Here is a 461,373-nt window from a genome sequence, read left to right as displayed (position 1 = left end):
CATCCCGATGCGTTGGACGGTCACGAGACCGTCAACTTGCGCTATCAGAGCAATGGGCAGCTGTATCGCTGGCCTTTTAAATTGGGAAAACGCGTCATCGACATCGTGCCGCCCGCAGGCATTGTCGTGGATGTCAGCGAGGCGGTCGTGGCGACGCTGGTGGCCGGCGGCGGCATCGGCATGAGCGCAAGCTTGATTGCCGCGCCCTATGTCGCCCGTGGCGAGCTGGTGCCGATTCTCGCCGACTATGCCGTCGAACAGCACGACATCACCGCCGTCTGGCCCGAGAGCCGCAAGGCGAATCCGGCCGTTCGCGCATTTCTGGCGCTATTGCAAGAAATCGCGGGGGATCGGTGATCCCGCGTCCGCCGACGTCCCTTCAGCGGTCCAACAAACGCTTCAGGCTGGCGCGATAGTCGCTGCGAGCCTGCGTTTCAGTGACGTGTCGTCCCTCGCGAATCACCCATTGCCCAGCCACCATGACATCGCGGACGGGATTGCCACCGTGCTCCGCGAATACCACACTCGATAGCCAGGACTCGGACGTGTGTCCGGCGATCGCATCGTGTTCCGGATCCAAGACCAACAAGTCGGCCAAATTCCCGACACGTAGTTGCCCGACCGGTCGACCTGTCGCCTGACCCCCGCCAGCGACTGCGGCGTCGAACAATCGATCTGCCACCGCGGGTTCGTGTTCGGCGGCAAGGACATTGCGCTGGCGGCGCGTCAAGCGCTGGCCGTATTCCAGCAACCGTAATTCAGATCGCCAGTCCACGGCAATATGGCTGTCCGAGCCGATCCCGAATACGCCGCCTGCTTGCAGAAAGTCCTGCGTCGGAAAAATGCCGTCGCCCAGATTGGCTTCGGTGGTCAGGCAGAGCCCGGCAACCGCATTGCTATGCGCCAACGCCAGCACTTCGGCGTCGTCGACATGCGTGGCGTGCACTAAACACCAGCGTGCATCGACCGGTGCGTGATCGAACAGCCAGGCAACCGGGCGCTGACCGTATGCGGCGACACACGCCTCCACTTCCGCCGTTTGTTCGGCGATATGAATATGCACCGGCGCATCGGGGCTGACGCGATGCAGTCCGTCGATGACGTTGGCAAGCGAGGTATCGGAGACGGCGCGCAAGGAATGCGGCGCGACGCCGTATTGTCGCAGCGCGGAGTGCGGGAACGTGCCACGCAGGCTGCCGAGCATGGCAAGCAATTCATCCGGGGACTGGATAAAGCGCCGTTGGCCCGGACTCGGCGGTGCGCTGCCGAAGCCGCCGTATTGATACAGCACGGGAAGGGCGGTGATGCCGATACCGGTATCCGCTGCCGCTTGCACCGTGCGTGCAACCATCTCCGCGGGATTCGCGTAGCGCTGTCCGTCCGGGGCATGATGGACGTAATGGAACTCGCAGACCGAGGTATAGCCGCTTTTCAGCATCTCGATATACAGCCACTGTGCGATGGCGCTCAGATCATCGGGCGCGATCCGTGTGGCGAAGCGGTACATCAGGTCGCGCCAGCTCCAGAAGCTGTCGGCCGACGTCGCACGGTATTCCGTCAAGCCGGCCATGGCGCGCTGAAAGGCGTGAGAGTGCAGATTGGCCACGCCCGGCAACACCGGACCGGCTGCTGTCGCGACACCGTCGGGACAGGCGCTGTCCGGCGTGATGTCGGTGAGGAGGCCGTGCGCATCCCAGGTCAGAAGCACATCGCTGCGCCAGCGGCCATCGATGCGGGCGAAGGGCGCGAACAATCGCGAGGTCGGCGGTAAAGCAGCGTGCATCGTCATGCGACTCCTCGGTCGGTTTGGGGGAGCGGCCGAGACGAGGTCGAGACGGTCGCGGTCGCGGTCGTTACGGTGATCCGCGCGCAAATCAACACCGCGTCGGCATCGATTGGTTCGAACGTCAGTGGCGTGGCCGTCTTGATATCACGCAGAATCAGCGTGTCTCCCGCGTCCAAGCGCGCCGCTCCCAGGCAATGGCTTCCGGTCGCGGCGAAGAATACCGCGCTACCGGGCGCGATGCGCAAGTCGGCCGCCAGACGTAACACGTCCACCTGCCCCGTGACGGCGCCGCGTCGCCACATCAGATTGAAATCGCGCGTCGGTCCAGTCGGCAAGGCCGACGTGATGCCGGTTTCGCCGGCAAACCGAAGGGTGTCCCAGCGATGCAAGAGATGGTGTTGCCCGTTCGCGTGCGCCGTTTCAGCGAGGACCATCGCGTCGCCCTCGATGACGGTCAGACTACGATCGACTTCCGGAAACGTGGAAAATGCGCCCGGTTTCGTGATATCGGCGATGCTGACACGCCATTCGAAGTCGTCGACCGCAGCGCCTGGCGGATGGGTGGCGATTTCCCGAGTGATGCCGCCGCCGTTGCGCCAGGCCTGGGGCATAAGGTCGGCATGGCGGATCACGATGCAACTTGCTGCTCCGACGTCGAATGACGGGTTGGCTGTCATGGATGGATATTTCTCGGACAGTGCGCTTCAATTGCGCGAGAGCACGGCTTGCAGGAAGGCTTGCGTCCGTGCCTGCGTCGGCGCCGAGAAAATCTGCTCGGGCGGGCCGGCCTCGACGATCACGCCGCCATCCATCACCACCACGACATCGGCGACCTCACGCGCGAAAGCCATTTCGTGCGTGACCACCACCATCGTGGTGCCTTCGCTGGCGAGCACTTTCATGACCTGAAGGACTTCTCCGACCAATTCCGGATCGAGCGCGGAAGTGGGTTCGTCGAACAGCATGACCCGCGGTTGCATTGCCAAGGCGCGGGCGATGGCGACACGTTGTTTCTGGCCGCCGGACAGGCTGGCAGGCATCGCGTGCGCTTTATGCGCGAGCCCCACTTTTTCCAGCAATACCATGGCCACGGCGTCGGCCTCGGCTGCCGTTCGTCCGCGCAGCATGCGGGGGCCCACGGTGATATTTCGCAACACCGACAGATGCGGGAACAGATTGAACGATTGGAATACCATTCCGACATCGGCACGCAATGCATTCAGCTTGCGCTCGCCGATCATATTTCCGCCATCGACGAGCCGCTGCCCGCAAATATCGATCGTGCCGCCCTCGGCTTGTTCCAGGCCATTGCAGCAACGCAGAAAGGTACTTTTGCCGGAGCCGCTCGGACCGATGACGACCACGACCTGGCTTTCCTGGATATCCAGATCGATGCCGGCCAGCACGGTATGCGCGCCATACGATTTACGCAGCCCACGGATTTCAACGATATTCATTGCACCATTCCTCCAGCGCGCAGGCGCCGCTCGGCGCGGTGCAGTAAATAGCTGGTTAGCTGGGTCATACACAGGTACATCACGGCGATCACCAGATAGACTTCGAGCGAGCGGTACGAGACGCTGATGATTTTCTCGCCTTCGTGCATCAGATCGTCGATAGTCAGCAAGGAGACGAGCGCCGAGTTTTTGATCAGGGCGATGAATTCATTGCCTAGCGGCGGGATCATGCGGACGACCGCCTGCGGCAGAATGATCGCGCGCATGGCCTGCCCCGACGACATGCCGATCGAGCGCGCCGCTTCCATCTGACCGCGCTCGACGGAATGGATCGCGCCGCGTACGACTTCCGAGACGTAGGCGGCGGAATACAAGCCCAGACCGAGCATGCCGCAGACGAAGGCGGGCAAGGTAATGCCGAACTGCGGCAAGCCGAAGAACAACAGAAACAACTGCACCAGCAGCGGCGTGCCGCGGAAGAACGTCAGATAGGCGGTACAGAAGCCGTAGATCAGTGGCCGTGTACGAGACAGACGCCCGATCCCGATCAGCAGACCCAATGCGCAGCTGAGCAACAAGGCCGCCGCAGTGACCTCGATCGTCACCAGTGCACCGTGCAAAAGATCGGTCCAACCCGCGAAGACGGGAGAGAAATCAAGTTTCATGGGAGCAGAGTGGCGGATGAACGGTGGGCTCGCGACGACGCGCGGGCATACGGCCGGTTGCAGATGTCTCGCATTACTTCGTTGCAGGCGTCGCGCTCGGGTTCGCCGGGAACCACTTCTGAACGATGGCCGCATACGTGCCGTCGGCCTTGATCTTCGCCAATGCCGTGTTCAAGGCGGTGCGCAATTCCGGCTCGTCCTTGCGCACGGCGATGCCATAGGCTTCGGTCGTCAAGGCATCATCCAATACGCGGAAGCCAGGGCGCGTACGCACGAACTGGAAGGCTGCCGGTTTTCCGGTGACGGCTGCATCGACGCGGCCGATCCCGACGAGGTCGAACATTTCCTGGTTTTTTTCCACTTCCACGGTACTGATCTTCGGATAGTTGTCGTGGAGGTAGCTGACCGACTTCGTGCCGACTTGAACCGAGACCTTTTTGCCGTTCAGTTCCGCGAGGGTTTTAACCGGCGAGTCCTGCTTGACGAGGGCCACCAGGCCGCCTGCGAAATAGCTGTCGGTCAGATCGACGACCTTTGCGCGTTCCGGCGTGATGTAGATGGCGGAAATCGCCACGTCGAAACGTTGGGCGATCAGACCGGGAATCAGGCCCTTAAAATCGATATCCGTCCACTGCACTTGCTTCCCCATGGCCTTGGCGAGCGCATTCATGATGTCGATATCGAAGCCCTTACGTACGCCGCTTTCCGTGTATTCCATCGGCGCGAAGGTCGCGTCGGTGGCCACGCGCAGCGTCGCGCTGCTTTGTGCGAAGACGGGCGCGGCGGCAAACGCGGTGAATGCGGTGGTTGCCAACGTCAAGCAGGCAAGGGAAAGGAATTTCTGCAGTTTCATGCGGGTGCTCCTGGGATCGATAAGGGGGGCGCGATTTATTCTACGTGGAGACGATTGGTGATCAATCGGGCGCTGCGAAGGGTCTGCGCAGTAAACGCGGACTCACGTCCGATGGCGCGGGTAGACGGCGCCATCAGCGTGATCGCTGCGCAGCAAAGCATTGCGCGACCCGCGCGACGGAAAAGGGGCGCGCTGACACCCCAGACACCGGGATCTACTTCGCTTTCGCTGATAGCAAAGCCATCCTTGCGGATAGCGTCGAGTTGCGCTTCCAGTCTGGCGCGGCCGACGGCATCGTCGGCGAACAGGCGATCCAAGGTCTCGGTGCGTGGACGATCCGCCATGAAGGCGAGCAGGCATTTCGCCGATGCCCCAGCGCTCAGCGGCACCGCACGCCCTTTTTCAAAAGAGCAGCGCAGCGAGTAGTCGCTGTCGACCATGTCGAGGCAGATGAGTTGATCGTTGACGGCGACCACGAGGCCGATACTCTCGTGAGATGCTCGCGCGAGTTGCGCCATTTCCTCGCGACTCGCTTCCACGAGGAGGGAGTTGACGTCGAAACCGAGCGCCAATTGCAGGCTGACGGGACCTGGGGCATAGAATCCGGCGTTTTCCGAGACAAAGCCCCATCGCTTCAACAGTGCAATCTGGCGATACAGCGTGCTCTGCGCGAGACCCGTGACCGCCAGTAAATCCTTGGCGGTCATCGCGTCGCCATGGCTCGCGAGCGCGGCAAGCACTTGCAAGACACGTTCGGCACCGGTGATGGAAGGGGAAGCAGTCACGATTCGATCGCTTATGGACAATGGCGCCAGCATGCCATGTCATTCCCCCATTTCAAAAATACGTTTCCCATATGATGGGAATCAGCTTGGTATTTTTGCGCTGAGCGCTTTTGTGTGCCCCGTCCCACACAGGCGGAGTGTCGCGGTGGGTTTATTCGCCCGCGCTTGCCAAGGCGGCGCCGTTGCCTGCGGACTGTCGTTCCGCGGCGGCGCGGACGGTATTGCTCTTGTAGATCAGTGCCAACGCGACGGCCAACAACACCACCGCGCCAATACGGCTGCTACCGAGCGGGATCACGTGATTGCCCAGCCAGCCGAAGTTATCGATCAGCAAGCTCATCAGCAACTGGCCGCTGATCACCGCGACGGTTGCCGCAGCGGTGCCGATCCGCGGCATCGCGAACACGATGACGATCATGTAGATCACACCGAAGAAGGAGCCGGTGACTTGCCAGCGCGGTACGGTCAGCAAATTCAGCGCGTGATGCGGTTCGGTATAAAAAGAGATGATGAACATCACCAGCGCCCCCAGCGTGAAAGTCAGCCAAGCGCTTTCCAGAACACCGACACGGCTGCCCAATCCGCCATTGATGGCAGACTGCGCACAAAGGACCGCGCCACTTAGAACGACTACCACCAGCATTAAGATGAACATGACGAAACCTTTAATGAATGAGCCACAACGCGACGAGGATTGCGGCCAACGCCGCAAGTCGATAGCGATCGACGGCGCGACGGGACGCACCTAGCCATCCTTGATGATCGATGATCAGACTTGCCGCAACCTGACCGAACAAGATCCCTACCATCGTGAGGCCCACGCCGATGTGCGGAGTGGCCAGCGTCAGGGCAAGCACGTAGATCGGACCGAGTAAGCCACCCGCGAGCATCCATCGCGGCTGAGAGAAAAGGGCGCCCAGTTTGGGACGGCTGAATATCAAGCCAAACGTGAGGAGCAGGGATCCCATACCAAAAATCCCCAGCGTCGCCCACCCTTCACCCACTTCCGCACCAAGGGGGCCGAGCAAACCCGCTTCGACGGAGAGTCCCATCCCCGCCATAACCACCAGCGGTATCAATAAGAGATTCATGTTTTCTTTCCTAAAAAAGCCATGCTAGACACGTGCTGCATTTGGAACAATTGGGATAGAATGGAAATCACTAATGCAATTACAGCAACTTCATGCAAATCAAGGCATTGCGTTTCTTCATCCACGTTGCCAAGACGAGCAGCTTCGTCGAAACCGCACGATTCTTCGGTGTGCCGGCATCGTCGGTGTCGCGGCATATCGCGGCATTGGAGGAAGATATTGGGCAGCGCTTGCTGTTCCGCCATACGCGGGCCGTCCGGCTGACCGATGCCGGTGAGCGGTACTATCTTCAGGTGCGAGAAGCGTTGGAGCTGCTGGACGCGGCGACGGAAATCGCCGCCGACAAGGATGTCGCGCCCAAGGGGCTAGTCAGAATCAACGCGCCGGTCGCGTTGGGACGCTTGCATATCGCGCCGTTGATCAACGAATTTCAGCAGCGCTATCCCGCCGTCACGGTGGAGCTGGTACTGACCGACGCCTTCGTCGATCCGGTGCAGGAGGGCGCCGATATCACGGTCCGCGTTGGCAAGCTCGCCGATTCGGGACTTGTTGCACGGAGTCTGGGCGCGCAACAGTATCTGGTCTGTGCCAGTCCCGCCTACCTGGCGCGCGCGGGCAAGCCGGATACGCCGGACGATTTATTCAAGCACAATTGCCTGGCATACAAAGGCCATTTAGGGATGCAGCGGTGGTATTTTCGGCGCTCCGATCAAGAGCGCTATGTCCCCTACGAGATCAGCGGCAACCTGCAGAGCAATAACGCCGAGCTGCTGGTTGCAGCCGCGTTGAAAGGGCAGGGCATCGTGCTGTTTCCCAGCTGGCTTTATGCGGCGGACGCTTTTCGCAAAAAGAAGCTGGTTTGCCTGTTGTCGGAGTGGCAGGCATCGGTCGTCGCGGATCCTGCCGATATCCATCTCGTGTTCCCGGAAAGCCGGTTACGATCGCGCAAGGTCAAACTGCTTTCCGACTTCATCATGGAGCGCGTCGGTTCGCCGCCGTACTGGGAAATCACATAGCGTGCGGCTGCCCGAGCCGACTCCGCGACGGTGCATTACACGGATACGTGTGTCGGGAATAGCGGCAGAATGTGCGTGCCCATCTCGTCGAGCACGTCTTCCGCGGGGCGCTGCGAGGGCTTCAGATTCAGCACGACATGATTGACGCCAACGTGTTCCTGGCGCTTCCACAGTTCGATCAGCGCATGCCGGCCGCCGCGCAGGATCTGCCCCGGTTCGATCGGCGCGTCAGGGTCTTTCAATAGATCGAACCACGTGCCATAGCCGTACGGTTTAAAGCCGCGCGAGGCGGTCAGCGCGCGCCATTGCGGCACCACATAGTCCAACTTGGTCGCGTCGCGTCCGTGCCAGATCCAGCCGTCCATATGTTCGGCGATCCATTCCTTCGTCTGGCCTGCACGACCGATGCTGATAAGCGGCAAAAACGGCGAGGACGGTTTCGGCACGAGGTCGATCGCGCCGACAAGCTCGCCGTAATGTTGTGTGGCGTGAACCGGGAAGTCGTCGGTCAAGACGGTGCGCGTCAAACGGATGGCCTCTCTATACCGCTCGGCGCGATTGTCGAAATCTTCACCAAAGGCAGGATATTCCACCGGCCTATCGCCGGATGCCATACCGGGAATAAAACGTCCGCCCGTCATATTGTCCAGCGTGGCGATTTGTTTCGCCGTTGCAATCGGTTCCCGAAGCGGCACGACAATGCCGGCCGTACCGATGGCCATGTTCCGGGTAATCGCCGCCAGCCAGCCGGCGTAGACAAACGGATCGAGCACCTGACCGACGTCGCCGAAGCTTGGGTCGTAAAACGGCACGTCCCGGAGCCAATACCCTGCAATACCGATATCGTCGGCGTGTTTGATCACCGCTTCGTGATTGCGCAGCGTGGGGCCAGGTGTGTCGGGATAGGGTTCCAGCGGCGCAATGAAGCCAATGGTCAGACGGTTTTCAGCAAAGATACGTCGAAAGCCTGCATGCTGCGTCGGGTCATTTGTCTGCATCGTAAACCTCGGTACATGCCACGTGTTCGGACGAAGGTCGCCGGCCATCGTACTCGGCGACGGCCAGGCGTTCGTGTCTATCATCTCTCTCCAGGATCATGCTAGAGAGTTGCCGAACAAAGGACAATGCGCGCGAGCCGGAAATCACTAATGCTTTTTTAGCATCTCGATATCTTTCATAGGGTTAAGTCGGTTCGGTGCCAAACGGCCGCGCCACCCGATGCGCCGTTATGATAGCGGCGACGTCATTTGCAACGGCAATCGGGCACTCGGCGAAGCGAACGTCAGAAGTCGATCGTCGAGGTCAACGTAAAGGTGCGATCGAGTCCGATACCCAACTGGCTGGAACCAGCCGACGCCCAATAATGACGGTTCAACGCGTTGTCCACGTTCAATTGGAACGATGCATGTTTGCGGAACAGGGTCGTTTGATAACGGATACCGGCACTGAACAGCGTATAGCCACCGATGAAGGCTTGGTTCGCATCGTTGATTGGTCGCGCGCTGATGAAATACGCTCCGCCGTTTAACGACAAGCCATTCACATACGGCACCTTGTAATTCGCAAAGGCGCTGGCGGTGAACTTCGGTGTATCCTCGGGCCGCTTCCCATTCGTGCTCGCATCGGCCGCGTCCTCCAAGCGTGCGTGTAGGTAGGTGCCGCTCAGTACCAGAGAAAGCCGCTTCGTGACGTCGCCTTGGAAGGCGAATTCGATGCCGCGATACTGGCCCATGCCGCTGAGCCCGTAGTAACCGGACGCATCGGTGCTGGCGGCCGGCTGGCGTAGATTGAACAATGCGACCGTCAGCAAGGCGTCGCCGGGCAGCCGTTGCTTGACACCCAACTCTTCCTGGCGGCTGACTGCCGCCGGCAACGATTGGTAGGCGTTTGTCGCGGTAGCGGGTGCGCTGCCTGGCGATTCCAGGCCTTCGACATAACTGGCATAAATGCTCGTCGAGGGCGTCGCCTTATAAAGCAGGCTGGCCGTTGGCGAGGTACGTGTCACCGATTGCTCCGGCGTGCCGTATTGCGTCTCGTGATATCGCGAATATCGAACGCCTGGCGTCAGCTCCCAGCGCGGCGACAGGGCGATGCGATCGTAAAGATAGACGCCTTGTGTCTGGATATGATCCGCGTAAAACGCTTTCGGCGTGCCGGATGCTTTCAAGGACGCGCTGACATCGATCGGATTGTAGAGATTCTGGTTCGCCGTATAGTAGTACGTCGTGAACGACGGCTGGTACTGCCAGTTCTCTTGTACGCCGACGGTCAAATCATGCGACACCGGTCCCGTCTTGAAAAGACCGTTGACCTCGGCACGAATATCTTGATTTTCGTAACGCTGCCCGTTTTGCACGCTCTCTTGTAGCTGTCCCGCACCAGTGTTGACGTTGTAATTGCGGAATATCCAAAGCCGGCGATTGCGTTGCGTAATGGATTGGCCTATCGCAAAATTGGCCGACCAATTGTCCGAAATCAGATAATCGGCACGCAATAGTTGCGCCGTGGCTGTCGAGGTCGTGTACTGATTGTTGGGCACCAGCAGTTTCGACGCGTTTGGCAGGCCCGGCAGGGAAATGACGCCATTGACGGCAGTCAGCGGCGTAATGCCTGCTTGCTCCACGACCTTTTGATTGATATTTTCGAGATCGTACTTCAGCGACAGCTTATTGTTGACCTTCCAGTCGGCAGCCACGCTGACGAACTTGCGATAGCCGCGGTCCCCGTCGATAGGCGTCTCGACGTGCTCGTCCATCGCGTTGACGCGCAGCCCGAACTGCTGATCCTTGCCGAAACGGCGTGCGATGTCGGCTTTGACGCCAACGGAGCCGTGACTGTCGACAACCGTTCCGATGGTAGTCACCGGCATGTCTCCCGCCCGCTTCATGACCATGTTCACGACGCCGGCGGGGACGGTGAAGCCATAGTAAAGCGCAGTTGCCCCTTTCAATACTTCGACGCGCTCCTTATCCTCCATCGGCATCCAGATGTTATTGTCGAACGGCAACACGCCATCGAGGAAATAACTGGCGCGGTTATCCGGCGCGATGCCGCGAATGGCCAATTGGTCGTACCCGATGCCGCTCAATTGCTGCCGATACACGCCGGGCGTGTTGCGTAGCGCATCGTATAGACCGGTTGCGGCTTGCGCTTGCAGGACGGCCGACGTGACGACGTTGATCGTCGCCGGCGTGTCGATGGCGTCAAGGCCTTTGTACTGTCCCGTTTGCACGGTTTTTGCGACAAACGTGTTTTGCTTCTCTGCTTGGGACGTGCCTTTCACCGAGACTGCGGAGAGGCCGCTGGTTTCCACGAGCGCCGACGTATCGGATGTCGTCGTTTTACCGCCTGTATTTGCTTCGGTGCGACTGTCCGCTGCGGATTGCGGGCGATCGACGACCGTCGCGCCGGCGCCGTTATCGCTGGTCTGTGCATGCGCGAGCGAAGATCCCAGCAAGCCCAACGTGATCAGGCAGTGCAGCGATAACGTCGTCCGACGCGGGGCGAAAGGCCGTTGGCCTCGCTGTAGGCGCTGTCGTCCGGACAGGGAGGCGGGAGACTGCGACGATACCCGGGCGGGGCGCGAAATAAAACCGGACGTGGCGTCGGAAACCACGGTGTCGATGCCAGACGAGGCAGGTCGCGTTACGGTACGCATGTATTGATTTTTGAGATAAATAGCGGTGGTCAGAGCGATCCATCGGCGAAGACGGAGCACAATCCTGTAATGCGAATCGTTCTCATTTATACAGTAACTATTCTCAAAAAGCAAATTCAACAATAAAATCAATACGTTAAATTTTTTTAATGAAACTTCGGTAAGGTTGGGCGCCGCGGTCAGGTGGCCCCGCTCAGGCGGCGGAACGCTTGATGGGTTGCCTGATCGCTCGGGAGAAGGCGTCATCGATTACGGCATCGGGCGAACGATGGATCAGGCTTGCGCGTTTCAACTCCTCGAAGGGCGTGTGCCGATCGAGCAAGGCCATGCGGTAACCGTACGCATCGGCATGGCCACTTAACAAGATTCGCCAGTCGTAGCGAAAATGCGGTGCCACGGCCCGCACATGTCGCAAGATATTCGTGGTGCAGTTGTTGAACAGCGTGTGGTAATACTCGGGTTGCACGTTTAATTCGTTCAAGCGCGCAAGGTAATCGATAAAGAGCTTCCGCGCCGTACCGCTCGTGACATCCCCCCGGTACAAACAGACGCGCTCCCGCCGAACATCGGTGCGGACGCCGATCAGGTCGGCTTCATCGGCCACCACATACATCAGGTCGTAGTTCGGCCAAAAGCCTTTCCACGTCGAATAATGCTGACCTTCACGGCGGCGCGTTTCGATGGAAATGGAAAGATAGGTGCCGTCGGCGAACCCAAAACTGACGAAGACGTGGGCGATGGATTCACCGGCCCAGCGCGACACCACCAAATCCACGCTTTCCAGCAGGTCCACGTCATAGACCGCATCGAACCAGCTCGCCGTATAGTCGTCGCGGCTCCGATAGCGGAAGCGCCGGACATTGTCGATCCGCACACGGTGCGCGTCGAGCCAATGCGCCGACGCGGTGCGCGCGTATTCGGGAACCCAGGGTCGCGTCGGTTCGCTACGGCGGCGAAACACAGCGTGCAGCGCGCGCTTCACACATCGCTCCAGTGAAACTGTGCGATGAATGCCACTTGGATCGCCAGGTTCAAGGAGACGAAGGCGGCGTGAAAGAGCCGGTTGCGCGTGCGCATTGCGATCAGGCAAGCCAGCGCGACAAAGGCAGTCTTGACCCAGTACAGATCGCCGAGTTTGGCGAGGTGCAATTCGCCTTTGATAAACGAGTCGCCGATATCGCTCACGCAGCCCAATAACAGCAAGCCGAAAAACCAGACGCGACGCGACAGGAAATAGTCTTCGAACCCGGTGTAATCGGTCAGTGAGTCCGGGAACAACATCGCGCACATCAGGTAAATGATGAAAGCGTAGAAGACCAGATACAGATAGATGCCGAAGGTCCAGGCGGGAATCTCTCTTAATGAAAACTCCCACCACCAGAATTGCAGGATATAGAGGATCGTCGATGCGACCCACGCCATATGCACCGGATAGATCGTCTTGCGCGACGGATGCTGGATGATCGACGACAGGCCCTTGAGCATATGCGTCAGACCCAGACTGACGATCATCCCCATGATGATACGGACGTGGGTAAACTTTTCCATTGCGCTTCTGTCCTAATGGACCCGTCGATGTTGGCGCCGCTGACGTAGTGCCAACGCGACCAGGCCCATCCAACGCAAGGGCGGCGGGTTCGTGACGATGCGCAGTGCCCGCGCGTAGTCGAGCGTCAGACCCGGCGTCCAGGCCATCGTCGTCGCGCGATGCCGGATCTGCCCGGCGATCCAGAGTTCCGGAACGATGAGCAGGCGCAACGCGTCGCGCCAGCTACCAGTGCGATAGGCGATGCCTTCCAGCGCCGCTTCCGCGGCGTCCGAGACCGTGCTCGAGCAGTTTCGACTGGTCAGGTTATAAATAGGGACGCGTTTATAGTCATCCGCGAAGGCCTGCAGTTTTTCGGGAAAATACTGCGTGAAGGAAATGCGTGTGGTCGACTCGCACCAGCTCGCTGCTTCCTCCGGATAGCTGGGGAGGTAGCGGCCTTTGACGTCGTTGGATGCGTCCGCCCGAAGCAGGCGTGCGAACTCGTCCGGGGAGCGATCGATCTCGACCGCCGGGTAGAGACTCAGGTACAGGCTGCCCGCTTCCAGCGCCGCGTGTCCGGTCGAAATGACGCCTTTCGCGTCGACCGCGGCAATGTAGCGATCGACCACCGGCCGTCGCACGCCGCCGCCCTTGGACGAGCCCACTGGTGTCCATACGTGAATCACCATCGGCGCGGCAGGTGCGGCTGTAGTGGCTGGCGCAGGGTTCACCGCGGCCGCGCTTGGCGGCGCGACGAATGGCGATCGACGCAGGCGCAGATAGAGCCAGAGCATCCGGCATCCGCTCAGTGCCATCCACGTGCCGATGCAATACGGCACCGTGCCGTGGTAATGCGTCGGATAGGGCTGGAAGAAGACGACGGCCAGAAACAGGCTCAATGCACCCAGCGCCATCGTCGATCGCCAGTGACGATAGCGCACCAACCATGCGGCGGCGATCAACAGGACACCTTCCAGCAGAAAGCCGACGCCGAATAGCATGGCCAACAGGAAATCAGTATAACGATGATGTGCAATGACGAGGGCGCCGATCGCGACACCGATCACCCCTTTGACCAAGCGGAAACGCGACTGCAAGGATAGGCCGCTACGGGCCAGCACGATCGCGGTGATACCCTCCGCGACGAGCAACATCCCGAAAATCTGCAAAGGAAACCACAGCACGCCGTCCAGTGCATCGACGGTCACGAACGCGCCGATCGCGAGCCACACGACACTGAGTGCCAGCATTTTCGACAGATGTCGTGCCGCGTACCGCGGGCCCAAGAGGCGCAAAAGCAGATAGATCATCGGGCGACTCCCTTCGTGTCGTGTGCGTGCATATGTGTCGCTGGTGGAGACTGGACTGCGGCAGTGTTCGGCGCGTCGATTGCGTTGGCCGTCGTAGCAGCGGTCACGGCGGTCGTCATGGCGACGTCCGAAACCTCGTCGTCGCCAAGCAAGGCAAACTGCTCGCTTGCCGCCATGCGACGTCGCAAGCAGAGCTGCAGCGCTTCGATCGCACGATGATGGCGCTCCTGCATGTCGCGTAGCAGCGGCTGTTCACGCTGCGCCGCGCCACCGCGGGCCTTAAGGCGTTCCAGTTCGATACGCGCTCGGCGTTCGTCCGCCAGGAGCGCCGTGACCAGACTGTCGCCCTGGCTGCGCTGATCGATCAGCCTGACGAAGGACGCGACGTTCTCCAGCGACAGGAACCGCGACTTCTCGCGGATCGCCAAAGCACGGTTCCAGATGGACACGGCAATCGCGGCCGTCCATACGAACACGTTTGCCGGGACGATCCAGCCAGGAAGTGGCAGCGTGTGCGTGGCTTCGCGTAGCCAGCTTTGATGCGCTGTGGTCGAAAGCTGTGCGAGATCACTCGCACCCAAATAGGCATCTTCGAGCAAATGATGCCGCGCGACTTCGAGGTCGACACCCTTTGCCGCCAGCAGAATGGCAACGACGAACAGGACGATGCCGGCGACGAAGATGTTCTGGCGATGTTCGCCTTCGTAGATCGAGCCGATGGCCTCGCGCAAGGAGTCCAGCATCAACACGGACGCCACGATCGGCAGTTCCGCGCTGCCGAGAAAATTCACGATGCCGTGGTTGCCACCGACTTGCGCATGCAGCATCACCAGTACCGCGGTGACGAAGACAGTCAAGACGACACCACCGACGGCGTCGGCGAGTACGGCTTTTTTCATCGTCTTTATTCGAACGTTCGTTTTACATCCCCATAATGGCAAGATCGGCTGATATCGAGATAGCCTGGCTATATCGCCGGCGTCTACCGACGCTGCCCGTTTGCAGTAAAACAGAGGGGAAACTGGTGAAATTAACGGCCGACATCGCGCAAACTTGAGGGTGTTTCACGTTATTGCGTTGCAACGTGCCGGACAATCGATCGCGTTGCCGCCTCTCTCTCCCAGCCGTCGCCTCTCCACGCGGCGAGCCACTCGATCTCCACTGCAGCCTGCAAGCGCGGCAAGACTCTAGTCCTTTGTTGCAGCGCTCAGCAAGTGGGGAAAATATATTTCGCATCTAAAATTGCCGAATGCTACATTTGCCTGGCAAATAAATCGAAATATATATTCCGGTCGATTCAAATCGTCGGTCTGTTGCAAGCCAAGTCGTCCGGTCGCTCAGTATTTCTAAAAAAGACAGAGAGGAGACAATGCGAACAGTCGAGGCTTATGTTTCAGACACGATGGACAGTGCGCGCATGACGCCGACCCATGTGAAAGTGGTGACGCTTGTTGCGGCGGGCTATTGTATCGACGTCATGGATTACGCCATCTACGGCTCCTTCATTCCAGACATGCTGCGCACGCATTTCGCGACCCGGGCGGAGCTCGGCATGGTGGGAGGCGCGCAATTGTTGGGGCTGGCACTCGGCACTTTTCTGCAGGGTCAATTCACCGACCGCTTTGGCCGCAAAGCGGTTTACCAATTCAATCTGCTACTGTTCGGGCTGGCCACGATTGCCAGTGCGCTCGCGCCGACGGTCATGTGGCTCGTGCTCGCACGCTTCGTTTCCGGGCTCGGACTGGGCGCCGAGCAACCGCTGGCCTTCACTTACGCGGGGGAATATGCGCCCAAAGATATTCGCGGTCGCATCCTCGCGATTGTCCATTTCATCGGCGGTGCGCTCGTCTGGCCGATCGCGTTCCTGATCACTTTGTATTTTCGCGAATCGATCGGGTGGCGGGGGATATGGGGTGGCATTGGCGTTGCCGCGCTGGTGCTTTTCGTGCTCCGCTTCGCTTTACCCGAATCACCGCGTTGGCTGGCCGCGAAAGGTCGCGGCGCGGAGGCATTGGCGATTATCAAGAAAATGGGATTGGGCGCCCCAACGGAAACCTTGTCGACCGCCGTCAGCGTAACGGCATCCGATCCGTTCGTGTTCGTCTGGAAGCACTATCGCGTCCGCCTGCTTGCCGCCATGGTGTGTTTCAGCGCGTTCTTCTGCGTCACGATCGGCCTGGGGACGTGGTTGCCGAACATTATGAGCAGTAAGGGCTTCACGATTACGAAATCGCTCTCCTATACGTTCGGCATGACCTTGGCAGCACCGTGTGCCAGTCTATTCATGATGTATGCACTGGACCATTTCGGCCGCAGGCGCACCGCGTTTATCACCTTCGTCTGTTCCGGCGTATTTGCCATCGCCTTCGCCAGCGCCCGTTCCGACGTGCAGCTGATCGCTGCCGGTTTCATGATGATTTTCTTCTATCAAGTCGGCGGAAACACGATGCAGATTTTTGCCTCCGAAGTCTTTCCCACTCAGGCGCGTGCATCGGGCTTCGGCATGGCGGCCGGCATCGGTCGGCTGGCCACCGCCGGCTTTGTCCCCGCATTGCCGATGATTCAGCACGCTTATGGTCTTACCGCGGTGTTCGCCTGCATTGCCGGCCTCATGGCCATTGCAGCATGCGGGCTCCCCTTGATCGGTCCGGAAACGCGGCGGCGCTCGCTCGACGATATCGCAAGCCCTCGCGCCGAGGTAGCGACGCCGAAAGACGTCGTGCACGCCTACACGGACCAGCACGGTTGATTCAGTCCAATTCGAAGGGAGACGCGCATGCGCCCGATATCACAGTCATCGAATATCACGTTTTTGGGACACACCGACCAGGGTAAGCGTCCGGATGGTGTTCAGATCATGGTCGACCGGGGGCATGCCTATATCGGTCACATGTTCAGCGACGGGATCTCCGTGATCGATGTGCGGGACCCGAGGGATCCAAAGCCTGTCAATTTCCTCGCGTGCCCGCGCAACACCAGGGCGCACCATCTGCAACTACACGATGGGCTGCTGCTTGCGGTCAACAGTGCGAACGTGTGGGCGCTGCAAAAGTACCAAAGCCAGGACGAGTACTTCACGAACGCGATCGATGACAGTTTTACGCGTCGGGAGAAGCCCTTCGTTGCAGGCTTGCGTATATACGACGTGAAAACGGACCCGGCGAATCCGCGGGAAATCGGCTTTTGTCCGGTGGGCGGAATCGGTCTTCATCGGGCGTGGTGGACTGGCGGACGGTACGCGTATGCCTCGGCGCAATTGGAGGGCTTCAGCGACTTCGTGCTGGCGATTTTCGATGTCGCTGATCCGACCCGACCGACGCTGGCCGGCCATTGGGCGCTTCCTGGAATGAACCGAGGTGCTGACGAGACGCCGTCCTGGCCCAAGGGGAAACGCTGGGCGTTGCATCATGCGATTCCGGCAAACGGCAAGTTATACGGCGCCTGGCGTGATGGCGGCCTGACGATCCACGATCTTGCCGACCCGGTTGCGCCCCAGCTGATCAGTCATACGCTGTTGTCGCCGCCGTTCGCCGGCGGTACGCATACGCCGCTGCCGTTGCCGGGACGTGGCTTGGCGATCGTCGCTGACGAAGCCATGAGCAACAACTGCGCGGCGGGGCTGGCCCATACCTGGATATTCGATGTGCGGGAGCCGAGCAATCCGATATCGATCGCGACGCTGCCGCAGCCTGAAGAACGTGATTTTTGCGCGATAGGCGGGAAGTTCGGGCCGCATAATCTCCATGAAAATCGTCCTGGTGCATTTCAGAGCGAGAATCTTATCTTTGCAACCTGGCACAATGCGGGCGTTCGCGTGTTCGACATCGCCAATGCCTTCCGGCCGCGCGAAGTCGGGCACCTTATTCCTGGCGCGCCGCCCACGCTCGTCGATATCCGGCCGGGTGCCGTGCAGGTGACGCAATCGGCGGATGTCTTCGTCGATCGCAACGGCCTGATGTACGTTACCGATACCAATGCCGGTCTGACCATTGCGCAGTTCGAGGATTCCTGATCTTGCTTTCACACAACATCAAGCCGCCGTCCAGCTCGTCGCGCACAAGTGAAGTCTACAAGGTGCTGCGACAGGACATCCTGTCGGGGCGGCTTTCGCCCGCCGCCAAGTTGCTGATCGATGAGGTCAGTCAGCGCTATGGGGTGACCAGTACGCCAATTCGCGAGGCGCTCACGCAGCTCGTGACGGAGGGTTTTGTCCAAAAAATCGACCAGAAAGGCTTTTTCGTCGCCCAAGTGTCGCGGCGTGAACTGATCGAATTGACGAACACGCGCTGCTGGGTAGAGTCGATCGCCCTGCGCGAAGCACTCGCGAATCGGACACCGCAATGGGAAGAACAACTGATTTTGGCCGGGCATCGTTTGTCGCGGACGAATCGGTCGGCCGATCCGGATGTTTTTCAAGAGGACGCGTCGTGGGAGGACACGCATAAACAATTTCACATGGCACTGATCGCTGCTTGTCCTTCGCGGTGGATGCTCGAATTTTGCGCGCTGATGACCGATCACGCCGCGCGCTACCGATATCTGTCGATGAGCCTGGCCTATCCTGCCCGCGATGTCACGAACGAGCACAAGGCCTTGACCGACGCGGCGATCGACGGGCCGCCGGTGCGCGCCATCGAAATGCTGATGGAGCACTACCGCACCACGGCGGACATCATCGTCGGATCGAATCTGGATTTACCCGATTGAAGCGTCGCAGGGCCGGACCGCGCGGCGCCTTTACCTGCGGAAAGTACCGCAACACACCTTAAAAAAGGAGTCCAGCATGGCAAACAGATATGCGGTTGTCACGGGGGCGGGCAGTGGGGTCGGCAGGGCGGTAGCGACGGCATTGTTGCGTGACGGCTATTCGGTCGCGCTTGCCGGAAGACGGCAGGACGCACTCGAAGAAACAGCGCAGCTTGCCGGTGGTAATGGTAATGCGCTGGTCGTCCCGACGGACGTGTCGAAGGAGGACGACGTTCTGGCACTTTTCGAGCGAATCAAAACCACGTTTGGCCGCCTTGACGTGCTTTTTAACAATGCGGGCACCGGCTCTCCTGCCACGAATTTCGGTGACGTCACTTTCGAGCAATGGCGCGCCGTCATCGACGTCAACATTCATGGCATGTTTCTTTGCGCGAATGCGGCCTTCCGGATCATGCGGGACCAAGCGCCGCAAGGCGGCCGCATCATCAACAATGGCTCATTGTCGGCCCATGTGCCGCGTCCGGGATCGGCGCCGTATACGACATCGAAACACGCGGTGACCGGACTGACGAAGTGTATCGGTCTGGACGGACGCAATTACGACATCGTCAGCTCGCAGGTCGATATCGGTAACGCCGCCACGCCGATGACGGCGCGAATGGCAAAGGGCGTACTGCAACCGAATGGTGAAATGGCGATCGAGCCCACCATGGATGCCGCGAACGTCGGCAAAACCGTATTGATGATTGCCAATATGAGCCTCGATGCAAACGTGCAATTCGTCACCGTGATGGCGTCGAAGATGCCGTCGTATCTTGGACGCGGTTGATTCCGATGCATTTGTAAGATGGTGTCGCACGCTCGCCAACATCCGTTGGCGAGCCGAGCGCACACGCGCCATTGTCGCCCGGCACAGGAACACATCATGCTGAAAAAATGGAAGCGGCTCGATCTGGGTGCGCCCGCGGCGCCTTGCGGATGCGGCCTGTCGCATCCGCACGCTCATCCTGAAATCCTGAGCCGCGCCGGTGTGCGGCGTCGCGATCTACTTGGCGCGGCGGCGGCGCTGGGGATTGGGCTTGCGATCGGTGGCGATGCGTGGGCGGAGCAGAAGCGGGCGCCGGGACGCATCATCGATGTACACCATCATTACACCTCTCCTGCCTTGCTCGCGATGATGTTGGGTCGCCGAACGCATCAGGGTTTCAATGAGGCATGGACGGTACAGAAATCACTCGATGCGATGGACGCGGCCGGCGTTGCCACTGCGGTGGTCTCGACCAGCGATCCCGGTATTTTTTTCGGCGACTACGATCAGGCGAAGGCGCTGGCCCGCGATTGCAATGAATTCCAGGCGCGCATGGTCTCGGACTACAAGGGGCGCTTCGGTATGTTTGTGACCTTGCCCTTGCCGGATATCGATAGCACGCTTGCTGAAATCGCATACGGGCTCGACACCTTGAAGGCGCAAGGCGTAGGCATGATGACAAGTTACGGCAATGCCTATCTTGGCGATCCGGCGTTCACGCCCGTCATGGAGGAGCTGAATCGACGCCGCGCCACGGTCTTCGTGCATCCTTTACAGCCGTCCTGTTGCACGAACGTCGTGCCCAACGTGCCGGATGTCGTGGTGGAATACGGTACCGAAACGTCGCGGACCATTGCCAGTCTGCTGATGAATCATACGACGCTGCGATATCCCAATATCCGTTTCATCTTCTCGCACGGCGGCGGCGACGTTCCGTATCTTACTTTCCGTTTTTCGCGGATGGTGTCCGGCGATAGTGCGTTGATGAAGGCCGAACCGGGGGGCGCCGTCGCGCTGATTCAAAAGCTCTACTTCGACACGGCACAGGCGTGGAATGCATATTCGCTCCCTTCGCTGACCGCACTGATGCCGCCCGAGAGGATTGTGTTCGGTTCGGACTTTCCCGCGGCGTCGCCACGCGATACGGCCAATGGATTACGTGCGTTTGGCCTGAGCGCCACCGTGCTTGCGAAAATCGAGTGGCAAAACGCTCAGGCGATCCTCCCGAACTTAGCGGGCTAGCGTATCCGCACCGCGTTGTAAGCCTTTGAAAATGGCCGTTGCAACTTGTTCGGGAAATCCAGCAGGCAGGTCCGCAGATACGGCGTCGATCACCGCCGCTGTTTGTTCGACGATGGGGTCGATCAAAGCATCGGCGTTCGTCGCGTAAAAGCACTGGCGTGCCATCTCGTCGAAATGCGAACGATCGATATCACGCATCCGGTAACGCCGATGGTTGCCGGGGACTGCCATCGCGAGCTTGGTCGTATGCCAGGAGACCTGGCTACCGTGCTTTCCCTCGACAGGCCATATCGACATGACGTCGTAGAGCGGGGTGAAGGCAAAGGCGCCGTGCGCGAGCAGACGAATGCTGAAGTTTTTGGCATGACCGTCCGGCGCGGCAAGCATCCAGAACAGAATCTGCGCGCTCAAGAGGGTATGCAGATCCTGTCGCGCGTTGCTCGACAGGCGCAACATTTGTGCGATCTTGACCAAGCCCGGGCCGCCATCATTCTCATATTTGAGATGGGGCGGCAGACCGAAGACTTGGCAAAAATCTTCCTGTGGCAGACGTAACAACGCCGTTCCCGACGCTGCGAAGCGCCGGTCGAAGCGTTCGACACCGAGCACCTTCCGCGTACCGAATTGGAGGATTTCCGCCTCGGCGGTCGGCAATCCGTAGGCACGCAGTATTCGCAGACAGAGCCACTCGTTCTCGACCGAGTGAAACATATTGATCTTTCGATTTCCAACCAGACCGAGCGGCAGTTTCAGGATGTGCGTCGTCGGCGTCGATCCGCGGGGAACCTGCCACTGATCTTGGTAACGCAAGAGACCGGTTTTTTCTTGCGCCCCGGCCAGCGAAATGCGGAATTCACCGTCTTCTTCCGGAAAATCGTCATCAGTGTCATTGCGTCCGCTGCTGACCGTCTCTATCAGCAAGCGTTCGATGGCATCAGCGTCGACACGGCGGCCGTCTATCCGATCGATGCCATGAGGCATGGCATCGGCGTCGAGAATTTGCAAGGCGCCGACGCAATCCCGTCCGATAGCCGCAAGCAAGTCGAACGCGTCGAGAGACGGCGTCTTGAACCGCATGCCGATACGTTGTCGGATTTGCTCGTTGTCCGGCAAAAGGTTTTCGAAAAAGTTGCGAACCGCATCGCTCTTCAGCGGACCGCCGTCGGTTCTAAAAGGCAGCGAGAGCGAGAGGGGGCGCCCGACAGTCGACGTCATCCATGCTGGATCGTATGCGAACTCCATCGTGCCACCGCCCGGCACGCGCCACTCACCAACGCGGATGCCGTTGGCCCAGACCGAGAGGGCGCGCGTGCGAGAGGGACGCCCCATCGTTACCACTCCGTCGCCGGCGGCTCGTTGCGCGCACCCATTTCGATCTGGAGGCCGTATAGCGCGGCCATCGCGAGCAGTTGTGCGACTGAGATTGCCGCCGCGCCGTTTTCCAGCTCGGAGACGCGGTTCTGGCTCAGACCCAAACGCACGCCGGCCTGCGCCTGGGTCAGTCCCGTCGCGCGGCGCGCACCGCTTAGGATCGCGCCGATCTGCTGCTCTGTCGTGATGCGTTGTCGCATGTTTTATCGCCTTTATCGATAAAAGCAGTATATCGCATATTCCGATAAAGAGGCGGTATCGTAAATAGCGATATTTTTGCTTTATCGGCATTGCCGATATTTGGCTTCCCCAATCTGAGCGGCTGGTTCACCTTGTTTCAGGGCTAACGTCCTCTCGTTGTCAAATGGCTTGCGAGAAAAGGCAGCAGTGCTGCCAACACTTCGTCAGGCGCATCTTCAGGCTGGAGATGTCCTCCAGCCGTAGCCACTCCACGCACGTCGCTCGACCAGCGCCGCCAGACTTCCATCGGCGTAGGCTGCCCTGGCACCCAGTCGGCTTCAGGCCATAGAACGAGAACCGGACATGGCATTTTATGGCCATTCTTCAGGTCCGCATTGTCGTGGTCGAGGTCTTCGTTCATCGCCGCGCGATAATCTTCACAGATGGCATGTCGCACGGCCGCGTCTCGAAATGCCAACTTATAGCGCTCCAGCGCGGCTGGCTCGATGAGATCGCGGCCGCCCGTCATTTTTGCCAAGGCGCGCTCAATGAACACATCGGGCGCCGCCGCTAGCATTCGTTCAGGCAAGTCGGCTTCCTGCGAGAAGAAAAACCAATGGAATGCCCGTAGGGCGGAGCGATAGTCGACCATGGCCAACGCGTCGGCCGTCGGTATCACCGTCAGTGACGCATAGGCCAAGGCGCTGGTTGGATGGTCGAGTGCCAGACGATAGCCTGCGCGTGCCCCTCGATCGTGGCCGACGATCGCAAAGCGGTCATGACCAAGGCGCGTCATCAGCGCGACAAGCGCATCGCCGACGCGTCGCTTCGTCCATCGCGGCGACACTTCGCGGGTGCGACTGCACCCATAGCCAGGCAGGTCCGGTATCACCAGCGTATAGCGTTTTGCCAGCTCAGACGCGAGCTTGCGCCAAGCAATGTGCGTCTGAGGATAGCCATGCAAAAGCAGCAAAGGCGGTCCGTCGCCCCCCGTCGCGCCCGCGAAATGCACGCCTCCAGCCTCGATGTCCAGGACGCGCAATGATGGGAAAAACGGCGCGTGTGCATTTGTTTGCGGCGAAGACATGGATTACCTCCGGTTTGTTGCGTGAGTGGAGGAGGCGAGCGAGGCTTGCTCGATGAGCTCCGCGGTTTCTTGCGGCATATCGATCATGACGTCATGTCCGCAATCGAATGTATGGGTCGTCCAACCTTCGGCGCAAGCGCTATCGAAGAACGGCTTGAATGGCCCGTTCCAACCGGCCGCGAACACGTATGTGCGATTCCTGACTGACTCATGGCGCCCGGTCAGCGCAAGCCGCTCCGACCAGCATGCCAAGGAACCGGCGGTCGTCCGTGCATCGACCCAGGCTTGATCTGCGAGGTTGACGCCGAAAACGGCCGCTGGAAGCGGCGGCACCCGGTATCCCCCGTTGGATTGCGCCATTTCGATATAACGCGCCGTGGCTTCCGGGGCGTCAAGGTCGAAAAGAGATTTGTCATTCGCCCCGATGAAGGCATCCAAGTAAACCAGCGACCTTATTTTTTCAGGAATAGCGTCGGCAACCGCCGTGATGATACTTCCGCCATAGGAATGGCCCACAAGCACGACATCGTCGAGGCCTTCGAATGCAATGACGTTGAGGACATCGCGTACGTGCGTGGACGCATTGATTGCCGCGGACGCGAGGTGAGAGCGCTCGCCTAGGCCGGTGAAGGTTGGGGTGAATACATCATATCCCTTGCGTCGTAGAATTTGGGCCACTCGGCTGTAGCACCAACCGCCGTGCCATGCACCGTGTACGAGGACTATCGTAGGAAAAGGGGGAGCAGACATCGATGTTTTTTAGTGGTCGTTAAAGAACATGAGTTTGCGAAACTTGACGGATGACGTCAAGTGTTTTTTAATGATCGCTATGAAACAGACAATTTCGGCGGATCCCTCCGCCTCGCTCCGCAAGACGGGTAGACCGCGCGGTTTCGATGAAGAGAAGGCCGTCGAGACGGCGATGCGTCTCTTCTGGCGCCATGGGTATGAAGGCGTGGGTATGAGCGATCTGACGCAAGCGATTGGCGTGGCTGCGCCAAGCCTGTATGGCGTTTTTGGTAGCAAGGCGAATCTATATCTGCGGGCGCTGGACCGCTATTCGGACACGTTCAATCTGGTGAATCGCTCGGCGGTCGAGCAGGCTGATTCCCTCGCTGAGGCGGTGCGTCGATTGCTTTTCGCCGCGATCGATATCGTCACATCCTCGGACGGCGAGCGGAGCTGCATGATTTCAAGCGGGATGCTGTGCGCGCATCCGGACCATCAGGAGCTCGCCAGCGAATTGGCGCGGCGGCGCGATGCTATCCGCGAAGACATCGCGCAGGCGCTCACGCCTTGGCTAAACGGTCCTCGACTTGCGTCTACTGCGCGCTATCTCGCGGCGGTGTTGCAGGGATTTTCGATACAGGCTCGGGATGGTGCCTCGCGCGAAGACTTGCTGCAAACGGTCGAACCTCTCGCGGCAACATTTGATTAGACGGGGCGGTAGGCCCCTATTTTTAATGGTAGCGGATCCAGCTGGGGCGAGTTTGGATTTTTACCGATAACGGTGTTTGCGTAGCGAGTTGGCGCAATGCGTGCTGATCGCGCACGCTACCGGCTCGCGCACACGACCTCGAAGAGGCTGCTGCGAGGCGCCGAGCTGGATCGGGTAAAACGTCGACTCCGAGAACACGTAAACACATTCTCTGGCGGCATTACAATTTGTTACACTTAGGGGTCTTGAGATTTACTTTTCGCTTCCTATATTTTGGTCAAGCAGCCGCTCATTGGGAGGACTGCGATAACTATCGCTCATTTTTACGAGGATATACGACCATGACAAACTACGACTTTGCACCACTGTTCCGCTCGGCGATTGGCTTCGATCGCTTTGCCCGCATCCTGGATGATGCAGCACGTACGGAGCAGAATGCTTACCCTCCGTACAACGTCGAATTGGTGGAAGAAAACAAGTATCGCATCACGATGGCTGTCGCTGGTTTTACACGGGACGAATTGAATCTTGAATTCGAACGGGATTCCCTAAAAGTCATCGGTCGCCGTGACCGTTCCGCGGAAAAGCAGACATTCCTGCACCGAGGCATCGCGGAGCGTGACTTCGAGCATCGGTTCAAGCTTGCAGACCACGTCAGTGTGACAGGAGCAACTTTGGATAATGGATTGCTGCAGATCGACTTGCTGCGCCAGATCCCAGAGGCATTGAAGCCACGTCGTATTGAGATCGGATCATCAGGCTCAGGTAAGAAAGATGCACAGTTGATCGAAGCCAACGCGGCAGCTTGATTCAATGAAAGCCGGCCATTGCTAATCCGCCTTTTATGGCGGATTAGCGATGCGGCTAGGCGCGTGAAAGCGCCCCGGCCCCTGACTGTTGAAATGGGCAATTGTTCACATTGTTTTTCTCGAAGGTAAGCGATCCGTAAAGGACGTCCGCGCCACTAGGCGGCGGATTCCGGCGTAGGTTTCCCAAAGGTCCAAGGCAGAACAGCCACGCCTTGCGCCCGATTACGAACGGCCGGATCGCGTTCTCGCACGGGTTGATGTCGATCCGCCAGATGCGGTTTTCGACGTAACGTTTGAGCTTGTGCCATTGTCCGACGATATAGTGCAACGCGGTGCCCGCGACGCAGGTGGGCGTCGTGGCGCTCAGGCGCTCATCGATCAGTGCGCTGATTGCGGCAAGAACTTAGGCGCTGTACCGCTGGCGCATACGCATCACGTCGATGCCGCGTCTCTTCCGTGCGTGCTCCTACCGCGTAGCGCTTGCCGATCAAATGAATCCGTTGCGTCGGAATGTGCTGCTTGCCGCGAGCGGCCTTTGGTAATGCCGCTTCGGCCGAGACCCGATAGCGACGCGCGGGCGCCTAGCATCCGAGATGTTCGAGCGTGTTTCCTTCGCAATGGCATCGTATGCAGCATGGCCCATTGGATCCCTACCTTCCGATACTCATGCAAGTCTAGCAACGGCCTCTAACCGGAAGTATCCAATCGCTTTGTTAAGCTGCTGTCCCTGATGTTCGAGAGACGTTGAAGCCGCGGCCGCCTCTTCGACCAAAGCCGCGTTTTGCTGTGTCACCTGATCCATTTGTGTGATGGCCTGATTAACTTGCTCAATACCGCGACTCTGCTCAGTCGACGCCGCTGCGATCTCCGACATAATATCTGTCACGCGCACGACGGCTTGCGTGACCTCGGACATCGTCTCGCCGGCCTCGTGGGCAAGCGACGAACCCGCCTGAATCTTTTGTACCGATGTGCTGATCAAGTCTTTGATTTCTTTTGCGGCACTGGAAGAGCGTTGCGCGAGATTACGCACCTCGCCGGCAACGACGGCGAATCCACGACCCTGATCTCCAGCGCGTGCCGCTTCCACTGCCGCGTTGAGCGCGAGAATATTCGTTTGGAAGGCGATCCCTTCGATAATTCCCGTAATCTCGGCAATCTTGTTCGAGCTGCCACTGATTTGGTCCATGGTCGCTACCATACGCCCAACCGCCGCGCTACCGCGCTGAGCCACCTCTGAGGCACTGGTTGCCAGAGAGGTCGCCTGTTGTGCGTTCTCGGAATTGTGTCGGACCGTGGATGTCAATTCCTCCATGCTTGAAGCGGTCTCTTGCAGCGAAGCAGCCTGCTGTTCGGTTCGCGACGACAGATCGGCATTTCCCGACGCGATTTCGCCGGAACCTGTGGCGATGCTATCGGCGGCGGTTCGGACATCGCCAATCAAACGGACTAGACTCGCCTGCATGATGCCCATCGACGACAGCACGCTGCCCTTTGGTGCCGCAGCGGCTGGCGCGATTGCACTAAGGTCTCCATTTGCGATTCGTTGCGTTACATCACTGAGATCCACGGGCTCCGCCCCAAGTGCTCGCGTGAGGCCACGCACAATCACACTTCCCGTAATCACTGCCGCAGCAATCGCGCTGAGACAAATTAAAATAAGAATGGTTCTCTGACGTGCATAGTTTTCGTTATCTTCACGAACCAGCGCGGCTTCTCGGCCAAGCGTGTAACTTGCATAGGCATCAGTGGCTTTGATAAGTTCGGATAACAACGGCTGGCATTCAACGTTGATTTTTACGACTGCTTCGTCGCGCTTGTTCGCTAAGGCCAGCGCAACGATGTTTTGTGCCACCACGCTATATTTCGCTTCGACCTGGTTGATGGCATCCACCAAGTTGCGGGCCTTTTCGGTAACGTTCGCGCCGGTAGCAATCAGGTCGTTTAACGTTTTCAAGTTTGCTTGAACGTCCTGTTGCGCCTCGGCTTCGGCTGCCCGCTGCGCTTCCAAATCCGCGGACGTCGTCACAAGGGCCATATTCCGTGCCGCAATCGCGCGTCGGTCGACGGCGGTCCGGACGTTTTGCACCGTGTCTGCACGTTTGCTGATTCCAGTTATATAGTCGCTGAAGCGATCATTCGCATTGCCTAACGACTTAAGAGAAATACCGGAAACAATGAGCACCAACACGCTGAGAAAGCCGAACCCTATGGAAAGCTTCCCTTTAACTGAGATCTTGTTGGATTTTATATTCAGTTGGGTCATTTCATCACCTCGATAGCCTGCAAATATTACCGCTCCCGTGGCGCTAGACACGGGTCCTCGTGAACGATCGCTTGTTGCAAGCGTTTTACGGCTCAATTTAGATTTACTGAAGCCATCAACTCATATTTTTCGAGACGAATTTTTGGCCATGACAATTGTTGCCATGGAGGTTCTGCAATGCTGTGTCGATTACAAGCAACGCGGCATTAAAATATACGGGCAGAATTCGTAAATTTTTTACCACCCGGTTTAAAGTGGGACGATCTCCGCTGGCGTCAGACTAGTTGTCGCACGGAGTAATTTTAGATGTTGAATTCCGGGGGCGGTAAGATAGCGAGTATATAACTGAGCAAACGCTTTATACATGGCGTCGTCAGGTCAAATCGCAAGGAATGGTCGTGCCGGGTGATGGGAAGAATCCTGAGGCGTGGTCCTCGGAAGACAAGTTTGCTGTGATTCTAGAAACGGCAGGGTTAAACGCATCCGAGCTCGGCGAGTACTGTCGTAGACGGGAGCTGGGACATAACTGGTTACCCTTATCAATAAAGGGACAATAATTTTATTGGTACATGGTGTTGGACGTGTTCAGCCGCAAGATCGTCGCGCACGAAGTGCACGAGGAGGAGTCGGCGCAGCACGCAGCACGCCTGATGCAGCGGGCCAGCTTGGCCGAAGCACGCATTGGTAAGCCACTGGTGCTGCACTCGGACAACGGCGGCACGTGAATGGATGCATCGATTTGTACAGTCGTACAACCATACGCATAAACATAGCGGCCTGAAGTTCGTTCCCCCAGCACAGCGCCACAACGGACAAGCAGAGGAGTTGATAACCAAGCGCCATGAAGTCTACGCGATAGCGCGCGAGCGGGCGCCTCGCAGATGGACAAGAGGCTTGCGCGACTGGAATTTGAAGACAGAAGTGTGGCTGAATCCAGAAAGGAACACCGTACCGCGATTAATGCAGTGCGCGTAAAACCGTGCGACAACTGTTGTAAATAAAATGTAATATTCATGCATTGGGGATGCAGGCAGTCCTAGGAGCGCGCTTTCGTTGAACCACCCCTAGATGATTTGTATCGACAGACTATCGATGTCATCCCGCTGCGATTCGCCAATCACTTTGCGCGTGGGATGAACACTGACCTCGATGCGATGAGGGACGTGTCCGGTGGCGTTTAGCACTGCCTCGATCCACTCGTCAGCGACGACATCGCCCACTGTCCAGGGCCGATCACGGCTCAACTCGCTGTGGACATTCAAAAAACGACCGCCACCTACCCGCCAAGCAATCAGTACGTCGGTTCCGGCGTCGGTCGATGTCGGTGTGAGTGCATCGCCATCGACGATGCGATAGACGAGAAAGCCGACAGCGTCCGCACTCAAAACGAAGATACTCCACTGCCCATCGTCGAGAATGCTTTCGCATGGCTCACGCACTATCTCCCCGCTGAAATAATGGATGCGCTGGAGCACCATCCGTTGTCCGCTGGCGTTCATCAGCCGGACCGTCAGCCCCACGGCGTGACTCGACGACGCAGCGATGAGATCGGCGCCCGCTTTGATGTCACGCCCATTGCGTCGTTCGGTTTCCCGTGCAAATAGCTCGCGTGATGCAAGCGTCGCACTATTGCGAAATAAGGCGTTGATTCGTAGCAACATGACACACCATAACGGTCGATATGATAAAAACAGGTGCGCAACAGCGTGATCCCGCTTACTGTTCCAATGGCGTACGCGTATGCAACGGCGCCGTGGCCACTGAGCGGTCCGTTATCACGATGTTGGCGCGCAGTTCGCCGGCATCGGCGGCTATCGTTGAGAAAACGGCGATGTCGTCGTCTGTCACTGCATCATAGACAGTCGAGACGGTGCCCTCTGCATGCCTATCCTCGTCGCGCCATGGCGAAATAATCGCCTTAATACGCATAGTGCCATTTTGATACATGCAGGCCGTGATCGAGAGCACGCGTCGCCGTTCCAACTGGTAAGAAACGGTGATCGCATGATCAAACGCCAGTTGTGAAAAAACGGCCAGTACGGTTCTTTCGGTAGGCACATCGTGCGCTCTTTCTGGTACGGAAAGCGACACACCGTTCAAACGCGGGCCCGTGAAGGCGGTGAGATAGACCAAAGGTGTCGACGATCCGTTGAAAATTCGCAGCTGCAGCGCATAGCGAGGCCGGCCGATCATATCCTTGCTGCGAAGCGTCGGCGTGTGTATGACTGATCCATCGAGGAGATGCCGGCTTTGCAAAGCGAGCAGGCGGTTTTGCCGCGCCTTCGTCGCCGCGGCATCCGGCACGGCGATGGTCGTTTCTGTCTCGGATACCAAGAGACAAGACGTCAGTCGGAAAGTTCGCGAGTAGGCGGCATGCGAGCGCGTCGCCACACTTGTCACCTCCAGGTCAATGGCCGTTTCGCTGTCCAGCGAGAGGCCGTCTATCTCCATCAACAACGCGCCTGTCATCATGGTGGGACCACGTTCAGAAGCCAGCTTGGGTACAAGCTGCCAGCGGGGTAGCGCGACGCTACCCCGCGACGTTTCCACAATCCACGCATCGGACGCCGGCTCGGCAACGCGGAGGGTGGCGCGACGCAACGCATCACGCCACGTGGATAGCGACGCCGCATCGGCTTGCGAGAAACCGATACAGAACATCGTGTCCACTGCTAACGCCGCAACCGTATCGTCCCGATCGAGGCCATTTGAGATGCGCCATGGCTGCCCTTGTCCACTGCTTATCATTAGCATCAGACGGCGCGGCATCTGATCGGCGACCACAACGCGCGAATTCAGATAGGCGCGCAATGGTGGCAACGGTAACACGCGCGTTGTAGTGCTGATTTCACACGGTATCATCTGCGCATAATAGCGCGGTAGTCCCTCTACGCCGATAAAGCCCAGCGTAAGCGGGGTGTGCCGCAACGACGATACGATGTCGCTGTCGGGCCGGCTTCGCCGCAGACCGATGGTCAACGAGATTTCGAGGGTTTCTTTCGACGCGACTGCAAGCGTTCTGACCGGTCTGACCACCAATGCATTGGCGCTCGGAACGGCTTCGACCAGCCACTGATCCGTGCAAGTGCTTCGGATGCTACTCAGTGTGGGAGCATCGATGAACTGTTCGAAAAAGAGGAGCAACCTCGACGCGTTGGTAGCAAAGCGCGTTAGCGGCTTCAAACCGATGTTTGTCAGGCGCAGTCGACACTGCTCCTCATCGATCTCGAGCAACGCCAGGAACGGACTGGTTGCGTTTCGGCGCGGCCATTCGGCGTGCGCCGCGAGATCGGCAATGGTGTCGAGTGAAAAGGAAAGCGCGCTCATATTGCTCTCTTTGTCCTATCGGTCTGGATCGGGTGACGTTGCCGGTTCGGCTGCATCGCGCTTCATCATCAACCAACCGTCGAGGAGATGGCGTACATCGTGCTCGAAATCGAGAGGTCTCTCGTTTGCGTCGCACAAAGGCAGATCCTTGCTGTTAGACGTACTCGATTCATCTGCATCGACGGGTAGACGCCATTGCCATTGATGACGGCCATACCGGGGGTGCACGACCGCCCACGTATTGTCCTGTGTCGTACGTGGTTTCAACGCGAGGGTCGGGCTGGCATGAATCGCAAATTCGAATCGTTTCAACGTTGATGCATAGTACTCCGCTGGCAACGTAATCGCCTTCGCCGGAAGAATGCCGCTGCGTGCATTGACCTCGGCGAATGGATCGATAAGCAACGCAAGCGACGTCGGCGGACCATCGCCCGCGCTCAGAATGAGGCTGTTTGGTACGTCTTCGAGCGTGTCGATCGACATTGCGTCATGATTTGCAGGGCCATGAAAGGTATCGAAGTCGAATCCACGTTCGCTACCCAGCCAGTAGCTTATCAATCCATCGTCAGCCTCCGTATGTCCACCGAGCTTGACTTCGAATCGGGTCTGACGGAGCGCGTGCGTCCTGGCGGGTTCCGCGCCGTCTATGCGCGCTTGGAGCGCGGTGTACCCTTGATCGAGTGCGGCACCGCCGCGCAGCGCAATCTGTATGGTTGCGTGCACCAAGGCCAACGGTCTACCGACAAGATGCGTCAAGCCGGATTGATCGCCCGTTGCCGGCTCGCATTGTGCGACGCCAGCGCGGACACGCGTCATGAATCGGAGGAGTGTTTCGTCGGTCTTCGTCACGCTGTCGAGCAGCTGTTGCAGTTCTGGGTGCGAGGCCAATGCGGTACGTGCATTCGGGAAATAAGTGCGATTCACGACGCTTAAGCCCGGTGCGTGGGAATTCGATGAGATGGCGACGATGGGTGCGCCACCGTTGCCATAGAACACCAGGGCATTTTCGAGCGGTTGATACAGTGCCCAACCCAGGATCGGCGTCGGCGACGTCACCTCGGTGGTATCGGTGGTATCGCTGGCATCGCTTGCCGATGCCTTGTCTGTGCCGCGTGATCGGAGTGCCCAGCGGAAATGCAATTGCGCGGCCTGGACGAGTCGCGCCGGCAGTTGCGCATGCATTTCTGGCATGTCGGGGCCGCGGCGCATGCGTGTTGCGACGGCCAGCCGGTCGCTGAAATCGTCAAAGCGCCGCGTACGGCCGAATGCATCGAGTACCTCTACGCAACGTAAGGTAAAGCCGCCGCCATCGATGGGGAGGAAAGGTGCAGTGGGACGTGGCGATAACCAGTGATCCCGCTCCAGTGCCTTTCTCACTTTGTCGATGAACGGCTCGCGGGCCTGACTGGCGTAAGGATCGGCGATGTTCAACTGAAGGTTATCGACGAAACCCGACATCGCGGTATATAGACCGGTGAGGCTCTGCGCGAGTTGCGGCAAGCTGCCGACCACCTGCTTGAAATCACGCAATGTCGTTAGTGTGCTTGCCAGCGATGCCCGCGCATCAGATCGTTCCGCGTCTGCGATGTCGTCAACGCCACTCGCTACGTCGGTCTGCGGTTGCAGGCGCGCATCGAGGGCGTCGAGCGCTTGTATCAATCCCACATTGCCATGATCCGACAGCAGCGACGTGCCCTCGTACCCGTAGACGGGCCATGACGTACTCTTCCCCGACGGCAGCAGCGTATTTCGATCAGCCCAGTGAAATCGATCCAGAACAGGGCCCTGGGGCGACGCATCACAAGGCGACGTGCTACACGCGGCGTGAACGTCGGCGGCGTAGCGCATCATGACCGGTCGCCAACGCGTGTAAAACGCGTCGGCGTTACGTCCTGCACGTACCGTTGCGCTTGGTATCGTATCGTCGAAGTCACTTTTTGACTGCTCGCCGATACGTCGTGGGGCGCGTAATGGCGTGAAGGCGTCACGTAGCGCAGAGAGCGGCGCGTGTGTGCGGTCCGACATATAGCGTTCAAACGCTGACGACGTCAGCACGGCCTCGCGGGCGAGTTGATCGATCAGGACGGCAATGGCATCAGGCACGAAACCTTGCGTTGACGCAATGGGAAACAGAGAGACGATATCGAGCGATGTGCTGGTGTCCAAGGCGAGCATCGTCGGGATGGCGGCCGTGACGAGACGTTGCGCGGGCGTGTCGAGGATCGGGGTTGACAAGCGTCGCGCCGCGCCGCCGAACAGCATGAGAACCGGCTCTTCGGCTTGCCAGTGACGCGGCGCGGCGACATCCACCACGTCATAAAACGGCGCATCTTCATGGCGTACGAGCATCGCCTCCAGCGCCGCCTCGGCTTGAACGCTCGCTTGCCCACGCTCTCGGTGCATGCGTTGCAATGTGGCGATATCGTCCGCTTGTTCCTCGATATACGCCCGCAACACATCGGGGTCGCGAAGCATGGTGCCGGGCAAACCATCCGGCGCGTACAGCAGGTTCATCCATGTCTGCCAGTCGGCAAAGAGTTGCTGTTTCTTGGCATGCAAGGTGAGCGTTATCGCATCCCAATCGGACTGCAACCTATTAAGCGATGCCAGCGCGCTCAACGACGCCGCACTGGGTGGTGGCACATCCGCGTTTTCGCTGTCCTTGCCGCGCGTCGGATGCGTCTTGCGTTTCAAGGTCCAGATACGGCCGGCATCGACCGGCTTGAACGTCGCTTCATGAAGTCGATCGACGAAGTCGACATCCGCGGGGGTCGCCTCGTCATGGGTGCCAAGTTCGCCGAACTGCAAAAGCAATAGCAGGGCTTCCAGATCCGGCTTCCCAAGCCGGGTGGCAATGCCAGCGGCGATCGCTTCTTCTTCTGTCTGGCCCAGCGCGAAGAATGTGGGGTCATCTTGATATTGCTGTCGCTCGCGTTCGCGATAGCGGACGTCCACAGACCACGACAATCCATCGATTGATCCGGCGCAGACCAGTCGGTCCGCCGCGTCCGGCACCGCGTCTGGCGTGTCATTGCACATCGCGGCGATGAGTTCGGCCTCGCCCATGCAGGTATCGGACGATACCTGATCGCCTTCGTACCAGCCGCTCACGTGATACGTCAGCAGCCATCCCTCCTCGGCAGATTCCCGGGGCAGGTCTCGCAGGTCGTCATAGGCGCCGAGGATTGTCGAGCAATGCGTGTACAGCGACGTAAAAACAGGGCTGCCATAGGCGATGGCTGTCAGTTCCGATAATGCCTTGCGCTTGCGTGGCGCGGTGCGGAACGCCACGTCGTCTTCGCTGGCCGGGAGATCGAGATCCGAGCGCCAGCCAAGATAGCATGGCGTAGCGACGCCTTGATCGTTGTAGAGCACGCTCGGATGCGGCAATCCGCCGTTGTCTGGCAACGGCGCTGTTGACAGGCGATCGCTTTCCACAAGCCATCGCCGGCTTCGGTACGCAGGTGTCGGCGAACGGGCCGCCGCGGAGGTCGCGAATCGTGTGATGAGCCAGCGATTGGGCAGGCGCGGAAATCGCACCGCACCGGCGTGGGCGTCCGATGCGACAGCGGTTTTCGGTTGCACCCCATGCCTTAATATCTGGGGCAGCGTCCAATGCAGGTGAATCCCGGCTTGCGCTTGCGTGCGGCCTGCGAACGTTTGCGCCTGATCGCCGAGCGTTTTCGAGATATAGGGGGCCCGTGCGTCGCCGTGTTCCGCACCGGTCGGCAGGTCGAAAAAATGATAGAACGGCGCAACGAGCTGACGGTCTTCGACGCTGTCACCGTGCCCGATGCGCATTGCATTAACGTCGATCGGTAGCAGTAGCGGTCCGAGGGGAGAGGTGCGTTCGATGGTCATTTTGCAAGGGGCGTGGCGTGTTGATCGTCGAAGTAAAAACGGACCGATCGGCTGGTTTGCGTATGATGCGTGGCGAAGATCGACGACGCGAGCGGCGCTGATGCGCCACCCGTGTAGCGTGCGGCTGTCTGGCGTCGAAAATAGGGCTCTGCGGGTACGAAAAACGCCGTCGTCTCCGCAGGTTCGACGAATTCGACCGATTCGAGCGATCCACGATATAGCGCGAACAGCATCGAGGGTCCGATGATATCGAGACGCATCGGTTGGCACGCCGGCCCCGATGCATCGTCGGTCTTGCCGGTGGGATCTTTTCCGTCGCCGAGAGGGCGGTCCCGGACCTTTCCTCGTACTTCGAGCCCTTGCCACGTTGCCACCAGTTGCGAGCGCAGCAGGAAACCGGTAAAAACGTTGGCGGATGTTGATGAAGCGCCGCCTACCTGCGCATGGTCCGTTTTCGCGAGGCCGGACGGTGTTGGAAAGTGACGTGCGAGCCACGCCGATTCGTAAAATGCGTCACGTGCCGCTGCATCCGTGTTCAGCCGTAGCGCACCGGCGACGAGCGCCAGCAACCAATTCGCGTCCACCTGAAAGAATCGCAAACTCTCGGGGGGCAACATATTAGGATCCGGGACGAGGTACTGTGTCGGGACATGCTTGAAGGTCGTCAAATCGTCCAGCCAGGTGAATACGCGCGCTTCATCCTCTGCGCCGGTGGGGTCCACCGCTTCGCCAGGATGGTCCGACCTGATGTGCCGAGGTTGTGTGATGTCGTTCAGTGCTTTTTGCAACAATGCCGCGTCCGTGTCCATGGGTAACGCATGCCACGCCGCACCGACACTGTTCGATTCGCGCGGCGCATCGTGGCCTGATTCCTTCGCGGCGCTTACATCGCTTATTTCCGCCATGGGTGCCAGGCGCTTGCGTTGTGCTTCACGGGAAACGGTCTGACGCCAACGCAGCAACGTCGCACTGAATGCCGCATCGTTCATGGCCGCCATGCGTCCGAGTTGCCAAGCTGCAGCCAGACTGACATCGAACATCCCGATCGCGGGGTCATAGCGCAGCAGACTGTCGCTGTTCAATGCAAAAGCGGTTTTCGGGTTCAACATGGGGTCGATGCGCTTTGACGATTGCAGCGGCCCCCGATACCACGACACGGTGTTCAGCGGACCGCGCATGACGTGGTTGAGTGCGCAGTACCCTTGCGCCAAGGCCCACTTTACCATTGCCTTCTCGGCCGTATCATGACCATCCGGTGTCCGGACCGGTAAAGCAAGCGGACCGATGTCCAGATGCATCAGCGTGCCGAGCGGCGTATCGGTGCGACCTGCAAGGTGGGTAAATTCCCAGTGAAACAAACTGATGAGATGGACGTCCGTGCCTGGAAGTGACCGATCCCTCAGATCGACGTCTTCCAGCGACACGAGATGCGCGACGTGACGTCCTGCGATACGCGGTACCTGGCTCGCGAGTACAACGCTAAAACGTGCCGCCGCGGTGTCTCCTTCCACGGATGGTTTTTCGGTGATGCCGACATGGCGAACATGGACAAACGTATCGAGATCGTGCCAATCGGGTAGCGCCGCGTCGAATACCGCGCGGGACACCGCAATCTCGGTAAGTTCACCACTTTCCCGGGCATCCGGAAAACGGGCCTTGATCGGGCTCGTCACGAGAGGCGGCGCGTCTTCCATGGGGAGGACCAATAACGCCAGCCAGGTTTTACGATCGTCCAGCACCGGTGGCGCCGACGTGTGCGCTGACTGAGCCGCGCACTCCGTCGATTGTGCGAAGCGCTGCCACGGCAGGGTGCAGTCCGTCAGAACGATATGTGGCAGCGTATCCGTGTAATCGCTTTGATGGCCGACGGGCGGATGTACCGCATGCACCAGCGTTGGATTCAGCGTGTAGCGTGGTCCATCAACCCGCAGCGTCTGCGCACGCATGAACGATTCGACAGGGTGGGGGCCAGACGGCGGCACGATGTCTTGCGTGACCGTGATCGTATGTTTGCCTGCTGGCAGAATCGGTCGTTGACGATCCGAGAACGCAATATGTTGTTCTGTCATTTGTGTTTGGCGGGAATGGGCGACGGACGTATCACAATGCGGATCCTGATCGAGACGGTAGACCATCATCCTGGGTACATGGGGCGTCCCATCCGTACAATAGCGGTGGTGCGGTCAGGAATTCTGGCAGACCCTGGGTGAAGCACGTAAAGGAGGCTGGCCGATTCAGGGCCTCGTGTGGCACGGCGGAGCGGCCGATATCCGTCAGCATCATGGTCGATTCGCCTTTCAGGCCCGAGAGGTGCTCGATCGCATCGAGCACCTTTTGCCGGGCGGCTATCACGTCGCTGGCAGCAATGGTCGACTGTATCTCCGCGATGACGTTATCGGCGCTTCGCGCGGTTGATACTTGTGTCTCGACCCACCATGCGTGCGTCTCGTGGACCGGTTTCTGGTCCTCGCATGTCAATGCGAGGGTGTCCGTTGTCGTTTTCCCCAAGTCGTGACGAGGTGTGATGACGACACCGGTCAAGACATTGCTCAGCATCGGTGCCCGACCGTTTTGCTTATCTCCCCATATGCCACTGGCAACCTGGCTGACGATTGGTCGCACGCACCAGCGTCCGCCGCCTTGCACGGACACGTTCAAAACACTGACGACACTTCCGGACGCCCAGTTAAGCGGTCTGACGCCAAACGCCTGCTTACTTAGATGGACGCTATCCTCTGGGCCGACGGCACGCGAAACCGGCACGACACACGCAATCTCGACCGCGAAGTCATTCGCCGAGACGATCCAATCCTTCGTGATGTCATCGGTGTCGACAAGCCCGGAGAGTGCGCTGACAGTAATAAGGCTGTCTGTGATAGTTGGGCCAACCGGAGCGTCGGCGACCCGCTTCGTCGGGAGCGGTTGATCCATTCGCGCGCGCTCTGCCGGGTTCGCTGCAGGCAGCAAGGTTCGCCGGAACGTATCCCAATCAATCGGGAGCGGTGACGGCGCGGTGCGTTCACCGAACGCAATATCGAAAGCGATGCCCGCGGCGCTGACCTGTACCACACCATTGAAGGGCGGGCCGGAAACATAGAGATTGGCGCCAACCGCGACGGACACGCGAAACGTGCCGAACCAGGTATCGAACAGGGCGTCGACGCCGACGCTGATGCGGACCACGGCCTCGAACCAGAACGGTTGAAATTGGATTAGAAAGTGCGCTTCGAAATCGATCCAGGCACGAATACGGCCGCTTTGCCATGCAACGCTCAGTCGTCCGCCCATCATGAGCGTGCTCGGTGTCAGCGCGAAGTATTGATTGCCCTTGATCGACAGTTGAGATGTGATCTGCCAGTTCAAGGCCAAGGGCGGAACGCGAGGGTAGTGATCCGGAACGGTGAAGCTGGGATGATAGCCGCCAACCGTCAGGACGAAATCGCCCGCATGCGGATTCGGTCCGAACCAAAAGCAGAACGCGAATCCACCGCTCAAGTGCACTTCCGGATCGAACAGATAGGAGCTCGGTGTCAACTGGCCCAGCAAGCAAAACTCACCGAGCGCGGGCCGAAGCTCCGCAAGCAACGCCAGTTCAATTTTTGCGAGTGAGAGAGTTTTCTCTGCTTTCTTCCCGGATTTCGATGGCGGTGGAAACACGAACGTCGAGCGCCCGAGAAGGTTCGCTTTCGATTCCGAGCCAAAAGATAGCGTTAGCAATGCAATGCTGTCGACCAGGTTGAACGAGGTAAATTTTAAGCCGAGCGCGATCCAGTGATTGCCTATCTTGGGAGGGGCGATGGTACGCAGTTGTGTGAGGGCGTCCGCGCCGGCCGAGCCCGCGATTGCCTCGATAAAAGGATGTTTTGCGACAGTGTCGATCGTGGGGGTCACGAGATCGCGGTGATATCCAACGCCGCCCGCGAGCCCGGTAATGTAAAACGCCGGTGGTCCGCCGAGCGGCCCTCGGAATACCATCAGCATGCCGATCGATGGTTGCGGCAGTGGCTCATAGAGCGCCAGCGCCGATAAAGAGAATTTACCGAGGGTCGCCACGATTTGACCGACGTAAGCGGTGTCGGCCTTTTGAATGGCGCCCGCAAGCGTGAGCGTATCGGTCGTGCATGCGATCCGCATACCGTCGAGCGCGAAAGTAGGCACCGGAGGCCATGACAGCGGTGAGTCGGCGCGCAAGCCGATCAGTGACATCTCGATGGGTCCCAGTTTCGCGGTGGCATCGATGTCGACACGCAGCCCTGCTTTGCTGGCAGACGCATTGATGCGGGCAATCGTGACCGGGCCGAATGCGCGTCCCACCACGGCGCCGCTGTCCGTGACGCGCGACGGGGCGCCCTTCGACACGCCGTGGGCGGTGTCGGCCGTCGTGCCTGCTGTGGTGTCTGCTGTGGTGTCTGCGGTCGTCCCGACCGCGGTGTCTGCAGTCGCCGTAGCGGAATGCGTCGTCTGCCGATTCGCCGCGTTGTCGGCGCCGTGCGTCGGCGACGTGCTTGTCGGCACGCTATCGCGTGTTGCGGACTTGCCTGCTGTGGCGCTCGTCTCGGCTTCTTCTGGCGGTTTCGTAATACGGCGCGGAAAGACGATTGATCGCCGCGCGTTCGGCAGTGCGATATCGGCGCTCAGGCTGTAGCCGGAACGCATGTCGATATCGCCGAACCCTGCCGCGAAATCGATACCGTTCACCATTGACGCCACCGCGGTGCTGTCCATCTTTGACGCAATACCGAGCGCGATATTGTCTATCCCGATGACGGGCTTGACAATACCGGATGTCTGCGACGGTGATGGCCGTGTCGATGCTTCCGCTCGATCGATCGCATTCGTCACGCCGCGCAAAGCCTCACCTACGTAAGGCAGTGCGTAGAAATCCAGCGGTGGCAACGTCATATACATGATCGAACGCCACGGTCCATCGCTCGGCTTTTGCGCGATGAAATACCAGTTTGCAACGGAATCAGCGTCGCCTTTTCCCCAATAGAGCTTCAAATGCATGGCAAAGCGCTGAGGGCCTTCCCCGAATCCGTAAAGCACATGCACTTCGCTGATCGCCGCCGTCCCCTCGAGTTTCACCGGCAGTCCGAGATCTTGAGAGAGCGCGCCGATCATGTCTGCCAGATTCAGATCTAAGCCTGTCGCAGATCCCTGAATAAGACCACGCCGATCTTTGTAACTGACACCAAGCGATGCAAACGTTTCGTTCGGTACGTCGCACCCCTGTTGCGAGGCATAGCGGAGATGGGCGTCGCCGTCGAAGAACAAGCCGCCGACCTTTTTATCGTAACCCAGCGCAAGACGATCGATGCCGATGCGCAGGCCACCTATCGCAATCTCGCCTTCCGACTCAGCGGACAGATTCAAGGTGTTTTCTTTGCCCAGAGAGAAGTCCAGACAGAAATTCTTCAGTACGACATCACGCAGTGCCTCTGGCGCGGCGATACCCAATAATTCCCTTGAGAGGTCTTTCACAGCAACGGAAGACACGACGCAGGCGAAGTGGCAACTCCCGTCCGTCAAAGCGGCGGATAGTTCAAAGGGAATCTTCGCAATGGTCAAGCGAGCGGAGAGGCTTCCCTCCCACTCGCTCGCCGCGTGGGACACGCTGAAATCGATGTGGGAAAGGGTGAGTGCCGTTTCCGCGATCGCGAAATTCAATTCGCCGCGCGCTACTGCATGAAACGTGAAGTCGCGACGGGGCAGATTGCCTTCGAGATCGAGTACAGTGATCGAAAACTTCTCCGGGTCGGGCGTGAGCCGCGCCAACAGTCCACCGAACGCACGTTGAAAATTCAGCGGCGTGTCGCTCGACAGCGTGGCGGCAAAATCCCCAGAAGGGTAGCGCGCGGTGAGATCAAAGGTGCCGTTGTCACGGAAGCGGAGTTTTGCGTCTAACCGTATTTCCGTATTATTTGCAGCGAAGCCGGTGACAATGTGCACGGTCGGCTGCATTGTAATCAGTGCGGGCGTATCAGCATGATCTTCTCCCACAAGGACCCACTTGTCCCAGGCAAGCGATAAGCGCAGTGTTTTGAGTCCGTCCTTCTTGAATGGCAACTGAAGGCCCAACGTTTTGACGGTCGGGATCACACCGGCAGGAATAACGTCGGACAAGCCGGGAATGCGCAGTCCGCTCAGCCAATCGCCATCGGGTCTCGTTACCAAATCGGCTTGGAGGCGCAAAGCCTGCCCGCTCGCATCGATGCCCAACCGATACGCATATGTCGGTGCGTTTGTCGTAGGCGCCGTAGCGGTACTCGCGGAGTAGTTTGCGTGCTGGTGCGAGGGCAGCGTAATTTGGCCTGATATAGCAAAACCCAGCGCAGGTGCCGCTTCGCGATCGTTCAATCGGCTTGTGGAAAGCGTCAGCGTTTCGACCGTGATCGCCAGGCTGTTATCGACAAAGGGCTGCCATCGCATTGCCGCCTCGACGTCGATCGATAACAACGCCAGCCCGTCGCGTTCGCCGACATGGCCGCTAATGAGGCGTGGCGTGGTCCAACCAGCGATAATCGCCTTCAAAGAAGGCATTTCCGACGGCGCATCCTGATCGGCACGATGGTCTTCCGCGGCAAATGTTTTCAGGTGTTCAATCGTATCGCAGAGCGGCAGCGCTGCCGATCCACGAAAGTTCACGCCGCGTCGTAACGTGGTAACAGCGAATCCACCGACATCCTTGCCGAGGAGATCTTCCAGCCCGGCGCGATCCCCATTGAGGGTTGACACGCAGCACGTGACCGCATCGAGCGTAAAGGCGCGCAGCCACCTGGGAGGGTAGATGCCGCGGATCGCGGTGGCTGGGTGCCATTTCTCAAATAATGCGCCACTGAGCGAGGCGACGCAATGTATTGCCGGGTCAGGGTGGTCGTCGAGTACGAAGACATGCATGGTGACGGAGAACGCCGCGCCGTTCGTGGTTTGCCGCCCTTTAATTTCGATATGCGCGGTTTTTTCGTGCCATGTGATCTCCTTGCACGAAAGCGTGCGCAATCGTGCAGGCAACAAATGTTCATTAAAAATATTTGTTTGCAATCCAAAACGCGGCAAATCGATATAAAGGCCCTCATCGGTTTTGGCATGATCGAGGCTGTCTTCTCTCCAGCGATCGTAAATACGCTTTAATCGGGAAACTGATATTGTCACGATGCGCCATCCAATTCCGTCTGCATCATCGTGGATGACGTATTATCTGCGGCAAACCAATACGCATCGACAAATTCGATGTAGCAATTAAAAAGTGCAATCTCGACATTTTTCATGTGATTACGATCTTTTTGTTCGTTCCAGGAAAGTACGCGATCTTGACGCTTTCCTTCGTCGATAATTTCTAAAAATTTATCGAAATCATTTATAATTTGATTAATGCGATAAATTGAGGGTTGATTAGCGACATCTCCAGCAAGAAAAGTATCGCATATATGATTTTTTGTGTTTTTTAAATTTTTAATTTTGTTTTCAAAATAACTATTCGCATCCTCGTCGACCAAGGCATCCAGTTTTCCACCGTAAAGTTTGAATGGAACAGCATCAAGCAAAGTAATTGAAAAATCAAATGGATTAAAAGTGAACGTAACATCACTGATAAGATAGAAACCGTCGTCCCATAATTTTTTAAATGCATCCATTAGCATTTTTATCGAAAAATCCGAATTTGAAGGGGTTTCGAACAGGTCAATATTCTCCAAAATCGCATCTGACAGCTTATTAAAGTAATTGTTTTTTTCTTCACCAGAAATACTTGACTGATGATTCGAAAAAACGAGATATTTAACAGCAGTGGATAATAGGCGAAATTCGTTCCGATCAAAATTTTCGATTTGTGCATCTAAGATCATATCAAACAGCTTACCAGAAGACCCCGAAGCGGTCGATTTTACCGCATAACGAATAAAAAGTGCCGCGGGAGGTGCCCATGTCACGATTGTTAAATAATTATCGAGCAGTGCATGAAGTTGATTGCGAATTTTTTTTTGAAGGTCGGGATTGCTCTTTATTTTATGGAAAAAAATCTCTGCAGGAGCCGAATCTTCAGATTCAATGTCAGAAATAGGGAGTGTGCGCTTGCCACCTAGAAGATCGACAATGCAAACAAATATCTTCGATAATATTAAGCCTTCAATCTTCTGATCATTGCTAAGTAGAAATTCAAAAGCTCCGGTAAAAATGTTTCTAAATATTATTGAATTTTCGGAAGCAGAATTACTTTTCGCATTGATATTAAATTCTGAAAAATGTGTGTGATTATTAATTTCAAAACGAAGCACGAATTGTATCAACATTTTGAACGATTTAATGATGACGGGTGATACATCGAGTTGGCGTTTGGCAAGCTCGGCGAGGCGGGGCATTTTTTTCTTGAGTTCCGCGACTCTGTTTTGTGCCTGTGTTGCGCTTAGAAATTCACCTGCATTACCCATTAAATACGCCGACGCATGTACATGAAGATGCTTGTGGATATCTTCAAAGCGCCTGATGGCTGTCTCTATGGCAAGCTGCTGCGTGTTGCAATGTTTGCTTGCCGCGACCAAATTGTACGATGCATCTTCTCCACCATCGCCATGCCCCAGCAAATGGCACCACTCCTGATCGGTATCGAGTTGTTCATATTCTTTAGCATACGTTTCTCGCTGCGCATAGTACGCATTGAATTGGTCGTTGACCCAATAATACCTATGAAATAAGAAGCGCTCGTCCCTATCTCTAGACTGTCTTTCGATTTCAAGTCGTGTTAAGTCGGATGCATTCTTAAATGTGATCGCATCAACTTCAGCGTTCGATATTTCCTGAGCCGTCTTTCTAAATGATGCTCGCATTATTTGTTGCGGCGAAAGTCGTGTCTTGATGGTGCCAACCGGAATGTATTTCCATTGAATGCCGTATTCAGAGGGGATCGAATCGTTTATGTCACCCTTATTGGTCTTTTTTACTCTCGGGAAGGGGTAGTGGGTAGTTGTTAAATATGCATTTTTAACAATTTCCGGAGATGTACTGGGATATGTTAATCGCGAACGAATATGCTTGGACGGGTCTTCGGGGCGGAGCTGCATGGTGGACCTATCGAGGACGAGCTGCTTGGCCATTTTATAGTAGTAACATTGCTCGTTATGTAGCCTTGGAATCAATGTTGTGAGGAAATATATATTTCCTTCGACTAAAATGCTGGAAGGAGCAGGCTCCTCGAGTTCACCCATCCAGTTTCCCAGATGACGAGATAAAAGTAATCCGGCGGCCAGCCCAATCCATATTGGCCCACTCCAGATATATTCCTCTTTCTCGACCCGCTCGGCACGTCCTTCGGCCACGTGTGCAGCATATTGTGGTGTAAATGATTTGAAATTCTCAATCAGATGTAAAGGCATGTTTGCTGATTGATTTGCAAAAAGATGGAATACCCGTATTTCGTCTACGCGCGCATCAGCGACGTCGTCATTTGCAGATGCCGTTAAATCTTCTGGAATTTTTCCCTGGAGCAGGCATGGTAGGTACGAAGCAAGCCGTAATCGACGAATAGCTTTCTGAGTTATTCTTCGATTAGAAATTTCCGTGGATTGCTCGACATCTACAATTGCCTGCAAGGCAGGGAAAATACTTTTCGGAGATGCGATGATTTTTTCTTTATTAGCACTTGCACTTCTTTCACTATCGAGGTGCACTCTAAGGGCACTCGCGACATTTGCATCGAGAAAACTTGAATTTGAAATAATCTCGATAAATTTATTATAAATTACTGAAAATATTTGGCCTTCGCTCGGGTTGTCGGTTTTTTCGGCTTGATAAGTGACAATATCTTTATCGTTTAATAACAATGCACTTCTTCGCGGCGTTTTCACTTCGGGAGCGAGTGAGACATCATATTTTTGCAATGATGAATCGAACGACAGCCCGTTTGCGAATGGAAAGAACGGTGTCAACTCGACTTTCATTCCAGTCTGATTGTTTTGGAGATAAAAAGCGAATTTTGAAAACTCAAACTCCTGAATTTCAGCCAATTTATCATGAGCCTGACTCATCCAGTTATAAAACTCAGAGAGACGCCATTCGCAGCGCGTTCGAGTTTCAAATTGCTTTGGATAATTTTTATTATTATCCTCATTTAGTGGTGAGCCATCATTGAAAATGATATCGTAGAAAAATTTCGACAACAAAAATACCGGCAACTTGAGTGAATCATCTGAGGCCGACTCTGCCTTATAAAATTCTTCAATTACCTGGTTGACAAAATAAGCTACTGCATTGGTAACGGATGTTTGTGATTCATAAATATTTTCGAAATTCAATCGCTTATATTTCTTATCGTTGACAACGATTTCTTGCTCATCATCCATTTCGAATTTTCTATATGTTTTAGCGATATTAAATTTCGCATAAAATTCGTCGCGTAGGTTTTTGAAGACAGATAAATCGGAAGAGATAAGGTGTCCGTCGAAATGCGTCTTATCAAAGAAACGCGCGAGGCTCGGTCGCGCATTAGAGCCGGTGCCGCGGGCACCGATACTCAACAAAAGGGCATAGCCAAATGCCGCTTTATAAAATAAAGGCGAGTTCTCGTCACGCCACATGAGACGTGGAAGAATGTGGTGATCGAACGTAGCACGCTCGTCGCCGCGCATCATTACGAATTCCATTTCATGCCTCGATTATTCGAAAGTGAGCCGATATGCTTGACAGATATTGTGTGGCGCGTATTTCCCGTTCAGGGGGAACGGTGAGATGTTTGGGAATATGACCAGGTAGGAGCGGGGGGGGCTCGCCTGCCCCACATTTAATTATATGTATCGACATAAATTCCTGGAAATTCATGCATATGTAATATATTTGGAGTTTAGAACTAAGATATTTTTAAATTAAAATATTATATTTGTCAAGTGTTTTCAAAGAAAACTATATGTAATAATTTTTTAGTAGACCCCATTGTTAACAAGGCGCTCGTTTATGCTTGGGAAGTGAAAACATTTCCTTTGTGATTCGATTGCGACGCAAAATAGATTTTTACGAACTTTACAATGAACTGGTACGGTTAGTTAAGCAGGGCAAGATTTTATTGCATAACGCGATGTTAAAGTCGATGTTGTAAAGCCCGGAAAAACGTGCGCGAGTCAGATAACAAAAGCAGAGACTTCAGTCGAAACTTTTCTCTTCCGTCGTTGGTAAGAGTGCCGATTGCCATGTGAATCGTTCCCGGTATAAACTGCCCACGAGAGTTGTAAAAGCAGCCCTGGCCGCACACAGGGGAGCATACATGTCATATCGAATGATTAGTCTCACGCTCGCTCTTACCGTTGCTATGTGTTCCGCCGTGATTGCAGAGCCCTTGCAAGGCATTGAAAGCAAATGCGACGGCACAGAGACTTTCGTTTTTATTCCTGCCGGTACCGACAAAGGTAGGTTTTTGGATCAATACGAGAAAGAACGCAAGGGTCCCTCAGATGCAGAATTGAAGCGATGCGGCCTCACACGCGACCAATGGCGAGCATCGGTACTCAAGGAACGTTGAGCATAGGAAAAGATGAGAGGGCCAATCGCGGGGAGCAGGTCAGAAGCCCGCAGCGTTATACGAAAGTCGGCCGCACGTCGATCCGGCTAAATCGGCACCACATAGATTACGCGATTGCTCGATTCGATCGACGCACGCAAGAACGCACTATTTGCAGAGCGCATCGTGCGCCGGCTGGCACGGTCCCAGCGCGCTTAGCGCCGATGCTCCTCCTCTCCATGTTCTTTCGCAGGTTTGTGTTGCTCTGCCTCGCGAGGCTGCGGCCGAGCGTGTTGCACTTCCGGATGCGGGTGCGTCGGCTGTTCGGCGTGGGGCTCCGCGCGTGGCTCGGCGGTTTTTTCCGGATACGGCTTCTCAACGGCTTTTTCATCATTCGGCGCTTCGCCGCGTGCTTGCGTGTGCGGTTCAACTTGTCTGTGCCGTTGCTCTGCGTGCGGTGCCGCAACCACATGCTGCACAGGTTGACCGCGCTCGACGGCTTCGCGCGGGTGCGGTACACCGTTTTCGGGCGCTTGGATTGGGTGTGGCTGTTCGGCGATTTGCGGCCGAGGCGCTACGGGGTTAGGGACGCTTCGGGTCGCGGGTCCGCGACCCGGAAGTTGAGGCGGCTCTGCTGAATGACCTGCGGGTACTTCGACGGAGTGGCCGGACGCGCCCTGCATGCTCACCGGGTGGACTTGTGTGCGATCGACGACGCGATAGCCGGTCGGAGCGGCCGCGGCGCCTGGGGTGCGAGCAGCAAACGCTGCGGGTGCGGTCGTACGCACTACTGGATCACCGGCCCCGGGAACCTTGCCGTCGCTTGCCGCGAATCGCTGCGCCAGCGTATCGTGGAACGCTGCCGGCACGACCGGCGAGCGCGTTGCCACCACCTGACGCTGTGCGAGCGCGGCCGGCGCGCCGACGTTCGCCGGGCGCATTGCACCCGCAAAGCTCTGCTGAACCGGTGCAATGGCCGGGGCGCCGGCACCAATTTGTGCATGTGCCAACATCTGAGCATTGAAAGGACGCGCGGCCTGTGCCACGGGTTGGCCGCGTAAGAAGGTATTGGTGGGCACCGCCGTGATGGCGCCAGGCGCGCTCTGGTTGATGTAAGTGTTATGGATGTTGGTGATGTTGTTGACGATCGTCGTGTTGTGAACGTTGGTAATGTTCACGTTGTTGATGCGATTGTAATATGCGGGGCTGTAGTGATAGGCCGGGTGCCACGCTTCGTGCGGTCCGAGCGCGAACCAGGCAATGCCTGCGCCGACGGTTGCGCCAATCGCCAGATCGACACCCCAGCGTGGTCCGCCGTTACCGCCGCCAACGAAAGCTACCAAAGCAGGTGCATAGACGGGCGGCTGCGCGACGATCGGTCCCGGCACCCAGGCCCACGCATGGCTGATATAGGCCCAACGACCATAATGGAAGGGCGCGAAGCCCCACGGCGCATCGTCCACCCAGGTCCATCCCCAGGGGGCAATCCACGCCCAGTGTCCTTGGTGATACGGTGCCCATCCGGCTGATACCGCCACTGTGGGTACCCACACTTCGCCGTAGCTTGGATCTCTATGCCACGTACCATTTGCGTCGAGATCTTCGTACCCTGGTATTTCACGCGACACATAGCGCGCGGATACAGAGGCGTCTTCAGCATGATCGCGACTGGCTACCCATTGGTCGAACGCATCGAGTCCTGGCACCGCGCCGCCTGCTTGTTGCTGCAGACCGGTACCGACAAACTGAATTTGCTGGCCAGCGCGCATCTGGAACGAGCCGCCATCGCCATACAGCGTGGCAGAGCCTGCGCGTAGCGTAACCGTGGTCGAACTGCCATCGGCCGCGACATCGATGCGGAACAGGCCTGGAGTGGTCGCGACGAATGCGACGTTCGGCGTGTCGATCTCGAAGCTCTGACCGGGCGCTTGCGCCCGTATATGGGCAGACAGCGTGCCTTGTGTCACTTTCAACTGCGTAATCGTGTCGTTTAGATTGACGATGTCGAGCGCGGTTTGATGATCCAGTCGCAATGCCGTCGAACCCGCATGCAATTCCGCTCGTGCGTTGGCATCGGCCCACAACTGATCGCCGGTAGTGAGTGGTCGATTCAACACTGCATATGACCAGTCGGTCAAGCCCGCCGGTTCTAGCGTCACCGTCCCCGTAAAGTAGTTCAGTCGAGCGACGCGGGAAGGTGGATCACCCAGCGATGCCGCAGGCGATGTCGGCGACGGGACCTGTTGTGCCTCGCTGGAAAGCGGAACCAAAGCAAGAAAAGTGGACGCCGCGATGGCGATTGCGCGGATGCGGTGAAAAGACGTCGTCATGACGATTTACTCCGAGAGTCTCGATATATTTTCGTTTTTGTAAGGCCTGAATAAGGCCTTTTCTTCGCTACATAGCGTACTAACGCGGAGAATAAGCTTGCGGATGACATTGGCGGTGCAACCTTTCATACGAAGTTGCTACAAAATGTGAGGATCGGCGTCTCTCTAAAAAAGACAGCTTTGCCCCGTGGAAAAGTTGATCGGCAAACCTGGCAATGTCCGATCCCCCCATGCAGTGCACTGCTGAAGTCGTTTGTAGAAAGCGTTCTTTCATCCCGTAATGAGTCGGACCGAAACAATTCGTTCCAATTCGATCGCACCGCCCCTGTTGATCATCGCTCGCCGCCCCCGTGTGATGCCGCATCGCAGGCAAGGGAAATAGATCTCACGCCATTGATCGCGACGCTTTGGTCATCACGATCTATCTCCGTCATCCGCGCTTTGACGTCGCTCAGGATTGCCACGCATCAAGCGCGATGGCGGTTCCGCCTGACAACGGTCTTTGGGGATCAACGGAACGGAAAGTGTACTTAAGGAATTTCAGGGCCGCCTTCGCGTGGATCGCGAAGAGGCCGTAGCTCACCGCGGGCAACGGTTTCGTGAACAGCGAACGAATAGCGGCCGAGCATGTTGATGTGATCGAAACCCAGCGGATCGAGCCGGGCGACATCCCCGTCGTGGACTTGGAAACCTTCGGAACGCAATTGCGCTAGCACGGCATCCATGTAGATCGTGTTCCACAACACGATGACGTTCAGGGTTAGCCCGAGCGCACCCAGTTGATCTTCCTGACCTTCGCGGTATTGCTGATGAAGCTCGCCGCGTTTGCCGTGAAACAGTGCGCGCGCAAGCTGATGCCGCCGCTCACCGAGGTTAAGCTGGATCAACGTGTCGCGGCGATGCGCTTCGTCGTCGATGTAACGCAGCGAGTGTATTGTTTTATCGATGCGCCCGAATTCCGCGAGCTCCTGCGCGAGCTGGGTCATCCGGTCGCCCGCCTGAAGCATGCGCATGATCCCACTAGCGGGAACACGGCCAAGTTTCAGCGAGCCTGCCAGACGCAGGAAGTCGTCCCAGTGATGCTCAATGCGGCGGAGTGACCCTGCTCGAAACAACGTACAGCAGACATGTTAGATAATCTGTTGAACGGAGGTCGAGATGGGCGAAAAGCACGTACTGAATCGTCGCTACACGGAGGAATTTCGAACAGAGACGGCCAGGTTGGCCAATTCTGTTGGATACCACGAGGCAGCGCGACGTCTTGGGGTGCCGGTTGCGACGGTTGGGAACTGGGCACGCAAGTAGCGGCGTGAAGAGGCGGTAGCGGTGCCCAGCACGACGCCGACAGCGAGCCGTGTCAAGCCTGGGGTCTCGGAGTTGGAAGCCGAGGTGAGTAGGCTTCGCGAAAAGTTGGCGAGCGCGAAACTCGATGTGGAGATACTCTCAGAAGCGACGGCATACTTCGCGAAGGGGTCACGGTGAAGTATGCCCAAAGGGAGGGCCCTTTGGAAACCCCGCCGCCGCACATGCAGCTCGCCGAGCCACACCCCGGGGCCAGTTACTCCTGCCCACAATGCCTCAAAGGCTGACCAAAGCCTTGACCAAAAAAGCGATCGCCTACTTGGTAATGCGAGTTTCAGGATAGTGGATCGACAAAAATTCCCGAAAACCGACGGTGCGTGGATATGCGAGGGAGAGGTCGCATCGTCTAAGTTTAAAAGTCCATGATCGACTAGCTGGTGCTGAACCACAGTGGCGCATAACATCGTCGGCCAGAAATTTTGCTGCCTGCCGTAGCTGACTCGATACCAAGATTAGTCCCGGAACGGTTTCTCGAAGGATGGTCATCGTCAAGAAGGACGCAATACGCGAGGGGCTTTATTTCAGGATAGGCGATATCGATGAATCGGGTCGTGGCATGCGGCAGCGTTGCGCTACGAGAGGTGACCCGATTGGGGGCCATTTGGTCGCGTCGGACAGGACGTGGCTCGCGACGGCTAGCCGCTAGGCTAGTGATCCCATCGGATACAAGCGCGAGCAGAACGCGGCGCTCGCGCCGAGCTTGCGCGACAATTCCGACGCGGCCTTCAACTGGATGCCGTTCAACTCGCCGGAAAGGTGGGCAACTTCCAGGCGCGATGCCGGACCGGACAGGGCCAGCGCGCCCATGAAGGCATTGCCTTCGCCGAAGACCGGCGTGGCAAACGCTGCCGTATGGCGATCACGTGCGCCCGAGGTGAACATCGGCAGCGTCGGCGAGGCCAGCGTGGCGTCGCGCTGCAATCCCCATTGCACCAGCACCTGACTGATCGCGGTGCCGTCGAGCGGCAACGACGTGCCCGGCAGGCGCGTCTCGCGTAATCCCTCGGATGGTTCGGCCCGAAACAGGCAAAGTCGCTGCTCCTTGTCGATGACGTACCACGACGCACTTTCCTTCGCCGCCGCAGCGAGCGCCTCGAGCATCGGCTGGATTACCGTCGACAGGTGGAACGACTGCTCGTAGAGCTTTCCGAGAAAGAGCAGACGCGATCCCAGCGCATACATCCCTGCATCGGAGCGCACGACATAATTCATGCGCTCCAACGAATTCATCAGGCGGTAGACCGTCGTCTTGTGAATGCCCGACGCCTGTGCGAGTTCGCTTAAGGACAGTGTCTCGGCGCCGGGCTTGAAGCAATCCAGTAGCCCGAGCGCTTTCTCCACCGCCGCTACGCCGTCGTTCCCCATCGATGTCTCCCCGAAGATCAATCCTCAAGATTGTACAGAGTAAAACAGTGATTTACCTAGTAAAAGGGTAAACGCTAATGGCTGTCGGGTTGTTGCAGACGGTACAGTAGTTTCAACAGGTACATCAAAAGTGTACCAGGTAAAACACTTATCGGGAGCGAAGGCAAAATGCAGGCATCAGCGAAGGCATCGACATCGATCGTGCGCGATTTCGAGCGGGTTTCCGCCGAGCGGGTCTCCGAGGCATCGCAGTTTCAAGCGGCGATCCTGGCCGACGTCGCGGGACGCCGTGGTACCTTGCACGGCCGCGTCAAGCCGCTCGCGCCGACCATGAAGATCGCCGGGCCGGCCTTGACGGTCGAAGTGCGTCCGGGCGACAACCTTGCCATCCACGCCGCGCTGGCCATTGCAAAGCCCGGTGACGTGATCGTGGTGGACGGCAAAGGCGATCTTTCCGCAGCGTTGATCGGTGAGATCATGTCCACACAAGCCGAAGCCACCGGCATCGCCGGCTTCGTGATCGATGGCGCGGTGCGCGATGCACATGAACTGGCCAACGGCCGCTTTCCGGTGTTCTCGGCCGGACTGAATCCTGCGGGTCCGACAAAGAGCGTGGCCGGGCGCGTCAACCTGCCGATCTCGGCAGGCGGCACAACCATCTACCCGGGCGACCTGGTGGTCGGCGACGTCGATGGCGTGGTCATCATCCCGCGTGCGGACGTCGACCCGATCCTGGCCGCCGCCCATAAGAAGGTCGATGCGGAAACGAAGCGCGTCGCCGCGATCAAGGCCGGTGACACGCGTGCCCCTTGGCTTGAGAAGTCGCTCCGCGCGGTGGGCATGCTCGAGGAAGGCGAGGCGCTGTGATGTCGACTGCGCAAACAAAACCCGTCGTGCTCGTGACGGCGGCCGACCTGGCGCCCCAGGCGCTGGCGTTGCTCGATGATTTCGAGATCGTCTTCGCCGGCAGGCAACCCACCGAGGACGAAATCGTCGCGCTGTGCGAGACGCACAAGCCGGCCGCCATCATCGTCCGTTACGGCAAGGTGAATGCCCGCATCATGGATGCAGCGGTCGGCCTGCAGGTCATTTCCAAGCACGGCAGCGGCATCGACGTGATCGATCAGGAGGCCGCAGCGCAGCGCGGTATCGCCGTGCGCGCCGCGGTGGGGGCAAATGCGGCGGCTGTTGCTGAACATGCCTGGGCGCAGATCCTGGCTTGCGCAAAGGCGGTGCCGAGTCTCGATCAGCGGATGCGTGCAGGACATTGGGACAAGTCGACGCACAAGTCGGTTGAACTCGACGGACGCACGCTGGGGTTGATCGGTCTGGGCGCAATCGGCAAGCGCGTGGCGGCGATCGGCCTGGCGTTCGGCATGCGCGTCCTGGCCTACGATCCCTTTGCAAAGTCGGCTCCGGACGAAGTGACCTTGGTCGACCTCGACACCTTGTATGCGTCGTCGGACGTCATCTCGCTGCACTGTCCGCTGACCGACTCCAATCGCCGCATGGTGAACCGGGCTGCTTTCGCGCGCTTCAAGCGCCGTGCAATCTTGGTCAACACCGCCCGCGGCGGCCTGATCGACGAAGCGGCGCTGATCGATGCACTGGCCGACGGCACGCTTCGATGCGCGGCACTCGACAGCTTCGACGTGGAGCCGATGATCGTCCCGCATCCTTTCCGGGATATCGCCAATCTGATCCTGTCGCCGCACATCGGTGGCGTCAGCGATGCGGCTTACGTGAACATGGGAACAAGGGCAGCGAGCAATGTCATTGCCGTGCTCGATGCACGCGCGCAGGCGACGCATTGATCCGACGCTCTGACGATTCTGCAAACCGAGGGATCCCATGTTCTTGTTGAAGCAACCCGTCGTGCGCACCGCGGAAGTGTATGCGCGGATGCCCGACGCCTTTCGCAAAGGTGACGTGCTCACCGAGTGGGCGCAGGCGAATCGCGGCGGCATGCCGGTCGATTCGTTCCTGGAAGGACCCGTCTGGGCACCGGACGGCACGCTGTACGTGACCGATATTCCCCACGGCCGGATATTCCATCTCGACCGCTTCCGCGAGTGGGCGATGATCGTCGAGTATGAAGGCGAACCGAACGGCATGAAGTTGCTGGACGATCGGCATCTGCTCATCACCGACTACCGCAATGGCCTGATGCTGCTCGATGTCGCGACCGGCCGGGTACGACCTTACCTAGCGCGCCGCAATACGGAGCGCTTCAAGGGCGTCAACGACCTGACGTTCGACCGTCACGGCAACCTGTACTTCACCGACCAGGGCCAGACGGGGTTGCACGATCCAACGGGGCGCGTGTATCGGCTGCGACCCGACGGGCAGCTCGATACCTTGCTGGACAACTGTCCGAGCCCGAACGGACTGGTGCTTTCGCCAGACGAAAAAGTGCTGTTCGTTGCGATGACGCGCGGCAATTGCGTGTGGCGGGTCCCGCTTCGGCCGGACGGCTCCGTCAGCAAGGTCAGTCAGTTCTTCACGTCGCATGGCCCGAGCGGTCCCGATGGCATGACGATCGACAACGCCGGCCGGCTGTTCGTCGCGAATCCCGGACTGGGGCGCGTGTGGGTATTGAATCACCATGCCGAGCCCGTCGAGATCTTGATGAGCCCGGAAGGGGCGTCGCTGACGAACCTGTGTTTCGGGGGCCCGGAGATGAAGACCCTGTTCATGACCGAGTCGGCCAGCGGCACGGTCCTGAGCGTCGAGATGGATATTCCGGGCCTGCTGCCGCACCAGGGGCCGCAGCGGATGTGATGTACGGCCCTGCAACGCGGTGCTGGGTCGACGAAAAATAAGATAAAAGTCGCGCTCGACGAAGTGCGACGGAGGAGGCAATCATGGGAACTTCGCAGACGGTGGCAACGCCGGCTGGTGGCCAGACGCGATTCGCGGCAGCCGTGCCGGACGACGACTATGCGGCAAGCGAGGCAGCGCTGGAAGGATCCTGCCGTTCATCTTCGCCTGCTATGTCGTCAGCTATCTGGACCGCGCCAACGTCGGCTTTGCCGCGCTGACGATGAACCGGGATCTGGGCTTGACGGCCGAGCAGTTCGGCCTGGGCGCGGGGCTGTTCTTCATCGGCTATTTCATTTTTGAGATACCGAGCAATCTCGCGCTGCATAAGTTCGGCGCGCGCCGCTGGATCTCGCGGATCATGATCAGCTGGGGCATCTGCTCGATGCTGACGGCTTTCGTCGTCGGACCGAAGAGCTTTGCGGCCGCGCGATTCCTGCTGGGCATTGCAGAAGCGGGCTTCACGCCGGGCATCTATCTCTATTTCACGTTGTGGTTTCCGGGTCCCTGGCGCGCGAAGATCACGGCAGCCTTTCTCGTCGGCATTCCCGTCGCGAACATGATCGGCTCGCCGATTTCCGGGGCTTTGCTGCAACTGGGCGGCATGGGCGGGCTGCACAGCTGGCAATGGCTCTTGCTGGTCGAGGGCTTGCCGGCCGTGCTGTTGGGTATTGCCTGCCTGTTTGTACTCAACGACGGACCGGAGAAAGCGGCGTGGCTCACCGATGCGCAGAAAGCCAGCGTGTCACAGCGACTCCGCGACGAGCAGCGCGACATCTCGACCCGACACGGCGCGACGTTGAAAAGCGCGCTGACGAACTGGCGTGTCTTCGTGCTGGCCTTAGTCAATTTCTGCGGCATCGTCGGTTCGCTGGGCGTAGGGCTGTGGATGCCGCAGATCATCAAGCAATTCGGCGTGGATCATGCAACGGTGGGTTGGCTGAATGCCTTGCCCTATCTCATCGGCGCGTTCGTCATGTTGCTGTGGGCGCGGCTGGCCCGTCGTGCGACGCACCGCGTTCCGTATATCGCGGGCGCATTGGCGATCGCCGCCGTGGCACTGACGGCAAGCGTCTATACGGAGAGCTCGGTGCTGAAACTCATCGCGCTGTGCATCACGGTCAGTGGCATCCTGGCGTTTCAAGCGACGTACTGGGCGATACCCTCGGCCTTTCTCACCGGTCGCGCTGCCGCCGGCGGCCTGGCCTTGATCGTGTCGATCGGCAATCTCGGCGGTTTCGTCGGTCCGTCGATGATCGGCGCCTTGAAGCAGCTTTCCGACGGCTATCGCCTGCCGCTGATGGCCGTCTCGGCCGTCATGCTGATCGGCGCGTTGACGATCGCCTGGTTGGGCGATCCGGGAAAAAGGAGCGCGTAATGCAGATCGTCCATGCGCCGCACCTGCCGGTCAAAGAGGACTGGCTCGCGTTGCGGCAGGAACCCATCCTCGATCCCGATCTCCCTATCGTCGATGCCCACCACCATTTGTGGGACAGACAGAGCGGCCGCTACCTGTTCCATGAATTTCGAGACGATACCGCGTCCGGGCATCGCATCGTGTCCACCGTCTATGTGCAATGCCGCTCCATGTTGCGCGCCGACGGTCCGCGCGAGATGCAGGCAGTAGGCGAAGTGGAGTTTGCAAACGGCATCGCGGCGATGGGGGCCAGCGGCGCCTACGGCGAGACGCGCTGGTGCGAGGGGATCGTCGGTGGTGCGGACCTCACGCTGGGCGATGCCGTCGACCCAGTGATCGAGCAGATGCTCGAGCGCTCCGGTGGCCGGCTACGCGGGATGCGCAATCCGCTGGCGTGGCATGCCGACGCAGCGGTGCAATCGACGATCGTGACACCGCCGCCGGACCTGATGCAGCAGACGGGCTTTCGCCGCGGCGTGCAGCGACTCGCGAAATACGGGCTGTCCCTGGACGTTTGGCTGTACCACACGCAACTGGATGCGCTGTACGAGCTGGCGAAGGCGACGCCCGATGTGACCGTCGTCATCGACCACTTCGGCGGCCCGATCGGCGTCGGCCCGTATGCAGGGGATGGCGCAGCGGTACTGTCGGCTTGGCAATCCAGCTTGCGTCGACTGGCGACGTTATCAAACACGCGGCTGAAGCTCGGCGGCGCTGGCATGCCGGTGTTCGGTCATCCGTTCGCTGCGGCGACGACACCGCCTTCTTCCGAGGCGTTGGCACGCGCGTGGCGGCCGTATTTCGAGACATGCCTGTCGCTCTTCGGTGCGTCGCGCTGCATGTTCCAGAGCAACTTCCCGGTGGACAAAGGCATGTTCAGCTACCACGTGCTGTGGAACGCGTTCAAGCGCCTTGCTGCGCAGGCCTCCGCATCGGAGCGGGCGGCGCTGTTCTCGAGCACCGCGATCGACACCTATCGCCTTGGCGCGACCTTCGGACAGGGAAACGGCAAATGAAATCGTCTACCGATATACGCGCACGGATCACGCCCGACAGTACTGCGGCCGACGAGGCGAAAGCCCGACGCTACAGCAGCATCACGCGCAACGAATGGCGCTCGCTGTCGCTTGCGGGGTTGGGATGGACGTTCGAAAGCTACGACTCCTTCCTGCTCTCGTTGTTGCTGCCCGTGCTCGCGATGCAGTTTGGCCTGTCCAAAGCGGAGGCGGGCCTGTTCACCAGCGTGACGGCGGCAGGACAGATCGGCGGCGGCATCGTCTTCGGCTATGTATCCGATCGCATCGGGCGTGTACGCACGGCCATGCTGTGCATCGCCATCTATTCGCTGTTTTCCGGACTGCTGTCGCTGGCCCCGAACGGGACCTGGTTCGCGATCACGCGCTTCTGCGGCGCCCTGGGCATGGGGGGCATGTGGACATCGGGCGCCGCCTTGGTGGCGGAGACCTGGAATGCAAGCCGGCGCGGCAAAGGTGGCGCACTGATGCAGATGGGCTTGCCGGTAGGCGCGATCCTGTCGATCGCGATTGCCGGCATCGTCGGCAATGCCTTCGGCGGCTTGACCGGAGACGGCTGGCGGATCCTGTTCCTGATCGGCGCGCTGCCGTTCTTCATCCTGTTCCTCGTGGCACGCAAGACGCCCGAACCCACCATCTGGCGCGAACGCAAGCGGGCCGCCGCCACAGCGGAGTCCATCGACTTTGCGCCCGCGGCGAAGGCCAACGTGCGCGGCATGGTGCTCGCGTTCAGCTTCATCTTCTTCCTGCAGTACCTGTACTGGGGGGTGTTCACGTGGACGCCGACGTTCCTGCAGGTCGTCAAGCACCTGGACTTCCTGCACAGCCTGAAGTTCGTGCTCGCGTTGCAGTTCGGCGCCATCGCGGGCTTCCTGCTGTTCTCCGCTTTCGTGGACCGCTGGGGCCGCCGTCCGATGTTCTTCGGCTATCTGGTGGTGGGCGCCATCGCGGTGGGCGTGTACATCACGGCAGATACGTCCGTTCCGTTGATGATCGCGATCTTCCTGACCGGCTTCGGCGTCAACGGCATCTTCGCCGGTTCCGGGCCGTTCCTCGCCGAGATCATCGGCGACACGAAATCGCGTGGCTTCCTGATGGGACTGGCCTACAACGGCGGTCGACTCGGCGGCTTCCTCGCGCCGATCGTTATCGGCGCGCTGGCATCGACGTCAGGTGGCTTTACGCTCGGCCTCGCCACCACCATCGTGGCCTTCGCAGCGGCGGGCGTCGTGGTGCTGATCGCCCCCGAGACGCGTGGCAGAAGCCTGAAGTAGCAGACGCGTGTAACCGACGCGCGTAACCGACGCGATGCGCGAAGGTAGGGCGCCGTCGCGCCGCGATGACCGACTCGGTCGACACCTATGTGGAACTCCATCATGCAAGAACCGCAAGGGCGCAGCGTGCCCGACATCGAAAAGCGAACGATACGGAAGGTCGTCTGGCGACTGGTGCCTTTCCTCATGGTCTGCTATCTGCTTGCCTTCATCGACCGCGGCAACGTGGGCATGGCGTCGCTGCAGATGAATCGCGACATCGGCATGTCCGCGAGCGCCTTCGGTTTCGGCAGCAGCCTTTTCTTCATCTCGTATTTCCTCTGCGAGGTGCCGAGCAACCTGGCGCTGCAGAAATACGGTGCGCGCGTGTGGATCGCGCGCATCATGATCACGTGGGGCCTGGTGTCGGCCGCCACGGCGTTGGTACATAACGCCGCGTCGTTCTATGTGCTGCGATTCCTGCTGGGGGCGGCGGAAGCCGGCTTCTTTCCGGGCGTTCTGCTGTATCTCTCCTATTGGGTGCCGGCGGCGCATCGCGCCCGCATCATCGCGATCTTCATGGTCGCGATCCCTGCTGCGAGTTTCATCGGTTCGCCGGTTTCGGCGGCGCTGCTGCAGATGAACGGCATCGAGGGATTGCGCGGTTGGCACTGGCTCTTCCTGCTGGAAGGCATTCCGACGGCGTTGCTGGGCGTGGCCTGCCTGTTCTTCCTCACCAACAAGCCGGACGAGGCGACCTGGCTTACGGCAGACGAGCGTAGCTGGCTCGCGACCGCGTTGTCCGGCGAGCAGAAAGGACCCCAAAAGGTGGCCTCCATGCCGCTGCACAAGCTCTTCTTCAACCGTTATGTCATCTGCCTGGCCTTGGTCGACACGTGCGCGTCGGCGGCAGGGAGCACGCTGTCCGTATGGCAACCGCAGCTGTTGAAATCGTACGGCCTGACGGTGATGCAGACGGGATTGCTGAATTCGCTCCCCTACGCCCTGTCGTCCGTCCTGATGGTGTATTGGGGGCGCCGCTCCGACCGCACGGGCGAGCGGCGCTGGCACACGGTCATTCCTATGCTGCTGATCGGTGTCGGACTCTTCGCCACGTCGCTGAGTTCGGCGCTGGCGCCGGCCGTGTGCATGTTGAGCGCGGTGCTGGTAGGGGCCTACGCCTTCAAGGGGCCATTCTGGGCGCTGACCGGGGGTCTGCTTTCCAGCCGTGCCACCGCGGCCGGGCTGGCGATGATCAATGCCCTGGCCAATCTGCTCGGCGGCGGCCTGATGGTGAACGTCTACGGCTGGGTCAAAGATGCGACGGGCAGCTATGCCTTGGCGCTGATGCCGCTGGCCGTCCTGACGCTGATCAGTGTCCTGACCCTGCTGTCGCTCACGCGCAATGGACCGCAGGGGCAGGTTGTACAACGAACGAAGGCGATCTGAAGCATGTTGGACAAGAACCGAAGAGACTTTTTACGAGATACGGGATTGGCCCTGGCCGCGCTCTCCCTGACAGAGCGCAACGCGTTCGCCCAGGCTGCGGAAGTCTGGTCGAGCGGTACCGAACGTCCGACCTTCCGGCTGCCGGACGGCGCCATCGATTGCCATATGCATATCTACGACGATCGCTTCCCGGCAGCACCCGGCACGACGCTGCAGCCGCCGAATGCCAGCATTGCGCAATATCGGCATATCCAGCAGCGACTCGGCATGCATCGGAACGTGGTGGTCACACCGTCGACCTACGGCACCGACAATCGCTGCCTCCTCGAAGCGCTGACGCATTTCGGCCAGCATGCGCGCGGTGTCGCGGTGGTCGACGACACGGTGACCACCGCCACGCTTTCCGAGATGGATAAGGCAGGCGTTCGCGCGATCCGCTTCAACCTGAGCTATCCGGGTGCGACGACGTTGGCCATGTTGGCACCGCTGGCAAAGCGCATTGCGCCGCTGGGGTGGCATATCGAATTGGTGGTGCAGGGCGCTCGACTGCCGGGCCTCGAGCCGCACCTTACCGCGCTCCCGTGCCCGTTGGTCCTGGATCACATCGCGCATGTACCGGAGCCGGGCGGACGCGAGAGCGACGCATTCCGGACCGTGCGCAGGCTGGTCGAAAAGGGCGATGTCTGGGTGACGCTGTCGGGTCCCTATGTCGACAGCAAGGTCGGTGCGCCTGGCTACAGCGATGTGGCACCGGTCGCGGAGGCGTTGATCGCGATGGCGCCGGAACGGATGCTGTGGGGCACCGACTGGCCGCATCCGACGGAAAAGCTGCACAAGCCGGACGACGCCGCGCTGCTGGATACGTTCGCCTCGTGGATCGGACGCTCGGATTGGCAGAAGCAGGTGTTCGTGACGAATCCGGCGAAGCTGTACGGTTTCGAGGGCTGATCCTGCGCCGCCATTCCCGTGTCGACTGCGGGATGTCAGAGCCCCGCGCCGGATGGCGGCTATCGAACCGTCATCGGTCTCGCGAGCCTGAAAAGGAGAACCTCTATGTGCCCGCGACTTCGAATCAAAGACGATTGGCAAACCGAGGAAGCGCTACGGGCGGCTGAGACGATCCCTCGCACAAATTCTTGCGGCGCGTTAGTGTTACCGCCAATTTCGCTTCGAACGCCGAACGGAGCTAAATAGCAATTTAACTTAACATAATATATATTATCCACCAAAAAATTTGTTAGCGTTCAATAGTAATGTCGTGCTTGCGATCAATTGAAATGTCGCACTGAGCTCGTTTTGGGCGCAAGCTAAGCGTCCACCGACCTTAGTTGCGAGCGCGCCATGGATAACTCTGGATCTATTACCATGAGCATGCGCGAACTTGGACGAATCAAGATCATCCAAGCCGTCATAGACGGCTTGTTGATGCCATGGCGAGCGGCTGAGCAACTCAAGCTCAGCGTGCGCCAGGTGGAACGTCTGTGTCGACGTTATCGCGATGAAGGTCCGGCGGGTTTAATCTCTCGCAAGCGTGCCCACGCGAGTAATCATCAATTGCCACCGGGCCTGGCGGAACGTGTTTTGGGTTTGGTTGCCAAACGCTATCTTGACTTCGGCCCGACCTTCGCTTGTGAGAAGCTACGCGAGGCGCACGGCTTTGATCTGTCGGTGGCTACCGTTCGTCGGTTAATGACTGCTGCCGGCTTCTGGGTTCCTCGCAAGCTCCGTCCACCGAAGATTCATCAGCCGCGCAATCGACGCGCGTGTGTGGGCGAGTTAATCCAAATTGATGGCAGCGATCATCGGTGGTTTGAGGAACGCGCGGCGTCGTGCGTATTACTCGTATTTATCGATGATGCGACAAGCCGATTGATGACTTTGCACTTCACGCAGACAGAGTCGACGTTTAGCTATTTCGAGGCGTTGCGCCAACACCTGGACAACCATGGCAAACCGATGGCGCTGTACAGTGATAAATTTTCGGTATTTCGCATCAATGGCAATCGCAATGAGGAAAAGAGCTTTGGCAAAGGCATAACGCAGTTTGGTCGTGCTTGCTTCGAGCTTAATATCGACACATGGTGCGCGAATAGTAGCCAGGCAAAAGGCCGAGTAGAACGCGCAAACTTGACCTTGCAGGATCGATTGGTCAAGGAACTCAGGTTGCGAGAAATCAGCACAAAGGAGGCAGCCAACGCGTATGCGCCCTCCTTCATCGCAGACTATAACCGACGATTCGGCAAGCCGCCCAAAAGTGATCACGACGCACATCGTTCGGTGCGAAACGATGAAATATTGTCATCGATTTTGACGGTGCGCGTATTGCGCAAAGTGACGCAAACACTGACTGTGCAGTACGATCGCGTGATGTATTTATTGGAAGACACGCCAGCGAATCGGACGCTGATTCATACCTACATTGATGTTTTTGAATTCCCGGATGGCGAGGTCGAAATACAGTCCCATGGACGCCCTCTTACGCACACGCGTTACGACCGTTTATCGAACGTCGATCAGGGAGCCATTGTGGAGAACAAACGGCTTGGACATGTGCTGCAAATCGCTCAGACCCTGCAAGCGCAGCGTGATAATCGACGCATCATTGCATCACCATCAAGGACGCATCGAGGTGAGCTAGTAAACCCAAAGCACACTTTGCCGGGCCTGAAGAAACAACGGGAGATCAACCGTGACGACTTCAATAAGGCGATCGAAAACGTTGCGCAGAGCAAGGAAAGTCAAACAAAAGTTGCTGAGCAAATCGTCTTAAAGTCGATGAAAAGAGCAACAACGAAACCGACGATAAAACACTGAAGTACGACATTTCAACTTATTTCTCGGTACGACATTTCAACTTAACTTTGACAAAATTGTAAAGGCTTTTTAGAAATGTCTGGTTTTCACCCTCCGAGGCGCATCCTAGAACGAGGTGCAGCTCTTGGAGTCGAGGATGAACGAGCCAGGATTGGTCACGATCAGCATGAACGAACTGCAACGCGTGAAGATCATCGAGGCGGTCGTCGAGCGGCGCCTGAGCGGCGTCAAGGCTGCGGAGCGTCTGAACCTCACAGAGCCGGCAAATTTCTCGGCTACGGCGGCGCTATGAGCAATTGGGGGCCGTTGGCCTGGCGTCGAGCAAACGCGGCAAGCCCAGTAATCGTCTGTCGCCGGAGAATCTGCGCACGCGGGTGCTGAGTATCGTGCGCGAGCGATATCCCGACTTCGGCCCCACGCTAGCGCGCGAGAAGCTCCAAGAATGTGACCGAATTACGCTGGCCAAGGAAACCATCCGACGTTGGATGCATGACGCCGGCTTATGGATTCCCCGCAAACAACGGCCGCCCAAGATTTATCAGCCGCGCAATCGACGGGCAAGATTAAACAACGCGAATTGACACAGGAAATGATCAACGAGCTGATTTTGAAAACGCCTAAGAACTGGGCGGCTTCGCCGCCAAAAACAAAGAAAGAGAAAAAGGAAAAAGCCCTAAAACCGGACATTTGAACTTGGCTTTGACAAGAAATTCCATAGCTTATCGTTTTTTTAAAAAAGATATTATGATCTTAGACAGCGGTTATTCCGCACTATCACTCTATCTCAAATAAAACCGCGAATGGCACCGTTTTCGAAATCACGCTGAAAAAAACAATGCGTTTTTAAAGAACGTGGTCGTCTGTCCTATCCTATTAAAATGACGCGTTAAAGACGAAGGTCGGGTCGGATCATCTACGTGCCTGTCGCACGCTAGTATCAACGGAACGAGCGAAATCCGCATGAAAATGCGATATTCACGCGGAAAACGGGTATCGAGCGATGCACCGCCTACGCAAATGTGTTCGAAGTCGCGTTCGGGCGCGGTTTCCGCTGCACCCGGCACGCGTGCACGCGTCGTACCGGGGAAGATCACGGAAAAAGAACTTCACGCATTCCGCAGCACATCACATCCCTTCATGTCAAACCGTTGCGCCCGCGACGATCACCGCGGGATCGCGCTGCGCAACGTCGTACATTGCGTCGACGAGCGCGGCACGATGCGTCAACACCGCGCGTTGATTGATCGACCCTTTGTCGGTGATCTCGCCGAGGTCGAGCGACGGCGCAACATCCATGAGCCGCAGACGCGCGATGGTCGTCGCACCGCCGGTAGCCCCGAGATTGAGCGCGTGCAGCAACGCGGTGAAGTGCGCGCGCACGACGGGTGCTTCCACTACTTCTTGCGGCGTCGCCGCGGCAGGCAGACCCGCTAGCCGCCGACAGTCGTCGATGCGCGGAAACACCACCAGCCCGACATCGTCGCGATTGATGCCGGCGACGACTACGTCCTGCACGTACGGCGCACCTTCGGAGATCACACGCGCTCGCATCGGACCGACGCTCACGAACGTGCCCGAACTCAGTTTGAAATCCTCCGCGATACGCCCGTCGAACAACAATCCGAGGTCTGGCCGCGTCGCGTCGACAAAGCGCAGTGCGTCGCCGCTGCAAAAGTAGCCTTCTTCGTCGAATGTGTTGCGCCATTCCGCAGCGTCGGCACGCCAGTATCCCGCCATGACGTGCGGCCCTCGATAACGTGCCTCAAGCTTGTCGCCAACCGGCGCGAGTTTGACGTCGCAGCCGGGCGCGGGCAAGCCCACATAGCCCGCGCACTTGACAGGCCCCGTGGTGAACAAGCATGCCGGCGACGTCTCGGTCATGCCGAGCCCCGCCATGATGCGTATGCGCTCGCCGCAATATGTTTCGGTGACGCGTTCGAGCCGGTCCCAGGCTGCTTGCGATAATCCCGCGCCTGCGAAGAAATACACCTTCACGCGTGAGAAAAACGTCTCTCGCAATTGCCCGTCGCGTTCGAGCGCCATCGCCAGCTCCTCCCACCCCTTCGGCACGTTGAAGTAGATAGTGGGCGCGATTTCACGCAGATTGCGCAGTGTTTCCTCGAATTTTCCGTTGATCGGTTTGCCGTCGTCGATATAGAGCGTGCCGCCGTTGTAGAGCGCAATCCCCACGTTATGACTGCCGCCGAATGTGTGGTTCCAGGGCAGCCAGTCGACCAGCACCGGCGGTTCCTTCGCGAACTCGGGGAAGGTCTCCAGCAGCATCTGCTGATTGCTGCACAGCATGCGATGCGTGGTCGGCACGGCCTTCGGCAGCTTCGTCGAACCCGAGGTGAAAAGGAATTTAGCGATGGCGTCCGGACTCACTTCGGCGTGCACCGCATCGACCGTGGTGGGCTGTGTGTTCAGCAGATCCTCGAATGCTGTCACGTCGCGTGCCGCCGGCTTTGCTCGTGGCAATGTCGCGGCCACCACTTCGACATCGGAGGACACGGTCGTGTCGATTGCCTTCGCGAACGTATCGTAGACGCTTGCAAACACGAGACCCGGTGTCAGCAAATCGATCGTATGGCGCAGCTTGCCGAAGTCGCCGGAAGCCAGCGCATAGGCGGGAGAAATCGCGGCATACGGCACGCCCGCCCACATCGCGCCGAGCGCGAGTTGCAGATGTTCGAGATCGTTGCCCGACAGGATCACGACCGGCCGTTCAGCGGACAGACCCCGTGCAAGCAGGCCCTGGCCGATTGCGCGTGCACTTTGCAGCGCGGTGGCGTAGGACAAGCCTATCCATCGACCATCGCTGCCTCGGCGTGCCGCCAACCATTGTTCAGGATGCGCCCGCGTACCGCTCACGAGCCGTTCGGTCAGACGGTGCGGATGCGCGCCGAGCGGCTCGGCCGCGCGCAGATACCACGTGTCGCCTTGCTGCTGCGCGTGCAAGGACGAGGCAGCAATCGTCGTCGCCCGGTAGTGCTTGGGCGCGTCGGCGGGGTTCTTTTGTATCGGCTCGGAATGCAAAGCCTGTCTCCTTTGTGGAAAGCGCGATCGCAACGCTCAGATCGGATAGTGCCGAGGGCCGCTTTGAATCGTGATCCAACGCAGATCCGTGAACTCTGCAATCGACGCTTTACTGCCGAATCGCCCATAACCGCTTTTCTTCACGCCGCCGAACGGCATCTGCGCTTCGTCGTGCACGGTCGGGCCGTTGATATGGCAGATACCCGATTCAATCCGCTTCGCCACGTTCAAGGCGCGTGACATATCGCGACTAAATACCGCTGCCGAGAGTCCGTACTCGCTGTCGTTGGCGATTCGAATCGCCTCCTCGTCGCCGTCCACACGCTGCACCGTGACCACCGGACCGAACGATTCTTCGGCATACAGCGTCATGTCGGCGGTGATCCCGTCGACGATCGCCGGCTGCATCACAGCGCCATCGACCTTGCAGCCAACCGGCAACGTCGCGCCTTTCGCGCGCGCATCGTCGATCAACGTCTTGATGCGTTGCGCAGCACCCGCGCTTTCAAGCATGCCGAGCACGGAGTCCGTCGCGGCCGGGTCACCCGCTTTTAACGTCCGCGCCTTGGCCGCAAGCTTCTCCACCAAAGCATCCGCGATCTTGCGGTCGACGATCACGCGCTCCGTCGACATGCAAATCTGCCCCTGATTGAAAAACGCACCGAAGGCAATGCCTGAAACCGCCGCATCCAGATCGGCGTCGTCTAGCACCACCACCGGCGCTTTACCGCCGAGTTCCAGCAATGCCGGCTTGAGATGCGTCGCCGCATGTTGCGCGACAATGCGCCCGACGCGCGTCGAGCCGGTGAAATTCACACGACGTACCGCCGGATGCGCGATCAGCCGCGCGACGATCGCCGGCGCATCTTCCGCCGCATGCGTGATGACATTGACCACGCCATCGCCGAGACCGGCCTCCTCCAGCACGCTGCCGATCAAGCGATGCACGCCCGGACAACCTTCCGACGCCTTGAGCACGACGGTGTTGCCGCACGCCAGCGGCATGGCAATTGCCCGGGTGCCGAGGATCACCGGTGCATTCCAAGGCGCCATGCCGAGCACCACGCCGCAAGGCTGGCGCACCGCCATTGCGAGGCTGCCGGGGATGTCGGAAGGCACCACGGCACCGTCGATCTGCGTCGTCATCGCCGCAGCCTCACGCAACATATTGGCGGCCAGCATGACGTTGAAGCCATACCAGTTCGGCATCGCACCCGTCTCGGCGACACCGGTTTCGATGAATTGCGTCGTGCGGGCATCCATCAGATCGGCTGCCGCCAGCAAACGCTTGCGGCGCTCGGTGGGTGCCAGCGCCGACCAGACCGGAAAGGCCCCCGACGCCGCTTCGACCGCCGCGTCGGCATCGGCCGGCGTGGCGGCTGCCGCACGCGACGCCGCCCGACCGGTCGCCGGATTGATGCGCTCGAAGGTCTTTCCGTCCGACGCACCGCGGCTTTCGCCGCCAATCAACAAGGTCACTTCTTGCATGTCTGCCGTCTCCTCGCAGTCTTTTTCGCCGCATCTTTCGCAGTGGTCCGCGTGATCAGAACGTCACGTCGTTGCGACCGATCAGCGCTTGTACGCTTGCAGACCCGGCTTGATCGCCTTTTCGTCGAGGAACTGCTTCAGGCCCTGCTCCCGGCCGCCTTCCGGATCGCGCAATTGCGCCTGATCGAGCTTCGCGTACAAATAGTCTTCGTTCTGATCCCACGTCAGTTCGCGACAACGCTTGAAGCCATGCTTCGCCGCGCGCAACACCACCGGGTTCTTGTCGAGCAGTTTGCCGGCCAACGCACGCGTCACCTCGCGCAGTTCGGCACGCGGCACGCTCTTATTGACGAGGCCCATCCGCGTCGCTTCCTGCCCCGTGAACGTCTCGCCCGTCATGATGTAATACAGCGCTTGACGATGCCCGACGGTATCGGCCATTGCCTTGCTCACCAGATTACCCGGCGGAATGCCCCAGTTGATTTCGGAGAGGCCGAACGTGGCTTCGTCGGCGGCGATCGCCAGGTCGCACGCCACCAACGGCGAGAAACCGCCACCGAAGCACCAACCGTTGACCATCGCGATGGTCGGCTTCGCGTACATCCGTAGCAGTTGCCATTGCCAGCGGCATGCGTCGCGGCGGATCTTTTCCTGCAAAATCTCGGGGCCGGCGTCGACTTCGCGAAAATATTCCTTCAAGTCCATCCCGGCAGTCCACGCATCGCCTTCGCCGGTGAGCACCAGGACCTGCGCTTCGGCATCGAGCTCGACCGCTTCGAGCACCTCGATCATTTCCGTGTTCAGCGTTGGGCTCATCGCGTTGCGCTTCTCGGGTCGATTGAACGATACCCATGCAATTCCTTCCGCGACATCGACCTTGACGGTTTTCCAACGGCCTTCATAACGCATCTGCTTTCTCCGTGAACGTCGGCTGCGATCGCAACCCGATAACCACATTCAATATCAGGCTTCCTGATATGTAAAGCGGAAATTCACGTTCCTGGTGCAAACCCTTAGGTGTCGGAATCGGGCTCAGCCGCGCTAAGATGCGGGATAGCCCGAACTTCCTGTCCACGATGAGCAAAAATCACACTATGCCTGCCGAGCCCACCGCCACGCGCACGCGTCGTACCAGCCTGCGCCTGACCTATGTGATCGGCAGTCTCGACCGCATCCTGCGGCGTCGCATGACCGAAGCGCTCGCGCCACTCGGTCTGACGCTCGCGCAATTCACCGCGCTCTCCGTGCTCGAAGCCAAAGGGGAAGCGTCGAACGCCCAGGTCGCCGAGCGGTCGTTCATCACGCCGCAATCGGCCAATGAAGTAATGAACGCGATGGCCGCGCGTAATTGGGTGAGCCGCAAACCGGACCCGACGCACGGGCGCATCGTGCTGCTTCAACTCACCGACGAAGGGCGCACCGTGCTGCGCGAATGCGAGCAGGCCGTCAAGACCATCGAAAAGCAGATGATGGCAGGCATCGAACTCGATGCTGCCGGGGCCGTCCAAACCCATCTCGAAACGTTCGTTCGTAATCTGCGCGGCTAGAACCGCTCGCACCCCCTCGCGTTCCGTCACCGAATTGCTAGGTGTTTTCACCGAACAATTTACGCTTGTATTATCAGCCTTCCTGATATTAAATCCAGTCCACGATGCTGCGTGTGGAGACCTATCGCAACGCCTAGAAACGCGAGCCCCGTAGCCTGGTCATCGAAACGATGCACAGCACGCTGCGGTGTTCGTCGGGCGACGGCCGCGCCGCTTTCATGGCCTCGACAATGATCTAACGCTCGCCTGCCGAGCTCGTCCGTCGTGCAGGACGGCGACGCGGCGTCTGGTGCCATTCGGCGAAACCGAAAAACCACGTCGTTTAATAAGGATAACTAATGTGAAGAAATCCGGAACATTGCATACGTCCGATGCCGCGGTGGTCACGGCAGCGTCGAACCGGGCAGGCACGTTCGTAACCCTCGGATTATGTTTTGCGATCGCCCTGCTGGAAGGACTCGACTTGCAGTCGGTCGGGGTCGCCGCACCGCGCATGGCGCACGAGTTTGGTCTGTCCGTCGGGCAAATGGGACTGGCGTTTAGCGCCGGGACGTTCGGCTTGCTACCCGGCGCGATGTTCGGCGGAAGACTCGCCGACCGTATCGGTCGCAAGCGCGTGCTCGTGATATCCGCTTGCCTGTTCGGCTTGCTGTCGATCATGACCACGCTGGCGAGCGACTTCCACACGCTCGTGATCGTACGCGTGTTGACCGGTATCGGATTAGGCGGCGCGTTGCCGAATCTGATCGCGTTGTCATCGGAAGCGGTCGCGCCACGCCTGCGTAACACCGCCGTGAGCGTGATGTATTGCGGCATTCCGTTCGGCGGCGTGATCGCGTCGGCGATCGGCGTGTTGAGTGCGGGAAACGTCGAGTGGCGTCACATTTTCTACGTCGGCGGCGTGGGGCCGCTTCTGCTCGTGCCGCTGCTGCTGGCCTTTCTCACGGATTCGAAGGCGTTCACCACCGCATCACGCGATGGTCAAGCCAAGCCCGCGCCGGTCGGCGAAATCCTGTTCGGCGGCACACGTGGTCTCTCGACCGTGCAGATTTGGGTCAGCTATTTCTGCACGCTGATCGTACTCTATTTTCTGCTGAATTGGCTGCCTTCGCTGATGGCTGCAAGCGGTCTGACGCGAGCGCACGTCGGCTACGTGCAGATCTTTTTCAATATCGGTGGCGGCATCGGGGCGCTGTGCATCGGCATGTTGATGGATCGCATGCGCTCGGGTCTCGTGGTGACGGGTATGTACGTCGGGATCATCGACTCGCTTGCGATGCTGTCGACGGCGCACGGCTTCGGTGCGCTAGCCGCCTCGGCGTTCTTCGCGGGGATGTTCGTGATCGGCGGCCAATCGGTGCTGTATGCGCTCTCTGCCGCGTTCTATCCGACCGCTATGCGTGGTACCGGCGTCGGTGCGGCGGTTGCGGTTGGCCGCATCGGCTCGGTGGTCGGTCCGCTCGCAGCGGGTCAATTGCTGGCGATGGGGCGTAGTTCTTCGACTGTGATCGGCGCAAGCATTCCCGTCACGGTGATCGCGGCAGCCGCCGCGTTGCTTCTGCTACGCCGTCCACGCGCCGAAAACTAGCCGTCGTCACGAGAAAGCCTGAGCCCAAGCGCAAAACAACAATACGCCCTTCTTCATTCAACGGTTCGGAGAAACCCTTTCATGCAACCATCCGCACGTCTATTAATCGGTGCTGCACTGTGCACTATCAGCGGTGCCGCAGCGGCCCAATCGAGCGTAACGCTCTACGGCATTATCGATACCGGGATCGAATACGTATCGCACGCGAACGCCGCGGGTAAGAGCGTGTTTCGCATGCCGTCGGTGACGGGTGAACTGCCTTCGCGCTGGGGACTGCGTGGCGAGGAAGACTTGGGCGGCGGCTATAGCGCGGTCTTCACGCTGGAAAGCGGCTTCAACGTGCGCGCCGGCGATCAAGGCCAAGGCGGACGGATGTTCGGACGTCAAGCGTTCGTCGGCATTAAGAGTCCGTACGGCACGGTTTCGTTCGGCCGCCAGTACACGATGACCTATCTCGCGCTGATGGGCGCGGACCTGATCGGCCCGGACATCTACGGTCTGGGCTCGCTTGACGCATACGTACCGAATGCCCGCGCCGACAACTCGGTGGTTTACCTCGGCAGCTATGCGGGCCTCACGTTCGGCGCGAGCTACTCGTTCGGGCGCGATGCGACCGGCACCGGCAACTCGCCTGGCCAGGGCACCTGTACCGGATCCGTCGCCGGGCAGACGACGCAATGCCGGGAATGGTCCGTGATGCTGAAGTACGACGCACCGCAATTCGGCGTCGCGGCATCGTATGAAGAACAGCGTGGCGGCAGCACCGCGGCGGCAAACTTCTTCGATGGCGTTACGCCGACACCCCTCACCAGCGCCGCCGACAAGGACATCCGCGCGCAAGTGAGCGCCTACGCCAAACTCGGCAAGACCAAACTTGGGATCGGATGGCTTAACCGTCGCGTCGAACCGGGCGCGGACACGGTTGCGAGCGTGCGCTCCAATCTGTTCTTCGTGGCCGCCGCGTACAACGTGACGCCGGCTTTCATCGTCGACGGCGCGATTTATCACATCGCGAATGCCCAGCACGACACGCGCGCGACGATGGGCACGCTGCGCACCACCTATCTGCTATCGAAGCGCACCGCTGTCTACGCGCAAGCGTCGTACCTCGCGAACAGCGCGAAGGCGGAGTACTCGGTGAGCGGCGGTGGTGGTGGCACGACGCCCGCCGCAGGCACGGGCCAGACCGGCGTCATGGTCGGCATTCGTCATTCCTTCTAGGATACAAAGCATGAAGTGCACCTCTATCGCACTGGCGTCCGCCGCAGCGCTCGCACTCGCCGGGTGCGGCGGCAGCATCGGCGACAACGCGTCCGCATTGACGCAATTGAGCGCGGCCACGCCCGCCACGCTGGTCGGCGATTGCGCTTCACTCGCTGCAAAGCTCACTTTCTCCAACACCGTCTTCAGCACGGTCACGGACGTCGCCGCGGGCACGCTCACCGTGGTCGGCAAACCGATCGCCGAACATTGTCTGATTCAAGGCAGCATGAATCAGCGCGTCAGTAGCGTCGACGGCAAGACCTATGCGATCGGCTTCGAAATGCGCCTGCCGATTGCGTGGAACGGACGCTTCTTTTACCAGGCCAACGGCGGACTCGACGGCAATGTGCTCACGGCCACCGGCGAAATCGGCGGCGGGGGCCCCACCAGCGACGCGTTGAACATGGGCTTCGCGGTCATCAGCTCGGATGCAGGGCACGGCGCGGCGCAAAATCCCCTGTTCGGTCTCGATCCGCAGGCACGGATCGACTATGGTTACAACGCAGTCGCCACGCTCACGCCGATGGCTAAACAGGTCATCAAGCTGGCGTACGGCAAAGCCCCCGATCGGAGCTATTTCGACGGTTGCTCCAATGGCGGACGTCATGCACTGGTCGCGGCGGCGCGCTCATCGGCGGAGTACGACGGCATCATCGCGGGCGATCCGGGCGTTCACCTGCCGAAGGCGGCCATCGGTGAAATGTGGAGCGCGCAGCAGTTTGCGAAAGTAGCGACTGCGACAACCTCGAACGGCCTGCCCGATATCACTACCGGTTTCACCTCGACGGAACGGCAAATGGTGGCGTCGAAAATACTGTCGAAGTGCGATGCGCTCGATGGTGTGACGGACGGCCTCATTCAGGATATCAAGGCATGCCAGGCCAACTTCAACCTTGCCACCGACGTCCCCACCTGCACAAACAACGTTCGTGACGGCACGTGCCTGACGAGCGCGCAGATGGACGCCATCGGCAATGTGTTCTCGGGCGCGCGCAACAGTGCTGGGACGGCGCTCTATGCAAGCTTCCCATACGATGCCGGACTCGGCGCTGGTTGGTCGGCGTGGAAGCAGGCCAACTCGATCACGCTCGACCCGGCCGCGGCCGCCTTCACGTTCACCACGCCGCCGCAAGCCGCTTCCGTGGTGAGCCAGTTGTCCGCGTACGCGCTGAACTTCGACATGGACACCGATGCGCCGAAGATCTTCGCCACAAGCGGCGTGTATACCGAGTCCGCCTGGTCGTTCATGACGCCGCCCGATGAAACCAATCTCAGCGCGTTGAAGCAGCGCGGGGCAAAGCTGATGGTTTATCACGGCACAAGCGATCCGGTGTTTTCGTCGAACGACACGACCGACTGGTATCAACGGCTCACCGCAGCGAACGGCGGCGACGCATCGAATTTCGCACGTCTTTATACGATCGCCGGCATGAACCATTGCAGCGGCGGTCCGAGCACCGACCAGTTCGACATGCTCACGCCGCTCGTTGCATGGGTCGAGCAAGGCACGGCACCGGAAAGCGTGCTCGCCACCGCGCGCGATGCGAGCAATGCCGTGCCGAACGCCGACGTGCCCACCGACTGGGGAGCAGGACGCACGCGGCCGCTTTGCCCGTACCCAAAAGTGGCGCGTTATCAGGGCGGCGATGTCAACGCCGCGAGTAGCTTCGTTTGTAGTTGAGTGTTGAAAGGGAGTGGGTGCGACCGCCGCCGCTGCTTAGCAGGCTATGTCTCCTGGTGTCTCGATGGCGGTCGTCGCCTAGCGTAACGCGATCAATCGCACCCAACTTTCGCGCTGGCGTCGTGAACAAGTGCACAAGCTCGGCCGCACGGACAGCGGCGGCGCCGCCTTCGTGTCGCCGGAAACGTACATGCCCAAGACGGATGCGTGGAAGGGCAACGGCAGAACGCTACGCGTCCGGCATGAGGACATGGACACCGATAGGTCCGCTGGTAATCTAACAGAAGGTGAACCTGATGCTACGCTTGCCGTCCGGACAAGCCCTATCGGTTGCGGCCGATGTCGACATTTACTAGCGTTAATCATCAACGGCCGACATCGGAACCATACCGGATTGGTCGATTCTCGCCGCGCCTTCGGGCGACATCTTCGCGACGATTTTCGTGAAGGTATCCTCCCATATGCCATCGCCTCTTTCGTTATATTCCGCTTTCTCTATGTCAGTTGCCGCAAAATAACTAGCCGTGATGTCTTGCATATCGATTGGCCAGAAAGATTCTCCGTCCGACATGATCGGAAGTCTGCTTTGGACCCAACGCATCCGAGGTGGCATCCCGCCGAAATCGACCGACACGTTGTCGGTGTTGCGTAGTGGTGATCGGCATAGGACTGCGCTCCAAATGAATGTATTGAAGCGCATTACGCCTGACGCGCATATCAAAATTAGGTCACCGGCGGACTGCCGGAAGCGTCGGGCGAAAGCACCTTGTGCCGACCAATTTGACCGAGGGTGTGGTGCGCATGTAGGTCCGCACTTGTTTTGGAGCGAGAGCCGTGATCGAGACACCAGAGGGCATACGCCTGCTGCACCAACTCATGCTTGAACTGCTTGTTAAACACGCCCTGCCGTGCCTGGTTTCATGGATCTCGCCTGCTTGCCTTTAATCGCTAGCCTCCATCGAACATCGGTTATTATCATTCGACATGTCGCAGAGTGAATTTTCTGGGAAAATCGGATGTTCTATCGGGCTAAAGTTTTTGCGCATTGAGACGTTAAACGGTTTAGAAAATTAGACCGATCTTTCAGCGCCCTCAAACAATGACACGCTCACGACTTTATGCCTTATGGCTGTTAGCTACTGCCTCCCTACTGTCAGCTTGCGCAAGCCCACCTAAGTTCAATGCTGATAAGCTGAAATCAGTCAATACGATTGCAGTTATTATTCCAGAGGTAGGCTACGGTGCGGGAAGCGCCGGGGCCGCTCAACTCTTTTAGCCGTATAGTGTTCAGTGGCGTAGTGATTTTCGATGCAAAGTCGCTGACCCCGATTTTCACGAAACCCTTATATTTTCAGAAAATCAGCGATCCCGATAGCTACTTCACCTACTCGGGGCTTCTAGAGGATCTACCGCATGCCGTGAACGCCCTCGATGAAGCAGCCATGAGTCTGGTTCCGAAGTTTGGGGAGGCGCTCAAGGCTGCGGACGATGTCGCAAAGGCCATACCGACGACGAGTCAAGCAAGCAAGTCGGAGTAGGCGATTAACGGTAAGCGCGAGTTTCTCCCCACGTGAGCATGCATAGGGAGACGCCCGCAGGATCGTGCGGGTAAGGCGTGGCATCAGGGGTGCGTTATGCCTTTACGGCGCGTTGCTGTTTGGCGTAATTGAACGGTAGCAAGTCGCTGATGTCTGCGCTTGTGGCCCGTTGCGGCAGTTCGTCGAGAACATGCAACAGATACCCATACGGTTCAACGTCGTTTGCACGGCACGTCAGCATCAGACTGTAGATCATCGCACTGGCCTCAGCGCCGGCTACCGTATCGCTGAACAACCAAGCGTTTCGCCCTGTGCAGAAGGGACGGATGTCGCGTTCGAGGACGTTATTATCGATGGGCGCTTGTCCGTCTTCAACATGGCGATTCAGATACTGCCACTGGTTTCTCGCATAGCCGATCGCCCCGCCCAGCAGCGACTTCGGTAAGGCCAGTGGTGCCTGCGTGTCCAGCCACGTTTTGAAGGCATCGAGCACCGGCACGCTGTGCTTCTGGCGCAGTTCATAGGTGTAGTCGTGACGTGTCTGGTCATCGGGCAGATCGCCCTTGGCAAGCGCCTCGACTTGATACAGCACTTTGATGTATTCCAGCGCCTGTGCGATGCGCTCGCTCGGCTTCTTCTGTCCCTTGGCCGCGTCCACGAAGGCGCGTCTTGCATGCGCCCAGCACCCTAGGGGTGTCGGGCCCTCGACGGTTCGCCACGCCGCATCGCTCATCAACAGCCCCGCATAGTCTCCCAGGAAGGTTTGCGGATGCACTTGCCCACGTCCCGGTTGGTAGTTATAGATCACCACCGGTTCGGCGCTGTCCTCGGCGCTGCGGTAGCACCACATATACGACTGGCTCTGTGCGCTCTTGTCGGCCTCCTTGAGCACCTGCACCGTCGTCTCGTCGCCATGGATCAGCCCCTGCGATTTGAGCGTGGTGCACAAGGCGTCGTCCATGCGAAACATCAGCGCGCGCTCAGTGCGGTGATCATCACCTCGACGAGCGTCGCGTCCGTACGGCCGAGACCTTCCAGACGCAGCGTCACGCCGCTGGGCAATTGTGCGCTGAGGCAAGCCGCCGGGGCAACGCCATTAACGTGGGAGGATGCGACCGGCGCGATGTCGGCGGTGCCCCTGACGACGGGGACGAACATTGGCGCGGCGGACTTGGCCTGTTGCGAGCGTCGCCGCGCTTGTTCTAAGCGGATCCACTTGTGGAGCTGATTGGCGTTGATCTCGGCGCGCAAGGCCAAACCCGAGATTGAGGCACCGGGTTGCTCGCAAGCAGCGACGAGACGGCGCTTGTCGGCCACGTCATACCAGCGCTTGCCGTTGGTGCTCAGACGCTTGACGCGCAGGGGCAGGAAGTCAAATTCAGGGTCTGTCATATTGCGTCCGCAAGTTGAAGTAGCGGACGCAATCGTGATCTTGATTAAGATCAGAAGCTAGGTGGGGAGAAATTCGCGCTTACAATCGAACCGGCCTCCACGAAACCCGGCGTGGTTCATCTTATCGAAAAAGGGTCACTCATATTTGACCAAAAAATTCACAAGGTAAATCCAAATCTCGGGCGGTCGCATTCTACCTGCACTCATCAACGACAAATACAATGTAGACATCTCGCTGAGCAAGGTAGGCTAAGTAGTTGCGCGCTACATCAACGCTTTGACCAAAGTCATTCCCGTCGTATGACCAGTTCTCATAAGTCGACTCGAGGCTTTGTTGTTCGGATAGGCAATACACGTCGCCGCCCAATATACGCCAACGGCGGCTTGCAAATAACTCAAGCGCAACCTTAGCATCTGGCAACGAAAGTGCCGCTTCATCCAAACCATTGCCGATAAGGCTTCGGCCACCTCGCGCATATAAATCCAAAATCTTTGCGATCGTCATTATCTATTTATTCGGTACGAATAGTCTGTGATTGATTGTGCCATCTGGTTCTCGAATATATTCAAAAGCGCCTGAACGCCCTTTATATTCCCCGGGTATAGTCAACTTCCAACGAGACACCCCGTCCCCGCCCGGGATTGCGTTAACAGCGACGTCACCGCGTTTTCAGTAGCATTGGGCTTCAGAATCCGGGGTTGATATGATGGCGTTCGCCGTCAGTTGCTGAGCGTAAGCCATTGGCGTCAGACCGCCCAGTGATTTCTTCGGCCGCTCTTCGTTATATTCCCTGCGCCATGTTTCGATCAGAACGCGTGCATGGGCAAGACTCGTGAACCAGTTTTTATTGAGGCATTCGTCGCGGAATCGGCCATTGAACGACTCGATATAAGCGTTCTGGTTTGGCTTGCCAGGCTCGATAAGAAACAACCTCACGCCACGCCGATGCGCCCACCTCAGCATCGCTTTACCGCAGAACGCTTTCCCGTTGTCTGTCCGAATCCCTTTTGGTAAGCCGCGCAGTAACGCCAGTCGATCAAGGATTCTCGTGAGAACGTGTCCTCCAATGGCCCGCTCTGGAACAATCGCCACGGCCTCATGCGTCGCATCGTCGACGACCGTCAAATTCTTGATGACACGGCCCTCGGCGGTACCATCGAACACGAAATCCATAGACCACATCTGATTCGCTGCTGACGGCCTGCCCAAGGGCTGACGCTCAGACACCGGCACCTTCTTGCGCTTGCGACAAGGTACTTGCAGGTTCTCCTGGGCATACCGCCGCTCCACGCGCTTGTGATTGACCACCAAGCCCGACTGGCCCAGCTTCAAATAAATCATTCCCGCGCCGTATCGGCGATGCCGCTGCGCCAGCGCCACAATCTGTTCACGCAAGGCGTGATTCTTATCCGCTGCCGCTGCATAGCGATAAGAACTCGCACTCATGCCGATCACCCGCAGCGCGTGCCTCTCGCTAAAGCCGCTGTGAGTCACATGGCGCACCAAATCTCGGCGTGACGGTGTGCTCGCCCCTTTTTTCGTAACGCCTCGCGTGTGACCTCGATTTCCAGCATCGACTCGGCCAGTAACTTCTTCAGGCGCGAGTTCTCCGCCTCAACCTCCTTGAGGCGCTTCGCGTCGGACACTTTCATACCGCCGAATTTACTGCGCCAAAGGTAATAACTCGCTTCGGAGAATCCGTGCTGTCGGCAGAGCTCTTTGACCGGCAAGCCGGCGTCCGCCTCGCGCAGAAACCCAATGATCTGTTCTTCGCTGAACCGCTTCTTCATGCCCAATCTCCTAACTACCTGATTGGACTCTAAATCCTCGTGCTACTCAACTCCGGGGTGACGTCGCGACGACCGCACCGGCCGATCAGCAGCACGACGCACATCGCGCTATTGCCGACGAGTGGCTTCAACGCGCGATCAAAGGAATTAAGGAAATGCACGGCAACGAGGACGCCCGCAAGGAAGTCGCGCAAAGGCTGTTTTAAGTCTCGCACGCCAAGCGCCCGGCCAGCGACGAATTGCGTATTTCGTACGGTCACGTCGCAACGCTCGCCAACGCAATAAAGCACAAACCCGTCACGTGGCCGGGTTCGTCTTAAGGCTGCTGTCCCGGCAATAACCGGCGCAAGCTTGTCCTCCTGCTGCCGCAACTCTGCTAGAGAGCAAATGCCATAGTCGGATTTTGCTGTGCAGCAGTCTTCAGAAAAGCATCCAGCGCAACCAACTCCGATAGCAGATCGGATTTTGAAGTGTTTGCCGTCAGCGATTGACCATCCTGCAACCGCCTGTACACGAACTCAACAGATTGCGTATCGCTCAAACGCAGTGCCTCGATCTGCATTTCCAACGCCGCCGACACCGACTTTACAATCGCCGCATCGACTTCATCCTCTTCAAACTGATCGAACATAGTTCCATGCCCAGCATTGAACTCTCGCCAGAAGTTTGTCGCGAACAACCATTCTGACAAGATGCCCGACAACTCAAACTCGACCGGCCGTCCCGAGTGCTGCTCCGTTGGAACCGCAAAAATTTTGGAGACTTGCATCCTCATACGCACTCGCCTATTTGACAGGGTCACTATTGTTGTAATGGGTCAAGCCTTGCCGAATACCGGATGGAATCCCAGTTTGCGTCGTCTTATTGCTACCGATCAAAGGAACATTGTTCGGTATGGGGTTCCCGCTCTGATCTAAGTACTGGCCGGTAGCACTCTGTACCCGATAATAGTTGCCAGCGTTGTCGTATACGACAGAGGTGCCGGTAGTGGGATTAGTGTAGACGGTCTTCCCCGAATTGGTATTCGAAACTACGGGATTCGGTCCAGCGATGTTTTCAATGGTTTCAGACAAAGAAACGCTAGACCAATTGCCGCGGTTTGCTGCCGCCCGTGCTGCGCCGCCCGAGTTAGACACCGGGGAACTAGGCCCACTGTTTGTAGCCTCAGAGATTATACCAACTGTCTTGGTTCCACCGAGTCCAGCCAAACCTGCTGTAACGCCACCGGCGGCGACGCCCAGAGTGGACAAGTAGTACGCAGTCTCAGTCGACCCGCCGAGTCCATACGTCACCCCTGCCAAGATCCCAGGCAGCGGCCCCGAAAGCGCATTGTCAAGCATCGCCGCTGCTTGGCTGGGTGCGGTGTACGTAGGTGGCGACGCTGCTGCGGCAACGGTCACACCGTTGACTGTAGAAACAGTGTTGCCCGCCATATAGGCTAAAGTCTTCTGGTAAGCACATGCAAACGAGGCCGGAGACTGACACGCGGCGGCCAGAGCCTTGTCATTCGCTTCGGATGTCTGCATCAACGTGGCTGTCGTCCCGCACGTACCCGCGCTGTTACTATCGCATCCTGCCTGCGCAGCATCCAGCTTCTGCGACTGCGACTGCTGCCCCGGAAAGATCTTTACGTGATTCAGCCAATTATTGAGCGTCTCGTTCTCTGCTGCCCTTGCCGCAGCCGTTCCGTTCTGCCCCAAGGCATCAGCAACCAAACCTCCGGCCAACGTCGTGATCGCCGTTTCTAGTGCTGCCGGAGTCGTTCCGTTGCCATCGATGATGGGGTTCAGTCCAGCGGAAACCGCACCACCAATTGCACTGCTGGCACAACCGGTGCCGCTAGCGGCTCCCGTCACACACCCTAGCGCTGCGTGCACAGCAACGAAGCGATCCGTGCAGGCAAAAGCGTGTACTTCGGCTCGCTCGCTGACATTGCCAATTCAATGGCCAAGGCTGAGCGCGAAGGCAATTTGCCACAGCGGGTGCGATTTCTAACTCGTCACAGCCTGCTGATCGTCGACGAAATTGGTTACCTGCCGATCGGCTCGAACGGTGGAAATTTATTCTTCCAGCTCGTCAATGCCTGTTATGAGCGCTGCGCGATGATCCTGACATCGAACCGTGGCTTCGGCGAATGGGGCGAGGGGTTCGGTGACAGCGTTGTCGCCGCCGCTTTGCTCGACCGACTGTTACACCATGCCATTGTCATACAGATCGAAGGATCCTCGTATCGACTCCGTGAGCATGCCGACTTGCTTCCCGAACATTTGCGCACTCGCCAGCCATCGCTAAATGCGTCAATGGGCGATGCACCGCGTCGGCGTCCAGGACGGCCACGAAAGGAGCCTGTTTGATCTCACGAGTCGGCTGATCACCGAAGAAACAGGGTGGGGAATTTTACTTCGACAGTTTTGAGGAAATTACGGCCGATGTTGACATGCGACAACTATCTAGACAAACACCGTGCGATCTATCTGGCGAAAATAGATGCTACTTATTTAGCAGCGTGCCGATTTTTTTTCGATCTGTCGATTTAAACGCTACTTCAAAACAATGAGGTTCGAGTCTTGCCCAGTGCAGAACTGCATCATGGAGGATCTCGAGGTAAGTTTTCAATTCAGATGCCTCCAAGCCCGGAAGATCGTCGTGCACAATGATGACTTGCCGCTGGTTAACCCAACTGAAATCTCTGAGGCAATCGAGCAGCGCATTCCAGTTGTATCCAAAATAGGAGGGGAATTTTAATTCCTGACACAGCAATTGGAAAAGTTCGTCTGTTGTCCGAATATCCCCGCTGACGCATGAAGTAAGAGCCTCATCTAGGTCGAGTGTATATACTTCAGTATAAAATGTGAACGATAATAATTTATTCATATAGTGAGATTTGACTTAATTTTTTACGGGAATGAACGACTGGTAGTGATCCGGAGTGTAATAGATCTCTCCACCTTGACCGGTTACAAGTCTTTGAGGGCCGGGTCCCTTTATCCCCGGGGTTGGCACAACATACTCTCTGTAATAATCAGCAGCTTGGGCCGGAAGGAGCTGAATTCCTCCGACAGGGCGATTCTGAAAGACAGTACCATCATTTGCCGAGATTGAAGCTCCGCCGCTCGCTATCCTGTCCAAAGTCGGCTGAAGATCTACTGTGCCAGTGTAAACTTCCCCACTTGCACGATTTGTGACTGACACACCGTTGATAAGCGTGGTGCTTGTGGCCGCACTTTTAGACGCAGCTGCACCGACTTTCACCGTGCCCGTGTTCCCCGCCGCGCCCAGCACTGCCGTTCCGGATGCGGTAACCGTTCCATCTTCATTCTGCGTGACCGGTGTCTCGCCCAGCCGCGCCTTTTCAGCATCAAGCAGCTTCTTTAGCTCGCTATGTTCTTTTTCGTCTTCCGTTTCATGGTCGAGTGTTGAATTATTCAACGCTTCGTTCTGCGCCGAAGTCGCGCCACCGATTGCACTGACGCCGCCCAGCAAGGCACTCGTGCCACCTAACAACGTCGCTAGACCTACGATTTCGGCACGCTGCGTGCTGGTCAGGCTTGCTGCACCCCCGGCGGCATTGACTAGCAGGGGCGTGATGATCGCGCTCGTCGCACCACCAAGCGCACCACCTTCACAGCCCGTGCCGCTAGCTGCCCCGGCCGCACAACCCAATGCAGCGTGCGCCAACACATACGCGGCAGTGCCCTGCTCGAAAGCCGCCCCTGGCTGTGACAACTCGCCGATTTCGTACGCGCCAATCGCTGCTGCACTCGACACGAGCGAGCCTTTTAACGCATTGAGATAGCTACCACCATCAACTGCGGTCTGCACACCAGCAGAAATGACGGCTCCGCCCGCCGCTGCGGCCAATTGGGTCGAGACACTCGCACTCGTACCAGACGCCGAGGGAGACATCGCATTCGACAAGTTTTGCAGCCCCGCCAAACTCGCCAACGACTGTGGACCGGCGCCGCCCACCACTGTGGTGCCTGTAGTAAATCCAAGACCATCCGTACCGCTGTATGTAATCCCATTCAGCAACCCAGCCGTGATGCCGCTAACAAGCGCTGCTTGACCTAGTTGGCTCGCATCAATTGATCCCGTCATGATCAACTGGCTTGTTGCACTGCTGGCAATGCCTGCAATCGCCGCGGATATAACGATATTGCCAAGTCCTGCGGATACCGCTGCGCTCGTCGCTGTAGCGGCAGTGGCTGCAGCAAATGTACTACCCGCCGTCGCCCCGGCCGCAGCACCTACGGCACTCGACGCTGCGCCATATGTCAAGACCGAAACAACAATCGCGGCGGCGATGGCCACCACACCAAACCAACTAGGTACTCCGCCTTGTTGGACAAACTGCGTATGCAGCGCGTCAGCCACCGTCTCCTGCGAGAAATTGCTGCCTAATTGTTGCTGCAACTGCGCAACTAAGGCAGCAGTTCCTGCAACATTCGCGCTGCCGTCCGGGTTCAATAAACTGAGCGATCCCCCAATCTGCGTCAGTTGTTCGACGTTGAGCGCGTAATTCGCCGCGCTCATATAGCCACCCGGCTGCACGACCGTACCGGTCGTGTCGACGTAGCCACCCTGGACCTTGGTCCAGTCGTTGCCGATATCGACTTGATTTGCGCGGTTCGTCAACGTGCCCGTATTAACCGTCAACGTGTCCGTTGCCGCAATGGTGCCGGTGTTCAAGACCGTGCCGCCAGCCTTGTTAAAATCAAGGGTGACGTCGCTTCCCGCAATCGTTCCGCCCGCTGCCAAGGCACTCGTATCCTGCGGCAGGTAGATCTGCGGCATCAACGCGGTAACCGTCGGACAGCTACTCGTGCCTGTGGCCGTACAAGACGGATCCGGTACCGTCTGCTCGACGTACCACAGCATCGGCTTATCCAACGCTGCAATTTGCGTCTGACTCAACGCATCGCCCAACTTCAGATTGTTCGTCTGCGCGTAAGTCAACGCGTTCTGATACAGAATGCCCTTTTCTTGTTCCGTGACGGAGAGGTTGTTTTTGCTGTCGTAGCTCAGGCCATCGATGAAACTCGCCCTACCCGTCTGTTGGAGCGCCACTTGCTGAAGCAGCAAGTCCTCTTCCTGCGGGTTGTAATAGAAGAGCGTCGTGCTAGGTTGCAACGTACTCGGCAAGTTGTTGATCAGGTCTTGCGGCGTAAAACCCGTACTTGTCCCGATAGCCGCGTCGACATATGACGCCGTACCGGCCACTGCGCTGGTCGTGTACGCGCCCGAGCGGGGAATCGACAGATTCAAGCTCGGCAGCGTTGTTGGATTCAGCGAGATGACTTGCGACGTGCCATTGACGCGCGGCGTGTAAGTGTTTGCCGATGTGATGCCGTTGATCAGGCTCTGGCCCGTCAAAGAAATCGATGTACCCAGGACGTTCCCGACGTTTTGAATTGTCCCGCCAGCGTTGATTGTTAGGTTTGGCGCTTGAATCGTCGCCGCAATGCTACCCACTGGCTGCGGTGGGTCGATCGAACCTTGGGTCTTCGTATAGGCGTCACCATACAGCGCCGTACATTCCGCAACGGAGCCGCAAGCCCACGTATCGTGCGACTTATCGCTACTAAAAATGCCTGTTTGCTGGATCCAGTGCGAATGCCAATAGGCATTCAGCGTCTGTGCCTCGTTGACAACCGGGCCGGAAACATTAATCGTCGCGCTGGTTCCCGCCGAAATCAAACTTCCCACGTTTGTCAGGCTGCCAGCGTTGATCTGCAAGTTGTTCCCGGCGCTGATCACCGATGAACTTCCAGATTGCTGATCGACATACGCCGTGCAATATCCGTCCTTGTATCCGCCTGCCGTCATACAACCGGCGTAGGCTTCGGTCGAACCATAATTGACGCTGATTTGGACTGGCGGCGGAAGCGTGTTCGTAATGGCACCGGACACGTTCAAGGTAATATCGTTGCCCGCGACGATATTACCCGACGTGTTGTTCAAGCTCTGCGCAGCCGTGCTTGAAGTCGCCGTGGTCCCGACGCCACCGACAACCAGATCATGCCCGGCAAGCAAACTGCCAAACGTATTGTTTATCTGGCCTGCTGCGATGACCAAATCATGGCCGGCATAGATCGTTGCATTTTGTGAGTAGTTGAACGACGCTGTGGTCGGGCCACTACCCTTCGCAGCGCCGGCTGTGCCACATCCTTCATTCGGCACGCCCGATGCACAGCCCGTCTGGGCGGCCTGGTTCTGTTGCGTCCCACCTTGGTTCGTCAGACTTTGTGCCGTGACCGAGACGTCATTACCGGCATAGAGCAGACCGGCATTAGTCAAATTGCCACCGGACACCGTCATATTATTGCCGGCGGCGATCATGCCCGTCGGCGTTGTCCAGGTCGTGGTGCCAGTACCGGTCGGTGCGGCGGCGCCCGTGTCGATTGAAAACGTGGCCGGAGCCTGATCAGATCCGTTGCCACAATCAGATTGACAATTGTAGGGCCCATTCCAATTGCCATTCTCGTTGCGGGCAGCGATTTGGCGGAGCGATGCCAATTGCTGTAGAAAACTGCTGTAATCGCTTTGATTGATCCACGTATAGGTGGTCGCTGTCAAAGAAGGCGCAATCGCGCCGTTATTCAGCGATTGCACATTCAGCGTTACATTTCCCTGCGCTGCAATTTGGCCGCCACGGTTATACAAGGTGTTCGCCGTCAAAGCAATCGAGTTGCCCGCAGAGATGACACCGGCAACGCCCAATTGCTGCGTGGTGGTGGTCTGATAGACGGTCGGCAATGCAATGCCTACAACTGCCCCATTCGCGCTGCTGTCAAGATACAAGAACGACCCTGTCGTCGGATTTCCGTTATCGTCCCATCCGGTGGAAACATATTCCCGTTGGAAATAAATGACACCAGACGCAAGGGTGGGCGATGACCCGGCGATGCTGCAACTTGTAGTGCAGGGCGAGTAACCGGTGTTATAAACTAAGTGCGTCGAACCCGTCGGTGACAGCAGATCGCCGACTGTGGAGGAAGTCGACCATGACGAAGAGCCAGAATCTCCTCCTCCGTCGTTGGTGGTTGTCTCCCACGTCGTTGGCACTGTCAACGACCCAATATTGCCGGACCACAAAACGCTCGGGTTCACCACTACCGTGGCACCACTTGTCGTTGTCGCCCCCGTCGGACCTGCTTGATCGTTCACGACGGTGTTTGCAGTGATCGTGACGTTATTGCCTGCGTAAATCGATCCGGCCGTGTTGGATAACGTGCCGCTCAAGGCGACGGTAAGGTTTCCGCTCGCCTGCGTTGTGCCATATTGATTGTCGTAGTCGCTTCCGGTGACCGCGATATCACCGACGGACTCGACCGTTCCGCGATTTGTACCGCTGCCATTCAATGTGAACAAACTGCTCGTGTGCAACACGCCTGTGTTGTACAAAGCCCCGTTCAGCGTGACGACTTGCCCACTCAGTTGCCCGGCGTTCACGAACGTGCCGCCGGTGTTCAACGTCAACGGTGCGGTGCCGGAAATCGTGCCGGTATTAACAATGCCACTCAAGCCGGTCAACGTGACACTCTGCGCAGCGTAATTCCACGTGCCGCTATTGCTGATCGTGTTTGCCGTGATTGCCAGCGCACCGCCAGCCTGCAAACTGCCGAGCGATGTATCCACCGTGCCGTTATTCGCGGCCAAACTCAGATTGCGTTGTGCCAGAATCTGGCCGCTCGTATTGCTATACGTCGTGTTCGTACCAGTCAGATTGATCGACAAATCGGCGGTTACCGTGCTCGCCGACGTGGCACCGGTATCACCCGAGAAAATCACCCCGTTATTGTTGTTCAACGTGCCGGCGTTGATCGTCACGCCGTTGACACCAAGCAGCGAGCCAGCGTTGGTCAAAGCCCCCGTCGCGGTGACCGTCGTCGTCAAGCCATTGATCAAGCCGGCGTTACTGAGGCTCCCCGCGGTCAAGCGCAACGCATCGGTAGAAGCCAACGAAGCCCCTAGCGCGTTTGTGATGGTCGATGCGGTAATCGTCATCGCGCCACCGCTCAACACCGCGCCTACGTTCGACAATGTGGTTCCCGCCGACAGGCTCGTCACGCCGACGACGTCTATATTGCCGCCGGTCAAGGACATGCTACGGTTGGCTTGCGCATTGAGGTCGGCACCCACGAGAGCGGTGCCGATTTTGACGTCGCCGCCCTCGAGTGTCGTACTACCGGTGGACAACAACGATGCGCCGCTGACATCCAGGGAATTTTGCGCGGTGACGTTTAACGCTTTCGACGTACCGATGCTACCGGTCAAGGTGACGTCACTGCCGCTCAAGGCCACATTACCGACCGCGGTACTCGTCCCGCTGAGCACGACCGCACTACCCGCCGTAACGGTTACATTACCGTTTGTAGACACACCGGCTAGCGATGCACTGCCTTGTGTCGCGTTGGCCGTGACGTCGCCGACTGCCGACGTAGCGCCGGCGACGGTCACGCTTCCTGCTGCATTGAGAGCGACCGTCGAGCCGGCTTCGATCGTGCCGTTGACGCTCAGGCTGCCGGGGACCGCCGCGCTATTTGTTGCCGCCCCGCTGTTTTGTCCGGCGACGGCAGACAACGCACCTACGGCAATGATCGCACCGCTGCCGAGGTTGCCTACGGCAGTCAGCGACACATCGCCCGCGCCCTGAATAGCCCCGAGCACGGCGTTGCCGCCACTGGTCACGGTCGTGCTTTCACCAAACGCGAGACTCCCCGTTTGCACATTCCGGCCGGCCGTAATGGTCCCGGCGCCCATGCCAAGGGTCGATCCGCTTAGCGTCACATCGCGTGCGCCGGAAAAATCCGCAGCGCCGCCACTGACGATATTGCCGCCGACGGCTAGGTCTTCGGCTGCGCTTGCCGAAATCGACGTGGCCGACGACAGTACGCCAGTGACGGACAAGTCTCCGGCACTCCCTGGCGCGGTCGCACCGAGCGCCTGCAAGGACAACGCCGCGGTGCTTTGTGCCGAGGACAAGGCCATATCGCCTTGCGAAATCAGCGTCACCCCACCATTGCTTGTTATTGCGCCAGCCGTGAGAGAACCACCGTGGGCGTGTGCCCGTAAATCACCGGTTGCGCTGATATCGGCTAGCTGAGCCTGACCGCCAGCATCGATCGTCGTTGTCGTACCGCTGTTGATCGTCCCCGCGATACGCATATCATTGGCCGCGTTAAGGGAAACGGCCTCCAGCGCACTAATATTACCGCTTGCAGACAGCTCCCCCCCCTGCGCCTGCAACGACGCATTTCCCACGGTCGCATCTACCGCGCCGACCGCCACATTCCCTACTGCCGTGACCGTGGCCGATGCGCCTTGGAGTTTTCCGCTCAAAGCCACATCGCGTCCTGCCGCCACCGTTGCCGCCTGCGCGAACGCCAGTGCAGCATCGCCCTTGATGTCGCGACCGGCGTTCAACGTTCCGGTGGCTTGGCCCGCTAAATGAGTGCCCGACGGGGTCGCTGCTCCGGTCCCTACCGAACCAACAGTGATGTCACGCCCGGCTTCTACATCGACTTGTTGCGTCGCATCGATCTGACCGGCAAGCGTCGCGTCGTTGCCGGCATTTACCGACAACGCGTCGTTTGTACTAACGGTTGCAGCACCCGACGTGACGACGTCTCCCGTGCGGGCGGTCAACTGCATCGCGCTAGTCGATTGGAGGCGACCGCTCACGTTGATCGTGCGCGTGGCGGCGATACCCAAGGTCGTGCCGCTGCTCAAGGAGCCCCCTACCGTTGTATCTCGCGCCGCAGCGATGGCCACGCCGGTCGCGGCTTTCGCCGTACCTGTGATGTCGACGTCTCCGGACAGCGTGCCAATCGTTCCGCCAGCTGAGGTCACAGAACCTGCACTCCCTCCTGCACCGTCCGTGCTGCCCTGCGCAACCACGGTCAGACTCGTTGCAGAAGTGACATCATGCAACGTGGCGTTTCCGGCAGCCGTCGCTTGAACGCCGTTTGCCTGTATCGATCCGGAGAGCGCGAGATCGCGCTGAGCGCTCAGTGTGACGTCGCCGTCAAACGATTGCGTCCCAGCACCGCTAATATCGCGTCCGGCTTGTAGCGTCCCGGCAGCCTGGCCGACGACCACGCCATTCAAACCGAGATCTCGTCCCGCTTGTAACGCAGTTTGGCCGAGTGCCGTGGTGCTCACGCCGGTTGTCAGATCCAAGCCCGTGGTGACGAAAAGCGATGCGCCGCTGTTGATGCCGCCGGTTGCGAGCAAACTGCCCGCCTGTGACGTGACCGTCATGCCGCCAACCGACTCCAAGGCGCCCGGAATGGTGATATCGCTCACCGCACGCATCGCCAGCGTGGTACCGCTGGCGATTTTGCCGCTCACGTTTATGTCTTGCGAGGCGCTCGCCGTGACGGCGCCACCCGCTACTGCCGTGCCGGCCACGCTCAGCGCGCCGATGCCGTTCGTCGTGTCGCCAGCCCGCAGGGCCAGTGTCGTCGCTGCTTCGACATTGTTGACGCTAACATTACCGGCTGCGCTGAGGTCGACGCTTTGGCCCTGTACCAGACCACCTTGGTTTATGTCGCCTTCGGCGCGCAGCGACGCTGCTTGCGTGAAAGACAGCGTCCCGCTCCCGGTCAAGTTACGGCCTGCCCTCACGTTACCGCTGCCTTGTCCTTGGACAGAACCAATGGCGCTAACGTCGCGCGTGGCTTGCAGCGAGGCGTTACCGGCACTTGTCAGCGATCCATCGACGTGGATGTCTTGACCGGCATTCAATGCGACCTGGCCGCTGCCGGCGAGTGTTCCGCCAGCAGCGATGGAAACGTCGCCGTGTTGAGAAGCCAACGCCGCGTCGCTGCCCGCCTGTATCGCACCATTGACGAGTAGATTGCCATCGGCAGTCGCGCTGAGCGCGTCACCGGTGCTCAACTTTCCGTTTAGGGTCAACGCATCGCCACTTTGCAGCGTCATTGCGGATCCCGACTGCACGTCTTGCAAACTCGTCGCGCCGCCAGACGTCACCGTGACGGTACCACCGCGGATCGAACCGGTGGAGGTGATCGCGCGGGTCGCAAGCAATATTGCATCCCCACCTACGGCCAGGCTCCCGCCGCCGCCGATCGCGCCGCCATTGCCTGCCGTTCCAGCCTGCAAGGTACCCTTGCCTTGAACGACAATCGTGCCGTCGAATACAAGGTCCTGACCCGCCATGACCGCGAGATCGCCGAGAGCCGACGTACTTTGCGTGCCGAGATCGATGGACTGTGCTGCGCTTATCGCCAAATTGCCACCGGCCGCGATCGTGCCGACGTCGACAATGCCTCCCGCAGCGTTCGTCAACGTCATATCGCCGTTCGACGATGCATTTCCCGCGATCGTGGTATTGCCGCCGCCCGTTACCGTCAAGGCACCGGCTGCTTGCACCGCACCGCTTGCCGCGACATTCACATCGCCACTCGCGTGCAGCGTGCTGTCCGCTGCCGAGAGCACATTGCCGTTGACCTGTATGCCCCCGCCGTCAGTCGTCGCATCGAGCCCAGCATTCGCTTGGACATTTTGTAATGTCACGGACCGCCCCGCATGCAAGTGCATTGCATCGGCTTGCAACGATCCGGTGACGCTAAGATCTCGTCCGGCGCTGACGGTCGCATCGCTGGCAAAACCCGTACTACCCGCCGCGATCACGTCTTGTCCGGCATGCAGCGTCGCTTTCCCCTGCCCGGCAAGCGTCCCACCGATGTTGAGGTCCGTCCCTGCTTCCAGGTCGACGTCGCCAACCGCAGTGGTCGTGCCAGTAACACCGATCGCGTGCCCGGCAGTAACGTTCAGCGCTGCTGCGCTGTTAACGTTTCCTGTCGATTGGACGTCGCCGTTCTTGGCAGTAAGCGTCAGCGCACCAACCGACTGAACCGTGGCGTCGCTAGCAATCGTCAGATCCTGTTGCGCAACCATCGACGTCCGATCGCCACCCGCGAACGTCCCCGAAACCACGACGTCATGTGCCGCGCTGACATCACTGCTGCCAACGACCGCCGCATTGCCCGAAAATGTGATGTCTCCAAGGCCCGTCCGCCCTTCTGCGATCGCGCCGAATGCCCCGCCCACTTGCAACGTGCCGAACTGCACGGCACCGCCCGCGTCAACCTGAAGCGCATTCGCCAACACGGTGCCAGGCAGGACGATATCGCCGACGGCATGCAGACTGCCGTTCTGCCCGAAGGCAATCGACCCGGTCACAGCAAGGCCGCTTCCGGCGGTGATTGCGCCATCTTGCTGCGCGATCATCATGCCTGCCACGGTGATCGCGTCCCCGGCGTTCAAAGTGGCATTGGTGCCGACAAGAAGCGAACCCGGAATCGTAATCGCACCAATGGCGTGTGCATCCACGGTCGTGCCGCTTGTCAGGGAGCCACTGACGATTAAGTCGGCACCACTGTGCGCGCTGGCCGCCGCCTGTGCAGTCGTTTGACCAGCAATGGTGGTATTTCCACCCGACAGCAACGCCAGATCGCCACCACTGCTTACCGTGCCGTTCAATGCAAGGGCGTCTTGCGTCGCGGTCAGGCTTGTATTGCCTCCGGACTGCACGGTGCCGCCTAGCGTCAGTTTTTGCTGTGCAATCGCCTGCAATGCGCCGCCGATCTGTGCGTCGCCAAGGCTGATGTTTCGACCGCTCGTCAGTGTGGCATCGCCATTTGTCTGCGTACTGGCCAGCGTGATATCGCTGCCAGCCGATACCGTCAACGCGCCGCCTGATTGCAAGGTGCCGGTTGACGCGACGCTAGCGCTTGCGGCGATTGCATAGCCCGCGACGCCGACATGGCTAGCGCTCATCACGACATCGCCGCTCGACGACAAGCTGGCCTGCTGTTGCGCAGCCGTTCCCGCAACCGTCAGATCACCATTGGCCGACAGTACGAGATCGCTCGTATTCGCAGCCAGCTTGGCGTCCGTGCGCACGCCCATGCCGGCAGCCGTACTGATCACCTGAATCGCACCGGCCGTCATCGCCCCAAACGCCGTCGCGTCGATCGACAAGCCGTGCACGGCACCGTTCGCCGACACCGCGTTCGCAGCGTCGATTGCGGCGTTCGTCGCGCTTGCGCTGTTGTCGCTGCCGTTCGCCGAGACCGCATAGCCGGACGCTGCGATTGTCGTCGACGCGGGCATGACAAACTGCCGGCCGGCAATCGCATCGATCCGATTACCGGCGTAGAGTGGTGCATTGACGCCTATCGTCTCGCCGATCAGGTCGATCGTACCGACAGTGCCATCGATCCCGGCACCGGGACCATTTGTCCCGGTGTTGCCCTCGATCTGGATATGTCCGCCGCTGATGCTATAGCCGACCTGTGTCGCGTTCGCAAAATCGCTGCGTGTTCCGTTCAAATCGCTGACGAACTGCGGTACGCCCGTGGCGAGCGTCACTCCTATCGTATTGGTAAAAGCAACGCCTCTCGTGCTAATCCCGTTCGGATTAGCGATGATCACTGTCGCAGGTGCCCCAAATACCTCAAGCGGCCCCGCGAGCACGCTCGCATAGCCTGCACCGTTCGATGTCACCTGGTTGATGATCACGCTAGCAGTGCGACCTGCCAAGTTGGGATTTGCGGCGACATCGCCGCCGGTCAATGAGGTGCCTGATCGAAGACTGTTATTCAGAATCAAGCCGGCCGCATCGATGTCGAAGCGTTGGTATTGATTCAAGGAGATGCCGGCGGCGTTCGGTGCGGTGATATTGACGACCGGAACGCTGCCGTTCGACCCAGTGCTTTGCGTTATCTGCGGTTGAAACGCCACCGGCGCGCTTGGATCGGTGATGGTCGCCGCACCGGCACTGCGCAGCCCCAGTTTGATATCGAAATTGCGAAGCGCAAAGCCTGCGGGCAATCGCACTGGCAGTGATATCCGCGCCAACAGTGCTTCCCAGTCCGCGACGCTGCGACGCGTGCTGCCGGCAGCCAAGATCCCAGCCGCGCTCTCGCTTTGCTGATAGGTGATCGATACCGGCGAGAAAAACAGCGTCACACACAGCACAGCGGCAAATACGCGCTGCCACCCGCGCGGTGTACGCGAGGCGTCATAATCTGCCGGCTGCGGATCGACGTACTCGGCGGCGCCGATATCGTTATTGTCGTCGATCTGTGTCGTGAGCTGCCGCATCATTGAGGGTCCGAGCCGAAAAATATTTTTATTGTTGAATCTGTGCGTGCTTCATCAGATCGACCACGATCTTGGACGTTGCCTTTTCAATTTCTGCGCGCGTCAATTGGGCACGTAACGGCGCCGCCGTCTCCGCAAAGGTCGGAATCTTGGTTGGGCGCTTTTGATCGACGCGCAAAATCCAATAGGCGTCTCCTACTTGGATCGGTGTGTTGCTCACTGCACCTTGCGGTAACTTCACCAACGCTTCCGCAAGGGGAGTCGGCCAGTTCAATGTCTGCCCAGGCTGAATCGGGGTTTTGAACGAGACCCAGTTCAGCTCGCCGCCTCGCGCCGCGTCCGCCCCCTGGCTGTACTGCGCGGCGAGTTTTGCGAAGTCACCACCCTGTTTTAGCTGCGCGAGCACCAACTTCGCGGTATCGGCGTCCTTGACCACGATCGCGCGTGGTTTCCATTCATCTGTGCCAAGGCGCGAGACGATTGCGTCGTATTGAGCTTGGAGCGCCGCGCCGGTGATGGGCTGTGGCTTCACTTCGTCACGGAGATAGCTGCCGATCATGGCATTCGTTTGCGCTTGCTCCCGCGCTTCTTCCACTGCGGCCACCACATCCGCGTGCGTGTCGTAATGCGCGCGTTTCGCCGCTTGTCGGAAAAGCTCTCTCGCGATCAATTGGTTTTTGACTTGCGCGCGCGCAGCAGGCGTATCCGTTTCGTGTAGCGCCGACAAGGTTTGATCGACCTCGGCGTTTGTGATCGACACATCGTTGACGCGCGCCACCGTGCCTGGCGGAAGCGCGCTACCGGAGGACACATGGTCGGCGTTGTTATCGTTTGTCGATGCGCGTGCTGCCGACGCCGAACCCGTGGCAAACGTGAGCGTCGTCAGGATCGTGGCGACGCCAAGCACCGTCGTTCTATACCTTAAGGAAACAAATTTCATGATGATTCCGTGATGCGTCGGTGTCAGTCCGACCAATTGAGAGTAGCCAGCAGAACGCTGGCTTTTTTACCTAATGCGGCCGGCTGCAAAAGCGCCTGACCTACCAACACTTCGCTCGTAATGGTCTGCGAATGAAAGCGCCACTGCGCACGCACGCCCATCCCCGCCCCCATCAGCGTGGGCCAACCACTTTGCGCGATCAGATGCGCTTTTCCTGCATCCAAGAATAGATAGGGCTGGACCGTTGCACCATGAAACTCCGGCACGTTTTGCCATGCAGCCTCGTTGCGCATCAACACGCCCGAGTCGCCGCTGATACCGCCCTCGGTGAAACCCCGGACCGACTGCATACCACCGAGAAAGATCTGCGCGTTGCCAAAAAGTGCAGTCGGACTGTACTGACCGGAGAGCTGCCCCCGATACGTCAAGGACGCATTAGCGATATGTCCCATGGGGACCTGCAACGTCGTGGCCAGATCGAATTTGGTGAATTGACTGTGTGCCTCTTCGCGGTCGATATCGCCGGAATCATGTGTGGCGGATAACCAAGGTAGACCTTCTGAAACGCCCGCATCCCAGGTAGCGGCGGCGCCTTCATTGCGTGCGGTAAAACGGTAGAGGCCGCTCAGCCCCACGCGCAGAATCGTCATGTTTTGCGGTGTTAAAGCGATGCCGTTGACACTGCGCTCCGTGCGCATTTTCGTCAGGGTCACGTCAAGGCTGATGCGCCCGCTCCGTGAGCGTGTCAACACGTCGTTCCAGCCAAGAATCTGACTGAAGGTGCGCCCTTCCAGCAATGCCACATCGCTGATCAATTGCTGATATTCGGACAGCGAGGTTGTATAGCTGAAAGTTTGATAGCCAAACGGCAAGGCGGCCGAGAACACCACCGCATTGCTGTCTTGCGTGCCGACGTAGTTGAACGACAGTGATTCTTGCCAGCCGATGACGTTGTCGGCCTCGACCCCTGCCCGATACCGTAGCGTGCCCGTTTGCGCACTGCCATAATTGTCGATGCCAAGGTCGAAGGAGAACGGACTGCCAATATGATTCTTGATCGCGACAATCGAATCCCCCGGCTGTTGTCCCGGCATGATCTGGATTTCTGCTTGGTTGCGTCGTAGGCGATTGATTTGATCGACGCCCTGCTCCAGATCCGGCAAGCGGAGCAACGCGCCTTCGTGCGTCGCAAAAGCCCATTCCGTCCCGGCATCCGTAAACAAGCCACCACCCGGTAGCGGATAATGCGCCGGCGCCGTGTGATGCGCGACGATCGGCTCCCCATTGAGGGTGAAGTGCGCCAATTTCCCGGCGACGATATTGAGCATCAGCGTACCCGAAGCAAGATTCTGCGAACCGAGATAAGCCCGCGTCGTAATGAATCCGTGGGCGATAAAAGCCTCTGTTATGCGCCGCAGTAGCAAGTCGATTCGTTGACGGCCAAGGTGTTTGTGTAAAAACGGCGCAACAATTCGATCGCGTTCCTTCGCGGGTAACACGGCATCGCCGCTAAAGACGATGCGATCGATCAGAAACAGCGGCGCGACATCCGGCAAGGTCTCGACGTCCGCGTCCACCGGCAAATTCGGCATCGCTACTTGCGGAACGGCGATCTGCGCCGGCTGCTGTTGCAATTCCTCGCGACGTTGCCGATCCCGCTGCTCTTGAAGGAGTCGCTGGGCCGGATCTTGCTCGACGCGCGGCGCCGTGAAGACAATCGGATTTCCGGGCGCCGGGGGCGGTGCGGACTGCGCGAAGCTGCCTGTCACATGAAGCACCAAGCCCACCACGACACACACAAGATGGGTGCGATCTCTCACAGGCCGAACCATGACACCAAACCAACGTGGTTGTGATTACCGATTGTCATCGGCTGACGATAGGGCAAACGAACGGTGTTAATACCGCCGGCCGCTACAACACCGCCCGGCGCGCTGTAACTGCCGCCCTCGATCTGGGCAACGCCCGTCAACGTCACTTGACCCGACCCGCCGGTGAAAACGCCGCCGGTGTCGGCCGCGTAGATCGACGACCACGCGTTGCCGAACCATGCCTTAAGATCATTCGTACGGTTAAAGGCGCTGTAGCCCGTCATCGCCTGCGCAATCGTGCGCGGTGCATCAAGGGACAGCCGGCCGTACGCTAAGACCATTCCTCCGGTATTTACGATCTGCTGCCCAGCCTTGAGGGCGATATCATTCGAAGCTTCGATCACGCCGCCATAGGCTTGAACAGTGCTGGATGAGCTTGAGTGACAAAAAATGAAGCAGCTTTGATGGAACGCCGCTTGTCCCGTCATGACCGCTTGCGTGTTCAGGGTCTGCGCTGCCGTTAGCGAGATGCCACCGGCATCCGCTAGGATTGAGCCCCCGTTGTTATTGATGTTATTCGCGCTGACGACAACATTGCCCGAGGCGGCAGTGATATAGGCCAACTGGGATGCGTCGGCAAGCTGGCCATAGTCGATGTCGACGCCGTTCTTTTTATTCTGCAAGAACCAAAAACCGCCGCTCGAAGCGTAATTGACCGGTGTCCCGTTATCGATGCCGGTACTGTGATCTGTCGTGTTATCCACGTCCCCGCCAGCGGCCAGCGACACGCCGGTGTTCGACAAGATTCGCGCGTTCTCATTGGTGATGTTGCCACCTGCCGTAAGTGCCACATCGCCGGCAACACCAAAGAGAATGCCAAGCGTGCTATTCGCTTGCGATCGATTGACGATATTGCCGGACGCGATCATCGTGACTGCACCCGCCGAATTGGAATCGGATGAATTGGCAATGCTCCCCTGTACCAGCGCGCCCGTATTGCTGATATCCCCGCTGCTCTGGATGACGACACCGCTGCTATTGGATGCGATAACGGTCTGACCATGGCTGCCATTCGATAACATGACGTCGGCACCCGTCACACCAATACCTGCTGCGGCGGTCATGGTTGCGCCTTGCATCTCGACGGTCCCCGTAGACGAGATCGTAAAGTCGCCGTACGTTGCATTCATCACACCCGCGCTCCGAACGCCAGGACCTTTGTCCGTGACGATCAACTCGATGCGGCCACTGCTCAGACTGCCCGCTGCGGTGATATCGATGGCAAATCCATTACTGGCATTGCGGGTAGCCGACGGGGTTGTCGTGTTCAACGACAACCAATCATTCGCGTTGTCCGTTGGGGACAGGCTGGTATCCAACGTAACGCTGCTGGTTCCGCCAATGATCCGGGCGCTGGCAGTGTTAGATGTAAAGGTGTTCGCGAGCGGCCCATTCACTTGAATCTGCTTGGCGATTAAATCGACGCCGATCAGCGCACTCGCGAGGCCCTGCGGGCCGACTACGATCGTCCCACTCTGCGTATCCAGCACGATATTGCGCTGAATGACGGAGCCATCGGTGCCGGTGACATCATTGAAACTGACTTGCCCAGTCGTCAACGCCACGCGCCCAGTATTGACGAATGACCCACCATTGACGGTTATCCCATTGGGATTCGCCAGCACGACATTCGCGCGTGGCCCCAATACCGTGACGTCACCCGCGATCAAGCTTGGATTCGTACTCGTGACCTGATTAACAATAGTTCGTGCGTTAATGCCATTGTTATTCAGTGCCACACCGGCGGTACCGACATTGAAACTGGTGTAGTTGTTACGAGAAACGCCATACGTCGCCGGGGCAATACTGACCGTCTGGCGCCCGTTACTTGCCGTGCTGACCGTCGTCGCGGTCGATCCATCAACGATGATCCCCGCAGCGTATGCACTATCGATAAAAACCGTTGCAATCAGCGAACACAGCGCGATCGATAATGGCGATACGAGAATCGAAAATGTTTTATCTAATGGATTTTTTCTAATATTAGAAGCGACAGGCAATAGCGGTGCACCGCCGAAATTAAGGCGGAAAATGACGTCCTTCAACACAGCCGATGCCTGCGGCTCGACGCCTCAGGCCCCCGTTTAAGTTGGTTTGCTGGCGTAATTACTTAAACCTTTCACGCCTTTCATGTCTTACTATTTTGAGAGAATTGTAGAATGAAAAGTAAGGGTCGGCAATAAAACGTTACAGACGTATGAATGCCTGTTGCATGAATGCAGCGAAGATAGACTACACGGTCTACATTCCTTAATTGAAAGAAATGTAAGAAGATACCGGCGTGTACTATTTTTCTGATTAATACAGATGGAAGTGGAAATCTCATGTAAGAAATATTCTTACATTATCCTTTGGGAAGTGTCATGCGTCAGCATTACATGACGTGTGGTTAGAAGAAGACCGATCACTCAGTCAAGTTTTTTCTGCAATCGCTACCGTTACGTCGTCATTGAATCGACGAAGCGGAATCCAGTTGTACTGCTCTCAACGACAAAGAAGCGAACCAACCCATCGATCAGCCTTATTTATAAGCCTATGACCTATTGATCGATTTTACTAAGCTGGGTCGCTTGCCTAGACTGCGTCATACCGCACACTAGGAAGGTTTATGTGGCCGAACTCCCGCCGTTACTACACCGGACCTTCATTGTCTCGTACCGCGACAATCGAAGATCTGCGCATGGCGATGCGTCGCCGTCTGCCGAGTTTCGTTGCTGAATATCTAGAGGGCGGCGCTGAGAACAAAGTCACGTTGGCACGCAACCGTGCCGTTTTCGATGAGGCGCGGTTTGCGCCTCGGATGTTGACCGACATCAGTCATATCGACACGTCGACGACCCTGTTCGGACAAAAGATCCCCTTTCCCGTCGTGGTCGCCCCGACTGGTTTGAACGGGCTGATCACGCACCAAGGAGACCTACAGCTTGCGGCGGCGGCGTCCCCTTCTCGCAAAGCATGGTGTCGATGGCCTTGATCGAATCGGTCGCTCCCACACTGCAATCACCGCACTGGATGCAGTTGTATCTGCTAAGGGACAGGCAATTCACGCTGCCACTGCTCGAACGCGCTACCGCGGCACGCTGCCAGGCCCTGATCGTGACGGTAGACGGCTCACTTTTCGGCAACCGTGAATGGGACAGACGAAATTACATCGAACCGACCATATTAGATTGGCGCAACCGCATGGATGTACTGACGCACCCGCGATGGTTGCTGGACATTTGGCGCAACGGTAGCGGTCCGCGATTCGTGAACGTCGAGCACTACACGGGCAATAAGATGGCGCACGCGGACACGGCAAGATGGCTGCATCGTGAAATGGATGCGTCGCTCAATTGGAACGATATTGCATGGCTGAGATCGATTTGGTCGGGTAAATTGATCCGGAAGGGCTTAATGACAGTCGACGATATCGCACGTGTCATCGATATCGGTGCCGATGCCGTCGTACTGTCCAATCATGGTGGCAGGCAGTTGGACCTCGTGGACTCACCCATGCGCGTCTTGCCGGCGGTGGCGGCATTCACAAAAGGACGAATGGTGGGTTCAATGGGTCGTCGCAACAGCCTCGCGTAGTTTATCGGCCGGAGACATGAAGCCCAAGGTCTTTCTCGGCCGTTCATTGAGGCGCGCTGCGATTTTGTTCAGTTGCGCCTGCGAGTATTGATCAAGCTGCGTACCATGGAGCAGATACTGTCGCAGAAGTCGGTTCGTATTTTCGTTGGTGCCGCGTTGCCAGGGATTTCGTGGGTCACAGAAGTAGACCTTCACATCCGTGGCGATCGTGAAGTCTTTGTGGTTTGCCAATTCCATGCCACGGTCCCAGGTGAGCGTCTTGCGTAGATGCTGCGGCAACCGCTTTACCTCGCGTTTTAAGGCCCGCCACAACGCTCACCGTGTCCTTGCCTTTAACCTTGACGAGGATGGTGAACCTTGAGCGCCGCTCGACCAGCGTGGCGACGTGAGTATTGTTCGCGCCGCTGACAAGATCGCCCTCCCAGTGCCCAGGCACGGCGCGGTCGGCCGCTTCGGGCGGGCGCTCATGAATCGAAACAGCCCCAGCTATCTTGTTGCGCGCGCCCTTGGTGCTGGAGAAGCGCGAATGACGCATCTTGCGTTGCGTGCGCAAATGATACTGCAACGCTTTCTTTAGAACGCCGCGCGCCTGCACAAACAGGCTGCGATAGATCGTTTCGTGTGACACGCGCATCGACTCGTCATCGGTATATCGGAGCTTAAGCCAGCCGCTTACTTGTTCCGGAGACCATTCGCGAGAGAGCTTCCGTTCAACAGCGTAGCGCAAGCGCGGGTTGCGCTCCAGCAGGCAATCTTTGGGACGCAAGCTAACCTTCAAGGCTCTCTCATCGGCGTCCAGAGCCCGATAGTGGCCCGTTCCACCGTTACGCGCAATCTCACGCGAAATGGTGGATGGCGCACGATGCAACTCACGCGCTATGGCCCGAATGGAAAGCCCGGCTGACACGCCGCGCGAAATCTCTTCACGTTCACTGAGAGTCAATGCCCGCGACGATCGCTTGCGCACAGCAGGGCTGTAACCTCCGCATAGCCGGATTACGCCGTAGATCGATCCGGCTGGTTTGCCCAGCGCTTTGCCGATGCCAAGAAACGATTCTCCGGCGCGCCACCTCCGCCAAACTTCCGCCTTGCCTTCTGTCGGCAACCCAGGCCTTCCCATCTGTGCCATTCGTCAACCCTCCCTCATTCGATATTAATAGGAAGGTGTTGCAATGACCCATTGAACCCACCGCGGCCTTTTTTAGGATATCGCGCTCCTCCTCGGTGCGCCGCAGTTGCGCGCGCAGTCGCAAAATCTCGCTCTTGGCGTCGATCAAATCGGCCGCCTGCTTCTCGGTATTATCTGGCACGACCGCTTTAACCCATTTGTAGAGACTATGAGTCGATACGCCAACCCTGGCGGCCACCTCAGCCACGGTATACCCACGCTCGACTACCTGCCTGACCGCCTCTTCCTTGAATTCCGGTGTAAATCGCTGACTGCTCATGCACTTCCTCCTATGCTCAAATCATAGGCCAGAAATGTCCGCCGTACCGGGGGAAGTCCAAGGAAGCGCTGCGGCGTATCGCTGAGCTATATGCGGTGGAAGAAGCGATACGCGGCAAACCTGGCGACGAACGTAGCGCCTATCGAAAACACTATGCCCGGCCGCTGCTTGACGGGCTGTAGGCTTGGTATACGAGCACGCTGACGACTCTGTCGAAGCAATCCGATACGAGCAAAGCGATCCTACATGCGCTAAATCGATGGCCAGCGTTGACGCGTTACGTCGATGATGGGTATCTCGAAATAGACAATAATGCGGCGGAGCGCGCGCTTCGTGGCGTCGCCGTGGGACGTCGAAACTACTTGTTCGCCGGTGCAGACACGGGCGGCGAAAGAGCGGCCGCAATTTACAGCCTGATTGGCACGGCCAAGCTCAACGGGGTGGGCCCCGAGGCCTACCTACGTCATGTTCTCAGTGTGATTGCAGAACATCCCGTGAATCGCGTCGACGAACTCCTGCCATGGAAGCTCGCGCTTTAATTTGTATCGTCTTCGTCGTACTCAAGAGTTAGGCGGGAGCAATCGAGCACGATCGAGTGCATCCGTACCTCGATCCACTCCTCAAACATCTTCTTGGTTCTCGAGCGCGGCCACATCGCCTCATCGACATACCAGTCGTGCAACGTCTGCTCAAACACGAAGCGCCAGTTCAGGCGTAGCCATTTCTGTCCTCGTTCATCCAAGTCGTCGCGCCGCACAGGGACAAGCAAAGAGGTCGGATCCTCTCGAGCGTCTTCCAGCGTGACCACTCCTGCTTGCGCCGGACCTACGTCGTTAATCCATTTAACGAGCGGTGCGCGCGGCAACACGACAACGACCACCCGATTTAACACTAAACGCGGGTCTTCCATCAAAAGGATCCTATCGATGCAAAACCATCATCCTAAGTCAAGACGGGATCACCGGACGCTTACGTGAATTCTTAACGCCTACACTTTCCAAACGTCGATTGGGGGGACGAAGCGATAGCTAGAAGTAGTCGCTTTTAAACAGCTACCGGTAAGGTATCTTCCTCCTTGGGGCGCTTTACTTTGAACCAAATTGCGTACAAAGCAGGGAGGAAAACGAGCGTCAGAACTGTGCCTACGGCGGTCCCCCCGATAAGGGTATAAGCCATAGACCCCCAAAAGACAGACGACGTGAGAGGAATGAATGCCAGTACCGCAGCTAAGGCCGTCAACATGACTGGTCTCGCACGTTGCACTGTTGCTTCCACTACCGCGTGGTATGGATTCATTTTCAAGTCATGCACGTTATTCCTAATTTGTTCGATAAGGATCAACGTGTTCCGCATGAGGATACCGGCCAGCCCTATCAGTCCAAGAATGGCGTTAAATCCGAACGGCTGGTGAAAAATCAGCAACGTAGCAACGGTGCCGATGATTCCAAGGGGGCCTGTTAAGAAAACCATTGCCATCGTTGGGAAGGACCGAGTCTGCAGTATCAGCACAAGCAGGATGAGCACGATCATGATCGGGAAGATCGGCGCCAACGCGGCATTCGCTTTACCTGCTTCCTCAATGTTCCCACCCATTTCAATCCTATAGCCCGGTGGCAAGGCTTTGATGATGGGCGCGAGTTGCTGCATGACTTCCATCGACACCTGCGGTGGCTGAAGCGCTTCGTTGATGTCACCCCGAACGGTCACAGTCGACAACCGGTCACGGCGATGAAGGATCGGATCCTCGGCACGTATGACAATATGCCCAATCTGACTGATTGGAATAACTCTGCCCTCTCGATTAACCAGACTCATATTTTGTATCTTGGACGGATCGAGCCGCGTTTTTCCGTCGCTTCTGGCCACCACTTCAACCGTGCGAACGTCTTCGCGCACTTGTGTGATCGGAACGCCAGTCAATAAGAACTGGATTTGCTGGGATGCATCCTCAGTCGTGAGCCCCATTTGGTTCAAACGATCTTGATCCAACACGAAATGCATCGTCGGCACTTTTTCGGCCCAGTCCATGTTGACCTGACGCATATCTTTATTCGCTTGCATGATGGCAAAGACCTTTTGCGCGATATCACTCACCTTGCCTTCGTCAGGGCCCATTACACGCATTTCAACCGGGAACCGCGTATATGGTCCGAACACAAGCTGTGTGACGCGAACTCGCGCCGCAGGCGCTAGACCGTCAGATACCGCCTGTCGCATACGGAGCTTCAGCGCCTCTCGAGATTTCTCATCAGGAGTCAGCACGATGATCTTCGCAAAAGACGGATCGGGCAGCTCAGGGTTGTAGGCGAGGAAGAATCGTGGTGCGCCCTGTCCGATATAACTTGTGACGACTTTCGCCTCTGGCTGCTTCTTCAGCCATTGCTCAATTTGGATCGTCGCTTTTTCCGTCGTCTCTACGCTAGAGCCCTCTGGCGTTTGTACTTCGACCAGCACCTCTGGCCGATCCGACGCCGGGAAAAACTGTTGCTTGACGACGCCCATTCCCATAATAGAGAGCACAAATAGTACGAGTACAGCGCCCGCTACCCAATACTTATAATCGACCCCTCGGCGTACCATTTTTCGAAGTCGTTCATATCTTGGGGTGTTGTAGATGGCGTGCAAACCACCTTCGATTGGCTTGATCTTCGGGAGGAGCTTTACGCCGAGATAGGGTGTAAAGGTTTGCGCGCCCAACCATGACGTAATGAGCGCAAAGGCCACGATCCAAAAAATGTTGCCGGCATACTCGCCCGCGGTCGACCTGGCAAAGCCAACCGGCGTGAACCCGATGACAATTGTCATGGTCCCCGCTAACATCGCTGGCGCTACGTGATTCCATGAATAGGTGGCAGCTGCGATTCGGTCGTAGCCTTCTTCCATCTTCACGACCATCATTTCGATCGTAATGATCGCGTCGTCGACAAGCAGGCCCAAGGCAATGATCAACGCGCCTAGGGTGATTCGGTCAAATATCCGGCCGGTGATCATCATGATGACGAATACCACCGCAAGCGTAAGTGGTACTGCAGCTGCGACCACAATGCCCACGCGCCACCCAAGACTGACGATGCTCACCAGCATCACCACTCCGAGCGCGACGAAGAACTTCAGCATGAACTCATCCACTGCGTCTGCAATGTTCACGGCTTGATCGGTGATTTTGCTGAATGTGTAGCCGACAGGTAATGCAGACGAGACCTTGTCTTGTTCTTGCTTAAGTGACTTGCCTAATGCCAACCCGTTCCAGCCGTCCTTCATCACCACGCCAAGTACAAGAGACGGCACACCGTTGTGTCGTATCAAGAACGTCGCCGGATCTTCGTATCCGCGCGTGACCTCAGCAACGTCCGACAGCTTTAGCGTGTGGCCCGCTGCGACGATGGGTGTGTCACGAATTTTCTGTAGATCATTCAGCTCGCCGTCCAGACGCGCATACACCTGCGGACCATCAGTATCGATTGATCCAGACGGCGTAATGGCATTCTCCTTTTGTAATGCGCTAAAGATGTCCGATGGATTCACGCCAAGGTTCGCCAGTCGCGCGTATGAGAAATTTACAAAAATGCGCTCTGGGCGCTCGCCGAGAATCGTTACCTTTTTCACGCCAGGTACGCCCAGCATGTCCTGACGTATGCTTTCGGCTTCACGCGTCAGGAGTCGAGGCGGCAATCCGGGAGCGTCGAGCCCATAAAGCGCAAAAGTCACGTCCGCATATTCATCATTGACGAACGGTCCGATCACGCCCTGCGGCAGTTTCGACGCTTCATCGGAAAGCTTCTTGCGCGCCTGATAGAATTGCTCTGGAACGTCTTTGGGTGGTGTCGAGTCTTTTAGCGTCAACTGCATTAAAGCAAGACCCGGCCGCGTAGTAGTCTCTACACGATCGTACCAATCAAGCTCTTGCATCCGCTTCTCAAGCGGGTCGGCAACAAGGTCTTGCATTTGCTGTGCCGTGGCGCCAGGCCAGATTGCCGTGACGGTCAACACCTTGACGGTAAAGGCGGGGTCTTCTGCGCGACCAAGACTCAAAAAGGTGATGGCGCCCGCGACCACCAGCGCGATGATGAGAAACAAAGTTACCGCGCGCTCGCGAACGGCGACGGCAGACAGGTTAAATCCGCTCATTTGCTTTCCCCGTCCGTGCTAGTGCTCCCATCGGTCCACTTTTCGCTGGCGATACGGATTTGCTCGTTATCGGTGAGTTGGTGAGTGCCGATCGCGGCCACCTTTTCTCCGGTGGTAAGGCCCGATGAAATGGTTGCCATTTCGGAACCTAGAGACTTCACAGATACCGGTCGGAACATAAGGCGTGAATCGGCGCCGATCTGCCAAACACCTGGCCCCTTGCCTCGGTCATAAAGGGCTCCGAGCGGAACGATCATGTCGCTACTGCTATCTGTTTGCGGAAGGCTCACCGTGACCGTGGACCCCAGTGGGGCGGCTGCACCGGCGCCGGTCAATACATAACGGGCTGCGTACGTTCGGGTTACGGCATCGCCGGAGCGAGACAGTTCCCGGAGCTGCGCGGGGAAAGCATCTTGGGATGATCCGTATAGGGATGCGGAAGCGGTCGACCCGAGGGCGGGATGCACATTTTCCGGCAAATTCACAAGCGCTTCATGCGGACCATCTTGAGCAACCGTGAGTACCGTCTGCCCCGCAGCAACAACCTGCCCCACATCTGCGGCACGACTGACGACGAAGCCGTCAGAGTCGGCTCGCAAGATGCCATATTTGTCGGCGTTGCGTGCGAGGTCTGATTGCGCGAGCGTTGCTGCTAGCTGGGCTTTTGCGATTCGCGCTGCCTCCACCGACAAATCGTAGTCCTGTGCCGATATCGCGCCTTGCTGGACCAGCCCGTGGAGACGAGCAAGATCCGCATCCGCTTTCACAGACCGCGCTTTGGCCGCCTCCACGACACCTTGCTGAGCCGCTACCGCCAAGGCCAAGTCAGCCGGGTCAAGACGCATTAATGCGTCACCGCGACGGACATGCTGACCGACGTCGACATAGCGCTGAATAATTTTTCCATTGACCCGAAAACCAAGGCCACTTTCGACGCGTGCAGAAACCACGCCGGTAAAGCTACGGTCAGCGGTGCCGGCGGGTTTGACGGTCCAAGATTCGACCAGCGGGGGATCAACACGAGGGTCAGCCGGGTGAGATTGACTACACGCAGCAATGGACCCGACAAGCAGCCCAGCGACGCTGAGCGCTAAGGCCTTGTGTGACAAGTGCGGAAACATGGCGGCACTCCGATAGAATGAGTTTTGCCGAATTCTGTTATCACGTTACGATTTTGTCAAGATGTAACATGATAACCAGTAACTCATTTATCGCACCATGCTTCGTAGAATCAAGCTGACCACGGTCGACATCGCCCTGTCCAACTCAGCACGAGAACGGAATTGCAAGGACATCGGATGGTAGAAAAGACGTAGCGCTTCGGCGACGCCATCCGAAACGTCGTCTAACGGCGTTTTGCGCTCGAATTCTCCGCTCGAACGTCCAGCGCTAATCAGCTCTCGGATCATATCGTGTAGTACTGCGGCGTGATGGTAGGTCGCCACCCAGTTCTCTTCGACCGCCGCCGCGACTAACTCGTGCATATGCGTGCCATCGAAGAAAATATCGAGGCTCTTCGATAATGTCAGCTCGACGAAGCGTCTAAGTCTCTGTGTTGCGGTTCCAGGCGCTTCCACTACTTGCCGCAATTCGTGATCAAGACGGCCCAGAACGGATGCGACGACTGCCTCACCGATAGCCTTCTTCGATTCAAAAAATCGGTAAGTGTAGGTACTGGAGACACCGATCGCTTTTCCCAGGTCTGCAACGGAAGTTTTGCGAAAGCCATACAGTCGAAAATGTTGCTCTGCGGCCGCTATGATCTGATGGCGTCGCTCATGATCGGCATTTCCTCGCTGGCCCAAGTCGGCAGACTCGTCGGGCAGATTTGGCGTTTTTGTCATAGTTACAATTGATTAATCTCGTAACCTATTGACAGCTAGTTACATGCGATCCAAACTGTAACTTCCTTTTTATGACGTTGCAACTTATCATGCTCGCTTCGTTCAAGAACGCCGTTATTGCTGCAGCTGCCTCTACTGCAACCGTGTTTATTGCGGGCTGTGCAGTGGGGCCGAACTACAAAACACCGACTGTCTCTTTACCTGATCACTTCGCCGGCGCACGAGACGTGACGAACCGGTCCGCGCTTCAGACGGCACCCGCACTGTCTAACTGGTGGGAAGGCTTCGATGATCCGGAACTTGACCACGTCATCCACGTTGCGCTCGCCCAAAATCTAGACCTCGCGCAAGCAATGGCCCGCGTTGATCAAATCCGTGCCGGGGTAGAGAGCGCTCGGTCGGCGTTGCTGCCTTCAGCGAATATCAGCGCGCAGGCCAGCCGGAACCATCTCTCTCTGGAAGATCCAGTGGTCGCCGCGGAAGCGCGGTCCCTACCGGGATACAATCGGAATGCCTATGACTATGCGGTGGGTGCCGAGGCGTCCTGGGAGATTGACCTTGCCGGCGGATTGCGTCGAAATGCAGAAGCAGCCAGAGCGGATTACGAAGCGAGTCAAGCGGCGGCCACCGCTGCGCGGCTGAAGGTGATCTCCACGACGGCCGACACGTATGTCCTCGTGAGGACCTTACAGGCGCGACTAAACCTCGCACAAGAGGAAATGTCGACGCAACGCGAACGGGTCAAACTCATTGGTCTGCTCGCCACACGCGGACTGGCTCCTCAAACGCAGCTTAAACAAGCGCAAGCCTCTTATGCGGCCGTATTCGCGACTGTACCCGCCCTTCAAACGGGATTAGTGAGCGCTCGAAACGCACTAGACGTTCTTATGGGACGCAACCCAGGGACACCTGATGCACAACTCGATGCGCTTGCACCGATACCCAACGCGCCCGCCATCAGCACTGCGACCGGGCCAGCAGAGCTATTACGTCGCCGCCCGGATATCATTGCAGCGGAGCGTCAACTTGCGGCTTCGAACGCAAGGATCGGTGTAGCGCTGTCTGATTATTACCCCAAGTTCTCTCTCTCTGCGCTTGCTGGATCGACAACAACGGTAGGCGGACATTTATTCGAGTCACCTGCTAACGAGGCGTTTGGTGTCTTTGGGCTACGTTGGAGACTATTCGACTTCGGGCGTGTTGACGCGGAGGTCCGTGCGGCACGAGGCAGAAACGCAGAAGCCTTGGCCGCGTACCGCCAAAGCGTGCTTCAGGCAAGCGCCGATGTAGAAAACGCGTTCTCAGCGCTCGCGAAGTATGACGAGCAGCAACAGGTGTTGAAGAATGGAGAAGCGTCTCTTGCCGAGGCGCGTGCTTCAATCGCGACGGGTTACCAGGCCGGTCACAATAGCCAACTGGACCTGTTGTCCGCTGATGCTCAGCTTCAGCAGATACAAGAAGCGCGAATCGTCGCGCAGTCGTCGACCGTGCGCTCAGCAATCGAGACGTTTAATGCGTTAGGAGGTGGGTGGAGCGATCAGGGAACCATTCGTACGAAAACCGCCGCGATCAGATGATTTCGTGCAGCAACCGACCATCACCAATGGATCGGCGGCGCTTGTCTGCCCGACAGGCAGATCAGTCGTTACGGATACCGGATTCCTCTTTCTTCAAAACGTCGTTCGTTCCGGCTTCGCGAAGGCTCATGCGGATACGACGGTAAGCACGGCACTTTCCGTGAACTCACGAAGCGTCAAGCTGCCGCACTGCACATCGTCGATTTGATTTTCGTAACAGTGAGATCCACGTTCTTCGATAACCTGCCGGCATAGGGAACGTAGGCGTCTACTCCTTCCTCGAAGATCATGCCGCTCTTGCTATCTGCCTTGTCGCCCGAATCGTAACGCTGCCAATTTCTGGCGCGATTCGAGCCTTCACCCCAGTATTCTTTGTAGTAGCTTGAGCCCAGCTTCACCAGCGCCGCAGGGCTCTCATCGAATCGCGCAAAATATCGACCCATCATCAAAAAATCCGCGCCCATCGCCAACGCGACAATCATATGATTGTCATAGACGATGCCGCTGTCCGAGCATATGGGGATATAGACGCCTGTCTTTGCATAATATTCGTCGCGCGCGGAGACGACACCCATCAAAGCCGATGCTTGACCTCGTCCAATACCTTCTTCCTCTCGCGTGATGCAAATTGCTCCACCGCCGATGCCCACCTTCACAAAATTGGCGCCAGCGTCCGCAAGATAATTGAAGCCACGTGCATCAACCACATTTCCCGCACCAATCTTGACTTCGTCGCCATACTTATTCCGCACGAAATCAATTACGTGCTTCTGCCAAACAGAAAAACCATCCGACGAATCGATGCAAAAGATATTCGCATCCGCCTGGACCAATGCGGGAATCCGCGTTTCAAAATCTCTTGTATTAACCCCAGCGCCTACCAATAATTTTTTCTTTTCGTCGAGCAATTCGCGAGGGTTGTTCACATGTTCGTCATAGTCTTTCCGGAAGACGAGCGAACATAGATAACCCTCTTTATTGAGAATCGGCAGGACATTGAGCTTGTTGCGCCGTATCAGCGTGTTTGCCTCGGTTAATGTCTACCGTCCACACCCGAGATGATTTTTTCTACGGGCTTCATGATATCGGCGACTAAAGACCCCTGTTCAAAGTCCTCTTGAATGTAATCGCGCGAGGTGACGATCACCATAAACTTCCCTCTCGGCGCTTGGTGCCACGCTTGAACTTTACCAACGGAGCGGCCAATGACACATTCGCTGGCGTGGTGTCCTCCGACGTGAGATTTGGAAGAAGCAGAAATTCGCCAAATGTGCGTGACGGTTCCAGCAAAACTTTGGCCATGAGTTACTCCATTATGTGATGCGCTAGGCCCGACGTTATGCCTAGATCGCACCCTCATTTTTGACGTTCAGTTTTCTTGGCCGACCAAGGTGGCGGCCCAGGAACAGCGGGCGGCACGGAAACGCGATTCAAACTTTTGGGGTAGTTACAGTTTATCATTTCTGTAACCAAATGTCCAGATTGACTGTGACCGCTATCGTTGCCCTTTAGGGTTACACCCTTATTGCGCATGACGTTGGCAAGCAGAATGCGATAGATTCAGATTACAGTTTCAATCTTATATAACTGGAAAAAACGGCAGGATTCAGGGATAATTAGGACATGGATGCCACTATCACACAGTCAGTTGAGTTGCCCACGTCCGGTCAACGCGGCAACGCCGACCACGAGCGACGTCTCCAGATCATTGCTGCGGCGGCTGATCACTTTCGCCTGTTTGGCTATCGCAAGACGTCGGTTGCCGACCTGGGGAAAGCGATTGGTGTCTCTAGCACCTATATTTATCGCTTTTTCAAGTCAAAACAAGCTATCGGCGAAGCGGTATGCGCCAACGTGCTTGGCGAGATGGATGCGGCGCTACGACAGGTTGTAGACGGACCCGGTACGCAATCACAAAGGCTGAGACGCTTCATGCAGCTCACGCTTGAGCGTAGCTTTGACATATTTTTCGACGGATCACGGCTGCAAGAGTTGGTTGTGGCGGCAATGGAGGAGTCTTGGTGCACGGCAAATGGCCATCAGGATGCCCTCGACGCGATGGTACGTGAGTTGGTTCAAGCGGGAAGAGAGTCTGGCGAATTCGAACGGAAGACGCCTTTGGATGAAGTGGCTGCCGGCGTTGCCGTAGCAGTACGGCTGTTTTCTCATCCTGGCTCTTTACAGTACCGTTCGCGCGAGGAAAACGAGGCGGCCTTGTCCGTGGTGATCAGCCTTATCTTGCGTAGTCTCGTACCGTAACGCCTCTGCTTTATCACCACTCCTGCCGTGTCTTTTATTTCGAGGCGTTGGCAAGCAAGCTAAGCAATCTTAACTTCCATCGAGAGTTGCTTTACTGTGCGGGCCTGATGCATGACACGGACGCAATATCCGACAAAGACCCTACCCCCAAACCTTTAAACGTTTGCGGCCTCATTCGTCGCTCTGACTGGCAAAAGTAGCAACATGAAAAATATGATGCTCATCATATTTTTCATGTATCATACACACATGAAATCGGAATCTGGTCGAAAAAAGGCGCTGTCTCATGAACGCATTGTGTCAACTGCTGCTCGTGCAGTACGGAGACATGGCTTTCGTGATGTCGGTGTTGCCGATGTGATGAAAGAAGCTGGCTTGACGCACGGCGGCTTCTACGCGCACTTCGCGTCCAGAGATGAGCTGCTGGCTCAGGCTGTCGCGCAGGCAAGCAAGGAAATCGCTGTGGTCATCACCACGCACGCGTCTGCGCTGCGTAAGCAAGGATTGAGTGCATTTCGGGCATTTATCGAAACCTATTTGTCAGATGGGCAGATTGCGGATAGAGAAAATGGATGTCCGGTTGCGGCGCTGTGTGGAGAGTTTCCCAACCAAGCGGCGAACGTCGTCGACGCCTCGCGGATTGCTGTCGGCAATCTTGTAATGTTAGTAGAGGACGCAATGGGCAATGATGCCGAAGTATCAGACATCTGGGCTGTGACAGCCGCACTGATCGGCGCAATGCAACTCGCGAGAGCATTAGGCGATAACGATGCGGGACGTGCGGTCTTGGCGTCCGCCCGGGCATCTCTGTTAAGCAGGTATAAGTAAGCGTATGTATCAGAGGTCGGTTTAACGTAGGTCCGTCTTTCTTATTTGCTCGATTAAAAATATGATGAACGTCATATTTTATTGTTTTATTACCTACTTTTAGGAAAGATCATCATGAAGATCAAAGATTCAGTTGTGTTTATTTCGGGTGCTAATCGTGGCTTGGGCCTGCAATTCGCGACGGAAGCTTGGGCACGGGGCGCCAAGAAAGTGTACGCCGGCGCGCGTGATCCTTCCAAAGTGAATCTGCCCGGCGTCATTCCCATCAAATTGGATATTACGAACCCCGATGACGTCCTGGCGGTTGCAAAGGAGTGTTCGGACATCACCCTCCTCATCAATAACGCCGGAATCGTTCGTATCGGCGGCGTTACGCAAGAAGGCGCAGCGGCAACCTTACGCGAGCAGTTAGAAACTAATCTCTTCGGGACTCAAGCAATGGGTGAAGCATTTGCGCCAGCGTTGGGCCGTAACGGGGGCGGCACGATTCTGAATATCTTGTCCCTCTTTAGCTGGACGAGCACGCCGATGATTGCGGGTTACGCGGTTTCCAAAGCCGCAGCGTGGGCGCTGACGAACGCGCAACGGAACGAGTTGCGTGCGCAGAGCACACAAGTCACCGGATTTCACGCTGGGTTCATTGACACAGACTTTACGCGCGGTCTGGATGTTCCAAAATCAAAGCCAGAGGACGTCGTGCGCATGGCCTTGGATGCGATCGAAGCGGGCGACGAAGAAGTCCTCGTCGACGACACGACGCGACAAGTTAGGGGTGGTTTATCCCATAGCGTCTATTTGAAGGATGCCATGGCGCAGTAAGGTTAATGGGTAAATGTAGTGGTCAACTCACGCCGGACACCGGGTTAAGTTTTTCCTTTGTGACGGCCGGCGCTATACCGTCATTGAATTGATGTGGCCGAATCCAGTTGTACCGCTGCATCAGGTAACAGCTGATGTCGCGATGCGCTTCCCCGGCGCTCATATATCCAGTGGTCGGAACCCACTCCGTTTTCAGGCTACGGAACAGGCGTTCCCGAAGCGAGGGGACGATTCGCACGATCAACGGCAACGCAAACGTCAACAGGGGCGAGAACGCTGGTTTCGCAACGCCCTTTCGGCCCATCGCACGCGTGAATGCCTCGGCCACGATCGGCCCTGTAGCGGGCGCATCACAACATATATCGACACTCTGGTTCAACGCCGACGACGGCAAGTCCAACGCGGCCTCAACCGCATATCGCGCCAGATCCGGCGCGTAAACCATGTCCATCGCGACGCCTGGGGCCACATCGGGGAAAATCCCGTTCTTGACCTTTTCGGCCAGGACGTCTCTTGATCTATCGAGGAAAGCTGCAGCGCGAAGGGCCAGGTAAGGCTGTTGCCTCTCCGCCAGATATTGCTCCGTCACGAACTTCTGATGGAAATGGGGCACGCCAACGGCCTTATCGCATTCAAGAATCGAGATCAAGATGAAACGCGGCAAACCCGCGCGCTTGCTCGCGTCAATCAAGTGGCGATAGCCCTCGGTATCCGTCCTGGCGTCGTTTCCCTTTGTCCGCCTGGAATGCGCGCTAAACCCTGCCGCGCAAGCAATCACGGCCGTCGCGCGAGGTTCGGCTTCCAGAGCGCGCTGTAAGGCGTCGGGCTGCATCAGATCCGCTACAACAAAGTCCCCTACCCCGAGCGCCTCCAGTTTGGCGCGGTTGCTGGTCGCACGAACCACCGCGCGGACGTGTACGCCGCGCGCCAACAGCGTACGAACAATCAAGGTTCCCAGCGTTCCGGTCGCGCCTACTACCGTTATCGTTGTCTGTTCCATCCGTTCTCTGTGCGTGTCGGCTGCTGGCGCCGTATCGCGGCAGCCAAATGATGAAATCCGAGAGTAGGACTGTAGGCTGGCCGACCCGTATAATCAATGCGCAAAACACCGCTTTACTTGCGCGAAAGTACGGATATGACAAACGACCTCTTCTCCGATGTCCTGCAATTGGTAGGCGCTCAGACGGTACTCGCTGGAGGATTCTCGGCGGGAGGCCCCTGGGCGTTGCGTTTCCCCGCCCCGGACAAGATCAAGTTCGCGGTCGTCGTTCGCGGCGCTTGCTGGCTCCGCATCGACGGGGATGATCACGCTATCCGCGCGGAGACCGGGGATGTCGCCCTTGTTAGCACAAAGCGCGCGTTCGTACTTGCAAGTGACCTGGCACTGTCGCCGCAGGATGCGAAACACGTGTTTTCCGAGGAAGGGGCGCAGTTTCCTGTGATCGGCAATGGCCAGGAGTGCGTCCACTGGGTGGGCACATCGCACTGAATGCCGGCAACGGCGACTTTCTCGCCTCGGCGCTACCGCCAGTGATCCATGTCCGCGCGTCGTCCCCGCACGCGTCGGATCTGAAGTGGTTGATCGAGAAACTGGTCCGCGAACAAACGCAGGACAAGCTCGGCGCGCGTACCGCGTCGACGCACATCGCCCAGCTGATGTTAGTGGAATTATTGCGCGCCCATCTCGCGGCGTCGGGTGTGTTTCCGCCAGGCTGGCTGCGGGCCCTCGGCAACGCACGTCTGGCGCCGTCGCTACGAATGATGCATGGGGAGCCTGGCCGAGATTGGACAATCGAAGAACTTGCCAGCGCATGTGCGATGTCCCGGACGACGTTTTCGCTGCATTTCAAAACATCGGTCGGCGTCACGCCGATTGCCTATCTGATTGAATGGCGGATGCGCTTGGCGGAACGATCACTACGAGAGAGCGGGCTGTCGATCGCCTCGGTAGGCCGCTCGCTCGGATACACGTCGGAGAGCGCGTTCAGTCATGCGTTCAAACGGATTTTGGGATACGCGCCAAGAAGTTACCGCGCCGCTCGCCGCGATTCAGCGCGTCGGTTGCGCGAAGGGTCTGAGGGTGCGCCGCCGCCAAGCTAGCGTCCGCGGCACGTCTTCACACATCCAACACGAGCCGCGTCTTCGCACGGGACACGCATGCCATCATGCAAGACTGGCGCTCCGCCACGGAAAGGATGCCATCGTGATGTTCGACATCGCCTTCCAGATAGGGCACTTTGCACGTCCCGCAGGTGCCGTTTTCGCAGACCGATTCGATCGGCACGCGATTCTCTCGAAGCGCCATGAGCAATGACTGGTCGCCCGACACGGTAAAGGACTTATTGCTGCGCCGCGCCTCGACGGTAAACACATTGCCGCCTGCTGGCGACGCCGGCGAGAACGACTCCCAGTGCACATACTCCGGCGAACGGTCGCGGCAGGCTTCTTGTACCCCGGCCATAAATCGCTCGGAGCCACAAAAATAGACATGCGTCCCCTCGGGTTCGCGTTCGACAATGTGCCGAAGGTCCGCGCGACCCAGCGTGGTGTCGATCAGCGTCGCGCGACCGCGCGCGGCCAATCCTTCGAGATGCGTGCGAAATGGCATCGCGGCCGCGCCGCGCGTCGTGTAGACGAGATGATATGGCCGCCCCGCTTGCTCCAAGGTTGCAGCCATCGACATCATCGGCGTGATCCCGATACCGCCAGCAAGCAATAGCACGCGCCCTGCGTCGGGCAAGGCGAAAAAATTCCGCGGTCGTACGATTTGCAGCACTGTCCCCACGTTCACCCGGCGATGCACTTGCAAGGAACCGCCCCTGCCCGACGCTTCGCGCTGCACCGCAATCAAATAGTGTTTGCGTTGATGCGCAGATCCACACAAGGAGTAATAGCGCGTGATTTTTCCCGGCATGACGATGCCGATATGCGCGCCGGCGGTGAACGCCGGCAGATCCGCGCCGTCGAGCGCCTCCAGACAATAGGCGTTAATCAAATCGGTTTCCCGACTGACCGCCGTGACCCGAACATAGAGCGGCGGCAGTTTTTCTAACAAAGTAGACATGGGGAAACGATCAAAGGCGGTTCGTATAACTCTCGTCCAGCAATGCCTGGATGTCGCGCACATTGCCTAGTCGCGCACCGGTGTGCGCCTGGAAAATCTCCGCCGCCGTGGGAAATGCCATCAAATCAGGCCAGCCCATCGGATTCCAAATGCTGGACCGCATCGCCGCCTTCGCACAATGCAGAAAACATTCTTCGACGATGATGCCGAGCCCCAGCAAGGGCCGATTCGGACTGACCGGGTCGGCCATCGCCAGCAACGCCGGATCTTTCGTCACGACGACACGCCCGTTTAGCCTTAGCACTTCCTCATAGCCCGGCACCAGAAAGAGCATGCCGATCTGGGGATTTTCCAGCAGGTTTTCGATCGTGTCGGCGCGACGATTTCCGGTTGCTTCCGGCAGCAACAAATGCTTCCGATCGATGATCTTCACGAACCCTGGCTCACCGCCTCGAGGCGAGACGTCGCAGGTGCCGTTCTTACCCGCCGTCGCCACTAGCACATACGGCGAGCATCGGATGAAGGTTTGAACGTGCGCATCGACGTAATCCAGCACTTTATCGACGCTGATCCCGGACGCGGGCGGCAGGATGGCGCGCAGTTCTTCGATCGAGTCGACAGTCATTCCAAACGGATGGTCAGCCATGGCGGCAAAGAGATTCCTAACAAAAAAGAAACCAGTAAAAACGCAATGTATCCAGTGTATACAGTGCGTCCTTGTCTGTCCAGTATTGCGGAGAAACTACTTTTCCAACGGCAAACGCGCGGTTTCCCTGGCCAAATACAAGGCAATGAGCGTCAGCGTCATGCCAACGCAGACGTACAGCGACATTGCGGCGATCGCGCCGGCCGCATAGGTAGGCAAGAATCCCATCGCACCGGTGGTGAGCCCCATCAGCACCAGCGTGATTACCAGCACCGCACGGCGTCCGAGCCGGTCGCCGAGATGACCGAGAACAAATCCACCAAACGGTCGCGAGACGTAACCGACCGCGTAGGTGGAAAACGCCAGAATCAGACCGGCAAGCGGATCGATCGATGGGAAAAAAAGTTTGCCGAAAACCAGCGCAGCCAGTGTGTTGTAGACGGTGAAGTCATACCATTCAAGCGACGTGCCGACCATGCTGGCAAGCGCCAGGCGACGGTTGGTCGGTTTTGCCGCGCTTGCCCGGATATCCGGCGATAAAGTGGTCGCTAGCTCGCTCATATACCAGGTCCTCATCGAGAGTCATCGCCTACCTGCAGCGCATCGACGCAGTGTGCGAACCCAGAAATAGCGCGTCCAACAAGAAAGAAAATAGAATCCCTTAAGCGTTTCTTGTGAATCGATCCGGCTTAGTGTTCACGACGCTCAGACAGGTAGTTCGAGACGTGCCGGCGTGTCGTGCTCAAATGCTGCGTGATGATTTGCCGCAGCGCCTCGGCGTTGCCCGCTTCGATGAGCGTAACCATCTCGTCGTGTTCGTCGTGAACATGCACCTCGTCGGGCGGCGTCTGTTCGCTTCCCAGCTCGGCCATGAACATGCGCGAATAGGGCATGGTCAAATCCAGCAGGGCGCGGATGAGGCGCAGCGAATGCTCCCGTTCCGCGCACGCATAGATCGACAGATGGAATCGATAATTTTCGGTGACCCAGCCGCGGCTATTCGTGTCCATGCCCCGTAACGTCTGCGCCATCTGACGCCACTTCTCGATCGACTTCCGGCTGGCATTCGCGACGATATACGGGCTCAAACCCGGTTCGATCGACATTCGCAGGTCATACAGCTCCTCCACCTCTTCGGCTCGGAGCTTCCGGACCGCATGTCCCCCGCCTTGGCGCGCAATCACGATACCGTCGGCCGCCAACGTCATCAGCGCTTCTCGAATCGGAATACGACTCACGCTGAATCGTTTTGCCAGCTCTTCCTGAACAAGCGATTGCCCAGGCACCAAAATGCCGGAACGGATGTCCTCCCGCAACAACTCCGTCAAATCTTCAGTCTGCATAAAGCGAAGCGGTCAGCTCGATCGGTGATGGAAGGCGCATTATACCGCTAGACTTGCCGCGGAAATTTGTATTGTATACAGTGAATTCACTGAATACACAGACCACTCCGTGAATATCCGTTTCCTCGAAACCTTCGTATGGCTTGCGCGTTTGCAGAGCTTCCGCCTGACGGCGGAAAAGCTGCACACGACGCAAGCGTCCGTGTCGAGCCGTATCGCCGCGCTCGAAAAGCACTTCGACGTCAGGTTGTTCGAACGGACCACGCGATCGGCGAGCATTACCGCTGAGGGACGGCGTTTGTTGGCTTACGCGGAGCGAATCGTGCGGCTGGACGAAGCAATGCGCCAGGATGCCGATGACGGGGCCGGGGCCGGCGCGTGCGGCGTCGTGCGAATCGGCGTGATCGAGACGATCGTGCACAGCTGGTTCCCGCTGCTCGTCGCCGCCATTCAGGAGAAGTACCCCAGTGTCGAGATCGAAGTGGCCAGCGACACCACGGTGAATCTGAGCGAGATGCTACGTCACGAATCGACGGAGTTGATACTGCAGACCGGCGAGCTACCCGGCAACGATTTCGTGAATCTGCCGCTGTGCGAGTTTCCCTTGTGCTGGGTTGCGAGCCCGCGCCTTGGCTTGGGCGGTCTATCGCTCATGCTGCAACAATTGGCGGCGTTTCGCATCGTTACGTTTCCCCGGCACTCGACGCCGCACATGGCCGTCGGTCTGCCGTCGCGGTCCTTGGTGGCAGTACATCGCAGGCAATGCAAGCCGGTCGCCATGGGCATCGCTTCGCTCGCGCGGGAAGCGGCAAAGCGTTATCTCGCCTCGCTGGCGGACACGTCGATGGCAAGCGACTCGCCCGCGCCACACGGTGCGGCGCTGACAGCGGTCGAATGACACGGCGACAGGGCGCGACGGGCACCGTCGGGGACGATGCCACGTTTAACGACTGACTCCCAGGACGCGCGGTAGACTGGTTGACGGTGGTCCCCTCGGCGCCGCCACTCGTCAATCGGGAGACACACATGGTTAGATTGCTGGAGGATAAGTGCGCCGTCATCACCGGCGCCGCGTCGGGCATTGGGTTGGCGAGCGCCGAAGCGATGATTGCGGCCGGCGCCAAAGTCGTGCTGGCCGATCGTGATGAACAAGCATTGCGCTCGGTATGCGCGACATTAGGCGATGCCGCCATCCCCCTCGTGGTCGATTTGCTCGATGCCGAGGCGTGCGCGTCACTCGTGCGGGACGCACTCGCGCTGGTCGAGCAAATCGATATTCTCCATGTGAATGCAGGAAGCTATCTGGGCGGGGATTTGATCGAGACCGACAGCGCCGCCATCGACCGCATGCTGAACCTGAATGTCAACGTCGTGATGAAAAACGTACACGACGTCTTGCCGCATATGATCGAACGCAAGTCCGGCGACATCATCGTGACGAGCTCCCTCGCGGCCCACTTTCCCACGCCGTGGGAGCCGGTTTATGCCGCGTCGAAGTGGGCGATCCACTGTTTCGTTCAAACCGTGCGCCGGCAGGTCTTCAAACACGGTATCCGCGTGGGTTCCGTATCCCCGGGCCCCGTCGCAAGCGCCCTCCTTGCCGATTGGCCGGAGGAGAAACTCAGAGAGGCCAAGGCGACGGGCAGCATCCTGGACACGGACGAAGTGGCCGAGGTGATTCTGTTCATGCTGAGCCGCAAACGCGGAACCACCATTCGCGATGTGGTGTTGATGCCGTCAAACTTCGATTTGTGACGCGCGGTCTGCGGCGTGACGCGGGGGGCAGCGTGAGCCGTTGCGCGAGCACGGTCGTCGCGCAGCGATGCGCTGGGTCACAAATCCCCGCCAGCCGTAGTAGGAATCTGAAAGGATGCGAAACGATCCGGTGTCGGAACGCGCAGCGCCACATGTCAGAATTGCGCGCTTACTTATGGGGAAATCGACGGTGCGAATCGCAATCGGACAGAGGTATCGAATAGCGCTGGGCGTGATTGCCGCGTTCGGCATTGCCTTCGCCTTACAAGCGCAAGCGCTGGCGGCCAAGGCCGCGCATGCAGCAACGCCTGACACCGTGGCGATAGCATCGACGCCGGTCGCCCCGGGGGGTAGCACCCAGATCGTGCCATCGACGCTGCAATGCGCCGATCTGCGCAATATCGATATCGTCAAGATCGGCGGTCCAGGCAGCGCGATTACGTCGGCCCGCGAGATGATGCTTCACGATACCGCCAGCTGCGTGGTCGAGGGCACGCTGGCACCGGCTATCGGTTTCCGCTTGGAGCTGCCCGTGTCCACCTGGACGCAGCGCTTCCTGCAAGTTGGATGCGAAGGCACCTGTGGCCAGATCAGCACCCGAATCGGCGCGGCCCGCGGTTGCGTCCCCGTTCGCGACAATGGCTTCGCCGTCGCCGCGACCGATATGGGACATAAAGGAATGGATACCGGGTTCGGCGTCGATCCCGAAAAGCGCAAGGACTTCGCTTATCGGGGCCAGCATCTTACGGCGCTCGTATCGAAAATGCTGATTCTGGCCTACTACGGCCAAGCGCAGCGCTATGCCTATTTCGACGGTTGCTCCGATGGCGGACGCGAGGCCTTGATCGAAGCCCAGCGCTATCCGGAGGACTTCGACGGGATCATTGCCGGCGCGCCCGCGATGATGTTTCAGGTGCAGAACGCGCTATATCATGCCTGGCAAGTGGCGGCGAACACCGACAGCGAGGGCAAAGCGATCATCACGGCCGCAGCGCTGCCGCTCCTGCATCGTGCCGTGCTGGCGCAATGCGATGCATTGGATGGTCAGAAGGACGGTATTCTGACGGATCCGCGCTTGTGCCATTTCGATCCTGCTGTGCTGCAGTGTCGCGAGGGCCAGTCCGGCGATGCCAACTGCCTGACGCCACGCCAAGTCGAGACTGTCCGCAAACTGTATGACGGACCACGCGATCCGAAAACGGGTGCAAGGCTGACTATCGCAGGGCCGCAACCCGGCTCGGAGCTGAATTGGGAAGGCGTGTTCGTCCCTGGAGATGCATCGCAGCCGGTCATGAGCCGAATGATCGCCGAAGGGACCTGGCAATATCTGGCCTTGCCCAAGCCTGCGGCATCGTCGGTCGCGCTCTCGTCGATATCGTTCGACGCAGCCACCTTGGCGCGACTCCGCGCGATGCATCCCTTGTACGATGCGACAAATCCGGATCTGCGTGCCTTCGCCGCGCGTGGCGGGAAGTTGATCCTGTGGCACGGCTGGGCCGATCCGCACATCTCGCCGCTGAACACGATCGCCTATCAGGAAGCGATGGAGGGCTTCATGGGGAAGGCCGCCGTCGATCGGTTCGAGCGGCTCTATCTGCTCCCCGGCGTATCGCACTGTGGCGGCGGCGAAGGCCCTAGCGATGCGGACTTTCTGACGCAGATGCTGAATTGGACAGAAAAAGCCGCCTCCCCCGATGCGGTCGTCGTGAGCGACGCCGATCCGGGGACAGCGCTGGCACCCCGTATTCACGGCCCCTTGCGCGGCGACCTCATGTCGAACGCGGGCGGTGACATCGGGTCAGGTGGCGGGCGCCCGGATAAGATGGGGCGCGCTGGTGGGATGGGCGGCGGTATGGGCCGTCGCGGTGGGATGGGGAGCGGCGCGGGAGAGAGCCGCGGCGACGGCGACTTTTCGAGCATGGACGCAGCGCTGCCGATGCCGCAGGCCAATAGTCCAAAGCGCACGCGTCTTGTCTATCCCTACCCTGCCGTCGCCGTGTTCGGCGACGCCGGCAGCGTGGACAGCGCGTCCGATTATGTCGAACATGCTCCGCTGTACGAAGGCAAAACGCCCGACTGGCTCGGTGCCGATTTCTTCACACCCTATAGCGCGCCTAAATAAATGGGAGCCAGCCTGCGAACGCGGGCGCATCGATAATGCCTCGCATCCCGCGATTTGCGGCGTGAAAGCGCGCCCGGCGCCTTAGCCTATTTCAGCGAAACGCGGCATGCGCACGCCGTCGACTTCGATCGTCTCGAAAAAAACCGCTTTCGGGCGGCACCACACGGTGCCATTCGCCGCACGATAAACGATCAGCGGCGTATGGTCCGCCTCCATCGTGGCCTCACACACGAGTTCGTAGATTCCACCCTTGTAATGCTTGTATCGAACGACCATGGTCCTTCCTGTTTGAAAATAAGGGCATAACAGCGCTCGCGAATTATAAGCCGGGCATCGACCACATTTCGCTTGCGGCGCAATCGATTCGCTTTCTCGGCGCACCGAACGATGGAACGGTCAGAACATCGGAAACCGTTCCATCCTGTCAGCACGCAAAACCCGATCACCACGGAGCGCGCAATGAGCGTCGAAATCAGGTCTTCGTCCTATGTTCACGATCTAGGCGGCAACAACTCTCTTTCTTCCGACTCGGGCCTCGACGAGCTGCCCGAAGGCGTCAAGGAATTACTCCGCCAGTTGATGGCGGATATCGGTTCCCAATTGAACGGCGGTGGTGCCAATTCAGCCAACGACGATCAGGCGAACGGCCCCTCGGGGGTTGGTGGAACGCGGATGAACGTCGGTCCCGACGCATTTCAGGCCTATCAGCAATATCACGCACGCGCTGCGGACGCTACCCCGGCTGCCACGTCCAGTGCAGCTGCCGCCGCGCCAGCTACGTCCGCGGTGCAGCAACCGCCTGATGCTACGAACACCGCGGATACGACGACGACACCGCAAACCAGCGATGCGACGCAGAACGCCACGCTGACCACGAATGCCGACGGCGTGCCGCAGGCCCAGGCGATCAGTGGCGTGAGCCCGGCATCGTCGGAAGTCATGGACACCGGCACCGGCGACGACAAGACTTTCAATTACACCGATGATACGGCTCGGGCAGAGTCGATCACCTACTCCGTTGACGGCGCGAAAAAGGGCACGATGACGCTACAGCCCGGAGAAACGGGCACGTTTATCGCCGGTTCAGAGGATGAAGGCGTGCGTATCTCGCCGTCGGACGCACAAGGCAATTCGAATACCAACGAAGTGCTGTACGAAGATGGCGGTGCCGCGAACGGTCAGGCCGCCGGCGCGGGCAACCCCGACGTCAGCAAGGTCGATGGCGACAAGGACGACAACGGCATCGCAACGAATATGACGATCACCTTGTCCGACGGACGTACCGCCGGCGACGGCGATGCGATCCGCGCATACCAAAATCCGACGGACGATGCGGCGGCCATGGGCCTTGCCGGCGATGCCAGCAAGACGGTCAACATCGTGCAATCGGACGTCTCGTCGGCAAGCACGTGATGTCGCGGCGTGCTCGGACCATCTCAAAATAGTCACGATCGCACACCCGACGCGCATTCGACGCTTATCCGACGATCATGCGCGACTATCGATACGGTGCTGTACTTATCGATAAACGGTATTTAGCCGAACGGTTTTCCACTGCTACGCTGGCGCACTTACCTTGTTCGCCCAGCCACCCGTGGAAACCGCCTCATGATTCGTCGTACCGCCCTTCTTCTGCTGTCGGTCAGCCTGCTTGCTGCGGCACCGCTTCGCGCTGCAGACGCTGCTGAAACCACGGCTGCCCCGGGCAGCACCGCGCCTGACACTCCGATCCGAGGCGGGACACTGACGTTTGCGACGGCGACCGACCCCACGGCGCTCGTCTCCTTCCTCGATACCAAAACCGACAACCGGGATATCAGCAGCAAGATTACCGAAGGGTTACTCCGCTACGATCCGCATTTCGTCCCTCAGCCACTGCTCGCTACCTCCTGGCAGATCAGTGCCGATGGCCTGCGCTATACCTTCCATCTGCGCCCCGACGTCACGTTCAGTGACGGCCATCCGTTCACCTCCGCCGACGTCAAGTTTTCCATTCTCGAACAGCAGCAACGCGGCCCGCGCGGTCGTATCACGTTTGCCAATTTGAAAACGGTCGAGACGCCGGATCCCTTGACCGCCGTCTTGGTGCTGTCTAAACCGGCGCCCTATCTGCTCAAGGCCTTGTCGTCGGCCGAGACGCCGATCGTGCCGCATTATCGATATCCGAACCCGGACGATCCGCTATCGAGCCCGAACACGAATGCGCCGATCGGGACCGGACCGTATGTCCTCGTCACCTGGGCGCGCGGCGATCACGTCGAACTGCGCCGGAACCCGCGCTACTGGCGCAGCGGCCATCCCTATCTTGATCGGATCATCATCAAGATCATCCCCGATTCGAGCGCGATCGCGACCACGCTCGAATCGGGGGGCGCCGATATCGTCGAAAACGTCGCCCTCCCCGATCTGGATCGCCTGGCAAAGAATCCGGCCTTTCGCGTCGACGATACGAGCGATGCATATCTCAATAACGCATCGTTTCTCGAATTCAATCTCGATAATCCGATCCTGGCCAAAGCAGAGGTACGGCACGCGATCGCGCAAGCTGTCGACCGGGATCTGCTGGCGAAGATCGTGCTATTCGGTCATGCGCAGCGGGTCGACTCGCCGGTGCCCAAGGTATTGCAATCGTATTACGACGACAGCACGTTCCACTATCCCCTGGATCTCGCCGCCGCCAATACGTTGCTTGATCGGGCCGGTTATCCCCGCAAGGCCAACGGCGAGCGCTTTGCCGTGCGCCTTACGTATATTCCCGGCATCAACTTTGCACATACCGCCGATTTTCTGCGATCGTCGTTGAAGCGTATCGGCATCACCGTGTCGATCGTCGATGGCGATTTGCCAACCTATTTGAAGCACGTCTATTCGACGCGCGATTTCGACCTGAATATCAATGGTCTGGGACGCCTATACGATCCCAGCGTCGGCGTGCAACGCATCTATTGGTCTGATGGCGTGCGCCATCCTTTGATCTGGGTCAACGCATCGCATTATCAAAATGCCGAGGTCGACCAACTCTTCCGCGATGCCGCCGTGGCGGTGGACGACAACACACGCGCAGCGGCCTTCCGACAGATTCAACAGATCGTCGGACGCGATCTGCCGGTATTGCCGCTGGCGACCGTGCCCACCCTCACCGTGCGTACGGTACGTGTCCATGACTGGGTCAATAGCGTCGATGTGCTATCCGGCGATGCATCGGACGCATGGATCGCGCCGAAGCAATAGCGCTATTAGCAGGCCCAGCCCTGACTCAAAGGAGTTTCTGCCGTGAACGATCGTCTTGATATTGCGCCCTCGACCGGTGCTTCCGAAGTGGCGTCGACAACAAAGCAGGCAGACGGGCGGCACGTCCGCGATCCGCGCCTGGTGTATGCGGGTGCAGCCGAGCAAGCACGGGCGCTGGCGCTTGGTGAGATCAGTGCGGCCGCCCTGCTGGAACAGGTGCTGGCACGTATCGCTCGCTTCGATCCCGTGCTCAACGCGGTGATTTTTCTTGACGCCGACGCGGCACGCGCCGCCGCACAGGCTGCCGATATCGCACTGGCACAAGGCGTTCGATTGCCATTGCTCGGCGTGCCGGTTACGGTCAAGGAGTCCTTCGACGTCGCAGGCTGGCCGACGACGGTCGGTAATCCGCTCTATCGTGATAATGTCGCGCAGCAGGACGCGCCAGCGATCGCGGCCCTTCGCGCCGCCGGCGCGATTCTGGTCGGGAAAACCAATGTACCGCTCGGGCTGGCTGACTTGCAAAGTGCCAACGACATCCATGGCATCACGCGCAATCCGTGGGACCCAGCACGTACGCCCGGCGGTTCATCCGGTGGCTCTGCCGCCGCACTGGCGGCCGGTTTCTCGGCACTTGAATTGGGCTCCGACATCGGGGGATCGATTCGTATACCGGCGCACTTCACCGGGGTTTTCGGGCATAAGCCGAGTCAAGGCCTGATTTCGCTACGCGGCACCGGCGTCCCACAAGGACGGCATGCGACGCGCGACCTGACCGTGGCAGGTCCCATGGCGCGTACCGCGGCCGATCTCGAATTGGCACTGGATTTGTTGGTGAACCAGGATCCGGTCGAGCGCAAGGCGTGGCGCGTGTCCTTGCCTGCGGCGCGCCACACGCGGCTATCCGATTTTCGCGTCTTGCTGTTGGACCACTGGCCGGGCACCGAGGCCAGTATCACCGAGCGCGACGTCGTGGCGCGCGTCGCCCGGAATCTGCAGGCGAGCAACGTGACCGTGCTGACGCCGGACAGCTTGACGGCAGGCACCGCCGACGCCGTCTTACCCGATTTGATCGCCGCGCATGCACTCTATCGCTCATTGCTGGGGGCTTCGCTGGTGAACCCGCCGCCGCTCGACGACAGCGCCGCAGCCCGGCTAGCCGCATTGCGCGACGACGACACCTCCGCCGATGCGGCCTGGTTGCGCTCGTTCTCGATCACGCATCGCGCCTGGCTGGCACAGCATGAAGCACGTTTGGCACTGCGCGCCCAATGGGAGGCGCTGTTCGCGCATATCGACGTCATCGTCACGCCGGTTGCGCCGTTGCCGGCATTCGCTCACAACAACACGCTGAACAAAGATGCACGGCAGTTTCCCGTGGCCTACCCGGACGGGGAAAAACACCTGTATTTCCGCGAGCTATTCCATTGGGCCGGCTTGCCTGTATTGCCGGGCTTGCCCGCAACGAGCTTTCCGGTCGGGCGCGACGCCTCGGGCTTACCGATCGGTGCGCAAGCGGTGGGGGCGTATCTCGAGGACCGCACGCCGCTCGCGTTCGCACGCCTTTACGAAGCGGCGTTCGGCGGCTTTATCGCGCCGCCCGGTTATTAAGGTCGCGCGGGAGCACGACGCTTTCGTTAAACGGATAGGTCCTTCGGAATCGCGTCTGCCGGAACGCCTGCGAGATTCTGCAGACTCGAGAAGAACGCCTGCTTGATCTGCCCGCTCGCATGCGCTTGCGCGATCCATGCATTGACGTGTTGCAGCCACTGCGCATCGGCTTCCTTGCGCACGCCGCCATTGGACGTGGCGTTTTCTTGCGGCGTCGGAATGACCATCTTGCCCGCCGCCGGGTTCTTTGCCACCACGCTCAACGCCAGCGGCAACACGATCACCTGTGCATTGGCCCGCCCGGTTTGAACGGCCAGCGTCGCCTCCGATGCACTTTCGAGACGCACGATATTAGCTTTCTTCAACAAGCGCGTCGCGAGCGCATCGTGCGACGAACCATTGTCCACGGCCACGGTGAATTCCGGCGAATCCAGACTCGCCCACGTGGCGAACTTCTCCGGCGTCTTCGTCAACACGGTGAAGGCGATATTCAGCACCGGGTTCGTGAAATCGATCACGGCGGCACGTTGCGGCGTTGGATTCAGCCCAAAAAACAGATCGATTTTATTAGATTGGAGGTCGAGCACGGAATTGCCCCACGTCGTCTCCGTGATGTCCAGTTTCGCGCCGACACTTTTCGCGACACCCTCATAGAACGAGTACATACAGCCCGACCAGTTTCCCGAGGCGATGTCTTTCGCATAATAAGGGATGCCGCTCCGGACGACCCCGATTCGAACCGTCTTGGTACGTTGCACTCTCGCCCACGTGGATGCATCCGATTGTGCATAGGCCCATGGGGAAGTGGCGGCGAATGCCGATGCACCTGCCATCGCGATGAAGTGACGTCGATTCATTTTTTGACCCATTTCACATCCAGAGGTAAGCAATCAGTCAGGCACGAGGCGCGCCGCGGCATCTACTCAACAGGCGGCTACGCATTGTTTGTTGACGACGTCCCAATCGATTTCGACGCCGATGCCCGGCGCGGTCGGCACCTGCACGAAACCCTTTTCGGCGACGACAGGGGTCACCAGAATATCGTTCTCGAACACGAAGCGGGGCATATAGAACTCGCAGCCCAAGCTGACATTGGCCGTCGCCGCAACAAAATGCGTCGCGGCGGCGAGCGCGACGCCACCTTCCCATAACGTGCCCGCATAGCACGGCAAAAAGGCGGCCTGCGCGATGGCATTGACTTCCGCCGCGCGTCGCAAGCCGCCTGCTTTCATTAATTTGATACTGATGATATCGGCGGCTTTGCGCTGGACGATCGTCAACGCCTCGGCGGGCGAGAACACGCTTTCGTCCGCCATGATCGGCGTATCGAGTGCAGCGGTCAGGTGCGCCATCGCATCCAAGGCATCACGCGGTACCGGCTGTTCGATGAAGGTGGGTTGGAAGACTTCCATCGCGCGGCACTGTGCCAATGCGTTATACGGCGAAAGTCCCTGGTTGTAGTCGACGCGGAGATCGACCGCCTCGGCGTCGCCCAGATGCTCACGCAGCAAGGTCATGCGACGCATATCCGCGGCGTGCGAGGAAAAGCCGGTCTTGACCTTGAAAATACGATGACCGTCGGCGATCATCGCTTTCGCCAGATCCAGGTCGGCCTGGATATCGGGATTCGCGATCGAAAACGAGAAGGGAATCTTGTCGCGAAAACTGCCCCCCAGCAATTGCACCAGGGGTAAGCCCGCCGCCTTGCCGCACAGATCGAATAGCGCCATTTCGACGCAGGCTTTGGCTTCTGGATTCGCCACGAGGGCGCGATCGCAGTCGGCCATGATTTGCGGAATATGGCGCGCATCGCGGCCCAATAGCACCGGGCGAAGGTAGGAGGCTATCGCGTGATAGAGGTTTTCATTGGTCCCTGAGAAAACCTCCCAGGCCTGGCCTTCGCCAACGCCTTCGAGGCCGTCCGCTGTCTTGACCGTCAGCAGCACCCGCTTGATGCTCGCCTGAACGCTACCAACGCCCTGCGAGCGTTTCATCTTGATCGGCGATTCCAACAACCTCACATCGACTGCATCGATCCTCACCGCAACCTCTCCCTGTAGCGTCCAACCGTGCAAACCGACGATCGTACAGGGCTATTGTAGACACGCCAAAAATCGACGATGCGCATGGCGGCGGCGGGATCGACGTACTCGGAGGCTCGAGTACGTGCGTGGCCGTCAGAAGCGGTGAATGATGCCCGCGCCGACAGCCAGTTGATTGCCGTTGGATGAGGGCGTCGTATTCATCCCGTCGCCCAACGATGCCGTTGCCGCGATGATATTGCCTGCGCCGCTCGATCCCAAGGTCTGGCCCTTGGCGTGTTGATACGCCTCGAGCAGATACACTCCGGTGCGTTTCGACAAAGCGTAATATTGAGACAAATTGAACTGATGATAGCGCGCGCTGTCGCCGATACCGTTCGCTTTGCTCGCCTGCGTATACGCATAGCCCGCGCCAAAGTCCAAGGCCACCGATGCATGCCAATGCAGGACCGCGCCAGCCGTATTGAAAATCGCCGTGTCGCGGAAGCTCGATGCCGTTCCGGGGATATATTGCGTATTGGTGTACGTCGCCGACACATCCCAGTCCGGCGTGAATTTATAGCTCATGCCGACGGCAAGCCGTTGCTGCGCACGCGCGGTCTGGTAACCGTTCGTCAGCGCCGACACGCCAATTTCGGCGCCGCCGTTCGATGTCGTCGAGTTTGCCCCCCACGCCCCGCCTGCCGTGTTTGCATTCTGGATACGTTCGAACGCCACGCCGGCGCCAATGGGGCCGTTCACATATTGCAGGCCTGTCGCCCAGGTCGAGCCGGCGTTGGTACTGCCGGCCACGCCTCCGAAGGAATAGGATCCACTGGCTTGCAGCCCGTACCAGCGCGCCGATGTGTACTCCAGCGTGTTATTGGCGCGATAAATCGTATCCAAGCCGTCGACGTCGCCGGGATGCGCACCGTAGTAGCCGGTCACCCAGGTGGTCGGACTGAATGCCGACATCGTTTGGTAGTAGGAGGCGTACTGACGCCCCGCCGTCAAGGTTCCGTACGTATTGTGCGTTACGCCGACCCAAGCCTGGCGGCCGAACATCGCATTGGTATATTGCGTGGCGCCGGTAGCGGAATTGAACCCCGACTCCAAGGTGAAGACTGCCTTCATCCCACCACCAAGGTCTTCACTGCCTTTCAAGCCGAAACGACTACCGGCCCATACGCCCTGGTTCATCTTGGTCAGGGCGGCGCCGCCTGACGTGGCGCCCACGGTCGCCGCGTTATTTTGATATCCGATACCGTTATCGACGATGCCGTACAACGTCACGCTGGTTTGGGCCCAGGCCGCCGTCGACATGACGGCACTGGCGAATACGACCGCTTGACGCATCGCAGTGCGTCGCAGCGCGGCACGCGGCCCGATGACGAACATCGAACGTTGGACGGGTCCCAGTCGCGGGGTAAGGGATAAGCGTTGCTTTCTCATGATACGGTCTCCGATGATGCTGTTTTTTTGCGTTTTATCTGTCTGTGCAGCGTGTCTGTTTTTGGTGCGACGTCCTCCTTGCCCCATCGTTCAGCGTTCGACCAGCGTCGTCGTGATCAAGCGACGCGACGCACGGTTTGCAACGATCGCCAGCGCGGCGAGTACCGCCGGGGCGGCCAACAAGGAAAAGACCGTCGATAATCCGAATCCGGACGACAGCAGCACGCCACCGATCGCCGATCCCAAAATACCGCCGAGCCGCCCCATGCCCAGCATCCAACTGACCCCGGTGGCCCGCACGCGGGTCGGATAGCAGCTTGGCGCCAAGGCATTCAGCCCCGTTTGCGCCCCACTCATGCAGAAACCCGCCAGCGTCACCAAGGTCGGCAGCAGCGCCGATTGCATCGTTCCGGTACCGAGCGCAAGGATAAAGACCCCGCCCAGCATGTAGGCCGTTCCGATGACGATATTGCGATCCATCCGGTCCATGGCGAATCCGACCACGACCGCGCCGACGGTGCCGCCCAACTGGAACATCCCGGTGATCGCCGCGGCCCGTTCGATCGGCATGCCGGCATCGCGGATCAAGGTGGGCAGCCATCCGGTCAGCAGATAGATGATCAGCAGCCCCATGAAGTAAGTCACCCACAAGCTGACCGTATTCGCCGCATAGCCATCGGCAAACAACATACGCACCGGTGCCTTCGACACCATGACCGGCTCCGGAGAGACGAAACGGACATCATCGGCAAAACGCGTTCCGCAGACGCGACCGAGCGTACGCGCAATCCGCTGCGTGGAGACCCGCATGATCAACATCATGCGTGCAGACTCGGGAAGCAGCCAGACCAGGAAAGGCAAGCTGACCAGCGGCAATAAACCGCCGACGAGAAACACCGAACGCCAACCGAAATGCGGGATCAACCAGGCCGCGAGAAAGCCGCCGGCACCCGACCCGAAGTTGAACCCGGTGAACATGATCGTGACCAACAGCGAGCGGCTGCGCGATGGCACATACTCCGACAGCAAGGTCGTTGCATTCGGCATCGCCGCGCCCAGCCCCAGCCCGGTCAGAAAGCGCAGCGCAACCAGCTCCAGCGGCGTATGCGCCACAACGCACAGCACACTGAACACGCCGAAACAGGCCACCGAACCCAGCAGCACCTTCTTTCGGCCGATCTTGTCCGCCACCGGACCTGCCACGAGCGCGCCGATCGCCAGTCCCACCATCGCCGCGCTCATGACCGGTCCGAAATCGGCACGCGCGACATGCCACTGCTGCATGATTGCCGGCGCGACAAAGCCCATGATCGCCGTGTCGATGCCATCCAACGTGACGATAATGAAACACAACACCAGCACCAGCCACTGATAGGCCGATACCTTGCGCTCATCGATAAATGCTTTGATGTCTACCGCTTCTGCCGGTTTCATACCTGTCTCCTTGAAGGGATTGGTTCTCGTGCAACGACACTGGCCCGCCAGGGCGGCATCACAGCCGGGAATCTGTTTTGAGGGCGACGCCCAGTTTATTGCTTAGGCATACACACTAATAGGGAACGATAGACGGCATGCCATGCGGCCTGCCGTCCATCGCACGAACGCTACACGGCGCCCGGCACCTTGCGTGTCTTCAGGAAATCCTCGAAGGTTTCGCCGCGCATGCTGGCGTACATTTCGAGATTGGTTACGCGCACGACGCGGGCGAATTTTTCCAGGACGAAAAAACAGACACCGTACTGAATGAGCCCGATCCAATCGACCGTGTCCACCAAATCACGCTCGACAGCCGTCAAACCGGCGGCATCGTAGGCGGCCGTGCGGTCCGAGACCCACAGGGCACGGGCATCGGGCTCGCGCATCCGCCAGAAGAAACGGTTCAAGCGCATCGCCTTGATGCTTTGCCGGATATCGAACGGATAGGTGCCGGTCAGTGCCTCTACGCCCTCCAGTTGCGGATTCATGCGCCCTCTCCTTCGTACAGCGTGACCGCCATTGCGGTGCTGGTCGCCAGGTAGTAGCTGCGATGCAGCTCCCGCACCGTGCTGCCGAGCGCACCGCGCATCGCCAGCCACATAATGGTTTCGACACTTTCCGCGCCGCCCAGTCGCACGTAGTCCACATGCTTCATCTCGGCGAGTTTTTCGGGATCGTCGACGATCAAATCGAGAAAGGTCGCATCCCATGTCTCGTTATTGAAGCCGCTGCGCTCGCCATGCACCTGATGGGAGAGACCGCCGGTGCCGACGACGACCACTTTCAAGTCCTCCGGGTACGACGCAATCGCCCGCCGCAACGCCTGCCCGAGCCGGTAACAACGCCGGGCAGCGGGGAGCGGGTACTGCAACACGTTGACCTCGAAGGGAACCAGCGCGACGGGCCAGGCTTCGGCATGCGGCAGCATCAGCGATAGCGGCGAATTGCAGCCATGGTCGAGCGCCTTGTCCTGAAAAATCGTCAGGTCGAACTCATCGTTCAGCAATTGTTCGGCAATGTGCGCGGCGAAGTCGGCATGCCCCCGGATATCGGGAAGCGGCCGCTTTCCAGCACCTTCGTCGGCAAAGGTGTGGCTTTCGGACACCCCCAAGGCGAACGTCGGATAGCAGTCGAAGAAGAAACTGTTCGCGTGATCGTTGTAAAACATCAGCATCACGTCGGGTTTCTGTTCCGCGAGCCATTGCGCAACCGGCGCATAGCCGGCAAACATCGGCGCCCATGCCGGATCGTTTTGCTTGCCCTTGTCGTAGGCCAGCCCAATTGTCGGTACGTGCGAGGTACCGATGCCACCGATGATCTTTGCCATTCCTTTCCCTTCCTTTCTCGCCGGCGCATGATGAAGCGGCGTCCGCGTCCACTTCAGCTTCGTTGCTACACCGAGTGGTTTTTCCCTTCCGTGGCCTTTCGGCTTACGGCACTGTATGGGATACAAAGATGGCGTGAGTCGGACGTCTCGGCAAGCATGGGTAAACCATAGGCTTGCCATGAAAGACTATGAATAATGCGATGAATGCCCGTTCCAAACGGTTTTCTTCCAGTCCGCAACGCATGCGGCGCGTTGCGCATATTGGGTTTTTGGTATCCCAAATAGGTGAAACGACGCTTTCGATTGCCGCCGCGAATAGACGGAATCGATAAACAAAAGCGATAGCAGAGGTGTGGTTTTAGCAATACTCGACTGGCGGCCTGCGCCCCGGACACTTCGTCGCCGGCTGACAGGATTCGCTATACTGACGGCACCGACCGGTCCTGCGACGATGAACGAAACCACCCAGCAAGCGCTTGTACAGTCCCTTCGGGAACAAATTCTTTCCGGCGCTTTAACGCCCGGCCAGCGTCTGGTAGAGGCGCAGCTGTCGGAAGCCTTAGGGGTATCGCGCACGCCGCTGCGCTATGCCTTGAGTGTGCTGGCGTCGGAGGGGCTGCTCGAAAAGACCGGCGCGCGGGGCTTCGGCGTGCGCCAATTCAGCGTCCGGGACGTCCTCGATGGGATCGATGTACGCGGGACGCTAGAAGGGCTTGCCGCACGAACCCTCGCTGAACGCGGCTTGTCCGGCACCTTGCTTGCGCAATTGGAGGATTGCCTGGCAGAAGGCGACGCGCTATTCCACGCCAAGCAGATGCAACGCGGCGACGATCTCCGATACGCGGCGCTCAACGGCCGTTTTCACGCGCTGATCACCCACGCGGCGGGAAATCTGGCCGTCAACGCGGCGCTGAGCCTGAACAACAAGATCCCCTTCGTCTCACCCGGAACCGTCGCATTCGATGCCGCGGCGCGGGAACGGCAATTTGCCATGCTGTCGTATGCCCACCGACAGCATCACGCGATTGTCGATGCGTTGAAAAATGGCGAAGGATCGCGTGTCGAGGCGCTGATGAAAGAGCATACGCAGATTTCCAAACAAAGCCTGAACCTCACCCTCCCCCATCTTCCGCTGCTGCAACGATCACAGACCGAAACGGCACCTTGAGCGAAGTAGAACGCTATTCCGATTGTTCAAAGAACGCTGGGTGCCAGATCCCGCGCGGTCCGGCCGCATCGATCAGCGCGGTTCGGATGAAATGCAAGCGCGACAGCGTGCGTCGTAGAGAACGTACCGACGTGCCGTCGCTGTCCGCATTCGTTGCCTGACTTAGCGCCATCCCATGCCGTTCGATCGACGCCGCCACCGAGGCGAGCGCTTTGTCATAGTGCGCCCGGTCGGATCGCTCGAAGAAACGGGCAATCTCCGAAACCATCGCATCCAGTGAAAGAGATTCGGGGCGTGGCATCGTCGCTGGATCAGGTGGCGGCATCCGCTCCACGCGCAGATCCAGCAAGGCATGGCCCACCTCGAGCACGACAAACGCCCAAGCCAATGCCGCCTTGCGCTGTGCCGGAGACTGCTCCGGCAATACCATCAACTGCGACATCAAATCCCGCGTACCGCTTTCGAAATGCGCGCGCAAGATTCTGCTGTCGCGGTATCGTCTCTGCGTGCAGACGATCAGGACGCGGCGGCGCAACTGACGCAGCAGCCTCGATCTAAGCCAGTTTCCCGAGGTGGGCCAGACGAAGGTATAGGCCAGCGTCACCACGATAAAGGCGATCATCAGCGATACGCAATCGTTGACCAGCGGCATCGCCGCCGCTCTCGCATAGTTGTCGGGCCCGGCCAGAAACGAGACGAAGATGCAAAATCCGAGGCCGATTCCGAGCGTCTTTATCTGCGTCGTGAGATAGACGCCCGCGATCAGAAAAGGCGCCAACGCCAGGTAGAGCAAGGCAAGGCTGCTGATTGCGGGATACACGACGAACGAGAGAAAGATCGCGACCAGGCAGGCGAAGAGCGCGCCAAGCGTCATCTGGCGTGCGGTCATCAACGCGTTCGGCGTCGTCGAGGCCAATGCGCAGACCGGGCCAGCCGTCAGCACCGCCATCATCCCGTCCGGCCATGCCGTCGCGATCCAGACCGCGGCAAGCAACAGGACAACCAGCATGGCCCGTCCACCGGCCACGCCAGCAGCGAACGCATTGGTATGCGGCCGGAACACCAGCGTGTGGCGACCGGAACCCTGCGCTTTGTCGTCGTGCAGCGAGGCATAGGTGTCGGCATAAGCGCGCAAATCGACAACCAGACTGGACAGCAATTCGCCTCCGGTATCGAATTCCAACAGTACGTCCGCCGGCGCCGGTTCGATCATCCGCCTTGCCGCATCAAGTTGGCTCGGCAAGTCGACGCCGAACTGCCCCAGGCGCGCCGCGAGTGCGTTCGCCTGATACGCGTTGCCGACAGCGGCACCGTCAGGCGATAAGACGACGCTCAAGGCTTGCATCAGCGCGTGCAAAGGATCGGCGACGCGCGCGCGTGATGCGGCATCGAGTCGTATCAAAAGCTGACTCAGGGCATGAAGACGGGTGGTTACCTCCATGAACTCGGCATTGATATGCGCGAGCCGCGTCCCTCGCATACGCGCGGACGCCCCCTCGAACCAGGCCGCGTTACGGGCGCCTTCGAAGCGAACCACATCGGCGGCCCATTGCACGCTAAGGGCTTCGAGACGGCTAGGATCGACGCGTCCTTGACCCAGGTCGGCGACCCAGGAGACGAGCGCCCGGAAACGGTTGTCCAGCACTTTCCGCGCGGCCAGCTCGCTGTGCTCGGGGAAGACCGTCGCACTGACGATGGCCGAGACGACCACGCCGAGGAGGATTTCCAAGACACGCGTCGTGGACGCGATGAATGCGGTATTGGGATCCTGTGCCGCAGCGAATCCGATGAGGGCTGGCGTATAGCCAGCGAGCAAAAACCCGTAGGAACGCAAATGGCGATACCGCAGCGCGCCGGCCGTGCAGACGCCCATCCAACTGACGATACCGAGGACGAACAGTTCCGGATATTGCGAGAACAGGCTGATCAAGACGAGCATGACGACAAGCCCGACCAGGGTCCCGACGATCCGGTAAAAGCTTTTTGCCAGGACCATGCCGCTTTGCGGCTGCATGACGATGAACACGGTCGTCATCGCCGTCTTCGGCTGAGGCAGATCCAGCACCATCGCCACGGCAATCGCGATGAAAGCGGCAAGGACGGTCTTTAAGACGTAGCGCCACATCGGGCTGATCGTCAGCGACCGGATGGCGGTCGACGGCAGTCTTCGCGGGTTTATCGGCACAGGAAAATTCCCCGATTGTCGCACCGTTATCGAGAAAGATTGCCTACCCGCGCCGCAGAAAACTATTGTGAAACCGGATAACATTCCGGCGTTGAAAGCGGAAACGGCGTGAAATCAATGCAAAAGCGCCGTGCCCGCGCGCGGCGCCACCCCTGCGGCGCCGCTATGCCCGACAGGACGGGGGCGCCGACGCGCCCCACCGTCCGGACATTCTGGCGCGTTTATCGCAACTGAAACACGGCCACGGCCGCATTCAACCGCTGCGACTGTTCGTCGAGTGCTTGGGCCGCGGCCGTCGCCTGCTCCACCAGCGCGGCGTTCTGCTGGGTGATGGAATCCATCTGGCTGACGGCGCTGTCCACCTGCTCGATACCGGCGCGTTGCTCCTCCGCGGCGGCGGAAAGCTCGTTCATGATGTCCTGAACCTGCTTCACCGATGAGAGAACCTCGTGCATGGTCTCGCCGGCTTCCGCCACCAGGGACGAACCGACAGCGACCTTTTCGACCGACACCGAAATCAATTCCTTGATCTCCTTTGCCGCAACCGAGGACCGCTGCGCCAGATTGCGTACTTCCGTTGCGACCACGGCAAATCCGCGGCCTTGTTCTCCGGCACGCGCGGCTTCCACCGCGGCGTTCAGCGCCAGAATATTTGTCTGGAAAGCGATTCCTTCGATGATGCCGGTGATGTCGGCGATCTTGCGCGAACTCTCGTCGATTCCGCCCATTGTTCCCACCACCCGCTCCACCACCGTATTGCCCTGGGAAGCGACCTGAGACGCTTTCTCGGCAACGACCGTGCCCTGCCGTGCGCTCTCGGCGTTCTGCTTCACCGTGGCCGTTAGTTGGCTCATGCTCGCGGCGGTTTCCTCCAGCGAGGCGGCTTGCTCTTCCGTACGCGCGGCCAGATCGACGGTACCGGCGGCGATCTCCCGCGTTGCCGTCGCGATCGACTCGCTGCTGCTGCGTACCGTTCGCACCGTGCCGGCCAGGCTGGTTTGCATCGACGCCACCCCCTGGATCAAGGTACCCATCTCATCAGCGCTTCGCGCGTGAATCGCTTCGCTGAGATTGCCGCGGGAGATGGCATCGAAATGCCCCAAGGCCTGATACAACGGCGTCATGATCGCGTGGCGCAGCGAAAACCAACTGAAAGCCGCCGCGGCGATGCCCAGCACGATCATCACGATCGACAGCACCGTCATCTGCTGGAATTGCGATTCCGTCGTCTCGAAATTACGCTTCGCATTGGCGAACAAGGCCGTCTTGATGGCCTGATTGCTATCGCTCATCGCATTATATAAAGCGCTGAGCTGCGTCATCGTGATCTTGTCGGCGGTGGCCCGATCGCCTGCCTGGATCGCATTGATAAACGCCGACACCCCGGCAAACATCGCCTGACGTTTCTGGCTCGCCGTCTCGATCAAGGCGGATTCGCTGGCTTCATGGGTTTGATCGACGAATTTCTGCCACCAGTTGTCGGAATCTTTAAAAAATCCGCTCGCCCGGGTCAACTGTTGGGGCGTCGACGGATCTTCCGGGTGCAGCGCAACGCGATCCAGTACGAGCCGGGTGCGGGCCAGATAGATCTCGGCATTTCCGAGATTGGTCGCCGCGGTCAGCTTGTTTTCATACGTGTCGCGATTCGATTTGATGGCGCGCGTCGTCGACAACAACCCGATCGCGCCGATGATCAGCATCAATAACGCCAGAAACGCCATCGTCACGGCGATACGGGTTTGCAGGCTCAAGCCCTTCTTTTGGGGAGTCACGCTTACCTCTTCACGGGGGTGTAAATCGAGATGTAATCGGCTACAAGCCGATCGATAAAAACGCCCGCTCGCCGAGGCGAAACGGGCGATGCTCGCGCACGATCCGTGCTCGACAGGGTTTACTGCTCAGCCTGATGCTTGCGAATCTTGGCCACTTCCGACGCTGTTACTGCCTCCGCGTGATTGCCCCACGCGCCGCGTACGAAGGTCGCCAACGCCGCTACTTCGTTATCGTCGTAGCGCCATTTGAACGGCGGCATGGCCAGATCCGACGGCGCGGCCGCTGTACTCGGCAGGCGCGAACCTGCCAGGATGACCGCGATAAGCGAGTCCGGATTGTCGTGCAGCACCATCGGATTGTTTGCAAGCGAGGGGAAGACACGGGTCTGGCCCTGGCCGTTCAATCGGTGGCACGCCGCACAGCTGTCCATATAGATGCGCGCACCGGTCTCGTTGGCCTGCCCCGACATGAACATCTGCAGCGTCGCGTCGCTGGCCGTGAAGCGCGTGCCCCCGTTTTGCGGCGCCGGGCTCAAGCTCTTCACATACACGGCGATGGCCTTCAGATCATCGGCGGACAGATACTGCGTGCTGTTCTGGACCACTTCGACCATCGGGCCGCTGACGGCCGTATGCGGACTACGGCCGCTTTGCAGCAGCGCCACGATATCGGCCTCGGACCAGTTGCCCAGACCGGTGTCGGGATTGCCACGCAGATTGATCGGCGAGGACGAATCCAGTTGCGATCCCGACAGGAAGCGGTCGGACTTGCCGCTGACGTCGACTTCCTGCATCGCCCAGCCGCGCGGCGTGTGGCAGGTACTGCAATGCGCAAGGCCCTGTACCAGATAGGCGCCGCGATTCCATTCCGCGCTCTGACCCTGCACGGTATTAAACCGGGTGGTGTCGAGAAAGAACTTGTCCCACACGGCAAGCGGCCAACGCATGCTCAACGGCCAGGGAATATCGCTGGCGCGATTGGACTGCGTCGACGCGGGCACCTGCGTCATGAAATAGGCGTACAGATCCTTCAGATCCGCGTCGCTGACCTTGGCATAGGCGGTGTACGGCATTGCCGGATACAAATGCCCCTGCTTGCCCACACCTTCGCGCATCGCCTTGGTGAAATCATCGAACGAATAACCGCCGATGCCATGCGTCTTGTCGGGCGTGATATTCGTCGAATAGATCTTGCCCATCGGCGTGGGAAAAGCCAGACCTCCGGCGAACGGCGTGCCGCCCTTCGCGGTGTGACAGGCGATACAGTCACCCACGCGAGCCAGATAGGCACCGTGCTTCGCATCGCCGTCGCCTGAAGCGGTATCGGCTGCGGCTGCCTTCGTGGTGTCGGCGGCATACGCCGACGTCAACGGCGTCATACCATGAAAGGCCGCCGCGCCTGACCAGACGCCGCCCGCCACCACGACCGCGGCGCAGGCCGCGGCAAGGATCGTTGTCGTTTTTTTCATCGATCCGCCCCGTTCAGACCTGCACCATCGGACCAGGGGCCTTCAGGTATTGTTTTTTGATATTTTCCGCCGCCCAGTACGCCATGCCGCCGACGAGCCCGGTCGGGTTGTAGCCGATGCCATGCGCAAAGTTATTGGCGCCCAGCACGAACAAATTCGAGACGTCCCAGCTCTGCAGATACTTGTTGACCACGCTCGTCTTCGGATCCGCGCCCACCGACGTGCCGCCATTCACATGGGTACTTTGGTAATCGCGCGTGTCCCAGTGCACGCCGGGCTTCATGATGCGACCCGACATGCTCTCGGGCTTCATCGCCTTGGCGATATCCAGCATCTTGCCGACCACGTATTCGCTCGCGCGCAAGTCGTTGTCCTGCCAGTCCATCGTAATGCGCAGCAAAGGCTGGCCGTACGCGTCCTTATACGTGGGATCGAGATCGACGTAATTGCCGCGATACGCCAGGCTGCTGCACTGCGCTTCGATACGGCCCGAATGCTTGAAGTTATCGACCGCGGCTTGCTTCCAGGCGGTCCCCCACTTCGGCGTACCCTTCGGCAGCGGGATGCCACGGGCTGGACCGTTACCGGTCTGACGGCCCCAGATGATGCCGCCGCCGATGAATCCGAGGTCCTTGTGATCGAAGTTATCGGCGTTGAATTCCTCGATCGCCTGGCCCCCGCCACCGGTGCCGATGAACTGGTTGATATAGGTGTCCTTGTTCCAGAACAAGTTGACGCTGCTAAGCACCTGATAACAGAAGTTCCGTCCGACGGTTCCTTCACCGCTGACCGGATCGTAGGGCGTACCGATCTTCGATGCCAGCATCAACTGCACGTTATGCAATTGGAAGGCCGCCAGCACGACCATATCCGCCGGCTGCTCCACTTCATTGCCTTGTGCGTCGATGTACGTCACGCCGGTGGCACGCTTGCCGCTGCTATCCGTATTGACGCGGATCACGTGCGAGTTGGTGCGCAGCTCGAAGTTCGGCTTGCGTTTCAAGGCAGGAATGATGCAGGTCTGCGGCGAGGCCTTCGAATAATTGAGACAGCCGTAGTCGCTACAAAAACCGCAGAAGTTGCACGGCCCCAATTGGTTGCCGTATTCGTTGGTGTAGGGACCCGATGCATTGCCCGCCGGTAGTGGAAACGGCTTGTAACCCAGCTCTTTTGCAGCGGTCGCAAACAGGCGGCCCGTAGGATGGTCGGCGAGTGCCGGCAAGGGAAAGCCGGCCGAGCGATAGCCTTCGAACGGATTGCCGCCGGCCACCGCTTGGCCTTTGATATTGCCCGGCGTACCCGAAGTGCCGCAGACATTCTCGAAGCGCGTGAACGACGGTTCCAGTTCCTCGTAGGTGATGCCCCAATCCTGGAGCTGCATGCCTTCCGGAATAAACTTCGCACCGTAGCGCTCGGTGATATGGCTCTTCAGACGCAGCTCGTCGGGCATGACCCGCGATTGCACGCCCGACCAATGCGAGCCGGCGCCGCCGACGCCTTCACCCGGCTTGAAGGAACCGATCTGACGATAGGGCACGGCCGTTTCGTCCTTCGTGTGTCGGATCGTCACGGTGGTCTGCTGCAGGTTCTGCAGCAAGGCGTTGCGCTTCGAATACTTGATTTCGTCGACGATTTGCGGATAAGCGAAGTCCGGGACCGTCTCCCGCGAGTCGCCGCGTTCCAGCGCCAAGACGTTCAGTCCTTCGTTCGCCAATTCGATCGCCATGATCGAGCCGGTCCAGCCAAAACCGACAATCACGACATCCACGGAATTTTTCTTGATCGTTGCCATTGCTATTCTTCAGCCTCGTTTGCCATACATGCTGACCGGCGCATACGGATAGGGAGCCGACTGTCCGACCCACTCGGTGTAATCGGCGCGCACGCCCGGATACCCGATCATCTTCCATGCGCCCATGTTCTTGTTGCCGCCGTACATGGGATCGCAGAAATAGCCTTCCATCGTCGTTGCCAGCAAAAAGCTGTTGAAGAACGTCGCGAGATTGAAGCTCTCGTGTTTGGCCTTGCCGCCCTCGATCTGCTTGAACAGATCGGTTTGCGTATTGACGTCCAGATCGACGAACGCTTTGTTGTCGTAATGCGCGCGCGTGTATTCGTTGATGGCCTTGATGCCGAGCCGGAACTGTTCCTTCGGGGTCAGCTTCATCTGGTAACCGAATTCGGGCGCGGATTTGATAAATGGCCCCTGTAGATACATGCGTGCGCCTTCGGCCCACGGCGTGTGCATCTGACGATCGATGTATTCTGGGACGCCCAGTTCGACCGCGCCCGGTCCGACGTGATCTTTCGGAATCAGTCGATCGACCGCCGCGTGGATGAATGCCCACTCGTCCGGCGTAAAAAATTTCGGTTGGTAATTTTCACTCGCAGGCGTATCCGGGATCGCCGGCGCGCTGCGAGACAGATCGTCCCGTAGCGGGGTTTCCTGCGCATTCAGCAAGCCGGCGGAGAGGCCACCAGCGGCCAGCGGTGCCACCGTCAGCGACCCCTTCAAGAATCGGCGACGGCTCGTATCGTTGGGAGAGGACATATCGATCTATCGCGTTGTAGCGGCATGCGTATGCGCCCCTCCCGCCACCCATCGCTGCGTCAGCCGCGCCTGTCGAACCAAGCAACGATTCGTTCACGCACGCGCAGCAGCGCCAGTCTGTCGCTCACAGAAGGACGCCGGGCGAAATCAGTGGGGGGACGCGCGCGCAGGCCGCGTTATTTGTTTCAATTTGTTAAGCGATGTAATCGTATGCTGAAAGGCCAAATGTACGGAAATGAACTGTTTAGTTAATTTTCCGGCCGAATCAGGGATTGACATGTCAAAAAAGATTGACTAGCCAGCCTAATTAACTGGCGCAATGTCATGTGGGATGGGTCCGTCAAGCAAACGGATTAAAGAACCGGTGCGTCAAAAACGCACGCCAGGCCACCCAGACTGGGAAGCAACGTTGTTTTTTGGGAAAATATGTGATGCGCCACCACCACATTTCAGTCCCCTACCCCAGCGCCGTCGATGCAGTCGCAGAGGGAGGCATAAAAATGTTCGGGGGCCGGAACGCGGTCGCGGATGGCGCGCGCGGCGATCTGAAGCAAGCGGCGCAGCAGAACCATCGAACGGCGCCTTGCCGCCTTAAATCCGGAACGCGTCGCGGTCCTTGCCGGCGATCCACCGCGGCGGCTTACCCCGCCCTGACCACGTCGCGCCGGTGTCCGGATCTCGAAACTGCGGCGCGACCGGCGAGCGCACCGTCGCTTTCGCCTCCGATGCCGACTTCACGGCGAAACCCACTTCGGTCGGAATAATTTCGAATTTCGCGATCAATTCGCGCGCTTCCGCCAATGCCGTACGTCGCGTTTCGTCGCGAAGCTTCGCGATCTCGCTATCGAGCGCTTCGCGCTCCTTCATCAGCTTCTTCAATGAATCAGTCAAGGCCAGGCCCCTAAAGTATGCCAACTCGCGATCCTGCCCGACGGTATGATCGCTGTCCAGCCATAAATATCACGATGCTTGACCGAGCGCTTGAACCGCCGCCATCGATGGACGGCCCAGCGGATATCACGCCGACAATGACCTAATCGATCGGAGATCGGTGGTCTTCCGTTCGACCAAGCACATCTCGATAATAAGTCTGTTTGACCTTATAACGCGACGCGTGCATGACGAACAGCATGGCCCACACCGGTACGGCATTCGCCGCACAGTGCAGATAGGCTTGCGGCCCGACGACGACCCGCCATCCAAGCGCGGCCAAGACGAAGAAGGCCATTGTCAAAGAGAGCGATCGCCGAAAGACCCAGCCGTAATACGACAGACCCATCGGCTTTTATTCCGCCTCCTCCGGCGTGGCAATGATCTCGCGAATGGCCTGCTCGAACGCGTCCACCGGTTGACCACCGGTGACAAGGAATCGCCGATCGAAAATCAGCGACGGTACCGAGGTAATGCCGAGCTGCGACGTTTGCTGCTCCGCCGCACGCACCTCGTCGCCATAGGCACCGCTCTCCAACACCTGCCGCGCTTGCAATGTATCGAGGCCCGCCGACACCGCCGCGGCGATCAGCACGTCCGGATCGTTCGTCGGCTTGCCATCGCCGTGATACGCCTGTAGCAAAGCGCGTTTCAGCGGCAATTGCCGGTCTTCGAGCCCCGCCCAATACAGCAAGCGATGCGCGTCGAACGTGTTGTAGACATATTCACGCGTGCCGAAAGCGAAACCAACCTCGGCGCCGCGCGACCGGATCATCGCCTGCGTCTCGGCAATCTGCTCCGGCGTACGCCCATATTTTCGTCCCAGATAAGAAACGATCTTTTCCCCGCTCGCCGGCATATCGGGATTCAACTCGAACGGATGGAAAACGATCTCCGCGTCGACCTCGGGGCCGATCCGCTCCAACGCCAGCAGCAATGACGACAGTCCGATCGCGCACCACGGGCAGGCAATATCGGAGACGAAATCGATCGTAAGGGATCGGCTCATGGCAACGGCTCCTCGAAATGAATAGGCAATGCGGAAAAATCGCATTGTAACGTGCTTCCAAGCGCCCCGACTCGAGGAGGACTAGCACCCTGCGATTTGCTCATTTAATAAGACGAATTGCTTCGTTCAAAAATCCTCGATTCAATGATTAACTGCCCGGCTGAACGGCGTACCGCGATGCGATACGCCTACTTTCCATCCGATATTGCGCCCCCCTTATGTCGACTCGTCCCGTTGGACAGGCATCCTCGCACGACGCCGCGCGCGTCGGCTTTGCCGCTTTTATTGGTACGACCATCGAGTGGTACGATTTTTATATCTATAGCACCGCATCGGCGCTCATTTTCAGCCATACCTTCTTTCCCCCTTCGGCGAATGCGCTGACGGCGGTGCTCGGCTCTTTCGCGGCCTATGGCGTGGGATTTTTTGCCAGACCGTTGGGCGCAGTCATCGCCGGCCACTTCGGCGATCGCCTGGGGCGCAAACGCGTCTTGGTTTTCTCGTTGATGCTGATGGGCGTCGCGACGCTGCTGACCGGCCTGCTGCCAACTTACGCGACCGCCGGCCTGCTGTCGACGGCCCTGCTCGTCGCGCTTCGCTTGCTACAAGGCGTGGCGACCGGTGCCGAATGGGGCGGCGCCTCTCTCTTGTCGGTGGAACACGCCGGCGCGCGGCGGCGCGGCCTGTTGGGCTCTTTCACGCAAGTCGGGTCCGCCGCCGGGATGTTGCTCGCCTCGGCGACGTTCTTGACTGTCCGTTCGGTATTGTCCAGTGCCGACTTCGACGTCTGGGGCTGGCGACTGCCTTTTCTCTTCAGTGTGGTCCTGGTCGCAGTCGGAATATTCGTCCGCTTGCGCATCGCCGAACCGGCGCCCTTTATCGCCGCGCAAGCCGAGAATCGTATTTGGTCCTATCCTGTCGCCGAGGTGTTCCGTCACCATCGACGCGGCCTGTTCGTCACCATCGGCCTGCGGCTGGTCCAACCCGCGATGTATGCCATCGTCACAACGTACGCCATCAGCTATCTCAATATGAAGCGCGGCGGTGCTTCGTATGCCTTGAGCGCCGTCATCATCGGCTCGGCTTTCGCCGTGGTCGCGACCCCGTTATGGGCCTGGCTCTCCGACCGCGTTGGCCGACGCGGACCCGCGATATGGGCCGTGGTCGGGATCGGCATCCTGGTCTGGCCGTTCTTCTGGTTCCTGGATCACGGTAACTTGCGTTTTCTACCGATGGTGTTCGCCATCGAACTCGCGGTATTCGACGCAGCGATCTATGCGCCCGGCGCAGCGTGGTTCGCCGAACAGTTTCCCGTCGAAGTCCGATATAGCGGTATCTCATTGGGCTATCAGATTGGCACGCTGTTGTCCGGCGGACTGACGCCGTTTATCGCGGCGGCGCTCCTCGCGGTCAATCATGGCGCGCCATGGCTGGTATGCGCCTATGTGTCTTTCCTTGCGCTGCTGAGTCTGGCCGCCGTGCTTGCGGCGTCCGATCCGAGTGGACGTCGCGGTGACCGCGACGCCGCGCTCTTGCACGTCGATGAAGAAAACCAGCCGGCGCCCATCCTTTCCTCGTTCGTCAAAAAGGAGCATCACGCATGAGTGCCGATCGCCAACACGATCTCGAAAACACGATCCTCCGAGGCCTTGAGAAGCGATACCCCGGCCCACAGGCTTTCCGCGCATTGTCCGCACCGGTGTGGCGCACCGGCGCGCTCTCGGAAAAGGAAAAGCATCTCGTCGCGGTGGCAATCGCGCAGATAACACAGTGCGCATTCTGTATCGAGCATCACACCGAGATCGGGCGCAAGCTCGGTGCAACGCTCGACGAGAATCTGGCTGTGAGCTATATCAGTGCCGCGCTGGAAGCAATCAGTCAGGCACAAATCACGATTGCGCATCAAGAAATCGCCGTACGCGACGAGCCCGCGATTGTCGGAACGGCCATCGCGGAAGCCAGATCACGCTTCGTGCAAGAGGCTTTTTCCACCGAGGTGCTGTCACCTGGCTTCCGATGGTTGGTCGCTGCCGCAGCGGCCTATACGCAGGCGAATGAATCGCATCGCGTGGCTTTCCACGAAGCAGCACTTGCAACGGACATCGTGCAAGCAGCGCTGGAGGAAGCGTATGCAATCGCTGTGGTCCTTCGCAGCGGCGCGGTGTACGCCCACACCTTGCACATCGCGGCGGCTTACGCGGAGTAAGGCGCGGTTCGCATGCTGTAATTTTCCAGGCCTATCCGGGGGAACGGCAATCCTATCGCATCAGCGCCGTCGCCGACGGCGTTATTAGAATAGACGTTTTTAATCGTTGTCTTTTATCTGTCTCGGAAACTACGATGACGCACGATGACAGGCATCGTGGCGCGCGTGACCCCGCGGTGACGGCGCGATCTATCAATAAGCAAAGAGACGAGAGTAGATGATGCGGAACGTGAAACGGATTTTTGGCGCAGTGGCTTCGGTGGCACTCACCGCGACGATGTTATGGAGCGGCGCGACACATGCCGCCGATCAGACCTTGCGGGTCGGCATCATGTCCGGAGAAGATGAAGATGTCTGGCGCGTCGTCGCACAAAATGCCGCCAAACACGGACTGACGATCAAGATCACGACTTTCAACGATTACACACAGCCGAACGAGGCATTGGCGCGTCATGACCTCGACGCCAACGCGTTCCAGCACAAACCTTATCTGGATGCGCAAATTCAGTCGCAAGGCTATAAGATCGTTCCGGTAGGCTATACCTATGTGCAACCGATCGGCTTGTATTCCCGTAAGTGGCACAGCGTATCGGCGCTGCCTGACGGTGCGACGATCGGGGTCCCCAATGACCCAAGCAACGAAGGGCGTGCCCTACTGCTCCTGCAACAGCAAAAAGTCATCACCTTGCGAAGCAATGTGGGCCTGCTCCCGACCGCCATCGACATCGCGCAGAATCCAAAGCACATTCATATCAAAGAGCTGGACGCCGGCATCGTCGGTCGGTCGATCAACGACCTCGACGCGGCTGTGATCAATACGGATTGGGCGATCAAGGCCGGCGTGAAGATTCCGCAAGAGCGTATCGCGCAAGAAAAGGTGGAAGGCAATCCCTATCGCAATTTCATTGCCGTCAACACGCCCGATGAAAAAGCACCCTGGGTCCATGCCTTGGTCGAAAGCTATCAGCAGCCTAACGTGCACGCTGAAATTCTGAGCGTCTATCACGGCGCGACTATTCCCGCCTGGGATGGCGCCTCTGCAATCGCCAAGCAATAAGCGTTGCCTGTCACAGCAGCGCGACGAGCAGCACGGTCGGCGTGGCAACGCCGTGCCGACCACCTCTTTAACATTACCGAGGGGTTGGCGCGGCATCACGCTTGGCGTTCACCGATCTCGCGCATCCGCAAATCACGTCTCGCCGAACAGTTCCTCGGTGATCTCCAGCCAGGCCGTCGCCGCGCGTGACAGATAGTCCCCCGACCAGACATGCGCGACTTCCCAAAAAACCGTCGGCTCGGTTAGCAGCACCGCTTGGGTCGGCAAGTCCGACAATCGCTTCACGAATGGCTCCGGCAGTAAAGCCAAGCCGATTCCCGCCGATGCCATTGCGACGACCCAATCCCATTGCCTGCTGCGTGCAACGATTTGCGGCGCTATCGGGCTGAACCGATGCTCCAGCGTGCTGCCTGCCGCTCCGGCTTGCGCAAACGCCTGTCGCATGCGTCTTGTCAGCGCGAATTCATCGCCGAGGGACACCATCGGCAGATCGTGCAACACACGCATCGGCACGGTCTTGTCGTGCTTCGGAAATGTCCCCTCGGCCGCCATCACCCAGACCGGATAGCGCGCAACGTCGCGACTACGCAGATTGAGTGCCGGGTCGGTGGGCAATATGGTCAGCCCGATATCGAGATGCCCTGCCGCCACTTCGCGCTCTATTTCCTGCCCCGTCCCCTCCGACAACACCAAATCGATGTGCGCGTGGCGTTCACGAAAACGCTTCAACACTTCAGTAAAGAGCACATTCACCATCGGTGGAATACCAATCCGAAGCCGCCCGCGATGCAACAGCTTGGTATCCTCGACGTCCCGTTTGAGCTGGTTCAGTGTGGCAAGCATCTGCTCGCCTCGCTGGAATACGACTGCACCGGTATCCGTTAATTTCAGATTGCGCCCATCTCGTATCAACAGCGGCTCTCCCACCTCCTCTTCAAGCAGACGGACCATCTTGCTAACGGTGGACTGCGTGACATGAAGACTCTCGGCCGCCTGAGTGAAACTCTTTAGCTTCACCGTCTCTATGAAGTAGCGAACCGACCGAATATCCACCGTCTGTCTCCGAGCGCAAAGTATGAATTTTTCGACTGCACTTGTCGATTTTAAGTCATACCAGTCGACTTAAGGGTGTTTTATATTGCTTGGCAAAAGTAGAGCAATACCAAAGCCCCCAATGGTGACGGAGACACGATATGCAAGCCACCCTCCCCCTTCCTTCATCCACCGCGCGTAACGACGCAACTCAGAACGACGGACTGGAACGCATACAACGCGCCGACCTATTGCGGCGAATCTGCAGCGCCGAACAGGCCGCGCAATTCGTCTCGCATGGCAAGACCGTCGGCATGAGCGGATTCACGAAAGCGGGCGACGTCAAAGCGTTGCCGAAAACGCTTGCAGAAAGAGCCGCCAAGGCCACGCGCGACGAGGCATTTTCGATCACCGTCATTACGGGCGCCTCATTGGGCCATAACAGTGACGGCGTCATGGCGGGCGCCGGATTACTTGCGAGACGGTTGCCTTTCCAGGTCGATACCCTCCTGCGTCGGAAGATCAACGAAGGCGAGGTCATGTATCTCGACCAGCATTTGTCGGAAACGGCCGAGCAACTTCGATCGGGACATTTGCCTCCGATCGATGTCGCCATCATCGAAGCGGTCGCCATTCTCGACGATGGCAGCATTGTGCCGACAATGTCCGTCGGAAATTCGGCGAGCTTCGTTTCCCAAGCAAAGCGCGTGATTGTGGAATTGAATACCAGTGTGCCGCTGGCGCTCGTCGGCATGCACGATATTTATCTCCCCGAGCCCGTCGGACAACGCCAGCCCATCCCCCTGACTCACGCCGCACAACGCATTGGGCAGACAAGCATTAAGGTCGATCCGGCAAAGATCGTCGGCATCGTCATCACCGATCAAGCGGACAGTCCCTCGTCGGTACAGGCACCCGATCTGGAAACATCCGCCATTGCCCATCATATCGTCGGCTTTCTTAGCAGCGAGGTGGAAAAGGGGCGCATGAGCGATTCGCTGCTACCCTTGCAGGTGGGGATAGGCTCGATCGCCAATGCGGTCATGCACGGTCTGATCGACTCGCCGTTCAACGAACTGACGATGTATTCCGAGGTATTGCAAGACAGCGCCATTGCACTGCTCGACTCAGGCACGGTGTCTTTCGCATCAACCTCGTCGGTCACGCTTTCCGAAGCGGTGTATCAACGATTCGTGTCTGGGATCGAACAATATCGAGACAAGATCGTGCTGCGCCCGCAAGAAATCAGCAATCATCCTGAAATCATTCGGCGCCTCGGCATTATCTGCCTCAATACCGCTTTGGAATTCGATATTTACGGGAACGTCAATTCCACGCACGTCTGCGGAACGCATATGATGAACGGCATTGGCGGATCCGGCGATTTTGCGAGAAACGGCCAATTGTCGATCTTTGTCACCAAGTCGATTGCCAAGGGCGGCCAGATTTCCAGCGTTGTACCGATGGTGTCGCACGTGGATCACAGCGAACATGATGTGGATGTGGTCGTCACCGAGTGCGGCTTGGCAGATCTCCGCGGCCTGGCACCGAGAGAACGCGCAGCACTGATTATCGAGAAGTGTGCCCATCCGGATTATCGAGATGCGCTGCGCGATTACGTATCACGCGCGCAAAAGCAGCGAGGCGGCCAGACGCCTCACCTGCTTGAAGAAGCGTTCTCCTGGCACACCCGCTTTCATACCACCGGCAACATGCTGTAACGTTGCGGATCGTCACGAGCTTGCACCCGACGCGGGCGTGTCGCCACGACCTGCGACGCGTAGTCGATACTCGGTGAAGAATCCTGTCGCGCGGAAGCGAAGGATCGCGATCAACGCCGATCCCACCACGATCAATCGTATCCCCGCCAGTTTGGACGCGTCCAGCCACGCACCCGTTGCGCTCAGGAAACGGCTGCCCTCAAGGACGAATACGACGGTGAATGCACTTAGCAGCAGCCCGGGTGCACTACCACGACCTCCCATCATCACCACGAGGAAAGCGTAGGCGGTGATGATCGTCGTAAACTGCGTCGGATCGATATACGTGTAGTAAAAGGCGTGCAAACTGCCTGCCAAGCCGATCATCCCGCCGCCAATTGCAAACGCCTTCACTCGGAACGCCATCACATTGCGGCCCAGCGCCGATGCCACGAGCGGGTCTTCGCGAATGCATCGGAGCGTGCGCCCGAAGGCCGAGCGCGCAATGGCTTGAAACACCAATAGCACGACGACAAGACAAGCAAGGCATAAGATGAGGAACACCGCATCGCCGTTCAGCGGTCCCAGTCCTTGCATGAACGGTCTCGCGATACCGGGCAGTCCTTGCGGCCCACGGGTCAGGCCGCTCTCATTGCGGATGACGATCCGCAGGCATTCCGCAAAGCCCAACGTGACGATGGCCAGGTAATCCTCGGACAATCGGATCGAAATAAGGCTGACCAACGCGCAAACGACGGCCGACGCCAGCATTGCGGCAATCATCGCCCACCACGGAGACAGGCCTGCTACGGTCAACAAACCGCATACGTAGGCGCCCAGCATGTAGAAGCCGAACAAACCGAAATTGATCAGTCCGCCGAGCCCCCACTGAAGATTCAAAGCGAGCCCTGCAATCGCGACAAGGATGACCAGAATCAACGTAGATGTGAGATAGACGATCATCTTTGTACCGAACGCATGCCGAACAGGCCAGAAGGTCGCAGCAACAACAGCAGCGTCATGATGACGTATGCCACGACGGTTTGGTAATACGGTTGAATGAATAGCGTCGACAGTTGTTCGCAGATACCAAGGCCGATCGCACCAACGAGCGCCGCAAAGGGCCGGGCAATCCCGCCCAGAATCGCCGCGGAAAATATCGGCAGCACATAGACGGCACCCATCTCCGGCGTCAGGGTCGAATCGATACCGATCAGCGTACTGCCGATGGTTGCGAGAATCGCCGACATCACCCAGACCAACGCCGTCGTCGTACTTATTGAGATACCGCGCGCGGCGGCAAGGTCTGGATCATCGGCTAGGGCGCGCATGGCACGACCTAAACGGCTGACGCGAAGCAATAAGAACGTGACCGTCGCGGCCAGCACGACGCTGAGCAAGATGATGCCCTGCTCCTGATTGACGCGAATACCCCATAACCGGACAGGGCGTGCGATCTCGAGATCATAACTTCGCGGATCGTTTCCCGCGGCCACCCGGACAATGTTCTCGAGAATAAACGCGACGCCCATGGACGCGACCAATTGCGTCAGTGCGGATTGGCGGCGCAGCGGCGCATGAACTAGCGCGTTGACGATCAAACTCGCAACAATGCAGACAATCGCGCCAGCGAGGACGGATAGACCGAGCGGCCAGGACAGCGCGACATTGAAGTAATACACGCCATACGCACTGAAAGTCAGCAGCGCCCCGATCGCAAAGTTGGCGAAGCGCATCACGCTATAGACCAAAGACAGCGCTAAAGCGGGTAACGCAATCAAAAGACCGGCGATAAAACCGTTGAAAAGCAATTGCGCCATCAGGACACACCGAAGTAAAGGCTTTGGAGATTTCTATCTTCACGCAGCGTCTCGGCGCTTTGGTGCAGTCGCACCACCCCGTTGACCAAGAGCAGGCCGTGCGTCGTGCAGGCGAGCCCGAGGCGCACGTTCTGCTCGATCATCAGAAGGGTCACACCTTCCGCCACCACGCGTTTGATGATGTCGAACAGCACGACGGCGTTTTTAGGAGACAGCCCCGCCGACGGCTCGTCCAATACCAGATAGCGAGGCGCCGGCATCATCGCGGCGGCCATCGCAACCATTTGCCGTTGCCCCCCGCTCAATTCGCCTGCGCGCGTTTGTAACTTCTCTGCAATTTCCGGGAACAACGCGAGCACGTGGTCCAAGCGCCCGCGAAACGATACCGACGAAGATCGACCGAACTCGAATGCAATTTTGAGATTTTCAAACACGGACAGGTTACGAAAAACATTCGCCTCCTGGGGCGCATAGCCGATCCCATGTCGAACCCGTTCGTGAACCGTGAAACCCGTCATGTCGATGCCATCGAACCACACGCGTCCCTGTCGCGGACGGATCAACCCCACGACGACCTTTAATAGCGTCGATTTTCCCGAGCCGTTCGGCCCTACCACCGCAAGGCTGGAACGCGGTGCGATCTCACACGACACGCCGTGAAGAATGTCCTTCCCCGAATAACCGGCAATAACGCCCTCCAGGCGCAACCCGTCGCTCATAGCGAAACGCCCAGATACGCTGCTGCCACATCGGCGTGCGATCTGACCTCTTCGAACGTCCCCTGCGTCAAAACGCGTCCTTCCGCCAGAACATAGACGGTGTCGCACAAGGCCGAAATCATGTCCATATTGTGCTCGACCACACACACGGTAACGCCATGGTCCCGATTGATGGACTGGATATACCGTACGACCTCGTTGACGCGCGTGGGATTGACGCCGGCTGCCGGCTCGTCCAGCAACAGCAGTCGAGGTTCGCCCATCATCGCCCTTACCAATTCCAGCAGCTTCTTCTGGCCTCCGGACAGGCTCGATGCCGACGCGTCGGTATGTTTATCGAGACCGACACTGCGCAGCAGGTGCATGGCCTTTTCGATTAATTGCCGCTCGTGCGCGTACATCGCGCGTCGCCGAAAAAGCGCGTCGATGACACCGTCGCGCTGCCGTCGCGCCCCCAACATCACGTTTTCCAATACGGTCAGGCCGCTCAGCTCGCGTGCGATCTGGAATGTTCGGGTCAGCCCCATTCTCGCGCGTCGATAGCCGGGCACGCCGCGTATCGACGTGCCGCACAAACGCACATCGCCTCGATCTGGCGCGATCGACCCGCCGAGTGCGTTGAGCAGCGTCGATTTCCCCGCGCCGTTCGGCCCGATCAATCCGGTAATGCTGCCTTGTTCGATCGTCAGGTTCACATTGTTCAACGCGCGAAATCCACCAAACGCGACAGCCAGATCGACCACTTCTAGCATAGCCATTTGCGACCTTGTGTCCGAGCCCGAAAACGGTTCTTCACTGGAATACTTCCTTCAAGGCATTTTCACCGTCATGTGCCTCGAAGTGCCCGTAGCTGACATGCGTCGGATCGCCGTCGGCGCGGAAGTGAAAATCCGCATAGGCACCGGAATAGCGGAAGGGCTTATGCGCACGGATCAGCTTCAGCGCTTCCACCGGATCGAACACATCCGGCCCCGGCCCATTGACGATGCTTGGGAAGTGCTTGGTAAAGTCACTGGCCTGGGTACTCTTCGCTGCTTCGATTGCCAAGGCAGTGACGACGACCTGATCGAATACGCTCGGCCCAAAAATCTCCGTGGACGTGGCCGGCACCCCCGTGAGTTTTCGGTACAGCGCAAAAGTCTGCGACTTGGGATCGGGTACCGGCAATACGCTGGCGATTCCCTCCGAGACGTTCTTGCCGAGTCCCTTTGGATCGACCGCGTGCGTGAGCGTAATCATTTTGCTCGTGAAGCCGTTCCGATAAACATCACGCGCGATGACGCTGAAGTCCGTCACATAGCCCGGGACGAACACGACGTCCGGATTCTTGCTGAACACCCGTTCCACTTCCGCAGAGTAAGAAGGCTGACTCGGATTGTAGGGAACGACGTCGACAATTTTCGCACCGCTCTTTTGCACTTCCGCCTTGAAGCTATCGACAAAAGAAAGCGTGAATGGATTTTGCATCACGAGGATCGCGACGGTCTTCGGCTTATAGCCGTTCGCCACCTTGCCGAAGGCCGTTCCCCAATCGGTACCGAGTGCCATGAAGCGCCATGCGAGACCCTTCGTGTCGCCTTGTGTAAACGCATCGGCGTTCCCATTCGCGATCACGGCAACGCCGCGCTCGATGGCGATCGGCCGCACTGCCAACGCTACGCCACTGGCCCAGATACCGGTGATGGCAACCGCGTGATCGACATCGATCAACTTGCGCGCGCCGGCAACGCCCGCAGTCGGATTGGTTTCGTCATCTTCGACATCGATCTGTATCTTTTTGCCCAGCACGCCGCCGGCTTGATTGATATAGTCCGCTACTTTCTGAGCGGCGCGCACTTCTTCTGGACCGGACGGACCACCAGCGCCTGTCAGCGGCGCGAGCACGCCAATATGTATCCGCTGGTCGTCGGCTTTCGCGGTCCAAGACACGGTCGACACCGCCAAGGCAAGGAGCGCGCCCGCAAATAAAGGGATCTTCTTCATATTCATTCCATATGGATGCGCTTCATGTCGCGCATCGCGTGATAGGTGCAGGTCGATAACACAGCGGTGAAGGCAGGCCAATCGACAAAACGTGCCATATGCCATTGATCAGAACGCGTGAAATCAATACACGTCCCGGTTGCGTGCGGCGGCCCCGGGATGCGCGCCGGCTAAGCGTGGCCCTCGACCGAAGAGCTTGTCTCGATAGGTCCCGGGCGTGTACGCATCTTGATAAACGCCACGTCGACGCAACTCCGGCACAAGCAAGGTCACCACATCCTCGAACGTTCCGGGCATCGTGGCATAGGTCAGATTGAAGCCATCCAAGCCGGTCTCCTCGACCCACGACAGCATCTCGTCTGCCACCTCTTGCGCCGTACCAACAACGACCGGCCCTCGGCCGCCCAAGGCAACGTATTCGATGACCTCTCCGACCGTCCATTTCCGCGACGGATCGGCACTGGTAAAAGACGCGAGTGCCGATTGCCCTGCGTCGGTACCGACATACTCCAGGATCTGGTTTCGATCGTAAGTACTGAGGTCGATCCCGGTCCATCCCGATAACAAGGCCGCAGCGCCGTCCAGATTCACATGCTTCCGGTACGTCGCGTATTTGGCCTGCGCCTCGGCATGCGTATTGCCGAGAATCACCGTGAACATCGTGAAGGTGAGCATGTCGTCGGCATTACGTCCCGCGGCTTGCGCTGCTGCCCGAATATCCGCGATGTTCCGGCGAATGATGCCTTTTGTCGGCGCGGCAAGAAACACGCACTCCGCGTGCGTCGCGGCAAATACCTTTCCGCGCCCAGAACTCCCTGCTTGAAACAGGACCGGCGTACGCTGCGGAGAAGGTTCACACATGTGAAACCCAGGCACGTTGAAATAGCGACCGCGATGCCCAATGGGATGCACTTTGCGAGGGTCGGTATACGTGCCGTTCGACGTATCGCGTATGACGGCGTCGTCTTCCCAACTGGCTTCCCAGAGCTTGTAGCAGACGGCCATGTATTCATCGGCCAGATCGTAGCGTTCGTCGTGGGACAACTGTCGATCCAATCCCACATTCTTGGCGGCACTTTCGAGATAGGACGTGACGATATTCCACGCTACCCGTCCCTGCGTCAGGTGATCGAGCGTCGAAAGGCGGCGGGCGAAGGTATAGGGATGCTCATACGTCAACGAGCAGGTCACGCCAAAACCGAGATGTTGGGTGACGGCCGACATCAACGGGATCACAGCCAACGGATCGTTCATCGGCACCTGCGCGGCATGACGAAGCGCCGCATCGGGAGAGCGCTTGAACACGTCGGAGACGCCGAGCACATCCCCCAAAAATATCCCGTCGAAGCCGCCCCGCTCGAGCGTCTGCGCGAGCGTTACCCAATATTGAGGCTGCAGGTAATCGACGGCGCGATTTCCCGGCAGCGTCCATAGGCCGGGCGCGAGATGCGTCACGCAATTCATCAGAAAAGCGTTAAGGCGAATTTTTTTCATTGGGGGGCGACAGCTACGCGGCTTTTCAAGGAACATAAGGCGGTGGAGAAATCGCACGCCAGAATATCTCAAATATTCCAACTCTCTTAGCGGCATTCACGATATGCAAATCAGATTTTTGCGAATGAGATTGCCGCAAGTACGGGGAGCGCTGCGACCCGGCATGTGGCCCTATGCATTGCGAAATTAGCCAGCGCACGGCTATTTTTTAATTCGCAGTCCTATCTTTTAATTTTATGAGATTACGTTCACTTGAACGCCCGGCGACGATTCCGCCCTAGTCGGGGTGCAGCGGCCAAGTCCGCCCCGCCTTACTAGCGCGTCACGAAAACTCGCCATGCCACCACGGTGACGCAGTACCGTTCCAAGCCAGCATTTATCCAAAAATCGGCACACCAGTCTAACGCTTTGACTCAATTGTATTGTCGAGTGAATCGAAGTGTCGATTGGATCAATGCGTCAATTGATCATGCATTATTCCGAATTCGTTATTGCCTCAAAATAACGCGAAAGAGACAGCACCAATATCGCTGGCAAAATGTGTATGCCGCCCCGTCTATTGAAAGATCACGAAAGAAATTCTGGTAACGCGACCGTCCGTCAAACGAAAAATCGGCAATGAAATGTCGATTCGGAACAGTTTTTTCATTTTGCGATATCGATGAAACCGATCGGAGCTGTCTATCCGAGACACTGCGCACAGATCGGCTCCCGGGCTCCGCTAGCGCTCTGCCAAGCGATATGCTGGCGTGTCGCTACTCTCCGCGGCGACACCGCGAGACGTCGCCGAAAACATCTTGTCAATTGTGCCGCACGTAATAGTCATTAATCGAACGTTCTAATAAAACGTGATTTATGCAGTGCTAGGCTATAAGCTAGCAACCCGTTAAACATCGCATGCCCTTCCCGCACCTTGATATTTTAGTCGACATATCAGGGCGTCTGTCTTATGCGGGGTTTATTCTTTCAATTAGTAAGAGTTCATCATTATGTCCAATCCGCGCGAAATCGTCGATCTCACGTATGAAGTCCGCAAACTGGCCAATGCGAAAATCTCCGATATCAACGAAATCAATCGAGAAACGACGTTCCTTGCCTTGAACGCGTTGATCGAAGCGGCCCGCGCGGGCGATGCCGGAAGGGGCTTCGCGGTCGTGGCCAATCAAGTCAAGCACGTCTCCTCGCGAATCGGGCAAGTGACCACGGCGCTGAACAAAGAACTGGCGGGTTCGTTGGCGCAATTGACGTCGCTGGGCGATAGCATGATCGGCAAACTCGACAACCACGCGGGGCAACGTTGCGCTGATCTGGCTTTAAATATGATCGATATCGTCGATCGCAATCTTTACGAGCGATCGTGCGACGTACGTTGGTGGGCAACCGACGCTTCGGTCGTTAGCTGCGCAGCGGCACCGGACGATGCCTCGCAGCAGTTTGCATCGCGGCGCCTGTCCGTGATCCTGGATAGCTACACTGTCTATCTGGACCTATGGGTCACCGACCTATCGGGCCGTGTCTTGGCAAACGGCCGCTGGCGTGATTACAAGGTCATCGGCCAGAACGTGGCCGACATGGATGTATTCAAGCGTGCCATCGGTACGGCAACCGGCGCCGACTATGTCGCGGGCGACATTCAGACGATGCCGCTATTGCGCAATGCGCCTGTCGGCACTTACGCCACGGCGATTCGCGAGAATGGCGACAATACGGGAAAGCCGATCGGCGCGTTGCTGATCTTCTTCGACTGGGCGCCCCAGGCAAAGGCGGTTGTCAATAGCGTGCGCCTGAGCGACGAGGAATGGAAGCGCACCCGCTGCATGATCGTCGATTCGAAATCGCACGTGATTGCAAGTTCGGACGAGCATTCCAAATTGGGCGATCGTTTCATCCTGCAACACGAGGGTAAATCGGCTGGTTTTTACCGCGCATCCGGAGGCGATACGGTGTCCTTCGCCCTCACCCCCGGTTACGAAAGCTACACCGGACTAGGTTGGTACGGCGTGATCGAGCAGAAACCCGCACCCTAGTCGAATCGCGGCTAGCCTGACGGTAAGCGCCCGACAGCGGCCCAGCACGCGCAACCTTAAAGCGGAATAAGTAACGCATCCTTTGTAGGAAGTCTGTAACACAGGCAAACGACGCTCCGGCATTGCACGTGCGTCGTCCCCTTTAACCTCCGCACGCCATTGTCCCCTGTACCACATATCATGTGGTACAGACCAAACGGCACACCGCACAAGGCATCCCCGCCTTCCCTGACGCGCATCGGCGCCGCGCGACATCGCGATCGGCAACGACGCGGCACGGCATTCAGCGCCTGGCAGATAAGCAAACGCGAATAGATTAGTTGGGATTCGGAGTCGCGTTTCGCACAATCGACCTGTCGCTGTCGCAATCGGAAAGAAGGATTGCGAAGCGTCCGCGCAACGCATTCCATCACCAATGGTTAAAGGGGAAGCACCTTGGGCAATGCATCGACCGCAGCAAACAAGCGCCAAATCAAGCTCGGTGCGTTCCTGATGGAAACCGGACATCATATCGCTGCCTGGCGCCATCCGGATGCCCTTGCGTCCGGCGGACTGGATTTCTCGCATTACGCCGAATTGGCTGCCATTGCAGAGCGGGCAAAATTCGATGCGGTGTTTTTTGCCGATAACGTCGGCATCAATGAAAGCAACGTCAATGTGCTGTCTCGTACCGCCCGCGCCGATCATTTCGAGCCGCTGACGCTACTCTCGGCGCTCGCCGTCGTCACCAAGCAGATCGGCTTGATCGCTACCGTTTCCACATCATTCAATGAACCCTTCAATGTGGCGCGGAAATTTGCATCATTGGATCATTTGAGTGGCGGACGTTCCGGCTGGAATATGGTGACATCCAGTACGGAACTCGAAGCGCAGAATTTCAATCTCGAAAAACACACCGCTCATGCCACCCGCTATGAGCGAGCGCGAGAATTCCATCAGGTTGTGACCGGCTTATGGGATAGCTGGGACGAAGATGCTTTTCTCCGCGATAAAGAAAGTGGTCGATATTTCGCATCGGACAAGTTACATGTATTGAACCATCATGGAAAACATTTCCAGGTTCGCGGGCCCCTGAATGTCGCGCGTTCGCCTCAGGGTTCGCCGGTTGTCGTTCAGGCGGGCGCGTCGGAGGCGGGTCGTCAACTGGCCGCGGAGACCGCAGAGGTCATCTTCGTGGCGCATCAAACGTTCGAGGAAGCGCAAGCCTTCTATCGCGACATCAAAGGTCGGATGACGCGTTTCGGCCGCGATCCGGATCATCTGAAAGTCATGCCAGGTATCTTTCCAGTTGTCGGTCGAACACAGGAAGAGGCCGAAGAGAAATTCGACACGCTGCAGAATCTCGTGCATCCCGAGGTCGGGCTGGCTTTGCTCTCGAAGATGAGCGGTGTCGACTTGTCGCGTTTCCCTGTAGATGGCCTGGTCCCGGAACTTCCGGAAACGAATGGCGGAAAGAGCCGCCAGCAACTGTTACTGGACCTCGCGCGAAGAGACAATCTGACGATTCGGCAATTGTATCTCCGCATCGCCGGCGCGCGCGGCCATCAACAGGTGGTCGGCACACCCAAAAGTATCGCCGATCAACTTCAGCAATGGTTCGAAGAAGACGGTGCCGACGGTTTCAACATCATGTCGCCCTGGCTGCCAGGCGGGCTGACCGATTTCGTCGAGTCGGTCGTCCCAGAACTACAACGTCGCGGCCTGTTCCGTTCCGAATATACATCGAACACGTTGCGCGGCAATCTTGGACTCCCCTATCCGGCGAACCGTTACGAACAGCGACACGTTGCCTGAACCGCTAGCGCTACGCGGCACCGACGGTTATCGGCCCATTCCGCACTATCAAAGCGCTTCCCACAGTTCTTTTACCTGTGCCGGCGCCTGCGCCTTCCTTGCCAACTCTCCCGTTTTTATGAAGCCATTTTCCGTCTTACGTCGCGCCATGCAGTCTTCCGCCACGCGCGGCTTATCACTTGCCTTGCTCGCCACGGCGCTATTTCATAACGTCGATGCTGCCGCCGCCGATCCGCTCGTCGTACGAATCGGCGTGGCGACGCAGGGATATGGCGACCCGCCCACGTTTGGCGGATCGCCCGATGCGACCGCACAAATCCAGCATCGATACGAAGATGCGTTGAAGGCTCAAGGCGTGCAGGTCAAATGGTTCTTCTTCAAGGGCGCGGGTCCAGCCGTCAACGAGGCACTGGCGAACCACCAACTCGACTTCGCCGACCAGGGCGACCTCCCTGCGGTGCTAGGCCGTGCGAACGGCATTCAAAGCCATATCATCGCCGCAAACGGCGTACGCACCGGCATCTATCTGGCAGTGCCTGCCGGCTCCAGCATCAAGCGCATTCAGGATTTGAAGGGTAAGAACGTCGCGCTATTCCGTGGTACCAATCTCCAATTGGTCGCGGATAACGTCCTGAAGGCCAATGGCCTGAGTGAGCACGATCTGCACATCTTGAATCTGGATACCGCCGCGGCGCAAGCCGCGCTGGTATCGAAGGGCGTGGATGCCGCCTTCCTCGATTTCTCGCTGTTCAAGTTGCAACGCCAAGGTCTCGTCAAGATCATCTATTCATCCCGCGATGCGGGGCCGCAATACACACGCCAGTCGCATTTGCTGGTCTTGCCCGAATTCGAGCAAGCCCATCCCGACATCGTGCAAGCGGTGGTAACCGCCTTTGTTCAAGCGGCCCAGTGGTCGTCCGACGAAAAGAATCGCGCTGCGCTGTTCTCGCTGTGGGCGAAAAGCGGGACACCGGTCGAGTCCTGGGAAGACGAGTTCCATGGACAGCAATTGAAGGAACGCGAGTCGCCTTTGATCGACCCGTTCTACATTGCGCGTTACCAGAAAGTTGCAGACGAAGCGCTCGCCTTGCACTTGATTCGTACGCCCGTGAAGGTGGATGGTTGGTTCGAGACAAAATACATCGACCATACCTTGCAAACGCTGGGCCTGCAAAAGACGTGGCAACCGTACGATGCCGACGGGAAGGTCGCGCCGAATTAATGCCCGGCTTGGACGTTTGTTCGGACGGTAGGCACGCGATTCGAACAGGCGTCGCGTGCCGGTTTTTCTCTTAAATGGAGGTAGTCGCGATGGCGAATAATGCTGCTCGAGGGGTATTGTCGATACCGTTGACCTCGGCGTCCGAACCTCGCTCGGCGCGCTCCCCGGTCGGACTCGCCTGGTTGCTGGCGCCGTGGGTGCTGCCCCTGATCGCCGTCGTGCTATGGGGTCTGGGTGCGCGTTACGGGTGGATTTCCCCGCAGATCTTGCCGCCGCCGGCACAGGTGTTCGCCACGCTCCACGATCTGGCTGTCAGCGGCGATCTGTGGAGCAATGTCAGCGCCAGCCTCATGCGGATCGCCGTCGGCTTTGCAATCGGCGTCGTCGGTGGTGTGTTGCTCGGCGCGGTGCTGGGACTCTCGCGGACAGCGGAGGCCTATATCTTGCCGACGTTCAATGCCATCGTCCAAGTGCCGGTGCTCGGTTGGCTGCCCTTCCTGATGCTGCTGGTCGGGATCGGCGAGCCATTGAAATATATCCTGCTCGCCCACGCGGCCCTCGTCCCCGTGACGTTAAGCACATTGCAAGGTTTTCGGGAAACGCCGAAAGGATTGATCGAGGTGTCCCGTGCATTTCGGCTGACCCGCTGGCAAACGATCGTATCGGTGATCTTGCCTTCGGCGCTTCCCATTATCGGGACCGGCGTGCGCCTGGCATTTACGAAGGCCTGGCTGGCGCTGGTTGTCGTCGAACTGCTGGCATCGTCTTCGGGATTGGGCTACTTAGTCGGCTATGGGCGCCAACTGTTTCAACTGGATCTCGTTCTGGCCTCGGTCTTGATCATTGCGGCGATCGGCTATACCGCGGATCTCCTGCTGACCGTGCTCGAAGCCGCATTGCAACGCGGTTGACGTGACGCATGCGATGCGCCCGCAAGCGGTCGGATCGCATCGTTACGCGTGCTATACCATAATGGAGGTCATGGCGTCATGGCGTCACAAACAGATACCGCAACAGGCGCAACAGGCTTGGCATTGTCCACGCCGTCGCAATCGGGCTCGCTCGGCACCCTATCCCGGAAAAAACCCACCCCCCGCCTGCGCGGCGCGTGGCGCGCATGGGTGCTCCCCCTCCTTATTGTTGCCGTCTGGTTCGTCGCAGTGCCGGATTCGCCCACGCCCCATGGGATCTGGGTGTCGCCGGAGCAAGTCTGGCGCACCGGCGTCGAGCAGATTCGCTCGGGGTCGCTGGCGCATGCGGTTGCGGCTTCACTGACACGCGAGTTCACCGGCTTTGCCATCGGTACCGCCCTCGGGCTGCTGTTGGGCGTCGTGCTCGGCATCTCGAAATGGGCCGACCGCCTGATCTCGCCCTCCTTCAATGCGTTCAAGCAAGTATCGCTGTTTGCCTGGATTCCCTTGATATCGGTATGGTTCGGCTTGGGCGATACGGCAAAGGTCGTGTTCCTGTCGCTTGCCGCCTTGGTGCCGATCGTCGTGCATACCGCCGACGGCATTCGTGCCGTTCCGGCCACGCAGCGCGAGGTCGCCCAAGTCTTCCGCTATCGACCATGGCAGACCGTCGTGTTTATCGTGCTCCCTAGCGCATCGTCGTCGATTTTCACCGGACTGTATCTCGCGCTGATCTATTCCTGGCTCGCCACACTGGGTGCCGAATACCTGCTCGTCGCCGGCGCCGGCATCGGCAATCTTCTGGTGGATGGCAGCGAACAATTTCGAATGGATTTCGTATTGTTCGGCGTATTGGTCGTCGGCTTTATCGGTGCCTTGCTGAATGCACTCGCCCGCTTCCTGCAACGGCGCTTCGGCGGACGCGCCTGACGGCGATCCCGCCACGCCATTGACGCCATCCGTTCTCGTCGCCTTGGTGCAGTACGCCGTCAACCCTTCACTTCCGTTTATTCCCTGGAGCGCACACCATGTCATCGACACCGTCCACTATTCAGCCTGGACCGTCCACGTCTGCTTCGCCGAAGACGGCGGTGAGCGCGACGCACGCGTCGCTACCGGACCCTGCCTTACTGACGATCTCGCATGTCTCAAAACGTTTCGATGCACATGCCACGCAACCGGTATTGCAAAACGTCGATTTGACCGTCAAGGAAGGCGAATTCGTCGCGATTGTCGGGGCGAGCGGTTGCGGAAAATCGACCTTGCTGCGCTTGGTTGCCGGACTGGATACGCAATATGACGGCACGATCAGTTTCGATGGCGCATCGGTGCGCGACACGTCGCTGGAACGCGGCATCGTGTTTCAGGACCATCGACTCTTTCCCTGGCTAACCGTCGAGCAGAATATCGCGGTCGCCTTGCGAAATGCCGGATTATCGCCAAACGCCAAACAGCAGGCGGTCAACGAGCACATCGCCCTGGTGGGGTTGCAAGGGTATGCAAAACATTTCCCGAACCAGTTATCCGGCGGTATGGCACAGCGCGTCGCGATCGCGCGCGGACTGGTGAACCGGCCAAAGCTCTTGCTGCTCGACGAGCCTTTCGGCGCCCTCGACGCCTTGACGCGGGCACGCATGCAGCAGGAACTTCAGCGTATCTGGGACGTCGAGAAAATCACGATGGTGCTGGTGACGCATGACGTCGACGAAGCGGTTTTTCTGGCCGATCGCATCGTCGTGATGAAACCGCACCCAGGACATATCGCCCGCATCGTCGATATCCCCTTGCCGCGCCCCCGTCATCGCACCGATCCGCGGGTTGGCCAGCTCCGCGACGATATCCTGGCGGACTTCAGCGAAACCGATCACTAAACATCGTCATGTTCTTAAAACCGCGCGCCGCTGGCCCGGCACGCCCACATGCCGCCTGCCGCCATGCCGCGCCCGTGAGCTACGAAAACCCCCGCCCCTGACGCGAAGTCAACGCGCCCGGCATCTCCTTACAAATCCAAAATATCGTGACTAAGATGTAAGGCAGACGATATTATTGCGACAGGTTCGCGATAAAGATCGGTATCGATAAGTCCAGGCACGGCACGCACCGCTGAATCGCCAAGAAGCTCCAAAAAAATAAACGCTTGCCAACACCTTGGTCAACGATTCAGCGATATGAAACGGATTTTTCGTGCCTTGGGCGTCGCCCTGCGCAACGCGCCGGACACTGCAGTCACCGTCGCTCCGGGCGCCGTCCTTATCCGGCGCGCACGCGGCACCGCGGTTTCCGGGATCGCCTTTCTGCGGATCGCGATGCTGGCTTTCCTCGCAACGATCCTGCTACCTCAAGCGCAAGCTGCACGCGTCCTGACGCTGTCGCCGCAGGGAACGGTCAGCCAGGTGCGACAGGTCGTCGTCACCTTTGATGAGCCAATGGTCCGCTTCGGGGACGCAGCGGCGCCGGCCCCTGCGCAGCTCAGCTGTGAGTCGATCGACGCCCCGCCGAAGGGCCAAGGACATTGGCGCGACGCCAAGACCTGGCTCTACGATTTCGCCCAGGACCTGCCCGCGAGCACGCGCTGCGCCGTCACGCTCAATGCCGACATGCATGCGGTGTCGGGCACGGCCTTCAGCGGCACGACGCAATATCGCTTCCACACCGGGGGGCCGTATCCGCTCAGCGTGCTCCCATACGATGGCGCCGAAATCGAAGAAGCGCAACTATTCGTACTGCGCCTGACCGGCGCGGTCGATCCGCGTTCGGCCCTGGACAATGTCTGGTGCGAGGCGAGTGGCATCGGTAATCGCATTCCGGTACACGCTGCCAATCCGGCCGCGAGAAAAGCCTTGCTCGCCCATTTCAAGCTCGAAAAGGAAGCGGCCCGGGTGTTGACGCTCGGGTGCGCGCAGGCCTTGCCCGCCTCGGCGAAAGTACAGCTCGTGTATGGGGCGGGCGTCGCCGGCTCGAATGGCGTGCGTAACGAATCCGAGAAGCGTTTCGACTTCACCGTCCGCGCACCGTTCGCTGCCACATTTTCGTGTGAACGCGAGAATGCCAGCGCGCCATGTACGCCGCTGAGTCCGCTACGAATCGATTTCAACGCGCCCATCACGCGGGTACAGGCCGAGGCGATTCGCCTCCGTACGCCAAGCGGCGAGATTAGCCCGTCGTTCAAGCCGGATGATCACGATACAGAACTCGCGTCGGTGAATTTCGCGACGCCGTTGCCGATCGACGCGCCGCTGACGCTCACGCTGCCTGCCGGTCTGCGCGACGTATCGGGACGCGCACTGACCAACGCGGATCTGTTCCCACTGGCCACGCGCACCGCCGTCCTGCCGCCGCTGGCCAAATTCTCGTCGGGCTTGTTTGGCATCGTCGAACGGTTCGCCGAACCGGGCATGCCGGCCATTGTCCCCGTCACGCTGCGGCGTATCGAAATAGCGTCGCCTCGCGATGCAAACGCCACGACGCCAGGCAACGCCGCCAAGGACGGCGCGACGAACAACGCGAACGGCGCGCAAGGTGCTCGCTTGGGCATCCTGCGTATCGACGACGATACCGCGATCCGTCAATGGATGCGTCTGGTCGAGCAATTCGAAAACGGCACCATGATAGTCCAGACGATCGATCGCATTCGCCCAGGCCTACTTGGCGCTGCGGGCCAGCATCCGGTCTATCCCCCGCTCGCGGAAGGCGAGCGCGCACCGAAGCCGCAAGAACGCAGCATCGACGTCCGCTCGCTGTCATTGCTCGCCGGGAACGCCCGCGCAGAGGCTTTGACCGTTCCGACGCCCGACGAAGACAAAGCGGGGACGCCCCGCCCCTTCGAAGTGGTGGGTATCCCCGTGCAGAAGCCCGGGTTCTATGTGATGGAGCTGGCGTCCGCGTCGCTCGGTCGATCATTGCTCGCCGAACCGAAAGCCATGTATGTCCGCACCGCGGTGCTCGTCACCAATCTCGGCGTGCACTTCAAGCAAGGGCGTGACAATAGCCTGGTCTGGGTGACCTCGCTCGACAAGGGAGCACCGGTCGCGAACGCCCAGGTGCGCGTGTCGGACTGCAATGGCGACCTGCTCGCGACCGGCGTGACCGACACGCAAGGCCTCTATAAAATCGATGCCGCGCTCATCGAAAAGCGCGAATGCAACGACGATACCGGATTCCAAGGTCTATTCGTATCGGCGCGCGTCGACGATCCGACGTCTGGGCCGGACATGGCCTTTGTCAAATCGGACTGGAACCAAGGCATCGACTCCTGGCGCTTCGATGTGCCCACCGATATGGGACGCGCGCCAACCGTGCAAGCACACGCGGTCTTCGACCGAACGCTGTTGCGCGTCGGCGAGACCGTGTCGATGAAATTTTTCATTCGTCGGGAAACGCTGACCGGCCTCGACTTTCCCACCGCCTACCCGGCGCGTGCCGTCATCACGCATGTCGGTAGTGGCGCGACGTTCCGTCTGCCATTGACGTGGAACGACGCCCATACATCGGATACGCAGTTCGATATTCCGAAAGGCGCGAAGCTCGGCGAATATTCGGTCGCGCTAGAATCGGGCGACGAAAATGCGCCCAGCCAACGGTACGATACGGGCGGCTTCCGTGTCGAAGCCTTCCGCTTGCCGGTCTTCAAGGGCTCGATCGCGGTGCGGGACGAAAAGGCGCATCCGCTGATCGGCGCCAAGGACGTGCCGCTCGCCATTCAGATCGATTACACCGCCGGGGGCGGCGCGGCGGCATTGCCGGTGCAGGTGTCGGCGATGACACGATCCACCATAGCGCCGTTTACCGATCGCTATCCCGGTTTCTCGTTTGTGCCATACCGTCCCGGACAAGACAATCACGGCGACGACGACAGCGCGAGTGGCGACGTCGGGAGCGACGGTGACGACAGTCATAGCGGCGCCACGCCGGCGAACGCGGATCCCGATGCGCCGCGCCTGCTCGCCGATAAATTGCCATTGACGCTCGATCGCACCGGCGCGGGGACGATCACGCTCAAGGGTCTGGCGCCGGCCGACGCACCGCGTCAACTGTCGCTCGAAGCGCGCTTCGCCGATCCGAACGGCGAGATACAGACGTTGCGCGGCAACACGATCTTATGGCCTGCCGCTGTCGCCGTCGGCATCCGCACCGCGGGTTGGATCGCCGTCGGGCAGAAATTGCCGTTGGATATCGTCGCGGTGGATCTGCAGGGCAAACCGCGCGCGTCGGTGTCGATCGAAGTAAAGGGCGTATCGCGCACGACAACGTCCACGCGTAAACGCATGGTCGGCGGCTTCTATGCCTACGACAACCACGACGAAACGCAAGACCTGGGCGTCCTGTGCAAGGGCGCGAGCGATGCGCAAGGCCGCTTGCATTGCGATGCCGCCCTGACACATACCGGCAATGTGCAGCTCATCGCCATCGCCAAAGACAGCGACGGCCATGCCACCAATGCGGCAGCCTCCGTATGGGTCGCTCATGAAGACGAGCTCTGGTTCGGTGGCGACAATACCGATCGGATCGACGTCATTCCGGAACAACGCGATTACGCGCCAGGCGACACGGCGCGCTTCCAGGTGCGCATGCCCTTTCGGGAAGCGCGTGCCCTGGTGGCCGTCGAACGCGCCGGCGTCATGGAAACCCACGTCGTCACGCTCGGAGGCAAGCAACCGACTATCGCGCTGAAGGTAGGCGATGATTGGGGGCCGAACGTCTATGTGTCGATCCTCGCCATTCGCGGCCGTCTCCACGACGTGCCGTGGTATTCCTTTTTTACATGGGGCTGGAAGTCGCCAGTGCGATGGGCCAAGTCCTTCCTTGGAGAGGGCCGCGAATACCGGCCGCCATCGACGCTCGTCGATCTGTCGAAGCCCGCCTTCCGCTATGGCCTCGCGGAGATCCGCGTCGGCACGCGCGCGCACCGCCTCGACGTCGCCGTATCGAGCGACGCCGCGCGCTATCCCGTTCGTGGCAAAGCCCGGGTGAGCGTGCGTGTGACGCTGCCGGACGGCAAGCCCGCACCGGCTGGCACCCGTATCGCATTAGCCGCGGTGGACGAGGCATTGCTCGAACTGATGCCGAACCGGAGCTGGAATCTCCTCGACGCAATGCTGCAACGACGCGCCTATGGCGTCGAAACAGCGACCGCGCAGATGGAGGTGGTCGGTCGGCGCCACTTCGGCAGAAAAGCGGTGCCCGCCGGCGGTGGCGGCGGCAGCGCACCAACGCGCGAGCTGTTCGACACCCTCCTCCTCTGGTCGCCGGATGTGGTACTCGATGCCAGCGGGAGCGCCGTCGTGACCGTGCCACTCAACGATTCGCTGACGCGCTTTCGCGTGGTCGCGATTGCCGCAGTCGGGGCAGATCGCTTCGGCACCGGCAGCACGTCCTTTGTCGCCACGCAGGACCTGCAACTGATCTCCGGGCTGCCGCCGGTGGTACGGGTTGGGGATCGCTATCGCGCGCAGTTCACGGTCCGCAATACGACGGAGCGGCCGATGACGGTATTGGTCACGCCGCGACCCGACGGCGCACTCGGCGCCGCGCTGATGGCCGCCAATGCCTCCGGTGGCTCCGCTGCCTCCGATGCGGGCATCGCACCCCGGACCGTCAAGCTGGCGCCAGGGGCGGCGCAGGAAGTTGCCTGGATGCTGACGGTGCCGCCGCTCGCCGAGCGCTTGCCAGGGGATGCGACAGCGCTCAACGAGGCGGACGTCTTGCGCTGGCATGTCGAGGCGCAGGAACGGCGGGATGGCGCACAGGCAGCGAAGCAATCGACGACGGCGCCACCGCCGCTTGCCGCCGATAACCTCAATGTCACCGAGGACGTGCTCCCCGCCGTGCCGGTCACGGTGCAGCAAGCGATGCTGACGCAGGTGGACGGCAGCGTGTCCGTGCCGATCGGCGCGCCCGGCGGCGCGCTCGCGGATGCGAACGACACCGGGACCTCGACTGTCCGCGGCGGCATCGCGGTATCGCTACGCGCGACGCTCGCCGACGGACTGCCGGGCGTGACACGTTGGTTCCGGCGCTATCCGTACGACTGCCTCGAACAGCAATCGTCGCAGGCGATCGGATTACGCGACCTCGCACAATGGCAGGCGGTAGAAGCACGTATGCCGTCCTATTTCGATGCCGACGGGCTACCGACCTATTTCCCGCCTTCGGACGATGCCGGCGCACACGGGAGTCCGACCTTGGCCGCCTATCTGCTGGTGCTGGCAGACGAGGCGCGTCGACTCGATCCGCGCTTCGCTTTGCCCGACGACCTTCGCGCGAATCTCGTCGGCGGTCTGGTCGCCTATGTCGCAGGACGGATCTCCCGCGATACGTGGGCACCGCGCGAGGACCGCGATCTGCGCAAACTAGCGGCAATCGAGGCGCTGTCGCGCTATGGCGCAGCGCGCGCATCGATGCTCGACAGCGTGACGCTGACCCCGGACCGCTGGCCGACATCGGCCGTTTTGGACTACGCGGCGATCCTGTCGCGTCTGCAGGACATGCCGCAACGGGATGCGAAACGCGCAGCCGTCGATCAGATCCTGCGCGCACGGCTGACCTGGCAAGGCACGCAGTTGGTGTTCTCGACAGCCGCGGGCGACGACCTCTGGTGGCTAATGACCGGCAGCGAAACCAATGCCGCGAGGATGTTGCTCGGCGTCCTCGACGACGATGCCTGGCAGGACACATTGCCGCGCATCGCCACCGGCTTGTTGGCGATGCAGCGCAACGGCGCGTGGTCGACGACGACCGCCAATGCCTTGGGATCGCTCGCCATCGCGCGCTTCTCGCAAAAATTCGAGAAGACCCCGGTCAACGGGGCCACGATCGTTTCCCTGGGCGGCGACGATCGGACGCTCGGATGGCCTACCGGCGAAAGCAAGGGAACGTTGGCGACCCTTCTGCCTTGGCCTGCGGGTAAAGCGACGAAAGCGACGGTACCGATCAGACCTGCCGACGCCGCGCCGCGCAACCTGCCATCGCTGGCCGCATCGGCGAGCGCTCCCGCTGGCGCAGACGTCGGCACGGGCGGATTGCGTATCGTTCAGCAAGGCAGCGGCAAGCCGTGGGCGACGATCGAAAGCCTGGCGGCGGTCCCGGTGACCACGCCCTTTGCGGCAGGGTATCGAATCAAGAAAACGATCACGGCGATATCGCCGGCCATCAAGGGACGCTACACGCGCGGCGATATCTTGCGCGTACGCGTGGAGATCGACGCGGACAGCCCGATGACGTGGGTCGTCGTGAACGATCCGGTGCCCGCCGGCGCGACGATTCTCGGCTCCGGCCTCGGGCGCGACTCCGACATTGCGACACAAGGCGAAGGACAAGGCGCAAACGACGACACCTGGCCCGACTTCATCGAGCGTGGCTTCGATGGCTATCGCGCCTACTTCAGCTATCTGCCGAAGGGGCATTTCTCCGTCGACTACACGGTGCGGCTGAACAACGTCGGCACATTCGGCCTGCCACCGACGCGCGTCGAAGCGCTCTATGCCCCCTCGGTCTATGGCATCGCACCGAATGCGCCGGTCACCGTTGCTCCCCTCTCCGACGCCGAGCCCTCATGACACGTCAGGGCCTGGCTTCGGCAGTGATGCTGGCGTGCGTGCTGGGCGCGGTGCCGGTGCGCGCGATGGCGCTGCCGACTTTTGATGCCGTGCGCGAAACATGGCGCAGTGCCGATTGGATATTGCTCGCGCGCGACGGTACGCCGCTGCAACGGACACGCGTGGATTTCACCGCGCGACGCGGCGACTGGGTGGCGCTCGCTGACGTATCGCCTGCATTGCTGCAGGCGATTCTCGTCTCCGAGGACCGTCGCTTCTACGAACACAGCGGGGTGGATTGGCGCGGCGCCGTTGGGGCCGCCTGGGCCAATCTGTGGAACACGCGCACGCGCGGCGCGTCCACCGTGACGATGCAGCTCGCCGGCCTGCTCGATGGTCAGCGCGATGGTCCACGCGACGACGGACGACGCCCTTCGGGCCGACGCTCTTGGTCCGGCAAGGCCGATCAGGCGTGGGAAGCGTTGCAACTGGAACGCGGTTGGCGTAAAGATCAGATCCTCGAGGCGTATCTCAATTTACTGCCGTTCCGCGGCGAAATCATCGGCTTGGACGGCTTGTCGCGGACGCTGTTCGGCAAGGCCGCCTCAGGACTCGATGCGCCAGAAGCCGCCATCGCTGCCGCCTTGGTCCGCGCGCCGAACGCCGCGCCCGCCCGCGTCCGCACGCGGGCCTGCAGCATCTTGAAAGACATGGATGCCGATGCCGATTGTGCGGTCCTCGATGGCAATGCGGCGCTGGCAACCCGGGGTGTGACGCAGGTGTCGCGTGTCGCCGCCGACGACGGCACGGGTGTCGCGGGGCGGAACACCAACCCTGGCCTGGCCCCCCATTTCGCCCGCCGCATCGCCACCGAGGTGCATCCTGTCGCCGGTGCACGCGTGCGTTCCACGCTGGACGCCCCATTGCAGCGCTTCGCGCGCGACATGTTACAGCGTGCCCTGACCGAATTGAACGGGCCCAGGCAAAACCGCAATGTGGCGGACGGCGCCGTGCTGGTCATCGACAATGCCAGCGGCGAGGTACGCGCTTGGGTCGGCTCCTCGGGTGTGTTGTCGGCGGCCCCCGACGTCGATGCGGTGACGGCCCTGCGTCAGGCTGGTTCGACGCTGAAGCCGTTTCTTTATGCGCAGGCGATCGACGAGGGTCGCCTGAACGCGGCCTCCTTGCTCGACGATGCACCACTCGATCTCGCTGCCGGCGGCGGACTGTATATCCCTCAAAACTACGACAAGCACTTCAAGGGATGGGTCAGCGTCCGCAGCGCACTGGCAAGTTCGCTGAACGTGCCGGCTGTGCGCACGCTGGTACTCGTCACGCCAAACCGATTTGCAAACACCTTGAAAGGGCTGGGCCTGCCGCTGACCGAGGAAGGGGATTTCTACGGTTATAGCCTGGCGCTCGGCAGTGCCGACGTGTCGCTGCTGACGCTGACGAACGCTTATCGTGCCCTGGCGAACGGCGGACGCGTCAGCACGGTGCGAGATCAACCGCCGGCCCTGAATACGTCCTCGAACACGGCCATGCAGCGCGCCGAGACGGCGGCGCGCGGGCCCGTCCCTAACGCGAAGGTGTCGGCATCGGGTGTGTCGAACGAAGCGCCAGGAAAACGGATATTCAGTCCGGCAGCGACGTATATCGTCACCGATATCCTCGCCGACAATAACGCACGCGTGCGGACCTTCGGGCTCGACAGCGTCTTGAACACGCGTGGATTTTCCGCGGTCAAGACGGGCACCAGCAAGGACATGCGCGACAACTGGGCGGTCGGCTTCACCTCGCGCTACACCATCGGGGTCTGGGTGGGGAACGCCAACGGATCCGCCATGTGGAATGTGTCCGGCGTCACTGGCGCCGCGCCCGTGTGGGCTGCGCTCGTCGCCTACCTGGAACGTCGTGGGACCAGTATTGCGCCGAAAGCGCCAGCCGACGTCGAACACCGCTGGATCACCTATGCCCCTGGTATCGAACCGTCTCGCAACGAGTGGTTTGTACGCGGAACCGGCGTGGATACGATTCGATTGTCGGCTGCGGCCCTTGCCGATACGGCGGGTCACTCGATGCCGGGCGGAACGCGTCATACGTCGATCGAGGTCGGCAGTGCGCGCGATGCGGGCGCGTCGCCCCCACCGCCAAGCGCCGGTGCGAGCGCCCCGCTGCTCATTTCGGCTCCGCCTGACGGCACGATATTCGCACTCGATCCCGATATTCCTCCGCTGAACCAACGCATCTGGTTCGAACAAGGCAATGCGGCGGCTGCGCGCGCGACGTGGCGACTCGACGGCCGCGTGATCGGTCGCGGATCACGCCTCGCCTGGTCGCCGTGGCCGGGACGCCATCGCCTGGAGCTGCTGGATGCGCGGGGACGCGTGGCCGACACGATCGCGTTCGAGGTCCGAGGCGCATTTGCCAGGACACCGCAAGCGTCGGTTTCATCGATCGGGCAAACGCGTTGAAAGGTGTAAAGCGCCGGGTCGGCTTACATCACAGGCGACATATTGCCGTCGATATTGATCGAGGTGCCTGTGACATAACTCGCCAGATCGGATGCGAGAAAGCATGCCACATTAGCGAATTCTTCGGCGCTTCCTATCCGCCCGAGCGGGACGTTGTCGCCCATCTTGGCCAGGAACGCGGCGTAGTCGCTTTCGCCGGATTTCTCGAATTTACGCGCACACTGATCGCTTTCGATCAGCCCGACATGCAATGCGTTCACCAAGATGTTATGCGGCGCGCCCTCGCCCGCCAGTACCTTCGTCAATGCCATTCCCGCCGCACGGGAGACCGACGTCGGGGCCGACGCGGCCTTGGGCGCCTTTGCGCCGATATTTAGCACATTGATGACGCGCCCCCAGCGTCGCGCCTGCATCTGCGGCCATGCCAGACGGGTCAGACGAATCGCCGCAAACAGCTTCAAATCGAGGTCGGCCTGCCAGATGGCGTCGGTCACCGAAAGAAAGTCCCCCGTCTGCGAAGCCCCCGCGTTATTCACCACGATATCGACACGCCCGAAGGTCCGCATCACGTCGTCGTACGTTTTCGAGATGGCATCGGCCTGCATCACGTCGCACGAAAAGGTCTCGACACGCCCTTTCCCCAATCCCGACAGCGCCTGCTTCGCCTCCGCGAGGACACCCGGATCGCGCGCGACCAAGGCGACATCGGCACCGCACGCCACCAGTCGCGCACCGATGGCACGGCCGATTCCTTTGCTTCCCCCCGTGATGATCGCGACGCGACCGTTCAGCTCCACTTGCATATCTGTCTCCCGAATAAGGTGTAGCAGCCTGGCCATCCACGATCGCTCCGATGCGCACATCGGTTCGACTGTGATTGATTATAGGTTGCGACACCGTCTCCCGTGTCGGCGCGTGTTCTCGCTGTGTGGCACCGAAAGCCGAACGTTGAAAGCTGGAGCAAAGAGCTAAGAGCTGGAGCAATCTCGCTTAATACGTCGCGCGTCCGCCGGTGATATCGAACGTAAAGCCGGTCGTGAAACTGCAATCCGGACTGGCGATCCAAGCCGCCATTGCGGCCACTTCATCGATCTTCACAAAACGGCCCATGGGAATCTTCGCTTTGATAGAAGCAATGAACTCGGGCGTCATTTGTTTCATCAGATCGGTTTCGGCCATCGTTGGGGCGATGCAATTTATCGTAATGCCGGTGGTGGCTAATTCCTTCGCGATGGACTTCGTCAATGCGATGACCCCGCCTTTCGCCGCCGCATAGGCGCTGTTTCCCGGATTCCCTTCCTTCCCGGATATAGAGGCGATATTGACGATCCGTCCATATCCGCGCGCAGTCATATGGGGAATAAGCGCACGACAGCAATGAAATACGCCGTTCAAATTGATATCGAGCACCCGTTGCCATTGATCGACAGGATAGTCGGCAGCCGGGTAAATCGGACCGTTGATACCGGCGTTGTTCACCAACACTTCGACGCTTTCCACCTGCCGACTCAGCGCCTCGAATGCCTGCATCACCGATGCGAGATCGGCGACATTCACCTTCTGCTGCAGCAGTGGCGTAAAGCCCCGATCCGCGCTGTGATCCTCGTCAAAACTGATATCCCATAACACAAGTTCAAAACCGTCTTGTGCCAAGCGCCGCGCGATGCCGTCTCCAAGCCCGCGTGCGCCACCGGTCACGATCGCGACCCTGCGTTTTTTGCTTTGTGCGTCCACCTTGTCTTCCTCCATACGATTTCGAAGATCCCGGGGGAGACGCACCTTTTAGACCGAAGCCATGCCAAGTCCGAAAAACCGGAACAATTATTTATTTTGGAATTATGTTCCGATTTTCTAGTTGGCGCTAGTGCAACGCGTTCAGATGATTCGCGGGCGCCCCCGCTTGCGGACCGCGACTGGCGTCGTCAGCACGGAGGCAGAGAGCGTCTCCTCGTTTGACTCGACGGCAACGCTGCGGTCGAAATAGGGTGAGCTGACCGCTGCAGCGCTCATATTGCTGGCGGCTTCGAGCAAGGCCGGCACCAACTCCTTGACACGCGCATCGGGCAGACGACTCGTCGGCCCGGCCAGACTGACGATCCCGACGGTGATATGGCTCACCGGATGTTTGATCGGCGCAGCGATGGCCGTCATTCCCGCCTCATAAGTATCGGACGCATAGCCGTAACCGGCTTTACGCGCACGTGTCAGATCGCTTAAAAACTGCTGGATGGTCTTCGGCGCCTTGGGCGTTCCGGATACGCCCTTGCCGATACCGCCTTGGCGCGAGACGAGCGCCAGCGCATCCTCATCGCTCAGCGTCGATAGCCAGGCTTGGCCGCTGGCCGTGCAATGCAAGGGAGGCTGGCTCCCCATGTCCGGGTCATAACGCAATCCGGACTTCGCACCTTGCGACTTACCGACAAACGTAATCTGACTTCCCTCTACGATGCCCAGGCGCGCGAGTTCCCCGGAGACCTCGGCGAGCTTATCCAGGATCGGCCGAGAAATATCGATCACGCCGGCCGTCGACAGCCAGATCAAGCCCAGCGAGACCATTTTCAAGGAGAGCAGATATTCTCCGCGGGGGTCTTGCCGCACATAGCCCTCGTCCCGGAGCTCGGACAGCACGCGATGCGTTGCACTCCGGGGGATGTCCAACGTATCCGCGATGGCGGCCAATTGCATGCTGTCGCCCTGGCGGGCCAGCAGTTCGATGATCGACATCGCGCGCTCGAGATTGCCTGCCATAGCTGCTTCCTGTCGTTTTCGATGCCAAATGAAAACATAATTCCACCTTGGAATTCAAGTACAACACTCGGCATAAGGGCAATCCTAGCGAAGCCCCTCGGCGGCAGGCGCGAAACGCGTACGAGAACAGCATGGCCCGGCTCGGCACGATCTAATACACTTGCGCCAACAGTTTCCGCGTCGCGTCATACAAACGCGTGGCGCGTTCGAGCGCATCGGCCGTCTTGGCCCATTCGACCATCGGCACCTCCAGACCGATCGGGATCGTCGGCGGCAGCGCCCGCAATATTCCCGCGAGGTCGAGCCCGCCCTCACCCGGAATCATTCGCTCAGCGCGTGCCTGAAATAATATCGTCTCAAGATCGTCCGGCCGCGCCGCTGGTGCATCGCATAGTTGCAGGTAGTGAAAGTAATCGGCAGGCAGGGCTGCCAGATCGTCCAGTGTCGATCCGGCGCGATCGAAGTGAATCGGATCGACGATCAAGCCCGTGTTCTTAGTCTTCGACGCTGCCACGATCCGGCCGCCCTGGCTGACGCTTTTCACATCGGTCCATGGCATCGGCTCGATGCACGGGCGAATGCCGTATTGGCCCGCCAGCTCCGCCACCTGCGCCAAGTGATCGGCTGTGCGGGACGCATCGGGATCATTACCCGCAACCAGCGCGAACTGCGCACCGAACAACGCACCGGCAGCAAAAAACGATTCGAAGTCGGCGACATGCGTTTCGGGCTTTAATCGCAAGATCTCGATATCCAATACGCCAATGTCGTTATCGCGCACGCGCGCCAAGGTCTCGCGTCGCAAGGGCGTATCGGCGATAAAATGGTGATGCACTTCGGTATCGGTGGCTGGCGCCAGTCGCAAGCCCACATATTGATAGCCCGCCTTTGCCGCACAATCCACCATCTGCGGCGGCGTCAACTCCAGCACGGTCAATGCAGAAAGAGACAATGGGCGTTGCGTATTCGACGTCATGATGGTCCTCGTCAAGTATCGAGAGGCGATCCGCCTGCGCGGAGAGCCATAAGTGTTTCAGTAACTGGCTTCGACTTCCGGCATGCTCTGCGCACGTCGCGTCGACTGTCGCGGAAGGTCCTCATCGGCGGACGATATCAGCCCCGCCGCATGCCGTGCGGCGATATAGCCGAATGTCATTGCCGGCCCCAAGTTGATGCCCCCCGACGGATAAAACCCGCCGAAGATGCTCACCATGTCGGCGCCGGCGGCATACAGTCCCGAAATAGGCGCGTCTGCCTGATCGAGCACTTGCGCATGGCGATTGGTTTTCAATCCGGCGAACGTGCCAAAACTCCCGGGCAACACCTTGACGGCGTAAAACGGGCCGTTTTCGATAGGCGCAATGCAGGGGTTCTTTCCGGGATGCAGTGGATCGCCGTTCTTTCGGTTATACGGCGTGCTCCCGCGTCCCCATAAAGGGTCCTCGCCCTGGCGCGCATATTCGTTGTATTCGGCCACGGTCGCCACCAGTGCCTCCGATGCGATCCCGCACGCTTCGGCAAGCGCCCGAATGGAATCGCCCCGTTTCAGATAGCCGTTTTTCAGCAATGACCTGACCGACACCGGAAAGGGCTTGGCAAATCCCAACCCGTATCGACGCTGGAAGGTGTGATCGCAGATCAACCACGATGCTACCTCCTCTCCCGCCGGCGCCGCGGCAACCATGGCAGCGCCATAATCGTAATAACCGTCGGCTTCGTTGACGAAACGTTTGCCGGTCGACAGCACCCCGATCACCCCGGGTTTGCCGCGATCGATAATGTGCGGGAAATGCCCGATACTGCCATCCGAGTGCAACACTTTTGAGACAGGAGCCCAGGCCGCAGCCGAGGCAACGTCGGTTTGAAAGTGCGCGCCGACGGCTTCGCCCAGGGTAATGCCGTCCCCCGAACACGCCGCGGGCGGCAAGGCCAAATGCTCCAAGCCGGTGGGCGTACGGGGGAACAGCGCTTTTCGTCGATCGATATCGTTCGGGAATCCGCCGGTCGCCAACATGACGCCTTTCGACGCCTGTATCTCGATATTGCCGCGTGGCGACGACACGATCGCGCCCCGAACACCGTTGCCGGCAAGCAATAAGCGTTGGGCCGGCGCCGACTCGATCAAGGTGACACCAAGGTCCACGGCCGATTTCGCCAGCCGGGCGGTCAAGGCCACCCCATTGACCAATTGCATCGCGCGTCCATGCACGGCCAAGTCGAGCAGATGACGGGAAAATCGCTTGCTCACATGCAGAAACGCCTTGAACGAACGCGTCATACCGAGAAAGGCGGCGAGATCGCTACCGGCCATGATAGGCATGCCCATAAACGCGGTTTCGCGCATCGTTCTGCGCAAGCGTCGCAGCAGCGGGCCGGCGTCACGCCCGTCGTAAGGTGCCGCGATGACCTGATGGCCCTGCGTCGCAGCACCGGGCACACGGCCATGGACATCCGGGATGCCATTCCCTTCGGCAAATTGCAGGGACGTATTCTTCTCGAAAAACGCCACCATCGGACCGGCATTGTCCAGAAAGGCATCAATACGCGCCGCGTCGTAGCGGCCTTGCAATTCGTTTTTGAGATATTCCCGAGGCTGCTTCGGATCCTCTTCGATGCCGGCACGTTTGGCGAGCGGATTGCCCGGTACCCACATCCAGCCACCCGACCAAGATGTGGCGCCGCCGAATACGCGCTCCTTTTCCACGACGATGACTTTCAAGCCATGCCACGCAGCCGTCACCGCGGCGGAAAGCCCTGCCGCGCCGGAACCGATTACCAGCAGGTCGCATTCCATACGATGCGAACCGCTCACTGCACCGTCGGCAGCGTTCGTTCGTGATGTTTTATCCATCACTGTCTCCTCGATATGGCAAGGTCATGCGGGGTAAACACCGAGCCGATTCTGCTTTCAACTTATGTGGAATACTATTCCACAAAATCCGAAGCTATGTCAATATCAAGCTGGTATCAACCCCGTATCAACCTCGGGGGCGTCGCGCGAGCGAAATTCTGAAACACGATGCTGCAGAAGAGATAAAGTAATAAAAAAGCGGCCGACCAGAGCCGCTTTGGAACGGCGCAATCATCAGGAGACAGCATGCCGAACGATATTAGACACGCCCCGGACGAGGGCGCAGGCCGGGACGCACACAGCCGAAAACAAACAAAGCGCGCGACGGCCAGCGGATGGATCGGCTCGGCGCTCGAGTACTACGACTTTTTCATTTACGCGCAGGCCGCGGCGCTCGTTTTTCCGCAGCTATTCTTCCCGTCCAGCGATCCGAAAGCCGCCATCGTCGCATCGCTCGCCACCTATGGCGTCGGCTACGTCGCCCGGCCGATCGGCGGCTTCTTCCTCGGCCATTGGGGCGACCGGTATGGCCGGAAGAATGTGCTGCTGATCTGCATGCTCATCATGGGTATCTCCACGATGGCGGTCGGCATACTGCCGACCTATCACCAGGTCGGTGTCTTGGCGCCGATCCTGCTGGTGATCGTGCGATTGGCGCAGGGCTTTGCCGTGGCCGGCGAGATATCCGGCGCGAGTTCGATGATTCTCGAACACGCCCCCTTCGGACGCCGTGGCTATTATTCGAGCTTTACGCTGCAAGGCGTGCAAGCCGGACAACTGCTTGCCGCGGCCGTGTTTCTGCCGCTGGCCTACTTCATGGACGACGCGTCATTCAACGCCTGGGGATGGCGGATTCCGTTCTTGCTGTCGGCAGCCGTGCTGATCGCCGGCTACTTCATTCGAAAGGAAGTGGATGAAACGCCGGCGTTCGCCAAGCAAATCGCGACGAATCAGTTGACGAAATCGCCCATCAAAGAAGCATTCAAGCACAGCTGGGCCGATATGCTGCGCGTGGTGGTCATGGCGCTGATGAACGTCATTCCCGTCGTGGCGACGATCTTTGGCGCAGCGTATGCGGTGCAGACCTCTTACGGCATCGGCTTCCACAAGAGCGTCTATCTGTGGATTCCGGTCATCGGCAACATCGTCGCCGTGCTACTGATTCCCTACGTCGGCAATCTGTCCGATCGCATTGGCCGACGTCTGCCGATGGCAGTCGGGTCCGTGGCGGCCGGCGTCCTGTCGATCGGCTATCTGTACGCGATCAGTATCCACAGCGTGCCGCTCGCCTTTTTAATGTCCGTCTTGATGTGGGGCATCGTGTATCAAGGCTATAACGCCATCTTCCCGAGTTTCTTTCCGGAATTGTTTCCCACGCGCGCACGCGTGTCGGCGATGGCAATCGGTCAGAACATCGGCACTTTGATCAGCGCGTTGTTGCCGGCGCTGTTCGCCTCCGTCGCGCCACCGGGATCGAACAATATTCCGCTGACAGTCGGCGGCATCACGCTTGGGATCACCATTCTCTCGGCAATCGCGTGTTGGAGCGCGCGCGAAACCTATCGTATTCCCATGGACCATTTGGGCGAGCGCGATGCGGAGCCGATCGAGAAAGGCGTCTACGACCGCGAGCGGGATCGCACGGTAGCGGAAAACAAGCTCGAGAAAGCCGGCGTCTGACGATGCGATCGCGATTCACCACCTCGCGATCGCGCAACGTCGCCAGCGTTCCGATCAACGCACGAGGAAGCCATAGGCCAAAGGATCGCGCTCGTCGATGATCCATTGCGCAAAGCCGCAGATAAACGCGCTGCCCTCGACTTCCGGAATCACCGCCGGGATGTCGTTGACGCGCGTTTCGCGCAGCGCCCTGCCCTTGAAAGCCGTTCCGACGATCGATTCGTTGACGATCGTTTCGCCGAGTGCGATTTCACCACGCTGATAGAGCTGCGCGACGCGACCGCCTGTTCCCGAGCCTGTGGGTGAACGATCCACTTCACGAACGCCTCGATAAAGCCGCACGGCGCATCGATACCCACCCGCGTCTCCGGCACCGTCCTCTGCACCCATCCGAGTTCGACGGCGGCCGTCGCCAATGCGATCACGCCGTGACCGCAATGATCGCTATAGCCTTCGTTGTGCAAGAAAATCACGCCGAAGTCGGCTTCGTTCGGCACCGGCTCCGTCAGATATCCCCCATACATATCGGCGTGCCCGCGGGGTTCGAACATCAGGGCCCGACGTATCTCGTCGGCATGTTCCTTGAGCCAGGCCCGACGCTGAACGATGGTTTTTCCCGGGAGACGCGGCAAGCCGCTGGTGACGATACGAAACGGCTCGCCGCCGGTATGCACTTCGACCGTGCTGATGGTTCTGCTGGCTTTCATATTGAGAGAGTCCTTACCGTAATGCGCGCCTTTTCATCGCTGAGCCGCACCACGCAGTACGAACAGCGTCACACTCTGCGCCGGAAGGGTGTGTTGAATTTGCGCATTCGCCGCGCCGATGTCGTCGAGACGCGAAATCGCATTGTCCGCCAGTTGCCAAACCTCCACGCGGCCTTTGATGGCGAAGTGGCTGATCGGGATCAAGGCTTCCGCCGGCTGGTCGCGTTGCTTGTTGATGACCACGATGGTCATGACTCGGTCGCGATCGCGCAAGGCCGCGAACGAGGACACCTGATCCGGATCGTGCTGAATGTCGGCAATGCTGGTCGTCCCGAAACCCGAGCCGTAACCATCGTAGTTCCGAAACAATTTAAATGCCTTGTAGACAGGCATATCCGGCGTCATCGTGCCCCAGCGCGTAGCGATGTCCAATCCCTCGCGGCCGAAAATTCCCAGCACATCCGCCTGGGCGGTCGCGCCGTTCATCGTCGTATCGCCGCCCCAGTTGTATTCGGTCAGCGCGATCGGTGTACCGGGGTAGTAATACGTATCGACCCATTGGCGCATCAGCGGTATCAGTGCCACCACGCTGTTGATCCACGAAGGATCCTTGTAGCTCGTATCCCACAAAACACGGGTCGAGCGATTGCGGCTCAATTCGATCGCCGGCGTATCGGCGTTTTTGGGATCCTTGTCTTCTTTGAATTCGCCGCCTTGCGGGTAGAAATGCAAGCTGAACACATCGATGGGATGGCCCGCCTGCTTCCACTGACGTAACAGCCAGGGAACGTAGTCCATGCCTGCCATCTCGTCGTCGCGGTCGGGCAAGTGCGCTAAACCATGCGCGGCACCGTATTGCTGGTCATAGCCGCTTAGGTGATAACCGGCCCACCCCCACTCCTCCGGCGCCACGATGCGGGCGGACGGATCCACGGCCTTCACCGCACGGGCGTAGGCAATGACCTTGTTCGCGATCTCGCTCGCGCGGGCCCCTTCCGGATGGACATCCCGATGGTTGGTTTGCCACAGGCTTGGCTCGTTATCCATCAGGTAGTAGCGGACCCCACCGGCGCCCGCCGTACCGAATTGGCGCACCAGATCCCTGACGCGCGCTTGCGCGTTTTCCGGGGAATCCGGCACCGAGGCATCGTCCGGGTCGTTCTGGATCGCCGTGCCGTCCGCCGCGATCCCGTCGCCCGCATCCGCGAGGCCCTGCGTGTCGGCCTCTTTCTGCTTGCCGTATTTCGAGACGGAAAAACTGACCAGCGGGTTGCCGTCCTTATCCAGCTTCGCCACGCGACCCAACATCGGAATGGTCAGCATCGAGAGGGCTTTGCCGTCTCGGCTCGTTTCGACGAAGCGGCTGTTGTATTGATAGCGGTCGTCCGACGCGATCGGCACGCTTTCGAAAAACCAATCGCGCCCCGTGTTGCGCGCTTCGATCCGCCAGTTATACGTCGAGGCGCTGTTGCCGCCCGAGCGATTGATCGGCGCACGTAAATCGCGGAGCGTGTCCGCCGTCGCGAAATTCAATCCGTAGATCAAGGGACTGATCGGATGGCGATTGCTTGCCGCATCGATCGTGATGATCACCGGCAGCGGTGCCGCCCACGCCGGCGCGGCGCCTGGCAAAATGGCCGCGCCGGTCAACAGCGCCAATACGAAACAACGGTCAAGGCGAAGGGGTCTGGGCATTCGGAGTCCGTGTATCGGGGGCGCCGCGGTGCGGCACGACAACGGCATCCTCCGCTTCGAGCGGTGACTGAAGATCCCGTTCGTCCAATTCCCACACTACCAGTTTTGGCGGCGTCTGCGCAAATGCCGGGCTGGCGAAATACGTATGCGCGGCACCGCCGAACTTCGCGCCTTCATGGGCGAAATTGCCGATGCCGGTCCCGAGTGCCAAGGCCATCTGCGGCACGAAGTCGGAGGTGGTCGAATACGACGTACCGATTACCGCGACATCGGGCAAGTCGGTATCGCCGAACAGATCGTCGGCGGACGCAGCCGCCTGCGCTTCATGAATGTACTGACGACTCGCCACGATCTCGGGCGTCGGCTGCCACGACGGCGGCAACTCCTCCAGCCCCGCCAGTCGAACAAGATCGCCCGGGCGACGTGCCGGCGGCGCATCGACGACACGATAACCGGGCTTGCTCGCGCCCAACGTCACATCCATCGTGCGAATGCGCCGCGCCACCGCCTGCGCGGCCGCGCCCGCGCCGTCCTGTGTCCAATGCGTGTCGGTGCGGAAAAACGCATCGCCCGGCACGCCACGCAAGGCAGCGCTCAGATCCAGCACCGGCACGCCCGCCGAATTCAGTTGTCGGGTCCAGTCGCCGAGACGTGGCGCCAGCGACGCCGGCCGATCGAGGCCGCATAGATGTTGCGGCTCGATACGCGATTTGTCCGGCACGACCGCGACGAGCAAGGCGATGCCCCTCGCCTCCAATGCCTCGCGGACGGCGACGACCGTGGCCGCACGCGTCGCCAGATGCCGATCGGCGTCGGCATAGACATTCAACTCATCGCGCAGGAACAGCCAGCCCGGACAGCCTTGCCGTACGCGTGGCCCCAGATCGCGGATCGTCAGCCAGCCCAGCGCACGCTGCGTGCGCGCGGCAAAGAGGCCGACTGGCGTATCGGCCATTCGTCCCGCGAGTTCTTTCGAGACGGTGCCATCGAGCACGCTCGCGCGCGTGACGCGCTGCGGCAGCAAGGATCCGGTCGTCGATGCAAACCAGATATTGCTGATCAGTCCGACAAACAGCAAACCCATCAGGATCACGGCGACGACCTTGCCGGGACGCGTGGCGGGCAGTTGCGGCAGCGGCTGGGGATCGGCCATGGCGTATCAGAACTGAAAATAGAGGAAAGGCACGGCACCACGGGCGACGATCAGGCCGAAGGACAGCAGGAACCCCGCCAGCGGCCAGATGGCCTGCCACAGGCGACCAAAGCGCGTCTCGGGTAAGCGGCCCCATTTGGCTTGCCACAAGGGCAGCAGCACGCAGACGATGCCCAAGCCCGCCGCCAGCGCGTGCGCCGGCCGCAACTGCACCCGCAGGGCATCGCTCAAGCCGATGCCGTTCAAACCGAACTGTCCGCGATACATCGCCATGGCCGCATCGAAGCCCACCGCGCGAAACAGCGTCCAGGCCAGCATGACGAAAAGCAAGGTCAGGATATGCGACAGCCAGGACGGCATCGTCGGCAGCGTCGAGTTGCGCCAGAGCCGTGCGAGCGCCAATGCCACGCCATGCGCGAAACCCCAGATCAGGAAGTTCCAACTATCGCCGCCATGCCAGAGGCCGGCGATCGACATCGTCAGCAGCAGATTCCGACACGCCATCCATTCGCCCTGGCGACTGCCACCTAGCGGAATGTAGAGGTAATCGCGAATCCAACTCGACAGCGACAGATGCCAGCGCCGCCAAAAATCCTGAATGCTGCTGGCCAGATAAGGATGATTGAAGTTTTCCGGGAAACGAAAACCCAGCATCTGGCCTAGACCGATGGCCATCGCGCTGTATCCGGCAAAGTCGAAAAACAACTGCAAGGTGTAGAAGCCACAGCCGAGCCAGGCATCGGCCATCGACGGCGTATGCATCGAAAAGATCGCATCGACGAGCGGCGATAGCGTGTCGGCCACCAGCACCTTCATGCTCATGCCGATCATCAGCCGACGTGCGCCGGCGCTGAATCCATCCCAGTCGACCGTGCGCGAGACCAGTTCACGCTTGACCCAGGCATAGCGGATGATCGGCCCGGCGATCAAGTGCACGAACATGCCCTGGTAGGCACCGTATCGAATGATGCTACGGTCGGCCGGTACCGTGCCGCGTTGCACGTCGATCAGATAAGAGATCGATTGCAGCACGATAAAGGACAGTCCGATCGGCAGCGTGACGTGGTGCCAGGGAATCGATCGGGCATGCCCCAGCGCCAACGCGCTGTCGATGCTCGCAACGACGATATTGGCGTACTTGTACCAGCACAGCAGCAGGACGTTCACGGCGATAAAGAACGCCAGCCAGGCGCCGCGCGCGCGGCTGCTGGCGGCCCGCTCGATCACGATGCCGCCGAACCAGCCCCAGGCCGTCAGCGCGATGAACAACAACAGGAACACTGGGCTCCACCAGCCGTAGAAGCCCCAACTGCAAAATAGCAGCACGCCATTGCGCCAGCGCGCGGGCGACGCGACATATATCGCGAGGAAGGCCGGCAGAAACAGCGTCAGGAATTCCAGGGACGCGAAAACCATGCAGCGTTCTCAATCGAAAGGGGCGAAAACGCGCTTAATGGGCGACCGCGTCGTTGGCGAAAAACACGCGCGAATGCGCGCCGGACGGCACCAGGAACACCGTGTAGCGCTGCCCGGCCTGGAGCGCGCCCAAGCTGAGGGGCTGCCCGGACGGCTGGCCGCCGCACGTCAGTTGCACCGACAGCGACACCGGGTTCACCTGACGGCGCTTGCTCTGTCCCTCCGTCACGCCGTCGAGCAGCACGATATCGCGCCCCGCCACTTTCAGCGTGGCCGCGGTGCAGCGCGCGTCCAGGTTGTACAGCGCCACCGAGGCTTTCAACGCGTTGAAGTCGTCCGGACTTTCATGAACCGTCACGACATGCAGACCGGCGCCGCTTTTTGCACCGTCGAGGGCGACGATGCTGACGAACTCACCGGGCTTCACGGTCGCCGAGACGTCCTGATGCGCGCTACCGCTCGTCAGCGTGCCGGTGATCGGCTTGCCCGCGGCGATCGGCAGGAAATGGCTGGCCGGGTTGGCGGCGTCAAGCGTCAAACGCGCCTTCGAACCGGAAGCCGTCACGTCCACCGTCTGCGAGGCGCCAGAGACGAAGCGGACGAAGGACGAATCTTCGGCCGGGCCGGTGGGATACAGCGGAATATCCGCTGCAACGGCCGGGAAGGCGGCAAGACCCAGGCTCGACAGAGCAAGGCAGGACAGCAGCACACGAGGAAAGCGTAGTGTCATTTCTTTTTCAGAGCAGTAACGGTGGGCGCCTGATTCATGGCCTTGACGATGTCCTTGCCCCAGGAAATGTAGCCGAGCGTGGTGTAGTGCTCGCCGTCCAGCGTCTGCCACTGTCCCGGCTTTGCAAAGGCCGTCGAATCGATATACGAGCACGGCGCGACATTGTTCCCGAGGAAAGCGGAAAGCTCACGCACCCGCGCGTCGGTCTTCGCAAACTGCCCGGCATTATTGCCCCAGCCCGGACCCACCCAGACGCAGGCCGTGTGCGTATCCGAGATCGCCTTCGTCAGGCTCGTGACTTCCTGCCAGGCCCAAGTCTTCGGGAACACCGGCTTGTCATAGGAACCCATCGTGTCGCCTTCGATGACAACGACCAGATCCGGCTTATCGGTCTTGATCAGGTCTGTGATCGGCGTCGTATGCGCTTCTTTCCCGAGCACCGTCGGCGGCTTGTTGTCGACCTGATCCGCGCCACAGTCCACTTGCGTGCTCTTGAGCCAGCGCGCCGGGCTCGCGCCACAGGCGCCGATCACATGCACGTGCGCGGCCCCTTCGGCCTGCAACGCTTTGATCAACGGTTCGCGAAGGTGATCGTTCAGTGTCAGATGGCTTTCGCCGATAACCAGAATGGAAAGTCCCAAAAGGGCGGATGCTGCAGCGGGCACGACACACTCCTGATCCGGTATGGCCGGAAATCGAATTTATTTGCTTTGAACGACCGGCAGCTTGACCAGTGCCTTCATGATATCGCCGCCCCAGTATTTGTAACCGGTGGTCGTCAAATGTTGACCATCGACGGTCGCCCATTCGCCGGGCTTGGAGAACGTCAGCGAGTCGATATAGCTACACGGCGCGACATTGGCGGACAGAAAGGACGACAGCAGCTTCACGCGCCCGAAGGATTTCTGGTACTTGCCGCCCTCGGTGCCCCACACCGGCCCGACCCACACACACTTGGTCTTGCTCGCCGCCAGGCTTTGTGTCAACGCCGTCACTTGCTGCCAGGCCCAGGTTTTCGGGAAATCGTCCTTGCCATAGCCGCCGATCGTATCGCCTTCGACGATGATGACCAGGTTGGCCTTGTTCGCCGCGATCAACTGATCGACCGGTTGCGTCTTTGCGGCATGATTGATGACGATCGGCGCCTTGCCGTTGCGCTCGGCGCCGCCACACGTACCGGCCACGGACTTCACCCAATCGCCCGGCGTGCTGCCGCAGACGCTGTAAGTGTGTACCTGTGCGCCGGCGGCGATCAGTTGGTCCTGCAAGGTGTCGATGAGATAGCCGGGCTCGCTCAAGTGGCTATCGCCAATCATCACGATGCTAAGACCCGCAAGTACAGCTGAAGCAAGCATGGAACATCCACTCCTGAAAATACGAACAGCGTGCGATCCGCTGCAACGCCGATCGCCTGCTGCTCCTTACTGATCGTTGTAGTGCGACTGATACGGAATCAGCGGCAGGGCCATCGCCTTCGTCTGCGGCGTGAAGTTGTAGCGCACGTAGATGCCCGCCACCCACTGCTTATAGCTCGACGAATTGTTGGCACCCACGCTGGCACCGCCGGTCAGTCGATGCGTAAAGCGATATTCCGCCGACGCCAACAGATTGTAGTTGAAGCCGCTCGAAGACTGCCCCGCATGAACCGCGCCGTCGGTGAGGCCGATTGCCGCCGCGGCCGCGACAGCCGATGCTTGCAAGGCCGCGTTCGTCGGGAAGTACGGCGCGCTATCCTGACGGAAGGACTGAATGCCGGCCGAACCTTGCAGCTTGTAAGTCCAACGGTCCGAACGCTGCGCCCACGTCACCGGAATGCTGAAGGCGTAGTAGCTTTGCGGACTGAAGTAGCCCCCGTTGCCGAACGTGAAGTTGTTCTCGTTATGATCGTAGAACATCCCGCTGACATTCATCCCGGCCGTCAGCATGCTATCGGCCGTCCGATGGAAGTACCAGTACGCACCGGCGCCGGCTTCGGCCCCGGTATTGCTCCGGACGTTATGCCCGTCGAGGTATTTCACCGAGCCATAACCATAGACGCCATAGTCCTGAACATCCAGGCCGATCGCGCCGTGCAAGGCCGACGACGTTACACCGCCCCAGGTCTCGCCGGTACGCGTATCGTGCGAGCCGGCGAAAGACGTGATGCTCTCGGTCACCGCCCGACGTGACAGTCCGACGTTGTACCAGGTGCCCGCAGCCGGATCGATCGCCGCACGATACGTCGCGCCGCCGATGACGTTGTTGTAGCGGAAACCGATCGGCGTCGTGCCGAGATCGGCCACCCAGTTTCGCGCCTCATAGCCGAAGCCGATTCCGACGCCATAGGCCGTCTGCGCACTCGGCGCGCGCACGGTGCCCGCCTGCTGCGCTTGCGTGGCGGCAGGACCGCCGCCGAACTGGCTGGCGCTGTAGATGTCGGTGCCGAGCGTCGAGCCGCTCAGCTCCACCGGCGTCACACGCACTGACAACTTGCCGTTACCCAACGGCACCAGCCCTTCCAGCGGCTCTTGCACATTGGTCAACTTGCTCGTGCCCGGGGAGCCATTGTTCGATTCCACGAATACGCCGGCACGAATTTCCGGCGAACGATCCGACTGCAGATCGTTCAGATCGCGACGCATGCTGGCCAGCGATGTGCCATCGTCCGGCGTGGCGTTGGCCGCATCGGCGTCGGTCGCGATGGGCGCGCCGATCGGCGTACCCGCCACCGAGGGCAAAGCGATCGGACGCGTCGTCGACCAAGAACGACCCGACGACGACGCCGCCGCCGAGGCGGGCGTCGGCGCGTCGCCGCGATCGGCGATCGCGAAGCCGTCGTCGGTCGTCGTCTGCCCGGCGAATGCCGTATCCGGCGCCCCACCGGCGGGGGCAACGCGGCGGTAGGCACGGCGCGAATGCGTGAACGGATTGCCCGCGACGTGGTTGTCGGCAAGCGCCTCCGGCGAGCCGGCAGGCGGGACGCCCAGACGCTTTTCCTTGATGGCGATCGCGGATTCGAGGAGGGTCTGCCCTTCCTTGAATTTGCCCTGCATCACGTAGACGCGCGCCGCGCCCGCGAGCACGTCCGGATCGTTCGGGGCCTTTGCAATGGCGGCTTTCACCGCATCGTCCGCCACGCCGTTCTTTCCAGCCTGTACCGCCGCCATCGCCACCCCGAGTTGCAGACCCGGATTGTCCGGGTCACTCGCGAGCGCTTTTTGATACAGCGACAGCGCCTTGTCGTATTGACCGTCCGCCGCATACATCCGCGCCAGCGCTGCATTGGCGAGGCTGTCGTTCGGACGCGCGGCGAGGATCGGCGCCAAGGTGTCGTACGCGTCGGCCAGATCGCCTTGCTGGCGTTGCTGATCGGCCAGACGCACCGAGTACAGATAATTGATGTCGTCGAGGCGTTGCCGCTGGTCGGCGGTCAACGTTTCACTGCGCAAGATGCGGATCGCGTCGGCGGCCTGCACATTCTGGCCGGCCTTCAGCATCAGGCTGGCGTAGGCCAGTTGCACATCGGGGCCGCTGTCCTTGAGGCCGCTGGGCATCAGTCCCCTCATCAAACGCATGGCGCGCGGCAAGTCGCCAGCGTCGACATACGCTTCGGCCAGCGCGCTGACGCGTGCCGGATCCTTGCCGGCCGCCGGTTCGAGGCGCGCCAGCATATTGCGCGCATCCTCCTGATTGCCATCGCGCGCGGTCTGATCGGCGCGTGCGACGACGGCCTGGAAATCGATCAGCTGCGCCGTGGCGACCATGTTCGGCGTGCGCGATCCCGCCGGGATGCGCCCCATCGTATCCTGCGCCCGGCTCCAATCGCCCATCTGCATAGCCAGCAATGCGCTGGCATAAAGGGCGTCCGGGTTGTCGGGATTCGAGGCAAGCAAGCCATCGACGAGCTGTCGCGCTTCGTCCGAATGGCCCTGCTGCAACTTGAAGCGGGCGAGTCCGAGGCGCAGCCAGGGATTGTTGGGATCGGCCCGCTGCGCGTCTTCCAGAATCTTCTGCGCACCCGCCATGTCGCCACGCTGTTGCGCGGCATCCGCACGCGCCGTGGCCACCGCGGCACGCAGCCGATCGAGGCCGCCGATACCCGCTTGCTGGGCGGGCGTCATGCTGTCCACCCACTTCTGCGCCTCGTCCGCGCGTCCGGTCTGCGCCAGGATATCGATCAAGCCGCTGACGGCTTCGCGATTATTTGGATCCGTCGCCAGCACCCCACGGAACACCGTCTCCGCCTGCTTCAGATTGCCTTGCGCCGCATACAGGCGGCCCGATGCATTGCGTCCACCCGGCTCGTTCGGATCGAGTTTCAACGCCTCGTCCAGTTCGCGCCGTGCCGTCGCATAGTCGCCGAGGTTCTGCGCCCCTTCCGCCTGGTTCACCAACAGCCAGTAACGGGCCGAGTTCAACGGCTTCGCCCAGTTCGCGCCCGCGCCCGGACGTGCCGCCGCACGCGACAGCAGGTCCTGCGCCTGCGCCAGATCGCCCTGCTGCATGCGCACCAGCCCCAAGCCGCCGAGCGCGTCGGCATTATTGGGTTTATCACGCAGGACATCGGAGAAAGACTGCTCGGCCACGGTGATATCGCCTGCCTTGAACGCGGCGAAGCCACGGGTCAGGCGCGGATCCATCACCGGCACCGGCGGTCCGTTGCCGGTACTCGCCCGCGGCGAGAGCATCTGATGACGAATCTCCTCGTCATCGGGATGCAGCTTCAGATAGTCCTCGAACCACGCCCGGTTCTGCGGTGTTGGCGGCACCCACGTCAACACCGAGCGCCACGCTTCGGTTGCCGCCCCGCCGATGTCCTGGCGGCTCGACAACTTTTCCAGCAAGGCCACACCGGCCGCCCGATCCTTCTCGTCACGCACCATGTGCTGGGCCATCGGCAACAGCACATACGGATCGTTCGGCATCTCGCCGTTCAAGCGCTCAAGCCCTTGAATCGCTTTATCCGTGCCGCCGTTCGTATAACCGAGGTAGGTGTAATACTCGCGCGCGATCACGCCCTGCGGCGTTTTCCCGCCGAGGGCCTGGTCGTACACGCCGATGGCGGCAGCCAGCGCCTTCAGATCGTTCTGGTTGACGGCGTCCTGTGCCTGTTGCCGCGCCTTTGCAAGGAGGGACTTGCCGGGATCGACCGCAAGACGCAGATCCTGCTCCAGCAGCGGCACGAAGCGGCTGTTCGGCGCGACCGCCCGCAGCTTGCTCAAATAGCCCTGGGCAACCGGAAATTGCTTTTTACCGACCGCGATCACGCCCAGACCATACAGGCCTTCGGGCTGATTCGGTTCGGCGACCAGCAGTTTCGACCACGACTGTGCAGCCAGATCGGGCTTGTCGTGGGCCTGCCAATAGCGACCCTGCTCCAGCAATATCGCGGAGGTCGCCTCCTGCGCCCACACCGGATGGCTGACCGATCCGACCAATAATCCCATTATCCAGGCCTGACGTCGGCTGACTTGCATGCGCTTTCTCTAATTATTATGGTTGCTGCCGCTGCTCGGCCCGCAGGCGAGCACGCGATTCGGCATCGCGGCGCGCCTGCCGGCGACGCAGCGCCGAGAACAGCAGGAACGCGATCAGTAACAGAACGACGATGCCAAGTGCCTTCAACAGCGAGGCAAGCGACACGCCAAACGAAGCCAGCCACCAATCGATGCTGCGCCACAGGCCGAGATGGCCGATGTAGTAGGTATGCGCGCCGACCAGTGAATCCACTTCCGTGCCGCGGATCGACACCAGGCTGCCCTGAATCGGCTGCTTGTCCAGCGTCGGCGTCTCCAGCAAGGCCGCTACTGCGTCCTTCAAGCCTTCGGGCTGGTTACTGACCATCATGACGACGCTGCGACCGGCTTCCTTCGGCGACTCGAAGCCCGCGAGTACGGCGCTCACACCCTGCCCCGTATAGGCAACCGACAGCTTGCTCGGCGTGTTATCGAGACGCGGATTGGAATGGAACCAGCCCAGCACGCGACCCGGCACATCGGACACCGAGAATTGCGCATTGCTGTCGTAGGTCGCCGGCATATACTGCGCCCAGTCCTTCAGCCAGGCCTGATCGGCCCCCGAGGCGATGACCAGCAGGTCCTTGCCTGCCGGCAGCGACGCCGGCGTTTGGCCACGGACCACGGACACGCCACGCGTCGGGTAACCGGTCGAATTGCCCATCCGGCCCATGACGGTGAGGTAGGTGCTGTACTCCTGCGTGCCGGCATTGGCACCCAGCACCACATCGGTATCGGACAGGTCGGCCATCCGCGTGAAGGGGAAGCCCGCCTGCGCGAACGCGGCCAGATTCGGCATCGCCATGTAGTGCGGATAGCCGGTCAGATCGATCGTCGATGCCGGATCGATGGCCCCCCGCACGTTGTCGATGATGATGTCGCGGCACTCGCCCTGCTTGATGTAGTCGTACATGTAGCGGAACTGCAACTGGGAGTTCGGCTGCAGCAACGTTTCCAGCGGCACGTCCAGCCGCGCCTCGCGCGGCAGGCTGCTATCGGGCAAGACATCGGCCTTCAGCTTGTCCCCGCCCTCGATCTGTTCAAGCGGCAACAGCGGAACCGACTTCACGAATTGGTCACTGACACTGAACAGCAGCGACGAGTTGACCATGTAAGGCTGCGGCGTATAGCGATAATGCAGATCGATCGGCACTTTGTCCGCATGCCAACCGAACAAATCGGGCGGCACATGCGTATCGATACGGATCACGTCCGGGCTATAGCCGGAGACGGTCATCTGCTGCGCCTCGACCAGTTCGCCGAAGGAAACCGGCCGATCGGTGCGCAACCAGCGCGGTGCGTCGTCCGGCTTGCGCGGTGCCAGGTCGGCGACCTTCGTGATCAAGGCGCTCGCGCCGGCCAGCGTCTGGCTGCCAGTGACCAAGGCATCGGCGGCCTGCTTCAATTCCTTGCCGTCACGCCCCATGACCAGCAGCAGCTTGCCATTCGGATCGTTCGGGTTCGCGACGATCGCCAGCGTCGGACCTTGCAATGGCGAGGGCGCCAGCGTCGCTTGCGCGCTGCCCTCGACGATCACGATCGCATTGCCTTTCGCCGGCACCGTCGAGATCGCGACCGGGAAGTCGGCACCGCGATACGTCGCCAGCGCGCCAAGCCAGGACGAAACCGATCCGGCGGCCTCCAGCGCGGCGCCATCGGGATTACTCGCGAAAACGAAAGGCAGATTCAGTCGATGGATATCGTGCGCATCGAAGAACGGCTCCGGCAGGCGGGCCAGATCGTTGGCCTGCGTCAGCGGTTGCGTGTCGATGCTCAGCGTGCTGAGGTTGCTCAGATTCGCCCATAAACTCGAATGCAGCGGATCCTCGCACTGCATCGTGTAATGGCCGATCAACTGCAGACGCAGTTTGCTGTTCGATGTGAACAGATACGGCGGCAGCGTGATCGTCTTCTCCAGGCTCATGCCCGCCGTGTCTTTCGGCACCGGAATGGACGCCGCGACCTGGTCGTTGATCAGGACGTTGATATGCGACAGGTCCGGCAGCAAGGCTGGCGAATAGGCGTAGCGCAGGTTCAGACGCGCGCCGCTGACCACCTGATCGTCGCGGATACCGACGGGCACGGTATTGCTGCCGTCCACGCCGCGCAGATTCAGCGCATATTGCGCGCCCAATTGCTGTAACGAATAGGTCGTCGTGGTCGTCGGCCCCGTCGACGCGTTGCTGACCGGTGCGGCCGCAGCCACCGTCGGTGCGCTCGGCGCGGCTTTCGGTTCCACGTGATTTGCGGCGGCGGGCTTGGCGCTGGCGTGTTTCGTGACTTCATGCGCATGCTTGTGCGCCGGCGCAGCCTGCACCGTCGACGCGGCACCGAGCACACACGCTAGCAGCAGCGCCGAGCGGATCGGGTTTACGTTCAGGCAAGGCGCAAGGCGTGCCCGGGAGATGTCAGGCCGTCTTTTAAACATGAGAACCTCGTCGTCCTTCTTCTTGTTGCGGTGCCTGGGAAACGTCCAGGGCCAGTCGATTCAACGCACGGCGGTGCAGGAAAACGCCGCCGAGCCATCCAATAAGCACGATACTGATAAGGGTGGCCACGAGCAGCAGCAAGATATGACTCGCGAAGAACCATTCGAGCGCGAGCGTGATCGGCAACGATCCGACGAAATACGTCTGGCCCTTGTTCAGCGTTGTCAGCACGCCGTCGTGGGCGATCACGAGGCTGCCGCCCGCGGTGTCGTTCGGGCTCTTGTTGGCAAGGTAGCGATGCGCTTGCAATACCCCGACGACCGCGTCGAGGCCGGCAGGCGTCTTGCTCGATACCACCACCACGCTATGCCCGCTCGACAACGGCGATTCGAGACCGGCCACGATACCGTCGTGATCGCCGCCGCTATAGAGCGCGGCCGTATCGCTCACGCTCAAGGCATCTTCATCGTCACCGGTCAGGCGATCCCACCACCGCGAAACCGACGCCTGCGTGCCCGATGCGGGACCGAAGAAGCCCGCCGGCATGTCTTTACGCCAGGTCTCCAGCAGCGGTTGCTTGTCGCCGGAGGCCAGCACCAGCAGGTCCTTGTTCCGTACCGAATCGACCTGCGACGGCGCGGCGACGGTCAGGCCGAGCGCCGGATAGCCCGAGGCCTGACCCATACTACCCATCAGCGTCAGGTAGGCCGAATAATCGTCGCTTGTCGACCGTTCCGGCAGGATCACCGCCGTCGTCGACAGGTCCGCCATGCGCGTGAACGGAAAGCCGGCATCACCGAACGCGCGTAGATCCGGCATTGCCGCGTAACGCGGCAGCGCCGAGATATCGATCGTCGATGTCGGATCGATGGCGCTCAGCAACGGACCGCCCGCCTCGTCTTCCCAGTTGTGCTTCGGATGGACGTACTCGTAGCGGTAATCGAACTGCAGCGTCGTCAACGGCGGCATCAAATAGCTGGGGATGCGGATCGACGTCTGCCCCTCCGAGGTATCGCCAGGCAGTTGCACCGTCCCGATCGGCGTATTGCCGATCAACACGCGCAACTGCGATTGCGTCGATTCCGGACGCGCCGTGTAGCGGTAATGCAGATTCAACGTCGCGCCGTTATTGTCGAAACCGAACAATCCCGGCGGCAGGCGCAATCCGATATTGATCGTGCCGGGCTTCGCGCCTGCCACGGTCAATTGCCGCGACGGAAGCAGCTCGCCCAATTGCACCGGACGATCGGACGGCAGCCAGTTCGGGGCGTCGTACGGCTTGCGTGGGGCAACGGGAATCGGTTGGTCGATCTGCACCAACGGTCCGGACAAGGTCTGAGAAGCCATCACCAGTGCCGTCGCGGCCAGACGCATTTCGGCTGCGTTACGCCCGGTCACGAGCAACAGTCGGCCCGCGGCGTCGTTCGGATTGGCGACGATCGCCAGCGTCGGCCCGGCAATATTCGGCATCGTCAGGCCTGGCACTTCGCCTGGCAACGCCACGACGACTGCATGGCCGTGCGCCGGAATCGTGCCGAGCGCGGCACTGAAATGCGCACCGCGATAGCCGGCCTGCGCACCTAACCAGGACGTCACGACGCCGGCCGACGCTAACCGGTCGGCGTCCGGCGCCTGCGGCAGCACGACCGGCAGATCGACACGACGTACATCGCGGTTATCGACGAAAGGCTCCGGCAACTGCGACAGATCGCTGACGCCGGCGATCGGCATCACCGTCATCTCCAATCGGCTACTGGCGCCCGCCTTCAGCCACAGGTCGTCACTATGCGGATTATTCCCTTGGTCGCTGGCCTTGCTATGCGCGATCAGCTCGAGGTCCAGATGATTGAATTCGGACAGCAGCGAGACAGGCAAGTCGACCGTCACATGCGTGACGCCTTGCGCCTGCGGTTGTGGCAGACGGATCGTCGCCGCCACGACGCTATTGAGCAGGATATTGAGATGCGACAGTTCGGGCAGCAACGTGGGCGAGTAGTTGATGTCCAATGCGAGCCGGGCACCCAGCACGCGTTCGTCGCGGCGTAATCCGAAGTCCATGCCGGAATACGCTTCCTCGCCCACCAAGGTCATGATCTGCCCCGCATCCTGGCGTAGCAGCGGAATGCGGTAGGAATAGGTATCGGCCGAGACGCCGGCACTCGGGCCCGCCTGCGCCGGGGTTTTTGCGGCAATCGCCGTCGAGGCCGACACAGACGGCGGTGCGGCGAATGCGGTGCTTGCCCCGAGCAAGGCCACGGAACAGAGCAACGCGCCCGCGGGGCGGCTTGTCAAAGCGCGCAAGGACGACAGATAAGCGGCTCTCACGATTGCTTCGTTCCCAACTTGCTATCCGACACCACCGTGGTGGGACTATGCGGCTCACGTCCAAGTCGGACGAGATGCCGGAACAGCTCCGCGAAGCCGTGCACGCTGACGCCCAACACCTCGATCAGGCTGCGCAGCGGACGGTCGGGGCGATATTGTCCCCATGACGAAATCCAGCTGTCGGCGCGCGAGAACGTGACGCGCATCAGATCGCGCTCCTGATCGATCGTCAGCGTCGGGAAACTGACGCCTAGCGTTTGACCGCGGCACACCTGCACTTCCGCCGGGAATTTCGCCTCGTAGTCATCGCGGAACACCGAGACCATGATGCGATCTCCCACCTCCAGAACCGGGCCGTCGTCCGGCAGCACCAAGCCAAGGCCGCCGTGCGAATAATCGCTGGTATGACATTCGACGCGCTGTCCATCGGCCAGGCGCACCGTTGCCGGAAGCGCGATCTGCACGCGTGGCGCATTACGCAGCTGCCGGGACTCACTCGCCACCCCTGCCGCCGCGCTCAGATTCATGACGTTGTAGATGACCCAGCCCAGGTTGAACAAGATACTCATCGCCTCCGGCCAGCCCGGGCTACGGACCAAACCGATGGCACCGACGATGAATCCGGCAAGGTTGATCAACAACAGTCCGATATACGGCCGCGCCATGGTCCAATCGAGGAAGGAGCGCCGAATCACGCCGCCCTTCGACGTCACGTTGAAACCTTTCCGGCCCGGGAACAGCACGGCTTGCAGCGCGGGCACGATCACGTACCAGGCCAGCACCGTTTCATAGACCTCGCTCCAGAACGAATGTCGGAAGCGGCCGTGAATCCGCGCCGCGCCGATACTCGAGATCACCAGATGCGGTATCGCGTAAGCCAGCACCATCAGCGCCGACGCATGGAACACGTGCGCGCCGAAGAACAGATAGGCCATCGGCGTGATGAGAAACACGATCCGCGGCAGGCCGAAGAAAAAGTGCATCATCGCGCTCAGATAGCAGAAGCGCTGCGGCAAACTCAGGCCGCCGATCAACAAAGGATTGAAACGACGGAAAATTTCCGCCATGCCGCGTGCCCAGCGTATGCGCTGACCCACGTGACGCCCCAGGTTCTCGGTGGCCAGACCGGCTGCCTGCGGAATCGCAAGATAGGCGGTGCTATAGCCCCGCATGCTCATCTTCATCGCCGTCAGCGCATCTTCCGTCACGCTTTCCGTCGCCACGCCGCCCACGTCTTCCAGCGCCGAGCGCCGCAGCACCGCGCAGGAGCCGCAGAAAAAGGTCGCATTCCACAAGTCGTTGCCGTTCTGCAAAACGCCATAGAACAAGTCGCCTTCGTTCGGCACCTTGCGGAAGGTTTCGAGATTGCGCTCGAACGGATCGGGCGAATAGAACACGTGCGGGGTCTGCACCATCGCCATCTTCGGATCGCGCAGGAACCAGCCCATGCACACTTGCAGGAACGAACGCGTCGTGACGTGGTCGCAGTCGAACACCGCGACGAATTCGCCATTGGTCCGCGCCAAGGCCGCGTTCAGATTGCCTGCTTTCGCATGCTTGTTGTCGGGCCGGGTCAGATAATCGACGCCCGCCTCTTCACAGAAGACCCGGAACGCATCGCGACGGCCGTCGTCGAGCAGATAGATCCGCAGCTTGTCTGCCGGCCAGTCGAGCAACGTTGCCGCGAGCACGGCCTGGCGCACGACATCGAGCGGCTCGTTGAATGTGGGAATAAGGACATCGACGGTCGGCCAAGTCGAGGTGTCGGCCGGCAACGGCACCGGGCGACGGTGCAGCGGCCACAGCGTTTGGAAATAGCTGCACAACAACATCAGTACCGCATACCCTTCGGCCAGCAACAGCAAACCACCAAACACCATATCGAGCACGCTGGTGAACTGCAGCGTCTGTGTGACGCGCCAAAACAAATAGCGTAACGACACGAAGACCGACAACGACACCAGGGAGACGGTAAGAATACGGCCACGAATGCGGCTGAGGATAAAGGCCACGCCCATACAGAGGATGCCGAACACCCACTGCGTCGCCAAAGCGAGATTGACGGTCAGCGCGAAAATAAACAGCAGCACGGCTGCCAGCGCGACGAGGCGGCGCCCCCAGCGCGGCGCCAGAATCGACGACCCGGCTTCGAGGAAGCGATCGTCCCAATCGCCGGCGTCGTCGCTCTGGCCTGCACCGATTGATTGTCTTTTTTGATCCGGTTGCATCTGCTTCTGTCCGACCTGTGCCATAAAAAATATCCCCTACCGGGCCCTTCCCAAAAACGATCAGCGGCACCAGCACCACGAACGGCAACACGAACAACACCGAGCACGCCGCATCGCCACGACGAACCGGCGCCCTGCGTCAGGGCGCTGACATCGTCGCTTGATGTGCGTTTGAAGGTAGGCTGTGCCTGTTCAAAAGTCGCCTGCTGCACCTCACGCCTGTATTGCCAGGCGCGTAACGCGCTGCAGCCACCGGCCTCCGACACCCCCCGACGTCGGAAAGAACGGAAAAACAGAAGACGCTACGCGAAGCATGACGCGTTACAGGGCATCCCCGTGCGGCGCATCCTGCTTCAGCAGACGCGCAAACACGCTGCTGAGCGGCGGCGGTGCCGGCATATCGACGACCGGCTCGGTGAACGAAGGCACCACGGGCGACTGCGAGACAGCTGCCGCCTTCGGCGCAATCGATCGAATCTCCATGCTGGACCGCGACGCGGCATCGGCAACGGCGGGCGCGGCGACGGCAGATGCTTCGCCATCCCTTGCGCTGAATGCAGCTTCTTGCGCGTCATCCTCCGGCCAGACGAAATGATCGTCGACCAAGGCGTCGGTCGGCATGGCCCACCGCCCGCGCGCGCCCAGCGATTGCTCCCTGCCTTCAACTTCTTGATATTGCGCAGGGCTCGCGCCCACCATCTCAAAAAGCCTCGAAATATCCGATGCACCGCTCATCTTATTTCCCCGTGTCGTCGTTGCGCTTCCCCGAAAAACGCAGCCTGTGCCGTAGCACGGCCGCCCGTCTTTTATTTCTTACTGCCCAAATCTGAAAACCATACTACCGGAAACATCCAAAGCGTTTGCGGTGGTCATCCGCAGGCGCGGATCGGCGCCTAGCTGATGCATCCAGGCTTCGTAGGCACCCTCCAGGAACGCGACGGACCATGCTTGGTTATCGACACCGAACGTCGCTTCGAGCGGCGCGTTTCGATGTGACAGCTCCAGCCAGTCCGGCGCCTCTTTAATAATGACCTCGCCCCAGCCGATCTCCCGCCAGACCAGATTCATCGCCAACTCCATGTCGGCGACGGTGGCGGCAGGCGCCAACCGGCGATCATGGGCAAATCGCGCGCCGCTGTGCCGCATGACCTGCGCCAGCAGCGTTGGCGTCAGATTCTGCGTCAACTCCTTTACGAAGGACGAGAGAAACGGGCGCCATTGTGCTGCAGACATGTCTTTCATCGCTTTTCCATGCGCGCCATTCGGCCGCGCACCTGTAACTGTAGAACTCGCCGCATCGACGCAAATCCCCATTTGCGCCAATACCGATGGTATGCAATCGCAAAATCCGCCGGACCTCGGCAAGCATGCGCCCCATCCCTCTCGGACGAGGTGTCTGAGTGATCAGGGTGCCATTTTTAAGTCCGCTCTTTCTCGAGAGAAAGAGCCCATCACTTTTCAGCAACAAGCAAACATCTATTTTTATCATGAATCGCGCAAGCGCGTCCGTCGACTAGGTCAAATCGACGAGGACCATTCTAGCGTCTTTTTGGCGGTTGTGAAAATCAAATCAATTCGACTCCGGTGCGCGCCGTGGGGCCAGGGTGAAACTATCTGTATTTTTTTCAATCGATCGGTAAAATTTAAACGAATACAGTCTGCGTTACGGACAATTTTCCGACATTGTTGCCGCTGCGATGGACTGAGCTCGCATCACGGTGGCGATAATTGCGGGGAATCCATCCGCATCCTTGCCCGTCGGGGGTTGGCGCGGAAGGCGCCGCTCAGACGGCGGCGTTCCGGCGGCTTGATACGCTGCCTTTGGGAGCGCCAGCAACCCGCACCAAACGCTCGATTTTGCACTAGCGAAAAAATTTCAAAAATAAAAATGCGCTTAATGCCTAACATCTATAATTTTTAAATTACTCGGAATGTCATCTTTTTATACGTCGATCGTCAAATTAACAGAAATCGATTTCTTTTTATAATGCTTAATTTCTGCCAAAAAAAGCGCACCCCTAGTTCCTTCGGAAAAATGAAACAATGAAGACTGTTTTATTTTTCACAATTAATTTTTCATCACTCCAAAATCAAAAGTCTAAATTCAATAATTTTTATCGACTGATTTTTATTCCATTAAAATATTCAGCCCCGAGGAAATGAAACGTTTTTAAGAAATTATTCTTTCTCTTTTTATTTTAAGTGAAATTCTGCAGCTGCACGTTTAACTCAATCCGGGAATGCCGGACCGCACTAAAATAAATACATCCAAAATCGATAATATTGCACTACGAAAGAGCACCTATGGACCTTGAACCTATCTCGGGACCCCTTCTCCAGCGAGCGGTCTGCGGGCACAGGTAAACAATCGTTTGTTTCCTCGTACGTTCGAGAATACGTGCGGTTTATTAGAAAAGGTTGACAGCCTGCGGGAAAAATTCATTCGGTCGTTTCAATAGATCAATTGTCCCGTGATTTTTCGCGATGATTCTGGGGAAATTGCTATCAATAACGAAACGGGCAAGCGCCGTGCTATGACGCGTCTGAAAGATCCGCAAGCGCTTTCACGACGCGATAATGCCTATTGCTGACATTCGTATCTTGCAACGTATGTCGCCTCGATAAAGCGCTTCGCTATCAATGACAAAGCCCGTCGCCAGCGCCGTATAACCGGCGCCAAGACAACGGGCTGATGATGAAATGCGCTGCAATATTTGATTACAGGAAAACCGCTTGTTTGTTACATGTGCCGTCTCGAAAACGTCTCAGTTTCGCGACCGTTCCTGACGCTCGGCAGAGGCCGCAAGGCAATCTCGAAAACACCAGGCTTCGCGTGCCGACGCCCCGCACGCTGCACTGAAGCGGAATGCCATAACCCGACCGTGCGGTCAGCGCAGCCCGACGGTCTTGTCAATCGGACAGGCCGGGAACGTGGGCCGCTTCCTCGATCAAATGCGCGACAGTCTTCGGATGGGAGATCAGCGAAAGGTGGCTCGACTTGATCTCGATCGTTTTCGCGCCCATACGATTTGCCATGAAGCGTTCGAGATCCGGGTTGATCGTCCGATCTTCCGTCGACACCGCGTACCAGGTCGGCTTGTCGTGCCACGCGGCAACGGTGGTTTTTGCCATCGTGATGGCCTTACCCATCGGCTGCTGTACCGCGAAATACACTTCCGCTTCCTGCTTCGGCAAATCGCCGCCGAAGTCATGCAAGAAGGCATTTTCCGACAGCAAACCGTAACCGTCGGCGCTCCATTGCAAGCCCGCCGACGCCGGCGCGGCCGGGAATTTCTTGGTCAAAGCCGGGTAGTCTTCGCCCGCATCAGGGGCACGCGCGGCGATGTACACCAGTCCTTTCACCTTGGGATTGTCGCCGGCCTGGCTCATGACCATGCCACCGTAGGAATGCGCGACGAGAATCGTCGGTCCGTCCTGCAGCGCGAGCGCATGCTTCACCGCGTCGACGTCGGCGTCAAGCGAGGTCGTCGGATTTTGCACGGCGGTGACATGCAAGCCCTTGGCCTGCAATAAAGGGATCACTTTGGCCCAACTCGAAGCGTCGGCATAGAGGCCGTGAATCAGCACGACGTTCTTGATCTCGCCTTGCGGCGGCGTTGCATCCTGCGCCTGGGCGAGCGGTACGGCGCCGATACCGACGGAGAAGACGGTCAAGGCGGCGATGGCGATTTTGCGGAGGTTCATTGCGGGACTCGTTTGAGGAAGAAGAGTCCACAGTCTGCGGTGCGCGCGCCCTCACCCCGATGACGCAGTCATTACGATTAAATGACAAACGCCCTCTATCGCCGCCGTCGGTCTTCCGCGCGTGTCAGGCATTTGAACAGGAATTTCGGTAATGTCGTGAAAGCACTGACGGTCACCCGCGGCAAGGCAAAGGGGTCGTCGCGCGCCGTCGCCAAGCCCCGCTCGGTTAGCGTCGCGTTGCTATAGCCGGCGTCCCGCACCGTCGCGGCGAGTGCTGGATGCCAGTCACCATACGGATAGCAAAACGACACGACCGGCGATTGTACGACCGTCTCGAGCGCGGTTCGGGATGCGACGATCTGTTCTCCCGCCAAGGCCGGAGCGAGCTGCGGCAAGTGGCAGTGGTCCAACGTGTGCGAGCCGACCTCCTGCCCGAGAGACGCCCATCGCCGCACTTGATCCGCGTCCATCAGGCGCGTTGGTGCAATGTTGAGGTGCGCGTCCCAATCGTTGGACTGTCCGAGCTTTGCCGCCACGAAATAGCACGTGGATGTGAAGCCCCACTGCGCCAGCACCGGTGCCGCGTGCTCCAATACATTGCAATACCCATCGTCGAACGTGATACCGAACACCTTGCCGGCTTTTTCACCCCGAAGATAGGGCAACAGATCGCGCATCGATAGCCCGCGATAGCCGAGCCCGGCCATCCACCGCATCTGCGCGGCGAACGCCGACGGCGCCACCCGCAAGGTCCATAGCGGATCGTCACGCGCGGGCACCGTGTCGATATGGTGATACATCAATATCGGGATGGAACGCACGTTCACGCTGCCGAAAGAGGTTGCGCCATCACGCCGGCCAGGACGATTTAGTGCGTACGCGGATCGCGCGCATCCGCCATTGCCAACGCCACCGCACCGCCGCCATCGCCACCGCATAGACGGACTGCGTGCGTTCGACAAAATCCTGCATCGCGAACTGTTCGATGCTCCGCGTGCGCGCCGCTTCGCCCATTCGACGCAGCCGGGCCGGATCGGCGAGCATCTGGCGCAGCGTGTCGGCTACCGTGACCGCATCGCCCGATGGCACGATCCACCCTTCGACCCCGTCATCGATGTTTTCCGGCAAACCGCCGCTCGAGGAAATCAAGACGGGCAGGCCGGCACTCATCGACTCACGGCAAGCATAAGACAGCGTTTCTTTGTGAGACAGCACGAAGGCCACATCGCTACAGCCCAGGACGACGTTCTTATCGGTGATATGGCCGGTGAAATGGAACTGTTCGCGCACGTTCATCGCGGCCAACTCGGCCAATGTCGCGTCGCTCGGCAACTCGCCCGCCAGCAATACCGAGAAGTGCGCGCGCTGATGCGCGGGCAGCGAGGCGAGTGCCAGCGCCAGCGTCATCCAGCCCTTATGCAGCCCCGTGCCCGCCGTGCTGCCCAATACGATATGCGGCAGATCCACGGCCTCCGAGACGGCGAAGCGCGCCTCGCGCAGCGGGCGCCACTGTTCGCCCAGATCCGGGTGATGGCCGCTTTGCGACGAGACGCCGTGCTTGACCACGGTGAGCGCGCGGTAGGCCGATCCCTTCATGAAGGAAGCGACATAGTCACTGACGGCGATGCTGTGATGGGTGCCGAAAATCGCTCGGAGCCAGTTGCCGACGCTGTTGACCCGATGATCGTTATGCTTGGTGAAGACGATGGCAGGACGCCGCAGCATGAAGGCTGTAGCGAGCATCACCTGGCGATGATCGGCGGACCCATTAACATGGACGACATCGAATTGGCCCGTGCAGATCATTCGACGCAGTTGCCATAAGGACGAAGCCAGATAGCGTAAGCGCGGTTTGAAGTCGACCGGCACGACGGTGACACCCGCCTCGCCCGGCGCCCGGTCGTGCAGCTCGCTGCCGCCCGGCGTCGCAATGACGACGCGGTGATGCGTGGCCAGGGATTTTGCCAGGGCAATGATGTAGGAGGTATGTCCTCCACCGTTTTTCGTATGAAAATTCGTGTAGAGGATGTTCACCTACTCAGCCACCTTATGTTACCAACGGTTACTTCGTCCGGCAGATTCTAGACGACGCAACCCTCGATGAACAAGTATTTTTCGGGGGCCAGGCTAACGATCGAATATTGTTAAGGCATTGATTTCACTGAAGCCGACGGGACGTTCTCCGCCGCCGGTGGCGCGCATGCAGGCGGCCCGGGGAAAACACTGATAATTCAACTGTAAGCAAGGAACGTAAGCAGACCGTCAGTCGATTTATCGTTTTACCGGTGGGGATTACGCGTACCGAAAAGCGCCGCGAGTCCTTGTGGCGAACAAAACACAGCGTCGGCGTCGTGTGCCGCGTTCGGGATCTCGAACGTCGCCTGGGTCGCCGAATCGGCATGCCGCAGTTGCATATAGCGGGTGAAAGCCCGCCCGCGCGCCAAGCGGTGCGGCCCTTGCGCCTGCGCCGCCGCGGAGCGATCCAGCGCGGGATGCGCGGGGTCGTTGTCCTCCTGCCCGAGCAATAACACGACGTCACGGCGCGCATACGCCGCTTCCAATACCGCCGCGTTGGGCAGCACGCCGTCCGTCTTCGCGTAAGCCGGCAGTGCTTCCAGCCCGTACTTCCACGCATTGAAATCGGGACAGCGCGCGCGATCGAATGGCGCGAATCCGCCCGCCTCATCCGGACGCAAGCTATCGAAATACGCGTAGGACGAGGGGTTCGCCACGACGTAACGTGTCGCGATACCGTGCGCGGCAAGCGCCGCTTCGCCGCGCCCCAGTACGGCATAGCGGTGCACGACCTGCGCGCCGCCGGAATGGCCCGCCACGACGACATCGGTCAACGCCGGAAACAACGTCCGATCCGCGAGTTTCTCGATGATCGCGTCCAGGACGGCGAAGGCGCTCAGCGCAATCGGCCCGCGGGCCTCGTCGCCCCCCATCCATCCGGTCCATTCCCAATGCAGCGTACGCGCATCCAATCCATGCGTCTGCACATCGGCATCGGCGAGAAACTGCGGTGCCAGCAGCAATACCGCATCCTGCATCCCCTCCCTGTCCGTCTGCTGTGCAGTGAAAACCGCAAGGGCCTTTTCTGCCATCTCGAAATACGCGTCGGCATTGCGCAGGCGGCCGTGCAACATCACTACGGCCCGGCGCAGCGTCGGCGCGCCCTCGTCCCAAGGTCGGCTGGCGTAAAGCGGTACCTGGGCCGGTCCCGATACAGTGTCGAGTGATAGAAATGTCGGCGCGACAGCCGTGACAGGCCGTTCGTTGGTGGCGCGCTCGTCGGCCATGCCAGATCGCTCGATCTTGGAGGTCATCGTTAAAAAGCATCCTTTGAAGAAAACGGGCGCAGCGCGCTCAGGGAGCCAGGGGTTCGGTCGAAGAACGTCGCGTGCCATAGACCAAAGCCAGCGAGATAAAACCGCAGGCGATCAGATAATACGCAGGGGTCAGGCTGCTGCCGGTCAGCCGCGTCAGCCAAGTAACGGTCAGCGGCGCCATGCCGCCGAACAACGTGACCGCGGCGTTATAGGCGACCGCGACACCCGACGAACGGCTGGATACGGGGAACAGCGTCGCCAACATCCCGGGGTGGGCGCCCGACATCGCGGCGAGGAATACCGTCGAGACGATCTGAGCGAAGAACAGTCGTTCCGGGGATGGCGCGGCCACGACATAGGCGAACAAGGGATAGGCACAGATCATCCACACCAAAATCACCGGGTAAAACAGACGGTAGGCGCCGAAACGGTCCGCGAGCTTGCCGGACAAGGGGAAGAGGAAAAGATTCAGGACGCCGCAGAAGAAAGCACCGCGCAATGCCACCTGCAATGGCAGATGCAATTGGCGTTCGACATAGATCGCGATGTAGGAATGCCAGACATAATTCGTCGCCGCACCCACGCCGATGACACCGATCGCGCACAGCGCGCCGCGGCCATGCTCCCGAAAAAACGTCCGCATCGGCGTGCGCGCCGCCCGCGTGGGCCGCACGCGTCCGCTACTGTCGGCGTCGACTGTCGCATTACGCCGGCCCTGCATCGCGCGAAATTCCGGCGACTCGGCGACACGATGCTTGATATAAAAGCCGACCGGGCCGACCAGCGCGCCGCACAGAAAAGGCAGGCGCCAGCCCCAGGAAAGCAGTTGCGCATGCGTCAGCATCGTCGTCAGGCAATAACCAGCGCCCGACGACAGCAGCAGCGCGAACGACTGCGCCGTCATATTGAAACTGCCGTAGAACATCTTTTTGCCGGGCGGCGCGTATTCGACCAGCATCGCCGATGCCGTTGCAAACTGGCCGCCGACCGACAGGCCTTGCAGCAAGCGCGCCAACACGACCAAGAGCGGTGCCGCAATGCCGATCTGCGCATAACCCGGCGTCAACGCCATCAGCAAGGTACTGACGGCCATTGAAATCGTCAGCAACGCCAAGGCCCGCGTGCGTCCGTAACGATCCGCGTAGACACCCAGCAGGACCCCGCCGATCGGCCGCACGATAAAGCCGATCGCAAACGTCGCAAGCGTCAGAATGATCGACAGATAGCCGCTACGCGACGGAAAAAACACCTGCGCGATGATATCCGAGAAATACCCGTATATCAAAAAGTCGAACCACTCAAGCCCGCTACCGATCACCGACACCACGATCGCACGCCGCACCATGGCCGGTGAGAGCGCCGGGGGCGCGGCGCGCACGGACGTCTCCCCCGCCGCGGCGCTTGCCTGCAGCACCGGCACCGCATTGTCAGTTGGATTCATCGGCATTCCCCCGTGTCGTACATGGCATCGATCGCGCAGACCGACGTCAACATCCGGGCGCCGTTATGCCCAACGCCCGGGACGATATGCAAACTCTGCGTCAGCCCCTGCGGATGCCGCGCTTGCATATACGCGAAATAGGCGGTCGCGCGGGCGACACGCTCGCTACCCTGCGCCTCCGCGGAACAACTCCGGTCCAGTGCCGCCTGTGTGGGGTCGTCATCGTTTCCGCCCACCAGATAGAACACATGACGGGAGGCATAGGTCGCTTCCAATTGCGCCACGCTACGGTCGGCAAGGTAGGCAGGCCGACGCGACATGCCGTACTTCCAGTCATCGTAGCCAGGACAAGCCGACGCTTCGAATGGCCCGAAACCATGATTCGCCGTCGGCCTTTCCTTATTGAAATACGCATAGGACGAGGGGCTCGACACGACGTAACGCACATCGATATGTTCCGTCGCCAGCACGCCCAGATCATGCGCCGCGATTGCATACCGCTGTACGACCTGCGCGCCGCCGGAATGTCCGACGATCACCACTTCGCGCAACGCCGGGAATCGCGTTCGATCCGCCAGGCGTGCAATGATCGCATCGAGCGCACTATACGAGCTGATCGGGCGCGGCGCGACGGCCGCCTCGCCCGCCATCCAACCGTTCGCATCCCAGCGTAGCACGTTGTCCGGCAGCGCCCGCATGCCGAAATCGATCGTCGCCAGGAACTGCGGCGCGATCAAAATCGTCCCGGCGACATTGGCGCCGCCTTTGGCCGCTTCACGCTCGGCCGTCTGTGCCGTCTCGAAATACCGATCGGCATTGCGTAGCTTGCCATGAATCACGATGATCGCCCTGACGACATCCGGCTGAGGCTTCGTCCAATCCCGGGAAAGATACACCGGTAGCATCGCCGCGCCGTCCGGCTTATCCTGCTCCGCCGCCGCCCCATTCGACGGAATGGCGATCATCGTCTCGGCGATGCGGCTGACCGGCCGCAAATGGGGTGCATAGGCATGCCCGGCACTCTCGCCTGCCGCCACGCTCATACTAGACGCCCCTCCCAGCAAGAGTCCGACGCCGAGCGCGATGCCCCCTAGTCTTGCCTTATTCCACTGCATTCCTGCTCTCCTTTCAACCCCATGCCGATTCGCGATCAGAACCGATGCAAGATACCGAGCGTGACGCCGGTTTGATTTGGCCCGAACGCCGTGCTGTCGGTCGTGCCCACCGGGGTATATTGATTGTTGAAACCACGCGTCGCCTGCGCATACGCCACCGTGGCGTAAACCGACGTCCGCTTCGACAGCGCGTATTGCGTGCTGAGGACGCCCATCCAGGCGTTCGACATGCCCGGCGTCTTGTCCCTTTCGTAGTAGTACGCGGCGGTGAGCTGCACGGCTGGCGACACCGGATAGCGAATCCCTCCGAAAAACAGCGCTTGCGCGGCCGAGGCGCCTTTCGTCGGGTTATACAGATAATGCTCATAGCCCGCGGTGATCCTGGCGGGGCCGAGGTTATACCGTCCCGAAATGCTGAGGTTGCGGGATTTGGTCCAGGTGCCTGTCGTATTGATTGCACCATTGCGATAGTCGTAGGCAACGGCCAAGCCGAACGGTCCGCCATCGTAATTCAGTGCACCGCCATAGGCAGCGCTACTCTGGAACGAGTCCGCGCTATTGCCGAATGCGTATTCGGCCGTTGCCGTCAAACCGCGATAGCGCCCTACGTATTTGACGGAGTTGCTATTGCGCGCGCGAAACGCGAAGTCATCCGATGAGCCTGTCGTCGGGAACCACGTGTATTGCTGCCCGTAATCCATCGGATCGTATTGCGCGAGCGTGTCGTACATCGGAGTGTATTGCAGTCCGAAGGAAAGCGAACCGTAGCGGTCGTTCTGCAGCCCGACGGCGGCCGTCCGATTGAATATCGTCCCGGCGGTGGCCTGCGTGCCGTCGTTCGAATTAAAGCCGGACTCCAACACAAACCACGCCGCCGTCCCGCCCCCGAGGGGCTCATTGCCGCGAAAACCAAATCGCGAACTATGCAATCCGCCCGACTGCTCTCGTACGACACTGCCACCGCCCGCGGCGGCATGCGAGAGAAACTCGACGTTGGTGTCGATGATCCCGTATAGCGTGACAGAGCCTGCCGCACTCGTCGATCGCGGTTCGGCGTCGTCGGATTGCGCATAGACGCCCGTGCTGACACTCAACAGCGCGCCGGCCATGACGGCGCTCACGGACACGTGACGGGCGGACAGCGCGGAAGCGGAGAAAATGCGGCGGGCACGGCGGGGGCAAGCCGCCCCGGCGGATGAGGGGTGTCGGTTCACTACAGTCTCCGTCAGGCGATTATTTCGCCTTCTTTTTGGGGTCGTTCCGTCATCCCGTCCCGGGTGACGACATCCTCCCACCTCATCTTTGCAAGGTGGATGGCGCATCGTATGACCGTTGGATTCAGATGTAAAATACTCTTTCGAAGCGTCTGCCATACGCAAAAAATATGGCAATGGTCTGTTGGAAATCGCTAATCTGCACAGTGGGACACTGCGTAAGGAACGCCGATCGACTATGGAATTGCGCCATCTCAGATATTTCCTGGCGGTTGCCGAGGAAGGGCAACTGACGCGCGCGGCGGAACGGCTCGCGATGCAACAGCCACCGCTATCGCATCAGATTCGCCTACTCGAAGACGAGCTGGGCTTCGAACTTTTCGTGCGCCTGCCGCGCGGGGTAATTCTGACGGACGCCGGAAAAGCTTTTGCGCAAAGCGCCGAAACCGTCATGACCTTATTGTCCCAAGGCGTCGCGCATGCCAGACGGATCGCGGAAGGCGAGCTCGGCGCGATTTTGATCGGGCTGACCAGCTCGGCCGCGTTTCACCCGGTGACGACCCAACTGATCGGCGCGTTTCGCAAGGCCTACCCCGACGTGGGCGTCGACATGATGGAATTGAATGCCGCCGAGATCATGGAAAAACTCCGCGCTGAACAACTGCATCTGGCCTTCCTGCGCAAGCCCGTGGAAATTCCCGCCGAAATCGGGCTGTTCCAGGTCCTGGACGAACCGATGGTGGCCGTGCTGCCCAAAGGCCATCCTCTGCTGGCGAGAACACGCGGCAAAGCACGACGGATTCGTCTGGCGGAACTGGCGGACCAGCCCTTCATTCTTGTCAGGCGTCCGGGCGCGCCGGGCATGTATGCCGATATTCTCGCCGCCTGCGACAAGGCCGGCTTCGCGCCGCAGATCGCGCGCGAAGTGCCGCGCATGCTGACCGGGATTCATATGATCGCCGCAGGAATGGGAATTACCTTGGTGCCCGCTTCAATGCAGGGCTATCGCCATGAGGATATCGTCTACTGCCCGCTCCATTCGGATGCGGCACTGTCCGCCCCGCTTCATCTCGCCTACCCGCGCCATGCACCGCACGGCGCACGCACCGAAGACGCCGAGAACGGCTTTTCAGGCGCGACCAATGCGGCGGCGGCGCGGTTTGTCGGCTTTGTCCGAGAAAGCGTCGCGCAAACAGGTTGAACGGCAGCGCTGGGAACGGTTTCAGCCGACGTACTTTGAGATGGAAAATCGCTCGGAAACCGACGTATTTTCTGCGCCGGCTCCTGTTTCGCTGCTTTCGAGTCACACATTGTTCGCGTTAAACCGCGGCGCCATACAAAGATTTTCCATAAGTCCCCTTCATAAATGTTTTACTCGGCCGTTTACCTTTAGGGCCGCTGTCCCACTACGGCATTTACTTTCCCTCACATCAACGGCTGGAAGGACGCGACATTCATGGGCACTATGTCAATTCGTTGGCGCTTGCGCGTCTCCGTTTTCTTTCTCGCGATTCTGGTCGTGGTCGTCGGCGCCTTGGGTTTATTCGGCATGAACAAGGCCGTCGGCAGCCTGCGCGACACCTACCGCAATGACCTGAATGCGACGCGCTACCTCGGCGATATGGAAATCCAGATTGGCCGCGCCCGAGCCGTTGTCTTGCGCGCGCCGCTGGCCACCACGCCGCAGCTCGGACGCGACGATCTCGATAAAGGATTGGTCTATTGGGCCGCGTCGGACAAAGCCTGGGCGCAGTTCACCGCCCTCCCGGCCGACGACGCGGAGAAGCAGTTATCCAGTGTCGTCGCGGAAAAGCGTGAGGCATTGCGCAATGTGTTCGGCGCGTTCTCGGATGCGGTACGCAACGGCAACACGTCCCAATATTACAGCGTCGCCAACGCCGTCGGGAAGGCCTACACCGCTGTCGTCGACGCAAACGACAATCTGAAGGCGCACCAATTCACCGTCGGTAAAACAGCCTATGAGGATGCCGAAGCGACGTACGCCCGCTCGACCGTCCTGGTGCTGGTGCTGATCGCTTTCGCGCTTGCCGCCGCGGCGGCGACGGCATGGTCCCTGGCAAAGGCGATCAACGCACCGCTGGACGCCGCGCTCCTTCATTTTGCAGCGATGGCAAATGGCGATCTGACGCGGCCGGTACAAATCGGCGTCAAAGACGAGATGGGCCGACTGATGGAGGCGTTCGTAACGATGCGCGACGGCCTCGCAGTGACGGTCGGTCGTGTACGCCATAGCGGCGAGGCGATCGCCAGCGCCAGCAAGGAAATTGCGGCGGGGAACAACGATCTGTCGTCACGGACCGAGGAACAAGCGGCATCGCTGGGAGAAACGGCCGCCAGCATGGAAGAGTTGACGGCGACGGTCAAACAGAATGCCGACAACGCACGCGTGGCGAGCAACCTCGCCGGCGAGGCGAAGTCCGTCGCAAACGACGGCGGCGTCATCGTCGGACAAGTCGTGCAGACGATGGCCGATATCCAAGACAGCTCCGGGAAAATCGCTGACATTATCGGGATGATCGAATCGATCGCTTTCCAGACCAATATCCTGGCCTTGAATGCGGCGGTGGAAGCAGCCCGCGCCGGCGAACAGGGCAGAGGCTTTGCCGTGGTCGCAACGGAAGTCCGATCGCTGGCGCAACGCTCCGCGAGTGCGGCCAAGGAGATCAAGAGCCTGATCGACACGTCCGGCAGCCGTGTGGAAGCGGGCTCGACACTGGTCGCCCGGGCCGGCGAAACGATGGAGAAGATGAGCAAGGCGATTCAGCGCGTCACCGATGTGATGGCGGAAATCGCGGCGGCGTCCGAGGAACAGACGCGCGGCATCGAGCAGGTGAATCAAGCCATTTCGCAGATGGACGAGGTCACGCAGCAAAACGCGGCGCTGGTGGAACAGGCCGCCGCCGCAGCCAGTTCGCTGGAAGATCAGGCGTCGCACCTGCGCGTCGCCGTCGAGGTGTTCAAGATCGACGGCGAGAACAACAATGCGGATGCCGCTTTCACGCGCACCGCCGGCTCGAATGGGAAAACGGCATACGCAGCGTCGTCCCGCCTCCAGGCCGCGCACTGAAAGAACGGCGCCGGCCGGGCTTGCCGGCGCGCCGCAAACCGGGTGCGATCGCTAGAAATCCGCGACCTTGCCCCACGACGATACGGCGAATCGCGCCGGATCGTACGGCTTGGGATCGATTGCCGATGTTGCCGCCGTCACGATATCGGCCACCAGATGGCCCGCCCCGGGCCCTATCCCAAAACCATGGCCGGAAAACCCGGCCGCCAACACCAGTCCGGGGACCTCTCGCGTCTCGCCGATCGCCGGAACGCCGTCCGGCGTGCTGTCGATATAGCCGGCCCACCGATGCGTGATAGTCGTGCTCGCCAACGCCGGGATCAAGGCAAGCGCGCGGCTATGCGTGAGCGCAATCGCTTGCTGGTCCGGCGCCGGATTCAATACGCGCATGGTCTCCATCGGCGTGGGAGCATCGAGCCGCCAGCGTGCCAGTGTCTCGTGACCACTGCGTACGCCCTGCAGCCCGCCCGGCGACAGGGCGCGCCATCGCTTGGCGAACATCGGCAAGAATTGCGACGAGAATCGTAGCATCTGTGCCGTCGGATCGACACGGCCTCGGCCGCTGATCGCCAAGGTGTACGCGCCGTTACTACGCTGCGTCAACGAGACGCCGGCCGTATGCAAGGCCGCCGGGAGCACCGCCGTCGGTGCCGATACGGACAGAATGGACGAGCGAATCGATGCTTGCGGAAAGCGAACCCCCAATTGGCGGCAAAACGACGAGGCCCACGCGCCCCCGGCGAGCACGACGGATCGCGTGCGAATCGTGCCCAGCTCGGTCACCACGCCCGACACCGCCCCGCCGCTGCGTTCCAGCCCACGTGCCGCGCATTGCTGATGCACGGTTCCGCCCAGCTTTATCAGCGCCTTCGCGACGGCCGGCGCCGCTTTTGCAGGATCGGCGGTGCCGTCGGACGGCGAGAACACGCCACCCTTCCATGTTTGCGACGTCATGCCCGCCCGGGCCATCGCCTCCTTCGCATCGAGCATATGCGTCGTGACGCCCACCGTCCTGGCGAAGTCGCGCCACTTGGCCCAGCGGGCAAGCTCTTCGTCGTCATTGCTCAGATACAGCAGGCCGCAACGTCGAAAACCGGTGTCCTCGCCACTTTCCAGTGCGAAACGCTCCCATAGATCGAGACTCATCGTCGAAATAGGTAATTCGCGCGCGTCGCGATTCTGTTGTCGGCACCAGCCCCAATTTCGAGACGACTGCTCCGCACCGACATAGCCTTTCTCGATCAATGCCACGCGCAATCCACGCTGCGCGAGGTAGTACGCCGAAAACACGCCGACGATACCGGCACCGATCACGACAACATCGGCCTGTTCCGGCAATGCAGCGCTGCTCTCGACCTTTTCCAATAAAACAGACATCTTCCACCCTCAACGTTTCAACCCATCTTGTGCCACACCGCGCCTCCCGCGTGCCCCAGCTCACTCACTGGCAGCGCCGGCCTTGTCACGCATCCCACCAGACGTATTCACCGAAATAAAAGCCCATCATCGGCCCGGTCGGAATTGATTTCAGCCCCTTTACCCGTTTGTCATAGCCGTCCAGAAAGCTGACGAATGCGGGAATGGCGATACTGCCTTCGGTGCTGACGATCTGTTGCATGTCGCCGTACATCTGCTTGCGCTTCGCGTCGTCGGTTTCGGCGCGCGCCGCCAACAGCAGTTGGTCGAACTTGGGGTTATTCCAGCCCGACTCGTTCCAAGGCGCTTTGCTCGCAAAAAATTGCGAGAACAGCACATCGGCACTGGGCCGCGGGTTGATATTGCCGAAGCTGAGCGGCTTCTTCATCCAATAATTAGACCAATAGCCGTCCGCGGGCACACGGTTCACCGGGAGCGCCACGCCGATCCTTGCAGCCGCCTGCTGTAGAAACACCGCCATGTCTTGCGAGCCGTTAGCCGCGGTCGTGGCAAAGACCGGAGGCGTACTCTTGCCGATGACGCCGGCTTTGTTGAAATGGAACTTGGCCTTGTCGAGGTCGAAAGGCAGTGGCTTGACCTCGGCGTTGTAATAACGGTGCATCGGCGGCAAGGGCTGGTCGTTGCCGATCACCGCATAGCCGCCGAATACCGCATCGCGGGTTTGCTCGCGATTGAACAGATATTTGATGCCTTGTACGAAATCGCGGTTGCCGGTCAGCGGGTCGTCGACCCGCATGATCAGATCACTATACATACCCGATTTCGTTTCCTGAATGGCGAAACCAGGCGCGGCACTGACCTGCTTCGTCGAACGCGGATTGACGGCATTGACCAGTTGCACGTCGCCGGCCAACAATGCATTGACCCGCGCGGCACTGTCGGAGATACCGACCAGCTCGACTTGATCCAGATGCGGCAGGCCGGACTTGAAATATTGCTCGTTGCGGATACCGGCAGTAAGCACGCCCGGCTGGAAGGTTTTCAGTTTGAACGGGCCCGTGCCGATTCCATTGGAGAAATCGGTGGTGCCGTCTTTAACGATGACCAGATGCGCGTCGGCGAGCAGCACAGGCAAATCCGCATTGGCATTCGCCAGCGTCAATTCGAGCTGATTCGGGCCAGTCGCTTTCGCATCGACAAATTGCTCGGCCAGCGTCATCACTTTCGACGCGATCTTCGGATCCTTGTGCCGCAACAGCGAGTAGATCACGTCCGCCGGGACCAGGGATTTGCCGTCATGGAAGGTAACGTCCTTGCGCAGCGTGATCGTCCACACCTTGGCGTCATTGCTGACGATCGACTCGGCCAGATTCATCGTCGGCGCAAGCGTGCCGTCGAGTTGCGTCAAGCCGCTATAGAACATGAAAGCGCGGATATAGTCGCCGCCCGCGGAACCCTTCGCGGGATCCAGCGTATCGCCCGTCGAATTGCTATCGAACGCCGCGCGTATCGTGCCGCCCCGTCGCGGTGTCGTGCTTGCGGCCGGCGCCGCATGCACAAGGAAGCTAGCCGCTCCCCCTCCTACCATGACGGCGGCCCCCAACAGGTTCCGCATCATTTCACGACGACCGCTATCAACACGCTTGACATCATCTTTGCTCATGCGACATGACTCCGAAGGATGGGAAGGACGCCGGCGATCAGCGCGTTCGACGGGTAAGACGACAGACAGTGAAGCGCGCTCATTCACATTGCGACACGCTCGAAGCCCGTTCACTATCTTCGATTACATCACTACAAAATTAAATATAGTGAAATTAGCGATGTTTTTACCCTAATAGACCTGCCCGTCCGGGAACGGCGTTCGGCATGCGTGTCGTTATTCGCTCGATCCCGGCGCAGGCGCAGTACTCTTTACTACTTCGGATTACTACGTATATGATGAAGACCTCGGCGGCCTTCCATGTCTCCGCGCACTTCCCAAGCTGCGCGCGTTTCAAACGCTACCACCAGGCTGACGTTCGATACTCCGCATCCGCCAAACGTTCAAAGGCGCCAATCCTGACAAGACAGCACACACCGTTGTCGAACGCTCAAAGGTGGACCACCGGCGGCCGCACATGCATGATCCAAAGGATGCGCGCTGTGCGCCGCGTCGTGTTGGCTACACTGTGATCGAGCTCGCTATTGAATTGGAAGCTATCCCCCGGACCGAGCGTTTCCGAACGACCGCCAACGGTCAACACGATGGACCCGTCCATCACCATCCCGGCCTTTTCACCCGCCCCTAGCAGAATTTCCTTGGAGCGAGACCCACCCGGGATGGTAATAATCATGAACTGCAGCGCATGCTGCCCATGCGGTGAAAGCAGCTCCTTGGACAAGCCACCGGCCGTCACGGTGAACTGCGGGCGTTGATCGGCGCGCCGAACGAAATCCGGAACCACCGACTCAGGTGCCGCCGCCGTCTCGCTCTCGCCTTCGAGGAGCGTGGTCAGCGGTACATCGAGTGCCACACGCAACTGTTCGAGAATCCGCACGGACGGATTCGCCAGACCGCGTTCGATCTGGCTGATCATGCCGACCGACACGTCGCTGCGCTGGGCAAGCACCTTCAATGACAGCCCGAGCGTTTGGCGAAGCTCCCGCAGTCGCGGCCCCATTTGATTGGCGTCGATCCGCTCCGTTGCGGCACCCCCGCCCGGCGCGAGCACCGACACCGACGCTTCCGATAGCGACATCGCATTCCGCGAATACTGCCGCCCGTCTTCGTTCGACCCTTTTTTCATCGTTTCCACATTCAATGACGTATGCCTGATCCACCGATATCAGCGACGCCTTTTTCGCACACCGCGTCCCACGCCAATGCGACTACAGGCCCAGTTGCGTGGCGAGATCGGGGATGTCCTTCACTTCGTTGACCTCATAGGCTGCATTCAGCGGCTCATGACGGCGATTGACGAAGGCCTTATTTTTTATCCCCATATCATACGCGGTCATTAAGTCATAACGGAAGCTGGACGATACGTGGAGGACATCCGCCGGATTGCAGTTCAACTGCGAAAACAGATATTCGAACGCCTGCTGACGGGGCTTGTAAGCCTGCGCCTGTTCCGCGGTGGCAACCAGATGGAAGGGCGCGCCGAGCTTGGCGACGTTGCTGGCGATCTGCTCGTCCGCCGCGTTCGATAAAATCACCAATTTGTATTTGGACGCCAGCCGCGCCAATCCCGCCGCGGCATCCGGATGCGGGCCCCACGTCGGCACCGTTTCGTAGATGCCCTGCGCGCCGGTCGCGTCGAACGGCACGCCGGTCCGCTCGCACGTCCGCCGCACGGCATTGACGACGACCTCTCGAAACGGCTTCCAGGCCCCTAACACTTCGTCGAGGCGATAACCCCGAAAATATTCGATAAACTCGGCCATTTTCTCGGCACTAAGCTTGTCGCCATAGAGATGCCGCGCCGCTTCCGCCATCTGGAAGTTCGTCAGCGTACCGTAGCAATCGAACGTGATGTATTTGGGCTCGAAATCGATCATCATGCCTTCCTGTTGGGTAAACGTTTTTGAAATACGCTGCCGGTCGCCGCTGCATCGACGGACTTTTCCCCTGCGAGCGAGACCTCGTATAGTGTCTTAAAAGTCGATCAATACGCTCTTGTAACGTTGGCTCGACTCGAATGCCTGGCGACCCAGGTCCTTGCCGATACCCGATTGCTTGAACCCTCCCGTCGGGATGATCATATCCCCGCTCCGCGCATAGCGATTGATCCAGATGGTGCCGGCCGCAATGCCGCGCATGGCGCGCATCGCTTGTCCGATATCGCTGGTATGAATGCCGGCCGCCAGACCGTAAGTAGGGTGTCCCGCCAGCGCGATCCCCTCCTCCTCGTCCTCGAAGGTCTGGACGGTCAGCACCGGACCAAACAGCTCCTCTCTGACAGCGGCAGTGGATGACGTCACATTCGTCAGCAGCGTGGGGCGATAGAAATACCCTTCACCGGTTCCATCGAACAGCCCGCCACCGCACAATACGTGTGCGCCCTGGTCAACGCTACGGTCGACGATCGCCTGAATACGTTGCGCCTGGGGCGCACTGATGATCGGCGCGTAGCGTGTGCTGGCCAGCCATGTCGGGCCGGGCTCGATGCCCTCCAGATGTTGCAAGACGCCTGCGATCAAGCGCTCTGCCAGTTGCTTGTGCACGATCAGGCGTGTGCCGGCGACACACGCCTGGCCGCCGTTGGCGATAAAGCCGCGCGCAACACACCGCGCCGTCTCGTCCACGTCGGCGACGTGCGAGAAGACCAATTGCGGGCTTTTGCCGCCCAGTTCGAGCGTCACCGGCTTCGTGCCGTACTGCGCGGCATCGCGCATGATCGACGCGCCCGTCGTCGTCGAACCGGTAAAACTGATTTTCGAGATATCGGGATGACGCGTCAAGGCCGCGCCCGCGCTGGCACCGCCGCCGTTCACGATATTGAAAAGCCCCGCCGGCAAACCGGCTTCGATCGCCAACTCGGCCAGCCGCATCGTCGAGAACGGCGTCATTTCCGACGGCTTCAGCACCACGGCATTACCGGCGGCCAAGGCCGGACCACATTTCCAGGAACACATGGACAGCGGAAAATTCCATGGCGTGATGGCGCCGATCACTCCGTACGGCTCCGCGGCGACAAAACCAAGGCTGTTCTGCCGGGTGGCCGCCACATCGCCACCGGCTTTGTCCGCAAATTCGGCAAAGAAGCGGATGACCTCGGCGGTCAATGGGACATCGGAGGCGTACGCTTCACTGACGGGCCGCGTCGAATTCAACGCTTCCAACTGCGCCAGCTCGACGCGATGCGCATCGATCAACTGCGCCCAACGCAGCAGGACCTGCGCCCGCTCGCGCGGAGCCCGTCGGCTCCACCCGCTGCTTCGCCAGGCATGGAGCGCCGTCTCGACCGCGAAATCGACTGTCTCAGGACTCGCGTCGGGCACTTGACCGATCACCCGGCCGTCGCTGGGGCGGCGAACGTGGATCATCGCCTCGCCAGGCCGATGGTAGACCCCGGCAATAAAATGGCCCTGCGGCAAAACCGTCGCGGCGGGATCGAAATCGAGAATCGCTGTTGTCATACCTTGGAATCCATCCAAACCTGAAACGGTGATCACCGGGTTGTCGCAGCCGGCGTTGACGGCCGAAAGTCGCGCCGTAGGCCTTGCAGTGCGGTGAACGCCGGTGCATTTTTTTCAGTATAGTGAATATTTCGACAAAAGCCACGTATCAAAATAAATCCGTTTTAGCATGGAGGATGTTGCTCCTATAAAGGCGCCCGGCCCCGCCAAAGACCACGCCTTGGTTTTGAAAAAAGCCACGAACGCTTGGAATGCGTTCAATAAAATGAGATATTGTGTCCAAACCGTCCTTCAGGAGCTGTCCATGGCCGCTGTCGTCCCGTCGTCCCTCGAAACGCCCGCCCCGCGCTACCGTCGAATGACGTCGGCGGATCTATCGAGCGCGCATCGGCTGTCGCAGGCCGTACGTTGGCCGCATCGTCTGGAAGATTGGCAATTCGTCGCGGCACTCGGCACCGGCTTTGTCGCGGAGGCTGATGGCGAATTGATCGGCACGGCGCTATGCTGGGGTTTCGGCGAAAAACACGGCGCGCTCGGCTTGGTGATCGTCGCACCGGATGCGCAGGGGCGCGGCATCGGCCGGGAATTGATGACGCGCGTGCTCGCGGTATTGGGTGATCGCGTCACTTTCCTGCATGCGACCCCTGCCGGGCAACCGCTTTACGAGAAATTGGGATTCGATGCTTGCGGCAGCGTCACGCAGCATCAAGCCATCGTTGGCGAGATTGCTGCCATCGCCCCACTACCCGGGGATATCCTCAGACAAGGCCACGCGGCCGACATGCCGCAGTTGATCGCATTGATGCAACGCAGTTCCGGCATCGATCACCACCATACGCTGCCTGCATTACAAGACGTGGCCGAGACGCTCGTGCTGGAACGCGACGGTGCGTTGATCGGCTGCGCTTTCTTCCGACGCTTCGGGCGCGGTCATGTGATCGGTCCGGTCTTCGCCGAACGGGACGACGCGGCCAGGTCGGCCAAGGTTTTGATCTCGTACTGGCTGGCGCGGCACGCGGGCGACTTTCTACGCATCGATATCGCCGGGAATGCCGTGCTGAGTGAATGGTTGGAAGCCTGCGGTCTGCCGGCGGTCGACACTGGCGTGAAAATGGTGCGCAATGCGGGACCGGACGAGCCGTCGGTCGTGGGGAATACCGACTATGCGACGTACGCGATTCTGAATCAGGCGATGGGATAGCGCTTGCCGCGCGTCTGACGACCGGGCATAAAAGACGATCGCCGAGAAACACTCGGCGATGAAAGCAGACTTGGCTGACAGGCACGTCGGCACATTGCCGCCGAGCGCCGACGGTGCCTTGAACCGTAATGCCGAATCATCGGCATTACGGCTGATGCGCATTTAGAACTTATGCACCAGGCCCAACGTGACCTGAATCTGCGTGGCCGACGAGGACGGTGCGGAGTTGAATCCATCGCCGATCGAAGGCGTCGCGTTGATGATCGACGACGAGCCGGCGGTGCCGAGCGTCTTGCCGCTTGCGCGCTGCCAAGCCTGCAACACATAAATCGTCGTGCGCGGCGACAAGCTATAGGTTTGCTGTGCCGAAACTTGTTGATACTTCGCTGCGTCGTTGATGCCGTTGGCGCGGCTTGCCCACGTGTAGCTATAGCCTGCGCCAAAGCTCCATTGCGGGGCCGGACGATAGTGCAGTACGGCGCCTACCGTGTTGAATACGGCCTCATCGCGGAACAGCGAATTCGTTCCCGGTGCATATTGGACATTGCTATAGGTCGCGCTCATGTCCCAGGCAGGCGAGAATGTGTAGCCGGCGGCCACGGCGAAACGCTGCTGCGACTGCGCCGTTTGATAGCCATTGGTCACGGCGCTGACCGCTTGCTCGCCATTCGTGTTCGCCGTGGAATTCGCGCCGAATGCACCGCCACCCGGCGTTGCATTGTTCAGCTTCATGAAGCCGACGCCGACACCCACCGGGCCCGCGACGTATTGCACGGCCGTGCTCCACGTCGAACCGGCGTTGAAGCTGCCCGGCACGCCGCCCATTGCGTAGTTGCCGCTGAACGTAAAGCCGTACATCTTCGGCGACGTATAGACGATCGAATTATTGACACGAACCGTCGTATCCAAGGCATCGAGGTCGCCCGGATGCGCACCGCTGAAGCCCGTCAGATATTGCGTCGGGCTCCACGGCGACAGCAGTTGATAATACGAGGTGTATTGACGACCGAACGTCAACGTACCGAATTGATTGTTCTTCAAGCCGACCCAGGCCTGACGCCCGAACATGGCATTGGTATATTGCTGCGCGCCGGTGGCACTATTGAAGCCGCTTTCCAACTGGAAAATCGCGTAGTTTCCACCACCCAGTTCTTCGCTGCCCTTGAGGCCGAAACGGCTACCGGTATTGGCGCCGTTGGTCATCTTGAAAATCGAACGGCCATTGGCGGTCGATCCCAAAGCGGTTTGGCTATTTTGATAGGTGATCGAGTTATCGATGACACCGTAGAGCGTCACGCTCGTTTGTGCAAAGGCCGGCACCGACAACATCAAGGCACCAGCGAATGCCGCGATGTGCGCTTTCTCGAATTGCTTCATGATCTCCCCCCATCCCAAAAAGACAACGTCCAACTGTTTTTGTTTAGAACGTAACGATTGATTACTGCTGGCCGAATTGTATAGCAGCTCAGGCAAGCGTGTTGGATCAAACCGTATATGAGTGCCTGATTGATGTCGTATTCGAGAAACACACAGCAAGGTAATGCAGTGCGCTAGGGCCGACCCTGATATCGCGATGAGAGCACGCATGCTTGCATTACGCGCGGTAAATCGCGCGCATCGGCACGACGTCACGGTATGACGCAATGGATCGCGGGTTTGCCATCGTGATGTCACAAAGTCGTCGATCCGATTCGCGCGATGTGCACGACATCGGTAGCCGGCGCGCGCGGCGTGTCATTGTCCTGTGAGTCGCCTCAAGCGCGCCAGCGCATCGACGACGATCTCCGCATAGCTACGGCGTTCGGACTCTGCCACCCAAGTGGAGAACGCGGATTGGAACACGGCGATGGCTGCCTGCGCGAGCAGACTCGCGTCCTGCGCATCGACATTGCGCTTTTGCAAAGCGGCTGCGAGTGCCGCCGATAGCGTTGCCAACTTGATCAGCTCGCGTTCGTGCAACGCCGGGTTCGTTGCGATCACCGCGTTACGCAGACGCGCGAAAGGACGACGGGCGTCATCGAAAAAGTCGCCCGCCGCCGTTAGTGCCGCACTGACGGCATCGATCGGTGCGGCCTCTGGCGGCACCGCGAGAAGCGCCGTTACCAGCGTTTCCTGCAAGCGCTCCGAGCCATTGAACAGGACTTCGGGTTTATCCGCAAAGTAGCGGAAGAACGTCCGCGAAGTCAGGCCGGCACGCTGCGCGATCGCCGCGACCGTCGTGTGCTCATAACCGATCTCCCCGAATAGTTCGATCGCCGCCGCGCGAAAGCGGTTCTCGGTATCCGGCTCCCACCGTCCCATAATTGTTTCCATCAGGTGTTGACACAGTGTGACATCATAGCGCTATACTGATGTCACACAATGACATCACAGGAGTCTTGTATGAAAATCCTCGTCACCGGTGCATCGGGTTGGATCGGATCTGCCAGCGTCAAAGAATTGCTCGAAGCCGGTCATCACGTCCTTGGACTGGCGCGGAACGACGATTCGGCAGCGAAAATCGAAAAGTTGGGCGCGGAAGCGGTGCGCGGCAGCCTGGACGATCCGGAGAGCCTGCGTCGGGCTGCGCAGTCGGTCGAGGGCGTCGTTCATCTTGCGTATAACCATGATTTCTCTCAAATGGCCGCAGCGGCGCAGACCGATCGGGCCGCGATCGAGGTCTTTGCCGATGTGCTGCAAGGCACGGGCGGCCCGCTGCTGATCGCGTCCGGCACGCTCGGGCTTGCAGTCGGCCGCGCGGGCACAGAGCGCGACCTGCCCCAGCCAGGGGGTCATCCACGCATCGCAAACGCCGCTTACACACTGGGCCTGACCGAGCGCGGGATTCGTCCGATCGTCGTGCGCTTCGCCCCGACCGTGCATGGCGCGGGCGGTGATCATGGCTTCGTCGCCGTCCTTGCGCAGACCGCCCGCGCCAAAGGCGTGTCAGGCTATATCGAGGAGGGACGCAATCGCTGGCCCGCAGTGAATCGACTCGACGCCGGCGAGCTGGTGCGTCTCGCGATCGATAAAGCGCCTGCCGGTTCAGCGCTGCACGCCGTCGCCGAAGAAGGCATTGCGACCCGTGACATTGCGACAGCGCTCGGCCAGGCCCTTGGCTTGCCGACCGCATCGATTCCCGCGGATCAGGCCGCCAGCCATTTCAATTGGCTCGGGATGTTCTACGGTGCCGACATCCCTGCGTCGAGCGTGCAGACCCAAGTGCTGTTGGGGTGGAAGCCGACGCACCCGACGCTGCTGGACGATATTGCCGCGGGGCATTATCCCGGACTGTAATGGATTGCCACGCGCCTACCGAGGCGCTTGGATTGCCGTCGTGCGAAGCGCCGCCAATGATTCGCGCTGCACGCCATTGGCGTCGAAATTCCCTTCCGACAACCACGTCTCGAAAATACCGCGCAAGGCCGGCCATTCGCTATCGATGATCGAGAACCACGCCGTATCGCGCGAGCGGTCACGATAGACAAGCGCCTGCCGAAATACCCCTTCAAACGCGAAGCCAAGGCGTTCGGCGGCGCGCTTCGAAGGGGCATTGGCGTTGTCGCACTTCCATTCGTAGCGTCGATACCGCAGTGTGTCGAAGACATACCCCATCAGCAGAAACTGCGCCTCCGTCGAGATCGGCGTCTGCTTCATCAAACGGGAAAAGGCCACGTTGCCCACTTCGATCACCGCGTTCGCCGGATCGATGCGCATCAGCGACAGCGTTCCGACGGCTTCGCCGCTGAACAGATCGATCACCGCGAAATGGATCGGATCCTCCAACTGTGCAACGCGTTGGCAGTATTCGCCGTAGGCCGCCAGCGTCGCAAACGGTCCGGCGGTCATATACGTCCAATCCCGAGCGTCTGGCGCCTGTTGGTAAGCGGCGAAAAGCGCGTCTGCATGACGCGCCGCGTTCAGCGGTTCCAGTCGACAAAATCGTCCCGTCAAGGTGACGCGGGTCGGGCGCGATCGCCCACGCCAATCCGGCAATGCGGGGCCGATCGGCTGATCGAATTCATTGTGTCGAACCATTTTGAGATATTCCTTTCGCGATTGACGGCGGCATGCCTGATCGTTAAATTACGCAAATCATGGCTCTTATAAAAGTGCCAGCGGCACCTCTTTTCGAGGTGCCACGATCTGCGCCCCTCCAGACCGTCCGCGCCGCCCATGGATTTGCAAGACGAACCCCTCGAAAGCGGTCCCGGCGCACTGCCCATGCAGCGCCAGCTGTTTCGTCGTTTCAAGGAAGCCATTCTTGCCGGCCGCTTGATGCCGGGCACGCGTATTCCCGCGTCGCGAGAATTGGCGACGCGTTTATCGGTATCCCGCAATACCGTGACGGCGGCGTACGATCTCCTCGCCGCCGAGGGTTTCATCGAGCCGGACCGGCAAGGCACGCGTGTCGCGCTGTTGTCGCCGAGCCAAGCCCTTCGTACTCCGCCGCCATCGAATAATGACCAGCCACCATTGGCTGCCCGACTGGCGCCGCTGCGGGTGCCCCCGCCTCCCGCCAGCAATGCCGAAGCGCCGCTTCGCCCCGGGGTCCCCGCGCTCTCGCATTTTCCGCTCGGAGCGTGGCGTCGCTCCATCGAGCGGGCGATACACGCGACAGGCACGACGCTGCTCGGCTATGGTGATCCGCTGGGTGAACCGCAACTGCGTGAATGCATCGCGCAGCACCTTGCCTTTGCGCGGGGCGTGCTCTGTGACCCAGCCGACATCGTCATCACCGAAGGTACGCAGGAAGCGCTATCGTTATGCGTTCGACTCTTCTGCAATCCCGACGATAACGCTTGGATCGAGGATCCTGGCTACCGTGGCGCAAAAGCGGCGTTCCGAGCCGGCGATCTCACATTGATCGGGATGCCGGTGGATGCCGATGGCGTGCGCATCGCGGACGAGGCCTGGAGTCGGCATACGCCCAAGCTGATCTACACGACGCCATCGCATCAATATCCGATGGGCGCCGTCCTGTCCGCGCCGCGTCGCCTTGCCTTGATCGACAAGGCCGCGCAGCATGGCGCATGGATCATCGAGGACGATTACGACAGCGATTTCCGGCACGGCGGTAAGCCCATTGGCGCGATGCAAGGCCTGACGCCGCGCGCCAATGTGCTGTATGTGGGCACCTTCAGCAAGACGATGTTCCCCTCGCTCCGACTCGGCTTTTTGGTATTGCCGAACGCCGCGACCAAAGCGCTAGCGGCGCCGTTGCAGCATATGCTGCGCGGCGGCCATCGGATAGAACAGTGTGCAATGGCGGATTTTATGCAGTCGGGGCAATTCACCCGTCATCTGGGCAGAATGCGCCGCCTGTATCGAGAGCGTCAGGCAGCGCTGCGCGCCGCGATCGCGCGACACCTCCTATCGGATGTCGTGTCGATCCAGGGCGGCATGGGCGGCATGCACCTAACCCTGCGTCTGCCGAACCACCTGCCGGATCGCGACATCGCCGAACGCGCCCGCGCACACGGCATGGGCCTGCTTCCCTTGTCGGAATTCGCGCTGGACACGGGCGACTCCGCGCGCGGGCTGGTGCTCGGTTATGGCAATACGGCGTCCGATCGCTTCGACGCGCTTATCAAGACGTTGGCCGCGATCATCGACGAGGTCGACGGCTCCGCCAAACGATAGCCGCGCGCGATTGCGGCCGCGTCAGACGCATAGCAGCCGATCGGTCGCGATAAGCAATGGGCGTAACGCCCTTATTTCTCCCGGTTACGCCACCGGCAATCGCACTCGCTCCATCGTCCCGACGTGCCGCGCCAGCAAGTTCTCCGCGCGCTCATGGTCCTTGGCCTTGAGCGCCTGGATGATCAAACGATGATCGTGATTCGATCGCATTCGCCAACTTGCCGATTGCGCCGCAGCGAACAGCAGACGCGAATTCGTCCACTCCAGGTCGTCCAGCACGCTGATCAGCCGCGGCATGTCACAAGATGCGATCAAGGCCCGATGAAAGGCGCGATTGGCGCCGTCCCATTCGACCAGCGACGCCGCTTTTTCACACCACGCCTGCGCATGCTCGATATCGGCGATATGCGCCGCTCGCATTTTCGGCAGCGCATGTTGTAACGCGAGCGCCATCAATACGCCGCGCATCTCCGTATTTTCACGCGTCACGCCCTCGTCCAACGCGATCACGCGGGCGCCCCTCCTCGGAATAATGGTGACGAGGCCGTTCCCTTCCAGCGCACGAAGCGCCTCTCGGATCACTCCCTGACTGACGGCCAGATCGCGCGCCAGATGATCCTGTCGCAGTGCGCTGCCGCCGGCGTAGACGCCTTCGATGATGCGTTGTCGCAATGTCGCCGTCGCGCTTTCTGCCGAAGTGTCCGTCGTCATTGCTCGCTGTCAGAAAAATCGATAATCGATAAAAGAAGACATGTGTTTGTTTATTGCCTTCAACCCACCCTATTATCGCCTACGATTCGTCAATCGCAGACCGTGATGGTCCGATTATCGATAATTTTATCCAAGAACGCTTTTGGCGACTGTTTCCGGAGAACCGATGTTTCCTGCACCTTTCCGTCAATTGACGCCCCTTCTGGCGGCCGTCGGCCTGACCGCCCTCTGCGCCCCGACGCCAAGCCGGGCAGCCACGATGACGCTGTATGGGATTCTCGATAACGGGATGAACTATGTCGGCAACGAAGGCGGCCATGCCGACACGAAATTGGTCAGCGGTACGATGAGCAGCAATCGCTGGGGGGTGAAGGGAGAAGACACGCTGAGCGGTGGCTGGCGCACCGTGTTCACGCTGGAGAATGGCTTCGACCTTAATAGCGGGAAAATCCAGCAAAATAGCCGACTATTTGGACGACAGGCGTGGCTGGGTCTGTCGAAATCCGATGTCGGCACCGTAACGCTCGGACGGCAATGGGACGTGTTCGGCGATCTTTTATGGGACGGAAACGCGTCGAATACGTTCGGCAGTTGGATGGCGACCCATCCAGCAGATATCGATAATCTCGATTCCACCTACAAGAGCAATCAGTCGATCAAGTTCATCAGCGCACCGCTGCACGGATGGCGCGCCGGGGCCAGTTATGCGTTCGGCAACACCCCCGACGCGCTGTCGAGAGACCAGATCATCTCGATGGCATTGCGATACGACAGGCCGTCGTGGACCCTCGCCGCAGGGTGGATCTCGTTCAACCGGCCCAATCTCTCGGCATGGGACGGCACCGCGCAGAGCGTGGGGGTGCTGACGGTCGCGCCGACGATCGCAGGGGGATATGCCTCGGCACGGCAGCAAACCGTCGCCGCGATCATGGGCATCTATCGTCACGACCATTGGACGTTCGCGGGCTCCTTCAGTCATACCCGATTCTCGGGCTTGGGCTCCGACGCCGGGCCGAATCCGGCGGGCTTCCGCGACGACGTGCTTTTTTACAATATCGAAGGGAATGCCCGGTATCAAATGACGCGGGCGCTGTCGATCGGGGGCTTTTATCACTTCACGTGGGGGCGCCCTCACGACGGCCAAGCGGGCGTCCGGTACCATCAAGTGGGCGCCAGCGTCGACTACGCCTTATCGAAACAACTCGATGTTTATGCGCTGGCGCAATACCAACGCGCGGCGGGGATCGACTCCAGCGGCGCGACCGCTCGCGCCAATATCGACGGCCTTGCGTTATCCAGTAGCGCCCAGCAAAGCGTGGCGCGCATCGGCATGCGCTACCGCTTTTGACGCGCGACCGCGCCCTACCCCGCCCCTCTCAAAAAATCAAACAAACGTACTAAAGTTTTCGATGCCGCTGCCGTTAACCGTCTCGATAACCCCAAATAGTCATGTCACTTCCTGGCGCGACTTTATCGGCAAGCCGTACTCCGGAGCAAACGCGTCGTCATAGTGACGTACTCTGCCCGTCGGTCGCCTGGGTCGTTCCAAGCTTCGACAACGAGCACAGACTCGCCCGAAACCCATGAAAAGCGATTGCTTCCGTCTGTCGACGGATGTACGTGCACCGACAATGGCCGCCAGGGCCGGCCTGCCTGCGTTCAACGCGGCAGCCCGCCCGGTGCGCCGCGTCACGCCCGTGGCGATCGCTAGTCATCGTCAAGCGCCCGTCCGCCACAACGCGGCCGCGGCGTCGGCGCATCCATGAGGCCCGACAACACGCCGTCCCCGGATCGTGTCGCGGAACGCCTTTTGGCCTCCGCCGCACGCTGGCGTCTGACCGACACACACGTCCTGCTGCCGATCTTCTGCCTGATCTTGCTCGCCGTCGGCTGGTTGTCGGTATATCGGCTCCTGCGCGTCGAGGAAATTGCCGCCAACCGCGCCGCGATGCAAAACGCACGCGAATTAGCCGATACGTACGAGGCGCAGTTACAGCGCAACCTGGTCTATATCGATCAGACGCTGCGCATGCTTGCCTTCAATTTCAAGCAATCTCCGCAGACGCGGCTGCGCGAATACGAGGTGCGAGGGATGCTGCCCCCACCGCCCGTCTTCGTCCTGGCAGTCACCGACGCGCAGGGCATCGTGCGCGACTGTAACGGCGGACACAGCCTGGACGGCAGCAGCGTTGCGGATCGAGCATTTTTTCGAGATGCAGCGGCCAGCGCCGACCAGCATCGGCCTGCCGCCGAACCGGACACATTGGTCGGCGCTCCCGCCGCCCGACATCGGCATCGCCTGACGCAGGCACGCCCGGCCAAGCACCTCTACGCGCATGAGCACGAGCACGCACACGGGAAAGAAAAAGCCCACGCACGCGCGCGCAAACGCGAGATTCCACGAGAGCAAAAACACGCCCCCACCGTCGCCGACAGGCGCGCACGCGCCCACAGGCCGCTCCATGCGCAGGCGGCATCGCCACGTCCCCATCGGCATCCTTTGCGACGTGACGGGCTGCATGCCAAGAAAGTAGCGACTACCGCCGGATTCATAAACGTCGCCGATCACGATGTGCCCGCCGAACCCGAGGCCGTCGAATACGACGATGCGGATGGCGCCACACTGATGAGCGAAAGCATCCACGATCCGCTTGCACCAAAGGGCCTAGTCACGTTCAGTCGGGCGTTGTACGATGCGGCCGGTCGATTCGTCGGCGTGGTGCTCCTCACGGTGGATGGGCGCTATTTCACGAGCGGATATGACCGGAACCGCATGGGCGATGCCGGCATGCTATTGCTCGCTGGTACCGATGCGAAGGTTCGAGCCGCGCAGATCGGCGATCGGACTGCGTGGAACGACACATTGATCGACGCCGATGCCACGCCCTTGGTCGCCCATCCGTCCTATGCGGTGACGCGGGTTCGCTGGGGCGACGGCACGGTGCGCCTGACCAGCGCGCGCGCCTTGCACGATTTCCCGCTGACGGCCGTCGTCGGCCTCTCGTTCGACGAGGAGATGGCGAACTACCGCGCCAGCCGCCGGACCTATCTGCTATCGGCATGGGTCGCGACAGGCGTCCTGCTGCTGTTGACCGCGTTGCTGAGCCGCATGAGCTGGCAACTCGTGCGCAGCCGCCATAATGCACGACAAATCCAGCGGACCTACTTCGCCGCATCGGAAGCAAGCCTCGACGGCTTTGTCGTGCTGCGCACGCTGCATCGCTGGCACAAAGGGGGCGTCTCCTTTATCGTCACCGCCGCGAGCCGACGTGCCACCCAACTACTGGGCGAGTCGCAGATCGCGCTGGTCGGCCGGCGTATCGATGACGCATCGGCAAATCTCTTCGGTCCCGACGGCTTTCCCGCGCTGATCTCCGTCGCCACGACGAGCAAGACCGAGGCGAGCGAATGGCTGCACGAGCGCCCCGACGGCACGCGAATTTGGCTGCATCGGCAAGTGGTCCGCGTCGAAGACGGTCTGGTGTCGATCATTCGCGATATCAGCCCGCAAAAGTTGACCGACGTGCGGCGCGTCGAGCAGAACCGTCTGCTCGAAATGATCGCGACAGGCACGCCGCTCGACCGTATTCTCGCGCATCTGCTCGAAACGCTGGATGCACAGATTGCCCATGCGCGATGCGCCATCCTGCTTTGCGCGCCGGACGGCACGGCATTGCGCATCGGCGCGGTCGGCGACATGCCGAGCGTCTATCGCGAGTTGGCCGACGGCGCACCGATCGGCCCCGATGCGGGCCCCGGTGGTCGCGCGATTCACTATCGTCGGCCGGTGCATCTATCGCGCACGACCGATCCGGAATTCGGCGTCATGCTGGCGCGCTGCGGCCTGCATGGCTTCGCCGACTGCTGGGCCTTTCCGGTGCTGGCACATAGCGATATGCCAGGCAATCAGGCACTGACCGACGTGGAGCGCACCGGCTATGACGTCGAGCTAGCCCACGCCGGCATGGCCCGCCCCTTGGCGGCGCTCCTCGTCTTCGTGCGCGATCCACGTTCGGCATCGGAAGCGGAATTGGAGGCAATCGCCGCGGCGACGCGACTGACAGCCATCGCGGTCGAGCGCTTCGAAGTGGAGAAGCGGATTCGCCATATGGCAAAGCACGATGCCTTGACCGGCCTGCCGAACCGCATCCTGCTGTCCGAACGTCTCGGAGAGGTGTTGGCGCGCGCACGCACGCAAGGCGGCCAGGTCGCCGTCGTCTTTATCGATTTGGATAATTTCAAGCTGATCAACGACAGCCTGGGTCACCACGCCGGTGACATTCTGTTGAAAACGGTAGCGCACCGAATGATGGCGGCGATCGAGCCTGCCGACATGGTTGTGCGTCTCGGCGGCGACGAATTCGTGCTGGTGCTCTGCGCGCCGGAGCACCACGCCGATGGTCTTGCCAGCACCATCGCCTATATCCGGACCGTCATCGCCGAGCCCGTCTGCCTGCTCGACGAAGACTATCGGATCAGCGCCAGCATCGGCTCGGCACGCTTCCCCGAAGACGGCGACGATACGCAGACGCTGCTGATGAATGCCGATGCGGCGATGTATCGGGCGAAGGAAAGCGGACGAAATACCTGGCGCGCCTATACATCGGAGATGAACGCGCGGGCGCGCGAGAAACTGCGCTTGAAAGAAGCGCTGCGACATGCGCTGGATGGGGGCGAGTTTCAGCTCGTCTTCCAACCGCAGGTCGATCTCGCCGCCTCGCGTATTTTCGGGATGGAAGCGTTGCTGCGCTGGCATCATCCCCGACACGGGGTGATCATGCCCTCCACGTTTATTTCCTTTGCCGAAGAGAACGGACTGATCGTGCCGATTGGTGCCTGGGTCCTGGAAGCGGCCTGTCGCCAAAACAAAGCGTGGCAGGATGCCGGCTACGATCCGGTCATCATGTCCGTCAACGTGTCTGCGCGGCAATTCGCCGACGACAGCCTGGTCGATGCCGTAGCCGACGCGCTGCGTCGCAGCGGGCTGGATGCTGCCTATCTGGAACTCGAAATCACCGAGAGCGTCATCATGCTGGACGTGCCGCGCGCGGTCGCGCGGATGCGCATTCTCGAAAAAATGGGCGTGCGCCTGTCGATCGATGATTTTGGTACCGGGTATTCGAGCCTCAGCGCACTGAAGTCCTTCCCGATTGCGCGTCTAAAGCTGGATCAGTCCTTCGTGCGCGGCGTTACCGAAAACAAGAACGATCAGACGATCGCCCGCGCCGTGGTAGCGCTATGCCGGCAGTTGAATCTGGAAGTGATTGCGGAAGGCGTGGAAACGCGTGCGCAACTGACATTTTTGATAGACAACGGCTGCTCGGCGATCCAGGGTTTCTGGTTCAGCAAGCCGCTGAGTGCGACGGAGGCCGGCGCGATGTTGTCGCGGCCATTTCGTCTTCCGACGTATGCAAACGATGCACCCAGTCACGGTGCCAAGATCGCCCCCTCGCAATAAACGCAGAAGGGGCGAGACGCCGTCGAAACGCGCTTACTGGCCGTGCGGGGCGTTGGCGGCGGCCTGATTGGCTTCCTTCTGCTTCTTCGATGCGTGGTGATGGCCGATAGCGCATCCGGCAGCGGCACCGAGGACGGCGTGCTTACCCGCGACGTGGCCCGCCACACCGCCTACCGCGGCGCCTTTCATACAGCCTGCAGCCGAAGCGGTGCCGGACAACGCGATGCCGCATGCGGCGATAATGATGGCGATCGAGGACTTCATGAACAACTCCTTAAATATGACCATCATACCGGTCCTGTGCCGGATGCGCTGAGGTCCAGCGTGCCAGAGAAAAAAGTCAATCACGCTGGCATCGTGGTCCTCAGGCAGACAGCTTACGCATCTCCGCGATCAGATCGGCCTTGCCTTCGAAGCCGATGCCGGGCAAGTCCGGCATCATGATATAGCCGTTATCGACCTTCACCCCGTCGGGGAAACCACCGAAGGGCTGGAACAAATCAGGATAGGATTCGTTGCCCCCCAGGCCTAATCCCGCCGCGATATTCAACGACATCTGATGGCCGCCATGCGGGATGCATCGCTTCGGCGACCAGCCGTGCTCGCGCAGCATCTCCAGCGTACGCAAGTACTCGACCAAGCCATAGCTCAAGGCGCAATCGAACTGCAACCAGTCACGATCGGCGCGCATGCCACCATAGCGAATCAAATTTCGCGCATCTTGCATCGAGAATAAATTCTCTCCAGTCGCCATCGGCTTTGCGTAATAGTTTCGCAGCGTCGCCTGCAGCTCGAAGTCGAGCGGATCGCCGGCTTCCTCATACCAAAACAAATCATATTGAGACAACGCCTTCGCGTAGCGAATCGCCGTGTCCCGATCAAAACGACCATTGGCGTCCACCGCGAGCTTGTGGCCATCGCCCAAGACACTCAAGATCGAATCGATGCGCCGCAAGTCCTCATCGAGCGAGCCGCCACCGATCTTCTTTTTCACCACCGTATAGCCGCGATCGAGATAGCTGCGCATCTCGTCCTTGAGCTTGCCGTGATCCTGACCCGGATAGTAATAACCGCCGGCAGCGTATACGAAAACCTTACGGTCCGGCTCACCGTCACCGTAACGGTCGGCGAGGAGCTGGAACAGCGGCTTGCCTTCGATTTTTGCGACAGCGTCCCAGACCGCCATATCGATCGTCCCGATCGCGACGGACCGCTCGCCATGGCCGCCGGGCTTTTCGTTGGTGAACATCGTCGCCCAGATCTTATGCGGATCGAGGTTATCGCCGGCATCGTTGACCAGCGTCGCCGGATCGGCCTCGAGCACACGGGGAATGAAGCGCTCGCGCATCAAGGTCCCTTGTCCGTAGCGCCCATTCGAGTTGAATCCATAACCGACGACCGGCTTGCCATCGCGTATCACATCGGTCATTACCGCGACGAGACTCAGCGTCATCTTGCTGAAATCGATGTAGGCGTTGCGAATCGGCGAACTGATCGGCAGCGTGATTTCGCGAATTTCCAGAATTTTCATTGTGAGATGTCCTTGTTTCGAGCGGGTCAGGCGCGGTCGTGGCCAGTCGACCCGCCGACGGTCGACGGGATAGACGCTAGGATAGTCCCGTCTGGACGGACTATAATTCGCTAACATTCACTTCATTGTTTACCCAAAGTGAAAACTGAAGCGACATCCGATTTCGCGTTTTTTATTGAATTGGCCAAGCGGAAAAGTCTGTCCGGGGCGGCCCGTGCACTGGGTTTGACCCCGCCGGCGGCGAGCAAGCGGCTCGGTCTACTTGAGCAAAGGCTTGGCGCACGACTGGTCAACCGCACCACGCGCAGTGTCAGCTTGACGCCGGAAGGCGAAACGTACGCCGTGTATGCCGCGCGGATACTGGATCAAGTGCGCGAGATGGAAGATTTGATCGCAGGAACCCCGTCGGATCCGCAGGGCCTGCTCCGTATCAATGCCACACTGGGTTTCGGCCGCACGACGATCGCACCGCTCGTCTCGGAATTCTCAAAACGCTACCCGCATATCGACATCGAATTCGTCGTGACGGACCGTCCCGTCGATCTTGTCGAAGGCGCATTCGATATGGGTATTCGCTTCGGCGAGCTGCCCGACAGCCGTCTGCGTGCACGGCGTTTGATGAGCAATCGGCGCTTCCTTTGCGCATCGCCGAAATACCTCGAACGTTTCGGCACGCCGCTGAGTAAGGAAGATTTGCACCAACATCGCTGCATCGTTCATTCGCAAAACGACGATGCGCACGGCGTCTGGAAATTCCTGCGTGACGCGCAGTGGGAAGCGCTGAAGGTCAAGGGCGCGATGACGAGCAACGACGGGGATATCGTGCTGCGCTGGGCCCTCGACGGGCATGGCATCTTGATACGCTCGGAATGGGATCTCGCAAAATACATTCAGAGCGGCCGATTGAAGTGCGTACTGCCAGACGTCACACTGCCCGCGGCCGACTTGTTCGTATATTATCCGGGGCAACGCACGCAGTCGCCCCGCGCCCGTGTCTTTATCGATTTTCTCGTCGAGCGCTTTCAAGTGCCCTTCATCCCGATCGATATCGACGCGCTTCAAACGCAGCACGACAAGAAGCGGCCGGCGCGAAAAAAGCGCTGATCCGACGCCCGCGCGCGGTCGGCGTGCCCCGACATACCGGCACGCGCCGCGCGCCCCGTGGTCGTTCAGGGGAGACCGCGGATCAAGCCCTGAATCGCCTCGCCCGCATCCTCCAGCGCGCCGTCGTTGCGCAGCCTCACCACGCGGCAACCGTCGGGCACCGCGAACTGCTGTGCACCGCGTGCCAACCGCGCCGCGATGGCAGCGCCGCTCTCTCGACCGCGCTGCCGCAACCGTGCCGCGAGCACTTCCGGATCGACGGTCAATTCGATCGCATAGAGGTCCGGGTATCGCGCGCACGCCTGCGGCAGATAATCCCGCGAGCCGTTGACGATCACGGTCAGGCCGGCGGCGCGCCATGCATCCAGTTCGATCCCCACGCCGTAGTACACGTCATGGCTGCGCCAATGCATCGCGAAAAAACCCAGCTGCATGCGGCGCTCGAACTCCGCATCGGATAGCGTCACGCCCGCTTCGTTCGCATCGCTCTCGCGCGTCAGGTATCGATGCGCAGCAACGATGCGATCGCTTTCTTGCCATTGCGCGCCCAACCAGCGCAATACACTGTCCTTGCCGCTGCCCGACGCACCCATCAAATACACCAGCGCACCGCGCCTGACAGCGCTGCCTTCCTGACTCATTCCGCAATCTCCTTGTCGGCACGATGTCCTGCATCGACCGCTTTTTCGCCGAGCGCCGCGGCCCCGGCGGCATCCCGTACACGACCGTCGAAACCGTAATGGCGCGCGACGACGAAAGGGCGATCCGGCGCGGCCTGGATGAATAAGGAGATGTCGCGCACCGGCATGCCGTGCGCCACGCCCGATATCACATCGCGCCTGTCCGACGCACCGTCTTTCGTCGCGACCCAGCGCGCCAAGGCCGCCAGAACACGGCGCGCGGCCGCCTCCTCGCCTGAGGCCAGACGATTCGTCAGCGTGATATGAAAGCGAAAAGTGTCGAACACATAAGGATAGCCCCAGCGTTCGAGATGCGCCGCTTCGCGTGCATCATAGACTTTCGCCTCGCCGCCAGCTTTTTCGAGACGTCGCGCCCGGTCTTGCGCCGTCGGCGGCGCCCGGAAGAGGTCTAGCTCGCGCACGCACCGGTCCGCAAGGGCTTGCAGCGCACCGCGCTCGATCGCCGGTTCGGCGGCTTGCCACGCCAGAAAGCCGCGCAAGGCGCGCAGCTGCAAGGCGAGCGTGAACGGCGGCGTCGAGGCGGCCAACGCACGCAGCGCCGCATCCAGCGCAACGACAGACTGCCCGACGGCCAGCCGAAACGGTGCCTTCAATGTCGCGTGCAATCCATAGCGGCGCGGCTCGCGCGTCCAGTCGTCGAGCAGCGCCGCCGACATCGGCGCATCGGGCGCGGCGGGGACATCGGTCGCGTCATCTGCACCGGGCAATGCGCGCGGCTCGCGCGACAGCACGTCGAGCCAATCCCGTGGCAACGCGCTATCTTGCTCGGCATCCCGGCCGAGCCACATAGTGCCGACCTCCTTCCATGGTCCCGAAGGCGTCAGATAGATCGCGTAGCGCATATCGGGCTTCACGGCAGGGACCGATCGGCGAACACGATGCGGCCCGCCACCACCGTCGCGACGACGCGCGGCAGCCCAGGCAGGCTATCGTTGACCAGGATCGCATCGGCACGCAGCCCGGTGGCCAAGACGCCTCGATCCGAGAGATTGGCCGCCAGCGCGGGATTGGCCGACACCAGCGGCCAGGCATCGGCGAGGCTGCGCGCGCCTTGCGCGACCATCATGAACACCGCGTGTAGCGGCGCCGGATAGTAATAATCGGAGGCCAGCACCGTGCAATAGCCGGCCTGCACCATGTCCAATGCGCTCGGCGCATTGACGTGGCTACCGCCGCGCACCACGTTCGGCGCACCGAAGATCACCGCATTGCCCAGAGACCGCGCCAATGCCGCCGTGGACACCTGCAGCGGGAATTCCGCCACCCGGCAGCCCATCGCGTCGTAGTCGCGGCGCACGGTATCGTCGGGATCGTCATGCGACGCCACTTGCAGCCCCGCGGACAGTGCGCAATCGACCAGACGCGCCATCGCCGCCGGCACCTCGGCCGCACGCGCATGGGCATCGCGAATGCGCTGCGAGAAGGTGTCGATATCGCATTGCGCGCGGTCGGCATATTGCAGCAATTTACGATCGTTACCCAGGCGCTGATACATCGAAGGCAGATGGTCGTTCAGCGCCACGAAACCGATACGGCCTTCGCGGATCCACGCGCAGGCACGATCGACATCGTTCAGATTGTGCGTCTCGAAACGCAGATGCACCTGGTGCTGCGCACCGAGCACAGCGGCATGCCGTTGCAAGGCGTCGAACATGCGCTCGGCATACGGCGCGCCGCGCAGCCCGCCTTCCCACGAAACGGTGACACCATGAAAGGCGGTCGTGATGCCGTTGACGAGCAACTGGCGATCCACGTCCCACAAAGCGTGGCCATAGTCGAAATGCACGTTCGGGCGCGGCATCACCGCCCGCTCGAACGCGTCGCCGTGAATATCGACGATACCCGGCAGCACAAGCAGATCGCCGGCGTCCAGCAGGCCTGCATCCGCGCGATCGGCGGCGGCGTACGATATCTCGCCGATATGCGCATCGTCGAATCGGAGCCGCGCGGCGCCGAGCCCCTGCTGCGTCAGAACCCGTCGGCCGACGATCCCTTGCATTGCGAGAGGCGCGTGGCGCGATGTCGCCGATGCCGTGCCGGGGAAGTCTCCCGAATCGGACATCGCAGTCGTGGAGGCGCGCGTGGGCGTCGGCAATACAGTGGCATCGGTCATATCGAGCTCCGGTGAGATCCGTGTTTTTGAGAAATCGGTGATCGTTTTCCGATACCGTTGCTCTACAGTCTGCCCCCCGACTATGACATTCGGATGTCTAGACGTCCTCGTTGCTCACCATCAGCTCGACGCCGTCTCCGGCGAAGCGCGCGATCGTGTACTGCAATGGCGCCCCGGCCGTATCGGCGTTCAATGCTTCCACTTGCAAGATCGGGCGAACCTTCGGTTGCTCGAGCAGCCGCGCGATATCGGCCTCGGGCAAGCGCGCGGTGATCCGCGACCAGACGCGAATGTAATCGGCAATACCATGCCGCGCGAACGCCGTCGATACCGATGCGGTCTCTTCCAATAGCGTGGCAAAATCCGGAAAACGACGCGCATCGAAATAGTTGTCGGAGACGCTGACAGGATTTTTTTCCGCATGCCGGCGCATCCGGACGAACAATACCTTCGCCTGACGCGACAGCCCCAAGTGACGCGCTATCGTGGCGTCCGTGATCACCGCGCTATCGATCACGGCGGTCTGCCCGTGCATCCCCTGCTGCCGCAGCGTCTCGGTAAAACGCGTTCGCTTGCCGATGGCGTAGCGCAGCGCGCTCGATTCAACGAACGTGCCCCGGCCGCGTTCTATCCGTATCAAGCCATGCTGCGCCAATTCGCCGATCGCCCGTCGCACCGTATGGCGGTTCACCGCATAGTGCGTCGCCAATGCCATTTCCGTCGGCAGCTGCGACCCGGGCGGATAGCGCCGCGCGCGAATGTCTTCCGCCAGCGACTCGCCGATCTGCCGCCAGACCGCTACGCCTGTATCACGCTCAACCATATTGCCTTTCCAGCGATGCCGCCCAGGGCGGCGATTCAAGTTCCGCGTTGCCGCATCGACGCCGTGCGACGTCATGCCACCGCCTGCCCCAGCCCCGACGCGCGGGGCCCGCGGCGCAATCGATCCCGAATTTTACGCGAAACGGTCAAATCAAATCGCGGCAAAAGCGCGGCGCTGTCACGATAAGGTCACATCAATCCGTTTGAATGGCTCCATTCGCAGCACGCAACCGATCCCGCACTGCCGCCCACGTTGTCTAGACATCTACATATGAACGACGAATCTTCTGGTTTCTCATTCACTGCCGGGGCGACTGCCGACGCTGGCGTCGGGCGGCAGACTGCAGCACCGCCCCGTGCGGCCTGGATGCGCGATCTAGCGCTGGCCGACACCCGAGCGCTCGACCTGGCGATGACGTTGCTGAAGCAACACGGCGCCCTGCCCGCGTTTCGCACGATTCGTGCGCCGGAAACCGGCATGGCGATGGTGCGTGGCCGATCCGGCGGCAGTGGCGCCCCGTTTAATCTGGGCGAAATGACGATAACGCGGTGCGCGCTGGCCCTCGAGGGCGGCGAGTTGGGTCTGGCCTATGTTCAGGGACGCGACCGCCGCCACGCCGAGCAGGCGGCCTACGCCGATGCCTTGCTGCAGACGGACGCATGGCACACGCCCACCACGCAAACCGTGCTCGCGCCTTTACGTCGAGCGCGCGCGGAACAAGCGGCCGCCCGCGCAGCGGACAACGCCGCCTCCCGCGTCGATTTCTTCACGCTGGCGCGCGGCGATGCCGACGACGATCTCGACGACGATGACGAGCGGCAACCGACCAGCGATACCCCGGAGCACGATAACCATGACGATTGAATCGCCCATGACGGCGCATTCCGGATCCGACGCCGATGCATTGCACGATGCATCCGCACGTGCGTCGCACGGCGTGCTCGATCCGGTCGGGCCGACATCTCGAAAAGAACCGGCAGACGCGTGGATGCTGCGCGGTTTCCTCGACCCGGTCAGCGGTTCGCAGGCGGCATTCCGTTGCGCCCTGAACGCGCTGGCCCGTCCCGGCCGCCTCCATACGATGCCCGACGCCGCACGCTGCGAGGCGCCCGCCGGCCTCTCTCCGGCGATGGCAGCACTGCTGTTGACGCTCGCGGACGCCGATACGTCGGTCTGGCTGGCGCCGGTGTTCGGCGAACCGGCGCGCCGTTTTCTGAGATTTCACAATGGCTGCCCGCTGACCGAACATCCCGAAAAGGCGGCCTTCGCGGTGTTGTCGGCGACGGACCGGACAGCGGTTGCGACCTGGCCATCGTTATCGGCGTTTGCCCAGGGCGAATTGGCCAATCCGCACGGATCCACCACGCTGCTGATCGACGTGCCCTTCCTCGCCGACCACGCAGAGGCCGTCGTGGAGCGCGACGCGGAGGAGACCGCGACGCTGCGCGGACCGGGCATCGCCAACGCGCAGACGCTGCGCGTTGCGGGTCTGCCCGACGACTTCTGGCGGGAATGGCGCGCGAACCATACGCGCTTCCCGCTGGGCGTCGATGCATTTCTGATCAATGGTGCGTCGTTCTGCGGCCTGCCGCGTACGACGCAACGGGAGTCCTGATATGTATGTTGCCGTCAAAGGCGGCGAGAAAGCCATTCTCGCCTCCTACCGCCTGCTGGACGCATATCGACGTGGCGACCCAGCCTTGCCCGCGCTGTCGATCGCGCAAATCGTCGAGCAGATGCCGTTGGCGGTATCCCGCGTGATGTCCGAAGGGGCCTTGTACGATCGTCATCTTGCCGCATTGGCGATCAAGCAATCGGCGGGGGATCTCGTCGAGGCGGCGTTTCTGCTGCGCGCCTATCGGACGACATTGCCACGCTTCGGCCATTCGCATCCGATCGCAACGGACCGCATGCAGGTACGACGCCGTATTTCTGCCACGTATAAAGATGTCCCTGGCGGACAGTTGCTCGGTCCCACGTTCGACTATACGCAACGTCTGCTCGATTTCTCCCTGGAAGCGGAGGCCGAGGCAGACATCGGCGGATCGGACGTGGGCCGTCATGCGGCCGCCCCGACGGCGCACCGACCCGATGCCAGTGACGTTGCCGCTTCGCCCGAGGGTCCTTCGGCCACGACGCCGCCGGGGGTCATGGCCATTCTGGAAAGCGAAGGCCTGGTCGAATGCGAGTCGGTCCTTGCCACGCACCCGGCTCCCACCGACCTGACCCGTAGCGCCCTGTCCTTTCCGGCAGATCGCAGCGCACGATTGCAGAACCTGGCGCGCGCCGACGAAGGTTTCCTATTGGCGATGGGCTATTCGACGCAACGCGGATACGGCAATACGCACCCGTTCGCGGCAGAAATCCGCTTTGGCAGCGTCGAAATCGAAATGGATCTGCCAGAGCTGGATTTCCCCGTCGTCATCGGTGAAATCGAGATGACCGAGTGCCAGATGATCAATACCTTCGCCGGCGATGTGCATCATGCGCCGCAATTCACGCGCGGCTATGGCGTGAGCTTCGGCTATGGCGAGCGCAAGGCGATGTCGATGGCCTTGGTGGACCGTGCGCTGCGCGCGAAGGAATTCGGCGAGAGCGGCGATTCCCCGGCAAACGATGAAGAATTCGTCCTTTATCACAGCGACAACGTGGAAGCGTCGGGCTTCGTGCAGCATTTGAAACTGCCACACCAAGTCGATTTCCAAGCCGACCTGAGCGTGCTGCGCCAATTGCGCGCGGCGTATGAAGCAAAACACGCGGTCTCGGGCAGCAACGGTCACGGCGACGGCACCGTTCCGACCATGACACCCTCGTCCTCGACAAAGGAAGGTGTATGACAAACCCGATCGATACGACAGCGCTGCCGCCGCGCACCGCGTCCAAGGCTTATGACGCGATCCCGACCCGGGACCCGCACTACAACTTTGCCTATCTCGATGAGTCCACCAAGCGGATGCTGCGCCGTGCTTTGCTCAAAGCGGTCGCGATCCCCGGCTATCAGGTGCCGTTTGCAAGCCGCGAGATGCCGCTGCCGTACGGCTGGGGTACCGGCGGCATTCAGGTCACCGCCGCGATCATCGGTGCCGACGATGTCTTGAAAGTCATCGACCAGGGCTCCGACGACACGACGAATGCAGTCAATATCCGACGTTTCTTCGGTCGCGTGGCGGGCGTCGCGACAACGGACAAAACGGCTGCGGCGACGATTGTCCAGACCCGCCATCGCATCCCGGAAGCGCCGATGCACGAAGGACAGGTGCTCGTCTTCCAAGTACCGAAGCCAGAACCACTGCGTTGGCTGGAGCCGAGCGAGCGCGAGACCCGGACGATGCATTCCCTCTCGGAATATGGTCCGATGTACACGAAACTGTACGAGGACATCGCCCGCTATGGGCAGATCGCCACGTCCTACGACTATCCGGTCATCGTCAATGACCGCTATATGATGAGTCCGTCACCCATCCCGAAATTCGACAATCCGAAGTTGCATGCGAACCCGGCGCTGATGTTGTTCGGCGCCGGGCGGGAAAAACGGGTTTATGCGGTGCCCCCGTACACGACGGTCCGCAGCCTCGATTTCGACGACCATCCGTTCACCGTCGAACGCTGGCAACATCGCTGTGCGATATGCGGCGCAGGCGACAGCTATCTCGATGAAATCGTCGTCGACGACAAGGGCGGCCGGCAGTTCGTGTGTTCGGACAGCGAGTATTGCGCCGAGCGCGTCGCCGAAAGTGACCACGCGGTCGACCGGATCGAGGAGCGTCACGCATGAATGCCGCTCCTCTGCTGTCCGTCCGCGCGCTGTCCAAAACCTGGGATGGCGTCCATGGTTGCCGCAATGTCGACTTCGACCTGTACGCCGGAGAAGTGCTCTGCATCGTCGGCGAATCCGGCTCGGGGAAATCGACGCTGCTACAGGCCATCTCCGCCCAGACGCCACTGGAAAACGGCACCGTGCACTATGCGATGCGCGACGATGGCCCGACGGATCTATCGACGCTGAGCGCGGCGCGCCTACGACTGCTGGCGCGTACCGATTGGGGCTTCGTGCGCCAACATGCCCGTGACGGTTTACGCATGCAGATCAGCGCGGGCGGCAATATCGCCGAGCGGCTGATGGCAATCGGCGAGCGCCGATACGACGCGCTGCGCTATCAAGCCACGCAGTGGTTGTCGAGAATGGAAATCGACACTGGCCGGCTCGACGACAAGCCCGAGACCTTTTCCGGCGGTATGCAGCAGCGCCTGCAGATTGCACGCAATCTGGTAACGCGGCCACGCCTACTCTTCATGGACGAGCCGACGGCATCGCTCGATGTCTCCGTGCAGGCGCGCCTGCTCGATCTGATTCGCCAACTGGTCAACGACCTGCGTCTCGCCGTGGTCTTCGTCACCCATGATCTCGCCGTGGCGCGCCTGCTCGCCCATCGGACGCTGGTGATGCAGGGCGGTGAAGTCGTCGAAAGCGGTTTGACCGATCAGGTGCTCGACGACCCGCAACACCCCTATACGCAACTGCTGGTTTCCTCGATGCTGCAAGGTTGATGATGACCCATTCCGAACCGATGATCCGCGTGCGTGCGCTGAGCAAGACCTTCACGTTGCACAACCAGGGCGGTGCGCACCTGCCCGTGTTCGAACACGTCGAATTCGACGCCGGCGCCGGCGACTGCCTGATACTGGCCGGCGCGTCGGGTGCCGGCAAGAGTACGCTGCTGCGCTGTCTGTATGGCAATTATCTGGCCAGCGCCGGCAGTGTCCGTATCGATACGACCGCCACCGGACGTCACGCCGCCGGGTCCGCGATAGACCAGGCCGCGCTGCCGGCGCACGTTAGCGACGGATGGCTCGAACTGGTGGGCGCACCGGAACAGGACGTGCTTTGGGCGCGGCGGCATGCGATTGGCTATGTGAGCCAGTTCCTGCGCGTGATCCCGCGCGTCGGGGCGCTGGATGTCGTCGCCGAGCCCTTGCGCCAAGCGGGCATCGACCTCGATACCGCGCGCGACCGTGCCGCTGCCCTGCTCCGCAAGTTGCGACTGCCGGAACGGCTCTGGTCGGTACCGCCAGCGACGTTTTCCGGGGGCGAACAGCAGCGCGTCAATATCGCGCGCGGGTTCATCGCCGGCCATCCTATTTTGTTGCTCGACGAACCCACCGCATCGCTCGATGGTGAGAACCGCGAGGTAGTGGTTGCCTTGCTGTTGGAAGCGCGTGCCGCCGGCCGCTGCCTGATCGGCATCTTCCATGACGAAAGCGTTCGCGAAGCCGTCGGTACGCGGAGCTTGTCGATGCGGGCGCTGAGCGATGTCCCGAACACGCAGCCGGCCAGCGTGCCGACGCGTGCGGCGCCGGTCGGGCTGACGATGCACGCGCCGACCGGCGCACCATTCGGCTTAGGCGCCGCCTGAATTTCCGCGTTCGAGCACGGCGCCTGAATTGCAGTGCTCCTCCCTGTTCCGTTTGGATGGCCGTGTCGCCACGCGACGATGGTCGCTTACCCGGAGTTCCCGATGCAACGGTACTACCTGCACGGTGCACGCATCGTGCTTCCCGACACAGTCCTGGAAGACGGTGCGCTGTTGATCGAAGCCGGCCGGATCGCGGCGATTTCGCCCGACGGCGGCGGTGACGCCACGCCGATCGATCTGCACGGCCACACGCTGATCCCCGGTCTCGTCGATTTGCATTGCGATGCGATCGAAAAAGAGGTCGCGCCGCGTGCCCGCGTGCTCTTTCCCCTCGATTTCGCTGTGGCGCAAATCGATCGCCGCAATGCCTCGGCCGGCATCACGACGCCGTTCCACGCGATTTCCTTCGCCGACACCGATGGCGGCGTGCGTGACATCGGCACCGCAAAGGCCTTGGTTCACGCCTTATCGGCCTATCGGGGTCGCGGGCTCGTCGACAACCGGATACATTGCCGCTACGAAGTCACCGACACCGACGCGGCCGGCATGCTCCATGTCCTGCTCGACGAAGGCCTGGTCGGCTTGCTGTCGATCATGGACCATTCACCGGGCCAGGGCCAATTCCGCACCGTAGACGCCTATATCGACTATATATGCGGGAATCATGCCCTGCCACGCGAAACCGCTCAGGCGATCGCCGAATCCAAACTCGCGGGGCGTGCCGGTGCGATCGAACGGATCACCGCCTTGGTCGAGCATGCGCTGGCGGTGGGCGTGCGCGTCGCCAGCCATGACGACGACAGCGTCGCCCGCGTGGCGGCGATGCACGCGATGGGCGCCAGACTGACCGAATTCCCGATCGACGCCGAAACGGCGCACGCGGCGAAAGCGTGTGGGATGGCGACACTATTCGGCGCGCCCAACGTCTTGCGCGGCATGAGCCAAAGCGGCGCCATGCGGGCGATCGACGCCATCGTCGCCGGCTCGGCCAGCTGTCTGTGCTCCGATTATCAGCCGTCGACATTGGCACCCGCCGCCTTCCTCGCGGCGGAACGAGCCGACCTGCCTTTACATGAAGCCGTGGCGCTGGTCACCCGCAATCCGGCCGATGCCTGCGGCCTGCACGACCGCGGCCGCATTGCCGTCGGCATGCGCGCCGATCTGGTCGCCGTGCATCTGGATCGGGACGGTGCGTCGCGTTGGCCCACGATCACGCAGACCTGGTGCGAGGGGCGTCTGGTGTTTTCCGCGACTTATCCCTCGGGGTCGGCGTCCGGATCTGCATTCGCGTCTCTGAAAATGGCCAATTCTGCTGCAGCGCCGACGACGGAGCCGGGCGTTCTTACCGATCGGCGATCGGTCGCCACACTGAATAGTTAACGAAACGCGCCTGTCACAAGCGCTACATATCTTCACACTACGATGATACAAGACGGCAACTTATATTTCGCAATCCGAATCGTTTTTCATGGGAAGAAAGGCTGGCGACGGTCTTTCGTCTCGCATTAACGCCCCACCCCGGTTCCGGCCTGATTCTACGCCTGGTGCTTCGTCTGCTTCTTCACCTGCTGTTCTTTTAAAAAGATAGGAAAACAAGTGAACGTCAAGACTTTTGCCACTTCCCTGCTGGTTTCGTTCGGTACGCTGCTGACTGCCGGCGCCGCGCACGCCGCGCCGGCCTGCCCCGGCGACGGCACGGTGCGCTTTGGTGTCGAGCCCTATGAAACATCGGCTCGGATGATCCCGGTCTATAAATCGATCGGCGAGCTGATCTCGAAGAAACTAGGTTGTCCGGTCCAGGTGTACGTCGCCACCAGCTATAACGCCGAGATCGAAGCGATGCGCAATAACAAGCTCGATATCGGTCAGTTCGGTCCGCTCGGCTATGTACTCGCCCATCAGGTCGCGCATGCGGAAGCCGTCGCAACCTTTGCCGACATGGCCGGCAAGCCCTCGACGTACACGGCATCGATCGTCACGTGGCCCGGATCGGGTCTGACGAAGATCGCCGACGTGGCGGGGCAATCGTTCGCCTACTCGGATCCCAGCTCGACGTCCGGCCACTTGTTTCCGGCGTTCGGCCTGAAGAAGGCGGGCATCGATCCGGATTCGGGCGTACGCGCGCTTTATGCCGGCAGCCACACCGCTTCTTTCGAAGCGATCCGCAACCATAAGGTGAAGGCGGGCGAGCTGAACAGTGAAGAAATCGACAGCGCCAAGCTGCACAAGGAATACGATCCGAGCGCCTTCGTCACGCTGTGGCAATCGGATCCGATTCCGGTCGATCCGATTGCCGTGCGCGGCGCCTTGCCGGCCGACTTCAAGGCCAAGTTGACGACCGTGCTGCAAAACCTGGATCTGCACGAACTACCGGAAGACGCGCAGAAGTTCATGGCGGCGAACGCCACGCCGGCGCTGAAGACGGTTCCGCAAACCGATGCGTCCTACGATCCGATCCGCGCGCTCGTCAGTACGCTGCATATCGATCTCAGCAAACTATGAACGCCTTTCTGAGAACCGCGCCGGGACGACAATCGGGCGCGCACGCGGCGCCGGCCGGCGCGCTATCCCTACCGACGACCGGCGTGACGGGCACCGTCGCCACGCCGCGGCTGCGTAGCGTCCCGGGCGGCCTGGCAGTCAACGCCTTGTCGATGCGCTATCCCAATGGCCATACCGCATTGAAGCACATCGACCTGGAGGTGGCACCCGGCGAGTTGATCGCCGTGCTCGGCGCAAACGGCTGCGGCAAGTCGACGTTGATGAAATGCGTCGTCGGCCTGCTCCAGCCTACCAGCGGCCACATTCATGTCGCCGGGCAGGATCTTGCTGCCTTGTCCGGCGAGGCGCTCCGTGTCGCACGACTCCCGGTGGCGCTGATTTCGCAGCACGCCAACCTCGTCAAGCGCCGCAGCGTATTGGCGAATGTGTGCACTGGCAGCCTGGGCCGGCATCGCACTTGGACGACGGCGTTGGGGCGTCTGCCGCGGGAAGAGATTACGCCGGCCCTGGCGTATCTCGATGAAGTCGGTCTGCTGCATCTCGCCGCGCAACGTGCCGGTACGCTGTCCGGCGGTCAGGCACAGCGCGTCGCGGTTGCACGCGCGCTGACGCAACGTCCGCAAGTCCTGCTTGCCGACGAACCGCTCGCGAGCCTGGATCCGGAAGCCGCCGACGAAGTCATGCGCCTGCTGCAACGCCTCGCTCGCGAAGAAGGCCTCGCCGTCATCTGCGTGCTGCACCAGCCGGAATTGGCGCAACGTTACGCCGATCGCTTGATCGGCCTGCATCGCGGCGAAGTGGCATTCGACGCCCCCGCCGCCCGCGTCGACAACGCGCAAATCGCCAATCTGTACCGATCGGAGGCACGATGAGTCGAGCCCTTCCCCCTTTTGCTCCGCCCGCTCCGCGGACGGGAACGCACCGCGCCACGCCGTCCAGAGACGTCGAAGCGGCGGCACAGGCGTGGCGTCGCCGCTCGCGCGTGGCGCCCTTGACCTTCGTGATGCTGCTGCTGGGCGCCGCCCTGCTCGCACAGTCCTTTTATGTCGTCCAGGCGCGGCCGCAAGATCTGCTGACGGGCGTGCACGGCATGCTCGACATCCTGTCTCGGTCCTGGCCGCCCGATGTCCATAAACTGAAAGAAAGCCTGCACCCGGTGCTTGAAACCATCGACCTGGCTATTTTCGGGACGGTAGGCGCGGTCATTTTCGCTTTTCCGCTTGCGATTTTTTCCGCCAGCAACGTTAGCCCGGCCAAGCCGCTGTACTACGCATCGCGGGCCTTTATCGGAATAACGCGGGTCGTGCCGGACCTCGTCTGGGCCTTGCTGTTCGTCACTGCCGTAGGGCTCGGGCCGTTTCCGGGCGCCTTGGCCCTGGCCGTGCATTCGATCGGCATGCTGGGTCGCCTGTTCTCCGAGGTGATCGAGGATATGGACATGGGGCCCGTGGATGCGCTGTCGCTGACCGGTGCCAGCCGTCTGCAGATCTTCACGCATGCGGTGGTGCCCGGCGTGCTGCCGTCGCTGCTCGGCATCACCTTGTATCGCTTCGATGAAAACTTGCGATCGTCGCTGGTGCTGGGCTTTGTCGGTGCCGGCGGCATCGGCTTCGAGTTATTGACGGCGATGAATCTCTTCGACTACCAGACCGTCTCGCTATTGCTGATCATCACCTTCGTGCTAGTCACCGGTGCCGAACGGGGATCGTCTTATCTGAGATCGAAGGTGCAATAAGGTCGGCCGGGTCGGCATATCGTCGCCGATCCGCCTTATTTCGAGACACATCGGCCGCAGACTCACAGCCGGAACACGGCCACCGATTCGCGCAGTGCGTTCGCCTGACTGGCCAGCGCCTGGGCGGCGGCGGATGCTTCCTCGACGAGTGCCGCATTTTGCTGCGTCACGCTGTCCAGTTGCGTAATGGCCTGATCCACCTGCTCGATGCCCACCGATTGTTCGTTCGATGCCGTCGAGATGCGCCCGATGATGTCGGACACGGAACGGACATTCCCGACGATATCGACAATGACGGTGTCGGCCTCCGCAACCAGGGACGCACCCGCCCGGACGCTCTGCGACGACTCCAGAATCAGTGCTTTGACTTCCTTCGCCGCCTGCGCGCTACGCTGGGCCAGGCCACGCACCTCCGCCGCGACGACGGAGAAGCCGCGGCCCTGCTCACCGGCGCGCGCCGCTTCCACGGCCGCGTTCAGTGCAAGAATATTGGTCTGGAAGGCGATCCCATCGATGACACCAATGATTTCCGAGACACGCGCGGAGCGGGTTTCGATATCGCGCATCGTGTTAGCCATGCGCCCGATCGCCTGCTCTCCGCGCTCCGCGGTCGTGAATGCACGGCCCGCGAGACCGCTGGCCTGCTGCGCCTGATCGCCGTTGTCGCGGGCGGTACGCGTGATATGACTCAGGCTGGCGGCGGTTTCGCCCAACGCCGCTGCCTGCTCTTCGGTACGCGACGAAAGGTCGAGATTGCCCGCGGCAATTTCGGTACTCGCGGCAGCCACGCCTTCGGCGCTCAACCGTACTTCACGCACCACGCTCGCTAAGCTATTCTGCATATGCTCCAAAGCCTGCAGCAACTGCGCGATTTCGTCACGCCCCGTACTCCCCACCGTCTGCGACAAGTCGCCGGCGGCCACGGCTTGCGCGCAATCGAGCGCCCGCCGCAACGGCCCCGACACCGAGCGACTGAAGCGGAAGCTGCCGGCCAAGGCCAGCGCCGCCGCAACGAGCATCAGCAAGACGCTCGACAGCGTGGCGCGCCGTGCCTGACGATCGGCATTTTCCGAGACGGCAGCGCTCGACGCGGCGATATCGTGCGCCGCTTTTTCGAGAAGCGCCGCCGGTGCGCGATCGACGCCGGCAACGGCGATGTCGCCCGGGACCGGATCGAAGTTCGCGGCGACGAAGGCGTCATATCCCTTACGATAGCCTTGCCCCATCGTGTGGTGGGCATCGCCGAACTGATCGACGAGATCGCGGCTCGGTCCGGCCGGCAAGCGGTCGCGCAGCGCGGCCGTCATCTGGTCGACGCGCGCTTCGCGTTGCTGGAAGGCGCCCCAATACTTCGCGCGCGCGGCCGAATCCTTGCCCCGCAGCAGCGTGTCTTTCCATTCCTGCACCTGGAGCTTGAACTCGACCAGCGTGGCCGACACCATCCGCTCGTTCTGGACGCCTTGCTGAACCTCCAGACGATACTGATCGAGGGCGCCGTTCAGCATATAAATGCCGTAACCGGCGGCCGCAAACACGCAGACAATGGCGCACGCGAACGCGAGCGGAATCTTGAAACTGAGCTTCATGGAGGAATGTGAAACGATAAGAAGCAGCGGGTGCGCTGCAGAACTGCAGACGCGGCAGCGGCCCCGAACAAGCGGTGGAGCGCCGTTTCTGGAGATACTCACCGGTTAACGGTCGTTCGACGGAAAAATGTAGCGTCCGAAGCCGGGGCATTTCCCAAAAAAGACACCTTGTCGTAATAGATCGATAATGCGTGCGTCGACTTGTCACGGCATGGCGCGCCTTCGCCGCGTCCCCTGCCGCGGCATGCAATACCGCCATTCACGCAGGACATTTCGCCATGAAGAAGATCGGGTTTTTATCGTTTGGTCATTGGAATCCGTCCATGCAGTCGCAAACCCGCTCCGGCGGCGACGCGTTACTGCAGTCGATCGACCTTGCCGTCGCAGCGGAAGCGCTCGGCGTCGACGGTGCCTATTTCCGCGTACACCACTTCGCCCGCCAGCTCGGATCGCCTTTTCCACTGCTGGCGGCGGTAGGCGCGCGCACGCGTCATATCGAGATAGGAACGGGCGTCATCGATATGCGCTATGAAAATCCGCTCTATATGGCCGAAAGCGCCGCGGCCGCCGACTTGATCGCGGCAGGACGCCTGCAACTCGGGATCAGCCGGGGATCCGGCGAACAGGTCATCGACGGCTGGCGCTATTTCGGTTATCAGCCGGCGGACGGCGAGACCGATGCGGACATGGCGCGAAAACACACGACCGTCCTGCTCGATCTGCTTCGCGGCGAGGGCTTCGCCGAACCGAATCCGCGCCCGATGTTCCCGAACCCGCCCGGGTCGCTGCGTCTGGAGCCGTTCTCGGAGGGCCTGCGCGAGCGGATCTGGTGGGGCGCCAGCTCGAACGCGACCGCGATCTGGGCGGCCAAATTGGGTATGAATCTCCAAAGTTCGACGCTGAAAGACGACGAAACGGGCGAACCATTCCACGTCCAGCAGGCCCGGCAGATTCGCGCGTATCGGCAAGCATGGCAGGAGGCCGGGCACAGCCGTCCCCCGCGGGTCTCCGTCAGCCGCAGCATCTTTGCACTCGTCAACGATCGCGACCGCGCCTATTTTGGTGGCAACGGCGACGGCGAAGATCAGTTCGGCTTTCTCGATCCGCAGAAGCGCTCGATATTCGGCCGCAGCTATGCGGCCGAACCGGACACGCTCATCGCGCAACTGGCGCAGGACGAGGCGATAGCGGAAGCGGACACGGTCTTGCTGACCGTGCCGAATCAACTGGGCGTCGATTACAACGTGCATGTACTGGAGTCGATTCTGACGCACGTTGCGCCGGGCCTGGGTTGGCGCTGATGGATTCTAGGCACGGCAGGGCGCGTCGCCATCGATCCGATCGCCTCGCTGCGTTGCGCTATGATAAGAAATTTCGCGCGGGACAAGTTATGCCACTCACGCAGCTTCTTCCTCTGATATGGGCGCGTCTCGCCGGGGCTGGAGCGCCGTCGCGTGCGGCCTTCGGTCTACTCCAAGCGGCCACGATCGATCCCGACGGCGCGCCCGACGTGCGCACGGTCGTGCTGCGTGAAGTGTCCGCTGCCGACCACCGAATCCGCTTCTATTCGGACAATCGCTCACCAAAAATCGGGGCGCTGCAACGCGACCCTCGGATTGCCTTGGTCGGGTATGACGCCGAAACGCGGACGCAACTTCGCATGAAAGGGCGCGCGACACTCGCGCCCGATGCGGCAAGGCGTCAAGCATGGGAGACCCTCGCAGACCATGCGCTGATCGATTATCAAGGACGGGTTCCCCCCGGTACGTCGATCGACCAGCCCGGCGATGCCGCGCCGCAAGCGCACACCGCCGACAATGCGTCGGCACCACTCGGCTATGCGCACTTCTGCATCGTCGACGTCACACTCGACTGCGTCGATTGGCTCGATCTATCGGACCGAAACCTGCATGCGCGCGCCCGCTTCGAGCGGGACGGGACGACATGGCAAGGTGGGTGGATCGCTCCCTAGGCGCAGCGTCTTTGCGCCGTTTGCGCCACGCGTTTTGCGCGCGATATGCTCGCTGACAGAGCGGACTCGACGAGAGCACGCCCCGATCCGCGTTACAATTCGACTGCGCGATTTTGCCGTCCATTCGAATTGTCATGCCGCACCCCACACGGGAATTCCTTCTCGGGCCGCTGTTGAAAGGCGTGTCCCGCTCGTTCTATCTGACCTTGAACATCCTGCCGGCCGGGATGCGGGACCCGATCGGTCTGGCCTATCTGCTTGCGCGCGCGGCCGACACGATCGCCGACACCTCGCTGATCGCGCCGCCGCAGCGGCTCGGCCTGCTGCTCGCCTTGCGCGAATGGGTCGCGGGTGCGCCGCCGGACACCGAAACGCTACGCCGTCTCGAAACCGAGGTCGCGTCGCAACAGACGCAATCGGATGAAAAAGCCCTGCTCCAGTCGCTGGAGCCGGCGCTTGCCGTGCTGATGCAACTGTCCGAATCGGATCGCCGCGCGGTCCGCGACATCGTCTCCACGCTCAGCGACGGCATGGAGTTCGATCTGCGGACCTTCCCCGACGAACAGTCCGGCGATATCGTCGCCTTGCCCGACTGGTCCGCGCTCGATCGTTATACCTATCTCGTGGCGGGCTGCGTCGGCGAATTCTGGACGACGATGACGTATGCGCATTTGCCGAATACCTTGCCGCATCCCGCAGACACGATGATGGCGCGCGGGATCGCGTTTGGAAAGGCCTTACAGATGACGAATGTCCTGCGCGACTGCGGCAAGGATCTGCGCATCGGTCGCTGCTACTTTCCAGCCGACAGTCTCGCGTCTTTCGCGTTGACGCCGCAGGATCTGCTCGCACCGGCAAACAGCGTTCGCGCGCGGCCGCTGCTGTTTTCGCTGATCGAGCGGTCCTTGCCGCTGTTTCGCGAAGGCCTCGCCTATCTGTGCGCGATCCCCGCGCTTTCGCTGCGATTGCGGCTTGCCTGCCTTTGGCCGATCGTCATCGGTCTCGAAACGCTGCTGCTGCTAGCGCGGAACGAAGCCTGGCTCGATCCGGCACACGTCTCGAAAATCAAGCGCAAACAGGTCTATCGCATCATCGCGCGATCAATCGTGCTGGCGCCCTCTAACCGCGCCCTGAAACGCTGGATCAACGGGCTGATCGGCGCTATCGAAGAGGAGATACGGGGCCGATCGGCGCATTGATCGCGGCATGATCGCAGGACGATTGGAACCTTCCGCGGGCGCCCATCAACCTTGCCGACGAATGAACGGCGCTCCGCACCACGTCATCCCCCGCCAGCCGATTCCGATCCGCAACGCCGCATAAAATTTATCGTATCCGAGAAAAATCATTTTTTTCTCATATAGGATAACGACCACGTTCCAGCGCTCATCGGGAGTCGATCGTGTCGTCCCTATCCATCTCAAAATTGCATGCCTCCAGAACCTATGTGATCGCCGCGACGACGATCGGCACCGCACTGGAGTTCTATGACTTTACGATCTACAGCTTCTTCTCGATCCAGATCGGGAAACTTTTCTTTCCGCAATTCTCGCCGCTGAGCCAATTCCTGCTTTCGATCGCCGTGTTCGGCGTCGGCTTCGTCGTGCGCCCGGTGGGAGGCATCGTTATCGGCGCCTATGCCGACCGAGTCGGCCGAAAAAAGGCGATGGTGCTGACGATCTCGTTGATGGCCCTAAGCTGCGCCATGATCGCCGGCGCGCCGACGTATGCAATGATCGGCATTGCCGCTCCGCTCCTCGTGCTTGGTGCACGACTGCTGCAAGGCTTTGCCGCCGGAGGCGAGTTCGGGCCGGGTACGACCTTGCTGATGGAATACGCAGGCACCCATGATCGTGCATTCTTCGCCAGTTGGAACTTCGCCGCCACGGCGCTCGGCCTGGTTCTCGGCTCTATCGTGGCAACGCTGATCAATACCATGCTCGACACGGAAGCGATCGCATCCTGGGGCTGGCGCCTGCCGTTTCTGCTCGGCATCCTCGCCGCGCCGATCGGCATGCTCATTCGAAGCCGCCTGGACGAAACATTGGATGCGGCCACCGCCGCCTCCGCCGCGAAGCAGCCTGCTTTCGCGGCACTGCGCGCGGTCCTGTCGACGCACCTCCCGATGACCGTCGTCTGTACGCTTGCGGAACTCGGCGGCTCCGTCTCCGTCTATGTCACGGCATTTTTTCTACCGGCCCACGCCGTGCGGTCCTTGCATATGTCGCCGACGCAGGCGGTATTCTCCGGTCTGGTCAGTGCCGTCATCATGTTTCTTTCCGCGCCGATCATGGGACGCCTCGCCGATCGTTTCAGCCGCAAACGGGTCTTGTTGATCGCGCGGTCCGCAATGATCGTCCTGATCTACCCGGCTTTCCTGCTTGTGAGCACGCATCCGACCGCGCCGATGCTATGTCTGGTTTCGGCACTGCTGGCGCTCCTGGTAACGGGGCAGATCATTCCGGTGCTGGTCATGATCCCGGAGATGTTCCCGAAAGCGGTGCGGGCGACCGCCATCGCGTTGACGTATGTGGTGAGCGCGTCGATCTTCGGCGGCTTCTCCCCCTTGATCGCGGGCCTGTTGGTCGCCAAGACCGGCAATCCATTGGCGCCGGCATGGTATGTTGCCGCTGCCTGCCTCGTGTCGCTGTCGGCGTTACTCTGGATGCGTGACCGTACCGGCGAGACACTCGCGTAATAAAGAGATAGAGAACGATGAAACATCACGCCGCGCTTGTCGCGCACTCCGCACCGACGTTGCGCGTCATGATCGCCAACAAGGACATCTCACCGGTCGAATTGCTGGAAGCCTGCATCGAGCGGATCGAAGCCATCAATCCGGCCGTCAATGCGGTCACCGCCACCTGTTTTCCGGAAGCCCGCGCTGCAGCGAAGGAAGCGGAACGCAAGGTGCTGCGCGGCGAGCCGCTCGGCTTGCTGCATGGCTTGCCGCTAGGCGTGAAGGATCTCGAAGACACCGCGGGACTGTTGACGACGTATGGCTCGCCGCCGAAACGCGCGCACATTCCCACGCGGGATGTGGTCCTGGTGGAACGACTGCGTGCGGCCGGAGCGATCCTGGTCGGCAAGACCAATGTTCCGGAACTCGGCGCCGGTGCGAATACGCGTAATCCGGTCTGGGGCGCGACGGGCAACCCCTTCGACCCCGAACGCAATGCGGGAGGCTCCTCAGGGGGCTCCGCCGCCGCCCTGGCCTGCGACATGCTGCCGATCTGCACCGGTTCCGATACCGGCGGATCGCTACGCATTCCCGCGTCGATCTGCGGCGTCGTCGGGATGCGTCCAACGCCGGGCCTAGTACCCAATTCTCGCCGGTTATTGGGATGGACGCCGATCTCCGTCGTCGGGCCGATGGGGCGCACCGTCAAGGAGGCCTGTTTGCAGCTGGCGGCCACCGCCGGCCTCTCTTCGGGCGACCCGTTAAGCTTCCCGACGGATCCGCTACGTTTCTTGAATCTCCCCGACATCGATCTAAGCACGTTGCGCGTGGGCTGGACGGAAGACTTCGATACCTGCGATGTCGACGAGAACATTCGCGCGACGTTTCGCGCCCGCATCGCGGCCATCGCGCCATGGGTCAAAATCTGCGAAGCGGTCCGCTTCGATCTGGCCGATGCGCATCGGTGCTTCGACGTCCTCCGCGCCGAAAGCTTTGTCGCAGGACTGCGCGACACCTATCTGAAAGACCCCATGCTGTTGGGCGAAAACACCCGGGCGAATTACGAGATGGGTGCCGCCATGTCGCTGGCAGATAGCGCCTGGGCACAGGCCGAACAAACGCGCATCTTCCGCAGATTTCAGACGTCGTTTGCACAGTACGACATCATCCTGTCACCCACCACGCCTATCTCGCCGATGCCGTGGCGCACGCTGTATGCGGCATCGATAGCAGGCCGCGAACAGGAGAACTACTATCGCTGGCTTGCCTTGACCTATGTGGTAACCTTGGCGACGCATCCTGCCGTGTCGCTGCCGTGTGGCGTCGACGATCAGGGCATGCCCTTTGGCTTGCAGATTGTCGGGCCCTTCCACGGCGATGAAAGGACGTTGGCTATCGCGCATGCGCTGGAGGAAGCGTTCGCGCGGTCCCCTGCGCTGCAACGTCCGCGACCGGACCTTGCGACTCTCGCCGTTGCGCGCCCCGATCTCAAATCGATCGTGACGGCGCCTCCGGTCTTCGATCCCGCCGGCATTCCGGATGCCGGCCCTTCTGTGGTGTAACGCATGCAAAACGAAATCAAGCGCTTCAAAGGCAATCAACGGATGAGCCAGGTCGTCGTATCCAACGGCTATGTGCATCTGTCGGGTCAGGTGCCCACTTCGACGAATGCGTCGGTGACCGAGCAGGCGAATGAAATTCTGACGCGTATCGAATCGTTGCTGGCCGAAGCGGGCGTCGACAAAACGCGCCTGGTGTCGGCGAACATCTGGCTGACGGACCCGAAGCATTTCGCCGAATTCAATGCCGTCTGGGACGCCTGGGTCGTCGAAGGTCACGCACCGACGCGGGCCTGCGTGCAAGCGCTGCTGATGCGCCCCGGCATCGACGTCGAAGTGGCCGTCGTCGCGGCGCTGTAACACGCCGCACGTCGTCAGCGAGTAAAGCGCCGTACATGGAACGGCGCCGGATCGACGAATGGCGTCTGGCCCGTCATCATCTCCGCGATCAGCCGGCCGGTGACGGGACCGAGCGTCAAACCGTGATGCGCATGGCCGAATGCGAACCATAGCCCCTCGTGTTGCGTCGGTCCGATGATCGGCATCATGTCCGGCGTGCAAGGCCGACGGCCAAGCCAAGGCGTCGGATCCAGACGTTCTCCCAACGGAAACATCTCGCGCGCGCTGCGTTCGGTCAACTCGACCTGGAGCGGCGTGCTGGGCGCATCGTCGCGCGCCAGCTCGACGCCGGTCGTCAAACGGATCCCACGCAGCATCGGCGCCAGCATATAGCCGTTTTCCGCATCCAACACCGGGTGCTGCAATTGGGCACCGGTCTGCGGCGCGTAGTGCATGTGATAGCCACGCTTCAGCCCGAAAGGGATGGTATAGCCGAAGCGGGCAACCAAGGTACTGGACCACGGCCCGAGCGCGACGACGATCGCGTCGGCCTGTACCGCACCCTCCGTGGTTGTAAGCTCCCAGCGCGGCGACCGATGCGTGAGCGAGGCGGCATCGCCGACGATCACCACGCCACCCAGTGTCTTGAAATACGCCAGGTACGCATCGAGCAGGGCCTTCGGATCGCGCACCGTTTCCGAGCCGGTGTAGCGTACACCCCCTAGCAATACCTGCGAGAGGCTGGGTTCCAGCGCCCTTAACGCCGCGGCATCGAGCGCTTCGTATGTCACGCCATATTCGTGCTGCCAACGTTCGACTGCACGCAGCTCGGCGTCTTGTACGGCGGGGCGACGAAAGACCTTGATCCATCCTCCTTGGCGAATCAGATGATCGGCGTCGGCAGCGGCGGACAAGGAACGATGTTCGGTGACGCAGTGTGCGATCAGCGTCGCGTAGGAACGGGCGATGGCGGCGTGGCGTCCCGGTTCGGAGTGGTACCAATATTTCGCCAGGAACGGCGCGTTGCGACCGATCGCATTCCGGTGATATCGCACATCGGGCGAGCGATTTTTCGCATAACGCATCAGAGAGGCCGCGTCGCGCGGAAAGGCATAGGGATAGACGCCTTCGCGCTGTATCAAGCCCGCATTGCCCAAGGACGTTTCATTGCCCGGCGCCTTCCGATCGACGATCGCCACCGACCGCCCCCGCTTCAGCAAATGGATCCCGGTCGAGACACCAACCATCCCGCCACCCAGCACTACCGCATCAAATTTCATTGCTTCGCTCTAGAAAAGTAGTGTGGGTCGGGACCGCTTGTGTCGGCGTCGGCGCGGAACCGCCGCTTTTGAGATGCGCTATCATATCAGAGAAAAAACGCATTTCTCGTATACGATAAAACGGAAATTCCACCGGCGCATGCCCCCTTCTTCGAAAAAGCCGAATAGCGTCACGCCCGCCCTCTCCCCGCTTGTGCTGGATCCGCAAACCGTCGGCGCACGACTGCGCAGCCAGCGCAAGGCGCACAACCTGACGTTGGCGGCGTTGTCTGCACGTTCCGGCATCGCCGTCTCGACGATATCGAAGGCCGAGCGCGGCGATATCGCCTTGACCTACGATAAATTCGCTGCGCTGGCCCAGGCACTCCATATCGACTTCGACGAAATCTTCGGACGGGGTGTCCATTCCCGGCCAGCGCGCGAAGTAACGCCGACCCTTACGCGCTCTGGCGAGCAAGCCATATACGACACGCCGAATTACGAATACGGCATGCTCGCGCACACGCTGACGGGCAAGCGGATGATACCGATGCGAGCGCACATCCACGCGCGTAAGGTCGAGGACTTTACCGAATATGTTCGGCACGCCGGCGAAGAATTCGTGTTTGTCCTGAGCGGTAAGCTGCGCCTGCAGTTCGAGGATGGCAATGCGTACACGCTAGCGCGGGGTGACAGTCTGTATTTCAACAGCGCCATCGGTCATGTGTATTTAAGCGCGAGCAAAGACGATGCGGAGGTGCTCGTTTGCTGCGTGGACGCCGATGCGCATCGGCCGGAAGGCGTCATTTGATAGGCGGCACGCCGGGCGTCCCGGGCGCGGCGTAGAGCGCCTCGATCAAGCCACTCAGCAGCGTCAACTCGGGGGACTCGTCCGCGAGCCGAGTGCTCATGATGATCGGCGAAACAACGGTGGCATCGTCGAGCGCTTGATACACCACTTCATCGCGTCGCAATCGCTCGACGCTGGCCGGCACCAGCGCGATCCCGATGCCTGCGGCCACCAGACCCAATGCCGTCTGCAACTCCTGCACCTCATGGACGTCGACCGGATCCAGCCCCTGGTCCTTGAATGCCGACAATACTTGATCGGCATAGCTGGGACGCGGTCGCCTCGGATACACGACCAACGGTTCGCGCACCAGCTCGGCGAGGCGCAGCGGCCCGGTACCGCAAAGCGGATGGTTGTCCGGCAAGGCGACCAGCAGCCGCTCCTCGCGTAGCACGACGCGCTTCACGGTGACATCGTCGAAACGGATACGCCCAAAGCCCACGTCGATCGCGCCCGAATGCAAGGCCTTCAGCTGATCGAGCGTCGACATTTCGACCAATGAGACATCGGTATGCGGCGAGGCCGCGCGAAAGCGCCGCACCACGGTCGGCAAGCCGCCGTAAAGCGTGGATCCGACAAAGCCGATAACCAAGCGACTTTCGATATGGACCGCGCGACGCGTCAGCTTCGGCAGATCGTCCGCCTGTTCCAACAGGCGCCGTGCCTGTCCCAGAAAAAACCGCCCGGCTTCGGTCAGCTTGACCGGCCGGCTGCCGCGCTCGAAGAGGCGGGCCCCCACTTCGTCCTCGATTTGTTGAATCTGGCGGGACAGCGGCGGCTGCGAAATATTCAGCATCTCCGCAGCGCGGGTGAAATTCTGTGTGGTCGCCACGGCCACGAAATACCGCAGATGGCGCAACTCCATTTTGATACCTTTGAAGTATTGAAATATGCCCATGCGGTCTTGGACACCGGCTGCATGCTCTTTCTATCATAGGAAAAAAGACAAGGCGCACCTATGATACCTTCGACAGCAACAATCGAATCAGTAGAAACCCTGATTCTCGACGTGCCGACGATCCGTCCGCACCGGCTTTCCGTCGCCATCATGAAGGGGCAAGCGCTGGTCATCGTGCGCATCCGGCTTTCGGACGGCACCGTCGGCCTTGGCGAAGCCACAACGATCGGCGGCCTGAGCTATGGCGAAGAAAGTCCGGAAAGCATCAAGGTCAATATCGACACCTATCTCGCCCCGCTGCTGGTGGGGCGTGAAATAGGCAGTGTTTCGGGATTGATGGCGCCGCTTCGCAAGAGCGCGCAAGGTAACCGTTTCGCGAAATGCGCGTTGGAGACCGCCCTGTTCGACGCCACCGCGAGACGCCTGAATCTGCCGCTGTCGATGTTGTTCGGCGGCAGCCAGCACGACGCTATTCCCGTCGCGTGGACGTTGGCAAGCGGCGACACATCGCGCGATATCGCGGAAGCCGAGCAGATGTTGGAAAGCCGACGCCATCACGTTTTCAAGCTGAAGATCGGCGCACGCTCGATGGCCGACGACGTCCGGCATTGTGCCGAAATACATCGTGCACTGGGCGACGCGGCGCGTATTCGCGTCGATCTCAATCAGGCATGGACCGAAACGCAAGCGGTCGGCGGCCTCTCGATGCTGGCCGATGCCGGCGTCGAACTGGTCGAACAGCCCATCGCCGCCGCCAATCACCGCGGCCTGAAGCGTCTGACCGATCTGGCGCGCCTTCCCATCATGGCCGATGAGTCCCTGCATGGGCCAAGCGACGCTTTCGCCCTTGCCCGCGATCATGCCGCCGACGTATTCGCCTTGAAAATCACGCAATCGGGCGGCCTGATGGCGGCTGCCGACGTGGCCGCCATAGCGCGCGCCGCCCATATCGATTTGTATGGCGGCACGATGCTGGAAGGACCGATCGGCACGATCGCAACGGCGCACTTGTGCGCCACGTTCGATACGCTCGCCTGGGGCAGCGAACTGTTCGGCCCCTTGCTGTTGACCGAGGAAATCTTGACCGAACCGCTGGTCTATCAGGACTTCAAGCTGCATCTGCCGCAAGGCCCCGGCCTTGGCATCACGTTGGACGAGGAAAAGGTTGCGCGCTTCCGCCGCGCCGGCGCCACGTCATCGACGCGACCGACATCCCATTAAGGAGACACACCCATGCTGTTTATCGTCGATATGGAGGTGTGCCTGCCTCCCGATATGCCGGAAGCGGACGCCACCGCGTTGAAAGCCCGTGAACGTGAAATCGCGCAAGGCTTGCAACATCGCGGCGTGTGGCGACACCTATGGCGCGTTGCCGGCAAATATGCGAACGTCAGCGTTTTCGACGTCGTTGACAATGCGCAATTACACGATGTCTTGATGTCGCTGCCGCTCTTTCCCTATATGAACATCAGCGTGCGGCCGCTGTGCCGCCATCCTTCGTCCATCCACGAAGACGATCGCTAGAGCCGTCCGAACAAGAAAAGCCCCGCTTACAGGAGACAAAAAATGAATCGCGAAGCCATCGACGCCGTACTGTCCGCCATCACCGGCGTTGCAAGCAAACCCGGGAACGAGCGCGTCACCGCCATCGTCAATCGTATCGTCAAGGATCTCTTTCATACGATCGAAGACTTCGATGTCCAACCCGCCGAATTTTGGCATGCGCTCGATTACCTCGCCCAGGCGGGACGCAGCAATGAACTCGGTTTGATCGCGGCGGGCCTCGGGTTCGAGCACTTCCTCGATCTGCGCATGGACGAAGCCGAAGCCAAAGCAGGTATCGAAGGGGGCACGCCGCGTACGATCGAAGGTCCCTTGTATATTGCCGGCGCCCCGGAATCGGTCGGGCAGGCGCGTTTGGACGACGGCAAGGAAGACGGCGAGATCCTGTTCATGCAAGGTACGGTCTTCGATGTGGAAGGCAAACCCCTGCCGAATGCCTTGGTCGAAGTCTGGCATGCGAACCGACTCGGAAACTATTCCTTCTTCGATTCGACGCAGAGCGACTTCAATTTGCGTCGCAGTATCCGCACCGATGCCGATGGGCGCTACCAATTCCGCACCATCATGCCAGTGGGCTATAGCGTTCCGCCTGGCGGCGCCACCGACAAGCTGCTGCAACAGCTCGGGCGGCACGGCACACGGCCGGCGCATATCCACTTCTTCGTGACGGCGGACGGACATCGCAAGCTGACGACACAGATCAATATCGACGGCGATCCGTTTTTATGGGATGACTTCGCGTTCGCGACGCGCGAGGGGCTCGTGCCGAAGATCACGCGCGTCGACGATGCAAAGTCGATGGATCGGCATGGCGTCGAGGCGCCGTTCGCGTCAATCGATTTCGACTTCACCTTGCATCTCGAGAACGAGAAAGCACCGACGTCGGATATCGTCCGCTCACACGCCGGCGCATAAAGCCAAAACCGGGTCCGGGTCAGCCTCCACCGGACCCATGGCCACCGCCATGACCCACGCCATGTTCGCCGCCGTGGCCCCCCGATTCTTCGCCGAACCACGCTCGGCCCGATCCGCCACCACTGCCGCCGTGCCCGCCACTGGATGCGTGTGCGACAGGACAGACAAAGCCGCCGCGTGAAATCAGCGCCGCCTCCGCGGCAGCCTCCGCTTTCGGCGTTCGGCGTAGCACTTGACGATCGTACTCCAGCTCGCATTCGTTGACGGTGAGTGTCGAGGTCGACAAGGCAGCGTCTTGCAGGCGAACGACGGAGAGGTCTTCTTCGACGGCACCGGACGCGTGATAGATGACTCCTTGCTGCGTGTAATACGGGCCATACCATCCGGTCTCGTCGTCGAGAACTGCGGCGACCGGAACGGCCAGCGGCGCGACAGTCGTCCCCATCGCAACGCCGAGTGGTCCTGATGCGACCTGCGTCGGGGCAACGGGTTCCGGTAACGGTGACGTTTCCGCGAGCAGGACATCGCGACAATCACTGCCGTCCCAAATACGCAAGCAATCACTTTGCGAAGCATAGTGGCGCCGCTCGACATTGACCATTGTCTGCGCACTCCCGTCGTAGCCGCCGCTATCATCATCGGTGTCGCCTCCTGAAAAGTAGGCGATCGCTCCAACCCCGACGACGACAACGCCACCAATGCCGATGAGTACCCGCCGTGGACGTGTCGGTTTTTTCATCGCGTACTATCAGTGTCGAAATAATGCGGCACGAAAAAGGATGTGTTCTTCGCCACCAGGCCGACCTGCTCTCGGACACACAAACCGGAGGGCACATCGTCGACCATCCATGCGCCGAGCGTGATCGAGTGGTCATCGAAGCGAGGCGCCGGCGCATAGGCCTGATAGATAAACCCCTCGGCACCGTACGGGCCGGGATGCACAACGCGGCCCTCCGGCGTCACCAGTTCGACGTTACTGCCTTCTCTCGAAAAGAACGGCTTGCGCGCAAAGTGGCGACCGCGGAATGCGGCCGCATCAAAGCTGGCTTCCAATAAATGCGGATGGCCTGGAAACATCTGCCACAGTATCGGCAGAATGCCCTTGTTCGACAACACGGCTTTCCACGGCGGCTCGACCCACCGGCCGCAATCCTTCGCCAGCTCACCGCCGTAGATCGAAGCCGACATCCATTCCCACGGAAACAACTTGAACATCAGTGCAATACGGCGATTCTCTCGATCGTAGAAATACCCGTTGCCGTCTGTCCCGATATCCTTGACGTCCACCAGCTTCACCGACCATCCCGCCTGCACCGCCGTGTCCATCAAATATTCGACGTTGCCGATGTCTTCCTGACTGTCGAACATGCAAGCGAAGTGCAACAGCGTGCCCTCACGATAATGCGCTTTTATCGCGGCCCATCGGGAGACCAAGTTCTCATGGAGACTGTTGAACTGCCCGGCGCCAGGCTGCACGTCTTCTTTCCAGAACCACTGCGCCAGGCTAGCCTCGATGATCGAGGTGGGCGTATCGGCATTGTATTCGTACATCTTCGGCACGCCGTCCGGACCTATTGTCAGGTCGAAGCGTCCGAACAAGGTCGGGTCGTCGCGCTCCCACGATGCCGTGATCATCGGCACCATCTCCGGCGGAATCGCCAGTCTCGAAAAAAGATTCTCGCGGATCACGTAGTCGACCGCATCGAGGCAGCGTAGATAGAGCTCGCGTGCCGCCGCATAGATCGACTCCACTTCCCGCTCGGAGAAGCGATAGGCGACATCCTCGCGCCAATAGATAAACGCGCCATCCGGCAAACGCGTCGGTTTGTCGAATTCATCGAGCGAATGGAAGTGGAAGCCGATCGCATCGAGTCGCGTCTGCCAGTCGGGTCGGACAATCTGTTTGATCCGTTCCATGGGGTGCGCAATCAGCCGGCTATCACGGCATCGTCGGCTATGCAGGCCGAGCGTTGCAGCGCCGAAAAGGTCAAGCGCCGCATACCGCCGACTTCGTCGCGGTGCGGCCAATTCGTCGTGGCGCCGTAGATCGGTTCCCAGTATGGCGCCGTCATGTCGTACACGCTATCGTGCGGTAGCGCGTCCGATTCGACGATACCGGCATTCGGGTGATGCATCGCCCACCGCAATGCGGCAACGATGCTCGATGTCACTTGCAAACTCGTTGCATTGTTATACGGTGCTCGCCGCCGCGCGTCGGCGATGGACAGTCCGGAACCAAGCCAATAGGAGGGCAAGGTCTTGCTGATCAACAGGATCCCCAGTTCATCGATACCGTCTTCGATCTCCGCCTTCATCACATGCTCTCGCCCCGGCGATTTTGCCGCGTCCAGCATCGCCAAGGAGCGCAGGGTGGCATCGCTCGGCCTATACGCGTAATAGACTGTCGGACGATAACGCGGCATCGCCGAGCCCTTGGCACAGAACAGCGTCAAATAGTCGGCGATGGAAAGCGATTCGTTATGCGTCAAGACCATCGCGGCGAACGGCCCCTTTCGGGGCGACCAGCTATCCACCCACGTCTCGGCGCCTACACTTTTCAAGGTAACGGAGGCCTTGTCGGCGCCATTCTGGCGCGCGCCGTCGGGCACCGGCCCTTCATGTGTGCCGTAACCTATTTCGGCAGCCTGGCGACATTCGGTAATGAAGCCTGACACGGACCAGGTATTGACGAACATCTCGGACGGAAACGGCGCCGCCGCACGCTGCGTATCGTTTTCTGAGATTTGGATGGTGCAAATTCCGAGATTCGCCGCCAAGCCGGCCCAATCGGCGCGCGAGACGCTGTGCGGATCAAAGGAATGGACGATCCCGTTGCGGCTAGCCATCTGCAGCAACGCCCGCTTCACCAATACGGAAACGAATCCAGGATTGGCGCCATGCGCGACGATGGCCGTGCTCGCCCCAGGCGTGCGCCGCTGTAACGTCAATATCCGTTCACGCAACAAATGATTGCTTATTGGTCGATCGACAGGCTGTTCTGCTTCCCACGGCTCGATATTCGTATCGAGATAAATCGCCCCTACCGACTGCGCAAAGACAATCAGGTCCATGCTGGACACGTCTGTTGCCAGATTCAGCAGGATATCGCCGCCGCGAACGCAAGGCGTCAGGACGTCCCGATATGTATGCTTCGAGAAAGCCTGTTGCCGCAATGCGATGCCCGTCTTCCGCGCGATCGCGCGCTGATTTTCGTCGATGTGCCGGTCGAACGCGAGGATTTGACGATCAGGAAACTGTCGTTTCAACAGCGGTACGACGCCTTGCCCGATACTGCCGAAGCCGATTATGACGATGTGAGATTGCATCGATACGAAAGCAAACACCGCGATTCCGAGGGAAGGAATCGCAATAATACAGTAAGGCGTCGGCCCTTACGCTATCCCACAAATGTCGTGAATCCACTCACCGGCTCCCGCACCGTCTCCAGGGTATTCACGATGGCATCGGGATCGGCCCAGCCGAGCGCCATCCCGCATACCAACTGCTCATTGCTCGGAAAACCGAGGTGCTCGGCGATGATCGCGTGGAATGGCGTGAATGCCGCTTGCGGACAGGTGTCGAGTCCTCGACCTCGCGCGGCGATCATCACCGACTGCAGGAACATGCCGTAATCGAGCCAGCTGCCGCGCTCCAAGACGCGATCGATTGTAAACATCAGCCCGACCGGCGCCCCAAAGAAGCGGTAGTTTTGTGCGTGTTGCGCGTGCATCCGCGCCTTGTCCCGCTTATCGATGCCGAGCAAGCCGTAGAGATCCCATCCCACCTTGCGCCGACGGTCAATATACGGCGATATCCATTCGTTCGGATAGTAGGCGTATTCTTCGCGATGGACGGCGGCGTGTCCCGGATCGTCGTAGGCAGCGACGAGTTTGTCCGATAGCTGTTGCAACGGCGCGCCCGTCACCACATAGACTTTCCATGGTTGGGTATTGGTGCCGGATGGCGCACGGCTGGCCGCGGCCAGGATGCACTCGATGTCCTCGCGCGCGACCGGTTTCGACAGAAAGGCACGGACGGAACGCCGCGACAGCAGCGCGGCGTCGACGTCGTTTTGCGGTAAATGGGGCAACATCGGGATCTCCTCAAAATGCTTCTCCCGGCATTGTACCGAAGGCTCAGATTTCCTTGAGCAGGGTGTCCGCGATACGGATACTCAAGGCCGCACCGGTCAAGGTCGGATTGACGCAACCGACGGCAGGCATCACGCTGCAACCGGCGATGAAAAGGTTCGCATGGTCGTGCGTACGGCAGTCCGCATCGACCACGGAATCCTTCGGGTCCGACCCCATGATCGTCGTGCCCATGATGTGCTGGCGGTTCTGGTGCCCGACATCGATCGACTTGACATCCGCCTGCAGCAGCGTCGCCATCCGCTGCAGATCCTTGACCGCCACATCGCGCCCGGCGTTCCAATAGTCGTCGACGTTGTAATGGATCGACGGCACCGGCAGGCCGATCGCATCGGTTTTCTTCTTGCTGGGCGTCACCCGGTTTTCAGGCAAGGGCAACATCTCGAAATCCACCGCCCAATTCATCCCGCGCGCGGACTGATTGCGAATTTCGGCGTCGAGCTTGCTTCCAAGGACGCCTTTCGAAATCAGCCCCGCCGTCAACTGCGATGTCGGTACCGTATTCCGGACTTTCGTCTTATAGCTTGGATAGTCCTTGCGGAATGCGCCATCGCGGCTGTTCAAATAAATCAGCAGCTCAGTCGGCCCCTGTCCCGGCCACATATCCTCGTTCGCCATCATGCTCATGCTGATGCCAGTGTTGTCCATCAAATTGCGACCGACCATATCCGACGAATTCGCCACACCGTTCGGATAATCCGGAGACGTCGACATCAACAGCAACTTCGGCGACTCGATAGCATGCGCGGCCAGCACGAAGTAGCGTGCCGTCAGACGGTGATCACCACCGTCCGGTGTCTTGTAATGCACGGCACTGATCTTTTTGTCCGTGCCGACCTCGATGCGATAGACCACGGCGCTGGCGATCAATTTCGCGCCGGCCCGTTCCGCCACATCGATATGCATCGAGCCGTCGTACTTTGCACCGATCGGACAGACCGGATTGCAGTTATTGTTACCGGCGCAGATCGGGCGATTGCCATAGGGTGCCGTCGCGCGTCCGTTCGGCTCGCTGATCGGGTGGTATCCCCCGGCGGCCAGCATCTCGGACGCGCGATTGAAGAAATAGCTGTTCGGCAACCCCTTCATCGGATAAGGCTTCGAACGCGGCGGGAAGCTGCCACCGCCCTGCCCGCTCTGATCTTCTTCGTCCACTCCGCTGACGCCTAATTCGTATTCGGCGCGCGTGTAGTAAGGCTCCAGCTCCTCATAGGCGAAGGGCCAGTCACGCCCCCGCCCGTACAGCGTCTTCAACTTGAAATCATTCGGGATCATCCGCCATAGCGCCGAGCCGAAATGCCAGGTGGTACCGCCGACGACCCGCAGATAGGCCGTCTTGTACGGCACCGGACCCGTCTGCTCCAGGTAGTCGCCATACGTCGACGGTGCGTAAGGCATGCTGGGAAACGGCGAGCCGGCACCCTGTAGCTTCATGTTCGCCAGAGACAGCTTCACTGGTGCGTTACGGAACGTCTCGACGACCTCGCGCCGATTCACGCGCGGGCCGGCCTCCAGAATGACAACCGACTTGCCGGCCTTCGCAAGCCCGCTGGCAACCAGGCCACCGGACACCCCCGAACCGATGACAATGACATCTGCATCAAAATTGCGCATCTTCTTCTCCCGCCCCTATACGTGGGACGTTGCTGTAACGGCGGCCATGCGGGCAGTCATCACCGCCTGCGCACCGGATGATGTCAATGCGGCGGGACCGATCGGTTTGGGGCCCCATGCCAAAGGCCCCGGACCATACGTCGGCACGGCGAGAATGCCTTTGGTCGGCACGTACATCAGCGCATCCGCATAGGTGATCAATTCAGAATCCGCGCCGTCGCCGACGATGCCCAGATACCAGGCGGACACGATTTGCGTGGCAGTCTCCCGCATTGCCTGCCATGCCGCGTCGGGCGCACCGGACGTTCCTGCGCCGCTTGCGGTTGCGAGGAATGCGTCCATATTCGGCAGCGTCCCTTTCTCGATATAAGCGGACAAGGTCGCAACGCTTGTAGCGAACGCCGCGTCGCGCTTTGTCAACGCCGCCAGGAACCGTTTGCCGCTGGTCGCGTTCAGCGGTTTGTTTCCCGTCACGAATGCGGAAACGCGCATGAACTGGCTCAGCGCGTCGCCGGCGACCGCGGAGGACGTCCCTTCGGCCTGCGTGCCAGCAGCCAGAGCCTGTGACACCAACCCCCTGGACGACAGCACGCCAAACGCGCCGAGCGTGCCCGTGATCGCCGCGCCGAAGAGAAATACGCGACGGCCGACAGCCACGCCACGCGGGCGATATGAATTTTTCGACTCGTTGTACATGGTTCTTTTCCCTCAGGTCTTACGTCGCGCGCGCCACAAGCCGATTAGCAACACGATCGCTATCACGATGACGAGCAGTGCAGGAATCGCGTAGCTGCCCAGCCTCGCAAGCAACACCGGCGGGCCACCCCGACGCACCGTGGCAACATCGTCCGCCGTCACCGCAACATGCGCGTTGCCGAACTGCGTCAGTACATAATTCGCCACGTCCGCCACGTCCGCATCGGTCAGGCGGTCCGTAAAGCTCGCGTTCGGACCGAAGGCGGGCATATATGCCGGCTTGCCCGCCGCATCCCGATGCAGACCGAAGAGAATCGTGGCAATCAGATTTTCGGGATGGGTACTGCCTGTCGCCGTGTTATGAAAGAGCGACGGATAATCGCCATTCGATAAGCCCGCGCCGTTCGCCTGATGGCAGGCCGCGCACGAGCCCGAGAACAGTTGGAAGCCGCGCGGCGGATTGGCATCGTTGCCTCGTATTGCCGCCTCCGACAAGGGTTGCCCTTGCGCGGCGCGCGATACCGTCTCGCCATTCGAGATGGGGCGCGTTTGCTTCAAATAAGCCACGATGGCCGCGCTGTCTTCGTCGCTCAGATACTGCAGGCTATGATCGATCGCTTCGGCCATCGGACCGCCAGCCTGCGCTTTCCCCGGCACCGACCCGGTGCGGAGATATTGCGTCAAGTCTTTGTCGGACCATGCGCCGATGCCACTCACCGGGTCGGACGTGATATTCGGCGCGTACCACGACCCCAGAGGGCTGCCCGCCAGTGCATTGCTCTCGCTTTGCCCCATCAGCGTGTCACGCGGCGTATGGCAGGCAGCGCAGTGCTCGAGCGCGCCCACCAGATACGCGCCGCGGTTCACCTGATCGGTCTTCGACGGATCCGGCACAAACCGTTTGTCGTGCAGGTAGAGGACGTTCCACAGCGCCATCGAGGCACGAACATTGAACGGAAACGTCAGCGCCGTTCGCGGCGCGGCAACATCCACCGGGGCCACCGCGGTATGGAAATACGCATACAAGGCATGGATGTCCTTGTCGGTCAACGCCGTGTAGTCGGTATAGGGCATCGCCGGGTAGAGATGCACGCCATCGCGCCGGACACCGGATCGAACGGCACGTGCAAAGTCCGCCTCCGTGTAGTCGCCGATGCCGCCCTGCTTGGCGGGCGTGATATTTGTCGAATAGATCACGCCCATCGGCGAATTGACCGGATAGCCACCAGCGAATGGCTTGCCGCCCTGCGCGGTATGGCACGCCGCGCAGTCGGCTGCCGTTGCCAGATACTGCCCAGTGCGGATCAGATCCGCGTCCGCTACTGACGCGGTCGCCGGCAACGGCACGGCGGCCGCCGGAATCACCGTGGCGGAAACGGCAGAGGCCGGCTGCCCCAGCGCCAGGGGCGAGACCGCCCCCATACCCAACGCCGCCGCCAGGGTCCCAATGGCCTTGGCCCTGCCCCATGCTTTCATAACGCGCATTTTTTCGATTGTGTGGTTCGACTGCATTGACGACGATCTCAAATACCAGCGCACCCAAAACATACGATGTCATATAACTGTTGACACTTTGGCACGCTTGCGTCACGACGTCACACCGGTCGGACAGATTGTCGCAGACGTCGAATTATAGGTCGACTGTCATTTTCTTGTCTATATCGCGACAAATGCCCGACGAAACCGTAATTATCGAAAGCTTTGACAAAATTCAACTATATGAATATTTATCAGACGTCTTACGTTAATTTCTCTCACTCCCGTTGCAGCGATGGATACGCGCCCGGATATTGCCGGCAGGCGCGTTCTCGGGTCGAAAAAAAAGCGCGCCAGAGGCGCGCTTTGAACGTCATTCCATATTACTTTTTACGAGGATCGAAAAGGATCGCTCAGTGCGTCTTTTTCGAACGTTCGACGGCGTCCCCAGCAGCCTTTTCCGTCTTACCGGCGGCTTGCTGAAGATTACCCTTGGCTTGTTGCGCCTTGTCACCGGTGACCTTGCCAACCAGCTCGTTGGTCTTGCCCTTGACTTGATCCTTGATGCCTTCGGTTTGTGCCTTATTCATCTCGTCTCCTTAGCGTCGTTGCGAAAAGCCCTGCTGGCTTTTCTGATACTAGGTTAGCAGTTGCAGGAAAAATAGCTGTCCTACAAAGGCTGATAGCAGCGTAGGACAGCGCTGACGCGTACCGCGCTGCATGCAAAAGACGCCTTTATTACGGTGCAACACGACACGCGGGCCTTTTCTTTCGAACCATTACAATCCGCGACAATGCTGCGCATTCTTACAACATCGCTTACGCGATCGTCAGTTATCCTGTAGTGCCTGACTTATTTCCATCCAGACCGACTCTGGATTTGCGCCGATGCCCGATGTACCGTGTAGTGTGTTGTTGATCGATGATGATGCCGCGTTGCGGGCCTTGATAGAGACATTCTTCGCGTCGCGCCAGATTCGCGCGGTGACGCACGCTGATGCGACAGACCTTCCGGGACACGTCATGCGCCTGCGCCCGTCAATCGTCGTGTTGGATCGCATGATGCCGGGTATCGACGGCCTGCAGGCGCTCCGCGCACTACGGGCAAGCGGTGACACCACGCCGGCGATCATGCTGACGGCGCTGGACGAAGGCGTCGATCGCATTCTCGGGCTCGAATCCGGCGCGGATGACTACGTCGGCAAACCGTTCATGCCGCAGGAATTGCTGGCCCGCATTCAGGCAGTACTGCGGCGTCATCACCATATTCCGGAGACGGCCACGGGCCTCCCCGCAAGCGCGGCCACCCGTCAGCCGTCGGGCAGCGATGTCCCCGGTGTGCCCGCCGCCATCGTTCCCTTCGCTACGTCACAAACGCCGGCGCCGCTCCGTTTCGGCCGCTTCGTCCTGGATTTTGGGATGCGGCGACTGCAACGCAATGGCGAAACGATCCGATTGACCCATAGCGAATTCACGCTGTTGAGCGTGCTGGCGCGTCATCCGCACGAGGCACTGTCACGGCCGCGATTGTTATCGCTATGGCATGGTGGCCATGCGGCGGCGAGCGAACGGGGGATCGACGTACCAATATTCCGCCTGCGCCGGTTTTTGGAAAACGACCCTGGTCGTCCTGAAATCATCCAGACAATCCGCAGCGCCGGTTATATGTTCGTTCCGCCGCCGGCGGAAGACGACACGTCGCCCGGCGAGGCGCCCGGGGGGCAGCCATGAGTATCGCCGATACCTGGCCCCGTCTCGCGGGTGGCCTGAGACGCGGCATGCGCAGTTTGAATAGCGTCTTCGTACGTTATGCGCTGCTCGCCATCGTGTTGCTGATGCTGACCCAATGGATCTGGATATTTTTGGTCGGCAGGCAGCACGCCCGAATCGAAGCGGCGCACATCGCGCGGGTTTCGGCCGTGGTCTATGGCGAGGCAAGAGACGCCAATACGCCCACCTTGTCCGCCTCCCAACAGGACCGCATGGCCGCCACGCTGCATTTCGCCTTTGCCGACGTCGGCCCGAAAGGCTATCCGCCGGGCTGTCCCGATGGCTGCGTCGATACGACCGATGCCGTCTTCGGCCACCAACTGCTCTCGGACCTCCCCGAGCACAGTCGCGTGGTGTTGGATGGCCATGTATCGCAGATCTGGCTGCGCTACGGCAATGCGGAACGCTGGCTGCGCGTCCCCGTCGATTCGCCCGCGGTGGAACGTTTGCTGGGCGCGTCCGCGACGATGCTCGCCCTCGCCATTGCGCTGGCCTTGCTGGGCGCGTGGCAAATCCAGCGGCCCCTGCGGCGTCTGGCCCGCGCGGCGCGCGATCTGCGCATCGGCATTCGACCGGCGCCCGTCCGCGCCGTCGGACCCAGCGAAGTCAAGGGCTTGATCACCGACTTCAACGAAATGACCCGCGAGATCTGTGATGCCGATCAAGAACGCGCGGTCATGCTCGCCGGCGTCGCCCACGATCTGCGGGCGCCCCTTGCGCGAATGCAGGTCCGCGCCGCCCTCATCGCCGACGAGCGCATGCAACACGGCTTCCTGAACGACACCGCCGCGATGACGCGTATCGTCTCGCAATTCCTTGCGTTCGCCGGCAGCGAGTCCAATCGCGTCGGCGGCGACGTCCCGGCACCCAGCTCGATGGGCGGCCCCGGCACCGATTTGACGTCGGTGGATGCGCTATGCCTGCAACGCTATGGCCAGGACGATGCGATGGCGACGTCGCTCGCGTCGGAGAGCGCAGCAGACGGCGACGCCGAGGAAACGCCGATGATTCGCCTCGCGCTCCACGCCGGGCCGGCCTTCCGACTCCCCACCGTCGATATCGATCGGATCTTGTCGAACCTGATCGAGAATGGCTTCGCCTATGGCGCACCGCCTTTGATTATCGAGACGCACCGTCAGGCCGACCGTTTCACGCTCGCGGTTCGCGATCATGGCGCCGGCATTCCGCAAGCCGATATCGAGCGCGTGCAACGCCCCTTCGTGCGCCTCGACCTAGCACGAGGCGCTGGCGCGCACTCGGGGCTGGGCCTGGCCATCGTTCGACGCCTCGCCCGCTCCTACGATGCCGATATGACGGTGGCGAACGTCGCCGAGCGTGACGGCGGCGGCTTGCGCGTCGCCTTATCCTTTCCAGTTCGCTGACGCGTGCCGCGCGACGCGGCAGAACCATTCCGTCGGGTTTTTCCACGAAAATTACAACTGGTAACGCGACCCTAAGCCTTTGTAAGACGTCGATCTGTAAGATTCGCTGCTTTGCTGGTCAGGGTCTGCCTGGCCGGCCGGGCAGACACGGCACCACCGGCTGCCCGGCAAGACGACTTAAGCCGAGGGGGGCGTCAGCCGGTATGCAACAAAGATCAAAAAAGGCGACGCAGCGTCGCGCACGGCATCGGGCAGTATTCGCAACCTGTGTCGCGCTATCGGCCGCCGTAGCGGCCACATTGTCGGGCTGCGGAAAATCGGCTTCGCCCGAAAACGCGGATGCCAACCAACACGCTGCGCCGAACGTCACCGTTCAGACGGTGCAGCCTCGCGCCATTGCGCTCGTCGATACCTTGTCCGGCCGCTTGTCGGCGGTCGAGGATGCCGACGTGCGCCCGCAGGTCGACGGCGTCGTGCAAAAGCGTCTCTTCACCGAAGGGGCCACGGTGAAAGCGGGTCAACCGCTGTACCAACTGGATGCCGCCAGCTATCAAGCCACCTATGACACGGCACGCGGCACGCTACTGAAAGCCGAAGCCACGGCACACGCAGCCGATCTAACCGCGCAACGCTATCAGGCGTTGCTGAAAATCAATGGGGTCAGCCAGCAGGACGTCGAGAACTACGTCGCGGCCGCACGGGAAGCCGACGCCGACGTGATCGCCGATCGCGGCACATTGGAAAGTGCCCGCGTCAATTTGACGCGCACGCGTATCGTCGCACCGATCAGCGGTCGGATCGGCAAGTCGTCGGTGACGGCGGGCGCACTGGTCACGGCGGACCAAACCACCGCGCTGGCAACCATCCAATCGATCGACAACATGTACCTCGACGTCACGCGCTCGAGCGCGGACGGTCTGCGCCTGCGCAAGGCGATTGCGGCCGGCCGCATCACGCCGGCGTCGGCAGCGGTCACGCTGATGACGGAAGACGGTGCGACCTATCCGATAAAAGGCACGCTGCAGTTTTCCGACATATCGGTCGATACGACCACGGGGTCCGTCACATTGCGCTCCGTCTTCCCGAATCCGCAACACGAACTGCTTCCCGGTATGTTCGTCAGCGCGACCTTCAGCGAAGGCACCCAGCAGAACGCCCTGCTCGTTCCGCAGGCCATCGTGTCGCGCGGCTCCGGCGGCCTGTCGACGGTGTTGGTGGTCGATGGCAATAACAAGGTCGCCAGTCGTACCGTCACCGCGGATAGCGCCTATGGAAACCAATGGATCGTGACAAAAGGCCTGCAAGCGGGAGACCGCGTGATCGTCGACGGCCTGCAATCGCTCAGCGCCGGGATGACGGTGACGCCGGTCGAACAGCAGGCGACGGCGGCGAATGCGACCGCTGCGTCGAGCGCGACGGCCGCCCCGGCATCGGCCGCTTCGGCAAGCGCGACGGCGCAATAAGGAGCCGACATGTCCCGATTTTTCATTCACCGACCGATTCTGGCCTGCGTTTTCGCGGTCGTCATCATGATGCTGGGTGGCGCGGCCATCACGACGTTGCCGGTCGAGCAGTATCCCACCATCGCGCCGCCGACGATCCGCGTGTCGGCCACCTATCCGGGTGCGTCGGCCGACACCGTGGCGACAACCGTCACGCAAGTCATCGAACAGGATTTGAGCGGTCTCGATAATCTGCTCTATATGTCGTCGACCAGCAGCTCGGCCGGCAGCGCGCAGATCACGCTGAGCTTCAAGGCCGGGACGAACTCCGACGTCGCGGCGATGCAGGTCCAGAACAAAGTGCAGGAAGCCAATGCCTCACTGCCGACGGCGGTGCAAAGCCAAGGCGTCGAGGTCTCGAAGGCCGGCACCAGTTTCCTGATGATGGTGTCGCTGTCGTCCACCGACGGCAGCATGAACGATGTCGACCTCGGCAATCTGATCGCCACCCGCATCGAAGATCCGCTGACGCAGATCAGCGGCGTGGGCGACGTGAAGCTGTTTGGCGCGCAGCATGCGATGCGCATCTGGCTCGACCCGCGCAAACTGCGCAGCTATGGGCTGATGACCAGTGACGTGACCACGGCGATCACGAACCAGAATACGCAGCTCTCGCTCGGTCAGATCGGTGGCACACCGTCGACGAGTCAACAGGTGATCAACGCGACGATCACCGCGAAGGGCATCCTGAAAACCACCGACCAATTCGGCGATATTCTGCTGCGGGTCAATACCGACGGCTCGCGGGTCTACCTGAAGGACGTCGCACGTATCGAGGTGGGCGGCGACGCTTACGATACGACATCGCGCGTGAACGGCAAACCGGCTGCGACGATGGCCGTGGAAATGGCCACTGGCGCCAATGCGTTGAACGTCGCAAAGGCGGTCAAGGCGAAAATGGCCGTGCTGCAAAAGCAATTGCCGTCGAACGTGGCCATCGATTATCCCTACGACACGACGCCCTTCATCTCGATATCGGTCAGTGAAGTCGTCAAGACCTTGCTGGTGGCCGTGGTGCTGGTCTTCCTCGTCATGTTCCTGTTTTTGGGAAACCTGCGTGCGACCATCATTCCGACCGTTGTCGTACCGGTCGCGCTGCTCGGCACCTTCGGGCTTATGTCGGCCTTCGGCTTTACGATCAATGTGCTCTCGCTATTCGCGATGGTGCTGGCCATCGGCCTGCTGGTCGATGATGCCATCGTCGTCGTGGAGAACGTCGAACGGATTCTGCGCGAGGAACGGCTCAGCCCCGCGAAAGCGACGATGAAGGCCATGGGACAGATCGGCGGCGCACTGGTCGGCGTTACCGCCGTGCTCGTCGCCGTGTTCGTCCCGATGGCCTTCATGTCGGGCTCCACGGGCGCCGTCTATCGGCAATTCTCGCTGACGATCACCGCCGCCATGGTGCTCTCGGTCGTGCTGGCGTTGACGTTGACGCCGGCGCTGTGCGCCACGTTGCTAAAACCGGCGAAAGACGAGCACGAACGAAAGGGATTTTTTGCCTGGTTCAACCGAACCTTCGACAATGGCAGCCGACGTTACAGCGTGTGGGTGGGCGCCATGATCGCGCGGCCTTTGCGATCGTTCCTGGCCTATGGGGTGATTTGCCTGATCGCCGGGCTGATGTATTGGAAATTGCCGAGCTCCTTTCTGCCGACGGAAGACCAGGGCTACTTTATGACGACGGTGGCCTTGCCGCCGGGTAGTTCCGCGAACCAGACCGATGTCGTCGAACAGCAGGTCGAGGATTACTTTCTCAAAACCGCCGGCGTCGACAAGATCATCATGCTCGGGGGCTTCAGTTTCAATGGGACGGGCCAGAATAACGCGATGGCCTTCGTGCGCCTGAAAGACTGGAGCGCGCGAAACGGCAACGAGTCCGCGCAAGCGATCATCGCGGCCGCAAATCGCCATTTCGCCGGACAGAAATCGGCCCAGATTTTCGTGATGAATCCGCCGGCGATCCAATCGCTGGGGAATTACAGCGGGCTTGACTTCGAACTGGAAGATCAGGCCGGTGCCGGCGCGGATGCGTTGGCGAAAGCGCGCACGCAATTGATCGCTGCGGCGGCGAAGGACCCGCTGCTGGGTACCGTCCGCTCGCAAGGGATGGCCGATCAACCGCAATACGAAGTCGATATCGATTATCTGAAAGCCGCCGCGATGGGCGTGACGGCCGCCAATATCAACAGCACGCTGGAAACCGCCTTCGGTTCATCGTATGTGAACAACTATATCGATACCGGCCGGATCCAGAAGGTGTATGTTCAGGGCGATGCGAAATATCGAATGATGCCGTTCGATATCGGCACCTGGTACGTCATGTCGACTGCGTCGACGAGTAGTTCCACCGCGGCTTCAAGCAGTTCGAGCACCACCTCGACGAGTACGTCCACGTCGTCGAGCAGCACATCGACCACGTCGACGAACTACGATTCCGAGATGGTCCCGTTCTCCGCCTTCGCAACCGGGCATTGGACGCTGGGCTCGCCACAGGTCGAGCGCTATAACCGCGAATTGGCATCCGAAATGTCGGCGCAGGTTCCGGACGGCGTCAGCTCGGGTCAGGCGATGCAGGAAATCGAGAAGCTTGTCGCGCAACTGCCGCAAGGCGTCGGCATGGAGTGGACCGGTGAGTCCTACCAGGAAAGCCTCGCCGGCTCTCAGGCGGCCTATCTCTACGCCTTGTCGTTGATCGTCGTGTTCCTGTGCCTCGCCGGCTTGTATGAAAGCTGGTCCGTGCCGATCTCGGTCATCCTCGTCGTGCCGCTCGGTGTCGTGGGGGCCTTGGCCGCCGCCCATTTGCGCGGACTCGACGACGATATCTACTTCAAGGTCGGCTTATTGACCACAGTCGGCCTGGCGACGAAGAACGCGATTCTAATCGTCGAGTATGCCAAGTCGCTGCAGGAGCAAGGTCGCGGCCTGATCGAATCGGCCATCGAGGCGGCGCATCTTCGCCTGCGGCCGATTTTGATGACGTCGCTGGCGTTCGGCTTCGGTGTGCTGCCGATGGTCTTCGCCTCCGGTGCCGGCGCCGCGAGCCGGCAAGGTCTGGGGACCGGCGTTCTCGGCGGCGTCATCGCAGCCACGGTATTCGCCGTCCTGCTGGTCCCGGTGTTCTTCGTCGTCGTCCGACGCTTCTCCGGCAAGACGATCACGACGCGCGATGATGACGAAAACGATGAAGATGGCGACGATGCGCGCGACACGCGCCACAGCGACCGTCCGCGGAAGGAAACATGATGCATTTGAAAAATGTCTTGAAAATGCGTGGCCCGCACACGCGTGACGTGCATGGCGCCGGCATCAAACGCCCGTCGCAAAAAACCGCCGGCGGCGCCATGACGATACTCGCCGCCGTCGCGACGGCGTGCGTCTTCGCCGGCTGCAGCTTGGATCCGACCTACCAGCGCCCCGCCGCGCCGATGGCAACGCACTACGATCCGAGCGGTGGCGTGGCCGCCGTGCGCGGCAACAGCGCGACGGCAGGCGCATCGGCGTCGGCATCAACGTCGGCCGTCGAAACCGAGCAGACCAATCGCGATCAAACAAGTGCGCCGGTGCTCGCCGACTGGCAGCAATTCATCCTCGATCCCTATCTGCGTCAATTGATCGCGCTGACCTTGGACAACAATCGGGACCTCCGCGTCGCCGCGCTGCAGGTCGCCGAATACGAGGCGGAATATCGTATCGCCCGTTCGGATCTCGGCCCGACGTTGACGGCCACCGGCTCCAGCTCCCGCTCTCACTCGCTCGGGACGACGACAGGCAGCAGTTCGGTCAGCCTCGGCACGTCTTCCTGGGAGATCGATTTCTTCGGACGCTTGCGGAGTTTGAAACGGCAGGCACTGGAGACCTATCTGTCCACCGACGCGGCGCGTCGGAGTACCCAACTGAGCCTCGTATCGACCACCGCCACCGACTATCTGGCGTGGTTGTCCGACCGCACGCTGCTGAACGTGGCGCGCAAGACGGTGGCGTCGGATCAGCAGACCTACGACACGACGCTGAAGGCAGCGCAGCTTGGCAACGAAGCGATGGAAGACGTGCAAGAGGCACGGACGACGCTGAGCAGCGCCAAATCGAGCCTGGCGGCCTATGAGCGGGCGGTCGCGCAGGATCGCAACAATCTGATCGCCGCCATCGGCGCGCCGTTGCCGGATGGCTTCCCGGACGACCGCACCTTGGACGACGTCACGCCCTTCGCCCCCGTGCCTGCGGGGCTGCCGTCCGAGCTGTTGACGCGCCGTCCCGATATTGTCGAGGCCGAGCACGCCTTGAAGGCCGGGAATGCCTATGTTGGCGCCGCGCGTGCCGCTTTCTTCCCGACGATTTCGCTGACCGCCAGCGCCGGCACCACCAGCTCGCAATTGTCGCAGCTGTTCAAAGCGGGAACCGGCGCCTGGGCGTTCGCACCGACGATCTCGACACCGCTGTTCAGTTTCGGCGAATTGAAGGCTTCGCTGGATGTGGCAAAAGTCGAAAAGGACATCTACGTCGCCGATTACGAGAAAGCGATCCAGACGGCATTCAAGGAAGTATCGAACGCCTTGGCGGGACGCGCCACCTATGACGACCAGTTGGCGGCCGATGCGGAATACGTCGACGCGGCGCAGAAGTATTACGATACGGCGCTCGGGCGCTATCACGCAGGGCTGGACAGCTTCCTCACGCTGCTGACGGCACAACGCACGCTCTACACCGCGCAGACGCAATGGGTCAGCGATCGACTCAGCCAGCAGGAGAACCTGGTGACGCTCTACACGGCACTCGGAGGCGGATGGAGCGCCAACGCCCGCGCGGAAGCATCGCCGGTCCAAATGACCACCGGCGCATCCAAGGCGCCCTGACGGCCACTCCGTCCGTTCGATCGGCCCCGACACGCGTCGTGGGCCGATTCGAAAGCGTCGCGCTTTATCAGCGTGACAGCATCCTCGCTTTATTCGTCGGCGCCCCTTTGCCCTGTCACTTGCCTGACAGGTACGCGGCTTGCACCACGGGTGCCATGAATACGACACCCAACCCCACACACGCCCCCCACGCCAACGCGACGACGCATGCCGCCTCGCCGTCGACGGTGCAAGTAAAATCCGTGGTCATCGGCAGCGGTCGCCCGAAGATCGTCGTGCCAATCACGGCCACGGACCAAGACGAGGCGCATTCGATGGCGCAGGCCATCGCCGCCAGTCCGGTCGCCGACCTTGCCGAGTTTCGTATCGATTATCTGCGCTGGGATTGGCCCCCTAGTCGTGTGTCCACGCTATGCCAGTCCCTGACCGAGATACTGAAAAACAAGCCGCTGCTCGTCACCTTCCGCACCAAGGACGAGGGTGGCGCGCGCGCGATATCCGCCGATGATTACGAGGCGCTGTACACGGCCGTCCTGCGCGATCGCGCGGCGGACCTGATCGATCTGCAAATGATGATCGAGCGGCCGCACGTCGCGCGTCTGGTCGCGCTGGCACGTCAGCAGGAAGTGGCGGTGGTCATATCGCATCACGATTTCCAAGATACGCCAGAGACATCCGTTTTGATATCGCGCTTGCGAGAGCAACAGGACATGGGCGCCGATATCTTGAAAATCGCCGCGATGCCCCACGGCCCCGGCGATACGCTGCGCCTGATGCAAGCGACGTGGGAGATGTACAGCCGCCATGCACGCCAACCTCTGCTCAGCATGGCGATGGGACCGGACGGCGTCGTATCGCGTCTTTCCGGTGCGCTGACCGGCTCTGCACTCAGCTATGGCAGCATCGGCGCGTCTTCCGCGCCCGGTCAATTGGACGCTGGAGACCTGTACCGCATATTATCGATCATCGATACGTCCGCGCACGCATAACCGCTACCCCATCCGACACCGTCGACGATCTTGCGCGTCTCACGCGTGACGCCGATGGGCTCTGCACGGAGTGCTTACGAAGATGCCAATTTGAGATGGTCTTGCATACGGTATCATGGCGGTCGATCCGGCAAACGTCATCGGAAGAAGCACAAAGCGTTGTTGCTTTTCTCCGCGTGACACACTTTATTCATATTCAGGGCCGATTTGCCGTCATCACCGACGCGAGTCGACGACCTGGTACCGCATGGCACATCATGTTGAGAGCTTTTTCGAACGGCATCGTTCGTCCCGAGGTCAAGCAGCGCTTCGTCGCTGACTCCCTCGCGCAACAGCGGCGCTTTTGTACGACGATGATGTCGTACTCGGTATTGGCCTTCATCGTCGCATCGATCGTGCGGCAGCTCAGCTATGCCGACGCCAGTCCGATCAGTTATCGCCTGCTCTGTACCGCTGCATTGGCGGCGCTGAGCTTCTTGATCGCACGTGCACGCACACCGGCCTTTTTTGGACTGATCGGCCTCGCCTTCGTGCTGGTGCTCGAATGCGGCATGTGGCTGAACGCGGCGCATGCAAGCGACCCGCTATGCTGGATCCTCCCCAGCATCGTGATGATTCCGGTGTTCGCGTCGCCGCTGTGGCTGACACCCGTTCACTTCGTCATCGGCACAGCCAGCTTTTTCGCGCTCGGCTCGGTGATGGTCAACACGCTCGACCTACGTCATGACGCGGAAATCCTGTGCGTTTTCTGGGGACTGGTCAGCGTCGCCGCCTGCGTGATTTTCGAGACGGGCTTTTATCGCTTCCGTTTCCGGCACTTCCAGCTCAAGCGGCGCGTCGAAGCGTTGGTTCGTGCGCAACATCCCGCCGCCGTGGACGCGAGTCTGTTGCAAACGCCGGCTTCGTGGGCCGGCATCGATCTCAAATCGCACTTCCAGCCTTTGTTCAGCCTCTCGCACCAAAAGGCGGTCGGGTTCGAAGTACTATTGCGCGGCCATCGCGCGGATGGCACGGCGGTGTCTCCGCCCCATATTTTCAGCGCGGATCCCAAGGCAGATCTATCCGATCTCGATCGACTGACGCAGCGCTTGCACCTGACCACGGCGCGCCGTGCTTTGCCGCAAGGCGCATGGCTCTTCCTGAATGTGCTGCCCGCGACCTTCCTGCGGCCCGACCACCCGGCGTTTCTCGCCGACCTCGTCGAGAACGCCGGTCTTGTCACGTCGAACGTCGTCATCGAAGTCCTCGAATCACAAGGCGGCGATATCACCGCATTGTCGGAAGCCGCCGCACGATATCGTCATAAAGGTTTCCTGATCGCGATCGACGACTTCGGCGCGGGACATTCCAACTTGGACCGTCTGCTCCGGATTCAGCCGGACATCGTGAAACTGGATGGCGAACTGATCCGGGCACGCTGCCGCGCCACCACGCAACCGATGCTGCCTTATCTCGTTTCCCTGCTGCACAACGTCGGGATGCTAGTCGTCGTCGAAGGCGTCGAGACCGCCGAGGATCTGCTTCTGGCGGTGGAATCGAATGTCGATATCGTGCAGGGCTATTTGCTCGGCCGGCCCGATCTCGCCGCCAATCTGACCGTGTCGGGAAGCAGCGAACGCGTTGAGCAAGCGTTCCAGCAAGCCGGTGATATGCGCGCCGCGCAGCGGCAGACCTACGAAGCGCGCCTGCAACCGTATCTGGCGGCCATGCGACAGTCGGTGCAGTTGCTACAGGAAGAAAGCCTGCCGTTCGACAGCTTTCGCAAAAGCCCGATACTCACGTTGCCGCTATGCTATGGCTGTTATCTGCTGGACGCATCCGGCCGCCCCTTGGCGGACCCGAGCTATCCGAGTGGCCGTCCGCCCCCCATTCCGCGCTTTCCCCCCATGGCGAGTAACTTGGACACGCGTTGGGATAACAAACCGTTTTTCGTCGCCGCATTAGCCTCGATCGGGCAAGCCGTGTTCAGCCAACCCTATCATTCGTTGACGAGCGGACGCGCCTGCGTGGCGCTGGCCTGTGCCATCCCGCACCGGGATCAATTGGTGGTGCTGGTGACCAAACTCGATTGGACCTCTCCGTCGCTGCCCTGGCCGGTCGCCACCCCGTTGTAAGGGATTCGGGCGCACCGTCTCGGTATCGCTCAAGCGGACGACGTAAGCAATGCGCCGCGTTGTTCCGCGAATGCCCGGGCCAGGTCGCCGATCACGGCCTGCAACTCCGGCACGTTCATCTCTTCCGCCGTACGCCCTTCCATCACGCTTTTTAAGACACGGCGCAACAACTTTCCGGAGCGTGTTCGCGGCAGTGCGGGCACGCATACGATGCGCCATGGCCTGGCGTGCGAACCGATGCAGCGCACGGCCGATGCACGCAGCCGTGCGATAACGGCGGCGGCCTCCGTAACGGCATTGTCCGCGGCACGACCGCCGTCGGTCGAGCCTGCAGCCTCCAGCGCCCCCAACTGCAAGACGACGAAGGCGACCGGCGCCTGCCCCCGCAGTGCATGCGCGATACCGACCACGGCGACCTCTGCCACCGCATTGTCCGCCAGCAATACCGCTTCTATTTCACGCGTTCCCAGGCGCTTGCCACTGACGTTGATCACGTCGTCCGAACGCCCGAGGAGTCGCAGGTCGCCATCGGCATCGACGACAGCCCAATCGAACGTCTGATACGCCCAACTCGCATGCTTGCGCCAATACAGACGACGATAATCATCGTCGCGCCGCCAGAGCGTTGTGAAACAGCCTGGCGGCAAGTGCCCCTCGGCGATCAGCAGCCCCTGCTCCCCCGGTGCGCAAGGCATGCCCGTCGTCTCGTCGATCACGCGCAGCCGATAGCCCGGAGCCGCCCGGCCCGGCGAGCCGCACTTCCGCCGTCGGGTTCGATCGGCGTCTGTCTCGAAAATCGGCGTCGCGATCATCGGCGTGCCACTTTCGGTCTGCCAGTAATGGTCGACGACCGGGCAAGCCAACGCCGCTTCGACCCACGCCGACGTCGGCTCGTCGAGCGGCTCCCCTGCAAGAAACAGGGTGCGCAATGTCGGCAGCGCCTGCCGTTGAAAATGGCTTGCCCCATGGCGCTTCAGCAAGCGCATCGCCGTCGCGGACGACAACATCAGGCCGACACGATAGTGCGCGACCAGACGCCACCAGACGCCCGGATCCGGTTGGGTTGCTTGCCCCTCGTACAGCACGCTGCACATGCCCATCAACAAGGGGCCATACACCCCGTAGCTGTGTCCGACGACCCAGCCGAGATCCGATGTCGCAAAAAACGTCTCGCCGGCTTTCGCCTGAAACAAAAGCGTCATCGACGTCATCAGCGCGACCGCATAACCACCGGTATCGCGCTGCACCCCCTTTGGTGCGCCGGTCGTACCCGAGGTGTAGAGCACATAGGAAGGTGCGCTCGATTCCCGCCAGACGCAGGGAAGGATGGCATCGGCGTATTCGCGACGCAGCGCGCCATACGCGAAATCGCGTCCGGTCTCGGTTCGATACGGCAGGATCCCGCGATCGACCACGACCACGGGACAGCGATACGCCGCTTGCGCGAGCGCGTCGTCTACCCATGCCTTGTACGGCACCGCGCGCCCCGATTGAAAACCAGCGTCGGCGCAGATCAGCAAGGCGGGCGCCGCGTCGTCTATGCGCGCCGCCAGACTGGCTGCCGCGAAGCCGCCGAATACGACGACATGAATCGCGCCGATACGTGCACAGGCGAGCATCGCGATGGCCGCTTCCGCGATCATCGGCAGGTAGATCAATACGCGATCCCCTTCTCCGACACCCAGCCCGCGCATCGCGGCCGCCATCGCATTGACCTCGTCGTATAAGGCCCGATAAGTCAGCACCTGCTCCTGCCCGGTTTCACCCGACACGGCGATCAACGCGGTCTGTTGCGATCGATCACGCAGGTGTCGATCCACCGCGTTATGGCATAGGTTCGTCCGTCCGCCTTCATACCACCGCGCGGCAGGCGCGTCACTGTCGTCGAGGACCTGCCGGTAGGGTGTTTGCCAATCGATCAACGCGGCTTGCGCGCCCCAAAACTGCCGTGGGTCTGCAAGCGCATCGGCCAGCAGCGCATCATAAGTCGCATACGAGTCCGGCACGGACGGCAAGGAAACAGAATCGGGCTGGCGCATTTTCCGTTTTCTCTCTATTCACGGGGCAGGTTCACGCAGCATGCGATACGTCGGCTAACGCACTGTCCGATCGTCGCTCGCGAATCGCCGACAAAAGATGCGCCGCATCGCGCGCAATGCCGGAAAAGCGACCCGAGCCCCAGGTGTACTGCCACGGAAGACCGAGGAAATACAAACCGGGCGCGGCCGTCACGCCCCGGTCGTGTCCGGGATACCCGCGGCCGTCGAAGATCGGTTCGGCGATCCAGCTGAAGTCCGTACGAAAGCCGATGCACCACACCACGGCAGATACGTTCGACGCCGACAGATCCAGCGTCTGCGGCAAGTCCGCCGGGGGATGCCATAGCGGCACGTAACGCGCTTCGATGGGCGCTACGATACCGTGTGCCTCGATATGCCGATCGATACCATCCTTGATGCTTTCCGAGACAGCGTCGGCATTATCGAGATAACCCGCCAGGCCGCCGCCGAACCGCGCCGTCGCGCCGTCGAGCCCCTCGAAACGCCCGTAGAGTCGCATGCCCTCCAAGGCGAATTTGCGCAGATCGATGTCACGACCGCCGTCGCGGCCGGTCACATAGTGATTCGTTTTCTCCCGCACGCCATTGCCCAGGGGATGACGGTCGACCGGGAGATCGTAGTACTGCATCAGATCGAGCCATTCGACGACGTCCTTGCCGCGATAGGTCCGCGCCACACGGGGCGCATCGCCGACGCACAGATGCACGCGACGGCCCGCGAGATGCAAATCCTCGGCGATCTGGCAGCCCGACTGCCCCGTCCCGACCACCAGCACTTCGCCATCCGGCAAGGAGGCCGGATTACGATAGGCGCTCGAATGAATTTGCGCGATATCGACAGGCAGCGTCGCGGCAGCCGCCGGCACGATCGGCGTGTGATAGCCGCCGACCGCTATCACGACCTGGTCGGCCGTGTAGTCCCCTTCACTCGTCGCGATGCGATAGGACGCGCCGTGGCGCCGCACGCCCAGCACGGTCACGCCTTCTCGCACCGGCGGCGCGAAGTACGCGACGAAGCCGTCGAGGTAGGCGACGATCTCGTCTTTCTTCATAAAGCCGTAGGGATCGTCGCCCTGATAAGGATAGCCGGGCAAGGTGCACTGCCAGTTCGGCGTTACGAGACAGAACGTGTCCCACCGTTCTTCGCGCCATGCATGCCCAAGCCGGTTCTTTTCCAGAACGACGTGCGATATGCCATCCTGTTTCAAGTAATAGCTGATCGACAAGCCGGCCTGGCCGCCACCGACGATCAGGACGTCATAGTGACGTGTTGAATTCTGCGCTGTATTTTGCATGATGCTTCTCTCGACATGAAACGAGGACCTGCGTCCTCAGGGTTCGAACGCTTCAACCAGGACCTGCGGATCGTCCGCGTCCGCGAAGCGCATCGCGGTGTCCTGAAGGATCTGCAACTGATCCATTGCAGCGGAACAGGCAAAGCCGTATTTCTCACGCACTCGCTCACTGCCGATGTTCAAGGCGGTGGCGCTGAGCGACATGAAGATTGCCAACGGGTACGATCGCCCCGCTTCGAGGTAGTCCCTGACAACCAGCGACGGCGAATAGCAGCGCGTCACGGTGTCGTCTGGCCAGCGCACGACAAAGCGCATCTCAGGCATCGAGCATCTCCTGTGTTCGGTTGGTTTCGAGATAACGACGGTAGAGGCTGTCGTGACGTTCGGCCGAGGCCTGCCAGGAAAAATCGGCGGAACGGCGCATGCCGGCGACGATCCGCGCATCGCGTTGCGGTGAAGCGATGACATCGCACAGGACGCGCGCGATGCCGGTGCTATCGAGCGGGTCGACCCAGGCGCATGTTTCCCGATCCAGATACTCGGTAAAGGGCGGGATTTGCGAGACGACCACGGGCAGCCCGCTGGCCATGGCTTCGAGCACGACCAGACCGAAACCTTCCTTCAGCGACGGAAACACGAAGGCATCGGCGCATCGATAGAGGGATGGCATGTCGGCATCGGCCACGGTGCCGGTGATCAGCACTGGCGGCGGAGCGTCATCGGTTCCCGTCGTGCGGCACTGCTGGCGACGCGGTGCGGAGTCCGACGCCCGCGAAGGGAGCAGGCCATGCGCCGCGAGCAAGTCTCGGCATGCATTTTGATACGTAGCGTGATCGAGCACGGAAGCGCCGCCAGCGATGACCAGTTGCGCATCGGGCAGGACGGAACGGACCTTCGAAAAGGCATCGATCAAAGTCAGCGTGTTCTTGCGCGATTCCAAGCCGCCTACGGTCAGGAACACCGGTGACCCGGTCAATCCATATCGCCGACGCACCACCTCGTCGCGCGCGGCGGGAACAGCGGAATAGCGACGTGTATCGACGCCATTGCCGACGCATTCCGCCGTCACGCCATGCTCCCGCGCAAGCAGATCCTGCCAAGTCCGGCTAACGCACAAGCGTTGCGCCGCTTGCCGATAGCCCCGTTCCTGCCATGCCGCGAGCTGCGGATCCTCGAAGTGATCCAAGTGATGTATGGTGCGGATATACGACGGTATCGTGCCGCGCTCCACCAGATCGGCGAGGGCATTCGCGCTGATCGAGTCCTGCGCGTGATAGATATCGAACTGCCCGATGTCGGACGTGCGGAAATACTGCACATACGCATCGATCCCTTGCCGGACCCGCTCGACGATCCCGCTTGCTTCCATCGGTGTATCCAGCGCCTGAAAATGGCAGCCGCTTTTCCGGAAAAGACCCTGTGCCCGCGGATCCGGCGCAAACAAAGTGACGTCATGACCCAGAGCGTGCAAATGCTCGCTCAGGCTCAACGCGTGAACAACGCCGCCGCGCGGATTCACGGAATGGGTCAGCATGGCAATCCGGAGCGCTGCCGTGCAGCGTGCCGTCGTCGGCAGCGCTAGAGAAGCGGCGTGCTTAACCATCTCGGCGCCCCCTTCCTGGACCGCATCCGATCAGGTCATCCGTCTCAAAATTCCAGAACGGCGTTGACGCGCCGGACATCGTCAACGTCACCTTACGCGAATCGTCGATGCGGCCAATGGCGGCACACGCAATCTCGCGTCGCGCGAAACGATCGATTACTTCCTGCAAATGGGCGTCCCGAACGCTGAGCAGAAATCCATAGCTGGGAAAGGCGCTCAACCATTTCAGGAGCGGCACATCTGCTGGACGCGGTATCGCGTCGATATCGATCGTCGCCCCGACTCCCGAGCACTCGAGTAGCATCAAGGCCGTACCAATGACGCCGGCCATGCTGATATCTTTCGCGGCCAGCGCAAGGCCATCGGCGGCGATCTCCGGCAACAATTCCAGGTCGGCGCGTAGTCGCGCCGACGGCGCGCCGACACTGGCATTCCAATTGGGATAGGGATCCTCGAAACGCCCACGCAAGTCGATCGCCATGACCAGATGATCGCCGGGACGTGCATCGAAGCTGCTCAGCAGATGCTTGGCGCGCCCGATGATCGATACGGCTAATTGCGCCCGATCCGTGCGGCGATTGCTATGGCCGCCGACAATCGGCACGCCGTACACCTCGGATGCCGCCCTCAGCCCGTCGAGAATCGGCTGCGCCGCATCGCCTTCGCGGCTCCATAACGCGTCGACGACGGCGATCGGCCGGCCGCCCATCGCATAGATATCGCTAACGTTGACCATGATGCCGCAATAGCCGGCAAACCAGGGCTGCTGCTCGACGAACGCGTTGATAAAGCCCTCGATCGCAAACAGCAGATAGCCGTCGCCATCCGGAATGGCTGCACAATCGTCGCCCAACAAGATCGCGTCGGACGGCATCGTGCCTTCCGGTGTCACCGTTCGCAGCGCGCGCATCACCGCCTCGATGTCGCGCTTGTGCGCGAGGCCGCGAGACGCACGCAGCGCCTCGGCCAGCGTATGCAGCGCTAGCGCGGCGTCAGTGCGTTGGCCACTCTCATCGGCATCCGGCGTCGCGTTCATGACGTGCTCCTCGGCGGCGCGAGATCGAGTTCACCAACGGCATTGGGTGGGTAATAGCTGAGATCGGCCTGCATCAAACGGTGTACGACCCCATAGGCCTCGACGTCGCACAAGCTCTGCCAATGCAGCCGCCGAAACAAGGTCACGTTTTGCGGTTGTACCTCGGCAAGAAAGGTGTGGCAACCGCGGGCATGCGCGGTACTGACCGCCAGCTTGATCAAACAGCTACCGATATTGCCGATGCGGCGCGCGTGTCGCGCTACCGCCAGGCGCGAGCCATGCCAGACGCCGGGCTCGGACATATGGATTCGCACGGTCCCGATCACTTCCGGTCCGGCTTCGGTTTCGCGCAATGCCACGATCAGCACGGCATGCGCGTCGATCGCATCCAGATCGTCGCGCTCGAACAAAGCCTGTTCGGTGCAAAACACTTCCCGACGCAATTGGCGCGCGCCGGCCTGCTCCCACGGCGACACGGCAAGCTTGACGCGAATCGCGCAAGTGTCAGGACTCGTTGGCGCCGGCAGTGCCGTCCCGCGCGCCATCGAAACAGCGGTTTCGACTATCGCGTTCATCGTTATCGCCGCTCCAGGCTCGACAACGACGAACAGGCGCCACACTTGCCGCAACCGGCCTTGATGTCGCCCGAGGCCATGCCCGCCGCAGCCAGACTATCGGCGATCGGTTGTAGCAGATTACGCATGAAGCCGGCGTCCGGCGCGGGATGGTCCTCCAGAGGCGTGCCAGAAATAGGCACGAATGGCACGACGAAGGGATAGACGCCCAGCGCGATCAGGGTCTCGCTCATGCGGATGATGGCATCCGGGCTATCGCCGAGACCGGCCAGAATGTAGGTACTGACCTGCCCCTTGCCGAACACCGCCACCGCGGCTTCGAACGCATCCATATAGCGCGACAGCGGCACGCTGGCTTTTCCTGGCATGATCCGCGCACGCACCGCAGGCGTGACCGCTTCCAGATGCATGCCGAGCGTGTCGATTCCGGCGTCGTGCATCCGGCGAAACCATGCATCGTCGTCCGGCGGCTCGCACTGACCTTGAATCGGCAGATCCACCGCGGACTTCACGCCGAACGCACTTTCGCATAGCAACTGCGCACCGCGATCGGTGGCGTTCGGGGTACCGGTGGTCATCACCATGTGTTTGACCCCGTCCAGCAGGACCGCCGCGCGTGCGACCTCGCCCAGTTGTTCGGGCGTCTTGCGCAGAATCGTGCGCCCGGCGGCCAACGACTGTCCGATCGCACAGAATTGGCAGGACTTTCGCCGACTCTCGTACCGGATACAGCTCTGGAGTATCGTCGTGGCCAGTACATCGGCACCGTGCAGCGCCGCTATCTTGGAATAAGGGATCCCGTCGAGCGTCTGCATCTTATAAAAGCGCGGCTCACGCGGAAATGCGACGACGCCCACTTCCACGCCGTTGCGCATGATCCGGCTTCGGCCGTCTCGACCCGGTTGCTCCGCTACGTACGGCGAGCGCCACGCGCCGGCCGTGTGCACCGGGATCATCACCGTATGTCCGTCCACGGTGACGGCCTTGTGATCCGACGGTCCGGCGCCGCCGCGACGACTCGGCGCGCCGGCACCGGGATTTTCAAGACGCAGACCGACCGATTGCAATTCCGTGATCAGTTCGCTTCCCGGCGTCGTCGCCGACGTCGCTACCGGTTTGATGGCTATCTGCATACGCAACCTTCGCTTGGTTGAACGTCTTCGGCGTCAGGTGCGCCATCGACGACGGAGTGGACGGCGATTTCGACATCGAATCGCCGGGAAACATCGACGTCATCGGCACGGCTGGTCGATCGTCGATCACGAGATGCAATAGTTCCGGACGCGCGTAATGGCCTACCGAGTCCATCATGCGTTTGCGCTTCAACACCAAGGACATGTCGAGATCGGCGATCACCATGCCTTCACCGGCGCGTAACGGCTCCGTCAACAACTGTCCTTCCGGCGAGACGATGGCGGTGAAGCAGCCACCGCGCAGCGCTTTCTGCCGCCCTGCATCAGGCTCGATGCGCGCGATCTGCGCATCGGTCAGCCAGCCCGTCGCGTTGACGACGAAACACCCGGATTCCAGCGCATGATGCCGAATCGTCACCTCCATCTGGTCGGCGAAGATCTGCCCAACCATCGAGCCGGGAAACTGCGCGCAATGGATCTCCTCGTGCTGCGCCATCAGGCTGTAGCGCGCAAGCGGGTTGTAGTGTTCCCAACACGCCAACGCCCCCACCCGTCCGACCGCCGTGGGCACGACCTTCAAGCCACTGCCATCGCCCTGCCCCCAGATCATTCTTTCGTGATACGTCGGTGTGATCTTGCGCCGCTTCAAAACCAGTTCGCCGTTCGCATCGAATATCAACTGCGTGTTGTACAAGGAGCCGTGATCGCGCTCATTGACGCCGAGGACGACAACGACACCATGCCGCCTTGCCGTCGCCCCGATCACCTCCGTGACAGGGCCGGGCACCACCACCGATCGTTCATAAAGCAGCAGATGTTCAGGACCCGATGCGAAGGGCGGCTTCACGAAGGAAAAGTACGGATAGTACGGAACGAACGTCTCGGGAAAGACGACCAAGTTCGCTCCTTCGGCGGCCGCTTCGGCAATCGCCGCGCACACTTTCTCAACGGTGCCATCGGCGCTCTCGAGGTCAGGCGCGATCTGCACCGCCGCGGCCCGTACCCGCTTTTCGTCGGATTTCATCGTTTCGCGGCCGTCGATCAAAGCGTCCACGTATCGAGAATGAAAGCATTGTCGCGACGGTGCAGCAGAACCAAGTCCAGCACATCGAGCGGATTGATCGGTCGAATGCCCGGAATCAAGGACGGCTCCCCATGGCCATATAACGCTTGCAGCGCGAAACGACAGGCGTAGACATTACCGCCCTCCTCGATGAATTTCGATATCTGCTTATTGAAATTCTGATGCCCCGGAAAGGCCTCGTCTCCCAGGCGTGGGAAGCCGCGCTGCACGCCCAACGTCACGCCCGGGCCATAGAGAAGAATGGAAGTATCGAAGCCCTTCCGTTTCAAACGCGTCGCCTGCAACAGATTGACGAAACCGATCGATCCCTCGAACGCGACGGTGTGGAACGTCACCAAAGCTTTCTCGCCCGGTTCGGCCTTCACATCTTCAAAGACCTTCTCTTCATAGTCGACCAGGAAATCTCCAGCGTTATGGGCAGGCTGACTGACTACAGGCATGATGTGACTCCTCTCGATGGATGGGGGCGTCGCTTCTCACGCGATTGGTGCGGAAGGCGTGCACTGACAGCGACGAAGCCATTGTATGCATCGGTCCTGCCAATCGATGAGCGGACGCGTCCCAATTGATCGGAGAAAATGCCAATCAATGTGTGCAGCCACCGCTGCGGCGTCGATGGGAATGGGCTTCGCCGCAAGCGCGTCGCGTCTTGGTTTCTTCGTTTTACGAATCAATCCGATCAATCCATCCATACAATCGATGCCATCTGTGATGCACTAAAACAGATAGCTGCGCGCCAGTTTGGTGCGAGAAGCCAGCACTGACTGGATTCGGTGCAAGGCGCACCGTGCTTTTCTTTCCCGATTGCATGGAAAATAAAAGTCGGTCAATGTAGCGACACGACGCATGCAATCGCGCATGCCGCTCCGAGAGTCGCCATGCAGAAACGACACGATAGCTGGCTGCCAAAACTGCCGAAAGGTGCGCGTCCGGTGTATCTCGCAATCGCCAATGCGATCGCGGAGGACATTGCAACCGGGCATCTGCAACCGGAAACGCGCCTTCCCACCCAGCGTGCGCTAGCGGTCGCGCTGGACCTGGACTTCACGACCATTGCACGCGCGTATTCGGAGGCACATCGGCGCGGCTTGATCGATTCCGTCGTCGGCCGAGGGACCTTCGTCTGCGGCAAGCGTCGACCGAAGATTCCGCGCGTGACGGAGGGGCGCCCCAACGTCGATATGTCGATGAATATGCCACCGGAACCGGATGCGCCCGAGCTGACCGCACTGATGCAGGCCGGCCTGTCACACGTCAATACGCAGTTGCGCGATCTGCTGCGCTACCAGGATTTCGGCGGCTCGCTCGATGATCGGGAAGCCGGGGCGTTGTGGCTGAGGCGTCGGGGTCTTTCCGTCGAACCGGAACGGATACTGGTCGTGCCTGGCGCACAGAGCGCGCTGATGACGATCCTGACGACATTGGTGGGGCCCGGCGGCGTGCTGTGCTGCGAAGACATGACCTATCCCGGATTAAGGGCCTTGGCCGGACAGTTGCATATCAAATTGATCGGCTTGCCGATGGATCGCGAGGGGATCGACGCCGTGGCATTTGCCGGCGCCTGCGCGCAATACGCGCCGAAAGCGCTGTACTGTAATCCGACATTACTGAACCCCACGACCTGCACGATGTCGCTTCCGCGACGGCAGGCGATCGTCGAGGTCGCGCGACACTATGACGTGCCGATCATCGAAGACGATGCCTATGGCTTCCTGCCGCGATCGGCGCCGCCGCCCATCGCCAGCATCGGCCCCGAGTTGACGTTTTATGTCACCGGCCTGGCGAAAAGCGTGGCGGCCGGCTTACGCATCGCCTACCTGGTTGCACCCGACCATCCCTTCGCTGCCCGCCTCGCCGTGGCGCTACGAGCGACGACGGTGATGGCATCGCCGATCACCTCGGCATTGGCCACACGCTGGATTCGCGATGGCATCGCGGACCTGGCATTAAGCCATATTCGAAAGGAATCGATGGCGCGCCAAAAAATCGTGTCGCGGATATTGCCGGCCGGCTGCTTCGACACGGAGCCGGAAGCGTTTCATGTCTGGATCCGTCTACCCGGCGAATGGCGCGCAACGGCATTTGCCGCGCAGATGAAGTCCACCGGCATCGGCGTGGTGGCGAGCAACGCGTTCGCCGTTACCCAGGAAGTGCCCGATGCCGTGCGGGTGTGCATCGGCGGCGTGGCGCATCGGGAAGAAATACAGCATGCGCTGGAGACGCTTCGCGACACGCTGGCAAGCACGCCATTAGCCCGTCCCGCGACTGTGTGAGCGCGCGACGCACGACGTGCGCGTCGTGCAAACGCGAAAAAGACCGCCGCTGCGCTGCCGGCGATCTTCTACTTGCAAGGCGGCCTCGGTGCCGCAACGCCTTACTTCCGGTCGATCGAATATTTGCCCGGACCCGTCACGGCGAGCAGGAACAGGCCGCCCATGATGGCGACATTCTTGAAAAAGTTGATCTCGTTGCCCATCGCTGCCATGCCAGTCTGTTTCCAGAACTGGTGTCCGATCATCGCCGTGGCCAAGGTATACAACGCCAACAAGAAAGCGATCGGCCGCGTGTAAAAGCCGACGATGATCGCGATGCCGAAGAAGAATTCGAATACGACGGCAATGATCGCCGCGAGCGTCGGCGCCGGATTGCCCAACGACGCCATATAGCCGACCGTGCCCGAGAATCCGGTCAATTTGTGGAAGCCGAAGAGCACGAATAGAATCATCAATAGGACCCGTGCGAGCAGAATTAGTTCGTCTTTCTGTTTGTCGAAGAGAGCGTAGCGCATGATTTTCTTGGATAAATGCGTTGAAAATGAGCCGAACTGATAAGGCCTGTCCGTCCGTCGATGGAACGCATAATAGGGAAGTTTTTCCTTTCATAGAAGTGATAAAATTAAGATAAAGTCCATCACCTTTATCGATCATGCTCGACGCGCTCAGCCTGGATCAGCTTCGTGTTTTCGTCGCGATCGCCGATAACGGCAGCTTTTCCGCTGCGGCGCGGGAACTCAAACGCGCACAGTCGGCGATCAGCAATGCGGTGCTCAATCTCGAAAGCGCGCTAGGTGTCGCGTTGTATGACCGAAGCGGTTGGAAGCCGGTCCTGACGCCGCATGGGGAGGCCTTGTTGACGGATGCGCGCGCCGTCCTGCTTCGCACGGAGCAGTTCAAGGCACGGGCCTATAGCCTGACCCGTGGCGTGGAGGCCGAGCTATCGATGGTCTTCGACGTGATGTATCCGGTGGCACGACTCGTCGATATCGTCAGACGGCTACGGCAGGCCTTTCCCAGTGTCGTCGTCCGCTTGCGTACGGAAGTGCTGGGCGGCGTGCCCGACAAAGTGCTGTCGGGCGAATGCGATCTGGGCGTCCAGGGTTCGCTGCCGGAGATCGACGATGCATTGCTAAGCCATCGGCTTCCCTCGATCCCCCTCGTGCCCGTATCGGCACCCACCTACGAACTGGCGGGCGAGACGGAACTCACGGCCGAGACCTTGCGACGCCACACGCAGATCGTCCTCAGCGATAATAGCGGCAGGACGTCGAACCGGACCTTTTCGGTATTCAGTAACGACCGCATCATGACTGGCGATCTCGGGTCGAAGCAGGCTTTGCTGCGGGCAGGGCTGGGCTGGGGCTATATGCCCCGCCACGTCGTCGAGAACGATCTCGCCGCGGCGAGCCTTGTTGAATTGGACTTGCACGACAAGGACCTTCAGTCGCGCGGCTTACCACAGTTTCTGATCTATCGACATGCCCACCCCCCAGGCCCTGCCGGTCAATGGGTCGCGGATCAGCTATTGCGCGCGGATTTTCAGGATTGACATACGGCAAGCGGCACCGAGTCCGGCCTCTCCTTTCTGATTCGCGCAGCCCAAGGGCCGTCGCCTATGCAACGCAGTCCGATGCCCTGCTCTCAGAGTTGGGCGTGCGCCATGAGACACATCGCTATCCGGTAGGCCATACGATGAATGATGTCGTCGTCGCCGACTTTTCGAGATGGGTTGCCGTACGCGCCGGTCTCGGCATGTCGCTTTAATAGGATGGATCGTTGATCGGGAAACGCGAAAAGCCGTCGGCGGGCGGCACATCCCACTTCTGCATCAGCGCGGCATAGCCTCCCGCTGCTTCGACACGAAGCAGCGCCTGACGAAACGCGTCGGCAAGTTGCCGACCCTCGTCATCCGTTCCAAAGCCGATACCGTAGGCGGAATTGTAGTAAAAGAAAGCCTGTCGGTACTTGTCCGGGAAACGGGATAGGTTGTAATTCGCCGCAGGCGAATCGATCCACGCGATCTGGTTCGCGCCGGTCGTCAGCGCGAGTAAGGTCATATTCGTATCGGGATAGGTCGCGATCGTCATCGGCTGTTTGCCTGCCGCCACGCACGCCTTGCTGATCTCGTAAGCCTGTTCGAGTTGTGCCGTTCCTCTCGGCAACCCCGCCGACACGCCGCACAGTTCGCTCAGGGCATGAACGACGAGGCGATTGCCGGGGACCGTCACGATTGTCTGCCCGACCTTCAGATAGTCGATGAAAGTAACCTGCCCGTGACGTGACGGGAAATCACCCAGCGACAGCAATACGTCGAAGCGTTTCGCGCTGAGGCCCGGAACCAGGGAGTCGAACGAGGTCTGAACGAATTGAAGCTTCAAACCGAGGAGCTTGGCGGCAGCGGTAAGGAGATCCGGCGTGAAGCCCGCGATATTACCGTCATCGTCGACAAATTTGATCGGTGCGATTTCCGGATTCACCGCCACCGTCAACGTACCTGCGCGCCGATAACGTTCCGGAACGGGCGGCAACGCAGGGACCGCGACCGCGCCGGCCGGTGTTTCGGAAACGGTCGCCGCCTGGCTAGGTTGACCCACGCACATCGCGAGCAATCCGAGCGCGGCGACAACCCCGCGCCAGGCGTTCGGCGTTCTTTTGAGACAATAGAAGAATGACATATTATTCCCGATCAGATGGTAGGCAAAATAGCGCGTCAGGGCTGGGGTGCGAGCGCCGAGGCAAAGCCACGTCGATGCCACAGCAGCGGACTGCTGTCCAATGCATCGTGCAACGTCGTGTCGACGATTTCCCCAATGAGAATGCTGTGCGAATAACCATCGTGCGACGCGATAAGGCGACACGCCAGAGACGCCACGCTCCCCACCAATATCGGCACGCCGTGTGACCCTGCACGCCAAGCTGACGGATCGAAGCGCGCCGCCCCCTTTTCGGATGTAAAACGCTCAGCGATATGGGGTTGCTTATCGGACAGCAGATTCACCGCGAAAACGCCACTCCGAACAATCAAGTCATGCACGCTCGCGTCCTTGTTGATGCATGCCAAAATGGTCGGCGGTGCCGCGGAAAGGCTGCACACGGAAGTCGCGAGGACCCCCGCTGGCAAAGCCCCGTCCATCGTCGTTATTGCCGTAATGCTGGTGGTGAAACGCGCCATCGCGTCACGAAACGACGTTGTGGTCGCGGGCGCGCTGTCAGCCTTGGTCTTCATGAGCATTTCCTAGACGCCGTGCTACGGTGTGCCAAAATAGGATGAGGGACATCACGCCATTCACATCCCGTATTCGAGCGTTCGAAGCCCGAGATTGCCGCGCAGCGTGCGAGCCTCATACTCGCTGCGAAACAAGCCCCGTCGGCGCAACTCTGGAAGAACGAATCGAATCAGATCGTCGATACCGTGCGGCAATGTTGGCGGACAAATATTGAAACCGTCGGCGGCGCCGCGTTTGAACCAATCTTCCATGACGTCGACAATGTCCGACGCGGTGCCGATCAAGTGGAAGTTGTTGCCGGAAGCGACGCGTTTGAATATCTGGCGAATCGTCAGATTGTCGCGACGTGCCAATGCGATCAAATTCTCGGCGATACTGCGCACTTTCTGCCCGCCCAGATCCGGCACGGGCCCATCGAGATCATAGGCAGACAGGTCACCCAGCGTTTTGTACAAGAGCGACAGACCGCTCAGCGGGTCGATCAGATCCTGCAGCTGATCGAATTTATCCTGCGCCTCCTGCCGCGTCTCGCCGACGTAAAGCATCAGCCCTGGCATGATCAGCATCTGTTCGGGTGAACGTCCGTATTTCGAGAGGCGACCCTTCAGATCGTCGTAATACGCTTTCGCACCGTCGAAATCGAGCGCATTGCTATAGACCACGTCGGCGTTTCGCGCCGCCAACTCGCGACCGGCCTCCGCGGCGCCCGCCTGTACGATGATCGGACGACCCTGCGGCGTGCGCGCGGAATTCAGTGGGCCGCGCACTTGGAAGTGCGTACCCTTGTGATGAGGGACGTGCAACTTCCGCTCATCGTAGAAAACGCCGCTTTCCTTGTTGCGCACGAAGGCATCGTCCTCCCAGCTGTCCCAAAGCTTCTTGACGACAGCGACAAATTCGTCGGCACGGTCGTATCGCTCCTCGTATCCCAAATGGGCGTCCCGACTGAAATTCCACGCTTCCTGTTCCGACCACGAGGTCACGACATTCCAACCCGCGCGCCCCCCGCTGATATGATCGATCGATGCATATTTCCGAGCGATATGGAAAGGTTCGTTATACGTGGTGGATGCCGTTGCAACCAGTCCGATATGCGACGTGTGCGCGCCAATTGCCGCCAATAGGGTCAACGGTTCGAGCTCCGCATTTTTCGAATCCCTTGCCAACGATCCCTTCGGCTCGTCATTGGCTCGAACGCCGATACCATCGGCGAAGAAGATCATGTCGAGCTTGGCATCCTCCGCTTTCTTCGCAGTGCTTAGAAAATAGCGAAAATCAATGGCACCATCGGCGGGTACCTCCGGATGCCGCCATGCGGCCATATGATAGCCTTGATATCGCATCGACAAACCAAGCCGCATCTTTTGCGTATCGCCTGACATGTTTTCTTCTCCTCGCATGAAATGGATCGTACAACGTGGTCCGCTCAATCGGACGGTCCACGCCTATCCTGGTTGATGGGTCATAAAGCGCCGGCAACGCTCCGTGCTGCCTCCGGCGAACATTTCATCGGGCGTTCCCTGGTCGACGATCTCCCCGCCATCCATCAACACCACGCGGCTCGCGACCTTGCGCGCGAAATCCATTTCGTGGGTGACGACGACCATCGTCGTCCCGGCAAGCGCCAGTTCCTGCATCACGTCGAGAACCTCGCCTACCAGCTCCGGATCCAAGGCGCTCGTTGGTTCGTCGAACAGCATGATGTCGGGCTCCATCGCCAGCGCCCGCGCAATTGCCACGCGCTGTTTCTGCCCACCGGACAATTGCCCGGGATAATGATGCATGCGATCAGCAAGGCCGACGCGTGCCAATAGACGCGCTCCCTGATCGAGCACCGTCTTCTTCTTTTTCCGTCCGACAATACGCGGCCCGGCCAAGACGTTCTCCAGCACCGTGTAGTGTGGAAAAAGATGAAAGCCTTGGAATACCATACCGAAGTGGCGGCGCTGTTCATCCAGCGTTTTTTTTGCCGCGCGCACGCACTTCCCTCCGCGCATTTCCGTACCAAGCGCCGCGCCGTTGAATCGCATCGTCCCGAAATCGATCAGCTCCAGCATATTGATGCAACGGAGCAAGGTGCTTTTCCCGGAACCCGACGGCCCGATGATCGCAACCACCTCACCCTTCGTCAGGGAGAAATCGATATCCTTCAATGCGGCAAACCCACCGAAATATTTGCCGATTCCGCACATTTCGAACAAGGGCGCCCCCGCGCTCATCACGCCGGCCTGATCCGTCGCAGCATTCATCTCACGCTCCCTTTTCCGAAGTGACGCTCCAATCGGTTCTGTACGAACATGGCCAGACTGGTCAGAAACAAGTACCAGGCACACGCGACGGTCAGCAAGGGGATTGTCTCGAAATTCGTCGCGTATATCAGTTGAACCGTCGTCAGCAATTCCACATAACCGATCACCGTAACCAGCGATGTATTTTTAAACATCGTGATCAGCTCGTTCGATAGCGGCGGAATGATGATGCGGACGACTTGCGGCACCACCACGTGCCACATCATCCGGAAATCGCTCATGCCCAGCGCTTTGCACGCCTCCTTCTGCCCACGATCTATCGCTGCGATGCCTGCCCGAAATATCTCCGCGCTATGACCGCCCAGGTATATCGCCAAACCAATGATTGCCGCGCTGAAACGAGAAATCAGCTGGTTCGTACTTACATCGAAGAGCGTCACGTGCAATAAAGGAAGCGAGAGCGCCACGCGCGGCACTAGCGCGGAAACGAAGAACAGAAAAAGGAGCATGGCAAGGGTGGGCGTTGCGCGGATGACCCATATATAGAGAAACCCCAAGGCACGCGGAACCGGATGGCGCGACATCCGACATGCCGCAACGACCACCCCGATAGCCAAGCCCAACAGGCTCGATAAACCCGTGAGAACCAGCGTGTTTCCCAGGCCCTTCAACACACGCGCACTGAACAGATAGTGCGCGACGACCGGCCATTGCCAACGCGGATTGCCGACGAAAAGCGCCCACGCCAGTACGACCATGATCGCCGCGAAGACATACCACAACACATCCGAGGCTTTTGCGCGGGTATGGATCATTTGACGCGGCCGTGTTGGCCGACCTGGCCGATCATCGTCACGGCACGGGTCCTGTACCCGCATCTCGTCGGACAGTGGTTTCTGAATATCAATGTGCACTAAGATTTCCCTCGGATGGTTATCCCGATGACGTGAGGGAAATATAGGCAGTAAAAATTATTACATCTATTCGAATTTTGTTCGATCAAAGCAAACAAATGTAATGACCTGCATAATGCGGCAGACGCAGCAACCCAAATTTGAGGTGTCCCTATGGCCAAGCTAAACGCGAAGCAAATGGACGTATTTGCCGCTGTGATGACCTACGGCTCGATCACTGCGGCAGCGCAACATCTGAACGTGTCGCAGCCGGCGGTAAGCCGGATGATCGAGCGCTTCGAAATGGAAGCGGGTTTCGTCGCCTTCGAAAGACGGCGTGGCAGGCTGATTCCCACCCCCGAATCCGAAATATTCTTTGCCGAAGTCCGACAGTTCTATCGCGGTATCGACTATCTAAACGACATTGCCCGCGAAATCGGAAGTACCCGACGCGGCTACCTTCGTATCGGCGTGTTTCCGGCGTTTGCAGAAGGGTGGATCACGCGAAGGGTGGCGCAATATCTCGAAAATAAGGAACAGATCTTCACGTCGGTGATACCGATGTCGACGGACAGCGTCGTCGATGCGGTGTCGCGCCAAACCATCGATCTCGGCATCGCCCTTCGCGCTTCCGATCGGGATGGCATCAGAGCGGAAGAAATCTGTCGCGCCGACATTGTTTGCATTGTTCCAAACGGTCATCGGCTCGCCGGACGAAAAAGCATCGAACCGGTGGATCTCTCTGGCGAGGATTTCGTGGCAATGGCGGATCGCGGTCCCACCCGAAACTACCTCGACACGATATTCAATTCCCTCGGCGTGGAGCGCAAGTTGCGCGCGGAAAGTCCGTGGGCGTCGACCGTCTGTCATATGGTTGCAGAACGGTTGGGCGTGGCCTTGATATTACGGGATGTGGCCGAGGAATTCGCCTTCCTCGGCTTCCATGTGCTGTCTTTCAAGCCCCATATGGAATACCAGGCGTTTCTGGTCAGCTCCACGGTCCGACCGCTTTCCGCCGCGGCTCAGGGTTTTCGCGCCATGCTGCTCGCACAATACAAGCCGAGTCGACCGAAGCGATCCCGAAGCCAGTAAACACGCTTTTACGATATTCCCGCGGCCGATGGTTTATACTCCCCCCAAGTATAAGGAGGACGCCCGACATGCCACACACCGCTGAAGAGAAAAAACGCGTCCTGACACGGGTACGACGCTTGCGCGGCCAGGTCGATGCGTTGGAAAGAGCCCTCGAGGAAGGCAGCGACTGCGGCCCGGTTCTTCAGCAAATCGCCGCAGTCCGCGGCGCTGTCAACGGTCTGATGGCCGGCGTGCTGGAAAGTCATCTGCGCGAGGAATTCACGCAGTTGGGCGAGGCCTCGAAATCTCAAAGAGCGTCGATCGACGATGTCGTGTCGCTCGTACGCTCCTACCTCCGCTGAACCGGGTTAACCAACCTGCCGTCGGCGCATTGAATCGGAGAAATCACATGAAATCAAGAGCCGCTGTTGCATTCGCTCCTGGCAAGCCCCTGGAGATCGTCGAAATCGACGTGGCCCCGCCGCGCGCCGGTGAGGTACTGATCAAGATCACGCACACCGGCGTCTGTCATACCGACGCGTTCACGATGTCGGGCGACGACCCCGAGGGCCTCTTCCCGGTCGTGCTGGGACACGAAGGTGCCGGCATTGTCGTCGAGGTCGGCGAAGGCGTGACCAGCGTCGTGCCGGGCGATCATGTCATTCCCTTGTACACGGCGGAGTGCGGCACCTGCCTCTTCTGCAAGTCCGGAAAGACCAACCTCTGCGTCGCCGTGCGCGCGACGCAGGGCCAGGGCGTGATGCCGGACGGCACGAGCCGCTTCTCCTACAACGGTCAGCCGATCTATCACTATATGGGCTGCTCGACTTTCAGCGAATACACGGTCGTGGCCGAAGTCTCGCTGGCGAAGATCAACCCGGCGGCCAATCCGGAGCACGTCTGCCTGCTGGGCTGCGGCGTGACGACCGGCATCGGTGCCGTTCATAACACGGCGAAAGTGCAGGAAGGCGACACCGTCGCCGTTTTCGGGCTCGGCGGCATCGGTCTGGCGGTGATCCAGGGCGCACGACAAGCCAAGGCCGGCCGCATCATCGCCATCGACACCAATCCGTCGAAGTTCGATCTCGCCCAGCTCTTCGGGGCGACGGATTGCCTCAATCCCAAGGATTATGAGAAGCCGATCCAGCAAGTCATTGTCGAAATGACCGGATGGGGCGTTGATCACACCTTCGAATGTATCGGCAACGTCAACGTGATGCGCGCGGCGCTGGAAAGCGCGCATCGCGGCTGGGGGCAGTCGATCATCATCGGTGTGGCCGGCGCCGGCCAGGAAATCTCGACGCGGCCGTTCCAACTGGTGACCGGACGCACCTGGAAAGGCACGGCTTTCGGCGGCGTCAAGGGCCGCTCCCAGTTGCCGGGCATGGTCGAGGATGCGATGAAGGACGAAATCCAACTCGCGCCCTTCGTCACGCATACGATGCCGCTGGACCGCATCAATGAAGCGTTCGATCTGATGCACGACGGCAAATCGATCCGCTCCGTCGTTCACTACTGATCGCCCATCGCGGCCGCGACACTGGCTTAACGAGACAGTGTCGCGACGTCCGGCGCAAGGCCGGGCGTAATCAGCCGCCGCCGAAGGCCTCGTCGTCCGACATCAGCGGGATGACGATATGGCAGGAAATCCCATCGGGCCGGAACAGCAGTTTGGTATCGGCACGCAGCGTCAACTTCAACGCTTTCTCGATCAGTTGGCGCCCAAAACCCACCTTGCTGTCGTCCGGCGGGATCGACAGACCCGTTTCGATCCAATCGATAAAGAGATAGTCCGGCGCGTCCCCAACGGATTCGACACGCCAGGACAGCGCCAGATGCGCATTCGCGTCGCGCAACGCCCCGTAATTCACCGCATTGATCGTCAGCTCGTGCAAGACCAGCGCAATCGTCTGGATATTCCGGAAACCCAACAACACGTGCGGCCCATTTAATGTGATGCGGGCACTGCCCGCCACGCCGAGCGCATCGAATTCGAGTCGAATGATCTCGTTGATATCGACAAGGTCACGCTCGGGCTGACCGATGAAACCCTGCAAGCGCCCCAGCGCGGCCAGACGATCGGTAAATGCCCCGAGCATGCGATCCGACGCCAAGGTTTGTTCTGCAATCGACTGAATCACGGTCAGCAGATTTTGCGTCCGATGCTGCAGTTCGCCGATCAAGACATCCTGCCGTTGCTCTGCAAGCACCATCCCGGTGATATCGACAAAGGAAATCACGACGCCATCGGATTTACGTTCGCCGTCTCGATACGGCGCCAGACGGACGAGGAAATGCGCCGTGCCATCGGTGCTGTTTGCCTGCCGCTCGAGTGGTTCGTCGCTGCGGAACGCCCGAGCGATATCGGCTTGCAATCCCGGCAGATCCAGTCGACTGACCAAGTCGGTAATCGGCCGACCGCGGTCGATCGAACGAATATGAAAGATCCCCGCCATCGCCGGCGTGAAAGAACGGATGACCAGATTCCTATCCAGAAATACCGTTGCCACCGACGTACTTTCGAAGAGATTCTGCAGATCGCTGTTCGATCGATCAAGCGCATCGATCTTCCCGTTTAATTCGAGATTGACGGTGTGCAGCTCTTCATTGAGGGAAACCAATTCTTCCTTGGATGCTTCCAACTCTTCGTTGGACGACTGCAGCTCCTCGTTGAGGGAAACGAGTTCCTCGTTCGAGGACTTCAACTCCTCCAGGGCCGTCTCGTATTCCTCCATCATCGACTGCAGGCGTTCGCGGGTGTCGCGCAATTCCTTTTCGAATTGCGCCGCGCTGCCGTCGTTGATCGCCTGCGCACGGAAGACCGCTTCCTCCCGGGTCAGCACGGGGCCCTGGTCCTCGAACACGACCAGATACATCTGATCGCCGTGCGTCGGATCGCTGAAGGGCTGCACGGTGAGATTCGTCACCTGCACCCGTCCATCCTCCCCCTCGACGACCACGCCTTCACGCGTCATGGCGCGGCCTGATTCCACCGCTTCACGGAACAGCGCGCGCAGTTCCAACCCCAATCCCTTGCGTGCCATCGCGAACAGTTGTCGCGTCGGCACGCCCGGCGCCGCTTCGAGATATTTGCCGGTGCGATTGGAGTAATAGACCACATCGGCATCGCGCGTCACCAGCACATGAGGCGGCGTGAAACGGTCGAGCATATGGCTGTCGACCGCAAGACGCAGCGACGCCCCGCCGAGCGGCGCCCGCGTCGGCGTCAGCGATGAGATATAGCCCACCTTCAGCGCCGCGACCGTCAACGGCAAACGAACCTGCGGCGCAACGTCGGCGCGCCGTTTGAAAATACGGTGCTTTTTATCGACCGGACTAAACAGCTCGTCGAATTGACTGACATTCTCCGAGGTGCCTAGAAACAGATATCCATCCGCTCGCAATGCGTAGTGGAACGTGGGAATGACCTGGTTCTGGACATCCGTGCCGAAATAGATCAGCAGATTGCGACACGATACGAGGTCGATGCGCGAAAAAGGGGGCTCACGAATCAAGCTATGCGGCGAAAAGATGCATAAATCTCGGACTTCCTTGGCGACCACATAGGTGTTGACATCCTTAACGAAGAATCGGCTACGCCTTTTTTCCGAGACGCCGTCGAGCAGCGGCTGGGGATAGCGTGCGGCGCGCGCGATCGACAGCGCCTGATCGTCGATGTCGGTGGCGAAGATCTGCACCCGCGGCGCCTGATCGAGCTTGTCCATCTGCTCGCGTAACAACATCGCGATCGAATAGACCTCTTCTCCCGTTGCACAGCCCGGCACCCAGACCCGGACGGTGTCTTTGCGGCCCCGGCCTTCGAACAGCTTCGGCAGCACGACATCGGTCAGCGCTTCGAATGCCTGGGGATCACGGAAAAAGGCGGTCACGTTGATCAGCAGATCCCTGAACAGCGCGGACACCTCTTGGGGATCCGCGTTCAGGCGATCAATATAGCGCTCTAGCGAAGGGACTTCCAGAACCTGTATGCGGCGCTGCACGCGCCGCAGGAAGGTCTTGATCTTATAGCCGCTGAAGTCGTGGCCGACCTGGTTTCGTAGGATCGTATAGATTGCCAGTCGCGCTTCCTCGCACTCCTCGATCTCCGCGGACTCGCCTGCGTTTTCGGTCAGCGTAAACGATCCGTCGGCAAAGCGGGCAAGCTTCGCTCCCATCGCATTCACCGGCAAGGCGAAGTCGACCACGCCGCTGGCGATGGCGCTGGAAGGCATGGCCGGATGTGCAGGGCCGTCGTCATCACTCACTTGCGCCATCGTCAGCCCGCCGCGTTCCTTGATCGCGCGTAGACCCAAAGTACCATCGGAATCACCACCGGACAGAACCACACCGACAGCCGCTTCGCCCACATCATTGGCCAAGCTGCTGAGAAAAAAGTCGATCGGGTTGCGCTCCGGTTGACTCGGCCCTTCCAAGGTCAGTTGAAAGGTCCGGTCCGCAATAGCGACGATTGCGCGCGTGGACAGCAGATAGACGGTGTCGATCTCGATTGTGCCGCGATCGACGATCGTCGACACTGGCATGCTGGTATAGCGCGCGACGATCTCCGGCAACATGCTTTTACGATCCGGGCCTAGGTGGGTGACGATCACCACGGCCAGCCCTGGCGATGAAGTCAGCCCGCGAAAAAAGCCTTCCAAGGCCTCCACCGCGCCGGCAGAGGCGCCGATGCCCACGATGGGAAAGTCCGTTCTGGCCGTCATTGTCATGCTCTCGTTTTGACTCCGCTCGATAGCCGAGCGGAGCAACGACCCCGACCTCTGCGCCCGGCTGGATGCCACGCAGCTCGCTCGGGCCGTGTCTCTGCAAGCAATTCTCTCACAGGTGGGGGTGGCGAAACATCAATTGGCATAGCCGGTGGCTATCCGGCGGCGCTCATCGCGCATGATGTCGGCTGTTCGCGCAATGTCAGGTGATGCAACGCTTGACGATGCCGCTTGCGCGACGTCCCACCCGGCGTAAGGCATTGACGCGTCATTTTCAAGATACCTCGCGCATTAATGCACGCTCTGCAATATCGGCTTATATCCGTTAAGGTAATGAGGCAGCAGGGCAACGAGTCGTAGACGTGCCCCTCTTTTATTGCAGAACGATTATCAACAGAGAACCATGGACGATAAATCGTCAAATCCCGCATTGCAGCCCCGCATCAGCCGTGTCTTTCGTACCCGCAAGTCGACCGATACGCGGTCAGCACCCTCCTCGTCCGACACATCAAAAATGAAAAGGCTTGCATCGATGAGCCCGATGCCGCGCATGGCGGCACTGACCGCAACCCTTTTGTGCAGCCTGCCCGCCTACGCGCAGCCACCGGCAGCGTTGACGGGGACCATTGCCGATCGCCCCTATCTATTCGGCGATTGGGACGGTGCGCGCACGCGTCTCGCCGACCGCGGCATCACGTTTAAATTCTCGTTGACCGATGAGTTGATGCACAACTTCAGCGGCGGGAACGACCATCTGACGCGCGCGTCCACTGAGCTGTCGGCGGGCGTGACAGCCGATCTGGACCGTCTCTGGGGCATCCATCACACGACGTTCACGATGGTGCTGACGAATCGCTTCGGCCGTAGCGTCGATGCGGACGCAGGCATCGGCACGAGCCAACAGTCGCAAGAAATCTATGGGCGCGGCCAGACCACCTGGCTCACGCAGCTGACGCTCGGCCGAACCTTCTTCGACGGACGTCTCGAACTCCTCGCCGGCCGCGGAAGCGAAGGCGATTATTACGATGCCTCGGCCTGCACCTTTGTGAACCTTTCCCTGTGCGGAACGCAGGGCGCGAATCTGTATGGCAGCTATTGGATGAGCCATCCGGGCAGCGTATGGATGGCCAACGCGACCTTGCACACCTCGGCGAGCACGCAAATCGGTTTCGGCGTCTTTCAACAAAACCCCACCTATTACGACGCGACTTGGGAGCGCAGCAACGCCTGGAAACCGATGAACCCGCATGGCACGGACGGCATCGTCCTGCCGCTGGAGTTCCGTTGGACACCCAAGCTAGGCGGCATGGAAGGCAGCTACCGCGTAGGCGCGATGATCAATACCGGGGGCATGCCGGAGATCACGACCGATATCGACGGTGGGCAACGCGCCGTCTCCGGCTTGGCCGCTAGACAGTCCGGCAATAGCTACAACGCCTGGGTTGCGGCGTCCCAACGGCTGACAGGCAGCAATGGGGGTGAAGGGCTGACCGTCGGATTCCGCGGGGTGATGGGCGATCGCGCAACGTCGGTACTCGACCGGCAGATGACCGTCTCGGCCGAATATCAAAATCCATGGCATCAGATTGGTGACCGTGTTGGTCTCGGCTTTGCCGCCACCCACACCAGCAGTCGTGAAGCGGAGTATCAGGCGGCGTACAACGCGCTGCACCCGGACGACGCAACGTCAGTGGGCCACGGCTATGAGTACACGACCGAACTGTATTATGCGTGGCAAGCCCTGCGCTTCGTCTCGCTGCAGCCGACGTTACAGTACGTCGTCCACCCTGGCGGCACATCCCAAAATCACAATGCGTTCTTCGCCGGGATGAAGTCGACGATTCAATTCTGACGATGCCAAGCCCTCGCCCGCTCGCTCGGTCGCGCGCTGGGGATCTACAAGCGAAGCAGGCGCATCGTCGCGTTGTCAAGCAGGCCGCCCTGGTAGCGTTCGAGCGCACGGCGGAAAGCGGCGGCGTATCCTTCGCTACCGCGTCCTTCGGATGCCAGTAGAAATAACGTCATCGACGAGCGGAATTTCATATCGTCGGGGCTGCCGAAAATCGCGTTCGCATCGGTCCCGGCAAGCCCGTTGACGATGCTGGTCAGCTCGACCAGGCGTGGGCCGAGGATCGGATGGTCCAGATACGCGCGCGCTTCGTCGATCGACACGATCGAGTAATGCTGCGCCATCGCACTGTGTCCCAGCCCCGCCGCCTGCGGAAACATGTACCAAATCCAATGGCTCTGCTTCCGACCCGCTTTTAATTCATCGCGTGCGACGTCGAAATCTCGCGACTGTGCGTCGAGAAATCTTTGCAAATCATAGGGATCGGGTTCGTATTGTGCGGCAAGCGACGCTTGCTGCACGTGCTCGCCGTGGGTCAGCGCATCATTCGAAACCGGTCCTTGCGGTCCGCTTGGACGTTCGATGCCTCCCGCGCCCTCGCGGCGATTGTCGTCTTGCGACGGATTGCTATAGTTGCCGGTCATCGCAGCGCTCCTGTCAGTTTATTGACAAGCTTTACGGTGCGCAAAATATGGTCCCGCGCCGCGCAGTCCCCCTGCCGTCAAGGTGTCCGGGATCGGTAACGGACTCTGAAAAGATATATAAAAATCTGTATACCGCGGATAAGCAGACCGATTTTTTTTCTTAAAAATGGTCCGCAAAGATGGTGACGCTAAAAACAAAGCGCCTCGCGTAAGACGATCAATTGACCAGTCATCGTCGACGCCCCATCTTGTCCCTCAGGAGATCGTATGAAACCAGTCGTCCGCCGCGCGCGTCGCATTTCCGTTAAGGCATGCGCCGTCAACGTCGCCCTCACCGCTCTGACTGCTGCCGCCGCGGTGACCGCAACGCCGGCATCGGCGCAATCCAATGTGACGCTGTATGGACAGGTCGACGAATGGGTCGGCGTTACCCGCTTCCCGGCGAACAAAACGGCATGGAACGTCAGCGGCGGGGGGATGTCCACGTCGTTCTGGGGCATGCAAGGCGCGGAAGATCTGGGCGGTGGGTATAAAGCGGTGTTCGCGTTGGAAAGCTTCCTGCGTGCGCAGAACGGGCAATACGGTCGCTTTGCCGGCGATACCTTTTTTGCGCGGAACGCCTATGTCGGAATCGATTCACCGTACGGCAAGGTCACCGCAGGCCGGCTGACGACGGAACTGTTCGTCTCGACGATTCTGTTCAATCCCTTCGCCGATTCGTACACGTTCTCGCCGATGGTGTATCACGTCTACCTGGGGCTCTCGACGTTCCCGACGTATACGACGGATCAAGGCGCGGTAGGCGACTCTGGCTGGAACAACGCGATTCAATACTCATCGCCGAATTATAACGGCCTGAGCGGCAATGCCATGTATGCGTTCGGGGACAGCGCGGGCAATAACGGCAAGAAGAAGTGGAGCGCACAGGCGCTCTACTTCCACGGCGCTTTCGCCGCCACCGCGGTATATCAATATGTGAACTTCAACAGCACGCCAGGCGACATCGGCAGTCTCGTCAGCGGCAACGCGACGATATTGGGATTGCGGAGCCAAGGCATCGCGCAGGTCGGAATGACCTATGACCTGAAATTCCTGAAATTCTACGGCCAGTACATGTACACGCAGAACGAGCAGGATGTCGGCAGCTGGCACGTCAATACGCTGCAGGGCGGCGTGTCGGCGCCCATCGGTCTGGGCAGCGCGATGGCATCGTACGTCTACTCGCGCGACGGGGGCGGCCTCAATCAGACGCATTCGACCTGGGCCGTCGGCTATGACTACCGTCTCTCGAAATCAACCGACATCTACGCCGCCTATATGTACGACCACTACGACAATATGTCGACCGGCATGACCTATGGTATCGGTCTGCGCACGAAGTTCTGATCCGCGCGTCATTGGCTCGCCCCATCGTCACGTCGCGGGGCGGCACGGCCGGCGCGTGCCGACTTCCCTGCCCCGTCGCGCCGTTCGGCCACCACGGGACGCTCAGGACGCCCTACCGGCGAATAGACTTGCATCGCTTCCTCGAAGCGCTGCATCAATTCTCGCGCGGCGCGCGACGGCTGACTGTGCGTGGACACACATAGACTCAGCGCCAAAGTCGGTATCCGCGATGCCTGAAACGGGACGAAGGCCAGCCGCCCCTGCAATACATCGGCGGCCGCATCGATCCAGCTCAACACGCCGACACCAGTCCGCTTGCGCACCAACGCGCGGATCAATTGCGTGTTGTTGCAGGTCATGAATTGGTCGACATCGACGCGATGTTGGCGATACAAGGCCTTGGTCTGCTCATGGATCACGAGCGGCGCGCCGGGTACGATGATTCGGAACGGCAGCGTATCGGCAACCGATAACGCCGTGCGCCGCGCCAACGGATGATCGATCGGCACGGCCAGCCCCAACGGCACCGGTATCGACGCGCGCACCTGGATGCCTTGCGTCGCGTGCGATACCGGCGGCCAAAGCAGCAGTCCAAGATCGACGTCGCCCGATGCTACCTGCTGCGCGACCGCCTCGTTATCCAAGACCCGCACTCCCACCGTCACGCCTGGAAACGCGACGGCGGCGGCCTCGACCACGTCGGGCACCAGCCCTTCGGCGAGTGCATCGATGACGGCGACCTGGACGTGTCCCCGCTTCAGCCCTTGCAGATCCTCAATTTGAGAAAGCAGGCGCCCATGGTCCTTCGACCAGCGCCGCAGCGTATCCGCCACCAACTCGCCCGCAGCGGTCAGGCGCAAGCCGCCCGGCACGCGCTCGAACAGCGGCACCCCCAAATCCTCTTCCGCCTGCAAAAGCTGCCGATCGATGGCGGACGGCGAGACATGCAAGGTCTCGGATGCCCTGCGAATGCTGCCCGCCTTACTCACCACAGCGAAATACTTCGCAAATCGGGACATCAATAGCATGGGGCTCCCTGTGCTGTTTTTTGCAACACGTCGTCGAATATTCTGAGATTTATTTCAACGCATCGACACCGTATAGTCAAGCCGTATCCCCGTGTTTCGGGAAACGGCCCCTCATACAAAACGACTGTCCACGCCCCTTATGAACGACGTCCTCGCGCAACTCATTCCGCCGATCCGCAATACCTTCGTTCCGGAAGACTGGGCCATCCTCGCGCAGCACTGGTATCCCATCGCCGTTGCCGCCGATATCGGCGACGCGCCCGTGGCAACGATGTTGCTCGATGAGCCCCTCGTCATCTACCGCTGCAAGAATGGCATCGTGGTCGGCCGCGACGTCTGCCCGCATCGCGGCGTACCGCTAAGCATGGGCAAACGCGACGGCGATACGATCGCCTGCGCCTATCACGGCTTGAAATTCGGCGCCAACGGCCGTTGCGTTCACATTCCGGCCAGCCCCACTGCAACCATTGCGCCCAAGCTGCAATTGATCACCTATCCCGCGGTCGAACGCTATGGCCTGATCTGGACCTGCCTGGCACAGCGCGGCCTCGATCCGGCCGCGGTGGAAGCGGATATTCCGGACATGCCGCATTGGAACGATGCCGGGTTTCAGCAGATCAATTGCCCCGCATTCGACGTCGCCGGTTTTGCCGGACGCCAGATGGAAGGCTTTCTCGATGTGGCCCATTTCGGCTGGATCCATACCGGCACGTTCGGCGATCCCGAAAACACCGAAGTGCCGGCCTATACCCCGGTGCCCAGCGACAAGGGTTTCATCGCCGACTATCGCAGTCATGTCGGCAACTATCCGGTAGGGGTCGACAAGCCGATTCCGGAGGGCTATGAATGGCTCAGGCATTTCGAGGTGCATCTGCCGTTTACGGCAACCTTGACAGTGCACTTTCCCGATGACGGCCGACTGGTCATCATGAACGCGGCGTCTCCGGTATCGGCACGCAAGACACGGCTGTTCGCGCCGATCGCGCGGAATTTCGATCTGGATCTGCCCGTCTCGGCCGTGCATGAATTCAATCGCCGCGTCTTCGAGGAAGATCGCTGGATCGTCGAGGCGCAACGTCCGGAGTGGTTGCCGCTCGATCCGTCGTTCGAAGCGCATATTCCGGCGGATCGCAGTTCCATCGCCTATCGAAAGGGACTGCGCGGCATGGGGCTGAGTACGTTTTTCACGGCGTAATGGCGGCAGCATCGAGAGGCGCTTCGTTCGCGTCTCGATCCGACCGCTTTACAGCGGGCCGCCTTCCGCGGTCTTCTGTAAGCCGGCGATCACCTCGGCGCCGGTTTCCATCCGTAATGCGTCATACCATGCCTGGGTCTGCGCCGGATCATCGCCGTGGATCACTGCCGCACGCTTGCGCGCCCGTTCGACGATGCTGTGCACGCGGGGCAAGCGCTGTTGCTCGTAGTCACGCAATGCCGCGGCGATATCCGTCGCCGCGTCCGCATCGAGTGCGCGCGCCAACACCCATGCATCCTCCAACGCCTGGCACCCCCCCTGCCCCAGATCGGGCGCCATCGCATGCGCCGCATCGCCGATCATGACGACACGACCGTCCGCTAGCGTCGGCACCAGGTCCGTATCGTGAATGGCCACGCTGGCAATCAGCGAGGGATCCATATTGTCGATCAAGTAGCGGACCGGGGCGGGCCAGCCGTCGAAATAATGGGATAGCACGCGGCGATGACGTTCGGGATCGTCGCCGGACGCCAGGTGTGCGATCGCCGCCGTCGCCGGATCCGGCATCGGGTTCACGGCGCCGCGCTCGAACGGAATGCCGAGCATGGCGGGATCCGCGACCGGCACGTCGAAGAAAAAATAAAACTCGCCACCGCCCATCGGCATCAACGACACGCGTTGATGATCACCCACATACTGCGTCCACTCGTCGGGCGCACCGAGTTCAGGCGCGATGCGGATCCGGCCGTTCCAGTTGATATAGCCGCGATAGCGTCTTGGAATAGGCTCCCCCGCCACCTGATTGCGCAATTGCGAACGGCTGCCGTCCGATACCACGAACAGGTCGGCTCGCAACGTGCGGCCATCCGCCAGTTGCACCTTTACGCCGTCTTCATCCTGCTCATAGCGTTCGCAGCGCGCGCCCAGTTGCACGTGCTGCTCCCCCACCACATCGAGCAGCAAGCGCTGCAGCGTCATCCGCGCGATCGGCTTCGCCCGTTCGCGCACCGCATCGTAGAGCGGCTGCAAAGAGAATCGGGCCATCAATCGGCCCTCTCTGTCGTGGTAAGCCATCCGCTCCATCATGCCCGCCGCGGCGTCGATCGGCGCGCCCACGCCGAGGGCGCGCAGGACGCGAACACCGTTCGGCCAAATCGAGATTGCCGCGCCGACCGGCCGCAGTGCCTGCGTGCGCTCCAGCACGCGCACACGATGGCCGGCGCGCTGCAACGCCAACGCGGCCCCGAGGCCACCGATGCCGGCGCCCGCGACGATGATATCCAGCGCTTGCGTTTTCATCAGATCTCTTCCTCGTTCCATCTCATTTATGCGTTCAGCTTCCGCGATAGGTGCTGTAGGCCCATGGCGAGACAAGCAAGGGCACGTGGTAGTGGGCGAGCGCATCGGCGATCCCGAAGCGCAACACCACGACGTCGACGAAACGGGGCTCGGCGAGGTCTGCCGTCGCGGCCTGCGCCCGAAAGTAATCGCCTGCGGCAAAACACAGTTGATATTGGCCTTCGATCAATGCGTCGCCTTGCAGCAGCGGTGCATCGCATCGGCCATCCGCATTGGTCGTCCACCGTCCCAGCGCTTCGGTGCCGCCCTTCTCGTTCACCCGCTCGAGCGTCAATGCCATGCCGGCGGCGGGACGGCCCGTCGCGATATCGAGGACATGCGTTGTCAATCTGCCGTTCACGCCGAAGCTCCTGATGTCATGCGTTGGCTGCCATGCCGCTGCGGACTTTTGTTTTGTCGTTCTGCAGCGATACGCCGTCCGATTGGAAAGCAGCGGCGATCATACGATGGAACATATCGACAACTATATCGTGGGGCATAAGGTGTTTATCACCCGAGGCCGGGTTGCCATGGTTTTTTTGGGCCCTCAATGTTGCGCAGTGCTCAACGCCATCGGCGAATGCCCTGTTTCAGCAGCGCCGTAATGCTCCCGCAAGGTTTGCACGACGTCATTGATCAACCCACGCAACCAACGCACCTCATTCGAATGATGCACGCGCTCATGCCACAACTGATAGTAATGCATCGGCGGAAACGCGAGCGGCGCCGCGAGGACGACGAGCGGCAACTGCTTGGCGTAGTGATCGGCGAACAGACGAGTGGTCGTGAAGATCAGGTCCGAGTTCACCAGCGCATAGGGCACCAGATTGAAATACGGCAGGGTTACCGCGACATTGCGCTTCAGGCGCTCCTGCCCGAGGAAGGTATCGATCGCACCGCGCTTGCCCACGGAGTACGGCGTAGGCACCACGTGCGGCGCCTTCAGGTATTGGTCCAAAGTCAGCGCGCCGGTCTTCGCATAGGGGTGCGCGGCGCTCAGCAGGCAGACGATTTCATCGGTCATCAGATTGGACAAATGCATCTGCTCCGGCGGCTCGGTCCAGTTGCCGATGATCACGTCGAGTTGCCCGTTCTCCAACGCCTGCTGATGATCGTAGGCCGGCCCCAAGGAATGCATTTCGAGAACCGCATGCGGCGCCGCGCGCCGAAAGCGCTCGACGATCATCGGCATGAACATCGTATTCAGGTAGTCGGGACAGGCCACGCGGAAACAGCGCGTGGACGTCGTCGGATCGAACACCGGTTGGTGGTGACAGATGCGATCGATCTCCTGCAAGGCATTGCGCACCGGCTCGACCAGCCACAGGCCGTGATCGGTCGGAACCATGCCGGCCTTGCCGCGCACCAGCAAGGGGTCGCCGGTGATGTCACGCAAACGACGCAAGGCCGCGCTGATCGCCGGCTGCGATTGATTCAACTTGATCGCCGTACGCGTGACGCTGCGTTCGTTCAGCAGCGTGTGCAGGACGCGCAGCAGATAGGTGTCGATCGCTTCTCGTTGCTGACTCATGTTCTGTCTCGTAAATCGATGGGCGCTCGCGCATGCGCGGTTCGCCGGGCAGAAAACGGCACGGCACCCCTCATAAGCGTTTCGTAATGATTGTCCGGAGACATATACGGTATTGAGTATGGACAAAAATAATGCGTCAACTGCCGATTGGGCGGACGGCGGCACCGAGTGCGGCGTGACGGCACGGCTGGCCCTGCGCGGCATCTCGAAAACCTACCCGCTGGTCCGAGCCAACGATGCAGTGGATCTTCACGTGCTGCCCGGCGAAATTCATGCGGTGGTGGGTGAAAACGGCGCCGGGAAAAGCACGCTGATGAAGGTGGTCTATGGCGCGGTGCAGCCCGATGCGGGCGGCATTTTTTGGGACGGTGTACCGGTCTCGATCGCTTCCCCCGCCGCCGCGCGGCATCTCGGCATCGGCATGGTGTTTCAACACTTCGCCCTTTTCGAGACGTTGACCGTGGCGCAGAACATCGCGCTGGCACTGGAAGCACCGTTCGATCTCGCCGCCCTGTCGCGTCGCATTGCCACGGTGTCCCGGGACTACGGTCTCGATATCGATCCGCAACGCCATATCCACGCCTTGACGGTGGGGGAAAGGCAGCGCGTCGAAATCGTACGTTGTCTGTTGCAGTCGCCGCGGCTGCTCATCATGGACGAGCCCACTTCGGTGCTCGCCCCGCAAGCGGTGGAACGCTTGTTTTCCGTGCTCCGACGCCTTGCGGCCGAGGGTTGCAGCATCCTCTATATCAGTCACAAGCTCGACGAAATCCGCACGCTCTGCGACCGCGCGACGGTGATGCGCGGCGGCAAGGTCACCGGTGTGGTTCGACCGGCCGAGCACAGCGTGGCAAGCCTAGCAACGCTGATGGTCGGCCACGATATTCCGGCCTATCGACGCACGGCACCCGGTGCCAACGCGGCCCTTGCAGCGGCGTCCGCGATCGATCGCGACACGATGCGTCCGATCGCGCTGCAGGCGCGCCATCTGCGACTTCACAACGCGGATCCGTTCGGCGCACAGCTGCAGGACATCTCGTTGACACTGCATGCCGGTGAAATTCTCGGCATCGCCGGTATTTCAGGAAATGGCCAAGCCGAACTGTTGTCCGCACTGTCCGGCGAAGCGGCGCTCGGTCGCGACGCCGCCCCCGACACATTGACCCTATGCGGCCAGCCGATCACGCAGCTTGGCGTCGCTGCGCGCCGCGCGCTCGGACTCGCTTACGTGCCCGAGGAACGCTTGGGACGGGGCGCGGTACCCGCGATGTCGTTGATCGACAATGCCGCGCTGACCGACGCCCCCGACCGCGGGCCGCGAATGCTCGAGGATGGCTGGTTCGGCCGGCTTCGCCGTGGCATGGCACGCGCCTATTCACTGCGATGGATCGAGGAATTCGACGTTCGCTGCAGCGGCCCGGATGCACTCGCGCAGAGTTTATCCGGGGGCAATCTGCAGAAGTTCATCGTCGCGCGCGAGTTGTCGCGCGCGCCACGCGTCCTGCTGATCGCACAACCGACCTGGGGCGTCGATATCGGCGCCGCCACCTTGATCCGCCAGCGCCTGCTGGACATGGCGGCGCAAGGCACCGCCATCCTGTTGATATCGGAAGAGCTGTCGGAAATCTTTGCGCTCGCCGATCGCATCGCGGTGCTCGCCAACGGCCGCTTGACCGAACCTTTTGAGACAAGCAAGACGACACCGGAGCAAATCGGCCAATGGATGACCGCGGGCGGCCCGAATTGATGTTCCGTGTACTCGCCCGAACGCAATCGCGGATGCTGCGCATGCCGCGACCTTTTCCAAGCAATGTGACCGGCATGACGCCCTTGACGACGAAACACCCCCCCTCCAACGTAGACGATGCACCGCCGTCCGGACAAGCGCACCGCGCCGCCATGCCGTCGTCCGCATCCGGCATGACAACGTGGCACGCACGGCTGCCACGACTCGAGGCACGACCGACGCCATCCCGCGCCATGCGCATCGCGGCCCCGCTGTTGGCGGCCTGCGTGACGCTGCTCGCCGGCTATCTGCTGTTTCGCAGCGCGGGCGCCAACGCGAGCGCGGCGATGCATGCCTTCTTCATCGATCCGCTGGCGAATCGCAACGGGTGGTCGGAGCTGTTGTTGAAAGCGTCACCGCTCTGCCTTATCGGACTCGGTTTGGCGTTCTGCTATCGCGCCAACGTCTGGAATATCGGTGCAGAAGGTCAGATGCTGATGGGCGGCATCGCTGCGAGCGGCGTCGCCATCTACGGCGGCGACACCTCGCGGATGATTCTGCTGCCGGCGATGATGCTGGCCGGCGTCTTGAGCGGCATGGCATGGGCGGCGATTCCTGCCTGGCTTCGCACGCGCTTCAATACCAGTGAGATTCTCGTCAGCTTGATGCTGACGTATATCGCGCCGCAATGGATGGTCTATCTGGTGAGCGGTCCGTGGCGCGATCCAGAAGGAATGAACTTCCCGCTGTCGAAAATGTTCGATGCGAATGCGTTGTATCCGACGTTCGCCAATGACTGGCATATGGCTTTCTGGCAAGGCACCCGCCTCAATGCGTCGGTCCTGCTGACGGCGGTCGCGGTTCCCGTGGTGTGGGCCATCCTGAAATATTCGGCGACCGGCTTTCGGCTGTCCGTCGGCGGCATGGCACCGGCGGCGGCCCGCTATGCCGGTTTCTCGGCGAAGCGCGCCACATGGACGGCGCTCCTTGTCAGCGGCGGATTGGCCGGTCTGGCCGGAATGGGTGAAATCGCCGGCCCCATTCAACAACTGCAGGCGACCTGGTCGCCCGGCTATGGCTTCACGGCGATCATCGTCGTCTTTTTGGGACGGCTCAACCCGTTCGGCATCGTACTGGGCAGCTTGCTGATGGCGTTGCTCTATCTCGGCGGGGAATCGGTGCAATTGTCGTTGCAACTGCCACAGGCGATCAGCGGCGTGTTCCAAGGCGTGTTGCTGTTCAGTCTGCTGGCCTGCGATGTCTTTGTGCATTACCGCGTGCGCTGGCACCCTTCCACCGTGCGACAAACCGCACAAACTCACGCCGGGAGCTGATCTCATGAATGCAACAGAAGCCTCGGCGCTGCTGTCCAGCACAGTCGTCGCCGCCGTCCCCTTGATGCTGGCCGGCCTCGGAGAATTGGTCGTCGAAAAATCGGGCGTCATCAATCTGGGGGTCGAGGGCATGATGCTCGTCGGCGCCGTCAGCGGCTATGCGATCGCCACCAGTACCGGCGATCCCTGGCTCGGCATCGCCGGTGCGATAGTGGCGGGCATGGCGATGGCCTTGGTGTTCGCCTTCGTGACCATCGGATTGCGAGCGAATCAGATTGCCACCGGCTTGGCCTTGACCATTTTCGGCACGGGCCTGTCCGCCTATATCGGAAAGCCCTATACATCGGCCATCTTGAGCCATTCGATTGGCGCATGGCCGATCCCGGTACTCTCGACGCTCCCGGTGGTGGGTCCGGCCTTTTTCTCCTTATCGCCGATTTCCTATCTCGCTTTTCTGGCCTTTCCCGGTGTCGCCTGGTTCCTGTACCGCACCAAGGCCGGCTTGACCTTGCGCGCCGTTGGCGAAGCGCCGGAAGTCGCACACGCGATGGGCTTTCCCGTGCAGGGCATCCGCTACGCGAGCGCGCTATTCGGCGGCGCGATGGCGGGCCTCGCCGGCGGCTATTATGCGATCGTCTACCTGCACGTCTGGCAGGAGCAATTGACGGCCGGGCGTGGTTGGATCGCCCTTGCGCTCGTGGTGTTCGCGACATGGCGCCCGTTCCGCCTGCTGGCCGGCGCGCTGATCTTCGGCGCCGTGACAGCCGGCCAATTCTTCGCGCAAGGCAGCGGCTTGGCGGTCCCGACGCAATTCCTGGCAATGCTCCCCTACATCGTCACCATCGTCGTACTCGTTCTGATGTCGCGCAATCAAACAATGATCCGGCTGAATGCGCCGGCGTCACTGGGCAAGTCCTCGCCGATTGCTTGAGCATCAGTCCGACACCCTTCCGAAACCGTGCGGCCTCGGCCGCGCCTTATTCAACGCAGAAAAGGAGCACACGATGCAACCCACCCGCGCGACTCGCGATCACGCGTCCTTGCGGACCGCCGACGGCGACGCGACCGTCGACACCGCCCACGCTTCCCAGTCTCGCCGGCACTTTACAATGCATGCCATGGCGCTCGCTTGCGCCGGCACACTCGTCGGCGCCGCCGCGCTGGGCTGGGCCCCGGTCGCGATGGCCGACAGCACGCCGCTGAATGTGGCTATCGTCTATCTGGGCAACCCGGGCGATGCCGGCTGGACCTTCGCGCACGATGCCGGGTCCAAGGCCGCACAGGCGAAATTCGGCGACAAGATCAAGATCACGCGCGTCGAGAACATTCCGGAATCGGCCGATGCGGAACGGGTTTTTCGCGACCTCGCGGCACGTGGCAACACGCTCGTCATCGGAAGCAGCTTCGGCTACCAGGACTTCGAGTTGAAGGTGGCGCATTCCTTTCCCAATGCCATCTTCGTCAATGCCACCGGTTTCAAGCGCGCGAAGAATTTCGGCACCTATGATGTGCGAATGTATCAAGGCGCCTATCTGGCCGGCGTGATCGCGGGCGAGACGACAAAGTCGAACACGCTCGGCTTCGTCGCTTCGGTGCCAATCCCCGAAGTCGTTCGCAACATCGATGCCTATACCCTCGGTGCCCGCTCGGTCAATCCGAAGGTCCACACGAAGGTTGTCTGGATCAACAGTTGGTTCGATCCGGGCAAGGAAAAACAAGCCGCGGAAACCTTGATCGCCCAAGGGGCCGACGTGCTGATCCAAAACACGGATTCCTCGGCGACCCTGCAGACGGCAGCCGAAAAGCATGTCTACGCCTTCGGCTGGGACTCGAATATGGAGAAATACGGTCCGACGGCCCACCTCGGCTCCGTGGTGGGCAACTGGGGCGTCTACTATTCCGCGTTGATTCAGCAAGTACTCGAAGGCAAATGGACCTCGGATCCGATCTGGTGGGGCATGGCGCAACACGCCGTATCGCTCGACGATATCAATACCAAGGTCATCTCGAAAACCGCGCAAAGCGCTGTCGACAGCAAGCGCAAGGAACTGGAAGGCGGAAACTGGGATGTCTTTACCGGCCCGATCAAGGATCAGCAGGGCAATGTCAAGGTGGCGGCCGGACAGAAACTCGACGATCCGGCGCTTCAGCGGATTAACTGGTATGTAGAGGGCGTGGACGGCAGCCTGCCGAAATAAGGCACGCCGTCGCGACGACCGCGCCGCCGACTTAGCCGGCGGACGCCACCGCCGCGCTCAGTCGCGGCGATGGACGCAACGACCATGCGAGAACGTCGCGGCAATGGCGCGGTCGTCGCCGAGCATCGCCAATGCGAACAGCGTTTCATCGACCGACGTACAGCGGTCGGTCCGTCGCGACAACAGCGGCGTCGCATGACGATCGACGACGATGAAATCCGCTTCGTTGCCCACGGCGAGGCTCCCTACTTGCCCTTCCAAGTGCAAGGCGCGGGCCGCACCGAGCGTCGACAGATAGAACATCCGCGTCGCGTCCAGGTAATAGCCGCCCATCCGCGCGACCTTGTAGGCCTCGTTCATCGTGGCCAGCATCGAGAAGCTCGTGCCCCCACCCACATCGGTCGCCAGCGTGATCGGCATGCCGGACCGCTGCGCCTTCTCGAAATCGAATAATCCGCTTCCCAAAAAGAGGTTGGACGTCGGGCAAACGGCCGCCGCCGCGCCCGTTTCGGCCATCCGCGCGCGATCGTCGTCGTCCAGGTAGATGCAATGGCCGTACATCGCGCGTTCACGCAACAAGCCGACCTGATCATAGACATTCAGATAGCTGCGGGCTGTCGGAAACAGTTCCTTGACCCAGGCCACTTCGTCGCGATTTTCCGCGACGTGCGATTGGATATACGTATCCGGATACTGCTTCGCCAAGGCGCCCGCCACCGCCAACTGCGCCGATGTCGAGGTGGGCGCAAAGCGCGGCGTGATCGCATACGCCAGCCGCTGTTTATTGTGCCAGCGTGCAATCAGCGCTTCGCTCTCCTGTGCGCCGCGTTCCGCCGTATCGGAAAGCCAGGGCGGACAATGCCGATCCATCATCACCTTGCCGGCGATCATGCGCAGGTCGCGCGCCGCACAGACCTCGAACAAGGCATCGACCGATTGCGGATGGACGCTGCAATACACCATCGCGGTAGTGGTGCCGTTGCGAAGCAGCTCATCGATGAACACATCGGCGATCGTCTGCGCATGCGCGCTGTCTTCGAAGGCCCGTTCGGTGGGAAATGTATAGTGCTCGAGCCAGGGCAGCAGCCCCGGCGCCGGTGAGCCGATCATCTCCGTCTGCGGAAAGTGCAGATGGGTGTCGATAAAGCCCGGCATGACGATGCGCCCCCGCCAGTCGTGTATCGCCGGGGCGGCTGCAACCGCGGAAACGCCACCGTCGCCATCCGACGTGACGCGTGCCAAGACCTCGGATGCGCTGCCGACATCGACGATACGTCCGTCGCGGACATGGAGCGCCCCGTCCTCGTGCCACTGCAAGGCCGCGGGATCCAAGGCGGGGTCGCCGATGAAATACAGCAAGGACGCGCGATAGATGGCCGCGCGGGTCGCGCCGTCATCAGACGCCGAGAGACTCGAATGCTGTGTCATGTGTTATCCAGCCGAGGTGTCGCCATGTATCGAAACACCTCGGTTTTTATAAAGTAAAGGGTGGCGGACACTTTCGCGCATTACGCATTACGCATCGGGCGTGATGCCGAGCCGCAACCATTCGTCCGAAGCCAGACCGTCGATCACGTGCTCGAAGGCACGGGCCGCCCAATCCAAATCATCGGCGGTCACCGTTTCCAAAGGATTATGGCTGATGCCGCCGTTGCCGCACCGAATGAACAGCATGCCGACATCGGTGATGCGATGCATTTCGACGGCGTCGTGTCCGGCGCCGGAGGGCAAACGCCGCTCCGGCAGCCCCAAATCTCGCAAGGCTGCCGCGAATCGCGCTTGCAGCGCGGGCGCGCAGGGTACGGTGTCGGAGGCCAGAACCGGCTCGATCTCCACCGTGATGGCGCGACGCGTGCAGATCGTATCGATGCGCGCCATGACGTCGCCGACAGCGGCATCGCGCGTTGCGTCGTCGCCCGCACGGATATCGATCGACAGCAAACAGTGCCCTGGCACGACATTCACCGAGCCGTTCGCGACCTCGAGTCGCCCGACCGTCCCGACCAAGGTGGGGACATCGCTGCATCGGGACTCGACGAACAAGGTAATTTCCGCTGCTGCCGCGGCGGCGTCGCGTCGCAAGGCCATCGGCATCGCGCCCGCATGACCGGCGAGCCCGGTAAGGCGTACCAGATACCGTTTGCTGCCGGAAATCGCCGTGACCACGCCCAAGGGGATCTGCTCGGTGAAGAGGACCGGCCCCTGTTCGATATGCATTTCGAGAAAAGCGATCAGGGACGCCGGGCGCAAGGCGTTTTCCCTAACCCGCTGCAACCATGCCGCATCGACATCACCCGACGGCTGGTCCATACCGCCCTCGCCGTCATCGGCGGACTGCGCCAGCAACGAAGCGAGACGCACGCCCGCCTCGTCCTCCCGCGTCAATAATTCGTCCGGCACATTGCCGGTCAAGACGCTGCTGCCGAGAAACGCGGTCCTGAACCGTACCCCCTCTTCTTCGGCGAATGCCACGATATCGAGGTGGAATGGCAACCGTCGCTTGCGCGCATGCAGTGTCGCGATCAAGGAGACCGGCAGCAGTATACCGATGCGGCCATCGTATTTGCCACCGTTCCTCACGGTGTCGTAATGCGAGCCGGTCAGCAAGGTTCGCGCGCCGGGGACGTCGGAAACATAGCGTCCGATGACATTCCCGAAGGCATCGATATGCGCCTGAAGTCCGGCCGCATGCATCCAGGCAAGGATCTCGCGCGCACTGGCGCGATGTGTCGGCGTCAGATAGGTACAGGTCAGCGCGTCGGCTTCTTCGCTGTGATGGGCCAGTTGTTCGCACCACCGTAGCACGTTCAAGCCATGCGTCGGGACGTACCCCAGGCGCTTGTTCAAGCGCAGCTCGGCGATCCGATTGATCTGTCGCAGCGCTTCGGCTTGCTCGTCGGCCACGGTATTGCGCAAGCGGCGCTGCAACGCCGCGAGAATGGCTTCGGGCGGCATGCCTGCGCCATCGGAGCCGCGAACGGCCAGAACAAAGGGGAAACCGAAACGCGCGCGGTAAGCGCGATTGGCGTCCTGCAACGCTGCGCGCAACGCCTCGGGCAGACTGTCGCGCAAGCCGGCCAATTGCTGTTCATAGGCCGACGCGGCAGTGAGCGGCGTTTGCGCGGCGACGTCGAGCGTCGCGAACATCCCGAGTTCGGGATGTGCATCGATCAGGGCACGTTGCTCCGCGTCGCCGGCGTCGGCCACGCAACGCCAGAGCGCCTGCAACAAGGCCGCGGTGCTGGCGAAGGGACGTCGCGCGGCCACGCGCGCGGCGACCCAGTCGGTATGTTCGTAGAGCCCGCTCAGCAGGCCCACGAACGCTGCGGGTTCGGCGGCGTTCAGCGCAGAAAGGCTGAGGTCATTGTCCATTATCGTTCGCTCCGTCTGCCCATTCGAAAAGCCTGATCGACGCGTCAGGTGGCGGCGTTGCGCGCACCCGGCTCGCACGCCGTCGACGCTGCACGCAGCGCGAGACAATGCCGACGCCTACGGATCATATAGCGCCACCGCGCCGGGAATATAATGCCGCGCCGATGAAGTAATTCAGCCAGAGCAGATACCGGACACGCCCCGGACAGACGAAGTATTGACCGCCTCGGCCTGCGGACTGCGTGTCGGCGGAGGTCATTTGACACGCTATCTTTTCCAAATTACTCTGGTTACGGCATGTTGCGATCGTGGACCGTCGTCAGTCGCAAGGCACATCAGCGCTCCGCCCTGCGCTGAAACATTATCCGGCGCGCTTTGCATTCAAAAATGAGAGCGCTCTCATTTTTGAATGCAGCGAAGAAGGACGACGGGACTTTCACAAAAATATCAGCAACCGATGAGACGACCGGCGGGCAGGCGCGACAACAGCGCCGTCATTGCGAGCGGTTTCATGCGCCACGAAGGCAGCGGCGATGAACCCGCGCGGAAGGCGAACGATCGGGTGCCAAGCGGTTCAGATACTGTCCACAAGGAGGACGCATCATGGCATCACGGAGACACTTTTTAAGCACCACGATTCAGAGCGCCGGTATGCTGGCAATGGGCGCCACGGGCTTGTCACGAATGGCCAGCGCGGCAACGCAAGCCACGACACCGGTAACGACCACGGTCGATTACGGGCAGACGCGCGGCGGCGCATTGACCCTGGTCGCAAGTTCGCCGTGGTTGTGCAACGCGGTAGCGTTGACCAGCAAGGGCCAGACTTTCATGGGTCTGCCGCGATGGCAAGGAAGCGAAACGACCCCATCCGTCGGTAAGTTGCTTCCTGACGGGACGATTCAGCCCTTCCCCGGCGGGGCGTGGAATACTTGGTCGTCCGGCAAACCCACGAAGGATGCCTTTGTCTGCGTCAACACGATTCATATCTTCGACGACGATACATTGTGGGTCGTCGATCAGGGCACGCCGTTCCAGGGAAAGATGGTCGATCGCGACGCATTCAAGATCCTGCAATTCGATACGCGTACCGGTGCACTGCTGCGCCGACTCACGTTCGATATGACAACGCTACCACCGGGCGCGCTCCTCAACGACATCCGCCTTGATTCCGAGAACGCCTATTTCACCGACTCCGGTGCCGGTGCGATCGTCGTCGTGAACCTTCGCAGCGGCCGTGTATTGCGTCGGCTCGCGGATCACCCATCGACGAAAATGCAGGCGAGCCGACCGCCTTATGCCGAAGACGGCTATCTGCTGCAGCAACCCGACGGCAAGGCGGCAGTAACGAATTCGGATCCCATCGAGATTAGCCCGGACGGCAACTGGCTGTATTACCAGCCTCTGACGGGCCCGCTGTACAGGGTGCCTACCGCTGCGCTGCGCGACCCGAATCTGTCCGAAGCCGCGCTCGGCGCGATGGTCGAGATGGTCTATGACACCCCGCCACTCACCGGGACGGCGATCGACAGCACCGGCCTGCTTTATTTTGCCGAGATGGATCGCCCCCGTATCACCGTCTACGATCCGGCCGCGAAGCGACTGGCCGTGCTCGTGGAGGACACGCGACTCTGGGGGCCCGATGCGCTATTCATCTCGCGTCAACGCGAACTGTATATACCCGTCCCACAAAGCCATCGTGTCGCCGCCAACCGCGGCCCGCACGGCAAAGACCTGGTGCAGCATCCGTGGCGCGTTTATAAGATCGCACTTCCGGACTGGGCCGGCACGCAGGAACGCGTACCGGCCGTGTGAGCGCGCCAGACCATCGGCGCAAGCGCGTGTTGCTGCCGCCACGCGGCGCGAAACGCCTGGGGCGTGCCGAAACCGCAGCGCTCGGCGATCTGTGCCACCGCCAGGTCGCTGTCTCGTAATAACAGCTCGGCCTGCCCGATCCGCAATTGCTGGTGATACAACTTCAGCGTGACCCCGGCCGCCTGCTGAAACAAGCGCGCCGTATGCCGATAGCTGAGGCCGAAGCGCCCCGCGAGCGCATCGTACGGTTCGGCGAAGGCCGGGTTCGCACTGAGGTGATCCTGGATCGCATGCACGACGGCGATATCGTGCTCGCGATGGCGCAATGGCGCCGCCAAGGCGGGATCGTGTTCCAGGCGACGGAAAGGCACGAGGTTGTCGCGGGCAATGCGTATCGCCGCGGCCGATCCGAATGCGCGCGCCACCAGATGCAAGGCGAGATCGATCCCCGCCGAAACGCCCGCCGAACTGACCAGGTCCCCATCGTCGACCAGCATTCTTTTCGAGAGCACCCGCGCGGCGGGATAACGTTGGCGCATTCGATCCAGATACGCATGATGCGTCGTGCAGTCGCGACCATCCAGCAGCCCCGCCTCCGCGAGCAGCACCGCCCCGGTACAGACGCTCGCAATCGTCACCTGCGCCCGCGCGGGCGCGACCACATCGCGCAACCAATCGACCACCTGCCGCTGCTGCACGGTGGGCAAGGCACCCTCGTTCAGCTTGCAGCCGAGCACCATCACGACATCGCCCGGAGTCATGCGCAACGGCAGCGGTTGGACATCGGTGAGCCGCACGCCTTGAAAACTGTCCGGCTGGATTTCGGGCCCGACCGCGCGCAGCACCAATGGCGCGATGCCGAATTCGTTGACGCCGTTCAATACCTGTAGCGGACCGGCGAGATCGAGGATATGAACGCGCGGCGGAATCACGAACCAGACGCGTTGCATCGACAAAGCTTTCAACATGGCAGGATTTTTTCTTTATCTGTCCCGTTCGCCTATCGACGGGCCATTTTGCGTTCCCTATGATGGCATCAATATGAGATGACGGACTGAAAAATGGACTACACGTTGTTTTATTCGCCCGCCACGGCCAGCATGTCCGTGCACTGGATGCTGATCGAAATGGGGCAGCCCTTCAGCGCGATGCTGGTGGATATCGACACCGGCGCGCAACATCAAGCCGAATACCGTCGCTTGAATCCGGCCGGCCGTGTGCCGACCTTGCTGATCGATGGCAAGCCGTACGGTGAATCGGCGGCATTGATGATGCTCCTCGCCGAACGGCATCCGGAAGCGGCGCTCGCGCCCGCCCCCGGCACAGCGGACCGCGCGGACTGGATGGAGCAAATGGTTTATCTTGCCAATACGCTGCTGCCGGCCATGCGTGATTGGTTCTACGCCGCCAGCGATGGCGATCCGGTCGGCGCGGACGCGGTCAAGGCACTGGCACGGAAGCGCATCGAAGCCACCTGGGACCGCTTGGATGCACGGCTGGCAGATGGACGTCACTTCCTCGTCGGCGACACGCTGAGCACGGTCGATTTACTCGCGACGACGCTGATGCGGTGGTCACGCAATATGCCGCGCCCGGCCACGCAATGGACGCATTTGGGACGCTATATCGCTGCCATGCGGGCACGTCCGTCATTCATCGAACTCAATGCACGCGAGAAGCTGACGGATTGGCAGAACCCTTCCGTGTGAGGCGTCGAGACGGTAAGCGATCGCGCAGCGCGCGATCATTCGGAAGGTCGGATCCGATCCTTCAATGATCGTTCGCCAACGGCACGCCGTTCGCCACGCGATCGATGCAAGCACCCAAATGGTCGAAGAAGCGCAGCGCATCCTCGGTCAGCACGACATGCTTGCGTCGATTGTCGCTGGTATCCAAAAGCTGCAACCATCCGTTCGCGCGCATCGCTCGCAGGCGGTCGAAAATGCGGCTGGGCGATCCGAGATGGGCGTTGTGCAGCAGCTCCTTGACGCATAAAGGTTGCCCGGCGGCCTGGAAACGCGCGATCGTGTTCAGAATTTCTTCTTCCACGGCGTCGAGCTTCGGCAAGCCGACATCGGCAGCGGTCGTCTGCACGATATGCAGGAACTGGACGTATAGCGGCGCGGCGTTATTCATATTTTGGGACAAATCGAGACCGAAACGGCAATGCGCCACGACGGACGGCATCCCGCCCGTGTCGCCCGCTCTACCGCCGCTCCGTCGCGGTCGAACGCTTTATCCGACGCCCCTGCCCGTCGAAAACGGGAAAGGCAGTCGTGCGCTCAGCCAAACGGAGGAGGCATCGATGGATCGTAGCAGCGACAAAGTGCGCCGCTTGACATTGCGTCTCAATTTTGAGGAAACGGTCGGTCCGCCACGGGAGGCTGTGGCCGTTTCAGCGCACTTTTGCGCACGCTTCCCTCTGCTCGATTGTTATCCCGAAAAACCGCGGTCGTCGCGAATAGCGACACGGTGCGTTGCGCGATGGCACGGTATGGGAATGCCCGGTCTCGACTTCGGGCAGGAAATGTCAGGCCCAGCGCATCAACGCGAAGCCGGGCAGCGGTACGCTGGCCACACGGCGCGCAGAAGGTCCCTCCACCTCCCATTCGACGTGCTGCGTCGCGGGCGCAGCCTGCGCGGCGGCATCCGGGATATACCAGGCGTCATAGTCCCGCAACCCCTGCGGGGTGGTGTCGTAGGCCCGCCGGAAAGCGCGGGAGAAATCCGTCGCGCTCTTGAATCCGACCGAATAAGCGATATCCTTCACCGCAAGGTCCGGACGTCGGACCAGATCGATGGCCGCAGCCCGCAGGCGCAGATTGCGGATATAGGTCGCCAAACCGCCTTCGTGCTCGAAAAGCCGATAGACAGAGGCGCGCGACACGCCGAGCGATGCCAACACGCGCTCGGGCGTCAATTCGCTGTCGAACAAATGGTCTCGCACGATGCGGCGGGCATCGTTGATCGTGACCTCGCGGGTCAGTGCATGGGCACTCTCACGCACGCCAAGCGCCGTACCATAGGCGTTGCAGATCAAGCCGACAATTTCCTCCAGACGGACCCGCGCCTCCGCTTCGGTGAGATAGACAATCGCGCGCGTCAGCGCCTTTACGCGCTCGATCACGAGGCCAACGCCAGGCGCATTCGGCATCAAGCCGCGGGCATGCAGGATCCCGGGATCCGAAAAATGCGACTGGAGGCGCGCGGCCGGCACGAAAATCTCGGCATGCGCCGTCTCTTTACGAGCGATGCGAAACGGCTGGTCCAGATCGGCTGCAAAGATCGCGAGATCGGCTGGCACCGGATCGCGCTTGGCCGCATGACTGACGAGCGTCGAAGGCGTGCCGTCGAGGAAGAAATGGAAGCAGATGCTGCGGGCATTGTCGCGCGAGATGCGCGCGATCGAACGGTCCAACGTGACCGCATCCGAGTAGCAGTTGATGAAAACGTATTCACCCACGACATAGCGGTCGATCCACGCATCGAACGGCTGTCGCGCGCCACCGCGCGGCACGATGACATCGATAACCTGCCCCACTCGCTCACGCCAGGCAAGCAATTGCGCCGCTGCAGGCAAGACCGTCACGTCGAAGCGTGTCGCCGCAACGCCGTCGCGCATGGGCGAGGAGGTGTCGATTAAACGAAACGGCGCGGAAGCGTGTACGAGCATCGGCTGAAGAGACAGAGCAGACAGACGCCGAGCGCATGGCTCGGCAGATAAATCGCCTGACAGAACGCTGACGGTGTCCGATCTTTTACGCGTTTTGTGAGGGTGGCGCAAGCGTACTGTTGTTTCCCCCGGATTGCCAGCCTAGGCAATGCCCGTAGCGCCAAGATAATCCGTTTCATCTCGAAAATAAAGCCCGAACCCCGACGGTGCGCCGCCCCGATCGACTATCCGGGAGACGAGGCCTGCCGCCGACGATGTGAATGGCCCTCACGGCGCGACGATAAGGACCACAACGAGCGCTATGCTATAGTCCCTTGCTCTTTCCAACGGCATATCATTCATCGGGTCAGGCAATGGTGCAGGCGCGCGAAGACGACGACGAAGGCACGCCGCGGCGCAAGCGTGGCGCACCCAGCCACGCGAGCGTGCAACGACGTCAGCGGCAGATCGATCTGAAGCGCAAAACGATCCTCGCCGCCGCGTTGGATGCGTTTTCGACGCTTGGCTTCCATGGCGCCAGCGTCGATCAGATTGCCGAGCGCGCCGATGTGTCCAAGGGCAACCTCCTCTATTACTTCCGGAACAAGGAAGAACTGTACGCCGCCCTGTTACGCGATCTCTTGCAGATTTGGCTTGCGCCGTTGCGCGCCTTCGACGCGTCACGGGATCCGGCCGTCGCGCTCGGCGAGTATATCCATCAGAAATTGCTCGCCTCGCGCGACAATCCGGCCGCCTCGCGCCTGTTCTGTCTCGAAATGCTGCAGGGCGCGCCGGTCTTCGGCGACGAGCTGCTGACTAATCTGAGACGTCTGGTCGACGAAAAACGTACCGTCATCGAGCATTGGATTGCCCAAGGCAAGCTGGTCCCGGTGACCCCGCATCATTTGATCTTCTTCCTCTGGGCCAGCACGCAGCACTATGCGGATTTTTCCTTCCAGGTGCAGGGTCTGACCGGAAAAACGCTGCAAGACGCGGCCTTCTTCGCCGAGGCCGAGCAATCGCTTTGCGCGATCGTGTTGGCCGGCCTCCTCCCGCGCCGCTGAGCGACGTTCAGACACGCGTCAGGAACGCCACCAGGATCGCATTGAACGACGCCGGGTCCGTGATGTTGCAGGCATGGCCACCGTACGCCATCGCCTCCAACGTCGCCTCGGGCAGACCGGCGCACAATGCCTCGGAGGCACTGCTCGGGACCAGAACATCGTCCTGCGCGGCGACGGCCAGGACCCGCGTCGTGATCGACGCCAGCCGATCCGTTATATCGAACGCCTTCAACGCGGCGATGCGCGCCAGCATATTCGGGATTGGCGGGAAGCCCTGAATCGCATGCTCGACTTCCGCCTCGACCACCGCCTGATTCGCTTCCATCCACGCCGACGGGTATAAAAAGATCGGCTGCGCCTCCACATACGGCCGAATGCCGGCGTGGTCGAGCAGGCGCAGTCGCGCATCGAAGCAACGGCGCGTTGACGCACGCACCGCCGGCCAGGCATTGATCACGGTCAAACTGCTGAGGCGGTCCGGATTGTCCAATGCCAGTTGCATGCCGACGAGTCCGCCCAAGGCGTGCCCGACGAAATGACAGCATGCAACGCCTGCGGCATCCATGACGGCTTCGACGTCCTTCGCCATTGCGGCAATCGTGTAATCGGCCGGCAACGCGTCCGGACTGCGCCCGGTACCGCGCTGATCGTAGACGATCACACGGAAGCCGGCCTCGCACAGTGCGTCGATTTGCGGACGCCAATAATGCGCCGAGCCGCCCAACCCCGATGACATCAATACCGCCGGCGCCGCGGGATCGCCCGCACCCTTTATCTCGAAATAAATCGTTTGGGTCATGGCGTTCGCTTAGGCAGGCGCGTCGATATGCGCGATCGACGCGATTTCGACGAGCGCTTCCGGCTTCACCAGACCGCATTGGATGCAGTAGCGCGCCGGCTTCTCACCCGGAAAGAATTCGGCGTAGACGGTATTGATCGCCGCGTAGTCGTCCCAGTCACGCAGCATGATCATATTAAAAACAACGTCGTTCATCGTGCCGCCCGCTTCCGCCACCACGCGCGAGATGGTCTCCAGCACATGGCGCGTCTGGCCCGATGCATCGCCGACATGCACGACATTGTTCTGCGCATCGAATGGCAACGTCCCCGACACATACAAGGTGTTTTGCGCAAGTACACCCGGTACGAAAGGCGCGATGGGCGTTCCCGAGCCGGCGGGGATAATGGCTTGCTTCATGGGCCTTGTCCTTGCGTAGATTCAACGTTTGACTGCTTCGAGGAAGGTCTTCGTATCGGAGGTCCAACCGAAGAAGGTTTCGATGTTGTACTCGCTGGCCGTTTGAATCGCCTTGCCGCCCAGGTCGTGCGTCGCATCGCATAACATCACCGAGAAATACTCCAGATGAAACGCATCCCGTAGCGTCGACTCGACGCACACATTCGTGGCGATCCCGGTAAATACCAGACTCCGGATGCCGCGCGACCGGAGCGTGCTGTCCAAGGTGCTGTTGAAAAAGCCGCTGTAGCGGGTCTTGGGCACGACGAGGTCGCCGTCCCGCGGTTGCAACGGATCGACGAGCGCATAGTCCCAACCGCCCTTCGCGAGGAAACGGCCGCTCAGCTCGGGGCGCTTGCGCATCGTCTTCAGCGCATTCGATTTATGCCAGTTCGGCGAACCCGGGCCGCCCGCTTCCTGATAGGCAGGATCCCAGCCGTTCTGCAGATACACGACGAGAATACCGGCCGCCCGGGCCGCATCGGCGATGGCGGCGATGTTGGCAATCGTCCCCTGCGCGCCGGAGATATCGAATCCCGCCGTATCGACATAGCCCCCCAGCGAGGCATAGGCGTTCTGCATATCGACGATGATCAACGCCGTGGCGGCGGGATCGAGCGCCAGCGGCTCCGGCTTGCAGGGCAGAACGAGCGTGTTGGCGGGAATCCGGGCGCCGTAGGTGGCAATGGGAAGCGCTGCTGCGTCGTGCATGATGTCCTCGTCGCTTGAAAAAGCTCGAGCCGATGCTCAAGCGGCCAATGTACCGGCCGGCGAAGCCACGCCGGCACGGGTTGTCATCAACGGCTGGATATGTTCGCCAAAGCGAGAGACCCCTTGTACAAAGTCGTCGAACGTCAGCAACACGCCTTCGGTTCCCGCAACCGTCGCGACCTCGTCCAGCATCCGCGCGACGTTCGCATAGGAGCCGACCAGCGTTCCCATATTGATATTCACGGCCGACGTCGGATCGGCCATCTGCCGCACATTCGTATCGCTGCCAGAGCGCTTGTCCGCGGCCGCCTGTTCGCCCAGCCAGGACACCGCCGCCACGTCGACGCCGGCTTTGTAATGCTCCCATTTCGCGCGCGCCAGTTCATCGGTCTCGTCGGCGATCACCATCATCAGGACATAGGTGGAGACCTTCCGGCCGGTGACACGCGTCGCCTCGATCAGTCGTTGCGCCGCCGGTGCAAACGCGGTGGGCGTGTTGATCCCTTTACCGAAACAGAAATTATGATCGGCATGCTCCGCCGAGAACGCCATCCCCGCGTCGCTTGCACCGGCACAAATAATGTCCACCGGCTGCGACGGTCGCGGACTGAGGCGGCAATCGTCCATCTTGAAATAGTCGCCCTGCAGGTCCGACTTGCCGGTCGTCCACAGATCCCGCATCACCCGGATGTATTCGGAGAGGTAAGCGTACCGCGTGCCAAAAAAATCGTCTCCCGGCCACAGCCCCATTTGCGCATATTCGGGTTTCTGCCAGCCAGTGACCAGGTTCACGCCGAAGCGCCCCGGCGCGATCGAATCGATCGTCGAGGCCATCCGGGCGACGATGGCCGGGGGCATCACCAGGGACGCTGCCGTCGCATAGAGTTTGATCCGCGAGGTCACGGCAGCGAGCCCTGCCATCAACGTGAACGATTCGAGGTTGTGATCCCAGAACTCCGTCTTGCCGCCGAATCCCCGCAGCTTGATCATCGACAGTACGAAATCCAGGCCGTAGTGCTCCGCGCGTTGCGTGATCTCGCGGTTCAACGCGAAGCTCGGCATGTATTGCGGTGCATTCTCGGAAATCAGCCAGCCATTGTTCCCGATGGGTAGAAACACTCCGACTTTCATGGCACGACCCCTGAGTGGAATACGCTCCCCTATCCACTTTTCATGCCAGAACGAGAAAAGCGCGCTATTTCAATAGCTTGTCGTGTTCGACTGAAAACACATGGACCATATGGTCCAACTTGGATCACGCGGTTGGTGCGACAGCGCACCGCGTACGGGCATCGCGGCACCAAAACGACGCGCTCGCTTTAGCCGAATGGCGGGGCAGCGGAACGGCGCGTCGCCGACTCACCCGTCTCGATATACGCTTTCAGTCCATCGGCGAGCGCGTTGAATACCGTCATGCAGCGCGTGCTGCCGCGCAGGTTTTCATGCATGGCGATCCAGGTGTCCATTTGCCATGCGAAGGCGTCGGGCAGAATGCGGATCACATTCGGCGTTCGCGCTGCGAGGGCGCACTGACAGATGCCGATGCCGAAGCCAGCGCGAATGGCGGCAAGATGCGCGAGATCGCTGTCGCACCGCAAGGCAAACGTCTCGCGACGCAGCGCGCCAAACTGCCGTTGCAGCGCGCGAACAAACGCGCTCTCCCGATCGAAACCGATCGTGACGTGCCGGCTTAACGCATCCAGCGAATCCGGCACGCCCGCTCGTGCCAAGTAATCGACGTGGCCGTGCAAGCCGGCCTCGATCGTGCCGACGCGGCGCACCAGTAAGGCATCCTGTTCCGGGCGAAACATCCGTACCGCGATATCGGCCTCGCGCCGCAATAGATCGTCGGCGGCGTTGGACAGGACCAGTTCGATCTGCAAGTCGGGGTGACGCATGCGCAGCGCCGTCAGGATCGGCGGCAGCACCTCGACGCCAATCACTTCGCTCGCCGTCAGACGTACGGTGCCGCGTACAGCGGCACCGATGCCGCTCGCCACGCGACGCAACGCGGCGGCACTCGACGCAATATGCGACGCATACGGCGCGAGCTCCCGCGCCGCGTCCGTCGCAGCGAAGCCCTCGTACGTGCGCGTGAATAAGGACACGCCCAACGCACTTTCGAGCGCGTCGATATGGCGGCCGGCCGTGGGCTGCGTGATGCCCATCGCGCGCGCCGCGGACGACAGCGAGCCACACTCCATTACCTGCAGGAAGGTGCGGTACCACTCCCAGTTCGGTTCGATCTCGGCCATGGTATGCATTTTTGTATAGCGGGAGCGCTAATTTAGCGGATTTTCTTTTATTACGGGCGCATGCACACTTAATCAATCGCAAATCGCCGAACACCAAACGACACGCGGCGGCGGTACCAACGTTTGGTGTTCGCCCAGTACTGCCTCCCTCGCCCCCTTTTCCCTGGAGCTGCGCATGCATCCCACAATCGCACTTTTCGGCGCCACCGGTGCCATCGGTCAAAGCATTGCGTCGACGCTGCGCCAGCGGGGGCAAGCGTATCGCGTCGTCGGTCGCGACGCCGCCGCCTTGCACCGCACGTTCGGCGCGGACCCGCTTGCCGAGGTTCGCACCTGGGATCCGGAGCAGCCGGAGTCGGTTACCGCTGCCGCCGAGGGCATCGACACGATCATCTATCTGGTGGGCCTGCCCTATTGGCGATTCGCATTACACCCGGCGCTGATGCGCAAGACGATCGATGGGGCGGTTTCGGCCCGCGTCCGCAAGCTGATCCTGATCAGTACCGTCTATCCCTACGGTCGGGCGCAGACGGCGCGCGTACGGGAGGATCATCCGCGCCTGCCGCACACGGTCAAGGGGCAAATGCGCAAGGCGCAAGAAGATATCGCCCTACAAGCGCATGCCGATGGCCGGATTCAGACGACGCTATTAAGGCTGCCGGATTTTTATGGTCCCGCGGTCACCGCGAGTCTCTTGCACGGCGCGGCGGTCGCTGCAGTGCGAGGCGGGGTTGCCGATCTGGTCGGCCCGATCGATCGCGCGCATGAATTCGTCTACGTCCCAGACGTCGGCCCCGTCGTCGTCAAACTGGCGGAAACGCCGGAAGCATTCGGTCGGATCTGGCATCTCGGCGGCGCGGGCGTCACGACGCAGCAAGCGATGGTCGACGAAATGGCGCGTCAGACCGGGCGCACCATCCCAAAACGCATCGTCGGAAAAACGATGCTGCGTGTATTAGGCTTGTTCAATCGCCTGCTGCGTGAGTTCGTGGAAATGCACTATCTCCTTACGGAGCCGGTGATCCTCGACGACAGCGCGCTGCAAGCGCTGATCGGACCCATCTCGAAAACACCTTACGCGGAGGGCATTGCAAGCACGCTGGCGGCGATATCGGTCACACCGGAATCCGGCAAGCCTACCGCGGCGACCGCCGCTACCGTCTAGGCCATCGCGCGTTTTTTTGAGCCGGCTCAGGCGTTCGGGCGCGGGCCCGCGATACCGAAATGGCGGGCCAAGGCATCGACGACGTGTTCCGCCATGCCGCGCCGCGTTTCCTCGGTCCCGGAACCGATATGCGGCGCCAAGACCAGACGACGGTCCTGGATAAACGCTTCCGGCACCGACGGCTCATGCTCGAAAACATCGAGCGCGGCACCGGCAAGCTTGTCGGCGGCAAAGGCCGCCACCAACGCTTGCTCGTCGATCACAGGACCCCGGGCGATGTTGACGATATACCCCTGCGGGCCAAGCGCATCGATGACGCGCGCGTCGACGAGATGATGCGTGGCATCGGATAGCGGGCAGGCGAGGATCAGCATGTCGGAATCGGCCGCCAGGCGCGTAACGTCGTCGAAGTACGGCAGGTCGACGGGCTTACGATTCGGGCCGAAGTATGACACCGTAGAGCCCAACGCTTGCAGACGGCGCGCCACCGCCGACCCGATCGTGCCGAATCCGACAATGCCCACTTTCATTTTCGAGAGGGATCGACCGAGCGGAAAGGCGGCTTTCTCCGTCCATGCGCCGGCGCGCACGAAACGGTCGGCTTCGACGAGGTCCCGTGTAACCGCCAAGGCCAGCAGCAACGCCGTATTGGCGACATCCTCGGCCAGGATATGCGACGTGTTCTCGATCTTGATACCGCGCGCTTTCACGGCGGCGACGTCGACGTTATCGAGACCCGCGCTGTAGCTCGAAATGACTTCCAACTCCGGCACCAAATCGAGAAACGCCGTATCGATCTTGGTCTTGCGCAGCGCGATGCCGCGGATCGTCCGGCCATGCTCGCGCAAAAATGCCGCGGCGTCGTCAGGCTGCTTGGGCAGTTCGAGCACGCTGAAATGCGTATTCAGTTCGGCCCGCGTCCACTCGGGCAGTTCCGCTGCGTTCAGAATAATCGGTTTAGTCATCTGTATCGAATAAAAGAAGGGTTTGGTGGGCGAGCACTCAGCGCATCGTGACTCTTTCGATTTTACCCATGAAGCACAAATACACGACCGCGGCGACCAGACAGTGCGCGGCGACAAAATAAAGCCCGACCTTGTATCCGCCCGTCATTTGAACGATATAACCGAATACGATCGGCGTGACGATACCGCCGATATTGCCGATACAGTTGAAGACCGCGCCCGCCAGACCCACCGCTTCGCGGGGCGCGGTATCGCTAACGACGGCCCAGGTGCCGGCACCTGCCGCCGCGCCTTTCCCGAAATACGCCAGCGCCATCAGGCCGACGATCATGACGTTGTCGTCGACGTAGGCGGCCAGTACGAGGCTGCAGCCTACCGCCATGCCGACGATATAGGGCGTCTTGCGGGCCCACGACACGCTCCAGCCCATCCGAATCAGCGTATCCGAGATGACGCCGCCGGCGATGCCGCCGAGGAAACCGAAGATAGCCGGCACCATCGTCGCGAACCCGGCATTGACGATATTCATGCCGCGCGCCTGTACCAGATAAATCGGGAACCAGGTGATGAAGAAATAGCTCAACGCGATCGTACAGTATTGCCCGATGTAGGCACACCAGAGCATCCGGTTGCCCAGCAACATCGGCACGAGCCGCCAGGACATCGCCGGACGCGCGCGGCGTTCGTGCAAGGCATCGATATCGACCATCGCGCCGCCGGCGACGATATGATCCAGCTCCGCCGCCGATACCCGCGGGTGCTTGCGCGGCTCATGCATGAAGGCATACCATCCCACGGCCGCCACGAGACCGATGGCCCCCAAGGTAAAGAACGGCGCGGCCCAGCCATAGGTCTGCACCAGCCAGCCCGCCAGCGGCGAGAAAATCGCGACCGCGAAATACGAGGCGGAGGCGAACAGCGACGTCGCCATGCCGCGTTCGGATTTCGGGAACCACATGACCGTCACGCGCCCGTTGGCCGGAAAGCTCGGCGCTTCGATCAGGCCCAATGCAAAGCGCAGCGCGAACAGCAGGCTCAACGCGGCGGACAAGTCCGTCGTGATCTTGCCGACAAAGCCGACGAGGATCGTCGCGATCGACCACAGGATCAAGGTCGCGCCATACATCGCCTTCGTGCCGAGACGATCGAGCAGCAATCCGCCCGGTATCTGCCCGACCACGTAGGCCCAACTGAAGGCCGACAGCACATAGCCCAGTTGCACGTGATTCAGACCGAATTCCTTTGCAATGCCGGGGCCGGAGATCGACAGGATGGCGCGGTCCGCGTACGCGAGCGTCGCCAGGAACAGAATCGTCGCGAGGATGCCGTAACGGGTGTGGGTCGTACGCGCCGTGACCGTCGCCGCAGGCGAGGCATGACGTGTGTCATTGGAAAGCATGGTTGTCTCCGTCCAGGCCACGGCTGCCATGCCGACATCCGCCGCCATTTTTCTTATACTGTGTCGTTGCCCACTCTCGGCGTAGCGGGTCAGGTTTTTTGGGATCGTCTCGCGACCTCCCAGCCCCCATTAAACGGATCCGTCCCATGAGCGTCAATCTTGATTGATTCAATCAACGTCCAGGACTGGATGACCCAGGAGGAGGCGTGCGCGGCGCTGGATGTCCGAAAGCAGACGCTGTACGCCTACGTCAGCCGGGGTCAGATCGCCGTGCGGCGCGACCCGTCGCGGGTCGGCCGTAATCGTTATTCGGCGTCGGACGTGCTGACCTTGCTCGACAAACGACGCCGCGGACGCGCACGGACGACGATCGCCGCAAGCACGATGGCATGGGGCGAGCCGATCGTCAGCACGCATATCTCGACGGTCGTGCGGGGGCGGCTTTATTATCGGGGCCTCGATGCCGTGGGGCTTTCCGAGACAGCGACGCTGGAAGATATCGCGCGCCTGCTCTGGGAAACGTCAGGCGACACGCCTCCGCATTTCCCCGGCGTTCGGCACGGCCTTGCGGCGAGTACGCCCCTTGCACAGGCCTACGCCGCGCTGGGACAGGCAGCCGCCGATGGGGCGGCGTCGAACACCCAGGGTTTTCCCGCAGCCCATCAAGAAGCGGCCCGCCTCGTGGGCCAACTGGCCAGCGGCTTCGTCGCCTTGCGCGACGGATCTGGCGCGACAGCACTGCATCGACGGCTTGCCGAAGCCTGGGACGCCGCCCCGCATGCCGATCTGTTACGACGCGCGCTGGTATTGCTCGCGGATCAGGAACTGACGACCTCCGCCTTCGCGGCGCGGGTCGCCGCGTCCACCGGGGCATCGCTGGGCGCTTGCGCGCTGGCGGGCTTGGCTGCATTGTCCGGGCCCCGGCATGGGGGTGCACCCGCGCGCGTGCTGGCCTTTCTCGACGATGCGCGCCGGGTCGGTGTCGAAACGCACGTCGTATCGGCACTGGCGCACGCCGATCCGGCGCGGGCCCCCCTCAGCGGCTTCGCGCATCCGCTCTATCCGCAGGGCGACCCGCGAGCGATCTCGCTGCTGAATGCCTTCCCCGCGCCCGACACGATCCGCGACATCATCAACTGTGTCGATCGGCATACCGGCCGCAAGCCCACCATCGATATCGCCCTCGTCGCATTGGTCGAGTACTGCAGGCTCCCGCGCGACGCCGCCTTTGCGCTGTTCGCGATCGGCCGCAGTGTCGGCTGGATGGCGCACGCGATCGAGCAGATCGGCAGCGGCACGCTGCTGCGCCCTCGCGCGCACTACATCGGTCCCCCGATCGTCGAGGACGCAGCGTCATAGGCCGACGGGCACATCCCCGCGATGGCGTCCAACGCGGGCATCCGTCACCGCCCGGCGCACGGGTTTTTGGCACGACCTTTTTTGACATCCTCGCTTTTTGGGATTTGTCCGGCAACGATGCGACGCTGAGTCCATTCAACCCGTACTTCCACAAGGCAGGCCATGTCGCGTCGATCGCTTTTCCGTTTCTCCACTACCCTCGCCTTTGCCGCCGTAGCGGCCGCCCTTCTGTCGCCGCTCGCCCACGCGGCAGACGACGGCCCGACGCTGGACAGCATTCGGCAAGCGGGCGTCCTGTCGGTCGGCGTTCGCGATAATTCCTTTCCCTTCTCCTATGTCGACGATCACGGCCATTACCTGGGCTATTCGATGGATCTCAGCAATGCCATCGTCGACGCGATAAAGCAAAAGCTGCACATGCCGAACCTGGCGGTCAAGGAACTGGCGATTACGTCTCAGAACCGGATCTCGCTGCTGCAGAACAATCAGATCCAGCTCGAATGCAGTTCGACGACGCATAATCTGGAACGCGAAAACCAGGTCAACTTCAGCAATACCTTCTTCGTCATCGGCACGCGCCTGCTGGTGCCCGCCTCGTCGTCGATCAAGGATTTCGCCGACCTGCAGGGCAAAAGCATCGTGACCGTGGCGGGTAGCACCTCGGAACGGCTGCTGCGCGGCATGAACGAAAGCAAGAGCATGCATATGAACGTCGTCAGTTCCGCCGATGCGGCCTCGTCGTTCATCATGCTGGAGACCGGTCGGGTAGCGGCCTATATGATGGACGACGCGGTCCTGGCCGGCGCACGCGCCACCGCACGGAAGCCGGACAATTGGAAGATCGTCGGTACCCCCGCGTCGCGCGAAGCGTACGGCTGCATGTTGCCGAAGGGCGATGCCGCCTTCAAGAAGCTCGTCGACGGTGTCATCGCCGAGCGTCAGCGCTCGGGCGCGCAAACGGCGAGCTACAAGACGTGGTTCATGACGCCGACGCCGCCGAAGCAGGTCAATCTCGATTTCCCGATGAACGACGACGTCAAGGCGTTGAACACCGAACCGAACGATAAGGCGCTGCAATAACCGCGTGGCGGGACCTATCCGAGAAACACTTTCGCCACTTCGGCAAAGCGTGCCGCGTCCGCTTCCTGGCTGAAGGACAGCAGCAGCGACACGCTCGTGGTCGCCTCGCCGAGCATGACGATCGAGACCCGGCGGGCGTCGGAGACATCGATGCCACAGGCCTCACCGAGCGCCCGCACCAGTTCCTCTTTTCCCCGAGCCGCGCCCTTCTTCCGCTCGCGCGCGCTCCAATGATCCGGCATCGACAACATGATGCAATAAGCCAGCCAGCCATCGTGTTGGTCGTCGACCACTTTCAGCACGGGGAAATCCGAAAGCTGCAGAGGCGTCTGGCGCCACACATCTTCCCAAAAATTCATATCACGACATCGTCAAACAAGGGGTGGAGAGGGAACGACACGCATCGTATACCGGTTCGCAGTCATCGTTGTCCGCTCATTATTATGCCCTTCGATCGGACGGGTGGGCGCCGCACTTCCTCGATTGGCGCGGATAAGGAAAATCGGCTATCGGCCGATCGCCGAAAAGGACGAGAAGACGCCCTTGATCCAACCCGCACGACTGCGCGATAAGAAGCCGCCTTGCTGACTGACACCGCCATTTTCCGGTTTCATATTACGTTCGTTCTATGCCTCTTGTAGCACACCGGCATCTCCAGTACGGTGGGTATCTGTACCGTGAGTACTGGATTGTTGCTGCTGCCTTCACGACTTTCCCAGGTGCACCAGAAAATCTCATGGCTTATATTTTCCTGAGATTCGCGGCGCACACGCTGAGGATTCTTAAATTTATCCGATTCTTCAGCGATTAGGGGCCTTCATGCGCGACGCGACGGCAAAAGATAAGAACCCTCTCCCATCACATCCGGAAACGAAAACGTGAGACCTTTCCCTAGCAAACGCGATATCCACGTCGTGCCTGACGCAGACGTCTCGTCGAGGCCTCCGTCAACTAGCAGATCGCGCCATGGCAAGTGCGTTGACGGCGAAGGCCTGGGAGGCGAGTATGGCGCAACGCAAACGCGCGTAACAAAATTGGAAAGTACCGTGGAATACGTTCAACGCGATATCAAGGACTTGAGAGGTGACATGCGCACAATCAAATTGCAAATCGACGCGATCCGAACGACCGACTTCCGGATTCTGTTCGGGGCCACAATCGCCGTGGCAGTCGGCTTGGCGGGCTTGATGGCAAAAGGCTTTCATTGGGTCTGACATCCTGCCCGTCCGACTGGTGAAGTCCACTTGCCTGGGTTTGGCCGTTTCAAACCGATGCGGGCCGTTTCAACAGTCGCGCCGCATAGAACAACAAGGTATTTCGAAAACAGCAATAGTCCGCCGCGCGCGACGGTATTGCGGACAAAAAAGGCAATAGTGTGTTCTCTCGCTCGATGTAGGCGTTTGGAAAGGTGAGGCGTACAGTTCGCCCCATGCCGTCACAGACGACAGGACGTCCAGGAAACCTGGCGCCTAACCCGCATCGAGGAGTTGCATCATGAGAAGCCCTTTTGCCGAGAATCTGCTATTCGCATCCCGGATCGTCGTATGCCTGGCAGCGGCCGGCACGGCCTTCGCCGCTTTCTCGTCGAATGCGATGGCGGACGCCGAGCCGAATTATCCTGCGCGGGCATCGATGCATCGCGTCGTCGTGCCGGCACATTCGCAATCGTTTGGTTTTGACACCGATCGCGACGGCACCGCGCCTTTCGAAGCGCGCTATATCAAGGCCGCAATGCAAATGCATACCGATGCCGACGGCGGCTTCGTGCCGAGCGCCGTGGCCCCGGCCATGAACCGGCCGGCCTCCGCGCCGTTCGCGCAGAATGACGACGCGCAGCAAGTCGCGGGCTTGTCGCAATACCTGCATGAGCATCGTGACGTCGAAAACGCACCCATCCGTCACGAGCAATCGTGAACGCTTAGACCGGATAGGCCGTCAGGATCCGCAGCGCCTCGCCGATGAACACCAGCGTCAGATGCCGCTGCCGACGCGTGCCGATTTCGCGCCCCATATCGACGACAAAAACCGAGCGGACACCCTGACCTTCCGTTCCCTCGCCGTCGGTTTTCGTCAGCGTGATCGGCGAATTGCGATAGGTCGCCGGATCGAAGATCGCGCCTTCGACAGTTGCAGCCCTCGCCTGGATCATTCCGACGGCCTCGTCGACCCACTGCAGCGATTCGCCGATATACGATACCGAAAACGTGGAATGCGGCATCGCCGCGTCGGCTTTTTCGGCATCGAAGAATGTCTCGTGGCGCAGCACATGCATGATGGCGTGTTGGCGCGCACCGGCCCATCGTTGCGGCGCATACGTCACGCCCTGCGCGCTGACCGCCGTGGCGCGATCGAATTTGGTACGCCCACCCGCGGCCCCGGTGAAATTGGCGAACGGACGCTCCAGGTCGCCAGATGTCACGGCGGTTTGCAAAAACTGCGCTTGCCGTAGATAGTCATTATGTCGGCCGGCATCGCCCAGCGTCGGCGCGGTCGCGGCGCCGCCAGCAGTGGCAGTGGCGGCATCGTCCGGCAGGCCGTCGCCGTTTGCCGCCTGCTCCAGCAGCAGATTGACCCGATCCGCATCGCGCTCGACGGTTTCCGCCGACACGCCCGTTTCACCGGCGAGATTATCCAGCGCACGACTGATGCTTCTGGCCCAGCGAGCGTGCTGGGTTTGCTGCACCTGGCGCTTTAGTAGCGCATCCCCTTCCAGATCGTCCATCAGCGTACGAACCGCATCGCTCGGCGCCGAAAGCGACCGACGCAATCGTGCCATCAGATCGCTCGCCGCATAGCGATAAAATTGCGATAAACGCGCATTCCGATAAACGCCGAACGCGTCGCTCAGCGCCCCGGCCTGCAGGTCGGGATTTTCCCCGCCGTGCCTGGACGTCCAGGTGGCGTAGCCCTCCATCGCCTCCGCGCGCTGCGCAAGCGCTGCCGCCATACGTGTGTAGCGCCAGGCGCGAAGATCGACGTCGCCGCTTATCCCGCCAAAAACCAACGCTGCGCGTGCCTCCAACGCCTCGCGCTGCGCCTGCCCGAAGACGCGCGTCGGCGGCACGACGTCCACTGCACGCTCGAGGGTCGATGGCCGATCCGCGTTGTCGCTGCCCTCGGCCAGAAGCGGCCTGGCTGGCGCGCGCCTTGTCGACGCCGCGGCATCGCGTTTCGCCCTGGCTCCCGCGTCCTCCTGGAGCAGACGTTCGAGCAAGGGGGCGACGCTAAGATCGTGTTCTTGCAACGCTCTTGCCTTGCTTTCTGCGCGGGTATCGCGCAAGGCCGCCGCAATCTTACCGGGCGTCGTGTCGAACACATCGCTTTCGACGAACCGGTCGAACATGCTTCTTGAAAACAAGGAGCGGTACATCAAGGGATTCGACGTGCCGCGACTGCCCGAGCCACCGGCGTTCGCGTCCTCCTCGCCTGCAAAGACAATACGCCCAGGCGGCGCGGTACCGGTCGCCGCCGCTGCGATGACGCGGTCCATGTTCGATTCCATATACGCTCTACGCGCATCGAGGCGCGAGGCTTCGCGCCGGTTGAGCGTCCGTGCGCCCCCCTCTTCCGTTTGGCCGGATTGACACATCTTGCTTAGAACCGAAGGCATACGCTTATCCTGTTAATTGAGAATAGACATATAAATCAGTGCCTATTTATAGAGAGGACTTCTAATCTCTCATAAAAAAAGGACAGCGTCACAGCATCGATCCAGAAATGAGACGAAGGCTAAACGACGACGGCGTGCGCCACGCGGATCGATTGAATCGCGCGGCGACATATCGGATTCGATCGACAGCGGCAACGGCATTGGGCACATACCGCGATGCCCGATGCCGACTGCCCATTCGGCCTAAGCGGCGTGACGCCGGCGCCGATCCCTACACGCCGTCGGCGACCCGCGCGCGCCCCGCCAATGCGTCATAGGCCCATGCCAGCGCCCATACCGTCAGCGCGGGCAGTAACCAGCCAAGCCCCGATTGTGCAAAGGGCAGCGATGTCGCCCACCGGCTCAACAGCGGCACCGACAGGTGCGCGCTATGCAAGCCGTCCAGGCAGCCCATCACCGCGGTCACGAACATGACCGGCCACAGCACACGGCTGGGCGACTTGGTCCAATCGAAGGTAAAGCTCATCACGACCAGCACGATGCAGGGGGGATAGATCGCCGTCAGCGCGGGCACCGAGAAGGCAATCAACTGATCGAGGCCGAGATTGGACACCAGCAGGGCAAACAGCGACAACCCGATGGCCATCGGACGATAGCCGATCGGCAGCCACTCGCTGAAATAGGCGGCGCAGGCACAGGTCAAACCGACCGCCGTCACCAGACAGGCAAGCGTGATCAGAACCGTCAGTAATACGATGCCACCGCTACCGAAGGCGTGTGACACATAGGCATCCAAAATCTGCGCCCCGTTGGTCGCCGACGGCACCAGCGTACGGCTTTCCGCGCCCAGCTTGAAGAGGCCCAGATAGAGCAGCGCCAGTCCGACCCCGGCGATCACGCCGGCAATGGTGGCATACCGCGTCTGCGCGCGCGGTGCGGTGACGCCGCGCGAGCGCATTGCATTGACGATCACGATGCCGAATACCATCGCGCCCAGCGTATCCATCGTCAGATAGCCGTTTGTAAAGCCGTTCGTCAACGCATTCGACACATACTCCGGTGTCGGCATACCCGGGCGACCCGCGACGACGAATAGCGCCGACGCGGCCAGAATCCCGAGCACGACGATCTTTACCGGCGCCAGAACGCGGCCCACGATATCGAGCAATTTCCCGGGGTAAAGCGATAAGCCGAGGACCGCCGCAAAATAGACGACGCTATACACGAACAACGAGGTCGTCCCGTTGCCGGTCCAGGGCACGATGCCCAACGCAAAAGAGACCGTCGCGGTGCGAGGCGTGGCGAACAAAGGGCCGACGGCCAAATAGCAGATGACCGCAAGCCCGCGCGCCGCCACGCGGCCTAAAGGACTGCTCAGCTTATCCAGCGTCCCGCCGGCTCGCGCCATCGCCACGATGGTCAGGATCGGCAGTCCGACGCCCGTCAACAGGAAGCCGACCGCAGCGGTGCCGTATTCCGTGCCCGCCTGCAAGCCGATCAATGGCGGGAAAATGATATTTCCGGCGCCGACGAATAAAGCAAACGTCATGAAACCCAGCGCGACAATGTCCCGCCGGCGTAAAACCCGATTCGATTCCAACATAACCCGCAATCACCATCCCTGACTTGTCCCGATTCCGACCCGCACACACTACGCGCACCGCTTTCACACTGTCGGCACAGTCGCAAGGTCAAAAATCAAGGCAAAAACGGCATATTTTAGCGCTTCTTGAAGAAATCGCCGGGGATGATGTGGATTTGGCGGGGATTACGCCGTTTCCAGCGCCCCCATTGCGTATCCCGCACCGATTGTGCGATCAGTCCATCACGCGCCGCGGACAGCCTGATTGATGTCCGATTCTCGATTGTGGAGGATCGCTTGCGCGGGCAAAATATCCGACGCCACCGCCATAATGCGTTTTTTCATTGCCGTGCCGATCGCAAGAAACTCGATTACCCCATTGGACATGTCATTGATATGCAGATCCGTGCCCATGACGATGTCAGCACCGGCCTCCCGTGCCTCCGCCTCCATCAATGACAGGGCGTGTTCGCGGGCATCGTAGACCAGCGACGTGAGATTACCCAGCTCGCCGCGCGCCATCGAGCGAACCGCCGATAACACATTGCCGGCCACGCCGACGCTATAGACCGCACAGCCCATGACGATTTTCAGCGGTACGTAACCGACCTTCGCGAGGCTCCACATCTCGTCGCATGGCAGATCGGAGCTGACCGGCGCGCCGTCGGTGAGATCGGGATGCCAGGCGGCGGTACCGGTCATCAACATTTCGTGGGTATTGGCAAAGGGTCGCAGCGTGATGCGCACACCGAGCGCGGCATTGCCACCGGCAGCGCGCGTCTCCTCCATCATCCGCGCCAGCGCCTTGTGACGCGTTGCGTTGACAATGCCGCTCAGCTCCCGAATCTCGCCCCGCGCAAGCCGTTTGAGGCGGGCCATGATGCCGCCGCCAATCCCGATGCCATAGGCAATATTGCCAAAGACGAATCGGCGCGCTTCATAGCCGGCATCCAGCAAACTGTATAGCTCTTTGCCGTCGAAGGAGGAGGTAAAGAAGGCCCCATCGGGCCGGTGCACTGCGGAACCGATGGAAAGAAACTCGGTATGCCCCTCGAATGTCGTCAACGCCGACGAGACGCCGGTGACGCCAGAGGCACCCACCGCCTGTGCCTCGGCGTCGAGGCGCACCAGTGCGGCTTGGCGACCATCGTGAATGGCGCGCGTAACTTCGACGATCTCGCCACCCGCCAGATTACGAACGGCCGCGCCAAGATTAGCAAAGGCCCCCATCGACTGGACGCTGTTTCCCACCACGATCTGGCCCGGCGTAAACCCTTTCAAATTCAGGCAATACGCTTCGTTCCCCCCAAGTCCGCTCAGGGGCAAGGTGCGGTTCAACAGCGGTCGTTCAAGGGGCATCGACGAGGCCTCGTGGCGGAAAGTCAGCGCTGTAACAAGGAAGGCATTGCCGCCCTGAGCAAGGTCGCGGCGGGCGAACGTTTCCGGCTCGCCTCTGCGTCGCTCGCCGCCGTTGCTTCCTCGGCAGAGGCGTTAAGGCATTGAGCCGGATCCGGACCGCCGATCGTCGCAGGCTGCCACTTTTCGGCCTCCACCGATACCGAGCGCTCCATTGCGGCACATACCGCATCGACACACCGTGGATCCGTCAGACATTCAGCGAGCACCAAGTTCCCGCCGATATCGATGCTGACCTGGCCCTGATGGGGCACGCGCTCGACGGCGATTCGCGGATCTGCCAATAACTCGAGATCATGTTCGATCGGCATCGACAACGTGAACTGGATGCGCCCCGGATTTTCCTCCGACGCAATCACGGCGTCGTCACCGGTCACGCCGTTCCGATCCAATACGTGGATCGCCCCATCCGGTGCGCCGAGCCGCGATTCCACCGCTCGCGCGAGGGCGTCCACCTCCTGGCGGCAGCGGTCCTTAAACGCGTGCCGCGCGTCCCGGCCTGCATGCAGCGAAGCGATCATTCGGTCGAAAGGGGTGCGGAAGGCGGTGTCGGGGCTGGCCATGGTGTCTCTCGGTTCAGTGCACATTGCACGCTGGAATCGAAACATCTGCCGCGCGATAACGCGCATTTGCTACGGCGTCATCGCAGAAAAGAGCAGAAATTTGTCGAAAACAAGCGTTTTTCGTAAGCAAGATGTCGCAAACGCCGTGCCTATCCCCCCGTTTTCCTCGGGATGCGCGCCGCTATCGCTAGAGCCAGCCCGCGCGGCGGAAGCGCCAATACATTACCGCGCAACCGATAACGGTGCCGAAGAGCGTGACCGGATAGCCCCAGGCCCAGTCCAACTCCGGCATCGATTTGAAATTCATGCCATATAGACTGAACACGATGGTTGGCACGGCCAGCACCGCGCCCCACCCCGCCAGACGTTTGACGATTTCATTTTGAGACACCTGCACCAGGGCCAAGTTGACCTGGATCGCCGTGGTCAGCATTTCACGAACCACATCGACGGTGTCCACCACCCGTGCGATATGATCCTGTACGTCTCGAAAATAGGCGCGCAACTCTTTCGAGACGAGGTCCTCGTGTAGACGGATCAGTTCACTACAGATGCCTTCCACCGGCATCGCCGCGCCGCGCAGATCGACCATCCGCGATTTGATGTCGTACAGTCTTTCGATGGCGCGACCGTCGAATTGATCGGTAAAAATCTGGCCTTCCAGCGCATCGAACCGTGCCTCGAGTTCCGTGGCGACTTCGCTGTACTGGTCGACGACAAAATCGAGGATGGCATACAACACATAGGCGGCACCTTTATCGAGCAGATGTTTCGCCGATTCGGCACGTTCGCGTACTGGGGCGAACGAACGAACCTTGCCATGACGGATCGTGATCACGCACTGCGGACTGGCAAACAAATGCACTTCGCCTTGCTCGATTTCGCCATTGACCAATTGCACGGTGCGCAGCGCGATAAACAAGGAGTTGCCATACGACTCGATTTTCGGGCGCTGGTTTGCCGTCTGCGCGTCTTCTATCGCCAACTCGTGCAGCCCGAACTCCTCTTGAACCTTGCGCAATTCCTCATCGCTCGGATCGGCCAGACCGAGCCATACAAACGTGTCCTTGTCGCACAACGCATCGCTGATGCCATCCATCGTCACCGGGCGCGGGGGACGATGTGGCGCATAGGCAAGACAATTTACGATCATGGCGAGATACCGTTAAATCTATATAAACGCTTGTTTTACGTGAATCTTCTAATCAACGCAATCGCGCTTTAAGTCATTATAGAAATTGGCGAAAAAGGTTCGTTTTTTTCGCCCTCCGTTATCTCTTATTTTTGCACGGCCACCGGATACGCACGCATCATGGTTGGAACCTTTAGTCCGACGCTGGTTGTATTGTCTCTGATTATCGCCTCGCTGGCGTCGTACACCGTCCTCGACTTGACGGCGTTCATCTCGTTTCTCGAACGCCCACGGGTAAAGCATGCCTGGCTCGCGGCAGGCGCCACGGCGATGGGTATCGGCATCTGGTCGATGCATTTCGTCGGCATGTTGGCCTTCTCGTTACCGATACCGCTCGGTTATGACCTGACCATCACCGCGGCGTCGCTCGTTCTGGCGATCATCGTGTCGTATTTCGCCCTCCACGTCGTGATTCGCCCGGACCTCTCGCCGGTGCACATCGGCGTGGGTGGCGTGCTAATGGGCTGCGGTATCGCGGGCATGCACTACGCCGGCATGGCCGCCATGCGCATGCAGCCCGGCATCGAATACGATCCGCTGCGTGTCGCGGAGTCGCTCGTGATCGCCATCGCCGCGTCCACCGCCGCCCTCTGGATCGCCAATGCGCTGACCAGTGCAACGCGTCGGCACCTGGTCGCCAAGCGCCTGGGAGCTGCCGTCATCATGGGCCTGGCCATCACCGGCATGCACTACGTCGGCATGAGCGCCGCGCACTTCTTGCCGGGCGCGGTCTGCGGCGCGGCGCGTGGCACGAATATGCAGTGGCTGGCGACCACCGTCATCGTGCTTACACTGATGATCCTGGCGGTGACGTTGCTGGTCTCGCGTTTCGATGCGCGGACCGCTTTTCTGCGGCGCATGACCCATACGCTCGAAGGACAGCTGCACAGCCGGACCGGCGAGTTGGAACGCGCCGTGCACCAGCACGCGGTCGCGACCCAGGCGCTCGACCATGCCCGACTGAAAATCGAACAGGAACTGCTCGCCCAACGCGAAACGGCGACGGCGCTAACCGAAGACATCGAACGCCAACGACGTGAGAACGATACGCTCAAACGCACGCTGGAGTCCTTGCTGAACTCGGCGGCGTCCTCGGTCGAAGGCGCGCCGATCTGCGCCCTGCCAGGCATGCTCGACGCCACCCCAGCCTACGCCGGCGCGACGGCGAGCGTCGCGGCGCCGGCGAGTCGCGTCGCGGCGGCTTACGAACCGGTAACAGACGTCGCACCGACCCACGCCGCAGACACCGACGCGGAAGACGGCCTGGCCCGTGTGGAAGCGACCCATGAATCGATGCAGCGCCTCAGCGCCAATCTGATCGCTTTGAAAGCGCGCCTGCAGCGACTGTTCCATGACCCGAGCGGGCTCGCGACGGCACCGTCGCAGCACGACACGGCGGCCTCCGCATCGAGCGCGGCCCGTGCCACGGACCCCCATGCCGATCCGACGCACGAACAGATCCTGACATTGGTCGATGAAACCATCGATCTGGCGCTCCACCGCTAATCGCACGCCGGGCGACCACCGCCGGTCCCGCCTCGCTGCAAAAAACGCCGATATCCCGCCCGATGTCGCGCGCCCCGCCTCAAGGCAAGGCCGCTGAAGTCTGCCGAATGAACGACACCACGTCCCGACGCACCGGCGCCAGGAAACGCAACGGCGCCCCCACGACGCCGATCGTCAGCGCGTGGTTCAACTTCGGATAATGACGCACGGTCACGCGGTCACCCGCCTGTTCCAGGCGTGCCGCGAAGCGCTCGGTGTTTCCTGGGTCCACGGTCTTGTCCGCATTGCCGACGCCTAGAAAAACCGGCGGCTCCCGACCATCGACAAAGTGGATCGGCTGACTCGCCTCGCGGCGATCGAGCGGGAAAACTTTCTTTAGCGTGTCGTCTTGCAAAGGCAGGAAATCGTAAGGTCCGGCCAGGCCGACCAAACCGGCGATCATCGATTTATCCAGCCCCTGTGCGTGAAGGTAGCGATTATCGGTCGCAAGCAGGGCGACGATCTGGGCGCCCGCCGAATGTCCGACCAGAAACAGGCGTCGCGGATCCGCGCCGTAATCGGCGGCATGCGCGCGCGCCCATGCGACCGCCGCCGCCGCATCCTCGACGAATCCCGGGAAAATCGTTTCAGGATAGACACGATAATCGGGGATGACCGTCACAAAGCCGGCCGATGCCAGCGCTTCGCCAGCAAAGCGATAATCGGCACGATCCCCATTCTGCCAACTGCCGCCATAAACAAATACGACGATCGGCATCGATGACGATGTCAGCCGGGAGACCCCGCGCGCAGGGTCGTCACCTGTCGGTGACGACCCGGCCACGGCCGTCGATGCGGTGTTTGCCGTTCCGGCTGCCTGCCTTGGAACGTAGACGTCGAGCCGTTGCCGCGCCACGCTCCCATACGCAATATCGCTTTGCAAGACATAAGTGTGGCGAGGCGTCAACGCATTCAGCGCGCCCACCGGCGAACACGCAGCCAAGCCCAACGTCCCCACGGAAAGGACCATCCCGAGCAAACACCTCATACGCCGAGTCCACCCAAGGCACTGGCGACTTGAACCGCCAGAGCGTCCGTTTGCGCCGGGCCGTCTGCCCGTCCCGCGGCACGGAGGGTGCGCAACCAATCGAGGCCACGCGAGGTGTCGCCTACCGGGCGATATTCACAGCCGATCCAGCCGCCATAGCCGAGCGCCTCGATCACGGAGAACAAGTAGTCGTAATCGACCTCGCCGCGATCCGGCTCGTGGCGATCGGGCACCCCGGCAATCTGAATATGGCCGATCGCGTCGGCCATGCCGCGCAGACGCATGGCGAGGTCGCCCTCCATGATCTGCGCGTGATACAGGTCCATTTGCACCTTCAAATGGGGACTGCCGACGTCGCGACAGACCGCCAGCGCATCGGCCTGGTAATTCAGAAAGTAGCCGGGAACGTCACGGGTATTGATCGGTTCGATCAGGATCACGCGGCCCTCGACACCCGCCAAGGCGGCCGCATAGGCCAGATTTTCGAGATAAATATCGCGCGCCGCCGCCGACGCGCCCGGCGCCGCGTCCGGCACGATGCCGGCCATGACATGAATGACCCGATTACCCAATGCCTCGGCATACCGCAGCGCTAGATCGATACCGGCCTTGAACGCATCCTCCCGGCCCGCCAGCGCCGCGATACCCCGCTCGCCTGCGGCCCAATCCCCTGGAGGCGCATTGAATAGCGCCTGCTGCAGATGACAGCGCTGCAACCGATCGGTCAGGACCGATGCCTCGTAGGCATACGGAAACAGATATTCGACGGCCGCGAAGCCGTCTCGCTCGGCTGCGGCAAAGCGATCGAGAAAATCCAGATCGGGGTAGAGGAAGCTGAGATTGGCGGCAAACCGCAGCATGGGTGGCGTCTCCTTCGTCTTATCGTTCGACCTCCATCCTGCCATGGAATCCGCTCGGCAGCTTCCATGCGCGATTGACGCCATGGACTAGGCGGCCCACGAAATCGGCACAATTTGTCTCGAAAATACCGCGCGCGGCGCCTTCGGGCCGTGCTTCGGCAAAAGATCAAGTTTGCGCGCGTGCCCGGACAACTTCCGCCGAATATGGTCGGGTACGTTCTGTTCTGCGCCACGCGAACGCTCATAAGCGTGTTTCAGCGCGATGTCCAAGGTTGATGAACTCTCCCCATTTTGCCCCCACGGCACAGCGACAGGAAACACCATGAATAAGGCAAGCCCGGCTCGCAACGCGCACACCCTTGTGCGATTCAGCGATGCCCGTCCGCAGGTCCAAGACGCATACACGACGCCTCGCCAATGGGCGTCAATCAGGGCGCAACGCCCGATGCGCGGCACGCTGACCCGCGCGATCTTCGCGGCCATGATGGCCTTGGGCGGCGCAGGCGTGGCGCATGCGCAAAGCAACGTTACGCTGTACGGCATCATCGATGCAGGCATCACCTATGTCAGCAATCAGAGCGGCAACCATCAGTTCAAATTCGAAGACGGTGCGAACTTCGGCAATCGCTGGGGCTTGAAAGGCAGCGAAGACCTGGGCGGCGGCTTGAGAGCGATCTTCGATCTGCAGAACGGCTTCGCACTCGGCACCGGCGCGCTGCGCCAGAACGGCGCCGAATTCGGCCGCGAGGCGTTCGTCGGCCTGTCATCGGATAAGTACGGCACGTTGACCTTCGGCAATCAATACGATTTCATCTTCGATACGATCACGCCGTTCAACGTCAATGGCTATGCCAGCGTGTACTCGGGGCATATGGGCAACTTCGACCGCATCTCCGGTGTTCAAGTGCCCAACTCGGTGAAGTATATGAGCAAGTCTTACAGCGGCCTGACGTTCGGCGCGATGTACGGCTTCGGCAATACCGCCGGGAATTTCCATCGAAACAGCTCGTACAGCGGCTCGATCGCCTACACGCACGGCGGCTTCAGTACCGGGGCCGTCTATACGCGCCTGTACAACGTCGGTATTTATCCCTACGCGCAGATCGGCGTCACGCAATTCCTCGGCCAGACCGTCGCGACCCGAAATGCAGACGGCAGCGTGAACGATCTCTATTACACGACCCCCTTCACCGTCGACCGCGATTCGACAGCGGCCGTGGGCGCCAGCTATCAGATAGGCAAGGTCACCGTCGTCGGCAACTTCACCTCGACGAACCTCCGCTACGGCAGCAATAGCGCCACGATGAATGTGTATGAAGCGGGTGCCATGTACGCGCCGGCGCCCGATGTGCTGCTGATCGGCGGCTGGGAATACACGACGTTCGCCGGTGCGCATTGGCATCAACCGACACTCGGCGCGCAATACTACCTGTCCAAGCGGACGTCGTTCTACGCCAACGTCACCTATCTGCGTGCGTCTTCGGGCGTCGATGCCAACCAAGGCGCCGGCTTCTACTCGCTGCCGTCCAATACGCAGACGCAGATCGTCTCGCGGATCGCCATGATCCACCGCTTCTGATGCCGCATGCCTCCCGCCTACCGGGAGGCATGCCGTGCACGTGACGACAAGACGTCGGAAATTTAGCTGCTTATTCTAGGTTCGCGCACATGGCCCACACCGCGCATGCCCGTCGTGGCATAGCGGGCCGGCCATCGATCGACAAAGCCAGACACAAGGCCCTCCATGACAAGCCGTAGACATTTTCTTCAGATGCTGGGCAGCAGTGCTGCCGTTGGCACGCCGCTGTTCGATACCCTGTTCACGGGCCAGCGCCTGCTGGGCGGCATGGCCGGCACTGCGGCACTGGCCGCGGGACTGGGCGCCAGCACGAACGCACAGGCGGCCGACGCGCCGCTGACGATTGCCTTCCCGGTCGACGTGCCCTCGTGGGATCCGCTGGTCCGCGTCGCGCCGAATCCGATCTCGATCTATCGCTGCGTCTTCGATGCCGCGCTCGACATCGATGAGAAAGGCGCGCTGTCGCCGGCCTTCGTCACGGCATGGCGCTGGCAAGACGCAGCCGGTACCGTGCTCGAATTGGACCTGCGCGACGATGTGTATTTCCACAACGGCGACAAGGCAAGCAGCGACGATTTCAAGTTCACCTACTTCGACCGCCTGCATGCCGATAAGACCTTGCAGGTCGGCGGCGTGTGGTGGGCACTGGAGAAGATCGAGACGCCGACGCCGACGAAGGCCGTCATGCACTTCAAGGCGCCGATGGTCTCGGCGCCGGCCTACCTCGCCTATCTGGGCGGCTATCTGATGCCGCGCAGGTATTTCGAGAAAGTCGGCAAAGACGGTTTCATCGCCAAGCCGGTCGGCTCGGGCCCCTATCGCCTGACCGACTATCAGCCCGACTCGCGCATCACCTTGACCGCCTTCGACAAGCATTGGCGCGGCGCGCCGAAGATTCGCGATGTCGTATTTCAGGTGGTCAAGGACTCGACCGCCCGGATCTCCGCGGTACAGGCCGGCCAAAGCGGCTTCGCGGCAGGTCTGCCGCTGAAGCAGACCGTGCGCTTGGGTACGTCGCCCGGTCTGGCCAGCAAGGTGACGCCGACCAGCGACACCTATCTGATTCACATGATCAACGCCGGCCCGACGGCAGAAAAAAACGTTCGCCTCGCGATGCATCATGCGATCGACAAAGCCGCCCTTGCCCGCGCCTTCTTCAGCGACGTGCCCAAGCCGCAATCGACGCCCGCCGCACCGGGCACGCCGGCCTATGATCCGTCATACACCTTCGCACACGATCCGGCCCTTGCAACAAGCTTGCTGGCGGCCTCCGGCTTCAGTCCGGCCAAACCGGTCAAGCTGCCCTTCCTGGCCACGAACGGCGCCTATCCCGGCGACCTCGACATGGCTCGCGCGATTGTCCAGATGTGGAAACAGGTCGGCATCGACGCGCAATTGACCGTCATCGAGCCGGTCCAGTTCTTCACGCAAGCCGCCGCCGGCACGCTGGCCGGCCCGGTGCTCTGGATGTGGCAGAACGGCAGCGGCGATCCGGAATTGTCAGCCGGCAGCTATTTGAACCCGAAAGGACCGTTCGCCGTCTGGCGTAGCGCGGACATTTCGGCCTACCTCGACCCGCTCACGACGCAGACCGACGAAGCGAAGCGCATCGCCGGTTACAAAGTCTTCCATCGCTGGGCGGTGGAGCAAGGTTATGCATTGCCGTTGCTGCAGGGCATCGCCACGGCGGCGTACAAGCATTCCGTGAATTACACGCCGTTCCTCAGCGGCTGGATGCTCCCGGATTATTGGTCGGCCTGATTGCCGCGCAACACGATCACCCTACGCAATACGAGACATTGTCATGAAGCCGAATTCCGTTCTCCCCCTGGTGCCGCTCGCATTCGATGACGCGTTTTTCGCGGGTTTGGACTCAAGCGCCTTGCCGGTCGGCCAGGCCGAGACCTTGCCGCCCCAGTGCTATACCGATCCCGCTTTCTATGAATTCGAGAAAGAAGCGGTCTTCAATCACGAATGGCTCTGTGTCGGGCGCGCGGACTGGGTGGCCAAACCCGGCGATTACTTCACCACGACGATCATCAACGAGCCGTTGTTGATCGCGCGCAATGCCCGTAACGAAGTCAAGGCGATGTCGGCCGTCTGCCAGCATCGCGCCATGCTCGTCGCCGAAGGCAGCGGCAATGCCCGCGCCTTCCTCTGTCCGTATCACCACTGGGCCTACTCGCTCGACGGCGATCTGATCGCCGCGCCGGCGATGGATGCCACCGAAGGCTTCGACAAGAAGGCGTTCTGTCTGCCCACGCTGTTGGTCGAAATCTGGCAAGGCTTTATCTTCGTCAACTTCGACAAGGCCGCCGCGCCGCTGGCACCGCGCCTGACCGCCCTCGATCCGGTGCTGGCCAACTTCGAACTCGATCGCGCCGAAGGGCCGCGTCCCCCGGAAGCCGCACATTTTCCGTGGAACTGGAAGGTCATGTTCGAGAACAACAACGACGGCTATCATGCCAACCGGCTGCATCACGGCCCCTTGCACGATTTCGTGCCGAGCGCGCTGGCGTCGTTCCCCGACAGTCTGCCGGACGATACGGCCGGCTACTACCGCTTCAACGGCACGATTCACCCCGATGCCGCGTTCAATCCGACGCAGAAAGCGCTGTTCCCGGTGTTTCCGAAACTGACGAGCGAAGAACGCAATCGGATGCTGTTCGCCAATGTGCCGCCCACGCTGTCCCTGGTCGTCACCGTCGATAGCGTGATCTACATGATCCTGCGTGCCGATGCGGCAGGCACCCATCACATGGATCAAGGCGTGCTGTACGCGCCGGGCGCGATGAAGGATCCGCTGTTTCAAAAGCGTGTCGAGATGTCTTTCAGCGCGGTCTCCGACATCGTCGCGCAGGATCTGCATGTCGACGAACTCGTGCAAAAGGGACTGCAGTCGCGCTTTGCGATCCGCGGACGCTACTCCTGGCAGGAACGCGCGCAACAGGAGTTGAATGCCTGGCTCGTGCCGCGCTATCACGCGGCGCGTGAGCGCGTGAAAGAAGCGGGCGTGGCGCGTGGCAAGCTCGAAGGCGCGCAAGCCAAGCTCGCTTCCATCGACGTCGTCACCGCAGGGTGAGTGACGGCATGAGGTCCGCTCCGCGGTTTACCCGCGACCTCTCGCAGGTCCACGTCGATGGGGACACATCATGTTGACGCAGTCCAATAAGGCCCACGGTAGCCATGCCCGCGCCGTCGCCGGCCCCGAGGGGGCATTGCAGGCCTCGCTATCTCCGGGCGCCGAGGCGGCCGCCCGGAGCGCCGCCCGTTGGCGCCGCGCGCGGCGTTTCGCGCTGCGCCTGCTCCGACGTGTCGCGACGATGCTGGCGGTATCGGTTGTCGTCTTCACCGTACTGCGTCTGCTACCCGCCGACCCCGTCGCGATGCTGCTGCCGCCCAATGCCAGCCAGGCCGACGTTCTGGCCATGCACCATACGCTCGGGCTCGATCGGCCGATCGCCGTGCAATACCTGCAATGGCTCGGCGAGATCGTGCGGGGACAATTCGGCCATTCGCTGCAGACCGGTCAGTCGGTGGGCACGTTGATCCTGAATGCGCTGCCGACCACCTTGCAGTTGCTGGCCGGCGGTTTGGTGCTCGGCGTGCTCGCCGGTGTCGGCGCGGGTATTTTTGCCTTTCTCCGGCGCGATACGAAAACCGAGCAGGTGGCCGAAGTCGCCAACGGTCTGGCCATGTCGATACCGGATTTTCTCTGGGGCATTCTGCTGATGCTGGCCTTCGGCATCGGACTGCGCTGGCTGCCCTTCGTCGGTCCGCTGGATGGCCGCTATACGGTGGCGCATCACACCGGCTTCCTGTTGCTGGATGCGCTGATCGATGGCCAGTTCGCCGCCTTCGGTAATGCGCTGTGGCATCTGGTGCTGCCCTGCGTCGCCTTGGCACTCGGTATCGCGCCGCCCTTGATGCGCCTGCTGCGTTCGTCGCTGCTGGAAGTGTACGCCGACGACTATGTGACCGCGGCCCGACTGCGCGGTCTGTCCGATCGCGACATTCTCTGGCGGCATGGATTGCGTAATGCCGCGCTGCCCACGCTGAATGTCTTCGGCATACAGGTCAGCCTGATGATCGGCGGCACGCTGCTGGTGGAGAAGGTCTTCGGCATGCCGGGCATCGGCAATGTGATGATTTCTGCGATCGGCGCGCATGATCTGCCCACCATCCAGGCCTTGGCCTTGCTGTATGCGTTGGTCGTCCAGATCGTCAACGCCCTCGTCGATGCACTCGAATTGATGTGGAATCCCCGTTTGCGGAGTGCCTCATGAGCGCCATGTTGTCTCGCCTCGTTCGCGAACCCCGCGTCGTACTCGGCGCCCTCGTGTTGTTGGGAGTGGCCTGCATGGCGCTCTTCGCACCCTGGCTCGCACCGGTTGCCCCGGATCAGCAGGATTTGGTGAACACGCTGTTGCCGCCGGCCTGGGCCGCGGGCGGCATGCCCGGCCATCTGCTGGGCACGGATTCGCTCGGTCGCGACATCTTGAGCCTGACGATCTACAGCGCACGCGTCGCGATGTTCGTCGGCTGCATCGCGCCGATCGGCGCTGCCCTCGTCGGCGGCACGCTCGCGTTGCTGGCCGGCTGGCGCGGCGGCCGCACCGACTGGGTCATCATGCGCGTCGTCGAGACGTGGATGTCGTTTCCGGCCGTGGTACTGGCCTTGATTCTGATGGTTGCGCTGTCGCCCAGCGTCGTCAACGTCGTGATCGCGCTGGTGTTCGTCGACTGGACGCGCTTCTGTCGCGTGCTGCGGGCAGAAGTGGCCGTGATCCGTCGCCGCGAATATGTCGCCGCGGCACGTATCGCCGGTGCCGGCACGATCCGCACGATCGCCCGGGACGTCGTACCGAATATGATGCCGACCTTGATCACGCTGATGAGCCTGGAAATCGGCATTTCCGTGGTGGCGGAATGCAGCCTGTCCTTCGTCGGGCTGTCCGCCGAACCGGGCACGCCGACCTGGGGCAGCATGATCGCCGACGGACTGGCGAACGTCTTCACCACGCCATGGGGGCTGATCGCGCCGATCGCGTGCATCGTCGTCACCGTCCTGGCCACCACCTTCCTCGGCGAAGGACTGCGCCGCGCCACCGATGCGCGTCTGCTGAGCCGGAACGGCGCCAAACACCGCCCCCACGCCGGCACCGGTGCCGCGCCCGCGTCGATCGCGGAGACCACGCGATGAGCGCCCTGTTGCAGATCGACGGCTTGCACCTCGAACGGGACGGCGTGGCCTTGCTGCGCGACGTGACGCTGACCTTGAACCCAGGCCGCACGCTCGGTCTGGTCGGGGAGTCCGGCGCGGGTAAGAGCATGCTCGGACGCGTGCTCGGTCGACTGATCCCACCGCAATTCGAGACAAAGGCCCGCACGCTGACCTTCGCCGGCGAGAACCTGTTATCGATGCCGGCCGCCGCGCATCGTGCCCTGTTGGGACGGCGCATCGCCTACATTCCCCAGGAACCGACCACGGCGCTGGATCCCACGCTGTCGATCGGCAAGCAGTTCGCGCTACACCTGGGGCAGCTCGGCGTGCCCTCCGGCGCACGGCGCCAGCGCGCGCTGGACGCCTTGACGGAAGTGCTGCTGCCGGATCCCGAAATACTGCTGACCCGTTTCCCGTTCGAATTGTCCGGCGGCATGTGTCAGCGCGTGGCCATCGCGATGGCGTTTGCCAGCAACCCGGAGCTGGTGATCTCCGACGAGGCCACAACCGCCCTCGATGTGACGACACAGCGGCATGTCGTCGATCTGATGCGCGCGATGCAGGCCAAGCGCGGCACCGGCATCCTGTTCGTCACCCACGATCTCGGGCTCGCCCGATTCGCCTGCGACGATATCGCGGTGCTGTACGCCGGCGATATCGTCGAGCGCGGCACCGCGCAGCAGGTGGTGAATCACCCAAGCCACCCTTATACGCAAGCCTTGCTGCGCGCCAATCCGCCGCTGAAAGGACCCGCGGTCCGCGTGGTGCCCTTAGGCGGCCATATGCCGGGATTCGAATCGTTCGCTACGATCGCCGGTTGTCGTTTCGCCTCGCGCTGCCCCCGTGTAGAGGACGCCTGCCGCATCGCGCCGGTACCGATGATCGATACTGGCGCGTCGATGTCGCGTTGCCTGCGGCCCGTCATTGCAGCCAACGCCGGCACGACGCGACCGTTGTCATCGGATGGCGATCGTATCGAACGGCGCCCGATGGGACCCTTTCTGCAATTGCGCGGCGTATCGAAGCGCTACACCGCCGTGGGCGCGGCGCCGAAGGACGGCAGCGTCGCGCCGCTCGCGCTCGCGCCGCTGGATCTCGATATCGCGCCGGGCGAATTCATCGGCATCGTCGGCGAAAGCGGCAGCGGCAAGAGCACGCTCGGCCGCCTCGTCATGGGGCTCGACACGCTCAGCAGCGGCACGATTCAACTCGACGATCAGGTGTTGGGTGCGGGACGCGCCGAATGGCAGCGACGTATCGGCGCGATCCAGATGATTTTCCAGGATGCGCGCGCGGCCCTGAATCCGCGTCGTCGTCTTGGCGATATCGTGACGCAGCCGCTCGCGCAACGCGCGCATCTGCACGTCGATCGCGAACGTCGCGCCCTCGCCTTGCTGGAGGAAGTCGGCCTCGCACCGGAACTTGCCGATCGCTATCCGGCACAGTTGTCCGGCGGCCAGCGACAACGCGTCAATATCGCGCGCGCCTTGTGTGATGTTCCGCGCCTGATCGTCGCCGATGAAATCGTCTCGGGCCTCGATGTCTCGGTGCAAGCACAAATCATGGAGCTGCTGCTGTCGCTGCGGGCGTCGCACAACGTAGCCTTGCTGCTGATTTCGCACGACCTGGCCGTCGTCCGTTATCTCTGTTCGCGTGTGATCGTCCTGCAACGCGGCGTGGTTGTCGAACAAGGCCGCACCGAAGACGTCCTGCGCAACCCCCAGCATCCTTACACCCGCACCTTGCTGGCGTCCGCGCCGCATGTCGAGCGTCCCGGCGAAACGGCCCCCGTGCCGTCGCCTTCCTTTGCCTGACCGATCTCCGCACCATGTCCGATTCTTCTTATCGCCAACCGGTCCTCTTCTTCGGACACGGCAGTCCAATGAATGCATTGGACGACAACCCGAATACCCGCGCCTGGACCGAGATGGGCCAGTCGGTCATCGCGCGCCAACGCCCGCGTGCCATCGTGATGGTCTCGGCCCATTGGATGACACGCGGCAGCGCCATCACGGCGATGGCGCGCCCCGAGACGATTCACGACTTCGGTGCCTTCCCGCAGGCACTCTTCGATGTGCGTTACCCGGCGCCCGGCGCACCGGAGATCGCCCGGGAAGTCATCGATTGTCTGGCCGACGCCGGCCTTACCGTCACGCCGGACAACGATTGGGGCCTCGATCACGGCAGCTGGTCGGTTCTCGTGAAGGCCTTTCCGGATGCCGATATTCCGGTCTTGCAGCTCAGCTTGAATCGTCAGTTTTCGCCACGCGAACATTTTGCGCTGGGGCAGGCCCTGCGACCGTTGCGGGACGCCAATATCCTGGTGGCCGCAAGCGGCAATGTCGTCCATAACCTGCCCGCGATGAACTGGTCGCTGCCCGAATCCGGACACGATTGGGCGCAACGCTTCCACGCGATCATTCGCAATGCGATCGCGAACGATCAGCCGGATGAGGTCGTCGACTTCGTCAAACACGGCCGCGATGCCGCGCTGTCGATTCCCACGCCGGAACATTATCTGCCGGTGCTGTATGCATTGGGCGCACGCCATCCGGACGACGTGTTGCGCTTCGAATCCGAGCGCGTCGAGTACGGCTCGCTCAGCATGCTGAGCTTCTCCTTGCATGATGCGCCCGAACGCACCCTGCGGGAGAGTGCGTTCATGCCGGCCGAGACAGTCTGATGAACGCCGCCACCGATCCCGCGTGCTTGTCGCGTGGGGCAGTCACGCCCTCCTTCACCGACACGCCCACGATGTCCGCCCTCCTGCCGCTGTCTTTACGCATCAGCGCCCGACGCGATCTCAGCGCGCATATCGTCGCCCTCGAACTCGAGGCGCTCGACGGCATGCCCTTGCCCGCCTACGAGGCCGGTGCCCATCTGGCGATCGATTGTCGCGCCGCGACTGCGGCGGCGTCGACGTCGGCGTCGTCCGCCGCGGGTTTGGCGGACGACAACGCGCGTCCCGAGCTGGCCCGATTGCGGCACTACTCGCTGTGCGGCGATCCCGCCGATCCAATGCATTACGTGATCGCGATACGGCGTGAAGACAGCGGCCGCGGCGGATCGCGTTTTCTCTGCGACACGGCAAAACCCGGCGACGTGCTGCAGGCCTCCGAACCGATCAATCTGTTCGCGATACAGTGGCCCGAAGCCGACGCCACGCCGGCCCCGACGCAACTGTTGATCGCCGGTGGCGTCGGCATCACGCCGCTGATCGCCATGGCCTGGGCGATGGACAACGCCGGCGTGCCTTTCGCGTTACACGAATTCGGCCGCGCCGCGGCGGCCCACGTTTCCGACGCTTTGGCCGGCAGCGCACGCTGGCGGTCTGCCGTGCAGCGACATATCGGTCGCAGCCCCGACCTCGCCGCCTTGATCGGCGCCCCGGAACCCGGTCGTCACTTGTATGTATGCGGCCCCGCGACGATGAGCGACGCTGTTTTCGAGACGGCCCGTGCCTTGGGCTGGCCGGCGCATCATCTGCATACCGAGCGCTTCGCCGCGCCGGACGCGCGTGCGCCTCGGCACGGCGGTACGGGCGACGTGGGAGACACGGGCGACGTGGATGTCGGCGGCACCATCCGCGATGCCGCCAAGACGGACCCCGATGGCCCTTTCATCGTCGAACTCGCGCGGTCCGGGCGTCAGGTCAGCGTTGCCGCCGGCGAGAGTGCCTGCGCCGCGCTGTCGCGTGCCGGCGTCTACATCCCGATGTCGTGCGAACAAGGCGTCTGCGGCGCCTGCAAGACATCGGTGCTGTCCGGCACGCCCGACCATCGCGACTGGATCCTCACCGCCGAAGAACAAGCGGCCGGCACCGTCTTTACGCCCTGTTGTTCCCGCTCCCGGACACCGATCCTGGTGCTCGATCTGTAACCGATGCCGCTGCCGCGCCGCGCTCCGGTATCGCAGCGGCAGGGCAGCGCACATGCCCCTTTTTGTTCGACCGACTCCCGTCAGGAAATTGCAATGGCTCTGATCCCCTCTCCCTCCGACTTCCGTGCCGATACGCCGCCCAAGCAGTTGCATACACTGCGCGCCACCCGCGAGAACGTGCATTGGGGCTATTTCGACGCCTCGCTGCGGCCGTCGCTGACGATCGACAGCGGCGATATCGTCTACGCGGAAGCGATCACCCATCATGCCGGCGATGCGCCGGACCTGATGATGGACGATGCGCTGCATGCGCTCTGGCGCGCCATTCCGGAAAGCGATCGCAATCCCGGCGTACACATCATGACCGGTCCGATTCATGTCAAGGGCGCGCAGCCCGGCGACATGCTGGAGGTCCGCTATCTGTCGATGACGCCGCGCTGCCGCTATGGCTCGAACCTGGCCGCCAATTGGGGCTATCTGTACAAGGAGATGGGCGAAAAGGAACGCGTGACGATCTATGAACTCGATGCCGCCGCGCAATACGCCAGCGCGCTTTACGCCTACGATTTCCCCGGTACCTATCTGACGCCCGGCACGATCACCGATTGCGCCGTCTGCGATCGCCAGGCGGCCTTGCCGGGCATCCGCGTGCCGGCCCGACCGCATCTTGGAACGGCCGGCGTCGCCCCAGCAGTCGACGGTCGCGTCAGCACGATTCCGCCCGGGCGCCACGGCGGTAATATCGACAACTGGCGCATCGGGGCCGGCGCGACGATGTATTACCCGGTACAGGTGGAAGGGGCGCTGTTTTCCGTCGGCGATCCGCACGTCTCGCAAGGAGATGGCGAAGTGAGCGGCACGGCCATCGAGTCGTCGTTGAACGTGGCGATGCAGATCATCCTGCGCAAGGACTTCCACTTCCCCGCACCGTTGCTGGAAACACCGGATTGCTGGATCGTGCACGGCTTCGGCGACCAACTCGACCAGGCCTTGCGCGGCGCCACGCTCGACACGATGACCTTGCTCGAAGAACACCTCGGCCTGAGCCGCAACGACGCCTATTCGCTGATCAGCGTCGCCGGCGACGTCGGCATCACGCAAGTCGTGGATTCGACGCTGGGCGCGCACGTGCGGATTCCGCGCGGCATCTTTCCGCCGCGTCAGGTCTAAGCAACGCCAAAGCGGCCGCGGCGCCACCGCGCGCGGCATGCCGAGCGCGAAGGCAATGGATCGGGCGCCATCGTCGCACAGGCATTTTTGACCAGTTTCACTTGCGTCGCGTTGGCGCGACAATGGGGTAATAGAAAAAAGCGTCTCGCCCCCCCGTCGACTTTTGCCACAATACCGTCGCGCGCGAGACGCACCGTGCCGTGAGGACCGATGCGATGATGACCGTCAAGAACTGGCATTATTCGACCGAGGGCAGCGCCGACACGACGCGTCCCTATGTCTGGCGCGAGGCCATGGACACGATGTGTCTGCCGATGCCGGAAACCGCGTTGGGCGACGACTTCCATGCGGAGGTCGTCGGCATGATGTCGCCGACCGGCATCGAATTCTCCCGGCTTAGCGCGTCGCCGCTGACGATATCGGGAAGCTATCAGAATCAGCAGGCGGGGCTCTGGCTGGCCGTGCTGCTCGAAGGGCAATCGGTCTTCTCCGAAGCGGGCGATCGTCTCACGTTGTCGCGCGGCGATATTCTCTACGGCCCGAGCCGCCGCAACTCGAAACTCGAATTACACGCCGACTTTCGCATGCTGTACGTCCGCATGCCGATCAATGCACTGCATCCCGGTCTCGTGGATCCGGCGACGTTGCGCTCCGGGATCCTCCCGGCCGACAGCCGACTGACACGGATGCTGACCGGCATGCTGTTATCGGTCGGCGACGAGCTTGAGGCCTTTGCTCCGCATGAAATTCATCCGGTGGAAGTCGCGCTGTCGGAATTTCTCGTCGCCAGTCTTGCCGACACGCAGCCGGGCAAGCGCTTCGGCGACCGGATTCGTGCCGCGCATTTCCATCGCATCTGCCAGTCGATCGACCAGCAATTGGGCGACGCCGAACTGTCATTGACGAAACTGACCGAACAACAGGGCGTCTCGCCGCGTTACCTGCAGAAGCTGTTCGAGGAAGCCGGCCTGACGTTCAGCGTCTATCTGCGCGACCGCCGCCTGGCACGATGCCACGCCGATCTGTGCAGCGCAGCCCACAGTGCGTTGTCGGTATCGGAGATCTGTTTTCGCTGGGGCTTCAATGATGCCGCGCATTTCAGCCGTAGTTTCCGCGCGAAATACGACATCACGCCGCGAGAATGCCGTACCCGGCAACTGCGCGTGACGGTGGCCAGCACGCAGGCGGCCTGACGCGCGGGGGATGGACCGGAGGGGTTGTGTTGCGTGAGGGGGGGGGCGGTACTGCGCCAAGCGGCGTCCTGCCCCCGCGGAGAGAGGCAGGCGATTTGGGTCTGGGCAATCTAGACGGTCTGGTTCGTCGCGGCGAGCACGACTTCACGGATACAGACTTTCTGCGGCATTTCGTAGGCGAAGCGGATCGCTTCGGCGACCTCTTCAGGTGCCAGGATGACGCCGCCGATCTCGGCCTTCCAAGCCTGGAAGCCATCCTTGATCTGCTGATTCGTCGTAATCGTTTGCAGCTCGGTATCGCAGGCGCCAGGCGCGATGACAATGACGCGGACGTTGCTCGGCGCCACTTCCTCGCGCAGATTCTCCGAGAAGGCATGCACCGCGTGTTTCGTGCCGACGTAAGCGGCATGCTGCGGATAGGTCTTGCGTCCCGACGTCGAGCTTACGTTGATGATGGTGCCGTGCTTACGCGCCACCATGCCCGCCAGCACTGCGTGAACGCCATTCATCAAACCCTTCACATTGACGTCCAGCATCCGATCCCATTCGGTGGGATCCTGCGCGGCCATATCGCCGAGCAACATCAGGCCGGCGTTGTTGATCAAGGCATCGACCGGGCCGAACAAGGACTCGGCCTCCGTAACGGCCTTCGTCAGCGCCGCACGATCGGTGACATCGACACGACGACACAGCGTATTCGGCAGCGCCAGTGCTTCAAGGCGTTCCAGACGACGGGCCAGCAGCAACAAGGGGTAACCGGCCGCGGACAGCAGGCGAGCAGTGGATTCACCAATGCCGGAACTGGCACCGGTAATGACGATAAGCGGCTTTGACATCGTAGCGGTATCTCTCAAAAAAAGGGGCGCACGGAAACGTGCTGAGGGCACACCACTCAGCTCGGCATGCGAGGGGCCGCGGCAATGCCGATTTTGAAACGGGTTTCGAAGGCGCCCGTTGCCTGCGTCGCTGCCGCGTCCGCGTCCGGTTCACGGCTCGCGTAACGGTCCTGCACGACGGCGTTCTTGCCGAAGCCGGGTGCGATCGGTCGCCCTACTTCGCGGCGCAGCCAGAGGCGCAACAGATGGCGACGGCGTTGCGGTTCGGGAAAATCGATAAAGCGGGTCCGCGAATGCAGCGCGGCATAGTTGGACAACCATTGGATATCGCCAGGGCGGAAATCCATCTCCAACGACATGCCCGGCTCGTAGGTGATATCGTCGAACAGCTTCAGCACTTCGATCTGCGCCTCGGTCAGACGAGCCACTTCCGGGTAGTCTTGCGCGGTGAACACATACAGCGATCCGGCATACATGCTGAAGACCCCATCGACGAAACTGACGATCGGGGAACGGTAGGTATTGGCCGGCGCCTTGTGATCTTGCCGACGCCAATCCCAATCGAAAGGTTCGAGCAGCAAGGGGGCGAGGTCCGGACGCCGCCGCAGGATCTCGTTATAGATCTCCGCACCGGAAACCAGGCAGGATGCGCCGCCCTCTTTCGCCGGGCGCAGACACATCAACGAGACGATATCGGAGCTGTCGGAATGGAACGGCAGCAGGTCGCGGATCTTCGCGGACAAGGCGCCGGGGTCGTCGAGCATCTTGTCCGATGTGGCGTAGACATGATCGACCAGATCGCCCATTTCGTTCTGGCGCATCGGGTCGCCCATATGCAGTCCGAGGATGTAATAGATCGCTGCCGACAGGGCGTCCGAGTAAAGATCGGTGCGCAGCCCGCGCGCCAACACGAAGCCTCGGCCCCGATCGACGTCGAGACCCCAGGCGGCAATCGCCGACGCGCAGTGGTCCAGCGGGTAATCGGCGGCGGTGACGAACCGCAGATCGGGATCGGTTTCGACGAAGCGCCGTCCCAGACGTTCGAGTTCGGCCACTTGCTCGTCGCTGAATTGGTAGATCCAGCTGTCCTTGCCACTGAGCGCATCCCCGCGCCAGGCGGCCGCGCCGACGACGGGCGCCAATGCCACTGAAGAAGTCATGATGTCGTGATCCGCGAATGAAGGTAACTTGCCGTGCGACGATCGATGTTGCCATCGTCTACGCTGCGCGCCTGTTCTTCCAGCCGAGGTAGGCGCACAGGCTATCGCAAGGCAATGTCGCTATCTTCGCCGCGGTTGGTCGCGATGTCTTGTCTGGACGCGCATCGCGACCGGCCCTGGTCTAGGCGCGGCATGCTGCCGTACCCGTTCACTGTGCGCCGCCGTCCTATCGCCTCAGCGACTTCTTGCTCCGCGACGCTTCTTCCGGCAACAAATAGCGTGCGTCAGGGCTTGGCGTCGAGCGGCTGTTTCAGCCACTGCAGCGACAATGTATTCAGCGCGCCGCTCGCCCGCTCGGCAGACAAGACCTGGTTGACGGCGTCGCGCATTGCGCCGTCGCCTTTTCGAACCGCCGCGCACACCGGCGAGTTCATCAGCAACACTTTCTGCGCGAATCCGCGTTGCGGATTGTCGGCAAGCAGCTTGGCACCGACGATATTTCCCGTGGCAAGAAACGCCACCTGTCCGGACAGAAACGCCGCGACAGCCGCGCTGTTGTCCTGGTAGCGAACGACCTGCGCGCTCGCCGGCGCATGCTGCGTCACGTAGAGGTCTTCCTGGGAACTGCTCACCACGCCAATCTTCTGACCAGCCAGTGCCCCGAGATCCGACATGGCTGTCGCCTTCGGGCCAAAGACAGCGGTGTAGTACGGTGCGTAGGGTTCCGTGAAATCAATCACCTTCGCGCGTTCCGGGTTCTTTCCCAAATTGAGCGCAAGGTCCACCTTGTTGCTGACCAGATAGGGGATCTTGTTGGCCATCGTCACCGGCACGATTTCCAGCCTGACATGCATCGCCGCCGCGGTGCGCTTGGCGACCTCCACGTCATAGCCCTGCAATGTCATGTCGCTGCCCATCGATCCGAACGGCGCATAGTCCTGGGGCACGGCGATGCGAATCACGCCGGCTTTGCGGACGTCGTCCAGCGTGTCGGCAGCGGCCGTGGTGGCATACAGCGCGACGCCAACGACGCCGGCCAGCGATAGTGCCATCGCACCGATACCACGGGCGAAAAGGCCGGAACGCATCATGTGTTTGTCTCCGGAATGGACGTCAGGAAAGCGTGAAACGCGCTATCGAACGCTTCGGGCGTTTCCAGCATCGGCGAGTGGCCACTGTCGTGCATCGGGGCGAGCCGACTGTTTGGCAGACCATCGAGCAGTCGTTGCGCATGCTCCATCGTCCGACCTGCATCGTGCGCACCCCACACCACCAAGGCGGGCAACGCGATATCGGGTAAGTCGGCGCGCATGTCGGTTTCGATCAACGATGCCTGTACGTCGATCATCGCGGAAATGGGCGCGGCCTTGGCGCGCTCGACATAACCGTCGAAGAAGGGCTGTGGCAGCACGCGGAACCAGTGGGCGCTGATCTCGCGCATCGTATCGATGTCGCTGCTCTCCAGTTGCGCGAGCAAGGCGCGCCCGAGGGAATGATTCGTCATCGACGGACCGGTACATACGAGCGTGATGCCACCCAATTTGTCCTGATAGCGCGCGGCCGTCATCTGCGTGACGACGCCGCCCATCGAATGTCCTACGACCACGGGTCGCACGAGCCCCAGCCGGTCGATGAACGCCGCGACCCGCCGCGCAAGCGCTGCGATGTTGTAGCCATCGGGAGGGGCATCCGAGCGCAGAAAGTTATCGATGGCAAGACCACGCCAGCCTGCCGGCAACGCGTCGATGGTGCGTTGCCATAGTTCCGATGAACTGCCGAAGCCGCCATGCAGAAAGATCACCGGACGTCCGTCGCCACCGCTATCGGTGTAATGAACGCGGGCGCCGTCGAGTCGAATTATTGGCATCAGTTTCCCCTTTCCATGAAGCGACGAGTATCTGGCGGCAATACCGCAGCGCCAATGGCCATTTTCGGCATTTGACGCTTTTTCATGACGCATGTCACAATATTGAGACAATGGCGATGCGGAGATAATGTTTTTCCATGGCGAATTTCCGCGCAGTGGGTGAGCGCCTGAAGGCCTGCCGATTGGAAAGCGGGATGACGGCGGACGATGTGGCAAAAGCGATAGGCGTTTCGCGGGCGCTGCTGCATCGGTATGAAGCGGGCGAGATCGTCAAGCTGGAAACACTCGAAAAATTCGCGCGCGTCTACGGTATGCCCCCAGGCACATTGCTCGGTCTGGGCACCGAGTACCTGACAGACGGTTTTCGCTTCTTCGAACGCATTGCGGCACTGGAGGAACACGCCGAACGCGTATCCGTGGTGTTCGGGCCGCTTATTTATGTGCTGAGTTCCGCAGAATACGACCGCGCCTTGAGTCGAAGCCTCCACGATCCCCAAGATATCGATCCGATCACGCCTGCCGAAAGCGTGCGGCTTTTGACCAATCTGGAACGGCGCAAAGCGATTTTCAGGTATCGGCAACCGGCGATGGTCAACATCGTCCCTTTGTCGAGCATCGAACGTTACCTGGCGAACGGATTGGCCGTGACGAGCGATAAATCGTATGCGCAGCGATCCGAGTTGCGGCGCGAGGCGGCGCGAGAGATCGAACACATGGCCAACCTGATCGCATCGCCACCGATGCATATTCAGATCGGATTGACGAGACGCCCGCTCCCTACCGCCGGATATCAAATCATCCACGCACAAGGACGACGATATCTGGTTAATAGCCCCTTCCGCATCGGCGAACCGACAAACCTTCGTTACGGCGTCGCGACCATTACCGAAGATCCGGAAGCACTGGAAAAACATGACCGATTGACGGCTGTGCTATGGGAAACCGCGCTAAAAGGCACGGACGCGGTGCGCGAGTTGCAGCATTTGATCAAGCGTTATTCGGACTGACGCAGCGATTTCTGGCCGGGCCGACGCGCCGTGCCCGGCGGCGAGCTCGGCGCTGCTCCCCGCTCCTGCTGCCGCGCCGAGGGCACCGCCTCCGCCGCGGCGTCCGGCAGCGCCAGACAGGCTTCGGCGACATCGACGAGGCGTCGATTCTGGTCCATCGCCGTCTTTTGCAACATTCTGAACGCCGCCTCTTCGCGCAATCCGTGCCGCGCCATCAGCGCGATCTTGGCCCGTTCGACCAGTTTGCGATCGTGCAAGGCCCGGCGCGCCGCATCCAGCTCCACCTCCATTCGCGCCAGGCGTGCGCCCTGCGCCTCCAGCAAGGACTGCAAGCTCGCCATCGTCGAACGCTCCGCACCCGAGAGGTGTTCGGGCACCGGATGGGCCGTCGTATCGCCGTCCGGCACGCCAGCAAAGAAGTGTTCGAGCGCATGCGCATGCGGCGGCGGATTCTCGCGCCATTGCTGGATCAGCCTTTCCGAATCGCGCAGCGCTTGTTCCGCGATGCCGATTTGTGTATCGCAGGCCTGTCGCACATGCAGGGTCAAGGCGATCTGTAGATGCCATAGATCGGTGATGCGCGCACTCGTCGCCTCGAACCACGGCTCGCTCAACGCCGTGTCCAGCGCATCGCCGCTGGCCGCGGTGCAAAGCCGTTGACGCAACGTCTCCAGACTGGCCCGCTGCGCGGTCCCGCTGCGCGCCGCCCACCACGTGCTTTGCGCCGCATCGGCGAACTGCAGGAAAACGTCCAGCCCGCGCGACTGCGCACCGATCAAGTGAACCAGGCGCTGCTGCTGATCCACCGCGAATCGGCCGGCGGCGAACATATGTGCCCCCACCGCACGCTCCTGTCCCGCCGCTTCCTTGGCCTGCACCACGTGTACCAAGGCCACCAGCGTGCGGGATATACCCGGGTCGGGCGACACGTCGGCCAACTGAAAAATCAACTCCATCAAGCCGCCGATCACCTTGCTGAAAGCGGTCACCGAATCCGTTGCGGACAGCGCCCGCCGATCGATCCGCGCCCGCAAGGCATCGAGCGAATCGAGATCGAGCAACACCCACGCAATCGTCGACAGCATCCGTGCCGTCGCACTCTGCCCCGGTGCCAGCTCCAGATCGAGTCGATCCCGCAGCGCCAGCAGCATCGGTACCGATTCGTCGCGTACCGCGCCACGCTCCGTCACGAAGCGGCGACCGTCGGAGCCCAGGTAGATGCTCGTGATGCCCCGCTCACGTTGCAAGACGTGCACCAACCGGCCCAACAGATCGGTCAATTCGATCCGGTCGGCCAACAAGCGCAACGCGTCGATCTCCCGTTGCTTGGCGTGCAACGTGAACTGCATGGCGGGGGCGGACATCGTCGGGCGGCGTTAGGTGGGGAGTAAAGGTTTGTCCGTATTGTAAGCCCGACAATATCGCCAGGCGCAGACGATATCGCCAGCGTGTCGGAAGATCAGACGACGCGCTGGCGGGAACCACTGTGGCCGATACACGTCACCGACACGATGTCTTGTCCATGGGCATTGCCCCTCGGAATTTTGCGAGCGAAAATCTGCGGCGCCTTTCGTCGTGCCGGTCCTTTTTACCGGTTCGTTTTTCAACGCTTCAGCGCGCATCGAAACGCGGCACCGTTTCCCCGCGCGCACTGCACCGGCGTCATGACTCAGCTTCGCGTCTTTCTCGCTTCGGTCCTCGGCACGATCGCCCTGTTCGTCCTGGCCTTATGGCTGAACGAGCATCTGTTTTCACACAGCGAATTCGTTCACGGCATCAATTGGATCTATCTGCCCGCCGGCATCCGCCTGCTCAGCACGCTCCTGCTGGCAGAAGCCGGCGCCGTCGGCTTATTGCTTGTTAGTTGGGGCGTCAATTTCGCCTACTTCTTCCCGCACGATCCCGATCGCGCGATCGTCGGCGGCTTCATCTCGTCAGCCGTCCCTTATCTGATCTACAAGGCCGCGCAATATCGCTATGGACTGCACGCGTCCTTGTCGAATCTGACCAGCGCTCGCCTGTTCGTGCTGATTCTGGCCTATTCGATCCTGGACCCGCTCGCGCTGCATATCTGGCTCGCATGGAAGGGACAGACCTATCTGCTGCTCGACGGCTTTATTGCGATGGCGAGCGGCAATCTGACTGGCACGATGCTGGTAATCTACACGCTGAAAGTCGGTCTCGCAGTCGCAAGTCGTCTATTGCCGCGCCCGGTGGCTCCCCCCAAAGCACCACACTCCATCCGTCAATGACCGCATCAATGCCCGATCACCCCCCCACCGCCCTCGACACGCCCCTCCGGGCCGACGCGACGCACGCCGCCACAGGCACGTGCGATGCCTCGGCCATCGCGATCCGTGCGGCCACGCCGGCCGACATGGTCGATGTGGCGCGCATCTACGCACCCTACGTCCTGTCCACGACGATTTCTTTCGAAACGGAAGCGCCGAGCGTGGAGACAATGGTGCAGCGACATCGCGATATCGTCGCCGCAGGTGCCCCTTATCTGGTGGCGGTAATGGCGGGACGGGTCGTCGGCTATGCCTATGCGGGGCCGTACAAGGCGCGCGCGGCCTATCGCTTCACCGTCGAACATTCGGTCTATCTCGACGGTACGGTCACCGGACGAGGGCTGGGCCGACGGTTGCTGGAAAGCCTGATCGCGGCCTGCCGTGCGGCAGGCATCCAGGAAATGATCGCGACGGTGGCCGGTGACGATAATGCCGCGTCGCTCGGCGTGCATGCGCGGTGCGGCTTCGTCCCGATCGGTCGCTTGCGGAATGTCGGATTCAAATACGACCGATGGATCGACGTAACGCTGATGCAGCTGTCCTTGCGCGACACGGTCGACGCAGCGTCGCCCGCTGCCTGAGATCGCGTGTCGCGTACGCTCGATGCGCTAGTCGGCCAGCGTGATCCAATTCGCGCCCTTTCCCACCGGGCAGCGATCCGACAGCGTCAATGCGCCGGTTGCTGCGGCGATTCGATAGACGGACAGGAAATCGGAACGCTCACCGCAGGCGAATAAATAGACGCCCGTCGCATCGATTGCAATGCCCCGCGGTTGCGTCTCCGTATCGATCCACGACACCGGCCGCCATCCGTCGGCACCGTCGGCTTCATGGACGACGATACGGCTCGACGTGCGCTCCGTCAGATAGAGGAAACGGTTATCGGGCGACACTTGTACGTCTGCCGCCCAAATCCAGCGCGCAAGCTCGCTGGGATCCGGTTGATCCGGATCGGAGAAATTCGGTCGCGCCCGTCCCGATATCAAGGCGGACAAGCCTGGGCTGCGCGGAGACGTCGATCGCCAAGAAAGCCGACCCGTATCGGGCGCCCGCGCATACGTCGAGACGACCGCCTGGAACTCGCTCAATACGTAGAGGAAAGCGCCATCCGCGCTCAGACGCATATGGCGCGGACCGAAATCGGCGCCGACGTCGACGATCTCGCTCACCGTCAACGTGCCGTCGCGCAAGGCGAAGCACCAGACCTGGCCGGCCCCGAGCGCCGATACATACACATGCCGGCCATCGGCCGACACCACGACCGCATGCGCATGCGCGACACCCTCGATCACCTGACGCGGGCGCACCAACGCGTCCGCGCTGTGCGATGTGTCGGCATCGGCAGCATCTGCACCATCGGCAGCATCGGCGCCACCGGCCCGTTGGTCGGCCCGCAGCAGCGCATCGACATCATAGACGCTGACACGGTTCTCACCGTATGACGCGCCGATCGCCGTCGTGCCGGCGGGATCGATTTCAAGATAGGCGAGGCTCGACGCGATCGGCGCACGTGCCATGCATGCCAGTTGCGCAGCATCGCCGGTGCCCGCGCCGCCGATCACGCGATACGCCACGATCCGACGATGCTCGCCCCGTGTGGCGGCAAGTAGCAACGGCCCTTCGGCACGCGCCGGCGGGCGGCCTGCCTGCCCGCCGGCGGACGCCGCTGCCGGTGCCGTTGCCGTTGCCGGGCGACGGTCCCAGCTCAGGGCCATCGGCATCACGACCGCATCGGCCTGATGCCGACGCAAAGCGGCCGACGCCAGAAAGCGGCCGCTGGCACGATCAAACGCGACACTGCCGATGTCCCCATCGAGCGCATGCGATACCCACGCCGTGAGGTAGGTCATAGCACGTTATCCCACAATGCCAGCGCATCGCCGGAGGGATTCGACGCCAGCTCCGGCTTATCGCGCAGCAGCATCGTCTCGCGCGGCTGCACGCCGGCGTCGTCGTCCTGCTTCGATCGGCTGCGTGCATGCGCGGCGGGATCCCGGTCCACCAACAACGCCGGACGCAGTTTCTGCGGCTCCGGAGAGTACGGCAGCCAGCGCGGCAACAGCCGCGATGCCGGTTCGCCGCCCTTGATGAACGCCACCCACGCGTCCTGCATCGCCCGCCCGATCGGCGGCATCGGCGCGTTGCCCTTGTAGAACATTTGCGTAAAGGGATCGTTCAGATTGCCCCACACCAAGGGCAGTTCGGAGCCGTGCACCGTATAGCCCTGGAAAGGCCCGAACGCCAGCGGCCGCTCGAAGCGATAGGACCACGTGTCGCCGCCCGCCAGCGCATGGGCATCGGCCAGACGGACCGTCGGCACCCAGTATTCCTCGGCGGTCAACATCGCGATGCGTCGGTCGAACGCCGACGTCGACGAGAAGGTCTGCTGATATCGCCGCGTCATCTTCTCCATATCGACGACGTGCAGCTGCGCCAATTCACGGGACGCGAACGGTGCCGCGGCGCTCGGGTCCTGACGCCCGGCGGCCAAGGCGTCGGGCGAGAAGAAGATCATGCTTTCATCGTGATTCGACCCGATCAACAAGCGCACTTGGTTCGACGCGCCCTTTGCAATCGCATCTTGCGGCCGCGCGGACAGCAAGGTGCCGTCGACGACGGAGCGGAAGGCAAACGCGCGTTGATACGATGCGATCGTCGCGGCCTGCGCTTGCAGGATCTTGTCGGGCGACGCCGTCAGCAGATCCTCCTTCTTCAGGCCTTGGGTGCCCAGCGCCTGCAAGAACAAGCCGGCGACCCGATCGGCCTCGGGCAAGTCGTGAACCGTCTGACCGCCCCCGCTTTCGATGATCGCCGACTGGAACAGGCCCGCGGACGCCGGCATCGCCATCAGCGCCGCCACCGACTTGCCGCCGGCCGACTCTCCGGCCAACGTGACCCGCGCCGGATCGCCGCCAAAGGCCGCGATATTGTTTCGCACCCATTGCAACGCCAGCAATTGATCGCGATTGGCATTATTGCCGCTGCCGCGATAGGCATCGCCGAGCACACTGCCCAATTCGAGGAAACCCAATGCCCCTACGCGATAATTAAGCGTGACACAGACGATCCCTTGCTCGGCGAAATGCGTGCCGTCGTAAATTGCCTGGCTCGATGCACCCGCGATATTGCTGCCGCCATAGATCCAGACGAACACCGGATGCGGGCCCGGCTCGACAGGGGCCCAAACGTTCAGCCGCAGACAGTCCTCGCTGATCGGCACGTCACCAAGGATCGACTGATCGGCGCCCGGCAGCTTGCGCGGGGACTGCACCGGCGCCGGACCGAAATCGAATCCGTTCCAGGTATCGTCCCACCCCGGCGAGGGCAGCGGCACCGGCGGTTTGAAGCGGAGCGCCCCTACCGGCGGCTGGGCATACGGGATTCCTTTGTACGCATCGACGCCCCCTTGGCGCATGCCGCGCATCGGCCCTGCAGGGGTCTGCAACGACACCGCCTCTTGCGGCGGCGCGGCGCGCCGCGCTGCGGCGTGCGCGAGCATGGGCATCGAAAACGCGCCGGCAAGTGCGGCGGAGTGCTGCAGGAAGGCACGACGTCCTTTCACGGATTCTCCTTTGGTGTATCGATTTGTCGAGGCGCGAACAAGACGTGCAAACGCATCATTCTTGACGATAGCGTGTAATCGGGATCGATTATGCCGATGAGCGGCCCCGGTCGTCCAGTTTCGACGAAAGATAACACCATGTAATGAAATGACGCTCGCGCCTATATCATCGAATAATGTCCCGACGCAGCGCCACATCATCGAAATCGCGACGATCATACCGATCCGTCCAAAGCATCGGCAATCACCGACATGCGCGTGCCAGTCATATTGGCGCGCGACGCGGCACAGCATCCGGAGCCCTTCCGGCTGACGGTGCTATGCCCGTGAAAAGAGGGCCGCCGCGCGGCTTAGGCATAATAGGCGAGATTGCCCCCTTCACCGTGCGGCGCGAGGTCAGCAGCCGCATCGATGCACCGAGCCCGCCATGACCGCATTCGCGCCATCCAGCACGTCCGACCCGAAACGTCCCGCATCCGGCGCCTCCGCGGCCGACGCCGAACCGGCCGGTACAGTCGGGCCGATCGCGGGTGCCGCGACAGCCGGCGTGCCGGACAAGGACCGGCCGCTATTCGACGACATTCGCTTCCTCGGGCGCCTGCTCGGCGAAGTCGTCCGGGATCAGGAGGGCGAGGCGATGTATGCGCTCGTCGAAACCATCCGCCAGACGGCGGTACGCTTTCGACGCGATGGCGATGCGGCTGCGGGGCAGGCACTCGATACCTTGCTGAACGGCCTTAGCGATCCTCAGATGGTGTGCGTGGTCCGCGCCTTCAGTTATTTCTCGCATCTGGCCAATATCGCCGAAGACCGGCACCATAACCGGCGGCATCGCCACCATGAACTGGCCGGCACGCCGCCGCGCGCCGGCTCGCTGCCGTATGCCCTGGCGCGCCTGCGCGATGCCGGCATCTCCGACGCCGCGCTGCACGCCGCACTCGGCGATATGTTGATCGTGCCTGTTTTGACTGCGCACCCCACCGAAGTCCAGCGCAAGAGCATTCTCGACGCGCAAAACGCGATTGCCACGCTGCTGGCCCAGCGCGATACGCCCCAGAGCCCGCGCGAACGGCTGGCATCGGATGCGCAGCTTCGGGCGCAGATCACGACGCTGTGGCAGACCCGAATGCTGCGCCCGGCGCAACTGAGCGTCGAGGACGAAATCACGAATGCGCTCTCCTACTACGGCACGACCTTTCTCGAACAATTGCCGGCCTTGTATGGCGATCTCGCCGATGCCTTGCAAGCCACCGGGCCGCTGCCGCCCTTCCTGCGCATGGGCAGCTGGATCGGCGGCGATCGGGACGGCAACCCCAATGTCAATGCGCAGACGCTGACGATCGCCGTCCGCAGGCAGGCGCGTGTCGCGTTCACCTTCTACCTCGATCAGATCGCCGCATTGCGCGCCGAACTGTCGCTGTCGACCACGCTGGTATCGGTGACGTCGGCGTTGGACGCGCTGGCCATGCTGTCGGATGCCTGGATCACGCCCTCGACGCATCGAGAAGACGAACCCTATCGCCGCGCGCTCAGCGGCATCGCCTTGCGGCTCCGGGCCACGGCCTCGCAACGCGAGGTCGATCTGCCGAACCGCCCCGCGCTCCCCGCGAACGCGCCCGCCAGCGCGCCGCCCTATGACGATGCTGTCGCATTCGCCGAAGACCTCGCCACCGTCGAGGCGTCGCTGCACGCCCACCACGGCGGTGCGCTGGCGGCCTTGCGTCTGACACCGTTGCGGCAGGCCGTTGCGATCTTCGGCTTTCATCTCGCGAGTCTGGACCTGCGTCAAAGCTCGGATGTCCATGAAAAAGTCATCGCCGAACTCTGCGCGCTTGCCGGTGAGGCAGATTACACGCAACGCGACGAAGCGGCGCGTGTCGACTGGCTGACGCAGGAACTGGCCCATGCACGTCCTTTACGCAGCCGCTACGCGAGATATAGCGATCTTGCGGAAGGCGAGCTTGCAATATTCGAACAGGCCGCGCGGATGCGACGGCAATTCGGCGCGGAAACCGTGCCGCACTACATCGTCTCGCACACGGAAACGGTCAGCGACCTGCTGGAAGTCCTGCTGCTGCAGAAGGAAACCGGCTTGCTCGCCGAGGGCGACGGTGCCGGCATCATGGTGATCCCCTTGTTCGAGACCATCGAAGACCTGGAGAATGCGCCGGCCATCATGTCCGCCTGGCTCGACCTGCCGCAGACGCAGGCGCGCATGCAAGCCCGGGGGCGCGAACAGGAGGTGATGCTCGGGTATTCCGACAGCAACAAGGACGGCGGCTTCCTGACATCGAACTGGGCGCTGTATCGGGCCGAACAGGCGCTCGTCACGGTGTTCGCGTCGCGCAATGTGCAATTGCGCTTGTTTCATGGGCGCGGGGGCACCGTCGGGCGCGGCGGCGGTCCGACCTATCAAGCCATCCTGTCGCAACCGGCAGGCACCGTGCAGGGGCAGATACGGCTTACCGAGCAGGGCGAACAGATCGCCGCGAAGTTTGGCAATCCGACCATCGGACGACGAAATCTGGAGGCCTTGGTCGCGGCAACGTGGGAAGCCACCTTGCTCAGCGCAGGCAGCCCGCAGACCGACGCTGATACCAATGCCGATACCGACGCGGATGCCGATGCGAACGAAGCCCGGCTTGCACACTATGGGCGGATCATGGATCAACTATCGGCCGCGGCGCGCAAGGCGTATCGTGCGCTGGTCTACGACACGCCGGGTTTCGTCGATTATTTTTTCGCCGCGACCCCGATCGCGGAGATCGCCGACCTGAACCTCGGCAGTCGGCCGGCATCGCGCGCGCTGCAGAATCCCGCAACGCGCTCCTTATCGCAGCTCCGCGCGATACCGTGGGGCTTCTCGTGGGGCCAGTGCCGTTTGTTGTTGCCGGGTTGGTATGGCTTCGGCAGCGCCGTCGCGGCATGGTTGGCGCAGTGCGACGCGGACGATCATGCCGCGGCGGATGGCGCCGTCGATCGACTCACCGCGCTCCAGCAGATGTATCGGCAATGGCCCTTCTTCACGACCCTGCTGTCGAACATGGATATGGTGCTAGCGAAAACCGACCTGCCACTGGCCTCGCGTTACGCGGGACTGGTGCCGGATCCCGCATTGCGCGATGCGATCTTCAGCGAGATCCAACGCGAATGGCAAACCACCGTCGACGTCTTGCGCAGCATCACTGGCCAGACAGAACGACTTGCCGACAATCCACTGCTTGCGCGCTCGATCCGCAACCGCTTTCCCTATCTGGATCCGCTGAACCATCTGCAGGTCGAGCTACTGCACCGCAGTCGCAGCGGCGAAGCGAGTGCGAAATTGCGCAGCGGGATCAAGCTATGCATCAATGGCGTCGCGTCCGGTTTGCGGAATACCGGCTAAGCGGACAGACGGCACCATCGTCTGCAATCGCGATTTACCACGCCGGATTGTCGAGGACGTAGAACAGCGCGCCGGAGATCAGCATCGTCACCGGCAGCGTGACGATCCATGTCAAGCCGATCCGAATCAGCATGCCGGGCTGCAAGCCCTGGCCGCCCGCCGCCATGGTGCCCGCAATCCCCGACGTGACGATGTGGGTCGTACTGACCGGCAGGCCGGTAAAGCCGGCCGTACCGATCAGCACGGACCCTACCAGCTCCGCGCTGGCGCCCTGTCCGGGCGTCATATGCTGCTTGCCAAGCCGTTCGCCGAGCGTGCGCACCACGCGCTGATAGCCGAACATCGTCCCGACACCCAGGCACAACGCACTGAGAAGGCGCACCCAGAGCGGCGCGTATTCGACCGGCTCACGCATCGCCTTGCGGATCGCGTCCGCTTGTTGGCGTTCGGCCGGCGACGCGTCGCTGGAACCGGCGACATGCTTCATTTCCGAGACGATCTGATAGACATCGCCGCGGAGCTGCGCACGGGTGGCGGAAAGCGGGACATCGTTGCCGCTGGGCGCGCTGGCCTGCCCCGCGCGTTGCGCGGTCAATGCCTGCGCTTGCTGCGCCAGCATGTCGGCGGACGCCTGTAATCGGCGCGCCGATACGAGGGCCTCGGCCTTGATGTCGTCGCCATGGCGCGCGATCAGCGGGGCGGCGCGGGCGGCATATTCGCTCAATCCGCGCAATTGCGTATCGGCTGCGGGGTTCAGCGCATAGGTCGCCGGCAGGATGCCGATGATCGTCAGCATGATCAAGCCGATGCTTTTTTGGCCATCGTTGGTGCCGTGCGAGAAACTGACCGAGGTGCATGTCAGAATCAGCAGCGCGCGCATCCACCACACCGGCGGCTGATTCGGCTCGGGCGGCACGAATAGATGCCCGCGTCCTCGCAGCAGGATTCGGAGCAAGCCGTAGAGGATGCCGGCGGCGATGAAGCCAAGGATCGGCGACACGGCGAGGCCTTTCAACACCGTCACGATCTGCTTCCAATCGACGCCTTGCGTGAGGCTGCGCGACTGCAACAGCGCGTCCGCCGCCGCAACCCCGATCAACGAGCCGATGATGCAGTGCGAGCTGCTGTTGGGCACGCCAAAGGCCCAGGTCAGGATATTCCAGAACAAGGCCGATGCGAATATCGCCACAAGCATGGGCACGGCAGGCGCGCCATTGGGTGGCGTCAGCACATCTGGCGGCAGGATTTCGACAAGCGCATACGCTACCGCGATGCCGCCCAACAGGACGCCGACGAAATTACAGATGCCGGACCACACGACCGCCTGCGTCGGCTTCAGGGAATTCGTATAAATCACGGTTGCGACGGCATTCGATGCATCATGAAAACCGTTCGTTGCTTCGAATGCGAGCACCATGAAAAAACAAACGACGAGCATTGCAATGACAATGCCGGATGACGGCACAAAATGTGACAGCATCAAGAGATCTCGGAAAGGCGCGTTGGCAGGATGCCAGGCGGTGGCGCGATGCCAAGCGACCATCCGCCTATCGCGGATGACGATGCCCGATGCGATGCGCCGTGGCGCATCGCGATGTCTGCATCAGCGCAGGCCTTTCAGATCCTAAGGACGTCCAGTGACAACCGTAAGGCAGAATTATTCGCTTTGCTAACAGGCACGTTTATTGAACAAGCGCCCGCGCAGGCGGCGATAACGCCCCTCCCTAATGGCGATCGACAGCAGATTAGGACGATCCTAGTGGAGCAATTTGTTTCGTGTGACCAACCATATCGCCTGTTAGTTGCATATGCGCGATCAGGTCAATTCAACGCGAGCGCTTCCGCCGCATTGACCGGCGATCCTTCCAGCGCGTCCGAGGGCCGGCCGTCCGGGCCGACAGGAATATCGCCGACCAGCGTCGTCCGATAGAGCTGCCGATCGAAATCGAGATCGAAGATGTCCGTCGGGGCGAGATGCGCGGTCGAACGGTTATCCCAAAATGCGAGGCTGTTCGCCTCCCATTTGAAGCGGACGGTAAAGCGTGGCTGTACGATATGTTCCCAGAGCAATTCGAGCAGGCCCTGACTTTCGCGCGGCGTCAAACCGACGATATGCTTCAGGAAACTCGGGCTGACATACAGCGCCCGCTCCCCCGTCTCCGGATGCACGCGCACCAGCGGATGCTCGCTGACAAGGATGCGCTTCTCCACGGCATCTCGATAATCGCTCGTCGCCTGAGCGCCGGCAGGCGGCGCGAAACGGTGCACGCCGCGCAAACCGTCGACGAAATGCCGCAAGGGCGCCGACAAAGCCGCATACGCCGCGACCAGATCCGTCCATTGCGTATCGCCGCCATACGGCGGAATCGTCACGCCGCGAAGAATCGATGCGAAGGGCGGATTGACGGCAGCCGTGACATCGGTGTGCCAACCGCTCCAAGGCCGATGTACCGCCTGTCCACCAAAGCGGGTCGATTGTCGAAACTTCGCGATCGAATAGACTTCAGGATGATCGGGGACATGCCCGAAGACCGGGTGTCCCAAGGTCAATTCGCCGAACTGGGCGGAAAATGCAACCTGCTGCGCATGCGTCAGCGGCTGGTCTCGAAAAAAGATCACTCGCCATTTCAACAGCGCGGCACGTATCGCGGAAACCTCGGACGCCGACAACGGCACCGAGAGATCGACCCCTTCTATTTCAGCACCGATATGCGCCGACAGCGGTTTGACGATCACTGTCTCTATCGGGTCGTTCTCGATCACAGCACGCATCGCAAGCATCCTTTAAATAAGAGGCATCCTCTGGAATCAAACCGTTCTTCGTGTCATGCCGGCGTGCCCGTATCCGCGGCAACAGGACGAGACGGACGCGATGGCAGCGGCGCACGCGACACCGTCGTCGATGCGAGCGCTTGCGTGACATGACTGCCGGGCGCGACATCGTCTGTCACCCATACGTTGCCGCCGATCACCGCGCCCCGCCCTATCGTGATCCGCCCCAGAATCGTCGCGCCGGCGTAGATCACCACGTCGTCCTCGACGATCGGATGACGCGCCAGGCCTTTTTCGAGATTCCCGTCCGCATCGCGCGGAAAGCGTTTGGCGCCCAGCGTCACCGCCTGATAGATCCGCACCCGTTCGCCGATAATCGCGGTCTCGCCGATCACGACGCCGGTGCCGTGATCGATAAAGCAGCCCTTTCCGATCTGCGCGCCAGGATGAATATCGACGCCGGTTTCGCCATGGGCCCGCTCGGCCAGCATCCGCGCAAGCAAGGGCAAGCCGAGCTTGAACAACTCGTGCGCCAGCCGATGGTGAATAATGGCGAGAATGCCCGGATAGCACAGCAGTACCTCATCGACGCTCCCTGCTGCCGGATCGCCTTGATAGGCGGCAAGTACATCGGCATCGAGCCGCGAACGGATCGACGGCAAACGCGAGGCGAACGTCTGCACAAGGTCATGCGCATCGACACCGTGCGTCTCGCCCTGTTCACGGAAGCGGGCCGAATAACGCAATTCGAGCCGTGCCTGCGTGAGCAAGGCGTTCAGTGCGGCATCGAGACCATGGGCGACGAAAAGATCCTCGCTTTCCTGGCGAAGATCGGGCGGCCCGAGCCGCATCGGAAACAGCACGCCCTTCAGCGTGTCGACAATGCCTTTGAGCGCCTCGGGAGAAGGCAGATCGCGGCCGCCGGCCTCGATTGCCCGTTGCTGGCGTCTGCGCCAATCGTGCCGTGCCGTATGCAGGGAACGGACGATTCCGTCGATGTCGAATGCGGCCACGTCGATACTCCCTTTCTACTTTTTTTATAAGAAACACTTCGAAACCCGCGACCTGGGCATGCGTGGCGCAACCGCGCCCTGCACGCCCGACAGCCACCGCACTACGGCGGCCGGTCGGCAGTGCCTCAAGCCACAGCCACGCCGAGCTGCGACAACACCTGCTGTCGAAGTTCGACGAAATGCGGGTCGTCGCGATGACGCGGATAGGGGCGATCGTACGGAATATCGGCAATGATCCGTGCGGGACGATCGCTGAACACGATCACGCGCGTTGCCATGAACAAGGCTTCCTCGACATCGTGGGTCACGAGCAGCGTCGTGAAACGACTGCGGTTCCACAATGCCAGCAATTCGCTTTGCATCTTCAAACGCGTCAGCGAATCGAGTTTGCCGAACGGTTCGTCCAGAATCAGCAGTGACGGATCGTTGACCAGCGCACGGGCGATGGCTGCACGTTGCGCCATGCCGCCCGACAACTGGTGCGGATACGCATTCGCGAACGCCGAGAGCCCCACCGTGGCCAGCGCTTCATCGATACGCCCCTCGGCATCGCGTCGGCGCTGCGCCGCCGGTCCCAGGCCGACGTTGCGACGGACCGTAAGCCAGGGATACAGCGTCGGATCTTGAAATACCACGACCCGATGCGGATCGGGGCCCGTGATGACGTCGCCATTAAAATGCAAGCTGCCCTGGCGTGGCGTCTCCAATCCGGCCACGAGCCGCAGCAAAGTCGACTTGCCGCAGCCACTCGGCCCCAGCAAGGCGACAAAGTCGCCGGGTTCGGCGGTGAAGCGCACATCCTCAAGCACCGGCAGCGATGCGCCATCCAGTGCGAACGCATGGCTGATGTCGCGCACTTCGAGACGCCCTGCCGCCGGCGCCTGCGTTTCCACTCGCGTCGCTACCATTTCAGCAACCCCTTTTGCCATACCAGTAATCGGCCGCGTACCGCGAACAGCAGCGAAATCAGCCCCGAACACATCAATGCCATCACCAACAGCGCCGCATACATATTGCTGTACGCCGCCCACCCTTGCGCCCACTGCAGATACCAACCGAGACCGGCCTTCACGCCCATCATCTCGGCCACGACCAGCACCGAAAACGAAGCGCCTAATCCCATAAACAGGCCGACGAAGACCGACGGCAATGCCGCCGGAACGGCAACACGCAAGACGAGAAACGACGGCTTGCCGCCCAAGGTCCTGGCAATATCGTAAAAAGCCGGATTGACGCTCGCGACGCCGGACCAGGTCAGCACCGCCACGGGGAAACCGCTCGCCAGCGCGATCAGGAAAATACTGGCCGAGAAGCTCGACGGAAAGAAGAAAAAGGCCAAAGGCAGCCAGGCCACTGCCGGCAGCGGACCGATGATGCGCAAGACCGGATGAACCCAATAGCCGACGATGCGAGACCAGCCCACCCCTACGCCGACGACGAAGCCCGCAATGGCGCCACCGATATATCCGATCAACAGAAGCCGCAATGAATACAGCAGGCTGACGCCCAGCTTGGTGTAATCGGTGAGGAAGACATCGAGCAGGGACTGCGGCGGCGCGAAAAAGGGACGGGGCAGCACGCTGAACTTGGCCGTAATGATTTCCCACGCCGAAAATGCGATCGCCAGCACGATCGCCCAGGGAAACAGATAGGTAATCTTGCCGACGCGCGCCTGTTGCAAGGCCTCCGCATTCGTCCGCGCTCCGACAAACGTGCCGAGCAGCAGGATCCCGGCAACGATGGCGGACAATATCGTCAACGCCGTCGTCGAGGGGAACTCATCGTAATTCGGCCAGACGCCGACGATTGCGGCAAGTCCTGCCCATCCGGCAGTGGCCAAGCCACCCAGAATCAGCACACGCCGATTGACGTGCGCCGTACGTCCGATCGGATCGGCGGCATGCGATACCGGTCCGATAGCGCCTTTCGGCGACGACTCAGATGGGGAATAAGACATGATCGGAAAGGGTTCTCCAAAAAAAGGCCGTCGCATCGAAACCGTTACGGATCGCGATAGCGCGTCCTTACGCTGTCTCAGAAATCGATGCGGCGCCCGGCCCGGCATGGCACTCAGGCCAGCACGTCGGCATAGACACGCTTCGCAAATTTGTCCGCATCGGTACTGGCGTTCATCACGCCAATCAACTTCAGATCGTTGGCGTAGTCCCGAATTTCCATCTCCAGCATGTCCGAATGCGGATGGTGGTGATGGTTCATCGACTGCAACATCGCCACCAGATCATCCACCGGCACCTTCGGCGCATACGAGGCGAAAATTTCCGCCGCGCCCCGCTGGTTGTTCGCCACCCATTCCGACGCCTGCTGAATCGAACGCGACAGCGCCACCGCCGTTGGCCGATCCTTGCGCACGACATTGCCTGCCACCGCCAGCACACAACAAGAGCGGTTCGCATATTCGCCAGTCATGTTCGAGGCGATTTCTTTTAAGTCGTAGTTTTTCTTGACCAGCCAGATGACGGGATCGTTATCCGCCACGGCATGGACTTCGCCATTCGTGATGGCATGTCCCAGCAGATCCGAGGGATAGGCGCGCCATTGCACGTCGTTTTCGGGATCGATACCCTGCTTCTTCAGCAATATCGAAAAGAAATTCTTCGACGGGCTCGCCATATCGCTGACGCCGATCGTCTTCCCTTTCAACTGCGCGAGCGTATCCACGCCGCCGGTCTTGCTTGCCAGCAACCGGATGCAACCGCTGTGTAATCCCGACAAGATCTTCACATCGAAGCCTTGTTCCAAAGGCTTCAACCACCGCAACGCCATGCCTACACCGGCATCGGCGCGCTGCGAGGCAATTGCTTCGAGCAACTGGTCGGTGGAACCGGCAAAGTTGATAAAGGACACATCCAGGCCATTTTGCGCAAAAATGCCTTGCTTCAATGCCACCGGGACCGGCACCGTACAGACGGCCGTCGCGCTCCACGCGATGGTGACCTTCTTCAAGGGCTTGGATTGCTGCGCAAACGCGCGCTGCCCCGTGATGATCAGTGGCGCGGCCAGTACCGCGGCCGAGGCCTTCAATAAACGGCGGCGTTCCGGGGAAATCATGAAGGGCGATACGGATGCGTCGGTATCGGAATCGTGCTGCGTCGACATCAGGCTCCCCACATTACTTTTTATGGAATGTGATGCAGCATAGACCCGACGATTGCCCCGAGAAACCAAGCATTTCAGCTTTGGATATCTATTTTGTACGTTTCCGGCAGGATCGGCTCGAACGACGCGCCGGCGCACAGCCATACGAGATCGAGACGCAACACGTCGCATAGGCGGCGGCAGTCGCCGCTGCTCGGCAGCAAAATCCCGCGACGCCAGTACTCGACGACGTTTTCCGCGACGCGGAGTGCCTTCGCAAGCCGGCCGGATGTGAGATGAGCCCGTTTCAACGTGGCGTTCAGGCGCGCGGCGAACGCCCGACGGCCACGATTGCTCCGGTTCGTTATTTCAAGATGTTGCGTCAGATTGAATGCACCATGCATGATATCGACAAGGTTTCATGATCGAGAACCCTGACGGTATCAAATCGGCAACGCAATCCAAACGAAGAAATGATGCTGGGCTTTCCTTTGGAACCTTATCGGAAAAAGTCATATGCGCCGCAACCGTAGGGCGCCAGAGGTCAGGCAATCGCTTGGATACCATTCTTTTCTATTACAGTCAGTAAACGCAAAGCTGGCCCCCCCGGCTTTTTGACGCCCCTTTCCCAATCGGAAACGAGGTTTTTACTGACGTTCAAATAGAGTGCAAAGATGGGCTGGGATAGGTGCTCCCGCTCACGTAGCGCCCGAATGCGTTCAGGCAACATCGGTTCAATTGGCGTGATGCAACGCTCATCGAACTCACGCATGGTCTGCTTGTCGATCGCGCCGACCTCATGCAGGGCCTCCATGGTCTCGTGGATGGCCGCGTACGCCTCACTTCGGTATTTTTTCGCCACGTTCATGTACCTCTGTAAATTGCTCAGCCTCGACCAACCTGGCTAGGTTCGCCTCTGACAGCCCTAGCACATGGCATGCGGCGTTTTTGAACGCTATCTCCTCGCCCTGGTCAATATTGTCACGATCATTTTTGGCGAAGCCATAGACGAAGAAGGCACGCACCCCTCTGCGGTACAGGATAATCGTACGAAAGCCGCCGGAGGTGCCTCGCCCCAGCCGAGCTACCCGCTGCTTGATGACTCACCACCCAGGTGAGCATCGACCAACCCCCGCTCAATGCGGTTGATTGCATGCAAAAGCGTGTTATCCGCAATGCCCTCCTTTAGGGCGAATCGCGCGAACCACGCGTTTTTGAAAACCCTAATGCAACCAACTTGATGCCGCAAATATAACACATAGTGTTACGATTCTGCGCAACTTTTAGAGTGCGCTACAACAACTGGCGTCAGTCGACGATCCGGGGCGGATCTATCGCCCCAGACACTGGCGTCACGTGCCGACGTGGCTGCGTATCGAGCGGCGCAGATCAATACGCCCCGCACCTGGGCGGAGGCTAAGGTCCGCGGATCGCCCTACCTAGCACACTTGTTACGCGTTGCACGGCCGAGACAAATTCAACAGCGTCACACGGGCATCGTCTAGGTCACCGGCAATACCATCAATGGCGATTCCGACAGTCTCTGCGTCGAGGGTGACTTCTCGCGATTTATCGACGCCAGCAAGCTCCGCATGGAGACGCAGCGTCTTGATGACACGAAGCAGCTTTATGGAGAGCGTCTCGACGCGATCATAAAACGCTTCGCTTCCGGGATTCAGCGAGATAAGCGGGGAAGGAATAGTAGGCATAGTGCGGTCCTTTAGTGAACATCGACCCACCAGCACGAAGACGGGTGGGCGGAACACTGAAAGGATTGACAGACCGAGGCAAAGAACAAAACTCGGCAGCCCGGAGGCTCCCCATCAATGCCCGCCCAAAGAGCGCGCAAGAATGCAAGAAGTCGACCTTGAACGGCCGACTTCATTCTTTGCTGTCAGGCTGTCAAACCTGATCATCGTTGTGTAGATGACCAAGTCAGCTTATCGCCTCGACCCGCCTCCAAACAATGAGACGGGTCTGAAAGAGCATGTCGCTCACTACGACGCAAGACAGCATAGAGGATGGCAGATATCTATTGACCCAGTGAAAAACTGCTCAGAATGCTAACCTTCGGGAAACGACCGTTGTGCGCGAACCCGCAGGATGTCAAAGAGCAGTACGAGAGGCAGATTAAGGATTTGCAGGAAACGTACGGCGAAGCGATGCTGGAGTTACGTGCGCGAAACAAGTTGCAGCCCCTGCTGGGCGAGGACGAGAAGTAATCGTCGCGATTCAGCAGGGATTGCAAGCCGACGGTACCAAGGTGCCGATCACCAAGCTGTGTCAGTGGTTTGGCGTGCCACGCCGGACGGCGTATTACCGCCCGATTAAGGCGCAGCCCAAGGTCCAGGATCGGTTTGCTGATCCAATCAAGGCCTTGATCGAGGATGAGCCGTCGTTCGGCTATCGCATCGTGGCTTACCTGCTTGGGTTGAACAAGAACACGGTGCAGCGCATCACCCTAGGGCAACGGCGAATTCTGCCGCTTATTTCGGCTTCCCGGTGTATCCATCATCGAGCGTGCCGATAAAGGCGATGATGTCCTTGATATCCTGATCCGTCATCGCCGGCGTTTCACCCGGCTTGCGATCGAACGGCGGATCGGCCACGTCCACATTGGCGTGATATTTCGCCGGGATATCGTCGTACTGTTCGACTTTCCCTGACGCGTCCTTCGGATAGATTTTTTCCGGATTCGTGCTGCGCAGGTTGTAGAAGTTCATCACCTCCTGCAGCGTGTGGTATTCGCCATTATGGAAGAACGCATGGCGCGTATCCACATTGCGCAGCGTCGGCGTCAGGAACATCCCGCAATACTGCGTCTGCGATGCCACATCTGTGCGGAACGGCCCGCAAACTCCCAGATCGAAGAATGCCGGGTTTTTGTTGATCTGCAATTTCGTATTGCGCGGCACGCCCAGTGCTTCGTATTGGGTATCGGTAAACAGCGGCGGCAGACCGTCCTTCGTCGGTTGACTCAGATGGCAGCCGGCGCAATTCGCCTTGGTCGGATCGTTGAACAAGGCCATCCCGTGCATCTCGGCGCGGGTCAACCGCGCCTTGCCCTGCAGCCAGGCGTCGTATTTGCTCGAGAAGGCGTGGAAAGACGCATCCTCGAATTCGTAGCGACCGATGGCGAACATCGCTTCCGACACCAGCAAATCGTCCTGGCCGAGGATGTTCTTGCCGAAGAGCTGGCTGAAGCTGGCGGCATATTTGGATTGCTTCAACTTTGCGGCCACGTCGGCGACGTTTGCATTGGCCATTTCGACCGGATTCAACATCGGGCCGAGCGCTTGCCGTTGCAGCGAATCGGCGCGCCCATCCCAGAAAAGCCCGCCCTGCGGCACCAGTGCCGGCGCGGCCGGCGTCGTACCGGCATCCTTCGTTGCCCGTTGCGTTCCCTTGGCGGAATCGGCGAGCGCGTTCAAGTCGATCGGCACTTCCACATCGCCGCCGATATCGGGACCAATGCTAAACGTGGCCTGCCGGTACAGATAGGCCAGCGATGGCGGCGGCCGATAGCCTTCCAATGTCAGGTGCGGCCCCCCCATCTGCACCGACAGATCGTTCGGCGGCCCGTAGGCATGCGCGGCGCTGTGGCAGGAGGCGCAGGACTGCTGCCCCGACGCCGACAGCGATGGATCGTTGAACATTTCCTTGCCAAGCAAGGCAACGGCGCTCAGCGGCGCGACCGGCGGCAGCAGCAAGTGCACCGGCTGCGCATTGATCCCGGTCCAATCCTGTACGACCGCGCCCCATTTTGCCGGCAACGCGGCGGGATGGGTGATGCCGTAGGCGCCCGCGGCGATCACGCCGCAGGACAGGACGACGACACCGGCCGCCCAACGGCGAATCGATCGTGCCGTCGGCCGCACCGATCGCCCACCGCTGGGCAACTTCGGCATCAATACACGATTGGAAGGGACTTTCATGACAAATGAACTCGGGCTTTCACATAAGAGAAATCGAGCCAGCAGCTTGCCTGGCTCGACGAGGGATGCGACCGCATCGCGGTCGCTCCGGGCGCGTCACATCGTTAAGTGGACGACTTCGGCGTACCGTCGGTGTTCAACAGCAAGGTACGCGGCGACGAGACCGATTGCGTGAAGTCGAACATGTTCAACAGACTGCCGGCGCTCGCATCGTCCGAGCCCTGACCGATGCGCTGTCCGCCCAACCAATTGTCTTCGATGAACTTGACGACCGATGCCTGCGTGACCAAGGTGTCGTCGACGTAGTTCTTCTTCGCATACGGCGAGAGGATCAGCATCGGAACACGCGTGCCCGGACCGCAACGACCGTTGACCTGGCCACCACTGACGCCCACGCCCGGCGTTGCGCCGGTCGCGTTACAGACGCCGGTACCGTTCAACTGGTCGGCACCGGTAACCGTACCGGCTTGCGTCGACATCGACGTGGTCGAATCGAACGACGACGTCGTCGGTGCGATATAGCGATGGTCGAACCAGCCGTCCGAGTCATCGTAGGTCAGGATGATGGCCGTGCTCTTCCAATCCGGCTGTTGCATGATAAAGTTGACCAATTGCGTCACGAAGGTCTGTTCATCGAGCGGATCCGAATTACCCGGGTGCGCATCGCCGACTTCAGGCGCCTTGATATACGCGACCGACGGGAAGTTTCCGGCGTTCACGGCCGTATAGAAGTCGTTCACGTCGTACTGGTGGTGCACCGGCGTCAAGGAGTTATCCTTCGGGTCCGTTTGACCGATCAGTGCTGTCGACGTCGGCCGCGTGTGTGCCGGATTGCGCGTGGTCGCGTAGTACTGGAACCAGGCGTGGTGCGGGCTATAGTCGGTCGACGTCGAACTGAGCACCGACGAATACGTCGAACGGGCACAGGCCGTCGTGCCATTCGCGTTGGTCGTCGTCAAGTCGAAGCCGCCCATGAAGCCGCCCCACGTGATGCCCTGCGCGTTCAGCAGATCGCCGATGTTCTTCGACGTCATCATGATCGTGCTGGTCTTCGACGAACACTGGTCGAATGCCGGGTCCGTATCGCCGACCAAGGTCAAGCCGCCTGCGCCGTCGGAGATCGTATTCGGGCTGGACGTGCCGACCACGTTCACCGCGCCGTTGTTCGTACCGGAGATCACCGACACGGCGCCCGGTGTCGACGGACCGTACGAGTCCGTGTAGGCGTTGTCGTTCAGCGCGAAGTTCTGCGCATAGTTCCACATGCCGGTGACCGTGTTGCCATCGTAATACCCCATCACCAGGCCCGCCACGCCATATGCGCCGGTGGTCGTGACGGTATTGTTACCGGTATAAAGCGGGAACAGATCCGCCGCGCCGTTGTCGTACGCGAGTTGCTCCGGCGTGTAGCTGTGGGTCTGGCCTTCGGTGTTGGCTTGTGAGCGGTCCAGACGGAACGAATCCCGTGCATTGACCCCATTCAGCGTATTGGCCTTTGTCGGGCTGTTCGTCAACAAGGCCGTCGTCAGGCCGACGACCGACGGCGTGCCTGCCGCCGCGGTGAAGGCCGGCTCACCGGCCGGATTCGTTGCGTTCGGGTAGGTACCGAAGTAATGATCGAACGAGCGGTTCTCACCAAAAATAACGACAATGTGCTTGATCGGCGTTGCGGTCGCGAGCGCGTCCTGCGCGGACAACGACGTGGTGGCTGCCGTCGCCTGGTGTCCGTTGCTGCCGCTACAGGCCGCGAGCACCAACATGGAAAGGGCGAGCGGCACCGATACCGACAGCGGAATCGGCAGGATTTTCTTGCGGAACATGGTTGTTACTCCAATTTCTCGACGCTTTAGGGCGAATTGTTCTTCTTTGCAGGGGGCTTTTTAAGACACCTCGTAGAAGGCATCCACGGGTGGCTTTCCTGACGTTTGCCAACTTCTGTAAGTTAAGCGTCGTGAATTGGAACACTTGCAGTTTACGCTGTAATGTCTATTACTTTTAAATGCCTTACAACTAACGCGACGTTTCCTTTCTAACCTTTTATTTGCTTTCGTAATTTTGTAGAAATGCTTTTGAATGCTTTCTTCCGGATATCCATAAGGAATGCCAATCATATAATCGGTAATATGATATTAGGCATACGTCATCGCACCGCGCGCGCTATACTCCGACCGCAACATCGCCGGAACAGCGCCCTCATCTCCTTGCCCTATCGCTGCGAAACGACATGGCGGTTCCCTACCACTCCTTTCCTGATGGGAACCCTAAATGAAACAGCGCATCGTGATAGTCGAAAGACGCACCGACGCCGCGGAGGTGTTGTGGGAGAACGCGCTTTCTCACGGTTTCCATCCCGACGTCGTATTTGATTTTGATATGGCGACACGGAAATTGACCGAAGCGCATTTGCCCGATGCGATATTGCTCTCCTCGACGAAGGACGAGCGGATCAATCAGTCCTTCCTAAAAACGTTGCGCTGTACGCCGCGAACGCGGAATCTGCCGGTGTTCGTGGTGGTAGCAGGCGGTGCGACGAGCCGCGCGGCCGCGATGAAAGCCGGGGCGACCGGTTGCATCGATGAACCGTTCAATAACGCCGAGCTCTTCGCCCGCATCCGGGCCGTCGTTCGCAAGACCGTACGAAAGTAAGGGCCGGCGCGGCGCCGCGACGCGCTTTACAGCATCGCCACGAGCAAGAGCACGATGCCGGCTATCGATGCCAACCAGCAATACGATCTGACATAGGGCACGCCGCCTGCATACAGCGGGACGTAGACGATACGGGCGATCAGGTAGAGCGCCGCGCCGATGTGACTCAGTGTACCTGCCTTGCCGGCCAGATGGACAATCAGAACCGCCGCGATAAAGACCGGCAAGGTCTCCATCAAATTCTTTTGCGCGCGCTGTAATCGGCCCGTTACAGGACCGACCGGCGGTCCGGGCTCGTCACGTGGGCTCGCATTGTATCGAATGCCCGTTTCCTTATTCCGCAACATCGCCGGCAACATCACCTGCACCAGCGTCAGTACCAATACCCAGGCCAGGATCGTCATATCGATTGTCATCTTTTTTCCTTATTTTTTATGGGTAGGCGGTGCGCCGGCATTCCACCAGCAATTTATGCGCCATACGGCCCGTAATGCGTTCCCGGCCCCTCTTCGACGAGCTGCCCGGACTCCAACTTCAGATAGCGGTCCGCCAGCGGAAAGTAGCGATCGTCGTGGCTGATCACGAGCATCGCTTTTCCGCGCGCCCTGAGCGCGGGCAGCAAGCGGCGATAAAACACCTCCTTGAACAGCGGGTCCTGGTCGGCCGCCCACTCGTCGAACACGTAAAATGTACGATCTTCCAGATAAGCCACCAGCAACGCCAAGCGTTTGCGCTGACCTTGCGACAAGTCCAAGGTCGAGAATACCCCACCCTGCACGCTGACCTTGTGCTCCAACTGCAATTCGCACAAGAGCCGCTGCGCATCGGCATCGCGTCCACACGCCGCGACATCGGCCGCCGATACATTCAGTCCTAGCAAACTGTCGAACAGGAAAAAGTCGCTGAAGACCACGGAAAACAATTGACGATAGTCTTCGCGTTGCGCGTCTCCCACCGGCGTTCCATCGATGACGATGCGGCCCTGCTCCGGCGGATACAGCCCCATCAGCATTTTCGCCAAGGTCGTCTTGCCGCTTCCATTGCCGCCGATCAGATAGACGATCTCGCCGGGCCGGAATACCGCATGCACGGGGCCGAGCGTGAAACTCTCGTTCTCCTTTTCCCGAAAATAGCGATGCGCGACGCCGTCCAGCACGATCTCTTTAAAACCGGCCGCGCCGCGCGTCACGGCGGCGCCCGATGCGCAACGCGCCTCGGCGCCGCCTGCCGTGCGCGCCCGCGCCACATCGGCTAAACCAGCGGACGCCCCTTCCGGCACCAGCTCGCCGTTGACATGCTCGATACGCTCCCATGCCACGCGCGCGGCGCTTATCATCGGCATGGCCGACAGCACCGCCTCGATCGGCATGATCATGTAGACGAACACGATCGCATAGCCGGACAGGACGGATGCACTGGCGTCCAGATGCCCCGCGAACACGAACAGCGTCAAGCCGATAAAGGCGAACAGGATGAAGTTGCCCCAGCTGTTTGCCGCTGCATAAAACAGATAGCCCCGCGTGCGTTGCATCCGTACTGCTTCGACATTGTCCGCCAAGGTTCCTTCGACAAAGGCATCGCGGCGCGCGCGGTGCAGGCGCAACTCTTTTGCGCCATCGAACAAGGCGCGCAGATGCCGTATCAATTCATCCTCGCGCAGCCGCGATGCACGCAGATGAAACAACGCTTTCGTATGCGCCAAACGGTATCCGAGCGTCCCCAGGACGATCGTCGCCAAGGCCACCACGAAAACGCCCCAAGACAGATAGGCCAGATAGACCAGACATCCGACGATCAAGGCGCCTTGTGTCACCAATGTGGGCAAGCCGATGAACAAGGCGACGATTGCATCGAGATCCTGCGTCAGGACCGCCAGGGACTTGGCCGCACCCTGGCGCTCCAAGGCGGGAAAGGACGCGTTGGCGATCCGATGGATCGTGCTCATCCGCAAGTTTGCCTTGACCTGTTGTCCCAGGCGCATGAAGAGCGTCTGCGCCAAGGTGCGCGTGACGACCACCACGAGGCCCAGCACGAGAAACAACAGGCCCAGCCGCGGCAAGGCGTCGGCATCGGCGGCAAGGGCCTGATTGATCAGCGCAAGCAGACCGGCATTCCCGAAGCCCCCGCTCAAACCGCACAGCATCGCGATGATCAGTACCACCCGTGATTGGCGAACCAGGCGCAACAGGATCGACATGTCCCTCCTCGTCGGCCAGTCAAGGCATCGGTCGGCGTGTCTCGAAATCGCGCATGCCTGCGCAGGCGAGGATGCTGCTATAGCGGAGCAGTCGCATCCGGTAGGTGTTTAATGCGCGGTATTACGCGTCGTGCAAGCGAAGATAGAATGCGCATCGCGACACTGTCAAGCATTAGCGCCGGCTGCAGTGCGTACGCGTCTCGACATGTGTCAATAGGATATTGCCCGTTCACCAGCGATACGATTCGAGACGCGTCGTTTACTCATTCGGATTCCGAATAATATTTCCCTGGCGTGACTTCGCGGATAAATGCATTCCGTTCCGCTGCAAACGCCCCAGTGCTTCTCCCCTCACAAGCCCGCGTTTTCCAATGCGGCGACGGTCGCGTCGAACACGACGCGAATGCGCGCGGGCACAGGCCCGCGTTGCGGCCGATAGACGCAAACGGGCCAAGGTTCTGGCTCGAGATCGGCAAGTACGCGCACGAGTTTGCCGGCTTCGATCCAAGGACGCGCGATATAGCTCGCCATTTGCGTAAAACCCAGTCCGGCGACCACCGCCTGGGATTCGGCTTCCGTGTCATCGGTTTGAAACACCAGGCGCACAGGGGTGAATTGCTGTCCGTCGGCGAGCTGCCAGGGCCAAGGACGTCCGGTGCGACGGTCGACATAGCCGGTCGTTGGCAACTCCGCCATATGCGCCAGGTTGTGCGGCAGTCCCACTCTGTCAATCAATCGCGGGGCGCCGACGACGACGAAACCGACTTTTGCCACCTCCCGTGCGACGAAGCGGCTATCTTGCAAAAAACCGATCCGTACACCAATATCGATCTGCTCCGCCACCGGATCTACGATCGTGTCGGAGAGTCGGAGGTCGATGGTGAGGTGCGGATAACGGTTCGCCATGTCCGTCACCAGCGGCAGCAACAGGATTTCGCCTATCGATTTCGGCACGGTCATCCGGACCGTTCCCATGACTTCGGCTGCGGCGCCGACATCTCGATTTCCGAGCAGCCGATCGACCTGCGCCACGAGCTCGCGCGCTTGCTGCGCGAATTGCGCCCCAGCCTGCGTAACATTGACGCGCCGCGTATTTCGGTGAAATAGCACCTCTCCCGTGGCGCGTTCCGCCTCGTGTACCGCGCGTGTCACGGCCTGCGGCGAGATTGCCAGACGGGTGGCGGCATCCTTGAAGCTAGCGGCATCGACGGCGGCGCAGAAGATGCGCAACATCTCGATTTTGTTTAACATAGGCGCGATTGTGACAATGCCAGAAAATGGAATTGTGAAATCGTAACATTTCCATTGCTTTGCATAGCGTGGATTTCTTACCATGCTCAAACGGAGGCAGTGTGCGATGCGCCAGGTGCGGCGCTAGCGGTCACCCTTTTTGGCGTTAAGAGCACGCTTCCGCATCCCGTGGCACCATAAACGGCTGCCGCAAGCAAGCCTTGCGGATCCTTGGCAGTGTTTCCCCGGCCAAGGCGTATCGCTCCGTTCACGACGCATTCGCGATTTCAAGATATCTATAGGGTCAAACCATGTACAAAGCCTACGGTTACGCAGTGCAATCCCCGACGACGCCGTTCGCCCCGTTCGACTTCCAACGTCGCGATACGGGTCCGAACGATGTGCGTATCGATATTCAATATTGCGGCGTCTGTCACTCGGACCTGCACACGGCGCGCGGCGAATGGGCCGGCACCGTCTATCCGAATGTGCCGGGCCACGAAATCGTCGGCACCGTCGCAGAAGTCGGCAAGGACGTTACGAAATTCAAGGTGGGCGATCGCGTCGGCGTCGGCTGCATGGTCGACTCCTGCCGCTCCTGCGCCGCGTGCAACGAAGGTCTGGAACAGTACTGCGAGGGGCCTGGCGGCTTCGTCGGCACCTATAACGGCCCGGACAAGCACACCAATGGCGTCACGTACGGCGGCTACTCGTCGTCGATCGTCGTCGATGAAGCTTTCACGCTGCGCGTCCCGGAAAACCTCGATCTCGCCGCCGCCGCACCGTTGCTATGTGCCGGCGTGACGACGTATTCGCCGCTCCGTCACTGGAAGGTGGGTCCGGGTCAAAAGGTGGGTGTCGTCGGTCTGGGCGGTCTGGGCCATATGGGCGTGAAGCTCGCCGTGGCGATGGGCGCCAAGGTCGTGCTGTTCACGACGTCGGCCGGCAAGGTCGAAGATGCAAAACGCCTGGGCGCGCATGAAGTCGTGATCTCGAAGGACGAAGCGCAGATGGCCGCGCACGCGAACAGCTTCGACTTCATCCTGAACACGGTAGCCGCATCGCATAATCTGGATCAGTTCACCGCGCTGCTGAAACGCGATGGCGTGTTGACGCTGGTCGGCGTGCCGGAACACGCGCATCCGTCGCCGTCCGTCGCCAACCTGATCTTCAAGCGCCGCACAATCGCTGGCTCCTTGATTGGCGGCATCGCCGAAACGCAGGAAATGCTGGATTTCTGCGGCGAGCACAACATCACGTCCGATATCGAAATGATCCGCATGGATCAGATCGAAGAAGCGTACGGCCGGATGCTGAAGAGCGACGTCAAGTATCGCTTCGTCATCGACATGGCATCGCTGGCACGCTAAGCCTGTTTGACGGCGGCGTATCGAGATACGATGCGCCGCCCTGTTTCACGATTCGCGCGGCGGCGTTCGACTGAAATCCGCGGCGGCGAAATCGGCTCCCTGGAAACGCGCCTCTAGCGCGTCCACCACCTTGCCTTCCGCCAGAATTTGCTCCGCGTATTCCTCCGCGTTATCTTGCGGACGATAAGCGACATGGATGCGGCTGTTATCCCACCACGCGCGCGTATTGGCCGACATTCCATAGACGATATCGAAGCCCACCCCGGGCGTGTCGAGGCCGGCGTCCACCAACGCGCAGGCGTCGCGATGCGACAGCCAGGTGCTCAGGTGCCGTACCGAAACGGGACGCGGCTGAAACGAGCCGATCCGCAGACAGACCGTCTCGATGCCATGCTTTTCCCAATATAGCCGTGCCAACCCCTCACCCCACACCTTGCTCAGCCCATAGAGACTGTCCGGATTGACCGGCATCGTCGGGTTCAGGGCCATATCGGACGTATACATCCCCGTCGCATGGTTGCTGCTGGCGTAGACGATCCGTCGCACGCCGGCATGGCGCGCCGCCTCGTAGACCTGGAACAGCGCCACATAGTTATGTTGCAGCAGGACATCGAAAGGCTGTTCGACCGAGATGCCCGCCATATGCACGATCGCACCGGCACCGTCGAACAAGGAACGGCAGAAAGCAGGATTACCAAGGTCGCCTTGCACGAACGACGCGCCGGCGGCATCGATCGCGCTCGTGCCGGCGCTGTCCAATGGCTTGATATCGGTATAGCGGACCGAACGGCCCGTTTCGATGAAATGCGCACGCAGCACCTGGCCGATCGCACCGCCCGCGCCGGTGAGCACCACGGGCTTGCCCGTCGATTGTTCCGGCGTGCCGTCTACCGCCGCCTGTGTTTCAGCATTTTTCATTACGGAAGCCTTTCAAGATAAAACATCGGGCCAAGTGTCGACATGACGACACCGGCCCCGAGTTGTCCTGGCGCGCACGGCGCGCCTGCTAGATCACATCCCGCAACGCCGCGGTTATCGTTGCTCCTTGACGCGCGACACCAATTGCGTGGGGCTGACGAATTGCAGGGCGATCAAGACCCAGACCAGGGTAATGGCCATATAGATCATCGCCATCGCATCGATCGACTGGGAGGCGCGAACACCGGTGGAGAACACCGCGTAATACAAGGCCACCACCAGCGTCTGGGTACTCGGCCCCGCCGTGAAATACGTCAGCTCGAACATGCCGATGGTACGGACCAACACCAGCAGACCCGCGGCGAGCATGCCCGGCACCAACAGCGGCAACAGCACGTACCGAAAATAGCGTAACGTGTTTGCGCCAAAGATGCGCGCGGCGGACTCGAGGTTCGGATCGATCTGCTCGATAAACGGCGTCATCACGAGAATCACGAACGGCAAGGCCGGCACCAGATTGGCCATGATCACGCCGACTAGCGTGCCCGCGAGCCCGAACTTGTACATCACCGTTGCCAAGGGAATGCCGTACGTCACCGGCGGCACCATCATCGGCAGCAGGAAGATCAACATGGCCCAGCGCTTGCCCGGAAAGTCGACGCGCGCCAACGCATAGGCGGCCGGCACCCCTAGCAGCACCGACAGCAACACCGTCGATCCCACGACGATCGTCGTCACCCACAGCACGCTAGCCAGCTGGAAATCGGACCACGCCTGTGCATACCAGCTTAGCGTGAAACCCTGCGGCAACAAGGTGCCGAACCATCGCGTCGCCGTCGAATTCACCGCTACCGTGGCAATCAGCAATAGCACGTTGACCAGGAAAAAGATCATCGCGCCCCAGACCACCGCCTTCCACAGGCGATCGCCGATGCCCGCCGGCGGACGCGGCTGCCGATGCTGGACGGTATCGGCGCGCGCACTGCCGTCCTTTTCGCGCGGTCGCCCGTTCTTCCCGTCTTGCGCGCCGTACCGCGCCGCATCGCCGGCGACCTGGTCGTGTCCATCGGCAATGGCGAACGCACCGGCGTCGGTACGCGCCTCTCCCACTACCACCAGTCTTTTGCGCGTGTTCATCAGCCTTTCCCTCCCGTCACCGGACCACGATAGAAGAAGCGCCGTGCGCCCAACATCGCCGCCACCACCACCAATTGCGCGAACCCCATGACGATAGCGATCGTCGATGCGAGGCCGTAGTCGTAACTCTCGAACGCCGCCTCCGATGCCGCAATCGAGATCACCCGCGTCGGACCTGCCGGCGAACCGAGCAGAATCGCCGAAGGAAAGACCGAGAAGGCCTGCACGAAGGACAGACATGCCGCCATCGTCAATCCCGGCACCAGCAAGGGCAGATAGATCTGACGGAACTGCTGCCACGGCGTGGCCCCCAGCGTCGCTGCCGCGCGGGCCAGCGTCGGATCGATGCCGGTCACATAGGAGAGCGTCAGCAAAAAGGCGAAGGGGAAACCCGACACCACGAGCGAGATCAGAACGCCCCAGTAGTTATGGGTCAGACGCACTTCATCGTCATACAGATGCAGCGCATGCACGGCCTGCGAAAACCAGCCGTTCGGCCCGAAATAGCTGAGCATGCCGTCGGCGATCAGGACCGTGCCCAAGGTCACCGGGATGACGAGCAAGGTCGTGACCAGTTTTTGATATGGCGACTTGCGACGCAGCGCGAAAGCGACCGGTATCGAAAGACCGACATTGATGACGGTGGCCGGAATCGCCAACTTCATCGTGACGAAAATCGTCGGCCACATTGTCCGGTCGGTGAAGAATGTCAGATAGTTCGTCCAGACACTGCCGCCATTCATCGGCTGGAACGACAACATCAGCCCATAGAAGAAGGGGTAAATAAACATGGCGGCGATAAAGAGCAAGGCCGGTACGACCAGCCAGCCCTTCATATCGCGCGGCATCGCCGCCGGCGGCACGCGAAGCGCGGGCGCATTCATGCATTTTCTCCGATATACACGAGCGCGCGATCGGTCGGCACGCTCAGGCGGATACGCTCGCCCGCGCGGATATCGCCCGGCAGACGTGCCCAGAGCGTGCCGAACGCGGCGCGTGCGAACACCAGCGAATGATGGCCGCCGTATTCCACCGTTTCCACGTCGACGCTGAAGGCATTGTCATCGTCCGGCGTTGCCAGCGCGAGGTCCTCGGGCCGGATTGCCAGGCTCACGGCCTTGTGGTCGAAGGCAGCCATCGCGATGCCGCTCAACGTCACGCCCGCCGCGCTCACCAGCACGCTGTCGCCGCGCATCCCTTCCAGCGTGAACGGCAGCACATTCCGGTAGCCCATGAAACGCGCCACATGCAGATTGGACGGCCGCCCATACACTTCTTGCGGCGTGCCGACCTGCTGCACCTGCCCTTCCTTCATCACGACGATGCGATCCGCCATCGACAGCGCCTCGTCCTGGTCGTGCGTGACGTAGATCGTCGCGCGATCCAATTCCGAGTGAATGCGGCGGATTTCCGCACGCATTTCAATACGCAATTTGGTGTCCAGATTCGACAACGGCTCGTCCATCAGGATCAACGGCGGCTCGATGACGATCGCCCGCGCGATCGCGACCCGCTGTTGTTGTCCGCCCGACAACTGGCCCGGCAACTTCTTCTCATGCCCGACCAACTGCACGAGCTCCAACGCCGCCCGCGCACGCCGCGTGGCTTCCGTTTTCGCGACCCCACGCATTTTCAAACCGAAGGCCACGTTGTCCAACACGGACAGATGCGGAAACAGCGCGTAGTTCTGGAATACCATGCCGAAACCGCGCTGCTCCGGCGGCAGAATATCGATCCGCTCTTCATCGAGCCAGATACCGCCGCCGGTCAGCGGCTGCAAACCCGCAATGCAGTTCAGCGCGGTGGATTTGCCGCAGCCCGACGGCCCGAGCAATGCGATGAATTCGCCGCGGGCAATATCGAGATCGAGCTCGCGCAAGGCATTCAACTGTTGGCCTTCGGCATTGGTGAAACTGCGCGAGACGCCGTCCAAACGCAATTGTCGGAACGAATGATTCATCGTGGCACCTTTTGATACGCGAACAGCGCGCCGAACGGCGCGCTGAGGGAGAGAAAGAGAAACGTGCTTTGGCCTTATTTCGACTTCTGTGCGCCCACCTCGCGGTCCCATTTCTGGAATGCCGCCACCATGGCCGTCGCATCCAGCGGCACCACGTTCGGACGTTGCGCTATCCACTGCGCATATTCAGGACGCCCATATTTCTTGATGACGTCCTGGCTTTGCTGCGGCGCCATTTCCAGCGTCACGCCCTTCACGGCCGGGCCCGGATAGAAATAGCCGTCGTCATACGTGCGCGCCTGTTGTTCCGGTTCGAGCATGAAGTTCATCAGCTTGAGGAGGACGTCGAGTTTCTCCTTCGGCACGCCCTTCGGAATCGCCATATAGTGCGCGTCGTTGACCCAGGTCATATTGTCGAAGGCTTGCACCTTGAACTCGGCCGGGACGATCCCCAATGCACGCGGGTTGATATCCCAACCTGTCACCGTCAACGTCATGTCGCGGGTGCCTTCGCCCAGCTCCTTCATCACCGCCGACGTGCCGCCCGGGTAATAAGGGATGCAGCTATCCAGGTCCTTCAGGAAAGCCCACGTTTTATCCCAGCCATTGACCGGATCGTGCGGATCCTTGTCGCCCAGCAGATAGGGCAAGCCCATCAGAAAAGTCCGACCGGGACCGGAATTGGCCGGACGGGCATAAATCAAACGATTAGGATTCGCCTTGCACCATGCGAGCAACTCGGCAGGCGTCTTAGGCGGATGTGCCACTTTGGCCGGGTTGTATTCGAGCAAGGGGCCGGCCGGCATATAGGTGACTTCCACGGCCTGGTTTTGCGCGATGTCCTGCATCTTGCGCGGGCCCGGCGCATATTTGTCGAGCAGGCCCGGGAGGCTGGCTTGATGATCCGGCAGGATGGTCTGGAAGAGCTTCTGCTGAATCCCTGCGGCCAGAACATCGGTGCCGATCAAAATCAGATCGATATCGGAACGGCCGGCATTTTGCATTGCCTTGATTTTTCCCGGCAACTGCGGCGCCGGCGAATTGGTGAACGTAATGGACGAAACGAGGTCCGGATACTTGGCCTTGAATGCTTCAAAGCTCTTTTGCGTCAGTTGGAGATTGCCGGCCGCATCCACGATGTTGATCGATACGCCTGCCGCATACGCCGACCCGACAGGGCCGACACCGATACCCAAACCCAATGCCAGACTTGCGCAGATTGCCGTCAGCGATATACGGCGTTTTGCTACGTTCACCATCGTCAGTCCCCTTGCTTTATTATCGGTATCGCCCTTTCCGGCTTCCTGCACCGCATCGGACCCAAGACTTTGTCTTAGAGATAAGTTATCTGATGTCGAATCCTAATGGCGGGGGGAAATGGCTACTATCAATGTAAACCCTTGCGATGACTGACATCCCAATTATTAGGATCGGTAATCGTATTACTTCTGCGTTAGCGCCTTATATAACAGGCAAGTCGTATGACCTATCATTTGAATGACTAGCGCCAATCGCACTTTTCGAAAAGAATGACTGCGTTATACGACGTCTCACATTTACCGGCGTACTTCGCCTGATGCGGGACCGGACAAATAGGTCGCGAGAAAGTCGACAAAGGTCCGCAACTTCGTCGAAAGCTGATGCCGCTCCAGGTAGATCGCATGAATATCGGCGTCGGGCAGCGCCCACTCCTCCAGAAGCGGCACGAGTCGGCCGTCGGCGAGGTAGGCAGTCGTCTCCCATTGTGATCGGATGACGATACCTCGTCCTTCCAACGCCCATTGCAAAACGGCGCTGCCATCATTGCTTGAGAGCGGCCCATCGACCTTGATTGCCTCGGCACGCTTGCCGTGCGTGAAGTGCCACGTGCCGTACGCGGCCTGGTTTTCCCTGAGCACGATGCAGGCGTGCTTCGACAGATCGTGTGGCGTTCGCGGCGTGCCGGCGCGCCGCAAATAGGTCGGCGACGCACAAACCACGCGCCGGTTCTTCAACAACAGACGCGCATTGATGCGTGCATCGGGGACCGTGCCGAACCGTATCCCGATATCAAAGCCTTCTTCCTGCAGGCTCAGCGGTCGTTCGGTCAGGTGCAACTGAATCTTCATGGCGGGATAGCGCGCGATGAATTCCGAGACAGCGGGGGCGATGCGCGCCCGGCCGAAACCGAACGACGCGTTGACCCTCAGCAAGCCGGCGGGCTCGGCACGACTGCGTGCTACGCGTTGTTCGAGATCGACCAGATCGTCGAGGATACGCGTGCCATGACTAAGATACAGCTCGCCCTCCGGCGTCAAGCTCAAGCGCCGGGTCGTGCGATTCACCAGCCGCACGCCCAGGCGCCGCTCCAGTTGGGCAAGACGTTTGCTGACGGCAGGCGGCGTAACACCCAGCTCGCGCGCGGCAGCGGCGAGATTGCCATGTCGTGCCACCAGCGCAAAGACCACCAGATCCGAAAAGCCATTCATTCCCGTTCTCCACCCTGCCTGTACGCCGCATCGATTCGTTCCAAAAAAGACATAGCAGATTGCTTTTTGGGAAACCCAATCGTTCCTGGCATCAATTAGACTCGATTCCATTAACGGAAACAACGTTTCCCCCGCCGCGCAGCGCGATGGCCGCGTCGGCCCCTCGATACACAGGTTTTTCATGGCAGCTTTATTCGATGGTTTTACCGATGCCTCGGTCGACGTCGACGGCATCCGCATTCATGCGATCAAGGGCGGCGCCGGTCCGGCATTGCTGCTGCTGCATGGGCATCCGCAAACGCACGCGATATGGCATCGCGTGGCACCGGCTTTATGCGAGCAGTACACCGTCGTGCTTGCCGATCTGCGCGGCTACGGTGACAGCGACAAGCCGGCAGGCGCTGCCGATCACGGGAATTATGCGAAGCGTCGAATGGCGCTCGACCAGGTCGGCTTGATGCGGGCGAATGGTTTTCATGCGTTTGCCGTGATCGGTCATGACCGCGGCGGGCGAGTGGCGGCGCGGATGGCGCTTGACCATCCGGAGACGGTCACACGACTGGTCACGCTGGATGTCGCGCCCACGCTCGCGATGTATGAGCAGACGTCGCAGGCCTTCGCACGCGCCTATTGGCACTGGTTCATGCTGATCCGCCCGGCCCCTTTTCCAGAAACGCTGATTCGCGCGGATCCCGATCTTTACCTGAAGCAAACGATCGGTGCCCGCAGCGCCGGGCTCGCGCCCTTTACGCCCGCCGCCTATGCCGAGTATTTGAGATGCCTCTCGGACCCTGGCACCGCACATGGCATCTGCGAGGATTACCGCGCGAGCGCGACGATCGATCTGGAACACGATCGCGACACACTCGCAGCGCGCCAACATATCGCCTGTCCCTTCCTGGCCCTATGGGGCGCGCAAGGCGTTGTCGCGCAATGCTTCGATCCCTTGCGCGAATGGCGCGCCTATGCCCCGCACGTCGAAGGCGGCGCCTTGCCCTGCGGACATTACATCCCGGAAGAAGCGCCCGATGCGTTGCTGCACCGCATCCTGCCCTTTCTCGGCGGCCGCGACGTTTTTTGATACGAGATATCCCCATGGCACCTCGCACGCTTTACCAGAAACTCGTCGACGCGCATCGCGTCGGGGACATCGACGCGCAAAACATCTTGCTGTACGTCGATCTGCACCTGATGAACGAATACACCAGTCCGCAGGCGTTCAGCGGACTCGCCGAGCACAGTCGGCCGGTGCGCCGGCCCCGCCAACAAATGGCGGTCGTCAGTCATATCATTCCGACCCATGCCGAATCCCCGCGGGTAATACGGGACGCGGCATCGCTGCTACAGGCGAACAATCTGGCACGCAATTGTCAGGAGGCTGGCATCCGCCTGTTCGCGCCCGACGACCCCTTGCAAGGCATCGAACACATCGTTGCACCGGAACTCGGTTTGATCCGTCCTGGGATGGTGGTGCTGTGCGGCGACAGCCACACCACGACTTATGGCGCGCTGGGTGCACTTGGCTTCGGCATCGGCACCTCCGAGGTCGAACATGTACTGGCCACGCAAACGCTTGTCTATCGACTGGCCGATACGATGCGCATCACGATCGACGGTGCCTTGCCCTATGGCACCGCGTCGAAGGATGTGATCATCTGGGTGATCAGCCGCATCGGCGCGCAGGGCGCACGCGGCTATGCCGTCGAGTTCGACGGCTCGACCATCGCCGCGTTATCGGCGGAAGCGCGCATGACCTTATGCAATATGACCGTCGAGGCCGGTGCCCGCGCCGCGCTGATCGCGCCCGATGCCACCACGCTCGACTATGTGCGTGCGCATGCACGAACGCTCGACGACAGTACCTGGCAGGCCGCCTGCGCGGATTGGCAGGACCTGCATAGCGATGCCGGCGCCCGCTTCGACGCCGAATATCATTTCGACGCCGGCGCGATCGCTCCGTTCGTCACGTGGGGCACCAGTCCCGATCAGGCCATCGCGATCGACGCCACGATTCCGGAGGCGCGGCTGCAAACGACGCCGGAAGCAGCGGCATCCCTGCATCGGGCGCTGGACTATATGGGATTGACCGAGGGCGAATCGCTGGCGGGGAAGCCGATCCATCGCGTTTTTATCGGTTCCTGTACGAATGGGCGCATCGAAGACTTGCGCATCGTGGCCAATTTGGTACGGGGCCGTCGCGTCGCGCCGGGCGTGCGGGCGATGGTTGTCCCGGGTTCCGGATCGGTACGCCGGGCGGCCGAACAGGAAGGCCTGGCGCGCGTGCTGCAGGACGCGGGATTCGAATGGCGCGAGCCGGGCTGCTCGATGTGCCTCGCGATGAACGACGATGTACTCGATGCCGGCGAGCGCTGCGCCTCGACCACCAATCGCAATTTCGAAGGCCGACAAGGCCGGGGCGGCCGCACCCATCTGATGAGCCCCGCGATGGCGGCAGCAGCAGCCCTCACCGGTCGCATCACCGATGTCCGCACGCTGGAGACGCACGCATCATGAGTACACTCGACATCATCCAGGGCCCGGCCCTTCCCTTGCCGATCGACAACCTCGACACCGACCAGATCATGCCGAAGCAGTTCCTGCGCATTATCGACAAGGCCGGTCTCGCAAAGGGGTTGCTCTACGATCTGCGTTTCGACGAACACGGTGCCGCGCGGCGCGATTGCGTCTTGAACCAGCCCGGGTACGCAGGCGCGTCCATTCTGATCGGCGGTGCCAACTTCGGCTGCGGATCAAGCCGCGAACATGCGGTGTGGGGGTTACAGCAATGGGGCTTCCAGGCGGTGATCGCGCCGAGTTTTGCAGAGATCTTCTACTCGAACGCAATGAACAATCGGCTGCTGCTCGTGCCCTTACCGCGCGAAACGATCGACGCCTTGTTACGTCAGGTGACGCTGGCGACGCAGGAAGCGAATACGCCAGGGACGCATTCTGGAATGCCCCATTCCAAACCAATCATCACGATCGACCTGACGCATCAACGGGTGACTGGCCCCGATGCGCAACACTACGACTTCCCCATCGGCGCACGCCACAAGCGAATGGTCCAGGAAGGGATGGATACGATCGACTTGACGCTCGCCTCTCTGCCGGAGATCGAAGCGTTCGAAAGTCGGCATTTCCATCAACGCCCGTGGTTGCAGGTGATGCAGCCTTAATGCGCGATGCCTGCGGCTTTCGCCCGCGCGCCGTGCAGTTTCTTATAGCTATCGATCAAGCGGGCGTGTCGATCGAGTCCCTCCAGCTTCATGCTGGTGGGAGTCAGTCCATAAAAGCGTACGCTGCCCGCCACCGAACCGATGGCGGCATCCATTCGATCGTTGCCGAACATCCGGCGGAAGTTGGCCTCATAGTCGTCGAGTTCCAGCGCATCGTCGAGCTGCACCTCAAGCACGACATTCACCGCCTGATAAAACAATCTGCGCTCGACGGTGTTGTCGTTGTACTGCAGGAAGGCTTCCACGCGCTCTTTTGCTTCGTCGAACTGCTGCAAGGCAAGCTGAATCAGCAACTTCAATTCGAGAACGGTGAGTTGGCCCCACTCGGTATTCTCGTCGAATTCGATCCCGATCAACGTCGCGATATCGGCATACTCATCCAGCTCGTTATTCTCCAGCCGATCCAACAGCGCTTCGAGGGCGTCCTCGTCCAGCTGATGCAGATTCAAAATATCGGCACGGAACAAGAGCGACTTGTTCGTGTTATCCCAAATTAAATCCTCGACCGGATAAACTTCTGAATACCCCGGCACCAGAATACGACAGGCGATGGCGCCCAGTTGATCATATACGGCCGTGTAGACTTCCTTGTCCAGGCCCTCGAGAATGCCTAACAAGGTCGACACGGCTTCCGCATTGGCGTGCTCGCCCTGTCCGGAGAAATCCCACTCGACGAATGCATGATCCGCCTTCGCACTGAAAAAGCGCCACGAGACGATGCCGCTGGAATCGATGAAGTGCTCGACGAAGTTATTGGGCTCCGTCACGGCATCGCTGACAAACGTCGGCTGCGGCAAATCGTTCAGGCCTTCAATACTGCGTCCCTGCAGCAACTCGGTCAGGCTGCGCTCCACCGCCACTTCCAAGCTGGGATGCGCACCGAACGACGCAAAGACACCCCCCGTGCGGGGGTTCATCAACGTCACGCACATCACCGGATACACGCCGCCGAGCGACGCGTCTTTTACCAGCACCGGGAAGCCCTGCGCCTCCAATGCCTCGATCCCGGCCAAGATGCCAGGGTATTTTGCCAGCACGTCCTGCGGCACGTCGGGCAAAGCGATTTCACCTTCCAAAATTTCGCGTTTCACTGCCCGCTCGAAAATCTCGGACAAGCATTGCACCTTCGCTTCGACCAATGTGTTGCCGGCACTCATGCCATTGCTGACGAAAAGGTTCTCGACAAGGTTCGACGGAAAGTACACGGTCTCGCCATCCGACTCCCGCACGAAGGGCAGTGAGCAGATGCCGCGCGCGGTATTGCCGGAGTTCGTGTCGTACAGGTGCGAGCCGCGCAGCTCACCGTCGGCGTTATAGATCGTCAGGCAGTACGCATCCAGAATCTCTTTCGGCAGCGCGTCCTTGCGACCCGGCTTGAACCAACGCTCATTCGGATAATGGACAAACGGTGCATCGGCGATATCTTCGCCCCAGAACGCGCCCGCATAGAAGTGGTTGCAATTCAGACGCTCGATATACTCACCGAGCGCCGAAGCCAAGGCGCTCTCCTTGGTCGCGCCCTTGCCGTTGGTGAAACACATCGGCGAATGCGCATCGCGAATATGCAAGGACCAGACATTCGGCACGAGATTGCGCCACGACGCGATTTCGATCTTGATGCCGATCGCCGCCAGAATGCCCGTCATATTCGCGATGGTTTGTTCCAGCGGCAAATCCTTGCCCGCGATATACGTGCTGACGTCCGACGCCGGCGTTATCGACAGCAGCGATTGCGCATCCGCATCCAGATTCTCCACTTCCTCGATGACGAATTCGGGACCCGCTTGCACCACTTTTTTCACGGTGCAACGGTCGATCGAACGCAAGATGCCCAAGCGATCTTTTTCGGAAATGTCCGGCGGCAACTCGACCTGAATCTTGAAAATCTGCTGGTAGCGATTTTCCGGATCGACGATATTATTTTGCGACAGACGAATATGTTCGGTGGGGATATTGCGCGTCCCGCAATACAACTTCACGAAGTACGCGGCACACAGCGCGGAAGAAGCCAGAAAATAATCGAAGGGACCCGGCGCGGAACCGTCGCCTTTATATCGGATAGGCTGGTCCGCCACGACGGTGAAGTCGTCGAACTTCGCTTCGAGGCGCAGCTTATCGAGAAAATTGACTTTGATTTCCATGCTACAGGATCCTAAATTGCTACTTTATATTGGGCGGCAGCTGCCGCCTGAAGCGCATGCGTATTTGACGAGGCAGCTAGAAAGCTAGCCGACAGGGAGAGAAAACGAGGTAGGTGATTCGCTGATCTTGACGCCCGCATTGTATCGCATGCGTGCCCGACGCCATCTCACCGTCCCTTCCCGCAGACCATTGGCGTCCGGTGCGAGACCGTCCACAAGGTCTGGCCGGCGGCGACACGCGCTGCCCGGCGAATTCGCGCATGGCGCGCTGTCGCGTGTGCCGACCGAATCAGTTGGGGTGAGTCAGGATGAAAATCGGATTCGGTCCGGGATCCGGACTTATCTTGAAAATAAGGAAGGCGGCCGCCACTGCGACGCACGAAACGAAAATGAAACGGTGCACAAGGCGCCCCCGGTAGGAAGGCCCGAGTATAGCATTGCGACCTCGGCACGCGACGTCGATGCGATCGCATCCGTCATGCGCCCGACGTACACGTTCGTAGCAGCACCTCGCGAATCCAGCGATGACTCGGCGCGTGATGCGTACGCTCATGCCAGGCGACGGTTTTCGTGAAACCCGGCACGTCCACCGGCGGCGCGAATACGGCGACATCCGGCACGCCGATCGATAAGCGTTTTGGGACGACCGCGATCAAATCGCTGGTTCGGAGGATATGCGGCAGTACCAAAAAACTGGTCACCGAGACCGTGACGCGGCGCGCACGCCCCACTCTCGCCAACGCCTCGTCGGTCACTCCCGACACGCCCCCGCCGGTGTAGGAAACCAGTGCATGATCGAGCGCACAAAAGCGATCCAAGGACAGCGCGGGCTGTTTCGCATCGGGATGGCCGGCGCGCATCATGCAGACATATTGTTCGTCGAATAAACGGCGCGCGTGTAGATCCGGCGGCGTCGTTTCCGGGGTGATCAGCGCCAGGTCGACTTCGCCGCGTTGGAACTGTTCGTGCAGACGCTCGGGATTGACCGGCAGCACAACTGTCCTGATATCGGGCGCCCGTTCGCGCAGCGCGCTCAAGAATGGCACGACGACAGCGCTCAGCGCGTAGTCGGTCGCCGCGATCGTCAACGTCATTGCCGCAGTGGACGGATCGAAGGATGGTGGCTGAAGCATTGCCTCGACGTCAGCCAGCATCTTCTTTATCGGACCCTCCAGTGCCAACGCCCGTGCCGTGGGCACGATGCCGCGCTGGGTGCGTATGAACAAGGGGTCGCCAAAACTTTCGCGCAAACGCGTCAGCATGGCGCTGACCGCCGGCTGCGTGAGCGACAGCCGTTGCGCCGCACGGGTCACGTTTCGCTCGTCGAGCAGCGCATCCATCGTCTTCAGCAAGTTCAAGTCGATCATTCTGTCATCACTTGGGTGAATATCAGCAATAATCATATTCGATTGGATTTATTTCAGGAAGCGCTCCATCATTTGCCTCTACATCTCGTAAGTCGGGCGCCATCGTGTCACCACGATCGACCGATTCGCGAGCATTTATCCGATTCCGTAGGAGCGCAACCATGCACGAAATCTCTTGGCCCGAGGGCTATTTGCCCGGCACCACCGACAACTTCGTATCGAACGAGATGATTATCGCGGGGCTGCAGGCCAGCGACGTCTGGCCCTTTCTCGAAAATGCACCGCTGTGGCCGACCTACTACGCCAATTCCGCCGACGTACGCTTTTACGACGGCAAGGGCCCGCTGCTCGAAAACGGCGCGCGTTTCTTTTTCAGCACGTTTGGCTTTCCTGTCGAAGCGCAATGTAATGAATTCGTAGCGCCGACTGCAACGACACCGGGCCGTGTCGCCTGGCACGGCTGGGCCGGCGAAACGGGCACGCCAGAACGCCTCGACGTGCACCACGCCTGGCTGATCGAAGATCTGTCCGGCGGTCGCGTGCGCATTCTGACGCAAGAAACGCAAAAAGGCGGCCCGGCAGCGGATTTGGCAAAGGCACGCCCCAACCCGATGCTGAACGGTCATCAGGAATGGCTGGACGGCCTCATCGACGCTGCACGCAAGCGCAAGCAATAAGGCGCACGCCGGCGGGTGGTCTGGGGTCCGCCGACGATCTGCTTATCTCCGCATAGCGGGTCGATGCGAACACGCGCTAACTGACCTCGACTAGGCACCAAAACCGCCATCGATCGTGTGCATCGCACCTGTCACGAAGCCGGCTTCCGGGCCTGCGAGCCACGCGACCATCGATGCGACTTCATCCGAGCGACCGTGTCGTTTGAGCGCCATGAAGCTGTGCATCAGATCTTTCATCGGGCCGTCGGCGGGGTTCGCTTCGGTGTCGATGGGCCCGGGCTGGACGACATTGATCGTGATGCCACGCGGCCCGAAATCGCGCGCTAATCCGCGCGCAAGACCCTGCAGCGCCGATTTGCTCAGTGCGTAGGACGCCATGCCGGGAATAGGCATTCTGTCGCCATTGACTGATCCGATTACGATAATGCGCCCGCCTTCGGGCATTTGCCGTGCCGCTTCGACCGCGGCATGATAGGGCGCGTGCACATTGATCCGGAGGAGCCTGTCGATGACGTCGGGGTCCTGCTCCAATGCGTCGCCGAATACGGCGATCCCCGCGTTCACGACCAAAATGTCCAGGGGGCCGCTCGCTCGCACCTGGGCGATCACCGCGTCACGATCGGCACTGTCTGTCACCACTGCCGTACTGCCAGTGTCGCTCGCCAGTTGTTCCGCCGCTTGGCGCGACCCGGCATAAGTAAACGTGACCGCCGCGCCTTCCGCCGAGAAACGACGCACGATCGCGGCACCAATTCCCCGGCTTCCGCCTAGGACCAAGACGGTCTTTCCTTTGAATGCGGACATCGGATTGCCTCCCACCATTAATGTAGTATTATTTACATAATAGACGTTTCACCTCGTTCGTCAATGAATTTTGTAAATATGGTTACAGATAAGCCGAGATCGCGCGGACGGCCTCGCCAGTTCGATCTCGACGAAGCCGTCGCTGTCGCGCAGCAAATGTTTCACACTCGTGGATTCGACGCGGTCAACATCACCGATTTGACCGATGCGCTCGGCATCAATCCGCCCAGCTTCTATGCCGCGTTCGGCAACAAGGCCGGCCTCTATACGCGCGTGCTTGCGCGCTATGCCGCCAGGGATGCGGTGCCTTTGTCGGATCTTCTGCGGGACGACCGTCCGGTGGCCGAGTGCCTAGGCGCAGTGCTCGAGGAGGCCGCACGACGATACGCGGCGAGTCCCGATGCGCGCGGCTGTTTGGCGTTGGAGGGGATGCACAGCACGGATTCGGATGTCCACAATGCCAGTTGCGCGGCCAAGGCTGCCGCGGAGAACGTCATTCGCCGTTACATTGCCGCCCGCCATCGTCAGTCCGCGGACGCACTGACGGATTTCGTCAGCACTACCATGGCGGGCCTCTCCGCCCAGTCTCGCAACGGCTATGACCTGAGTCGCCTGCTCGCCACGGCCCGCCTCGCACGCCTGGCGTTGACGCATGCGCTATCGGACGAGGGATGCGGGGAATAGTGGCGCAGTTCGCCTGAGTGATGGCGCGGTTTGGCTGAAAAGTGGCGCGGTTCGTGCGAAACTGCGCCACTTTTTCACCGATTAACTGGCGCAGTTTGGGAAACTGCGCCAATCTTGCGATGTCACTCGCAGGACATTTACTGACCACGATTCGTGGGTCTGACAAAGGAATAATCTTGCTTTAAATCGTGGCCTGAACGACATGGGATGTGCCGAAGGACGAACAGGCTGACGCCGAGGCATTGATTGTCGAAGAGTTAAGGCGTTTGCACGAAGGGGTATTGGCCCGCTATGGATTGCGGCCATCCGATTACGTGGCGTGGAAGAAGGCGCGCCGCCACTGAAGGCACGATCGCGTCTTCAATCATCGATTCGATCGCCCCTTGTTACCCCGCGATACACGTCCGACCCGGGTCATGCCCTTCGCGCCAGCCCTCAATCAAAGAGCCATTTCGAGACAAGTTTCGTGTAGCGCGGCATGACGACATACACCATCATCGCGACAACGGCGGCCGCGACGATGGCACGACTCAACAGCAGCGTTCCCAACAGGGGCACGACGGTAAATAGCGGCCTGAGAAGATAGGGAATCACCACGGTCAACGGGAAGATAGCGGACCAGGTCAGCAACCATTGCTTCCATCTTGTCGGATGTTTGACGGGCGCGTCTTTCGGCGTGAACCAGAACTCCAACCCCGTACGCGTCTCGTAGCGATCGCCCTTGGGCAGAAAGGGCGACATTTTCGCGAGCATTTCCCTACGCTGCGTCGATTCCATCCACCCGCTAAGCTCTGCAAAGCTGGCGAAACGGATTATGACCGTATAGTTCGTCAAGCCGGATACAGGCCGTATTACATCGGTCGATAAATATCCCGGGAATGCCATGCAGGCCACCCGTATCTCGGTCAGCCAGGCTTCGTACCGGCTTTCTGCGCCCAGCGCAATTTCATGCGAGATGATCGTGGTGACGATGCCACTTGATTCACTGTTGTCCACTATCGCGCGTTCCTGGTTTGGATTTTGATTCTGTAAAAATCGACTAGCGCGATTCTTACAGAAAGCACGCGCGCGTGCACTTAAGGAGACGGCGGTACGCTCCGCCGTCAGCTTTTCTACGCCACCGCCTCGAAGACATAGCCGGCGTCGCCGCCGTCCCGAACGTGACCGATGCCGGGGAACGGCAAGTGGGCACCGCCGACCAATTGGCCGCTTTTAGCCAGTTCGCTGAACATTCTCCAGTGCTGCATACGGGCCTCGTCCTTATTAGAGTCGTATCCGATCGCGACCTCGGGGTGCGGAAATTGCACCGCTGCCACATGCACGATATCGCCCCAGAGCAGCATCTGCTGCCCGTCGCTCGTCACTTCGTACATCGTGTGACCGGGCGTGTGCCCATAAGCCGGTCTGGCGGTGATGCCGTTTCCAAGCGCCGTCTCGCCGTCGAACAAGGCCAGCTTCTTTGCCTTGTGATAGGGCGTCAGCGATGCCATGGCGAAATCGAAGCCGCGCTTCCCGGCCTCGGGCGCGGCCGCCCGTTGCGTGGGGCTCAGCCAGAAATCCGCATCCGCGCGACTCACCCTGACAATCGCGTTCGGGAAAGCGCGTTGATTGCCATTCATCAAACCGCCGGCGTGATCGGTATGTAAATGCGTCAGCAGCACTTCCGAAATCTGCTCTGGCGCATACCCGGCTGCGGCGAGATTCGCCTGCAATTTTCCGAAGTTGGGGCCGATAAGCGAGCCGCCACCTGCATCCACGAGCACGACCTTCACGCCGTTATCGATGACGAACGCGTTATGGGAGGTCAGCACCGTCTCGCCCAGCGATTGGCTGCGCAATGCTTGTTCGATGAGATCTTTTCGGCCCTGCAACAGTTGCATGGCGGGCATCGGGCCCTGACCGTCCGACACAACCGTCACTTTCACGCTGCCCACCTGCAATCGGTGATACCCCGGCGCGTCGGTATGCGGCAGATCGTCCGCATAAGCGCTGCCGACCGGCAACAGCGATCCGAACAACGTACTCCCCACACACATACACGAAGCCGTCATAAAAGCGCGGCGCGATGCGTAAAACGGTTTTCCATCACTCATGACATCGTCCTTTCAAGACATAACATTGCGCGGGACAGCAGGATGGCAATAGGATCGCAGAATACGCCGCAATCCGCTTTGGCGCATCGCGCCTCGTGCGATCCACCCCTTCACACGCCGTTCACGCCGGCACCAGCGTCTCCCCGTCCGCACGGGGCGTAATCGACAAGACCGCGTCCACATCTGGCGCATCGTCCTGCCAGGGCAGCAGAAAGTGTCTCGCATAGTCACGCCAGACATCGGAGGAAATAAAGAGATCGAGGAGATCCGGATCGAGGTGGTTGTCGCGCTTCATCTGCCCCATGATCCGGAACGCCTCGCTCAAAGGCTTGGCTTTCTTGTACGGTCGATCGCCCGCGGTCAACGCCTCGAACACATCGGCAATCGCCATCATGCGCGCAATCGGGCTCATCTGATTGCGCGTCAGTCCCCGGGGATAACCGCCGCCATCCATCTTTTCATGATGGCCGCCGGCGTATTCCGGTACACGCTTCAGCGCCCCCGTCAGCGGCAAGCCTTCGAGCATGACGATCGTCCGCGTGATGTGGCGATTGATCTCGAAACGCTCTTCCCCCGTCAACGTACCGCGCCCGATCGACAGATTATGCAGTTCGCCCAGATTCATACGGCTCGCCAGCGGCCGCATCGTAAAGCCGAACCGCTCCTCGCGGTCGCTCAGTGCATTCGGCTCATGCGGAATGACATGTTCCTCGCGATCCGCCAGCAAAGGCTCTTCCACTGGCAGCGTCGAGCCGCGGCGATGCCGCGTACGACTTCGCTCCATCCGCGCCCGCTCGTCGCGCGACGTGCCCAATGTATCGTCGAGCGTGCGCATCCAGCGACGTTGCCCGATCGATTGCAAACGCGCCAGATCGTCGGGGCGCATCGACTCACTGCCTTCGTTGCAGTTCGCGACGAACGCGAAATCGTCGTCCAGCGATGCCAGCATCCGGTCACGCGTCGCCCGCGCATGCGACTCCGATTCACCGCTGGCCACCGCGCGCCAATAGTCGGTCTGCGCGTGCGCCTTCATCACCTCGAAACGCGTCCGAATCTCGTGGATGCGATTCGACAGCGTCTCCAGCTTAGTCGCCTTGTCGATTACGTATTCCGGCGTCGTCAGCTTGCCGCAATCGTGCAGCCAGCTCGCCACTTCCACCGCCTCCCAATCATCCGGGGTCAACGTGAAATGGGCATAGGGGCCCTGCTTTGCCTCGCAGGCCGCTTGCGCCAGCCCTTGCATCAATACCGGCACGCGCTGGCAATGCCCGCTCGTATGCGGCGACTTCGCGTCGGTGGCCTCCGCGATCATCCGTACCACGCCGTCGAGCAATGCCTTACGGGACTTCAACAAGAGCGCCGTTTCCAACGCGATCGCGGCATTGCCGGCAAGCGCGCGCGCCAGATCGAGGTCACCCGGCGCGGCGCGCCGCTTGCGCGCGCCCGATGTGTCGGCATCCATGTTGCCCATGCAGAGCAGCAATCCGCCGATCAACTCGTTCGAGCGGTTTCGCAAGGCGATGACCTGCAGTCGTGACGACGGCACGTCCGCCGCGGCGCTGGGCCCGTTTCCGTTCGTCAACGCCGCCAGCAGCGGTTCCCCTTCGTGCGCCGCGTGACGCTCGGCGTTCGCGTCGCCGGAACGGCCGGACCACCGAATCGGCCAATCCAATTGCGTGGCCGCATGCCGCTGCAGCGCATCGCGTATCCGCTCGCCCAGGCCCCCGGCAACGGTATCGACGACCATCCCTTCCGTCCCGAACGCATGGGCGATCGTCATGGCGAGATTCATCGGGCCGCCCGGGGCGTCATACGTGCCCTTGGCATTCACCTGCGTGCCGGTACGCGCGCCAATGCGAAAATGCACGCCGTCGTCCTCAGTCAGCAAAATGACCCCGCCCTCCGCGCGCGTGGCATGCACCGTCTCATCGAGCAAGCGCGCCAACAAGCGGTCAGGATCGCGTTCCGCGGCGAGCGTCCGGCCAATTTCGACGAAGCGTTGCAGCGTCGCGCCGGCGCGATGCAAGGCACCGGACAAGGTCGCGATCTCCGTGACCGACGAGCGCTGTTCGCGCATCGCACCGGGAAAATCGAAGGCATTAAGCGCTTCCGCCTGTTTCGAGATGGCGACGAGGGGGCGGCTGACGCGGCGCGCCGTAAAGCGGATGACGACCAGCAGCACGAGCACCGCAAGCAGACTGATGGCCTCCAGATAGACGACGAGGCGTCGCGCACCGGTCAGCACTTCGTCGTCGGGCGTCGCCAACACGACTCGGAACGTCCAGCCGGATGCGCGTACCGGCATCACGCGCATCGTCCAAAAATCACTGCCGAGCTGAATGCGTTGCGGATTATCGGGATAGCTCGTGTCGTGGGCGGCGCGCATCATCCGACGCACGATCGGCGCGACGGTACGCCCCGTACCGAGCGTGGATGTCACCGTCGACACCGGTTGGAATGCTTGCGAAGCGGCCTCGATGCCCGGCACGCCAGACGCGGGAAGGTCAGCCGCATCCGCTGTCCTGGCATCGTCCAAAGCGCCTCCCAGAGCGAAGCCGGTATCGCCCCCTTCCACACCGCCCAGCGCATCCGCCGGCGTTTCGGTCTCGCGCGGTAGCATCAAGGCACTGTCGGTCGAGGCCAGTACATCGCCAGCCGCGTCGACGATCAGCAATTCGGTACCGGGCGTATTACGCAGACGCAACAGCTGTGTGGAGAGATCGGCGAGGCTCAAATCGATGCCGACGACGCCGCCACCATCCCGCAAACGTCGTGCAAAGGTGATGCCGCGCTCTTCGGTAGCGTAAAACCAATAGGGGTCGGTGAGGATCGGCGCGCTTTGCGCGCGGGCCTTCCGATACCAGTCACGGCCGCGCGGATCGTACAGCAGCGACAGCGGGCGCGATACCCGGATCGGATGCAAGGACGCGTCGAGAAAGGTCAGTGTGGCCGCGGCAGTCGCCACGCCCGCACGCGAAGACGGATCCTCCGATGCCGGCGCGATCCGCTCCAATAGGAATCGCGCCGCTTCCGGCGCATTCAGGTTGAGCCGCGCCACGCTCGACGACAGCCGGCGCAGCAGGACGAAGCCCCCATCGTCATAGCCGATATAAATCGCGGAAACCACGGGCATCGCGTCCAGCACGACGCGCATCCGCTCGGTAAACGACGGCTGCGATGCGTTGCGATAATTCGTATCCTGGGGGTCCGAGATGAGCAGCGTACTGAGTACATCGACCGAGGCCAAACTCTTGTCGACCGCCGCGCCGCTCTCGCTGGCCATATGTGAAAACAGCGTCTGCGACGCACGATCGACGATGGACACGGTCCGGCTATTGACGAATAGCACGATCCCCAGCAGAACGAGTAAGGCCGTAATCCCAAAAACCAGCGTCAGATGCGTGTCTAGCCGTCGTTTCGACAATAGGGAAAACGGCCTGGGCCAGCGTGTCATGGTCTCTCGCTCTATGTGCATGCCACCACCCCGCAGTGCGGCATGTCTTCCGAAACGGCTCAAACGGCCTTTTTGGCATTCTTTCTCAACTAAACGTTTTTGTGGAAAAAAAATGGAATGACCAGTCGTTTGACGCAAAAGCGCGCGGGAATTCCAGCGTGATCGCGAAATAAAACGTCAGGAAGCGGAAGATGCGCTTATTTCGCGCGCGAACACCGTGGATTTTTTGATCTTTCCGAGATGTACCGCTAAGGCGATAGTGCGCCAAACCGTATTTCGTCCGCCACGTCAAACGCGCTATCATGACGGCGTCGATCCATTAAACAGGGCTGTACGGGACACACTCGCGGCAACATCGCCGAAAAGTGGTCGTTTCACCGTATTCATCCCAAAACGAGTCTCATGCGCACCGAATCGCAGTCGTCGTCCGTGAAATCGTCTTCATTGCGGCTTGTCGTTATTTGCGGCGTATTGACCGCGTTTCCGTCGATGTCGATCGACATGGGGCTGCCGGGCTTCGCCGATATGGCCGCCACGTTTGGCGTGTCGGTCGAACATGTCTCACAAACCCTCGCCGTCTTCTTTTTCGGGTTTTCCGCCTCGCCGTTGATCTACGGGCCGCTTTCGGACCGGGTCGGCCGTCGACCGGTCTTGCTCTCTGCCTGTTTCGTCTACGCGATCGCCAGCATCCTGGCGACGACGACCTCGTCCTTTGGCGCTCTGCTGTTCTGGCGCCTGCTCCAGGGCGCCGGCGCGGGCGCCGCATCTGTGCTTGCCATCACGGTCATCCGCGATCACCGTCAGGGCGCCAGCGCCCGCAGGCTGCTTTCCTACGCGGCGGTCGTGCGGATCATCGGGCCGACCACGGCACCGTCGATCGGCAACCTGCTCCTGCTTCTCGGCAGTTGGCGCTGGATCTATGCGTTCATGGCGGTGGGCGGCATCGTCATGTCGCTGATGGTTGCCGTTGGCCTTCCCGAATCATCGCGGACGAAACTGGCGGCCCTCGCGGCGCGCGCCTTGAATCCGAGCGGTGCGGGCGAAGCCGCGGTGGCGGCATCGGACAGCGTCGACGATACCGACGCACGGAAGGCGAACGCTCCCACGGGGAGCGTCGGCGCGTCGACGGCCACCGCGTCTGCTCCGCCGCCGCGCGCCATATTGAAGGACTATCGACTGTTCCTGTCCGACAGGCTGAGCCTCGCCTATGTGCTGATCGTCGGCCTGACCTTCTCCAGTCATTTCTCCTACGTCACCGGCTCGCTGTATGTATTCGTCAACGTGCTGCATGTCTCGACGACGAAATATGGCCTGTTGTTCGGCGTCACGGCTTTATGCCTGATGCTCGGCTCCTTCCTGAGCGGCCAACTTTCGAAACGCGATATAGCAGGCGATGCGCTGATCGGCTTCTCGCTCTGCGTGTCCGTCGTGTCGGCCGTAACGATGTTGATCCTCGCGACGACGCATCTGCTGAACGTGCCGATCCTTTCGCTGCTGCTCTCCACGAACGCGTTCTGTATCGGTATGTTGACGCCCAGCGCACAACAAGGCGCGATGGAAAACGCCGGCGAGTACGCCGGCACGGCATCGGCACTGATGAATGCGATCACGACCGGACTGGGCGCCTGCGCCAGTTATGTCGAGGGCCTGCTGCTGGTCTGGTTCAACACGATGCCGGCCGTCGTGATGAGCGGCTTGATGGCGCTGTTCTGCACAAGCGCCGCGGCGATCTATTTCAAGACGGTACGCCCGGCGACGGGTGCCGCACGGATCAGAACCCGTAACTGACCGATGGCAACACGGTCAGGCCGAAGCGTCGCTGGACGATCGGGCTGTCCGCGGCCTTTGCGGGATAGTAACTGCCGCTGAGGATCAGCTCGCCCGACCAGTGCTTGGTGAACTTGCGATCCCAGGTAGCGGCAAAGGTGTAGGCATAAATGCCGAACCCCGGATGATAGGCCCGGTAGCCCGACGCATTCTGCTGGGACGTCGTCACGCCGAAATACGTCTGGTTGTATTGGCGATCGCCGATTTTCGCATCGAGGTCGAGTGTCAGCGTGTCCGCCGCGCGCTTATAGGCAACGCTCTCCAGACCTAGCTGATACTGATTCCCGCGGCGATGTCCATCCAGACCTAATTCCGCCTGCGCATTCACCGATAACCAGGGAACGATCTGCTGCGCGAGCGTCACGGTATTCGTCACCGTCCCCTTGACGCTGCCCATATTGTGCAGATTGTCGCCACCCGGACGTAACCAGTCGCTGCGATTATCGCGCCCTTGATCGTAGTTGAAGGTATCGCCGACATAGAAGCCGCCCGGCGATTGGTATTGCACCCCTACGCCCTTGACGATATCGGCCGTGAAAATACCGCGGGTGTAAGACGCCATCGGCACGAACAAGGGCCGGTAATTGCGCGCGCCCATATACCGTTGATCGATCCCGGCGCCCATCCCGATGCTGATATCGGCATGATCCCCCCACAATTGCGACCACAGCGAGCCGCCGGAAGACGGGGCCGACGTGTCGACAGATGACTGCGCCTGGGCCGATGACAGCCCCGCAAGACAAAGGGCGGCAACAAGTGTCGGATATCCCAGAAATCGGCGCGAAGGCAGGGAGCGCGAGACAACCGCTCGCGCTCCGGTTTCGGGCAATGGCTTCCGGACGGGGGCCGGAAAAAGCCGACTAGAAATGGCAAAACGTCGAACGGCGGAAGTGGTCATGGCGGCGGAAGGGCTGAATTGGGACGATGCAATCAGCATCATATCCAATTCGCCGTTTTAACGCGGGGCGTCTATCGCAACATCGACGACATCGCGGACAGACTATTCAGCATGCGGATCGCCGTCTCGATATCGGCTGCGTCGAAGGCCAGCGCATCCCCGTCGGTGCGGGTCAGCGTCGGCCACTGGCAGAACAAGTCGGCCTGGGCCGGTGTCTGTGTCTGCACCGTAATCCGCATCGGTGCGTCAAGGCGGAGCGGCGTCGGCCGCGAGCCTGCCATGGTGCCCGCTTGGGCCTTGACCGCTTGCTGCACGCCATCTCGAATTGCCGCGCATGATCGCGTCGGCGACAGACTGATGCCGCTCAACTGACCGGTGGCGCGCTTCGTCTGCACAAAGACCGCATGAGGAAAAAGCGAACGGTTTTCGTCGATGAACACATCGTCGCCGCTGCCCATGATGACGGGTGCGTCGTACGCCCCGGCCAAGGCACCGTACAGTCCGGCCTCGCCGAGCTCCTGGCCGTTGACGCAGACGCGCGCGAAGGCGAAGCTGTTGATCGTGTGGGCGAGAATGCCCCGCCCTTGCGCCCGCGAGTGATAGCCGAGAAGGCAGACGCCGTCGATGCCCAGCTCGACGCCGGCGACCATTCCAAGATAACGCGGCTTGCCTTGGATGACCTGCGCCCGCTCGTCGAGCAGATCCGGCGGCATATTGCGGAAGCCGCCGTGTGAGTCGTTCACATACACCTCGGTCGCCCCGCCATCGAACGCTCCCGCGACAGCGGCGCTCGCTTCCGCGGCCATCAGACGACGCGCACGCTCATATTCGGGATTGCCTGGGCGCACCTGCTCGTGGTGGTAGACGCCGGCGACGCCTTCGATATCGGCGGAAATCAGAATCTTCATCTAGATCGCTTGATGGGAGGAAAGGACTAGGTCGTCCGGGCATCGAGTCGGGCCAATACATCGCGTATAGGGGCGCGCGATTGACCATCGCGACCCGTTACGGGCTCGGCATGCCACAGCGCGTGGATGATCGCCTGCTCGACGCTATCGGCAGCCGCTTGGAACAAAGCGTCGATGCGCGTCTCGTGGACCGTCGTCACGGCCGGCATGGGCCGATCCGGCGTATGCGGAATCGTGTAGGCAGTGCTGAAGGCCAACGCAATATCGCCACTGCCATGGCCATAGCTGGAACCGGTACGCGCCAGACCGGCCGCGGCGCGGCCGGCAAGCCGACGCAATTGCCGCGCATCCAATGGTGCATCGGTAGCGATGATCATGATGATCGATCCTTTTTCGGGATCGATCGCATTGACCTCGGCATCGAGCATGGCCGCGATGCGGGGACCGAGAACGTCCCCGCCCCAGATCAGGTTCGGCAGCCGTCCGTAGTTCGACAGCACCAACGCCCCCACCGTATAGCGGCGATTGCTTTCCGCAGCGTCACCGGACGCAGGCGTGGTCAGTTCTACCGTACGCGAGGCCGTGCCGATGCCGCCTTTCATCTGGAAGCTGGACATACCGCGGCCGGCGCCGACGGACCCTTGCGGCACGAATTGCGTCGCACCGTCGCTCGCGCGCCGGTAGTCCGCCTCACTGACCGCCATTTGTTGGATATCGTTCAAATAGCCGTCGTTGCATTCGAGCACGAGCGGGTTGACGGTGGGTAGTCCGCGGCCAATTTCGGGATGCGATGCAAGCGCCTGGCGAATTTGCGCCTGTCCGACCGTGCCGACCGAAAAGGTATTGGTCAACGCGATCGGCGTCTCCAACTGCCCCAGCTCGTCGAGCTGGACCAGACCGATGCTCTTGCCGAAGCCATTGATGACCGCCGACGCCGCGGGCACCTTGTCGCGATAGGGATCGCCGGCATGCGGATGGATCACCGTCACACCGGTTTGCAACGCGCCATCCGCCAGCGTGACGTGTCCGACACGGACACCCGGCACATCGGTAATGGCATCGCGCGGTCCCGCCGGCAGCAGGCCGATGACAGGCACCTGCCGTGGCGCGGATGCCGAGGCTTTGGCGGCCGGGTTATCTCGAAACTCGTTCATCGTGTTCAGGCTATTTCTGAGAAAGCGCGTTCAAGCGCTTACTGGCGGTCGATCTTCGGGTCCAGCGCATCGCGCAAGCCGTCGCCCAACAAATTGAATGCCAGCACCGTCAGGAAAATCGCCAGGCTGGGGAAAATCGCCACGTGCGGCGCGTTGACCATGTCGGCGCGCGCATCGTTCAGCATGGCCCCCCATTCCGGCGTAGGCGGTTGTGCGCCCATGCCCAGGAAGGACAAGCTGGCCGCGGTAATGATCGAGGTGCCCACGCGCATCGTGAAATACACGACGATCGACGAGATCGTGCCCGGCAGAATGTGCCGCAACATGATCGTCCAATCGCTCGCGCCGATGCTGCGCGCCGACTCGATATACGTCAATTGCTTCAACACCAGCGTATTGCCGCGCACCAGGCGCGCAAAGGCCGGCACGCTGAATACCGAGACCGCCACGACCACATTGGTCATGCTGCTGCCCAGTATCGCCACCACGCCCAACGCCAGCAGAATGCCTGGAAAGGCGAACAGCACGTCGCACACGCGCATCGTCACGCGATCCCACCAGCCTTCATAGTAGCCGGCCAACAATCCGAACAAGGTGCCGATGATGCAACCGATGACGACCGAGAGGAATCCCGCCGCCAGCGAAATACGCGCACCCATCAGGATACGGCTGAAGATGTCGCGTCCCATCGCGTCGACGCCGAACCAGTGGAGTGCGGACGGCCCCTGATCGATATGATCGTAGTCCGCGTAGTTCTCGGCATCGTAGGGACTCAGATGCGGCGCGAAAATCGCGGCGATCACCAGCGCGGCGATAAATACCAAGGCGATAACCGCCACTTTCTGCTTCTTGAATTTTCGCCAGAACTCGCGCCAAGGCGTGCGTACGGCGCCGGCCACCGGCGCGGGCCCGGTCGGGATCGGCGGCGGCACCGGGGAAGCGGTGGGCGTACCGGAAACGGGGGTCGAGGATGCCGTCATGATGATGTTCTGCCTAGCGATCTATCTTATTTATAGCGGATGGTCGGATTGATCAGGCCATACAGCATGTCGACGACCAGATTGATCAGGATGAATTCCAGCGAGAACAACAGGACCAGCGTCTGGATGACCGGATAGTCCCGCGCGCTGACGGAGTCGACGAGCAGACGGCCGAGGCCCGGCCAGTTGAACACCGCTTCGACGACGATCGAACCGCCCAATAGAAAACCGAATTGCAATCCCATCATCGTCACGACGGGGATCAAGGCATTACGCAGGCAGTGCTTCAGCACCACCACCGGCTCGCTCAAGCCTTTCGCGCGCGCCGTACGAACGAAATCCTCCTGCACCACTTCCACGAAGGAGGCGCGCGTAAACCGCGCCATCACAGCCGCGACGCCGGCGCCGAGCGTCAGCGAGGGCAGCACGTAGTGACGCCAGGTATCCGCCCCGACGGTGGGAAACCATCCGAGCTTCACCGAGAACAGCTGCATCAGCATCATGCCCAGCGCAAACGCGGGGAAGGAAATGCCGGACACCGCGATCGTCATGCCGAGTCGATCGGGCCAACGGTTGCGATACACGGCCGAGACGATGCCGATGATCAAGCCAAACAAGGTCGACCACACCATGCTGGTCAACGTCAGCAGGAAGGTCGGCATGAAACGCACGCCGATCTCCTCGGAAACCGGGCGATTGGTCCGGATCGACACGCCGAAATCACCGCGCACCATGCGCGAAAAAAACGCGATGAATTGCTGCGGCAGCGGCAGATCGAGGCCGAGCTCGTGACGCACCATCGTCACCGTCGCCTCATCGGCATCCTGGCCCGCGGCCAGCCGCGCCGGATCGCCGGGCAGCAGGTGCACGAACAGGAATACCAGCACGGCCACGATCAGCAAGGTGGGAATCAAGCCGAGCAGCCGTTTCAGAAAATAGTTCAGCATCGCTTTGGCCGCTTACGCGGCGTCCAATAAATCAGGGTGCGGGCGCGGCGGGGCATCGACACGCCCCGCCGCGCTGCCGCTTACTTCGATACGGCGATGTTGTAAATATCGATATTGCCGTCCGGCTGGGCGTAGACGCCGCTCAACCGTTTCGTATTGCCGGACACGTTCTCTTCCGTCACCAAGGGGATGCGCGGCAGATCCTTGGCCAACTGATCCTGCACGGCCTTGTACAAAGCGGCTTTCTCGGTGTTGTCCGTGGAGACCAGCGCCTTCGCGATATCGGTATCGACCAGATCGTTCTTGTAATAGGTCATATTGTTCAGCTTCGGCGACCAGGCCTCAGACGCGAACAACGGACGGAGCGCCCAATCGGCTTCGCCGGTCGAGGACGACCACCCGGTGTAATACATGCGCATCTTCGCTGTGTTCGGGTCCGGCCAGGAGTCGACCAACTGCACGCGTTTACCGGTTTCCAGCGCTTCGATCTGCACCTTGATACCGACTTGCGCCAGTTGTTGCTGCACGAACTCGATGGTCTTGCGCGCGGTCGTCGTCGTGTAGGCGGACCAGAGCGTCGTCTCGAAACCGTTCGGATAGCCAGCTTCCTTCAGCAACTCACGCGCTTTCACCGGGTTGTACGGAATCGGCGCCATCTTCTCGGCAAACGGAATGCCCTGCGGCACGATGCCTTCGGCCGGGATCGCATAGCCGTTAAATGCCACCTTGACCAGGGCCGGCTTGTTGATCGCATAGGCGATCGCCTGACGGACCCGCGCGTCGGTGAAGGGCTTTTGCAGCATGTTGAAGCCGATGAAGCGCGTCACGATCGACTTCGACGTCACCACATCCAGCTTGCTATCCGCCTTCAATTGCGCCGCTTGCTCGTACGGCAGCGGATAGGCGAAGTCCGCCTCGCCGGTTTGCAGCATCGCCGCACGCGTCGCATTCTCGGCGACCGGCTTCCAGGTCAGGCCATCGACCTTCGGAAAGCCCTTGTTCCAATAACCGTCGAACTTCTTCAGCTTCACGCCATCCTTCTGATCGAAGCTGACCAGTTCGAATTCACCGGTACCCACCGGGTGAAACGCGATGTCCTTGTTGCCGTACTTCTTCAATGCCGTCGGCGAAATCATCGCCGCGCTCGGATGCGCCAGCGAATTGATGAACGGCGCGAACGGTTCCTTCAACGTGATGCGAACAGTCAGCGGATCGACCGCCTCCACCTTCACAATGCGGTTGAACTGCGGCGCACGAATCAGGTGGTTTTCCGGCGCCATCGCGCGTTCGAGGTTGACCTTCACCGCATCGGCATTGAAGTCGGTACCGTCCTGGAACTTCACGCCTTTTCGCAGCTTGAACGTATAGACGGTCCCATCCTTCGACATGTCATACCCGGTGGCCAGCACCGGCACGATCTTCAAGTCCTTGTCGAAGCGAAACAAGCCTTCGTAGAAGGACTTGGTGATCGCCTGGGCGAACGTCATATTGGTGTTGTACGGATCGAGCGAATCCGGCTCCTGCGCGATGGCGAGGACCGGATTGGCCGCCGCGAACGCGGCGCCACTCGCGCACAGCGTGGTGGCGGCCAGCACGCCGGCAATCGCATACAATGCGAAGCGGCCGTTGGAAGAGACGTATTTCATTTGGAACACTCCAGGATCAAGAAGACTTGTCGCACTTCAATACATACCCGCCACTTTGTGACGCGCCACATAATGCCCCGGCCCGACCTCCACGAGCGGCAAGACATCCGGTTCGTCACCCACCCGGCGGATCGGGCTGGGAATATCGCCTTCCAATAAAACGCGTTTCAGATGACGCCGCGCCGGATCGGCGATCGGCACGGCGCCCATCAACTTGCGGGTATAGGCATGCTGCGGATTCTCGAAAATCGCGCGGCGCGGCCCGATCTCGACGATTTGTCCTAAAAACATCACCGCGACGCGATGGCTGATCCGTTCGACCACGGCCATATCGTGCGAAATGAACAGGAAAGCGACGCCGAGATCGCGTTGCAGATCCATCATCAGATTGACGATCTGCGCTTGAATCGACACGTCGAGCGCGGAGACCGATTCATCGGCCACCACCACCTTCGGGTTCAGCGCCAATGCGCGCGCGATCGCGATGCGCTGGCGTTGCCCACCGGAGAATTCATGCGGATAACGTTGGGCGTATTCCGGCGGCAGGCCGACCTTTTCCAGCAACCAGTCCACGCGTTTCTGCGCTTCCCGTTGGTTTGCCATCGTCTTGTGGACCAGCAACGGCTCCATGATCGAATAGCCCACGGTCATGCGAGGATCCAGCGACGCGAACGGGTCCTGGAAAATAAATTGAATATCGCGACGCAGCGACTGCACCTGTTGCTTGGGCAGGTTCAGAATATTGCGGCCACCGAATTCGATGGCGCCGCTTTGACTGTCCACCAGGCGCAGCAGCGAGCGACCGGTCGTCGACTTGCCGCATCCGGACTCGCCTACCAGCGCAAGCGTCTCCCCCGGATAGAGGTCGAAGCTCACGCGTTCGACCGCATGCACCCGACGCGTCGTGCGATTGAATAATCCGGAGCGCAGATCGAAGCGTGTGACCAGATCCTTCACGCGCAAGATCGGCGCGGCGCCGACGGTACGCGTGTCGATCGCCGGGCTATGCGGCAGGTCCGCGTCCGACTGAGCGGCGCTTTCGGTATCGGCGACGGAGGCCGCGCCCTTCGCATCCGATTTCAGCAGGTCGAAATGACGTGGCAGGTTCGTGCCGCGCATCGCGCCCAATTTCGGGACGGCCGACAACAAGGCCTTCGTGTACGGATGCGACGGCGTCGCAAAAATCTCGCTCGATGCGCCTTCCTCCACCTTGTCGCCACGGAACATCACCAGCACGCGGTCCGCCACCTCGGCAACCACGCCCATGTCGTGCGTGATGAAGATCACGCCCATCTGCATATCGTCCTGCAATTGGCGGATCAGCTGGAGAATCTGTGCCTGGATCGTCACGTCCAGCGCCGTTGTCGGTTCATCGGCAATCAGCAATTGCGGCTTGCACGACAAGGCCATCGCGATCATCACGCGTTGGCGCATGCCCCCCGACAACTGATGCGGATAGCGATCGAGCACATTGCGCGCTTCCGGGATACGGACAAGCTCCAGCATCCGCAGCGTCTCGGCGCGGGCGGCGGCTCGGTCCATCCCCTGATGTCGCCGAATCGACTCGGCGATCTGCTCGCCGGCCGTAAAGACCGGGTTCAGCGATGTCATCGGCTCCTGGAAGATCATCGCCATATCCGCGCCGCGTACCGCACGCATCGTCGCGGCGGACGCGTCATGCAGATCGAGAATCCGTCCGTCGCGTTGACGCAAACGCATGCCGCCGTGCAGGAGCTTGCCTCCGCCGTGTTCCACCAGTCGCATTAGCGCCAGCGACGTGACCGATTTGCCGGAACCGGATTCACCGACGATCGCCAGTGTTTCTCCACGGTCTACGTGAAACGACAAATGACGCACGGCATCCACCGTGCGCTCCGACGTCGCGAAACGCACCGTCAGGTCATCGACTTCCAGGACCCGCTGCGGCAACAGATCTGCGGCGTTGTGCGCCGTCGCGTGGGATCGGATCGAACTCATATCAGAATAAATACGTCAATTGAAGATGGCGACGCTGGGCGTCTCGCCGACACGGCCATAACCGCGATACATGCCTTCGGTGTTGAAGGGCAGGCTGACATTGCCGTGGGCATCGACGGCGATCAAACCACCCCGTCCATCGATCTCCATCAACACCTCGTGGACGACCGCTTCACTGGCCTGTTGCAACGATTCACCGCCATAGGCCATACGCATGCAGACGTGGTGCGCGGCGACGGTCCGGATAAAGGATTCACCATGACCGGTACAGGAAACCGCTGCCTGCCGGTCGTCCGCGAACGTGCCCGAGCCGATTTGCGGACTGTCACCGATCCGGCCAACCCGCTTGTTCGTCATGCCGCCGGTGGAGGTCGCGGCAGCCAGATGACCGTGCGCATCCAGCGCCACCGCGCCGACTGTCCCGAATTTCTTGCCTTCATCCAAGGGACGCGCTTGCAAGGCCGACGCACCGTCGTGATCCAGCACGGCGCCCGCGTCGCCCGCTTGCGCCGCTTGCAACTGCACCAGACGGGCGGCAGTCGCGAAATACGCCGGCTCAACCATTTGCAGTCCGGCGTCGCGTGCCACCGCTTCCGCGCTCTCGCCGCCGATCAATACGTGCTTGGTCCGTGTCATCACGGCCCGCGCGGCCAGAATCGGATTGCGCACGTGGTTGATGCCGGTCACGGCGCCGGCGGCGCGCGTCGCGCCATCCATGACCGCCGCATCCAGCTCATGCGTGCCGGCCGCCGTATAGACCGCACCATGCCCCGCGTTGAATAAGGGACAGTCTTCCAATAAGGAGACGGCCAGGCATACGGCATCCATCGCGCTGCCGCCACGCGCCAGCACGTCCTGGCCAGCAGCAACGATGTCCCGCAGGGCCTGCTGAAAATCGCGCGTGTTCTCGTCGCTGATCAAGGCGCGGCTCATGGTGCCGGCGCCCCCATGGATCGCGATGACCGGAACGGGCGCGCCGGGTGGCGCGGCGAAATACGTCGACATGAAAAGTTTCCTGAAATCTTAAAAAGATGCGTCTTGGGCGGGACATCGCGACATCAAAGGGCGCGCCGCCGCTATCGCTTCCGGTCGCGCGAACCCTGATGCAACCAAGGCAACACGGCGTCGGTGATCCGAGCCGCGTTCCGTATCGTTTCGCGCGATTGATGCGCGACCGCCGCGGACAGGCCCTCGATCAAGGCCAGCCCCGCCGAATCGGCGCTCGGGCTGAAATGGTTATCGGTCTGCGCATACAGGCAGATATTCGCGTGCGGCACCAGCGGCGAATGACGGCCGTCGGTCAACGCCAGTACCTGCATATTGCGCGCGGCCGCCGTCTCGGCCAGGAGCACCGTATCGGCCAGATAACGTGGATAAGCAATCGCGATCAGCAGGTCGTCCTGCCGCGCGGCCGCAAGCAGACGCGCGCCGTAGGATGCCCCGCCCACGCCGGCAAGCAACTGCACGTTGTCGCAGAACGGATCCAGGCCGCGTTGCAACAGACCGGCGAGCCAGCCGCTTGCACCGAAACCGGCAAGATAGATCCGCCGCGCTTTCAGGATCGCGGCAACGGCGGCCTCGCAGGACGCCGGATCCAACGCATCGCGTGTGGCAGCGATATTGCGCTGGCTTTCTTCCAGCGCTGTCGCAAAAACATCGACGATGCTGCTCGGCTTTTCCAGCTTCACGCGCATCTTTTCCAACGGCGCCAGCATCGTCTCGAAACCCCGGACCAATTCGGCGCGAAGCATCGGATAGCCATCGAGTCCGATCGCGCGAGCGAAGCGATTCGCCGTGGCGATGGACACGCCGACGGCGCCCGCGAGTTCGTCGATCGGCATCGTCGCGACCTGCAACGGATGCGACAACACATAGTCGGCCAGACGCTGGTGGGCGCTGGTCAGCGTCGGTCGCGCCCGGTTGATCCGGGTGGCAATCGGCTGGTTGTCGTCGTTTTCTGGCATGGAATGAGGCCTGTCACCGACGCGATCGTCAGTGACTATTAATTTTCATTGAAAGGATAATAATGAAAAAAAAATATCATTGGGGGATTTTTTGAGATCGCTGCCGACGCCCTGTCGCATATAATGACGCGCTGCTTGCCGTGCAGGACCCTCGCGCCGGGCACCCAGCGCCGACGCGCCAGCGCTGTGGAACCGTCATCGCTTCGATAACACCAAACCGGCAGCGGCTCCCTATCGGGCAACCCGAGCGGTCGCCCCCACCGCGCATAAATGCCGCCACCGCGGGTCGATGCGCAGACGATGCTTGTTCAGTTTGTTCAGAAAAAACACCACCCTATATTAAAATACTACTGATATACTAGTCGGGTGGGCCGAATTATCGGTTCCCCATACGACGCCGCATCATTCCGCCGGCCCCTTTCTCGTGAGGACAATACTGTCCGATAGGAAACCGTTCGCGCATGACACGCCCCGCCGATCTTTATATTCAGTTCCTGCACAAAGTGCAGGGTCCGTCGATGGCCGTGCCGCTCCCCGAGCTCGACGCCATCGAAGAGCAGATTCTCCACACCGTCGCGTTGCGTCAGAGTACGCAGGAGCGCTTGTGCGTGCGCGACCTGATCGGCATTACCCGCCTCGGCTCGCCGACTCGTGTGTTTCGCCGCTTACAGGCCATGCGCACGAAAGGCTGGCTGATGTTGCAGGACACGAGCGACAATCGCCGAAAGCAAGTGACGCTGACGGCTGCCGCAATGGATCATCTCGATTATCTGGGCGGCTGCATGCAACGTGCGACCGGCAGCGTCAACGATCTGCTTTGCGGCGTGTCCGCAGCCGGCATCGCTCCCCCGCGCACGGCAAACTAAGGCGCGCTCCGCCGCGACAGCACACGGTTCTTTCGGAAAAAAACGATCGCCTGATACGATAGGGCGCTAGATCGACCACGACCGAGAGAATGCTCATGCAAGACCCCGCTTACCCACGCGATATGATCGGCTATGGCCGCGATCCGGTACATGCCGGCTGGCCGGGCGGCGCCCGTATCGCGCTGCAATTCGTGCTCAATTACGAGGAAGGCGGCGAGAATAACGTCTTGCATGGCGACGCGGGTTCCGAGCAGTTTCTGTCGGAGATCGTCAGTGCGGCATCGTATCCGGCGCGACACATGAGCATGGAGTCGATTTATGAGTACGGCTCGCGCGCGGGCGTATGGCGGATCTTGCGGGAATTCGAGAAACGCGGCCTGCCCCTGACGGTCTTCGCCGTTGCGATGGCCTTGGAGCGCCATCCCGATCTGGCAAGCGCCTTCACCGAACTCGGCCATGAAATCGCCTGCCACGGCTTGCGCTGGATTCATTATCAAGACATGCCGCGGGATCAGGAAGCCGAGCATATGCGCCTCGGCATGGAAGCGATCACCACGCTGACCGGCACGCGCCCGCTCGGCTGGTACACCGGCCGCGACAGCCCGCAGACGCGACAGCTGGTGGCGGAGTACGGCGGCTTCCTGTACGACTCCGACTACTACGGCGACGACCTGCCCTTCTGGACCGACGTGCCTGTCCGTAACGGACAGACCGTCCCGCAATTGATCGTGCCCTACACGCTCGATGCGAACGATATGCGCTTTGCAACGCCGCAAGGCTTCAATACGGCAGAGCAGTTCTTTGTCTATCTTCGCGACACCTTCGACGTGCTTTATGCCGAGGGCGAATCGACACCAAAGATGATGTCCGTCGGCATGCATTGTCGACTCCTCGGCCGTCCCGGCCGTTTCGTCGCCTTGCAGCGATTCCTCGATCACGTCGCGCGCCATGACAAAGTATGGATTTGCCGACGCGACGATATCGCACGCCACTGGCATCAGCATCATCCGCATGTTCGCGCTTGAATCGATAGATCAGCCGTGCCGGGATAATCCTTTCGTCGCCTTGTCGACCTGCTTGCCCTCACCGCGCAAGGCGACACCGACGAGGAAGCCGTCCTCCGCCGTTTGCTGCTGAAAGACGGTTCGGTTGTCGGCATCGTTACCGGTCGTGAACATGCCCGCGACGAAAGCGGTGACCGTCAGCTCACGTTGATGTGCCTGCGATACCGCGCGCTGCAATGCGGCCGCGTCGCCTGTCAGGATCGCCATCGGCTGTCCCAATAAAGGAGCGTAACGCCTTCCCGCGGCATCGATGTAAGGCTGACCCATCGCCTCGGGCGCCGCGGCGGCGATGCCACCAGCGAGAAAGGCCGCCACATTCAGTTTTTGCCAATCGGCCAGATCGTCGCGCACGGCGATCACGACTTTGCTATCGAAACCCATCCCCTGTCCTCGTTGACGTCACGTATCGACATTGATACGACGTGACGTACACGCTAACCGAGGCCGAAAGGTGCTGTCTGGAACGTTTGTGCAGCCTTGCCATATTGCGCAGGCGGCACACCGTAGACACGTCGGAACCAGCGGCCCAGATGGCTCTGATCGGCAAAGCCGACCGCTTGAGCGACATCGGCGACCGGCTCGCCGTGCGCCAGCCGCGCACGGGCGCTGACGAGACGCAATTGCACGAGATAAGCATGGGGCGCGACGCCATAACGCGCCTTGAATGCGCGCGTCAGCGTAAAACGGTCCGTGCCGCATTCCTCTGCCAGCGCGTCCAGCCCGACATCTATTTCGAGATGGGCATGCAGATAGTCGCGCGCCCGAGCGGCGAAGACCACGGCCGACTGCTCATCGCGTGCAAACGACGCATCGGCGCAGATGGGATCGACGGAGGCGCCGTTTCGGGATACACCGGCGCGGCCGAAACCGCGCGTGCTATTGCCGATATGACTGTGTTCGGTAAGCTGCGTCAGCAAGGCATCGACCGCAATGTCGCGCGTTATGCGCGGTGGCATTTGCCGTAACAGCGCAAACACCTTCCTGATGCTCGCGCCCAGCGCGGGGGCATCGGCTAGCGTCCGGGCAAAACAAAGATCGCCGTCCGGGAGCCCGGATGCATCGCGCCATTGGCGAAGCGCGCCCTCCAGCCAGGCCGTCGGCAGATATAGCATGGCGTAAGTGAAGCCCTCGTCCATTGGGGCATCGCCGTTATGGATCTCGCCTGGCTCCAACATAAAAACCTGGCCGGGTCGACTGTGCACCCGCCGACCCCGGCAATCGAATTGCTGGACACCCTGCTCCGTCACACCGAGCAGATAACTGTCGTGCCAGTGCGCATCGTAGGCATGCCCTTGAAAATGGGCGCGTATCGTTTCGATGCCCGTCTCGGCATCGCGACGCAGATCGACCCAGTTTCCGGGCATCGTCATCGGCGCCCGTAGGTTGCCACGACCGTCTGGCCGTTCAGCGTATGCCCCGCCAGCGCCGACGGCAGCGATGCCGTATCGAGGCCGGCAGGCAAACTCCCGGGCGCGAGATCCGTTGCCGTGACCGACAGGATGTAATGATGCGGCGTGTCCCCCAGCGGCGGACAGGCACCGCGATACGCCTCGGCGCCCGCCGTATTCTTGCCGACGGTCATGCTACCGGTGGTCTTCTGTACCTGACCGGCTTTGATTTCGTTCACGGCTGCCGGAATGTTATAGACGATCCAATGGGTGACACCAGCGCCCTTCGCGCCGTCCGGATCCTTCAGCGTGACCACGACGCTTTTCGTGCCGTCCGGCAGATTCCGCCACGCCACCGGGAGATTGATGTTCTTGCCGCCGCACTCGCCCGGCCCTGCGTACTGCCTCGGTAAGTGACCGCCGTCTCGAAAAGCACTGGAGCTGATCACCATGCCCGGCGCGGCTTCCGCGGCAAACGATGCCAATAAAGCGCCGGTGCCGACGAGCATGGCGCCGAGCCGAAGCACGCCCCGCCACGGCGGCGCTTCGCTGCGGAAGGACTGCCTGCGGGAAACGGACGGAACATTCCGGGGCTTCGACGAAAATCGCTTGAACATGCACGCCTCCATGGGAATTAACAGCCTTAGGCATTATTGCATCCGACGGCGAAGGCGGCTTGACGGCCGCGATGCGCCGCCACGCACCGGCTTCGACCACATCGACGATGTCGGGTAAGCACGGGCTTCGGTTCGCCGTTTGAGGGGTCGTCCATTTGCAGCATTGAAGTCTCATCAGACCGGGCGCAAAAGCGTCGATTTTCGGGCAACGATGCTTTGCTGTCATGCAACAAGGCTATAATCCACCGCGCTACGAAACGCCCAAAGGGACCGCCATCGACTTAACGCAAGGACGCGATTATGGAAGCACTTCACAATTTCCGCTTGGATTCACTGCTGGATACCTGCATCAGTTTGATTGCAGCATTTATCCTGGGTGGCGCGATCGGTCTGGAACGACAGTATCGTCAGCGCACGGCGGGTTTGCGAACCAACGTCCTGGTGGCAGTTGGTGCGGCGGTTTTTGTCGATATGGCAAACCGTCTGGACGGGCATCAGGGCGCCGTACACGTTCTGGCGTATGTCGTATCCGGCGTCGGGTTCCTCGGCGCCGGTGTGATCATGCGCGAAGAAGGCAATGTCCGCGGCTTGAATACGGCCGCGACATTGTGGGGCTCTGCCGCCGTAGGTGCCGCAGCGGGCGCCGACCTGCTCGGCGAAGCGCTTGTCGGCACGCTCGCGGTATTGGCGGCGAATACGCTGCTGCGTCCAATCGTCAACTCGATCAACCGTCAGCCGCTCGACGTGCAATCGGTCGAAGTCACCAATACCGTGCACGTGATCGCCGAGCGCCTGCATCAGAAACGCATCATGAAGATGCTCGAGGAAGCGTTGGAGGACAGCGATCATCCCACGCGCGATCTCGATTTGCACGCCTTCGGCCAGGACGAAATCGAGATTGAAGCGACGCTGGTCGCGACATCGGTCGATGGTGACGAGCTCGACGATCTGGTGCAGAAACTAGCCGCCATACCCGGCGTTCGGCAGGCGTTCTGGAGTCCCAGCACGACCGAATGAACGGGGGTGGGATGTCGGTGCAGCGTCGAGGGAGGTGCTTTCTTGTGGCCCAGGCATTTTCTAAGATGCCCCTCGACGCGACCCTATCGCCTCATGGACGACGCGCCACCATATCGATCTCGACGATCGCCTTGCGTGCCAGGCCGGTCACACCGATGCACGTCCGCGCGGGCAAGGGCTTGGGCAGGAAATACGCCTTGTAGGCCTCATTCATCGCCGCGTAATCCCGCTCGAACTCCGTCAGATAGATCCGCACGCTGACAACGTTATCCAACGACAGACCGACGCCGTTCAATACCAAAATCAAGTTGTCCATCACGCGCTGCGTCTGTGCGGTGATGCCCTGCGGCAACGGCGCGGCATCGTCGTCCGGATCCGTCGGCATCTGACCCGTGAGGAACACCCATCCGTCCGTTTCCACGGCGTGAGAGAACGGCCCCACGGGCGTTGGTGCGGCGTCCGCCATCAGAAACGTCGGTAATCCAGCTTGGCGGTTGTCGGTCTGAGACATCGGGTTCCTCGTTTAGAGAATGGAGTGGTAAGGGAATCGAGCGAATAGGCAGGCGTTGCGGAAGTCTGTGACGGCTATCTCGGAATAATAGCAATTCTGTGAATCGCTGCGCTGAAAAATCCGAAAATCCGATTATGAGATGCATTTAAACGCGGTTTATCGCACGCGCGACGCCAGCTAGTTCATTACCGGATGCAGCATGTCGGCCCCGATCGCCGCGCTTGAGCTTTTGCGCACACTCTCCTCTCCCAACGCTCATCCTCTCTCGCTTGACCTACATCAATAAGCGTCCTTTAGCGCGGCCTATAGTGTCTTCAAGACATTTCATATCTCGCTCAGGAGCTTACCGTGACACTCCCTCTCGAAGGCATCAAGGTGGTGGACTTTACCGGTGTGCAGGCAGGCCCGTCTTGCACGCAGATGTTGGCGTGGTTCGGCGCCGACGTCTTGAAAATAGAGCTCCCCGGAAAAGGCGATGTGACGCGAGAGCAGCTTCGCGACATTCCTGGTAAGGATGGCCTTTACTTCACGATGCTCAATTCGAATAAGCGCTCGCTGGAGCTGAATACCAAAATGCCGGAAGGCAAGGCGATCCTGACGAAGATACTGAAGGAATCCGATATTTTCGTCGAGAATTTCGCGCCCGGTGCATTGGAAAGGATGGGATTCGATTGGGAACATCTCCATGCCCTTAACCCCCGCCTCATCTACGGGACGGTGAAGGGTTTCCCGGAAAACTCCCCCTATAAAGACCTGAAAACCTACGAAGACATCGCGCAATGTGCCGGCGGCGCCGCGTCCACCACCGGGCTCGTTGAAGGCAGTCCATTGATCTCCGCCGCTGCACTCGGTGACTCCAATACCGGCATGCATTTGCTGATCGGCATCCTCGCCGCCTTATTGCATCGTGAGAAAACCGGCAAGGGACAAAAAGTCTACATGTCGATGCAGGATGCGGTGCTCAATCTGGTCCGCGTCAAGATTCGCGACCAGCAACGCCTCGAACGCACCGGCGAGCTGACCGAATATCCGCAGTACCCGCACAAGCCCTTCGGGGACACGGTGCCGCGCGGCGAAAACGCGTCCGGGTCCGGCGTACCTGGCTGGATGTTCAAGTGCAAGCATTGGGAAACGGACTCGAACGACTACGTCTATATCATTCTGCAGCCATGGGGCTGGCAAGACGTTTGTCACGCCATCGGCAGACCGGAATGGATCACGGATCCCAAATATGCGACCCCCGATGCGCGTATTCCCCACTTGGTCGAAATTTACGGGGAAATCGAGAAGTGGACGATCAACAAAGACAAGCACGAGATTGTCGAGATCATGCGCAAGCTCGAGATTCCCTGCGGGCCCGTCCTCACCACGAAAGAACTGCTTCACGATCAATCGTTACGTGAAAACGGCTCTATCGTCGCGGTCGAACACAAGGAGCGCGGCACCTACTACACCGTCGGCTGCCCGCCCAAGTTCTCCGGCTTCACGCCGACGATCACCGGCGCACCGTTGCTCGGCGAGCATAACGTCGAGGTGCTGACAGCACTGGGCTATGACATGGACGCCATCGCGACGCTGAAGGACCAGGGCGTCATCTAAGACTGCCCCTGGTATGCAAGCGTGCGCTGTGCAATCGCACCGAACGGATGCCGCGCGCACGCAGCGGCAACGTCACTCACGAGATATCCCAAAATGACAGAGTCCACGCCGAGCGCCCTGACGGACGCCCCTTTGATCGATGGTTTCAATCTGGTCGTCGATGCCCTGAGGCGCAACAAGATCACCGAGATCTACGGCGTGGCCGGCATTCCCGTCACGGACCTGATGCGTGTGGCGCAAGAAAAGGGCATCCGATACTTCGGCTTCAGACATGAAACCTCGGCGGGCCACGCAGCCGCCGTTTCCGGCTATTTGAAGCAATGGCCCGGCATCTGCATGACGGTGTCGGCACCCGGCTTCCTCAACGGCATGGTGGCGTTGGCCAACGCGACGACGAACGGCTTCCCGATGATTCTGATCTCGGGCTCGTCGAATCGCGCCATCGTCGACCTGCAACAGGGCGATTACGAGGAGCTCGATCAACTACAGGCGGCGAAGCCCTATGCCAAAGCCGCTTATCGTATCGACCGCGTCGAGGATATCGGCATCGGTGTCGCACGCGCGATCCGCGCCGCCTTGTCCGGGCGCCCGGGTGGCGTCTATCTCGATTTACCAGCCGCACTCCTGCCGGCACAGATGCCGCTCGCGCAAGGCACTGCATCGCTGATCGACGTCGTCGACCCCGCACCCGCCCGCATTCCCGACGGCAGCGCCATCGACCGTGCCCTGGCCTTGCTGTCCTCCGCCAAACGCCCCTTGGTCATCATCGGCAAAGGCGCGTCCTACGCGCGCATCGAAAGCGACTTGCGGACGTTTCTCGAAACGACTGGCATCCCCTTTCTGCCGATGTCGATGGCAAAAGGCTTATTGCCGGACGATCATCCCCAATCAGCCGCCAGCGCGCGGTCGAAAGTACTGGCCGAGGCGGACGTGGTGCTGCTGGCTGGCGCACGCCTGAACTGGTTGTTGGGCCATGGCCGCGCGCCCCAATGGGCTGCCGACGGCAAACTGATCCAGATCGATATCGAACCGACCGAGATCGACAGCAACCGCCGGATCGATGCTCCCGTCGTCGGCGATCTTGCCTCATCGATGCGCCTGCTCTTGAAGGGGCTCGACACGATCCCGGTAAAGGCACCCGCGGCATGGTGCGACGCCATCGAAACACATAAAGCGGCGAACGTCGCGAAGATGGTGAAGCAACTGGCGAATCGTCCTGTACCAATGGATTTCTTTGCCGCGCTCGGAACGGTCAATACGGTGCTGCGTGACTATCCCGATATCTATCTGGTGGCCGAAGGTGCGAACACACTGGATGTCGGTCGCAACCTCATCACGATGTCCCGTCCGCGCCGACGCCTGGACGTCGGTACCTGGGGGGTGATGGGCATCGGCATGGGTTTCGCCGTCGCCGCGGCCGTGACACAGGATGCGCCCGTGTTAGCGGTGGTCGGCGATAGCGCTTTTGGATTTTCCGGGATGGATATCGAGACGATCTGTCGCTACAAGCTGCCGGTGACGGTCGTGGTACTCAACAATGGCGGCATCTATCGCGGCGACGACGTCAACCGCCTGGATGGGCAGCTGCCCGGTGTGACTACGCTGTCCGCCATGGCACGCTATGACCGAATGATCGAAGCCTTCGGCGGAACCGGCTATCACGTCGAGACGGTGGACGCGCTGCAGCGCGCGCTGCGCGAAGCGCTTTCCAGTGGCATGCCGACACTGATCGACGTGTCGATCGATATTCATGCCGGCACCGAAAGCGGGCATTTGAAGAAACTGAATCCCACATCCCGCGCCACCGTGCCGGTCGCGAGCAAAGCATGAATACGGCCGCGAACGGATTGCCGGATCGGCCTGCCGGCCCGCTGTCGGACATCACAGTGGTGGATCTGACCCACGTCATCAATGGCCCCTTCGGCACCGCCATTCTGGCCGATATGGGTGCACGCGTCATCAAGGTCGAACCGCCAGACGGCGACGACACGCGGCGAAACGGCCCCTATGTCGACGACAAGTCGCTCTACTTCGCCTGCGTCAATCGCGGCAAGGAAAGCATCGCGCTGAACCTCAAAGTCGATGTCGATCGGGCGCTCTTTCTCAATATGGTCGCGCGTGCCGACGTCGTCGTCGAAAACTTTCGTCCTGGCGTCATGGATCGGCTCGGTTTCTCCTTCGACACGCTACGCCAGATCAACCCTCGTATCATCTACGCCACCTCTTCTGGCTTTGGTCATAGCGGTCCACTCAGCCGTGCGCCGGCCTACGACACGATCATCCAAGGGATGAGCGGATTGATGGACGCGACCGGCTTCAACGACGGACCCGCCACACGCGTCGGGACATCGATTTCCGATATCGCGGCCGGGCTCTATCTTTACGCGGGTATCGCCACCGCGCTTTACGATCGGGAGCGAACCGGTAAGGGCGCGCACATCGACATCGCGATGTTCGACGCCACGCTGGCCTTCCTCGAACATCCTTTCATGGCCTGGGCGGCGACCGGTGAGGCGCCGCCGCGCATCGGCAATCGCCATCCATCGATGACGCCGTTCGACACCTTCGATGCGAAGGACCGGCCCTTCGTACTCTGCTGTGGGAACGATCACCTTTTCACATTGCTCTGCACGACGCTCGAGATGCCTGCGCTGCTTGTCGATCCACGCTACGCAAGCAATGTTTTACGCACGAACAATCACGCATCGTTGAAAGCCAGCCTGCAGTCGACGTTTCGCACGCGATCTGCACACGAATGGATCGCCCGACTCGAAGAGGCGGGCATTCCCGTCGGACCGCTTCTCGATGTGGCCGAGGCCGCCGCCCTGCCCCAGACCCAGGCACGCAAGATGGTGGTATCCGCGGGCGGCCTGAAAATGCCGGGCAACCCGATCAAACTCGCCAGTTATCCAGACAGCGATACCCGACCGGCCGCGCCAGAACTGGATCAGCACGGTGCATCGTTACGGCGCGAGTTCGGAGATCGGCCGACGATCACGCCCACTTGATAGGATCATCATGCAAACCTCCGTTGCAGCCGAACCTGATACGGCATTACACGTCAGCATACGGCGGGTCGTCATGCTGACGATGGTGTGCGGCCTCGTCGAAGTCATCGGCTATACCGATGCCGCCAACATCTATCCAGCCATCATGACCGGCAATACGGTCCAATTGGGATCGACGCTCGCCAATGCGCAGTGGTCACGCTTCGGCCTGCTCTGCTATGCGATCGGCGCATTTTTTATCGGCTGCTTTATCGCCAGCCTCATTCGCCGCCATCTGCGACGGCCGCCGCTGGAGTTGGCCTTGATGGCCGTGCTGTTGGTGGGCGCCGGCTTCGTTCGAACGCATGCTGCACTCAGGGTCATGATAGAGCTGCCAATGCTGGCGTTGGCGCTTGGCATGCAGGGGGAAACGGTCAGTCGATTCGGCGCGGTGTCGTTACAGACGTTGGTGGTGACCAACAATATGGTCAAGTTCTCCGACGCCGTGGTCGGTCGTTTTCTATCGCGCCGCGCAAGCACTGAAAAGCGGCCCGATTTGGCCGAAGTCCTCTTGCCCGGGCTGGCATGGCTGACGTATGCGTTGGCCGCCGCCCTCGGTGCGCTCACCGCCCATTGGATCGCATTCCCGTTACTGGTCCCCGCACTGCTGCTGGTCGTGATCACCGCCGACCTTTTGCACGGGCCGCAGAGCTGACGACGACGATTCGAATGCGCTGCGCGCATACGCCATTTCCGAAGTCGCGTCCCCTAACAGGCGCCGACTTCAACCTTGGAGAAACGAGATGTCGAAAACGATGAAAGCCGCGGTGGTACGGGAATTCGGTGCGCCATTGATCATCGAAGAGCGGGCCGTGCCCGAACCGGGCGCTGGTCAGATACTAGTGAAGGTGGCGGCTACCGGCGTCTGCCATACGGACTTGCATGCCGCGGAGGGAGACTGGCCGGTGAAGCCGAATCCGCCTTTTATTCCAGGACATGAAGGCGTCGGTTATGTGGCGGCAATCGGCGCCGGGGTCAAGCACGTCAAGGAAGGCGACCGCGTAGGCGTGCCCTGGCTTTACACGGCCTGCGGCCATTGCACACATTGCCTTGGCGGTTGGGAAACCTTGTGCGGAGAGCAACAGAATACGGGCTATTCGGTGAATGGCAGCTTTGCCGAATATGTCATCGCCGATCCCAACTACGTCGGGCATCTCCCTTCCAACATTGGATTTATCGAGATATCACCGATCCTCTGCGCCGGCGTGACCGTCTACAAAGGCATCAAAGTGACCGATACGCAGCCGGGAGACTGGCTCGCCATTTCCGGGATCGGCGGACTCGGGCACATGGCAGTGCAGTATGCGAAGGCGATGGGCCGCAACGTCGTCGCCGTCGATATAGACGACGAAAAATTGACGCTTGCAAAAGCCTTGGGGGCGGACCTGGTCGTCAATGCACTGCATGACGATCCCGCCGCTTATATCAAGAAAGAAATCGGTGGCGCACAGGGGGTGTTGGTGACTGCCGTTTCGCCAAAAGCCTTTCAACAAGCGATGGGCATGGTCCGCCGTGGCGGCACCGTGTCACTCAATGGCTTGCCGCCAGGAGACTTCCCGCTGTCGATTTTCGATACGGTCTTGAATGGCATTACCGTGCGCGGCTCCATCGTCGGCACGCGTCTGGACTTGCAGGAAGCACTCGATTTCGCCGGCGACGGCAAGGTTAGCGCTACCGTCACGACCGACCGCCTGGAAAACATCAACGAGGTCTTTTCTCGCATGCGACGCGGCGCCATCGACGGCCGGGTCGTGCTCGATTTCGGTGATGTCGCGCGATAAGGGCGGCGGCCGAAGTGGTGGTTAGACCGCGCTCGGCCGCCTCGGAGGCCTGGACCTCTGCCACTGCTCCGGTCTGCCCTACCAGGCCATCCTCGCCCTCGCGCAAGATGGACAAAGCCGCGCTCTCATTCGGTGTAACAAAAAGCCCCAAAGGCGCTAAACGCCATTCTCACAAACCGGCTTGCGCACCCACGTTGCGCCATGGCATGCACCTACCCACCCAATTCAGCCGAAAAACAACCTACTAGTAGGTTGACTCCTCAGAAAATCAATGTCATGCTACTGCACATAGGATCACACCACGGGGTTTGACCAGCCATGCCCTACCTGCGAATTTTATGAAACCTGTTCCGAGCGAGCCTCTTTCTCCGAAGGCGGCCGAGATAGCCATGCACGCAAGAGCATTGCTTGCAGCGGGTAGCTACGACAGCTTCAGCTATGCCGATATTTCTGAGCGCGTCGGCATTAGTAAGGCCAGCATTCACCATCACTTCGCCAGTAAGTCGGAGTTGGTCAGATTCGTGGTTGCTCAGTATCGCGAGGAAGCCCGGCAAGGCATGGCATCGATAGATCAGCAGATCGTCGAGCCATTGGGCGGGCTCAACGCCTACGTCGATTATTGGTGGAAATGTCTTCGCGATGGCACGGCTACATTCTGCATTTGTGCGATGCTGGCTGCCGAATTACCCCTCCTTCCTAACGAGGTTGCAGATGAGGTGCGGGGACATTTCGAGGACTTGATCAAATGGCTCGCCTCCGTCCTAAGGAGAGGGGTTGCAATAGGTCAGTTTCACCTCACCGGAACGCCCGCGATCGAGGCAAAAGCATTTATGGCTGCAGTGCATGGGGCGATGCTAAGTGCCCGGGCGTTCGACGACGCGGAAGCTTTCCGAGCCATTACGCATCTCGCTATTAAAAAATTAACTTCTGCAGCTTGATCGAAGCGATGAGGCGATTTGTTAGATTGCCTCATTTTTTTACGTACTCACCCTACCAACTAGTTGGTATATTTGCGTTCAAAGACTGGCTCTTCACGGTGACTTCCATGCCACACCCTATCTCGACGCTAGGTGCCGTCCATACGGTTATCAGTTTGATACCGCTTATCGCGGGCATTTACGGTTTCATTCGCGATGGCAAGATCGACCCCGCCACGCGTTCAGGTCGTCTCTATTTACTGACCACGACGCTCACGGTCATCACGTCGTTTGGCATTTCCAGCACGGGCGGTCTAAATGCCGGCCATGTATTTGGCGTGCTGGTGCTTCTTGTTGCCTTCGCTGGCGTTTATGCACCGATGGTCACTTTTCTGGGGAAGCTTCGCCCCTATTTTTCGGCGTTCGGACTTTCGTTCAGTTTTCTTTTGTCACTCGTCCCTGGTACCAACGAAACCTTGTCCAGATTGCCACCCTCGCATCCGCTAGCCCATGGGCCAACATCGCCCATCGTACAGGGGACGCTGTTAGTTTGGTTGGTGATTTTCATCGCTGGTTTCGCCATGCAATGCTGGCAGATTCACTCCCCCTATCGACGTGCAACCGGTCGTCGAGCCCTGTAATTTCTTTGCTGAAATTAAGTACATAAACGTCAACTCACCAAAACGAAGGTTATCCATGTCTATTCGTCTCAATTTTGTCGCATCGATTGTTTCACTCACGCTCAGCAGTGCTGCGTTCGCTCAAACCCCAGCGGGCAAATCCGAGCGCATCCGGGGCGACATTGTGTCGTTCTCAGACAGCACGCTCACCGTACATCGCTGGAGTGGCGATGATGTCACGATCAAGCTGAGCGACAAATCGGCCTTGAATGCGGTGAAAGCGATCCAGCTTTCCGATATCAAACCAGGCTCTTATGTCGGGACAGCAGCGATTACGGGTCCTGATGGGAAGATGACTGCACGGGAAGTGCTGGTGTTTCCAGAGGCGGCAAAGGGAACCGGTGAAGGCCACTACGCCTGGGACTTGGGCGCGAACAGTACCATGACGAATGCCAACGTTGACACGGTCGTCCAGAGCACGAATGGCCGCGATCTGAACCTTTCTTATAAGGGCGGTAGTAACACGATCAATGTGCCGTCAGGCGTACCGGTCGTCACGCCCATTCCAGCGACGCGCGACGATTTGATTAAAGGTAAAAAGGTGTTCGTTGTAGCGATGCCGTCACAGGGTGGGACGTATAACGCAGCATTTATTGTCGTTGAGAAAAACGGCGTAGTTCCCCCGATGTAGTTGCTTGGGGTTAGGCCTGACGCTGTGGAGACGTTCGCTCGGGAAGTGGCCACGCGTGCGGATGATCTTGCGCAGCCCCGCATTCACGCTCTGACCTCCCCCCGCAAAACCGTAGCAGCTAGCCCGTCACGCGATTTATTTACTGCAACGCGAAAAGGAACTTGTTGATAGGACGCGCGCCATTACGGGCGATTGGGACCAGTGTTGTCCTCCAGTAAATCTTGAAATTCGGTGGACATAAACTGCGCAAATGCTCGCGCAGAGGGTTTCGAACTTCGACCGGCGGGCAAAATGGCGTTGACTTCTGCCGAGCCCATCCTCCAATCAGGCAGCACTCTGACTAATGTCCCTTGTTCCAATTCGCGACGGAATGCGAGGATTCCCGATGACGCTATGCCTAAGCCCGCAACCGCTGCGGAAATGACAGCTTCATTGCCGTTGATAACGAGATTCCCCTCCGTTCGAATCGAGAATGACTTACCGTCCCTGTCAAACTTCCACGCCTCTAGCGTCCGCGCCGATGGGCCGACGATGAGCGCGTGCGAACGTAGGTCGGTAGGCTGCTTCGGTACTCCCGCAGCCTGAAGGTAGTCGGGGGAGGCTACAACAACGCGTTGCACAGCTCCCAATCTCCGTGCGACAGCGCCAATTGAATCGGCGAGCGCCCCGACTCGAATTGCAATGTCAATGGCACCAGTAACCAAGTCTTGTCGTTCGTCGGTCAAGATGAACTCCACGCGCAGCGCGGGGTGTGGTTTGGTGAAGCGTGCGAGACGGGGCAACACGATGCGTGAAGCCATAGAAGAAGACATCGCGACCCGTAAAAGCCCGCGCAGCTCACCAGTGCCACGCGCGGCATGATCTGCCTCCTCCAATTCGGAAAGAATTGATTCGGCGCGGGCAAGGTATTCGCTGCCCACCTCCGTCAAGGTAACGGCGCGAGTAGTCCGAGTAAGTAATGAGGCGCCAATGCTCTTTTCCAAGTCGTGGACGATGCGCGACACGCTAGGCTGCGAATATCCCGTTTCGCGCGCTACAGCAGAGAAACTGCCAGAGCGTGCAACACGAACGAACAGTTGGAGTGCGAGAAATCGATCATTCATTCATTTATAAGACAAATTAAAGTTAGTTGAATTTGCCCACTAGTGCCACAAAACAAATGATGCAAGTATAACGAACTAGCCCCACAGCGCGGTTTGGATCAATGAGAACGCATGGCGGAAACACTGAGCTACTGCTGCAGATGACGCCCTGTCGCCCAAAGGACATTCGGATGACTATCCCTTTACAACAAACGCTTCTTTCTTCCTACCCGCTGGGTGACCTCGTATTGCCAAACCGGATCATCATGGCCTCATTGACACGCGGGCGGGCGCGCAACGTGGGCCTGATCCCGACGACATTGCACGTCGAGTATTATCGGCAACGCGCGTCGGCAGGGTTGATCATGACAGAGGGAATATGGGTAAGCCGCCGGGCCATTGGTTTTATCAATGTACCGGGTCTATTCACGCCCGAACAAGTTACAGGGTGGCGTGCAGTCACAGACGCAGTCCATAATGAAGGGGGGCGGATTTATGCTCAACTCGCGCATTCTGGGGCTGTATCGCATCCGGCTTTCTTCAACGGTGCGTTACCTAGCGGGCCATCGGCAGTCAATCCACGGCTACAGGCATATACACCAGACGGATTCCAAGATACCGTCACGCCACGCGCAATGACGCTTGACGACATTCTGCACACCATTGAGGACTATGTCGCGGCAGCACGCAACGCGCTCGCCGCGGGGTTTGATGGCATTGAGCTGCACGCATCAATGACCTATTTATTGGCGGAGTTTCTCAACAGTGAGTTGAACATTCGAACCGACAAATACGGTGGCTCCGTCGAGAACCGCACCCGTATTGTTTTGGAAATCTTAGATGCGCTGATAAGCGTGTGGGGAGCCGGCCGAGTCGGAATCAAGATAGCACCCGGTGTACGGATGGGTGGTTTTGTCGCGACACCGGAGACCGTGCCGACGTTTGACTATTTAGTTGATAAGTTAAATGGGCTCGCGTTGTCGCACCTTCAGATCGTGCGGGTAGCAGGAAGTGTAATAGGAACGCCGCTTGAAGCATTAGAAGACACGATCACGTATTATCGCGCTCGTTACACAGGCACGCTTATCGCGAACTGCGGGCTAGACGCTGATTCCGGAAGCGAGCTCATCGCTTCTGGCACGGCCGATCTTGTATCTTTTGGGACCCCCTTTATCGGTAACCCAGACTTCGTTGAGCGCATGCGTCACGGGGCGACGATGACGGAGTCACGACGTGAGCTTTACTACCAGGGCGGTGCCGAAGGATATATCGATTATCCGGTTATTGGTCAATCGGATGGCGTTCGATTATCAAACTCTAGCGTCCTGGCATAACGTTGCTTACGCAACGATGTCAGCGCTGATTGGCTGGTGAAACTGACGCACAATCAGCGCAATTGGGGTTTCGGCAGCACAAACAGCGGAGCGCCTGCTGGATGACGCCAACTGGTTACCGGAGATCCTGACGAACCGCGAACATGCGAAGGTCACCGTCTATGGTGGGCGGTTCGATGACGAGGACGAAATCGTCGAGGATGGGATCGACATCGACTAATTGAACCCGCTTGCCGTCCGGACATCGTACTGGGCGGCAAAGTGATCCGAGTCGTTGATCGGTGCTTGATCCATTAGGTGGTTCAGTACCTCCCCGATTTTTGTCGCCACCCAGGCGATTACACCCCTCCCTCAAGAGACGCAGTGGTTTTACGTCTTTGCCTATTTGGGGCGTTCATCGCCCGGCTCCTTTGCGAACCGGTTCGGGAAAAATTTTGCCGCTTCACGCTCTGCGATGGCGTGTCGCTCCTTTGCGTTCAAGAGTTTGCTCCCTGGCGTGTCGATTGCGGGTTGGCTGTCGGCCTCGACTTGCTCGCTGACCGGATCTGGCCGTGAGATCCTCCGATCAGTGTTCATTGGCGTGTCGGTCAGGGCACGCCCTTGGCGTGGTGCCAAGAATCGCGACACCTTGCTCCTGGTTGCCGTGACGCCGTTGATTGCGAGGAACTAGACCATTTTCTCAAGCGATAGATTGGCCGCTTGCAGCTTGAAGAGGTCTGCGCGAAACCGTTCAAGCTTGGATTGGCGCTTTGGCGTGGCTCCACTCTTGAGGAATTCGTCTGCTCTCACTGTTGCGTCAACTTAGCGCGAAATTTTTGTGAGTGGCACGATAGTTTGCGCCGTATTGTGTCAACGTTCCGGCTTGTATCGTAGGTTTGTGCCACTGTCGCGTCAAGTTCCGGAGAACATAGCAAACGAATCATCGGTGACGGGCGTTGAATAACGGCTTTCATGACGGTCGACCGAGATCGGCCACTATGCGACGTTCACTGGAAAACGCCTTCGGACATTCGAGCGGCGCATACACTTCGAAAGCCATCAACGAATCTGGCAGCCTCACTGACAGTTCATCGGCCTGAACGGCCATTGAGCCTTATCTACCGAGTGACGGGAAGCTGCTAATGAGAGTCGTCGCAGTGAAGGCATTGCAAATGGCGTCCAACTTAGAGTCCAGCAAACGTTTCAGGATATTCGGCAGAGAATCTAATCAGTTCGTCAACCACGATTCGAACCTTCGGCTGCGTATGCCATGTCTTCTGCCACACCACGTTGATTGGCATAGTGGTATCGCATCCCGTCAAAACTGAACCACGCCGGGTTTCGTGGAGGCCGGTTGGTTTAAGTTAATACTGCCTCGGCGACGTTGATTTTGCCGTGACGGTAGTAGTTTGCCTCAGCTTCGGCTGGAGGGATATAACCGAGTGGCCCCATCAGACGATGATGGTTGAACCAAGCGACCCATTCCAACGTTGCGACTTCCACCGATTCGCGCGTTTTCCACGAACCGCGCCTGTGAATCACCTCTGCCTTGTACAATCCGTTGATGGTTTCAGCGAGCGCGTTGTCATAGCTATCGCCGCGACTTCCAACCGATGGTTCAATGCCCGCAGTACTTAATCGTTCGCTATAGCGAATGCTTAGATATTGAGATCCGCGATCCGAGTGATGCACCAATTTCTCATCGTTTGACGGTTGCCTTGCGTAAAGTGCCTGTTCTAAAGCATCCAAAACGAAATCGGTCGTCATCGAAGAGCTTACCCGCCATCCCACAATCCGCCGCGCGAAGACGTCAATGACGAATGCCACGTACAGCCACCCTTGCCAAGTAGACACGTACGTGAAATCCGAAACCCACAGCTGGTTCGGACGTTCGGCCTTGAAATGGCGGTTGACGCGATCCAGGGGGCACGGCGCGCTCTGATCGGGTATCGTCGTGCGAACGCGTTTGCCTCGCATTACACCGCGCAGACCGTGTCGTTTCATTAGACGTTGCACGGTACAGCGCGCGACCGTAATCCCTTCTCGATTGAGCTGCTTCCAGACCTTCGGCACGCCGTAGACCTGACGGTTAGCCTCCCAGACCCGCTTTACCTCTGGGCTGAGCATCTCGTCGCGTACTGCGCGGGGTGGGCGTTGCGAAGGATCCCGCAAACGCGCTGCATGGCGCCAGTAAGCCGACGGGGCCATCTGCAAAACCTTGCAGATCGGCTCGACCCCAAACGTGTCGCGATGCTGATCGACAAACGCCCTTAGGACTTCAGCCGGCGGTCGAGCTCCGCCTGGGCGAAAAAAGCGCTGGCGAGCTTCAAGATCTCGTTGGCGCGGCGCAATTCCTTGACCTCGCGCTCCAGCGCTTTTACGCGCTCACGCTCGGTACTCGTCGCGCCGTCACGCTCGCCCGAGTCGACCTCTTCACGCTGCACCCAGGCAAGTAACGTCGCGCTGGAACACCCGATCATGGGGGCAATCGACTCGACCGCCGCCCACATCGATGAATGCTCGCCGCGCTGTTCGCGAACTAGGCGAACGGCCCGCTCGCGCACTTCCGGGGAAAACTTCGATTTCTTGTTCATAGCTCCATTCTCTCAAAGATTGGAGCCTCCTCAAAATCCGGCTCGGTTCAAAACAGGTATCAGTGATCCACTTCCAATTGCGGTGTCGGCGAGCCAGTTGGGTAGTTGCGCAAGACCGCAACCCGAAACACATGCATTCAAAAGTGCATCGCCATCCGGTATTTCGTGTCGCGGTTTGATCTCCCACTCCTCTATTTTTCCTCCTGGAAACGTCAAGTTCCAAATGGGGCGACCGGCTCGATACCAACCAATGAGGCAATCGTGCTTTATCAAATCGGCAGGGCTTTGGGGACTGCCTTTGCGGCGCAGATACGCGGGTGCTGCGCAAATACGTAATCGCTGATTGCCTAGCTGACGCGCGACTAAGTCGGGATAGTCACCAAGTCTTCCAATGCGGACGGCCAGATCCACTCCTTCGCTGACCATGTCAACAGCACGATCACGCAAACTCACCGCAATATTAAGTCTATCGTGCCGCAGAGCGAGTTCCAGCAGCGTCGGCATGACATGCCGCCGCCCAAAGGTCGTAGGGAGGTCAATCTTTAGGGTACCGACTGGCTGTGCATGACCGCTGGCGAGAGACAACTGTTGCTGCTCTAGGGCCTCTATGACTTGCCTGCAACTGAGCAGATAAGCTTCGCCCTCCGTGGTGAGAACTATTCGTCGGGTAGTCCGATGCAGCAACTGAACGCCCAGGCGAGTCTCCAGGCGAGTGACCGATTTCCCGACTGCGGAGCCTGTCACCCCAAGTATGGTCGCCGCCGCCGTAAAGCTTCCCGCGTTTGCCACGCAAACGAATTCCCGGATACCTGCGAAATAATCTTCCATAGATCGCCCATTATGGAATTGAATGATGGTATGTCGGGAATTTTAACAAACAAATAGACTCATAGGAATGAATTACACTGCAATCCACATTGTTGACTAATGGAGATTGCGATGAAAGCTTGGTTACTAAAAGATTTTGGTTTAAACAATCTGCAGCTCGGAGAGGTGCCTACGCCAACGCCAAGAGCAGGGGAACTGCTTGTCAAAGTGGGGGCTGTATCGCTTAATTTCCGCGATAAAGCAATTGTCGATGGGATTTACGAGCCGCATTTGGTGCCAAAGCCCCTTATCCCTGTATCGGATGCTTCCGGCGAAGTGGTTGCAATAGGTACCGGTGTCACACGCTTTAGAGTGGGGGACCGCGTCAATTCTACGTTGTATTCGCGCTGGATTGATGGTGCTCCAGGTCCGGACGAGCCGACCTATTGCCTAGGGATGCCCTTACCAGGTGGGCTGGCAGAGTACATGATCATCCATGAAGAAAGTGCCGTTCGCGCACCCGGCAGCATGACGGACGAAGAAGCATCGACATTACCCATAGCGGCGTTGACGGCGTGGTACTCACTGATGGATGTCGGCAATCTACAGCCGGGTCAAACTGTGCTTGTTCAAGGCACCGGCGGGGTCTCCATCTTTGCTGCAAAGATTGCTTTAGCGCACGGTGCGAAAGTAATCGCGACTTCAAGCAACGACGCAAACCTCGCGAAGGTTAAATCGTTGGGCGTACACGCCGGCGTGAACTACCGTACGAATCCCGATTGGGAAAAGCAGGTGCTAGAACTCACGGATGGACTCGGTGCGGACGTGACCATTGAAGTCGCTGGAGGCGATGGAATCAATAAGTCGATCGCAGCTACCAAAGTACAGGGCGTCGTTGCTCAGGTAGGCTTCTTGACTGGTCAGACGTCAGCGGTCAACCTGATGCCGCTCATCTTTCGGCAAACGACACTGCGCGGAATTGCGGTCGCCCCGCGATCTTCATTCGAGCGCATGAATCCGTTTCTGAACAAGCACAACATCAAACCAGTGATTGATCACATATATCCGTTCGCGGAAGCTGTAAAAGCGTTTGAACATCTGGCGCGCGGGCCGTTTGGCAAAGTGGTCATCAAGATAGCGGACTGATGGGGTTTATCCACCCTTTCTGCACTCTCGATCCGGCATAGTGACATTACGACGAAGCAAACCGTCGAAACCTGCGGCTGTTTTTTATCGGTGTTGAGAGAGCCAGTGAATCGTTTATAGACGGCCGGAGATTTTTGAATTGAATGCATCTTTCCCAAGCTACGGTCGAAGCGACTGCAAGACAGTTGTTTTATCGGGCCGCGCCGCCGCCATCTCATCGATTAGCGCACGTGTTTCCATCGGACCAAATTCACCGAGGTCCTTGATTACACTTGCCCGGCTCATAATCCATAGCAGAACGGTACGTACAAATGACGGCAAACGGAACAATAACGCGAGCGAACGAGGTCTCGTTGCGTGCCCAAGGCTACGCACGACGTCAAAACCTTCCGTCCAGGCCGAATTAAGTTGTGTCGCTTCCTTCCAAGTAAGCTGGTTTGCCCGTTTCCATGTTAGCAACGCGGCGAGGAAGATCGGCACTACGAGTGCGACATGACTACGAAGAAACGCGTCCATGTCCGGCTCTACTTCGCTCGGCATCCCGGCGCGCTTGAACAGCGACGCAAGAGAAGGATCGGACATGGTCGTTACCATGCCGGGGCCATCGACACGATAACGTAGTTGTTGGTCTGGCAGATAAGCCGCCATATTAGGAAACCCGAACGCAAATCGCTCCGCCCCAAATATCGCACGGTACGGTTTGGTACCTCGGAACGTATTGAACATCAGCAAAATACGATCTGCCCGACTCACCGATAAGGTGGGTAGTAGGGGGGCGAGATGATGCTCGGGAACCGTGACGATCGCCAGATCATAAAGCGTAGCCGGATCGAGTGCAGATAAGACTTTGACGGGCACGCGCTGCCCGTCAATGGTGACGATTGCGCCATCGCTTTGCAGCACCTCAAAACGCTTGCCTCGTGCGACGACAGTGATGTCATGGCCGGCTTTGGCAAGGCAGAAGGCTATTGCGCTGCCGATGCGCCCAGCGCCTATTAAGATGATTTTCATAAGTTGGATTTTGCAATAAGCATGTTTTCCTGTATACACAACGTATTGGTAAGCTGATATCCAAATATGGAAAGACTTTCGTGGGACGATTTGCGTATCCTTCTCGCGGTGCATCGCGCCGGAAGTTTGCTCGCAGCGGGCAAGGTGGTTGGTCTTTCGACATCCACGACGGCGCGCCGGCTGGACGCGCTCGAAGCGGCGATGGGATTTCAACTCGTATTGCGCAGTCAGTCCGGAACAGTGTTGAGGCCGGAAGCGCTGCGTATGATCCAGTTGGCCGAAGGTTTGGCACACGGCCTTGACGCGCTGCGCCGGGATCAAGCTACCGTGGCGGGAACCCTGCGTATCAGCGTCCCCGATGGCATGGCCCAGGCACTTACCCGCGCACTACTTGGATTTCGTGACGCATATCCGATGATCGATCTTGAACTGGTGGGCGAAAGCCGAATGGCAGATGTGGCTGGACGCGAGGCTGACATAGCGATCCGGGTAGCACGTTCTAGTTCAAATGTACTGGTGGAAAAGCATCTAGGCTCTTTCCGATTCGCATTGTTTGCGTCTACAGATTATGCCAAGCGCTTTCTGCCCAATCAGCAACTTGGCAAGAATGAGGCAGTCGGCCATCCTTTTGTTGGCCTCGACGAGCGGTGGAAAGCACTGCCGCATGAACAATGGACGCGCCGACTTGGGGCGACGCGATTTGTGTTCCGGTCAAGCGCTATAGAAGCGATCGTAGAAGCGGTGCGTGAAGGAGTTGGACTCGCTGCTTTACTCGAAAAGGATCCACGAAACAATGGCCTCGTTCGCATCGGAACATTCATCGAGGGCCCCACCCAGCCATTTTATTTGGTCTACCACCGCGATTTACGCAAGCAGCCGCACGTACGCGAGGCCGTGACGGCTATAGATAATTACATGAGCACGAAGCGCTAACTTTCGCCAGGTAACCAGCATTGGCTGTTCGCGTCGCTTTGGCCGAGCCGCGACCAACGGGGATGAACTCGGCCATAACGTGCTCTGGACGGTCTACCTACCCAGTAAGGACCGCGTTACCGAGGGGACGTAGTGACGAGCGCCGCACTGCGGTCTTCTCATTAGAGACGGATTCAACGGGTCGATGCAGTGTGAAGTGTGTTCGAACGCGCACAACGTTCAGGGAAGTCAAAAACATCTACGCGCAGATAGTGGTGATATGCGTTGCTTTCATCATGCCAGCCAAATCGTTGCTCGTATCGGTAAATGCGCCCGGGTGCATAAGCAGACATGCATTGTCTATTTCCAATCCTTTAGCTATTCGGATACCGCACATTTATCGTAGCGGGCCCGGGCGTCCTCGACCTCAGAAAGGTGCTCTAGCTTCCATAAATACAGCGCTTGGAACGGGCCGTCTAGCGACCGTCCTAATGTCGTGATTTTATATTCTACAGAGATAGGCGAAGCCGTCACTACCCGTCTTTCTACGATCCCGTTTCGCTCTAAACGACGTAAGCACTGCGTAAGCGCTTTTTGCGTCACGCCACTTATGCGCCGCTTAATCGCGTTGAAACGTAATGGCCCATCGCGAAGCGCCGCTAGGATCAGCATCGACCATTTGTCGGCTATCTGATCAAGCATCAGCCTACTAGGACAAACTGTCGGCGACATAGCGTCCATTTGAAGGTCAGTCATGGTGGTTTCCTGATTGCTACCTGGTTGCATCGTGGTACCTAATTGACACCAAGTATAAAGATATACGATTGCCAGTCTTATCTACATTATCTCTCTAGGGCTACCGTTGTCAGCTGTGCTTGATCGCGTACAAACTGCACCGCGTCGATTGTAATAATTCGAACGTTTAGCGATTACTGCTAGGTCAACAACGGAGAAATCCAATTGAAAAAAGGAAAAGTATATGATCGCTGTTACTGGTGCTAACGGAAACCTTGGGCGACTTGTGATCACAGGTCTTATGAAAGCCATCCCCGCTGATCACATCGTCGCATGCGTTCGGCGGCCTGCTGAGGTAGATGACCTCCGGGCGCTGGGGGTCCGAATACGTAACGCGGATTATGACCTCCCGGAGACGCTCGACGCCGCGTTTGAAGGGGTAGAGAAGGTTTTGCTCATTTCCGCAGTGCAGCCTGGTGAGAGATTGAGGCAACACAAGGCCGTGATCGATGCTGCCAAGCGAGGCGGCGTGAAGTTGATCGCTTATACAAGCATGCTGCGCGCGGATACTTCTAGCCTGAGCCTCGCGGGTGAGCACAAAGCGACCGAAAATTACCTGAAGGATTCAGGATTAGACTTTGTACTACTACGCAATGGGTGGTATTTGGAAAATCACACGGCTGCGCTTGTACCCGCACTCGCTCACGGCGCGATTATCGGCTGCGCAGGCGCCGGCCGCTTCGCCTCCGCTTCACGCGACGATTACGCTGGCGCCGCTGTCGCAGTGCTCACGCAGCCGGGACATACGAACAGGACCTACGAACTCGTTGGAGACTACGCCTACTCCATGACGGAGTTTGCAACTGAAGTTTCCAGGCAAAGTGGAAAGACCATCGTTTTCAATAATCTGCCGCCAGCGGATTATGAAGGCGCGCTCACTGGCTTGGGCTTACCTAAGATGATCATTGATGTATTGATCGACGCTGATGTGAAGTCATCGCAAGGGGAATTGGATAGTTCAGCGCGTGATCTTGCTAAGCTTCTTGGCAGAAACACGACGCCGTTTTCGGAGGCAATTGCGGCTGCGTTAAACGCGTAAACCGTTCTGCCAGTGTTGACCGGGCTTTGTCCTTGAATAAAGCCTATGACTGACACTCAACTTTGAAGCTGAAAATAGCATCTAGGATGACTAAGCAGGAGGCTACTTCTGCAGCGGAGCGACGCAGCGCTTCGTCTCCGCTGTGGCCGGAGTCCAAACTTGATGCGTTACGGCTAAATCTTCAGAACGAGTGTGTGTGCGTCGGAGCTTAGCGCTTGATTGACGTGATGTGACCTGCTGGATCCGGACCATCTGAAAAATGTTAGCAAGTTTCCCATGCTATAAGATGCATCAACGACTGTAATCTGGCCAACATCGGTCACCAGAGCGACGTTCCGCAAAGACCGCTTAGGCCGACTGTCTGCCGTTGCGCACATGCCAATAAGCATCCGCCCCAATCAAGAACGCCAACGGCAATCGCGTTCGCGCCGCCTTGTCTGGACGCCCACGCAACAACCGAAGCGGCCGCGGCCCCGCGTGTCGATCGCTTACGCTTAGGGGATGTCATTACTTATGACGCCTTGCTTCGCGGCTCGACCGTCCCAGCCCCCACCCAGCGCCTTCTGCAATCCCACATAGGCGAGCATCACTGCGGCCCGACTATCGGCGAGTCGGGTCCGCGCGGCGGCGAGATCGCGCGCGGCGATCAAGGTAGCGTCTTGCGGATCGGCGCCCGCCAGATAACGCGCCGACGCCAAGCGCGCCGCCTCGTCATAGCGACGCTCGGCCGCCTCGGACGCCTCGACCTCTGCCACCGCACCGGTCAGCCCCACCAAGGCGTCCTCAACCTCGCGCAAGGCGGACAAAACCGCACCCTCATAAGTCAGGAAGGCCTGTTGGCGCAGGCTTTTGGCCTCGTCCACCGCCGCGCGCAAGCGGCCTCCGGTGAACAGCGGCAAGGAAAGCTGTGGTCCGATGGCCCATCCGATCGACGAGCGTTTGGACAGATCACCCGCTTTCATCCCCACCGAATACAGACCGCCGACCAACGAGACTTTCGGCAAACGCTCCGCCTCCGCCACGCCCAATCGCGCCGTCGCTTGCGCATAAGCACGTTCGGCCACCTGCAGGTCCGGACGCATTAACAGCACTGCCGACGGCACCGCGATATCCACCGGTATCGATAGCGGTGTGTACCGGGCCAGCCCTGGATCGGAATCGGATGGCGGATCGCTCGCGTCCGCGCCCCGTTTCTCGGCGTGTCGCTCTTCCTGCAATGTGGCCGCACTCGCACTGGCTGTATTCGATGACATCCCCGATGCAGCGTGCAATAACCGCTCCGACGGTGCGCTCGACAACGGCGTCGCTACGGTACGACTGGCCAAGTCAGGCCCCCGCAAGGAAGGCAGCCACGTGCCGGGCGCATCGCCGGTGAGCATCGACAGCGCATGCTCCGCCTGTCGATAGAAGACCGCCTGTGCGACGATGCGAGCCTGCGCCGCCTGTAAGTCCGCATCGAAGCGGACACTGTCAAGGCGCGATGCCGATCCGGCCTCGAAGCGCGCGCGCGTCATGCGCAGCAGGCTCGCGAGCGTCCGCGCGTTGTCGCGCTCGATGGCGTGCTGCTGCTGCGCGCGCCGCGCCTGGGTGTAGTAATGGACCACGTCGCCGACCAGGGTCAGCATCGTCGCGCGATACTGCCACTGCGCGGCATCTAGGCCGTAGCGCGACGCTTCCGCAGCGCGCCGATTGCCTCCGAACAGATCCAATTCCCAACTGGCGTCCAAGCCCGCTTGTAACAGCGAGATCGGACCGCTGCCAAAGCCACCCAGCGGACTGGACTGCCCGCCATTAGCGTTGCCGAGCCCCTGGTTCATCAACGCCATCGGTGGCTGCTGCTGTCGTGTGGCATTCCCTCTCGCGGAAAGCGACGGCCAGCGCGGCGCACCCGACACGCGAAACGCCGCACGCGCCTGCATCACTTTTTCCGTTGCGATGGCGACATCGCGGTTGCGTGTCAGCGCCGCGTCGATGATCTCGTTGAGCAGCGGATCGTTCAGCCTGAGCCACCATGGCGCCAACGACCATGCATCCATCACGGCTTGATCCGACGACGGCGGCTGAGTCACGCTCTGCCCCTGCCCCTGCGCAGCGCCGCTACTGCGCCATTGCACGGGTACCGGCAAGTCCGGTCGCCGGTAGTCCGGTCCGAGCGTGCACGCGCTCAGCGCGATCAAGGCGGCAATGCACCCCAAGCGCCGCATCGAGACGCGGCCATATTGCCGGCCAGCCCCCGGCAAATCGAACTTCATCCGTGCAGCGCGACGCGGCATATCGACCGACGATGCCGAACCGACGAAACGGTCCGAACGATGATCGAAGCGAGGCTTCATGACGCCCTCCGCCGCTGGCACAAGCGAATCGCCACATAGCAGACCGGCACGAAGAAGACACCGAAGGCGGTAACGGCGATCATGCCCCCCATCACGCCGATCCCTACCGCGTTCTGCGCGCCCGAGCCGGCGCCACGCGAGATGGCAAGCGGCAGCACACCGACGACGAAAGCGATCGACGTCATCAGAATCGGGCGCAGGCGCATGGCCGCGGCGTCGATCGTGGCGCGCAACAGGCTGTGTCCCGCGACCTGACGTTCCAAGGCGAAGCCGACGATCAAGATGGCGTTCTTCGCGGACAGGCCGATGATCGTCAATAGCCCGACTTTGAAGTACACATCGTTCGTCTGGCCAAAGCTCATCGCGGCAATAACGGACCCAGCCACGCCGATCGGGACGCACAGCAGTACGGCAAAAGGAATCGACCAGCTTTCATACAAGGCCGCGAGACACAAAAACACGACGATAATCGATATGCCATAGAGCCCCAGAGCCTGGTTTCCGGATAAACGTTCCTGGAACGACAAGCCGGTCCATTCGTGCCCGAATCGCTCGGGCAAGGCATCGGCTAAACGGTCCATTTCCGCCATGGCCTGTCCGGATGTGTGTCCGCGAGCCGCATCGCCCTCGATTTGCACGGCGCTGCGGCCGTTGTAACGAACCAGGCGCATCGGTCCCATGGCCCAATGCCCTCGTGCGAACGATGAGAACGGCACCATTTCCCCCTGCGCATTACGCACATGCCACTGGTCGAGCTGCTGCGGTTGCATCCGGAACGGCGCATCGCCTTGAATATGCACGCGCTTCACCCGACCTCGATCGATGAAATCATTGATATAGCGGCCGCCCCACGCCGCAGACAGGGTGTGATGAATCTGATCGATCGACACGCCCATTGCCTGCGCTTTCGCATAGTCGATGTCGATGGCGAATTGGGCGGCATCCGCCATGCCGGTAAAGCGCACGCTGCTCAACACCTCGGACTGCGCGGCGGCACTCAGCAAGCTATCGCGCGCCGCATTCAAAGGCGCACCGCCTTCCCCGGTCCGATCCGTCAGGTAGAAGTCGAAGCCGCCCGTCGAGCCCAATCCAGGAATGACCGGTGGTGGCACGGCAAACGCTTGCGCATCGCGCCACGTTTGAAAAACCGCATTCGCCCGATCCGCTATCGCCGCGGCAGCATGTTCTCGCGATCCACCCCGCACGCCAACGTCGCGCAACTTCACCCAGACGGCGCCCATATTCTGTCCGCTGCCGGCAAACGCCCAGCCATTCACCGTCAACACGCCTTCGACGTCGGCCGCTTCATCTTTCAGATAGTGGTCGGTCACACGGGCCAGGACCGCCTCCGTCCGGAGATTCGTCGCACCTGCCGGGAGTTGCACGAGCGTGTAGACCGAGCCCATGTCCTCTTGCGGCACGAACGCTGTTGGCAGCCGCACGAACAACCATGCGAGCGCGACCACGAAGACGACGAACCCCAACAAGATCCGCCCGCCCCGACGTATACCGTGCACGACGCCCCGTCGGTACGCTTTCGTCACGCGATCAAAACGACGGTTGAACCAGGTAAAGAAGCGGCCGCGCGGCGCGTCGTGATGGCCCGACTTCAGCAATAGGCCGCACAGCGCCGGTGTCAACGTCAGCGCCACCGCCAGAGACAGCAGCATCGCCGCGACGATGGTGACCGCGAATTGCCGATAAATGACGCCGGTCGAACCTGAGATAAACGCCATCGGCACAAATACGACGACGAGGACCGTAGTGATACCGATCAAGGTCGTGCCGATCTGCCCCATCGATTGCATCGTGGCTTCGCGTGCGGCCAGTCCGGTCTCGGCCATCACGCGCTCGACGTTCTCCACGACGACGATGGCGTCGTCGACAAGCAAGCCGATCGCCAACACCATCGCAAACATCGTGAGCGTGTTGATGCCATAGCCGAACACGGACAAAACGACCATCGTCCCTAGCAACACGACCGGTATCGCCAGTGTGGGGATTAGCGTCGCCCGCAGGTTCTGCAGAAAGATCCACATGACAAGGAAGACCAAGATCGCCGCTTCGACCAAGGTCTGTGCCACCTTTGAAATCGACAGCTTGACGAAGGGCGTGGTGTCGTATTGATAAATGACCTCGACACCCGGCGGCATCGTCGCCCGCATCTTTTCGAGCGTCGCCTTGATCGCGGCAGCGGTCGATACCGCATTCGCGCCCGTTGCAAGGCTGATGCCCATCGCCGATGCCGGGCGACCGTTATGCAGCACGCCGAAAGCGTAGGTATCCGAGCCCACTTCCACGCGTGCGATATCGCGTAGTCGCACCATCGCGCCGTCGTCGGCGCCCTTCAGGATCACCGCGCCAAAGGCTTCCGGGGTGCGCAACTGGCCGCCCGCGGTCACCGTCACGTTCAGTTGCTGGCCCGCCACCTGCGGACGGCCGCCCAGTTCGCCGGCCGAGACCTGGGTATTTTGCTGCATCAACGCACGCTCGACATCCCCGGTCGTCACGCCGTAGCGTGCCATGCTGCCGGGATCCAGCCAGATACGCATCGCATAACTGCCGCCAAAAGGCCGCGTATTGCCGACGCCCGGCACGCGCTTCAGGACTTCGCTCAGATCACCGGTCGCGTAGTCGTCGAGATCCGTGGCATTCAGCTTGCCATCGGTCGATACGAAACTCAGCACCATCAGGAAGCCGGCCGAAGACTTCGACACCTGCAGACCGTTACGCTGCACCGGCTGCGGCAGCTGCGCGTTGACCAGTTGCAGCTTGTTCTGCACCTGCATTTGTGCAACGTCGGCATTGGTTCCCTGCCCGAACGTCAGCGTGATTTCGCTATTTCCTTGCGCATCGGAACTCGACGACATGTAAGACAGGTTGTCGAGTCCGGTCATGCCCTGTTCTATGACGCGCGTCACCGCATGCTCGAGCGTCTGGGCATCGGCGCCCGGATAAGACGCCGTGATCGAAATCGTGGCGGGCGCGATTTCCGGATATTGGGAAATCGGCAGACCCCGCATGGCGAGCAAGCCCGCCAGCGATACGATCAATGCCAGCACACAGGCAAATACCGGACGGCGGATAAATACACCGGCCATCATGGATGCCCCTTCGCCGCGGTCGAGGACGATGCCGCCGAATTCGCACGCCCCGTCACCAAGCCGCTGGCCGTATCGATATGCACTTCCTCGGTCTTGATCGCCTGGCCTTCACGGATATGCATCTCGCCTTCGACGATGAGCAAGGTGCCCGCCGCCATGCCGCCGTTCACTAGCCAATTATTGCCATAGGGCTGCACGTCGGACAGCACCCGTTGCACGGCTTTGCCGTGCACGACAATCCACACCACCGCCGCGCCCCGCGCGTCGCGTGTCACCGCCCGCTGAGGCAGCAAGAACGCATCGCGCAAATTCCCCGCGACGACATTCGCTTGCACATACATGCCGGGCAGGAGCGTCCGGTCGGGATTCTCGAAGACCGCGCGCAACGCCACCGTATCCGTGTCCGGGGCGATCCGCGATTCGGTCAGATCGAGTCGGCCGACCGTTGCATACGTTTCGCCCTTGGATAGCGTCAGCGTCACCTTCGAGGCCTTGCCGGACGGCATCGCACCGGCGCGTTCGACCATCCGCCTCATGTCGCGCAACTGATCGGCCGACTGCCGCAGGTCGACATACACCCGATCGATCCGATGAATGCGCGTCAACGGCTCCGCCTGATCGGCGACAACGAGCGCCCCGGCACTGACACTGGAACGATCGATATAGCCGCCGATCGGCGCCCGGACGACCGCATAGTCCCGATCCAGCGACGCACGGCGCTGCACGGCCTGCGCCTCGTTCAACCCTGCCTCGGCCCGGGCCAATTCCGCGACGGCCTGATCATGCGCCTGACGGCTTGTCGCGCCCGATGCGAGCAACGTCCGCTCGCGCGCCAGCGTTGCCCGTGCCAGCGGCACCGCCGCGCGAGCGCCGGCCAGCGCGGCCGTGGCCTGTGCATAGGCCAATTCATAACGCGACGAATCGATTTGATACAGCGGCTGTCCCGCCTGCACCAGCGCGCCCTCGACGAAAGAACGACGCGTCACGATGCCGCCGACCTGCGGCCGTACCTCCGATGTTTCATAAGCCAGTACGCGACCGGGCAACGTCATCGAAATCGGGAGCACTTGCGGTTCGAGGCGGATCACGCTGACCGCCTCTCCGGCACCGTCGTGCTGCGCCACAGGCCCGGCGGAATCGACCGCCGTCGACGCGCCACTCTCGGGCACGCGTTCGGATCGACAGCCCGACAGAGACAATAGTCCCAATACCGCCAATAACGCGGCTCGCAACGATACGGCAGCTTTATTCATTCCCTACTCGTGAGTGCGTCGCACGATCCATCGAATCCGTCGGCGGGCCGAACACCGCGAGATAGCGACGTGCTTTCTGCATCGAGCAGGCGGCCACGCATACCTTGGCGGTGCATCGAATCGCCGTACGGCCGTATTCGCGAAGCGCATTGTTACGTATTCCTGATGAATCAGGAAATGGTCATTTCGCTTCGTAACCGCCATCTTCGCCTGTGTCGGACCCGCACCGCAATCAGACACATCCGAAAATTCTCAGCCTGCAATCCTGTCGTGAGCACCGCCAAGCGCGGCATCGGATCGCATGGCGGACGAAAACGTACGCGCACGGACTGTTCGTCGGCGCAAGCAGCCAAGCAGAGGGAGGACTTCAGGGAAGCAGACCGATCGGCAAGCCGCGATTGCCGGCTTCGGGTGCCAGGCTGATCATCGTATGGACTTCCTGGACCATGGGTAGGCCGGACAGTCTATCGGACAGAAATCGACCATAGGCATTCAGGTCGGTAGTCACCACGCGTAGCAGGAAGTCGGCGTTGCCCAGCATGACGTGGGTCTCAATCACTTCCGGATATTGCGCCACCGCGGCGGCGAATTTCTCGGCGGCACGTTCTCCATGCCGGTTCAGTTTGACCTGGAGAAACACCTGGACGCCGAAGCCCAACTTCTCCCGATCCAGCACCGTCACGCGTCGCAGGATGAAACCCTCGCGCTCCAGGCGCTCCAGACGACGCCAGGCCTGGGACTGGGAGAGCCCGACGCGTTCACCCAACGCCGTCATCGAGAGCGCGGCGTCAGCCTGCACCTCAGAGAGGATTTTTCGGTCGAAAGCGTCCAATTGCATGATTTTTTCTTACTTTGGCGATACGCGAAATATTATCGCGAAAAACACGCCCCCCTTGTTTTTGATGCAACATTTTTTCGCCCTCGTCTGGATAGCATATCCAGACGGTATCCCCCCACGCCGACTCACCCGACCGCGCGCCAACCGGCACGCTGTAACGGTGTCGTACGCCAGTCGGCGCCAGGTGCGGACCGTCCGCTGTCCAACCCTTACATCGATCGGTCGCATGTCCCATGTCCCCCTCGCCGCTACGGCTCAGACATCTCCCAACGCATCCCGTTTCGGGGCGACCGATACCGCGGGCGGCCTGCACGAAACCAAGCGGATGGGGTGGCGCGACCGGTTTGCGTCGATCACACCGATCGCGCAGGCGGCGATGCTGACCGTCGCCTACGCCCTCGTCGAGCGACTGTGCGAGGCACTAGGCGTCGAGACGCTGGGGGCGCCGGCCGGCTTCGTGCTGCTGCTATTGCTGCTGCTCTCGGGACGCCTGCCCGTCGCGTGGGTCGCCGGCGGAGGGAAATGGCTGATCGGCCTTAGCACCTTGTTCCTGATTCCCGCCATGGTCGCGGTGGCGCCGGCCTGGCCGATATTGCGCGCCGATTGGGTGCCGCTGACGGTCATCATCGTCGGCGGCACGGTGTTGACGATGCTTGCCACGGCCTGGAGTGTGGAAGCGACATGTCGCTGGATGGAGGGGCGTCGATGAAACCCGATCTCGATACGCCGCCAG

361 protein-coding genes, 18 pseudogenes and 1 other annotated feature (2 of these 380 cut by a window edge) are annotated in these 461,373 nt (G+C 60.5%); of the genes and pseudogenes, 154 read left to right on the top strand and 225 right to left on the bottom strand.

Translation table 11 applies throughout. From position 1 onward, the window contains the following. A protein-coding gene (locus ABEG21_RS21290; RefSeq protein ID WP_347557403.1) for a LysR substrate-binding domain-containing protein crosses the window boundary here: on the top strand, nucleotides 1-357 show its final stretch. 552 nt of this gene lie to the left of the window's left edge; 357 of the gene's 909 nt are visible here — the last part of the coding sequence; the start codon falls outside the window, past its left edge; its stop codon occupies nucleotides 355-357. A gap of 22 nt (nucleotides 358-379) precedes the next feature. Here the strand turns inward: ABEG21_RS21290 and ABEG21_RS21285 are convergent, their stop codons facing one another. The 8 genes from ABEG21_RS21285 to ABEG21_RS21250 all read right to left on the bottom strand — a co-directional run bounded on the left by ABEG21_RS21285 (nucleotide 380) and on the right by ABEG21_RS21250 (nucleotide 6,637). Next, complete coding sequence (locus ABEG21_RS21285; RefSeq protein WP_347558106.1) at nucleotides 380-1,783, bottom strand: formimidoylglutamate deiminase; 1,404 nt, start codon at nucleotides 1,781-1,783, stop codon at nucleotides 380-382. Between the two features lie 2 nt (nucleotides 1,784-1,785). Further along, nucleotides 1,786-2,463 carry a HutD family protein gene (locus tag ABEG21_RS21280; RefSeq protein WP_347557402.1) on the bottom strand — a complete coding sequence of 226 codons (678 nt, stop codon included), beginning with the start codon at nucleotides 2,461-2,463 and terminating at the stop codon, nucleotides 1,786-1,788. A gap of 27 nt (nucleotides 2,464-2,490) precedes the next feature. After that, the gene (locus tag ABEG21_RS21275; RefSeq protein WP_347557401.1) at nucleotides 2,491-3,243 is read right to left on the bottom strand and encodes an amino acid ABC transporter ATP-binding protein; all 753 of its coding nucleotides are present in this window, start codon (nucleotides 3,241-3,243) and stop codon (nucleotides 2,491-2,493) included. Next, the gene (locus tag ABEG21_RS21270) at nucleotides 3,240-3,908 is read right to left on the bottom strand and encodes an amino acid ABC transporter permease (RefSeq protein WP_347557400.1); all 669 of its coding nucleotides are present in this window, start codon (nucleotides 3,906-3,908) and stop codon (nucleotides 3,240-3,242) included. The genes ABEG21_RS21275 and ABEG21_RS21270 overlap by 4 nt, the downstream gene beginning before the upstream one ends. A 73-nt stretch (nucleotides 3,909-3,981) precedes the next feature. Further along, a complete protein-coding gene (locus ABEG21_RS21265; protein WP_347557398.1) occupies nucleotides 3,982-4,761 on the bottom strand; it encodes a transporter substrate-binding domain-containing protein in 780 nt (259 codons plus the stop codon). A gap of 35 nt (nucleotides 4,762-4,796) precedes the next feature. After that, on the bottom strand, nucleotides 4,797-5,579 hold the full coding sequence (locus ABEG21_RS21260) for an IclR family transcriptional regulator (protein ID WP_347557397.1): 783 nt from the start codon (nucleotides 5,577-5,579) through the stop codon (nucleotides 4,797-4,799). A 118-nt stretch (nucleotides 5,580-5,697) separates the two neighbouring features. Then, entirely contained in the window at nucleotides 5,698-6,201 is a 504-nt protein-coding gene (locus ABEG21_RS21255) for a DMT family transporter (protein ID WP_347557396.1), read from the bottom strand. 10 nt (nucleotides 6,202-6,211) lie between these two features. After that, complete coding sequence (locus tag ABEG21_RS21250; RefSeq protein WP_347557395.1) at nucleotides 6,212-6,637, bottom strand: DMT family transporter; 426 nt, start codon at nucleotides 6,635-6,637, stop codon at nucleotides 6,212-6,214. A 92-nt stretch (nucleotides 6,638-6,729) separates the two neighbouring features. On the opposite strand from ABEG21_RS21250, the gene ABEG21_RS21245 reads away from it, so the two are divergent. Next, on the top strand, nucleotides 6,730-7,653 hold the full coding sequence (locus ABEG21_RS21245; RefSeq protein ID WP_347557394.1) for a LysR family transcriptional regulator: 924 nt from the start codon (nucleotides 6,730-6,732) through the stop codon (nucleotides 7,651-7,653). A gap of 35 nt (nucleotides 7,654-7,688) precedes the next feature. Here ABEG21_RS21245 and ABEG21_RS21240 read toward each other — a convergent pair whose 3' ends face one another. The 6 genes from ABEG21_RS21240 to ABEG21_RS21215 form a co-directional block, all read right to left on the bottom strand. Beyond that, nucleotides 7,689-8,651, bottom strand: a complete 963-nt coding sequence (locus tag ABEG21_RS21240; RefSeq protein ID WP_347557393.1) for an LLM class oxidoreductase — start codon at nucleotides 8,649-8,651, stop codon at nucleotides 7,689-7,691. Between the two features lie 284 nt (nucleotides 8,652-8,935). Further along, nucleotides 8,936-11,311, bottom strand: coding sequence for a TonB-dependent receptor (locus ABEG21_RS21235; protein ID WP_347557392.1), 2,376 nt, complete (start codon nucleotides 11,309-11,311; stop codon nucleotides 8,936-8,938). 193 nt (nucleotides 11,312-11,504) lie between these two features. Continuing rightward, the gene (locus tag ABEG21_RS21230) at nucleotides 11,505-12,293 is read right to left on the bottom strand and encodes a DUF4105 domain-containing protein (RefSeq protein WP_347557391.1); all 789 of its coding nucleotides are present in this window, start codon (nucleotides 12,291-12,293) and stop codon (nucleotides 11,505-11,507) included. After that, nucleotides 12,290-12,859 carry a hypothetical protein gene (locus tag ABEG21_RS21225; protein WP_347557390.1) on the bottom strand — a complete coding sequence of 190 codons (570 nt, stop codon included), beginning with the start codon at nucleotides 12,857-12,859 and terminating at the stop codon, nucleotides 12,290-12,292. The genes ABEG21_RS21230 and ABEG21_RS21225 overlap by 4 nt, the downstream gene beginning before the upstream one ends. Nucleotides 12,860-12,871: 12 nt before the next feature. Continuing rightward, nucleotides 12,872-14,149, bottom strand: a complete 1,278-nt coding sequence (locus ABEG21_RS21220) for an MFS transporter (protein WP_347557389.1) — start codon at nucleotides 14,147-14,149, stop codon at nucleotides 12,872-12,874. Next, nucleotides 14,146-15,048, bottom strand: coding sequence for a hypothetical protein (locus tag ABEG21_RS21215; protein ID WP_347557388.1), 903 nt, complete (start codon nucleotides 15,046-15,048; stop codon nucleotides 14,146-14,148). The genes ABEG21_RS21220 and ABEG21_RS21215 overlap by 4 nt, the downstream gene beginning before the upstream one ends. A 518-nt stretch (nucleotides 15,049-15,566) precedes the next feature. On the opposite strand from ABEG21_RS21215, the gene ABEG21_RS21210 reads away from it, so the two are divergent. The 5 genes from ABEG21_RS21210 (at nucleotide 15,567) to ABEG21_RS21190 (ending at nucleotide 20,906) form a co-directional block, all read left to right on the top strand. Further along, nucleotides 15,567-16,898 carry an MFS transporter gene (locus ABEG21_RS21210; RefSeq protein WP_347557387.1) on the top strand — a complete coding sequence of 444 codons (1,332 nt, stop codon included), beginning with the start codon at nucleotides 15,567-15,569 and terminating at the stop codon, nucleotides 16,896-16,898. A 27-nt stretch (nucleotides 16,899-16,925) separates the two neighbouring features. Then, nucleotides 16,926-18,161 carry a hypothetical protein gene (locus tag ABEG21_RS21205; protein WP_347557386.1) on the top strand — a complete coding sequence of 412 codons (1,236 nt, stop codon included), beginning with the start codon at nucleotides 16,926-16,928 and terminating at the stop codon, nucleotides 18,159-18,161. A 2-nt stretch (nucleotides 18,162-18,163) separates the two neighbouring features. Further along, complete coding sequence (locus tag ABEG21_RS21200; protein ID WP_347557385.1) at nucleotides 18,164-18,856, top strand: GntR family transcriptional regulator; 693 nt, start codon at nucleotides 18,164-18,166, stop codon at nucleotides 18,854-18,856. Nucleotides 18,857-18,932: 76 nt separating this feature from the next. After that, the gene (locus ABEG21_RS21195; RefSeq protein ID WP_347557384.1) at nucleotides 18,933-19,685 is read left to right on the top strand and encodes an SDR family oxidoreductase; all 753 of its coding nucleotides are present in this window, start codon (nucleotides 18,933-18,935) and stop codon (nucleotides 19,683-19,685) included. Between the two features lie 96 nt (nucleotides 19,686-19,781). Then, the gene (locus ABEG21_RS21190; RefSeq protein ID WP_347557383.1) at nucleotides 19,782-20,906 is read left to right on the top strand and encodes an amidohydrolase family protein; all 1,125 of its coding nucleotides are present in this window, start codon (nucleotides 19,782-19,784) and stop codon (nucleotides 20,904-20,906) included. Here the strand turns inward: ABEG21_RS21190 and ABEG21_RS21185 are convergent. The 4 genes from ABEG21_RS21185 to ABEG21_RS21170 all read right to left on the bottom strand — a co-directional run bounded on the left by ABEG21_RS21185 (nucleotide 20,895) and on the right by ABEG21_RS21170 (nucleotide 24,294). Next, nucleotides 20,895-22,235, bottom strand: a complete 1,341-nt coding sequence (locus ABEG21_RS21185; RefSeq protein ID WP_347557382.1) for a type II toxin-antitoxin system HipA family toxin — start codon at nucleotides 22,233-22,235, stop codon at nucleotides 20,895-20,897. The two genes, ABEG21_RS21190 and ABEG21_RS21185, sit on opposite strands and share 12 nt — an antisense overlap. A gap of 2 nt (nucleotides 22,236-22,237) precedes the next feature. Then, on the bottom strand, nucleotides 22,238-22,477 hold the full coding sequence (locus ABEG21_RS21180; protein ID WP_347557381.1) for a helix-turn-helix transcriptional regulator: 240 nt from the start codon (nucleotides 22,475-22,477) through the stop codon (nucleotides 22,238-22,240). A gap of 143 nt (nucleotides 22,478-22,620) precedes the next feature. Continuing rightward, nucleotides 22,621-23,544 (bottom strand): alpha/beta hydrolase, encoded by a 924-nt coding sequence (locus ABEG21_RS21175; RefSeq protein ID WP_347557380.1) that lies wholly within the window; start codon nucleotides 23,542-23,544, stop codon nucleotides 22,621-22,623. A gap of 3 nt (nucleotides 23,545-23,547) precedes the next feature. Continuing rightward, complete coding sequence (locus ABEG21_RS21170; RefSeq protein ID WP_347557379.1) at nucleotides 23,548-24,294, bottom strand: alpha/beta hydrolase; 747 nt, start codon at nucleotides 24,292-24,294, stop codon at nucleotides 23,548-23,550. Nucleotides 24,295-24,373: 79 nt separating this feature from the next. Between ABEG21_RS21170 and ABEG21_RS21165 the strand changes: the two genes are divergently transcribed. Continuing rightward, nucleotides 24,374-24,982, top strand: coding sequence for a TetR/AcrR family transcriptional regulator (locus ABEG21_RS21165; protein WP_347557378.1), 609 nt, complete (start codon nucleotides 24,374-24,376; stop codon nucleotides 24,980-24,982). 341 nt (nucleotides 24,983-25,323) lie between these two features. Beyond that, nucleotides 25,324-25,791, top strand: coding sequence for an Hsp20 family protein (locus ABEG21_RS21160; RefSeq protein ID WP_347557377.1), 468 nt, complete (start codon nucleotides 25,324-25,326; stop codon nucleotides 25,789-25,791). Nucleotides 25,792-26,455: 664 nt separating this feature from the next. Here the strand turns inward: ABEG21_RS21160 and ABEG21_RS21155 are convergent. Beyond that, nucleotides 26,456-28,057, bottom strand: coding sequence for a methyl-accepting chemotaxis protein (locus tag ABEG21_RS21155; RefSeq protein ID WP_347557376.1), 1,602 nt, complete (start codon nucleotides 28,055-28,057; stop codon nucleotides 26,456-26,458). Between the two features lie 341 nt (nucleotides 28,058-28,398). On the opposite strand from ABEG21_RS21155, the pseudogene ABEG21_RS21150 reads away from it, so the two are divergent. Continuing rightward, a pseudogene (locus ABEG21_RS21150) lies at nucleotides 28,399-29,032 on the top strand (DDE-type integrase/transposase/recombinase); the annotation flags it as partial. 89 nt (nucleotides 29,033-29,121) lie between these two features. Here the strand turns inward: ABEG21_RS21150 and ABEG21_RS21145 are convergent. The 8 genes and pseudogenes from ABEG21_RS21145 to ABEG21_RS21110 all read right to left on the bottom strand — a co-directional run. Further along, entirely contained in the window at nucleotides 29,122-29,718 is a 597-nt protein-coding gene (locus tag ABEG21_RS21145; protein WP_347557375.1) for a hypothetical protein, read from the bottom strand. Nucleotides 29,719-29,773: 55 nt separating this feature from the next. Further along, on the bottom strand, nucleotides 29,774-31,384 hold the full coding sequence (locus tag ABEG21_RS21140; RefSeq protein ID WP_347557374.1) for a hypothetical protein: 1,611 nt from the start codon (nucleotides 31,382-31,384) through the stop codon (nucleotides 29,774-29,776). A gap of 15 nt (nucleotides 31,385-31,399) precedes the next feature. Continuing rightward, on the bottom strand, nucleotides 31,400-35,245 hold the full coding sequence (locus ABEG21_RS21135; RefSeq protein WP_347557373.1) for a hypothetical protein: 3,846 nt from the start codon (nucleotides 35,243-35,245) through the stop codon (nucleotides 31,400-31,402). Continuing rightward, entirely contained in the window at nucleotides 35,242-37,314 is a 2,073-nt protein-coding gene (locus tag ABEG21_RS21130) for a hypothetical protein (protein ID WP_347557372.1), read from the bottom strand. Before ABEG21_RS21130 ends, ABEG21_RS21135 begins: the two co-directional genes overlap by 4 nt. Nucleotides 37,315-37,345: 31 nt before the next feature. After that, entirely contained in the window at nucleotides 37,346-41,980 is a 4,635-nt protein-coding gene (locus ABEG21_RS21125) for a DUF6603 domain-containing protein (protein WP_347557371.1), read from the bottom strand. A 413-nt stretch (nucleotides 41,981-42,393) separates the two neighbouring features. Continuing rightward, complete coding sequence (locus tag ABEG21_RS21120) at nucleotides 42,394-45,879, bottom strand: hypothetical protein (RefSeq protein ID WP_347557370.1); 3,486 nt, start codon at nucleotides 45,877-45,879, stop codon at nucleotides 42,394-42,396. A 1,063-nt stretch (nucleotides 45,880-46,942) separates the two neighbouring features. Continuing rightward, entirely contained in the window at nucleotides 46,943-49,057 is a 2,115-nt protein-coding gene (locus ABEG21_RS21115; RefSeq protein ID WP_347557369.1) for a DUF6600 domain-containing protein, read from the bottom strand. Nucleotides 49,058-49,587: 530 nt separating this feature from the next. Next, a pseudogene (locus ABEG21_RS21110) lies at nucleotides 49,588-50,157 on the bottom strand (Tn3 family transposase); the annotation flags it as partial. Nucleotides 50,158-50,215: 58 nt separating this feature from the next. Between ABEG21_RS21110 and ABEG21_RS21105 the strand changes: the two are divergent. Continuing rightward, nucleotides 50,216-50,547: pseudogene (locus ABEG21_RS21105) on the top strand (transposase); the annotation flags it as partial. 514 nt (nucleotides 50,548-51,061) lie between these two features. On the opposite strand, the gene ABEG21_RS21100 reads toward ABEG21_RS21105, so the two are convergent. Beyond that, nucleotides 51,062-51,784, bottom strand: a complete 723-nt coding sequence (locus tag ABEG21_RS21100; RefSeq protein ID WP_347557368.1) for a helix-turn-helix domain-containing protein — start codon at nucleotides 51,782-51,784, stop codon at nucleotides 51,062-51,064. Between the two features lie 168 nt (nucleotides 51,785-51,952). Between ABEG21_RS21100 and ABEG21_RS21095 the strand changes: the two genes are divergently transcribed. The 11 genes and pseudogenes from ABEG21_RS21095 to ABEG21_RS21045 all read left to right on the top strand — a co-directional run bounded on the left by ABEG21_RS21095 (nucleotide 51,953) and on the right by ABEG21_RS21045 (nucleotide 63,262). Beyond that, complete coding sequence (locus tag ABEG21_RS21095; protein WP_347557367.1) at nucleotides 51,953-52,651, top strand: RraA family protein; 699 nt, start codon at nucleotides 51,953-51,955, stop codon at nucleotides 52,649-52,651. Continuing rightward, nucleotides 52,651-53,598, top strand: coding sequence for an NAD(P)-dependent oxidoreductase (locus tag ABEG21_RS21090; RefSeq protein ID WP_347557366.1), 948 nt, complete (start codon nucleotides 52,651-52,653; stop codon nucleotides 53,596-53,598). The genes ABEG21_RS21095 and ABEG21_RS21090 overlap by 1 nt, the downstream gene beginning before the upstream one ends. Before the next feature lie 37 nt (nucleotides 53,599-53,635). Then, nucleotides 53,636-54,565 carry an SMP-30/gluconolactonase/LRE family protein gene (locus tag ABEG21_RS21085; protein ID WP_347557365.1) on the top strand — a complete coding sequence of 310 codons (930 nt, stop codon included), beginning with the start codon at nucleotides 53,636-53,638 and terminating at the stop codon, nucleotides 54,563-54,565. Between the two features lie 83 nt (nucleotides 54,566-54,648). Beyond that, nucleotides 54,649-55,982, top strand: a pseudogene (locus tag ABEG21_RS21080) (MFS transporter). Further along, nucleotides 55,982-57,037, top strand: a complete 1,056-nt coding sequence (locus ABEG21_RS21075) for an amidohydrolase family protein (protein ID WP_347557364.1) — start codon at nucleotides 55,982-55,984, stop codon at nucleotides 57,035-57,037. The pseudogene ABEG21_RS21080 and the gene ABEG21_RS21075 overlap by 1 nt, the downstream one beginning before the upstream one ends. Further along, nucleotides 57,034-58,329, top strand: a complete 1,296-nt coding sequence (locus ABEG21_RS21070; protein ID WP_347557363.1) for an MFS transporter — start codon at nucleotides 57,034-57,036, stop codon at nucleotides 58,327-58,329. Before ABEG21_RS21075 ends, ABEG21_RS21070 begins: the two co-directional genes overlap by 4 nt. Before the next feature lie 102 nt (nucleotides 58,330-58,431). Then, entirely contained in the window at nucleotides 58,432-59,757 is a 1,326-nt protein-coding gene (locus tag ABEG21_RS21065; protein ID WP_347557362.1) for an MFS transporter, read from the top strand. Nucleotides 59,758-59,760: 3 nt separating this feature from the next. Beyond that, nucleotides 59,761-60,705 carry an amidohydrolase family protein gene (locus ABEG21_RS21060; protein WP_347557361.1) on the top strand — a complete coding sequence of 315 codons (945 nt, stop codon included), beginning with the start codon at nucleotides 59,761-59,763 and terminating at the stop codon, nucleotides 60,703-60,705. Between the two features lie 393 nt (nucleotides 60,706-61,098). Beyond that, nucleotides 61,099-62,571 carry an ISNCY family transposase gene (locus ABEG21_RS21055; RefSeq protein WP_347557360.1) on the top strand — a complete coding sequence of 491 codons (1,473 nt, stop codon included), beginning with the start codon at nucleotides 61,099-61,101 and terminating at the stop codon, nucleotides 62,569-62,571. Nucleotides 62,572-62,707: 136 nt separating this feature from the next. After that, nucleotides 62,708-63,137, top strand: a pseudogene (locus ABEG21_RS21050) (helix-turn-helix domain-containing protein); the annotation flags it as partial. Then, nucleotides 63,074-63,262: a hypothetical protein gene (locus ABEG21_RS21045; protein WP_347558112.1), complete on the top strand. Its 189-nt coding sequence runs from the start codon at nucleotides 63,074-63,076 to the stop codon at nucleotides 63,260-63,262. The pseudogene ABEG21_RS21050 and the gene ABEG21_RS21045, both read left to right, overlap by 64 nt. 449 nt (nucleotides 63,263-63,711) lie before the next feature. On the opposite strand, the gene ABEG21_RS21040 is transcribed toward ABEG21_RS21045, so the two are convergent. The 3 genes from ABEG21_RS21040 to ABEG21_RS21030 all read right to left on the bottom strand — a co-directional run bounded on the left by ABEG21_RS21040 (nucleotide 63,712) and on the right by ABEG21_RS21030 (nucleotide 68,004). Further along, the gene (locus tag ABEG21_RS21040; RefSeq protein ID WP_347557359.1) at nucleotides 63,712-65,607 is read right to left on the bottom strand and encodes a feruloyl-CoA synthase; all 1,896 of its coding nucleotides are present in this window, start codon (nucleotides 65,605-65,607) and stop codon (nucleotides 63,712-63,714) included. Between the two features lie 36 nt (nucleotides 65,608-65,643). Next, entirely contained in the window at nucleotides 65,644-67,095 is a 1,452-nt protein-coding gene (locus ABEG21_RS21035) for an aldehyde dehydrogenase (RefSeq protein ID WP_347557358.1), read from the bottom strand. An 81-nt stretch (nucleotides 67,096-67,176) separates the two neighbouring features. Continuing rightward, nucleotides 67,177-68,004: a p-hydroxycinnamoyl CoA hydratase/lyase gene (locus tag ABEG21_RS21030; RefSeq protein ID WP_347557357.1), complete on the bottom strand. Its 828-nt coding sequence runs from the start codon at nucleotides 68,002-68,004 to the stop codon at nucleotides 67,177-67,179. A gap of 185 nt (nucleotides 68,005-68,189) precedes the next feature. Here ABEG21_RS21030 and ABEG21_RS21025 point away from each other — a divergent pair, with 185 nt between their 5' ends. The 4 genes from ABEG21_RS21025 to ABEG21_RS21010 all read left to right on the top strand — a co-directional run bounded on the left by ABEG21_RS21025 (nucleotide 68,190) and on the right by ABEG21_RS21010 (nucleotide 73,174). Next, a complete protein-coding gene (locus ABEG21_RS21025; protein ID WP_347557356.1) occupies nucleotides 68,190-68,642 on the top strand; it encodes a MarR family transcriptional regulator in 453 nt (150 codons plus the stop codon). 379 nt (nucleotides 68,643-69,021) lie between these two features. Beyond that, the gene (gene mhpT / locus ABEG21_RS21020) at nucleotides 69,022-70,230 is read left to right on the top strand and encodes a 3-(3-hydroxy-phenyl)propionate transporter MhpT (protein ID WP_347558105.1); all 1,209 of its coding nucleotides are present in this window, start codon (nucleotides 69,022-69,024) and stop codon (nucleotides 70,228-70,230) included. An 81-nt stretch (nucleotides 70,231-70,311) separates the two neighbouring features. Continuing rightward, the gene (locus tag ABEG21_RS21015) at nucleotides 70,312-71,451 is read left to right on the top strand and encodes a porin (RefSeq protein WP_347557355.1); all 1,140 of its coding nucleotides are present in this window, start codon (nucleotides 70,312-70,314) and stop codon (nucleotides 71,449-71,451) included. A gap of 10 nt (nucleotides 71,452-71,461) precedes the next feature. Continuing rightward, nucleotides 71,462-73,174 carry a tannase/feruloyl esterase family alpha/beta hydrolase gene (locus tag ABEG21_RS21010; RefSeq protein ID WP_347557354.1) on the top strand — a complete coding sequence of 571 codons (1,713 nt, stop codon included), beginning with the start codon at nucleotides 71,462-71,464 and terminating at the stop codon, nucleotides 73,172-73,174. A gap of 358 nt (nucleotides 73,175-73,532) precedes the next feature. Here the strand turns inward: ABEG21_RS21010 and ABEG21_RS21005 are convergent, their stop codons facing one another. Continuing rightward, on the bottom strand, nucleotides 73,533-73,745 hold the full coding sequence (locus ABEG21_RS21005) for a hypothetical protein (RefSeq protein WP_347557353.1): 213 nt from the start codon (nucleotides 73,743-73,745) through the stop codon (nucleotides 73,533-73,535). A 670-nt stretch (nucleotides 73,746-74,415) separates the two neighbouring features. On the opposite strand from ABEG21_RS21005, the gene ABEG21_RS21000 reads away from it, so the two are divergent. Then, complete coding sequence (locus ABEG21_RS21000) at nucleotides 74,416-74,712, top strand: hypothetical protein (protein ID WP_347557352.1); 297 nt, start codon at nucleotides 74,416-74,418, stop codon at nucleotides 74,710-74,712. 94 nt (nucleotides 74,713-74,806) lie between these two features. Here the strand turns inward: ABEG21_RS21000 and ABEG21_RS20995 are convergent. The 6 genes and pseudogenes from ABEG21_RS20995 to ABEG21_RS20970 all read right to left on the bottom strand — a co-directional run. Beyond that, nucleotides 74,807-75,676: pseudogene (locus tag ABEG21_RS20995) on the bottom strand (IS66 family transposase); the annotation flags it as partial. Nucleotides 75,677-75,681: 5 nt separating this feature from the next. After that, the gene (locus tag ABEG21_RS20990; protein WP_347557351.1) at nucleotides 75,682-76,104 is read right to left on the bottom strand and encodes a transposase; all 423 of its coding nucleotides are present in this window, start codon (nucleotides 76,102-76,104) and stop codon (nucleotides 75,682-75,684) included. Nucleotides 76,105-76,297: 193 nt separating this feature from the next. After that, nucleotides 76,298-76,609 (bottom strand): Imm40 family immunity protein, encoded by a 312-nt coding sequence (imm40, locus tag ABEG21_RS20985; RefSeq protein WP_347557349.1) that lies wholly within the window; start codon nucleotides 76,607-76,609, stop codon nucleotides 76,298-76,300. A 165-nt stretch (nucleotides 76,610-76,774) separates the two neighbouring features. After that, nucleotides 76,775-77,895 (bottom strand): IS3 family transposase gene (locus ABEG21_RS20980; RefSeq protein ID WP_347557348.1). Its coding sequence is split into 2 segments (ribosomal slippage): nucleotides 76,775-77,637 and nucleotides 77,637-77,895, totalling 1,122 coding nucleotides; the frame shifts between segments, so codons are not numbered across the junction. 376 nt (nucleotides 77,896-78,271) lie between these two features. Beyond that, entirely contained in the window at nucleotides 78,272-78,670 is a 399-nt protein-coding gene (locus tag ABEG21_RS20975) for a hypothetical protein (RefSeq protein ID WP_347557347.1), read from the bottom strand. A gap of 10 nt (nucleotides 78,671-78,680) precedes the next feature. Beyond that, nucleotides 78,681-79,751, bottom strand: coding sequence for a DUF6862 domain-containing protein (locus ABEG21_RS20970; protein ID WP_347557346.1), 1,071 nt, complete (start codon nucleotides 79,749-79,751; stop codon nucleotides 78,681-78,683). 27 nt (nucleotides 79,752-79,778) lie between these two features. On the opposite strand from ABEG21_RS20970, the pseudogene ABEG21_RS20965 reads away from it, so the two are divergent. Then, nucleotides 79,779-80,249: pseudogene (locus ABEG21_RS20965) on the top strand (ATP-binding protein); the annotation flags it as partial. Between the two features lie 535 nt (nucleotides 80,250-80,784). On the opposite strand, the gene ABEG21_RS20960 reads toward ABEG21_RS20965, so the two are convergent. Genes ABEG21_RS20960 through ABEG21_RS20945 form a run of 4 tightly spaced genes read right to left on the bottom strand, consistent with a single transcriptional unit; the run spans nucleotide 80,785 to nucleotide 96,770 of the window. After that, nucleotides 80,785-92,034 (bottom strand): ribonuclease domain-containing protein, encoded by an 11,250-nt coding sequence (locus ABEG21_RS20960; protein WP_347557345.1) that lies wholly within the window; start codon nucleotides 92,032-92,034, stop codon nucleotides 80,785-80,787. A gap of 25 nt (nucleotides 92,035-92,059) precedes the next feature. Further along, nucleotides 92,060-92,971 (bottom strand): peptidyl-prolyl cis-trans isomerase, encoded by a 912-nt coding sequence (locus ABEG21_RS20955; protein ID WP_347557344.1) that lies wholly within the window; start codon nucleotides 92,969-92,971, stop codon nucleotides 92,060-92,062. Nucleotides 92,972-92,994: 23 nt separating this feature from the next. Further along, the gene (locus ABEG21_RS20950; RefSeq protein WP_347557343.1) at nucleotides 92,995-94,803 is read right to left on the bottom strand and encodes a ShlB/FhaC/HecB family hemolysin secretion/activation protein; all 1,809 of its coding nucleotides are present in this window, start codon (nucleotides 94,801-94,803) and stop codon (nucleotides 92,995-92,997) included. Next, on the bottom strand, nucleotides 94,788-96,770 hold the full coding sequence (locus ABEG21_RS20945; RefSeq protein ID WP_347558104.1) for a filamentous hemagglutinin N-terminal domain-containing protein: 1,983 nt from the start codon (nucleotides 96,768-96,770) through the stop codon (nucleotides 94,788-94,790). The genes ABEG21_RS20950 and ABEG21_RS20945 overlap by 16 nt, the downstream gene beginning before the upstream one ends. A gap of 680 nt (nucleotides 96,771-97,450) precedes the next feature. On the opposite strand from ABEG21_RS20945, the pseudogene ABEG21_RS20940 reads away from it, so the two are divergent. After that, nucleotides 97,451-98,418: pseudogene (locus tag ABEG21_RS20940) on the top strand (alpha-hydroxy acid oxidase). Here ABEG21_RS20940 and ABEG21_RS20935 read toward each other — a convergent pair. Both ABEG21_RS20935 and ABEG21_RS20930 read right to left on the bottom strand, forming a co-directional pair. Continuing rightward, a pseudogene (locus ABEG21_RS20935) lies at nucleotides 98,389-99,547 on the bottom strand (IS30 family transposase). The pseudogenes ABEG21_RS20940 and ABEG21_RS20935 sit on opposite strands and share 30 nt — an antisense overlap. 67 nt (nucleotides 99,548-99,614) lie before the next feature. Beyond that, a pseudogene (locus tag ABEG21_RS20930) lies at nucleotides 99,615-99,866 on the bottom strand (transposase); the annotation flags it as partial. Nucleotides 99,867-99,922: 56 nt separating this feature from the next. Between ABEG21_RS20930 and ABEG21_RS20925 the strand changes: the two are divergent. Continuing rightward, nucleotides 99,923-100,405: pseudogene (locus ABEG21_RS20925) on the top strand (transposase); the annotation flags it as partial. On the opposite strand, the gene ABEG21_RS20920 reads toward ABEG21_RS20925, so the two are convergent. The 4 genes from ABEG21_RS20920 to ABEG21_RS20905 all read right to left on the bottom strand — a co-directional run bounded on the left by ABEG21_RS20920 (nucleotide 100,402) and on the right by ABEG21_RS20905 (nucleotide 105,838). Then, nucleotides 100,402-100,776: a hypothetical protein gene (locus ABEG21_RS20920; protein ID WP_347557342.1), complete on the bottom strand. Its 375-nt coding sequence runs from the start codon at nucleotides 100,774-100,776 to the stop codon at nucleotides 100,402-100,404. The pseudogene ABEG21_RS20925 and the gene ABEG21_RS20920 sit on opposite strands and share 4 nt — an antisense overlap. Nucleotides 100,777-100,910: 134 nt before the next feature. Further along, the gene (locus ABEG21_RS20915; protein ID WP_347557341.1) at nucleotides 100,911-103,994 is read right to left on the bottom strand and encodes an efflux RND transporter permease subunit; all 3,084 of its coding nucleotides are present in this window, start codon (nucleotides 103,992-103,994) and stop codon (nucleotides 100,911-100,913) included. Beyond that, nucleotides 103,991-105,115: an efflux RND transporter periplasmic adaptor subunit gene (locus tag ABEG21_RS20910; protein ID WP_347557340.1), complete on the bottom strand. Its 1,125-nt coding sequence runs from the start codon at nucleotides 105,113-105,115 to the stop codon at nucleotides 103,991-103,993. The genes ABEG21_RS20915 and ABEG21_RS20910 overlap by 4 nt, the downstream gene beginning before the upstream one ends. 87 nt (nucleotides 105,116-105,202) lie before the next feature. Then, complete coding sequence (locus ABEG21_RS20905; RefSeq protein ID WP_347557339.1) at nucleotides 105,203-105,838, bottom strand: TetR/AcrR family transcriptional regulator; 636 nt, start codon at nucleotides 105,836-105,838, stop codon at nucleotides 105,203-105,205. 89 nt (nucleotides 105,839-105,927) lie between these two features. Here ABEG21_RS20905 and ABEG21_RS20900 point away from each other — a divergent pair, with 89 nt between their 5' ends. Then, nucleotides 105,928-107,415 carry an efflux transporter outer membrane subunit gene (locus ABEG21_RS20900; protein ID WP_347557338.1) on the top strand — a complete coding sequence of 496 codons (1,488 nt, stop codon included), beginning with the start codon at nucleotides 105,928-105,930 and terminating at the stop codon, nucleotides 107,413-107,415. A gap of 176 nt (nucleotides 107,416-107,591) precedes the next feature. Here ABEG21_RS20900 and ABEG21_RS20895 read toward each other — a convergent pair whose 3' ends face one another. Then, on the bottom strand, nucleotides 107,592-108,341 hold the full coding sequence (locus ABEG21_RS20895; RefSeq protein WP_347557337.1) for an IMP dehydrogenase: 750 nt from the start codon (nucleotides 108,339-108,341) through the stop codon (nucleotides 107,592-107,594). Nucleotides 108,342-109,038: 697 nt separating this feature from the next. Here ABEG21_RS20895 and ABEG21_RS20890 point away from each other — a divergent pair. The 3 genes from ABEG21_RS20890 to ABEG21_RS20880 all read left to right on the top strand — a co-directional run bounded on the left by ABEG21_RS20890 (nucleotide 109,039) and on the right by ABEG21_RS20880 (nucleotide 111,321). Continuing rightward, complete coding sequence (locus tag ABEG21_RS20890) at nucleotides 109,039-109,674, top strand: TetR/AcrR family transcriptional regulator (protein ID WP_347557336.1); 636 nt, start codon at nucleotides 109,039-109,041, stop codon at nucleotides 109,672-109,674. Nucleotides 109,675-109,878: 204 nt separating this feature from the next. After that, nucleotides 109,879-110,502, top strand: coding sequence for a TetR/AcrR family transcriptional regulator (locus ABEG21_RS20885; RefSeq protein ID WP_347557335.1), 624 nt, complete (start codon nucleotides 109,879-109,881; stop codon nucleotides 110,500-110,502). A gap of 114 nt (nucleotides 110,503-110,616) precedes the next feature. Next, nucleotides 110,617-111,321, top strand: a complete 705-nt coding sequence (locus ABEG21_RS20880) for an SDR family oxidoreductase (protein WP_347557334.1) — start codon at nucleotides 110,617-110,619, stop codon at nucleotides 111,319-111,321. A 22-nt stretch (nucleotides 111,322-111,343) separates the two neighbouring features. Here ABEG21_RS20880 and ABEG21_RS20875 read toward each other — a convergent pair. Together ABEG21_RS20875 and ABEG21_RS20870 are read right to left on the bottom strand one after the other, a co-directional pair. After that, nucleotides 111,344-111,535: pseudogene (locus ABEG21_RS20875) on the bottom strand (IS3 family transposase); the annotation flags it as partial. Between the two features lie 90 nt (nucleotides 111,536-111,625). Then, a pseudogene (locus ABEG21_RS20870) lies at nucleotides 111,626-112,321 on the bottom strand (NAD(P)H-binding protein); the annotation flags it as partial. A 135-nt stretch (nucleotides 112,322-112,456) separates the two neighbouring features. On the opposite strand from ABEG21_RS20870, the gene ABEG21_RS20865 reads away from it, so the two are divergent. Continuing rightward, nucleotides 112,457-112,810 (top strand): cupin domain-containing protein, encoded by a 354-nt coding sequence (locus ABEG21_RS20865; RefSeq protein WP_347557333.1) that lies wholly within the window; start codon nucleotides 112,457-112,459, stop codon nucleotides 112,808-112,810. Continuing rightward, nucleotides 112,780-113,421: an AraC family transcriptional regulator gene (locus tag ABEG21_RS20860; RefSeq protein WP_347557332.1), complete on the top strand. Its 642-nt coding sequence runs from the start codon at nucleotides 112,780-112,782 to the stop codon at nucleotides 113,419-113,421. The genes ABEG21_RS20865 and ABEG21_RS20860 overlap by 31 nt, the downstream gene beginning before the upstream one ends. Before the next feature lie 16 nt (nucleotides 113,422-113,437). On the opposite strand, the gene ABEG21_RS20855 is transcribed toward ABEG21_RS20860, so the two are convergent. From ABEG21_RS20855 to ABEG21_RS20840, 4 genes are all read right to left on the bottom strand, one after another. Continuing rightward, nucleotides 113,438-114,385: a PDR/VanB family oxidoreductase gene (locus ABEG21_RS20855; RefSeq protein ID WP_347557331.1), complete on the bottom strand. Its 948-nt coding sequence runs from the start codon at nucleotides 114,383-114,385 to the stop codon at nucleotides 113,438-113,440. A gap of 10 nt (nucleotides 114,386-114,395) precedes the next feature. Next, nucleotides 114,396-115,010, bottom strand: a complete 615-nt coding sequence (locus tag ABEG21_RS20850; protein WP_347557330.1) for an MSMEG_1061 family FMN-dependent PPOX-type flavoprotein — start codon at nucleotides 115,008-115,010, stop codon at nucleotides 114,396-114,398. 117 nt (nucleotides 115,011-115,127) lie between these two features. Next, the gene (locus ABEG21_RS20845) at nucleotides 115,128-115,592 is read right to left on the bottom strand and encodes an MFS transporter (protein WP_347557329.1); all 465 of its coding nucleotides are present in this window, start codon (nucleotides 115,590-115,592) and stop codon (nucleotides 115,128-115,130) included. Between the two features lie 128 nt (nucleotides 115,593-115,720). Further along, a complete protein-coding gene (locus tag ABEG21_RS20840; protein WP_347557328.1) occupies nucleotides 115,721-116,374 on the bottom strand; it encodes a GntR family transcriptional regulator in 654 nt (217 codons plus the stop codon). Nucleotides 116,375-116,483: 109 nt separating this feature from the next. On the opposite strand from ABEG21_RS20840, the pseudogene ABEG21_RS20835 reads away from it, so the two are divergent. From ABEG21_RS20835 to ABEG21_RS20825, 3 genes and pseudogenes are all read left to right on the top strand, one after another. After that, nucleotides 116,484-117,086, top strand: a pseudogene (locus tag ABEG21_RS20835) (LysR family transcriptional regulator); the annotation flags it as partial. A gap of 314 nt (nucleotides 117,087-117,400) precedes the next feature. Beyond that, nucleotides 117,401-118,129 (top strand): SDR family oxidoreductase, encoded by a 729-nt coding sequence (locus ABEG21_RS20830; protein WP_347557327.1) that lies wholly within the window; start codon nucleotides 117,401-117,403, stop codon nucleotides 118,127-118,129. Nucleotides 118,130-118,319: 190 nt separating this feature from the next. Next, nucleotides 118,320-120,251 (top strand): tannase/feruloyl esterase family alpha/beta hydrolase, encoded by a 1,932-nt coding sequence (locus ABEG21_RS20825; protein WP_347557326.1) that lies wholly within the window; start codon nucleotides 118,320-118,322, stop codon nucleotides 120,249-120,251. Between the two features lie 81 nt (nucleotides 120,252-120,332). Here the strand turns inward: ABEG21_RS20825 and ABEG21_RS20820 are convergent, their stop codons facing one another. Then, the gene (locus tag ABEG21_RS20820) at nucleotides 120,333-120,527 is read right to left on the bottom strand and encodes a DUF1653 domain-containing protein (RefSeq protein WP_347557325.1); all 195 of its coding nucleotides are present in this window, start codon (nucleotides 120,525-120,527) and stop codon (nucleotides 120,333-120,335) included. Between the two features lie 183 nt (nucleotides 120,528-120,710). Between ABEG21_RS20820 and ABEG21_RS20815 the strand changes: the two genes are divergently transcribed. From ABEG21_RS20815 to ABEG21_RS20805, 3 genes are all read left to right on the top strand, one after another. Then, on the top strand, nucleotides 120,711-121,664 hold the full coding sequence (locus ABEG21_RS20815; protein WP_347557324.1) for a hypothetical protein: 954 nt from the start codon (nucleotides 120,711-120,713) through the stop codon (nucleotides 121,662-121,664). A 195-nt stretch (nucleotides 121,665-121,859) separates the two neighbouring features. Continuing rightward, complete coding sequence (locus ABEG21_RS20810) at nucleotides 121,860-123,482, top strand: ABC transporter substrate-binding protein (RefSeq protein WP_347557323.1); 1,623 nt, start codon at nucleotides 121,860-121,862, stop codon at nucleotides 123,480-123,482. Nucleotides 123,483-123,524: 42 nt separating this feature from the next. Further along, the gene (locus tag ABEG21_RS20805) at nucleotides 123,525-125,093 is read left to right on the top strand and encodes an amidase (RefSeq protein WP_347557322.1); all 1,569 of its coding nucleotides are present in this window, start codon (nucleotides 123,525-123,527) and stop codon (nucleotides 125,091-125,093) included. 26 nt (nucleotides 125,094-125,119) lie between these two features. On the opposite strand, the gene ABEG21_RS20800 is transcribed toward ABEG21_RS20805, so the two are convergent. The 6 genes from ABEG21_RS20800 to ABEG21_RS20775 form a co-directional block, all read right to left on the bottom strand. Then, nucleotides 125,120-125,950: a transporter substrate-binding domain-containing protein gene (locus ABEG21_RS20800; RefSeq protein WP_347557321.1), complete on the bottom strand. Its 831-nt coding sequence runs from the start codon at nucleotides 125,948-125,950 to the stop codon at nucleotides 125,120-125,122. 66 nt (nucleotides 125,951-126,016) lie between these two features. Beyond that, on the bottom strand, nucleotides 126,017-127,135 hold the full coding sequence (locus ABEG21_RS20795) for an enolase C-terminal domain-like protein (RefSeq protein ID WP_347557320.1): 1,119 nt from the start codon (nucleotides 127,133-127,135) through the stop codon (nucleotides 126,017-126,019). A 135-nt stretch (nucleotides 127,136-127,270) separates the two neighbouring features. Further along, a complete protein-coding gene (locus ABEG21_RS20790) occupies nucleotides 127,271-128,470 on the bottom strand; it encodes a porin (protein ID WP_347558103.1) in 1,200 nt (399 codons plus the stop codon). Between the two features lie 186 nt (nucleotides 128,471-128,656). Continuing rightward, nucleotides 128,657-130,000: an MFS transporter gene (locus tag ABEG21_RS20785; protein WP_347557319.1), complete on the bottom strand. Its 1,344-nt coding sequence runs from the start codon at nucleotides 129,998-130,000 to the stop codon at nucleotides 128,657-128,659. A gap of 170 nt (nucleotides 130,001-130,170) precedes the next feature. After that, nucleotides 130,171-130,530: a protocatechuate 3,4-dioxygenase gene (locus ABEG21_RS20780; RefSeq protein ID WP_347557318.1), complete on the bottom strand. Its 360-nt coding sequence runs from the start codon at nucleotides 130,528-130,530 to the stop codon at nucleotides 130,171-130,173. Then, a complete protein-coding gene (locus tag ABEG21_RS20775; RefSeq protein ID WP_347557317.1) occupies nucleotides 130,527-131,369 on the bottom strand; it encodes a gallate dioxygenase in 843 nt (280 codons plus the stop codon). The genes ABEG21_RS20780 and ABEG21_RS20775 overlap by 4 nt, the downstream gene beginning before the upstream one ends. Nucleotides 131,370-131,820: 451 nt before the next feature. On the opposite strand from ABEG21_RS20775, the gene ABEG21_RS20770 reads away from it, so the two are divergent. Next, nucleotides 131,821-132,537 (top strand): GntR family transcriptional regulator, encoded by a 717-nt coding sequence (locus ABEG21_RS20770; protein WP_347557316.1) that lies wholly within the window; start codon nucleotides 131,821-131,823, stop codon nucleotides 132,535-132,537. Nucleotides 132,538-132,550: 13 nt separating this feature from the next. On the opposite strand, the gene ABEG21_RS20765 is transcribed toward ABEG21_RS20770, so the two are convergent. The 9 genes from ABEG21_RS20765 to ABEG21_RS20725 form a co-directional block, all read right to left on the bottom strand. After that, entirely contained in the window at nucleotides 132,551-134,662 is a 2,112-nt protein-coding gene (locus ABEG21_RS20765) for an FUSC family protein (protein WP_347557315.1), read from the bottom strand. Nucleotides 134,663-134,943: 281 nt separating this feature from the next. Further along, nucleotides 134,944-136,494, bottom strand: coding sequence for a methyl-accepting chemotaxis protein (locus tag ABEG21_RS20760; RefSeq protein ID WP_347557314.1), 1,551 nt, complete (start codon nucleotides 136,492-136,494; stop codon nucleotides 134,944-134,946). Between the two features lie 119 nt (nucleotides 136,495-136,613). Then, a complete protein-coding gene (locus ABEG21_RS20755; protein ID WP_347557313.1) occupies nucleotides 136,614-137,963 on the bottom strand; it encodes a cytochrome c in 1,350 nt (449 codons plus the stop codon). 13 nt (nucleotides 137,964-137,976) lie between these two features. Beyond that, on the bottom strand, nucleotides 137,977-139,755 hold the full coding sequence (locus tag ABEG21_RS20750) for a GMC family oxidoreductase (protein ID WP_347557312.1): 1,779 nt from the start codon (nucleotides 139,753-139,755) through the stop codon (nucleotides 137,977-137,979). Nucleotides 139,756-139,764: 9 nt separating this feature from the next. Then, nucleotides 139,765-140,514: a gluconate 2-dehydrogenase subunit 3 family protein gene (locus ABEG21_RS20745; RefSeq protein ID WP_347557311.1), complete on the bottom strand. Its 750-nt coding sequence runs from the start codon at nucleotides 140,512-140,514 to the stop codon at nucleotides 139,765-139,767. 449 nt (nucleotides 140,515-140,963) lie between these two features. Beyond that, on the bottom strand, nucleotides 140,964-141,086 hold the full coding sequence (locus ABEG21_RS20740) for a hypothetical protein (protein ID WP_347557310.1): 123 nt from the start codon (nucleotides 141,084-141,086) through the stop codon (nucleotides 140,964-140,966). Between the two features lie 19 nt (nucleotides 141,087-141,105). Next, nucleotides 141,106-141,405 carry an H-NS histone family protein gene (locus ABEG21_RS20735; protein WP_347557309.1) on the bottom strand — a complete coding sequence of 100 codons (300 nt, stop codon included), beginning with the start codon at nucleotides 141,403-141,405 and terminating at the stop codon, nucleotides 141,106-141,108. Nucleotides 141,406-141,547: 142 nt separating this feature from the next. Continuing rightward, nucleotides 141,548-141,793: a hypothetical protein gene (locus tag ABEG21_RS20730; RefSeq protein WP_347557308.1), complete on the bottom strand. Its 246-nt coding sequence runs from the start codon at nucleotides 141,791-141,793 to the stop codon at nucleotides 141,548-141,550. A 6-nt stretch (nucleotides 141,794-141,799) separates the two neighbouring features. Continuing rightward, a complete protein-coding gene (locus ABEG21_RS20725; protein ID WP_347557307.1) occupies nucleotides 141,800-142,453 on the bottom strand; it encodes a DsbA family oxidoreductase in 654 nt (217 codons plus the stop codon). A gap of 218 nt (nucleotides 142,454-142,671) precedes the next feature. On the opposite strand from ABEG21_RS20725, the gene ABEG21_RS20720 reads away from it, so the two are divergent. The 3 genes from ABEG21_RS20720 to ABEG21_RS20710 all read left to right on the top strand — a co-directional run bounded on the left by ABEG21_RS20720 (nucleotide 142,672) and on the right by ABEG21_RS20710 (nucleotide 145,716). After that, nucleotides 142,672-144,057 (top strand): MFS transporter, encoded by a 1,386-nt coding sequence (locus ABEG21_RS20720; RefSeq protein WP_347557306.1) that lies wholly within the window; start codon nucleotides 142,672-142,674, stop codon nucleotides 144,055-144,057. Then, entirely contained in the window at nucleotides 144,054-144,659 is a 606-nt protein-coding gene (locus ABEG21_RS20715) for a carboxymuconolactone decarboxylase family protein (protein ID WP_347557305.1), read from the top strand. Before ABEG21_RS20720 ends, ABEG21_RS20715 begins: the two co-directional genes overlap by 4 nt. A 220-nt stretch (nucleotides 144,660-144,879) precedes the next feature. Beyond that, nucleotides 144,880-145,716 carry a MetQ/NlpA family lipoprotein gene (locus tag ABEG21_RS20710; RefSeq protein ID WP_347558102.1) on the top strand — a complete coding sequence of 279 codons (837 nt, stop codon included), beginning with the start codon at nucleotides 144,880-144,882 and terminating at the stop codon, nucleotides 145,714-145,716. A 132-nt stretch (nucleotides 145,717-145,848) separates the two neighbouring features. Here ABEG21_RS20710 and ABEG21_RS20705 read toward each other — a convergent pair whose 3' ends face one another. Continuing rightward, the gene (locus ABEG21_RS20705) at nucleotides 145,849-146,769 is read right to left on the bottom strand and encodes a LysR substrate-binding domain-containing protein (protein ID WP_347557304.1); all 921 of its coding nucleotides are present in this window, start codon (nucleotides 146,767-146,769) and stop codon (nucleotides 145,849-145,851) included. 203 nt (nucleotides 146,770-146,972) lie between these two features. On the opposite strand from ABEG21_RS20705, the gene ABEG21_RS20700 reads away from it, so the two are divergent. Continuing rightward, a complete protein-coding gene (locus tag ABEG21_RS20700; protein ID WP_347558101.1) occupies nucleotides 146,973-148,469 on the top strand; it encodes an acetyl-CoA hydrolase/transferase family protein in 1,497 nt (498 codons plus the stop codon). A gap of 12 nt (nucleotides 148,470-148,481) precedes the next feature. On the opposite strand, the gene ABEG21_RS20695 is transcribed toward ABEG21_RS20700, so the two are convergent. The 6 genes from ABEG21_RS20695 to ABEG21_RS20670 all read right to left on the bottom strand — a co-directional run bounded on the left by ABEG21_RS20695 (nucleotide 148,482) and on the right by ABEG21_RS20670 (nucleotide 154,464). Then, entirely contained in the window at nucleotides 148,482-149,411 is a 930-nt protein-coding gene (locus tag ABEG21_RS20695; RefSeq protein ID WP_347557303.1) for a branched-chain amino acid ABC transporter permease, read from the bottom strand. Beyond that, nucleotides 149,408-150,268, bottom strand: a complete 861-nt coding sequence (locus ABEG21_RS20690) for a branched-chain amino acid ABC transporter permease (protein WP_347557302.1) — start codon at nucleotides 150,266-150,268, stop codon at nucleotides 149,408-149,410. The genes ABEG21_RS20695 and ABEG21_RS20690 overlap by 4 nt, the downstream gene beginning before the upstream one ends. Beyond that, the gene (locus tag ABEG21_RS20685; RefSeq protein ID WP_347557301.1) at nucleotides 150,268-150,987 is read right to left on the bottom strand and encodes an ATP-binding cassette domain-containing protein; all 720 of its coding nucleotides are present in this window, start codon (nucleotides 150,985-150,987) and stop codon (nucleotides 150,268-150,270) included. Before ABEG21_RS20685 ends, ABEG21_RS20690 begins: the two co-directional genes overlap by 1 nt. Further along, nucleotides 150,984-151,745 (bottom strand): ABC transporter ATP-binding protein, encoded by a 762-nt coding sequence (locus ABEG21_RS20680; protein ID WP_347557300.1) that lies wholly within the window; start codon nucleotides 151,743-151,745, stop codon nucleotides 150,984-150,986. The genes ABEG21_RS20685 and ABEG21_RS20680 overlap by 4 nt, the downstream gene beginning before the upstream one ends. Before the next feature lie 34 nt (nucleotides 151,746-151,779). After that, nucleotides 151,780-152,970 (bottom strand): ABC transporter substrate-binding protein, encoded by a 1,191-nt coding sequence (locus ABEG21_RS20675; protein WP_347557299.1) that lies wholly within the window; start codon nucleotides 152,968-152,970, stop codon nucleotides 151,780-151,782. Between the two features lie 123 nt (nucleotides 152,971-153,093). Further along, the gene (locus ABEG21_RS20670; protein WP_347557298.1) at nucleotides 153,094-154,464 is read right to left on the bottom strand and encodes an LLM class flavin-dependent oxidoreductase; all 1,371 of its coding nucleotides are present in this window, start codon (nucleotides 154,462-154,464) and stop codon (nucleotides 153,094-153,096) included. Nucleotides 154,465-155,453: 989 nt separating this feature from the next. Between ABEG21_RS20670 and ABEG21_RS20665 the strand changes: the two genes are divergently transcribed. The 8 genes from ABEG21_RS20665 to pbpC all read left to right on the top strand — a co-directional run bounded on the left by ABEG21_RS20665 (nucleotide 155,454) and on the right by pbpC (nucleotide 171,426). Continuing rightward, nucleotides 155,454-156,491 (top strand): methyl-accepting chemotaxis protein, encoded by a 1,038-nt coding sequence (locus tag ABEG21_RS20665; protein ID WP_347557297.1) that lies wholly within the window; start codon nucleotides 155,454-155,456, stop codon nucleotides 156,489-156,491. A gap of 435 nt (nucleotides 156,492-156,926) precedes the next feature. Then, on the top strand, nucleotides 156,927-158,285 hold the full coding sequence (locus tag ABEG21_RS20660) for an LLM class flavin-dependent oxidoreductase (RefSeq protein WP_347557296.1): 1,359 nt from the start codon (nucleotides 156,927-156,929) through the stop codon (nucleotides 158,283-158,285). Between the two features lie 118 nt (nucleotides 158,286-158,403). Beyond that, nucleotides 158,404-159,507 carry an ABC transporter substrate-binding protein gene (locus ABEG21_RS20655; RefSeq protein ID WP_347557295.1) on the top strand — a complete coding sequence of 368 codons (1,104 nt, stop codon included), beginning with the start codon at nucleotides 158,404-158,406 and terminating at the stop codon, nucleotides 159,505-159,507. Nucleotides 159,508-159,596: 89 nt separating this feature from the next. After that, nucleotides 159,597-160,418 (top strand): ABC transporter permease, encoded by an 822-nt coding sequence (locus ABEG21_RS20650; protein ID WP_347557294.1) that lies wholly within the window; start codon nucleotides 159,597-159,599, stop codon nucleotides 160,416-160,418. 78 nt (nucleotides 160,419-160,496) lie between these two features. After that, on the top strand, nucleotides 160,497-161,348 hold the full coding sequence (locus ABEG21_RS20645) for an ABC transporter permease (protein WP_347557293.1): 852 nt from the start codon (nucleotides 160,497-160,499) through the stop codon (nucleotides 161,346-161,348). 98 nt (nucleotides 161,349-161,446) lie between these two features. After that, entirely contained in the window at nucleotides 161,447-162,289 is an 843-nt protein-coding gene (locus tag ABEG21_RS20640) for an ABC transporter ATP-binding protein (protein WP_347557291.1), read from the top strand. A 297-nt stretch (nucleotides 162,290-162,586) separates the two neighbouring features. Further along, on the top strand, nucleotides 162,587-168,973 hold the full coding sequence (locus tag ABEG21_RS20635; RefSeq protein WP_347557290.1) for an MG2 domain-containing protein: 6,387 nt from the start codon (nucleotides 162,587-162,589) through the stop codon (nucleotides 168,971-168,973). Beyond that, nucleotides 168,970-171,426: a penicillin-binding protein 1C gene (gene pbpC, locus ABEG21_RS20630; protein ID WP_347557288.1), complete on the top strand. Its 2,457-nt coding sequence runs from the start codon at nucleotides 168,970-168,972 to the stop codon at nucleotides 171,424-171,426. Before ABEG21_RS20635 ends, pbpC begins: the two co-directional genes overlap by 4 nt. A gap of 23 nt (nucleotides 171,427-171,449) precedes the next feature. On the opposite strand, the gene ABEG21_RS20625 is transcribed toward pbpC, so the two are convergent. From ABEG21_RS20625 to ABEG21_RS20605, 5 genes are all read right to left on the bottom strand, one after another. Further along, a complete protein-coding gene (locus tag ABEG21_RS20625; protein WP_347557287.1) occupies nucleotides 171,450-172,229 on the bottom strand; it encodes an SDR family oxidoreductase in 780 nt (259 codons plus the stop codon). A 187-nt stretch (nucleotides 172,230-172,416) separates the two neighbouring features. Next, nucleotides 172,417-173,175 carry an SDR family NAD(P)-dependent oxidoreductase gene (locus ABEG21_RS20620; RefSeq protein WP_347557286.1) on the bottom strand — a complete coding sequence of 253 codons (759 nt, stop codon included), beginning with the start codon at nucleotides 173,173-173,175 and terminating at the stop codon, nucleotides 172,417-172,419. Nucleotides 173,176-173,301: 126 nt separating this feature from the next. Then, nucleotides 173,302-174,174 carry an IclR family transcriptional regulator gene (locus tag ABEG21_RS20615; protein WP_347557285.1) on the bottom strand — a complete coding sequence of 291 codons (873 nt, stop codon included), beginning with the start codon at nucleotides 174,172-174,174 and terminating at the stop codon, nucleotides 173,302-173,304. 151 nt (nucleotides 174,175-174,325) lie between these two features. Continuing rightward, on the bottom strand, nucleotides 174,326-175,150 hold the full coding sequence (locus ABEG21_RS20610) for a sugar phosphate isomerase/epimerase (RefSeq protein WP_347557284.1): 825 nt from the start codon (nucleotides 175,148-175,150) through the stop codon (nucleotides 174,326-174,328). A 57-nt stretch (nucleotides 175,151-175,207) separates the two neighbouring features. Continuing rightward, the gene (locus ABEG21_RS20605) at nucleotides 175,208-177,025 is read right to left on the bottom strand and encodes an FAD-dependent oxidoreductase (protein ID WP_347557283.1); all 1,818 of its coding nucleotides are present in this window, start codon (nucleotides 177,023-177,025) and stop codon (nucleotides 175,208-175,210) included. Between the two features lie 246 nt (nucleotides 177,026-177,271). Here ABEG21_RS20605 and ABEG21_RS20600 point away from each other — a divergent pair, with 246 nt between their 5' ends. After that, nucleotides 177,272-178,705: an MFS transporter gene (locus ABEG21_RS20600; protein ID WP_347557282.1), complete on the top strand. Its 1,434-nt coding sequence runs from the start codon at nucleotides 177,272-177,274 to the stop codon at nucleotides 178,703-178,705. A gap of 54 nt (nucleotides 178,706-178,759) precedes the next feature. Here the strand turns inward: ABEG21_RS20600 and ABEG21_RS20595 are convergent. From ABEG21_RS20595 to ABEG21_RS20500, 20 genes and pseudogenes are all read right to left on the bottom strand, one after another. After that, nucleotides 178,760-179,412 (bottom strand): annotated as a pseudogene (locus ABEG21_RS20595) (proline racemase family protein). Nucleotides 179,413-179,445: 33 nt separating this feature from the next. Next, complete coding sequence (locus tag ABEG21_RS20590) at nucleotides 179,446-181,107, bottom strand: glycoside hydrolase family 44 protein (protein ID WP_347557281.1); 1,662 nt, start codon at nucleotides 181,105-181,107, stop codon at nucleotides 179,446-179,448. Next, on the bottom strand, nucleotides 181,085-182,260 hold the full coding sequence (locus ABEG21_RS20585) for a cell division protein FtsQ (RefSeq protein ID WP_347557280.1): 1,176 nt from the start codon (nucleotides 182,258-182,260) through the stop codon (nucleotides 181,085-181,087). The genes ABEG21_RS20590 and ABEG21_RS20585 overlap by 23 nt, the downstream gene beginning before the upstream one ends. A 6-nt stretch (nucleotides 182,261-182,266) precedes the next feature. Beyond that, entirely contained in the window at nucleotides 182,267-183,676 is a 1,410-nt protein-coding gene (locus tag ABEG21_RS20580; protein ID WP_347557279.1) for an MBOAT family O-acyltransferase, read from the bottom strand. A 34-nt stretch (nucleotides 183,677-183,710) separates the two neighbouring features. Continuing rightward, complete coding sequence (locus ABEG21_RS20575; protein ID WP_347557278.1) at nucleotides 183,711-184,406, bottom strand: alginate O-acetyltransferase AlgF; 696 nt, start codon at nucleotides 184,404-184,406, stop codon at nucleotides 183,711-183,713. Further along, nucleotides 184,403-185,071 carry an SGNH/GDSL hydrolase family protein gene (locus ABEG21_RS20570; RefSeq protein ID WP_347557277.1) on the bottom strand — a complete coding sequence of 223 codons (669 nt, stop codon included), beginning with the start codon at nucleotides 185,069-185,071 and terminating at the stop codon, nucleotides 184,403-184,405. The genes ABEG21_RS20575 and ABEG21_RS20570 overlap by 4 nt, the downstream gene beginning before the upstream one ends. 36 nt (nucleotides 185,072-185,107) lie before the next feature. Next, complete coding sequence (locus tag ABEG21_RS20565) at nucleotides 185,108-185,761, bottom strand: SGNH/GDSL hydrolase family protein (protein WP_347557276.1); 654 nt, start codon at nucleotides 185,759-185,761, stop codon at nucleotides 185,108-185,110. A 66-nt stretch (nucleotides 185,762-185,827) separates the two neighbouring features. After that, nucleotides 185,828-189,862, bottom strand: coding sequence for a cellulose synthase subunit BcsC-related outer membrane protein (locus ABEG21_RS20560; protein WP_347557275.1), 4,035 nt, complete (start codon nucleotides 189,860-189,862; stop codon nucleotides 185,828-185,830). 16 nt (nucleotides 189,863-189,878) lie between these two features. Continuing rightward, nucleotides 189,879-192,329, bottom strand: coding sequence for a cellulose biosynthesis cyclic di-GMP-binding regulatory protein BcsB (bcsB, locus tag ABEG21_RS20555; RefSeq protein WP_347557274.1), 2,451 nt, complete (start codon nucleotides 192,327-192,329; stop codon nucleotides 189,879-189,881). Beyond that, nucleotides 192,322-194,655 (bottom strand): cellulose biosynthesis cyclic di-GMP-binding regulatory protein BcsB, encoded by a 2,334-nt coding sequence (locus ABEG21_RS20550; RefSeq protein WP_347557273.1) that lies wholly within the window; start codon nucleotides 194,653-194,655, stop codon nucleotides 192,322-192,324. The genes bcsB and ABEG21_RS20550 overlap by 8 nt, the downstream gene beginning before the upstream one ends. Beyond that, nucleotides 194,652-196,907 (bottom strand): UDP-forming cellulose synthase catalytic subunit, encoded by a 2,256-nt coding sequence (bcsA, locus tag ABEG21_RS20545; RefSeq protein WP_347557272.1) that lies wholly within the window; start codon nucleotides 196,905-196,907, stop codon nucleotides 194,652-194,654. Before bcsA ends, ABEG21_RS20550 begins: the two co-directional genes overlap by 4 nt. Nucleotides 196,908-197,204: 297 nt before the next feature. Continuing rightward, nucleotides 197,205-197,618 carry a BcsR/BcsP family cellulose biosynthesis protein gene (gene bcsR / locus ABEG21_RS20540; RefSeq protein ID WP_347557271.1) on the bottom strand — a complete coding sequence of 138 codons (414 nt, stop codon included), beginning with the start codon at nucleotides 197,616-197,618 and terminating at the stop codon, nucleotides 197,205-197,207. Nucleotides 197,619-197,696: 78 nt separating this feature from the next. Next, nucleotides 197,697-198,125, bottom strand: a complete 429-nt coding sequence (bcsD, locus tag ABEG21_RS20535) for a cellulose biosynthesis protein BcsD (protein ID WP_347557270.1) — start codon at nucleotides 198,123-198,125, stop codon at nucleotides 197,697-197,699. Nucleotides 198,126-199,793: 1,668 nt separating this feature from the next. Next, nucleotides 199,794-200,588 (bottom strand): alpha/beta hydrolase, encoded by a 795-nt coding sequence (locus ABEG21_RS20530; RefSeq protein ID WP_347557269.1) that lies wholly within the window; start codon nucleotides 200,586-200,588, stop codon nucleotides 199,794-199,796. Nucleotides 200,589-200,683: 95 nt separating this feature from the next. Then, nucleotides 200,684-201,409 carry a polysaccharide deacetylase family protein gene (locus ABEG21_RS20525; protein WP_347557268.1) on the bottom strand — a complete coding sequence of 242 codons (726 nt, stop codon included), beginning with the start codon at nucleotides 201,407-201,409 and terminating at the stop codon, nucleotides 200,684-200,686. Nucleotides 201,410-201,437: 28 nt separating this feature from the next. Then, nucleotides 201,438-202,622 carry a glycosyltransferase family 4 protein gene (locus ABEG21_RS20520; protein WP_347557267.1) on the bottom strand — a complete coding sequence of 395 codons (1,185 nt, stop codon included), beginning with the start codon at nucleotides 202,620-202,622 and terminating at the stop codon, nucleotides 201,438-201,440. A 245-nt stretch (nucleotides 202,623-202,867) separates the two neighbouring features. Then, entirely contained in the window at nucleotides 202,868-203,917 is a 1,050-nt protein-coding gene (locus tag ABEG21_RS20515; protein ID WP_347557266.1) for an alpha/beta hydrolase, read from the bottom strand. 40 nt (nucleotides 203,918-203,957) lie between these two features. Then, complete coding sequence (locus tag ABEG21_RS20510) at nucleotides 203,958-205,265, bottom strand: MFS transporter (RefSeq protein ID WP_347558100.1); 1,308 nt, start codon at nucleotides 205,263-205,265, stop codon at nucleotides 203,958-203,960. A gap of 92 nt (nucleotides 205,266-205,357) precedes the next feature. Further along, on the bottom strand, nucleotides 205,358-206,476 hold the full coding sequence (locus ABEG21_RS20505; RefSeq protein WP_347557265.1) for an alpha/beta hydrolase: 1,119 nt from the start codon (nucleotides 206,474-206,476) through the stop codon (nucleotides 205,358-205,360). 35 nt (nucleotides 206,477-206,511) lie between these two features. Further along, entirely contained in the window at nucleotides 206,512-207,690 is a 1,179-nt protein-coding gene (locus ABEG21_RS20500; RefSeq protein WP_347557264.1) for a porin, read from the bottom strand. Between the two features lie 238 nt (nucleotides 207,691-207,928). Between ABEG21_RS20500 and ABEG21_RS20495 the strand changes: the two genes are divergently transcribed. Both ABEG21_RS20495 and ABEG21_RS20490 read left to right on the top strand, forming a co-directional pair. Then, nucleotides 207,929-208,891 (top strand): LysR family transcriptional regulator, encoded by a 963-nt coding sequence (locus ABEG21_RS20495; RefSeq protein WP_347557263.1) that lies wholly within the window; start codon nucleotides 207,929-207,931, stop codon nucleotides 208,889-208,891. Nucleotides 208,892-209,146: 255 nt separating this feature from the next. Then, entirely contained in the window at nucleotides 209,147-210,778 is a 1,632-nt protein-coding gene (locus ABEG21_RS20490) for a methyl-accepting chemotaxis protein (RefSeq protein WP_347557262.1), read from the top strand. 51 nt (nucleotides 210,779-210,829) lie between these two features. Here the strand turns inward: ABEG21_RS20490 and ABEG21_RS20485 are convergent, their stop codons facing one another. From ABEG21_RS20485 to ABEG21_RS20465, 5 genes are all read right to left on the bottom strand, one after another. Beyond that, nucleotides 210,830-212,155, bottom strand: a complete 1,326-nt coding sequence (locus tag ABEG21_RS20485) for an FAD-binding oxidoreductase (RefSeq protein ID WP_347557261.1) — start codon at nucleotides 212,153-212,155, stop codon at nucleotides 210,830-210,832. An 85-nt stretch (nucleotides 212,156-212,240) separates the two neighbouring features. Then, nucleotides 212,241-213,818 carry an ABC transporter substrate-binding protein gene (locus tag ABEG21_RS20480; RefSeq protein WP_347557260.1) on the bottom strand — a complete coding sequence of 526 codons (1,578 nt, stop codon included), beginning with the start codon at nucleotides 213,816-213,818 and terminating at the stop codon, nucleotides 212,241-212,243. Nucleotides 213,819-214,248: 430 nt separating this feature from the next. Next, nucleotides 214,249-214,944, bottom strand: coding sequence for a helix-turn-helix domain-containing protein (locus ABEG21_RS20475; protein ID WP_347557259.1), 696 nt, complete (start codon nucleotides 214,942-214,944; stop codon nucleotides 214,249-214,251). 82 nt (nucleotides 214,945-215,026) lie between these two features. Continuing rightward, nucleotides 215,027-215,695 (bottom strand): haloacid dehalogenase type II, encoded by a 669-nt coding sequence (locus tag ABEG21_RS20470; protein ID WP_347558099.1) that lies wholly within the window; start codon nucleotides 215,693-215,695, stop codon nucleotides 215,027-215,029. A gap of 96 nt (nucleotides 215,696-215,791) precedes the next feature. After that, nucleotides 215,792-217,276, bottom strand: coding sequence for an aldehyde dehydrogenase family protein (locus ABEG21_RS20465; protein WP_347557258.1), 1,485 nt, complete (start codon nucleotides 217,274-217,276; stop codon nucleotides 215,792-215,794). 304 nt (nucleotides 217,277-217,580) lie between these two features. Here ABEG21_RS20465 and ABEG21_RS20460 point away from each other — a divergent pair, with 304 nt between their 5' ends. Further along, on the top strand, nucleotides 217,581-218,477 hold the full coding sequence (locus ABEG21_RS20460; protein ID WP_347557257.1) for a GNAT family N-acetyltransferase: 897 nt from the start codon (nucleotides 217,581-217,583) through the stop codon (nucleotides 218,475-218,477). Between the two features lie 162 nt (nucleotides 218,478-218,639). Here the strand turns inward: ABEG21_RS20460 and ABEG21_RS20455 are convergent, their stop codons facing one another. Next, complete coding sequence (locus ABEG21_RS20455) at nucleotides 218,640-219,854, bottom strand: porin (RefSeq protein ID WP_347557256.1); 1,215 nt, start codon at nucleotides 219,852-219,854, stop codon at nucleotides 218,640-218,642. A 357-nt stretch (nucleotides 219,855-220,211) separates the two neighbouring features. Continuing rightward, entirely contained in the window at nucleotides 220,212-220,790 is a 579-nt protein-coding gene (locus ABEG21_RS20450; RefSeq protein WP_347557255.1) for a TetR family transcriptional regulator, read from the bottom strand. Between the two features lie 69 nt (nucleotides 220,791-220,859). On the opposite strand from ABEG21_RS20450, the gene ABEG21_RS20445 reads away from it, so the two are divergent. Further along, nucleotides 220,860-221,753, top strand: coding sequence for an SDR family oxidoreductase (locus ABEG21_RS20445; RefSeq protein ID WP_347557254.1), 894 nt, complete (start codon nucleotides 220,860-220,862; stop codon nucleotides 221,751-221,753). A 42-nt stretch (nucleotides 221,754-221,795) separates the two neighbouring features. On the opposite strand, the pseudogene ABEG21_RS20440 reads toward ABEG21_RS20445, so the two are convergent. Beyond that, nucleotides 221,796-222,494 (bottom strand): annotated as a pseudogene (locus tag ABEG21_RS20440) (GNAT family protein); the annotation flags it as partial. Between the two features lie 138 nt (nucleotides 222,495-222,632). Here ABEG21_RS20440 and ABEG21_RS20435 point away from each other — a divergent pair. Beyond that, nucleotides 222,633-224,099 (top strand): PLP-dependent aminotransferase family protein, encoded by a 1,467-nt coding sequence (locus ABEG21_RS20435; RefSeq protein WP_347557253.1) that lies wholly within the window; start codon nucleotides 222,633-222,635, stop codon nucleotides 224,097-224,099. Nucleotides 224,100-224,183: 84 nt separating this feature from the next. Here ABEG21_RS20435 and ABEG21_RS20430 read toward each other — a convergent pair whose 3' ends face one another. After that, nucleotides 224,184-224,810, bottom strand: coding sequence for a GntR family transcriptional regulator (locus ABEG21_RS20430; protein WP_347557252.1), 627 nt, complete (start codon nucleotides 224,808-224,810; stop codon nucleotides 224,184-224,186). 166 nt (nucleotides 224,811-224,976) lie between these two features. On the opposite strand from ABEG21_RS20430, the gene ABEG21_RS20425 reads away from it, so the two are divergent. Next, nucleotides 224,977-226,158, top strand: coding sequence for a porin (locus ABEG21_RS20425; RefSeq protein ID WP_347557251.1), 1,182 nt, complete (start codon nucleotides 224,977-224,979; stop codon nucleotides 226,156-226,158). A 414-nt stretch (nucleotides 226,159-226,572) separates the two neighbouring features. Beyond that, nucleotides 226,573-230,268: an EAL domain-containing protein gene (locus ABEG21_RS20420; RefSeq protein ID WP_347557250.1), complete on the top strand. Its 3,696-nt coding sequence runs from the start codon at nucleotides 226,573-226,575 to the stop codon at nucleotides 230,266-230,268. Between the two features lie 33 nt (nucleotides 230,269-230,301). On the opposite strand, the gene ABEG21_RS20415 is transcribed toward ABEG21_RS20420, so the two are convergent. Together ABEG21_RS20415 and ABEG21_RS20410 are read right to left on the bottom strand one after the other, a co-directional pair. After that, complete coding sequence (locus tag ABEG21_RS20415) at nucleotides 230,302-230,532, bottom strand: hypothetical protein (RefSeq protein WP_347557249.1); 231 nt, start codon at nucleotides 230,530-230,532, stop codon at nucleotides 230,302-230,304. Nucleotides 230,533-230,632: 100 nt separating this feature from the next. Beyond that, a complete protein-coding gene (locus tag ABEG21_RS20410; RefSeq protein WP_347557248.1) occupies nucleotides 230,633-231,799 on the bottom strand; it encodes a mandelate racemase/muconate lactonizing enzyme family protein in 1,167 nt (388 codons plus the stop codon). A gap of 138 nt (nucleotides 231,800-231,937) precedes the next feature. On the opposite strand from ABEG21_RS20410, the gene ABEG21_RS20405 reads away from it, so the two are divergent. Beyond that, nucleotides 231,938-232,903, top strand: coding sequence for a LysR family transcriptional regulator (locus tag ABEG21_RS20405; protein WP_347557247.1), 966 nt, complete (start codon nucleotides 231,938-231,940; stop codon nucleotides 232,901-232,903). Between the two features lie 65 nt (nucleotides 232,904-232,968). Here the strand turns inward: ABEG21_RS20405 and phnN are convergent, their stop codons facing one another. The 4 genes from phnN to phnF all read right to left on the bottom strand — a co-directional run bounded on the left by phnN (nucleotide 232,969) and on the right by phnF (nucleotide 236,540). Then, nucleotides 232,969-233,544 carry a phosphonate metabolism protein/1,5-bisphosphokinase (PRPP-forming) PhnN gene (gene phnN, locus ABEG21_RS20400; RefSeq protein WP_347557246.1) on the bottom strand — a complete coding sequence of 192 codons (576 nt, stop codon included), beginning with the start codon at nucleotides 233,542-233,544 and terminating at the stop codon, nucleotides 232,969-232,971. Next, the gene (locus ABEG21_RS20395; protein WP_347557245.1) at nucleotides 233,541-234,392 is read right to left on the bottom strand and encodes a DUF1045 domain-containing protein; all 852 of its coding nucleotides are present in this window, start codon (nucleotides 234,390-234,392) and stop codon (nucleotides 233,541-233,543) included. Before ABEG21_RS20395 ends, phnN begins: the two co-directional genes overlap by 4 nt. 62 nt (nucleotides 234,393-234,454) lie before the next feature. Next, entirely contained in the window at nucleotides 234,455-235,603 is a 1,149-nt protein-coding gene (locus ABEG21_RS20390) for an alpha-D-ribose 1-methylphosphonate 5-triphosphate diphosphatase (RefSeq protein WP_347558098.1), read from the bottom strand. 211 nt (nucleotides 235,604-235,814) lie between these two features. Next, entirely contained in the window at nucleotides 235,815-236,540 is a 726-nt protein-coding gene (phnF, locus tag ABEG21_RS20385) for a phosphonate metabolism transcriptional regulator PhnF (RefSeq protein WP_347557244.1), read from the bottom strand. 270 nt (nucleotides 236,541-236,810) lie between these two features. Between phnF and phnG the strand changes: the two genes are divergently transcribed. The 10 genes from phnG to phnE all read left to right on the top strand — a co-directional run bounded on the left by phnG (nucleotide 236,811) and on the right by phnE (nucleotide 246,191). Further along, nucleotides 236,811-237,404 carry a phosphonate C-P lyase system protein PhnG gene (phnG, locus tag ABEG21_RS20380; RefSeq protein ID WP_347557243.1) on the top strand — a complete coding sequence of 198 codons (594 nt, stop codon included), beginning with the start codon at nucleotides 236,811-236,813 and terminating at the stop codon, nucleotides 237,402-237,404. Continuing rightward, nucleotides 237,394-238,155, top strand: coding sequence for a phosphonate C-P lyase system protein PhnH (gene phnH, locus ABEG21_RS20375; RefSeq protein ID WP_347557242.1), 762 nt, complete (start codon nucleotides 237,394-237,396; stop codon nucleotides 238,153-238,155). The genes phnG and phnH overlap by 11 nt, the downstream gene beginning before the upstream one ends. A 1-nt stretch (nucleotide 238,156) precedes the next feature. Next, on the top strand, nucleotides 238,157-239,377 hold the full coding sequence (locus ABEG21_RS20370) for a carbon-phosphorus lyase complex subunit PhnI (protein ID WP_347557241.1): 1,221 nt from the start codon (nucleotides 238,157-238,159) through the stop codon (nucleotides 239,375-239,377). Further along, the gene (locus ABEG21_RS20365; protein ID WP_347557240.1) at nucleotides 239,374-240,315 is read left to right on the top strand and encodes an alpha-D-ribose 1-methylphosphonate 5-phosphate C-P-lyase PhnJ; all 942 of its coding nucleotides are present in this window, start codon (nucleotides 239,374-239,376) and stop codon (nucleotides 240,313-240,315) included. The genes ABEG21_RS20370 and ABEG21_RS20365 overlap by 4 nt, the downstream gene beginning before the upstream one ends. Beyond that, nucleotides 240,312-241,088 carry a phosphonate C-P lyase system protein PhnK gene (gene phnK, locus ABEG21_RS20360; protein ID WP_347557239.1) on the top strand — a complete coding sequence of 259 codons (777 nt, stop codon included), beginning with the start codon at nucleotides 240,312-240,314 and terminating at the stop codon, nucleotides 241,086-241,088. The genes ABEG21_RS20365 and phnK overlap by 4 nt, the downstream gene beginning before the upstream one ends. A 2-nt stretch (nucleotides 241,089-241,090) precedes the next feature. Then, on the top strand, nucleotides 241,091-241,954 hold the full coding sequence (phnL, locus tag ABEG21_RS20355) for a phosphonate C-P lyase system protein PhnL (protein WP_347558097.1): 864 nt from the start codon (nucleotides 241,091-241,093) through the stop codon (nucleotides 241,952-241,954). A 102-nt stretch (nucleotides 241,955-242,056) separates the two neighbouring features. Beyond that, on the top strand, nucleotides 242,057-243,334 hold the full coding sequence (locus ABEG21_RS20350) for an alpha-D-ribose 1-methylphosphonate 5-triphosphate diphosphatase (RefSeq protein ID WP_347557238.1): 1,278 nt from the start codon (nucleotides 242,057-242,059) through the stop codon (nucleotides 243,332-243,334). Between the two features lie 216 nt (nucleotides 243,335-243,550). Continuing rightward, nucleotides 243,551-244,456 carry a phosphate/phosphite/phosphonate ABC transporter substrate-binding protein gene (locus ABEG21_RS20345; protein WP_347557237.1) on the top strand — a complete coding sequence of 302 codons (906 nt, stop codon included), beginning with the start codon at nucleotides 243,551-243,553 and terminating at the stop codon, nucleotides 244,454-244,456. Continuing rightward, a complete protein-coding gene (phnC, locus tag ABEG21_RS20340; RefSeq protein WP_347557236.1) occupies nucleotides 244,453-245,328 on the top strand; it encodes a phosphonate ABC transporter ATP-binding protein in 876 nt (291 codons plus the stop codon). The genes ABEG21_RS20345 and phnC overlap by 4 nt, the downstream gene beginning before the upstream one ends. Next, the gene (phnE, locus tag ABEG21_RS20335) at nucleotides 245,325-246,191 is read left to right on the top strand and encodes a phosphonate ABC transporter, permease protein PhnE (RefSeq protein ID WP_347557235.1); all 867 of its coding nucleotides are present in this window, start codon (nucleotides 245,325-245,327) and stop codon (nucleotides 246,189-246,191) included. Before phnC ends, phnE begins: the two co-directional genes overlap by 4 nt. A gap of 62 nt (nucleotides 246,192-246,253) precedes the next feature. Here the strand turns inward: phnE and ABEG21_RS20330 are convergent, their stop codons facing one another. Continuing rightward, nucleotides 246,254-247,777 (bottom strand): methyl-accepting chemotaxis protein, encoded by a 1,524-nt coding sequence (locus ABEG21_RS20330; RefSeq protein WP_347557234.1) that lies wholly within the window; start codon nucleotides 247,775-247,777, stop codon nucleotides 246,254-246,256. A 278-nt stretch (nucleotides 247,778-248,055) separates the two neighbouring features. Here ABEG21_RS20330 and ABEG21_RS20325 point away from each other — a divergent pair, with 278 nt between their 5' ends. The 6 genes from ABEG21_RS20325 (at nucleotide 248,056) to ABEG21_RS20300 (ending at nucleotide 254,348) form a co-directional block, all read left to right on the top strand. After that, complete coding sequence (locus ABEG21_RS20325; protein ID WP_347557233.1) at nucleotides 248,056-249,078, top strand: LLM class flavin-dependent oxidoreductase; 1,023 nt, start codon at nucleotides 248,056-248,058, stop codon at nucleotides 249,076-249,078. Nucleotides 249,079-249,167: 89 nt separating this feature from the next. Continuing rightward, nucleotides 249,168-249,749 carry a pyridoxamine 5'-phosphate oxidase family protein gene (locus ABEG21_RS20320; RefSeq protein ID WP_347557232.1) on the top strand — a complete coding sequence of 194 codons (582 nt, stop codon included), beginning with the start codon at nucleotides 249,168-249,170 and terminating at the stop codon, nucleotides 249,747-249,749. A 134-nt stretch (nucleotides 249,750-249,883) separates the two neighbouring features. Then, nucleotides 249,884-250,948, top strand: a complete 1,065-nt coding sequence (locus ABEG21_RS20315; RefSeq protein ID WP_347557231.1) for a phytoene/squalene synthase family protein — start codon at nucleotides 249,884-249,886, stop codon at nucleotides 250,946-250,948. A gap of 203 nt (nucleotides 250,949-251,151) precedes the next feature. Then, nucleotides 251,152-252,447, top strand: coding sequence for an MFS transporter (locus ABEG21_RS20310; protein ID WP_347557230.1), 1,296 nt, complete (start codon nucleotides 251,152-251,154; stop codon nucleotides 252,445-252,447). A 17-nt stretch (nucleotides 252,448-252,464) separates the two neighbouring features. Beyond that, complete coding sequence (locus tag ABEG21_RS20305; RefSeq protein WP_347557229.1) at nucleotides 252,465-253,991, top strand: amidase family protein; 1,527 nt, start codon at nucleotides 252,465-252,467, stop codon at nucleotides 253,989-253,991. A gap of 3 nt (nucleotides 253,992-253,994) precedes the next feature. Next, nucleotides 253,995-254,348 carry a RidA family protein gene (locus ABEG21_RS20300; RefSeq protein WP_347557228.1) on the top strand — a complete coding sequence of 118 codons (354 nt, stop codon included), beginning with the start codon at nucleotides 253,995-253,997 and terminating at the stop codon, nucleotides 254,346-254,348. A 14-nt stretch (nucleotides 254,349-254,362) separates the two neighbouring features. Here the strand turns inward: ABEG21_RS20300 and ABEG21_RS20295 are convergent, their stop codons facing one another. Then, the gene (locus tag ABEG21_RS20295) at nucleotides 254,363-255,607 is read right to left on the bottom strand and encodes an FAD-binding oxidoreductase (RefSeq protein WP_347557227.1); all 1,245 of its coding nucleotides are present in this window, start codon (nucleotides 255,605-255,607) and stop codon (nucleotides 254,363-254,365) included. 139 nt (nucleotides 255,608-255,746) lie between these two features. On the opposite strand from ABEG21_RS20295, the gene ABEG21_RS20290 reads away from it, so the two are divergent. After that, a complete protein-coding gene (locus tag ABEG21_RS20290; RefSeq protein ID WP_347557226.1) occupies nucleotides 255,747-256,397 on the top strand; it encodes an XRE family transcriptional regulator in 651 nt (216 codons plus the stop codon). On the opposite strand, the gene ABEG21_RS20285 is transcribed toward ABEG21_RS20290, so the two are convergent. Next, the gene (locus tag ABEG21_RS20285) at nucleotides 256,390-257,301 is read right to left on the bottom strand and encodes a LysR family transcriptional regulator (protein WP_347557225.1); all 912 of its coding nucleotides are present in this window, start codon (nucleotides 257,299-257,301) and stop codon (nucleotides 256,390-256,392) included. The genes ABEG21_RS20290 and ABEG21_RS20285 overlap by 8 nt on opposite strands. Before the next feature lie 93 nt (nucleotides 257,302-257,394). Here ABEG21_RS20285 and ABEG21_RS20280 point away from each other — a divergent pair, with 93 nt between their 5' ends. From ABEG21_RS20280 to catA, 3 genes are read left to right on the top strand one after another with little or no spacing between them, the layout of a single operon-like run. After that, a complete protein-coding gene (locus tag ABEG21_RS20280; RefSeq protein ID WP_347557224.1) occupies nucleotides 257,395-258,555 on the top strand; it encodes a muconate/chloromuconate family cycloisomerase in 1,161 nt (386 codons plus the stop codon). Nucleotides 258,556-258,567: 12 nt separating this feature from the next. After that, nucleotides 258,568-258,858 (top strand): muconolactone Delta-isomerase, encoded by a 291-nt coding sequence (catC, locus tag ABEG21_RS20275; protein ID WP_347557223.1) that lies wholly within the window; start codon nucleotides 258,568-258,570, stop codon nucleotides 258,856-258,858. A gap of 42 nt (nucleotides 258,859-258,900) precedes the next feature. Then, nucleotides 258,901-259,812 (top strand): catechol 1,2-dioxygenase, encoded by a 912-nt coding sequence (gene catA, locus ABEG21_RS20270; RefSeq protein ID WP_347557222.1) that lies wholly within the window; start codon nucleotides 258,901-258,903, stop codon nucleotides 259,810-259,812. Nucleotides 259,813-259,831: 19 nt separating this feature from the next. Here catA and ABEG21_RS20265 read toward each other — a convergent pair whose 3' ends face one another. From ABEG21_RS20265 to ABEG21_RS20230, 8 genes are all read right to left on the bottom strand, one after another. Continuing rightward, nucleotides 259,832-260,551, bottom strand: coding sequence for a hypothetical protein (locus ABEG21_RS20265; protein ID WP_347557221.1), 720 nt, complete (start codon nucleotides 260,549-260,551; stop codon nucleotides 259,832-259,834). Then, nucleotides 260,548-261,729 (bottom strand): glutathionylspermidine synthase family protein, encoded by a 1,182-nt coding sequence (locus ABEG21_RS20260; RefSeq protein WP_347557220.1) that lies wholly within the window; start codon nucleotides 261,727-261,729, stop codon nucleotides 260,548-260,550. The genes ABEG21_RS20265 and ABEG21_RS20260 overlap by 4 nt, the downstream gene beginning before the upstream one ends. Nucleotides 261,730-261,740: 11 nt before the next feature. After that, entirely contained in the window at nucleotides 261,741-263,156 is a 1,416-nt protein-coding gene (locus ABEG21_RS20255; RefSeq protein ID WP_347557219.1) for a saccharopine dehydrogenase NADP-binding domain-containing protein, read from the bottom strand. Between the two features lie 53 nt (nucleotides 263,157-263,209). Continuing rightward, entirely contained in the window at nucleotides 263,210-263,905 is a 696-nt protein-coding gene (locus ABEG21_RS20250) for a nitroreductase (protein ID WP_347557218.1), read from the bottom strand. Between the two features lie 43 nt (nucleotides 263,906-263,948). Continuing rightward, nucleotides 263,949-265,577 carry a GMC family oxidoreductase gene (locus tag ABEG21_RS20245; RefSeq protein WP_347557217.1) on the bottom strand — a complete coding sequence of 543 codons (1,629 nt, stop codon included), beginning with the start codon at nucleotides 265,575-265,577 and terminating at the stop codon, nucleotides 263,949-263,951. Between the two features lie 15 nt (nucleotides 265,578-265,592). After that, entirely contained in the window at nucleotides 265,593-266,273 is a 681-nt protein-coding gene (locus ABEG21_RS20240; RefSeq protein WP_347557216.1) for a sugar dehydrogenase complex small subunit, read from the bottom strand. Between the two features lie 12 nt (nucleotides 266,274-266,285). Then, the gene (locus tag ABEG21_RS20235) at nucleotides 266,286-267,749 is read right to left on the bottom strand and encodes a cytochrome c (RefSeq protein WP_347557215.1); all 1,464 of its coding nucleotides are present in this window, start codon (nucleotides 267,747-267,749) and stop codon (nucleotides 266,286-266,288) included. A 413-nt stretch (nucleotides 267,750-268,162) separates the two neighbouring features. Further along, complete coding sequence (locus tag ABEG21_RS20230; protein WP_347557214.1) at nucleotides 268,163-268,339, bottom strand: CsbD family protein; 177 nt, start codon at nucleotides 268,337-268,339, stop codon at nucleotides 268,163-268,165. 298 nt (nucleotides 268,340-268,637) lie between these two features. Between ABEG21_RS20230 and ABEG21_RS20225 the strand changes: the two genes are divergently transcribed. The 7 genes from ABEG21_RS20225 to ABEG21_RS20195 all read left to right on the top strand — a co-directional run bounded on the left by ABEG21_RS20225 (nucleotide 268,638) and on the right by ABEG21_RS20195 (nucleotide 280,359). Continuing rightward, nucleotides 268,638-269,480 carry a response regulator gene (locus tag ABEG21_RS20225; RefSeq protein WP_347557213.1) on the top strand — a complete coding sequence of 281 codons (843 nt, stop codon included), beginning with the start codon at nucleotides 268,638-268,640 and terminating at the stop codon, nucleotides 269,478-269,480. Continuing rightward, nucleotides 269,477-270,901 (top strand): ATP-binding protein, encoded by a 1,425-nt coding sequence (locus tag ABEG21_RS20220; protein ID WP_347557212.1) that lies wholly within the window; start codon nucleotides 269,477-269,479, stop codon nucleotides 270,899-270,901. Before ABEG21_RS20225 ends, ABEG21_RS20220 begins: the two co-directional genes overlap by 4 nt. 203 nt (nucleotides 270,902-271,104) lie before the next feature. Beyond that, complete coding sequence (locus ABEG21_RS20215; RefSeq protein WP_347557211.1) at nucleotides 271,105-272,364, top strand: efflux RND transporter periplasmic adaptor subunit; 1,260 nt, start codon at nucleotides 271,105-271,107, stop codon at nucleotides 272,362-272,364. Nucleotides 272,365-272,373: 9 nt separating this feature from the next. Further along, nucleotides 272,374-275,649, top strand: coding sequence for an efflux RND transporter permease subunit (locus ABEG21_RS20210; RefSeq protein WP_347557210.1), 3,276 nt, complete (start codon nucleotides 272,374-272,376; stop codon nucleotides 275,647-275,649). A 98-nt stretch (nucleotides 275,650-275,747) separates the two neighbouring features. Further along, nucleotides 275,748-277,256: an efflux transporter outer membrane subunit gene (locus ABEG21_RS20205; RefSeq protein ID WP_347558096.1), complete on the top strand. Its 1,509-nt coding sequence runs from the start codon at nucleotides 275,748-275,750 to the stop codon at nucleotides 277,254-277,256. A 155-nt stretch (nucleotides 277,257-277,411) separates the two neighbouring features. Further along, on the top strand, nucleotides 277,412-278,245 hold the full coding sequence (aroD, locus tag ABEG21_RS20200) for a type I 3-dehydroquinate dehydratase (protein WP_347557209.1): 834 nt from the start codon (nucleotides 277,412-277,414) through the stop codon (nucleotides 278,243-278,245). A gap of 257 nt (nucleotides 278,246-278,502) precedes the next feature. Next, the gene (locus ABEG21_RS20195; RefSeq protein WP_347557208.1) at nucleotides 278,503-280,359 is read left to right on the top strand and encodes an EAL domain-containing protein; all 1,857 of its coding nucleotides are present in this window, start codon (nucleotides 278,503-278,505) and stop codon (nucleotides 280,357-280,359) included. Between the two features lie 29 nt (nucleotides 280,360-280,388). Here the strand turns inward: ABEG21_RS20195 and ABEG21_RS20190 are convergent, their stop codons facing one another. The 9 genes from ABEG21_RS20190 to ABEG21_RS20150 are packed head-to-tail and all read right to left on the bottom strand — an operon-like array spanning nucleotide 280,389 to nucleotide 289,584. Further along, a complete protein-coding gene (locus ABEG21_RS20190; RefSeq protein WP_347557207.1) occupies nucleotides 280,389-282,398 on the bottom strand; it encodes an AMP-binding protein in 2,010 nt (669 codons plus the stop codon). 31 nt (nucleotides 282,399-282,429) lie between these two features. Next, nucleotides 282,430-283,713 carry an MSMEG_0569 family flavin-dependent oxidoreductase gene (locus ABEG21_RS20185; RefSeq protein WP_347557206.1) on the bottom strand — a complete coding sequence of 428 codons (1,284 nt, stop codon included), beginning with the start codon at nucleotides 283,711-283,713 and terminating at the stop codon, nucleotides 282,430-282,432. 36 nt (nucleotides 283,714-283,749) lie between these two features. Then, nucleotides 283,750-284,037, bottom strand: a complete 288-nt coding sequence (locus tag ABEG21_RS20180) for an MSMEG_0570 family nitrogen starvation response protein (protein ID WP_347557205.1) — start codon at nucleotides 284,035-284,037, stop codon at nucleotides 283,750-283,752. After that, on the bottom strand, nucleotides 284,030-285,316 hold the full coding sequence (locus tag ABEG21_RS20175; protein WP_347557204.1) for an MSMEG_0565 family glycosyltransferase: 1,287 nt from the start codon (nucleotides 285,314-285,316) through the stop codon (nucleotides 284,030-284,032). Before ABEG21_RS20175 ends, ABEG21_RS20180 begins: the two co-directional genes overlap by 8 nt. Next, nucleotides 285,309-286,352: a sll0787 family AIR synthase-like protein gene (locus tag ABEG21_RS20170; RefSeq protein ID WP_347557203.1), complete on the bottom strand. Its 1,044-nt coding sequence runs from the start codon at nucleotides 286,350-286,352 to the stop codon at nucleotides 285,309-285,311. Before ABEG21_RS20170 ends, ABEG21_RS20175 begins: the two co-directional genes overlap by 8 nt. Continuing rightward, nucleotides 286,349-286,927 (bottom strand): MSMEG_0567/Sll0786 family nitrogen starvation N-acetyltransferase, encoded by a 579-nt coding sequence (locus ABEG21_RS20165; protein WP_347557202.1) that lies wholly within the window; start codon nucleotides 286,925-286,927, stop codon nucleotides 286,349-286,351. Before ABEG21_RS20165 ends, ABEG21_RS20170 begins: the two co-directional genes overlap by 4 nt. A 2-nt stretch (nucleotides 286,928-286,929) precedes the next feature. After that, on the bottom strand, nucleotides 286,930-288,060 hold the full coding sequence (locus tag ABEG21_RS20160; protein ID WP_347557201.1) for an MSMEG_0568 family radical SAM protein: 1,131 nt from the start codon (nucleotides 288,058-288,060) through the stop codon (nucleotides 286,930-286,932). After that, nucleotides 287,969-289,084, bottom strand: a complete 1,116-nt coding sequence (locus ABEG21_RS20155) for a Nit6803 family nitrilase (protein WP_347557200.1) — start codon at nucleotides 289,082-289,084, stop codon at nucleotides 287,969-287,971. The genes ABEG21_RS20160 and ABEG21_RS20155 overlap by 92 nt, the downstream gene beginning before the upstream one ends. Before the next feature lie 17 nt (nucleotides 289,085-289,101). Beyond that, nucleotides 289,102-289,584, bottom strand: coding sequence for an MSMEG_0572/Sll0783 family nitrogen starvation response protein (locus ABEG21_RS20150; protein ID WP_347557199.1), 483 nt, complete (start codon nucleotides 289,582-289,584; stop codon nucleotides 289,102-289,104). 438 nt (nucleotides 289,585-290,022) lie between these two features. Here ABEG21_RS20150 and ABEG21_RS20145 point away from each other — a divergent pair, with 438 nt between their 5' ends. After that, nucleotides 290,023-291,417 (top strand): PLP-dependent aminotransferase family protein, encoded by a 1,395-nt coding sequence (locus tag ABEG21_RS20145; RefSeq protein ID WP_347557198.1) that lies wholly within the window; start codon nucleotides 290,023-290,025, stop codon nucleotides 291,415-291,417. 101 nt (nucleotides 291,418-291,518) lie between these two features. Here ABEG21_RS20145 and ABEG21_RS20140 read toward each other — a convergent pair whose 3' ends face one another. Continuing rightward, nucleotides 291,519-291,932 (bottom strand): DoxX family protein, encoded by a 414-nt coding sequence (locus ABEG21_RS20140; RefSeq protein WP_347557197.1) that lies wholly within the window; start codon nucleotides 291,930-291,932, stop codon nucleotides 291,519-291,521. Nucleotides 291,933-292,069: 137 nt separating this feature from the next. Between ABEG21_RS20140 and ABEG21_RS20135 the strand changes: the two genes are divergently transcribed. Next, complete coding sequence (locus ABEG21_RS20135) at nucleotides 292,070-292,969, top strand: LysR family transcriptional regulator (protein WP_347557196.1); 900 nt, start codon at nucleotides 292,070-292,072, stop codon at nucleotides 292,967-292,969. 211 nt (nucleotides 292,970-293,180) lie between these two features. On the opposite strand, the gene ABEG21_RS20130 is transcribed toward ABEG21_RS20135, so the two are convergent. The 5 genes from ABEG21_RS20130 to ABEG21_RS20110 all read right to left on the bottom strand — a co-directional run bounded on the left by ABEG21_RS20130 (nucleotide 293,181) and on the right by ABEG21_RS20110 (nucleotide 297,711). Continuing rightward, on the bottom strand, nucleotides 293,181-294,095 hold the full coding sequence (locus ABEG21_RS20130) for an ABC transporter substrate-binding protein (protein WP_347557195.1): 915 nt from the start codon (nucleotides 294,093-294,095) through the stop codon (nucleotides 293,181-293,183). A 35-nt stretch (nucleotides 294,096-294,130) separates the two neighbouring features. Then, on the bottom strand, nucleotides 294,131-294,646 hold the full coding sequence (locus tag ABEG21_RS20125; RefSeq protein ID WP_347557194.1) for a flavin reductase family protein: 516 nt from the start codon (nucleotides 294,644-294,646) through the stop codon (nucleotides 294,131-294,133). A gap of 60 nt (nucleotides 294,647-294,706) precedes the next feature. Further along, a complete protein-coding gene (locus ABEG21_RS20120) occupies nucleotides 294,707-296,029 on the bottom strand; it encodes an LLM class flavin-dependent oxidoreductase (protein WP_347557193.1) in 1,323 nt (440 codons plus the stop codon). 63 nt (nucleotides 296,030-296,092) lie between these two features. Next, nucleotides 296,093-296,866 (bottom strand): amino acid ABC transporter ATP-binding protein, encoded by a 774-nt coding sequence (locus tag ABEG21_RS20115; RefSeq protein WP_347558095.1) that lies wholly within the window; start codon nucleotides 296,864-296,866, stop codon nucleotides 296,093-296,095. 26 nt (nucleotides 296,867-296,892) lie between these two features. Continuing rightward, nucleotides 296,893-297,711 (bottom strand): amino acid ABC transporter permease, encoded by an 819-nt coding sequence (locus tag ABEG21_RS20110; protein ID WP_347557192.1) that lies wholly within the window; start codon nucleotides 297,709-297,711, stop codon nucleotides 296,893-296,895. A 252-nt stretch (nucleotides 297,712-297,963) separates the two neighbouring features. Here ABEG21_RS20110 and ABEG21_RS20105 point away from each other — a divergent pair, with 252 nt between their 5' ends. The 3 genes from ABEG21_RS20105 (at nucleotide 297,964) to ABEG21_RS20095 (ending at nucleotide 300,382) form a co-directional block, all read left to right on the top strand. Then, on the top strand, nucleotides 297,964-298,881 hold the full coding sequence (locus ABEG21_RS20105) for a LysR substrate-binding domain-containing protein (protein WP_347557191.1): 918 nt from the start codon (nucleotides 297,964-297,966) through the stop codon (nucleotides 298,879-298,881). Between the two features lie 68 nt (nucleotides 298,882-298,949). After that, on the top strand, nucleotides 298,950-299,225 hold the full coding sequence (gene frmR / locus ABEG21_RS20100) for a formaldehyde-responsive transcriptional repressor FrmR (RefSeq protein ID WP_347557190.1): 276 nt from the start codon (nucleotides 298,950-298,952) through the stop codon (nucleotides 299,223-299,225). A 47-nt stretch (nucleotides 299,226-299,272) separates the two neighbouring features. Beyond that, nucleotides 299,273-300,382: an S-(hydroxymethyl)glutathione dehydrogenase/class III alcohol dehydrogenase gene (locus ABEG21_RS20095; protein ID WP_347557189.1), complete on the top strand. Its 1,110-nt coding sequence runs from the start codon at nucleotides 299,273-299,275 to the stop codon at nucleotides 300,380-300,382. 70 nt (nucleotides 300,383-300,452) lie between these two features. On the opposite strand, the gene ABEG21_RS20090 is transcribed toward ABEG21_RS20095, so the two are convergent. Then, nucleotides 300,453-303,584, bottom strand: coding sequence for a CheR family methyltransferase (locus ABEG21_RS20090; RefSeq protein WP_347557188.1), 3,132 nt, complete (start codon nucleotides 303,582-303,584; stop codon nucleotides 300,453-300,455). Between the two features lie 535 nt (nucleotides 303,585-304,119). Between ABEG21_RS20090 and ABEG21_RS20085 the strand changes: the two genes are divergently transcribed. Continuing rightward, the gene (locus tag ABEG21_RS20085; protein ID WP_347557187.1) at nucleotides 304,120-305,439 is read left to right on the top strand and encodes a carbohydrate porin; all 1,320 of its coding nucleotides are present in this window, start codon (nucleotides 304,120-304,122) and stop codon (nucleotides 305,437-305,439) included. Nucleotides 305,440-305,483: 44 nt separating this feature from the next. Here ABEG21_RS20085 and ABEG21_RS20080 read toward each other — a convergent pair whose 3' ends face one another. After that, complete coding sequence (locus ABEG21_RS20080; protein WP_347557186.1) at nucleotides 305,484-306,080, bottom strand: DUF1810 domain-containing protein; 597 nt, start codon at nucleotides 306,078-306,080, stop codon at nucleotides 305,484-305,486. 267 nt (nucleotides 306,081-306,347) lie between these two features. Here ABEG21_RS20080 and ABEG21_RS20075 point away from each other — a divergent pair, with 267 nt between their 5' ends. Then, complete coding sequence (locus ABEG21_RS20075; RefSeq protein WP_347557185.1) at nucleotides 306,348-307,466, top strand: porin; 1,119 nt, start codon at nucleotides 306,348-306,350, stop codon at nucleotides 307,464-307,466. 8 nt (nucleotides 307,467-307,474) lie between these two features. Here the strand turns inward: ABEG21_RS20075 and ABEG21_RS20070 are convergent, their stop codons facing one another. Continuing rightward, the gene (locus ABEG21_RS20070) at nucleotides 307,475-308,494 is read right to left on the bottom strand and encodes a LysR family transcriptional regulator (protein ID WP_347557184.1); all 1,020 of its coding nucleotides are present in this window, start codon (nucleotides 308,492-308,494) and stop codon (nucleotides 307,475-307,477) included. Nucleotides 308,495-308,633: 139 nt separating this feature from the next. Here ABEG21_RS20070 and ABEG21_RS20065 point away from each other — a divergent pair, with 139 nt between their 5' ends. Beyond that, on the top strand, nucleotides 308,634-309,689 hold the full coding sequence (locus tag ABEG21_RS20065; RefSeq protein WP_347557183.1) for an aromatic ring-hydroxylating dioxygenase subunit alpha: 1,056 nt from the start codon (nucleotides 308,634-308,636) through the stop codon (nucleotides 309,687-309,689). A 48-nt stretch (nucleotides 309,690-309,737) separates the two neighbouring features. On the opposite strand, the gene ABEG21_RS20060 is transcribed toward ABEG21_RS20065, so the two are convergent. The 3 genes from ABEG21_RS20060 to ABEG21_RS20050 all read right to left on the bottom strand — a co-directional run bounded on the left by ABEG21_RS20060 (nucleotide 309,738) and on the right by ABEG21_RS20050 (nucleotide 312,558). Continuing rightward, nucleotides 309,738-310,988, bottom strand: a complete 1,251-nt coding sequence (locus ABEG21_RS20060) for an FAD-dependent monooxygenase (protein WP_347557182.1) — start codon at nucleotides 310,986-310,988, stop codon at nucleotides 309,738-309,740. 34 nt (nucleotides 310,989-311,022) lie between these two features. Beyond that, nucleotides 311,023-311,388, bottom strand: coding sequence for a hydroxyisourate hydrolase (uraH, locus tag ABEG21_RS20055; RefSeq protein WP_347557181.1), 366 nt, complete (start codon nucleotides 311,386-311,388; stop codon nucleotides 311,023-311,025). A gap of 186 nt (nucleotides 311,389-311,574) precedes the next feature. Further along, nucleotides 311,575-312,558: a LysR substrate-binding domain-containing protein gene (locus ABEG21_RS20050; protein WP_347557180.1), complete on the bottom strand. Its 984-nt coding sequence runs from the start codon at nucleotides 312,556-312,558 to the stop codon at nucleotides 311,575-311,577. Nucleotides 312,559-312,676: 118 nt separating this feature from the next. On the opposite strand from ABEG21_RS20050, the gene ABEG21_RS20045 reads away from it, so the two are divergent. The 4 genes from ABEG21_RS20045 to ABEG21_RS20030 all read left to right on the top strand — a co-directional run bounded on the left by ABEG21_RS20045 (nucleotide 312,677) and on the right by ABEG21_RS20030 (nucleotide 317,816). Beyond that, complete coding sequence (locus ABEG21_RS20045; RefSeq protein WP_347557179.1) at nucleotides 312,677-314,305, top strand: ABC transporter ATP-binding protein; 1,629 nt, start codon at nucleotides 312,677-312,679, stop codon at nucleotides 314,303-314,305. 173 nt (nucleotides 314,306-314,478) lie between these two features. Beyond that, on the top strand, nucleotides 314,479-315,618 hold the full coding sequence (locus ABEG21_RS20040; RefSeq protein ID WP_347558094.1) for an ABC transporter permease: 1,140 nt from the start codon (nucleotides 314,479-314,481) through the stop codon (nucleotides 315,616-315,618). 4 nt (nucleotides 315,619-315,622) lie between these two features. Beyond that, nucleotides 315,623-316,549 carry an ABC transporter permease gene (locus tag ABEG21_RS20035; RefSeq protein WP_347557178.1) on the top strand — a complete coding sequence of 309 codons (927 nt, stop codon included), beginning with the start codon at nucleotides 315,623-315,625 and terminating at the stop codon, nucleotides 316,547-316,549. 73 nt (nucleotides 316,550-316,622) lie between these two features. Then, the gene (locus ABEG21_RS20030) at nucleotides 316,623-317,816 is read left to right on the top strand and encodes a BMP family ABC transporter substrate-binding protein (RefSeq protein ID WP_347557177.1); all 1,194 of its coding nucleotides are present in this window, start codon (nucleotides 316,623-316,625) and stop codon (nucleotides 317,814-317,816) included. 57 nt (nucleotides 317,817-317,873) lie between these two features. On the opposite strand, the gene guaD is transcribed toward ABEG21_RS20030, so the two are convergent. Then, the gene (gene guaD, locus ABEG21_RS20025) at nucleotides 317,874-319,244 is read right to left on the bottom strand and encodes a guanine deaminase (RefSeq protein WP_347557176.1); all 1,371 of its coding nucleotides are present in this window, start codon (nucleotides 319,242-319,244) and stop codon (nucleotides 317,874-317,876) included. Between the two features lie 87 nt (nucleotides 319,245-319,331). After that, nucleotides 319,332-321,188, bottom strand: a complete 1,857-nt coding sequence (gene uraD / locus ABEG21_RS20020; RefSeq protein WP_347557175.1) for a 2-oxo-4-hydroxy-4-carboxy-5-ureidoimidazoline decarboxylase — start codon at nucleotides 321,186-321,188, stop codon at nucleotides 319,332-319,334. 603 nt (nucleotides 321,189-321,791) lie between these two features. Between uraD and ABEG21_RS20015 the strand changes: the two genes are divergently transcribed. Further along, nucleotides 321,792-323,000: an L-dopachrome tautomerase-related protein gene (locus tag ABEG21_RS20015; protein WP_347557174.1), complete on the top strand. Its 1,209-nt coding sequence runs from the start codon at nucleotides 321,792-321,794 to the stop codon at nucleotides 322,998-323,000. Here ABEG21_RS20015 and ABEG21_RS20010 read toward each other — a convergent pair. After that, complete coding sequence (locus ABEG21_RS20010) at nucleotides 322,943-323,968, bottom strand: helix-turn-helix domain-containing protein (protein ID WP_347557173.1); 1,026 nt, start codon at nucleotides 323,966-323,968, stop codon at nucleotides 322,943-322,945. The two genes, ABEG21_RS20015 and ABEG21_RS20010, sit on opposite strands and share 58 nt — an antisense overlap. A 93-nt stretch (nucleotides 323,969-324,061) precedes the next feature. Here ABEG21_RS20010 and ABEG21_RS20005 point away from each other — a divergent pair, with 93 nt between their 5' ends. Then, nucleotides 324,062-324,709, top strand: coding sequence for a glutathione S-transferase family protein (locus ABEG21_RS20005; RefSeq protein WP_347557172.1), 648 nt, complete (start codon nucleotides 324,062-324,064; stop codon nucleotides 324,707-324,709). Nucleotides 324,710-324,770: 61 nt separating this feature from the next. Here the strand turns inward: ABEG21_RS20005 and ABEG21_RS20000 are convergent, their stop codons facing one another. Continuing rightward, nucleotides 324,771-325,136: a winged helix-turn-helix domain-containing protein gene (locus tag ABEG21_RS20000; RefSeq protein WP_347557171.1), complete on the bottom strand. Its 366-nt coding sequence runs from the start codon at nucleotides 325,134-325,136 to the stop codon at nucleotides 324,771-324,773. 394 nt (nucleotides 325,137-325,530) lie between these two features. Next, entirely contained in the window at nucleotides 325,531-326,622 is a 1,092-nt protein-coding gene (locus ABEG21_RS19995; RefSeq protein WP_347557170.1) for a helix-turn-helix transcriptional regulator, read from the bottom strand. A 404-nt stretch (nucleotides 326,623-327,026) separates the two neighbouring features. On the opposite strand from ABEG21_RS19995, the gene rutR reads away from it, so the two are divergent. Next, entirely contained in the window at nucleotides 327,027-327,716 is a 690-nt protein-coding gene (rutR, locus tag ABEG21_RS19990) for an HTH-type transcriptional regulator RutR (protein ID WP_347557169.1), read from the top strand. A gap of 7 nt (nucleotides 327,717-327,723) precedes the next feature. Here the strand turns inward: rutR and rutD are convergent, their stop codons facing one another. From rutD to ABEG21_RS19965, 5 genes are all read right to left on the bottom strand, one after another. Further along, nucleotides 327,724-328,515, bottom strand: a complete 792-nt coding sequence (gene rutD, locus ABEG21_RS19985) for a pyrimidine utilization protein D (RefSeq protein ID WP_347557168.1) — start codon at nucleotides 328,513-328,515, stop codon at nucleotides 327,724-327,726. 9 nt (nucleotides 328,516-328,524) lie between these two features. Then, entirely contained in the window at nucleotides 328,525-328,914 is a 390-nt protein-coding gene (rutC, locus tag ABEG21_RS19980; protein WP_347557167.1) for a pyrimidine utilization protein C, read from the bottom strand. Nucleotides 328,915-328,935: 21 nt separating this feature from the next. Beyond that, complete coding sequence (rutB, locus tag ABEG21_RS19975; protein WP_347557166.1) at nucleotides 328,936-329,664, bottom strand: pyrimidine utilization protein B; 729 nt, start codon at nucleotides 329,662-329,664, stop codon at nucleotides 328,936-328,938. Nucleotides 329,665-329,700: 36 nt separating this feature from the next. Further along, nucleotides 329,701-330,795 (bottom strand): pyrimidine utilization protein A, encoded by a 1,095-nt coding sequence (rutA, locus tag ABEG21_RS19970; RefSeq protein WP_347557165.1) that lies wholly within the window; start codon nucleotides 330,793-330,795, stop codon nucleotides 329,701-329,703. Between the two features lie 188 nt (nucleotides 330,796-330,983). Further along, nucleotides 330,984-331,919 (bottom strand): LysR family transcriptional regulator, encoded by a 936-nt coding sequence (locus ABEG21_RS19965; protein WP_347557164.1) that lies wholly within the window; start codon nucleotides 331,917-331,919, stop codon nucleotides 330,984-330,986. 175 nt (nucleotides 331,920-332,094) lie between these two features. Between ABEG21_RS19965 and ABEG21_RS19960 the strand changes: the two genes are divergently transcribed. Then, nucleotides 332,095-333,084, top strand: a complete 990-nt coding sequence (locus ABEG21_RS19960; RefSeq protein ID WP_347557163.1) for an NAD-dependent epimerase/dehydratase family protein — start codon at nucleotides 332,095-332,097, stop codon at nucleotides 333,082-333,084. A 26-nt stretch (nucleotides 333,085-333,110) separates the two neighbouring features. Here ABEG21_RS19960 and ABEG21_RS19955 read toward each other — a convergent pair whose 3' ends face one another. Both ABEG21_RS19955 and ABEG21_RS19950 read right to left on the bottom strand, forming a co-directional pair. Beyond that, complete coding sequence (locus ABEG21_RS19955; protein ID WP_347557162.1) at nucleotides 333,111-334,049, bottom strand: 2-hydroxyacid dehydrogenase; 939 nt, start codon at nucleotides 334,047-334,049, stop codon at nucleotides 333,111-333,113. Between the two features lie 37 nt (nucleotides 334,050-334,086). Continuing rightward, nucleotides 334,087-335,448 carry an MFS transporter gene (locus tag ABEG21_RS19950; protein ID WP_347557161.1) on the bottom strand — a complete coding sequence of 454 codons (1,362 nt, stop codon included), beginning with the start codon at nucleotides 335,446-335,448 and terminating at the stop codon, nucleotides 334,087-334,089. Between the two features lie 159 nt (nucleotides 335,449-335,607). Between ABEG21_RS19950 and ABEG21_RS19945 the strand changes: the two genes are divergently transcribed. Then, nucleotides 335,608-336,807 carry a citrate synthase family protein gene (locus ABEG21_RS19945; RefSeq protein WP_347557160.1) on the top strand — a complete coding sequence of 400 codons (1,200 nt, stop codon included), beginning with the start codon at nucleotides 335,608-335,610 and terminating at the stop codon, nucleotides 336,805-336,807. A gap of 162 nt (nucleotides 336,808-336,969) precedes the next feature. Next, the gene (locus ABEG21_RS19940) at nucleotides 336,970-337,887 is read left to right on the top strand and encodes a transporter substrate-binding domain-containing protein (protein ID WP_347557159.1); all 918 of its coding nucleotides are present in this window, start codon (nucleotides 336,970-336,972) and stop codon (nucleotides 337,885-337,887) included. Nucleotides 337,888-337,901: 14 nt separating this feature from the next. Here ABEG21_RS19940 and ABEG21_RS19935 read toward each other — a convergent pair whose 3' ends face one another. Next, nucleotides 337,902-338,246: a hypothetical protein gene (locus tag ABEG21_RS19935; RefSeq protein ID WP_347557158.1), complete on the bottom strand. Its 345-nt coding sequence runs from the start codon at nucleotides 338,244-338,246 to the stop codon at nucleotides 337,902-337,904. Nucleotides 338,247-338,975: 729 nt separating this feature from the next. On the opposite strand from ABEG21_RS19935, the gene ABEG21_RS19930 reads away from it, so the two are divergent. Together ABEG21_RS19930 and ABEG21_RS19925 are read left to right on the top strand one after the other, a co-directional pair. Beyond that, nucleotides 338,976-339,101 carry a hypothetical protein gene (locus tag ABEG21_RS19930; protein WP_347557157.1) on the top strand — a complete coding sequence of 42 codons (126 nt, stop codon included), beginning with the start codon at nucleotides 338,976-338,978 and terminating at the stop codon, nucleotides 339,099-339,101. Nucleotides 339,102-339,381: 280 nt separating this feature from the next. Continuing rightward, entirely contained in the window at nucleotides 339,382-339,801 is a 420-nt protein-coding gene (locus tag ABEG21_RS19925; protein WP_347557156.1) for a hypothetical protein, read from the top strand. A gap of 4 nt (nucleotides 339,802-339,805) precedes the next feature. On the opposite strand, the gene ABEG21_RS19920 is transcribed toward ABEG21_RS19925, so the two are convergent. From ABEG21_RS19920 to corA, 5 genes are all read right to left on the bottom strand, one after another. After that, the gene (locus ABEG21_RS19920) at nucleotides 339,806-341,377 is read right to left on the bottom strand and encodes a hypothetical protein (RefSeq protein ID WP_347557155.1); all 1,572 of its coding nucleotides are present in this window, start codon (nucleotides 341,375-341,377) and stop codon (nucleotides 339,806-339,808) included. Nucleotides 341,378-341,768: 391 nt separating this feature from the next. Next, complete coding sequence (gene brnQ / locus ABEG21_RS19915) at nucleotides 341,769-343,100, bottom strand: branched-chain amino acid transport system II carrier protein (protein ID WP_347557154.1); 1,332 nt, start codon at nucleotides 343,098-343,100, stop codon at nucleotides 341,769-341,771. A gap of 222 nt (nucleotides 343,101-343,322) precedes the next feature. Beyond that, the gene (locus ABEG21_RS19910) at nucleotides 343,323-344,438 is read right to left on the bottom strand and encodes a heavy metal-binding domain-containing protein (protein ID WP_347557153.1); all 1,116 of its coding nucleotides are present in this window, start codon (nucleotides 344,436-344,438) and stop codon (nucleotides 343,323-343,325) included. A gap of 23 nt (nucleotides 344,439-344,461) precedes the next feature. Continuing rightward, nucleotides 344,462-345,058, bottom strand: coding sequence for a hypothetical protein (locus ABEG21_RS19905; RefSeq protein ID WP_347557152.1), 597 nt, complete (start codon nucleotides 345,056-345,058; stop codon nucleotides 344,462-344,464). 187 nt (nucleotides 345,059-345,245) lie between these two features. Continuing rightward, the gene (gene corA, locus ABEG21_RS19900) at nucleotides 345,246-346,211 is read right to left on the bottom strand and encodes a magnesium/cobalt transporter CorA (RefSeq protein ID WP_347557151.1); all 966 of its coding nucleotides are present in this window, start codon (nucleotides 346,209-346,211) and stop codon (nucleotides 345,246-345,248) included. A gap of 159 nt (nucleotides 346,212-346,370) precedes the next feature. Between corA and ABEG21_RS19895 the strand changes: the two genes are divergently transcribed. After that, entirely contained in the window at nucleotides 346,371-347,756 is a 1,386-nt protein-coding gene (locus ABEG21_RS19895; RefSeq protein WP_347557150.1) for an MHYT domain-containing protein, read from the top strand. 79 nt (nucleotides 347,757-347,835) lie between these two features. Here the strand turns inward: ABEG21_RS19895 and ABEG21_RS19890 are convergent, their stop codons facing one another. Together ABEG21_RS19890 and otnI are read right to left on the bottom strand one after the other, a co-directional pair. After that, nucleotides 347,836-348,783, bottom strand: coding sequence for an alpha/beta hydrolase (locus ABEG21_RS19890; RefSeq protein WP_347557149.1), 948 nt, complete (start codon nucleotides 348,781-348,783; stop codon nucleotides 347,836-347,838). After that, complete coding sequence (otnI, locus tag ABEG21_RS19885) at nucleotides 348,780-349,643, bottom strand: 2-oxo-tetronate isomerase (RefSeq protein WP_347557148.1); 864 nt, start codon at nucleotides 349,641-349,643, stop codon at nucleotides 348,780-348,782. The genes ABEG21_RS19890 and otnI overlap by 4 nt, the downstream gene beginning before the upstream one ends. A 445-nt stretch (nucleotides 349,644-350,088) precedes the next feature. Here otnI and ABEG21_RS19880 point away from each other — a divergent pair, with 445 nt between their 5' ends. The 10 genes from ABEG21_RS19880 to ABEG21_RS19835 all read left to right on the top strand — a co-directional run bounded on the left by ABEG21_RS19880 (nucleotide 350,089) and on the right by ABEG21_RS19835 (nucleotide 362,688). Further along, nucleotides 350,089-351,222 carry a porin gene (locus ABEG21_RS19880; protein WP_347558093.1) on the top strand — a complete coding sequence of 378 codons (1,134 nt, stop codon included), beginning with the start codon at nucleotides 350,089-350,091 and terminating at the stop codon, nucleotides 351,220-351,222. Between the two features lie 165 nt (nucleotides 351,223-351,387). Then, complete coding sequence (locus ABEG21_RS19875) at nucleotides 351,388-352,983, top strand: ABC transporter substrate-binding protein (protein ID WP_347557147.1); 1,596 nt, start codon at nucleotides 351,388-351,390, stop codon at nucleotides 352,981-352,983. A 43-nt stretch (nucleotides 352,984-353,026) separates the two neighbouring features. After that, nucleotides 353,027-354,304 (top strand): SRPBCC family protein, encoded by a 1,278-nt coding sequence (locus ABEG21_RS19870; protein ID WP_347557146.1) that lies wholly within the window; start codon nucleotides 353,027-353,029, stop codon nucleotides 354,302-354,304. 70 nt (nucleotides 354,305-354,374) lie between these two features. Then, nucleotides 354,375-355,508, top strand: coding sequence for an ABC transporter permease (locus ABEG21_RS19865; protein WP_347557145.1), 1,134 nt, complete (start codon nucleotides 354,375-354,377; stop codon nucleotides 355,506-355,508). Continuing rightward, nucleotides 355,505-356,425 carry an ABC transporter permease gene (locus ABEG21_RS19860; protein ID WP_347557144.1) on the top strand — a complete coding sequence of 307 codons (921 nt, stop codon included), beginning with the start codon at nucleotides 355,505-355,507 and terminating at the stop codon, nucleotides 356,423-356,425. Before ABEG21_RS19865 ends, ABEG21_RS19860 begins: the two co-directional genes overlap by 4 nt. Beyond that, entirely contained in the window at nucleotides 356,422-358,260 is a 1,839-nt protein-coding gene (locus ABEG21_RS19855; RefSeq protein WP_347557143.1) for an ABC transporter ATP-binding protein, read from the top strand. Before ABEG21_RS19860 ends, ABEG21_RS19855 begins: the two co-directional genes overlap by 4 nt. Before the next feature lie 14 nt (nucleotides 358,261-358,274). After that, complete coding sequence (gene ygiD / locus ABEG21_RS19850; protein ID WP_347557142.1) at nucleotides 358,275-359,129, top strand: 4,5-DOPA dioxygenase extradiol; 855 nt, start codon at nucleotides 358,275-358,277, stop codon at nucleotides 359,127-359,129. Then, nucleotides 359,129-360,325 carry a PDR/VanB family oxidoreductase gene (locus tag ABEG21_RS19845; RefSeq protein ID WP_347557141.1) on the top strand — a complete coding sequence of 399 codons (1,197 nt, stop codon included), beginning with the start codon at nucleotides 359,129-359,131 and terminating at the stop codon, nucleotides 360,323-360,325. The genes ygiD and ABEG21_RS19845 overlap by 1 nt, the downstream gene beginning before the upstream one ends. 93 nt (nucleotides 360,326-360,418) lie before the next feature. Further along, the gene (locus tag ABEG21_RS19840; RefSeq protein ID WP_347557140.1) at nucleotides 360,419-361,495 is read left to right on the top strand and encodes an acetamidase/formamidase family protein; all 1,077 of its coding nucleotides are present in this window, start codon (nucleotides 360,419-360,421) and stop codon (nucleotides 361,493-361,495) included. A gap of 215 nt (nucleotides 361,496-361,710) precedes the next feature. Then, nucleotides 361,711-362,688, top strand: coding sequence for a helix-turn-helix domain-containing protein (locus ABEG21_RS19835; RefSeq protein ID WP_347557139.1), 978 nt, complete (start codon nucleotides 361,711-361,713; stop codon nucleotides 362,686-362,688). A 110-nt stretch (nucleotides 362,689-362,798) separates the two neighbouring features. On the opposite strand, the gene ABEG21_RS19830 is transcribed toward ABEG21_RS19835, so the two are convergent. The 4 genes from ABEG21_RS19830 to ABEG21_RS19815 all read right to left on the bottom strand — a co-directional run bounded on the left by ABEG21_RS19830 (nucleotide 362,799) and on the right by ABEG21_RS19815 (nucleotide 366,551). Further along, nucleotides 362,799-363,524, bottom strand: coding sequence for an SDR family oxidoreductase (locus ABEG21_RS19830; protein WP_347557138.1), 726 nt, complete (start codon nucleotides 363,522-363,524; stop codon nucleotides 362,799-362,801). 56 nt (nucleotides 363,525-363,580) lie between these two features. Further along, a complete protein-coding gene (locus ABEG21_RS19825; protein WP_347557137.1) occupies nucleotides 363,581-364,684 on the bottom strand; it encodes a TauD/TfdA family dioxygenase in 1,104 nt (367 codons plus the stop codon). Between the two features lie 284 nt (nucleotides 364,685-364,968). Beyond that, nucleotides 364,969-365,775 carry a transporter substrate-binding domain-containing protein gene (locus tag ABEG21_RS19820; protein WP_347557136.1) on the bottom strand — a complete coding sequence of 269 codons (807 nt, stop codon included), beginning with the start codon at nucleotides 365,773-365,775 and terminating at the stop codon, nucleotides 364,969-364,971. After that, nucleotides 365,772-366,551 carry an alpha/beta hydrolase gene (locus ABEG21_RS19815; RefSeq protein WP_347557135.1) on the bottom strand — a complete coding sequence of 260 codons (780 nt, stop codon included), beginning with the start codon at nucleotides 366,549-366,551 and terminating at the stop codon, nucleotides 365,772-365,774. Before ABEG21_RS19815 ends, ABEG21_RS19820 begins: the two co-directional genes overlap by 4 nt. Before the next feature lie 137 nt (nucleotides 366,552-366,688). Here ABEG21_RS19815 and ABEG21_RS19810 point away from each other — a divergent pair, with 137 nt between their 5' ends. After that, the gene (locus ABEG21_RS19810; protein WP_347557134.1) at nucleotides 366,689-367,558 is read left to right on the top strand and encodes a helix-turn-helix domain-containing protein; all 870 of its coding nucleotides are present in this window, start codon (nucleotides 366,689-366,691) and stop codon (nucleotides 367,556-367,558) included. On the opposite strand, the gene ABEG21_RS19805 is transcribed toward ABEG21_RS19810, so the two are convergent. Next, a complete protein-coding gene (locus ABEG21_RS19805; RefSeq protein ID WP_347557133.1) occupies nucleotides 367,546-368,922 on the bottom strand; it encodes a nitrate- and nitrite sensing domain-containing protein in 1,377 nt (458 codons plus the stop codon). The genes ABEG21_RS19810 and ABEG21_RS19805 overlap by 13 nt on opposite strands. A gap of 300 nt (nucleotides 368,923-369,222) precedes the next feature. Between ABEG21_RS19805 and ABEG21_RS19800 the strand changes: the two genes are divergently transcribed. Next, a complete protein-coding gene (locus ABEG21_RS19800; RefSeq protein WP_347557132.1) occupies nucleotides 369,223-369,810 on the top strand; it encodes a hypothetical protein in 588 nt (195 codons plus the stop codon). 8 nt (nucleotides 369,811-369,818) lie between these two features. After that, nucleotides 369,819-370,430 carry an N-acetyltransferase family protein gene (locus tag ABEG21_RS19795; RefSeq protein WP_347557131.1) on the top strand — a complete coding sequence of 204 codons (612 nt, stop codon included), beginning with the start codon at nucleotides 369,819-369,821 and terminating at the stop codon, nucleotides 370,428-370,430. A gap of 27 nt (nucleotides 370,431-370,457) precedes the next feature. Here ABEG21_RS19795 and ABEG21_RS19790 read toward each other — a convergent pair whose 3' ends face one another. Further along, the gene (locus ABEG21_RS19790) at nucleotides 370,458-371,699 is read right to left on the bottom strand and encodes a beta-propeller fold lactonase family protein (protein ID WP_347557130.1); all 1,242 of its coding nucleotides are present in this window, start codon (nucleotides 371,697-371,699) and stop codon (nucleotides 370,458-370,460) included. Then, on the bottom strand, nucleotides 371,696-373,411 hold the full coding sequence (locus ABEG21_RS19785; RefSeq protein WP_347557129.1) for a carboxylesterase family protein: 1,716 nt from the start codon (nucleotides 373,409-373,411) through the stop codon (nucleotides 371,696-371,698). Before ABEG21_RS19785 ends, ABEG21_RS19790 begins: the two co-directional genes overlap by 4 nt. 427 nt (nucleotides 373,412-373,838) lie before the next feature. Between ABEG21_RS19785 and ppc the strand changes: the two genes are divergently transcribed. After that, nucleotides 373,839-376,796 carry a phosphoenolpyruvate carboxylase gene (gene ppc / locus ABEG21_RS19780; protein WP_347557128.1) on the top strand — a complete coding sequence of 986 codons (2,958 nt, stop codon included), beginning with the start codon at nucleotides 373,839-373,841 and terminating at the stop codon, nucleotides 376,794-376,796. Between the two features lie 34 nt (nucleotides 376,797-376,830). On the opposite strand, the gene ABEG21_RS19775 is transcribed toward ppc, so the two are convergent. The 6 genes from ABEG21_RS19775 to ABEG21_RS19750 form a co-directional block, all read right to left on the bottom strand. Further along, a complete protein-coding gene (locus tag ABEG21_RS19775; RefSeq protein WP_347557127.1) occupies nucleotides 376,831-378,276 on the bottom strand; it encodes an inorganic phosphate transporter in 1,446 nt (481 codons plus the stop codon). Nucleotides 378,277-378,617: 341 nt separating this feature from the next. Then, nucleotides 378,618-379,568 carry a TauD/TfdA family dioxygenase gene (locus tag ABEG21_RS19770; RefSeq protein WP_347557126.1) on the bottom strand — a complete coding sequence of 317 codons (951 nt, stop codon included), beginning with the start codon at nucleotides 379,566-379,568 and terminating at the stop codon, nucleotides 378,618-378,620. Nucleotides 379,569-379,621: 53 nt separating this feature from the next. Next, nucleotides 379,622-380,581, bottom strand: coding sequence for a serine O-acetyltransferase EpsC (gene epsC / locus ABEG21_RS19765; RefSeq protein WP_347557125.1), 960 nt, complete (start codon nucleotides 380,579-380,581; stop codon nucleotides 379,622-379,624). A gap of 125 nt (nucleotides 380,582-380,706) precedes the next feature. Continuing rightward, a complete protein-coding gene (locus ABEG21_RS19760; protein ID WP_347557124.1) occupies nucleotides 380,707-381,489 on the bottom strand; it encodes an ABC transporter ATP-binding protein in 783 nt (260 codons plus the stop codon). Then, nucleotides 381,483-382,538: an ABC transporter permease subunit gene (locus ABEG21_RS19755; protein ID WP_347557123.1), complete on the bottom strand. Its 1,056-nt coding sequence runs from the start codon at nucleotides 382,536-382,538 to the stop codon at nucleotides 381,483-381,485. The genes ABEG21_RS19760 and ABEG21_RS19755 overlap by 7 nt, the downstream gene beginning before the upstream one ends. 113 nt (nucleotides 382,539-382,651) lie before the next feature. After that, nucleotides 382,652-383,698, bottom strand: a complete 1,047-nt coding sequence (locus ABEG21_RS19750; protein WP_347557122.1) for an ABC transporter substrate-binding protein — start codon at nucleotides 383,696-383,698, stop codon at nucleotides 382,652-382,654. Between the two features lie 275 nt (nucleotides 383,699-383,973). Between ABEG21_RS19750 and ABEG21_RS19745 the strand changes: the two genes are divergently transcribed. Beyond that, a complete protein-coding gene (locus ABEG21_RS19745; RefSeq protein ID WP_347557121.1) occupies nucleotides 383,974-384,102 on the top strand; it encodes a hypothetical protein in 129 nt (42 codons plus the stop codon). A 119-nt stretch (nucleotides 384,103-384,221) separates the two neighbouring features. Here the strand turns inward: ABEG21_RS19745 and ABEG21_RS19740 are convergent, their stop codons facing one another. The 3 genes and pseudogenes from ABEG21_RS19740 to ABEG21_RS19730 all read right to left on the bottom strand — a co-directional run bounded on the left by ABEG21_RS19740 (nucleotide 384,222) and on the right by ABEG21_RS19730 (nucleotide 385,386). Next, entirely contained in the window at nucleotides 384,222-384,539 is a 318-nt protein-coding gene (locus ABEG21_RS19740; protein WP_347558092.1) for a DNA-binding transcriptional regulator, read from the bottom strand. Next, nucleotides 384,517-384,935 (bottom strand): annotated as a pseudogene (locus ABEG21_RS19735) (type II toxin-antitoxin system RelE/ParE family toxin). Before ABEG21_RS19735 ends, ABEG21_RS19740 begins: the two are co-directional and overlap by 23 nt. Nucleotides 384,936-385,128: 193 nt before the next feature. Continuing rightward, the gene (locus ABEG21_RS19730) at nucleotides 385,129-385,386 is read right to left on the bottom strand and encodes a hypothetical protein (protein WP_347557120.1); all 258 of its coding nucleotides are present in this window, start codon (nucleotides 385,384-385,386) and stop codon (nucleotides 385,129-385,131) included. 375 nt (nucleotides 385,387-385,761) lie between these two features. Between ABEG21_RS19730 and ABEG21_RS19725 the strand changes: the two are divergent. Beyond that, nucleotides 385,762-385,899 (top strand): annotated as a pseudogene (locus tag ABEG21_RS19725) (DUF1153 domain-containing protein); the annotation flags it as partial. Nucleotides 385,900-386,163: 264 nt separating this feature from the next. Here the strand turns inward: ABEG21_RS19725 and ABEG21_RS19720 are convergent. Then, a complete protein-coding gene (locus ABEG21_RS19720; protein ID WP_347557119.1) occupies nucleotides 386,164-387,612 on the bottom strand; it encodes a cytochrome c peroxidase in 1,449 nt (482 codons plus the stop codon). Between the two features lie 104 nt (nucleotides 387,613-387,716). Then, complete coding sequence (locus ABEG21_RS19715) at nucleotides 387,717-389,432, bottom strand: alkaline phosphatase family protein (protein ID WP_347557118.1); 1,716 nt, start codon at nucleotides 389,430-389,432, stop codon at nucleotides 387,717-387,719. A 445-nt stretch (nucleotides 389,433-389,877) separates the two neighbouring features. Between ABEG21_RS19715 and ABEG21_RS19710 the strand changes: the two genes are divergently transcribed. Further along, nucleotides 389,878-390,258 (top strand): hypothetical protein, encoded by a 381-nt coding sequence (locus ABEG21_RS19710; RefSeq protein ID WP_347557117.1) that lies wholly within the window; start codon nucleotides 389,878-389,880, stop codon nucleotides 390,256-390,258. A gap of 26 nt (nucleotides 390,259-390,284) precedes the next feature. Here ABEG21_RS19710 and ABEG21_RS19705 read toward each other — a convergent pair whose 3' ends face one another. From ABEG21_RS19705 to ABEG21_RS19695, 3 genes are all read right to left on the bottom strand, one after another. Next, nucleotides 390,285-390,674, bottom strand: coding sequence for an MAPEG family protein (locus ABEG21_RS19705; protein WP_347557116.1), 390 nt, complete (start codon nucleotides 390,672-390,674; stop codon nucleotides 390,285-390,287). A gap of 53 nt (nucleotides 390,675-390,727) precedes the next feature. Beyond that, complete coding sequence (locus tag ABEG21_RS19700; protein WP_347557115.1) at nucleotides 390,728-392,455, bottom strand: cyclic peptide export ABC transporter; 1,728 nt, start codon at nucleotides 392,453-392,455, stop codon at nucleotides 390,728-390,730. Nucleotides 392,456-392,806: 351 nt separating this feature from the next. Beyond that, on the bottom strand, nucleotides 392,807-393,706 hold the full coding sequence (locus ABEG21_RS19695; protein WP_347557114.1) for a LysR family transcriptional regulator: 900 nt from the start codon (nucleotides 393,704-393,706) through the stop codon (nucleotides 392,807-392,809). A gap of 290 nt (nucleotides 393,707-393,996) precedes the next feature. On the opposite strand from ABEG21_RS19695, the gene ABEG21_RS19690 reads away from it, so the two are divergent. Beyond that, complete coding sequence (locus ABEG21_RS19690) at nucleotides 393,997-395,055, top strand: NAD(P)-dependent alcohol dehydrogenase (protein ID WP_347557113.1); 1,059 nt, start codon at nucleotides 393,997-393,999, stop codon at nucleotides 395,053-395,055. A gap of 45 nt (nucleotides 395,056-395,100) precedes the next feature. On the opposite strand, the gene ABEG21_RS19685 is transcribed toward ABEG21_RS19690, so the two are convergent. From ABEG21_RS19685 to ABEG21_RS19660, 6 genes are all read right to left on the bottom strand, one after another. Next, nucleotides 395,101-395,973: an NAD(P)-dependent oxidoreductase gene (locus tag ABEG21_RS19685; RefSeq protein WP_347557112.1), complete on the bottom strand. Its 873-nt coding sequence runs from the start codon at nucleotides 395,971-395,973 to the stop codon at nucleotides 395,101-395,103. A 114-nt stretch (nucleotides 395,974-396,087) separates the two neighbouring features. Continuing rightward, nucleotides 396,088-396,867, bottom strand: a complete 780-nt coding sequence (locus ABEG21_RS19680; protein ID WP_347558091.1) for an ABC transporter permease — start codon at nucleotides 396,865-396,867, stop codon at nucleotides 396,088-396,090. A gap of 242 nt (nucleotides 396,868-397,109) precedes the next feature. After that, nucleotides 397,110-397,994, bottom strand: coding sequence for a sugar ABC transporter permease (locus ABEG21_RS19675; RefSeq protein ID WP_347557111.1), 885 nt, complete (start codon nucleotides 397,992-397,994; stop codon nucleotides 397,110-397,112). After that, the gene (locus ABEG21_RS19670) at nucleotides 397,991-399,070 is read right to left on the bottom strand and encodes an ABC transporter ATP-binding protein (protein ID WP_347557110.1); all 1,080 of its coding nucleotides are present in this window, start codon (nucleotides 399,068-399,070) and stop codon (nucleotides 397,991-397,993) included. Before ABEG21_RS19670 ends, ABEG21_RS19675 begins: the two co-directional genes overlap by 4 nt. Nucleotides 399,071-399,144: 74 nt before the next feature. Next, complete coding sequence (locus ABEG21_RS19665; protein ID WP_347557109.1) at nucleotides 399,145-400,329, bottom strand: extracellular solute-binding protein; 1,185 nt, start codon at nucleotides 400,327-400,329, stop codon at nucleotides 399,145-399,147. A 297-nt stretch (nucleotides 400,330-400,626) separates the two neighbouring features. Beyond that, the gene (locus ABEG21_RS19660; protein ID WP_347557108.1) at nucleotides 400,627-401,538 is read right to left on the bottom strand and encodes a LysR family transcriptional regulator; all 912 of its coding nucleotides are present in this window, start codon (nucleotides 401,536-401,538) and stop codon (nucleotides 400,627-400,629) included. A gap of 181 nt (nucleotides 401,539-401,719) precedes the next feature. On the opposite strand from ABEG21_RS19660, the gene ABEG21_RS19655 reads away from it, so the two are divergent. Genes ABEG21_RS19655 through leuD form a run of 3 tightly spaced genes read left to right on the top strand, consistent with a single transcriptional unit; the run spans nucleotide 401,720 to nucleotide 404,714 of the window. Continuing rightward, on the top strand, nucleotides 401,720-402,619 hold the full coding sequence (locus ABEG21_RS19655) for an alpha/beta hydrolase (protein WP_347557107.1): 900 nt from the start codon (nucleotides 401,720-401,722) through the stop codon (nucleotides 402,617-402,619). 14 nt (nucleotides 402,620-402,633) lie between these two features. Further along, nucleotides 402,634-404,052, top strand: a complete 1,419-nt coding sequence (gene leuC, locus ABEG21_RS19650) for a 3-isopropylmalate dehydratase large subunit (protein ID WP_347557106.1) — start codon at nucleotides 402,634-402,636, stop codon at nucleotides 404,050-404,052. Continuing rightward, nucleotides 404,049-404,714 (top strand): 3-isopropylmalate dehydratase small subunit, encoded by a 666-nt coding sequence (gene leuD / locus ABEG21_RS19645; RefSeq protein ID WP_347557105.1) that lies wholly within the window; start codon nucleotides 404,049-404,051, stop codon nucleotides 404,712-404,714. The genes leuC and leuD overlap by 4 nt, the downstream gene beginning before the upstream one ends. On the opposite strand, the gene ABEG21_RS19640 is transcribed toward leuD, so the two are convergent. Together ABEG21_RS19640 and ABEG21_RS19635 are read right to left on the bottom strand one after the other, a co-directional pair. Further along, on the bottom strand, nucleotides 404,711-406,915 hold the full coding sequence (locus ABEG21_RS19640) for an OsmC domain/YcaO domain-containing protein (protein ID WP_347557104.1): 2,205 nt from the start codon (nucleotides 406,913-406,915) through the stop codon (nucleotides 404,711-404,713). The two genes, leuD and ABEG21_RS19640, sit on opposite strands and share 4 nt — an antisense overlap. A gap of 476 nt (nucleotides 406,916-407,391) precedes the next feature. Next, the gene (locus tag ABEG21_RS19635) at nucleotides 407,392-408,282 is read right to left on the bottom strand and encodes a LysR family transcriptional regulator (RefSeq protein WP_347557103.1); all 891 of its coding nucleotides are present in this window, start codon (nucleotides 408,280-408,282) and stop codon (nucleotides 407,392-407,394) included. 161 nt (nucleotides 408,283-408,443) lie between these two features. Between ABEG21_RS19635 and ABEG21_RS19630 the strand changes: the two genes are divergently transcribed. Further along, nucleotides 408,444-408,959 (top strand): SRPBCC domain-containing protein, encoded by a 516-nt coding sequence (locus tag ABEG21_RS19630; protein WP_347557102.1) that lies wholly within the window; start codon nucleotides 408,444-408,446, stop codon nucleotides 408,957-408,959. Nucleotides 408,960-409,049: 90 nt separating this feature from the next. Here the strand turns inward: ABEG21_RS19630 and bdcA are convergent, their stop codons facing one another. Continuing rightward, nucleotides 409,050-409,763 (bottom strand): SDR family oxidoreductase, encoded by a 714-nt coding sequence (bdcA, locus tag ABEG21_RS19625; RefSeq protein WP_347557101.1) that lies wholly within the window; start codon nucleotides 409,761-409,763, stop codon nucleotides 409,050-409,052. A 63-nt stretch (nucleotides 409,764-409,826) separates the two neighbouring features. Between bdcA and ABEG21_RS19620 the strand changes: the two genes are divergently transcribed. Then, nucleotides 409,827-410,447, top strand: a complete 621-nt coding sequence (locus ABEG21_RS19620; protein WP_347557100.1) for a TetR/AcrR family transcriptional regulator — start codon at nucleotides 409,827-409,829, stop codon at nucleotides 410,445-410,447. Between the two features lie 209 nt (nucleotides 410,448-410,656). After that, complete coding sequence (locus ABEG21_RS19615; RefSeq protein ID WP_347557099.1) at nucleotides 410,657-410,791, top strand: hypothetical protein; 135 nt, start codon at nucleotides 410,657-410,659, stop codon at nucleotides 410,789-410,791. Between the two features lie 91 nt (nucleotides 410,792-410,882). Here ABEG21_RS19615 and ABEG21_RS19610 read toward each other — a convergent pair whose 3' ends face one another. From ABEG21_RS19610 to ABEG21_RS19600, 3 genes are all read right to left on the bottom strand, one after another. Next, nucleotides 410,883-411,443, bottom strand: a complete 561-nt coding sequence (locus tag ABEG21_RS19610) for an antibiotic biosynthesis monooxygenase (protein ID WP_347557098.1) — start codon at nucleotides 411,441-411,443, stop codon at nucleotides 410,883-410,885. Nucleotides 411,444-411,559: 116 nt separating this feature from the next. Then, nucleotides 411,560-412,540 carry an MBL fold metallo-hydrolase gene (locus tag ABEG21_RS19605; RefSeq protein WP_347557097.1) on the bottom strand — a complete coding sequence of 327 codons (981 nt, stop codon included), beginning with the start codon at nucleotides 412,538-412,540 and terminating at the stop codon, nucleotides 411,560-411,562. A gap of 121 nt (nucleotides 412,541-412,661) precedes the next feature. Next, entirely contained in the window at nucleotides 412,662-415,994 is a 3,333-nt protein-coding gene (locus ABEG21_RS19600; protein WP_347557096.1) for an HD domain-containing phosphohydrolase, read from the bottom strand. Between the two features lie 402 nt (nucleotides 415,995-416,396). On the opposite strand from ABEG21_RS19600, the gene ABEG21_RS19595 reads away from it, so the two are divergent. After that, nucleotides 416,397-417,782 (top strand): multidrug effflux MFS transporter, encoded by a 1,386-nt coding sequence (locus tag ABEG21_RS19595; protein WP_347557095.1) that lies wholly within the window; start codon nucleotides 416,397-416,399, stop codon nucleotides 417,780-417,782. Here ABEG21_RS19595 and ABEG21_RS19590 read toward each other — a convergent pair. The 9 genes from ABEG21_RS19590 to ABEG21_RS19550 form a co-directional block, all read right to left on the bottom strand. Continuing rightward, nucleotides 417,766-418,650: a MipA/OmpV family protein gene (locus tag ABEG21_RS19590; RefSeq protein ID WP_347557094.1), complete on the bottom strand. Its 885-nt coding sequence runs from the start codon at nucleotides 418,648-418,650 to the stop codon at nucleotides 417,766-417,768. The two genes, ABEG21_RS19595 and ABEG21_RS19590, sit on opposite strands and share 17 nt — an antisense overlap. A 140-nt stretch (nucleotides 418,651-418,790) precedes the next feature. Continuing rightward, nucleotides 418,791-419,627: a M55 family metallopeptidase gene (locus ABEG21_RS19585; protein ID WP_347557093.1), complete on the bottom strand. Its 837-nt coding sequence runs from the start codon at nucleotides 419,625-419,627 to the stop codon at nucleotides 418,791-418,793. 26 nt (nucleotides 419,628-419,653) lie between these two features. Further along, complete coding sequence (locus ABEG21_RS19580; RefSeq protein ID WP_347557092.1) at nucleotides 419,654-420,781, bottom strand: P1 family peptidase; 1,128 nt, start codon at nucleotides 420,779-420,781, stop codon at nucleotides 419,654-419,656. A 38-nt stretch (nucleotides 420,782-420,819) separates the two neighbouring features. Further along, nucleotides 420,820-421,761, bottom strand: a complete 942-nt coding sequence (gsiD, locus tag ABEG21_RS19575) for a glutathione ABC transporter permease GsiD (protein WP_347557091.1) — start codon at nucleotides 421,759-421,761, stop codon at nucleotides 420,820-420,822. Nucleotides 421,762-421,787: 26 nt separating this feature from the next. Then, entirely contained in the window at nucleotides 421,788-422,708 is a 921-nt protein-coding gene (gene gsiC / locus ABEG21_RS19570) for a glutathione ABC transporter permease GsiC (protein ID WP_347557090.1), read from the bottom strand. A gap of 80 nt (nucleotides 422,709-422,788) precedes the next feature. Then, on the bottom strand, nucleotides 422,789-424,354 hold the full coding sequence (gene gsiB, locus ABEG21_RS19565) for a glutathione ABC transporter substrate-binding protein GsiB (protein WP_347557089.1): 1,566 nt from the start codon (nucleotides 424,352-424,354) through the stop codon (nucleotides 422,789-422,791). A 36-nt stretch (nucleotides 424,355-424,390) separates the two neighbouring features. Then, the gene (locus ABEG21_RS19560) at nucleotides 424,391-426,331 is read right to left on the bottom strand and encodes a dipeptide ABC transporter ATP-binding protein (RefSeq protein ID WP_347557088.1); all 1,941 of its coding nucleotides are present in this window, start codon (nucleotides 426,329-426,331) and stop codon (nucleotides 424,391-424,393) included. A 15-nt stretch (nucleotides 426,332-426,346) separates the two neighbouring features. Further along, nucleotides 426,347-427,336 (bottom strand): isoaspartyl peptidase/L-asparaginase, encoded by a 990-nt coding sequence (locus ABEG21_RS19555; protein WP_347557087.1) that lies wholly within the window; start codon nucleotides 427,334-427,336, stop codon nucleotides 426,347-426,349. A 71-nt stretch (nucleotides 427,337-427,407) separates the two neighbouring features. Continuing rightward, the gene (locus ABEG21_RS19550; protein WP_347557086.1) at nucleotides 427,408-428,295 is read right to left on the bottom strand and encodes a MurR/RpiR family transcriptional regulator; all 888 of its coding nucleotides are present in this window, start codon (nucleotides 428,293-428,295) and stop codon (nucleotides 427,408-427,410) included. A 461-nt stretch (nucleotides 428,296-428,756) separates the two neighbouring features. On the opposite strand from ABEG21_RS19550, the gene ABEG21_RS19545 reads away from it, so the two are divergent. Continuing rightward, a complete protein-coding gene (locus ABEG21_RS19545) occupies nucleotides 428,757-429,161 on the top strand; it encodes a winged helix-turn-helix domain-containing protein (RefSeq protein ID WP_347557084.1) in 405 nt (134 codons plus the stop codon). A gap of 89 nt (nucleotides 429,162-429,250) precedes the next feature. Further along, complete coding sequence (gene puuE, locus ABEG21_RS19540) at nucleotides 429,251-430,186, top strand: allantoinase PuuE (protein WP_347557083.1); 936 nt, start codon at nucleotides 429,251-429,253, stop codon at nucleotides 430,184-430,186. Between the two features lie 9 nt (nucleotides 430,187-430,195). On the opposite strand, the gene ABEG21_RS19535 is transcribed toward puuE, so the two are convergent. The 3 genes from ABEG21_RS19535 to ABEG21_RS19525 are packed head-to-tail and all read right to left on the bottom strand — an operon-like array spanning nucleotide 430,196 to nucleotide 432,230. Beyond that, nucleotides 430,196-430,606, bottom strand: a complete 411-nt coding sequence (locus ABEG21_RS19535; RefSeq protein ID WP_347557082.1) for a DUF2000 family protein — start codon at nucleotides 430,604-430,606, stop codon at nucleotides 430,196-430,198. 53 nt (nucleotides 430,607-430,659) lie between these two features. Then, nucleotides 430,660-431,595 carry an AraC family transcriptional regulator gene (locus ABEG21_RS19530; protein WP_347557081.1) on the bottom strand — a complete coding sequence of 312 codons (936 nt, stop codon included), beginning with the start codon at nucleotides 431,593-431,595 and terminating at the stop codon, nucleotides 430,660-430,662. Beyond that, complete coding sequence (locus ABEG21_RS19525; RefSeq protein WP_347557080.1) at nucleotides 431,592-432,230, bottom strand: YbhB/YbcL family Raf kinase inhibitor-like protein; 639 nt, start codon at nucleotides 432,228-432,230, stop codon at nucleotides 431,592-431,594. Before ABEG21_RS19525 ends, ABEG21_RS19530 begins: the two co-directional genes overlap by 4 nt. Before the next feature lie 300 nt (nucleotides 432,231-432,530). On the opposite strand from ABEG21_RS19525, the gene ABEG21_RS19520 reads away from it, so the two are divergent. After that, nucleotides 432,531-433,247, top strand: a complete 717-nt coding sequence (locus tag ABEG21_RS19520; RefSeq protein WP_347557079.1) for an MgtC/SapB family protein — start codon at nucleotides 432,531-432,533, stop codon at nucleotides 433,245-433,247. Nucleotides 433,248-433,338: 91 nt separating this feature from the next. Here the strand turns inward: ABEG21_RS19520 and ABEG21_RS19515 are convergent, their stop codons facing one another. After that, nucleotides 433,339-433,758, bottom strand: coding sequence for a RidA family protein (locus tag ABEG21_RS19515; protein ID WP_347557078.1), 420 nt, complete (start codon nucleotides 433,756-433,758; stop codon nucleotides 433,339-433,341). A gap of 348 nt (nucleotides 433,759-434,106) precedes the next feature. Between ABEG21_RS19515 and frc the strand changes: the two genes are divergently transcribed. The 8 genes from frc to ABEG21_RS19475 all read left to right on the top strand — a co-directional run bounded on the left by frc (nucleotide 434,107) and on the right by ABEG21_RS19475 (nucleotide 442,413). Continuing rightward, nucleotides 434,107-435,357 (top strand): formyl-CoA transferase, encoded by a 1,251-nt coding sequence (frc, locus tag ABEG21_RS19510; protein WP_347557077.1) that lies wholly within the window; start codon nucleotides 434,107-434,109, stop codon nucleotides 435,355-435,357. A gap of 93 nt (nucleotides 435,358-435,450) precedes the next feature. Continuing rightward, nucleotides 435,451-437,187, top strand: coding sequence for an oxalyl-CoA decarboxylase (gene oxc / locus ABEG21_RS19505; RefSeq protein ID WP_347557076.1), 1,737 nt, complete (start codon nucleotides 435,451-435,453; stop codon nucleotides 437,185-437,187). Then, nucleotides 437,184-438,365: a CoA:oxalate CoA-transferase gene (gene yfdE / locus ABEG21_RS19500; protein WP_347557075.1), complete on the top strand. Its 1,182-nt coding sequence runs from the start codon at nucleotides 437,184-437,186 to the stop codon at nucleotides 438,363-438,365. Before oxc ends, yfdE begins: the two co-directional genes overlap by 4 nt. Nucleotides 438,366-438,375: 10 nt before the next feature. Continuing rightward, entirely contained in the window at nucleotides 438,376-439,059 is a 684-nt protein-coding gene (locus ABEG21_RS19495; RefSeq protein ID WP_347557074.1) for a YoaK family protein, read from the top strand. 88 nt (nucleotides 439,060-439,147) lie between these two features. Further along, entirely contained in the window at nucleotides 439,148-440,185 is a 1,038-nt protein-coding gene (gene adhP / locus ABEG21_RS19490) for an alcohol dehydrogenase AdhP (protein ID WP_347557073.1), read from the top strand. Nucleotides 440,186-440,523: 338 nt separating this feature from the next. Next, complete coding sequence (locus tag ABEG21_RS19485) at nucleotides 440,524-441,123, top strand: TetR/AcrR family transcriptional regulator (protein WP_347557072.1); 600 nt, start codon at nucleotides 440,524-440,526, stop codon at nucleotides 441,121-441,123. A 107-nt stretch (nucleotides 441,124-441,230) separates the two neighbouring features. After that, entirely contained in the window at nucleotides 441,231-441,743 is a 513-nt protein-coding gene (locus ABEG21_RS19480; RefSeq protein WP_347557071.1) for a hypothetical protein, read from the top strand. Between the two features lie 55 nt (nucleotides 441,744-441,798). Next, nucleotides 441,799-442,413 carry a hypothetical protein gene (locus tag ABEG21_RS19475; protein ID WP_347557070.1) on the top strand — a complete coding sequence of 205 codons (615 nt, stop codon included), beginning with the start codon at nucleotides 441,799-441,801 and terminating at the stop codon, nucleotides 442,411-442,413. A gap of 182 nt (nucleotides 442,414-442,595) precedes the next feature. On the opposite strand, the gene ABEG21_RS19470 is transcribed toward ABEG21_RS19475, so the two are convergent. After that, entirely contained in the window at nucleotides 442,596-443,516 is a 921-nt protein-coding gene (locus tag ABEG21_RS19470; protein ID WP_347557069.1) for a LysR family transcriptional regulator, read from the bottom strand. A 170-nt stretch (nucleotides 443,517-443,686) separates the two neighbouring features. Between ABEG21_RS19470 and ABEG21_RS19465 the strand changes: the two genes are divergently transcribed. Beyond that, nucleotides 443,687-444,829: an alkene reductase gene (locus tag ABEG21_RS19465; RefSeq protein ID WP_347557068.1), complete on the top strand. Its 1,143-nt coding sequence runs from the start codon at nucleotides 443,687-443,689 to the stop codon at nucleotides 444,827-444,829. Nucleotides 444,830-446,167: 1,338 nt separating this feature from the next. Here the strand turns inward: ABEG21_RS19465 and ABEG21_RS19460 are convergent. Together ABEG21_RS19460 and ABEG21_RS19455 are read right to left on the bottom strand one after the other, a co-directional pair. After that, nucleotides 446,168-447,402 (bottom strand): IS3 family transposase gene (locus ABEG21_RS19460; protein WP_347557067.1). Its coding sequence is split into 2 segments (ribosomal slippage): nucleotides 446,168-447,123 and nucleotides 447,123-447,402, totalling 1,236 coding nucleotides; the frame shifts between segments, so codons are not numbered across the junction. Then, nucleotides 447,008-447,124: a sequence feature (AL1L pseudoknot), on the bottom strand. It overlaps the preceding gene by 117 nt. 30 nt (nucleotides 447,403-447,432) lie before the next feature. Further along, a complete protein-coding gene (locus tag ABEG21_RS19455) occupies nucleotides 447,433-448,230 on the bottom strand; it encodes a LysR family transcriptional regulator (RefSeq protein WP_347557066.1) in 798 nt (265 codons plus the stop codon). Nucleotides 448,231-448,341: 111 nt separating this feature from the next. Between ABEG21_RS19455 and ABEG21_RS19450 the strand changes: the two genes are divergently transcribed. Continuing rightward, nucleotides 448,342-449,355: an NAD(P)-dependent alcohol dehydrogenase gene (locus ABEG21_RS19450; protein ID WP_347557065.1), complete on the top strand. Its 1,014-nt coding sequence runs from the start codon at nucleotides 448,342-448,344 to the stop codon at nucleotides 449,353-449,355. Between the two features lie 159 nt (nucleotides 449,356-449,514). Here ABEG21_RS19450 and ABEG21_RS19445 read toward each other — a convergent pair whose 3' ends face one another. After that, on the bottom strand, nucleotides 449,515-450,366 hold the full coding sequence (locus ABEG21_RS19445; protein WP_347557064.1) for a 2-dehydropantoate 2-reductase N-terminal domain-containing protein: 852 nt from the start codon (nucleotides 450,364-450,366) through the stop codon (nucleotides 449,515-449,517). Nucleotides 450,367-450,432: 66 nt separating this feature from the next. On the opposite strand from ABEG21_RS19445, the gene ABEG21_RS19440 reads away from it, so the two are divergent. Further along, nucleotides 450,433-451,299 (top strand): LysR family transcriptional regulator, encoded by an 867-nt coding sequence (locus ABEG21_RS19440; RefSeq protein ID WP_347557063.1) that lies wholly within the window; start codon nucleotides 450,433-450,435, stop codon nucleotides 451,297-451,299. Between the two features lie 357 nt (nucleotides 451,300-451,656). Here the strand turns inward: ABEG21_RS19440 and ABEG21_RS19435 are convergent, their stop codons facing one another. After that, complete coding sequence (locus ABEG21_RS19435; protein ID WP_347557062.1) at nucleotides 451,657-452,034, bottom strand: helix-turn-helix domain-containing protein; 378 nt, start codon at nucleotides 452,032-452,034, stop codon at nucleotides 451,657-451,659. Nucleotides 452,035-452,257: 223 nt separating this feature from the next. On the opposite strand from ABEG21_RS19435, the gene ABEG21_RS19430 reads away from it, so the two are divergent. Further along, a complete protein-coding gene (locus ABEG21_RS19430) occupies nucleotides 452,258-453,112 on the top strand; it encodes an SDR family oxidoreductase (RefSeq protein ID WP_347557061.1) in 855 nt (284 codons plus the stop codon). Between the two features lie 494 nt (nucleotides 453,113-453,606). Here ABEG21_RS19430 and ABEG21_RS19425 read toward each other — a convergent pair whose 3' ends face one another. The 4 genes from ABEG21_RS19425 to ABEG21_RS19410 all read right to left on the bottom strand — a co-directional run bounded on the left by ABEG21_RS19425 (nucleotide 453,607) and on the right by ABEG21_RS19410 (nucleotide 460,640). After that, complete coding sequence (locus tag ABEG21_RS19425) at nucleotides 453,607-455,445, bottom strand: TolC family protein (RefSeq protein WP_347557060.1); 1,839 nt, start codon at nucleotides 455,443-455,445, stop codon at nucleotides 453,607-453,609. Continuing rightward, nucleotides 455,442-458,549: an efflux RND transporter permease subunit gene (locus ABEG21_RS19420; RefSeq protein WP_347557059.1), complete on the bottom strand. Its 3,108-nt coding sequence runs from the start codon at nucleotides 458,547-458,549 to the stop codon at nucleotides 455,442-455,444. The genes ABEG21_RS19425 and ABEG21_RS19420 overlap by 4 nt, the downstream gene beginning before the upstream one ends. Next, nucleotides 458,546-459,802, bottom strand: a complete 1,257-nt coding sequence (locus ABEG21_RS19415) for an efflux RND transporter periplasmic adaptor subunit (protein WP_347557058.1) — start codon at nucleotides 459,800-459,802, stop codon at nucleotides 458,546-458,548. Before ABEG21_RS19415 ends, ABEG21_RS19420 begins: the two co-directional genes overlap by 4 nt. 367 nt (nucleotides 459,803-460,169) lie before the next feature. Continuing rightward, nucleotides 460,170-460,640 carry an Lrp/AsnC family transcriptional regulator gene (locus tag ABEG21_RS19410; protein ID WP_347557057.1) on the bottom strand — a complete coding sequence of 157 codons (471 nt, stop codon included), beginning with the start codon at nucleotides 460,638-460,640 and terminating at the stop codon, nucleotides 460,170-460,172. 226 nt (nucleotides 460,641-460,866) lie between these two features. Here ABEG21_RS19410 and ABEG21_RS19405 point away from each other — a divergent pair, with 226 nt between their 5' ends. Then, nucleotides 460,867-461,349: a CidA/LrgA family protein gene (locus ABEG21_RS19405; protein ID WP_347557056.1), complete on the top strand. Its 483-nt coding sequence runs from the start codon at nucleotides 460,867-460,869 to the stop codon at nucleotides 461,347-461,349. Beyond that, on the top strand, nucleotides 461,346-461,373 hold the 5' end (the start) of the coding sequence (locus ABEG21_RS19400) for an LrgB family protein (protein WP_347557055.1). It continues 785 nt past the right edge of the window; only the first 28 of its 813 coding nucleotides appear in the window; the start codon lies at nucleotides 461,346-461,348; the stop codon falls past the right edge of the window. The genes ABEG21_RS19405 and ABEG21_RS19400 overlap by 4 nt, the downstream gene beginning before the upstream one ends.

The organism is Robbsia sp. KACC 23696, assembly GCF_039852015.1.
Classification (GTDB): domain Bacteria; phylum Pseudomonadota; class Gammaproteobacteria; order Burkholderiales; family Burkholderiaceae; genus Robbsia.
The sequence above is the reverse complement of the archived record's forward strand: the minus strand, read 5'-3'. Positions and strand labels throughout refer to the sequence as shown.

What these genes read in the sequence shown, in the direction of transcription:
- ABEG21_RS21285 (WP_347558106.1), bottom strand. Translation starts at nt 1,783, where the DNA reads ATGCACGCTGCTTTACCGCCGACCTCGCGATTGTTCGCGCCCTTCGCC.
- ABEG21_RS21280 (WP_347557402.1), bottom strand. Translation starts at nt 2,463, where the DNA reads ATGACAGCCAACCCGTCATTCGACGTCGGAGCAGCAAGTTGCATCGTG.
- ABEG21_RS21275 (WP_347557401.1), bottom strand. Translation starts at nt 3,243, where the DNA reads ATGAATATCGTTGAAATCCGTGGGCTGCGTAAATCGTATGGCGCGCAT.
- ABEG21_RS21270 (WP_347557400.1), bottom strand. Translation starts at nt 3,908, where the DNA reads ATGAAACTTGATTTCTCTCCCGTCTTCGCGGGTTGGACCGATCTTTTG.
- ABEG21_RS21265 (WP_347557398.1), bottom strand. Translation starts at nt 4,761, where the DNA reads ATGAAACTGCAGAAATTCCTTTCCCTTGCCTGCTTGACGTTGGCAACC.
- ABEG21_RS21260 (WP_347557397.1), bottom strand. Translation starts at nt 5,579, where the DNA reads ATGCTGGCGCCATTGTCCATAAGCGATCGAATCGTGACTGCTTCCCCT.
- ABEG21_RS21255 (WP_347557396.1), bottom strand. Translation starts at nt 6,201, where the DNA reads ATGTTCATCTTAATGCTGGTGGTAGTCGTTCTAAGTGGCGCGGTCCTT.
- ABEG21_RS21250 (WP_347557395.1), bottom strand. Translation starts at nt 6,637, where the DNA reads ATGAATCTCTTATTGATACCGCTGGTGGTTATGGCGGGGATGGGACTC.
- ABEG21_RS21245 (WP_347557394.1), top strand. Translation starts at nt 6,730, where the DNA reads ATGCAAATCAAGGCATTGCGTTTCTTCATCCACGTTGCCAAGACGAGC.
- ABEG21_RS21240 (WP_347557393.1), bottom strand. Translation starts at nt 8,651, where the DNA reads ATGCAGACAAATGACCCGACGCAGCATGCAGGCTTTCGACGTATCTTT.
- ABEG21_RS21235 (WP_347557392.1), bottom strand. Translation starts at nt 11,311, where the DNA reads ATGCGTACCGTAACGCGACCTGCCTCGTCTGGCATCGACACCGTGGTT.
- ABEG21_RS21225 (WP_347557390.1), bottom strand. Translation starts at nt 12,859, where the DNA reads ATGGAAAAGTTTACCCACGTCCGTATCATCATGGGGATGATCGTCAGT.
- ABEG21_RS21220 (WP_347557389.1), bottom strand. Translation starts at nt 14,149, where the DNA reads ATGATCTATCTGCTTTTGCGCCTCTTGGGCCCGCGGTACGCGGCACGA.
- ABEG21_RS21215 (WP_347557388.1), bottom strand. Translation starts at nt 15,048, where the DNA reads ATGAAAAAAGCCGTACTCGCCGACGCCGTCGGTGGTGTCGTCTTGACT.
- ABEG21_RS21210 (WP_347557387.1), top strand. Translation starts at nt 15,567, where the DNA reads ATGACGCCGACCCATGTGAAAGTGGTGACGCTTGTTGCGGCGGGCTAT.
- ABEG21_RS21205 (WP_347557386.1), top strand. Translation starts at nt 16,926, where the DNA reads ATGCGCCCGATATCACAGTCATCGAATATCACGTTTTTGGGACACACC.
- ABEG21_RS21195 (WP_347557384.1), top strand. Translation starts at nt 18,933, where the DNA reads ATGGCAAACAGATATGCGGTTGTCACGGGGGCGGGCAGTGGGGTCGGC.
- ABEG21_RS21190 (WP_347557383.1), top strand. Translation starts at nt 19,782, where the DNA reads ATGCTGAAAAAATGGAAGCGGCTCGATCTGGGTGCGCCCGCGGCGCCT.
- ABEG21_RS21185 (WP_347557382.1), bottom strand. Translation starts at nt 22,235, where the DNA reads ATGGGGCGTCCCTCTCGCACGCGCGCCCTCTCGGTCTGGGCCAACGGC.
- ABEG21_RS21180 (WP_347557381.1), bottom strand. Translation starts at nt 22,477, where the DNA reads ATGCGACAACGCATCACGACAGAGCAGCAGATCGGCGCGATCCTAAGC.
- ABEG21_RS21175 (WP_347557380.1), bottom strand. Translation starts at nt 23,544, where the DNA reads ATGTCTTCGCCGCAAACAAATGCACACGCGCCGTTTTTCCCATCATTG.
- ABEG21_RS21170 (WP_347557379.1), bottom strand. Translation starts at nt 24,294, where the DNA reads ATGTCTGCTCCCCCTTTTCCTACGATAGTCCTCGTACACGGTGCATGG.
- ABEG21_RS21165 (WP_347557378.1), top strand. Translation starts at nt 24,374, where the DNA reads ATGAAACAGACAATTTCGGCGGATCCCTCCGCCTCGCTCCGCAAGACG.
- ABEG21_RS21160 (WP_347557377.1), top strand. Translation starts at nt 25,324, where the DNA reads ATGACAAACTACGACTTTGCACCACTGTTCCGCTCGGCGATTGGCTTC.
- ABEG21_RS21155 (WP_347557376.1), bottom strand. Translation starts at nt 28,057, where the DNA reads ATGACCCAACTGAATATAAAATCCAACAAGATCTCAGTTAAAGGGAAG.
- ABEG21_RS21145 (WP_347557375.1), bottom strand. Translation starts at nt 29,718, where the DNA reads ATGTTGCTACGAATCAACGCCTTATTTCGCAATAGTGCGACGCTTGCA.
- ABEG21_RS21140 (WP_347557374.1), bottom strand. Translation starts at nt 31,384, where the DNA reads ATGAGCGCGCTTTCCTTTTCACTCGACACCATTGCCGATCTCGCGGCG.
- ABEG21_RS21135 (WP_347557373.1), bottom strand. Translation starts at nt 35,245, where the DNA reads ATGACCATCGAACGCACCTCTCCCCTCGGACCGCTACTGCTACCGATC.
- ABEG21_RS21130 (WP_347557372.1), bottom strand. Translation starts at nt 37,314, where the DNA reads ATGACAGAACAACATATTGCGTTCTCGGATCGTCAACGACCGATTCTG.
- ABEG21_RS21120 (WP_347557370.1), bottom strand. Translation starts at nt 45,879, where the DNA reads ATGGAATTCGTAATGATGCGCGGCGACGAGCGTGCTACGTTCGATCAC.
- ABEG21_RS21115 (WP_347557369.1), bottom strand. Translation starts at nt 49,057, where the DNA reads ATGACGACGTCTTTTCACCGCATCCGCGCAATCGCCATCGCGGCGTCC.
- ABEG21_RS21100 (WP_347557368.1), bottom strand. Translation starts at nt 51,784, where the DNA reads ATGGGGAACGACGGCGTAGCGGCGGTGGAGAAAGCGCTCGGGCTACTG.
- ABEG21_RS21095 (WP_347557367.1), top strand. Translation starts at nt 51,953, where the DNA reads ATGCAGGCATCAGCGAAGGCATCGACATCGATCGTGCGCGATTTCGAG.
- ABEG21_RS21090 (WP_347557366.1), top strand. Translation starts at nt 52,651, where the DNA reads ATGTCGACTGCGCAAACAAAACCCGTCGTGCTCGTGACGGCGGCCGAC.
- ABEG21_RS21085 (WP_347557365.1), top strand. Translation starts at nt 53,636, where the DNA reads ATGTTCTTGTTGAAGCAACCCGTCGTGCGCACCGCGGAAGTGTATGCG.
- ABEG21_RS21075 (WP_347557364.1), top strand. Translation starts at nt 55,982, where the DNA reads ATGCAGATCGTCCATGCGCCGCACCTGCCGGTCAAAGAGGACTGGCTC.
- ABEG21_RS21070 (WP_347557363.1), top strand. Translation starts at nt 57,034, where the DNA reads ATGAAATCGTCTACCGATATACGCGCACGGATCACGCCCGACAGTACT.
- ABEG21_RS21065 (WP_347557362.1), top strand. Translation starts at nt 58,432, where the DNA reads ATGCAAGAACCGCAAGGGCGCAGCGTGCCCGACATCGAAAAGCGAACG.
- ABEG21_RS21060 (WP_347557361.1), top strand. Translation starts at nt 59,761, where the DNA reads ATGTTGGACAAGAACCGAAGAGACTTTTTACGAGATACGGGATTGGCC.
- ABEG21_RS21055 (WP_347557360.1), top strand. Translation starts at nt 61,099, where the DNA reads ATGGATAACTCTGGATCTATTACCATGAGCATGCGCGAACTTGGACGA.
- ABEG21_RS21045 (WP_347558112.1), top strand. Translation starts at nt 63,074, where the DNA reads ATGGATTCCCCGCAAACAACGGCCGCCCAAGATTTATCAGCCGCGCAA.
- ABEG21_RS21035 (WP_347557358.1), bottom strand. Translation starts at nt 67,095, where the DNA reads ATGCAAGAAGTGACCTTGTTGATTGGCGGCGAAAGCCGCGGTGCGTCG.
- ABEG21_RS21030 (WP_347557357.1), bottom strand. Translation starts at nt 68,004, where the DNA reads ATGCGTTATGAAGGCCGTTGGAAAACCGTCAAGGTCGATGTCGCGGAA.
- ABEG21_RS21025 (WP_347557356.1), top strand. Translation starts at nt 68,190, where the DNA reads ATGCCTGCCGAGCCCACCGCCACGCGCACGCGTCGTACCAGCCTGCGC.
- ABEG21_RS21015 (WP_347557355.1), top strand. Translation starts at nt 70,312, where the DNA reads ATGCAACCATCCGCACGTCTATTAATCGGTGCTGCACTGTGCACTATC.
- ABEG21_RS21010 (WP_347557354.1), top strand. Translation starts at nt 71,462, where the DNA reads ATGAAGTGCACCTCTATCGCACTGGCGTCCGCCGCAGCGCTCGCACTC.
- ABEG21_RS21005 (WP_347557353.1), bottom strand. Translation starts at nt 73,745, where the DNA reads ATGTCGGACGGAGAATCTTTCTGGCCAATCGATATGCAAGACATCACG.
- ABEG21_RS20990 (WP_347557351.1), bottom strand. Translation starts at nt 76,104, where the DNA reads ATGACAGACCCTGAATTTGACTTCCTGCCCCTGCGCGTCAAGCGTCTG.
- imm40 (WP_347557349.1), bottom strand. Translation starts at nt 76,609, where the DNA reads ATGACGATCGCAAAGATTTTGGATTTATATGCGCGAGGTGGCCGAAGC.
- ABEG21_RS20975 (WP_347557347.1), bottom strand. Translation starts at nt 78,670, where the DNA reads ATGAGGATGCAAGTCTCCAAAATTTTTGCGGTTCCAACGGAGCAGCAC.
- ABEG21_RS20960 (WP_347557345.1), bottom strand. Translation starts at nt 92,034, where the DNA reads ATGATGCGGCAGCTCACGACACAGATCGACGACAATAACGATATCGGC.
- ABEG21_RS20955 (WP_347557344.1), bottom strand. Translation starts at nt 92,971, where the DNA reads ATGAAATTTGTTTCCTTAAGGTATAGAACGACGGTGCTTGGCGTCGCC.
- ABEG21_RS20950 (WP_347557343.1), bottom strand. Translation starts at nt 94,803, where the DNA reads ATGGTTCGGCCTGTGAGAGATCGCACCCATCTTGTGTGTGTCGTGGTG.
- ABEG21_RS20920 (WP_347557342.1), bottom strand. Translation starts at nt 100,776, where the DNA reads ATGGAAGACCCGCGTTTAGTGTTAAATCGGGTGGTCGTTGTCGTGTTG.
- ABEG21_RS20915 (WP_347557341.1), bottom strand. Translation starts at nt 103,994, where the DNA reads ATGAGCGGATTTAACCTGTCTGCCGTCGCCGTTCGCGAGCGCGCGGTA.
- ABEG21_RS20910 (WP_347557340.1), bottom strand. Translation starts at nt 105,115, where the DNA reads ATGTTTCCGCACTTGTCACACAAGGCCTTAGCGCTCAGCGTCGCTGGG.
- ABEG21_RS20905 (WP_347557339.1), bottom strand. Translation starts at nt 105,838, where the DNA reads ATGACAAAAACGCCAAATCTGCCCGACGAGTCTGCCGACTTGGGCCAG.
- ABEG21_RS20900 (WP_347557338.1), top strand. Translation starts at nt 105,928, where the DNA reads ATGCTCGCTTCGTTCAAGAACGCCGTTATTGCTGCAGCTGCCTCTACT.
- ABEG21_RS20890 (WP_347557336.1), top strand. Translation starts at nt 109,039, where the DNA reads ATGGATGCCACTATCACACAGTCAGTTGAGTTGCCCACGTCCGGTCAA.
- ABEG21_RS20885 (WP_347557335.1), top strand. Translation starts at nt 109,879, where the DNA reads ATGAAAAATATGATGCTCATCATATTTTTCATGTATCATACACACATG.
- ABEG21_RS20880 (WP_347557334.1), top strand. Translation starts at nt 110,617, where the DNA reads ATGAAGATCAAAGATTCAGTTGTGTTTATTTCGGGTGCTAATCGTGGC.
- ABEG21_RS20865 (WP_347557333.1), top strand. Translation starts at nt 112,457, where the DNA reads ATGACAAACGACCTCTTCTCCGATGTCCTGCAATTGGTAGGCGCTCAG.
- ABEG21_RS20855 (WP_347557331.1), bottom strand. Translation starts at nt 114,385, where the DNA reads ATGTCTACTTTGTTAGAAAAACTGCCGCCGCTCTATGTTCGGGTCACG.
- ABEG21_RS20850 (WP_347557330.1), bottom strand. Translation starts at nt 115,010, where the DNA reads ATGACTGTCGACTCGATCGAAGAACTGCGCGCCATCCTGCCGCCCGCG.
- ABEG21_RS20845 (WP_347557329.1), bottom strand. Translation starts at nt 115,592, where the DNA reads ATGAGCGAGCTAGCGACCACTTTATCGCCGGATATCCGGGCAAGCGCG.
- ABEG21_RS20840 (WP_347557328.1), bottom strand. Translation starts at nt 116,374, where the DNA reads ATGCAGACTGAAGATTTGACGGAGTTGTTGCGGGAGGACATCCGTTCC.
- ABEG21_RS20830 (WP_347557327.1), top strand. Translation starts at nt 117,401, where the DNA reads ATGGTTAGATTGCTGGAGGATAAGTGCGCCGTCATCACCGGCGCCGCG.
- ABEG21_RS20820 (WP_347557325.1), bottom strand. Translation starts at nt 120,527, where the DNA reads ATGGTCGTTCGATACAAGCATTACAAGGGTGGAATCTACGAACTCGTG.
- ABEG21_RS20815 (WP_347557324.1), top strand. Translation starts at nt 120,711, where the DNA reads ATGAGCGTCGAAATCAGGTCTTCGTCCTATGTTCACGATCTAGGCGGC.
- ABEG21_RS20810 (WP_347557323.1), top strand. Translation starts at nt 121,860, where the DNA reads ATGATTCGTCGTACCGCCCTTCTTCTGCTGTCGGTCAGCCTGCTTGCT.
- ABEG21_RS20800 (WP_347557321.1), bottom strand. Translation starts at nt 125,950, where the DNA reads ATGAATCGACGTCACTTCATCGCGATGGCAGGTGCATCGGCATTCGCC.
- ABEG21_RS20790 (WP_347558103.1), bottom strand. Translation starts at nt 128,470, where the DNA reads ATGCGTCAAGCGGTCGTATTCGCCAGTGCCGTCATGTCGACGGCGGCC.
- ABEG21_RS20785 (WP_347557319.1), bottom strand. Translation starts at nt 130,000, where the DNA reads ATGAAACCGGCAGAAGCGGTAGACATCAAAGCATTTATCGATGAGCGC.
- ABEG21_RS20780 (WP_347557318.1), bottom strand. Translation starts at nt 130,530, where the DNA reads ATGAATCCGCAACTGGAGGGCGTAGAGGCACTGACCGGCACCTATCCG.
- ABEG21_RS20775 (WP_347557317.1), bottom strand. Translation starts at nt 131,369, where the DNA reads ATGGCAAAGATCATCGGTGGCATCGGTACCTCGCACGTACCGACAATT.
- ABEG21_RS20770 (WP_347557316.1), top strand. Translation starts at nt 131,821, where the DNA reads ATGAACGAAACCACCCAGCAAGCGCTTGTACAGTCCCTTCGGGAACAA.
- ABEG21_RS20765 (WP_347557315.1), bottom strand. Translation starts at nt 134,662, where the DNA reads ATGTGGCGCTACGTCTTAAAGACCGTCCTTGCCGCTTTCATCGCGATT.
- ABEG21_RS20755 (WP_347557313.1), bottom strand. Translation starts at nt 137,963, where the DNA reads ATGAAAAAAACGACAACGATCCTTGCCGCGGCCTGCGCCGCGGTCGTG.
- ABEG21_RS20750 (WP_347557312.1), bottom strand. Translation starts at nt 139,755, where the DNA reads ATGGCAACGATCAAGAAAAATTCCGTGGATGTCGTGATTGTCGGTTTT.
- ABEG21_RS20745 (WP_347557311.1), bottom strand. Translation starts at nt 140,514, where the DNA reads ATGTCCTCTCCCAACGATACGAGCCGTCGCCGATTCTTGAAGGGGTCG.
- ABEG21_RS20740 (WP_347557310.1), bottom strand. Translation starts at nt 141,086, where the DNA reads ATGGTTCTGCTGCGCCGCTTGCTTCAGATCGCCGCGCGCGCCATCCGC.
- ABEG21_RS20730 (WP_347557308.1), bottom strand. Translation starts at nt 141,793, where the DNA reads ATGGGTCTGTCGTATTACGGCTGGGTCTTTCGGCGATCGCTCTCTTTG.
- ABEG21_RS20725 (WP_347557307.1), bottom strand. Translation starts at nt 142,453, where the DNA reads ATGAGCCGATCCCTTACGATCGATTTCGTCTCCGATATTGCCTGCCCG.
- ABEG21_RS20720 (WP_347557306.1), top strand. Translation starts at nt 142,672, where the DNA reads ATGTCGACTCGTCCCGTTGGACAGGCATCCTCGCACGACGCCGCGCGC.
- ABEG21_RS20715 (WP_347557305.1), top strand. Translation starts at nt 144,054, where the DNA reads ATGAGTGCCGATCGCCAACACGATCTCGAAAACACGATCCTCCGAGGC.
- ABEG21_RS20710 (WP_347558102.1), top strand. Translation starts at nt 144,880, where the DNA reads ATGCGGAACGTGAAACGGATTTTTGGCGCAGTGGCTTCGGTGGCACTC.
- ABEG21_RS20695 (WP_347557303.1), bottom strand. Translation starts at nt 149,411, where the DNA reads ATGATCGTCTATCTCACATCTACGTTGATTCTGGTCATCCTTGTCGCG.
- ABEG21_RS20690 (WP_347557302.1), bottom strand. Translation starts at nt 150,268, where the DNA reads ATGGCGCAATTGCTTTTCAACGGTTTTATCGCCGGTCTTTTGATTGCG.
- ABEG21_RS20685 (WP_347557301.1), bottom strand. Translation starts at nt 150,987, where the DNA reads ATGAGCGACGGGTTGCGCCTGGAGGGCGTTATTGCCGGTTATTCGGGG.
- ABEG21_RS20680 (WP_347557300.1), bottom strand. Translation starts at nt 151,745, where the DNA reads ATGGCTATGCTAGAAGTGGTCGATCTGGCTGTCGCGTTTGGTGGATTT.
- ABEG21_RS20675 (WP_347557299.1), bottom strand. Translation starts at nt 152,970, where the DNA reads ATGAAGAAGATCCCTTTATTTGCGGGCGCGCTCCTTGCCTTGGCGGTG.
- ABEG21_RS20670 (WP_347557298.1), bottom strand. Translation starts at nt 154,464, where the DNA reads ATGAAAAAAATTCGCCTTAACGCTTTTCTGATGAATTGCGTGACGCAT.
- ABEG21_RS20665 (WP_347557297.1), top strand. Translation starts at nt 155,454, where the DNA reads ATGTCCAATCCGCGCGAAATCGTCGATCTCACGTATGAAGTCCGCAAA.
- ABEG21_RS20655 (WP_347557295.1), top strand. Translation starts at nt 158,404, where the DNA reads ATGAAGCCATTTTCCGTCTTACGTCGCGCCATGCAGTCTTCCGCCACG.
- ABEG21_RS20650 (WP_347557294.1), top strand. Translation starts at nt 159,597, where the DNA reads ATGGCGAATAATGCTGCTCGAGGGGTATTGTCGATACCGTTGACCTCG.
- ABEG21_RS20645 (WP_347557293.1), top strand. Translation starts at nt 160,497, where the DNA reads ATGGCGTCACAAACAGATACCGCAACAGGCGCAACAGGCTTGGCATTG.
- ABEG21_RS20640 (WP_347557291.1), top strand. Translation starts at nt 161,447, where the DNA reads ATGTCATCGACACCGTCCACTATTCAGCCTGGACCGTCCACGTCTGCT.
- ABEG21_RS20635 (WP_347557290.1), top strand. Translation starts at nt 162,587, where the DNA reads ATGAAACGGATTTTTCGTGCCTTGGGCGTCGCCCTGCGCAACGCGCCG.
- pbpC (WP_347557288.1), top strand. Translation starts at nt 168,970, where the DNA reads ATGACACGTCAGGGCCTGGCTTCGGCAGTGATGCTGGCGTGCGTGCTG.
- ABEG21_RS20625 (WP_347557287.1), bottom strand. Translation starts at nt 172,229, where the DNA reads ATGCAAGTGGAGCTGAACGGTCGCGTCGCGATCATCACGGGGGGAAGC.
- ABEG21_RS20620 (WP_347557286.1), bottom strand. Translation starts at nt 173,175, where the DNA reads ATGGAGGAAGACAAGGTGGACGCACAAAGCAAAAAACGCAGGGTCGCG.
- ABEG21_RS20615 (WP_347557285.1), bottom strand. Translation starts at nt 174,174, where the DNA reads ATGGCAGGCAATCTCGAGCGCGCGATGTCGATCATCGAACTGCTGGCC.
- ABEG21_RS20610 (WP_347557284.1), bottom strand. Translation starts at nt 175,150, where the DNA reads ATGACGTCGAATACGCAACGCCCATTGTCTCTTTCTGCATTGACCGTG.
- ABEG21_RS20605 (WP_347557283.1), bottom strand. Translation starts at nt 177,025, where the DNA reads ATGGATAAAACATCACGAACGAACGCTGCCGACGGTGCAGTGAGCGGT.
- ABEG21_RS20600 (WP_347557282.1), top strand. Translation starts at nt 177,272, where the DNA reads ATGCCGAACGATATTAGACACGCCCCGGACGAGGGCGCAGGCCGGGAC.
- ABEG21_RS20590 (WP_347557281.1), bottom strand. Translation starts at nt 181,107, where the DNA reads ATGCCCAGACCCCTTCGCCTTGACCGTTGTTTCGTATTGGCGCTGTTG.
- ABEG21_RS20585 (WP_347557280.1), bottom strand. Translation starts at nt 182,260, where the DNA reads ATGGCCGATCCCCAGCCGCTGCCGCAACTGCCCGCCACGCGTCCCGGC.
- ABEG21_RS20580 (WP_347557279.1), bottom strand. Translation starts at nt 183,676, where the DNA reads ATGGTTTTCGCGTCCCTGGAATTCCTGACGCTGTTTCTGCCGGCCTTC.
- ABEG21_RS20575 (WP_347557278.1), bottom strand. Translation starts at nt 184,406, where the DNA reads ATGACACTACGCTTTCCTCGTGTGCTGCTGTCCTGCCTTGCTCTGTCG.
- ABEG21_RS20565 (WP_347557276.1), bottom strand. Translation starts at nt 185,761, where the DNA reads ATGCTTGCTTCAGCTGTACTTGCGGGTCTTAGCATCGTGATGATTGGC.
- ABEG21_RS20560 (WP_347557275.1), bottom strand. Translation starts at nt 189,862, where the DNA reads ATGCAAGTCAGCCGACGTCAGGCCTGGATAATGGGATTATTGGTCGGA.
- bcsB (WP_347557274.1), bottom strand. Translation starts at nt 192,329, where the DNA reads ATGTTTAAAAGACGGCCTGACATCTCCCGGGCACGCCTTGCGCCTTGC.
- bcsA (WP_347557272.1), bottom strand. Translation starts at nt 196,907, where the DNA reads ATGGCACAGGTCGGACAGAAGCAGATGCAACCGGATCAAAAAAGACAA.
- bcsR (WP_347557271.1), bottom strand. Translation starts at nt 197,618, where the DNA reads ATGAGCGGTGCATCGGATATTTCGAGGCTTTTTGAGATGGTGGGCGCG.
- bcsD (WP_347557270.1), bottom strand. Translation starts at nt 198,125, where the DNA reads ATGAAAGACATGTCTGCAGCACAATGGCGCCCGTTTCTCTCGTCCTTC.
- ABEG21_RS20530 (WP_347557269.1), bottom strand. Translation starts at nt 200,588, where the DNA reads ATGAACCTCCGCAAAATCGCCATCGCCGCCTTGACCGTCTTCTCCGTC.
- ABEG21_RS20515 (WP_347557266.1), bottom strand. Translation starts at nt 203,917, where the DNA reads ATGACCTCCAAGATCGAGCGATCTGGCATGGCCGACGAGCGCGCCACC.
- ABEG21_RS20510 (WP_347558100.1), bottom strand. Translation starts at nt 205,265, where the DNA reads ATGGTGCGGCGTGCGATCGTGGTGTCGGTGATCGGTAGCGGGCTTGAG.
- ABEG21_RS20505 (WP_347557265.1), bottom strand. Translation starts at nt 206,476, where the DNA reads ATGCAGTGGAATAAGGCAAGACTAGGGGGCATCGCGCTCGGCGTCGGA.
- ABEG21_RS20495 (WP_347557263.1), top strand. Translation starts at nt 207,929, where the DNA reads ATGGAATTGCGCCATCTCAGATATTTCCTGGCGGTTGCCGAGGAAGGG.
- ABEG21_RS20490 (WP_347557262.1), top strand. Translation starts at nt 209,147, where the DNA reads ATGGGCACTATGTCAATTCGTTGGCGCTTGCGCGTCTCCGTTTTCTTT.
- ABEG21_RS20485 (WP_347557261.1), bottom strand. Translation starts at nt 212,155, where the DNA reads ATGTCTGTTTTATTGGAAAAGGTCGAGAGCAGCGCTGCATTGCCGGAA.
- ABEG21_RS20480 (WP_347557260.1), bottom strand. Translation starts at nt 213,818, where the DNA reads ATGAGCAAAGATGATGTCAAGCGTGTTGATAGCGGTCGTCGTGAAATG.
- ABEG21_RS20475 (WP_347557259.1), bottom strand. Translation starts at nt 214,944, where the DNA reads ATGAAAAAAGGGTCGAACGAAGACGGGCGGCAGTATTCGCGGAATGCG.
- ABEG21_RS20470 (WP_347558099.1), bottom strand. Translation starts at nt 215,695, where the DNA reads ATGATCGATTTCGAGCCCAAATACATCACGTTCGATTGCTACGGTACG.
- ABEG21_RS20465 (WP_347557258.1), bottom strand. Translation starts at nt 217,276, where the DNA reads ATGACAACAGCGATTCTCGATTTCGATCCCGCCGCGACGGTTTTGCCG.
- ABEG21_RS20460 (WP_347557257.1), top strand. Translation starts at nt 217,581, where the DNA reads ATGGCCGCTGTCGTCCCGTCGTCCCTCGAAACGCCCGCCCCGCGCTAC.
- ABEG21_RS20455 (WP_347557256.1), bottom strand. Translation starts at nt 219,854, where the DNA reads ATGAAGCAATTCGAGAAAGCGCACATCGCGGCATTCGCTGGTGCCTTG.
- ABEG21_RS20450 (WP_347557255.1), bottom strand. Translation starts at nt 220,790, where the DNA reads ATGGAAACAATTATGGGACGGTGGGAGCCGGATACCGAGAACCGCTTT.
- ABEG21_RS20445 (WP_347557254.1), top strand. Translation starts at nt 220,860, where the DNA reads ATGAAAATCCTCGTCACCGGTGCATCGGGTTGGATCGGATCTGCCAGC.
- ABEG21_RS20435 (WP_347557253.1), top strand. Translation starts at nt 222,633, where the DNA reads ATGGATTTGCAAGACGAACCCCTCGAAAGCGGTCCCGGCGCACTGCCC.
- ABEG21_RS20430 (WP_347557252.1), bottom strand. Translation starts at nt 224,810, where the DNA reads ATGACGACGGACACTTCGGCAGAAAGCGCGACGGCGACATTGCGACAA.
- ABEG21_RS20425 (WP_347557251.1), top strand. Translation starts at nt 224,977, where the DNA reads ATGTTTCCTGCACCTTTCCGTCAATTGACGCCCCTTCTGGCGGCCGTC.
- ABEG21_RS20420 (WP_347557250.1), top strand. Translation starts at nt 226,573, where the DNA reads ATGAGGCCCGACAACACGCCGTCCCCGGATCGTGTCGCGGAACGCCTT.
- ABEG21_RS20415 (WP_347557249.1), bottom strand. Translation starts at nt 230,532, where the DNA reads ATGAAGTCCTCGATCGCCATCATTATCGCCGCATGCGGCATCGCGTTG.
- ABEG21_RS20410 (WP_347557248.1), bottom strand. Translation starts at nt 231,799, where the DNA reads ATGAAAATTCTGGAAATTCGCGAAATCACGCTGCCGATCAGTTCGCCG.
- phnN (WP_347557246.1), bottom strand. Translation starts at nt 233,544, where the DNA reads ATGAGTCAGGAAGGCAGCGCTGTCAGGCGCGGTGCGCTGGTGTATTTG.
- ABEG21_RS20395 (WP_347557245.1), bottom strand. Translation starts at nt 234,392, where the DNA reads ATGTGGCTCGGCCGGGATGCCGAGCAAGATAGCGCGTTGCCACGGGAT.
- ABEG21_RS20390 (WP_347558098.1), bottom strand. Translation starts at nt 235,603, where the DNA reads ATGCAAGGGATCGTCGGCCGACGGGTTCTGACGCAGCAGGGGCTCGGC.
- phnF (WP_347557244.1), bottom strand. Translation starts at nt 236,540, where the DNA reads ATGGTTGAGCGTGATACAGGCGTAGCGGTCTGGCGGCAGATCGGCGAG.
- phnG (WP_347557243.1), top strand. Translation starts at nt 236,811, where the DNA reads ATGAACGACGAATCTTCTGGTTTCTCATTCACTGCCGGGGCGACTGCC.
- phnH (WP_347557242.1), top strand. Translation starts at nt 237,394, where the DNA reads ATGACGATTGAATCGCCCATGACGGCGCATTCCGGATCCGACGCCGAT.
- ABEG21_RS20370 (WP_347557241.1), top strand. Translation starts at nt 238,157, where the DNA reads ATGTATGTTGCCGTCAAAGGCGGCGAGAAAGCCATTCTCGCCTCCTAC.
- ABEG21_RS20365 (WP_347557240.1), top strand. Translation starts at nt 239,374, where the DNA reads ATGACAAACCCGATCGATACGACAGCGCTGCCGCCGCGCACCGCGTCC.
- phnK (WP_347557239.1), top strand. Translation starts at nt 240,312, where the DNA reads ATGAATGCCGCTCCTCTGCTGTCCGTCCGCGCGCTGTCCAAAACCTGG.
- phnL (WP_347558097.1), top strand. Translation starts at nt 241,091, where the DNA reads ATGACCCATTCCGAACCGATGATCCGCGTGCGTGCGCTGAGCAAGACC.
- ABEG21_RS20350 (WP_347557238.1), top strand. Translation starts at nt 242,057, where the DNA reads ATGCAACGGTACTACCTGCACGGTGCACGCATCGTGCTTCCCGACACA.
- phnC (WP_347557236.1), top strand. Translation starts at nt 244,453, where the DNA reads ATGAACGCCTTTCTGAGAACCGCGCCGGGACGACAATCGGGCGCGCAC.
- phnE (WP_347557235.1), top strand. Translation starts at nt 245,325, where the DNA reads ATGAGTCGAGCCCTTCCCCCTTTTGCTCCGCCCGCTCCGCGGACGGGA.
- ABEG21_RS20330 (WP_347557234.1), bottom strand. Translation starts at nt 247,777, where the DNA reads ATGAAGCTCAGTTTCAAGATTCCGCTCGCGTTCGCGTGCGCCATTGTC.
- ABEG21_RS20325 (WP_347557233.1), top strand. Translation starts at nt 248,056, where the DNA reads ATGAAGAAGATCGGGTTTTTATCGTTTGGTCATTGGAATCCGTCCATG.
- ABEG21_RS20320 (WP_347557232.1), top strand. Translation starts at nt 249,168, where the DNA reads ATGCCACTCACGCAGCTTCTTCCTCTGATATGGGCGCGTCTCGCCGGG.
- ABEG21_RS20315 (WP_347557231.1), top strand. Translation starts at nt 249,884, where the DNA reads ATGCCGCACCCCACACGGGAATTCCTTCTCGGGCCGCTGTTGAAAGGC.
- ABEG21_RS20305 (WP_347557229.1), top strand. Translation starts at nt 252,465, where the DNA reads ATGAAACATCACGCCGCGCTTGTCGCGCACTCCGCACCGACGTTGCGC.
- ABEG21_RS20300 (WP_347557228.1), top strand. Translation starts at nt 253,995, where the DNA reads ATGCAAAACGAAATCAAGCGCTTCAAAGGCAATCAACGGATGAGCCAG.
- ABEG21_RS20295 (WP_347557227.1), bottom strand. Translation starts at nt 255,607, where the DNA reads ATGAAATTTGATGCGGTAGTGCTGGGTGGCGGGATGGTTGGTGTCTCG.
- ABEG21_RS20290 (WP_347557226.1), top strand. Translation starts at nt 255,747, where the DNA reads ATGCCCCCTTCTTCGAAAAAGCCGAATAGCGTCACGCCCGCCCTCTCC.
- ABEG21_RS20285 (WP_347557225.1), bottom strand. Translation starts at nt 257,301, where the DNA reads ATGGAGTTGCGCCATCTGCGGTATTTCGTGGCCGTGGCGACCACACAG.
- ABEG21_RS20280 (WP_347557224.1), top strand. Translation starts at nt 257,395, where the DNA reads ATGATACCTTCGACAGCAACAATCGAATCAGTAGAAACCCTGATTCTC.
- catC (WP_347557223.1), top strand. Translation starts at nt 258,568, where the DNA reads ATGCTGTTTATCGTCGATATGGAGGTGTGCCTGCCTCCCGATATGCCG.
- catA (WP_347557222.1), top strand. Translation starts at nt 258,901, where the DNA reads ATGAATCGCGAAGCCATCGACGCCGTACTGTCCGCCATCACCGGCGTT.
- ABEG21_RS20265 (WP_347557221.1), bottom strand. Translation starts at nt 260,551, where the DNA reads ATGAAAAAACCGACACGTCCACGGCGGGTACTCATCGGCATTGGTGGC.
- ABEG21_RS20260 (WP_347557220.1), bottom strand. Translation starts at nt 261,729, where the DNA reads ATGGAACGGATCAAACAGATTGTCCGACCCGACTGGCAGACGCGACTC.
- ABEG21_RS20250 (WP_347557218.1), bottom strand. Translation starts at nt 263,905, where the DNA reads ATGTTGCCCCATTTACCGCAAAACGACGTCGACGCCGCGCTGCTGTCG.
- ABEG21_RS20245 (WP_347557217.1), bottom strand. Translation starts at nt 265,577, where the DNA reads ATGCGCAATTTTGATGCAGATGTCATTGTCATCGGTTCGGGGGTGTCC.
- ABEG21_RS20240 (WP_347557216.1), bottom strand. Translation starts at nt 266,273, where the DNA reads ATGTACAACGAGTCGAAAAATTCATATCGCCCGCGTGGCGTGGCTGTC.
- ABEG21_RS20235 (WP_347557215.1), bottom strand. Translation starts at nt 267,749, where the DNA reads ATGAAAGCATGGGGCAGGGCCAAGGCCATTGGGACCCTGGCGGCGGCG.
- ABEG21_RS20230 (WP_347557214.1), bottom strand. Translation starts at nt 268,339, where the DNA reads ATGAATAAGGCACAAACCGAAGGCATCAAGGATCAAGTCAAGGGCAAG.
- ABEG21_RS20225 (WP_347557213.1), top strand. Translation starts at nt 268,638, where the DNA reads ATGCCCGATGTACCGTGTAGTGTGTTGTTGATCGATGATGATGCCGCG.
- ABEG21_RS20220 (WP_347557212.1), top strand. Translation starts at nt 269,477, where the DNA reads ATGAGTATCGCCGATACCTGGCCCCGTCTCGCGGGTGGCCTGAGACGC.
- ABEG21_RS20215 (WP_347557211.1), top strand. Translation starts at nt 271,105, where the DNA reads ATGCAACAAAGATCAAAAAAGGCGACGCAGCGTCGCGCACGGCATCGG.
- ABEG21_RS20210 (WP_347557210.1), top strand. Translation starts at nt 272,374, where the DNA reads ATGTCCCGATTTTTCATTCACCGACCGATTCTGGCCTGCGTTTTCGCG.
- ABEG21_RS20205 (WP_347558096.1), top strand. Translation starts at nt 275,748, where the DNA reads ATGACGATACTCGCCGCCGTCGCGACGGCGTGCGTCTTCGCCGGCTGC.
- aroD (WP_347557209.1), top strand. Translation starts at nt 277,412, where the DNA reads ATGAATACGACACCCAACCCCACACACGCCCCCCACGCCAACGCGACG.
- ABEG21_RS20195 (WP_347557208.1), top strand. Translation starts at nt 278,503, where the DNA reads ATGTTGAGAGCTTTTTCGAACGGCATCGTTCGTCCCGAGGTCAAGCAG.
- ABEG21_RS20190 (WP_347557207.1), bottom strand. Translation starts at nt 282,398, where the DNA reads ATGCGCCAGCCCGATTCTGTTTCCTTGCCGTCCGTGCCGGACTCGTAT.
- ABEG21_RS20185 (WP_347557206.1), bottom strand. Translation starts at nt 283,713, where the DNA reads ATGCAAAATACAGCGCAGAATTCAACACGTCACTATGACGTCCTGATC.
- ABEG21_RS20180 (WP_347557205.1), bottom strand. Translation starts at nt 284,037, where the DNA reads ATGCCTGAGATGCGCTTTGTCGTGCGCTGGCCAGACGACACCGTGACG.
- ABEG21_RS20175 (WP_347557204.1), bottom strand. Translation starts at nt 285,316, where the DNA reads ATGGTTAAGCACGCCGCTTCTCTAGCGCTGCCGACGACGGCACGCTGC.
- ABEG21_RS20170 (WP_347557203.1), bottom strand. Translation starts at nt 286,352, where the DNA reads ATGAACGCGACGCCGGATGCCGATGAGAGTGGCCAACGCACTGACGCC.
- ABEG21_RS20165 (WP_347557202.1), bottom strand. Translation starts at nt 286,927, where the DNA reads ATGAACGCGATAGTCGAAACCGCTGTTTCGATGGCGCGCGGGACGGCA.
- ABEG21_RS20160 (WP_347557201.1), bottom strand. Translation starts at nt 288,060, where the DNA reads ATGCAGATAGCCATCAAACCGGTAGCGACGTCGGCGACGACGCCGGGA.
- ABEG21_RS20155 (WP_347557200.1), bottom strand. Translation starts at nt 289,084, where the DNA reads ATGAAATCCGACGAAAAGCGGGTACGGGCCGCGGCGGTGCAGATCGCG.
- ABEG21_RS20150 (WP_347557199.1), bottom strand. Translation starts at nt 289,584, where the DNA reads ATGCCTGTAGTCAGTCAGCCTGCCCATAACGCTGGAGATTTCCTGGTC.
- ABEG21_RS20145 (WP_347557198.1), top strand. Translation starts at nt 290,023, where the DNA reads ATGCAGAAACGACACGATAGCTGGCTGCCAAAACTGCCGAAAGGTGCG.
- ABEG21_RS20140 (WP_347557197.1), bottom strand. Translation starts at nt 291,932, where the DNA reads ATGCGCTACGCTCTCTTCGACAAACAGAAAGACGAACTAATTCTGCTC.
- ABEG21_RS20135 (WP_347557196.1), top strand. Translation starts at nt 292,070, where the DNA reads ATGCTCGACGCGCTCAGCCTGGATCAGCTTCGTGTTTTCGTCGCGATC.
- ABEG21_RS20130 (WP_347557195.1), bottom strand. Translation starts at nt 294,095, where the DNA reads ATGTCATTCTTCTATTGTCTCAAAAGAACGCCGAACGCCTGGCGCGGG.
- ABEG21_RS20125 (WP_347557194.1), bottom strand. Translation starts at nt 294,646, where the DNA reads ATGAAGACCAAGGCTGACAGCGCGCCCGCGACCACAACGTCGTTTCGT.
- ABEG21_RS20120 (WP_347557193.1), bottom strand. Translation starts at nt 296,029, where the DNA reads ATGTCAGGCGATACGCAAAAGATGCGGCTTGGTTTGTCGATGCGATAT.
- ABEG21_RS20115 (WP_347558095.1), bottom strand. Translation starts at nt 296,866, where the DNA reads ATGAGCGCGGGGGCGCCCTTGTTCGAAATGTGCGGAATCGGCAAATAT.
- ABEG21_RS20110 (WP_347557192.1), bottom strand. Translation starts at nt 297,711, where the DNA reads ATGATCCATACCCGCGCAAAAGCCTCGGATGTGTTGTGGTATGTCTTC.
- ABEG21_RS20105 (WP_347557191.1), top strand. Translation starts at nt 297,964, where the DNA reads ATGGCCAAGCTAAACGCGAAGCAAATGGACGTATTTGCCGCTGTGATG.
- frmR (WP_347557190.1), top strand. Translation starts at nt 298,950, where the DNA reads ATGCCACACACCGCTGAAGAGAAAAAACGCGTCCTGACACGGGTACGA.
- ABEG21_RS20095 (WP_347557189.1), top strand. Translation starts at nt 299,273, where the DNA reads ATGAAATCAAGAGCCGCTGTTGCATTCGCTCCTGGCAAGCCCCTGGAG.
- ABEG21_RS20090 (WP_347557188.1), bottom strand. Translation starts at nt 303,584, where the DNA reads ATGACGGCCAGAACGGACTTTCCCATCGTGGGCATCGGCGCCTCTGCC.
- ABEG21_RS20085 (WP_347557187.1), top strand. Translation starts at nt 304,120, where the DNA reads ATGAGCCCGATGCCGCGCATGGCGGCACTGACCGCAACCCTTTTGTGC.
- ABEG21_RS20080 (WP_347557186.1), bottom strand. Translation starts at nt 306,080, where the DNA reads ATGACCGGCAACTATAGCAATCCGTCGCAAGACGACAATCGCCGCGAG.
- ABEG21_RS20075 (WP_347557185.1), top strand. Translation starts at nt 306,348, where the DNA reads ATGAAACCAGTCGTCCGCCGCGCGCGTCGCATTTCCGTTAAGGCATGC.
- ABEG21_RS20070 (WP_347557184.1), bottom strand. Translation starts at nt 308,494, where the DNA reads ATGCTATTGATGTCCCGATTTGCGAAGTATTTCGCTGTGGTGAGTAAG.
- ABEG21_RS20065 (WP_347557183.1), top strand. Translation starts at nt 308,634, where the DNA reads ATGAACGACGTCCTCGCGCAACTCATTCCGCCGATCCGCAATACCTTC.
- ABEG21_RS20060 (WP_347557182.1), bottom strand. Translation starts at nt 310,988, where the DNA reads ATGAAAACGCAAGCGCTGGATATCATCGTCGCGGGCGCCGGCATCGGT.
- ABEG21_RS20050 (WP_347557180.1), bottom strand. Translation starts at nt 312,558, where the DNA reads ATGAGTCAGCAACGAGAAGCGATCGACACCTATCTGCTGCGCGTCCTG.
- ABEG21_RS20045 (WP_347557179.1), top strand. Translation starts at nt 312,677, where the DNA reads ATGGACAAAAATAATGCGTCAACTGCCGATTGGGCGGACGGCGGCACC.
- ABEG21_RS20040 (WP_347558094.1), top strand. Translation starts at nt 314,479, where the DNA reads ATGACAACGTGGCACGCACGGCTGCCACGACTCGAGGCACGACCGACG.
- ABEG21_RS20035 (WP_347557178.1), top strand. Translation starts at nt 315,623, where the DNA reads ATGAATGCAACAGAAGCCTCGGCGCTGCTGTCCAGCACAGTCGTCGCC.
- ABEG21_RS20030 (WP_347557177.1), top strand. Translation starts at nt 316,623, where the DNA reads ATGCAACCCACCCGCGCGACTCGCGATCACGCGTCCTTGCGGACCGCC.
- guaD (WP_347557176.1), bottom strand. Translation starts at nt 319,244, where the DNA reads ATGACACAGCATTCGAGTCTCTCGGCGTCTGATGACGGCGCGACCCGC.
- uraD (WP_347557175.1), bottom strand. Translation starts at nt 321,188, where the DNA reads ATGGACAATGACCTCAGCCTTTCTGCGCTGAACGCCGCCGAACCCGCA.
- ABEG21_RS20015 (WP_347557174.1), top strand. Translation starts at nt 321,792, where the DNA reads ATGGCATCACGGAGACACTTTTTAAGCACCACGATTCAGAGCGCCGGT.
- ABEG21_RS20010 (WP_347557173.1), bottom strand. Translation starts at nt 323,968, where the DNA reads ATGTTGAAAGCTTTGTCGATGCAACGCGTCTGGTTCGTGATTCCGCCG.
- ABEG21_RS20005 (WP_347557172.1), top strand. Translation starts at nt 324,062, where the DNA reads ATGGACTACACGTTGTTTTATTCGCCCGCCACGGCCAGCATGTCCGTG.
- ABEG21_RS20000 (WP_347557171.1), bottom strand. Translation starts at nt 325,136, where the DNA reads ATGAATAACGCCGCGCCGCTATACGTCCAGTTCCTGCATATCGTGCAG.
- ABEG21_RS19995 (WP_347557170.1), bottom strand. Translation starts at nt 326,622, where the DNA reads ATGCGCGACGGCGTTGCGGCGACACGCTTCGACGTGACGGTCTTGCCT.
- rutR (WP_347557169.1), top strand. Translation starts at nt 327,027, where the DNA reads ATGGTGCAGGCGCGCGAAGACGACGACGAAGGCACGCCGCGGCGCAAG.
- rutD (WP_347557168.1), bottom strand. Translation starts at nt 328,515, where the DNA reads ATGACCCAAACGATTTATTTCGAGATAAAGGGTGCGGGCGATCCCGCG.
- rutC (WP_347557167.1), bottom strand. Translation starts at nt 328,914, where the DNA reads ATGAAGCAAGCCATTATCCCCGCCGGCTCGGGAACGCCCATCGCGCCT.
- rutB (WP_347557166.1), bottom strand. Translation starts at nt 329,664, where the DNA reads ATGCACGACGCAGCAGCGCTTCCCATTGCCACCTACGGCGCCCGGATT.
- rutA (WP_347557165.1), bottom strand. Translation starts at nt 330,795, where the DNA reads ATGAAAGTCGGAGTGTTTCTACCCATCGGGAACAATGGCTGGCTGATT.
- ABEG21_RS19965 (WP_347557164.1), bottom strand. Translation starts at nt 331,919, where the DNA reads ATGGCCGAGATCGAACCGAACTGGGAGTGGTACCGCACCTTCCTGCAG.
- ABEG21_RS19960 (WP_347557163.1), top strand. Translation starts at nt 332,095, where the DNA reads ATGCATCCCACAATCGCACTTTTCGGCGCCACCGGTGCCATCGGTCAA.
- ABEG21_RS19955 (WP_347557162.1), bottom strand. Translation starts at nt 334,049, where the DNA reads ATGACTAAACCGATTATTCTGAACGCAGCGGAACTGCCCGAGTGGACG.
- ABEG21_RS19950 (WP_347557161.1), bottom strand. Translation starts at nt 335,448, where the DNA reads ATGCTTTCCAATGACACACGTCATGCCTCGCCTGCGGCGACGGTCACG.
- ABEG21_RS19940 (WP_347557159.1), top strand. Translation starts at nt 336,970, where the DNA reads ATGTCGCGTCGATCGCTTTTCCGTTTCTCCACTACCCTCGCCTTTGCC.
- ABEG21_RS19935 (WP_347557158.1), bottom strand. Translation starts at nt 338,246, where the DNA reads ATGAATTTTTGGGAAGATGTGTGGCGCCAGACGCCTCTGCAGCTTTCG.
- ABEG21_RS19930 (WP_347557157.1), top strand. Translation starts at nt 338,976, where the DNA reads ATGCGCACAATCAAATTGCAAATCGACGCGATCCGAACGACCGACTTC.
- ABEG21_RS19925 (WP_347557156.1), top strand. Translation starts at nt 339,382, where the DNA reads ATGAGAAGCCCTTTTGCCGAGAATCTGCTATTCGCATCCCGGATCGTC.
- ABEG21_RS19920 (WP_347557155.1), bottom strand. Translation starts at nt 341,377, where the DNA reads ATGGACCGCGTCATCGCAGCGGCGGCGACCGGTACCGCGCCGCCTGGG.
- brnQ (WP_347557154.1), bottom strand. Translation starts at nt 343,100, where the DNA reads ATGTTGGAATCGAATCGGGTTTTACGCCGGCGGGACATTGTCGCGCTG.
- ABEG21_RS19910 (WP_347557153.1), bottom strand. Translation starts at nt 344,438, where the DNA reads ATGCCCCTTGAACGACCGCTGTTGAACCGCACCTTGCCCCTGAGCGGA.
- ABEG21_RS19905 (WP_347557152.1), bottom strand. Translation starts at nt 345,058, where the DNA reads ATGGCCAGCCCCGACACCGCCTTCCGCACCCCTTTCGACCGAATGATC.
- corA (WP_347557151.1), bottom strand. Translation starts at nt 346,211, where the DNA reads ATGATCGTAAATTGTCTTGCCTATGCGCCACATCGTCCCCCGCGCCCG.
- ABEG21_RS19895 (WP_347557150.1), top strand. Translation starts at nt 346,371, where the DNA reads ATGGTTGGAACCTTTAGTCCGACGCTGGTTGTATTGTCTCTGATTATC.
- ABEG21_RS19890 (WP_347557149.1), bottom strand. Translation starts at nt 348,783, where the DNA reads ATGAGGTGTTTGCTCGGGATGGTCCTTTCCGTGGGGACGTTGGGCTTG.
- otnI (WP_347557148.1), bottom strand. Translation starts at nt 349,643, where the DNA reads ATGCTGCGGTTTGCCGCCAATCTCAGCTTCCTCTACCCCGATCTGGAT.
- ABEG21_RS19880 (WP_347558093.1), top strand. Translation starts at nt 350,089, where the DNA reads ATGCGCGGCACGCTGACCCGCGCGATCTTCGCGGCCATGATGGCCTTG.
- ABEG21_RS19875 (WP_347557147.1), top strand. Translation starts at nt 351,388, where the DNA reads ATGACAAGCCGTAGACATTTTCTTCAGATGCTGGGCAGCAGTGCTGCC.
- ABEG21_RS19870 (WP_347557146.1), top strand. Translation starts at nt 353,027, where the DNA reads ATGAAGCCGAATTCCGTTCTCCCCCTGGTGCCGCTCGCATTCGATGAC.
- ABEG21_RS19865 (WP_347557145.1), top strand. Translation starts at nt 354,375, where the DNA reads ATGTTGACGCAGTCCAATAAGGCCCACGGTAGCCATGCCCGCGCCGTC.
- ABEG21_RS19860 (WP_347557144.1), top strand. Translation starts at nt 355,505, where the DNA reads ATGAGCGCCATGTTGTCTCGCCTCGTTCGCGAACCCCGCGTCGTACTC.
- ABEG21_RS19855 (WP_347557143.1), top strand. Translation starts at nt 356,422, where the DNA reads ATGAGCGCCCTGTTGCAGATCGACGGCTTGCACCTCGAACGGGACGGC.
- ygiD (WP_347557142.1), top strand. Translation starts at nt 358,275, where the DNA reads ATGTCCGATTCTTCTTATCGCCAACCGGTCCTCTTCTTCGGACACGGC.
- ABEG21_RS19845 (WP_347557141.1), top strand. Translation starts at nt 359,129, where the DNA reads ATGAACGCCGCCACCGATCCCGCGTGCTTGTCGCGTGGGGCAGTCACG.
- ABEG21_RS19840 (WP_347557140.1), top strand. Translation starts at nt 360,419, where the DNA reads ATGGCTCTGATCCCCTCTCCCTCCGACTTCCGTGCCGATACGCCGCCC.
- ABEG21_RS19835 (WP_347557139.1), top strand. Translation starts at nt 361,711, where the DNA reads ATGATGACCGTCAAGAACTGGCATTATTCGACCGAGGGCAGCGCCGAC.
- ABEG21_RS19830 (WP_347557138.1), bottom strand. Translation starts at nt 363,524, where the DNA reads ATGTCAAAGCCGCTTATCGTCATTACCGGTGCCAGTTCCGGCATTGGT.
- ABEG21_RS19825 (WP_347557137.1), bottom strand. Translation starts at nt 364,684, where the DNA reads ATGACTTCTTCAGTGGCATTGGCGCCCGTCGTCGGCGCGGCCGCCTGG.
- ABEG21_RS19820 (WP_347557136.1), bottom strand. Translation starts at nt 365,775, where the DNA reads ATGATGCGTTCCGGCCTTTTCGCCCGTGGTATCGGTGCGATGGCACTA.
- ABEG21_RS19815 (WP_347557135.1), bottom strand. Translation starts at nt 366,551, where the DNA reads ATGCCAATAATTCGACTCGACGGCGCCCGCGTTCATTACACCGATAGC.
- ABEG21_RS19810 (WP_347557134.1), top strand. Translation starts at nt 366,689, where the DNA reads ATGGCGAATTTCCGCGCAGTGGGTGAGCGCCTGAAGGCCTGCCGATTG.
- ABEG21_RS19805 (WP_347557133.1), bottom strand. Translation starts at nt 368,922, where the DNA reads ATGTCCGCCCCCGCCATGCAGTTCACGTTGCACGCCAAGCAACGGGAG.
- ABEG21_RS19800 (WP_347557132.1), top strand. Translation starts at nt 369,223, where the DNA reads ATGACTCAGCTTCGCGTCTTTCTCGCTTCGGTCCTCGGCACGATCGCC.
- ABEG21_RS19795 (WP_347557131.1), top strand. Translation starts at nt 369,819, where the DNA reads ATGCCCGATCACCCCCCCACCGCCCTCGACACGCCCCTCCGGGCCGAC.
- ABEG21_RS19790 (WP_347557130.1), bottom strand. Translation starts at nt 371,699, where the DNA reads ATGACCTACCTCACGGCGTGGGTATCGCATGCGCTCGATGGGGACATC.
- ppc (WP_347557128.1), top strand. Translation starts at nt 373,839, where the DNA reads ATGACCGCATTCGCGCCATCCAGCACGTCCGACCCGAAACGTCCCGCA.
- ABEG21_RS19775 (WP_347557127.1), bottom strand. Translation starts at nt 378,276, where the DNA reads ATGCTGTCACATTTTGTGCCGTCATCCGGCATTGTCATTGCAATGCTC.
- ABEG21_RS19770 (WP_347557126.1), bottom strand. Translation starts at nt 379,568, where the DNA reads ATGCGTGCTGTGATCGAGAACGACCCGATAGAGACAGTGATCGTCAAA.
- ABEG21_RS19760 (WP_347557124.1), bottom strand. Translation starts at nt 381,489, where the DNA reads ATGGTAGCGACGCGAGTGGAAACGCAGGCGCCGGCGGCAGGGCGTCTC.
- ABEG21_RS19755 (WP_347557123.1), bottom strand. Translation starts at nt 382,538, where the DNA reads ATGTCTTATTCCCCATCTGAGTCGTCGCCGAAAGGCGCTATCGGACCG.
- ABEG21_RS19750 (WP_347557122.1), bottom strand. Translation starts at nt 383,698, where the DNA reads ATGTCGACGCAGCACGATTCCGATACCGACGCATCCGTATCGCCCTTC.
- ABEG21_RS19745 (WP_347557121.1), top strand. Translation starts at nt 383,974, where the DNA reads ATGAGCCCGTTTCAACGTGGCGTTCAGGCGCGCGGCGAACGCCCGACG.
- ABEG21_RS19730 (WP_347557120.1), bottom strand. Translation starts at nt 385,386, where the DNA reads ATGCCTACTATTCCTTCCCCGCTTATCTCGCTGAATCCCGGAAGCGAA.
- ABEG21_RS19720 (WP_347557119.1), bottom strand. Translation starts at nt 387,612, where the DNA reads ATGAAAGTCCCTTCCAATCGTGTATTGATGCCGAAGTTGCCCAGCGGT.
- ABEG21_RS19715 (WP_347557118.1), bottom strand. Translation starts at nt 389,432, where the DNA reads ATGTTCCGCAAGAAAATCCTGCCGATTCCGCTGTCGGTATCGGTGCCG.
- ABEG21_RS19710 (WP_347557117.1), top strand. Translation starts at nt 389,878, where the DNA reads ATGAAACAGCGCATCGTGATAGTCGAAAGACGCACCGACGCCGCGGAG.
- ABEG21_RS19705 (WP_347557116.1), bottom strand. Translation starts at nt 390,674, where the DNA reads ATGACAATCGATATGACGATCCTGGCCTGGGTATTGGTACTGACGCTG.
- ABEG21_RS19700 (WP_347557115.1), bottom strand. Translation starts at nt 392,455, where the DNA reads ATGTCGATCCTGTTGCGCCTGGTTCGCCAATCACGGGTGGTACTGATC.
- ABEG21_RS19695 (WP_347557114.1), bottom strand. Translation starts at nt 393,706, where the DNA reads ATGTTAAACAAAATCGAGATGTTGCGCATCTTCTGCGCCGCCGTCGAT.
- ABEG21_RS19690 (WP_347557113.1), top strand. Translation starts at nt 393,997, where the DNA reads ATGTACAAAGCCTACGGTTACGCAGTGCAATCCCCGACGACGCCGTTC.
- ABEG21_RS19685 (WP_347557112.1), bottom strand. Translation starts at nt 395,973, where the DNA reads ATGAAAAATGCTGAAACACAGGCGGCGGTAGACGGCACGCCGGAACAA.
- ABEG21_RS19680 (WP_347558091.1), bottom strand. Translation starts at nt 396,867, where the DNA reads ATGATCTTTTTCCTGGTCAACGTGCTATTGCTGATTGCCACGGTAGCG.
- ABEG21_RS19675 (WP_347557111.1), bottom strand. Translation starts at nt 397,994, where the DNA reads ATGAATGCGCCCGCGCTTCGCGTGCCGCCGGCGGCGATGCCGCGCGAT.
- ABEG21_RS19670 (WP_347557110.1), bottom strand. Translation starts at nt 399,070, where the DNA reads ATGAATCATTCGTTCCGACAATTGCGTTTGGACGGCGTCTCGCGCAGT.
- ABEG21_RS19665 (WP_347557109.1), bottom strand. Translation starts at nt 400,329, where the DNA reads ATGGTGAACGTAGCAAAACGCCGTATATCGCTGACGGCAATCTGCGCA.
- ABEG21_RS19660 (WP_347557108.1), bottom strand. Translation starts at nt 401,538, where the DNA reads ATGAATGGCTTTTCGGATCTGGTGGTCTTTGCGCTGGTGGCACGACAT.
- ABEG21_RS19655 (WP_347557107.1), top strand. Translation starts at nt 401,720, where the DNA reads ATGGCAGCTTTATTCGATGGTTTTACCGATGCCTCGGTCGACGTCGAC.
- leuC (WP_347557106.1), top strand. Translation starts at nt 402,634, where the DNA reads ATGGCACCTCGCACGCTTTACCAGAAACTCGTCGACGCGCATCGCGTC.
- leuD (WP_347557105.1), top strand. Translation starts at nt 404,049, where the DNA reads ATGAGTACACTCGACATCATCCAGGGCCCGGCCCTTCCCTTGCCGATC.
- ABEG21_RS19640 (WP_347557104.1), bottom strand. Translation starts at nt 406,915, where the DNA reads ATGGAAATCAAAGTCAATTTTCTCGATAAGCTGCGCCTCGAAGCGAAG.
- ABEG21_RS19635 (WP_347557103.1), bottom strand. Translation starts at nt 408,282, where the DNA reads ATGATCGACTTGAACTTGCTGAAGACGATGGATGCGCTGCTCGACGAG.
- ABEG21_RS19630 (WP_347557102.1), top strand. Translation starts at nt 408,444, where the DNA reads ATGCACGAAATCTCTTGGCCCGAGGGCTATTTGCCCGGCACCACCGAC.
- bdcA (WP_347557101.1), bottom strand. Translation starts at nt 409,763, where the DNA reads ATGTCCGCATTCAAAGGAAAGACCGTCTTGGTCCTAGGCGGAAGCCGG.
- ABEG21_RS19620 (WP_347557100.1), top strand. Translation starts at nt 409,827, where the DNA reads ATGAATTTTGTAAATATGGTTACAGATAAGCCGAGATCGCGCGGACGG.
- ABEG21_RS19605 (WP_347557097.1), bottom strand. Translation starts at nt 412,540, where the DNA reads ATGAGTGATGGAAAACCGTTTTACGCATCGCGCCGCGCTTTTATGACG.
- ABEG21_RS19600 (WP_347557096.1), bottom strand. Translation starts at nt 415,994, where the DNA reads ATGACACGCTGGCCCAGGCCGTTTTCCCTATTGTCGAAACGACGGCTA.
- ABEG21_RS19595 (WP_347557095.1), top strand. Translation starts at nt 416,397, where the DNA reads ATGCGCACCGAATCGCAGTCGTCGTCCGTGAAATCGTCTTCATTGCGG.
- ABEG21_RS19585 (WP_347557093.1), bottom strand. Translation starts at nt 419,627, where the DNA reads ATGAAGATTCTGATTTCCGCCGATATCGAAGGCGTCGCCGGCGTCTAC.
- ABEG21_RS19580 (WP_347557092.1), bottom strand. Translation starts at nt 420,781, where the DNA reads ATGAACGAGTTTCGAGATAACCCGGCCGCCAAAGCCTCGGCATCCGCG.
- gsiD (WP_347557091.1), bottom strand. Translation starts at nt 421,761, where the DNA reads ATGACGGCATCCTCGACCCCCGTTTCCGGTACGCCCACCGCTTCCCCG.
- gsiC (WP_347557090.1), bottom strand. Translation starts at nt 422,708, where the DNA reads ATGCTGAACTATTTTCTGAAACGGCTGCTCGGCTTGATTCCCACCTTG.
- gsiB (WP_347557089.1), bottom strand. Translation starts at nt 424,354, where the DNA reads ATGAAATACGTCTCTTCCAACGGCCGCTTCGCATTGTATGCGATTGCC.
- ABEG21_RS19560 (WP_347557088.1), bottom strand. Translation starts at nt 426,331, where the DNA reads ATGAGTTCGATCCGATCCCACGCGACGGCGCACAACGCCGCAGATCTG.
- ABEG21_RS19555 (WP_347557087.1), bottom strand. Translation starts at nt 427,336, where the DNA reads ATGTCGACGTATTTCGCCGCGCCACCCGGCGCGCCCGTTCCGGTCATC.
- ABEG21_RS19550 (WP_347557086.1), bottom strand. Translation starts at nt 428,295, where the DNA reads ATGCCAGAAAACGACGACAACCAGCCGATTGCCACCCGGATCAACCGG.
- ABEG21_RS19545 (WP_347557084.1), top strand. Translation starts at nt 428,757, where the DNA reads ATGACACGCCCCGCCGATCTTTATATTCAGTTCCTGCACAAAGTGCAG.
- puuE (WP_347557083.1), top strand. Translation starts at nt 429,251, where the DNA reads ATGCTCATGCAAGACCCCGCTTACCCACGCGATATGATCGGCTATGGC.
- ABEG21_RS19535 (WP_347557082.1), bottom strand. Translation starts at nt 430,606, where the DNA reads ATGGGTTTCGATAGCAAAGTCGTGATCGCCGTGCGCGACGATCTGGCC.
- ABEG21_RS19530 (WP_347557081.1), bottom strand. Translation starts at nt 431,595, where the DNA reads ATGACGATGCCCGGAAACTGGGTCGATCTGCGTCGCGATGCCGAGACG.
- ABEG21_RS19525 (WP_347557080.1), bottom strand. Translation starts at nt 432,230, where the DNA reads ATGTTCAAGCGATTTTCGTCGAAGCCCCGGAATGTTCCGTCCGTTTCC.
- ABEG21_RS19520 (WP_347557079.1), top strand. Translation starts at nt 432,531, where the DNA reads ATGGAAGCACTTCACAATTTCCGCTTGGATTCACTGCTGGATACCTGC.
- ABEG21_RS19515 (WP_347557078.1), bottom strand. Translation starts at nt 433,758, where the DNA reads ATGTCTCAGACCGACAACCGCCAAGCTGGATTACCGACGTTTCTGATG.
- oxc (WP_347557076.1), top strand. Translation starts at nt 435,451, where the DNA reads ATGACAGAGTCCACGCCGAGCGCCCTGACGGACGCCCCTTTGATCGAT.
- yfdE (WP_347557075.1), top strand. Translation starts at nt 437,184, where the DNA reads ATGAATACGGCCGCGAACGGATTGCCGGATCGGCCTGCCGGCCCGCTG.
- ABEG21_RS19495 (WP_347557074.1), top strand. Translation starts at nt 438,376, where the DNA reads ATGCAAACCTCCGTTGCAGCCGAACCTGATACGGCATTACACGTCAGC.
- adhP (WP_347557073.1), top strand. Translation starts at nt 439,148, where the DNA reads ATGTCGAAAACGATGAAAGCCGCGGTGGTACGGGAATTCGGTGCGCCA.
- ABEG21_RS19485 (WP_347557072.1), top strand. Translation starts at nt 440,524, where the DNA reads ATGAAACCTGTTCCGAGCGAGCCTCTTTCTCCGAAGGCGGCCGAGATA.
- ABEG21_RS19480 (WP_347557071.1), top strand. Translation starts at nt 441,231, where the DNA reads ATGCCACACCCTATCTCGACGCTAGGTGCCGTCCATACGGTTATCAGT.
- ABEG21_RS19475 (WP_347557070.1), top strand. Translation starts at nt 441,799, where the DNA reads ATGTCTATTCGTCTCAATTTTGTCGCATCGATTGTTTCACTCACGCTC.
- ABEG21_RS19470 (WP_347557069.1), bottom strand. Translation starts at nt 443,516, where the DNA reads ATGAATGATCGATTTCTCGCACTCCAACTGTTCGTTCGTGTTGCACGC.
- ABEG21_RS19465 (WP_347557068.1), top strand. Translation starts at nt 443,687, where the DNA reads ATGACTATCCCTTTACAACAAACGCTTCTTTCTTCCTACCCGCTGGGT.
- ABEG21_RS19455 (WP_347557066.1), bottom strand. Translation starts at nt 448,230, where the DNA reads ATGGAAGATTATTTCGCAGGTATCCGGGAATTCGTTTGCGTGGCAAAC.
- ABEG21_RS19450 (WP_347557065.1), top strand. Translation starts at nt 448,342, where the DNA reads ATGAAAGCTTGGTTACTAAAAGATTTTGGTTTAAACAATCTGCAGCTC.
- ABEG21_RS19445 (WP_347557064.1), bottom strand. Translation starts at nt 450,366, where the DNA reads ATGAAAATCATCTTAATAGGCGCTGGGCGCATCGGCAGCGCAATAGCC.
- ABEG21_RS19440 (WP_347557063.1), top strand. Translation starts at nt 450,433, where the DNA reads ATGGAAAGACTTTCGTGGGACGATTTGCGTATCCTTCTCGCGGTGCAT.
- ABEG21_RS19435 (WP_347557062.1), bottom strand. Translation starts at nt 452,034, where the DNA reads ATGACTGACCTTCAAATGGACGCTATGTCGCCGACAGTTTGTCCTAGT.
- ABEG21_RS19430 (WP_347557061.1), top strand. Translation starts at nt 452,258, where the DNA reads ATGATCGCTGTTACTGGTGCTAACGGAAACCTTGGGCGACTTGTGATC.
- ABEG21_RS19425 (WP_347557060.1), bottom strand. Translation starts at nt 455,445, where the DNA reads ATGAAGCCTCGCTTCGATCATCGTTCGGACCGTTTCGTCGGTTCGGCA.
- ABEG21_RS19420 (WP_347557059.1), bottom strand. Translation starts at nt 458,549, where the DNA reads ATGATGGCCGGTGTATTTATCCGCCGTCCGGTATTTGCCTGTGTGCTG.
- ABEG21_RS19415 (WP_347557058.1), bottom strand. Translation starts at nt 459,802, where the DNA reads ATGAATAAAGCTGCCGTATCGTTGCGAGCCGCGTTATTGGCGGTATTG.
- ABEG21_RS19410 (WP_347557057.1), bottom strand. Translation starts at nt 460,640, where the DNA reads ATGCAATTGGACGCTTTCGACCGAAAAATCCTCTCTGAGGTGCAGGCT.
- ABEG21_RS19405 (WP_347557056.1), top strand. Translation starts at nt 460,867, where the DNA reads ATGTCCCATGTCCCCCTCGCCGCTACGGCTCAGACATCTCCCAACGCA.